General features: G+C 46.2%; 406 protein-coding genes, 3 tRNA genes, 1 other RNA gene, 3 pseudogenes and 1 riboswitch (1 of these 414 cut by a window edge). Of the genes and pseudogenes, 79 read left to right on the forward strand and 334 right to left on the reverse strand.

The window, feature by feature from the left end:
* Positions 1-140: 140 nt before the first annotated feature.
* Both AB4111_RS04865 and AB4111_RS04870 read right to left on the reverse strand, forming a co-directional pair.
* On the reverse strand, positions 141-476 hold the full coding sequence (locus tag AB4111_RS04865) for a four-helix bundle copper-binding protein (protein ID WP_253433942.1): 336 nt from the start codon (positions 474-476) through the stop codon (positions 141-143).
* Positions 477-549: 73 nt separating this feature from the next.
* Complete coding sequence (locus AB4111_RS04870; RefSeq protein ID WP_442030696.1) at positions 550-1668, reverse strand: CobW family GTP-binding protein; 1119 nt, start codon at positions 1666-1668, stop codon at positions 550-552.
* Between the two features lie 171 nt (positions 1669-1839).
* Between AB4111_RS04870 and AB4111_RS04875 the strand changes: the two genes are divergently transcribed.
* Positions 1840-2358 carry a MogA/MoaB family molybdenum cofactor biosynthesis protein gene (locus AB4111_RS04875; RefSeq protein ID WP_047842524.1) on the forward strand — a complete coding sequence of 173 codons (519 nt, stop codon included), beginning with the start codon at positions 1840-1842 and terminating at the stop codon, positions 2356-2358.
* Positions 2359-2426: 68 nt separating this feature from the next.
* On the opposite strand, the gene AB4111_RS04880 is transcribed toward AB4111_RS04875, so the two are convergent.
* The 104 genes from AB4111_RS04880 to AB4111_RS05395 all read right to left on the reverse strand — a co-directional run bounded on the left by AB4111_RS04880 (position 2427) and on the right by AB4111_RS05395 (position 109991).
* Complete coding sequence (locus AB4111_RS04880; protein ID WP_442030697.1) at positions 2427-2981, reverse strand: hypothetical protein; 555 nt, start codon at positions 2979-2981, stop codon at positions 2427-2429.
* Between the two features lie 74 nt (positions 2982-3055).
* Positions 3056-4075 (reverse strand): oxidoreductase, encoded by a 1020-nt coding sequence (locus AB4111_RS04885; protein ID WP_442030698.1) that lies wholly within the window; start codon positions 4073-4075, stop codon positions 3056-3058.
* Positions 4076-4187: 112 nt separating this feature from the next.
* The gene (locus AB4111_RS04890; protein ID WP_442030699.1) at positions 4188-4835 is read right to left on the reverse strand and encodes a hypothetical protein; all 648 of its coding nucleotides are present in this window, start codon (positions 4833-4835) and stop codon (positions 4188-4190) included.
* Between the two features lie 397 nt (positions 4836-5232).
* Positions 5233-6687: a nicotinate phosphoribosyltransferase gene (locus AB4111_RS04895; RefSeq protein ID WP_442030700.1), complete on the reverse strand. Its 1455-nt coding sequence runs from the start codon at positions 6685-6687 to the stop codon at positions 5233-5235.
* A gap of 195 nt (positions 6688-6882) precedes the next feature.
* Positions 6883-7440: a cysteine hydrolase family protein gene (locus AB4111_RS04900; protein WP_253433920.1), complete on the reverse strand. Its 558-nt coding sequence runs from the start codon at positions 7438-7440 to the stop codon at positions 6883-6885.
* 66 nt (positions 7441-7506) lie between these two features.
* A complete protein-coding gene (locus tag AB4111_RS04905) occupies positions 7507-8310 on the reverse strand; it encodes an NUDIX hydrolase (RefSeq protein ID WP_145318769.1) in 804 nt (267 codons plus the stop codon).
* An 80-nt stretch (positions 8311-8390) separates the two neighbouring features.
* Entirely contained in the window at positions 8391-8795 is a 405-nt protein-coding gene (locus tag AB4111_RS04910) for a PaaI family thioesterase (protein WP_442030701.1), read from the reverse strand.
* A gap of 327 nt (positions 8796-9122) precedes the next feature.
* Positions 9123-9536 carry a RicAFT regulatory complex protein RicA family protein gene (locus AB4111_RS04915; protein WP_197997748.1) on the reverse strand — a complete coding sequence of 138 codons (414 nt, stop codon included), beginning with the start codon at positions 9534-9536 and terminating at the stop codon, positions 9123-9125.
* A gap of 304 nt (positions 9537-9840) precedes the next feature.
* Positions 9841-11397, reverse strand: coding sequence for a tRNA (N6-isopentenyl adenosine(37)-C2)-methylthiotransferase MiaB (gene miaB, locus AB4111_RS04920; protein WP_442030702.1), 1557 nt, complete (start codon positions 11395-11397; stop codon positions 9841-9843).
* 312 nt (positions 11398-11709) lie between these two features.
* Entirely contained in the window at positions 11710-12282 is a 573-nt protein-coding gene (pduL, locus tag AB4111_RS04925; protein ID WP_017689107.1) for a phosphate propanoyltransferase, read from the reverse strand.
* 204 nt (positions 12283-12486) lie between these two features.
* Complete coding sequence (locus AB4111_RS04930) at positions 12487-13470, reverse strand: dipeptidase (RefSeq protein ID WP_442030703.1); 984 nt, start codon at positions 13468-13470, stop codon at positions 12487-12489.
* A gap of 90 nt (positions 13471-13560) precedes the next feature.
* Positions 13561-13821, reverse strand: coding sequence for a stage V sporulation protein S (locus AB4111_RS04935; RefSeq protein WP_007430104.1), 261 nt, complete (start codon positions 13819-13821; stop codon positions 13561-13563).
* Positions 13822-13938: 117 nt separating this feature from the next.
* Entirely contained in the window at positions 13939-14733 is a 795-nt protein-coding gene (locus AB4111_RS04940) for a TIGR00282 family metallophosphoesterase (RefSeq protein WP_145146946.1), read from the reverse strand.
* A gap of 265 nt (positions 14734-14998) precedes the next feature.
* Complete coding sequence (gene rny, locus AB4111_RS04945; protein ID WP_036670418.1) at positions 14999-16540, reverse strand: ribonuclease Y; 1542 nt, start codon at positions 16538-16540, stop codon at positions 14999-15001.
* Positions 16541-16850: 310 nt separating this feature from the next.
* Complete coding sequence (locus AB4111_RS04950) at positions 16851-17588, reverse strand: regulatory protein RecX (protein ID WP_442030704.1); 738 nt, start codon at positions 17586-17588, stop codon at positions 16851-16853.
* A 280-nt stretch (positions 17589-17868) separates the two neighbouring features.
* Positions 17869-18933, reverse strand: coding sequence for a recombinase RecA (gene recA, locus AB4111_RS04955; protein ID WP_062833851.1), 1065 nt, complete (start codon positions 18931-18933; stop codon positions 17869-17871).
* 244 nt (positions 18934-19177) lie between these two features.
* Entirely contained in the window at positions 19178-20434 is a 1257-nt protein-coding gene (locus AB4111_RS04960) for a competence/damage-inducible protein A (protein WP_253433907.1), read from the reverse strand.
* 107 nt (positions 20435-20541) lie between these two features.
* Positions 20542-21129: a CDP-diacylglycerol--glycerol-3-phosphate 3-phosphatidyltransferase gene (pgsA, locus tag AB4111_RS04965; RefSeq protein ID WP_442030705.1), complete on the reverse strand. Its 588-nt coding sequence runs from the start codon at positions 21127-21129 to the stop codon at positions 20542-20544.
* 321 nt (positions 21130-21450) lie between these two features.
* Positions 21451-21942, reverse strand: a complete 492-nt coding sequence (locus tag AB4111_RS04970) for a YajQ family cyclic di-GMP-binding protein (protein ID WP_017689115.1) — start codon at positions 21940-21942, stop codon at positions 21451-21453.
* Positions 21943-22096: 154 nt separating this feature from the next.
* Entirely contained in the window at positions 22097-22261 is a 165-nt protein-coding gene (locus AB4111_RS04975) for a hypothetical protein (protein ID WP_167350848.1), read from the reverse strand.
* A 73-nt stretch (positions 22262-22334) separates the two neighbouring features.
* On the reverse strand, positions 22335-23393 hold the full coding sequence (locus AB4111_RS04980) for a helix-turn-helix domain-containing protein (protein ID WP_253433901.1): 1059 nt from the start codon (positions 23391-23393) through the stop codon (positions 22335-22337).
* A gap of 66 nt (positions 23394-23459) precedes the next feature.
* Positions 23460-24227, reverse strand: a complete 768-nt coding sequence (locus AB4111_RS04985) for a DUF3388 domain-containing protein (protein WP_024630282.1) — start codon at positions 24225-24227, stop codon at positions 23460-23462.
* Positions 24228-24424: 197 nt separating this feature from the next.
* Positions 24425-24688, reverse strand: a complete 264-nt coding sequence (locus AB4111_RS04990) for a DUF3243 domain-containing protein (RefSeq protein ID WP_017689119.1) — start codon at positions 24686-24688, stop codon at positions 24425-24427.
* Between the two features lie 163 nt (positions 24689-24851).
* Positions 24852-25622, reverse strand: a complete 771-nt coding sequence (gene ymfI / locus AB4111_RS04995) for an elongation factor P 5-aminopentanone reductase (RefSeq protein WP_442030706.1) — start codon at positions 25620-25622, stop codon at positions 24852-24854.
* A 1-nt stretch (position 25623) separates the two neighbouring features.
* Positions 25624-26904, reverse strand: coding sequence for an EF-P 5-aminopentanol modification-associated protein YfmH (yfmH, locus tag AB4111_RS05000; RefSeq protein WP_442030707.1), 1281 nt, complete (start codon positions 26902-26904; stop codon positions 25624-25626).
* 3 nt (positions 26905-26907) lie between these two features.
* Positions 26908-28188: an EF-P 5-aminopentanol modification-associated protein YfmF gene (yfmF, locus tag AB4111_RS05005; RefSeq protein WP_442030708.1), complete on the reverse strand. Its 1281-nt coding sequence runs from the start codon at positions 28186-28188 to the stop codon at positions 26908-26910.
* A gap of 126 nt (positions 28189-28314) precedes the next feature.
* Complete coding sequence (gene sleB, locus AB4111_RS05010; protein WP_442030709.1) at positions 28315-29145, reverse strand: spore cortex-lytic enzyme; 831 nt, start codon at positions 29143-29145, stop codon at positions 28315-28317.
* Positions 29146-29331: 186 nt separating this feature from the next.
* Complete coding sequence (locus AB4111_RS05015) at positions 29332-32070, reverse strand: DNA translocase FtsK (RefSeq protein WP_442030710.1); 2739 nt, start codon at positions 32068-32070, stop codon at positions 29332-29334.
* Positions 32071-32166: 96 nt separating this feature from the next.
* Positions 32167-32391, reverse strand: a complete 225-nt coding sequence (locus AB4111_RS05020) for a YlzJ-like family protein (RefSeq protein WP_442030711.1) — start codon at positions 32389-32391, stop codon at positions 32167-32169.
* Complete coding sequence (locus tag AB4111_RS05025; RefSeq protein ID WP_339241658.1) at positions 32388-33161, reverse strand: ClpP family protease; 774 nt, start codon at positions 33159-33161, stop codon at positions 32388-32390. Before AB4111_RS05025 ends, AB4111_RS05020 begins: the two co-directional genes overlap by 4 nt.
* A 222-nt stretch (positions 33162-33383) precedes the next feature.
* Entirely contained in the window at positions 33384-35063 is a 1680-nt protein-coding gene (locus tag AB4111_RS05030) for a ribonuclease J (RefSeq protein ID WP_062833839.1), read from the reverse strand.
* A 476-nt stretch (positions 35064-35539) separates the two neighbouring features.
* Entirely contained in the window at positions 35540-36418 is an 879-nt protein-coding gene (dapA, locus tag AB4111_RS05035; RefSeq protein WP_442030712.1) for a 4-hydroxy-tetrahydrodipicolinate synthase, read from the reverse strand.
* A 47-nt stretch (positions 36419-36465) separates the two neighbouring features.
* On the reverse strand, positions 36466-37683 hold the full coding sequence (dapG, locus tag AB4111_RS05040; protein ID WP_442030713.1) for an aspartate kinase: 1218 nt from the start codon (positions 37681-37683) through the stop codon (positions 36466-36468).
* A gap of 292 nt (positions 37684-37975) precedes the next feature.
* Positions 37976-38572, reverse strand: coding sequence for a dipicolinate synthase subunit B (locus AB4111_RS05045; protein ID WP_062833836.1), 597 nt, complete (start codon positions 38570-38572; stop codon positions 37976-37978).
* Positions 38569-39468, reverse strand: coding sequence for a dipicolinate synthase subunit DpsA (dpsA, locus tag AB4111_RS05050; RefSeq protein ID WP_442030714.1), 900 nt, complete (start codon positions 39466-39468; stop codon positions 38569-38571). Before dpsA ends, AB4111_RS05045 begins: the two co-directional genes overlap by 4 nt.
* Positions 39469-39626: 158 nt before the next feature.
* Positions 39627-40073 carry a dUTP diphosphatase gene (dut, locus tag AB4111_RS05055; protein WP_017689132.1) on the reverse strand — a complete coding sequence of 149 codons (447 nt, stop codon included), beginning with the start codon at positions 40071-40073 and terminating at the stop codon, positions 39627-39629.
* The gene (locus AB4111_RS05060) at positions 40033-41316 is read right to left on the reverse strand and encodes a M16 family metallopeptidase (RefSeq protein WP_076326816.1); all 1284 of its coding nucleotides are present in this window, start codon (positions 41314-41316) and stop codon (positions 40033-40035) included. The genes dut and AB4111_RS05060 overlap by 41 nt, the downstream gene beginning before the upstream one ends.
* 99 nt (positions 41317-41415) lie before the next feature.
* Positions 41416-42411: a polysaccharide deacetylase family protein gene (locus tag AB4111_RS05065; RefSeq protein WP_253433872.1), complete on the reverse strand. Its 996-nt coding sequence runs from the start codon at positions 42409-42411 to the stop codon at positions 41416-41418.
* Between the two features lie 175 nt (positions 42412-42586).
* The gene (pnp, locus tag AB4111_RS05070; RefSeq protein WP_442030715.1) at positions 42587-44689 is read right to left on the reverse strand and encodes a polyribonucleotide nucleotidyltransferase; all 2103 of its coding nucleotides are present in this window, start codon (positions 44687-44689) and stop codon (positions 42587-42589) included.
* A gap of 259 nt (positions 44690-44948) precedes the next feature.
* Positions 44949-45218: a 30S ribosomal protein S15 gene (gene rpsO / locus AB4111_RS05075; RefSeq protein ID WP_056700672.1), complete on the reverse strand. Its 270-nt coding sequence runs from the start codon at positions 45216-45218 to the stop codon at positions 44949-44951.
* A 159-nt stretch (positions 45219-45377) separates the two neighbouring features.
* A complete protein-coding gene (locus tag AB4111_RS05080) occupies positions 45378-46316 on the reverse strand; it encodes a bifunctional riboflavin kinase/FAD synthetase (protein ID WP_442030716.1) in 939 nt (312 codons plus the stop codon).
* 73 nt (positions 46317-46389) lie between these two features.
* On the reverse strand, positions 46390-47313 hold the full coding sequence (gene truB / locus AB4111_RS05085; RefSeq protein WP_442030717.1) for a tRNA pseudouridine(55) synthase TruB: 924 nt from the start codon (positions 47311-47313) through the stop codon (positions 46390-46392).
* Positions 47307-48284, reverse strand: coding sequence for a DHH family phosphoesterase (locus AB4111_RS05090; RefSeq protein ID WP_442030718.1), 978 nt, complete (start codon positions 48282-48284; stop codon positions 47307-47309). Before AB4111_RS05090 ends, truB begins: the two co-directional genes overlap by 7 nt.
* A gap of 19 nt (positions 48285-48303) precedes the next feature.
* Complete coding sequence (rbfA, locus tag AB4111_RS05095; protein WP_062833829.1) at positions 48304-48663, reverse strand: 30S ribosome-binding factor RbfA; 360 nt, start codon at positions 48661-48663, stop codon at positions 48304-48306.
* Positions 48664-48688: 25 nt separating this feature from the next.
* Positions 48689-51274, reverse strand: a complete 2586-nt coding sequence (gene infB, locus AB4111_RS05100) for a translation initiation factor IF-2 (protein ID WP_253433858.1) — start codon at positions 51272-51274, stop codon at positions 48689-48691.
* Entirely contained in the window at positions 51267-51596 is a 330-nt protein-coding gene (locus AB4111_RS05105) for a L7Ae/L30e/S12e/Gadd45 family ribosomal protein (RefSeq protein WP_017689142.1), read from the reverse strand. The genes infB and AB4111_RS05105 overlap by 8 nt, the downstream gene beginning before the upstream one ends.
* Positions 51589-51894, reverse strand: a complete 306-nt coding sequence (gene rnpM / locus AB4111_RS05110) for an RNase P modulator RnpM (protein ID WP_017689143.1) — start codon at positions 51892-51894, stop codon at positions 51589-51591. The genes AB4111_RS05105 and rnpM overlap by 8 nt, the downstream gene beginning before the upstream one ends.
* 25 nt (positions 51895-51919) lie before the next feature.
* Positions 51920-53017, reverse strand: coding sequence for a transcription termination factor NusA (nusA, locus tag AB4111_RS05115; RefSeq protein WP_062833827.1), 1098 nt, complete (start codon positions 53015-53017; stop codon positions 51920-51922).
* A 123-nt stretch (positions 53018-53140) separates the two neighbouring features.
* Positions 53141-53602 (reverse strand): ribosome maturation factor RimP, encoded by a 462-nt coding sequence (rimP, locus tag AB4111_RS05120; RefSeq protein WP_062833826.1) that lies wholly within the window; start codon positions 53600-53602, stop codon positions 53141-53143.
* Between the two features lie 258 nt (positions 53603-53860).
* Positions 53861-58180, reverse strand: a complete 4320-nt coding sequence (locus AB4111_RS05125; RefSeq protein WP_442030719.1) for a PolC-type DNA polymerase III — start codon at positions 58178-58180, stop codon at positions 53861-53863.
* A 152-nt stretch (positions 58181-58332) separates the two neighbouring features.
* Complete coding sequence (gene proS / locus AB4111_RS05130; protein WP_253433852.1) at positions 58333-59787, reverse strand: proline--tRNA ligase; 1455 nt, start codon at positions 59785-59787, stop codon at positions 58333-58335.
* A 68-nt stretch (positions 59788-59855) separates the two neighbouring features.
* Positions 59856-61127 carry an RIP metalloprotease RseP gene (rseP, locus tag AB4111_RS05135; RefSeq protein ID WP_442030720.1) on the reverse strand — a complete coding sequence of 424 codons (1272 nt, stop codon included), beginning with the start codon at positions 61125-61127 and terminating at the stop codon, positions 59856-59858.
* 114 nt (positions 61128-61241) lie between these two features.
* Complete coding sequence (locus tag AB4111_RS05140) at positions 61242-62381, reverse strand: 1-deoxy-D-xylulose-5-phosphate reductoisomerase (protein WP_442030721.1); 1140 nt, start codon at positions 62379-62381, stop codon at positions 61242-61244.
* Positions 62382-62456: 75 nt separating this feature from the next.
* Positions 62457-63251: a phosphatidate cytidylyltransferase gene (locus tag AB4111_RS05145; protein WP_442030722.1), complete on the reverse strand. Its 795-nt coding sequence runs from the start codon at positions 63249-63251 to the stop codon at positions 62457-62459.
* Between the two features lie 16 nt (positions 63252-63267).
* The gene (locus AB4111_RS05150) at positions 63268-64035 is read right to left on the reverse strand and encodes an isoprenyl transferase (RefSeq protein ID WP_442030723.1); all 768 of its coding nucleotides are present in this window, start codon (positions 64033-64035) and stop codon (positions 63268-63270) included.
* A gap of 89 nt (positions 64036-64124) precedes the next feature.
* A complete protein-coding gene (gene frr, locus AB4111_RS05155) occupies positions 64125-64679 on the reverse strand; it encodes a ribosome recycling factor (protein ID WP_253433837.1) in 555 nt (184 codons plus the stop codon).
* A complete protein-coding gene (pyrH, locus tag AB4111_RS05160) occupies positions 64679-65407 on the reverse strand; it encodes a UMP kinase (protein WP_017689153.1) in 729 nt (242 codons plus the stop codon). The genes frr and pyrH overlap by 1 nt, the downstream gene beginning before the upstream one ends.
* A gap of 232 nt (positions 65408-65639) precedes the next feature.
* The gene (gene tsf, locus AB4111_RS05165) at positions 65640-66290 is read right to left on the reverse strand and encodes a translation elongation factor Ts (protein WP_253433834.1); all 651 of its coding nucleotides are present in this window, start codon (positions 66288-66290) and stop codon (positions 65640-65642) included.
* Between the two features lie 115 nt (positions 66291-66405).
* Positions 66406-67104 carry a 30S ribosomal protein S2 gene (gene rpsB / locus AB4111_RS05170; protein WP_047842496.1) on the reverse strand — a complete coding sequence of 233 codons (699 nt, stop codon included), beginning with the start codon at positions 67102-67104 and terminating at the stop codon, positions 66406-66408.
* A 295-nt stretch (positions 67105-67399) separates the two neighbouring features.
* Entirely contained in the window at positions 67400-68026 is a 627-nt protein-coding gene (locus AB4111_RS05175) for a hypothetical protein (RefSeq protein ID WP_442030724.1), read from the reverse strand.
* Between the two features lie 3 nt (positions 68027-68029).
* A complete protein-coding gene (locus AB4111_RS05180) occupies positions 68030-68614 on the reverse strand; it encodes a hypothetical protein (RefSeq protein WP_442030725.1) in 585 nt (194 codons plus the stop codon).
* A gap of 65 nt (positions 68615-68679) precedes the next feature.
* The gene (locus AB4111_RS05185; RefSeq protein ID WP_442030726.1) at positions 68680-68994 is read right to left on the reverse strand and encodes a hypothetical protein; all 315 of its coding nucleotides are present in this window, start codon (positions 68992-68994) and stop codon (positions 68680-68682) included.
* A 52-nt stretch (positions 68995-69046) separates the two neighbouring features.
* Positions 69047-70456 (reverse strand): DUF342 domain-containing protein, encoded by a 1410-nt coding sequence (locus AB4111_RS05190; protein ID WP_253442496.1) that lies wholly within the window; start codon positions 70454-70456, stop codon positions 69047-69049.
* A 62-nt stretch (positions 70457-70518) separates the two neighbouring features.
* Complete coding sequence (locus AB4111_RS05195) at positions 70519-71307, reverse strand: FliA/WhiG family RNA polymerase sigma factor (protein WP_253433820.1); 789 nt, start codon at positions 71305-71307, stop codon at positions 70519-70521.
* Positions 71308-71322: 15 nt separating this feature from the next.
* A complete protein-coding gene (locus AB4111_RS05200) occupies positions 71323-71766 on the reverse strand; it encodes a hypothetical protein (RefSeq protein ID WP_442030727.1) in 444 nt (147 codons plus the stop codon).
* Positions 71767-71770: 4 nt separating this feature from the next.
* A complete protein-coding gene (locus AB4111_RS05205) occupies positions 71771-72268 on the reverse strand; it encodes a chemotaxis protein CheD (protein ID WP_442030728.1) in 498 nt (165 codons plus the stop codon).
* Positions 72261-72881 carry a chemotaxis protein CheC gene (locus AB4111_RS05210; RefSeq protein ID WP_253442494.1) on the reverse strand — a complete coding sequence of 207 codons (621 nt, stop codon included), beginning with the start codon at positions 72879-72881 and terminating at the stop codon, positions 72261-72263. The genes AB4111_RS05205 and AB4111_RS05210 overlap by 8 nt, the downstream gene beginning before the upstream one ends.
* 10 nt (positions 72882-72891) lie before the next feature.
* Entirely contained in the window at positions 72892-73353 is a 462-nt protein-coding gene (locus AB4111_RS05215; protein WP_145318865.1) for a chemotaxis protein CheW, read from the reverse strand.
* A 41-nt stretch (positions 73354-73394) separates the two neighbouring features.
* Positions 73395-75464, reverse strand: a complete 2070-nt coding sequence (locus AB4111_RS05220; RefSeq protein ID WP_442030729.1) for a chemotaxis protein CheW — start codon at positions 75462-75464, stop codon at positions 73395-73397.
* A 32-nt stretch (positions 75465-75496) separates the two neighbouring features.
* A complete protein-coding gene (locus tag AB4111_RS05225; RefSeq protein WP_442030730.1) occupies positions 75497-76933 on the reverse strand; it encodes a protein-glutamate methylesterase/protein-glutamine glutaminase in 1437 nt (478 codons plus the stop codon).
* 32 nt (positions 76934-76965) lie between these two features.
* The gene (locus tag AB4111_RS05230) at positions 76966-77853 is read right to left on the reverse strand and encodes a MinD/ParA family protein (RefSeq protein ID WP_442030731.1); all 888 of its coding nucleotides are present in this window, start codon (positions 77851-77853) and stop codon (positions 76966-76968) included.
* On the reverse strand, positions 77850-79202 hold the full coding sequence (gene flhF / locus AB4111_RS05235) for a flagellar biosynthesis protein FlhF (protein WP_442030732.1): 1353 nt from the start codon (positions 79200-79202) through the stop codon (positions 77850-77852). The genes AB4111_RS05230 and flhF overlap by 4 nt, the downstream gene beginning before the upstream one ends.
* The gene (gene flhA / locus AB4111_RS05240) at positions 79199-81232 is read right to left on the reverse strand and encodes a flagellar biosynthesis protein FlhA (protein WP_442030733.1); all 2034 of its coding nucleotides are present in this window, start codon (positions 81230-81232) and stop codon (positions 79199-79201) included. Before flhA ends, flhF begins: the two co-directional genes overlap by 4 nt.
* A gap of 25 nt (positions 81233-81257) precedes the next feature.
* Positions 81258-82340: a flagellar biosynthesis protein FlhB gene (gene flhB, locus AB4111_RS05245; RefSeq protein ID WP_442030734.1), complete on the reverse strand. Its 1083-nt coding sequence runs from the start codon at positions 82338-82340 to the stop codon at positions 81258-81260.
* Between the two features lie 23 nt (positions 82341-82363).
* The gene (gene fliR, locus AB4111_RS05250) at positions 82364-83152 is read right to left on the reverse strand and encodes a flagellar biosynthetic protein FliR (RefSeq protein WP_442030735.1); all 789 of its coding nucleotides are present in this window, start codon (positions 83150-83152) and stop codon (positions 82364-82366) included.
* 10 nt (positions 83153-83162) lie between these two features.
* Entirely contained in the window at positions 83163-83432 is a 270-nt protein-coding gene (fliQ, locus tag AB4111_RS05255) for a flagellar biosynthesis protein FliQ (protein ID WP_047842485.1), read from the reverse strand.
* Positions 83433-83457: 25 nt separating this feature from the next.
* Positions 83458-84213: a flagellar type III secretion system pore protein FliP gene (gene fliP, locus AB4111_RS05260; protein WP_315936325.1), complete on the reverse strand. Its 756-nt coding sequence runs from the start codon at positions 84211-84213 to the stop codon at positions 83458-83460.
* The gene (locus AB4111_RS05265) at positions 84210-84746 is read right to left on the reverse strand and encodes a flagellar biosynthetic protein FliO (RefSeq protein ID WP_442031581.1); all 537 of its coding nucleotides are present in this window, start codon (positions 84744-84746) and stop codon (positions 84210-84212) included. Before AB4111_RS05265 ends, fliP begins: the two co-directional genes overlap by 4 nt.
* An 11-nt stretch (positions 84747-84757) precedes the next feature.
* Positions 84758-85123, reverse strand: coding sequence for a response regulator (locus tag AB4111_RS05270; RefSeq protein ID WP_017689175.1), 366 nt, complete (start codon positions 85121-85123; stop codon positions 84758-84760).
* Between the two features lie 28 nt (positions 85124-85151).
* Entirely contained in the window at positions 85152-86426 is a 1275-nt protein-coding gene (gene fliY / locus AB4111_RS05275) for a flagellar motor switch phosphatase FliY (protein WP_442030736.1), read from the reverse strand.
* Positions 86416-87414, reverse strand: coding sequence for a flagellar motor switch protein FliM (gene fliM / locus AB4111_RS05280; protein WP_442030737.1), 999 nt, complete (start codon positions 87412-87414; stop codon positions 86416-86418). Before fliM ends, fliY begins: the two co-directional genes overlap by 11 nt.
* Positions 87415-87454: 40 nt before the next feature.
* Entirely contained in the window at positions 87455-87916 is a 462-nt protein-coding gene (locus tag AB4111_RS05285) for a flagellar basal body-associated FliL family protein (protein ID WP_442030738.1), read from the reverse strand.
* Positions 87916-88137 carry a flagellar FlbD family protein gene (locus AB4111_RS05290; protein WP_076208897.1) on the reverse strand — a complete coding sequence of 74 codons (222 nt, stop codon included), beginning with the start codon at positions 88135-88137 and terminating at the stop codon, positions 87916-87918. Before AB4111_RS05290 ends, AB4111_RS05285 begins: the two co-directional genes overlap by 1 nt.
* 68 nt (positions 88138-88205) lie before the next feature.
* Positions 88206-89021, reverse strand: a complete 816-nt coding sequence (gene flgG / locus AB4111_RS05295; RefSeq protein WP_442030739.1) for a flagellar basal body rod protein FlgG — start codon at positions 89019-89021, stop codon at positions 88206-88208.
* 81 nt (positions 89022-89102) lie between these two features.
* Positions 89103-89432 (reverse strand): TIGR02530 family flagellar biosynthesis protein, encoded by a 330-nt coding sequence (locus AB4111_RS05300; RefSeq protein ID WP_442031582.1) that lies wholly within the window; start codon positions 89430-89432, stop codon positions 89103-89105.
* Positions 89433-89482: 50 nt separating this feature from the next.
* Entirely contained in the window at positions 89483-90040 is a 558-nt protein-coding gene (locus AB4111_RS05305; RefSeq protein ID WP_442030740.1) for a flagellar hook capping FlgD N-terminal domain-containing protein, read from the reverse strand.
* A 19-nt stretch (positions 90041-90059) separates the two neighbouring features.
* The gene (locus tag AB4111_RS05310; protein WP_442030741.1) at positions 90060-91448 is read right to left on the reverse strand and encodes a flagellar hook-length control protein FliK; all 1389 of its coding nucleotides are present in this window, start codon (positions 91446-91448) and stop codon (positions 90060-90062) included.
* Between the two features lie 40 nt (positions 91449-91488).
* Positions 91489-92430 carry a MotE family protein gene (locus AB4111_RS05315; protein WP_442030742.1) on the reverse strand — a complete coding sequence of 314 codons (942 nt, stop codon included), beginning with the start codon at positions 92428-92430 and terminating at the stop codon, positions 91489-91491.
* Positions 92431-92473: 43 nt separating this feature from the next.
* On the reverse strand, positions 92474-92926 hold the full coding sequence (gene fliJ, locus AB4111_RS05320; RefSeq protein ID WP_442030743.1) for a flagellar export protein FliJ: 453 nt from the start codon (positions 92924-92926) through the stop codon (positions 92474-92476).
* An 11-nt stretch (positions 92927-92937) separates the two neighbouring features.
* Positions 92938-94257 carry a flagellar protein export ATPase FliI gene (gene fliI / locus AB4111_RS05325; protein WP_339241579.1) on the reverse strand — a complete coding sequence of 440 codons (1320 nt, stop codon included), beginning with the start codon at positions 94255-94257 and terminating at the stop codon, positions 92938-92940.
* The gene (locus AB4111_RS05330; protein WP_442030744.1) at positions 94244-95107 is read right to left on the reverse strand and encodes a FliH/SctL family protein; all 864 of its coding nucleotides are present in this window, start codon (positions 95105-95107) and stop codon (positions 94244-94246) included. Before AB4111_RS05330 ends, fliI begins: the two co-directional genes overlap by 14 nt.
* The gene (gene fliG, locus AB4111_RS05335; protein WP_047842476.1) at positions 95100-96116 is read right to left on the reverse strand and encodes a flagellar motor switch protein FliG; all 1017 of its coding nucleotides are present in this window, start codon (positions 96114-96116) and stop codon (positions 95100-95102) included. The genes AB4111_RS05330 and fliG overlap by 8 nt, the downstream gene beginning before the upstream one ends.
* 11 nt (positions 96117-96127) lie before the next feature.
* Positions 96128-97711 (reverse strand): flagellar basal-body MS-ring/collar protein FliF, encoded by a 1584-nt coding sequence (fliF, locus tag AB4111_RS05340; RefSeq protein ID WP_442030745.1) that lies wholly within the window; start codon positions 97709-97711, stop codon positions 96128-96130.
* A gap of 137 nt (positions 97712-97848) precedes the next feature.
* Positions 97849-98160: a flagellar hook-basal body complex protein FliE gene (gene fliE, locus AB4111_RS05345; protein WP_442030746.1), complete on the reverse strand. Its 312-nt coding sequence runs from the start codon at positions 98158-98160 to the stop codon at positions 97849-97851.
* A 58-nt stretch (positions 98161-98218) separates the two neighbouring features.
* On the reverse strand, positions 98219-98668 hold the full coding sequence (gene flgC, locus AB4111_RS05350; RefSeq protein WP_253433759.1) for a flagellar basal body rod protein FlgC: 450 nt from the start codon (positions 98666-98668) through the stop codon (positions 98219-98221).
* Positions 98669-98674: 6 nt separating this feature from the next.
* On the reverse strand, positions 98675-99082 hold the full coding sequence (gene flgB / locus AB4111_RS05355; protein ID WP_339302988.1) for a flagellar basal body rod protein FlgB: 408 nt from the start codon (positions 99080-99082) through the stop codon (positions 98675-98677).
* Between the two features lie 979 nt (positions 99083-100061).
* A complete protein-coding gene (hslU, locus tag AB4111_RS05360; protein WP_076208906.1) occupies positions 100062-101462 on the reverse strand; it encodes an ATP-dependent protease ATPase subunit HslU in 1401 nt (466 codons plus the stop codon).
* A 116-nt stretch (positions 101463-101578) separates the two neighbouring features.
* A complete protein-coding gene (gene hslV / locus AB4111_RS05365) occupies positions 101579-102121 on the reverse strand; it encodes an ATP-dependent protease subunit HslV (RefSeq protein WP_017689194.1) in 543 nt (180 codons plus the stop codon).
* Between the two features lie 26 nt (positions 102122-102147).
* The gene (trmFO, locus tag AB4111_RS05370; protein ID WP_442030747.1) at positions 102148-103491 is read right to left on the reverse strand and encodes an FADH(2)-oxidizing methylenetetrahydrofolate--tRNA-(uracil(54)-C(5))-methyltransferase TrmFO; all 1344 of its coding nucleotides are present in this window, start codon (positions 103489-103491) and stop codon (positions 102148-102150) included.
* 56 nt (positions 103492-103547) lie between these two features.
* Positions 103548-105647, reverse strand: a complete 2100-nt coding sequence (topA, locus tag AB4111_RS05375; RefSeq protein ID WP_442030748.1) for a type I DNA topoisomerase — start codon at positions 105645-105647, stop codon at positions 103548-103550.
* Positions 105648-105762: 115 nt separating this feature from the next.
* Entirely contained in the window at positions 105763-106893 is a 1131-nt protein-coding gene (dprA, locus tag AB4111_RS05380; protein WP_442030749.1) for a DNA-processing protein DprA, read from the reverse strand.
* A gap of 245 nt (positions 106894-107138) precedes the next feature.
* Entirely contained in the window at positions 107139-108068 is a 930-nt protein-coding gene (sucD, locus tag AB4111_RS05385; protein ID WP_036609382.1) for a succinate--CoA ligase subunit alpha, read from the reverse strand.
* 63 nt (positions 108069-108131) lie between these two features.
* Positions 108132-109292 (reverse strand): ADP-forming succinate--CoA ligase subunit beta, encoded by a 1161-nt coding sequence (gene sucC / locus AB4111_RS05390; RefSeq protein ID WP_036609384.1) that lies wholly within the window; start codon positions 109290-109292, stop codon positions 108132-108134.
* Between the two features lie 243 nt (positions 109293-109535).
* Positions 109536-109991, reverse strand: coding sequence for a MarR family winged helix-turn-helix transcriptional regulator (locus AB4111_RS05395; RefSeq protein WP_253433742.1), 456 nt, complete (start codon positions 109989-109991; stop codon positions 109536-109538).
* 480 nt (positions 109992-110471) lie between these two features.
* Between AB4111_RS05395 and AB4111_RS05400 the strand changes: the two genes are divergently transcribed.
* Positions 110472-112082, forward strand: coding sequence for a YifB family Mg chelatase-like AAA ATPase (locus AB4111_RS05400; protein ID WP_442030750.1), 1611 nt, complete (start codon positions 110472-110474; stop codon positions 112080-112082).
* A 226-nt stretch (positions 112083-112308) separates the two neighbouring features.
* Here AB4111_RS05400 and AB4111_RS05405 read toward each other — a convergent pair whose 3' ends face one another.
* The 10 genes from AB4111_RS05405 to rplS all read right to left on the reverse strand — a co-directional run bounded on the left by AB4111_RS05405 (position 112309) and on the right by rplS (position 121038).
* The gene (locus tag AB4111_RS05405) at positions 112309-112860 is read right to left on the reverse strand and encodes a nitroreductase family protein (protein ID WP_442030751.1); all 552 of its coding nucleotides are present in this window, start codon (positions 112858-112860) and stop codon (positions 112309-112311) included.
* Between the two features lie 294 nt (positions 112861-113154).
* On the reverse strand, positions 113155-114330 hold the full coding sequence (locus AB4111_RS05410) for a carboxypeptidase-like regulatory domain-containing protein (RefSeq protein WP_442030752.1): 1176 nt from the start codon (positions 114328-114330) through the stop codon (positions 113155-113157).
* A gap of 56 nt (positions 114331-114386) precedes the next feature.
* Positions 114387-114674, reverse strand: coding sequence for a paeninodin family lasso peptide (locus tag AB4111_RS05415; RefSeq protein ID WP_442030753.1), 288 nt, complete (start codon positions 114672-114674; stop codon positions 114387-114389).
* Positions 114675-114869: 195 nt separating this feature from the next.
* A complete protein-coding gene (locus AB4111_RS05420; RefSeq protein WP_442030754.1) occupies positions 114870-115268 on the reverse strand; it encodes a YraN family protein in 399 nt (132 codons plus the stop codon).
* Positions 115262-115573: an EscU/YscU/HrcU family type III secretion system export apparatus switch protein gene (locus tag AB4111_RS05425; RefSeq protein WP_124114058.1), complete on the reverse strand. Its 312-nt coding sequence runs from the start codon at positions 115571-115573 to the stop codon at positions 115262-115264. The genes AB4111_RS05420 and AB4111_RS05425 overlap by 7 nt, the downstream gene beginning before the upstream one ends.
* Complete coding sequence (locus AB4111_RS05430; protein WP_442030755.1) at positions 115570-117627, reverse strand: DNA ligase; 2058 nt, start codon at positions 117625-117627, stop codon at positions 115570-115572. Before AB4111_RS05430 ends, AB4111_RS05425 begins: the two co-directional genes overlap by 4 nt.
* Positions 117628-117657: 30 nt before the next feature.
* Entirely contained in the window at positions 117658-118359 is a 702-nt protein-coding gene (locus AB4111_RS05435) for a ribonuclease HII (RefSeq protein ID WP_442030756.1), read from the reverse strand.
* 465 nt (positions 118360-118824) lie between these two features.
* Positions 118825-119688 carry a ribosome biogenesis GTPase YlqF gene (ylqF, locus tag AB4111_RS05440; protein WP_440388247.1) on the reverse strand — a complete coding sequence of 288 codons (864 nt, stop codon included), beginning with the start codon at positions 119686-119688 and terminating at the stop codon, positions 118825-118827.
* Between the two features lie 30 nt (positions 119689-119718).
* The gene (gene lepB, locus AB4111_RS05445; protein WP_253433720.1) at positions 119719-120339 is read right to left on the reverse strand and encodes a signal peptidase I; all 621 of its coding nucleotides are present in this window, start codon (positions 120337-120339) and stop codon (positions 119719-119721) included.
* 357 nt (positions 120340-120696) lie between these two features.
* Positions 120697-121038 (reverse strand): 50S ribosomal protein L19, encoded by a 342-nt coding sequence (gene rplS / locus AB4111_RS05450; RefSeq protein ID WP_024630190.1) that lies wholly within the window; start codon positions 121036-121038, stop codon positions 120697-120699.
* 497 nt (positions 121039-121535) lie between these two features.
* Here rplS and AB4111_RS05455 point away from each other — a divergent pair, with 497 nt between their 5' ends.
* Positions 121536-122501 (forward strand): polysaccharide deacetylase family protein, encoded by a 966-nt coding sequence (locus AB4111_RS05455; RefSeq protein WP_442030757.1) that lies wholly within the window; start codon positions 121536-121538, stop codon positions 122499-122501.
* A 3-nt stretch (positions 122502-122504) separates the two neighbouring features.
* On the opposite strand, the gene AB4111_RS05460 is transcribed toward AB4111_RS05455, so the two are convergent.
* The 21 genes from AB4111_RS05460 to AB4111_RS05560 form a co-directional block, all read right to left on the reverse strand.
* Positions 122505-123752, reverse strand: a complete 1248-nt coding sequence (locus AB4111_RS05460; protein ID WP_442030758.1) for a hypothetical protein — start codon at positions 123750-123752, stop codon at positions 122505-122507.
* A gap of 149 nt (positions 123753-123901) precedes the next feature.
* Positions 123902-124276, reverse strand: a complete 375-nt coding sequence (locus AB4111_RS05465; RefSeq protein ID WP_442030759.1) for a VOC family protein — start codon at positions 124274-124276, stop codon at positions 123902-123904.
* Positions 124277-124461: 185 nt separating this feature from the next.
* Positions 124462-125229, reverse strand: a complete 768-nt coding sequence (trmD, locus tag AB4111_RS05470) for a tRNA (guanosine(37)-N1)-methyltransferase TrmD (RefSeq protein ID WP_253433707.1) — start codon at positions 125227-125229, stop codon at positions 124462-124464.
* Between the two features lies 1 nt (position 125230).
* Positions 125231-125743 carry a ribosome maturation factor RimM gene (rimM, locus tag AB4111_RS05475; protein ID WP_442030760.1) on the reverse strand — a complete coding sequence of 171 codons (513 nt, stop codon included), beginning with the start codon at positions 125741-125743 and terminating at the stop codon, positions 125231-125233.
* A 341-nt stretch (positions 125744-126084) separates the two neighbouring features.
* Positions 126085-126315, reverse strand: a complete 231-nt coding sequence (locus tag AB4111_RS05480; RefSeq protein WP_017689218.1) for a KH domain-containing protein — start codon at positions 126313-126315, stop codon at positions 126085-126087.
* Positions 126316-126338: 23 nt separating this feature from the next.
* Positions 126339-126611, reverse strand: coding sequence for a 30S ribosomal protein S16 (rpsP, locus tag AB4111_RS05485; RefSeq protein WP_017689219.1), 273 nt, complete (start codon positions 126609-126611; stop codon positions 126339-126341).
* 53 nt (positions 126612-126664) lie between these two features.
* Positions 126665-128041, reverse strand: coding sequence for a signal recognition particle protein (gene ffh / locus AB4111_RS05490; RefSeq protein WP_062833767.1), 1377 nt, complete (start codon positions 128039-128041; stop codon positions 126665-126667).
* 69 nt (positions 128042-128110) lie between these two features.
* Positions 128111-128461 (reverse strand): YlxM family DNA-binding protein, encoded by a 351-nt coding sequence (gene ylxM, locus AB4111_RS05495; protein ID WP_017689221.1) that lies wholly within the window; start codon positions 128459-128461, stop codon positions 128111-128113.
* Positions 128462-128723: 262 nt separating this feature from the next.
* Positions 128724-129371 (reverse strand): PAQR family membrane homeostasis protein TrhA, encoded by a 648-nt coding sequence (trhA, locus tag AB4111_RS05500; protein WP_253433701.1) that lies wholly within the window; start codon positions 129369-129371, stop codon positions 128724-128726.
* 145 nt (positions 129372-129516) lie between these two features.
* Positions 129517-130530, reverse strand: coding sequence for a signal recognition particle-docking protein FtsY (ftsY, locus tag AB4111_RS05505; RefSeq protein WP_442030761.1), 1014 nt, complete (start codon positions 130528-130530; stop codon positions 129517-129519).
* 105 nt (positions 130531-130635) lie between these two features.
* Positions 130636-134205, reverse strand: coding sequence for a chromosome segregation protein SMC (gene smc, locus AB4111_RS05510; protein ID WP_442030762.1), 3570 nt, complete (start codon positions 134203-134205; stop codon positions 130636-130638).
* 371 nt (positions 134206-134576) lie between these two features.
* On the reverse strand, positions 134577-135281 hold the full coding sequence (gene rnc / locus AB4111_RS05515) for a ribonuclease III (protein ID WP_091031948.1): 705 nt from the start codon (positions 135279-135281) through the stop codon (positions 134577-134579).
* A gap of 13 nt (positions 135282-135294) precedes the next feature.
* A complete protein-coding gene (gene fabF / locus AB4111_RS05520; protein WP_062833763.1) occupies positions 135295-136533 on the reverse strand; it encodes a beta-ketoacyl-ACP synthase II in 1239 nt (412 codons plus the stop codon).
* A gap of 176 nt (positions 136534-136709) precedes the next feature.
* Positions 136710-136943, reverse strand: a complete 234-nt coding sequence (gene acpP / locus AB4111_RS05525) for an acyl carrier protein (protein ID WP_024630176.1) — start codon at positions 136941-136943, stop codon at positions 136710-136712.
* Positions 136944-137095: 152 nt separating this feature from the next.
* The gene (gene fabG, locus AB4111_RS05530) at positions 137096-137845 is read right to left on the reverse strand and encodes a 3-oxoacyl-[acyl-carrier-protein] reductase (protein WP_017689228.1); all 750 of its coding nucleotides are present in this window, start codon (positions 137843-137845) and stop codon (positions 137096-137098) included.
* Between the two features lie 210 nt (positions 137846-138055).
* The gene (gene fabD, locus AB4111_RS05535; protein ID WP_442030763.1) at positions 138056-138997 is read right to left on the reverse strand and encodes an ACP S-malonyltransferase; all 942 of its coding nucleotides are present in this window, start codon (positions 138995-138997) and stop codon (positions 138056-138058) included.
* Between the two features lie 25 nt (positions 138998-139022).
* Entirely contained in the window at positions 139023-140012 is a 990-nt protein-coding gene (locus AB4111_RS05540) for a beta-ketoacyl-ACP synthase III (protein ID WP_339241519.1), read from the reverse strand.
* Positions 140013-140020: 8 nt separating this feature from the next.
* Positions 140021-141016 carry a phosphate acyltransferase PlsX gene (gene plsX, locus AB4111_RS05545; protein WP_017689231.1) on the reverse strand — a complete coding sequence of 332 codons (996 nt, stop codon included), beginning with the start codon at positions 141014-141016 and terminating at the stop codon, positions 140021-140023.
* Positions 141013-141561 (reverse strand): transcription factor FapR, encoded by a 549-nt coding sequence (fapR, locus tag AB4111_RS05550; protein ID WP_253442489.1) that lies wholly within the window; start codon positions 141559-141561, stop codon positions 141013-141015. Before fapR ends, plsX begins: the two co-directional genes overlap by 4 nt.
* A 373-nt stretch (positions 141562-141934) precedes the next feature.
* The gene (rpmF, locus tag AB4111_RS05555; RefSeq protein WP_017689233.1) at positions 141935-142108 is read right to left on the reverse strand and encodes a 50S ribosomal protein L32; all 174 of its coding nucleotides are present in this window, start codon (positions 142106-142108) and stop codon (positions 141935-141937) included.
* Positions 142109-142173: 65 nt separating this feature from the next.
* The gene (locus AB4111_RS05560; protein WP_253433686.1) at positions 142174-142680 is read right to left on the reverse strand and encodes a YceD family protein; all 507 of its coding nucleotides are present in this window, start codon (positions 142678-142680) and stop codon (positions 142174-142176) included.
* 463 nt (positions 142681-143143) lie between these two features.
* Here AB4111_RS05560 and hmpA point away from each other — a divergent pair, with 463 nt between their 5' ends.
* Both hmpA and AB4111_RS05570 read left to right on the forward strand, forming a co-directional pair.
* Complete coding sequence (gene hmpA, locus AB4111_RS05565) at positions 143144-144379, forward strand: NO-inducible flavohemoprotein (RefSeq protein WP_442030764.1); 1236 nt, start codon at positions 143144-143146, stop codon at positions 144377-144379.
* Positions 144380-144676: 297 nt separating this feature from the next.
* Entirely contained in the window at positions 144677-145909 is a 1233-nt protein-coding gene (locus AB4111_RS05570; RefSeq protein WP_442030765.1) for a nucleotidyltransferase, read from the forward strand.
* A 229-nt stretch (positions 145910-146138) separates the two neighbouring features.
* Here AB4111_RS05570 and AB4111_RS05575 read toward each other — a convergent pair whose 3' ends face one another.
* Entirely contained in the window at positions 146139-147179 is a 1041-nt protein-coding gene (locus AB4111_RS05575; RefSeq protein ID WP_442030766.1) for a SepM family pheromone-processing serine protease, read from the reverse strand.
* A gap of 314 nt (positions 147180-147493) precedes the next feature.
* Between AB4111_RS05575 and AB4111_RS05580 the strand changes: the two genes are divergently transcribed.
* On the forward strand, positions 147494-148831 hold the full coding sequence (locus AB4111_RS05580) for a nucleoside recognition domain-containing protein (protein WP_442030767.1): 1338 nt from the start codon (positions 147494-147496) through the stop codon (positions 148829-148831).
* Here AB4111_RS05580 and coaD read toward each other — a convergent pair.
* From coaD to AB4111_RS05665, 17 genes are all read right to left on the reverse strand, one after another.
* The gene (gene coaD / locus AB4111_RS05585) at positions 148809-149315 is read right to left on the reverse strand and encodes a pantetheine-phosphate adenylyltransferase (protein ID WP_442031583.1); all 507 of its coding nucleotides are present in this window, start codon (positions 149313-149315) and stop codon (positions 148809-148811) included. The genes AB4111_RS05580 and coaD overlap by 23 nt on opposite strands.
* A gap of 1 nt (position 149316) precedes the next feature.
* Positions 149317-149925, reverse strand: a complete 609-nt coding sequence (gene rsmD / locus AB4111_RS05590) for a 16S rRNA (guanine(966)-N(2))-methyltransferase RsmD (RefSeq protein WP_253433670.1) — start codon at positions 149923-149925, stop codon at positions 149317-149319.
* Between the two features lie 301 nt (positions 149926-150226).
* Positions 150227-150661 carry a hypothetical protein gene (locus AB4111_RS05595; protein WP_442030768.1) on the reverse strand — a complete coding sequence of 145 codons (435 nt, stop codon included), beginning with the start codon at positions 150659-150661 and terminating at the stop codon, positions 150227-150229.
* 141 nt (positions 150662-150802) lie between these two features.
* On the reverse strand, positions 150803-151084 hold the full coding sequence (locus AB4111_RS05600) for a hypothetical protein (protein WP_442030769.1): 282 nt from the start codon (positions 151082-151084) through the stop codon (positions 150803-150805).
* Positions 151085-151190: 106 nt separating this feature from the next.
* On the reverse strand, positions 151191-151496 hold the full coding sequence (locus AB4111_RS05605) for a hypothetical protein (protein ID WP_062833752.1): 306 nt from the start codon (positions 151494-151496) through the stop codon (positions 151191-151193).
* Between the two features lie 169 nt (positions 151497-151665).
* Entirely contained in the window at positions 151666-154713 is a 3048-nt protein-coding gene (locus AB4111_RS05610; RefSeq protein ID WP_442030770.1) for a glycoside hydrolase family 2 TIM barrel-domain containing protein, read from the reverse strand.
* Positions 154714-154876: 163 nt separating this feature from the next.
* Positions 154877-155707, reverse strand: a complete 831-nt coding sequence (locus AB4111_RS05615; protein ID WP_442030771.1) for a carbohydrate ABC transporter permease — start codon at positions 155705-155707, stop codon at positions 154877-154879.
* Entirely contained in the window at positions 155700-156599 is a 900-nt protein-coding gene (locus tag AB4111_RS05620) for a carbohydrate ABC transporter permease (RefSeq protein WP_253433650.1), read from the reverse strand. The genes AB4111_RS05615 and AB4111_RS05620 overlap by 8 nt, the downstream gene beginning before the upstream one ends.
* A 131-nt stretch (positions 156600-156730) precedes the next feature.
* The gene (locus tag AB4111_RS05625) at positions 156731-158014 is read right to left on the reverse strand and encodes an extracellular solute-binding protein (protein ID WP_442031584.1); all 1284 of its coding nucleotides are present in this window, start codon (positions 158012-158014) and stop codon (positions 156731-156733) included.
* Between the two features lie 351 nt (positions 158015-158365).
* Positions 158366-160135 carry a sensor histidine kinase gene (locus AB4111_RS05630; RefSeq protein ID WP_442030772.1) on the reverse strand — a complete coding sequence of 590 codons (1770 nt, stop codon included), beginning with the start codon at positions 160133-160135 and terminating at the stop codon, positions 158366-158368.
* Positions 160136-160153: 18 nt separating this feature from the next.
* Positions 160154-161701 carry a response regulator transcription factor gene (locus AB4111_RS05635; protein WP_442030773.1) on the reverse strand — a complete coding sequence of 516 codons (1548 nt, stop codon included), beginning with the start codon at positions 161699-161701 and terminating at the stop codon, positions 160154-160156.
* A gap of 270 nt (positions 161702-161971) precedes the next feature.
* The gene (locus tag AB4111_RS05640; protein ID WP_442030774.1) at positions 161972-165043 is read right to left on the reverse strand and encodes a X2-like carbohydrate binding domain-containing protein; all 3072 of its coding nucleotides are present in this window, start codon (positions 165041-165043) and stop codon (positions 161972-161974) included.
* A gap of 318 nt (positions 165044-165361) precedes the next feature.
* Positions 165362-165700 (reverse strand): VOC family protein, encoded by a 339-nt coding sequence (locus AB4111_RS05645; RefSeq protein ID WP_442030775.1) that lies wholly within the window; start codon positions 165698-165700, stop codon positions 165362-165364.
* A 257-nt stretch (positions 165701-165957) separates the two neighbouring features.
* Positions 165958-166839 (reverse strand): SMP-30/gluconolactonase/LRE family protein, encoded by an 882-nt coding sequence (locus AB4111_RS05650; RefSeq protein ID WP_442030776.1) that lies wholly within the window; start codon positions 166837-166839, stop codon positions 165958-165960.
* A gap of 15 nt (positions 166840-166854) precedes the next feature.
* Entirely contained in the window at positions 166855-167517 is a 663-nt protein-coding gene (locus AB4111_RS05655; protein ID WP_442030777.1) for an SGNH/GDSL hydrolase family protein, read from the reverse strand.
* Between the two features lie 36 nt (positions 167518-167553).
* Positions 167554-168342: an alpha/beta hydrolase gene (locus tag AB4111_RS05660; RefSeq protein WP_442030778.1), complete on the reverse strand. Its 789-nt coding sequence runs from the start codon at positions 168340-168342 to the stop codon at positions 167554-167556.
* Between the two features lie 143 nt (positions 168343-168485).
* The gene (locus tag AB4111_RS05665) at positions 168486-169319 is read right to left on the reverse strand and encodes a helix-turn-helix domain-containing protein (RefSeq protein ID WP_442030779.1); all 834 of its coding nucleotides are present in this window, start codon (positions 169317-169319) and stop codon (positions 168486-168488) included.
* 128 nt (positions 169320-169447) lie between these two features.
* On the opposite strand from AB4111_RS05665, the gene AB4111_RS05670 reads away from it, so the two are divergent.
* From AB4111_RS05670 to AB4111_RS05680, 3 genes are all read left to right on the forward strand, one after another.
* On the forward strand, positions 169448-171475 hold the full coding sequence (locus AB4111_RS05670) for a beta-galactosidase (protein WP_442030780.1): 2028 nt from the start codon (positions 169448-169450) through the stop codon (positions 171473-171475).
* A 442-nt stretch (positions 171476-171917) separates the two neighbouring features.
* Positions 171918-172871 (forward strand): helix-turn-helix transcriptional regulator, encoded by a 954-nt coding sequence (locus tag AB4111_RS05675; RefSeq protein ID WP_442030781.1) that lies wholly within the window; start codon positions 171918-171920, stop codon positions 172869-172871.
* 39 nt (positions 172872-172910) lie between these two features.
* Positions 172911-173597, forward strand: a complete 687-nt coding sequence (locus AB4111_RS05680; protein ID WP_442030782.1) for an AlkZ-related protein — start codon at positions 172911-172913, stop codon at positions 173595-173597.
* 100 nt (positions 173598-173697) lie between these two features.
* Here AB4111_RS05680 and AB4111_RS05685 read toward each other — a convergent pair whose 3' ends face one another.
* Positions 173698-175212 (reverse strand): UxaA family hydrolase, encoded by a 1515-nt coding sequence (locus AB4111_RS05685; RefSeq protein ID WP_442030783.1) that lies wholly within the window; start codon positions 175210-175212, stop codon positions 173698-173700.
* Positions 175209-176726 carry a tagaturonate reductase gene (locus AB4111_RS05690; RefSeq protein WP_442030784.1) on the reverse strand — a complete coding sequence of 506 codons (1518 nt, stop codon included), beginning with the start codon at positions 176724-176726 and terminating at the stop codon, positions 175209-175211. Before AB4111_RS05690 ends, AB4111_RS05685 begins: the two co-directional genes overlap by 4 nt.
* Positions 176727-176918: 192 nt before the next feature.
* On the opposite strand from AB4111_RS05690, the gene AB4111_RS05695 reads away from it, so the two are divergent.
* The 3 genes from AB4111_RS05695 to AB4111_RS05705 all read left to right on the forward strand — a co-directional run bounded on the left by AB4111_RS05695 (position 176919) and on the right by AB4111_RS05705 (position 180615).
* Entirely contained in the window at positions 176919-177788 is an 870-nt protein-coding gene (locus tag AB4111_RS05695) for an AraC family transcriptional regulator (protein WP_442030785.1), read from the forward strand.
* 146 nt (positions 177789-177934) lie between these two features.
* Positions 177935-179923, forward strand: a complete 1989-nt coding sequence (locus tag AB4111_RS05700; protein ID WP_442030786.1) for a GTP-binding protein — start codon at positions 177935-177937, stop codon at positions 179921-179923.
* Between the two features lie 14 nt (positions 179924-179937).
* On the forward strand, positions 179938-180615 hold the full coding sequence (locus AB4111_RS05705; RefSeq protein WP_442030787.1) for a tetratricopeptide repeat protein: 678 nt from the start codon (positions 179938-179940) through the stop codon (positions 180613-180615).
* 113 nt (positions 180616-180728) lie between these two features.
* Here the strand turns inward: AB4111_RS05705 and AB4111_RS05710 are convergent, their stop codons facing one another.
* The 14 genes from AB4111_RS05710 to rpiA form a co-directional block, all read right to left on the reverse strand.
* The gene (locus AB4111_RS05710; RefSeq protein ID WP_442030788.1) at positions 180729-181790 is read right to left on the reverse strand and encodes a phosphotransferase; all 1062 of its coding nucleotides are present in this window, start codon (positions 181788-181790) and stop codon (positions 180729-180731) included.
* Positions 181791-181882: 92 nt separating this feature from the next.
* On the reverse strand, positions 181883-182509 hold the full coding sequence (locus AB4111_RS05715; protein WP_442030789.1) for a GDSL-type esterase/lipase family protein: 627 nt from the start codon (positions 182507-182509) through the stop codon (positions 181883-181885).
* A 202-nt stretch (positions 182510-182711) separates the two neighbouring features.
* Complete coding sequence (locus AB4111_RS05720) at positions 182712-185879, reverse strand: MMPL family transporter (RefSeq protein ID WP_442030790.1); 3168 nt, start codon at positions 185877-185879, stop codon at positions 182712-182714.
* Positions 185876-186334, reverse strand: a complete 459-nt coding sequence (locus tag AB4111_RS05725; RefSeq protein ID WP_253433592.1) for a MarR family winged helix-turn-helix transcriptional regulator — start codon at positions 186332-186334, stop codon at positions 185876-185878. The genes AB4111_RS05720 and AB4111_RS05725 overlap by 4 nt, the downstream gene beginning before the upstream one ends.
* A gap of 218 nt (positions 186335-186552) precedes the next feature.
* A complete protein-coding gene (locus tag AB4111_RS05730; RefSeq protein ID WP_253433589.1) occupies positions 186553-186990 on the reverse strand; it encodes a GNAT family N-acetyltransferase in 438 nt (145 codons plus the stop codon).
* 63 nt (positions 186991-187053) lie between these two features.
* Positions 187054-188040: a BadF/BadG/BcrA/BcrD ATPase family protein gene (locus tag AB4111_RS05735; protein WP_442030791.1), complete on the reverse strand. Its 987-nt coding sequence runs from the start codon at positions 188038-188040 to the stop codon at positions 187054-187056.
* Between the two features lie 61 nt (positions 188041-188101).
* Positions 188102-188815: a class I SAM-dependent methyltransferase gene (locus tag AB4111_RS05740; RefSeq protein ID WP_442030792.1), complete on the reverse strand. Its 714-nt coding sequence runs from the start codon at positions 188813-188815 to the stop codon at positions 188102-188104.
* Positions 188816-188833: 18 nt separating this feature from the next.
* Positions 188834-189187, reverse strand: coding sequence for a hypothetical protein (locus AB4111_RS05745; RefSeq protein WP_442030793.1), 354 nt, complete (start codon positions 189185-189187; stop codon positions 188834-188836).
* Positions 189188-189240: 53 nt separating this feature from the next.
* Entirely contained in the window at positions 189241-190203 is a 963-nt protein-coding gene (locus AB4111_RS05750; RefSeq protein WP_442030794.1) for an alpha/beta hydrolase, read from the reverse strand.
* A 36-nt stretch (positions 190204-190239) separates the two neighbouring features.
* A complete protein-coding gene (locus tag AB4111_RS05755; RefSeq protein ID WP_442030795.1) occupies positions 190240-191937 on the reverse strand; it encodes an ATP-binding protein in 1698 nt (565 codons plus the stop codon).
* A 15-nt stretch (positions 191938-191952) separates the two neighbouring features.
* Entirely contained in the window at positions 191953-193041 is a 1089-nt protein-coding gene (locus tag AB4111_RS05760; protein WP_442030796.1) for a cobalamin B12-binding domain-containing protein, read from the reverse strand.
* A gap of 282 nt (positions 193042-193323) precedes the next feature.
* Positions 193324-193785 (reverse strand): MarR family winged helix-turn-helix transcriptional regulator, encoded by a 462-nt coding sequence (locus AB4111_RS05765; RefSeq protein ID WP_253433574.1) that lies wholly within the window; start codon positions 193783-193785, stop codon positions 193324-193326.
* Positions 193786-193800: 15 nt separating this feature from the next.
* On the reverse strand, positions 193801-194400 hold the full coding sequence (locus tag AB4111_RS05770; protein ID WP_442030797.1) for a GNAT family N-acetyltransferase: 600 nt from the start codon (positions 194398-194400) through the stop codon (positions 193801-193803).
* Positions 194401-194425: 25 nt separating this feature from the next.
* Positions 194426-195097 (reverse strand): ribose-5-phosphate isomerase RpiA, encoded by a 672-nt coding sequence (gene rpiA / locus AB4111_RS05775; RefSeq protein WP_442030798.1) that lies wholly within the window; start codon positions 195095-195097, stop codon positions 194426-194428.
* Positions 195098-195608: 511 nt separating this feature from the next.
* Here rpiA and AB4111_RS05780 point away from each other — a divergent pair.
* Both AB4111_RS05780 and AB4111_RS05785 read left to right on the forward strand, forming a co-directional pair.
* The gene (locus AB4111_RS05780) at positions 195609-197351 is read left to right on the forward strand and encodes a methyl-accepting chemotaxis protein (protein WP_442031585.1); all 1743 of its coding nucleotides are present in this window, start codon (positions 195609-195611) and stop codon (positions 197349-197351) included.
* A gap of 46 nt (positions 197352-197397) precedes the next feature.
* Positions 197398-201105, forward strand: coding sequence for an amino acid adenylation domain-containing protein (locus AB4111_RS05785; protein ID WP_442030799.1), 3708 nt, complete (start codon positions 197398-197400; stop codon positions 201103-201105).
* A gap of 131 nt (positions 201106-201236) precedes the next feature.
* Here AB4111_RS05785 and AB4111_RS05790 read toward each other — a convergent pair whose 3' ends face one another.
* Positions 201237-201857: a TraX family protein gene (locus AB4111_RS05790; protein WP_253433560.1), complete on the reverse strand. Its 621-nt coding sequence runs from the start codon at positions 201855-201857 to the stop codon at positions 201237-201239.
* Positions 201858-201933: 76 nt separating this feature from the next.
* Entirely contained in the window at positions 201934-202422 is a 489-nt protein-coding gene (locus AB4111_RS05795) for a GNAT family N-acetyltransferase (protein WP_442030800.1), read from the reverse strand.
* Between the two features lie 241 nt (positions 202423-202663).
* Between AB4111_RS05795 and AB4111_RS05800 the strand changes: the two genes are divergently transcribed.
* From AB4111_RS05800 to AB4111_RS05815, 4 genes are read left to right on the forward strand one after another with little or no spacing between them, the layout of a single operon-like run.
* Entirely contained in the window at positions 202664-204109 is a 1446-nt protein-coding gene (locus AB4111_RS05800; RefSeq protein WP_442030801.1) for a spore germination protein, read from the forward strand.
* Positions 204106-205254, forward strand: a complete 1149-nt coding sequence (locus tag AB4111_RS05805; protein ID WP_442030802.1) for a Ger(x)C family spore germination protein — start codon at positions 204106-204108, stop codon at positions 205252-205254. Before AB4111_RS05800 ends, AB4111_RS05805 begins: the two co-directional genes overlap by 4 nt.
* Positions 205255-205297: 43 nt before the next feature.
* Complete coding sequence (locus AB4111_RS05810) at positions 205298-205504, forward strand: hypothetical protein (protein ID WP_442030803.1); 207 nt, start codon at positions 205298-205300, stop codon at positions 205502-205504.
* A gap of 15 nt (positions 205505-205519) precedes the next feature.
* A complete protein-coding gene (locus AB4111_RS05815; RefSeq protein WP_442030804.1) occupies positions 205520-206641 on the forward strand; it encodes a GerAB/ArcD/ProY family transporter in 1122 nt (373 codons plus the stop codon).
* Positions 206642-206645: 4 nt separating this feature from the next.
* Here the strand turns inward: AB4111_RS05815 and AB4111_RS05820 are convergent, their stop codons facing one another.
* Positions 206646-207119, reverse strand: a complete 474-nt coding sequence (locus AB4111_RS05820; RefSeq protein ID WP_442030805.1) for an RbsD/FucU family protein — start codon at positions 207117-207119, stop codon at positions 206646-206648.
* Between the two features lie 257 nt (positions 207120-207376).
* Between AB4111_RS05820 and AB4111_RS05825 the strand changes: the two genes are divergently transcribed.
* Together AB4111_RS05825 and AB4111_RS05830 are read left to right on the forward strand one after the other, a co-directional pair.
* Positions 207377-207799, forward strand: coding sequence for a MarR family winged helix-turn-helix transcriptional regulator (locus tag AB4111_RS05825; protein ID WP_062833722.1), 423 nt, complete (start codon positions 207377-207379; stop codon positions 207797-207799).
* Between the two features lie 30 nt (positions 207800-207829).
* Positions 207830-209170 carry an MFS transporter gene (locus AB4111_RS05830; RefSeq protein WP_442030806.1) on the forward strand — a complete coding sequence of 447 codons (1341 nt, stop codon included), beginning with the start codon at positions 207830-207832 and terminating at the stop codon, positions 209168-209170.
* A gap of 163 nt (positions 209171-209333) precedes the next feature.
* Here AB4111_RS05830 and AB4111_RS05835 read toward each other — a convergent pair whose 3' ends face one another.
* The 4 genes from AB4111_RS05835 to yicI form a co-directional block, all read right to left on the reverse strand.
* Positions 209334-210635, reverse strand: coding sequence for an MFS transporter (locus AB4111_RS05835; RefSeq protein WP_442030807.1), 1302 nt, complete (start codon positions 210633-210635; stop codon positions 209334-209336).
* A gap of 157 nt (positions 210636-210792) precedes the next feature.
* Complete coding sequence (locus AB4111_RS05840) at positions 210793-213738, reverse strand: glycoside hydrolase family 3 C-terminal domain-containing protein (RefSeq protein WP_442030808.1); 2946 nt, start codon at positions 213736-213738, stop codon at positions 210793-210795.
* A gap of 19 nt (positions 213739-213757) precedes the next feature.
* Complete coding sequence (locus tag AB4111_RS05845) at positions 213758-214768, reverse strand: phosphotransferase family protein (RefSeq protein WP_442030809.1); 1011 nt, start codon at positions 214766-214768, stop codon at positions 213758-213760.
* A 75-nt stretch (positions 214769-214843) separates the two neighbouring features.
* Positions 214844-217162, reverse strand: coding sequence for an alpha-xylosidase (yicI, locus tag AB4111_RS05850; protein ID WP_442030810.1), 2319 nt, complete (start codon positions 217160-217162; stop codon positions 214844-214846).
* A 173-nt stretch (positions 217163-217335) separates the two neighbouring features.
* Here yicI and AB4111_RS05855 point away from each other — a divergent pair, with 173 nt between their 5' ends.
* Positions 217336-218256, forward strand: a complete 921-nt coding sequence (locus AB4111_RS05855; protein WP_442030811.1) for an AraC family transcriptional regulator — start codon at positions 217336-217338, stop codon at positions 218254-218256.
* Between the two features lie 57 nt (positions 218257-218313).
* Here the strand turns inward: AB4111_RS05855 and AB4111_RS05860 are convergent, their stop codons facing one another.
* The 20 genes from AB4111_RS05860 to AB4111_RS05955 form a co-directional block, all read right to left on the reverse strand.
* Complete coding sequence (locus AB4111_RS05860; RefSeq protein ID WP_442030812.1) at positions 218314-219234, reverse strand: hypothetical protein; 921 nt, start codon at positions 219232-219234, stop codon at positions 218314-218316.
* 382 nt (positions 219235-219616) lie between these two features.
* Positions 219617-221479, reverse strand: a complete 1863-nt coding sequence (locus AB4111_RS05865) for an adenine deaminase (protein ID WP_442030813.1) — start codon at positions 221477-221479, stop codon at positions 219617-219619.
* Positions 221480-221791: 312 nt separating this feature from the next.
* Positions 221792-224167: an RNA polymerase recycling motor HelD gene (gene helD, locus AB4111_RS05870; RefSeq protein WP_442030814.1), complete on the reverse strand. Its 2376-nt coding sequence runs from the start codon at positions 224165-224167 to the stop codon at positions 221792-221794.
* A gap of 244 nt (positions 224168-224411) precedes the next feature.
* On the reverse strand, positions 224412-224873 hold the full coding sequence (locus AB4111_RS05875) for a pyridoxamine 5'-phosphate oxidase family protein (protein ID WP_442030815.1): 462 nt from the start codon (positions 224871-224873) through the stop codon (positions 224412-224414).
* Positions 224874-225007: 134 nt separating this feature from the next.
* The gene (locus AB4111_RS05880; protein WP_253433510.1) at positions 225008-226075 is read right to left on the reverse strand and encodes an FUSC family protein; all 1068 of its coding nucleotides are present in this window, start codon (positions 226073-226075) and stop codon (positions 225008-225010) included.
* A gap of 297 nt (positions 226076-226372) precedes the next feature.
* On the reverse strand, positions 226373-227044 hold the full coding sequence (locus AB4111_RS05885) for an HD domain-containing protein (protein WP_442031586.1): 672 nt from the start codon (positions 227042-227044) through the stop codon (positions 226373-226375).
* A 55-nt stretch (positions 227045-227099) separates the two neighbouring features.
* Positions 227100-228539, reverse strand: a complete 1440-nt coding sequence (locus AB4111_RS05890) for an NAD-dependent malic enzyme (protein WP_442030816.1) — start codon at positions 228537-228539, stop codon at positions 227100-227102.
* A 206-nt stretch (positions 228540-228745) separates the two neighbouring features.
* Entirely contained in the window at positions 228746-230818 is a 2073-nt protein-coding gene (locus tag AB4111_RS05895) for a beta-galactosidase (RefSeq protein ID WP_442030817.1), read from the reverse strand.
* Positions 230819-230905: 87 nt separating this feature from the next.
* On the reverse strand, positions 230906-231991 hold the full coding sequence (locus AB4111_RS05900) for a glycoside hydrolase family 53 protein (RefSeq protein ID WP_442030818.1): 1086 nt from the start codon (positions 231989-231991) through the stop codon (positions 230906-230908).
* Positions 231992-232023: 32 nt separating this feature from the next.
* Positions 232024-232902, reverse strand: coding sequence for a carbohydrate ABC transporter permease (locus AB4111_RS05905; protein ID WP_076326910.1), 879 nt, complete (start codon positions 232900-232902; stop codon positions 232024-232026).
* A gap of 29 nt (positions 232903-232931) precedes the next feature.
* Positions 232932-233822 carry an ABC transporter permease gene (locus AB4111_RS05910; RefSeq protein ID WP_442030819.1) on the reverse strand — a complete coding sequence of 297 codons (891 nt, stop codon included), beginning with the start codon at positions 233820-233822 and terminating at the stop codon, positions 232932-232934.
* 190 nt (positions 233823-234012) lie between these two features.
* Entirely contained in the window at positions 234013-235704 is a 1692-nt protein-coding gene (locus AB4111_RS05915) for a sugar ABC transporter (RefSeq protein WP_442030820.1), read from the reverse strand.
* A gap of 123 nt (positions 235705-235827) precedes the next feature.
* Positions 235828-237456, reverse strand: coding sequence for a response regulator transcription factor (locus AB4111_RS05920; RefSeq protein ID WP_442030821.1), 1629 nt, complete (start codon positions 237454-237456; stop codon positions 235828-235830).
* 56 nt (positions 237457-237512) lie between these two features.
* Positions 237513-239282, reverse strand: coding sequence for a sensor histidine kinase (locus AB4111_RS05925; protein ID WP_442030822.1), 1770 nt, complete (start codon positions 239280-239282; stop codon positions 237513-237515).
* 297 nt (positions 239283-239579) lie between these two features.
* Positions 239580-240278, reverse strand: coding sequence for a hypothetical protein (locus AB4111_RS05930; RefSeq protein ID WP_442030823.1), 699 nt, complete (start codon positions 240276-240278; stop codon positions 239580-239582).
* Between the two features lie 177 nt (positions 240279-240455).
* On the reverse strand, positions 240456-241988 hold the full coding sequence (locus AB4111_RS05935) for an ABC transporter substrate-binding protein (RefSeq protein WP_442030824.1): 1533 nt from the start codon (positions 241986-241988) through the stop codon (positions 240456-240458).
* Positions 241989-242121: 133 nt separating this feature from the next.
* Complete coding sequence (locus AB4111_RS05940) at positions 242122-243030, reverse strand: carbohydrate ABC transporter permease (RefSeq protein WP_017689303.1); 909 nt, start codon at positions 243028-243030, stop codon at positions 242122-242124.
* A 17-nt stretch (positions 243031-243047) separates the two neighbouring features.
* Positions 243048-244034 (reverse strand): ABC transporter permease, encoded by a 987-nt coding sequence (locus tag AB4111_RS05945; RefSeq protein ID WP_076208980.1) that lies wholly within the window; start codon positions 244032-244034, stop codon positions 243048-243050.
* Positions 244035-244375: 341 nt separating this feature from the next.
* Complete coding sequence (locus tag AB4111_RS05950; protein ID WP_442030825.1) at positions 244376-245989, reverse strand: response regulator transcription factor; 1614 nt, start codon at positions 245987-245989, stop codon at positions 244376-244378.
* On the reverse strand, positions 245964-247763 hold the full coding sequence (locus AB4111_RS05955) for a sensor histidine kinase (RefSeq protein ID WP_442030826.1): 1800 nt from the start codon (positions 247761-247763) through the stop codon (positions 245964-245966). Before AB4111_RS05955 ends, AB4111_RS05950 begins: the two co-directional genes overlap by 26 nt.
* A 378-nt stretch (positions 247764-248141) precedes the next feature.
* On the opposite strand from AB4111_RS05955, the gene AB4111_RS05960 reads away from it, so the two are divergent.
* Positions 248142-249584: a hypothetical protein gene (locus tag AB4111_RS05960; RefSeq protein WP_442030827.1), complete on the forward strand. Its 1443-nt coding sequence runs from the start codon at positions 248142-248144 to the stop codon at positions 249582-249584.
* A 222-nt stretch (positions 249585-249806) separates the two neighbouring features.
* On the opposite strand, the gene AB4111_RS05965 is transcribed toward AB4111_RS05960, so the two are convergent.
* The 5 genes from AB4111_RS05965 to AB4111_RS05985 all read right to left on the reverse strand — a co-directional run bounded on the left by AB4111_RS05965 (position 249807) and on the right by AB4111_RS05985 (position 254757).
* Positions 249807-250406 carry a DUF4269 domain-containing protein gene (locus tag AB4111_RS05965; RefSeq protein WP_442030828.1) on the reverse strand — a complete coding sequence of 200 codons (600 nt, stop codon included), beginning with the start codon at positions 250404-250406 and terminating at the stop codon, positions 249807-249809.
* Positions 250407-250408: 2 nt separating this feature from the next.
* Positions 250409-250615: a YwbE family protein gene (locus tag AB4111_RS05970; RefSeq protein WP_026081155.1), complete on the reverse strand. Its 207-nt coding sequence runs from the start codon at positions 250613-250615 to the stop codon at positions 250409-250411.
* Positions 250616-250829: 214 nt separating this feature from the next.
* The gene (locus tag AB4111_RS05975) at positions 250830-251618 is read right to left on the reverse strand and encodes a polysaccharide deacetylase family protein (RefSeq protein ID WP_253433462.1); all 789 of its coding nucleotides are present in this window, start codon (positions 251616-251618) and stop codon (positions 250830-250832) included.
* 63 nt (positions 251619-251681) lie between these two features.
* On the reverse strand, positions 251682-252623 hold the full coding sequence (locus tag AB4111_RS05980; RefSeq protein ID WP_442030829.1) for an aldo/keto reductase: 942 nt from the start codon (positions 252621-252623) through the stop codon (positions 251682-251684).
* Positions 252624-252732: 109 nt separating this feature from the next.
* On the reverse strand, positions 252733-254757 hold the full coding sequence (locus AB4111_RS05985) for a Na+/H+ antiporter (protein ID WP_442030830.1): 2025 nt from the start codon (positions 254755-254757) through the stop codon (positions 252733-252735).
* A gap of 404 nt (positions 254758-255161) precedes the next feature.
* Here AB4111_RS05985 and AB4111_RS05990 point away from each other — a divergent pair, with 404 nt between their 5' ends.
* Positions 255162-255461, forward strand: a complete 300-nt coding sequence (locus AB4111_RS05990) for a hypothetical protein (protein WP_442030831.1) — start codon at positions 255162-255164, stop codon at positions 255459-255461.
* A gap of 97 nt (positions 255462-255558) precedes the next feature.
* Here the strand turns inward: AB4111_RS05990 and AB4111_RS05995 are convergent, their stop codons facing one another.
* Positions 255559-256041, reverse strand: a complete 483-nt coding sequence (locus AB4111_RS05995) for a MarR family winged helix-turn-helix transcriptional regulator (protein ID WP_442030832.1) — start codon at positions 256039-256041, stop codon at positions 255559-255561.
* Positions 256042-256311: 270 nt separating this feature from the next.
* Between AB4111_RS05995 and AB4111_RS06000 the strand changes: the two genes are divergently transcribed.
* Positions 256312-257427: an FAD-dependent monooxygenase gene (locus AB4111_RS06000; RefSeq protein ID WP_442030833.1), complete on the forward strand. Its 1116-nt coding sequence runs from the start codon at positions 256312-256314 to the stop codon at positions 257425-257427.
* Between the two features lie 117 nt (positions 257428-257544).
* Here AB4111_RS06000 and AB4111_RS06005 read toward each other — a convergent pair whose 3' ends face one another.
* From AB4111_RS06005 to AB4111_RS06045, 9 genes are all read right to left on the reverse strand, one after another.
* Positions 257545-257772 carry a hypothetical protein gene (locus AB4111_RS06005; protein WP_442030834.1) on the reverse strand — a complete coding sequence of 76 codons (228 nt, stop codon included), beginning with the start codon at positions 257770-257772 and terminating at the stop codon, positions 257545-257547.
* A gap of 229 nt (positions 257773-258001) precedes the next feature.
* Complete coding sequence (locus tag AB4111_RS06010) at positions 258002-260578, reverse strand: beta-mannosidase (protein ID WP_442030835.1); 2577 nt, start codon at positions 260576-260578, stop codon at positions 258002-258004.
* An 89-nt stretch (positions 260579-260667) separates the two neighbouring features.
* Positions 260668-262254 (reverse strand): helix-turn-helix domain-containing protein, encoded by a 1587-nt coding sequence (locus AB4111_RS06015; protein ID WP_442030836.1) that lies wholly within the window; start codon positions 262252-262254, stop codon positions 260668-260670.
* Positions 262251-264032 carry a cache domain-containing sensor histidine kinase gene (locus AB4111_RS06020; protein ID WP_442030837.1) on the reverse strand — a complete coding sequence of 594 codons (1782 nt, stop codon included), beginning with the start codon at positions 264030-264032 and terminating at the stop codon, positions 262251-262253. Before AB4111_RS06020 ends, AB4111_RS06015 begins: the two co-directional genes overlap by 4 nt.
* Before the next feature lie 30 nt (positions 264033-264062).
* The gene (locus AB4111_RS06025) at positions 264063-264917 is read right to left on the reverse strand and encodes a carbohydrate ABC transporter permease (protein ID WP_442031587.1); all 855 of its coding nucleotides are present in this window, start codon (positions 264915-264917) and stop codon (positions 264063-264065) included.
* A gap of 36 nt (positions 264918-264953) precedes the next feature.
* Positions 264954-265835: a carbohydrate ABC transporter permease gene (locus tag AB4111_RS06030; protein WP_442030838.1), complete on the reverse strand. Its 882-nt coding sequence runs from the start codon at positions 265833-265835 to the stop codon at positions 264954-264956.
* Between the two features lie 180 nt (positions 265836-266015).
* On the reverse strand, positions 266016-267329 hold the full coding sequence (locus tag AB4111_RS06035; protein WP_442030839.1) for an extracellular solute-binding protein: 1314 nt from the start codon (positions 267327-267329) through the stop codon (positions 266016-266018).
* 255 nt (positions 267330-267584) lie between these two features.
* Complete coding sequence (locus tag AB4111_RS06040; RefSeq protein ID WP_442030840.1) at positions 267585-269672, reverse strand: acyltransferase family protein; 2088 nt, start codon at positions 269670-269672, stop codon at positions 267585-267587.
* Between the two features lie 575 nt (positions 269673-270247).
* Positions 270248-270808 carry a flavin reductase family protein gene (locus tag AB4111_RS06045; protein WP_442030841.1) on the reverse strand — a complete coding sequence of 187 codons (561 nt, stop codon included), beginning with the start codon at positions 270806-270808 and terminating at the stop codon, positions 270248-270250.
* Between the two features lie 232 nt (positions 270809-271040).
* Here AB4111_RS06045 and catA point away from each other — a divergent pair, with 232 nt between their 5' ends.
* The gene (gene catA / locus AB4111_RS06050) at positions 271041-271688 is read left to right on the forward strand and encodes a type A chloramphenicol O-acetyltransferase (RefSeq protein ID WP_442030842.1); all 648 of its coding nucleotides are present in this window, start codon (positions 271041-271043) and stop codon (positions 271686-271688) included.
* Positions 271689-271771: 83 nt separating this feature from the next.
* On the opposite strand, the gene AB4111_RS06055 is transcribed toward catA, so the two are convergent.
* Positions 271772-274411, reverse strand: a complete 2640-nt coding sequence (locus tag AB4111_RS06055; RefSeq protein WP_442030843.1) for an adenosylcobalamin-dependent ribonucleoside-diphosphate reductase — start codon at positions 274409-274411, stop codon at positions 271772-271774.
* 322 nt (positions 274412-274733) lie between these two features.
* On the opposite strand from AB4111_RS06055, the gene AB4111_RS06060 reads away from it, so the two are divergent.
* The 3 genes from AB4111_RS06060 (at position 274734) to AB4111_RS06070 (ending at position 278854) form a co-directional block, all read left to right on the forward strand.
* The gene (locus tag AB4111_RS06060) at positions 274734-276497 is read left to right on the forward strand and encodes a DEAD/DEAH box helicase (protein ID WP_253433417.1); all 1764 of its coding nucleotides are present in this window, start codon (positions 274734-274736) and stop codon (positions 276495-276497) included.
* A 3-nt stretch (positions 276498-276500) separates the two neighbouring features.
* Positions 276501-277694, forward strand: coding sequence for a YqhG family protein (locus AB4111_RS06065; protein WP_442030844.1), 1194 nt, complete (start codon positions 276501-276503; stop codon positions 277692-277694).
* Between the two features lie 203 nt (positions 277695-277897).
* Complete coding sequence (locus AB4111_RS06070) at positions 277898-278854, forward strand: hypothetical protein (protein WP_442030845.1); 957 nt, start codon at positions 277898-277900, stop codon at positions 278852-278854.
* A gap of 155 nt (positions 278855-279009) precedes the next feature.
* Here AB4111_RS06070 and AB4111_RS06075 read toward each other — a convergent pair whose 3' ends face one another.
* Positions 279010-279228, reverse strand: a complete 219-nt coding sequence (locus AB4111_RS06075; protein ID WP_253433408.1) for a YqzE family protein — start codon at positions 279226-279228, stop codon at positions 279010-279012.
* A 194-nt stretch (positions 279229-279422) separates the two neighbouring features.
* On the opposite strand from AB4111_RS06075, the gene AB4111_RS06080 reads away from it, so the two are divergent.
* Positions 279423-280208 carry an N-acetylmuramoyl-L-alanine amidase family protein gene (locus tag AB4111_RS06080; RefSeq protein ID WP_442030846.1) on the forward strand — a complete coding sequence of 262 codons (786 nt, stop codon included), beginning with the start codon at positions 279423-279425 and terminating at the stop codon, positions 280206-280208.
* Here AB4111_RS06080 and AB4111_RS06085 read toward each other — a convergent pair.
* Positions 280183-281022: a divergent polysaccharide deacetylase family protein gene (locus AB4111_RS06085; protein ID WP_442030847.1), complete on the reverse strand. Its 840-nt coding sequence runs from the start codon at positions 281020-281022 to the stop codon at positions 280183-280185. The two genes, AB4111_RS06080 and AB4111_RS06085, sit on opposite strands and share 26 nt — an antisense overlap.
* A gap of 408 nt (positions 281023-281430) precedes the next feature.
* Between AB4111_RS06085 and AB4111_RS06090 the strand changes: the two genes are divergently transcribed.
* Positions 281431-283125: a carbohydrate-binding protein gene (locus AB4111_RS06090; RefSeq protein ID WP_442030848.1), complete on the forward strand. Its 1695-nt coding sequence runs from the start codon at positions 281431-281433 to the stop codon at positions 283123-283125.
* A gap of 151 nt (positions 283126-283276) precedes the next feature.
* Here AB4111_RS06090 and AB4111_RS06095 read toward each other — a convergent pair.
* Positions 283277-283361, reverse strand: a tRNA-Leu gene (locus AB4111_RS06095).
* Between the two features lie 172 nt (positions 283362-283533).
* A complete protein-coding gene (gene pelA, locus AB4111_RS06100) occupies positions 283534-284487 on the reverse strand; it encodes a pectate lyase (protein WP_442030849.1) in 954 nt (317 codons plus the stop codon).
* A gap of 428 nt (positions 284488-284915) precedes the next feature.
* Positions 284916-285047: riboswitch (cyclic di-AMP (ydaO/yuaA leader) on the forward strand.
* 5 nt (positions 285048-285052) lie between these two features.
* Between pelA and AB4111_RS06105 the strand changes: the two genes are divergently transcribed.
* A complete protein-coding gene (locus AB4111_RS06105) occupies positions 285053-285517 on the forward strand; it encodes a C40 family peptidase (protein ID WP_253433393.1) in 465 nt (154 codons plus the stop codon).
* A 100-nt stretch (positions 285518-285617) separates the two neighbouring features.
* On the opposite strand, the gene AB4111_RS06110 is transcribed toward AB4111_RS06105, so the two are convergent.
* The 4 genes from AB4111_RS06110 to AB4111_RS06125 all read right to left on the reverse strand — a co-directional run bounded on the left by AB4111_RS06110 (position 285618) and on the right by AB4111_RS06125 (position 287439).
* A complete protein-coding gene (locus AB4111_RS06110; protein ID WP_017689352.1) occupies positions 285618-285947 on the reverse strand; it encodes a carboxymuconolactone decarboxylase family protein in 330 nt (109 codons plus the stop codon).
* Between the two features lie 141 nt (positions 285948-286088).
* Complete coding sequence (locus AB4111_RS06115; protein WP_278295843.1) at positions 286089-286307, reverse strand: hypothetical protein; 219 nt, start codon at positions 286305-286307, stop codon at positions 286089-286091.
* Positions 286308-286430: 123 nt separating this feature from the next.
* Positions 286431-286760, reverse strand: a complete 330-nt coding sequence (locus tag AB4111_RS06120) for a hypothetical protein (protein WP_036609615.1) — start codon at positions 286758-286760, stop codon at positions 286431-286433.
* Positions 286761-286857: 97 nt separating this feature from the next.
* Complete coding sequence (locus tag AB4111_RS06125) at positions 286858-287439, reverse strand: xanthine phosphoribosyltransferase (RefSeq protein WP_036609617.1); 582 nt, start codon at positions 287437-287439, stop codon at positions 286858-286860.
* Between the two features lie 204 nt (positions 287440-287643).
* Here AB4111_RS06125 and AB4111_RS06130 point away from each other — a divergent pair, with 204 nt between their 5' ends.
* Positions 287644-288699, forward strand: a complete 1056-nt coding sequence (locus tag AB4111_RS06130) for a YkvI family membrane protein (RefSeq protein ID WP_442030850.1) — start codon at positions 287644-287646, stop codon at positions 288697-288699.
* Between the two features lie 129 nt (positions 288700-288828).
* On the opposite strand, the gene AB4111_RS06135 is transcribed toward AB4111_RS06130, so the two are convergent.
* The 6 genes from AB4111_RS06135 to AB4111_RS06160 form a co-directional block, all read right to left on the reverse strand.
* Positions 288829-289959, reverse strand: coding sequence for a glycosyltransferase family 4 protein (locus tag AB4111_RS06135; protein ID WP_442030851.1), 1131 nt, complete (start codon positions 289957-289959; stop codon positions 288829-288831).
* Between the two features lie 377 nt (positions 289960-290336).
* Entirely contained in the window at positions 290337-290885 is a 549-nt protein-coding gene (locus AB4111_RS06140) for a GNAT family N-acetyltransferase (RefSeq protein ID WP_442030852.1), read from the reverse strand.
* A 106-nt stretch (positions 290886-290991) separates the two neighbouring features.
* Entirely contained in the window at positions 290992-292032 is a 1041-nt protein-coding gene (locus AB4111_RS06145; protein WP_442030853.1) for a hypothetical protein, read from the reverse strand.
* 97 nt (positions 292033-292129) lie between these two features.
* Positions 292130-292933 carry a Cof-type HAD-IIB family hydrolase gene (locus tag AB4111_RS06150; protein WP_442030854.1) on the reverse strand — a complete coding sequence of 268 codons (804 nt, stop codon included), beginning with the start codon at positions 292931-292933 and terminating at the stop codon, positions 292130-292132.
* A 344-nt stretch (positions 292934-293277) separates the two neighbouring features.
* Positions 293278-294024 (reverse strand): pseudouridine synthase, encoded by a 747-nt coding sequence (locus AB4111_RS06155; RefSeq protein ID WP_442030855.1) that lies wholly within the window; start codon positions 294022-294024, stop codon positions 293278-293280.
* Positions 294021-295718, reverse strand: a complete 1698-nt coding sequence (locus AB4111_RS06160; RefSeq protein ID WP_442030856.1) for an RsmB/NOP family class I SAM-dependent RNA methyltransferase — start codon at positions 295716-295718, stop codon at positions 294021-294023. The genes AB4111_RS06155 and AB4111_RS06160 overlap by 4 nt, the downstream gene beginning before the upstream one ends.
* A 221-nt stretch (positions 295719-295939) precedes the next feature.
* Between AB4111_RS06160 and AB4111_RS06165 the strand changes: the two genes are divergently transcribed.
* On the forward strand, positions 295940-296488 hold the full coding sequence (locus tag AB4111_RS06165; RefSeq protein WP_253433370.1) for a thioredoxin family protein: 549 nt from the start codon (positions 295940-295942) through the stop codon (positions 296486-296488).
* Between the two features lie 218 nt (positions 296489-296706).
* Here AB4111_RS06165 and AB4111_RS06170 read toward each other — a convergent pair whose 3' ends face one another.
* The 3 genes from AB4111_RS06170 to AB4111_RS06180 all read right to left on the reverse strand — a co-directional run bounded on the left by AB4111_RS06170 (position 296707) and on the right by AB4111_RS06180 (position 299223).
* Entirely contained in the window at positions 296707-297189 is a 483-nt protein-coding gene (locus AB4111_RS06170; RefSeq protein WP_442030857.1) for a DUF309 domain-containing protein, read from the reverse strand.
* Entirely contained in the window at positions 297176-297991 is an 816-nt protein-coding gene (locus tag AB4111_RS06175; protein ID WP_124113953.1) for a GTP pyrophosphokinase, read from the reverse strand. Before AB4111_RS06175 ends, AB4111_RS06170 begins: the two co-directional genes overlap by 14 nt.
* Positions 297992-298125: 134 nt before the next feature.
* Complete coding sequence (locus AB4111_RS06180) at positions 298126-299223, reverse strand: quinone-dependent dihydroorotate dehydrogenase (protein ID WP_442030858.1); 1098 nt, start codon at positions 299221-299223, stop codon at positions 298126-298128.
* Between the two features lie 254 nt (positions 299224-299477).
* Between AB4111_RS06180 and AB4111_RS06185 the strand changes: the two genes are divergently transcribed.
* Positions 299478-299615 carry a hypothetical protein gene (locus AB4111_RS06185; RefSeq protein WP_339241200.1) on the forward strand — a complete coding sequence of 46 codons (138 nt, stop codon included), beginning with the start codon at positions 299478-299480 and terminating at the stop codon, positions 299613-299615.
* 42 nt (positions 299616-299657) lie between these two features.
* On the opposite strand, the gene AB4111_RS06190 is transcribed toward AB4111_RS06185, so the two are convergent.
* The 3 genes from AB4111_RS06190 to AB4111_RS06200 form a co-directional block, all read right to left on the reverse strand.
* Positions 299658-301100, reverse strand: coding sequence for a L,D-transpeptidase family protein (locus AB4111_RS06190; RefSeq protein WP_442030859.1), 1443 nt, complete (start codon positions 301098-301100; stop codon positions 299658-299660).
* A 216-nt stretch (positions 301101-301316) separates the two neighbouring features.
* The gene (locus tag AB4111_RS06195) at positions 301317-301559 is read right to left on the reverse strand and encodes a ferredoxin (protein ID WP_090924741.1); all 243 of its coding nucleotides are present in this window, start codon (positions 301557-301559) and stop codon (positions 301317-301319) included.
* A 117-nt stretch (positions 301560-301676) separates the two neighbouring features.
* A complete protein-coding gene (locus tag AB4111_RS06200) occupies positions 301677-302978 on the reverse strand; it encodes a DNA polymerase IV (protein ID WP_442031588.1) in 1302 nt (433 codons plus the stop codon).
* Between the two features lie 531 nt (positions 302979-303509).
* Here AB4111_RS06200 and cimA point away from each other — a divergent pair.
* On the forward strand, positions 303510-305129 hold the full coding sequence (gene cimA, locus AB4111_RS06205) for a citramalate synthase (protein ID WP_253433357.1): 1620 nt from the start codon (positions 303510-303512) through the stop codon (positions 305127-305129).
* Positions 305130-305207: 78 nt separating this feature from the next.
* Here the strand turns inward: cimA and AB4111_RS06210 are convergent, their stop codons facing one another.
* Complete coding sequence (locus tag AB4111_RS06210; RefSeq protein WP_442030860.1) at positions 305208-305759, reverse strand: TlpA family protein disulfide reductase; 552 nt, start codon at positions 305757-305759, stop codon at positions 305208-305210.
* 224 nt (positions 305760-305983) lie between these two features.
* Here AB4111_RS06210 and AB4111_RS06215 point away from each other — a divergent pair, with 224 nt between their 5' ends.
* Positions 305984-306475, forward strand: a complete 492-nt coding sequence (locus AB4111_RS06215) for a Mov34/MPN/PAD-1 family protein (RefSeq protein ID WP_442030861.1) — start codon at positions 305984-305986, stop codon at positions 306473-306475.
* Here the strand turns inward: AB4111_RS06215 and AB4111_RS06220 are convergent.
* From AB4111_RS06220 to AB4111_RS06230, 3 genes are read right to left on the reverse strand one after another with little or no spacing between them, the layout of a single operon-like run.
* Entirely contained in the window at positions 306461-307198 is a 738-nt protein-coding gene (locus tag AB4111_RS06220) for an exonuclease domain-containing protein (protein WP_442030862.1), read from the reverse strand. The genes AB4111_RS06215 and AB4111_RS06220 overlap by 15 nt on opposite strands.
* Complete coding sequence (locus AB4111_RS06225) at positions 307195-308280, reverse strand: DUF294 nucleotidyltransferase-like domain-containing protein (protein WP_442031589.1); 1086 nt, start codon at positions 308278-308280, stop codon at positions 307195-307197. Before AB4111_RS06225 ends, AB4111_RS06220 begins: the two co-directional genes overlap by 4 nt.
* 41 nt (positions 308281-308321) lie before the next feature.
* Entirely contained in the window at positions 308322-309722 is a 1401-nt protein-coding gene (locus AB4111_RS06230) for an ammonium transporter (RefSeq protein WP_253433342.1), read from the reverse strand.
* 352 nt (positions 309723-310074) lie between these two features.
* Here AB4111_RS06230 and AB4111_RS06235 point away from each other — a divergent pair, with 352 nt between their 5' ends.
* Entirely contained in the window at positions 310075-310503 is a 429-nt protein-coding gene (locus AB4111_RS06235; RefSeq protein ID WP_017689377.1) for a MerR family transcriptional regulator, read from the forward strand.
* A 28-nt stretch (positions 310504-310531) separates the two neighbouring features.
* Positions 310532-311212, forward strand: a complete 681-nt coding sequence (locus tag AB4111_RS06240; protein WP_036609646.1) for a zinc metallopeptidase — start codon at positions 310532-310534, stop codon at positions 311210-311212.
* Between the two features lie 36 nt (positions 311213-311248).
* On the opposite strand, the gene AB4111_RS06245 is transcribed toward AB4111_RS06240, so the two are convergent.
* Together AB4111_RS06245 and AB4111_RS06250 are read right to left on the reverse strand one after the other, a co-directional pair.
* Positions 311249-312160, reverse strand: a complete 912-nt coding sequence (locus AB4111_RS06245) for a LysR family transcriptional regulator (RefSeq protein ID WP_062833647.1) — start codon at positions 312158-312160, stop codon at positions 311249-311251.
* 69 nt (positions 312161-312229) lie between these two features.
* Complete coding sequence (locus AB4111_RS06250) at positions 312230-312856, reverse strand: rhomboid family intramembrane serine protease (RefSeq protein WP_253433339.1); 627 nt, start codon at positions 312854-312856, stop codon at positions 312230-312232.
* Positions 312857-313004: 148 nt separating this feature from the next.
* Between AB4111_RS06250 and tpx the strand changes: the two genes are divergently transcribed.
* Positions 313005-313523 carry a thiol peroxidase gene (gene tpx / locus AB4111_RS06255; protein WP_253433335.1) on the forward strand — a complete coding sequence of 173 codons (519 nt, stop codon included), beginning with the start codon at positions 313005-313007 and terminating at the stop codon, positions 313521-313523.
* 72 nt (positions 313524-313595) lie between these two features.
* Here the strand turns inward: tpx and AB4111_RS06260 are convergent, their stop codons facing one another.
* The 4 genes from AB4111_RS06260 to AB4111_RS06275 all read right to left on the reverse strand — a co-directional run bounded on the left by AB4111_RS06260 (position 313596) and on the right by AB4111_RS06275 (position 317029).
* Positions 313596-313988, reverse strand: coding sequence for a DUF1499 domain-containing protein (locus tag AB4111_RS06260; RefSeq protein WP_017689382.1), 393 nt, complete (start codon positions 313986-313988; stop codon positions 313596-313598).
* Between the two features lie 182 nt (positions 313989-314170).
* Positions 314171-314362, reverse strand: a non-coding RNA gene (gene ssrS, locus AB4111_RS06265) — 6S RNA.
* Between the two features lie 51 nt (positions 314363-314413).
* Positions 314414-315226 carry a YesL family protein gene (locus AB4111_RS06270; RefSeq protein WP_017689383.1) on the reverse strand — a complete coding sequence of 271 codons (813 nt, stop codon included), beginning with the start codon at positions 315224-315226 and terminating at the stop codon, positions 314414-314416.
* Positions 315227-315433: 207 nt separating this feature from the next.
* Positions 315434-317029, reverse strand: a complete 1596-nt coding sequence (locus AB4111_RS06275) for a DEAD/DEAH box helicase (protein ID WP_253433332.1) — start codon at positions 317027-317029, stop codon at positions 315434-315436.
* 304 nt (positions 317030-317333) lie between these two features.
* On the opposite strand from AB4111_RS06275, the gene AB4111_RS06280 reads away from it, so the two are divergent.
* The 4 genes from AB4111_RS06280 to AB4111_RS06295 all read left to right on the forward strand — a co-directional run bounded on the left by AB4111_RS06280 (position 317334) and on the right by AB4111_RS06295 (position 321418).
* The gene (locus AB4111_RS06280) at positions 317334-318155 is read left to right on the forward strand and encodes a YitT family protein (RefSeq protein ID WP_091017520.1); all 822 of its coding nucleotides are present in this window, start codon (positions 317334-317336) and stop codon (positions 318153-318155) included.
* 173 nt (positions 318156-318328) lie between these two features.
* Positions 318329-318517 carry a hypothetical protein gene (locus tag AB4111_RS06285; RefSeq protein ID WP_029880762.1) on the forward strand — a complete coding sequence of 63 codons (189 nt, stop codon included), beginning with the start codon at positions 318329-318331 and terminating at the stop codon, positions 318515-318517.
* A gap of 161 nt (positions 318518-318678) precedes the next feature.
* Complete coding sequence (locus AB4111_RS06290) at positions 318679-319860, forward strand: putative glycoside hydrolase (RefSeq protein ID WP_442030863.1); 1182 nt, start codon at positions 318679-318681, stop codon at positions 319858-319860.
* Between the two features lie 205 nt (positions 319861-320065).
* Positions 320066-321418 carry an MATE family efflux transporter gene (locus tag AB4111_RS06295; RefSeq protein ID WP_442031590.1) on the forward strand — a complete coding sequence of 451 codons (1353 nt, stop codon included), beginning with the start codon at positions 320066-320068 and terminating at the stop codon, positions 321416-321418.
* Between the two features lie 83 nt (positions 321419-321501).
* Here the strand turns inward: AB4111_RS06295 and pfkA are convergent, their stop codons facing one another.
* Both pfkA and AB4111_RS06305 read right to left on the reverse strand, forming a co-directional pair.
* Positions 321502-322473 (reverse strand): 6-phosphofructokinase, encoded by a 972-nt coding sequence (pfkA, locus tag AB4111_RS06300; protein ID WP_253433325.1) that lies wholly within the window; start codon positions 322471-322473, stop codon positions 321502-321504.
* A 53-nt stretch (positions 322474-322526) separates the two neighbouring features.
* Positions 322527-323606, reverse strand: a complete 1080-nt coding sequence (locus tag AB4111_RS06305; protein WP_175623655.1) for a tetraprenyl-beta-curcumene synthase family protein — start codon at positions 323604-323606, stop codon at positions 322527-322529.
* 179 nt (positions 323607-323785) lie between these two features.
* Here AB4111_RS06305 and AB4111_RS06310 point away from each other — a divergent pair, with 179 nt between their 5' ends.
* Both AB4111_RS06310 and AB4111_RS06315 read left to right on the forward strand, forming a co-directional pair.
* A complete protein-coding gene (locus tag AB4111_RS06310) occupies positions 323786-325126 on the forward strand; it encodes a multi antimicrobial extrusion protein MatE (protein ID WP_442030864.1) in 1341 nt (446 codons plus the stop codon).
* 40 nt (positions 325127-325166) lie between these two features.
* Entirely contained in the window at positions 325167-326339 is a 1173-nt protein-coding gene (locus AB4111_RS06315) for an MFS transporter (RefSeq protein WP_253433319.1), read from the forward strand.
* Positions 326340-326492: 153 nt separating this feature from the next.
* On the opposite strand, the gene AB4111_RS06320 is transcribed toward AB4111_RS06315, so the two are convergent.
* Complete coding sequence (locus AB4111_RS06320; RefSeq protein WP_017689394.1) at positions 326493-326690, reverse strand: cold shock domain-containing protein; 198 nt, start codon at positions 326688-326690, stop codon at positions 326493-326495.
* A 162-nt stretch (positions 326691-326852) separates the two neighbouring features.
* Between AB4111_RS06320 and AB4111_RS06325 the strand changes: the two genes are divergently transcribed.
* The 5 genes from AB4111_RS06325 (at position 326853) to AB4111_RS06345 (ending at position 330944) form a co-directional block, all read left to right on the forward strand.
* Entirely contained in the window at positions 326853-327086 is a 234-nt protein-coding gene (locus tag AB4111_RS06325; RefSeq protein ID WP_017689395.1) for a hypothetical protein, read from the forward strand.
* A gap of 3 nt (positions 327087-327089) precedes the next feature.
* The gene (locus tag AB4111_RS06330) at positions 327090-327275 is read left to right on the forward strand and encodes a hypothetical protein (RefSeq protein ID WP_047842378.1); all 186 of its coding nucleotides are present in this window, start codon (positions 327090-327092) and stop codon (positions 327273-327275) included.
* Positions 327276-327489: 214 nt separating this feature from the next.
* Positions 327490-329280 (forward strand): oligoendopeptidase F, encoded by a 1791-nt coding sequence (gene pepF / locus AB4111_RS06335; protein ID WP_442030865.1) that lies wholly within the window; start codon positions 327490-327492, stop codon positions 329278-329280.
* Between the two features lie 130 nt (positions 329281-329410).
* The gene (locus tag AB4111_RS06340; protein ID WP_442030866.1) at positions 329411-329791 is read left to right on the forward strand and encodes a LapA family protein; all 381 of its coding nucleotides are present in this window, start codon (positions 329411-329413) and stop codon (positions 329789-329791) included.
* A gap of 112 nt (positions 329792-329903) precedes the next feature.
* Positions 329904-330944 (forward strand): M42 family metallopeptidase, encoded by a 1041-nt coding sequence (locus tag AB4111_RS06345; RefSeq protein WP_442030867.1) that lies wholly within the window; start codon positions 329904-329906, stop codon positions 330942-330944.
* A 120-nt stretch (positions 330945-331064) separates the two neighbouring features.
* On the opposite strand, the gene AB4111_RS06350 is transcribed toward AB4111_RS06345, so the two are convergent.
* The 9 genes from AB4111_RS06350 to AB4111_RS06390 all read right to left on the reverse strand — a co-directional run bounded on the left by AB4111_RS06350 (position 331065) and on the right by AB4111_RS06390 (position 340514).
* On the reverse strand, positions 331065-332003 hold the full coding sequence (locus tag AB4111_RS06350; RefSeq protein WP_442030868.1) for a hypothetical protein: 939 nt from the start codon (positions 332001-332003) through the stop codon (positions 331065-331067).
* 162 nt (positions 332004-332165) lie between these two features.
* Positions 332166-334097, reverse strand: a complete 1932-nt coding sequence (locus tag AB4111_RS06355) for an ABC-F family ATP-binding cassette domain-containing protein (protein ID WP_442030869.1) — start codon at positions 334095-334097, stop codon at positions 332166-332168.
* A 59-nt stretch (positions 334098-334156) separates the two neighbouring features.
* Positions 334157-334735, reverse strand: coding sequence for a TetR/AcrR family transcriptional regulator (locus AB4111_RS06360; protein WP_442030870.1), 579 nt, complete (start codon positions 334733-334735; stop codon positions 334157-334159).
* A gap of 12 nt (positions 334736-334747) precedes the next feature.
* On the reverse strand, positions 334748-335557 hold the full coding sequence (locus tag AB4111_RS06365; protein ID WP_442030871.1) for a DUF92 domain-containing protein: 810 nt from the start codon (positions 335555-335557) through the stop codon (positions 334748-334750).
* 228 nt (positions 335558-335785) lie between these two features.
* Complete coding sequence (locus AB4111_RS06370) at positions 335786-336559, reverse strand: ABC transporter permease (protein WP_253433294.1); 774 nt, start codon at positions 336557-336559, stop codon at positions 335786-335788.
* Positions 336560-336576: 17 nt separating this feature from the next.
* A complete protein-coding gene (locus tag AB4111_RS06375; RefSeq protein WP_442030872.1) occupies positions 336577-337353 on the reverse strand; it encodes an ABC transporter ATP-binding protein in 777 nt (258 codons plus the stop codon).
* Between the two features lie 27 nt (positions 337354-337380).
* Positions 337381-338409: an ABC transporter substrate-binding protein gene (locus AB4111_RS06380; protein ID WP_442030873.1), complete on the reverse strand. Its 1029-nt coding sequence runs from the start codon at positions 338407-338409 to the stop codon at positions 337381-337383.
* Positions 338410-338448: 39 nt separating this feature from the next.
* The gene (locus AB4111_RS06385) at positions 338449-339897 is read right to left on the reverse strand and encodes an aryl-sulfate sulfotransferase (protein ID WP_442030874.1); all 1449 of its coding nucleotides are present in this window, start codon (positions 339895-339897) and stop codon (positions 338449-338451) included.
* Positions 339898-339956: 59 nt separating this feature from the next.
* Entirely contained in the window at positions 339957-340514 is a 558-nt protein-coding gene (locus AB4111_RS06390) for a MarR family winged helix-turn-helix transcriptional regulator (protein WP_442030875.1), read from the reverse strand.
* Between the two features lie 381 nt (positions 340515-340895).
* Between AB4111_RS06390 and AB4111_RS06395 the strand changes: the two genes are divergently transcribed.
* Entirely contained in the window at positions 340896-341303 is a 408-nt protein-coding gene (locus AB4111_RS06395; RefSeq protein ID WP_442030876.1) for a hypothetical protein, read from the forward strand.
* A gap of 120 nt (positions 341304-341423) precedes the next feature.
* On the opposite strand, the gene AB4111_RS06400 is transcribed toward AB4111_RS06395, so the two are convergent.
* From AB4111_RS06400 to hemE, 6 genes are all read right to left on the reverse strand, one after another.
* Positions 341424-342056, reverse strand: coding sequence for a fumarylacetoacetate hydrolase family protein (locus tag AB4111_RS06400; RefSeq protein WP_442030877.1), 633 nt, complete (start codon positions 342054-342056; stop codon positions 341424-341426).
* A gap of 47 nt (positions 342057-342103) precedes the next feature.
* Positions 342104-342856, reverse strand: coding sequence for a glycerophosphodiester phosphodiesterase (locus tag AB4111_RS06405; RefSeq protein ID WP_442030878.1), 753 nt, complete (start codon positions 342854-342856; stop codon positions 342104-342106).
* Positions 342857-342880: 24 nt separating this feature from the next.
* Positions 342881-344296, reverse strand: coding sequence for a CapA family protein (locus AB4111_RS06410; RefSeq protein WP_442030879.1), 1416 nt, complete (start codon positions 344294-344296; stop codon positions 342881-342883).
* A 184-nt stretch (positions 344297-344480) separates the two neighbouring features.
* Complete coding sequence (hemY, locus tag AB4111_RS06415) at positions 344481-345905, reverse strand: protoporphyrinogen oxidase (protein ID WP_442030880.1); 1425 nt, start codon at positions 345903-345905, stop codon at positions 344481-344483.
* Positions 345905-346855 (reverse strand): ferrochelatase, encoded by a 951-nt coding sequence (gene hemH, locus AB4111_RS06420; protein ID WP_253433266.1) that lies wholly within the window; start codon positions 346853-346855, stop codon positions 345905-345907. Before hemH ends, hemY begins: the two co-directional genes overlap by 1 nt.
* The gene (gene hemE, locus AB4111_RS06425) at positions 346848-347912 is read right to left on the reverse strand and encodes a uroporphyrinogen decarboxylase (protein ID WP_253433263.1); all 1065 of its coding nucleotides are present in this window, start codon (positions 347910-347912) and stop codon (positions 346848-346850) included. Before hemE ends, hemH begins: the two co-directional genes overlap by 8 nt.
* A gap of 204 nt (positions 347913-348116) precedes the next feature.
* Here hemE and AB4111_RS06430 point away from each other — a divergent pair, with 204 nt between their 5' ends.
* On the forward strand, positions 348117-349328 hold the full coding sequence (locus AB4111_RS06430) for an MFS transporter (protein WP_442030881.1): 1212 nt from the start codon (positions 348117-348119) through the stop codon (positions 349326-349328).
* Between the two features lie 110 nt (positions 349329-349438).
* Here the strand turns inward: AB4111_RS06430 and AB4111_RS06435 are convergent, their stop codons facing one another.
* Positions 349439-350641 carry a cytochrome P450 gene (locus tag AB4111_RS06435; protein ID WP_442030882.1) on the reverse strand — a complete coding sequence of 401 codons (1203 nt, stop codon included), beginning with the start codon at positions 350639-350641 and terminating at the stop codon, positions 349439-349441.
* 486 nt (positions 350642-351127) lie between these two features.
* Between AB4111_RS06435 and AB4111_RS06440 the strand changes: the two genes are divergently transcribed.
* Entirely contained in the window at positions 351128-352339 is a 1212-nt protein-coding gene (locus tag AB4111_RS06440) for an asparaginase (protein ID WP_421897233.1), read from the forward strand.
* A 236-nt stretch (positions 352340-352575) separates the two neighbouring features.
* On the opposite strand, the gene AB4111_RS06445 is transcribed toward AB4111_RS06440, so the two are convergent.
* Positions 352576-353208, reverse strand: coding sequence for an O-methyltransferase (locus AB4111_RS06445; RefSeq protein WP_442030883.1), 633 nt, complete (start codon positions 353206-353208; stop codon positions 352576-352578).
* Positions 353209-353446: 238 nt separating this feature from the next.
* Here AB4111_RS06445 and AB4111_RS06450 point away from each other — a divergent pair, with 238 nt between their 5' ends.
* From AB4111_RS06450 to AB4111_RS06465, 4 genes are all read left to right on the forward strand, one after another.
* On the forward strand, positions 353447-354601 hold the full coding sequence (locus tag AB4111_RS06450; protein WP_442030884.1) for a THUMP domain-containing class I SAM-dependent RNA methyltransferase: 1155 nt from the start codon (positions 353447-353449) through the stop codon (positions 354599-354601).
* Between the two features lie 215 nt (positions 354602-354816).
* Entirely contained in the window at positions 354817-356817 is a 2001-nt protein-coding gene (locus tag AB4111_RS06455) for an LTA synthase family protein (RefSeq protein WP_442030885.1), read from the forward strand.
* Positions 356818-356896: 79 nt separating this feature from the next.
* Complete coding sequence (locus tag AB4111_RS06460) at positions 356897-357325, forward strand: cytidine deaminase (protein WP_253433243.1); 429 nt, start codon at positions 356897-356899, stop codon at positions 357323-357325.
* 81 nt (positions 357326-357406) lie between these two features.
* A complete protein-coding gene (locus tag AB4111_RS06465) occupies positions 357407-358132 on the forward strand; it encodes a DsbA family oxidoreductase (protein WP_442030886.1) in 726 nt (241 codons plus the stop codon).
* Positions 358133-358428: 296 nt separating this feature from the next.
* Here AB4111_RS06465 and AB4111_RS06470 read toward each other — a convergent pair whose 3' ends face one another.
* Entirely contained in the window at positions 358429-359259 is an 831-nt protein-coding gene (locus AB4111_RS06470; protein WP_442030887.1) for an aldo/keto reductase, read from the reverse strand.
* A gap of 174 nt (positions 359260-359433) precedes the next feature.
* Positions 359434-359715, reverse strand: a complete 282-nt coding sequence (locus tag AB4111_RS06475; protein ID WP_442030888.1) for a hypothetical protein — start codon at positions 359713-359715, stop codon at positions 359434-359436.
* Between the two features lie 150 nt (positions 359716-359865).
* On the opposite strand from AB4111_RS06475, the gene AB4111_RS06480 reads away from it, so the two are divergent.
* On the forward strand, positions 359866-360264 hold the full coding sequence (locus AB4111_RS06480; RefSeq protein ID WP_442030889.1) for a hypothetical protein: 399 nt from the start codon (positions 359866-359868) through the stop codon (positions 360262-360264).
* A 112-nt stretch (positions 360265-360376) separates the two neighbouring features.
* On the opposite strand, the gene AB4111_RS06485 is transcribed toward AB4111_RS06480, so the two are convergent.
* The 10 genes and pseudogenes from AB4111_RS06485 to AB4111_RS06530 all read right to left on the reverse strand — a co-directional run.
* Positions 360377-360598: a DUF1450 domain-containing protein gene (locus tag AB4111_RS06485; protein ID WP_017689421.1), complete on the reverse strand. Its 222-nt coding sequence runs from the start codon at positions 360596-360598 to the stop codon at positions 360377-360379.
* Between the two features lie 21 nt (positions 360599-360619).
* Positions 360620-360922: a heme biosynthesis protein HemY gene (locus tag AB4111_RS06490; RefSeq protein WP_036670085.1), complete on the reverse strand. Its 303-nt coding sequence runs from the start codon at positions 360920-360922 to the stop codon at positions 360620-360622.
* A 141-nt stretch (positions 360923-361063) separates the two neighbouring features.
* Positions 361064-361321: a hypothetical protein gene (locus AB4111_RS06495; RefSeq protein WP_442030890.1), complete on the reverse strand. Its 258-nt coding sequence runs from the start codon at positions 361319-361321 to the stop codon at positions 361064-361066.
* A gap of 195 nt (positions 361322-361516) precedes the next feature.
* The gene (locus AB4111_RS06500) at positions 361517-362728 is read right to left on the reverse strand and encodes a M14 family zinc carboxypeptidase (protein WP_442030891.1); all 1212 of its coding nucleotides are present in this window, start codon (positions 362726-362728) and stop codon (positions 361517-361519) included.
* A gap of 228 nt (positions 362729-362956) precedes the next feature.
* Complete coding sequence (gene racE / locus AB4111_RS06505; RefSeq protein ID WP_442030892.1) at positions 362957-363766, reverse strand: glutamate racemase; 810 nt, start codon at positions 363764-363766, stop codon at positions 362957-362959.
* A gap of 219 nt (positions 363767-363985) precedes the next feature.
* Positions 363986-364363, reverse strand: coding sequence for a YtxH domain-containing protein (locus AB4111_RS06510; protein WP_442030893.1), 378 nt, complete (start codon positions 364361-364363; stop codon positions 363986-363988).
* A gap of 186 nt (positions 364364-364549) precedes the next feature.
* Positions 364550-365464 (reverse strand): DUF4261 domain-containing protein, encoded by a 915-nt coding sequence (locus AB4111_RS06515; protein ID WP_442030894.1) that lies wholly within the window; start codon positions 365462-365464, stop codon positions 364550-364552.
* A gap of 10 nt (positions 365465-365474) precedes the next feature.
* The gene (locus AB4111_RS06520) at positions 365475-365936 is read right to left on the reverse strand and encodes a DUF86 domain-containing protein (RefSeq protein ID WP_442030895.1); all 462 of its coding nucleotides are present in this window, start codon (positions 365934-365936) and stop codon (positions 365475-365477) included.
* 173 nt (positions 365937-366109) lie between these two features.
* Positions 366110-366397: a Dabb family protein gene (locus AB4111_RS06525; protein ID WP_264929710.1), complete on the reverse strand. Its 288-nt coding sequence runs from the start codon at positions 366395-366397 to the stop codon at positions 366110-366112.
* 285 nt (positions 366398-366682) lie between these two features.
* A pseudogene (locus AB4111_RS06530) lies at positions 366683-367066 on the reverse strand (phage holin family protein); the annotation flags it as partial.
* A gap of 447 nt (positions 367067-367513) precedes the next feature.
* Here AB4111_RS06530 and AB4111_RS06535 point away from each other — a divergent pair.
* Positions 367514-368110, forward strand: a complete 597-nt coding sequence (locus AB4111_RS06535; protein ID WP_017689431.1) for a helix-turn-helix domain-containing protein — start codon at positions 367514-367516, stop codon at positions 368108-368110.
* Positions 368111-368338: 228 nt separating this feature from the next.
* Here the strand turns inward: AB4111_RS06535 and AB4111_RS06540 are convergent, their stop codons facing one another.
* A complete protein-coding gene (locus AB4111_RS06540) occupies positions 368339-369487 on the reverse strand; it encodes a sn-glycerol-1-phosphate dehydrogenase (RefSeq protein ID WP_442030896.1) in 1149 nt (382 codons plus the stop codon).
* Positions 369488-369645: 158 nt separating this feature from the next.
* On the opposite strand from AB4111_RS06540, the gene AB4111_RS06545 reads away from it, so the two are divergent.
* Complete coding sequence (locus AB4111_RS06545) at positions 369646-369831, forward strand: hypothetical protein (protein WP_442030897.1); 186 nt, start codon at positions 369646-369648, stop codon at positions 369829-369831.
* A 102-nt stretch (positions 369832-369933) separates the two neighbouring features.
* Here the strand turns inward: AB4111_RS06545 and AB4111_RS06550 are convergent.
* A tRNA-Leu gene (locus AB4111_RS06550) sits at positions 369934-370018 on the reverse strand.
* Positions 370019-370240: 222 nt separating this feature from the next.
* Between AB4111_RS06550 and AB4111_RS06555 the strand changes: the two genes are divergently transcribed.
* From AB4111_RS06555 to AB4111_RS06565, 3 genes are all read left to right on the forward strand, one after another.
* On the forward strand, positions 370241-371233 hold the full coding sequence (locus AB4111_RS06555; protein WP_442030898.1) for a Gfo/Idh/MocA family protein: 993 nt from the start codon (positions 370241-370243) through the stop codon (positions 371231-371233).
* Positions 371234-371287: 54 nt separating this feature from the next.
* Positions 371288-371683: a DoxX family protein gene (locus tag AB4111_RS06560; protein ID WP_442030899.1), complete on the forward strand. Its 396-nt coding sequence runs from the start codon at positions 371288-371290 to the stop codon at positions 371681-371683.
* A gap of 221 nt (positions 371684-371904) precedes the next feature.
* Positions 371905-372267: a winged helix-turn-helix transcriptional regulator gene (locus AB4111_RS06565; protein WP_442030900.1), complete on the forward strand. Its 363-nt coding sequence runs from the start codon at positions 371905-371907 to the stop codon at positions 372265-372267.
* Positions 372268-372318: 51 nt separating this feature from the next.
* On the opposite strand, the gene AB4111_RS06570 is transcribed toward AB4111_RS06565, so the two are convergent.
* From AB4111_RS06570 to AB4111_RS06595, 6 genes are all read right to left on the reverse strand, one after another.
* Entirely contained in the window at positions 372319-373935 is a 1617-nt protein-coding gene (locus tag AB4111_RS06570) for a sensor domain-containing diguanylate cyclase (RefSeq protein WP_442030901.1), read from the reverse strand.
* A 158-nt stretch (positions 373936-374093) separates the two neighbouring features.
* Complete coding sequence (locus AB4111_RS06575) at positions 374094-374837, reverse strand: spermidine synthase (protein ID WP_442030902.1); 744 nt, start codon at positions 374835-374837, stop codon at positions 374094-374096.
* A gap of 161 nt (positions 374838-374998) precedes the next feature.
* Entirely contained in the window at positions 374999-375901 is a 903-nt protein-coding gene (locus AB4111_RS06580) for a LysR family transcriptional regulator (protein ID WP_091017588.1), read from the reverse strand.
* A gap of 4 nt (positions 375902-375905) precedes the next feature.
* Positions 375906-376589: a DUF1266 domain-containing protein gene (locus AB4111_RS06585; RefSeq protein ID WP_179198561.1), complete on the reverse strand. Its 684-nt coding sequence runs from the start codon at positions 376587-376589 to the stop codon at positions 375906-375908.
* The gene (locus AB4111_RS06590; RefSeq protein WP_442030903.1) at positions 376573-379176 is read right to left on the reverse strand and encodes a tetratricopeptide repeat protein; all 2604 of its coding nucleotides are present in this window, start codon (positions 379174-379176) and stop codon (positions 376573-376575) included. The genes AB4111_RS06585 and AB4111_RS06590 overlap by 17 nt, the downstream gene beginning before the upstream one ends.
* A gap of 244 nt (positions 379177-379420) precedes the next feature.
* Complete coding sequence (locus tag AB4111_RS06595) at positions 379421-379858, reverse strand: MerR family transcriptional regulator (RefSeq protein ID WP_442030904.1); 438 nt, start codon at positions 379856-379858, stop codon at positions 379421-379423.
* A gap of 165 nt (positions 379859-380023) precedes the next feature.
* Between AB4111_RS06595 and AB4111_RS06600 the strand changes: the two genes are divergently transcribed.
* The 3 genes from AB4111_RS06600 to AB4111_RS06610 all read left to right on the forward strand — a co-directional run bounded on the left by AB4111_RS06600 (position 380024) and on the right by AB4111_RS06610 (position 383538).
* Positions 380024-380902: an SDR family NAD(P)-dependent oxidoreductase gene (locus AB4111_RS06600; protein ID WP_442030905.1), complete on the forward strand. Its 879-nt coding sequence runs from the start codon at positions 380024-380026 to the stop codon at positions 380900-380902.
* Positions 380903-381156: 254 nt separating this feature from the next.
* Positions 381157-382320: an oxalate decarboxylase family bicupin gene (locus AB4111_RS06605; RefSeq protein WP_442030906.1), complete on the forward strand. Its 1164-nt coding sequence runs from the start codon at positions 381157-381159 to the stop codon at positions 382318-382320.
* 78 nt (positions 382321-382398) lie between these two features.
* Positions 382399-383538 carry a zinc-dependent alcohol dehydrogenase gene (locus AB4111_RS06610; RefSeq protein WP_253433169.1) on the forward strand — a complete coding sequence of 380 codons (1140 nt, stop codon included), beginning with the start codon at positions 382399-382401 and terminating at the stop codon, positions 383536-383538.
* Positions 383539-383681: 143 nt separating this feature from the next.
* Here the strand turns inward: AB4111_RS06610 and AB4111_RS06615 are convergent, their stop codons facing one another.
* The 4 genes from AB4111_RS06615 to AB4111_RS06630 form a co-directional block, all read right to left on the reverse strand.
* Complete coding sequence (locus tag AB4111_RS06615; RefSeq protein WP_442030907.1) at positions 383682-384470, reverse strand: class I SAM-dependent methyltransferase; 789 nt, start codon at positions 384468-384470, stop codon at positions 383682-383684.
* A gap of 203 nt (positions 384471-384673) precedes the next feature.
* Positions 384674-386641 carry a PTS fructose transporter subunit IIABC gene (locus tag AB4111_RS06620; protein WP_442030908.1) on the reverse strand — a complete coding sequence of 656 codons (1968 nt, stop codon included), beginning with the start codon at positions 386639-386641 and terminating at the stop codon, positions 384674-384676.
* Positions 386642-386737: 96 nt separating this feature from the next.
* Positions 386738-387649 carry a 1-phosphofructokinase gene (gene pfkB / locus AB4111_RS06625; RefSeq protein WP_442030909.1) on the reverse strand — a complete coding sequence of 304 codons (912 nt, stop codon included), beginning with the start codon at positions 387647-387649 and terminating at the stop codon, positions 386738-386740.
* Between the two features lie 2 nt (positions 387650-387651).
* On the reverse strand, positions 387652-388398 hold the full coding sequence (locus tag AB4111_RS06630; RefSeq protein ID WP_342572478.1) for a DeoR/GlpR family DNA-binding transcription regulator: 747 nt from the start codon (positions 388396-388398) through the stop codon (positions 387652-387654).
* A gap of 189 nt (positions 388399-388587) precedes the next feature.
* On the opposite strand from AB4111_RS06630, the pseudogene AB4111_RS06635 reads away from it, so the two are divergent.
* Positions 388588-389270: pseudogene (locus tag AB4111_RS06635) on the forward strand (G1 family glutamic endopeptidase).
* Between the two features lie 145 nt (positions 389271-389415).
* On the opposite strand, the gene AB4111_RS06640 reads toward AB4111_RS06635, so the two are convergent.
* The 11 genes and pseudogenes from AB4111_RS06640 to AB4111_RS06690 all read right to left on the reverse strand — a co-directional run bounded on the left by AB4111_RS06640 (position 389416) and on the right by AB4111_RS06690 (position 400741).
* The gene (locus AB4111_RS06640; protein WP_442030910.1) at positions 389416-389901 is read right to left on the reverse strand and encodes a hypothetical protein; all 486 of its coding nucleotides are present in this window, start codon (positions 389899-389901) and stop codon (positions 389416-389418) included.
* A 146-nt stretch (positions 389902-390047) separates the two neighbouring features.
* Positions 390048-391478, reverse strand: a complete 1431-nt coding sequence (locus tag AB4111_RS06645) for an NAD(P)-binding domain-containing protein (RefSeq protein WP_442030911.1) — start codon at positions 391476-391478, stop codon at positions 390048-390050.
* 339 nt (positions 391479-391817) lie between these two features.
* Positions 391818-392057, reverse strand: a complete 240-nt coding sequence (locus tag AB4111_RS06650; protein WP_036670038.1) for a DUF896 domain-containing protein — start codon at positions 392055-392057, stop codon at positions 391818-391820.
* 111 nt (positions 392058-392168) lie between these two features.
* On the reverse strand, positions 392169-392303 hold the full coding sequence (locus tag AB4111_RS06655; protein ID WP_442031625.1) for a hypothetical protein: 135 nt from the start codon (positions 392301-392303) through the stop codon (positions 392169-392171).
* Between the two features lie 3 nt (positions 392304-392306).
* A pseudogene (locus tag AB4111_RS06660) lies at positions 392307-392899 on the reverse strand (hypothetical protein); the annotation flags it as partial.
* 314 nt (positions 392900-393213) lie between these two features.
* Positions 393214-394167 carry an SDR family NAD(P)-dependent oxidoreductase gene (locus tag AB4111_RS06665; RefSeq protein ID WP_442031591.1) on the reverse strand — a complete coding sequence of 318 codons (954 nt, stop codon included), beginning with the start codon at positions 394165-394167 and terminating at the stop codon, positions 393214-393216.
* A gap of 117 nt (positions 394168-394284) precedes the next feature.
* Entirely contained in the window at positions 394285-394806 is a 522-nt protein-coding gene (locus AB4111_RS06670) for a TetR/AcrR family transcriptional regulator (RefSeq protein WP_442031592.1), read from the reverse strand.
* Positions 394807-395141: 335 nt separating this feature from the next.
* Positions 395142-395954, reverse strand: a complete 813-nt coding sequence (locus tag AB4111_RS06675) for a hypothetical protein (protein ID WP_442030912.1) — start codon at positions 395952-395954, stop codon at positions 395142-395144.
* Positions 395955-396935: an ABC transporter substrate-binding protein gene (locus AB4111_RS06680; protein ID WP_442030913.1), complete on the reverse strand. Its 981-nt coding sequence runs from the start codon at positions 396933-396935 to the stop codon at positions 395955-395957.
* 108 nt (positions 396936-397043) lie between these two features.
* Positions 397044-398645, reverse strand: a complete 1602-nt coding sequence (locus AB4111_RS06685; RefSeq protein ID WP_442030914.1) for an AraC family transcriptional regulator — start codon at positions 398643-398645, stop codon at positions 397044-397046.
* Between the two features lie 80 nt (positions 398646-398725).
* The gene (locus AB4111_RS06690; RefSeq protein WP_442030915.1) at positions 398726-400741 is read right to left on the reverse strand and encodes a helix-turn-helix domain-containing protein; all 2016 of its coding nucleotides are present in this window, start codon (positions 400739-400741) and stop codon (positions 398726-398728) included.
* Positions 400742-401134: 393 nt separating this feature from the next.
* On the opposite strand from AB4111_RS06690, the gene AB4111_RS06695 reads away from it, so the two are divergent.
* The 3 genes from AB4111_RS06695 (at position 401135) to AB4111_RS06705 (ending at position 402636) form a co-directional block, all read left to right on the forward strand.
* Positions 401135-401554 (forward strand): MarR family winged helix-turn-helix transcriptional regulator, encoded by a 420-nt coding sequence (locus tag AB4111_RS06695; protein ID WP_406880738.1) that lies wholly within the window; start codon positions 401135-401137, stop codon positions 401552-401554.
* A gap of 26 nt (positions 401555-401580) precedes the next feature.
* Positions 401581-402231: a nitroreductase family protein gene (locus AB4111_RS06700; RefSeq protein WP_076209073.1), complete on the forward strand. Its 651-nt coding sequence runs from the start codon at positions 401581-401583 to the stop codon at positions 402229-402231.
* Between the two features lie 108 nt (positions 402232-402339).
* Positions 402340-402636 carry a putative quinol monooxygenase gene (locus AB4111_RS06705; RefSeq protein ID WP_442030916.1) on the forward strand — a complete coding sequence of 99 codons (297 nt, stop codon included), beginning with the start codon at positions 402340-402342 and terminating at the stop codon, positions 402634-402636.
* A gap of 265 nt (positions 402637-402901) precedes the next feature.
* Here the strand turns inward: AB4111_RS06705 and AB4111_RS06710 are convergent, their stop codons facing one another.
* From AB4111_RS06710 to AB4111_RS06740, 7 genes are all read right to left on the reverse strand, one after another.
* Positions 402902-403822, reverse strand: coding sequence for an NAD(P)-dependent alcohol dehydrogenase (locus tag AB4111_RS06710; RefSeq protein WP_442030917.1), 921 nt, complete (start codon positions 403820-403822; stop codon positions 402902-402904).
* 91 nt (positions 403823-403913) lie between these two features.
* Complete coding sequence (locus tag AB4111_RS06715; RefSeq protein ID WP_442030918.1) at positions 403914-406601, reverse strand: LuxR C-terminal-related transcriptional regulator; 2688 nt, start codon at positions 406599-406601, stop codon at positions 403914-403916.
* Between the two features lie 192 nt (positions 406602-406793).
* Complete coding sequence (locus tag AB4111_RS06720) at positions 406794-408143, reverse strand: FAD-binding oxidoreductase (RefSeq protein WP_442030919.1); 1350 nt, start codon at positions 408141-408143, stop codon at positions 406794-406796.
* A 193-nt stretch (positions 408144-408336) separates the two neighbouring features.
* The gene (locus tag AB4111_RS06725) at positions 408337-408864 is read right to left on the reverse strand and encodes a MarR family winged helix-turn-helix transcriptional regulator (RefSeq protein ID WP_442030920.1); all 528 of its coding nucleotides are present in this window, start codon (positions 408862-408864) and stop codon (positions 408337-408339) included.
* 47 nt (positions 408865-408911) lie between these two features.
* Positions 408912-409724, reverse strand: coding sequence for an alpha/beta hydrolase (locus AB4111_RS06730; RefSeq protein WP_442030921.1), 813 nt, complete (start codon positions 409722-409724; stop codon positions 408912-408914).
* Between the two features lie 281 nt (positions 409725-410005).
* The gene (locus AB4111_RS06735; protein WP_442030922.1) at positions 410006-412456 is read right to left on the reverse strand and encodes a flavocytochrome c; all 2451 of its coding nucleotides are present in this window, start codon (positions 412454-412456) and stop codon (positions 410006-410008) included.
* Positions 412457-412470: 14 nt separating this feature from the next.
* Complete coding sequence (locus AB4111_RS06740; RefSeq protein ID WP_442030923.1) at positions 412471-413019, reverse strand: NADPH-dependent FMN reductase; 549 nt, start codon at positions 413017-413019, stop codon at positions 412471-412473.
* 37 nt (positions 413020-413056) lie between these two features.
* On the opposite strand from AB4111_RS06740, the gene AB4111_RS06745 reads away from it, so the two are divergent.
* Positions 413057-413359: a hypothetical protein gene (locus tag AB4111_RS06745; RefSeq protein ID WP_442030924.1), complete on the forward strand. Its 303-nt coding sequence runs from the start codon at positions 413057-413059 to the stop codon at positions 413357-413359.
* A 9-nt stretch (positions 413360-413368) separates the two neighbouring features.
* Positions 413369-414307, forward strand: coding sequence for an FAD:protein FMN transferase (locus AB4111_RS06750; protein WP_442030925.1), 939 nt, complete (start codon positions 413369-413371; stop codon positions 414305-414307).
* A 104-nt stretch (positions 414308-414411) separates the two neighbouring features.
* On the opposite strand, the gene AB4111_RS06755 is transcribed toward AB4111_RS06750, so the two are convergent.
* Positions 414412-422715 (reverse strand): immunoglobulin-like domain-containing protein, encoded by an 8304-nt coding sequence (locus tag AB4111_RS06755; RefSeq protein ID WP_442030926.1) that lies wholly within the window; start codon positions 422713-422715, stop codon positions 414412-414414.
* A gap of 451 nt (positions 422716-423166) precedes the next feature.
* Here AB4111_RS06755 and AB4111_RS06760 point away from each other — a divergent pair, with 451 nt between their 5' ends.
* A complete protein-coding gene (locus tag AB4111_RS06760; protein ID WP_442030927.1) occupies positions 423167-426796 on the forward strand; it encodes an S-layer homology domain-containing protein in 3630 nt (1209 codons plus the stop codon).
* A 324-nt stretch (positions 426797-427120) separates the two neighbouring features.
* On the opposite strand, the gene AB4111_RS06765 is transcribed toward AB4111_RS06760, so the two are convergent.
* Both AB4111_RS06765 and nrdR read right to left on the reverse strand, forming a co-directional pair.
* A tRNA-Ala gene (locus tag AB4111_RS06765) sits at positions 427121-427193 on the reverse strand.
* A gap of 184 nt (positions 427194-427377) precedes the next feature.
* Positions 427378-427845, reverse strand: a complete 468-nt coding sequence (nrdR, locus tag AB4111_RS06770; RefSeq protein WP_036609807.1) for a transcriptional regulator NrdR — start codon at positions 427843-427845, stop codon at positions 427378-427380.
* Positions 427846-427960: 115 nt separating this feature from the next.
* On the opposite strand from nrdR, the gene AB4111_RS06775 reads away from it, so the two are divergent.
* Positions 427961-428182 carry an alpha/beta-type small acid-soluble spore protein gene (locus AB4111_RS06775; RefSeq protein ID WP_017689472.1) on the forward strand — a complete coding sequence of 74 codons (222 nt, stop codon included), beginning with the start codon at positions 427961-427963 and terminating at the stop codon, positions 428180-428182.
* 82 nt (positions 428183-428264) lie between these two features.
* Here the strand turns inward: AB4111_RS06775 and AB4111_RS06780 are convergent, their stop codons facing one another.
* The 12 genes from AB4111_RS06780 to AB4111_RS06835 form a co-directional block, all read right to left on the reverse strand.
* Positions 428265-428828: a lytic transglycosylase domain-containing protein gene (locus AB4111_RS06780; protein WP_442030928.1), complete on the reverse strand. Its 564-nt coding sequence runs from the start codon at positions 428826-428828 to the stop codon at positions 428265-428267.
* Entirely contained in the window at positions 428825-429421 is a 597-nt protein-coding gene (gene coaE / locus AB4111_RS06785; protein WP_442030929.1) for a dephospho-CoA kinase, read from the reverse strand. Before coaE ends, AB4111_RS06780 begins: the two co-directional genes overlap by 4 nt.
* A gap of 9 nt (positions 429422-429430) precedes the next feature.
* On the reverse strand, positions 429431-430210 hold the full coding sequence (locus AB4111_RS06790; protein WP_253433094.1) for a manganese efflux pump: 780 nt from the start codon (positions 430208-430210) through the stop codon (positions 429431-429433).
* A 132-nt stretch (positions 430211-430342) separates the two neighbouring features.
* Positions 430343-431179 (reverse strand): DNA-formamidopyrimidine glycosylase, encoded by an 837-nt coding sequence (gene mutM, locus AB4111_RS06795; protein WP_442030930.1) that lies wholly within the window; start codon positions 431177-431179, stop codon positions 430343-430345.
* Between the two features lie 117 nt (positions 431180-431296).
* Entirely contained in the window at positions 431297-433951 is a 2655-nt protein-coding gene (gene polA / locus AB4111_RS06800) for a DNA polymerase I (RefSeq protein ID WP_442030931.1), read from the reverse strand.
* Between the two features lie 233 nt (positions 433952-434184).
* On the reverse strand, positions 434185-434844 hold the full coding sequence (phoU, locus tag AB4111_RS06805; RefSeq protein ID WP_017689478.1) for a phosphate signaling complex protein PhoU: 660 nt from the start codon (positions 434842-434844) through the stop codon (positions 434185-434187).
* Between the two features lie 63 nt (positions 434845-434907).
* Positions 434908-435663, reverse strand: coding sequence for a phosphate ABC transporter ATP-binding protein PstB (pstB, locus tag AB4111_RS06810; protein WP_253433084.1), 756 nt, complete (start codon positions 435661-435663; stop codon positions 434908-434910).
* A gap of 227 nt (positions 435664-435890) precedes the next feature.
* Positions 435891-437072 (reverse strand): methyl-accepting chemotaxis protein, encoded by a 1182-nt coding sequence (locus tag AB4111_RS06815; RefSeq protein ID WP_442030932.1) that lies wholly within the window; start codon positions 437070-437072, stop codon positions 435891-435893.
* 152 nt (positions 437073-437224) lie between these two features.
* Entirely contained in the window at positions 437225-437953 is a 729-nt protein-coding gene (locus AB4111_RS06820; RefSeq protein WP_253433078.1) for a response regulator transcription factor, read from the reverse strand.
* A gap of 116 nt (positions 437954-438069) precedes the next feature.
* A complete protein-coding gene (gene pnpS, locus AB4111_RS06825) occupies positions 438070-439890 on the reverse strand; it encodes a two-component system histidine kinase PnpS (RefSeq protein WP_253433075.1) in 1821 nt (606 codons plus the stop codon).
* A gap of 43 nt (positions 439891-439933) precedes the next feature.
* Complete coding sequence (locus tag AB4111_RS06830) at positions 439934-440281, reverse strand: cupin domain-containing protein (protein ID WP_442030933.1); 348 nt, start codon at positions 440279-440281, stop codon at positions 439934-439936.
* A gap of 247 nt (positions 440282-440528) precedes the next feature.
* Positions 440529-441398 (reverse strand): SDR family oxidoreductase, encoded by an 870-nt coding sequence (locus tag AB4111_RS06835; RefSeq protein WP_442030934.1) that lies wholly within the window; start codon positions 441396-441398, stop codon positions 440529-440531.
* A gap of 408 nt (positions 441399-441806) precedes the next feature.
* Between AB4111_RS06835 and AB4111_RS06840 the strand changes: the two genes are divergently transcribed.
* Positions 441807-443366: a histidine kinase N-terminal 7TM domain-containing protein gene (locus AB4111_RS06840; RefSeq protein WP_442030935.1), complete on the forward strand. Its 1560-nt coding sequence runs from the start codon at positions 441807-441809 to the stop codon at positions 443364-443366.
* Between the two features lie 258 nt (positions 443367-443624).
* Here the strand turns inward: AB4111_RS06840 and AB4111_RS06845 are convergent, their stop codons facing one another.
* From AB4111_RS06845 to citZ, 4 genes are all read right to left on the reverse strand, one after another.
* Positions 443625-444050 carry a hypothetical protein gene (locus AB4111_RS06845; protein ID WP_017689485.1) on the reverse strand — a complete coding sequence of 142 codons (426 nt, stop codon included), beginning with the start codon at positions 444048-444050 and terminating at the stop codon, positions 443625-443627.
* 134 nt (positions 444051-444184) lie between these two features.
* The gene (mdh, locus tag AB4111_RS06850) at positions 444185-445126 is read right to left on the reverse strand and encodes a malate dehydrogenase (protein ID WP_211081069.1); all 942 of its coding nucleotides are present in this window, start codon (positions 445124-445126) and stop codon (positions 444185-444187) included.
* 15 nt (positions 445127-445141) lie between these two features.
* The gene (gene icd, locus AB4111_RS06855; RefSeq protein WP_076330335.1) at positions 445142-446434 is read right to left on the reverse strand and encodes an NADP-dependent isocitrate dehydrogenase; all 1293 of its coding nucleotides are present in this window, start codon (positions 446432-446434) and stop codon (positions 445142-445144) included.
* Between the two features lie 147 nt (positions 446435-446581).
* A complete protein-coding gene (citZ, locus tag AB4111_RS06860; RefSeq protein WP_017689488.1) occupies positions 446582-447694 on the reverse strand; it encodes a citrate synthase in 1113 nt (370 codons plus the stop codon).
* Positions 447695-448225: 531 nt separating this feature from the next.
* Here citZ and ytvI point away from each other — a divergent pair.
* Positions 448226-449344, forward strand: a complete 1119-nt coding sequence (gene ytvI, locus AB4111_RS06865; RefSeq protein ID WP_442030936.1) for a sporulation integral membrane protein YtvI — start codon at positions 448226-448228, stop codon at positions 449342-449344.
* A 101-nt stretch (positions 449345-449445) separates the two neighbouring features.
* On the opposite strand, the gene AB4111_RS06870 is transcribed toward ytvI, so the two are convergent.
* The 8 genes from AB4111_RS06870 to AB4111_RS06905 all read right to left on the reverse strand — a co-directional run bounded on the left by AB4111_RS06870 (position 449446) and on the right by AB4111_RS06905 (position 459544).
* On the reverse strand, positions 449446-449844 hold the full coding sequence (locus AB4111_RS06870; RefSeq protein WP_036609835.1) for an FxsA family protein: 399 nt from the start codon (positions 449842-449844) through the stop codon (positions 449446-449448).
* 7 nt (positions 449845-449851) lie between these two features.
* The gene (locus tag AB4111_RS06875) at positions 449852-450388 is read right to left on the reverse strand and encodes an acyl-CoA thioesterase (RefSeq protein ID WP_442030937.1); all 537 of its coding nucleotides are present in this window, start codon (positions 450386-450388) and stop codon (positions 449852-449854) included.
* A gap of 101 nt (positions 450389-450489) precedes the next feature.
* A complete protein-coding gene (gene pyk / locus AB4111_RS06880; protein WP_062833547.1) occupies positions 450490-451917 on the reverse strand; it encodes a pyruvate kinase in 1428 nt (475 codons plus the stop codon).
* Between the two features lie 105 nt (positions 451918-452022).
* On the reverse strand, positions 452023-453054 hold the full coding sequence (locus tag AB4111_RS06885; RefSeq protein ID WP_315936561.1) for an acetyl-CoA carboxylase carboxyltransferase subunit alpha: 1032 nt from the start codon (positions 453052-453054) through the stop codon (positions 452023-452025).
* Complete coding sequence (gene accD / locus AB4111_RS06890; RefSeq protein WP_036609844.1) at positions 453055-453948, reverse strand: acetyl-CoA carboxylase, carboxyltransferase subunit beta; 894 nt, start codon at positions 453946-453948, stop codon at positions 453055-453057.
* A gap of 406 nt (positions 453949-454354) precedes the next feature.
* Positions 454355-454543, reverse strand: coding sequence for a glutamate decarboxylase (locus tag AB4111_RS06895; RefSeq protein ID WP_442030938.1), 189 nt, complete (start codon positions 454541-454543; stop codon positions 454355-454357).
* Positions 454544-454827: 284 nt separating this feature from the next.
* Entirely contained in the window at positions 454828-455319 is a 492-nt protein-coding gene (locus tag AB4111_RS06900; protein ID WP_253433050.1) for a phosphatidylglycerophosphatase A family protein, read from the reverse strand.
* 208 nt (positions 455320-455527) lie between these two features.
* On the reverse strand, positions 455528-459544 hold the full coding sequence (locus tag AB4111_RS06905) for a DNA polymerase III subunit alpha (RefSeq protein ID WP_442030939.1): 4017 nt from the start codon (positions 459542-459544) through the stop codon (positions 455528-455530).
* A gap of 267 nt (positions 459545-459811) precedes the next feature.
* On the opposite strand from AB4111_RS06905, the gene AB4111_RS06910 reads away from it, so the two are divergent.
* From AB4111_RS06910 to AB4111_RS06920, 3 genes are all read left to right on the forward strand, one after another.
* Positions 459812-460141, forward strand: a complete 330-nt coding sequence (locus AB4111_RS06910; RefSeq protein WP_026081169.1) for a YtrH family sporulation protein — start codon at positions 459812-459814, stop codon at positions 460139-460141.
* A gap of 21 nt (positions 460142-460162) precedes the next feature.
* The gene (locus AB4111_RS06915) at positions 460163-460651 is read left to right on the forward strand and encodes a hypothetical protein (RefSeq protein ID WP_442030940.1); all 489 of its coding nucleotides are present in this window, start codon (positions 460163-460165) and stop codon (positions 460649-460651) included.
* Between the two features lie 82 nt (positions 460652-460733).
* Positions 460734-461075: a YtpI family protein gene (locus AB4111_RS06920; protein WP_442030941.1), complete on the forward strand. Its 342-nt coding sequence runs from the start codon at positions 460734-460736 to the stop codon at positions 461073-461075.
* Positions 461076-461220: 145 nt separating this feature from the next.
* Here the strand turns inward: AB4111_RS06920 and AB4111_RS06925 are convergent, their stop codons facing one another.
* A protein-coding gene (locus AB4111_RS06925) for a DRTGG domain-containing protein (protein ID WP_253433039.1) crosses the window boundary here: on the reverse strand, positions 461221-461373 show its final stretch. 1182 nt of this gene lie beyond the right edge of the window; the window shows 153 of its 1335 coding nt (coding positions 1183-1335); its start codon lies beyond the right edge, outside the window; it ends in the stop codon at positions 461221-461223.

Raw genomic sequence — 461373 nt, forward strand, 5'->3', positions numbered from 1 at the left:
GACTTGGCAACCTGCATTAAAAATCCCCTACAGAAAGGCAACACATAGGCACATCGTCTCAGATGCCTGTGTTTCACTACCTTCCCTTAGGGGACCAAGGTCATTATCGGTTTTAATTATATGTTCCAGTGAAATAGTAATTATGCTACTGCTGCCATCAACCGGCAAGCTTCTGCACATCTGCGGCAAGCCTCTGCACATGCTTGGCAGTGATCGTGGTTGTGTTTGCCACACTCTGCGGCGCAAGCTTCACAAGCTTTCACACACAATTCGCATATTTCAGCAATGAAATCACTTCCACGTGTCATCGCTTGTGCAGCAAAACTGCAGATCTCCGCACATTCCCGATTCAAACGTATACAATCACGCAGCATCGCCAGATCATATTCTTTCAGACTCGATATGTAACATACGTTGCAAGCATTCATGCACTCCAGGCAAGCATCGATACATTGTTGATATTGTTGTTGTGTCATTTAAAGTTACCTCCCAGGCAAAGTTTGCTATGCTTCTTAATACCCAGTTGGGAGGAATATTGAATCATTTAACTTACTTTATCGCTTCCAATTCCAGTAATTGGTCACGAATGACAGTCTGGTCAAAATGTTCACCTATAAACACAGCAACATTAGGGACATCTCCCTGAGGTGTGATCTTCATGTAGTCCGATTCACGGTAGGCATACTGGAACCAGAAGCGGCTCGCCGTGTCACTAAATGATAAAATGCCTTTTGCTCGATACACATCACGTGGCAATGCGGATACAAATTGTTCAAACGCCTCGCTGTTCACCGGTTGACTGAAATAATGCGTATAGACCATGACATGTTCGTGTGAGGCATGAGGAGTTGCATTCTCGTGACTGTGGTCATGAACATGGCTATGGGATGCGTCAGTATTCGTATCATCGCCTTGGACTGTATGATCTGTATGTTCATGACCATGACTGCATCCATGTGCGCCACAGGCTTCTGTATGCACATGATGATCTTCGTGAGCCGGCTTATCTGCTTCAGAAGCTGAATCACGTACATGCACGTCTGCCCCACTGCGAAGCAACAGATCCATCTCCACCTCACATTTAACTGTAGGGATTACAGGTGCGAAGCCATTCCATTTTGCCAAAAGCTGTTCCAGATCCTTCAGTTCCTGTACACTCACCCGATCCGTTTTGTTCAAGAGAAGCACAAACGCACAGCGAATCTGCTCCTGCATCAGTTTAAAGGTCTGCCCCTTCTGCTCCTGATACAAACCAGATAGATGTGCTGCATCCACAACGGTAATGAGACTTTTCAGTTCCAGTCGCATGTAGAGTGAGGTCTCCGTTACCGCATCCAGAATCTCCATTGGATTCGCCGCACCGGTTGCTTCAATAACGATCACATCGGGTGATTCCTCCTGAACGAGATCAGCAAGTTGCAATCCCAAGTCACCACGTACGGTACAACAGATGCATCCACCTAACATCTCTGTCATGGGAACGGTGGAATCCACAATCTGACCATCCAGATTGACTTCACCTAACTCATTCATGACCACTGCGGGACGCAAACCCTGCTGTTGCCAATGTTCGATCAACTGAACCAGCAGTGTTGTTTTGCCACTTCCCAAAAAACCTGACAGTATATATACAGGTATGGATTGTTCTTTTAAAAACGTTTCATTCATGCGTATACACCTCTCTGATTGTCCTTCTTGTAACCTAGTCTATCTATATCTAGCGAGTGTACACCATCCCGCATTCGTTATGCAATCATGTTCAATTCTTCCCCAGTACATTGCCTGATGCTAACGGATGGTCTATGCTATGAGGACATGTTGATTGAAGGAGGAAGTTTCATGACTAATTCAGTGGAACAACATCGCCAGGAAGCTCCGACCACGGTATCGTGCATGATTGTTACAGTGTCAGACACGCGTACCAAAGACACGGACACCAGTGGTCAGCTCATGCATCAGCTTCTGAATGAAGCAGGGTATCAGATTGTTGAATACATCATTACACCAGACGAAACGGAGAACATTCGAAGCATTCTGCAGGATGCAGCTGTTCGTGATGATATCGAAGCCGTGCTGCTCAGCGGCGGAACAGGGATTGCCCCCCGAGATACGACCTACGAAGCGGTATCCTCACTACTCGACAAGGAACTCCCGGGTTTCGGTGAGATCTTCCGTTTTCTCAGTTACACCGAGGATATCGGTTCCGCTGCCATCCTGAGCAGAGCCGTCGCTGGAACAATTGGACGCACAGCGGTATTCTCCATGCCGGGTTCCAAAGGTGCCGTCAAATTGGCCATGGAAAAACTCATTTTGCCTGAACTGCGGCATGTCATGCGTGAAATATATAAACCCGTCTGAAAGATCAGACGGGTTTTTCGGGTTAATTTTCAGCTGTACGGTAAAGTACGAAGGGTATCTCGCTCTACTTACCTTAGTTGCCCCAGCACATGTTGGAACACCTGCATGACATCCTGCTCATACTTGTCCTTTTCCCCACCCGAAGCTGTATACACGAGTGAGACGTATCCTTTGCTGCGAATCGTTGTCCGGCCAAGCGCATTCTCCAAGACAGCCTCATCACGATTCTCACTATACATTTGTTTCATGCTGGCAGCCCGGGTAGCTGCATCACTGAAAATATGGACTTTCACGATGTGTCTGCCACTTCCATTCAACAAATACATATAAGAAATCCCACCATGCCCGTCATCGGCAGACATATTATTCATCAGCTGAATGCCTTTTGCTTCAAAACTCTTACTGATCTCACTTACCAATTCACCGTTTAATCCGTGTCCTTGACTCTGTGCCCGTACATTTCCTTCATCTGTCGCTTCGCGGGTGTAGACCTTCCGCTCCTGTTCAATAGATGATACCGAACAAGCCACCAGGGACCAGACACTCGTGATCAACATTCCACTTACAAGTACCGACTTCATTGTTCTTCGAACCAGACTTCTTCCTTTTCTATCAAAACACATGCCAATCCTTCCTTTCCAGCCACATGTACTGTGACCCAATCAGGTAGAATTAGCATGTCTTAGGACTTAGAATCTTATGCGGATGGCAGATCTGATATTGTATTGACCACAGTCCGACCTACTGCACCACCTTGGAGTATCGTCTCAAGCGTATGTGGCAACTGCTCTAGAGAAACTTCTCGGATTCCCAGTTCAAGCGCACGCTCCGGTTTCCATTCCCCGCCGAGCAGTTCCCACAATCGTTCCCGACGTTCCATCGGACAATATACAGAGTCTATACCAATAAGCTGGATGCCACGCAGAATAAACGGAAGTACCGTAGATTCAAAAGCTGTGCCTCCGGTTAACCCGGATACCGCTACTGCACCTCCGTATTGAATCTGTTTCAATCGCTCCGCGAGAGCAGGTCCTCCTGTTGGATCAACAACACCCGCCCATAGCTGTTTCCCCATGGCTCCTTTAGCTGGAGCATCAGCTTCTTCACGAGTAATAACCTCTGAGGCTCCCAAGTTTCGGAGCAATGACTCCTCCTGATCCTTCTTGCCTGTGCTGGCTGTTACTTCGAAGCCAAGTTTCGCCAGAACTGCCACTGCCATACTTCCAACGCCGCCCGTTGCACCCGTAACCAGAATCTTGCCCATCGCCGGTGTTACTCCAGCCTGCAACAGCGCATCTACCGAAAGTGCAGCCGTAAATCCTGCGGTTCCAATCGCCATGGCTTCTTTCTCACTGAGACCCGGTGGAAGAGGCACCAGCCATTCACTGCGCAGACGAGCATACTCGCTGTACCCTCCGTAATGGGATACGCCAGGTTCGAACCCTGTACTGATCACCCGATCTCCTGGTGCAAAACGTCCATTGACCGACTCCTCTACCGTTCCGGCCAGATCGATTCCCGGTATCATCGGGTATTCACGAACGACACCACCCTTCTCAAGAGTCGCGAGTCCGTCTTTATAATTGACACTGGAATATTGCACCTGTACCGTTACATCTCCATTCGGAAGATCTTCCTTCTTCAGTTGCTCTATTTCCGCTTTCACTCCGCCCTGTTCTTCTTTACGGACAACATATGCGTTAAAATGGTTTTTCATCGATAGCCACTCCTTCTTCGAATTTTATATATTTTTCCATTAAGCACATGAATTGTTCCTATTCAGGCTTAACGGCTACCTATTGATTTTATCTTAAGATTCCTGCTCAAGGTCAGTATCTCCTAAGCGTCAACAGATAGATTAGCGGGCCCACGATGGGGATGATCCCTGCCGCAACCCAAGCAGATGAACGTCGACTGCCTTTGGCATCCCTGTATATCGCAATCACGGAAAGCAAGGTCAACAGCACAAAATCAATCGTCATAATATGTACAAAGGAAGATTGCTTGAACGCGTCCACATATACATCCGGATGACCTTGCGTCACGGCATAGAATGCGGTCCCCAGCGTCAACAACAGAAGGACTACATGTGTCAACTTGTGGGCTGCTACTCTTCCAATTCCCGACTCCCGCTGACGACCAAAATGCAAGCTTGCGTAACCCGATGCTCTATTTGCGGATGATGACCACACATAGTAGGGAAGCAGGGCAAAAGCGCCTAGTCCAAAAGAAAGCAAGACAAAAGGCCAAGCCGGTACACGGCCACTTCGTTCTTTCACAGATGTTCTTAACAGCATACAGGCATAAACTGCCGGGAAAATACCTAACCACGAAAACACAGTAAGCAACCAAGGCTCTTTGCTTTGCACTGTAATCAGTTCTTTGAATATTGGATCACTTCCAAGTGACTGCCCCGGTGCCAACATCAATGCATAGGCAATAAAAGCGATCCAGACCAGTCCTAATATCCATCTCATGTCTGCACCTCCTCTTACTTTCATCCCCTACAGCTGTGGGATTGAAACAATGCTTGAATACTTAATCGGCATGAAGGAATTGCCCCAAAGCGTTGAAGCAAATTTAAATTTGCAAAAATGCAGAATTTGGCGTCTCCTGCGCTTTCCCGAGAAATAATTACTGAGTCGCCCCTTTAAACACGTGTTCTAAAAGTATGCTTTCCAGTATAACTTATTGAATTGCGCATGACCATTTCCAGTATAGCCTGCTACCTTGGCAGTCTGTCCATGAGATTTCTTACATATTGGTCCATCTCATCGAGTCGTTTAAGAAGAACGTATACACTTTATGAGCATCAAAAAGGCATAAGCCAGTATTCTTACCTGGTTATGCCTCATTGTCATTCTTGAGTTTAGATCATTCCTCTGTGGATTTCACATGTTCCGCAATGAGCTTCTGCTTCATATTCCATGCCGCAGGGCTGATGTTCACACGGTAGATCTCCGGGTTGAGCTTCCGTTGGTATTCAGGCCAGAACAGGTTCATCTGTTCCCGATGATACGCCCGAATCTCATCCAGATTAGGCAGCTCATATACTTTGCGTCCGTTCACAAAGATCGGCTCCAGCATATTGACCGCTTCGTAGCGGGTAACAGTTTTCTTCAGGTAAGGATGTAGCGGGTTGAACAGCTTGAGCGGTCCGCCCTGTAGCGGCTGCTCTTCATCTGGATAGCAGATATAATCCGCAATCGCTTTACCATGTTTCGGATCAATGATCCGGAACACTTCCTTTTTACCTGGAGTGGACACCTTTTCAGGATTGGCAGAGATTTTGATCGTAGGCAGCATGACACCGTCCACTTCACGCTCCACCAATTTGTACACTCCACCCAAAGATGGCTGGTCAGAAGCGGTAATCAGCTGTGTGCCAACACCCCATGTATCAATCCGTGCTCCTTGAGCCTTCAGGTTGAAAATCGTATTCTCATCCAAATCATTGGATGCTACAATTTTCACATAATCCAGGCCTGCCTCATCCAGCATCTGACGCGCCTGAATGGACAAGTACGCAAGGTCACCACTGTCCAGACGAATCGCATTCATCTTTTTGCCTTGGCTCTCCAACTTCTTGGCTGTCTTGATGGCGTGAGGTACTCCACTGTTTAACGTATCAAAGGTATCAACCAACAGCGTAACCTGATCAGGCAACACTTTGGCATACACGTCAAACGCCTCCTGTTCGCTCATAAAGCTCTGTACCCACGAATGGGCATGTGTACCTGCTGTTGGGATTCCGAAGCGCTCTCCGGCCAGCATGTTGGACGTTGCATGGAAGCCTGCTACATAAGAAGCACGTGCGCCCCAAATGGCAGCATCCGCTTCCTGTGCACGCCGTGTACCGAATTCGAGCAACGTATCCTGTTGTGCTACCTGTTTGATCCGCGAAGCCTTGGTTGCAATCAACGTCTGATAATTCATGAAGTTAAGTATCGCCGTCTCCACCAATTGTGTCTCCATAATGGAGCCTTCTACCCGAATGAGCGGTTCGTCAGGGAAAACAATTGCGCCCTCCTTCATGGAATGAATCGTCCCCTGAAATGAAAACTGGAGCAACTCTTCCAGAAAGACCGGATCGTAATTTTCCTCTTGTTTGGATAAAAACTTGATGTCGTCCATCGTAAACCGAAGCTGGCTGATATAGTTCACAATCCGCTCCAATCCGGCAAATACCGCATATCCGTTGCCAAAAGGAAGCTTACGGAAATAGGCTTCAAATACCGCCTTCCGCTTGTGAGTACCATTCACCCAATGGGCGTACATCATATTGATCTGATATTTATCCGTATGTAAAGCCAGGCTAGTTGTCTGCATTTGTCTCATCCTCTCTGACTTCCGCTCGTGCCCCCAGATCTCATCTGAGGACACGGGTTAACATATGGAGACTTATTCTTCATGATTCTGTTCATCCGTATTAAACAAACAAGTCTCCCGTAAAACTCTATACACCATTCACCACATTCATCTGGTTCCTAACAAGAGTTCAACCAAACAGGATTATCGATTAAATTACGCAAGGACTGTCTCACTCGCCTTAACCACCGAAGCACCCAGGCTGGAACGAAAATGTCCAAGCGCCCACTCATGACCTGCCGGATTAAAGCTGGCAACAGCATCTTCATATACCGTAATATGAAAACCTTTGTTGTAAGCGTCCACTGCGGTATGCAATATGCAAATATCCGTGCATACCCCTATGAGTGCAATATCCGTAATGCCACGTGCACGCAGTCTGAGTTCCAGATCGGTCCCACAGAATGCACTATATCTCGTCTTATCCATCCAACGAATATCGTTTTTCCGTTCTTCCATCACTTGGGCAAGACGTCCATATAACTGTCTTCCCTCCGTATTTCTGATGTTATGAGGTGGGAAAAGTACTGTCTCCGGGTGGTACGGATCATTTTCTTCGTGTAGATCCACGGCCATGATTACCTCATGCTTGTTCTTACAATAGGCCTCGGTTACAGCTGCAATCGTCTCTTCGATCTCTACTGCCGGCTGACCTACAGGCAAAGAACCTGTCACAAAATCCTTCGTAAAATCAATCACAATCAGTGCTTTCATCGTCAACACTCCCTTAGCCAGAAATGGTTGATCCTGATTCAATCCCATTGACACATCTTCACTTTGTTACGTATAGATGGAAAGGCGTGGTACGAGTTCTGTAAAACGATATAGCTGCGCCGGACGCTGCGAGTACTGGTTAGAACTCACCAAGTTCCCCTCTTCATCCCGTACCTCTTCCACAATGCCTTTGCGACTGCGGGTAGACGTAATCTTGCGAATGAAGTTTGGTTCTTCAAAATCCGGTACAACACTTTGAATAACCTGGTATAATTCACTTAATGTAAAATCACGTGGCAAGAACTGACGAGCAATCGTCGTTTCCAGCATCTGCTGTTGAATGCGTCGATAAGCATCTTCGATGATTGTTCTGTGATCAAAGGCAAGTTCCAATTCTTGCAGCGCCTCCTGAATGGTGAACAATCCAACATCTTCAGCATCATCTGCTGCTTGGCGTTGATCCAGCATCCATTCTTCCACAAGCGCGAAAAATGCGTGAGAGATAATCCAGCCCCTCGGGTCACGACCCGGCTGACTGTATACATTCAAGTACTCCAGATGTCCACCGTCTACACCTGTCTCTTCCATCAGCTCACGCTTTGCTGCTCCGTAGATGGATTCATTCTCCTGACAAAAACCACCGGGTAAGGCCCATCTACCTGCAAAAGGCCAGCCTTTGCGCTTGATCAGCATCACTTTCAGTTCCCGAATGGGAAGTGTCTTGGTCACCGTCTTGCGCTCCCGCTTGGTCAAGGTGAACATAACGATATCCGCAGGAACACCATCGGGGGTACGATATTTCTTGGAACTATAGGCACGTGCTGCTTGTTCGTCGCTCTCTGCATTGAAGTGTTCATAGTTTTCGTTCATGGGTGCACCACCGACTATTTTCATTTTGATAATTTCATTATGACATAATAATATTTTTTGTCAACTGCGGGATTCGTGCGTTATTTTCTCGGACGTGCTATACGGAATGTAGCCGTAGCCATGCACCCCAACGTGCCCGATGCATCACGAACCTCCGATTGAGTCGTAACACTGCGTCCAGCCTGATGTAGTACCGTAGCCGTCACCGTTAATTCTCCTTGTTTCATCGGTGCGAGAAAATGTACGTTCAGATTCGTTGTCACACAGCCATCTACTTCCATTGCTGCTGTTGCAACCATCCCCATAGCTTGGTCCATCAGTGAAGTCAGTACACCCCCATGTATAATCCCCATGGAGTTGGTATGATGTTCGCCTGCTGTCAACGCGATCTGTACTTCTTTGCCATCTCCTTTAATATATCGACATCCGAGAAATCCCCAGAATCGTCCGGCTCCGTCTTCTACCATTTTGTCCAAAATGCTCATTATTCATTTCTCCTTTATTCACTATACGTATCAAGCTCTCTTGATGTCATGTGTCGTTAACATTAGAAAAATCAGCGTGCCACACAAAATAACCCCACAGCGTGGAGCTTTGCTTGGAATTATATTCCGAGTACCTGGCGATAGCCACTCCACGTTAACAGTTATGCAATGTAAGAAAAGCTTCTGATCGAAGCCTTATCGATGATGCCACATTCGTGGTTTAGCAGTTGCTTTTCTTGCGATTATCGAATCCTTCAGCTCCGCTGAAAACTTATAATTTTATAATCATCAAAAAAGGCGCGGACAGCGTCCGCACCCTTCCGTCATTTAACCGCAACTGGTCGGAGGTGAATCCGTTCCAGCCTCCACGTTTACTTTTTCGGAAACCGTATCCCGGATTACCGAGATCACGAGTTGAAGCAAGTAGTTGATGTCGCTCTGGCTCTGCTGGAATTCCGTAACCAATGGAATACTGTCCAGTTCGCTTTGCAGATCTTCAATTTCCTGTTCAATTTTGCTGACCATCTCCACATTTTTGAAGCTCTCAAAAGCAACGATTTCTTTTTGCTTCTTCTTGATCGTTGCAATCAACTGCTGGATGCGCTCATGATCACGAATTTTGGTTTCAGCCTGTTGAAACTGTCTAACTTCCTCACTCGTTCCGAGCATATCAGCCAACTCTTTGGCTTTTCCCATAATGTCGTCGCGTATGACCAGATTGCGCGTATCGTAGGTAGGCATTCCGTAATGGTTGTACTGCACTTCTTCCTGCGCCACTGAAATCGCTCCATTCTATGAGATGATATAAGATGAGAACCTGGGCTCAAATGAGTTCAAACGTCTGCTCCATGACCGCTGCGGGTACGGATCGTTCTTTTGATCGCTGTTGTCTCCGGATTTTTCTGATTCCAATTGTTTAAGGTTAAAATCCGGAGACAAAGGCGAACGCTTCGCTTCTACAGACCGATTCCGTCCCCTCCGCTACTTGCGCGAATGTCCGAACCTGATATTGAACCCCAAAATTCTCATCTTATTGGTGTGTGTATTACTGATTGGCAGCTACCGGCTCAGAGAGCAGGTTGCCCCGAATATAAAAAGTCATCGGATCGGTGATTTCCACTTGTACGAAAGTACCGATCAACTCTTTGGGTCCTTCAAAATGCACCAGCTTGTTGCTGCGCGTACGTCCTGCCAGAACTTCGGAATTCCGCTTGCTCTCACCTTCAACGAGCACTTCAACGACTTTACCACGTTGTTCTTCATTGCTTCGATGGCTATATACGTTGATCGTTTCGTTCAAGCGCTTCAAACGTTCCTTCTTCACTTCCATCGGTACGTTGTCTTCCATCACCGCAGCCGGTGTACCTTCCCGTGGGGAATAAATAAAGGTATAGGCAAAATCATACCCTACTTCACGGACAAGGGAAAGTGTATCTTCAAACTGTTCTTCCGTTTCCCCCGGAAAACCAACAATAATATCCGTTGTCAACACAACATTCGGGATGGCCTTTTTAATTTTGTCAGCCAGTTTCAGATAGTGTTCCCGGCTATACTTGCGGCTCATACGTTTGAGTACTTCCGAACTGCCAGATTGCACCGGTAGATGAATGTGCTCTACCAGATTTCCGCCCTTGGCCAGCACTTCAATCAAGTGGTCATCGAAGTCACGTGGATGACTGGTTGTAAACCGTACTCGCGGAATATCAATTTGGCGAATGGCATCCATCAAGTCACCAAAGCTGTAGTTCAGATCGGTGAAGTCCTTGCCGTACGCATTCACATTTTGACCAAGCAGAGTGATCTCCTTAAAGCCTTGTCGTGCCAAATCCCTAACTTCGGCAATGACATCTTCAGGACGACGGCTGCGTTCTTTGCCCCGCGTAAACGGAACGATGCAATATGTACAGAACTTGTCGCAGCCATACATAATGTTCACCCAGCCGCGCATACCCTCACGTTTCTTAGGCAGGTTCTCAATAATGTCGCCTTCCTTGGACCACACCTCAACAACCATTTCTTTGCTGAACAGTGCTTCCTGGATTAGATGTGGCAGTCGATGCACATTATGTGTACCAAAGATCATATCCACAAAGCCATGCTTCTGCATAATTCGGTTGACGACGCCTTCTTCTTGGGACATACACCCGCATACACCAAGTAATAATCCCGGACGTTCGAGTTTTAACGTTTTCATGTGACCAAGCTCACCAAATACTTTATCTTCCGCATTTTCTCGTATGGCACATGTGTTGAGCAGAATAATATCAGCTTCTTTGCGATCCTCTGTAGCCTGATATCCCATAGACTCTAGGAGTCCTTTGATAGTCTCCGAGTCATGCTCGTTCATCTGACATCCATACGTATATACAATATAGTGTTTGCCTTGCCCTATGTTTTTTAGTTCATCGGGAACGGCATTTTCGTATAACACCTGAACGTCTTCCTTGCCCCGCTGTTTCTCCTGACGATGATTGGGTTCCGACTTGATGTTAATCTCACGGCCCCGGATTCTTATCTTTTTGCTGAATTCATCTTGCGAAATTACTTTGGCATCGGAGAAATCAAAATATTGGGAGTAATCCTTTTTTGAGTCTTTAGCCATTTCCTTCGGTCACTCCTTACAGCCTCTAGTAATAAAAAATCGTTCATTCATCCCTGTTCCACGTGAATTACTTGCTTGGAACATTAAAAGAGCATTACAGCAAATTATAGCATGAATTGGGCTGTAGTTCCACATCCAAACCGCATGTCCCTTCGTCTAATCCGAAACATGCAATGCTCAGAAAAACACTCAGAAAATACAAAAACCTGAGCCTTGCCATCAGGGCTGGAATTAACCGACCCTTAATGGCTGTGCTCAGGTTTATACGTTATTCAGACCGCCCTAATTGGCTTCTGAAGCTATTCCATGTAATTAATCGATGATTTCAGCTGTGTCGCCATTACGAGCGCCAGCAGCGTTAGCTTCATCTGTATCAATATGCATGTCCAGTGCGAAAGAATCGGATACACGAGCCAGTACATTTTCCAGTACAAGACCGCGATCTCCGCCGAGGCGAACTTTCAGCATTTGTTTGTCCTCGATACCCCATTTAGCAGCATCAGAAGTATGGAAGTGAATATGACGAGCAGCAACGATAACACCTTTATCGATCGTTACTTCGCCAGCAGGACCTTTAATCGTGATTCCTGGTGTACCTTCAATGCTTCCAGATTCACGTACAGGTGCTTTAACACCAATCGCAAATGAATCTGTCATGGAGATCTCCAGTTGCGTTTCAGGGCGAACAGGTCCAAGAATACGCACTTTATCAAACTGTCCTTTCGAACCAATTACCGCTACTGTTTCGTTAGCAGCGTATTGGCCAGGCTGGGACAGAGGTTTAAATTCAGTCAGTTCATAACCTTTGCCAAACAAAATTTCAACGTGCTCTTGGGATACATGAATGTGACGGGCAGATACGCCCACAGGTACTGTTTTGCTCATTGTAAATTTCACTCCTTGTTTATCTATGGCCTGTACTCAGGCTCTTAACAATCCAATGGTATTATACCCCTTTTTGGAGTGAAATGAAAACGAACTGGTGAAAATTCATGAAATACACTTATTTCACCATCATTCCCCTCCTTTATTTGGAAAACAAGCTTTATTCAGCCCATTCTGTCCCACAGACCACTTCACGATTTTAAGTTAGGCCTTTAACTTTGGATTGCTCTCTGGCAAGTGTTCCCCCAGATAACTCATTGCATTCCCCCACAACCAGCCCCGTACTAATTGTTCATCATAATGCTTGAGGAGGATTTCCGTCAGTCTTGGATAATGCCCCGAGTGTTCAAGTCTCTGAATATACGTTGAGATTCCATCAAAATCAGACCCCATCATCAGATGGTTCTGTCCGCCCTGAGAACAGATCTGCTCGATATGAGGAAGCAGGTCTTCGATAAGCACTTCCCCCTCCTGTTTAACAAACCAGGGTACAAACGTCAGTCCGATCCGCCCTTCCCGGGCAATGATGGCCTGGATCTGATCGTCTTTCAGATTACGCACATGGGGACATACGCTATAGCTGTTGGAGTGGGAGGCGATAAAAGGACGCTTACTCAAGTCAGCCAGTTCCCAGAACCCTTTCTCCGTCAGATGCGACACATCCAGCAGCATTCCGATTTCATTACACTGGTGTACCAGTTCTTTCCCTTTCTCGGTCAGACCTGCCCCACGCTTCTCCATGACTCCGTCAGCCGCCCAATTGGCATAATTCCACGTTAGTCCAATGATTCGAACGCCCATCTGATAACATAACTCCAGATAGAACAGGTTGCCCTCCAAACCATCTACACCCTCCAGTGTGATTAATCCCCACGGACCCTCTGTTTGCCCCACCTGAGCCACCTGCTCACGCCATAACAACGTCTGTGTGCCGCCAGGCCGCTCTTGATTTCTCTCTACACGTCTACGATAAATCTCCAACTGCCCCATCACATGTTCAAACTTGCCTCTGCCAAGTACTTCGGGTAAATAGATGGCGAACGCCTGCAACCCTACTTTCCCCTCTTTCAAGCGTTGCAAATTCACATCCAGTTCTGGAGCATCTTCAAAAGAAAGAGCAGGCTGCATCAAAATTTTGCTCAGTGCATCACAGTGAAAATCAGCTACACGCCAATCAGACATGGACATCTTATACCCTCCTCAATATTTTATTGCAAAGAAAACGCAAAAAAACCTGTCTACATCCATCGTAAACAGGTTCAATGCATACTGCATGTATTATCTGGGCTCCACAATCAGCTTAATGGCCGTTCGGTCCTCGCCGTCGATCACAATGTCTGTAAAAGCTGGAATACAAATCAGGTCAACTCCGCTTGGTGCTACAAATCCCCGGGCTATCGCTACCGCTTTAATGGCTTGGTTCAGTGCTCCCGCTCCAATTGCCTGCAGTTCAGCATTTCCACGTTCACGAAGAACCCCTGCAAGAGCGCCGGCTACAGAATTAGGATTGGACTTTGCTGAAACTTTTAATACATCCATGGTAAGTACCTCCCTGGGAATGTTGAAAGTTTGTTTCCACTTACTAGATGTTATTCGCGGGAGGCAAAAAAATTCCTTCTTTTTAGACGGGTTTCCCTGCAAAATGGGACAATACCCCTATTCCATGCGCCACTCGTCCTCCATCAGACGAATTTTTTCGATGCGTGTTGCCGCACCTGTAGCTTCATCAATTTCAACAAACACACCATGGAAATGCCATTTGCCATCATCCACAACGAAACGTACCGGGAGCTGGGTGTAGAACTTGCGCAGCACGGCCTCACGCTCCATACCCAATATGCCGTCACGCGGCCCTACCATGCCCGCATCCGTCAAGTATGCCGTTCCTCCAGGCAAAATCCGATCATCGTTACTCTGTACATGTGTATGTGTACCTACAACGAGAGACGCACGTCCATCCAGATGCCATCCCATGGCAATTTTCTCTGACGTCGCTTCAGCATGCATATCGACCAGAATACATTTATAGTCCTGACGCAGCTCATCAACAATCTCATCAGCTACACGGAAGGGGCAATCCAGAGCAGGAAGGAACGTTCTTCCTTGCAGATTGACAATGGCCAGCTCTTTCCCTTCGCCTTTGACAACCGTGTATCCTCGTCCTGGTGTACCTGGTGGAAAGTTTGCTGGACGAATCATGCGAGGCTCATCATCTATAAAATCAAAGATATCCTTATTGTCCCAGGTATGATTGCCAAGTGTAATACCATGTACACCCCAGTTGAAAAACTCATTTGCGATTGCACCGGTAATGCCACGACCTGCTGCCGCATTTTCACCATTCACAATCACCACATGTGGCTTATACTTCGATTTCAGGTACGGTAGATTTTCCTTTAATGCCTTACGTCCCACGTTGCCTACGATGTCACCTATAAACAAAACTTTCATTGATTACTGCCTCCTCAATTCCTGCAAAGTCCTTTTACTTCAAATGTTGAACCTTTGCAGGACTCTATCTCTTTTCCGTGATGTGTAGTTTGTACAAAAGCCTTTTAGAGGTTGTTCAAAAAGCCTGCTTTTGATTACAAAGGATGCCTATCAGCATCGAATATGGAATTCAGCCGAATAAGCATATGCTCTTTTTGAACACACACTTTAAGAGGCTATCAAAAGGAAAAGTGGCCCACTACTGCGGCCACTTTTCCGTATTGCTCTATTTTGCGTATTCAACCGCACGGGTTTCCCGGATGACGGTGACTTTGATGTGACCCGGATAGTCGAGTTCATTCTCAATCATCTTCGTGATGTCACGGGCGAGGCGGAAGGCTTCAGCATCATCGATCTTCTCAGGCTGTACCATAACACGAACTTCGCGTCCGGCCTGAATGGCATACGATTTCTCGACACCTTCGAAGGATTCTGAAATCTCTTCCAGCTTCTCCAGTCGTTTGATATACGTTTCCAGCGTTTCGCGGCGTGCGCCTGGTCTTGCTGCGGAGAGCGCATCTGCTGCACCAACCAACATGGCAATGACCGAAGTCGCTTCGCAATCTCCGTGATGGGACGCGATACTGTTGATTACAACCGGATGTTCTTTGTACTTCTTCGCCAGCTCCACGCCAATTTCGACGTGTGATCCTTCCACTTCGTGATCCAGCGCTTTACCGATGTCATGCAATAGACCTGCACGTCTTGCCAGAGTTACGTCTTCTCCGAGTTCGCCAGCCATCAATCCAGCCAGATAAGCGACTTCCATCGAATGTTTCAAGACGTTCTGACCGTAACTTGTACGGAACTTCAACCGGCCCAAAATTTTGATCAGATCCGGATGCAGACCATGCACGCCCACTTCAAAGGTAGCTTGCTCACCGTATTCACGGATACGCTCATCCACTTCTTTGCGGGATTTCTCAACCATCTCTTCAATCCGTGCCGGGTGAATACGTCCGTCAGCCACCAGTTTCTCTAGGGCAGTACGGGCAATCTCACGGCGAATCGGGTCAAAGCCCGACAGAATAACAGCTTCTGGCGTATCATCGATAATGAGGTCAATCCCTGTAAGGGTTTCAAGCGCACGGATGTTACGTCCTTCACGACCGATAATCCGGCCTTTCATTTCTTCATTTGGCAGGGTAACAACAGATACCGTTGTTTCCGCTACGTGGTCAGCCGCACAGCGTTGGATGGCGAGTGTAATAATCTCGCGGGACTTTTTGTCCGCTTCTTCCTTCGCTTGTTGTTCAATGTCCTTGATCATTTGAGCCGTCTCATGACGAACTTCCTGTTCTACGTTGGACAGTATGATACTGCGTGCGTCTTCCATGGTGAGGTTGGATATACGTTCCAACTCTGTCACCTGGTTTTTGTAGATCATTTCGATCTGCTGCTGAGTCTCATCAATTCGTTTCTCTTTGTTAGCCACTTGCTCTTCTTTACGTTCGAGTGATTCCAATTTTTTATCCAGCGACTCTTCTTTTTGCAACAATCGTCTTTCTTGTCGTTGAATTTCATTCCGACGTTCACGAGTGTCTTTTTCAGCTTCAGCGCGAATGCGATGGATTTCATCCTTCGCTTCCAGCACCGTTTCTTTCTTCAGTGCTTCTGCCTCTTTCTTCGCGTTCTCCACGATTTGTACGGCAGCTTGTTCCGCACTAGAGATTTTAGCCTCTGCAAGAGATTTGCGAATAAAATATCCTACTCCGAACCCAATGAATAGCGCGGCTGCAACGAGAGCGATCGTGATTGCAATTTCCATACTGTTCACCTCCTCGTTGGTTCCTCCAAGGCATTCCTTGGGTCAATTTGCAGTTTTCAAACCTTACATATTTTTGGGAATAACGAATACTCACGGCGATCCCCCGCCGATTTTCATTTCACATGTACATGTTTCCACGTACTCTTCACTGTTTCCAGTGAACCCATAATTAAGAATGGTATAAATCTTAAGAAACCGAAACCGCTTTTTTGGAAGGAAAAAGGGTTGTCCATTTCTTACAGACTCATGTCCATTTTAGTATTTGACGAAAGAAATTGTCAAGAGAATGCAGTATAGAGACTCTAGTCTGCTAATCCCATAACAACGCTTCGTCATCTTCAGGGTCCCCAGCCTCATCTTCTTCAATTAAACAATTCACGACCCGGCGTACCATATCCATTGAAAAACCACGTCTCATTAAGAAGGGAAGCGTTTTATTTTTCTTCTCTTTGACGTCCCCTTTGACCTGATTCCATTTTTTTCGTCCGGCACTCATAGCAGTCTCAAATTCCGCATCCGTACTGACACCTTCCAGTGCTTCAGCAATGAGATCATTGGCAATGCCCTTTTGACGAAGCTCTTGCCTTATCCACAGTTTTCCCTTCCGCTTGCCCTCCATACGCTGTCTTGTCCATTCCTTCGCAAATAGGTCATCATCCACCAGCTTCTCCCGCTCAAGTCGATCCAGCGTCTCTTCAATTAAAGGTGCAGCGAACTCTTTCTGACGAAGTTTCTGACTTAATTCATGACGTGTACGCGGCTTATGCTCCAAGAAACGCAGAGACTGTGCATACGTCCGTTGTCGCTCGTCAGCTACAATGATTTCTTCCAGATCCTTCTTCATAAACGTATTGCCTTGAGTCATCCTGTATTTAATCATTACATCTTCAAGAACCGTAAGGGAGTGGATGCCAAAAGTGATTCGATAACGAGCTTGCCTGTGCTTCGTTCGTTCTACACGTGTAATAACAAGTTCTTCGTTGTCCGGGAATTGGGATAGGCCGTCCTGTTCTGCTTCTTCATATAAATCCTCGTCCTCTTGATTCATTCAGGTCTCCCCTTTCACATCATTTTCAATCTGATTACACCAAGCACATGTTCACAAATGACAGGGAACGCTAATACAAAAGGCCGGGAACTCAGCCCGGCCTTTATCTCCACAGTTAGCGTGCCAACAGCCCCTGTCCATTGGGACAGGGGCTGTTGGACAGCAAGAGCAATCCCACTACAGTCCATTATCCAGATTGATCCAAGCTCAATCAGATAAGTTTACGGAGTCCAGTGGGAAACACCCTCAGGGCCCTCCCTACAAGGGAGGATGTGAGAGATTACTCGTTGATTTCAAACAATTCTTGTTCTTCTTCTGCTTCTTTTTGTTGCTCTTCACTAGTTGGCGCAGGAACTGCGGTAGTCAAGTTACTAGCTACCCGAATTTTTTGTTCAATGATTTCAGCAATGTCTTTATGCTCTTTCATGAACTGCTTCGCGTTCTCACGACCTTGTCCTAAACGCTCGCCTTCGTAGGAATACCAAGCACCACTTTTATTAACGATGTCCAGCTCTGTACCAATGTCAATGATACTGCCTTCTCTCGAGATACCCTCACCGTACATGATATCCACTTCCGCTTGTTTAAACGGAGGTGCCACTTTGTTTTTCACAACTTTAATACGAGTACGGTTACCAATCATGTCATTGCCTGATTTGATACTCTCAATACGACGTACATCCAGACGTACCGTAGAATAAAACTTCAGAGCACGACCACCAGGTGTTGTTTCCGGGTTACCAAACATAACGCCGACTTTCTCACGAAGCTGGTTGATGAAGATTGCGATTGTTTTGGATTTGCTGATTGCACCAGACAATTTACGCAACGCCTGAGACATCAAACGCGCTTGCAAACCAACGTGTGAATCACCCATTTCGCCTTCAATCTCTGCTTTTGGAACCAATGCAGCTACAGAGTCAATAACGACGATATCTACTGCACCACTGCGTACAAGAGCTTCTGCAATTTCCAGCCCTTGCTCACCCGTATCTGGCTGAGATAGAAGCAATTCGTCAATGTTAACGCCCAATTTGCTTGCATATTGAGGATCAAGAGCATGCTCGGCATCGATAAATGCTGCTTGTCCACCAACACGTTGTACTTCAGCAATCGCATGCAATGCGACAGTTGTTTTACCTGAAGATTCAGGTCCATATATTTCAACAATACGGCCTTTAGGCAAGCCGCCTGTTCCTAATGCAATATCCAAAGCCAAGGAACCGCTGGGAATAATTTCCACATTCATATGAGTGGACTCACCCAGTTTCATGATGGATCCTTTACCAAATTGCTTCTCTATTTGACGGAGCGCCATATCAAGCGCGGCACGACGGTCTGACAATAAGCTCACACCCTTTACTGTTTATAAGATAATGATACCTTGTTTTAACACGTTTGCCAAGCTTTTTTTCGAACATACATTCGTTTTTTTTTGTGAAGGCCGAGGCGCCTCTTCCTCAAAGAAACTTTCCATTAAACAGAAAAAAGAACCGTAAACAAGGCTGTAAAGCCTAATTCTACGGTTCTTCCGTCTTCCTTAATTATACTTCCTTAGAGCTTCAAATGCAATCGAAGCTATTAACTAATCAATCCATCGCCACAAGTTTTTGCCATAAGCGATAGAGAATCGCTTTGGCTGAACGAATGCGAACAGTCTCGCGATTGCCATTAATACGCAGCTCATGAATTTCCGTCTCTTTTCCACGTTCAGCAAGAGCGATGAAGACAAGTCCGGGTGGCTTGCGTTCCGAATATCCCGGTCCAGCTACACCAGTAACAGCCAAGCCAAAATCAGCATCGCCAATCATGCGGATCTGCTCAGCAAGCACTTTTGCAACCTCAGGACTTACCGCCCCAGGTGCATCTTCACCTTCCAGATAATCATGAGGCACATTCAGCAGCTTTTCCTTAATTTCATTGGAGTAACAAACAATTCCACCTTTGAGCATTGAGGCACTTCCCGGTACAGAGGTCAGACTTTGCATGACAAGCCCTCCTGTACAGCTCTCAGCAGCGCTAAGCGTCAGCCCCATGTCAGACATCATGGTTACTATCGTATACTCTATAGGCACATCCTCGTTCGCGTAGAGATGTTCTGTCAAACGCTCCCGAATCTGAACCTCCATCGCATCCAGCTTCAGCTTCGCCTCTCCCTCACTCGCAGCCTTAGTAGAGACACGTACCGTAACTTCCCCTTCGCTGGCGTAAGGAGCAATCGTAGGGTCTGTCTGCGCGTCAATCAGATCCAGCAGTCGATCTTCCAGAGCAGATTCACCAATACCAGCGAATTTGAGCATTCGGGAATAGATCGGCATTTCTTCTGTGAGCACATGCTGGAACAGCCAAGGCTTGACTTCCTGTTCAAACATTGGAATCAGCTCTTTAGGTGGTCCAGGCATCACAATATAATGTTTATCATTATCAGAAATCGCATTTCCTGCCGCAAGGCCCGTTTCATTGGCCAGAGGTGTACCACCATCAATAACGATCGCCTGACGTCGGTTATTCTCTGTCATGTCCACATTACGATCTCTGAAAAAGCTCTCGATTTTGTCCATCGCCATTCGATCTGTATGCAATTTTCGGTTAAGAACAGCTGCGAGCGCATCTTTGGTCAGATCATCTTGAGTAGGTCCGATGCCACCGGAAAATAAAATAACGTCTGCACGGCCCTGCGCAATGCGAATAGCTTCACTAAGTCGGTTCAGGTTATCCCCAACCACCGTTTGGAAATATACATCGATCCCCATCGCAGCCAATTCACGGGATAGGTATCTGGCATTGGTATTGACGATTTGTCCAAGCAGTAGCTCTGTGCCAACTGCAATGATTTCTGCCTTCATTGAGCATCCTCCTGTACATATGGTGAGTGATCAAAGGGCAATAGGATAATTTCCTATTGCCCCTGACCCAATGCTTCCTTCATGATTACCCATTTAAGAACAAACCATTATGCTTTTGTTAAATGAAGCAGGTTTTTGTTTTTGATAAAGTAATCGATACCCGACCAGATGGTAATAAGCGCTGCTGCCCATACCGCGATAATATCGGCGTGAATACCCGTGTATGAAAACGGGAAATTGTTTAGCAGCAACAGCACAATTGCCACAATCTGAACTACCGTCTTCAGCTTGCCCCAATTACTGGCAGCAACAACCGAACCATCCAGCAATGCGATTTGGCGCAAGCCGGTAACTGCAAATTCACGACTAATAATAACCACTGCAATCCAGGAATCCAGCTTACCCATCTCCACAAGCGAGATCAAAACTGCTGTAACCAACAGCTTGTCTGCGAGTGGATCGAGCAGTTTCCCCAGATTGGTAACCATGTTATTTTTTCGCGCAAGGTATCCATCAATTCCATCTGTGCTTGCGGCGATGATAAAAATAACAGCAGCAATCAATTGATTATATGGAAGCGAGAAGCTTCCAAGCTGCAACGGCTCTGGATAAAATGGAAAATCCACGAGCAGGAACACCATCAAAAAAGGGATTAAGCAAATTCGTGCAAGCGTAATCCGGTTGGGTAAATTCACAAGACGCCCTCCCTCATATCCTCCATTACTCCAAACAATCATCATAATCCCGTTATCATCATCCGGAACATGAAATGTACAGTTTCAATGTCAATCCATATTAACATGATCCCACTATGTAGAAACGCAAAAAATAAAGTCAACCGCTCAAAAGCAAAACCGCTTTAAACGTTCCGGCGACTTCCAGAAGATGTACTGCTTTTCACAAAGTCAGCAAACGATGAGGTCTGGACTTGATGTATGACTGCCAGCAATGCACACTTAGTATAATATACGCCTAATATCGTGTCAAAAAAACACTTCTGCTACAAAAAGGCCATATTATTTGAAATTTGTATATTGCAAATCCAGAGGCAGGTTAGCACCATTTAGCAGCTGCATGACTGCTTGCAGATCATTTTTACTCTTACCAGTTACCCGGAGCTGGTCCCCCTGAATCTGACTCTTCACCTTCATCTTGGAATCCCGAATCAGGATATTGATTTTCTTGGCGATGTCCTGATCAATCCCCTGTTTAAAATTCAAACGCTGACGGACTGTACCAGAAGACGCTGGCTCTACCTTAGCGTAATCAATGTTTTTCAATGGTAGACCACGCTTGGCCATTTTGGATTGCAGCACGTCAATGACAGCCTTAAGTTTGGTCTCATCATCAGATACGATCGTTAACGCATCCTTATCCAGTTTCAGGCTGCTCTTGCTGCCCTTGAAGTCATAACGAGTGCCAATTTCCTTCTCGGTTTGTGTAACGGCATTTGTCAGTTCTTGCAAGTCCATTTTGGACACGATATCAAATGAATTTTCTGAACTCAAACCAGTCACCCTTTCAGTTAATCGTATGTTCTGTAACATTATAGAGGATACCTTAAGCAAAAGTCTAATTTCAAGCTAGTTTATACAAAGAAAAAAGCATTTTTGGCTTCCACTTGAGGTGGCTGCCAAAAATGCTTGCTGGTCCAGCTTCCAACTAATAACGGCTGCGGTTGGGCTGTCTGAACATATCGAGCACACCCAGAAGCACATGTGCAAGTCCAAAACCCAATATTCCGTAACCCCAAGCACTTGGAGTCAGGTAATAACCCAGGAGGCTGACAATGATCCCTAAACCTGTTACGATCCAGCTGACTGTCACAGCCATCCACCTCACTTCACCAAAAGTTAACTGCAAGTTAAGACACGATTATTGTCTCCTGCAGTTGCCCCGGTTATTCGCTACCAGTGGTGCCTCCTGTAGTGTCCGTTGAACCATTTTCAACTCCTGTGGAAGAAGCAGTATTACCACTGTCTTCACCAAGCTTCAAACGGATCCGATTAGTCGCCTTGCCATCCGTTACAACTTGCCCACCAACCTCAATCGTGGTCGCTGCAGCGTAACCGGACTTAATATACATGCCTGCACTATCCAGCTCAAAGGTATAGCTGTCGCCTTCGGCCGTATTACCATACTCCAACTTCTCTCCACTGGAGTTCTCGCCCTTATACACTTCCAACCAGCTATGGCCTGAGGCTTTGATTGTAACCGTTACAGGTTTCCCTGCACTTCCGTTAACTTTGAAGTTCGTAATGTTGCCTGATTTCCCATCTTCTGCAACCGTTACAGCAGACGGTGAATTATCTGTCGGTTCCTGATTTTCTCCCGTCTGTCCGTCCGTTTGACCGTCCGTTTGGCCATCAGTTTGGCCATCCGTCTGTCCTTCTGTGTCTGTACCGCCACCGTTACCACCAGCGTCGCCTTCACCCGTACCCTCAGCGCCTGAGTCTGTTGCAGGCGGATTAGATGCCTGTCCGTTGTCGGCAGGTTGATCCGGTTTATCTTCAGGCTTTTGTTGACTGTCTGTAATTTTGACCGAATCAAGACCCGGATTATCTGTTTCATCACCATTGTTATACACCACGTATACATACAACAGAACTACGATCAAAACAGGGAATGTCCACATCAGCGCGACGGACATCCATCGATTACTACGCTCAACCGGACGGCTGGAACGCTTCTGTATAACCGGTTCCATCGTTGCTTCCGCCTCTTCTGCCGGTACGTCTTTTTTGTGTCCCTCCAGCAGCTCATCAGGGTTCAGTCCAACGGTCTCCGCATAGGTTTTAATGAAAGCACGCACATAGAAGCTACCCGGCAGCACTTTATAGTCTCCTGCTTCTATGGCCTCCAGATACCTCTTGCGAATTTTTGTCATTTCCTGTACATCGTCAAGACTCATCCCTTTTTGCAGCCGGGCCTCTCTTAACTGCTGACCCAGTTCAGACATGCCATCTCCTCCTTATGTTTATCTCATGAGTTGTTGCTAATCTATTCCATGATTCCGTACGGAGCCTTACAGTTCGTCGGTATAGCTAGCCGTAAACGTATCATAAATAATTTCTTCATTCGGATTGTTGCGAAGTTCAATAATAATATCAAAATCATTAAAATCATATTCGGATTCCTGAACAAAAATATCCGGATGTTCAATAACTTTGGTGCTAGGCATGGTCATAATATCCTGCAACAGGTTGTAATGCCGCTCGCTGGAACGAATCGTACTTACAATTCCGTCAATGATGAAGACATTGTTCGGGTTCAATTCGTCTTCGGACATTTGACTTCTTATCGTCTGACGAAGAAGTGTGGAGGAAACAAACGTCCATCGCTTCATTGCACATACGCTACCCGCAATAATGGACTCCGTTTTACCAACACGAGGCATTCCGCGCAAACCGATGACCTGATTGCCTTCCCTCTTAAATACTTCACCCAAAAAGTCCACAAGTAACCCAAGTTCATCTCGTGTGAAACGAAATGTCTTGCGATCATCCGAGTCACGGTCAATGTATCTGCCATGACGCACGGCCAAAATATCCACCAATTTAGGTTGACGCAAAGCCGATACGGTGATGCTGTTTACTTTGCCAAGCATTTCACCAAGCAAACGGATTTTCTCATCATCATCCGATTCAAGCAGCATACCTCGAGTTTTGCCTTCCACACCGTTAATGGTCAATATATTCACTTCAAGCATCCCCAGCATAGAGGCAATATCGCCTAACAAACCGGGTCTGTTCTTATGTATTTTATATTCCATGTACCATTGTTTAGATTCCATTTCAACACCCCGTAATGCATTATTCCACATTATTCGACAGCAACAGAACGTGTCCACTGGACAACAAACTGAGACATCTTCTAAAAATGGGTCACGTTAATGATATATAAAATGAAAATGAATTACAAGAACAGCTCTGTAATCCGTTTGTAATCATTAGAGAAAAGCCCCCTTGCGGGAGCTCTTCATCTGTAATCTTATGCGTTTTGTTTGGCCAATTTGACCATCAGGCACGCAATCGTACGACGCTCATCTGCATCGCCGACATCCCATAACTCTTTCAATGCCCGGTTGGAATGGTTCGCCGGATCGACTTTCTCATCAAGGAAGTCGCCGATTTCATACGCAAGTTTGTTGATGGTTTCTTCACTCATCCCCATCTTCTCTGCTTGCAGTACGCGGTCACCCAGGAACTTCTTCCACGTGTCAAAACTGGAGAGCACTGTTTTTTCTGTTGACATGATAAATCCTCCTTAGATGACGCATGAGATTTAAAATCAACAGTTGTAATATGTGCTTTCGTGGCATTTTATATACGAGCATCTTGAAAATAATCCGGAAGACGGCTGCTTCTCGGCAACCTTCACTTGTTTTGTTCATAGCCAGTCAAGTTTTCTTGCTGCTCTATGTTAACCAACCGCCATTTGGACTGATAATCTGCCCATTGATATACCCCGATTCAGGGAGGGCCAGAAAATAAACCAGTGATGAAATTTCATCAGGTTGAGCAAGTCTTCCTGCCGGAATTTCCTCTTCCAGCATCTTCAGTTCACTCTGGTCCAGATGATCCAGCATGGATGTCTGAACGGCGCCAGGAGCAACGGCATTTACGGTTACTCCGGAAGGCGCGAGTTCTTTCGCAAGCGCCTTGGTGAACGCATTTACCCCACCTTTGGTTGTAGAATACAACACTTCGCAAGAGGCACCAGACAGCCCCCAGATCGACGATACATTAATGATTCGGCCATACCTTTGGGAGATCATGTGAGGCATCATTTCCTGTGTACACATAAACGTACCTTTGAGGTTAATCGCCATCACTTCATCCCAGATCTCCTCTGTTACATCAGACAACATCCCATAGTGCGAGATTCCTGCATTGTTCACGAGGATATCTGGCATGAGATTGTGTGACTCCAGCTTCTCACGCATACGTTCAATCTGTTCCCGGCTACGAAGATCCGCAGACACGGTCATGATTTTCCCACTGCCCTGATCCATGCACCGTCTGGCGGCTTCATTCGCTGCTTCATGCGATTTCATATAGTGTATAACAACATTCATCCCCACTCTGGCGAAACGTTCTGCGATAGCCGCTCCGATTCCACCACTTGCTCCAGTTACCAGTACAGTCATTTCCCCAATTGCCTTCAATTGTCCTGTTCCCCTCTCCATATCAAGGACTCACGACTAGCGATACAGCCAGTTGATCCCAGCGAATATGCTCTCTCAGTCTGAGATTTACATCTTCCAGTGTAATCGATTCATAGAGCGGGAGCATATTGAAGAAATCACCGCCACGGAATTGCTGACGTGTAAATTCATGCGCAATGTTCTCCGGAGAGTTGAGCATACGCAAATATCCGCCTATTTTCTTTTTGCGTGCACGTTCAAAATCCGTGGATTCGAACCCCTTTTCTACAATGGCATCCACCTCTTCACGTATACGCGCCAGCAGTTGATCCGGGTCTTTCGTATCACCACCAATAGCTGAAAACGCGTATTGCGGCGAACTGTTATACTCATGTCCAAAGCTGTCCGAGATCAGATCTTCATCATAGAGCTTCTGAAATAATCGTGTGCTTGAACCAAACAAAAGATCCATCATCAGCTGCGTTGTCATATCCCTGCGTAACAATTTTTCTCCGGTAAGTCCAACGTCCGTCTCCTTGAATCCAAACAGACATTTGGGCAGTGAAACAGCCAGTTTGGCTTCCCGTCTGGCTTCTCCTACCTGCTCAGGCTCAGGCTCAAAGAAACGTTGAATACTCCCCTGTGGCTTATAATCTTTCTGTTCCTGGTTCGAACGAACCATATCAATGACTTCCTGCGGATCTACACCACCTACCACGAATAAGAGCATGTTACTCGGGTGATAGAAGGTGTTATAGCACTCATACAACATCTCTTTGGTAATCGTACGAATGGATTCCACCGTTCCTGCAATATCGATATGCACCGGATGTTTCTGATACATGGCTTCGATTAATCCAAAATAAACACGCCAATCCGGATTGTCAGCATACATGTCAATTTCCTGTCCGATAATGCCTTTTTCCTTTTCCACATTTTGATCCGTGAAGTAAGGATTTTGCACAAAGTCGACTAATGTTTGTATATTTTCATTCACATGTTCGGTCGCTGAAAACAAATAAACCGTCTGATCAAAGCTCGTAAACGCATTAGCTGAGGCACCGTAAGACGCAAATGTTGCAAAAATATCGCCTGTTGGTTCTTCAAACATTTTATGCTCCAGAAAATGGGCAATTCCATCCGGAACTTTCACTGCTTCCTGTCCTTCAACCTGAAAATGATTATCCACCGATCCATACTTGGTTGCAAACGTAGCATACGTTTTCTGGAATCCCGGTTTAGGCAAAATATAGACATGCAGTCCGTTATCCATTACTTCGTAATATAGTGTCTCCTGCAGATGCTCATACCGAATGCTCTCCACCGACTATTCCTCCTTCTCGTCCCGCAAGAAATAAATCGTATCCAGACGGAATTGTTCTGCCGCCTCACGAACATCTTCCTTGCTAATATGTTCTACCTGAGTCAGCAGTTCTTCAGCCGTTCTCTCTTTGCCAGACAACTGTCGATTGAAATCATAAGCGATCATCTCAAAAGCAGAATCCTGCATTTCCTTAAGCAGGTTACGGATCATTGCTTTGGTCTGGGACATTTCCAGATCACTGATTGTACCGCTTTTCATTTCTTCCAGCTGCTGCTTGATGATGGTGACAGCCTTCTCATAATTAGGGATTTCAATCCCGGATTGAATCGTGGCAATGCCCTTATGTCCGTCGTATCGCGAAGACGCGTAATACGCCAGGCTCTCTTTTTCACGAACATTTACAAACAGTTTGGAATGAGGATAACCACCGAGAATCCCGTTGTACATTAGTGCTGCTGCATACTGAGGATCTCCATACGTGATAGATGTACGGAGTCCCATATTGAGTTTTCCTTGACTCACATTCAGTCGCTCAACAACGGTCTCTACTTCCTTATCTCCTCGAACCGCGGCCTGTGTCTTGTAATCGGAGGAGGACGTTCGATCTACATTGAAATGACGCTGAACAAGGTTCTCCACCTCTTCCAGTGTCGTATCCCCTACCACGTACAGATCCATACTCGCCTGTTGTAGCCACTCCTGATAAGACGCAGTCAGTGTGTCAGGCTCTATCCCGGGCAGATCCTTTCGCTCACCCAGGGGATGAAGACGGTACGGCTCGTTCTTGCACATTTCCTCAATACTGCGTTCAGCGGCATAGCGCATTTTATCATTCACGATGGACTCCAGCTTTTTCCGCACCGTCTCTCGCTCTGCTTGTACATAAGACGTCTTGAAATGTCCATTCTCCTGTGCAGGTCGGGTAAGAACCTCTCCCAGGAAGGCAAATGAACGATCCAGCAGTTGCTCATCCCCTCCAACAAAGGAGTCATTAATGGTATCCATCCGAAACTGTACAATCTGATAATCCCCGCGTTTATAGACGTCAAAACCAAAACCGGCTCCATACAGATGCTCCAGTTGCTCACGAAATTGCGTTGTTTCCGGATAGGACTCCGTGCCGCGTCGCAGAACAAAAGGTGTCAGCGCTACTTTGGTTACTGTATCTTCTCGTAAGGGAACGCCTGCATATAGCGATATAGCAAACGTTTTAAAACGTTTAGTCGGAAGCACATGTATACGAAACTCTCTCTTGCTACCTCGTTCAAATCCTGATGTATTCAAATGTCAAAACCCCTTTACGGCGTCATTTGTCATGCAATCGTATTACGCTAAATGTAACAACCATTTTAACCCATTCAAAAGGCAAGAAGCAACCGAAGTCACGCCTTCTGGTTGCTTCCAACATCATCACATACAAAAAATATGTTGCCCGATTGTTTTCACCTGTGGACGGGTCCAGATCCATTTGGATGTTGCTGTCTTTGGATTAAAATAATAGAGACAACCACCGGACGGGTCCCAGCCATTCAGGGCCTGCTCAACTGCCTTTTTGGCTTGTGCGTTTGGTTCCAGATAGATCTGTCCGTCCGCTACAGCCGTAAATGCACCTGGTTGAAAAATTACGCCTGAGGGTGTACTTGGAAAGCTTGGGGATTTTACGCGATTCAGTATTACTGCCGCTACTGCGACTTGACCTTCAAACGGTTCACCTCGGGCTTCACCATATACGGCGTTAGCCATAATCTTGAGTTCATTCTCCGAGAGACCGAGTGCATTGGCGGACCCCATATTATCCTGCTCTTTGTCTGCTGTGTTGTTGCTGCTTCCCCCACCCCCACCTGAGGATTCCTTGTGAAGCGGCGGTTCTGTTGGCGACCATTTGGTTGATGCATTGTACAGCTTGAGCTTGGTTTCAGCTCCAACCACACCATCTGCCTTCATGCCAAACTCGGATTGAAACCATTTGACGGATTTCAGTGTGCTGCTGCCAAAATTACTGTCGATTTTACCATTGTAAAATCCCAGGTACTTCAGACGTCCCTGAAGCTCATATACATCCTGACCATAACTTCCATATTTCACTGTATTGCTGCTAAACGTAGGCAAGGCCTGTTCTTCTACCTGCGGTGTACGCTCGGCTGAACTTTCAGTTGCTGTATTCCCAGGAAGCAAATAACGGATTCCCAATGCGGATATCAGCAAAATAGCAGTGAAAAGCCATAGGTTCATTTTTCGCATCGACTGTGCTCTACCTTTCTCTTGTGGGATTAACAGAATCGCTAAGGTTATTATGACAAGCCTGCTTGTTTCCTATGCACCAAATCATCCGATCTTTGGAGTAGATGGCAAAACTCAGTCTGCTGAGCAAGCAAAAAGCCCTCAACCAATACGGTTGAGGGCTTAAACGACCCGTGCTCCAAGTCACTACGAGCTTATTTTATTCTGTTGATACTGTTCAAGCGAAACCAGCACTTCCCTTGGTTTGCTACCCTCGTAAGGACCGATTACACCCCGGGCTTCCATGGAGTCAATTAAACGCGCTGCACGTGTGTAACCAACCCGCATACGACGTTGCAACAGAGAGACAGAAGCTTGTTTTGCCTCAAGAATAATCTGTACAGCTTGCTCATATAGCTCATCCTGTACTTCATCTGCTGCCTGAATGGAATCATCCACTTCAGGTACAATGGACTCATCATACTGTGCTTCACCTTGACCACGTACGTAGTTTACAATATTCTCGACTTCTTCATCGCTCATAAATGCACCTTGTACACGAACCGGTTTTGATGCACCCATAGGCATGAACAACATGTCTCCACGACCCAACAGCTTCTCTGCTCCACCCATATCCAGAATCGTTCGGGAATCCACTTGTGAGGATACGCCGAAGGCAATTCGCGATGGAATGTTAGCCTTGATTACCCCGGTAATAACGTCAACAGAAGGACGTTGTGTGGCAATAATCAGATGGATTCCGGCTGCACGAGCCATCTGAGCGAGGCGCGCAATGGCATCCTCGACATCTCCGGCTGCAACCATCATAAGATCTGCAAGCTCATCCACAATGACAACGATATAAGGCAGAACAGCCGCAGGATTATCTTTCATCAGATTATTGTAGCCCTCGACGTTACGCGTGCCTGATTTGGAGAACAGTTCATATCGTTTCTCCATCTCGACCACAATCTTTTTGAGAGCAAGTGACGCTCGTTTAGGATCAGTTACTACTGGCGCCATGAGATGTGGAATTCCGTTATATACGTTCAACTCAACCATTTTGGGATCGACCATCAGGAACTTCACTTCATCCGGCTTTGCTTTGTACAATATGCTGGTAATAATCCCGTTAATACACACCGACTTACCGGAACCTGTAGCACCTGCGACCAGCAAATGGGGCATACGAGCCAAGTTACCAATGATTGTCTGTCCGGAGATATCTCGGCCAAATGCAATGGTCACTTTGGATTCTGCATCCTGGAATGTTGCTGTCTCCATTACTTCACGCATCGTTACAACCGACACCTCGCCATTAGGTACCTCGATACCTATAGCGGACTTCCCGGGAATCGGCGCTTCCATCCGAATGTCTTTTGCAGCCAGAGCCAACGCGATGTCATCAGTTAGGCTGACAATCCTGCTGACCTTAACTCCAATATCAGGCTGAATTTCATACCTTGTAACAGCAGGACCCCGAACCACTTCAAGTACTTTGGCACGAACACCGAAGCTTTCCAGTGTAGCTTCCAGCTTGCGCGCTGTCTGCATATAATCCTTCTGATCACCCGCCTTGCCCGCATTGTTAGGCTTGGCAAGAAGACGGAAGGATGGCAGCTTGTACGGCTTAGGAGGAGGCGGTGGTGGTTTCACTGGTTGTGTGTCCAACCCTTCAGGAGTCGGAGTATCTGTTCCCAACATTGCATCATTAGGCATTTCTTCTCCACTCTGAATCCCATCCACTGCATTCAGCTCATCCATACCCGCACCGGATGCTGACCACTCTGTCTCTACCAGTTCATCCGTTATTTTAATGGCATGTTCGCCCTGTTGAACTACGTTTGGATCAGCGAGATCATCAGGGAATGGATAAGCATCGTCCAAATCATCTTCAATGCTTGCATCTTCGGCTCTGACATGCTCGAAAAAGTCACGAATGATTGGTGCTGAGTTAGGTTTAGCCTGAACAGGAACATGTGATGCAGCTGATTTGTTCGCTACGTCTTCATTTGCATCCTGCCACGACTCTACATTGTGATCTTGTTCGGCGCGGTATACAATCTGTTCTGTTTCAACCGAATCGGCCTCATCCATTTCACGTCCTGATGTCGCCTGTTCTCGATTAGCTCCCCATTTTCCGAAAAGTTGGAAGAATATTGGTGCTTTTCGTTTTGGCAGATGCTGTTCCTCTAATTCATCCTCATACTCGTCTTCATCATCGTCAACAGGAACAGGTACCACTTTACGAGCGTTACCTTTCTTCCTTCCATCAGTCGCAGAAGCAGAACGTGCAGAGGGCCTTGACTCCAGCTTTTTGTACATCGAACTCCCGGCATCCCAGACCTTGGTTCGGAATATTCGAATCAGATCCACATAAGATAGACTCGTAATCAACATAAAACTGATGACAAACATGACAATCATGATGAGTCTCGCACCCAGGCTGCCGAACAGCCAAAGGAAAAGAGCAAATTGTCCAGCCCCGAGATAACCACCGCTGATATCCTTGTTAAGCATGGAGTCTCTCTCCCCTGGCGCAGCAGGGGTTAACAACTCGGTTTGCATATCATTATGTACCTGTGAAATCACAGCACCAGGCTCAAGCGCACCAACCGGAATGAGCTTCTGGTGCATTGCCGAGACGGTACTCATCAGGGTTAAGGCAAAGACCAGCAATACCAGTCCTGTTTTGCGTGTGGTCCAGCCACTCGGCCATTTCCGGTGAATCATCACCATGAGACCATAATAAATACCAACAAGTGGAATCGCAAAATAAAACTTACCAAGCATCAGTCCGAACATCTTGGAAAGCGAACGTCCAACGGTGGCTTCACCCGATAATGCAATGACAGCAAGGGTAATAAGCACAATTCCGTAAATTTCATATTTTAAAACGCCACTAAAACCAGCGCCCTTTTTTTTCCTCTTTTTTCTTCTGGCCAAAATCAGGTCACCCCCAGAAGAATATTATACCATACAAATATAATCCGTACATATGTTCTTTTTCTGCTCAATTTGTCTGAATTCGTCGCGTTATGCTTATCCCAAGTTACCTGAAAGCGGAATGGTCGAACCGGGCATATTAGCAGGATTGAGATAGGCTTCGAGTGGACAATCCAGCAAACGTACGATAACGGCTTCATTGTCATTTACAGGCCTCACCTGCATTAATAAACCATTCATCTTAATTTCTCTTGTATCTTCGCCCTCTTTCCACATTCCTGACCAGAGTTGTTCAGGCGGCATCACTGTATATAACGTCATTGGGTATAACCTCCCGCTTGCAGCGTCTGTCTCTTGTCTCCTATGAGCTGATTTAACTGAGCAATGGCTTGCCCAATTCCGCCTACCGCATCCATCAATCCATATTTCACTGCATCCGCGCTTCCTACAGCTGTGCCGATGTCCCGATTCAACTCACCGGTCTTAAACATCAGTTCTTTGAACATCTCTTCAGAGATATTCGAATGAGAAGTCACGAACCGTACAACCCTCTCTTGCATTTTCTCCATATACTCAAACGTCTGCGGTACACCGATGACAAGGCCGTTCATCCGAATGGGATGGATCGTCATCGTTGCACTTCCTGCAATCAGGGAATACGTTGAAGCTACAGCAATCGGCACTCCAATGCTATGTCCGCCTCCGATGACCACAGTAACCGTAGGTTTGCTTAGAGAAGCGATCATCTCTGCAATGGCCAGACCGGCCTCTACATCTCCACCTACCGTGTTCAAAATGATCAGTATACCTTCAATACGTTGATTCTGCTCGGCAGCCACCAGCTGTGGGATAATATGCTCATACTTTGTAGTTTTATTTTGTGGTGGCAAAATCAAATGCCCTTCGACCTGTCCAATAATGGTCATACAGAAAATATTCGATTCACCTGCCGGCGACTGTGTCTGCCCAAATTGCTGAATAGTCTCTGTCACGGGAGAGATGTTCTTGTCCTCCTGAATCGGAATCTCCGGCGCTTCAACCTCCGGTTGATTGGATTTTGACGCCTGCTTGCCATTCATACGTTCATTCATTTCATTAATCCCCTTCTCCAGAAACATTTAATGTATTCCTTAGTATGGGGATTTTTCCAGCCGCCTTATACCCACTACATCTAAATTGCTTCACATATTGACCATATTGCGGATCTCCCCGAAAAACGCAAAAAAAGCCCCTTCTCTACGAGGAACCGTCCAATATTACTCGTAGAGAAGGGGCGACTGTGTGCCTGAATATATGTTTTTGTTTAGCCTATTTTAAACTTCCATAATGATTGGCAAAATCATCGGTCTACGACGAGTTTGCTCATACAAGAAGCGTCCCAGTGCATCTTTAACATTCGTTTTGAGTGAAGCCCACTCGTTAACGTTCTCACTCATCAACTTCTGCAATGTGCTGCTAACGATCCGGTTGGCCTCATCAAGAAGTCCTTCCGATTCACGTACATACACAAATCCGCGAGAGATGATGTCAGGACCGGAAACAATTTTTCCATCCTGTTTGCTCAGTGTTACAACAACAACAAGGATACCATCTTGTGACAACAATTTGCGGTCACGCAATACAATGTTACCCACATCGCCTACACCCAAGCCATCGATCAATACGTTACCTGCAGTGACTTTACCTGCTCTACGTGCTGCTCCACCTTGGATTTCAATCACTTCACCGATATCCGTGATGAAAATGTTTTCCGGTTCTACTCCTACAGATTCAGCAAGAACCGCGTGGCGACGCTGCATACGGAATTCACCGTGAATTGGCAAGAAGAATTTCGGTTTCATCAGGTTGAGCATCAGTTTCAACTCTTCCTGGCTACCGTGACCAGATACGTGAACACCACTGTTAGCACCGCTGTAATGCACGTTAGCGCCCAGACGGAACAGTTCATCAATCGTACGGCCTACATATTTTTCATTACCTGGAACCGGTGTTGCTGCGATAATGACGGTGTCGCCTGGCAGGATGTCCACTTTACGGTGCGTGGAACGAGCCATACGTGTCAGTGCTGACATTGGCTCTCCTTGACTTCCTGTGCAGAGAATCACGACACGATCAGCAGCCATCTTGCCTACTTCTTCAGGTTCAATGATCATGCCATCCGGAATCTCAAGGTAACCCAGTTCTGAAGCGATACCCACCACATTCACCATGCTGCGTCCGATAACTGCAACTTTACGTCCAGTCACTTCTGCTGCGTTGATCACCTGTTGGATACGGTGTACGTTCGATGCAAAAGTCGCTACAACAACACGTTGACTTGCTTTACGGAAGATATCTTCGAGAACGATACCCACATTTTTCTCCGATGGTGTGAATCCAGGTTTCTCAGCGTTCGTACTGTCAGACAACAGCGCTAGCACGCCATTTGTTCCGATCTGTGCCATACGCTGAAGATCTGCATATTGACCATTGACTGGAGTGTGGTCGAATTTGAAGTCACCCGTGTGAACAACTGCACCTTCCGGTGTTTCGACACATACACCAACAGAATCCGGAATACTATGGTTAGTAGCGAAGAACGATGCTTTCAATGCAGTTCCAAGTTGAATCTCGGAATCCGCATCAATCAGAATACGTTTTGTTTCACCCAGCAAGTTCGCTTCTTTCAACTTGTTTTCTACAAGTCCAAGCGTCAGTCTTGTTCCGTATACAGGAACATTCAGATGTTTGAGAACATATGGCAGACCACCAATGTGATCCTCATGTCCGTGAGTAAGGATAATTCCTCTTACTTTGTCACGGTTCTCAGTCAGGTAAGAAATGTCAGGGATGACAATATCAATACCAAGCATATCTTCTTCAGGGAATTTAAGACCAGCATCTACGACTACAATGTCGTTGGCGTATTGGATGACGTACATATTTTTACCAATCTCGCCTACGCCGCCCAAAGCAAAAATCATCAGTTTATCGTTATTATTTTTCTTAGACAAATGAATCTAAACCTCCTATGGTAGTTGGACGTCGTACCTTATTATTTATTGTAAGTTAAGAAAAGTAGTCCATACATCACATACCCATCTATCGGGATGAATGCAAAAGAACACCTTTATTCACGATATTTGGAAGAAGTTCTTCGAAGTTATTCCCTTTTACCAACAAGTTGGAGTTGAAATTTCCTCTTAGCCGTTCCTTCCTTTTTCACCGCAAAGCTACACCACGAAACGATGTCGCTTTCAATTTCAAAAAAATACCGCACCCAGTCACTTGACATCATTATACATGATTAAAAACAAAAAAAACAAGTCACTCTCTCGTTAACCTGTAGGTTTCCCTTTAGCAATGGAAAAGAAACCTCACATTACTCATTAAAAAAAGAACCGCATCCTCTACGAAGAGGAGCGGTTCTTTTGCTGATCTGAAGGAAATTCCATGATTAATAAAATAGTGCCATATACAACCAAAATGATTACAAATTAAGCAGACCTTTGATATAAACCTGCTCCTCTTCCGTTGGCGGAATAAGAGGCAATCGTACAGAGCCAACGTTCAAACCACGCAAAGTCAGGGCATATTTCACTGCTACCGGGTTCGGTAGCGGCTGTGGACACTCAAACAGGCCTTTAAACACAGGGAACAGCTGCTGATGAATCTGAGCAGCCTGAAGAGGTTCTCCGCCATAGAAGGCGTCAATCATTTTCTTCATTTCTGCCCCTACGACATGACTCGCCACGCTGACAATTCCATGTGCTCCAACCGCAATCGCAGGCAAGCCTGAAGCATCATCACCGGAATAGACTCTGAAATGTTCTGGAGCACTCGCTGCAATCAGCGTAACCTGCTCCGTAGACGCACATTCCTTCGTAGCGACGATATTAGGGATCTCTGCAAGACGAAGCGTTGTTGCTGCGGACAGGCTAGTTACTGTACGCCCAGGCACGTTGTACAGCATAATTGGCAGCTTGGTAGAGCCTGCAATCGCTTCAAAATGTCTGAACAAACCTTCTTGGCTTGGTTTGTTGTAATACGGAACAACCAACAATATGCCATCCACTCCGGCACGTTCAGCTTCCTGTGTCAAATGGATGGAATGTGCCGTGTTATTGCTTCCCGTTCCGGCTATAATTTTGCACCGACCGGCCGCATGTTTCACTGCAAATTCGAATAATTGAACTTTCTCAGTATCACTAAGTGTTGGAGACTCCCCTGTTGTTCCGGAAACCACGAGCGTCTCCGACTTTTGATCTACAATCAGATAGTCGATTAGACGTGCCGTTTCCTCCCAATGAATCTCTCCTTGTTCATTGAACGGAGTGACCATTGCTGTAATCAATCTTCCAAAGTCCAATTCGATTCCTCCTTCAAAACAGGTTTGGCTCCTCTAACTTCAGATCCTTACAAATGAAGTTCGAATGAGGCGTGAAGTGCCCTCAGGGCCTGAACCATATCTTCTTTTTTTACGAGTACCCAGATCGTTGTATTCGAATCTGCCGATTGCAGGATCTGAATGTCAGCCAGTGTCAAGGACTCGACGATTCGAGCCATAATTCCAGGTACACCATTAATGCCTCCGCCAATAACGGACACTTTTGCGCAACCGGACAGGCTTTGTGGCTTGAGACCTATCTCCTGCAATACTTGTATGGCTTTCTCGGAATCACTGTCAAAAACCGTATAGACAACTCCCGAGGGGGTAACATTAATAAAATCAACGCTGATCGAATTCTCGGCCATGGTTTTGAACACTTTTAGTTGCAATCGATCTGCACCACCAGGCACATCCACCGTAATTTGCGTTACATTGCTCACGTAGGCGATACCTGTTACATAACGGTCAACAATGCCTGTCTGCACATCCCGAAATCCTTCCGGATGCGTAACCAGCGTTCCTTCCGTGTCTGCAAAAGTAGATCTTACCCGCACTGGAATTTGGGATTGCATGGCAATCTCGACCGCACGTGGATGGATGACCTTGGCCCCGTGGTGGGCCATGTTACAGATCTCAGCATAACTCACAACAGTCAGCGGACGCGCATCCTCAACAATTCGCGGATCGGCAGTGAGTATCCCGTTCACATCGGTGTAGATATCCACCATTTCAGCACGTAATGCTGCACCAAGTGCTGTTGCAGACGTATCACTTCCCCCACGACCCAGTGTCGTGAAGTCTCCGTTCTCTGTCTGCCCCTGGAATCCGGTTACAACAACGACACGGCCGAGCTGAAGCTGCTCCAACACACGAACAGGACGGACATCCAATATCCGGGCATTCCCGAAATTGTCGTCCGTCACAAAACCTGCTTGTGCACCGGTCAGCACTGTAGTTGGAATGCCTTCATGTTCGAGTAAACTGCTCAAAGTCGTCGCTGATATGATTTCACCACAGCACAGCAGTAAATCCTTTTCGCGTGCGGATAGTGCGTTTCCGTTCTGTGCAGCCCAGTCCAGCAACGTATCGGTCGCATATGGCTCGCCGCGGCGCCCCATCGCAGACACAACAATGACTAGACTCAATCCTGCCTCAAGTTCACGTTTAACGTGACGGAGCACATGCTCTCTCGCCTGAACAGTGGAGAGAGACGTGCCTCCGAATTTCTGTACCATGATACGCATCTTTATTCCTCCATTTGTGTACGCAAGAAGACTGGACACGGGTAAAATCAACAAATGGATCACTCTAGGGAGCGTTCTGATGCGATTGTTATCGAGATCATGACGCAAACATTCACAATAGACTTCTCCCGCTTGCTTAACCTTTACTGCCCGCAAGCAGGAATGCCTTATAGACAGGAACGTGGACACAAGTAGCTGTTCAATCCAGCATATCGTCCCCCATGATTTTCTTTGTCTCTCAAACCCTTCATTTCTCCAAGCGCATAAACGTTGTCACCCAATCAATGATCCTTTAAGCTTGTGAAGAGCGCTCCACAATCATCGGCTGCAACTGTTTGCCCTCAAGGGCACTCCAGCAAGCCTCTGGAATCAATTCCATTTTGGCGACTAACGAGTTTGGTTTCTTCACTGGATCGTCCTGCCCAAATGGCACAAAATACAAGTATTTGGCCACGAGCAATTTGGCGATATTCGCAGCATTCAAGCCCAGACCGTCATTCGTGGAAATCGCGAGCACAAGCGGACGCTGATTGCGCATCTGCGCTTTGGCTGCCATTAGCACTGGACTGTCGGTCATCGCATTAGCCAGCTTGCTTGTTGTATTTCCTGTGCATGGAGCAATCACCAGCACATCAAGCAGCTTGGAAGGCCCTAATGGCTCCGCTTCAACAATTGTAGAAATGATATCATTACCTGTTATATCTTTCAACTGTTTTTGCCAATTTTGCGCCGTACCGAAGCGTGTATCGGTCGTCAAAACCGAATTCGAAATAATCGGAATGACGTTGGCACCTTCAGCCACGAAGCGGCTAATAACCGGCATAACCTCTTCAAACGTACAATGAGAACCTGTAATTGCATAACCTACCGTTTTTCCCTGCCAGTTCATGATTTAACCTCCCGTGCGTTCTGTTCTTCCAAAAGCAAACGGATCAACGCGTCGGCAATAATGCCGCCAGCCGTTTTGGGAGCAACAATGCCGGGGAGGCCAGGCGCAAGTAGCGCTTTGATACCACGTTTGTCTGCATACCTGAAATCACAGCCGCCAGGAGCGGATGCGAGGTCGATAATGACAGCCTTTTGCGGCATTCTGGACAGGATTTGTGCTGTGATTATCATAGTCGGTATCGTATTAAAAAGCAAGTCAACTTCCCCGGTTTGAGCGGCCAAATCCGTTGTCATAAAAGGCTTCCAGCCCATTATTGTAGCGCGGGCAGCATCCTCTTCCCGCCTGATTCCCACCCGTACATTTGCTCCAAGTCCTTGCAGTGTTTTGGCCATTGTGTATCCTGTTCGACCTATGCCGAGCACAATGCATTCCGAACCATGGATTGTGAAGTCCGTCTCCCGAATAGCTATGGCGATGGCTCCCTCAGCTGTTGGAATAGAGTTGTAAAGTGCAATATCATCACGATCAAGTACTTCAACAAGTCGCAGCCCATTTTCAAGACAAAGTTCGCGCAAGAACGGCTTAGCCATACCTGTGAACACAATACAATGCTCCGGTAATGCTGCAATATGTTCCTTTTTCAAATAGATCGGCGTGTCACTGAATGAAGTACTTACTTTTCCCTGATCATCGCAACCGACAACAGGCAGTACCAGTACATCTGCGGAAGCAAATACTTCGTCCTCCAGTTCCTGATGCTCGATCCCTGGAATGGAACGCTCTATTTTATCGAAACCCACCACACTTACCGTTGCATCCAGCTCAGCGCATTTTTGAATGACTTCAAGCTGCCGCGCATCTCCGCCCAGGACTACAATCCGGACTCCGGTCAGCATCGGGACGTCACTCCTTTCACCACATGTATGCCTTATCGTATGCAGGGGCCCACAGGGGGGTGAAAACAATAATTGTAATCCATCGTCCGTTTCTCGAATGTAAAAAAAGAGCCGCCCCTGTCAGGGACGACTCTAAAGAATGCATATATTTACGCTGATTATTTCCCGGTATGACCGAATCCGCCTTCGCCGCGTACTGTTTCCGAAAGTTCATTCACTTCCGTCAATTCAACCGCAGGCACGGTCTGGAAGACGATCTGTGCGATGCGCTCTCCCCGTACAATCGTGAACGGTTCCTGACCCAGATTGATCAACAGCACTTTAACTTCTCCGCGATAGTCCGCATCAATGGTACCCGGTGTGTTGAGGCAGGTAATTCCATGTTTGAAAGCCAGTCCGCTCCGAGGACGGATCTGTGCTTCCAATCCAGCTGGCATTGCCATCGCAAGTCCGGTTGGAATCAGCGTACGCTGACCCGGCTGCAACACAACATCTTCCTGAAGTGCAGCTACTACATCAAAGCCGGATGCCAGCTCCGACATTTTTTGAGGCAGTTTAATATCTTCATTGCCCGGCAGTTTCTGTATTTGAACGTAGTGCAACAAAATCATCCCTTCTCAATCCAGCGATCGTCTTATCTGAAGCGCCAACCATCGCAAGTGCAAAAGGCTCTGCAAACATCAGATCAAGTACCGCGTTAATATCGTCCATGGTCACTTGCTCAATTTTGGTGATCATCTCATCCAACGTATGGTGTCTGCCCAGCATCAGCTCGTTTTTACCCAGACGATTCATGCGACTACCTGTGCTTTCCAAGCTAAGAATCAGGCTTCCCTTCAGCTGTTCTTTTCCTTTACGAAGTTCATCTTCGGACAAGCCGTTTACAGCCAGGTCGCCCAGAACCTCTTTGGTGAGGTCGAGCACTTCTTTTGTCTGTTTGGGTGCTGTACCCGCGTATATCGTGAACAATCCGCTGTCCGCATGAGAACTATGATAGGAATACACAGAATATGCAAGCCCACGTTTCTCACGAATTTCTTGGAACAGTCTGGAGCTCATGCCTCCACCAATGGCGTTATTCAGAACAACCATAGCGAATTGAAGCGGATCTCCGATTTTACAGCCCGGGAACGAGATACAGATATGATTCTGTTCCGTTTTCTTTTTGTGGAAGAGCTGTCCGCTTTGGAACGCTGGCATCGTAACTGCTTCCGTTACACCATTTACATCAAAAGCACCAAAATGCTTCTCCATCAGATCGATTACACTGTCGTCAATATTACCCGCAATACTAATGACCGTGTTCTCAATCGTGTAGTGCTCCTTCATATATGCACGCAGATGGCTGGAATCCATCGCTTTGAGACGTTCTTCCGTACCCAGAATAGGATATGCGAGCGGATGCTCACCATAGGCGGCCAAGGCCATCAGATCATGCACCATATCGTCAGGCGTATCCTCATACATCGAGATTTCTTCCAGAATGACGTTTTTCTCCTTGATCAGTTCACCATCATCCATTTTCGAACGGAAAAACATATCAGATAACACATCAACGGCAATCGGTAAATGTTCATCCAACACTTTTGCATAATAACATGTGTATTCTTTGGAAGTGAACGCATTCACGTTACCACCAATCGCATCGAACTGCTCCGCAATCGCCTTGGCATCATAACGATCTGTTCCCTTGAATAACATGTGTTCAATAAAATGTGATACTCCGTTACTTGCAGGTTGCTCATTACGCGAACCTGTCTTGACCCATATTCCGAAAGACACAGAACGGCAGGTCGGTATCTGTTCCATGACAACTCTGAGGCCATTGCCCAGCTGAATTTTTTTCATGGTTGGCCCTCCTACATCTCTATAATTGCCTTGATCTCAACCTTGAAATTGAAATCGACATTTGGTTCCAACTTTTTGATATTAACAAAAAAACAACGTTCACTCAACCGCAGAGGTATTTACACGTTCCGAAGACAACGTCTCACTTACCGTTCCGAGCACGAGACCTTTGGCCCGAATGGATTGAATCATACCTTTTAAAGCTCCCGAAGAGGCAGCTGTAGGGTGCATTAGAATTAACGTGCCTGCCTCGGTATTTTTCGCAATTTTGGCAACAACGGCATCCGAGCTTGGTTTACGCCAGTCCACGGTATCTACAGTCCATAATACGGTTTGCAAGCCCATGGAAGAAGCAATGTCAACGGTCTTCTGATTAAAGTCACCCGAAGGCGGAGCAAACCAGCGATTCTCTACCCCCAGTGTTTTATGGAGCAGATCCTGCGTTTTACTAATTTCCAGCTTGGCCCGTTCTGCGCTCAATCGACTCATATTAGGGTGAGAATATGCATGATTGGACATCTCATGCCCTCGTTTCTGAATTTCCTTGGCCAATTCAACGTTTTTGCTTAACCAACTTCCATCCAGAAAAAAAGTGGCCTTCACTTTCTCTGCATCGAGCGTATCCAGCATCGGTATGATATATTCGTTCCCCCAGGCCACATTAATCATAAAAGAGACCATCGGTTTGTTTGCATTCCCCCGATAGATTGGATGTGCACCCAAATCTTTAAGCTGAATCGCCGGCTCGATCTGACGGTAGACATAAGCAATTTTGGTATTCAACGTTCCACTAAGCGCCTTACGGTATGTCGCTTCCACATCAATCTCCATGCCATTATAGCCAGGAATCGCTTTCCATACCCGATCCACTCTGGCATTCACCGGAGCAATTTTCGTTTCAGCCGCTTTATCCCGAATCGCCGACAACAGCGCATCTTCTCCCGTTGCTTCCTTGAACATGTCAAAAGCATTTTGCGTACCTGGCCCATCACGGATCTCCGTAATGTATGTACGTACACTGCCAACTTGTCCGATCAATATGACCGCAGTCACACCTGCCAGAACAGCCGCCAGCTTTTTGGATTGGTTTCCCACAGCTCCATCCTCCCGCCGTCTTTGTCCCCATCATATGAGGACAAGGGCAAGAATATGAATACTAAGCCATGGTTTCATCCTTGTTTTTCGTATTTAAACGTTAAAAAAAGAGCCAGAAATTCACATTCTGTCTCTTCATTCAATATATCCATTTATAACCTGTCGCTTCGGTATCCTAGGATTGAGCCGGAGCTTCAGCAGTCAAAACCGCTTTACGGGACAAGTTGATTCGACCTTGTGGGTCAATTTCCGTTACTTTTACCGTAATGGAATCACCGATGGCTACCACATCTTCGACCTTGGCAACACGTTCTGTTGACAGTTGTGAGATGTGTACCAGACCTTCTTTGTTCGGAAGTACTTCAACGAAAGCACCGAATTTCTCTACGCGTTTTACTTTACCGACATAAATCTCACCGACCAATACTTCGCGCACAATACCTTCGATAATCGCTTTGGCCTTATCATTCATCTCCTGGTTGGAAGAAGCGATAAAGACACGTCCATCCTGTTCAATATCAATTTTAACACCGGTTTCTTCGATGATTTTATTGATAATTTTACCACCTGCACCGATAACATCACGGATTTTGTCCGGATTGATATGCATCGTTGTAATTTTAGGCGCATATTGTGATAACTGCTCACGTGGCGTATTCATCACTTCAGTCATTTTGCTCAAGATGTGCAAACGACCTTCTTTGGCTTGAGCCAATGCTTCAGACAAAATTTGACGATCAATACCATCAATTTTGATGTCCATTTGAATCGCGGTTACACCTTCAGGTGTTCCGGCTACTTTGAAGTCCATGTCACCGAGGTGATCTTCCATACCTTGGATATCACTCAGAATGGATACATGATCTCCGTCTTTGATCAGACCCATAGCTACACCCGCAACTGGAGCTTTAATTGGTACTCCTGCATCCATCATAGCTAGTGTGCTGGCACAGATACTTGCCTGGGAAGTTGAACCGTTAGATTCCAGAACTTCTGATACCAGACGAATCGTGTATGGGAAGTCTGTTTCGGAAGGGATTACTTTGGAAAGCGCACGCTCACCCAGAGCACCATGTCCGATTTCGCGACGGCCTGGAGCACGTAATGGACGAGCTTCACCTACGCTGAATGGTGGGAAGTTATAGTGATGCATGAAACGTTTCGTTTCTACAAGGCTAATTCCGTCCAAAATCTGAACATCGCCAAGTGCACCAAGTGTACAGATGCTAAGTGCTTGCGTTTGACCACGTGTGAACAAACCTGAACCGTGCGTACGTGGCAGCAGGGAAGTATCACATTCGATTGGACGAATCTCAGCAAGTCCACGTCCATCTGGACGAACTTTATCATGCGTAATCAGACGGCGCACTTCTTCTTTAACGATATCGTGCAGAACTTCCTTCACGTCTTTAAGCAATTCAGGACTTTCAATATATTTCTCTTCAAAGTGAGCAACAGTTTCGTCATTCACTACATCGATTGCATCTTGACGAGCATGCTTCTCGGCAATTTTAACGGCTTCAACCAGACGAGCACTTGCGAAATCACGCACACTGCTGTTGACTTCAGCATTAACGGCATGTAACTTAACAGCCATTTTTTCCTTACCAGCGACTTGCACGAGTTGTTCGATTACCGCAACAATGTTTTTGATCTCGTCATGTCCGAACATGATTGCTTCGAGCATCACTTCTTCCGGTAATTCGTTTGCTTCAGCCTCAACCATCATAATGGCATCCTTGGTTCCTGCAACCACCAGTTCAAGTTCACTGATTTCAAGCTGTGCAATCGTTGGGTTAATGATGAACTGGCCATCAATACGTCCAACTTTTACGCCACCAATTGGTCCGCTGAATGGAACATCCGAAATGCTCAATGCTGCTGATGTACCAATCATTGCAGCGATTTGCGGTTCGCAATCCTGGTCCACACTCATAACGATATTCAGAACTTGTACATCATTCCGGAAGCCTTCCGGGAACAAAGGACGAATTGGACGGTCTGTCAGACGGCTTGAAAGAATTGCTTTCTCACTCGGTCTGCCCTCACGTTTAATAAATCCACCCGGGATTTTACCTACGGCGTACAATCTTTCTTCATAGTTCACCGTTAATGGGAAAAAGTCCAGATCTTTCGGCTCACTTGATGCTGTCACGGTACACAATACAACGGTATCCCCGTATGTTACCTTAACGGCAGCATTAGCCTGCTTGGCCAAACGCCCAGTCTCAAGCGTAAGCTTTCTTCCACCAAGCTGCATTTCAACACGCTGTTCCATGAAACCCCTCCTTTTATTCGTTCCTAATTCAATGGATTCTGCATATTCACAGTATTTCCTGCTTGTCCTGCATTCATTAGCTATGTATGGATCTTTCAACATGCTAACCTGCACAACAAAAGCTCCTCACGGAGCCCCATCTACAAATATATGGCAACATGTTCGTCTACAAAACAACCCGGCTGTAGGTTCCGCTTGTCCTTTTAGACAAAAGAATGACGGATAACAGCCAGGTTGGTTTTGAAAACATGTACGATAATTAACGACGCAATCCGAGTTTTTCGATCAGTGCGCTGTAACGTTTAACATCTTTGTTTTTCACGTAAGCCAAAAGCTTACGACGTTGACCTACCATTTTCAAAAGTCCACGACGTGAGTGGTGGTCTTTCTTATGCGTACGCAAGTGGTCTGTCAAACTTCTGATGTTTTCCGTAAGGATAGCAACTTGCACCTCTGGAGATCCTGTATCGGACTCGTGAGTTTTGTGCTCGTCGATCAGTTGTTGTTTACGTTCTTGAGTCAATGCCATCCTGTTCACCTCCTTCAATATAATCGCCATTAGCCTCGTCACCGCCGGTGAGAGCAAGCAACCAAGCCAAGGTTAATGTTGTCTCATTCGACAACGTAGTACAGTATATCATAATTGCCTAGTTAAAGTAAATGTAAACATGCATTTAATCGAGAACCTTTAAGATAACAGGCGACCGGCGGTTAATGCATCTTCACGAATCTGGCTAATCAATGCATCAATGGAGTCAAACTTTCGTTCTGCACGAATATAGTGAACGAGCTCAACCTTTAGTTCCTGATCATACAAGTGTCCATCAAAATCAAGCAGGTGCACCTCAAACGTAGGTTTCATCCCGCTTTCGTGAAACGTAGGTTTCACACCGAGATTCATTACGCCATGCAGTTCCTGTTCGCCATACTGCACACGAACAGCGTAAACACCCTTCGACGGGGTAACGTAATGATCCGTGAGTTCAAGGTTGGCTGTAGGAAATCCAATCGTTCGTCCACGCTTCTCCCCGTGAATGACGGTTCCTCTGATGCTGTAAGGTCGGCCAAGCCACTGACTGGCCTCATCCATCTCCCCACGCTTCAACAGGCCACGAATGAGAGAACTGCTCACTTTTTCACCGTTTAACAAGAAAGGAGGAACGGTTTCCACCGTCATCTCTCCTTCTCCCAAAGTACGAAGAAGCTGTTCATCCCCTGCACCCTTATGACCGAAACGGAAGTCAAAACCCACCACTGCTGTTCGTGTCTGAAGAGGAATCAACAGGTCCTGTACGAATTGTTGTGGCGTCAACCGTGAGAAATCTGCATTGAACTCCACCACATAAAGTACATCAACGCCCATTCCTGCCAAGATGTCTTCTTTATCTCTCAAGGGAGTTAAATAACCCTCGTAATCCCCTTTGCGCATAACTTCCTTCGGATGTGGATGAAAGGTCATGACCGCTGCCTGCATGCCCGTTTCCCGCGCAATGCGGACAGCTGATAAAATGACACTTGCATGTCCGAGATGCAGTCCGTCGAATTGACCAATCGCAAGCACTTGCGGAAGTGTGCTCAGCTCAGTCGAATGTAACGTCTGCGGATAGGTTAGCATTACGGTTTTCACAATCATTCACCTGCATTTCACTAGATAGGCCAAGCTTGAGCATCACCACAACAGCTTCAAGCCCGAGACCTCTTTATTCCGGCAAAAAGACTTTTACTGCCCTCACCGTTGGTTTTAGTTCATCCCGTTCAAATATCCCCAGAAACGTATCATCCTGAGCATACAACCGTAACAAACCAGGTTGCTCTACAGGGGGTTCCAGAAGACGTGCAGACAGTTTCTGACCTTGAAGTGCTCCTTTGGCCTGTTCTTCTCCAACCTTGTGGGCCGGAATCGAAGCAATAGCCTCGTCAACAGGAATCAGCGCCTCCGCTAAAGTCCCATCAGCCATAAGTTGTTCCACCTCTTCAATACGAAGACAACGATCTGCAGAGATACCTGCCGATATCGTACGCTCCAGTCGAACCATGGTCGATGGATATCCGAGTTGTCGGCCGATATCTACACACAATGTCCGAATATAGGTACCTTTTGAACACAAGGCCCGGAAAGAAATATCGGTCGTCTCGCCCTGAGACTCAATCCCTGTAAGCTCAAGCTCATAGATTGTGACCTCACGGCTCTTGCGCTCTACCGTTTTCCCTTCACGAGCAAGCTCATAAAGCCGTTTACCATCTACCTTAACCGCAGAATACATGGGTGGCACCTGAGAGATCGTGCCCAGAAACTGCTCAAGCACCTGTTGAACCTGATCCTGTGTGACTTCCACCGGTGTTTCAGCACGCTCAATGACTTCCCCTGTCATGTCCTCTGTGTCAGTAGCAAGTCCCAATCTAAGCGTAGCCAGATATTCCTTCGGAAGCTCCTGCATGTACTCCACCACGCGTGTAGCCCGTCCAAGACAGAGCGGCAGAACGCCTGTAACTTGTGGGTCCAGTGTGCCCGTATGCCCAATGCGCTTCATCTTGAGAATGCGACGCATCTTGGCTACAACATCATGAGAAGTAAATCCCGCCGGTTTATATACCGGAAGTACACCTTCAAATGGTTTTACCATTGTGAGTTCACCTGCTTTAGTACTTTTGCAACAATATCATCAAGACTGCCTTCCAGACGACAACCGGCTGCGAGCACATGCCCGCCTCCCCCAAAGGTCTGTGCTAATGCAGCAACATCAATCTTGCCAGCCGAACGCAGAGAAACCTTGACGGCGTTCTCATTGATGACTTTGAAAAAGATACCAACCTCCACACCTTGAATGTTGCGCGGATAGTTCACTACCCCTTCAAGATCTTCGTTAGCTGCTCCGCAAGCTACCATATCATCTGGTGTAATAACAACCCAGGCTATCTTGCCATCATCTGTCATCTGCAGGCTTGATAGTGCCTGATTCAAAATCCGAACTTGCGGAAGAGTCACCTGCTCCAACAAGGTCTGAGCAAGATAGGGTCCATCCACGCCATGTTCAAGCAGTCTGGAGGCCGTTGTCATTACATTGGGACTGGTGTTGGCATAGCGGAAACCACCTGTATCCGTAAGCAATCCTGTATAAACTGCCGTCGCAACATCTTTATCCCATGTTACTTGGAACAGATTAAGAAAATCGAATAAAATTTCAGCCGTTGCAGCAGCATCTGACTTAATGATGTTGACTGTACCATAACCGTCATTCGTAGGGTGATGATCGATATTCAAAATAACAGCATCTTCTTCAAAATAATGACGCGTCAAACCTACTCTGGCAAAGTCAGCACAATCCACACAAATAACAGCTTTATATTTTCGCTGCGGTGGTTGTTCGGTCATGTTCACAATGTTGCCTGCTTCCCACAGAAATTGCATGCGCCCGGGGATTTCGCCTTCATTAATCATCGTGAATGTCTTACCCAGACATGACAGCAGCCAGCCCACCGTTACCGTCGAGCTGACTGCGTCACCGTCCGGCTGTACATGCGACACGACCAGGTAATCATCATGCTCCAGCAGAAATTGCTTTCCGGCCTGGAGCGCCTGTTCATAAGTGTGCATTGCCGTCTCCTCTATTCTGTTACTGGGATTCGTTCTTGTCGGAACCAATATCGCCAAGCAGCTTCTCAATTCGGCTACCATAAGCGATAGATTCGTCAATCTTGAATATCAACTCGGGAACATGACGAAACCGGATACGTTTGCCCAGCTCGGAACGCAAAAATCCATTTGCTTTTGCCAATGCTTTGAGCGAGTTATCTTTTTGTTCCTGTTCACCGAAGACACTCAGATAAACTTTGGCTTGCGACAAGTCTCCTGTCACTTCGACTCCCGTTACCGTAATAAAACCGATACGTGGGTCCTTCAGTTCAGACTGGATGAGCAAACTCAATTCTTTCTTGATCTGCTCGCCCACTCTACCTGTACGAATCTTAGCCATTGTTGTTCACCTCATGCTTCCTTGCTTATCGTTGTACTGTCTCCATAATGAAGGCTTCGATAACGTCGCCCTCTTTGAGATCATTGTATTTATCCAGTGTGATACCGCACTCGTAGCCTTGGGCTACTTCTTTGGCATCATCTTTATAACGTTTCAGGGAATCCAGCTTACCTTCGTAAAGGACGATGCCATCACGAATCAGGCGTGCTTCCGCAGAACGCGTGATTTTACCCGAGGTAACCATACAACCAGCGATGGTACCCACTTTACTGATGGAGAACGTGCTACGAACTTCAGCATGACCGATAACTTTTTCTTTGTAGATCGGATCAAGCATTCCTTTCATCGCTTGTTCAATTTCTTCGATAACACTGTAGATTACGCGATGCAGACGAACGTCTACTTGCTCTTGATCTGCAGTTGTTTTCGCCTGGTTATCAGGGCGAACGTTGAAACCAATCACGATGGCATTGGATGCTGCAGCCAAAATGATGTCGGACTCAGTAATTGCACCAGCGCCGCTATGAATGATTTTCACGCGTACACCTTCAACTTCGATCTTCGCAAGGGAACCTTTCAATGCTTCAACCGAACCTTGTACGTCACCTTTGATGATAACGTTCAAATCTTTGATCTCGCCATCTTTGATGTGTTGGAACAGATCATCCAACGTTACGCGAGTATGTGTTCCCAGATCGGATTCACGTTGCGTAATCGCACGTTTGTCAGCGATGGAACGCGCTTTGCGCTCATCTTCAAACACCATGAATGGATCTCCAGCACCTGGAACTTCAGTCAGACCTGTGATTTCTACAGGTGTTGAAGGTCCAGCCTCTTTCAGACGACGACCTTTATCATTGACCATCGCACGGACACGACCGAAGCAGTTACCTGCTACGAAAGCATCTCCGACTTTCAATGTACCGTGCTGTACGAGGATACGGGCAACTGGGCCACGTCCTTTATCCAGCTCGGCTTCGATCACTGTACCACGGGCACGTTTGTCCGGGTTCGCTTTGTATTCGTTCACTTCTGCAACGAGCAGAATCATTTCAAGCAGACCTTCCAGACCCATTCTTTGTTTCGCAGACACGTTAACAAAGATGGTATCTCCGCCCCACTCTTCCGGAACGAGTTCATAGTTAGTCAATTCTTGTTTTACTTTATCCGGATCAGCACCCGGTTTATCGATTTTATTGACAGCTACGATAATTGGAAGCCCAGCAGCTTTAGCATGGTTAATGGCCTCAACCGTTTGTGGCATAACACCGTCATCCGCAGCTACGACAATAATTGTAATATCCGTAACCTGTGCTCCACGCGCACGCATCGCTGTAAACGCTTCGTGACCCGGAGTATCCAGGAACGTAATTTTCTTGTTGTTGATTTCAACTTGATATGCACCGATGTGTTGCGTGATTCCGCCTGCTTCGCCGCCTGTTACATTCGTAGAACGAATGGCATCAAGCAATGTAGTTTTACCATGGTCAACGTGTCCCATGATGGTTACTACTGGAGGACGAGACTGCAAATCTGCAGGATCATCATTCTCTTCCAGTGTTTCGAAACGGTCATCTTCGAGCACAATCTTCACTTCAACTTCAACACCGAACTCTCCAGCAAGCAGCAGAATTGTTTCGATATCAAGTTCTTGGTTGATTGTTGCCATAACGCCCATCGCGATGAGTTTTTTGATAACTTCGGAAGCATCCTTATGGAGCAACTTCGCTGTTTCACCTACGGTCATATCACCACGAACGATGATTTTCTTAGGTGTGTTATCAATTTTCTCACGTTGCTGGTACTGTTGTTGATTTCTGTTGCGGTTGTTCTTACCACCACGGTTACCACGGAAGTTGCCACCACGATTGTCATCATAACGACGTCCACCGCCACCGCTGTTTGAACGGTTGCCACTATTGTTGTTGTTGCCAGTAGTACCACCTGGGCCGCTTCTGCGTTGGCCTTGTCCTTGGCTCTGACCTTGACCACCGCTACGGTTGCCGCCAGTACCTGTATTACCACCGCTGTTAGGTCCTGAAGTTCTTACTTGACCGCCACCGCTGTTATTCGGACGTTGACCCGTTCCTTGCGGACGGGATGCAGTACTGCTTTGTCCGCCTTGAGCTGGTCTTGGACGGTTAGTTGATTGTCCTCCTTGGCTTGAGCCTTGGGAAGAGTTCGTTCTATTGCGGCTGTCTTGGCCGCTGGGTCTTTGGGTGCCATTGTTATTGTTGGAATTTGGTCTATTGTTCATACCTACCTGCTTTTCCTGTTGTATTTTTGTTTGTACGGGACTACCGGATGGGTTACTGCTATTCGGCGTGTTCACTCCGCCGGCCGGCTTATTGCTGTCCACTGTTTTGTCACTGCGTACTGCCGAAGTAGCAACTGGTTTTGCTTCGTTGCCTTGTTTGGAAGCAGCAGTGGATTTTATATCTTTAAAAAATTGTTCCACCTTACCCACTGAACCATTCTCCATGACACTCATATGATTGTTTACGGGAATTTCCAGCTTTTTAAGAATGGTTATAATTTCTTTACTACTCATATTAAGGGACTTCGCATATTCATAAACTCGCAATTTATCCTTGTTTTCCTGTTTACTCAATATACTCCACCTCCGACATTATACCGACTTGCTTGGAGATCATTTTTGCAAACCCTCGATCCGTTACTGCAAGAACAACACGCGTGTCTTTACCGATACTTGAACCCAGACTATCCCGGTCAAATCCGATCAACAGAGGAACCTTATAAGTTCCGCATTTATCGCGAAATTTCTTTTGTGTATTGGCTGAGGCGTCACCCGCAACAATAACCATTTTAGCTTCGGAAGAACGGATCGCTTTAAGTACAATTTCTTCACCTGTTACAAGTTTACCTGCACGCATAGAGAGTCCCAGATAAGACAGCGTTTTAATATTAGTCATGTTCACGCTCCTGTGCTGCTTTGAATTCATCCTCAACCGCGATGAAGTCAGCTGCTAGTTGCTCGTAAATTTCAGGTGAGACTTTGCCTTTTAACGCCCGATCCAAAGCCCGGTTTTTGAGTGCGAGCTTAAAACAGGACTCTTTGCCGCATAAATAGGCACCACGTCCGGATTTTTTGCCAGTCAAATCGATCAGCACTTCATCCTCTGGCGTTTTAACGATGCGAATCAGCTGCTTTTTAGGCATCATTTCCTGGCATGCCACACATTTGCGCAGCGGCACTTTTTTTGGTTTCATACGTCAGCGCCCCCCGTACTTTACTTTAGTCGACGGAGACGGAATCCTGATGCATTTCAGAAGAAGAATCTTTTTCTCTGCCGAATTCCTGTTCCGCCTGGCTCTCGCTCTTAATGTCGATTTTCCAGCCGGTTAATTTGGCTGCCAATCTGGCATTTTGGCCTTTGATACCAATTGCGAGCGACAGTTGATAGTCCGGAACGATAACCCGAGCCATCTTTTCTTCCTCAAATACATGAACTTCCAATACTTTGGAAGGGCTCAGTGCATTAGCAACATATTCGTCTACCTGATCGGAGAAACGAACGATGTCGATTTTTTCACCGCGCAGCTCACCCACAATGGTCTGCACGCGCATTCCCTTAGGACCTACACAAGATCCAACTGGATCAACTTCCTCGTTGCGGGAATGTACGGCAATCTTGGAGCGGAACCCTGCTTCGCGAGCGACGGAGCGAATTTCAACTACACCGTCAAAGATCTCAGGCACTTCCAGTTCAAAGAGACGTTTCAAGAGGCCCGGATGGGTACGGGACAAAATGATTTGCGGCCCTTTAGTCGTATTCTCGACCTTGGTGATATACGCCTTAATACGGTCACCATGAACAAACTTCTCGTTCGGCATCAATTCGGTCAGCGGTAAAGCCGCTTCGATTTTGCCCAGATCGATGTAGATATTGCGCAAATCCTGACGTTGCACCACTCCCGTAACGATATCTTCTTCCTTATCTACGAAAGCGTTGTAGATCAGGCCGCGTTCGGCTTCACGAATCCGCTGGGTCACTACCTGTTTGGCAGTCTGTGCGGCGATACGTCCGAAATCACGCGGCGTAACTTCAATCTCCGCAATATCTTCCAGCTGGAAGTGTGGGTTGATTTCTCGTGCAGCAGGCAATGAAATTTCGGTACGTGAATCCAGGACTTCTTCCACGATCAATTTGCGGGCATACACCCGAATAACTCCCGTATTACGGTTCATGTCAACACGCACATTCTGGGCCGTGTTGAAATTCCGCTTGTAGCTGGAAATTAGTGCAGCCTCGATCGCTTCAAACAGCACATCCTTGCTGATCCCTTTTTCCCGTTCCAATTCATTCATTGCTTCAATAAAATCCATACTCATGAATGTTGATCCCCCTTTCAAACATGGCATCTCATACGTAAAACGGCGAAAGGCTCTGAACTCATGAGCACCTTGCCGTTATCGTGAGATGTGTCTTTTTCATTAATAAAGTGAACAAGGCACTTAAAACAAAATAGCTAGGCGCGCACTGGCAACCTTATCATAAGAAATGGCATGCTGTTTTTTGCCTGCTTCGATCACGAGTTCCCCGTCATCAAAGGAAAGCAGCTTGCCTTCAAATTCCTTCAATCCGTTCACCGGCTCGTAGGTTGTAACAAAAACATTTTTACCTACAGCTTTGGTAACGTCCTCAGGTTTTTTCAGTGGACGCTCCGCACCGGGAGAAGACACTTCAAGGAAATAGATGGTTGGAATCGGATCGTTCTCATCCAGCTTGGCGCTCAGCTTTTCGCTGATCAAGACGCAATCGTCGATGTCGATGCCACCCTCTTTGTCGACATACACCCGTAAAAACCAGTTGCTGCCTTCTTTGACGTATTCGATGTCAACCAGCTCGAAGCCTTGTTCGTTCAAGTAGGGTTGGATCATTTCTTCCACGGTAGATTTAATGTTCGTTGTGCTCAAAACCAATAACCTCCAACTTAGGTTACACCAGCAAAAAAGCACTGGCAGATTATTAAATACCCAAGATTCTTGTATACCAAAGACTAAAGAGTGGGTTTCCCCACTCTTTAGAAATTCGTACTATCTCGTTCACTTCAAAAATTATAACATAGTCTGGTAATAGTGACAAGTAAGCGATGATTCAGTCGGTTTACTTACTAATGAAGGAAAAATTATGTTCCCTCCATCAATCACCATTTTTAAGATCCAAATCCAATCCTAGAAAAGGGAAAGCTGGTTGCTTTCTGGCAAGCCACGGAAACATCCCATATTCGACAGCAGTTCAACAATGGTCTTACTTGCTTTCGACTTCTGCTGGAAGTCCTCAACCGACAGAAACTCACCATGATCTCTTGCTGCAGCAATGTTGCGAGCAGCATTATCCCCGATTCCTGCCAACGCCGAAAATGGAGGGATTAGTGATTTTCCGTCAACGATGAACTTCGTCGCTTCCGAGCGGTATAAGTCAATGGATTTCAGCGAGAATCCGCGTGCTGCCATTTCCAGACCCATTTCCAGGACAGGTAACATGTTTTTCTCTTTCGGAGGTGCCTGGAAGCCTAATTGCTCAATCTCCGTAATTTTGCGATAGATCGCGTCATATCCCTGACACATCAGTTCGATATCAATCTCATCCGCCCGAACGGTAAAGTAGGTTGCGTAATATTCAATCGGATGATATAGCTTGAAGAACGCCGTACGAACTGCTGAAATAACATAAGCGGCCGCGTGAGCCTTCGGAAACATGTACTGGATTTTGAGACACGAATCAATGTACCATTGAGGCACTTTGCAATTCTTCATCTCGTCAATCCATTCCTGTGGCAGACCCCGACCCTTACGAACGCTCTCAGTAATTTTAAATGCCAGACTTGCGTCCATTCCCGTTTTATAGATCAGGAATAACATGATGTCATCCCGACAACCGATTACCGTCTTAATGTTACACGTTCCGTTCTTAATCAGATCCTGAGCGTTTCCAAGCCATACTCCTGTACCATGGGACAATCCGGAAATCTGCAGTAAATCGGCAAAAGACGTCGGCTGGGATTCAACAAGCATCTGACGTACAAACTTCGTTCCCATCTCCGGCACGCCAAACGTCGCGACTGGCGACCTAATCTGTTCCGGTGTAACACCCAAAGCTTCGGTTGAGTTAAACATGCTCATGACTTTGGGATCATTCATTGGAATAGTCGTTGGGTCGACCCCTGTCAAATCCTGCAACATCCGCATCATAGTCGGATCATCGTGCCCCAGAATATCAAGTTTCAGCAAGTTTTCTTCAAAAGCATGATAATCAAAGTGTGTTGTTTTCCACTCCGCATTAACATCATCAGCCGGGAACTGAACGGGTGTAACATCTTCGACCTCGATATAATCAGGTACTACGACAATACCGCCGGGATGCTGTCCAGTGCTCCGTTTTACGCCTGTACAACCCGAAGCTAATCGATTCAATTCAGCTCCGCGCCATTTCTTGTGATGTTCTTCCTCATATTTCTTGGCAAAACCAAATGCCGTCTTCTCAGCGACCGTACCAATGGTCCCCGCACGGAAAACACTCTTCTCACTAAATAGTACTTTCGTATAGTTATGAGCATGAGGTTGATAATCACCAGAGAAGTTCAAGTCAATATCGGGAACTTTATCTCCTTTAAATCCAAGGAAGGTCTCAAACGGAATATCCTGGCCTTCTCCTTTAAGCGTGCCACCACAATTCGGACATTCTTTCTCAGGAAGGTCAAATCCACTCCGAACACTACCATCCAGGAACCACTCGCTGTGTTTGCATTCCGAATTCACACAAATATAATGAGCAGGTAGTGGATTAACCTCGGATATACCCAGGAATGTAGCAACAACAGAGGAACCTACCGATCCCCTCGAACCTACGAGATAACCATCCTGATTCGATTTTTTAACCAAACGTTCCGAGATCAGATAGTTGGCAGAAAAACCATATTTAATAATTGGAATGAGTTCTTTCTCTAGTCGTGCCACGATTACTTCTGGTAATTCCTCGCCATAAATGGACTTGGCAGTGTTATAGCAGGTATTACGGATTTCTTCGTCCGCACCCTCCAGAATCGGAGTAAACAGTTTGTCCGGGAATAATTTAATTTCCTCGAATCGGTCAGACAACTCCACCGTATTTGTAACAACGACTTCGTATGCTTTTTCTTGGCCCAGGAACTGGAACTCTTCCAGCATTTCCTCTGTCGTTCTAAAATGAGCATCCGGTTTACGTTGATCTTTCAATGGACTAAACCCTGTAATTCCGTGAATCGTGATATCCCGATATAACTTGTCACGCGGCTCCAGATAGTGCACGTTACCTGTGGCTATGACCGGTTTGTTAAGCTTCGCACCTATATCAATGACTTTACGGATCGCTGTTTTGATCTCTTCGGGTGTAGCCACCAGACCTTTATCCACCAAATGCATATACATTGTAAGTGGTTGGATCTCCAGTATGTCATAGAACTCGGCGATCTCTTCCGCTTCTTCAAGTGATTTGTTAAGTACCGCTTCGAAAAACTCACCTTTTTCACAGCCCGATATAACAACAAGGCCTTCACGCAAATTAATCAGTTTTGATTTGGGAATGCACGGTACACGCTTGAAATGTTCCGTATGAGAGAGAGATACCAGCTTATATAGATTTTTCTTACCGATATCATTCAGTGCATAGATTCCACAATGGAAAGGTCTTGTATTCGACAAGTCGACACCCACATAATCATTCAAACGATCGAGCCTCGTCAAACCTTTCATCTGTGCAGCATCATTTAGCAGTCCAATCAGGATACCCGCGAGTGCAACAGTATCATCAATGGCACGGTGATGACTTTCGAGTCCAACCTTATATTTATCCGCCATCGTATTCAGACGGTGGTTTTTATTTTTCGGAAATAACAATCGCGCCAGTTCCAACGTATCAAGGACCGGGTTAGGAAGCTCCGGCATTCCAATTTGCTTCAATGATGCCTGAATGAAGCCCATATCAAAACGTGCATTATGGGCAACAAGTACACCATCTCCCGCAAACTGCACAAAATCACGAATAACAGGCTCAATTTCAGGTGCGTCTTTTACCATGTCATCATTAATATTCGTCAATTGCTGAATGTTGTAGGGAATGCGTTCATGCGGATTGACAAACGTCGCAAACCGGTCGATTTCTTTGCCATCTTGCATCTTCACGGCAGCAATCTCAATAATTTTGTTCTGCGTTACCGAAAGACCTGTGGTCTCGATATCAAATACGATGTATGTCGCGGTTTGCAGATCCAAAGGCTGCGGAGCCATTACAACTGCGACAGAGTCATTCACGACATTAGCCTCAAGGCCGTAGATCATTTTAATTCCATTTTTTTTAGCAGCCTTGGAAGCCTCGGGATATACCTGCACTCCACCATGGTCAGTGACAGCAATTGCCTTATGTCCCCACTCCGCTGCCATTTTTACGTATTTGTCAATTGAAGTTACAGCATCCATGGTACTCATTGTAGAGTGCAGATGGAACTCCACCCGTTTCTCTGGTGCATTATCTTTGCGAGACGGCGGTGCTTTGACTTCAATCAGATCGGATGGAATCATCGCGAGTTCAGGAATTTGCATAAACCGGTCATACTCTACACGACCACGCACTTTGACCCATTTACCGTTTGCCAGCAAACTGAGAATTTTAACATCCTCTTTTGTTTTGGCAAACATCTTCATTTGCATGGAGTCCGTGAAGTCGGTCAGATAGAAGGTAAACAACGTATTGCCGTTTCGCAGTTCTTTGCGATCCAGACCAAACACCGTACCTTGAAGCGTAACCTTTTTCTCTTCATCCTGGATTTCCTGCATAGGCACAGCTGGCTCCTTGATATCGTAACCCATCTGCAAACGCAGATCCCCCTGCTCCTCATCCACCGGGATTTCTGTATCCACTTCACTCATCATCTTTTCGATGACCTCAAGTTCTTCAACACGTTTTTGGGCCTGGAACTGTTCCATGGCCTCTTTATTGCTTCCCACTTCGCCTACTTGCATCTTGATGCGGAGCGGCAGATGAAAGTATTTTTCATAAAACGTCTTAATGGCCTGATCAATCTGTTTCTTACGAGCCAATTCCATTGACGTTGCATCACTCATCGTCAGTTGCAGGAGATCCGCTTCACATTCAAACGTAGTCCGGTTCATCCAACCATTCACGGATGGAATCTCACGTGTAACCCACTCCCGAAACAAATTCCAATATTCACTAACGATATCGCCATTCTGTACCTTGTCCGTATATTTAAAGCCAAATGAAATTTTGGCGATATGATTCATCTTCTCTTGAATATGCAAACAAAATGTGCGATAGATTGGAGCAGGTACCAACGTGTCCTTTGCAATCAGAATATTCCATTCCCGATTACTTCGATTGGTCTCTACTTGTTCAATCCATCCATCCAAAAAATAGGGCTCTAACAGACCAGCTGGAAGCTCTGCCTGTTTCATCAACAACTCAAACCGTTTTCTCTTCTCCTCGAATCCGCTCATCGTGTTCCTCCTTGTACCCCCTTAAAGCATGAAAAGCCCCTGCATTCAAAAATGTCACCGATCCGAACTCGCACCGACTCATTTTATCCGACAGAAGCTCCCCACTCATTACTCAACTGGTGAAAAAGTGCTCTTCGTCAGGTTATCCTGACTTAATACGCTCTTGCAAACACAACCGTGTGTTCAGCCTTTTCACCACAAGCCAGGCACGTATGCTTTTCTTCCGCAGGCTGGAACGGAATGTTCCGGCTTGTTGCACCAGTGACTTCTCTTACTTTATCTTCGCAAGCTTCTGAACCGCACCATCCAGCCAGAGTAAACCCGCGTTTATTTTCCATCAGTTCTTTCATCTCATCGAGTGTATCCACAGAGTAGAAGTTATCCGACATAAATGTGCGAGCACGCTCTAACATATCTACCTGAATCTGTGCCAGCATAGACTGGATTTCTTCTACCAAGTTCGCTTGTTCTACAACTTTTTTCTCACCTGTGATCCGTGATACAAGTACACAAACACCATTTTCCATATCACGTGGACCAATCTCCAGACGAATCGGAACACCGCGCATCTCATATTCATTGAATTTCCAACCTGGGCGAACATCGCTGCGATCATCCATTTTTACACGGACTCCAGCTTTTTTCAACTCAGTGAACAACTCATCTGCACGCCCAACCACAGCATCACGCGTTTTCGGAGGTCCAATTGGGATCATGACCACTTGTGTCGGTGCAACTTTAGGAGGAAGTACGAGACCACGGTCATCACCGTGAACCATAATTAACGCACCGATCAAACGTGTGCTTACTCCCCAGGAAGTAGTGTAAGCCAGCTCCAGCACATTGTTCCGGCTAAGATACTGAATTTCAAATGCTTTTGCAAAGTTCGTACCCATGTAGTGAGATGTACCTGCTTGTACAGCGCGTCCATCCTTCATCATGGCTTCGATTGAGTACGTATCCACCGCACCCGCAAATTTCTCGGATTTGGTTTTCTGACCCACAATTACAGGAATAGCCAAGTACTCTTCAACTACTTCACGATAAATCTCAAGCATTTTCATCGTTTCTTCACGTGCTTCTTCTTCGGTCTCATGCGCAGTATGACCTTCCTGCCACAGGAACTCACTTGTGCGAAGGAAAGGCAACGTTCTTTTTTCCCAACGAACTACGTTAGCCCATTGGTTGATCAGTACCGGAAGATCCCGATACGACTGAATCCACTTGGAATACATGTGACCAATAATCGTTTCGGATGTAGGCCGGATTGCCAGACGTTCTTCCAGCTTCTCTCCCCCAGCTTCCGTAACCCATGGTAATTCAGGGTTAAAACCTTCCACGTGCTCTTTTTCCTTTTGAAAGAAGCTCTCAGGAATGAACATCGGGAAATACGCATTGCGATGACCCGTTTCCCGGAAACGACGATCCAACTCATCCTTAATATGTTCCCAGATTTCAAATCCGTCTGGTTTGAACACAATACAACCGCGTACGGGTGCATAGTCCATGAGATCAGCTTTTTTGATAACATCAATATACCAGCGTGAGAAATCCTCACCCTGTGGTGTGATTTCGGTCACGAACTGTTTATCATTTTCCTTTGACATAAGACTCCAGCGTCCTCCCATAACGACTACACTCTGAGAGAAAAGTTCAGAGCGTAGTCCAACCGTAATTATCCGTTAATTAAACGTAATATATCATTATACGTTACTGCCAGCATCAAGACGAACAACATCGCAAATCCGATGAAATGAACCATACCTTCGCGATTGGGATCAACTGGTCTGCCGCGCAGCGCTTCAATTCCCAAAAATACCAGGCGGCTGCCGTCCAGTGCAGGTATTGGTAGCAGGTTGAATATCCCAAGATACAGACTCAAAATCGCTGCCCATCTCGTTAACTGTTCAATCCCTTGCTTAGCAATTTGCCCTGTTACTTCAAATGTACGAACCGGACCACCAATATCATCCATGTTGAATTGATTGATCAGATGTTTAAAACCTTCAAATATCACTTTGGTTGTATCAACCATGGCCACGCCTGAGACTTTGAATGTCTCTACAAATCCAACAGATCGGGTTGGTAGCGTAGGTACGATCCCCACTTTACCGCCTTCTTGTCCTTCTACAGCACGTGGAGTAATCGTTATATTAAATGTATCCGAACCCCGGCGCAGCGTCCATTCCATCGGCTTGTCTTTGGAATCGGCAATCATCGACACCATTTTTTGTGAATCTGTACCAATAGGAGTGCCATTGATCGTCTCGATAATATCGCCCTTTTGCAGGTTCGCCTGATCGGCTGCCCCGCCTTCAAGCACTTCACCAATTTCAAGATTTTTAGGATTCTCTACTGGAACTCCTGCCATCTGCGCATATACAGCAAACAGCACAAAGGCCAAAATAAAGTTCATCAGGGGGCCCGCAAAAATAGCCAATGCACGCTGTCCAACCGTTTTGCTGCCGAATTGACGATCTTTCGGTGCAATCTGCGTTTGTTTACCCCGACTTACCAACATCGCTTGGGGATGTATTCGGTACTCCTGAATTTCACCATCTACATCAAGTTGAAGCTTCAGGGCACTCTCCATGTCAATGGAGATGACTTCACCACGTATTACATTTTTACGGTTATCCAGCTGGTCCAGATAGATCATCTTCACCTGGTCATCCGCTGATCTTACCGCAATGGTCTGTCCTTCCTGGATCTCTACCAGTTCCGGATCTTCCCCTGCCATCCGTGCATATCCACCAAAAGGCAACAAACGCAATGTAAACTGGGTCTCGTTTCTTTTATATGAGAACAATTTGGGACCAAAACCGATCGCAAATTCCCGTACAAGAATACCGGCGCGTTTGGCAAAATAATAATGCCCCCATTCATGAACCGTCACGATGACAAAGAACATGAGCACCGTTAGAAATACCACTTGTATGGTTTCCAATCCCTATCCATCCTCCTTCACGGCACATACCGCAGTCTGTCCCTCTAGATTATCATTATTCTCTGATGCCGCACAAGAGAATCACATCTTCCAATTTGTTATGAAAAAAAGAGATTACAGACTGGATGCAAGCTTACGGCTCTCCTGATCACAACGGGCGATCTCCTGCAGATCAGGCTCGTCCACATTATGGTGTGCTTCCAGCACAGAAGCAATAATATCTTCTATTTTAAGGAATGAAATCTCTTTACGCAAGAAACGGGCTACAGCAACCTCGTTGGCAGCATTAAACGCCGTTGTTGCGGTTCCTCCCATTTTACCACACTCATACGCCATTCTTAAACATGGGAACCGTTCCATATCCATCTCACGGAAATGTAATTTCCCAGCTTGAGCAAGAGATAGACGTTGTGCTGGTGATGGCAGGCGGTCAGGGTAAGTCAATGCATATTGAATTGGAACTCGCATATCCGGATTCCCCAGTTGAGCGATGATGCTGGTGTCATCAAATTCCACATAAGAATGAATAACACTCTCTGGATGAAGCAATACATTAATCTGATCATATCGAAGACCAAATAACCAATGAGCTTCAATGACCTCAAGTCCCTTGTTTACCATTGTTGCCGAGTCTATCGTAATTTTGGAACCCATTGACCAATTCGGATGTTTCAGTGCATCCTCTATAGTCACGCTCTTCAACTGTTCACGGGTAAGATCACGGAATGATCCGCCTGAAGCAGTAAGCGTGATACCTGTCAGGCGTTCTTTGTTTTCACCATTCAAGCATTGGAATATCGCAGAGTGCTCGCTATCGATGGGTAGTAAAGAAACTCCTTTGGCAGCCGCTCTTGTAGTAACAATGTGCCCTGCCGTAACCAATGTCTCCTTGTTGGCCAGTCCAATCTGTTTACCTGCGTCTATGGCTGCAAGCGTCGACTCCAAGCCAACACTTCCCACCACTGCTGTAACAACCGTATGCGCATCAGTTCCTGCCGCAACTTCTACGAGTCCTTCTGTGCCATAAAACAGTTGCGTTCCTGCGGGCAAATGTGGAGCAACCTTATCCGCCAATTCCTTGGAACCCACGGATAACTTCTTCGGTCGGTAACGTTTGGTTTGTTCGATCAGCAGGTCTGTATTGCCTCCGGCAGCCAGTCCCTCCACTTGAAAGAGTTCAGGATGCATGTCAACTACATCCAGTGTCTGGGTTCCAATGGAACCGGTCGAGCCGAGAATCGCAATTTTTTTCATGCTGCACCTCATCTTTAATTATCCAATGCCTACAGCGAACAATGCTGTTATCTTATCTCAGACTCATGTTCTTCTTCAGTAGGGCAGTAGCATTAGTATATGTACGAATGGAAAAACAACAAGCCAGCTGTCGCACCGATCAAGAATGCCTCCATGCCCTGGGAGAAGACTGCCTGAATCCTTGATATTATATACACGTTTGTATGCAGACTGGATTAAGTCGCCCATCTGACCTACGACTGCACAGGCAATTCCGATCACAATAGCTCTCTGCCAGGAAAGCAAACCATCTGATACTAATGCAAAAATAACAGACGTAACAATTGCAATCACGATGCCACCCAGTGCACCCTCCACGGTTTTGTTTGGACTGATGGAAGGCCACAGTTTGTTTCTACCAATTAGTTTCCCTACAAAATAAGCTCCTGCATCACTGGCCCATATGGAGCCCAGCAACAAGAACGTCCAGAACAACCCATGATGCAGATGTCTGGATTCTGCAATGTAATAGAAACCGATCCCAATATACAACACGCCAAGGAAAAGCATGGCCACTGTATTCACGGGGATCTTATTTTTGGTGACAACCGAAGCGGTCATCAGTACAAGCATTACAATCCAGATGACCTGAAATAAGGATAGCGGTCTTGCCTCCCAAAGCATTTCCCAAGGAAACACAATGGCAAAAACACCAGCATATCCAATCAGGGCCACACCTGAAAAAGGCATCACCCCGGTCATTTTAACAAATTCATAATAACCGATGAGAGCCATAAGCAATACCAAACCATGGTACCAGGGTCCGCCCAGCATGCAAAAACCTAAAAACAACACACCTGCTATGATTCCTGTCGTTAATCGCTGTTTCAACGGCTTCATCCTCCATCTATTTCAAACCGCCGTAACGCCTTGTTCTGCGCTGATATTCGGCTACTGCTTCAAGCAAATGCTTTTTGCCAAATTCGGGCCAGTATATATCCGTAAACCATAATTCACTATATGCAAGCTGCCAAAGCATAAAGTTGCTTAATCTCAGCTCTCCGCTCGTCCGGATCAACAGATCCGGATCGGGCATGTCAACCGTCAGCATATGTCTATCAATGAGTTCAGGTGTTATGTCGTCTTCAGATAGTTCCCCCGACTTCACCTGCAGAGCGATCTGTTTAACACAGTCCGTCATTTCACGACGACTTCCATAGTTCATTGCAAAGTTCAAAACGAGACCTGTATTATGTTCCGTAAGACGAATGGCTTCCCGCAAGGCATTGATGGTATGAGAAGGTAAATGTTCCTCTTGGCCCATCATGCGAATGCGCACATTTTTTTCTATAAGTTCATCCAGCTCTATAGCCAGAAATTCTTGCGGAAGTCGCATCAGAAAATCCACTTCTTCTTTTGGACGCGTCCAGTTTTCTGTCGAAAAAGCGTACATCGTCAGATATTTGATGCCCAGTTCATCCGCCGCGATGGTCGCACGTTTGACCGCCTTCATGCCATTTTGGTGCCCGGCTATACGCGGGAGTCCCAGACGTTTGGCCCATCGTCCATTGCCGTCCATGATGATGGCGACGTGCTGCGGGATATTGTCCTCGGATATAGTCAGCGTTTCCTGCTTGTCAGCCCCATTCCACCACGACCGAACCCGTTTGATCATTCCTGTTCCTCCAAAATCCCTGAAGTTTCTTCATCTGAAGCTTGGAAAAAGAGACAAAACCCCACCGTATTGGAGGGGCTGCGCTTGTCTTACACTTCCATGATTTCTTTTTCTTTGGCAGCGAGTACCTTATCGACTTCAGCAATAAACTTGTCGGTCGATTTTTGGATATCTTCCTGATGTCTCCGTGATTCATCCTCGGAAATATCTGACTTCTCCATTTTCTTGATATCATCATTCGCATCACGGCGAATGTTACGAATCGCTACTTTACCTTCTTCACCGAACTTCTTCGTCAGCTTTACAAGTTCCGCTCTACGTTCTTCCGTCAATGCCGGAATAGACAAACGGATCATGTTACCATCGTTGGCTGGAGTAAGACCCAGATCAGATTTCATGATGGCACGCTCGATTTCGCCCATGGAAGATTTGTCCCAAGGCTGAATCATCAGTGTACGGGAATCCGGAGTACTGATATTAGCGAGTTGATTCAATGGCGTCATTGCTCCATAATACTCTACCTGAATTCGGTCCAAAAGAGCTGGAGTTGCGCGGCCTGCGCGCAAAGTAGCCAGGTCACGACGCAATGCTTGAATTGCTTTTTCCATACGCTCTTCGGCATGTTGTTTAACCGCTTGTGGCATTAATCTACACTCCCTTTAACGATTGTTCCGATACGTTCACCCAGAACAACACGTTTGATGTTACCTTGTTCCGTAATGGCAAATACGATCAACGGGATGTTGTTGTCCTTACAAAGCGAGGATGCCGTTGAATCCATTACACCAAGGTCTTTGTTAAGAATATCCATGTAAGTCAACTGATCAAATTTCACAGCTGTACTGTCCTTAAACGGATCTGCTGAGTATACACCATCAACTTTATTTTTGGCCATCAAGATAACTTCTGCTTCAATCTCCGCTGCGCGCAGTGCTGCTGTTGTATCCGTGGAAAAGAACGGGTTACCTGTACCTGCTGCAAAAATAACGACCCGGCCTTTCTCCAGATGGCGAATAGCTCTACGACGAATATAAGGCTCTGCAATTTGTTGCATTGCAATAGATGTTTGTACACGCGTAGGTACTTCAATCTGTTCCAAAGCATCCTGCAGTGCCAGCGAGTTCATTACTGTCGCCAGCATACCCATATAATCGGCAGTTGCACGATCGATGCCATTTTCGCTACCGGCAATTCCACGCCAGATGTTTCCGCCGCCACATACAATAGCAACCTGTACACCAAGTGCAACAACCTCTTTTACCTGTTGGGCAATCGACGAGATCGTATCTGCATCAATACCGTAGCCGTTTTGACCGGAAAGAGACTCTCCGCTGACCTTTAAGACAACACGTTTAAATACTGGCTGTTCCAATTATTCACCCTCCACTTTGAATTGAACACGCTTGGTGTTCAACCAACAAAACTTCTCGCGCATGGCCTCCTGCTTAAAAAGAAAGGAACACAGTTGTGTTCCGCTCTTTTAGGAAAAACGTTTAACCGGTAAGGCACTGTTTTCCTGAGATATAAGGGAGTTTACGCTTCGAAGTTTGTTCATTCTTATATCTTCGAAAATCAATCCTGTTCGCCGGTTTAAAGAAACCGTCTTATTTGTTTACTTGGGACATTACTTCTTCTACGAAGTTGTCTACTTTTTTCTCAAGACCTTCACCCAGTTCGTAACGAACGAAACGACGGATGGAGATGTTTTCACCAATTTGGCTGATTTTTTCGTTCAGCAATTGGGAGATAGTTTTGTCTGGATCTTTAACGAAAGTTTGTTCCATCAGGCAATACTCTTCGTAGTATTTACCAATACGGCCTTCAACCATTTTTTCAATGATTTTCTCTGGTTTGCCTTCGTTAAGAGCTTGAGCTTTCAGGATTTCTTTTTCTTTTTCCAGCTCATCTGTAGGAACTTCTTCACGTGTAACGAATTTAGGATTAGCTGCAGCGATTTGCATAGCTACATCTTTAACGAAATCCTTAAATTGATCCGTTTTACCAACGAAGTCTGTTTCACAGTTAACTTCAACCAAGACACCAATACGTCCACCAGCGTGGATGTAAGATTCAACAACACCTTCAGTTGCTGCACGGCCTGCTTTGCTTGCTGCTGCGGAAAGACCTTTCTCACGCAACAATTCAGCTGCTTTCGTTACATCACCGTTTGCTTCTTCCAGTGCTTTTTTGCAATCGAGCATACCAGCGCCCGTTCTTTCGCGAAGTTCTTTTACTGCACTCGCATTAACTGCCATTATAAATTCCCTCCAAAATTAAGTATTGTACGTACACTCTAAAAAAAGGGCAGTGAGAGGTTATCCACCTGCCAACCACCCTTTTCATTTAGTTTATAACATATGTTCGAATCTATTAAGCGGAAGTTTCTTCGCCTTGGTTAGCTTCGATTACAGCATCAGCCATTTTACCTGTCAGCAATTTAACAGCGCGGATCGCGTCGTCATTACCTGGGATAACATAATCGATCTCATCCGGATCGCAGTTAGTATCAACGATACCTACAATTGGGATACCCAATTTGCGAGCTTCCGCAACAGCAATACGCTCTTTGCGTGGATCGATGATGAACAGGGCGCTTGGCAGGCCTTTCATATTTTTAATACCGCCCAAGAATTTCTCCAGACGATCTTTTTCTTTGCGAAGCAAGATAACTTCTTTTTTAGGCAATACAGCGAATGTACCGTCTTCTTCCCAAGCTTCCAACTGTTTCAAACGATCAATACGTTTTTGAATAGTTTGGAAGTTAGTCAGGGTACCGCCAAGCCAGCGTTGGTTAATGTAGAATTGACCAGCACGTTCAGCTTCTTCTTTAACGGAATCTTGAGCTTGTTTCTTAGTACCCACGAAAAGAATTGTACCATTCTCTCCTGCGATTCCTTTAACGAAGTTGTAAGCCTCTTCGACTTTTTTCACCGTCTTTTGCAAGTCGATGATATAAATTCCGTTTCTTTCAGTGAAGATATAACGATCCATTTTTGGGTTCCAACGACGAGTTTGGTGACCGAAGTGTACCCCAGCTTCGAGAAGCTGCTTCATGGAGATTACTGCCATCTTCACACACCTCCTAATATGGTTTTTATTGTGTCCTCCGCCGGCATCATTTTTCGCCAAGACTCTCCATAAGGAAAGCACCCTCAACAAAATTAGCACATGCGTGTGTTTTAACACCGTTATCTAATATAGCACAACTGGATGTCTGATGCAACAGTCTTTGAAGCTAAAATCTACTTTATACTTTTTGCTAGTATCGAATCATTTTAAACCTGATATGTAACTCAACACTAATTATTATCAAGATTTCAAAATGCACCGTTTAATACGCAAAAACCGTCCTGTCCGAGCATGCTCAGTTTGACGGTTCTTTCGTAATTTTTGCGATAATGGATTTGAAACTTTCGCCTTTTTCAAGCGCATAAGTACCCACTTGGATTTTGGTATTGATTCGCTCAGCTTTGCCAGCCTTTATGAATGCTTGGGCATCGTCTACGATTCCCGCGGTTTTCAGGTTTGCTGCAACGATCGCAAGGCTATTGCCTGAACGTACTTTGAATGATACTGTTGCGCCTTTCGGATTGCTCGGCGTTACAGGTTCTGTTGTCTTCGGCTCAGTTATCTCTTTCTGCCCTTTAACTTCATTTGTAGCAGGCTCTTCTGGCTTCTCAGGCTCAGCAGGTGTCTCCGTAGAGGTTACTGTCTCAGGTGATGTTGCTGTATTCCCCTGCAACTCACTGCTCTCCTGCTTTTTCTTCGCCACCCACTCTGCTTCTGTGTATAGTTCCTCTTCAGAACCAACCAACTTCATATCCAGGCTTTTCGCCGCTGTTTCAAGCTGTTCTTTGGTCATATTGGCAGTCTGCTCAGGGGCCAGATTACTATCCGATAATGCATTTTGTCCGACTGTGGCCAGTTGAAGCAAAACTGCACCAATAATCATGCCGCTCCCCAGACCAATCCATAAGGATCGCTTGTCCATGACTTAGCTTTCCTCCCGTTCTGCCAATTGAAGTATTAACTGTACCTCACCACGCTGAATGCCTGTTTGCTTGGATATGGCATCCATCGACTTACCCTCAGCATGTAAATTAAAGAGTTCTGGGTATCGATCTTTAATCGATTCACGCTCAGGCAAAGTTTCGACCTTGCTGGTCTGTAGATCTGCTTCTAACGCCTGCTGGGCCGCCTCTGCTTGTACGCTTTTCACGAGCGCTTGAGCTTGCAAACCTTCGGAAGCTTGCACAGGTACATTACCTGAGTGTGGCACAGTTGATGCGACAGGTTCGTTCTTTTTACTCTGTTCCAGCTGATCCAACCGCTGCTGTAATTCCTGAAGTTGCAATTGCATACGTTGATCTGCTGCTGTCGCTTCTCCCTTCATTTCAGCCACGCGTTGAATAAGAGCATCATTATCATTTTCGATCTCGGTCATGTAGTGTTCAAGCGTAGATTCCATCTCCTGCACCAGTTGATGCCCGGGCTCTTGCGCCTTGTTTTTCCGAGGCATAATATAAGCGTAGGCGATGGCGCAGGCCCCTAATATGACAATAATGATCCATGGTGACAAATTGGGTTCTCTCCTTCTGATTCAACCATCGGTGCGCAAGGCTTCATGTCTATAACAACCATCTATTATAATGAGAAATCTATGTGTTTACCTTTGTACGGGTGTTCTGCAGGTTTGACCGTTTCTTGAGCCTGAGCAGTCTCCTGTCCATCGGAACCACTCTGCTGATTCCCATCATTGGTATGACCATCACGCACCGAAGTCTGTGAAGTTTCGTCCATTGCTTCACTTCGTTGCCTTGCTTCATTTGCTTCTTTTGACGTTTGCTCTGCCAAAAGATTCTGATCCGTAATCGGTCGCTGCTGGGCTTCACTTTGATAACGTCCCGCTTCACTTGTTCGTGGTACCGCAATCTGCAACTCCACTGCTTTGAAACTCATACGCTCACCTCACGGTTTCGAATGGATTTCTTCCTGTGCCTGAATGCTGTACTTAAACGTATGGAACCATCGTAATATCGCCATCATGATAATAAAATGAAATTCGACTTACTGGATCTTTAATAAATTTCGTGTATCTGCCGATAACTATTTTAGAGCCTCCATAAATCATCTTCAAAATATCAACACGAGCCTTACTTGTATCTTCAAGCGCCTTTTCAATTTCAAAGATACGCATTTTCGTTTCTTCACTTATACGAAGAGCAGATTTCTGCGTAGCATTCAGTTTGATCCGCATCGACATTTTATCCGGACTTAATTGTCCAGCGGCAGCTAACTGGTCTAACAATGTCAAAGCCTTCTTTGTTTTGTCCAAGGAGTCCATCTGTTCTCTGGCTTCCTTACGCAAATCATTCAGTTCGTTACGCAGCTTCGGCAGTACACCAACTTCAATGGAAGTGACTGTGGACATGCTGTTGCCCACAACACGCGCTGAGACGTTCTGACCGGCCTGGATCGAGCCACCAACAATAAGACCCTTGGTTCCCGCACAGATGACACCATGCCCAGCCCGAATATTGGAATGCATAATGCTCTGGGAGACCAGAACATCTTCACCAGCATCCACGTTGCCCTCTTGAATAAACGTACATTTAACATTGTGGCCTGCTTGTACCAGTCCTTTGTTATAACCAATAATACCACCGGTAATTTCGATTGAGCCGCCTGCTTCCAGTTCCGCTCCTTCGACACCTCCGACGACACGAATGTCACCTGCTGCTTTCACTTTAAATCCGGTAAGTACATTGCCTCGTATGACAACTGTGCCTACAAAGTCGATATTACCGTTATTGTAATCAACATCACCATTGACTTCATATACCGGAAACACATTCAGTTTGTTACCGTCCGTTTTGGTAACCAGCCCATCCAGTGCAGCATACATCGCAGAACCATCCGGGTTAATCACAACGTTTTTCCCAACTTTAAACCGAGCTTCTTTTCCCGGACGGTAAGGAATTTCCTCACCTGTTACTGCCCTGCCTGGTATGCCATCACAAGGAGCGATTCGCTCTGCAATGATCTGACCACTACGGACATTGTTTAACCGGGTCACTTCTTTGTAATCGACGGTTCCATCTTCCGATTCGAGCGGTCGTCGTTCGTTCGTATCGTCCATTCCAACCAGAATCTTGATGAATCCATCTGTTCCCTGAATAGGAGCGATACCTTCCGCAATCTTGTATTTATCTTTTAAATAGGTTTCAGGGTTACTCACAAAAAGTAGTAATGCCTCTCGCATTACACCCTGTTTGATGCCCTTGTTCGCCACAAATTGTTCAAGTTCATCGATCGTGCAGGCAAAGCCTTCTTCCTCTTTGGAAAATTCAAGGTAGGCTATGCATTTGTCGTCCGATAAAACAATGTTTAAACACTGTTCCAAAGCAGTCCGCTGTGTCACTGCAATTCTTCCCCCTTTTAGACTTTCCACTCCCCAAACTCCAATTATATTACTTTTCTCTATTAATCTTTACGCATCAACAAATCTTTCTGTTTGTCCAACGTGCCGCGTAGTCGTAATATTGCCTTGGAATGTAACTGGGATATACGAGACGGAGAAAGAGACATGACCTCCGCAATTTCACTAAGAGAAAGATCTTCGTAATACAAGAGTGAAACAACCGTTCTCTCTTTTACCGTCAACTTGTCAAGTCCTTGCACCAAAGCTTCCTTTAAATAAAATTCATTCACTTTATAATCCGGATTTTTGGCTTTCTCATCCACCATCAAAGATAGACGAGTCTCAGACTCTTCTTCACGAATGGGGTCTTCTAGCGAGCAAAGTGACATAACTGCCACTTCCTGAAGCATATGTTGAAAATCTTTGGTAGACACGTCCAGATACTGACTCATTTCCTCATCACTGACGGACCTAAGATAGCTTTGTTCCAGCTGTTGGTAGGCGTCTTCAATGCGCTTGGCCTTCTCTCGAACAGAACGCGGAACCCAATCACCTTGGCGCAGACCGTCAAGAATGGCTCCGCGGACCCTCCATGATGCATAAGTTTCGAATTGCAGACCACGTTCATAGTCGAATTTCTCCAATGCATCAATTAACCCCATAACTCCATTGCTCTCCAAGTCATCCTTGGGAACATTTTTGGGTAAACCAACAGCCAGTCGACCAGATACATAGTTTACAATATGAAGATACTTTTCAATCAACGTTTTCTTGGCTTCAAGATCTCCATGTTCTTTCCACTTTTCCCACAGATCAGAATGGTTCAAATGTGAAGCTTTACGCTCGTTCAATTGCTTTCACCCTCCTTATTTGTCTGTCAGGTGACGAACGGCCTGCGCCAATTCCTCCGGATCCTTGGTCCGGACAAGTTTAGGCGGATCCAAAGGGGCGAATCCCGTTGGAGCTTTCGTCTCAGATGGCGGAAGATCATCCCCAGATGAAGCGTTCTGTCCACTTTTGAGCAAATCATTCAGCTCTTGTCCATCGTCTTCGATTTTAATGTCCACCTGTGAACCTCTTTGATCTTGAGCACTTGGTGAATCATAACCATATCCATTTCCCTCAGTCTGAGGGTTCAGCAGCAATCCCATTCCCCAGCGTAAACCGTATGCAAGGACAAACCAGGCTACGAATCCAATCAATCCGCGAATTAAACTGGTCATCAACACATTGCTGCTGTATGCTACAAAAAAAGTAAGAATAAACCCAACGATGCCTGCTCCAAGATTAATGCGGTAGTTTCCTATCATAGTCTTATAGTTCCTTTACACCCATTTGTACACTTCGAATAGTCAAAAGTCCAGTTTCACAGTCCATCTCAATCGTTCGTCCATAATTCCCACCCGTATCTTCTGCAAGAAGAGGGATATTGAGTTTTTGAAGCCACTCTCGACAAGAATCTGCATTCCGTGGTCCAATGCGCATTGTATCTCCAGCGCCAGCAAAGGCAAACATCTGAGAGCCTCCCGCCATTTTAGACACAATACGTGAGTGAGAAGCGCCTAGTTTTATCATTTTTTCCAAAAGCTCAGGCAACGCCGTATCCGCATATTTCGCCGTGTTCAGTTTCCCTTCGCGGGCGATCTCTGAACTAGGAAGCATGACATGCGCCATTCCAGCCAGCTTCAAATGTGGGTCATACATTGTTAATCCCACACACGAACCCAAACCAGTCGTACGGATTACACCAGGAAGATGAGCGATGTTTAAATCCGCCATACCGACTTTAACGACGCTTTTGTCCTCAATCATGGCTCAGTGGCACCCCTAGCGATTCAAATATCTTTGCAAAGGATGGTGGATCCGGAATAAGGAAAAACTGACCCTCAACTTGATCTTCACCTTCAAAGAAAGATGTGTCAATCAACAATGCAGCGTCACCCATCTCGCCAAACTGCAACAAACCATAGCTTAGAATGGCACCCGCCATGTCGATGGCAAGTCCAGGAACAGTTGGGTACATGGACAATTTCGTGAAATCTGCCAAAGAAGAAAGATAGGATCCAGCTAAAATATTTCCAATCTCGGAAAGCGCTGATTGCTCCATATCTGTAAACGCGAGTCCTTCTCTCAGATCAAACCCAGCAAGTCTATTCAACAACATTTTAGCAGCCTCTGGTGTCATCATAAAGAAAAGATTTCCCGGTGCTTCACCTTCTACACGAAGAAATACGGTAACAACGATGCGTTCATCTCCGCCCACTTTTTCGGCAACTTCTTCAAAAGGCAGCATTTGTACTTTAGGTACACCCATGTCAATCGGTCTGTTGAGGAGCTGAGACAACGCCGTTGCGGCGTTGCCTGCTCCAATGTTACCGACCTCTTTGAGCACATCCATCTGGAATACCTCAAATCGGTTGAACATCTCCACGGTACTAGCCCTCAACACTTTCCAGCTGTACAATCTCGCTTTTATTTAATACTTCGTTCAAGTTAAGCATAATCAGCAAGCGTGAATCCTCCAATTTAGCAACACCTCGCAGGTATCTCGCTTTGACGCCACCAACCACTTCTGGTGGGCTATCGATCGCACTGCTCTTGATATCAATAACATCATTAGCAGAATCAACGATAAAGCCAACTTGCATGTCATCTACACCTACGATAACAATACGAGTCTGATCTGTGTACTCCGATTCCGGAAGGGAGAAACGACCGCGTAGGTCGATGACCGGAATAACAACACCGCGTAGATTGATAACTCCTTTTACAAAGGAAAGTGTCTTGGGAACACGGGTAATTGGCATCATGCGCTCAATCGTCTGAACCTTGTCTACCTCAATACCATACTCTTCCGAACCCAATTTAAAGACGATGACTTTCAACTCTTCTTCCATGTAAAAAACCTCCCTATTAAATGTAAGACTTAGCTCTATGCTTATTTAATAAATGCATTAGGATCAAGAATCAGGGCTACTTGTCCATCTCCAAGAATGGTTGCTCCAGAGATTCCTTCAATAGCAGGAAGATAGGTTCCCATTGATTTGAGAACAATCTCACTTTGTCCAATAAATTCTTCAACAGCTACGGCTGCAAGACGGTCGCCTTTACGAATCACGACAATTTCTGTTTCCTGCTCATCAGCGTCATTGAAATCCGGTACGGAGAACACTTCGCTCAAGGACAAGTACGGAATCAGTGACTCACGGAACGTAATCATTTTATTGCCGTGAATATTACGAACTTGCTCACGTTGTACAATGGCCGTCTCTACAATGGAGGACAACGGAACTGCGTATTTCTCTGAACCAAGTCGTACAAGCATTGCAGCGATAATGGATAGAGTCAACGGAAGCTGAACAGAGAAGTTTGTACCTTTGCCTGGAGTTGAATGAATCGTTACATTACCACCAAGCGAAGTGATCTTCGATTTTACTACATCCAAGCCAACGCCCCGGCCAGAGATATCCGAGATAATATCAGCAGTACTAAAACCAGGTGCGAACAACAGTTGATTCACTTCATCGTCACTCATCTTGGCGCCTTGTTCTTCGGTTACAACACCACGTTTGATCGCGGTTTTCAATAGCTTGTCGCGATAGATACCTTTACCATCATCTTCAATTTCAATAAACACGTGATTTCCACTGTGGAAGGCGCGCAGGTTCACTGTGCCCATCTCTGGTTTACCAGCAGCTACACGCTCTGCAATGGATTCCACACCATGGTCAACCGCGTTACGCAGTAGATGCACAAGCGGATCACCAATCTCATCAATTACCGTACGATCCAATTCTGTCTCAGCACCTGTAATGACCAAATCGATTTTCTTATCAAGCGTCTTAGCCAGATCACGGATCATGCGCGGGAATCGATTAAATACGGTATCTACCGGAACCATCCGTAATTTCAGTACAATATTTTGCAAATCTGTGCTAACTCGACTTAAATGGGCTACTGTATCGGATAAATCATTGTTGCCTGTCTCACTGGCCAGTTGCTCCAGACGTGAACGGTCAATCAACAGTTCACTGAACAGGTTCATCAATACATCGAGACGTTCAATATCCACACGAATGGTACGTGAAGGTGCAGCAGCTTGCTTCGGCGCAGCTGTTTTAGCTGGTGCCGCCTTGGCTTCTTCTTTAGGTGCAGAATTATTATCTGACGAAGCAACCTCAGCTACAGCTGTTGGTGCAGGTGGCGCTTCAACTGTAGCTGCTACCTGATTGGCCATCTGTTGAAGAGTCTCTTGATCCAGTTGAATGAGCTTCGCACTTTCAATTTCAGAGATACTCATGATGCCTTCTTCCAGTTCGTGCGCCTCTTTAGTTGTTATGTAATACAACGAGAAACTGCGCTCAAACTTCTCCTGCTCAATATCCTGAACGGACGGGTAAGCTTTAACAACTTCACCTGAACGTTCCAGCATATCAAAGACCATATAAGCCCGTACACCTTTTAACTGGCTATGTTCGCTAACAAGCACATCCACATAAAACACACGGTGGCCTTCAGCAATGGACTGATCCAGCACCGAATACTGGAATTCATCCAGCTCCACAGCCGAAGCAATTGAGGCGTTAGCCGGTTTGTTTTCAGTTGCAGGAGCAGCTCCGCTTGTCATCTCACCATTTTCAATTGCCTGAAGTGAAGCAACGATGGATGACACATCCGCTTTACCTTGTCCACCTTCAGTAATATCCTGAACCATGGTTTCTAAAGCGTCCAGACTCTTAAACATGGTGTCAAAAATGTAATCCTGCATTTTTAACTTCTCATTACGAACCAGATCCAGCACATTTTCCATTTTATGTGTCAATGATGCCAAATCTTCAAAGCCCATGGTTGCTGCCATACCTTTTAAGGTATGAGCAGAGCGGAATATAACCTGAACTATGCCCAGATCTTCCGGATTGCCTTCAAGTTGAAGCATGTTTTCGTTAAGCGATTGCAGATGATCATTAGACTCATCAATAAACATGGATAAATATTGGTTCATGTCCATTGTGAGGCACCTCCTCCGTGAGTTACACTCCGTTATTTCACTGCTTGAACAAGTTTAGACGCAATCTCCTGCAGTGGCAGAAGATGACGAACGCATTGCAGCTCTACAGCAGAACGCGGCATACCATATACAACACATGTTTCTTCATTCTCGGCAAAGGTTGATGTAACTCCAGCTTCGTATAATTTCTTCATCATACGTGCTCCGTCACTTCCCATACCTGTCAGCAAAACAAGATGCCTTTGTAAAGATGTAAACGGCAGAAGCGACTCAAACATCGTATCCACTGAAGGTCTATGCCCATTCACTGGTTGATCTTCAGTCAACTTCACAACAAACTTCCCGTCTGCTGTTTTGTTAACTTTCACATGGTATCCGCCGGGTGCTATATAGGCGGTCCCTTTTTTCAGGACCATGCCTTCTTCGGCTTCAACCACATGCAGTGGACTGAACGTATTCAGTCGTTGAGCCAGAGAACGTGTGAAATTGGGCGGCATATGCTGCACAATAATGACCGGTGCAGGCAAGTCAGCAGGCAACTGCTCGAGCAATGTCTTGAGAGCCCTCGGTCCACCCGTAGAACAACCTATTGCCACTAGCTTGTTGAATGTGCCTTCCGGCCCCGCTGCACCTTTGGGGACAGGATTAGGCTTGATTAAATCCTTGGCTTTTGCAGAGGCTGCTGCTACTTGATCAGCTGCCTGTCTAGCTGCATTAGGTAGCCGAACTTCCTTCGGAGTCTGCACTGGATTAGCGGATCTCACTACTCTCTCTGCATTCGTCCCCGACTTCCGCTCTGCCTTCGGCAAAGGCTCAGGTTTATTCTCTACCCGGCCTGGTTTCGAAGGTGATAATGGCTCAATTGGTTTCTTTGATTTGGCCTGAAAGACTTCAGTCCGCTCTTGAAGAGAGCGTTGACTCGTCTGGGCAGGTTCAATCATTTTTTTCACAGGCTCTGCTCGATCCCTGCCTGGCATTTCTTTCTGTACCTGCTGAGCTGAAGGGACAACTGTTCCGCGCGGAATCTCTCTATTTTTCAAGGATAAATTACGATCAGCTTTTCGCTTGATCTCATTCATCGCAGCACGCATGCGCTCAACCAAGGCTTTACCAACTTGAGCAATATCCTGGTCATGTGAAATAGATGGTTTGCGAATGAAGTCAAATGCCCCGGCTTCAAGCGCCATAATGGTTTCTTTCATGCCTTGTTCATTGATACCAGAGAGCATAATCACAGGAACGAAGGATTCCTTCATAATTGATTTTAATGCGTCCAGCCCATTCATTTCGGGCATCTCAACGTCCATTGTAATAATATCGGGTTTCAATTCTAGTGTTTTTTGAATCGCTTCTCTACCGTTTGATGCCGTTGCCGTGACCTTGAATTCCGGATCCGCTTGGATCAAATCCGTAACAATCTTACGCATAAAAGCGGAATCATCGACAACCAATACTTGATACACCGCCATGTTGTGTCACCCCTGTTTCCTTTATTCAGAAATCATGTTGTCCGTTTAAGCCACTTATTCATAAATCCCCTGATTCCTGTCAAGGTTCCGGATCCCGGAGTTGCAGGTACAGCCAGATAACGAAGAGCAAGTTTCTCTATATCTTTGGAGGCTTTGGCATTGGGATAAGCCAGACTATAGGGCATTTGCCTTTTAACCGCCTTGACTACCTGAGCGTCTTCTGAAATATACCCAAGCAGCGGAATATCCGTCTGCAAAAACCGCCTTGCCACTCCAGCTATTTTATCTGCCACCCGTTCCGCTTCTCGTTCGTCCTCCACCCGGTTAACGATCATCCGAAAGGGCGTAGCATTTTCCTGGCCGTGCATAACTTTGACTAAAGCATAAGCATCGGTTATTGAAGTCGGTTCAGGTGTGGTTATAATCAGGCATTCATCGGCAGCACCGATGAACTTCATATTCTCCCTGGAGAGTCCTGCCCCAGTGTCAAAGATGACATAATCCATTTCCTGGGCAATATCCTCCACTTGACTGGCGAAGAACTCCAGATCACGATCAGACAATGAGAATAACTCTTTCATGCCTGATCCACCAGCAATGTAAGGCAAGCCGCTGGCACCCAGTTGTATGATCTCCCTTATAGATTTTTGTCGGTACAACAGGTGGTAAAGATTATAGGAAGAAGAAGTACCCATAAGAACATCAATATTCGCCATTCCAATATCGGCATCAAACACAAGTACCTTTTTCCCCAAAGCCTGCAATGCCAAGGCAAAGTTCAGTGTAAAATTGGATTTCCCAACACCGCCCTTACCACTGGCCACAGTAATGATTTTTGAGGATCGAATATCTCGTTCAATGCCTTCCAATTCCAATGGCGTGGAGACCATACTCCGAAGTGCAGCTGCCTGATCCTTCATTGTGACCCTTCTCCCAGCAACTGTTTAGACAACGAATCTGCGTCCGGCTTCAACAAATCGTCCGGAACATTTTGTCCATTTGCCACATATGCGAGCTTGAGTGGAAAACGGTGTAATAAGTTAAATAGCGGACCGCAGCTCCCAGTCTCATCCATTTTGGTGAAAATCACCTTATCCAGACCATATTTACTGAAATGTTCCGTGATCTGAACCATATCAGCACTTTTGGAAGTCATACTCATCACCAGAAAGGTTTCGCTATTCTCTACAGGAGCAAGTAAACTTTGCAGTTCCGAAACAAGTAATTCATTTCTGTAGTTTCTGCCCGCTGTATCCATAAAGATTAAGTCACAATTCTCTAATCTAGAAATGGCACGTTGTGTATCACCGGGTGATTGCACCACCTCAAGTGGAACATTCAGTATAGATGCATATGTTCTAAGCTGTTCTACCGCCGAGATCCGATACGTATCTGATGTAATGAATCCAACTTTACGCTGTTTTTTGAACATTTGTTCAGCAGCCAATTTTGCAATTGTCGTCGTTTTTCCTACACCTGTTGGTCCAGCTACATAGACGATTCGAGTAGTAGGAAGGATCCCTTCTTCAATACGTTGCTCCAAAAAGTGAATGACCTCAAGCTTCACCATTTGTTCTACATCCTGTTCTTTCAATCCATCCACAGACAATCTTGCTTGAATTGAATCGAACCAGGATTCCCATACTTCAGGCCAAACATCTTGTTCTGTCAAACGTTCTCGGATCGGTTGCAGTTCCTCTGGTACAGGGTCCGCAGAAGTACCTTGCTTTGAAAGCCTGGTCACCATTTGTTTAAGATCCTGCAATTCAGTCATCAACTTATCCTGCTGCAGGTCTGAACCTGTTAGCTTCGTGCCAGTTGTTGAACCCGAAAAATCCGCCCCTTGCGGTCGCGGTTTATGATCCGTGCTCGAAGAACCTGGGCCGCTGTCTATGTCTGAACTGATATTACGCGATTCAAACACAGACGGCGCGGCCGCAGACTTTTCCTGTACACTTTGATCAGCTGTATTCGTTGTCGTCGACTCATCAGAAGCCGCAACAAACGAACGAGCAGTTTGCCGATAAGCCTCAGGTACAAATGCACGAGGTACAGGTGTGAATTGATTTTGTACTGGCTTTGTCGTTTGCTTGTTTTCTTCCTTATCCACTGCAGCTACAACTTCGATCCGTTTTTTGCGAAACATTCCCATCACACCGCCCACCTTGATCTCTTTGGTGGACAGAATGACGGCATCACTTCCCAGGTCTTTGCGAATTTGAAGCATAGCTTCGGGCATGGTCTCAACAACGTATTGTTTTACTCTCATAAGTTCACCACCCCGATACTTTGAATTTCAACATTCGGCTCCAACTCGCTGTAGGAAAGCACTGGAATGTCCTGCATAGTACGTTCAATAACCTGACGCAGATACATCCGAATGGTTGGAGAAGTTAACACAACAGGTTGTTGACCTGATTGAATCAAACGGTTCACTTGTTCACTCAGCTTCTGATACACACTTTGTGTAGAAACAGGGTCTAGCGCAAGATAGCTGCCTTGATCCGATTGTTGCACACTTTCAGCAATTTTCTTCTCAAGACCAGGTCCAACGGTGATCACCCGAAGTGTCTCACCTTTCTGTGAGAACTGCTGAGTAATCTGACGTGAGAGGGATTGTCTGACGTACTCAGTTAGCACATCAGGATCCTTCGTATACGTACCATAGTCAGCTAGTGTCTCGAAGATGGTAACCATATCACGAATAGATATTTTCTCACGCAATAACTTGGCAAGTACTTTCTGCACATCACCAATGGAAAGTAGAGAAGGAATCAGTTCATCCACCAGGGCAGAATAGTTCTCTCTGAGATTATCCACAAGTGCTTTCGTTTCTTGTCTTCCAAGTAACTCATGCGCATGCTTTTTAATCAATTCCGTCAGATGTGTAGCCACAACGGAAGGAGGGTCTACGACCGTGTATCCTGCAAGTTCCGCTCTGTCTTTGGTTACTTCATCAATCCATAGTGCCGGAAGTCCAAAAGCAGGCTCTGTCGTTTCAATACCTGTCACGGACTCCTCATCATAACCAGGACTCATGGCAAGGTAGTGATTCAACAACAGTTCTCCGCCGCCTACCACGTTACCTTTGATTTTGATAACATACTCATTGGGTCGGAGCTGGATATTATCTCGAATCCGTATGACCGGAACGACCAACCCCAGTTCAAGAGCACACTGTCTCCGAATCATAATGATCCGATCCAACAAGTCCCCACCCTGCTGATTATCAGCAAGCGGGATTAAACCATAACCAAATTCAAACTCAATAGGATCCACCTGAAGCAGGTTAATTACACTTTCAGGACTTCTGACCTCTTCAATCTGCTGTTCTTCTTCCAACTGTTCTTCCGCTTCCTGTTTCAAGTTCAAATTATTCTGCATACGCCACGCGGCATATGCCAACACACCTGCCAACGGAAGTGTAGTCATAACATGAATTGGCGTAAAGAAACCGAGCATGGCAATAACGAAAGCTACGATATAAATAAGTATTGGATATGTAAACAGTTGCCCCGTAATATCATCTGCCAAGTTTCCTTCTGATGACGCTCTGGTGACGATAAGTCCCGCTGCTGTGGAAATAAGCAGGGCAGGGATTTGGCTTACCAATCCATCTCCAATAGTCAAGACAGAGTACGTTGACATTGCATCTGCGAAAGCCATCCCATGAACAGTCATACCGATAATAAATCCACCGATAAGATTGATCAGGAGGATGATAATACTTGCAATTGCGTCACCTTTTACGAATTTACTTGCTCCATCCATCGCTCCATAGAAATCGGCTTCACGTTCAATTTTGGAACGACGCTCACGAGCTTGTTGCTCGTTGATCAGACCCGCATTCAAATCCGCATCAATACTCATTTGTTTACCAGGCATCGCATCGAGGGTGAATCGGGCAGCAACTTCAGCTACGCGCTCAGACCCCTTGGTAATAACGATAAACTGAACGACAACGAGGATTAAAAACACGATAAATCCTATTGCAATTTGACCTCCAGCAATCCAGCTACCGAAGGTAGCAACAACGGCGCCAGCATCCCCATCACCAAGGATTAGCTTGGTTGTGGAAATGTTCAGTGCCAGTCGGAATAGTGTAGTGATCAACAGCAAAGCTGGGAAAATAGAAAACTGCAATGCTTCTTTGCTGTTCATTGCAACAAGGAGTATCATCAGCGCAATTGAAATATTGACGACCAGTAACAAGTCCAACAGCCAGGTCGGGATCGGGAGAATCATCATCAACACAATGCCAATGATACCCGCAAGGACAGCTATATCTTTAATCTTCAATGAATGTACGGCCTCCGATCCCCTTTTATTTCGTCCTGCCCTTTAATTTATATACATAAGCCAGCACTTCAGCTACCGCTTGAAACAAATCGGCCGGTATGGCGTCACCAATCTCGGCTCTCTGGAACAACGCCCGTGCTAACGGCTTGTTTTCCATCGTGATAACACCGTTTTCTTTGGCAATTTCCTTAATACGCAAGGCGACATAATCCTGACCTTTGGCAATAATCTGCGGTGCCTCCATCTCGGAACCTTCATACTTTAACGCAACCGCAAAGTGAGTCGGGTTTGTGATGATTACATCCGCATTCGGCACTTCCTGCATCATACGCTGCATAGCCATTCGACGCTGGCGTTCCCGGATTTTACCTTTGATCAGCGGATCACCTTCCATTTTCTTGTACTCGTCCTTAATGTCTTGCTTGGACATACGGATCTTCTTTTCATGATCATACTTCTGATACATGTAATCAAAGATCGCAAGTATCATCAATGCCACTGCAATCTTGATACCAAGACTTAAAGTGATCGACGCAGCGAAATGTAAAATGGCATCCAATGAAAAATGAGAAAGTGAAGCAATATCTGACTGGTAGCCCTTAATTGTACTGTAAACGAGATAACCGATAATCGACATTTTTAAAATGGATTTAGCAAATTCCACTAATGAGCGAAGAGAGAAAATATTTTTGAACCCTTTAATCGGGTCCAGTTTCTCAAGTTTTGGCTTCAAACCTTCCCCTACAAGAAGAAAACCAACTTGCATGTAGTTAACGATCAAAGCAACCAGTACCGCACCCAGCAAAACGGGAGCGATCAATAACAAAACTTCAATGCCATAGCGCATCATAAGCGCCATCACATTCTCTCCGGTGATATCCATACTCAATCGATTAATGAAGATATCTGTGAACAGACGAACTATACGTTCTTTATAGAAATTGCTGAATATCATCATGATCAAAAACGCAAATAGGAGAATGGATGCGCCAGATAGTTCAGCGCTTTTGACAACCTGTCCTTTTTTTCGTGTATCCTGTCTCTTTTTCGGGGTAGCTTTCTCCGTCTTCTCCCCTGAAAACAACTGGAGGTCGAGTTGAAGTTTCATCTGCGTCTTTTCCTCCGTTTCACTCAGCTGGGCCTTTGTCCAATGGTTCCAAGCAATTTTTCCATCGATCTGAATATCGCTTCGAACAATTGACTAAATACAAAGGAGAAACTGGGAACCAGCAAAAGCAAAATAGCAAGACCAACGAGTAACTTAAGCGGCAACCCGACTGCAAATACATTAAATTGAGGAGCCGTTTTGGCCAAAAAACCCAATCCAACATCCGTCAAAAACAACGCAACTACAATGGGAGCAGACATCTGAAAAGCCAGCATAAATGATTGACCTAAAGTCTGAATCAAAAATTCTGCAATACTTCCATCTGCCAACCGCAAGAAAAATAAATTTGATAATGGTATCCACCGGTAACTATAAACTATCGCATCCAGCAAATAATGGTGTCCATTCATCGTCAGAAACAGAAGCATAGCAAATGCATACTTCAAATTTCCCGTAAGTGGTGCTGAAGCACCTGTCATTGGATCGTATACATTGGCCATACCAAAACCGATCTGTAGATCGATAAAGGTCCCTGCAGTCTGAACAGCCGTCATCAACAGATAAGCCACAAAACCTAAAAGCAGGCCTATTAGAATCTCTCTGATGATGAGCAAAATATAACTCAGGTCTGTGGGTACCGTCTGGTCTATTCCGTAAATCAGATAGACAGACAATGTGACAAATGCAGAGATACCAACTTTAACTGAGGCCGGCACATTTCGAGCCGAAAAAACCGGCGCAGTTACAAAAAATGATGCAATTCGACAAAACATAAGCAGAGCGACAGGGAAACTTTGCAATAATGTCTCCATCTGCTAAAGCCTACCCTATGTATCTGTATAGATTATCGAGAATGTTGAACGTAAAATCGACCAAGATATTTAAGATCCAAGGCCCAAACAAAAGTACCGCCAGAAGTACGGCAACAATCTTTGGCACAAAAGCTAATGTTTGTTCCTGAATTTGAGTTGTCGCTTGGAAAATACTGATTGCAAGTCCTACAACCAGAGCTAGTATAAGCATGGGTGCACTGGCCAGCAATGACGTGTATACCGCTTTCCCGGCCAGACCGATAATAAATTCCGAAGTCATGACCGTCCTCCTTTAACTTTCCGGATCAAGTATTAAAACTCAGTAACAGTGACTTGACAACCAGATACCACCCATCCACAAGGACAAAGAGCAGTATTTTGAAAGGTAATGAGATCATGACCGGCGGAAGCATCATCATGCCCATTGCCATGAGTGTACTCGCGACAACAATGTCTATCACCAGAAACGGAATAAAAATCATAAACCCCATCTGGAATGCTGTCTTCAACTCACTGATTACATATGCCGGCACCATTACAGTAATTGGGATATCCTGGTAGGTCTTTGGTTGTTCAGTCTGATTGTACTTCATAAACAGCAACAGATCTTTTTCTCTGGTGTGACTAAACATAAATTTCTTTATGGGATCCGCTGCTTTTTCCAGCGCCTCGGTTTGTGTAAGGTCTCCCTGGAGATAGGGCTGAAGCGCTACCTGATTTATGGAAGACAACGTCGGCGACATAATGAAAAGTGTCAGAAATAGCGCCAAACCGACCAGCACCTGATTCGGTGGCATTTGTTGTGTACCCAAAGATGTACGTACAAAACCCAGCACAATCACAATCCGAGTAAAACTGGTCATCAGTACAAGCATTGCTGGAGCAATACTAAGCACCGTAATTAACAGAATAATGGACAGTGAACTCGTGCTTGGTGTCCCTCCATCACCGTTTCCAATCTGAATATCAATATTCGGAATGGGCTCGGCAAAGGCAACCGTTACAGATGCCAGACTGATAAGTCCTAATAAACAACACGCTAACCAAATCTTTTTCTTCATGAATCCCTCGACCGATCTGTAGTATTGTCTTTATCCAGGAGCTTTTCCATCTTCTCTTTACGGTTAGGCATCTGCCGAAGTTTGGATTCAAACATTTCGTGAAAAGAAGTTGTGTCCTCTAGTTCCATTTCTCGCGGCGGTTCTTCTCTACGGAAACGTTTTGTGAGCTTGGCAATGAGAGGTGAGAGATTCCCTTGTTGTGCAGCAGCATCTCGTTCGAAGGAATCAATGATTCTTTGTGCCTCTTCCAGGTCCGAAACCTTATCTATCAACTGGATATCTTCACCTACACCAAGCAGATAGACAACTCCACCAATTTCCATAATTTGCAGCGACTTGTTTTGCCCCAGTCCAACCCCGCCCAGGGTACGAATCGTGCCATGACGTAACCACTGCTGATTCCGTTTGTTTAAGAACCGGATCAGATAGACAATAAGGGCCAGGATGACGGCCAGGACAACAATCACCCATACAAGCTGTAAATAATAATTGGTTCCCGCGCCAGCTCCTCCTGGTATATCACCCTGAGCCATCATCATGTCTCTTAAACGCCCAGTGTCTTGCTAATCGCTTCGATAACCCGGTCAGATTGGAACGGTTTAACGATAAAGTCTTTTGCACCTGCTTGAATGGCGTCGATTACCATCGCTTGTTGACCCATCGCAGAGCACATAATCACTTTAGCGTTAGCATCAATCTTCTTGATTTCTTTCAAAGCTGCAATGCCATCCATCTCAGGCATCGTAATATCCATTGTGATCAGATCCGGACGAAGCTCTTTAAATTTCTCAATTGCTTGTGAACCATCCTGTGCCTCACCAACAACCTCATATCCATTTTTGGACAAAATGTCCCGGATCATCATTCTCATAAATGCAGCATCGTCTACGACTAAAATTCGGTTTGCCATCTTGATTCAAGTCCTCCCTAAATTGTGCTTATTGTAATTTCTGAATTCGGTCCCATTGGCTAACGATATCTATAACACGAACACCAAAGTTTTCGTCAATAACGACAACTTCTCCCTTGGCGATCAGTTTGTTATTCACCAAAATATCGACAGGTTCCCCGGCTAACTTATCCAGTTCGACAATCGAACCCTGTGACAGTTCCAAAATATCTTTAATTTGCTTCTGGGTCCTTCCTAATTCTACGGTGACTTTAAGGGGAATGTCCATCAATAAATTCAAATTGTTTTCGTCAACCTGGCCATACGCCCCATTTTGCAAATTGGCGAATTGAACTGGTTGTACGTTAACATTCCTATTTGGCATTCCACCGTAATGTTGAGGTGCACCATAAGGTTGCTGTGGCGGCATACCATACGGCTGCTGCGGCGGCATTCCTTGCGGCATTCCCATTGGGGTCTGTCCATATCCGTTATAGTCCTGAACAGGCTGTTGAGGAGCCTGCGGGGGCTGCTGATGCTGAACAGGCGGCTGCTCCGCAACCGGTGGTGGCGTTGCCGGTACTGCTACTGGTGCAGGTTCAGGTGTTGTTGCCACCGGTGCGCTGGCAGTTGACTCCTGAGCGCCTCCAATCAGCATGTCTACCATGTTTTTGGCAAAATGAACTGGAAGCAACTGCATCAGATTGGAATCGATCAGATCCCCGATTAACAAACGAAATGAAACTTGGATAAGAGTCTCATCTGCTGGAAGATTACTTACACCCTCTCCACTCTCCAGATTGAGAATATCGATTCCCGGAGGAGAAATATTCACAAAACGATTAAAAATCGTGGACATTGAGGTTGCAGAGGAACCCATCATCTGGTTCATTGCTTCCTGTACCGCACTAATATGGATTTCATTCAGTTCTTCATCGACCGGATTACCTTCGCCACCCAGCATCAAATCAGCGATAACTTGAGCATCTCTCTTCTTGATAACAAGCGAGTTAATGCCTTCAAATCCATCCACGTAATTTACATGAACGGCAACATGCGGCTTAGGAAAAGCTTCTTCAAACTGCGTTCGACTAATAATAGAAACTTTAGGTGTTGTAATATCTACTTTGAGGCCCAATAGCGTGGATAAGGCTGTTGCCGCGCTACCAAATGTAATGTTACCAATCTCCCCCAAGGCATCCTGCTCCAGCTCGGTCAAAAAATCATCAACCGTCTTTTCAGCGGGTTCCGAGCTGTTTATCGATTCCGATTGCCTAAGCAAAGCATCGATTTCTTCTTGGGATAAATAATCCTTACTCGTCAAATTCTTCAACTCCTTCGGTGACAATCTTGTCTATTTGCACAGCCACACGGTCCTTGATTGTCCCCGGACTGCCCATGTATTTCAGTTTGTCACCCACTTTAATGGAAAGTCCCTCATCCACTGGTTTGTTCAACGTAATGACATCACCAACAGACAGACCCAGAAATTCTGCAATTGAAATTCTGGATTCTCCCAATTCCGCAACGATGGGTAACTTGGCTTTATTCACACGCTCTTTTAGAGCATCATACTCTTCCGGAGCTCTGGTTTTCTTCTCCGAAACAAACCACTGATGAGTTGACAACCGTGACATAATAGGTTCAAGAACGACATGCGGTATACATAGATTGATCATGCCTGTCGTGTCACCAATTTTGGTACTGAGCGAGATCAGAGCAATCGTTTCATTGGGAGATACAATCTGCATAAATTGCGGATTGGTCTCGAGCGCTTCCATCCTTGGGGAAATATCCAACACGGTCTTCCATGCTTCCTGCAAACTTTCAAATGCACGGCTGAATATTCGCTCCATGATGGTCGTTTCAATCTCCGTCATCGATGCAATCTTTGTCGGAGCACTCCCGGTTCCACCAAGCAGGCGATCCAACATCGCATATCCCACGTTCGGATGGACTTCCATCACCATTCGTCCCTGTAGTGGCTCCGCTTCAAAAATGTTCAATATCGTCATCTTAGGAATAGAGCGGATAAACTCATCATAAGGCAACTGTTCGACCTGAACGACATTGATTTGAACGAACGTCCGCAGTTGGGCTGAAAAATAAGTGGTGAGAAAGCGTGCAAAGTTTTCGTGAATACGAGTCAAGCTTCTGATATGGTCTTTGGAAAAACGCACCGCCCGCTTAAAATCGTACGATCTGATTTTCTTCTGAGTTTCTTCCTTCTTCAATTCTTCTGCGTCCATTTCACCAGAAGAAAGGGCTGCTAATAGGGCGTCAATCTCATTTTGTGATAATACATCCACCATGTTCTCACCCCCTTACAGGTCTACAGCATGTTCTGTTCATTTACATCGTTGCTATCACAATGGATGAAAAGCTCGTACTACTTAAATTACCTTCTGGTAAAGCTTCATTAATAAGACCGGTCAATTTCTCGTTAAATAATATCCGGCCCTTCGCTGTAGCCAGCTCCTCAGACTTCGTATCTGCAAGCGTCTGAATGATGATTGGTTTTACCACAATTTCTTTGATTTTCTCAAAATCTTCCTTCGCTTTTACGTCAGCCAACTTGAATGAGAAGCTAACGACAATAACATGATCCGTATCAGCCAAATTGGTTTTAATTTCTCCAAGTTCAGAGGAAACCTCTACAATCTCATCCGCAGTCATCTTCTTGGCTTCTGAAGCTGAAGCAGTATGTGTGTCGTCCTTAGTCCCGTTCTGTCCTTGCATAAATACAAACACAACCACCACAATGAGTGTTATTGCCAGCAACATGGTTGCAAGCCAGGGCATCATTTTTTTCATCAGGATTCCTCCGTTTGCTGCACTTTAATAGTGGCTGCCTGAACCCCGATTTCACGGTTGTAATCTTTAATCTTGGAAATAACGTCATCGGCTTTTTCAAGCACAATCAGTCTCTTTCCAGTTACCAGAGTAATATACGTATCCGGCGTCTCTTCCACAATTTCAACCATCAGCGCATTTAACCACATGGGAGAACCATTTAACCGCGTAACCGAAATCATGCTAAGCCCCCTTGATCAGAGTGGGAGGAGCAAGCTCCTCCACGTTTTACAAATTCATTAATCAGCTATTAACGTTTCAGGTTAACAACTTCCTGAAGTATTTCATCCGACGTTGTAATGATCCGGGAGTTTGCCTGGAATCCACGTTGAGCTACGATCATCTCAGTAAACTCTCCAGTCAGATCCACGTTAGACATCTCGAGCTGTCCAGCAATGATTGCTCCTGTTCCGTCCTCAGCACTGTTCGCTGTCAATGGTTCCAGCACCCCATCCGGATTCGCGTTTGCTGTCATACGGTACAAGTTGCCTCCAATTTTCTCAAGACCTTCCGGATTGACAACTTTACCAATTCCAATCTGTGGACCCGCTTCGATGGTTCCGTCTGCCATGGTCTGGTTAATTGTTCCATCCTGACCAATCGTGAAGGAAACAACATCATCTGGTATCGTAATATTTCCACCACCGCTATCCAGAACAAACAACCCATCCGATGTCAAAAGGTTACGTGCAGCATCCACATGGAAGTCCCCCGCACGAGTCAGATAAGGTACTTCCTGATCTTCACTCAAACGTACCAAGAAGAATCCATCTCCATTAATCCGAAGATCTGTTGGATTGTTCGTTGTCATTGGGCTACCTGCCAGATGCAGCGTATCAATTGAACCTACGGACACACCAAGGCCGATTTGTTTCGCATTGACACCACCAGTTGCATCGCCAGGGGCAGTTACCCCTGCCGTAGTTTGGCTCATAATATCTTTGAACATAACCCGACTGCCTTTGAAGCCAACCGTGTTTACGTTCGCGATATTGTTACCAATTACGTCGAGTTTTGTTTGAAAACCCCGCATCCCGGAAACGCCTGAGTACATTGATTTCAACATTTTTAAAAATCCTCCCAGTCTTCATTTGGTTACCGCATCAGTCGGTCAGCGGCATTCCGGCTCCCGAGAAGGGCCAGCCGGTCAAGAAATGATTACGGCACTATCAATCTGAGTGAACACATTATCCTTCATGCTTTCACTATCCATAGCTGTAACCACAGTACGATTTTTGACATTGACGATAAAAGCCATATCCTGCATTAAAATCAATGACTCTTTGGCTCCTTTGGCAGCAGCTTTGTCCAAAGCAGAACCAATCTGTTCCATTTGCTCGGTCTTGAGTTCAATACCTCGCTGTTCCAATCGTTTGGCAGCATGATTGCTCAATTTCAGAAGATTATCTTCCAGCACCTTTGCAAAAGGTTTTTCGGGTATAGCTGTGGCTTCTCCCGTTTTGGGTCTTTGAAGCATATTCGGTGTAATCGGGCCTGCATATAATTGTCCAACCGTTATGCGATCACTCATATCGTTTTCCCGCTGTCTTCCGTATCACCCGGTTCAGCGGATGATTCAACTTCCTGGCTCTCGTTCGTTTCAGGGGCTACACCTTGAACGTTCTGAACCGGAGTTTGACTCTCTTCTGCCTGTTTGGGATAGTTCACTTGAATGATCTCATCCAGTTTAATTTCGTCTTTGCCCACTTTTGCGTATTGAACGCTATCTCGTACAATGATGGAATCTACAATACCCTGACGAAGAGTTCCGTTATCCTCTTTATTAGAAGAAAGCCAACTTACCTCCATGCCAATCATGCCGGATACAGCACCAAGTGACTGGTTCAATGTTTTGAGCTGTGTAGAAATGTTGACCAGTTGTTCCACTGAGCTGAACTGTGCCATTTGAGCGATAAATTCCTTATCCTCCATCGGCTGCATAGGGTCTTGGTTTTGCAGCTGGGTAATCAGGATTTTTAGAAACTGATCTTTACCTAATTCTTTTGTTGCAGCACTTGTGGTTGCTTTATTAGCTGCCGAATAGTTCGGCCAGGTATTATTCGTTGAGACAATTTCGTTAGCCATTTGTTCACCTCATTTCTGTTTAAGCCTTCGCACTAAAAGTATCTCTCTGTAATTCATTTCCTTCGACTTGCTCGCTACGCCAGTTACGCAATTCTTCCTGGATTCCTGCTGTAGCTATAGCATCATCCGATTGTTCCTCACGCTCCCGCGAACGGCGTTGTTGTTGAGAGTTACTTCCCGGCTGACGGCCTCCGTCCTGATACATCTGTGATCCGATTGAACTGTTCTGGGTAACCTCAAGTCGTTCCACTTGAATTCCCTGGGCTTGAAGTGAAGAACGCAGTTGTGTCATTTGTTGTTCAAGCATGTCTTTGGCCATCGTATGCTCAGTCATAAACCTTGCAACCAATTGCCCGTTCTGAAGGGTAATTTGAACATCCAACTTTCCTAGATGCTCAGGCCGAAGTGAGATGGTCGCCTCGGAAAATCCTTTTTGCTGCACAATATCCAGCTTGTTGACTACAAACTGTGTCATTTCTTTGGCAAACTGTGATGTTTGCATTACAGGTTCAGCCGGTTTTCCTGCTGTTGTACCTGATGAACGCAAGGACAGCTCTCCCGCAGTAATGATGGTTGAGTGTTCCACTTCTCCACCTGCATTCGAAACAGATGTCGTCTCCGTCTCATCTTTCACCTGGGTTCCAGAATTCGCCACTGCAGCAACAAGAACTTGTGGTACGACAGAATCCTGTTTGGGTGCTTGAAGCGAAGTACTTGGAGCGACTTGCACAGTCTGATCCTTAACTGCAGTCAACGTATCCAGTATGGATTTCAGTTGAGTCCATCCTTTGTTATTGCTAGTATCCAATCCAGCCTCTTGAAGCTGACCCTGCAGAGATTGTAGTAGTTGCTTGAATTCCGGAGCGTTCTTCGCAACGTTACTCTCTGGATCATTCATTCCGGCTACTAATTGTGTAAGCATATCTTGCAGAACAAAACGTACTGCTGCCGGATGCTGTGACAGTTCAATTGCAGGTACTGTATTTACGCTTTCCGCTCCGTTCGAAGACTCGTCGGAACCTTCTGCGTTCGTACCAGAAGCATCATTTAGTTGTGCATACATCTGTTGAATCAGAGTTTGCAAACCTGCAAGTAGAGCTGGATCATTTTCCAAAGCTTCGTCAAGTGAATCCAAGTCCGTGAACAACGAATTCAGTATATCCGTGATTGATGTCGCTTCCCCTTCTTCACTTGCAGCAAAGGAAAACACCAGCGGATTAGCAGTTAAACTTCCAGTAGCGCTTGAACTATCACCTTCTGTGTTTCCTCCAGATAACGATTGTGCAAGAGTTTGGAGAAATTCACCGCTAACACCTGCAGTTGAACCTTTCGATTGTGCTCCAGTCGTCTGAGTTGTTCCCGTTGCTTTTGCAGATGCTGTGGATGCCATTTGATATACTATCGACATTTATTTTCACCTCCTCTCGGTTAGTTCAGTGTAATGAGATCTACTTGTTGCCCATTAATCTGTTCAAAATTTTTGCAGTTTCAACCGAGTCCTCTGAAGACATGTTCTCAAGCAATTGAGAGCGTGTTGCATCATCTACCGAATTCAGGATGGTCAATGTTTTGTCAGGACTTAACTTGTATGTTTCCAATAATAACTTGGCCCCACTTGAAGCAGACATTGAAGCAAATGTTTGACTAAGCTGGTTTTTATCCAGGTTTTTGCTTGTCGTTGTGGATGCAGTTGAAGTTGCTGCGGTTTCTTTCTTCAATCTGGATTGCAGTGCATCCAGTGCCAGATCCCCGGACGGTTTGGCATCCTTCATCATCATGGTCACATCGGCTGCTGTTTTCGGGTCCATCTTTTCAAGCACCTTGGTCCGAGCGGATGATTGCATGGCATTCAATAACAATACCATTTCCTCATTGGTCATATTTTGCAAGATCGGTGCAGCTTTGCTTGGACTCATATCAGCATACATCTTAGCCAAATCTTTGATTTGCTTTTGATAATCGGATTCCGTTTCAGGCGTTGCCGCTGTAGCCGTTTCAGCTGCTTTTTCCGCATCATCCAACTTCTTCTGAAGGTCCGTTGCCTTCTTCGCTTCGGTTGTTGTCGCTGCCTGTGCTGCCTTGAGCTCTGTTTCTTTGGCAGTTACCTGGGACTTCAGCTTTTCGATTGTGGCTTCAGCACTTTCAACCTGCTGCTCACTCTTCTCCAGCTTCTCTTTCTCTGGATCCAGTACAGGATCAGGTACCCATTCCTTGACTACCGGTATTTTGTTGGCAAATTCAAACAAATTATTACGAATATCTACATTAAATAGTGTAAGTAATACACCTAGCAATACTACGGTGAATACAATCGGGATTGAAATCATGAGAAATTTTTCCCAACCGCCTCCCGATTCTTTTTCCATGTCGCTATCATCTTTAACAGCCATCGTTCATTCCTCCTTCACGAGACAACTCCGCTTCCGGCTCACATCAATTCGCGCGTCCGGCTTTGGCAGCGAAGCGTACAGTAGCCATCTCGTCCAGATCGTTCTGTTCCCGGAGGAGCATCTCCTGCTGAAATTTGATTTTGGCCTTGTCTCTCGCTCCAAGCCATACTTTTTCGTCAATCATCTTACCGTTAAGAAATGTCTGATTCCGCTGCACATTGACCTGAGCATGTTTAACATCACTGTTTTTGCGTGAAATGCACTCGTCAAGGTGATGTACATAACGCTGCATCTCCTGCAGACTGTTTACAGACGCTTTATTTTCCGTAGCAGATTGGATAATGCCGACCAGGTTACTTCTGTCATTAAGAAGTTGTATCAGATGTTCTTCCTCCGTCTGAAGTTTACCGATCGCTGTGGATAACATCCATTCTGCCTGTGTTTTTTCATTACTCTTCAGGTCAACAACTTTCTGGAAATGATATCGAAATTTCATCGTTTACCCATTCATCTCCTTGCAAATTCAAGAATCAAACGTTCCTGTACTTCACTTAAGGTGACTTTCTCGTCGACTTTCTGCTTGGTAAAGTTCCATATACTATCAATCTGGTCTATCGATTCATCTATGGCTGCATTTGATCCCCGCTGGTAAGCCCCAATATTGATCAAATCTTCCGATTCTTTGTACACAGCCATCAAACGTTTCATATTATTAACGGCTTCCAACTGCTCTTCCGGAGCAATATCCTTCATAACACGACTTATGCTGGCTAGCACATCAATCGCTGGAAAATGTCCTTTATTCGCAATGGATCGATTTAACACAATGTGTCCATCCAGAATACCCCTTACCGCATCCGCGATCGGTTCATTCATGTCATCCCCATCGACCAGAACGGTGTAAAAGGCTGTAATCGAGCCCGTAGGTCCTGTACCCGCCCGTTCAAGCAGTTTGGGCAAACTTGCAAAAACCGATGGAGTATATCCTCTCATTGCCGGAGGTTCACCTACGGCCAGACCAACTTCCCTTTGTGCCATCGCATATCGAGTTACCGAATCCATCATGAGCATCACGTTCATTCCACGATCCCGGAAATACTCTGCAATCGTAGTCGCAATAACTGCTCCCTTGATCCGTATCAGAGCAGGCTGATCTGAAGTTGCAACAATGACTACGGAGCGTTCCAGTCCTTCCGGACCCAGATCCCGTTCAATAAAGTCGCGCACCTCACGTCCACGCTCGCCCACAAGCGCGATGACGTTAACATCTGCTGCTGTATTACGAGCAATCATGCCCATCAATGTACTCTTACCAACACCGGAACCGGCAAAAATACCCACACGTTGTCCCTTACCTACGGTCAGCAATCCATCGATAGCCCTTACACCTACACCCATAGTTTCAAGTACACGTGGACGATCCATTGGATTGACCGGAGTATTGGAGGTAGAGTACATCGGCATTCTTGATGGAAGGAGTGAGCCGTCCAGCGGTTGTCCAAGTCCGTCCAATACTTTACCGAGCAATTCGGAGCCTACCTGAACACCCAGTGGCTTGCCCGTACCTACTACATCGCAACCAGGACCAATGGATTGAAGTTCACCCAGCGGCATAAGCAACACTTTGTTATCTCGAAACCCAACGACTTCGGCTTGAAGAGGCTTGGCCGATTTACCAGGATAGATATAACATACGTCACCGATACTTGCATCTGGCCCTTCTGACTCCACCATAAGACCAATGACCTGAGTAACTTTGCCGTTAATACGAACAGGATCGAATTGCTTCAAATGTTCCATATATCGCTGTGAACTAAGAACCTTCATGTTGATTTCTTCGCTCCTCATCCTCAAGTGCTATGCGGACCAGTTCTTTTTTAATCTCAGCAAGCTGTGTATCAATTCTCGCATCTACACTTCCGAACGAAGAACGAATGACACATCCCTTATCTTTGACTGTTGAATCAGGCAAAATCTGCAGTTCTGCCTGAGAGTCAATAGACAGAGACAATTCTTCACGAGCTGCCTGTACAAATGTAAACTGATCGGGTGCCACACAAAGTGTGATTAACCCCTGCTCCCGTTTACGTGACAAACTCTGACGAATCAATTCCAATGTATGATCGGGTTCAATGGTAAGTTGCTTATCAATGACTTTCTCAGCGATCCCGCAAGCGAGATCCACAAGGAACGGCTCGGCTTCCTGAATGATCTGATCTTTAGCTACATAAGCTTCCTTGAGTACTTCCTGAGCTTCAATCATCATCTTATCGATCTGCACCTGGAGATCTACTTCTGCTTGTACTTTGCCTTCTTCAAAACCCTGTTGGAAACCTTGTGAACGAAGCGCTTCGGTCAGATGTTCATCCTGTTGTCGTTGTTCCTGCCACCAGCTGTCGATCTGTTCACGGGCCTCTTGAAGCATGCGCTCTGCCTCTTCTGAAGCTTCACGTACTTGCTTTTCTGCAAACTCCTTGGCATCTTCCAGCATCTCTGCGGTAAGACGTTGTGTTTCTTCGTCCACGCGTGCTTGAAGCGTCTCTGCTTCAGAACCTTCAGCACGATCACCGGATAGTTCCGTCTCAGACTCCTCAGCACCACCATAATGATGATGATTTTCAAGCTTTTTGTGGTCATCAACGGGTACATACTGGAAAGATTTAATCAAATTAGACAATGATATCATCTCCTCCACCGCGTGCGATAATGATCTCACCGGCTTCTTCCAATCTGCGTATCGTGCCTACAATGCGTGTCTGAGCTTCCTCAACATCACGCAATCGCACAGGACCCATGAACTCCATTTCTTCTTTGAATGTTTCGGACATCCGCTTCGACATGTTCCGGAACACCGCATCCCGAACTTCTTCGCTTGCCACCTTGAGTGCGAGTTGCAGATCTGCATTGTCGATATCCCGAATAATACGCTGGATTGAACGATCATCCACATTGACGATATCTTCGAATACAAACATGCGTTTTTTGATTTCCTCTGCAAGCTCCGGATCCTGAATTTCAAGCGAGTCCAAAATGGTACGCTCTGTACCTCGATCGACTCCGTTCAGAATCTGTACAATCGATTCAATACCACCCGCATTAGTGTAATCCTGCGTTACGGTAGAAGATAACTTCTGTTCCAGGACCCGCTCCACTTGAGAGATGACTTCTGGCGAAGTACTATCCATAACCGCCACCCGGCGAGCAACATCTGCCTGCTTCTCTTGTGGCAAGGATGATAGAATCGCTGCAGCCTGTTCGAACTGAAGATAAGAGAGAACCAGCGCGATCGTTTGCGGACTTTCATTCTGAATAAAGTTCAAGATTTGATTTGGATCCGCTTTGCGTGCAAAGTCAAACGGTCTGACTTGCAGCGTAGCTGTCAAACGGTTAATGACTTCAAGTGCTTTTGAAGAACCCAGAGCTTTCTCCAGGATTTCTCTCGCATAATTGATACCGCCCTGAGAGATATATTCCTGCGCCAGACAGATCTGGTGAAACTCGGCCATGATCATGTCCTTTTCGGAAGAATCAACTTTGCGAACGTTGGCAATCTCCAACGTCAGTTGCTCAATCTCCTCGTCACGCAGATGTTTGAAGATCTGAGCCGATACTTCCGGACCTAATGTAATCAACAAAATTGCTGCTTTTTGTCTTCCAGTCAAACCTTGACTGCTTGCCTTCGCCAATGCGTTCACCTCTATTCGTCAGCCAGCCATGTACGCAGCAGATTGACGAATTCGTCTGGCTTTTTCTTGGCCAAACTCTCCAATTGTTTGCGCACCTGACTTTCGTTCGTTACACTGTCCAGCGTAATGGACGGGAACTCTGTTGCTATTGGAAGAGGAATCTCTTCTTCTTCGACTTCGTTTTGTTTGCGGCGACGGCGTACTACCAAAATAACAACCGCTGCGATCAATGCCGCTATGAGTGCTCCTCCGCCCCACATCATGGCTGGGGACAACTGGAAGCCTGTATTTGCTGTTGATGCAGCCTGGAACCCTTGTGACATGACTGAAACTTTCTTTGTCAGATCAGCGTCACTTATTACAGTGCCTGAGTCTGCCAATGAAGCGCGCACAATGTTAACCAGAATGTTCTCAATCGCATCCTGAACCGGTCCCTGTAATTCTGTTTCTCCATCCGGTGGTTCAACTGCAACGTTAATGGTTAAATCTTTTACAGTATACGGACTGGAAATAATATCCTTGGCGATTCGATTAACATCGTAGTTTATAGTGCTTGATGATTCTTCTGAGGTGGAGTTACCTGTTGCATCAGATGATGGATAACCGGGAACTTCCTCTTGTCCTGTGCCAGCAACACCACCAGTTGGGTTGCTTGCGCCAGTGTAGCTCTTTTGAATCTCCTGCACACTGATCTCGATGCCTTTCATATTCTCTACATCAACAGGTGTGACCAGATTTTCCTTACGTGTTTCTTTGTCAAAATTAAGCTTGGAGGCTACCAACACATTAACTTTGTCTTCGCCTACAATCTGGGAAAGAAATTGCTTTACGTTATTGCGGACATCGTTTTCAAACTTTTTCTGTAATGCCATGTTTTCTTGAACTTCGGAAGACAATCCGCCACTGCCACCTCGGGCAGTTGGAATCAATTCTGCTTCATCTGTGTTTGTAATGGTGATGTTCTCAACAGGCAGATTAGGAATTGCAGTCTTAACCAAGTTAAAGTAACCATCTACCGCTGCCTGATTTGGGTGGTAACCCGGTTTAAATTGGAGAGCTACCGATGCTGATGCTTTGTCTTGTTCTTCTAAACCAGCAAAAATGTTATCTTTCGGCATATTAACCAGTACTTTAGCATCCTGTATGCCTTGCATCCGCTGAAGTAACTGTTCAACTTCTCCGTTTATAGCGTTGTTGTACTTTACATCAAACTCTTTATCCGTCATCCCGATAGGGGATGATGACTCCTCGAATGACTTATACCCTAACGAACCATTCTGAATGATCCCTTGAGATCCGACATTCACTTTTGCAATTGCAACACTTGTACTTGGTACGGATATGGTCTTGCCATCTGAACTTAATTTGTATGGAATACTAGATGAATCGAGATAACTGATAACGCCCGCTGAATCACTTGCATTCAGGTCTGTAAAAGCAACTTCATATTCGGTCTTGGACAATTGCATCGTTAGTACAACTGCAGCCAAAATCAGAAACAGGAAGGTGGATATAAATAATACTTTTTGCTTTTTGCTAAAACTATTCCAATACTGGGATGCCTTATCCCTGTACTGGGCAATTCTCTCATTCACTCTGTCACCCCATCCGAAACTTTGCTTAGTCTGTCCTTACTCAACCTTATCCGTTCCATAGGTTGACGATCAGGAGCAGCATCGCAGCTGCTTTGTTGTAATGATCAGCGCTATTATCGAAGCGCAAGTAGGTTATTTTATATTTGCGTTCTCATAACTTCCTGATATGCTTCGACCACTTTGTTTCGGACTTGAGTTGTGAGCTGTAGGCTTAACAAGGCCTGTTCTGAAGCAATCATTACCTGATCCACATTCGCTTTGCCGACCAAAAATTGATTCGACATTTCATGCGATTGAGTCTCTTGTGCTGCGACGGACCCTAATGCATTCTGTAAGTATGTACCGAAGCTCTGAATGGTTTCGGCTGGTGTAGAAGGCTTACTTTCGGTTGCATTCTTCATCTGTAGCGGTTGTATACCCTGTGTGCTAAACATGTTGTTCTGAATCATTAATGTCCCTCCCCTTCATCCCTGGTTTGTATATTTCTTATTTTTATTTCGAAGCAGATTATCTTCCAATCTCCAAAGCTTTGGAGATCATCGCTTTGGTTGAATTCAGTGCTGTTACGTTTGCTTCATAGGACCGCGAAGCAGAGATCATGTCTACCATTTCTTTCGCAATATCCACATTAGGCATAAATACATATCCTTCTGCGTTGGCATCTGGATGAGTAGGGTCATACACTGGCTTCAATGGTGACTGATCCTCGCGAATCTCAGTTACTCTGACACCATCTCCTGAACCGCTACCTCTCATCTGATTTTGCAGCATCGTACCGAATGACGTTTTATTTGGCTCAAGTACGACCATTTTACGTTTGTAAGGAACCGCTTCACCATTGGATACGCTCGCGCGCGTCGTCTCTGCGTTGGCAATGTTGGAAGATATAACATCCATTCGCAACCTTTGGGCTGTAAGTGCTGAGCTACTAATACTAAAGCTATTACTAATGTTCAATTTAGGTTATCTCCCTTCCACGCCAACACGCATGATTTTAATTTGTTCGCTCACTTGTTGAATATAAGCGTTATAACGCAACTGATTCTCCGCCAGAAGACTCATTTCTCTGTCGATATCGACATTATTCTGGTTGTTATTCATGGACGTTGACTGGTCCATATTAACTACTGGCGTTGGTACGGAAGAGGAAGGACCTATGACAAAATGCCTTGCATCAGTTACTTTACCTTTAAGAACAGGCATATCTCCATTCATTTGCCCTTGCAACATTTCTTCAAAAGAAACGTCCGAGCGCTTGAAATACGGGGTATCGGCATTCGCGATGTTGTCAGCAATCGTTCGTTGTCTGATATTGGACGCATCGAGTGCACCTTGCAATCTTTTAAAGCTGATATCGTTTAAAAGATTCACAATCCCCCTCCTCTCTTTAGAAGTTATGGAAAAAGATTCAATCTTTTTCCTTGAAAATTCTTATGTTTTTTCGACAAAAACATTCGTCTTTACACGGTTTTCTAGGACTTAAGTAGAATTAACTCTGATGTTGTCGTATAACATAAGTTTCTTCGAGTTTGGGATTTATTACAATAAGAAAAAAGCCCTATCTTTTCTGAAAGACAGGGCTTTTTGTGTATTTTCTGCAAATTATGAATTTTTTCGTAAATGTTCAGGCCCAAAACAAAAGTCTGTTAATACTCTTCCTTATTGTTCTTAAACATTCTTAAAATAAAAAAAAACTTTCGACTCTCTACATGAGCGTATAACGCTCGTAATTATATGTATTTCCGAATATTTCATAAATGTTAATGTTAGAATTTTTTGCCGTTATACTAAGGGTTTACGTGCAATATGATAGGTATACGTATAAAGCTGTATCTTAATCAATTGACAAATTATGTTTCAATAATTAAGAAAACTCGCCTTCCCCACACAACACTTTCTTAACAATTAAGTAGGCTCTATATATTTTAATCTCAAGAAAACAAATCGTAGCTTCACACTTTTCTATAATTCATCATTTTGCGCATTTACGCAACATTTACCAATCTATCGACTAAACCGATGACCAGACTTGGAATAAGTAAAATTCTTTTAATGGGAATCATTGGATATGAAAACGAGGAATAACTACAACTCCGATAGGTTTTAACGCCGGATACATGCGGCACAAGTCCTAGGTTTTGTCGATCCCGTACAACAACCCCACATCTTTTATCGGTTGTAACATCGAAATCCTTTAGATAGAAACAAAAATAAACGATATGCGTCAAGTAAGAGCCTTTGTGATTCACTAAAGGATTGCTGCCCTTTGTCGATCACACAAATGTTCTCTACTCTTTTGCATACCGTTCATTTATAACATCATTTTAACAACTACATTGCTAGCCTCATGTTACAGGATATACTGGCTCAAATCACGATCAAGCGCAATATCATTCAATTTCTCACGGACATACTCCGGAGTAATCACCATACGTTCCAGTGTAAGCTCGGGTGCCTCAAAGGATAAATCCTCCAATAGCTTTTCAAGAATCGTATGCAATCGACGAGCACCTATATTTTCTGTATTTTGATTGACGGATTCAGCCAATTTGGCAATCTCACGAATCGCCTCATCCGAGAACTCAATCTCAATATTCTCTGTCCGCAACAGATCAACATACTGCTTGGTCAGCGCATTTTGAGGTTCAGTCAGAATGGATACAAACTCCTCCAGTGTTAAACTGCTTAGTTCCACACGAATTGGGAAGCGTCCCTGAAGCTCGGGAATCAGATCAGAAGGTTTGGCGACATGGAATGCACCAGCTGCCATAAACAGAATATAGTCCGTTTTAACAGGGCCATATTTCGTCATCACCGTAGAACCTTCCACAATAGGCAGTATGTCCCGTTGAACCCCCTCCCGGGATACATCCGGTCCGCTACCGCGTCCTTGACTGGCAACCTTATCGATTTCATCAATGAATATGATACCTGTCTGCTCCGCCCGGCGAATGGATTCCTGGGTAACATCATCCATGTCAATCAATTTCCCTGCTTCTTCCTGGATCAACACTTTGCGTGCTTCTTTAATAGCGAGCTTACGTTTTTTCGTACGGCGAGGCAACAAGCTACCAAACATTTCCTGCATGTTCATGCCCATCTGATCATTACCTTGACCAGCAAACATGTCCATCATGTTAGGCGCAGTGTCTTCGACATCAATCTCAATGATGTCATCCTCCAACTTGCCAGATAACAGATCAAACTTGATCTTACGGCGGCGTTCGGCAACCCCAGTATCCGGTTCTGGCTCATCCTGTTCCTGAACGTTGTTGCCATTATTCCCAAAGATCATCTCAAAGGGATTACGCTGATTCTTGGACTTGGACTGTGAAGGAGCCAGAATATGTACAATTCGCTCATTGGCAGCTTCTTCAGCTTTGTCCTTCACTTTTTCAGTCCGCTCCAGCTTCACCATCCGCAGTGATGTCTCAATCAGATCACGCACCATCGATTCAACGTCACGGCCAACGTAACCTACTTCGGTGAACTTGGTAGCTTCCACTTTCACAAATGGCGCACCTACCAATTTAGCGAGACGACGGGCGATCTCCGTTTTACCCACACCGGTAGGCCCAATCATCAAGATATTTTTAGGCACAATGTCGTCCTGAGTATGCTCAGGCAAAAGGCTGCGCCGATATCGATTACGAAGGGCTACGGCTACCGATTTTTTAGCTTTCTTCTGACCTACAATATACTTGTCAAGCTCTGCAACAATCTGTCTCGGTGTTAACGCTTGAGTATTCATATTGCTTCCCTCCTACCAGTATGTTGAATTTATTTTTCCTAACAAGGACAAAGAATCCCCTAGACGTCCTGGAGCAGATTACAGAATCATGCTCCACTACGGGAGATTTCTTTGGCTTATAACTCTTCTACAATAATATTATTATTGGTATATACACATAGCTCCGAGGCAATCTGAAGTGATTCACGCGCTATATCTTTCGCTTCCAGGTTTACTGCATGACGTTTCAACGCACGCGCAGCAGATAGGGCAAAGTTCCCACCTGATCCGATAGCAATAACGTCATCATCCGGTTCAATAATCTCTCCGCCGCCTGAAATGAGCAGCATACCTGATTTGTCCATTACAATCAACAATGCCTCAAGCTTACGCAAGATCCGATCCTGACGCCAATCCTTGGCAAGCTCCACAGCAGCACGCTGCAAGTTACCATGGTGCTCCTCCAGCTTACCTTCGAATTTCTCAAACAGGGTGATCGCATCCGCCACAGAACCAGCAAAGCCAGCAACAACCTGTCCGCGGTATAAACGTCTTACCTTCTTGGCTGTATTTTTCATCACAACACTTTGGCCCATGGTCACCTGACCATCTCCCGCGATTGCTGCTTTACCATTATGACGAACAGCACAGATCGTTGTAGCATGAAATGACATATCCATGATATCAGCCTCCTCCCACGAATAATTTATACGCGTTCCGGAACAGTTAGACCTTCTGCCGCAGCAAAACTAGTGATGCCATCCAGTGCGCGCTGTGCAAGAGCTTCATTTTTTTCCTTTTTGTTACGAATTTTCGTTTCAAGCTTCGGCAACAAACCAAAGTTTGCGTTCATTGGTTGGAAGTGCTTGAAGTCAGCCGTTGTAATATATTGAGCCATACTGCCAAGTGTTGTTTCTACCGGCAATACCACCAGTTCCTGCCCAAGTGCTGCTTTGGCTGCGTTCATGCCAGCAATAAGCCCTGATGCAGCAGATTCCACATATCCTTCTACACCCGTCATCTGACCTGCAAAGAACAGGTTTGGACGCTCTTTAAACTGATATGTCGGAAGAAGAAGTTTAGGAGAATTAATAAATGTATTACGGTGCATTACACCATAACGGACAAACTCTGCATTTTCAAGTCCAGGAATAAGCGAGAAGACACGTTTTTGTTCTCCCCACTTCAGATGCGTCTGGAAGCCCACCAAGTTATACAGGGTTCCAGCTGCATTGTCCTGTCTAAGCTGAACAACCGCATGTGGCAACTCTCCTGTATGAGGATTAACCAGACCTACCGGTTTCATTGGACCAAACAGAGCCGTCTGTTTTCCGCGTTTCATCATCACTTCGATTGGCATACAGCCTTCAAAGTAGATTTCTTTCTCAAACTCTTTTAATTGAGCGACTTCAGCATTAACGAGAGCTTCATAGAAAACATCAAACTCTTCTTCTGTCATCGGACAGTTCAGATATGCCGCTTCACCCTTATCATAACGGGAAGCCAGATACACTTTATTCATATCAATTGAATCTTTTTCGATGATCGGTGCAGCTGCGTCATAGAAGTAGAAATACTCTTCCCCCATTAGTGCCTTAATTTGCTCAGACAATGCAGGTGAAGTTAGCGGCCCCGTTGCAACAACAACGATGCCATCTTCCGGCAGAGAAGTTAGTTCCTCATTCACCACTTCGATGAGCGGATGCTGGTGCAACGTGGATGTAATCTCACCTGAAAATCCATCCCGGTCCACAGCAAGTGCTCCACCTGCGGGAACGGCATGTTTGTCTGCTGCTGACAATACAAGAGAATTGAGCATTCTCATTTCTTCTTTTAACACACCCACTGCATTGGTCAATCCATTCGCACGCAGTGAATTGCTACATACCAGTTCTGCAAATTTATCCGTATGATGAGCCGGCGTTTTCACAACAGGTCTCATCTCGTATAATTTTACGCGTACGCCGCGACTTGCAATCTGCCAGGCCGCTTCTGTTCCTGCCAGCCCGGCACCAATAACGGTTACTTGTTGTTCATTCGTCAAAATCATTTACCCCCATAAAGCAATTTCATATTTCACTATAATTGATTTGATTCACATATATACTAATCTGCTGATTCGTCATCCGGTTCATCCACCGGCTCCTGATGATCACATGAAGTGCACTGCAATCGTGCTCCCTTTTTGTTCCGCTTTTCAATCATTAGCGATCCGCAACTTGGACATGGTTTGGCTGAAGGTCTGTCCCATGAGACAAAATCACATTCAGGATACTTGTCACAACCGTAGAAAATACGTCCCTTTTTGCTACGACGCTCAACAACATGACCTTCCTTACACTTCGGACAAGTCACGCCGATATCCTTGATAATCGGTTTGGTATTCCGGCAATCAGGGAAGCCAGAGCACGCGAGAAACTTGCCAAAACGTCCGAGCTTGTAAACGAGCGGTTTGCCGCACTTCTCACAGATCTCATCCGATACTTCGTCTTCAATCTCGATTTCTTTCATTTCTTCTTCCGCAAACTCAAGGCGTTTCTCAAAAGATTCATAGAATTCTGCGAGTACTTTGACCCAATCCTCGGAACCTTCCTCCACATGGTCAAGATCACCTTCCATGTTTGCGGTGAACTCTACATTCAGGATTTCCRGGAAAAACTCTTCCATCTGTTCGATGACCAGTTCGCCAAGTTCCGTTGGCATGAATTTCTTTTCCTCTATCGCAACATATCCGCGCTTCTGAATGGTCTCCAGTGTTGGCGCATATGTACTCGGACGCCCTATACCCAGTTCCTCAAGCGTCTTAACCAACCTTGCCTCCGTATATCGGGGTGGCGGTTGTGTAAAATGCTGTTTTGGCTCAATCTCCTGCTTCTCAAGCACATCTCCACTTTTCAACGGAGGCAGCAGACGATCTTCATCGGTTGTACCATCGTCGTTTCCTTCAACATATACCTTCATGAAACCTTGGAACCGTACCTTCGAACCTGCTGCACGGAAAATGGTGTCACCCGCAGCAATATCTACAGAGAGTGTATCCAGGATAGCCGAAGACATCTGGCTCGCTACAAAACGTTCCCAAACCAGTTTATACAACCGGAACTGATCGCGACTCATGAATGACTTGATTGAGTCAGGATCACGCAGAATTGAAGTTGGACGAATCGCTTCATGCGCATCCTGAGCATTAGCTGCTTTTTTGGAATAGTTTCGTGGAGTCTCAGGTGCAAATGGCTCCCCATACTTACCAACGATATATTCTTTGGCTTCTTCTTGTGCAGATGCCGCAATTCGTGTGGAGTCCGTACGCATATACGTGATGAGACCTACTGTGCCTTCTTTTCCAAGGTCTACACCTTCATATAGTTGTTGGGCGACCGACATCGTCTTGGAAGCTCTGAAATTCAATTTACGCGCCGCTTCCTGTTGCAGAGAACTCGTCGTAAACGGGGCGGAAGGGTTACGGCTCCGTTCTTTCTCTTTAACTTCCTTGATCGTAAAGTCTGCACCTTCGATCTGTTTTAGGATCGCTTGCACTTCCGCTTCACTGCCCAGCTCTGTTTTGGCCCCGTTCAGTTTATGAAACTTGGCTTCAAACGGATTGCCGTCTGCTGTAAGTTTGGCGGTAATGCTCCAGTATTCTTCTGGCTCAAAATCATCAATTTCATTTTCACGATCTAAAATGATTTTAACAGCCACGGACTGAACCCGGCCTGCAGACAAACCTTTTTTCACTTTCTTCCATAATAACGGACTAATTTTATATCCAACAAGCCGATCCAAAATACGTCTTGCCTGCTGCGCGTTAACCAGATCCATATTGATTTTCCGCGGCGTTTTGAACGCATCTTTGACGGCCTGTTTTGTAATTTCATTAAATACAACCCGGCAATCTGCCGTATCGTCTAGTTCAAGGGCATGGGCCAAATGCCATGCGATAGCCTCACCTTCGCGATCCGGGTCAGCTGCGAGATACACTTTTTTCACTTTCTTCCGTGCATCCTTCAGTTCTTTCAAGATTGAACCTTTGCCGCGGATCGTAATATATTTCGGATTAAAATCATTCTCTACCTCAACGCCGATCTGACTCTTTGGCAAATCGCGAACATGCCCCATCGAAGCTTTTACGATGAACTTGCTGCCTAAATATTTGCCTATCGTCTTCGCCTTTGAGGGCGACTCCACGATTACGAGTGCATCCGCCATAGGTTCATCCTCCTCTCAGTCATGAAACTGTCATGAAACTGTTTCTGTAAGCTTATGCATAGTTAATAACTTCTGCTAATTATATATTTCCACGCACTACGTAGGTTGTAGCTTGTCATACCCTCGCGTATTTAGTGCCTGGTAATTGGCTAATCTGCTTTTTTATGATTAAAGATAACAGAACTGAATGCAAATGTCCAAAATCCCAACCAAGCAGCTCAACCAGTTGATCTAATGATTGTTCTCCCTCTTCCAACAGATAAATCACACGTTGTTCATCTGGAGAGAGCTTTACCTCAGCGAATATCCCTCGCCCGGAAGGCTCGGTTGTTTCGGTCGAACGTCCTCTATTGTAAGGAAGTTGTTCTGCATTTGGCAAGCCCAATCGATACTCTTCCAATACATCTGCTGCACAAGTGACCAATTTGGCCCCTTGACGGATAAGGTTGTGTGCTCCCCGACTTTTCGGTGATGTGATAGGTCCAGGGACTGCAAATACATCCCTGCCTGCTTCAAGTGCAGCATCTGCTGTAATGAGTGAACCACTGCGAATGTCAGCCTCAACAACCAATGTTCCCAGTGTCAGACCAGCAATGATTCGATTCCGTTCCGGAAATAATCCCTGGCGCGCTCTCGTACCTGGTGGATATTCCGACAAAAGCAGACCCGTCTCCGCGATTCGTTCAGCGAGGCTTGTATTTTCGGGTGGGTATATATTATCAATCCCTGTTCCGAATACTGCAATCGTTTTTCCTTTAGCACGTAGTACTGCCTCATGACATACGCTATCAATACCGCGGGCAAGCCCGCTTACAATCGTCAGTCCTGCATTGCATAATTGCTCTGCCAGCTTCTCTCCAACTTTGCGCCCATACACGGTCGGCATACGAGTTCCCACCATGGCAATAGATGAATTGTGTAGCAAACTAACATCCCCTCGAGCATACATTACCCAGGGAGGCTGAACGGTTTCCTTCATTAATATGGGATAATTCTGATCCAGATAAGTAATAACCCCTATCCCCTGATTGTAAACGTGTTCTCTTCTACTCTCAATCCAGTTATGGTTAAATTGACTAGCCAAACGGGCAGCCTGATCTTTGCGCAAGCCTGCCGCAGTCCAATCACCTTCCTCATAATTCAAGAGATCGGACAATTGATGTTGTCCCTGAACTAGTTTCGAGATTGTTTTCTTGCCGATACCTTCCATCTCATGCAAACCAAACAAGACCCATCTTTCTTCCATACCATAAACCTCCCAGAGCGGGAAGAGAATCTTCCCTCATATTGTGTGTTAAGTGGTCACGGAATGCAAGCGTTTACGTTGATAAGAAGTAACTTCTCCCCCTTTTTCCCGTAAAAAAACGCAAAAAAGCAACCCTTCGCCCTGTTCAAGGACAAAAGGTTGCTTACCTTTTCCGTATCCATAATAGTCGGCCTACCAGAAACACATCATTTCTGAGCCGTTTCTTCTATTATAACGAAAAAGAATTAATGTGTCGTGCACAAATTCAAAATACCACGCTCTTCAAGTACACTCACCAAAGTCGAGCCCATCTCAGCAGGCGTTGGCGCTACTTTGATACCGCAAGACTCCAGCTTCGCAATCTTCTCTTTGGCTGTACCTTTACCACCAGAGATAATAGCGCCAGCATGGCCCATCCGTTTGCCTGGAGGCGCTGTTACGCCACCGATAAAGCCAACAACCGGTTTGGTCATGTTTTCACGTACCCAATCTGCAGCATCTTCTTCAGCTGTACCACCAATCTCACCAATCATGATGACCGCATGAGTCTGTGGATCTTCATTGAACCGTTTGAGGATATCAATGAACTCGGAGCCTTTTACAGGGTCTCCCCCGATTCCTACAGCAGAAGATTGTCCAATGCCACGTGTCGTCAGTTGATGAACGGCTTCATAGGTAAGTGTTCCACTACGGGAAACAACGCCAACGTGTCCTGCCATGTGGATATAACCAGGCATAATACCGATTTTACATTCGCCCGGTGTAATGACACCTGGACAGTTCGGTCCGATCAGGACAGTGTTCTTACCTTCCATGAAGCGGTCAACCTTGATCATGTCAAGAACCGGAATACCTTCTGTAATACAGATTACGAGGTCCAGCTCTGCGTCAACAGCTTCCATAATGGAATCTGCTGCAAATGCAGGAGGAACGTAAATGACGCTCGCTGTTGCGCCTGTAGCTTCCTTCGCTTCCTGCACAGTGTTGAAGACCGGCAGACTAGCTACTGTACCGTCTTCCAACGTGATATCCACATTAGTTCCGCCTTTACCCGGTGTAACTCCGCCTACCATCTGGGTTCCGTAGTCCAATGCGCCCTTCGTGTGGAACATTCCCGTTGAACCCGTAATGCCTTGCGTAATGACTTTTGTATTTTTATCGATCAAAATACTCACGTTGCTTCACATCCTTACGGTTATTTTTCAATTCCCGGACAGCTCCGGTACTAAGGAATGAACTTATTTTACGAGGGCAACAATTTTCTGTGCACCATCGGCCATGGAATCAGCAGGAACGATATTCAGGCCAGATTCACCCAGAATACGTTTGCCAAGCTCCACGTTAGTTCCTTCAAGACGAACAACCAGCGGTTTGGTCAGGCCAAGCTGCTTCGCGGCTTCAACAACACCATTGGCGATAACATCACAGCGCATGATACCACCGAAAATGTTAACAAAGATCCCAGCTACTTTGGCATCGGACAAGATGATCTTAAATGCTTCAGTCACCTTCTCCGTTGTAGCACCGCCCCCAACGTCAAGGAAGTTGGCGGGGTCTCCACCGTAGTATTTGATAATGTCCATCGTTGCCATCGCAAGTCCCGCACCATTGACCATACAGCCGATGTTGCCATCAAGTGCTATGTAGCTGAGGTCGTATTTGGAAGCTTCGATTTCTTTTTCATCCTCTTCATCCAGGTCACGCAGTTCCAAAATGTCTTTGTGACGGAACAGAGCGTTGGAGTCAAAGTTCAATTTCGCATCTAGAGCGATAACGTTTCCATCTCCGGTAACAACGAGAGGATTGATCTCGGCAATAGAGCAATCTTTTTCGACAAATGCAGTGTACAACGCGAGCATGAACTTAACAGCTTTGTTCACCAATTCATTCGGAATCTTAATGCTGTAAGCCAGTTTACGCGCCTGGAACACTTGCAATCCAATAGCAGGGTCAATAATTTCTTTGAAAATTTTCTCAGGTGTAGCTTCAGCTACTTCTTCAATCTCAGTACCGCCTTCTTCGGAAGCCATCATAACTACACGGCCTGTGGCACGGTCCACAACAACACCCACATAATACTCTTTGCGGATATCGCATCCTTCTTCAATCAGAAGACGTTTCACTTCTTTGCCTTCTGGTCCAGTCTGGTGTGTTACCAATACTTTACCCAGAATTTCGGAAGCATAGGCACGAACTTCATCCGTACTCTTCGCCACTTTTACGCCGCCGGCTTTACCCCGGCCACCTGCGTGAATTTGCGCTTTAACAACAGTCACCGGACTGCCCAGTGCCTCTGCGGCCGCAACCGCTTCATCGACTGTATAAGCAACCTTTCCGTTTGGAACGGTAACTCCATACTGTTTCAGTACTTCTTTTCCTTGATATTCATGGATATTCATTCTCGAATCCTCCTATCAACATGACTGCAACAAGGCGGGTTGGTAGACTAACAAAAGACAAATGTTGACTATTTTCACTTAAACCCAATTCATTGTAACACGTTTTTAAAACGCTTTCCTTAAAAAATTAATGGTTAATAGACAGTATTTTGATATGAGTATGATCCCATATTGTGAATGCTTGGGTATATATGGAAAAAACCTCAGCTAAAAGCTAAGGTTTCTTTGGTGTAAAACTATATTTTATTTTTTGGCTGCGTTAATGTTGGTTTCGTGAACTTTTTCCAGCAACCCTTTGAACTGACCCAGCAAAGCTTCAAACTCTGTACTGTTCAAACACGCGTCTCCCTGAATGGATGCAGGTATGGACAATGCCTTGTTCCGCAACTCACGGCCGGAGTCGGTTAGTGTAATTAATACTTTTCGTTCATCCTGAGCCGAGCGTTCACGATTAATAAGTCCTGCTGACTGCAAACGTTTGAGAAGTGGTGTTAATGTTCCCGAATCGAGATAAAGTGCCTCCCCGATCTCTTTAACCGTACATTCTTCACGTTCCCACAACACCATCAAAACTAAATACTGGGAATACGTTACGCCAAGTACCTCCAGATAAGGCTGGTACATCTTCGTAATTTCACGTGAACAAGCATATATGGCAAAGCATAATTGGTTATCCAGCTTCAAACTGTCAGTCTGCATATGTCTTTCTCACCTGCCTATTGTGCATTCTATTCCTCTTAAAAAGGAATTATAAATCTATCTTATCACAAATTAGAAAAAAAACAGAATAATTGAGCACAAATGATTTTACTATTCAATTTAATTATGTTAAATTAGATTGTGTAAAATGTAAATAGGAATAAATGACCCGCGATACATCATCATAATTTAATAAAAATAAAAGATAAGATTTATGGAATAAATTCACGTTTTCTCCGGCTCAATTTGATAACCATAATGAAAGTTTATCCATAGACCATTTTCGCCAAAGCTATTTAATAATTTCCTTCCAGAAATAAAATTCAGGGATCAGGAATGATGACTACAGCTATGATAATGACAGGTTGACTCCACGATTCCTTTTATATAAAATGCTTAGTAGAAGCTGAGGAAGCACCTTAATTCGTAGACTGGCCCGTGTTATGCGGAGCCAAGAATCGAGTGAGGTGTTTCTTTGTTATGTACGGGAAATTACACAGTGCGTGTTTGTACGGAATCGACGGCGTTCTGATTGAGGTGGAAACCGATTTATCCAATGGTCTGCCACAGACATCCATCATCGGCTTACCGGATTCAGCCATTCGTGAGGCCGTTGAACGTGTTCGTGCAGCGATCAAAAACTGCGGATATCAGTATCCTTTACAGCGGATCACAATCAATCTGGCTCCTGCTGATCTGCGCAAGGAAGGATCTTCCTTTGATCTAGCCATTGCTATTGGTTTACTTATGACAAGCGGCCAGCTTGTACTCCCTCCCAAGGAACGGACACTAGTGGTTGGTGAACTGGCATTGGACGGTTCGATCAGATCAGTGCCCGGCATTTTATCCATGGTGGATCTGGCCAAACGGCAAGGCTTTACGTCCGTGCTCCTTCCTTATGATAACGTGGAGGAAGCGTCACTGATTCGAGGTATCCAGGTGTATGGCATTCGGCATTTGCAGGATATAGCTCCGGAAAACCCAGACCAACCCGCTAGTTCAGTGGGAATACCACATCATTCGAATGCAGGACCAGTCGTATTGAAAAATTATGCACACCTCGCTGCTCCTATAACAGATAAAACTCACAAGATGGCGGATAGAAAGCCGAGTCAAACACCATTAATTGAAGATGACTATAGTGATGTTCTGGGGCAGCATCATGTAAAACGCGCGCTTATGATTGCTGCAGCCGGCATGCATAATATACTGCTCGTTGGACCGCCAGGCACGGGCAAAACGATGTTAATCAAACGTTTGCCTACCATCCTTCCGCCTTTGTCAGAAGATGAAGCGTTAGAAGTAACCAAAGTATTAAGTGCCGCAGGCAAGTTAAAAGAAGCGCCACAAGGCCTGATTGCAGACAGACCTTTTCGCTCCCCTCACCACACGATATCCACCTCCGGTCTGATTGGAGGCGGTGGTATCCCGAAACCGGGTGAAGTTAGCCTTGCCCACCGGGGCATACTCTTTCTGGATGAATTACCTGAGTTCCAGCGTCAAGTGCTGGAGGTGTTAAGGCAACCGTTAGAGGATCGCACAGTGACAATTAGCCGGGCGCGGGCAGCATTCACCTTCCCAGCCCAGTTCATGCTCGCATGTTCCATGAATCCCTGCCCCTGTGGATATTTGTCCGCTCATTCGGAGGAGCAACGCTGTATATGCAGCCCCGCTCGTGTTGCGGCGTATCGAGCCAAAATTTCTGGACCATTGCTGGACCGTATTGATCTTCAGGTTGAGGTTCCTCCACCAGGCGAGTGGCGCAAGTCTGCTGCTTCCCCTTCCTCTGAAGAAATGCAGGCAAAAGTTATCCATGCTCATCAAATTCAGGCCACCCGTTATGCCCAAAGTTCGGTTCGCTGGAATAGCCAGCTTTCGGGCACACTTTTGCGACGAACGATCCATCTTCCCCAAGAGGCAGAGCAACTGTTAGAGCAAACGCTGCAAACCTTGAATCTGAGCATGCGTGCACATGATCGGATTATCAAGATGGCACAAACTATTGCTGATCTGGACCACGAGGGTGAAATTGTGACAGCTCATGTGGCTGAAGCCATACAATATCGTCAATTGGATCTTAATTTATTTTGAAAGCATATGGAGGAGTAACAGGTTCACCAAGAACAACAACGCGACCATCAACCTGTAGACTAAATAGCATGGTCAAGACGGATGTTTCATGCAGGTTTTAATACACGGATATGTGAACATGACAAAAAAACGTACAAGTGTCTCTCTTTTGAGGAGAAAGGTACTTGTACGTCAATTTTTCTGAAACTGATAGGGCTAGTGTTTATCTCAGGATTACTATAATTCATTATTCAAAAAGAGTCAGTTTGTCCTTCGCAGGTGTACGTTCTTTGGCAGAAGGAATAACATCGGGGTATCCCATATAAACCATACCTACAATCTTCTCTCCCGCCTCTATTCCAAGCGGTTTACGGAATTTGGGAGCGTACAAGAATGGCTTGGTCACCCAGAACGTTCCAATGTCTTCACTCCAGGCTGCAAGCATAAAGTTCTGAACCAATGCACTGACCGCAGCGAAGTCTTCGTCCCAGATATTCTGTCTTGGATCTTCTTCCAGCACGACAAGCATAACGGATGGAACTTGCATAATATTAGCTGAAAATTTATTGTCTTCTCCCATTTCTGCGTCAATGGCCTCAGCCAGTTTCTTCCGCCCATTCCCGGTAAACAACAAAAATCTCCATGGTTCGCGCAATTTATGGTTAGGAGCCCAGACTGCCGTATCCAGCAAATCTATAATCTGCTGTGTAGGAACAGCTTCTTTTTTGAATTTTTTCACCGTGCGACGATTTTGAATCGCATTTCTGACTTCATTCGTTGTTTTCGTAACTTTACTCATCGGCCGTACCTCCTGTTTATAATTTGATTTGTAACCGTAACGAAGGCTTACGGTCTTGAATAACTCGTTTATGACAAATCAAAAGATTAAAACTCCAGATTACATCCTTGATTATACACCCTTCTGTTCAGGAGATTCAAAGGGATACCTCTGACGACTAAGGTTACATGCGCTAAGAAAGAGAAAAGACGACTCCGAATCCTGATCCACTAATGGCGATCATCAAGTCAGAGCCGTCTATTTGAACCAGAAATCTTGCATCATTAGGATATTAGGATCACATCAACGATCGAATCAGTATGGACCTGCTCCTTCAAATGTACCTTTAACAAAATCCATTTTGTTGTACTTCTCCTGGTTACCAGCAACATCTGTACTGTAGTACTCTACCACCTTGACCTCGGGAGCATAAAATTTGACAGGCCCTTCATAGTTCTTCCATGCTCCTCCATTGATTCGATATTGCGTTGTTTTTACGCCCGATCCTTTGACTTCGTCCGTTGCCTGGAGTCTAAACGTAAATCCTTTAATGTATGTCTTCCCATTTACGGTGTCTGTGATCGGAACTAATCTGTACTTGGTTACTGGGGGTGTAACATCTGCATCTTTCTTAAGTACGATATTAAACGTATTATGATCTCCTTGTACGAAGGTAACATTCAGGGTAGATTTTAAGTATCCTGGTGCTTCCCCCGTTATTGTTCTGGCGCCTGTTGGCACGCGCTTTATAAAATAGTTGCCTTGAGCATCCGTTGTTGCCGAGACTCCGGCATTCACTTTAGCTCCACTGACTGGATTGCCCGCCTCATCTACAACTTTTCCCCGGACGTGGGCTGCTTCTGTCAAAACAACATCTACGATTAAGGTTTTTCCAGCCTGAATATTCAAACGATCCTGCTCATAAAGCATATAATCGGCGGAATCTACCCAGATTGCAATGTTTGGATTATAGTCGAAATCAAGCCCAGTAACGGCATACCGACCTTGCTGATCTGTTTTAACCGGGCGATCCGACGCCCCTGTTACTTTGACCTGGGCATCTGGAATCGGTTTGCCTGTTTGATCGGTTACAGTTCCTACAATTGTAGAAGGTTCGTATAGCTCAAAATTAACCAAAATCTGTTCCCCTTCTGACAAATAGTAGGTATTACGATGCCTGTCTGTCACATATCCTTCTGCTTCAATTATAAAACTAATTTCCGTATAATCCTGAACAGACTCAAGAATTGAATAACTTCCAGTACCATCTGTCTTCACGCTTTTTTCAGTATTTTCCCCTTGATATCTAAGGGAATACTTGATTGTTGCATCCTGGATAGGAAATCCTTCAGGATCCGTAACTTTACCTGATACCTTTGCCTGTGTAGACGGATCTGCTGCATAAGAAACGCCAGAGTACATGATTCCGAACAAAATGAAACATAAGGATAGTGTACTTAGTCGAAATATCCATTTGAACCTTGTATGCATCTTCTCACTACACCTCACTATATATTTATGGATCTAACGTTCTTATCTAACCTCTTTTAACTGACTAAAAGCTCAAGCTTCCAGAATTCTCCGTCCCAAACATATTGCCAAATGCCTTGCCCACCGTTCATGGTTTCGCTGATATCCAGCACTTCCATCCGAGGACACTCCCATACTCGCTTCACTGTGTTGTTCGAAGTATTCTGAAGCTCTTTCATGCATCCCACCAACCTCTCTATAAATTTCAACTTTTTTAGTTTATAACAAATGATACATTTTGTATCTATATTTTTTCTGAAATACAATGATTTTATTAATGATGCTTGTCTCCTCTGTTTTATCATTTCATAGTAAAATAAAAAAAGCCGCAGTTCCTGTATGATGAGGAACTACGGCTTTAGCATAGTAATGAATTTCAAAACTAAAACGAATGCAAAGATAAGACATAATTAAACTTGTACTTTGAAATTGTCTATGCATTTACATCAGCATGATACAATTCGTATCTTCAAATATAGCAGTGGCTTTGAGTGTAATTCTTAAAAAGCATTAACAATATGATTCACAGAGACAGTCTCCCCTGCTTGATCAAGCATTATAGCGATTACATCAAAACGGATCTGATGTTCCGTCTCTCCCGTCATCTGCAAATAAACGGATGCAGTTGAGCGCACCTGCTGCATTTTACGCATATCAACCGATTCCTGAGGTGTACCGTACTGAGCGGCTCCACTTCTGCTCCTTACTTCTACGAAGACGATCAGCCCCTCGCAAGAAGCAATGATATCAATTTCACCGCTACGGCAACGCCAGTTCTGTCTAATGATCCGATAATCATTCTCTCGTAACCATTGACAGGCAGCTTCTTCACCTAATCGGCCCTTCTGTTGTCGCGTAAGCTTCAGACCCGGTTCCTGGCGCAATCTACGTTCTACCATGACTCATTTTCCTCACGTCCTGAGGCGAGTCGATCTGCACGGTAGACATACGTTAGCACCTCGGCGACCAGTTGATACAGTTCCGCTGGAATCTGTTCATCCAGATCCAACTTGGAGAGCACCTCCACAAGTGCTGCATCCTCCTGAACAGCTACGCCGTTTTCTCTCGCTTTATCCAGAATGGCTTCTGCGACTTTGCCGCGCCCCTTGGCTACAACAACTGGCGCTTCGCTCTCTCCAGGAACATATTTAAGGGCAACTGCCTTTTTGGAGAGCAGGTCTGGTTGTGACGACTCGTCTTTCATACCTTCAAGTCCACCCCTTTGTATCGTTCGGGACTATAGTCTGAGGCCCTCATTTTTCGTTCCGCTCCCGGTTCCTGGCCCACAGGCCACGGTTCCGCCTTGAAGGTCAGCAGCTGATAACCTAGCTTGTCCAATGCCTGATGGATTATCTCTCGTCCACTCTCCAGGAGAGGTCCCATTCCTTCGCGGTCATTCAATACACGCAGACTGACAATGTTATTAACCACATGTACATCTACCAGAGTAGGTCCAAGACTTTTCATATCCAGATCGAACCATAGACGGCAGTTGGACGCGTCCAACTCTCCACGTGCTCCACGACGTGACTGAATCTGAACAGACGCCGTTTCTTCCCCGTCCGGTCCAGTGATCGGAATAAACCAGTGCATCTGTGCAAAAGTAGCACTGCGATCTGTCGTCAGCAATAACTGCTGACCTGTCAGATATTGCACAGCCTGTCCGGCGGCATCCTTAAGCGCCGCCGGAGCACCTTCGCTGCTGGCAAGCTGCAGCAGCAAACCCTTCAGCGTGTCCGCATTCGCCGGACTCGCCGCATCCCCCACGCGCGGCTGCGCCGCCGCGCCGTGAACGGCCTGCTGCTCGTGCTCCGCACCGAGCAGTTTCAGCACGCGCCCCACCCACGGGTCCCCCTCGTGGGTGACAGGCGCGTGCACTGCCGCAGCTCCCGCAGGTGCTGCGGCACTACCGCCAGCCGGCGGCGCATCAGCGCCGGCTGGCATTGGCTGCGGCACGCCTCCGGCAGCCGCAGCCGCCTGGCCGCCCTGCGATGCAGGGGCGGCCTGTGCTGCCGCACCAGGCTGTGCCGGTGCGGCAGTGGACGCGCTGCGCAGTGCGTCCAGCAGCGCCAGCAGCTTGGGCGCCAGCTGCGCTGCCGTAGGCGCTGCTGGCGCCGCCTGGCCTGCTGCGGACGGCGTCCCCGCAGCAGCAGGCGTTTCAGCGCGGCCGTCAGTCCGGCCGGCCGCGCTTGCTTCAGGCTGGCCTGCACTTGCACGGCCAGCTACAGATTCAGCTGCCGCCCCTGGTGTGCCCGGGCGGCTACCAACGTGGCCCGCGTCAGCCCCGCGCGGGCTCTCTCCAGGTATTCCGGTTCCAGACGGAATACCCGTGCCCCCTTTGCCAGCCGTTTCAACGTTGCTGGCAACTGCCTTCGTCACAGCTTCAGCATTCGCTGTCCCTCCACCAGTCTGCAGGTTTCCTTTCACCGCAGTACCTGTATCCTCCGCCCCAACATCCGTCATGGATGTTGCTCCTGCTAACGCTGCTTGGCCTTGTTGCGTCGACAAAGCAGGTGCTCCAGTTCCAGCTACCTGACGACCATTGCCTGATGAAGCCATTCCTTCTTCCATCTGCGCTGTATTCGGTAATACGGGTACACCAGTCATGACTGCTGGTTTCAACGTAGCAGATTGTTCTCCAGTCAGTACCGGTTTACCTGTTGTTTGAGTCAGCATCGTTTCCAACTGATCAGCCAACCCACTTAACAACTGGTGCAGAGGGGGGCCAAACACCGTCTGGTGTAATCCTTTTACCGTTTCCGCCGTAACCGGAAGACCACGCTGAAAAGCAATCCCCGTCGCCTGCACCCATTCTTCCACAGGGACCTGTGCAGGTTTGGCAGTCATCATATTCTGGACCATAGCCACATTATCCTTCGTGAGCGGAAAACCGCTCCGCTGCATGGCAAGCAGCAGTTCCCGGTTCCCTTTTGTATCCGGCAGTCCTACATCCTGAAGCAGGTTATTCAACGAAGCTTGTGGCAGATCAGCAAGTGTACCCGCCATAGGCTTCATGACCGTTATGCCATTTTCACCTGGAGGCTGTACTTGAAGCAATGTGGTTTCACCCGGACGGAGTGGAGTCTCCAATTTGGCGCGCACCTGCACACCTTGAATCTGCAGAACCGCATCCCCTCCATCATCGGATACACTTATCACGGATCCACGAACCACCTGACCTTCCTTTAATTCAAGCGGCTTGGCATTCCCGGGCTTGCTGTCTCCCAATAAGCCCTTAATTACGGAACCGATATTCAAATTTCTCCCCCTCCTTCCTTCAAGCCTGTATTAAAACAACGATTGCTGCTCACCAAGCAGATTGCCCAGAAAACTGCGTCGATGCATTGGGGTTGCCCCCAAAGCCATAATCTGCTCCCGATGAACTTTTGTTGCGTATCCTTTATGTATCGACAGACCATATTCAGGATATAACGTATCCCATTCTTCCTTACAGAGTCGATCTCGCGTTACCTTGGCAATAATAGAAGCCGCTGCGATCGATTGACTATTGGCATCCCCTTTAATAATGGACAGTTGAGGTACATTCACATCCACCTTCTCGGCATCCACCAGCATATAATCAGGAGTTTCTCCCAATGCTTCAACAGCCCGTTTCATCGCGAGTCTCGCAGCCTGCTTGATGTTAAGCCGATCAATCGTCTCTGCATCCGCGTAACCGATACCTACCGCCAGTGCCTTTTCCATAATGACGTCATATAGTGCATCACGTTTTTTCTCCGTCAATTTCTTGGAGTCATTCACGCCTTCCAGAATGAGGTCCTTGGGTAAAATAACGGCCGCTGCGACAACATCCCCAAACAAGCATCCCCGTCCTACCTCATCAATACCAGCAATACGTTCAAATCCACTGTCCCAATACTCTCGCTCGTAGAGCAACAGGTCCCGCGGTTCACTGCCTTCTTTTTTCTTCTTTGGTTCAATCGGGGTATCCAGTAGATTCAACCCGATCTCTTCATTAATTCCAACCATAACACTCATCTCCTCTACCCATGCTTTTTCAGCATGCGTATCACTTACAACTTTTTTTTATAATATAGACGTAGATCCTCTGTCTTTGTTCTGTACAACCTGTCACTGTCAGCAAATCTTTTCCTTGAGGTTTACAATAATAAAGATAGTGATGTCTTCATTTATCGGTATTTGATGGTTTAAATTGAATATATCAGACCTCGTTTTAATCTAGATTGCACCACCATTTATCATAGCACGATTTAGATGCACCTGATATATGGATCAGCCAATTCCATAAAGCGTAATATTCTTCAATCCTCTTCCATTTTTATCGTTTTGGTCGTAAGTCCAGCTCCAATTCCGCGTTTTTATACACAAAAAAAGACCGTTCCCGGTAATCCGGTAACGGCCGCTTCTTTCGGCACTTGGATATATGAAATGAACAGATAAAGATAATGATCTTCATCGTGTAGAGTCCATTTTTTAGTAGGGGGCTTCCATAGAGAAACGTCCCATTTTACCCGCTCGCAATTCACGTAGAAATGCTCGCGATGCCTTCTCCAGATCAATACGTCCACCGCTTACAACACAACCACGTATACGGCCGACTTGTTCCATAATTGCAATAACACTGTCTGAATCATCTGCATCCTTGGAGAACTCCTGAAGTCCGTATCTCTCTTCCAGAGCGTCCCAGTAATAACGCATCAGGTAACTGATTCCAAAAAAGGCGATATCCTCTGCATTCAGAATTTCCTCTTTGATTGCACCTGTTACGGCAAGACGATAACCTACATTCTGATCTTCAAACTTGGGCCAAAGAATACCCGGAGTATCCAATAGCTCCATTTCTTTGCCTACCTTAATCCATTGTTGCCCCTTCGTCACACCAGGACGATCTCCTGTTAACGCAATACTCCGTCCAGCCAGTCGGTTAATCAATGTTGATTTACCCACATTTGGAATACCCACAATCAATCCGCGAACCGCACGAGGGTTAATTCCTTTGGCCAGTTGACGATCAATTTTTTCTTTCAGAAGAAGCTTCGCCTGTACCGGAATGTCTTTCACATTAGTGCCTGTCGAGGCATCCACAGGAAAGGCGGTAATTCCCTCTTTTTTGAAATATTCAATCCACTCTTGCGTCACTTTCGCATCTGCCAAATCCGATTTGTTCAACAAAATCATCCGGGGTTTATCCAGCAATATTTCGTCAATCATCGGATTACGGCTGGAGACAGGCAGACGGGCATCCAACAGTTCGATGACCACGTCGATGAGCTTTAACTTATCCTGAATCTGGCGTCTGGCTCGAGTCATATGACCTGGAAACCATTGTATCGTCAACTTGTCTTCACCTCATTATTTACTTCAATCTCAGTGGTTAATCCACTTAATCTCACCAATTGGCCAGAAAATAACATCTGCACGACCAATAATATCTTCTAACGAAACATAACCGATCATACGGCTGTCTGTACTATTTGGACGGTTGTCTCCCATGACAAACACATGACCTGCAGGCACTTTGCCATCAGGGAACTGCTCATTAGGGAAATCCTTCACGTTATATGTTCCACCATTGGCTTCAGCTGCATCAATGGCTCCTTGAATATACGTTTCATCAACCTTTTTGCCGTTAACCATCACCGTATCGTCTTGAACCTCAACCGTATCACCTTCTACAGCAATAACACGTTTAATGAAATCTCGGCCCTCGGATGGTACGTGGAAGACGATAACTTCACCGCGCTTCGGTTCTCTGATATCATATAAGATTTCGTTGACGATCACACGTTCACCCGTTTCAAAGTTCGGCTGCATGGACGGTCCGTCCACAACAAACGGTTTGAAGAGCAACCACCGAATCAGAATGACGAGAACTAATGCAATAACAATGGCTTTGAGCCATTCAACAATTTCATTTTTGGCTTTTTTGGATCGACTGTTTTTCTCTTCGGCAGGATTGCCCTGGTCCTGTTGAACTTCTTGTTCCATTCAAGATCTTCCTCTCTTCACAGTACATGTTTATAGCAGTACACACATCCAGCATTCTGTATCGTTCCAATAACTCAAAGGATGGATACAAAACATTCACATCAGTTATGTAATCTTACACCAAGCATTACAATACATTTAATCCACAATTCAAATGTTTTCAAGAGATTGTTCAAAAAGTCGGTACTGAAACCGGTCTTTTGAACACGCACTTCAATAACTGATTTTACAAGCCTCCCGGACTATTCCCCGCATGTGTTGCCATACCATTTTACTCGGAAGTGTACCTCCGGTTCAACTTTTCCCGGACAAAAACGAAAAGGGCTTGTCTCCAAGCCCTTCCCGGTATCCGTTATATTAACGAATTTCTTTAATTCTCGCTGCTTTACCGCGTAGTTCACGAAGATAATAAAGCTTCGCACGACGCACTTTACCACGGCGAGCCACTTCGATTCTATCGATTTTTGGGGAATGAAGCGGGAAAGCTCTTTCCACACCTACACCGTAAGAAATTTTACGAACTGTAAAAGTCTCACTGATTCCACCACCACGGCGTTTAATCACAACACCTTCGAACAATTGGATACGCTCACGAGTTCCCTCGATTACCTTAACGTGCACTTTCAAAGTGTCACCAGGACGAAAACTCGGAATATCCTTACGAAGTTGTTCTTGTGTAATCGCTTGAACGATATTCATCTATGACTCCCTCCTTCCGTACAGGCGTTCATACTTCTTCCAGAGATCACCTTGTCTCCTTCATTATCCATAGAGGACCGCCGTATTCCACATAACAGACTTATTGTATCACGCAGCATATCAAAACACAAGAGAAATTAAACAAAATGCCTATTGATCAATTAGCAATGCTGAAACTCACTATCATCTCACTAAAGTATAGTAATGGCCAGCAGAACGTTGAACCATTTTAATTTTAACAACTAGCTAGTGGTTAAGATATGCCGTCCCCTCTTTCTTCACAGTCGCAGGCCTCGAACCATTCATGTCACAGGTGGCCGCCTATACTTCTCACATGTTAATTTCATTCTAAGATATATACTCCCCTTATGGACCGTTAATCCACGCTCTCATCTGCAAGTCAACCTGATACAGGAAAAAATACTGTAACTTCCCGTGTAGAAATATCGTCTATGATATAACTTATTGACCACTTTAAAAGGAGAACCTTAAGACTCATGAAATATTGGAAAAAGATCACACTTGCCCTACTCGCCATGCTCACATGCTCCATTACACTGTATGCATATGCCGTAACTCATCCAACGAATGCACTGTCACACAAAGCCTGCACATCCTGGGACATTGTCAAACGCAAAGCATTCCAGCTGTCACACACTGACTTCTCCAGCCCATCTGTGCTGGATCGTTCTACCTTCAAGATTGAACAAGGTACTGCTACAGAAGTTCCTGTACTGATGTATCATTACATAGAACCCAAACTGAACAATCGTGAGACAGGTAATAAATCAATCATTAATCTGGAGGATTTCGAGCAAAACATGAAATACCTGCACGATGAAGGCTACCGTACGATTACACTGGATCAACTTGAGCAATATGTTAGCGGGAAGATTTCCTTGCCACAAAAATCTATTGTGATTACCTTTGATGACGGGTATCAGAACAATTATACGTTAGCTTACCCCGTGCTTCAAAAATATAATTTCCATGCCTCATTGTTTGTCATTGGCAGCAAGATTCAGGATCAGCCTACGGTGTTTGACCCCGCCAAAAAAAGTTTCATCTCCAAGTCAGAGATGCAGGCAGCAACTGATGTATTTGAATTTAACAGTCATACCTATAACTTGCATCACAAAGGATTTATACGCTGTGGCAACATCGTACCTGTCGGTCTGGACACCAGCCTTCTGGATGATGATATCCAGCAAATGAAGCAAACCGGAATAGACACGCCTTATCTGGCTTACCCTTTTGGTTATACCAGTACACAGATGATTTATAAGTTACAGCAACACGGATATCGTATGGCCTTTACCGTACGCTCCGGATTTGTTCATCCAGGAGACCCTCCCATGAAGCTGCCTCGTTTGACGGTCACGACAGGTACTGATTTGGCGTCCTTGCTTCAACCCAACTCCAGTCCGCAGAACGAATTACCCACATCGGAGAGTGATCAGTAAAACCTAGAGTTTAACGTCACCGCCCGGGTACAGAGTCGAGTTATACAGCCTTTTAAGCTGTGGCTTGGCTCTTTTTGCATCCACCCATGATAATGTCATTGGAGAATTGGCGTAAATCACCGCTTCCTGAGCGTCATAGATGATGATCTGTTCCTGTCCGGTCTGAACCAGATCTGCATGTACCGCATATCCCTCTTTTGGGAACTCGGTAATCGTTTTCATGTTTCCATCTACCAAAGAAGGCAACACTCCCCCACCTCGGCGATACGCCAAAATATAATCGAGTCCACCCTCATCCCAGTTACATACAGGCTCTATAATAGTTAACCAGCCACGAGTCGTGCGATTTTCTTTCCATATTTCTTGCCCAGCGTTATTCAGCATGAACATCCCATCCTTACCATGCTCATCGCCCCGGACAATCCGGTCCAGACCTGCAACTTGTAAACCTTCCATTTCAGCAATAAAATGGCCCAACGCAATATGCTGTGATTCAATCGAATCTTCATAACGCCACTTCTCATTACCATAGCGGTCCATCATGACCGTGACACTACCACCGATAACAACCTCAACTTCCCCATCACCGTCAACGTCTCCAAACCATATACAGTCGGCATGATCATCCAAGTTCTGACAAGACCATAATATCGTCCCATCATGGTCCAGCATGTCATATCCGGCCATCACTTCATCCTTGCCGTCGCCATCAATATCAAACACCCACGGAAAATGTCCCGGATTCCCCTCATGCTTCCATAACAAATTAAAATCATGGTCGAGTGCCCATAACGTCTTATAGCGGTCTTTCAGTATGATGTCCATTTTTTGTTGGTTACCAGTCAGATTGGCAAGAATAATGCAGTCATGCGCTTCATCGCTTGGCAGATTACGTGTTTCTTTGATCTCTCCGGTCCGGCCATCCAACACGAGGAATTGTTTGTTCATAACACATAGTACTTCATTATGCCCATCACTATCCCAATCTGCGATCTGAGCAGGGTAGTCTGAGCCCGGCCCACCTGCATTGGGATCAGCAGTTCCTGCTTGCCACATTAAAGTTCCTTCCAGATCAAATGCAGTCAAACAGCATACCTGATGTGGAACATACCGATCATCTATGCCCCCATCTGCCTGTACCAGCAACATCTCAAGTCTGCCATCTCCATTCAGATCTCCCAAGAGCATTTTGCAGCGTTCTCCGGCTTGGCTAATATCTATTCTGGCGATTTCATAAGGTTGATGATTCATAACCTTCCTCCTCAGTTGTTATTCTGCTCCAGCTGAGTTCACCATAAAGAAAATTCCTTTCTTTTACAACCCTGTTTAGTACTTATGCAAAAAAGTTCAAAGCTGCAAAACTGTCCATGTCAACATAAACGATTTTGCAAACGAATGATTTAAACCCATTCCAAGAACTCAAGACGATTGCCAAAAGGGTCATTTATATAGAAACGACTTACACCCTCCTCTACCCTTGCTCCGTCATCGACAATATGAATATGATTATGAATCAGATGATCACGCAGCTGATCCAAATGCTGTACATGAAATGCCGGATGAGCTTTTGTAGCTGGAACGAAATCTTTTTGTATTCCAATATGCACTTGATGCCTGCCACACTCGAACCATACACCACCCCGTTTTCTTAGAATTTCAGGTTTAGGAATCTCCGTCCAGCCCAACACGTTATCATAAAAATGACGTGCTTCCGCTTCACAACCTTCCGGTGCTACGAGCTGAATATGATCAAGACCAATAATACTATACGTCATTCATACACCACCTTTAGTTTCGCTTAATGAAACTCAGTTTCAATATATACTTCCATTTTATAGAATATACCAATAAAAATCCAGCTTCTTTTCAATACACAAAAAAGCCAACCTTTGGGATCAAGGTCGGCTTTTATGAAATCCAAAAAATAATATTAACGTGTTTATAGATACGAAACGTATATTTACTCTGTGCTATGTTTACGGTCTAAGCGTATCTTTTTTAGCCAAATTCGTTCTTTCTCCGTCAAGTCTGCCGTTTCCAACATCTCCGGTCTGCGCTCCAGCGTACGAAGCAACGACTGTTCCCTGCGCCACGCCTCAATGTTCAGATGATGTCCCGACAACAGCATATCCGGTACTTTCATGCCCCTAAACTCGGGTGGACGTGTGTAGTGTGGATATTCGAGAAGTCCAGTACTGAATGAATCCGTTACGGCACTTGTCTCATTGCCAAGCACACCGGGAATTAGGCGTACGATGCTGTCAATCGCAACCATAGCAGGTAGCTCCCCACCCGTGAGTACGTAATCACCAATGGATAGTTCATCCGTTACGAGAAATTCGCGGATTCGTTCATCGTAACCTTCATAATGTCCACATATAAAAATCAGATGATCTTCCTGCACAAGTTCTTCTGCTTTTTTCTGTGTAAACGTCTCACCTTGCGGACACATTAGAATGATACGTGGAGGTTTCATCGTTGCCGCAGCTTCTCCGCGTTGCTCCAGAACATCTTCTACAGCAGCAAAGATCGGATCTGGTTTCAGCACCATGCCTCCACCCCCACCGTAAGGAGCATCATCTACTGTATTATGTTTATTGGTCGCATAATTACGGAAGTTGGTTGCACCGAGGGATACCAGTCCCTTCGTTTGAGCTTTGCCCAGAATGCTTGCCCCGAACACACCGTCAAACATCTCCGGGAATAGCGTTAATACATCCACTTTCATGTTACAGCAGCCCTTCCATCAGGTGAATCTTCACTTGCTTCTGTTCGATGTCCACATCAAGCACGACATCATCAATAACGGGAATCAGTACTTCTTTGCCTGCTGACGTTTTGACAACCCATACATCATTGGCACCAGGAGTCAAGATTTCAGAGATTGTTCCGAGCGTTTCACCCTCTTCGGTGATGACAGAACACCCAACGATTTGATGGAAGTAATATTCGCCCTCCTCCAACTCAGCCAGGTTCTCTTTTAACACCTTGGCCATGCCGCCTTTAAACTTCTCTACTTCATTAATATTGCCGTACTCTTTCAGACGAAGAATATACATATTTTTATGCAAACGTGCAGATTCCACGTTAACCATGACTGGATGATTATCTGGTGTAAAGAAAAACAACTCTGCATTTTTCGCGAAACGCACTTCCGGGAAATCGGTTAAAGGCATGATTCTCACCTCACCGCGAATTCCATGTGTATTAACGATTTTACCTACATTCATAAACTCTGCCATAATTCCTCCTATAAAATTAAATCAAATTAAACAGGTACGCCGACTCTGGTACGGCCGTTCCGGCGACGGTTCGTTCTTCCGATCGCTGTTACCCCCTCATTTTTGAAAATTGCTTTAAAAGGTGAAAATGAGGTGATAACATATGCTTCCGATGTAGCTTTCTTTCAGAAAGCTTTAAGGCGAACGCTAACGCTTCTCCAGAATCGATTCCGTCCCCTGCACTGCTCCGAAGTCACTCATACCCAAAATTTTAATGCATTATAATATCTAGTCTAACATATTAGTTTCAGCATGCACGAAAAGGGGCTAGGACATGCATCCTAACCCCCTTTCGTATATCTTTAAGATATGATATCAACGGTAACCCGTTTATCCATCTTAACTGCTGCTGATGTGACGACCGTACGAAGTGATTTCGCGATTCGTCCCTGTTTACCAATTACCTTCCCGACATCGTCAGGATGAACGGTTAACTCATAAACGACAAGCCGGTCTTTCTCAACCGTCCGAACCGTCACATCTTCCGGATGATCGACTAAAGCCTTAGCAATTATGCTTACTAATTCTTCCATAGATGACCCTCCGAATCAGCACTTTATTTAGATAATTTAGACTCGTGGAACTTCTTCATCACGCCCGCTTTGCTAAGCAAGTTGCGGACAGTGTCAGATGCTTGTGCACCGTTTTGAAGCCATGCCAATGCTTTATCTTCATCGATCTTAACAACAGCCGGTTGTTCAACCGGGTTGTAGTAACCGATCTCCTCGATAAAACGACCGTCACGTGGGGAACGGGAATCCGATACCACTACGCGGTAGAAAGGAGCTTTGTGAGCACCCATACGTTTCAGACGAATACGAACTGCCATTTGAAAATTCACCTCCTTCAATGAAATCTGTATATGATCCAGCTTCGCTTAAATCAACGGAAAGGAAACTTCATTCCTTTACCCATACCTTTAAGCTGCTTCATCGCTTTATTTTTGCCGCCTTTAGGTCCCATCATATCCGAGAACTGTTTCATCATGCGGCGCATCTCATCAAATTGCTTGATCAGACGATTTACTTCAGCCAGAGATGTTCCGCTTCCGGTAGCAATACGCTTCCGGCGGCTATGGTTGATCATGTCCGGGTTGCGTTTCTCCTCGGTCGTCATTGAGTAAACGATCGCTTCGATCCGGCCCATCTGTTTATCATCAACCTTCAGGTCCTTGGCTTGTTTCATCTTGCCCATGCCGGGGATCATATCCATGATCTGATCGATTGGTCCCAGCTTTTTCACTTGATCCATCTGCTCCAGGAAATCTTCAAACGTGAATTCTGCATTACGCATCTTCCGTTCCATTTCCTTGGCTTTATCGGTATCAATGTTTAATTGTGCTTTCTCAATCAGAGATAACATATCACCCATACCGAGGATCCGTGAAGCCATACGTTCCGGGTGGAACGGCTCCAAAGCGTCAAGTTTCTCTCCAAGGGAAGCAAACTTGATTGGACAACCCGTAACTGCTTTGACAGAAAGTGCAGCACCACCACGAGTATCGCCATCCAGCTTAGTCAGGACAACCCCGGTCAGATTAAGCTGCTGGTTAAAGTGTTCTGCTACGTTAACCGCATCCTGACCTGTCATACTGTCCACCACGAGCAGTACTTCATCCGGATTCACTACGCTGTGAATCTGGCGAAGTTCTTCCATCAGTTCTTCATCAACATGCAGACGTCCAGCTGTATCGATAATAACATAGTCATTACCGTTATCTTTGGCATGTTGAAGACCTTGACGTGCGATCTCAACAGGGCTTGTCTGATCTCCGAGTGTGAATACCGGCGCTTTGATCTGCTCGCCAAGTACTTGCAACTGTTTGATCGCTGCCGGACGATAAATATCTCCTGCAACAAGCAATGGTCTGCTGTTTTGCTTTTGCAGCATTTTAGCCAGTTTACCCGATGTGGTTGTTTTACCAGCACCCTGCAAACCAACCATCATCAGCACCGTAGGCGGTTTGTTCGCTTTAGCCAGTTTGGCCTGACTTCCACCCATCAAATCCGTTAGTTCCTTGTTAACGATGTCGATGATGACCATTCCTGGCGTGAAGCTCTCCATCACTTCTTTGCCAACAGCCTTCTCTTTCACCTTGGCGATGAATTCCTTGACCACTTTGAAGTTTACATCCGCTTCGAGCAATGCCAGACGTACCTCGCGCATAGCCTCGGCTACATCTTCATCAGACACCTTGCCTTTGCCGCGCAGCTTGCTGAACACATTCTGTAATCGGGTCGTTAATCCTTCAAATGCCATGATCCCACCTCCTTAAGCTTTATTACTGTTTTTAAGACCGATACGTTCCACTGAGCCGTTATAATCTTCTCATTCGCTGAGCTGAGCAACGATATCGTGTATTTGTTTGTTGTTATCAATGGAGACGCCTGCGCGTTCCAATGCATTTTGCAAATCTTCAAGATTGCGATTCCGCCGTTCATGCTTTTCCAGCAAGCCCAGCTTGCTTTCGTAATTTTCCAGCACTTGTTCGGCACGCTTGATATGCTCGTATACCGCCTGGCGGCTGATCTCAAACTCGGCTGCAATTTCACCAAGTGAAAAATCGTCATGAAAGTAATACTTTAGAAAAGTCTGCTGTTTCTCGGTAAGTAACAATTCATAAAAGGCAAACAGCAAGTTAATCCGGTTTGTCTTCTCAAGCCGGTTTTCTTGACTCACATCGGGGCACTCCCTTCGTCAAGGAAAAACACTTTACACTCTTGCAACGTTCCTAATAATACCTAAAACAAATCAGGTTGTCAAGCAAAAATACTTGTCACAATAAAAACAGCTTTGATGATATGTTATTTCGATGTTTAACGGGTGATATATACCTTATTTCACAACAAGCAAATCCTATCTTTACCTGTACGAGATCACCTCTATGTAAAAGAAAAACGAATGCGTCTCAGTCCGTGGAGATGCATCCGTTTATGGCGTTCTAGCGAAGTGGTGTCAGGTACAACAGTACCATAAAGAAATGAAGAATACTGCCTGCCAACACAAAGAGATGCCATATCGCATGGTGGTAAGGAAATCCACGCCACACATAAAATAGTGTACCCAGTGTATACATCAGGCCTCCAGCAACCAGCAGCACAATTCCGCCAGTAGGTATGGCAGCCATAAGCGGTTGCCAGGCAATTACGATGAGCCAGCCCATCGCAACATAGAAAATCGTGGACATGAATAGAAATCTTTTCGTAAAAAACGCCTTAAAGATCACGCCGAATAATGCGATTCCCCAGATTATACCGAACAGGGTCCATCCAAGTGTACCGCGAACAGCAATAAACAAAAGCGGAGTGTACGACCCCGCAATAAACAAATAAATGGAAGAATGGTCGAAAATCTCAAATAAATCTTTCACTTTGCCATCTTTCCATGCATGCACGAGCGTAGAACTCGTATAGAGCAGCAGCATGGTGATCCCGTAGATCGTGAAACTGACCACATGCCAAGCCGTGCCTTTTATACTTGAAAATACAATCAATATCACCAGTGCAGCCACACTGAGTGCAGCGCCGATTCCATGTGTCACCGCATTGGCGACTTCTTCACGGCGAGAATAGGTATGAGTATTGGCCATTTCAACCGTCCTTTCTAGCCCTCTAGCATTGCCTGCTTTATTCCCATTATACACGTATTGCCAGTGACATTACACGTGACACTTATCACGTCTATCACTGGCAATTACGCTTAACGCTATTCATTTATCCTAATTAACAATGGTTCTAGGAGTTCGTTTCCTCTTCTTCAGCACTTTCAGTTGGCTGCTCCTGGATCAATCCGGCGAACAAGGCATGCACGAACTGCTCTGAATCAAATTGTTGCAGATCATCGATCTTCTCACCCAGACCCACAAGCTTCACTGGTAAGTCCAGCTCCTGACGAATCGCAACAACGATCCCACCCTTGGCCGTTCCATCCAGCTTCGTCAGTACGAGGCCGGTTACGCCGCTTTTCTCACCGAAAAGTTTAGCCTGATTTAAGGCATTCTGACCTGTGGTTGCATCCAGTACCATCAGCACTTCATGCGGAGCATCCGGGATTTCACGTTGGATGACACGATAGATCTTGTTAAGCTCGTCCATCAGGTTAGATTTGTTTTGCAGACGACCTGCTGTATCACAGAGGAGAACATCGGCGCCCCGTTGTTTCGCTGCCTGCACCGCATCATACATAACCGCTGCCGGATCAGAACCGGATTGCTGTTTGATAACATCGACACCGGCACGTTGTCCCCATACTTCCAGCTGTTCGATGGCTCCGGCACGGAACGTATCTCCAGCGGCCATGATGACTTTCTTACCTTGCTGTTTAAATCGATGCGCCAGCTTGCCAATTGTCGTTGTTTTACCAACACCGTTAACACCAACAAACAAAATGACGGTAATGCCATCTGGATTCATTTTCAGCTCGTTATTCTGTTCACCACGAAGAAGATCCGTCAGTTTCTCGGACAGTACAGGCTGCAGCTCCGCCGCGTCCTCAATTTTGCGTTTTTTCACCTCAACGCGCAGATCTTCGATCAGATTCATGACCGTATTTACGCCAACGTCTGCTCCGATCAAAATCTCTTCCAGTTCTTCATAGAACTCTTCATCGATTTTTTTGCGGCGGATCACGAGATCCGACACTTTCTCCACTAGCCCTTTACGTGTCTTTTCCAATCCATCCTTGAACTGTTTGGTAACCGACTCCGTTTTGTTGGCAATGCTGTCTCTCAGCTTTTTAAAAAAACTCATAAAGCCCCTCCATCGTGTACATAATCTAGCGCTATGCAATAATGCTCAATCTAAATGAATTTTAATAATGATAATGAGTTCATAGGTCCCACAGCCTTGGATCGATCAGGCAATGACCGCTTCCTCATCTTCCAGTTTAACCGAAACGAGCTTGGATACTCCGCCCTCTTCCATCGTAACTCCATACAGCACATCAGCCTCTTCCATCGTACCCTTACGATGGGTAACAACGATGAACTGTGTCTGTTCGGAGAATTCACGCAGGTACTGGGCAAAACGTACCACGTTAGCTTCGTCCAGCGCTGCCTCTACTTCATCCAGCACGCAGAATGGTACAGGTTTGACATGCAGAATGGCAAATAACAAAGCCATCGCCGTCAAAGCCCGCTCCCCACCGGATAACAGTTGCAGGTTTTGCAGTTTCTTGCCTGGTGGCTGAGCCACAATATCTATTCCCGTTTCAAGCAAACGCTCCGGGTCCATCAGAACAAGATCAGCACGTCCCCCACCAAACAGTTTGGTAAACACGGTACCGAACTCACGGCGGATTGCATCAAATGTGATCTTGAATCGCTTCGCCATCTCGTCTTCCATTTCCCGAATAACCTGATACAACGTTGTTTTGGCTTCCACCAGGTCATTCTTCTGTTCACTCAGGAACTCGTATCGCTCATTGACCCGCTGGAACTCTTCAATCGCTCCCAGGTTAACATCACCCAGTGCGGATATACTGCGCTTCAGCTTCTGTACCTCTGCCTGTGTATGCTCTACATCTTCCGGCACCGGATAACGTTCTTTGGCCAGTTCATAGCCCAGTTCGTATTCGTCCGTCAGCTTTCGCAGTATATTTTCCAGCTCAACATCCAACCGGTTCACGGAAATTTCGGTCTGTCGCATCTGCTCTTCCACAGCTTTCAACTGCGTGCGCTGTTCCTTCGTTTCATTCTCGGCAAGTTCAAGCTTTTTCGACAACTCACTTCGGGCAGCACGTTTGAAGTCCAGTTCTTGGGAAGCTTCCGCTTTTTTCAGCTTGTACTGGTTCAGATCTTCAATCTGCTTAACACTCTCGGTCTGTGTTTTCTTGAGATCTGCTTCCATCGAAGCTAGTAAAGTGCGATTCTGACGAAGATCTTTGACTAGCGACTCCACTTCCCGCTCCAGACGTCGCAATTGTTCCCCATTGGAGAATCGCTCCTGATCGAGCTTTCCTTCGCGTACTTTCAATTCGGTGAGTTGGCTCTGCAATTCTTCCTTCGCGGATTCATTGGCTTTCCGAGCAAACTCAGCTGCATGAATGGCACGATGAGTCGCTTTTTCTTCCTCTTCAAGCTGTTCCAGCTTCTTCACAGCGACGATGCGAGCCGTATCCAGCTCTTTGATCTCTTCGGTGAACCCGCTCTTCTCCTGCCCGGCAACGGCAACCTGTTCAAGCACGTGACGAAGCTCATGCTCTACCTGCTTCATTTCCATCGAAGCTTGCTGTTCTGCATTTCGGGTATCGTCACCGGACTGACGAAGTTCATCCAGTTTGTCCTGACACTGCTCTAGTTGAACTTTTACATCATCCACACTGCGATGCAGTTTCACGATCTGATTTTCGGTATCCAAAATATCCTGATCAAGCTGGTCCAGCTGCCGTTTCCGGCTGAGCAGACTCACATTTTTCTTGTGCTGGCTACCACCTGTCATGGAACCACCCGCATTGACCACATCACCTTCGAGTGTCACAACCCGGAAACGATACTGACAGCGAGCCGCAATTTTATTGGCGACCTCCAGCGTTTCGGCAATAATAACATTACCCAACAGACTGCCAATGATCGAAGCGTACTTGGATTCAAATTGTACAAGATCAGCACCGATCCCCACAAAACCTTCCATACCTTCGATCATGGAACGTTCAGCCGCTCCAATGGCGCGAGGACGAATGACATCCAGAGGCAGGAATGTTGCACGCCCCAACTGGCGCTGCTTCAGGAAAGCAATCGCCTGTCTGGAAACCGATTCATTTTCCATGACCACATGCTGCAAGGATGCTCCCATTGCTGTCTCTACCGCAAGTTCGATCTTCTCGGGAACTTTAACGAGTTCAGCCACAGCTCCATGAACACCACTCAGCGTACCTTTACGTGAAGCCTTGAGGACCTCCTTGACACCCAGCATGAATCCGTCGAAATCATCCTGCATCTCTTTCATCGTATCGCGGCGGGAGACTTGAGCTTCACGCTTCTGTTCCCATTTACGGACCGTGCCCCGACTTTCTTCGAGCAGCTTCTGCAGCGACTGGAGTCGTTCACTTTCCGTAATATAGCCACCACGTAGATCACTGATTTCTTTGCCCAAACGAACAACTTTTTTCTCAATATCCGCTTTGCGACTTTCCAGTGTCTCTTTCTGATCTTCCCATTTGCCTGATTCCTCAGCCGCGCGATTCATTCTGCGCTCCAGCGTTTCTTTCTGCTGATCCACATAACGAATTTCATTTCGTGTCTGAGCCATCTGATTCATCAGTTCCAGCAAGTTGCCTTTGAGGCTTTCCTCTTGCTGCTGGCTAATGCCGCCTGTTACACCGATGAGTTTGGCCTCTTCCTGCGACAACTGATTTCTCACATCGTTCAGTTCATGCTCAAGTTTGCCAAACTTTTCTCGCAGTGCAATCAGCTCGGTTTCCCTTTCGCGATGTCTCTCTTCACTGGCGGCAAGCGTTACTTTGAGCTGCTCTTGGTTCGTTTGCAGATGGTGCGAGCGCTCCTTGAGCAGTTCTCCAAGACCTTCACTTTTCTCCGTCGCTTCACTGAATTGCAATAAGGCGGATTGCAGTTGCTCTGTCTCTGTTTCCAGGATACGCAGCGCATTCCGATCATTTTCCAGCTTGGCATCATGCGTAGAGACAATCGCCGCCAGTCCAACCTCTTCCTGTTTTAGCGATTGCAACCTTTCGTTGGCCTTACTCCAGGATGCATGAATCTGTTCGATCTGGTACACATACATGGAAATTTCCTGTGATTTAAGCTGAGAACGAAGTTCTTTATAATGGATCGCTTTCTCCGATTGTTCCTTTAAGGGACCAATCTGATCTTCCAGTTCAGTCACGAGATCATGAATACGCAGTAAATTCTGCTCTGTCTCATCCAGTTTGCGCGTAGCATCGCGCTTGCGGGATTTATATTTAACGATACCTGAAGCCTCTTCAAAGATGCCCCTGCGATCCTCTGAACGGGTACTCAGAATCTCTTCAATTCGTCCCTGTCCAATAATCGAGTAGGCCTCCTTACCAATGCCAGTATCCATAAACAACTCCGTAATATCCTTCAAGCGACAAGATTGCTTATTAATAAAATATTCACTATCTCCGCTTCGATGTACACGACGAGTCACCGTCACTTCACCAAAATCCAATGCAAGTGCGTGATCCTCGTTATCGAGCGTTAGCGACACTTCGCCGAAATTAACGGCCTTCCGTGCGTCACTACCTGCAAAGATGATATCTTCCATCTTGCCACCACGCAGCGACTTGGCACTTTGTTCCCCCAGAACCCAACGGATTCCGTCCGATATATTACTCTTGCCACTTCCGTTCGGACCTACAACAGCCGTAATGCCACGAACGAATTCCATCTCCGTTTTGTCGGCGAATGACTTGAATCCACCCAATTCAATCCGTTTTAAAAACATAGGGTTTCTCGTCACCTCCTCTTGCAAATTTCAAGTATTGCACTCCAGCGCCTAAATAAAATGAACCATTGCTATTACACATGACTACTTCGATTGCAGTACCATCCTCCGATCGCCCTTATCCCCAGATTTTCTTCATCCCTTACCCAAGGGAGAAATCCGTTGATAAATGCGCACGCGTTGCTTCTTCGGATTGGTTCTGCACTCTTCGTTTTGTGTAAAATAAAGTTCAACTTATTGGGTTAACGATCAGGCAAACTCCCCCTGAACCTCTTTACAAAAAAAAGAGCAAAAAGCAGTCCGGCCGATTACTTCCGCCGGGGCGGACCCGCGGGCTGCTCTTTGCTCTTCGTTTGTCTATGCGCTATCGGTTAAGCTCCGGCTTCCGGAAGCTTCAGTCGATCAAGTGCTGCAGATGCAGCCTGTTGTTCCGCTTCCTTTTTGGAACGCCCTGTACCTCTGCCAAGCCGTTCCTGACCCATATGGACCTCCGAGACAAACTCACGTTCATGGGCAGGTCCCCGTTCCTCAACGATACGGTATTCCAAAGCTCCCATATTGTGATGCTGAGTAAGTTCCTGCAGTTCCGTTTTGTAATCACTCATTTGCAGCTTGCTGCCCAACACGATTAATGGAAAGACATGCTGGTCGAGAAATGCCCGGACAGGCGCAAGCCCCTGATCCAGATACAATGCACCAATGAAAGATTCAAACACATCCGCCAGCAGAGCCGGCCGTGTCCGTCCTCCCGTTAGTTCCTCACCTTTACCAAGAAGTACATACTGCCCAAAACCCAACGCTTCAGCAAATTTGACGAGGGAAGGCTCACAGACAATGGATGCCCGCAGCTTAGTTAATTCGCCTTCCGGACGGTTAGGATACAAATGATACAAGTATTCCGATACAGTCAGTTCCAGCACGGCATCGCCCAGAAACTCCAGACGCTCGTTGTCCTGATGCTGACTGAACCGGTGTTCGTTTACATAAGAAGCATGGGTAAACGCTTGTTTTAAAAGCTGCCTGTTGTCAAATTTGATTTGAAGTTTATGTTGTAACTGCTTCAGATCTTCACTCAAACGAACTAGCCCCTTATGCTTCAAATTTTTTGAGAATAATGGTGGCATTGTGACCGCCGAATCCAAATGAATTAGACATGGCAATATTAACTTTGGTTTGACGTGGAACATTTGGAACATAATCCAGATCACATTCCGGGTCCTGATTTTCCAGGTTGATCGTTGGTGCCAGTGTCTGATGTGTCAGTGACAATCCGCAGATGACCGCTTCTACACCACCAGCAGCGCCAAGCATGTGGCCCGTCATGGATTTAGTGGAACTCACTGCGAGCTTGTACGCATGATCACCAAACGCCTTTTTGATCGCAAGCGTTTCGGATCTGTCGCCTACAGGAGTCGAAGTTCCGTGTGCATTAATGTAGTCCACTTCTTCAGGCTCAATACCCGCATTACGAAGTGCCATCTTCATGCAACGTGCTGCTCCGTCCGGATCTGGTTCTGTCATGTGATGTGCATCGCCTGTCAGACCGTAACCGATCACTTCACCATAAATGCGTGCACCACGTTTTTGAGCATGCTCCAGGGATTCCAGAATCAGAACACCAGCGCCTTCGCCCATAACAAAACCATCACGTTCTGTATCAAAAGGACGGCTTGACTTCGCAGGATCATCATTACGTGTAGACATTGCGCGCATAGCACAGAACCCTGCAAGACCCGTTGGTCTGATTGTTGCTTCCGCACCACCACAGATCATGGCATCTGCATCACCATTGGCAATCAGCTTGAAGGAATCTCCGATAGAGTGTGTACCTGTTGCACAAGCGGTAACCACGTTAATGTTAGGACCTTTGGCACCAAGAGAGATGGACATTTGGCCTGAAGCCATGTTGGAGATCATCATGGGAATGAAGAATGGGCTTACCCGTTTTGGACCTTTTTGCAACAATGCATTATGTTGGTCCTCCCACGTACCCAATCCACCAATACCTGATCCGATGGATACACCGAAACGCTCTGCATCAATATTCTCGTTAATTTTCAGACCACTGTCTTCAACGGCTTTGAAGCCGGCTGCTACAGCGAACTGTACAAAACGGTCCATTTTGCGAGCATCCTTGCGATCCATATATTCTTCCGGGTTGAAATCCTTGATCTCAGCTGCAATCTGTGTCGTGTATTCACTAACATCAAACGCCTCAATCTGAGAGATTCCGGACTTTCCTGCCATTAAACTGCCCCAGAACGTTTCCAAATCTTTTCCGAGCGATGTCATTACGCCCATTCCGGTAATTACTACTCTTTGTTTCAAACCGAGTCACCTCTATATCGACTGCATTACGCAAGTATTTTGTGGGAATATCCGCAAACAGACATCTATTCAACCAAGATAGGCCTGCTTGAGTAGAGTTGCTTGCGGAATGAGAAAAACCAATGAATGATGAGAAGTCCCGCCTGTTCGAAAACATGTGCGGGACTAAAATGACTTTAGGTATGAGATTGTATGTAGTTTACAACTTCACCTACGGTCGTGATTTTTTCTGCATCTTCATCAGAGATTTCCAAATCAAATTCATCTTCCAATTCCATGACCAATTCCACTACATCCAAAGAATCAGCACCCAAATCTTCTTTGAAAGATGCTTCAAGTGTAACTTCAGCTTCGTCTGCGCCCAAGCGGTCGACGACGATGCGTTTTACACGCTCCAATACATCGGACATCCGGTTCACCTCCTTCTTTGGTATTATACGAGAATCGCAGGCAAAATGCCATAGAAGACATATGCGGCTCCCGGCCGGGGAACCCGGCCTTTTTCCGGCATTTCGGATCGTCCAGCGCCTGTTCCCCGACTATTGTTCAAGTCCGGGAAGAATTACATGTACATGCCACCATCGACATGCAGCGTCTGCCCTGTCATATAAGATGAAGCCTGTGAAGCCAGGAAAGTGACTACACCGGCAATTTCATCCGGCTGACCCAAACGGGACAACGGAATACCACTTAGCATACCGTCCACCAGCTCTTGGGACAACTCTTTTGTCATATCCGTCTCAATGAAACCTGGTGCAACACAGTTGACTGTGATTCCACGAGAAGCCAGTTCACGAGCAGATGCCTTCGTCAGGCCAATAACTCCTGCTTTGGCAGCAACATAGTTCGCTTGTCCAGCATTACCGAGCACACCTACAACCGAGGAGATATTGATAATTCTTCCCGACCGTTGTTTCATCATTGGACGTGTAACCGCCTTAAGGCAGTTAAACACTCCTTTGAGATTGGTTTCAATAACCTGATCGAATTCTTCCTCTTTCATACGCATGATCAGATTATCACGGGTAATACCAGCATTGTTCACCAGAATATCAACGTTGCCCCAAGCTTCGAGTGTAGCTTTGACCATTTGTTCAGCTTCATCCATCAGGCCCACATTGGCTTGAAGTGTAATCGCCTTGACTCCTTTGGCACGAATCGCTTCCGCCACTTCCTCAGCTGCCGCTTGGCTACCCGCATAATTCACGGCTACGTTCGCTCCAGCTTCTGCAAGTGCCAGTGCAATACTGCGCCCAATGCCCCGGGATGCCCCGGTAACGAGTGCATTTTTACCTTCTAATGGTTTAGACATAATCATTCCTCCTTTCCCCAAATCTATATCAGTTCAACCAAAGAATGTTTACACTTGCCACTCCGATGACAGAATAAACTTCCGATCGCTGTTATCCCCAGATTTTTTGATTCCCTTTTCTAAAGGGAAAATCCGGTGATAAAGGCGAACGCTCCGCTTCTTCAGTTTTTTTCTGTCCTCTCCGTTCTCGTGTAAAAAGTTTAGTTTAACTCATATAACTCCTTCTAATTCACTTGCCGTTGCTTCGAGCGTTTCAAGACTGTTCACATTGTACAGTTTAACGGTTTTATCTGTTTTTTTAATCAAACCGGTCAATACACTGCCAGATCCAATCTCGATGAACGTATCCACGCCTTGCTCAATAAGCCATGTCACACTGTCTTCCCATAATACAGGAGAATAGACCTGAGCCGTTAACAAATCCTGAAACTGTCCATCCTCTGCAGGTCTTGCAGTCACATTAGCGACTACAGGGACCGCTGCCGGTGAGAACGTAACGGTTTTCAGTTTCTCTTCCAGCTTTTCAGCTGCACCCTTCATCAATGAAGAGTGGAACGGACCACTTACTTCTAGTAGAATGGCGCGTTTGCCGCCCGCTTCTTTCACTCGTTCCGCGACAGCAGCTACGCCTTCCTTTACACCAGAAATGACGATTTGTCCCGGACAATTGATGTTGGCAAGTTCAACCGCATGACCACTTTCAGATACGTCACGGCAAAGCACCCCCAGCGCTTCCCGATCCGCACCAAGCACAGCAGCCATCGCTCCTTGTCCACCCGGTACTGCCTGTTCCATATACTGACCACGTGCCCGTACAGTGCTCACTGCGTCAGCAAACGAAAGAACGCCCGCTGCCACCAGTGCACTGTATTCTCCCAGGCTGTGTCCAGCCGTATAGTCAGGCTGAATTCCTTTTTCTTTGAAAGCTTCAAGCAAGGCAATACTTGCTGTCAACAGAGCCGGTTGTGTATTTGATGTCTGTTTCAACTCGGTCTCCGGTCCTTCAAATACAAGGTTGCTCAGCGAGAAACCCAATGTTTCATCTGCTGTGCGAAAAATTTCGGTTGCCGCAGGCACAGACTCATACGCGTCCTTGGCCATGCCTACAGCCTGTGATCCCTGTCCGGGAAATACAAATGCTATTTTACCCATCTCATTCATCTCCCAGATGTTTATTTTACCAAACGAGTACCGATGCTCCCCATGTCAAACCGCCGCCGAATCCGACCATCAGAACGGTATCTCCGGCTTTCATGCGACCTTCCTCTGCTGCTTCTACCAAAGCAAGCGGAATGGAAGCAGCCGATGTGTTTGCATACTTATCCACGTTGACTACAACCTTTTCTTCAGGAAGTTCAAGTCGTTGCATCGCAGATTGGATAATCCGGATATTCGCTTGGTGAGGAACAAACAGATCCACATCCGTACGCTCCATACCAGCCTTGCGTAATACCTCAATGGTAGCCGTACCCATGACACGTACTGCAAACTTGAACACTTCGCGACCGTTCATGTAGATGTAATGCTTTTTATTTTCAACGGTCTCTGCGGAAGCAGGCAGACGGGAACCGCCGCCTTCCATCTGAAGAAGACTACCGCCAGCACCTTCGGCGCCGAGATCGAATGCTTTGAATCCGCGACCTTCCGGAACTTCACCAACGACTACCGCGCCTGCTCCATCACCAAAGAGGACACATGTGTTACGGTCTGTATAATCCGTAATACGAGACAAGCAGTCCGCACCAATAACAAGTGCGTTGTTGTACATGCCGCTTTGGATGAAGCTCGTAGCACTTGCCAACCCGTATACAAATCCGGAGCAAGCTGCCGACAGATCAAATGCCGCCGCACCTTTTGCACCCAATTTGTCCTGCAAGATGCAGGCTGTTGATGGGAACGAAGAATCCGGGGTAATGGTTGCAACAATAATCAGATCCAGATCACTGCCTGTCATGCCAGCAGATTCAAGTGCTTTAAGAGCTGCTTCATATGCCAGATCAGAAGTTGCCTGCTCGGGTGCAGCAATGTGACGCTCTTTGATTCCTGTACGACTGACGATCCACTCGTCATTGGTATCGACCATTTTCTCCAGATCGCTATTCGTCAAAATTTTCTCAGGCACGTATTTCCCTGTACCAATAACCCCTACTGGGCGCAAATTATTCATGTCGTCACTCACTTCCCGCTAATTTCCTTAGATATGCTCTCTACCAGCTGATTCTGCACTGCAATCCGCGCTTGGCGCACAGCATTTTTGATGGCATTGCCATCAGCAGATCCATGACTTTTCACAACCAGTCTGCTCAAACCGAGGAGCGGCGCTCCGCCATGCTCCGTATAATCCAGCTTCCGTTTAAGCCCACGCAACTCAGGCATCAATACAGCTGCAGCCAGTTTACTTTTAAGAGAAGATGAGAATTGTTCCTTAAGCAAGGCGAAAATGGCACCTGCTGTGCCCTCCAGCGACTTCAGCAGTATATTTCCTGCAAAACCGTCACATACAAGCACATCACAAGCACCAGTCAGCACATCACGTGCCTCCACATTACCAACAAAACGAATGGGGAGTTGTTCCAGTAAAGGGTATGCATGTTTGGTTAACTCATTTCCCTTGCCTGGCTCTGTTCCTACATTGAGCAAACCCACTCGCGGGGATTCTATGCCCTGTACTTTTTGCCGATACAAACTGCCCATCAGGCCATATTGCGCAAGATGCTCCGGTTTGGCATCCATATTCGCTCCGAGATCCAGTGCAAGCACACCTACATCATCAATCGTCGGAATCATGGGCGCAAGCGCCGGACGTTCAATCCCTTCCATCCGACCTACAACAAGCAAACCCGCTGTCATCAGCGCTCCGGTATTGCCTGCCGAGATCATCGCGTCCGCTTCGCCCTCTTTCAGCATGCGGCCTGCAACCACCATGGAAGCATCCTTCTTGCGACGTACTGCTTTTACGGGTTCATCATCCGAACCAATAACTTCGGAAGCATGCCGGACCGTAAGATTGGCAGGTCTCACACCTGACTGACTCAAAAGAGGCTCCAGCTTGGCTTCATCGCCGATCAGGACGATCTGTGTATCCGCCCATTCCGTGGCTGCGGCGATCGCACCTTCTACCGTTGATGCAGGTGCATTGTCGCCTCCCATGGCATCAATGACGATTTTCATTCCAAATGACCTCCTTCTCCGCTGTCTTCTCCACCTGAATGGTAGATAACAAAGTTGCCTTGAAACACCATTTCTTCACCTACATAAGTGAATACTTCCACTTTGGCTTTGCCCGTTTGACCTGGAATCGATCTCACATAAGCCTTCGCAATACATTTCTCTCCCAAATGAACCGAACGGACAAAGCGAATGTCTGCAGATGCAGTCAACGCGATCTCGTCGTTAATAATGGCTACAGCCAAGGAGTTGGCCTGTGCAAAGACATAGTGCCCACGTGCAATCCCCGTTCTTGAAAACACGTGTTCTTCCTTAATCTCAAACAGGGAAATCCCGCTCTTGTCCAGCTGTAAATCCACAATATCACCGATAATCTCATGCAGGGGCAACGAGCGTACCTGATCATACGAGCGCTCTGCCATCAGTTTCATCCGTTCCCGAAGTTCGGGTATTCCAAGTTCCAGTCTGTCAAGACGAATCGTCTGAATACTCACCTTCAATTGGCGCGTAAGTTCCTGATCCGTCACAAACGGGTTCTCTTCTATCATTTTGGTTAACTGCTGTTGCCTCTGTCTCTTCGGTACACGTTCGATGCCTGACACCCCCCGCTGTATCGTTTACGGAACCGTCCCATCCGGCCAGTTCAACCATTCTTTCGTGTTGCTTCTATAGTTGCATCCCTGGTCACCAGGGTCGTTCTCAAACGGATTATGGTTCATCTATATGTAACGTCAAATCTTAGAACCTGGTACTAAACTATAGTATATCTCATCCCGTGTCAAAAAGAAAGGCTGGCCTAACAAAAACAATTCACCCTTATGGAGCAGGGATTTCATGCTTGTTAACTCACTCTACCTACACTCTCTAATCCAAAAAAAAGTAGCACCTCATCGAAATGAAGTGCTACTTAATGTCCAACTATTATTGAGAGATGATCTCTCTTGCTTTGTACGTTCCGCACACTTTGCACACGTGGTGACTAAGTTTAAGTTCGCCACATTGTTCACATTTCACCATGCCCGGTACAGCCAATTTAAAGTGAGTGCGACGTTTGTCGCGACGCGTCTTGGACGTTCTCCGTTGAGGTACTGCCATTATTCCCACCTCCTTATCAAAATCAACCTTTGCAGGTAGTTGTTACGTTCGATTTTCAATCATGCTCATTTAAAAAAATCCTTGAGCCCTGCAAGCCGCGGATCGATAACCTGGTTATCACAACCGCAGTCACCTTCGTTCAGCTCATGGCCACACTTGGGGCATAGCCCTTTGCATGTATCGCTACATAGCGGTATAAACGGAAGATCCAGCAGAAAAGCTTCCTCGGCATAACCTTTCAGATCAACGCTATCCCCATCCACATAGAGCGTATCGTCGTCTTCATGTAATTCCTCTGGCTGTTTTCCCTGCTTGAATTGCTCATGAAAATCAATATGAAAATGTTCATTGATCGGCTTAAGACAACGGGAGCACAACATGTCCACTCCTACGGTCAGCTTGCCATGAACATCCACAACGTCACCTTCTCTGAATTCTGCAGATAAATCCGCAGTCAGGGGGGTAACGGCTGTGATATCTTGTCGGTTAGAAACCAGTTCCTTGATATCCCACTGTTCGTTAAACTTCAGGGGGCCATCACTGGTAGCCACTTTGCGAAATGGCATTAACATTTCCATCACTCCAAACGAAACCAATTTCATAATTCATGTCAAACGTATCACGACAGTTATACAGGTCAAGCCTGCTTTTGTAAAGCAATAAATCCTGACTGTATGTATTCTGACGTTTCATCGTTAAAAGTATTATGAAATTGACTTAACAAACAAAAATCATTATACCGATTTTTCAAGACGTTTGTCAACACTTTTAACTTTACACCCTTTTTAAAAACATGGACCACACAGCCGTTTACTCCATCTGGTCTATTATAGACTCACTTCAAGATAAACTACAAGTCGTCATTTTAGTTGTAGTTCCTTGCAAACACGGGTCACATTTCGTTAACGTTTAGTGTGATCTATATCACACGGACCTTCTTGCCCCCTACCTATACTTGCTATAAACCGAAGCACAATCAGCTTCATAACCGATTTATTATCCAACTATCTCATATCATATCGGGAGGGAAAATGTATGTTAAGTGAACACACTATTAGAGTCATTAAATCTACAGTCCCCGTTCTTGAAGTCCACGGCGAAGCGATCACACGTCATTTCTATGAAACGATGTTCACCACTCATCCGGAACTGCTGAATATTTTTAATCATGCAAATCAGAAACAGGGACGACAGCAAGCCGCACTTGCCAATATGGTATACAGCGCTGCCCTGCATATCGATAATCTGCCTTCCATCCTGCCTGCCGTTCGACAAGTTGCACATAAGCATCGCAGCCTGGGCGTCGTTCCGGAGCAATATGCGATTGTCGGCACCTATCTGCTGCAAGCCATCCAAGATGTCCTTGGAGACGCGGCAACGGATGAAATTATCACAGCATGGGGTGAAGCCTACAATGTCATTGCAGATGCCTTTATCGGGATCGAACAGGACATGTATGCGGACGCAGAAAACCAGACGGGTGGCTGGGAAGGATTTCGTACCTTCAAGGTTGCCCAGAAAGTGCAGGAAAGTGAAGTCATCACATCCTTTTACCTCGTCCCAGATGATGGTCAGCCTATCGCCAGCTATGAACCGGGACAATACATCAGTATCAAAATCAAACCAGAGGCACAGTCATTTACCCAGATTCGTCAGTATAGCCTTTCAGATATACCAGGTAAACCCTACTATCGTATTTCCGTTAAACGCGAGCTGGGTGGATTAGAACGTCCTGATGGAGTCATATCCACGTATCTTCACGATCACATTGAAGAAGGTAGTCAAGTGGAACTATCCGCTCCTGCTGGCGACTTCACGCTGGATAGCGACGATAAACGTCCTGTTGTTCTCTTGAGTGGTGGTGTCGGTCTAACGCCCATGATCAGCATGTTAAATACACTGGTTAACTTGAACGAAGATCGCCAAATTACATTTTTGCATGCAAGTCCGAATGGTCAATCTCACGCGTTCCGTGATCATGTGAACAATCTGGCCGAACGTAATCAGAGCGTTAACGCTTATTATTGTTATACTCAACCCGCTGCTTCTGATCGTGAAAATGAGTTTTTCCATAAGGAAGGTTATATGGATGCGGTCTGGCTTCGCCAAGTGATTGATGAACTGGACGCCACCTATTATCTGTGCGGACCCGTTTCGTTCATGCTTTCAGTGTATACGGAGCTGCAGGCGCTTGGTGTTCCAGCGGACAACATTCATTATGAATTTTTTGGGCCGAAAGCAAGTCTATCTCCCGCGCCGGAAAGTGTCTAAGCGTTCTGAGATTGTGGAGATGAGATGTGATTGGTCTAACTTCCTAATGTATAAGTGTACAGTTAAGTATAAGTGTCCTATCACGCTAATTTATTCAGATGGAGAGGTTGTTCTCCGATTATCGAAAATGTGTAATATACAATAAATTTGCAGGCACAGTCTGACATCCCTTGTTGTCGGATTTGTGCTTTTTCTTGTCTGAGTGGGTGCATGATTTGATCTAATACATGACATCCCCTATGATGGAATGGATGTTATACATACTCGGTTATCCAATTGAAAGGAGTACGTCTAATCATGAGAGCCGTAGGCGTCATTGTTGAATATAACCCCTTGCACAATGGGCATGTCTATCATTTGCAGGAAGCTCGGCGGCTAAGCGGCGCAGACGCCGTTGTTGCAGTCATGAGCGGCCCTTTTCTCCAGCGTGGCGAACCCGCCATCGTGGGTAAAAGGGCGCGCACCGAGATGGCGCTGCACGCAGGCGCGGATCTCGTGCTTGAACTGCCAGTGGCTTATGCTGTGCAACCGGCGGAGTGGTTTGCCTTCGGTGCGGTGTCCTTGCTGGACCGCACCGGCGTTGTGGACTCGCTCTGCTTCGGCAGCGAGTCCGGCGACCTGGACAGCCTGCAGCGCATTGCGCGCGTGCTGGCTGTGGAGCCCGCAGGGATGCGCGAGGACATCGCGCGCCGCCTGCGGGAAGGCGCCAGCTACCCCGCCGCATACGCAGGAGCGGCGGCAGCGCTGGCGCCCGGCGGCGTCGATGCTCACGACGCCGCTGCACTGCTGGAGCAGCCCAACAATTCGCTTGGGCTGCACTACCTGATCGCGCTGCAACGACTCGGCAGCGCGATCCAGCCCTTTACGGCGGCGCGTACCGGTGCCGCGTATCATGAGGCGACGCCCGGGCCGGGGGCGATCGCCAGTGCCACAGCCGTCCGCCGCCTGCTGATGGCGGACGGGCCTGACGCCGCCGCGCCATACGTGCCGGCGGCCACTCTTGCCATTCTGCATCGCGAATGGCAGGAAGGCCGCGCCCCCATGCACTGGGAGCGCTTTGCACAGCCGCTGTTTCACCTCGCGGCCACACGCCGTGCCTCCGAGCTGGAACGCATCGCCGAAGTCACGGAAGGCTTGGAGCACCGGCTGAGCCGTACACTTGCTCAGCTCCCCGAGCCTTCAGTCGAAGTACTCCTGAATGCACTGAAGACCAAACGATACACACGGACCAAACTCCAGCGTATGCTCGCCCACCTGCTCCTGAATCACACCAAAGCCGAGTGTTCACCAGAGCAATTGGCTGCCGGACCCGGATATCTCCGAGCCCTCGGATTCAATACTCAAGGGCAGAGCCTGCTTAAACAAATGAAGAAGACCGCTTCGTTGCCTGTTGTGCTGAAACCTTCAACGTTCACGCACAATCAACTGGAACTGGATATCCAAGCCCAGGTTGCGTATGGGATCGCTTGCGAGCATAGGGACACACGCAGGATGTTCAGTGACTACTATGAGTCACCTGTGAGAGTGTAATCCGCTTTTGACCATAAGTTTTCAGTTTTGACAAACAAAAAATCCCCTTGCTGCGCGCCGCTCAGGCACATCGCAACAAGGGGATTCTCTCATTTAACCCTTTGAATCTGCTGAAACTCTCATTTCTCATGATCACACTTCATTCGCTGCAATCCATTCTTTCCGATTTCATCCGTACATTATCTATCCATTTCAACTCGACTCTATCTCTTCACGCCCGATCATAATCCTATGATTTCACGGATAAGGTTTTCAGATACGCCAGCGCATCATCCACTGTGCTCACAGGCACAAGTTTCATTTTGGTGCCGATCTGTTCAGCCTTGGCTGCTGCTTCCTTATAGTTATCCTTCGGCACAAAGAAGATCTCCGCTTCTTTCCGGTCAGCGGCTACAATCTTGTGCACTACGCCACCAATGGCACCCACCACACCGTCCTTGGTAATGGTACCTGTACCCGCAATTCGATGCCCCTTGGTCAGATCTCCAGGTGTTAACTGGTTATAGATCTCCAACGTAAACATCAAGCCGGCAGACGGACCACCAACCTGAGTATCTGTGAAGGAAATCTGTTTGTCCGGATCTTCAGCTTTCACCTTCTGAACTGCACCAATCATCACGCCGAGTCCCGGGCGGGTTTCTCCCGTTTTATTGTCTTTTACCTGAATCAGTTTCACGTCCCGGCTAATGGTCTCTCCGCCACGTTCCAGTTGCATTTCGACGGTATCCCCAACCTTTTTATTTTTTAACTGGGCAGAAAGCACCGTATTATCCGGCGTAGCTGTTCCGTTCACTCCCAGAATAATATCGCCCGGAGCAATGTCTCCATCGGGTTTTGGATCTTCGGACAGTCCAAATACAAAGATATGTTCAGGCACAATAGAGTAAGCCACACCAGCCTGCTCATATGCAGCCTCCATTGCAGAGGATTGTGAGTCACTCATGAACCACACCTGTTCGGCAGAGTATTCCGCTTCGCTTTTACCGCGCAGTCGGTCCTCCTTTTTATCCACTTGAGCATTTTGATTGAACAGAGAGGTTCCTAGCAAAAACACATTGGCATATGTTGCCGACACGGTCGTCATCATGAACACACCGCGTTCTTCCTGGTCCCCACCTTTAACCGTTACCATTGGTTTTACTTCATCTGCACTGCCAGGCATATATATGATATACGGCGTTGGCATGTACACGGCAACATAGACGACCAGAGCCACCACGATCACAAAGATCGAAGCTCTGAATCCGCCAGATTTCCGAATCCGATTCATCGCATGAGCCTCCGTTCTTTGTATCTCTATACAAGCTAAACTCTACACTAATCAGCGATCGTAATTCCACCTTGTGAATACTGCCATTCTCCGGTTAGATACTCGCTCTGTGTAATGCAGATATTCAGCTCATCTTGTTTCATCATTTTTTTCAAGTCTAACACTCTGGTCCCTGTGCATACAATGGTACAGGCCGGATAGGCCGCTGTATACAATAGCTTGTCCGGTCAAGGCCGAACCGCCCTTTGGGCGTCATTCGGCCGTCCATAACGATTCAGATGCCGAAGCGGCGTTATCTGATATGAGGTGAAACGATGACATTACAGAGCGAGGTTAGAGATTCTGGCCCATTACGAACGATAATCCTAAGTACCGGCGCTTTAATGTTGGTCATTGCGGTAGTTGCCTCCCCCAAAGAAGCGTTTGATGCCTCTATTCAAGGTCTGGATATATGGTGGAAAATCATTTTCCCTGCCATGCTCCCGTTCCTCATGTTATCCCAAATGCTCACTGCGTTTGGCTTCACCCATGCGATCGGCGCCTTGCTCGGACCGTTAATGCAACGATGGTTCAGACTTCCAGGCAACGCAGGTTTGGCGATTGCCGTTGGCATGTGCGGCGGATTCCCCGCAGGAGCAGATGCGGTGTCCCGTTTATTTCAGGATAGACAAATTACCGCCAAGCAGGCGGTTGTACTTGCGGCGGCGTCTCATTTTGCGAATCCAATGATGATCATACTGGTCGTTGGTGCTGCTTTTCTTCACCAGCCAGCGGCCGGATATTTTCTACTCGCGGTCCACTGGATCAGCGGCTGGATCGCTGCCATTCTTGCCACGCGTCTCCTGCCTGCACCGGGTAACCAGAAAAACCGGGTTGGCTTGACAGCTGTGCAAGCAGATAACAGCTCTCTTGATTCTCAGCCTGCAAGTCCTGCAAGTTCCATAAGTCGCTCATCTGCACCCCACCACTCTACATACAAACGACGCAGTATATGGTCTGATATGATGATTGCAGCGAGGGAAGCCCATAGTCGTGATGGAAGAGGGTTTGGCAAACTGCTCGGTGACACCGTATCCCAAGCTGTGCAGACCTTGATGATGACTGGAGGATACATGATCGGTTTTGCCGTGTTTATCCGGTTGGTCTCCCTGTATCTGACTCCCGGGTCCTCTGCTGCGCTGTGGCCAGCCTTCTTTGAGCTTCACCTGGGTACCTACCATTTGAGTCAGACTTCACTTACACCCGCGCTGCTCATATCTCTACTTGCAGCCATTCTGGGATGGGGTGGTTTATGCTCCCATCTGCAAGTCTCTGCTGTCCTAAAAACCACTGGTCCAAGCAGCAAATCGATGCTGTACTTTGCTGGAGTTCGTCTGACTCATGGATTAATCGCCTTTTTCATCAGTATGTTCCTGTGGATGCCATTCAGCCGTTACAGCACAGAGGTCTGGACTACATTACAGACGAATGCAGAGCAGGACCTCTCGACACCATTCGGTTGGCTATTCATACATAGTCCAGGTAACACATATACGATCAACACCATTTGGAGCGTCTTCCCTGCTGCATGCATGGGTCTTGCGTTACTTCTTGCAGTCATGATTAGTCTATCAGGTCTTACCTTCTGGTTTAACCGCCGGTTTTCTCGCTGATTTTCTGACGGAGCGCTGCTTCCACCTCAGGTGATACAAGATCTGTAACATCTCCATGATAATGAGCGATTTCTTTGACGATGCTGGAACTTAAATAGGAATATTTCGGATTGGTCATCATAAATATCGTTTCCGCATCCGGATTCAACTTGCTGTTGGTCGATGCCAACTGCAACTCGTATTCAAAATCAGTTACCGAGCGTATACCACGAACGATGACCTGCGCTTCCTTTTGCCGGACATAATTGGCTGTCAGATCGAGGAAACTGTCCACCTCCACATTGGATAGATGGCGGGTTACTTCCGTGATTAGTTCTTTGCGTTCCTCCACCGTAAACAGCGGATTTTTGCTCATATTGTTCAACACAGCCACAATGACGCGATCAAATTGCTTCGACGCTCTGGCGATAATATCCAGATGCCCCATCGTTACGGGATCAAAACTTCCAGGATATACGGCGATCCGTTCCTGTCGATGTATCATTTCAGTCATGAGGAGCCTCCTCTTTCGGTGTAATGGATTCTCCATCTTCCAATGCTTCAGGCGCATAATAATAGATGGATACTGCCGTCTCCCCATACAAAGCCTTGCGCGTTTGTTCAAACGGGCCGAATTGCTCAGGGTAATCATGTTTGGATTCATATTCAAGCACAATGGTTGCTTCGGGTTCCAGAAGTTCCAGTTCGTGCATGGTCAGCATCAACTCGTGCCCGTTCTTCATGCGATATGGCGGGTCGAGAAATACCAGATCGAACGTTGTGCCTCGCTTGGCGAGTGCCTTCAGTGCACGACCTGCATCATTACGGTATACAGCCGCCTGGTCTTCCAGCTTGGTCGCCTTCAGATTCATGCGGATGACTTCAATACTTTTCGATTCCAAATCAACAAAAACAGCCTTGTCCATGCCGCGGCTCAGCGCCTCAATACCGAGACCCCCACTGCCTGCAAACAGATCCAATGCTGTGCCGCCCTCAAAATAAGGACCAACCATGCTAAATAACGCTTCCTTCACCTTGTCGGTGGTCGGTCGCGTACCCGTGCCAGGAACAGCCTTCAGCGGCCTGCCTTTCGCACTCCCAGATACCACTCTCACTGACGAGTCACCTTTTCTCTATGTAAGTTTATTGATAAGGCTATCGTACCACATTCGGGTTCGGTTTGAAAAATGCGCGGTCTTCATTCCCCTTGGAAAATTGTTGCCGAATTGTTGACGCATATGTATAAAAAGGAAACAATCGGGCGATTCTATAATTATCGACATCACAAGTGTCGTAGACAACCGCGGAGAAGACTTACGTTTCCCCATAAGCTCTTCGTCCGGTTTCTCCTCTCCCATGAAAAAGAAGCTCTCGAAAGAGGGCTTCTTTTTGTTGTTTTTATTTTAACTTATTATGTTAGTTATACTTTTCTTCAAATTCACTTATTTCTGCTTCCTCTTCGGTCTGCAGCCATCCAATCTCCCTTAGCCACATGCCCATATCTGCTATAAATTGCTTGGCGTTTAGATGTTCAATCTTGTATTTTTGGATCTTTTCACTCCAAAAAGCATAAAACTCATGGCTTAACACATACCGTTGCTTGCTCTTACTTAATGTCTTATAACGATCCTCGCTGACCACCAGATCAAAATAGATGACATTCTCCTTCTTCACATGCCTAACCGTTGATCTTCTGTCGTATTCTGCAGGAAGGCACCTGAAAACAAAGAAGAGTTCTATATCAACGACTTGATATTTGGTTGCTGCTTTATCAAAAACAGGCTGCAGCTCATCCGAGAGATTGGCAACTTGCGTTAACCCTGACGTGTCTGTTGATTTGCCCAAGATCATGATTAAGCTCCCCTTCGCTCATTTCACATTTTTAATCCTCATGCCTATTCCAACTAAAAAAAGGTTGACCTGTGATGTAATCTCCGGCAACCTTCCCTATAATTCATTCTTCTTGTGGATTAGCCAACTTAGCAAGCTATACTAATTCAGCTCTCTTTGTTTCCGATTGGACCGCCGCAAATTGATCAATGGAATGATAAGTACTACAACCGGCAAGAGAAGATTCATTGAATGTGCCTTAATCATCATGAAGGTAATGAACAGCACCGCAAGCCAGGTCATGATCTCCATCATTTCATATTTCGTTAACGTAAGCTTGAATGCTTTTTTTGAAATAAAGCGAACCAAGAAATAAGCAATTGAACCATAGAACAAGATCATGCCCAAGATAGCAGCAAGAATTATCAGGTACATATCCATCATAAAAATCACCACACCTCTAAGTCATTACCTTAATTTTACCATATAAGAGAGATGGAGTCATTTCAGGTTTCGAATCCGTGCTCCTTTGAGATTGGCCAATGCAGGTTTACTTCTCTTCTACTACAATCGTTGCATTGTAGATCACAACCCGTTTCCCATTAAGATCGAATAATACTTTATTGCCGTATTCCGTATCTTCCACATCGATTTTGCCATCATAGGTCTGAATCAATTCACCATTATTGCTGTACACCTTAACGACCCTCTCCAGACCGCCCGAGTTATTGGACCTCATCGTTTTGAGTGCACGTTCACCCGAAGCCGTATTGAAATACCATATGAAACATCCAACAATGATGCCCAGAAAGACCAACACCGTCACCCATATACCTGTCTTTGCTTTTCTACTCATCTTAAACCCCCTCTTATGTTTCCTGTCTCGTACATTACGAGATCGGAACGAGAACGGTTTCATACAACACCTCTCAAGCTGTTCGTTGACATAACAGAACAGAGGCCTCCGACGAGCGAAGACCTCTGTTCTTTATTTAGTACATTATTTTTCTGTACAATTCTTGTGCTTACAGTGCACGAATGACGAATTCAAATGTCAGTTCGCCGTCCGAAGGGATCAGGTATTCCGGATGAACCGGAGCACCCCAGCTGTCATCACCGCCGACACCCATTTGTTTACCCGCTACAGTCACGACCGTATAGTGCACCGGTGGCAATTCGTACGCATGTTGTGCGTTCTCCAGCTCAAATGCCGTATACGGTGAAACATTCAGTTCAACCGGAGTTCCGGATGCCTCAATTTTGAAGCCACGTCCCGCGTTGTCTGTCAATTTGGCCCAACGAACGCCAGTACGGTTGCCCGACTCCTGTGGTACCAGATATGGAGCTACAGTATCAGCTACCTTGCTGCCATGGATGCCTAGACGTGCGCCAAATGCGCGGTCTGCATAGTTTTCTTCGGGTCCCATCGCGAGCCATTCCACGTTTTCGAAGTCAGGTGATGTTCTGAAGGACAATGCATGAATTGGCAGGTTCGGCAATCCGGCTGTACCTTTGTACGTATTATGCACACGTACACTTCCATCTGCATGAACGGTATACACCACTTTCACTTGTACATCCTCCGAAATGTTAAGCTTGTACGTGAACTCGATCCGGTATTGATCCGGTTTCTGTTCCGCTTTCCACTCTACAGATCGTGGCATCAGGCTTGCAGCATACCAGGCACCCAGTTCGAAGCCCATCGCCATTCCTTTGTCATTATCCGTCATTGCACGCCAGAAGAGCGGTGCAGGTGGTACAGCAATGGTCTCACGACCGGACAATTTCAGGGAAACCAGTGTCCCGAACTGTTTGGAGAACAGCGCATGAGTTTTGCCAGCACGAACACCGATGTTAACGTCACCTTCAACCACTTTTACATCACTTACAAGGTTCAGGTCCGTCTGTGCTGCATCATTTACCTGATCCTGTGTGAAAATAAACTGTCCAAATGCCACTTCTTCACCTTTGTCAGCCCACAGTGTAGCTTCTTTTAACACAAATGCAGTGTTCACAGCGTACTCTCCGCCCACCAGGGATTCTGCACCCAGCGGAAGTTTCGCTACCGTCTCACTTTGCGCATCCACGTTTACTTCCAATGTTCCACGCAGCACTTCATGTCCCTCACGCTCTAGGCTGTATACCAGTTCCAATGCAGATGTATCTGCGAACAGGTTACCGTTCACGATCTTAACGCCTTCACGATCCGGGAACAGCTTGATGTTCTGATACAGGAATTTGACCTCCTGCATTTTAGCAGTTACTTTACGATCGGCATGAACGATACCGTTGCCACAGAACGAATAGTCTGATGGACGATCACCGAAATCTCCACCATAGGCGAGGAACTCTTTGCCATAACGATCTTTTTTATAAATGGATTGGTCGATATAATCCCAGATGAATCCACCTTGATACATCGGGTATTTGTCTTCCAACTCCGTATATTTGTGCATACCACCAATAGAGTTACCCATGGCGTGCATGTACTCACAGCTAATATAAGGTTTAGTCGGGTTGGCATTCAGGAATTCTTCAATGTCCGCCGGTTTGGCATACATGCGGGTCTCCATATCACTTGTCTCATCGAAACGGCGATCATGGAATACACCTTCGTAATGTACCAGACGGGTTGGATCAGCTGATTTGAAGTATTGGGATACTTTGTAGATGACTTCACCGCCATGGGATTCATTACCACAAGACCAGATCAGAATAGACGGATGGTTTTTGTCACGCTCGACCATGGATACAGCGCGATCCATAACGATATCATGCCATTCCGGTTTGTCCCCTGGAATAACCCAAGAAGGCTCAACGGCGCCAAGCTTCTGCCAAGATCCGTGTGTCTCCAGATTCATCTCGTCAATAACATAGAGTCCATATTCATCGCACAGCTCATACCACAGACTTTGGTTTGGATAGTGTGACGTACGTACGGCATTCATATTATTTTGTTTGATGGTACGAACATCCCACAACATGTCTTCCTTCGTAACCGCACGTCCACGACGCGGGTTGAACTCATGACGATTCACACCTTTGAATACGATACGTTTACCATTAATGTGCATGACTTTGTCAATCATTTCGAATGTACGGAAACCAACGGCTTGAGGAACAACCTCAACCAGTGTACCCGCAGCATCATATACACGAATATAGAGGCGGTACAAGTATGGGATCTCTGCGCTCCACAGGTTCACTGTACCAATGTCTTCACGAAGACTTACTTGTCCATCGTTAACCTTGGATTCAAACGTTTTCACTGTATTACCTTCCCGATCACGAAGTTCAGCCTCTACACGTGCTCCAGCAACCGCTTTTCCTTCCAGTTTCAAATCTAGTTGTAAGGTACCGTTGGTATAGGACTTGTCCAGATCTGTGCGGACATGAACATCACGTACGTGTGCAGCAGGGACCGTATACAGATACACATCTCTGAAAATACCGGAGAAACGCCAGAAATCCTGATCTTCCAGCCAGCTGCCTGTGCTGCGTTGATACACCTCAACTGCGAGTTTATTCTCTCCATCCTGAAGGAATGGTGTCAGGTCAAAGTCAGATGGCGTAAAGCTATCTTCCCCGTATCCTACGAATTGTCCATTAAGCCATACATAGAATGCAGATTCTACACCTTGGAAAGAAATATATACCGGATTCGACTCCCAACCTGTCGGCAGGTGGAAGGTGCGAATGTAACTTCCAACGGGGTTTTTATCCTGTGGCAATGCCGGCGGACGAATTTCGTTCAGACCATCCCAAGGGTATTGTGTATTTACATATTGAATCTGTCCGTATCCTTGAAGTTGGATATGCCCCGGAACTTCAATATCATCCCAGCCTTCACTGGAAAAATCGGATGTATAGAAAAATTCAGGACGGCTGTCTGGACGAATGGCATAGTTGAATTTCCACGTACCATTCAGATCATAACGCATGGACATCGCGCCTGAACCTACTGCCTCGTCCATCGTTTGGTAATAACGGTGATCGGAATAGGCATGAAGACGGTTCACCTCAAATACACTTACGTCTCCCAACCAGTTGATATCTGCCTTTGTTGCTTTCATCGGCTCTCTCTCCCTTTAAAACGGTATAGTTTGACTTATTCAAGGTTTCATGTGAATTTCCTTTTGCATTCATACAAAATACAAAAAAGACAGAGGTACGCCTGACAGGCGTCCTCTTCTCTTTCCTGCACTCGTCCGATACGGACGCATTATGCGGTTATGCTTATTTCACGGAACCTACCATACCTGCAACAAAATGTTTCTGCATGATGAAGAATACGATTGCTGTAGGTAGTGTTGCAATAACGATCGCTGTCATGATTACTCCGTAATCCGGAGCATAACCAGCACCAAGATTTGAGATCAATAGCGGAATCGTTTGTTGGTCAGGCGTTTGCAATACAATGAGTGGCCACAGATAGTTGTTCCAGCTACTCATGAATGTAATAATTGCTGCCGCTGCATAGGTTGTTTTCATTGTTGGCATGTAGATCTTCAGGAAGATCCCGAGTTCGCTCAAACCATCAATACGTCCAGCTTCCAGCAAATCTTTCGGGAACATTTTGGTGTTCTGACGGAAGAAGAAGATCAGGAATGCTGTTGCGATGGTCGGCAGGATAACTGCTGCCATGGTGTTGATTCCAATTACTGGTGCAACGCCCGAGATTGTTGCGAACATGCGATACAGGGGTACCATGATGGCTGCAAACGGGATCATCATGGATAACAACAGGATGTTAAACACAATATCACGGGACTTCGTGCGAAATACTTCGAATCCATAACCTGCCATGGAACCAATCAACAGCGCCAGAAGGGTGGAAACAACAGAGATAATAGCCGAGTTTCCGAGAGCCTGTACCAGATTCGTCGAATCAAGAAGTTTGTTGAAGTTATCAATGAAAGCCGAACCTGGTAACAATCTGCCTTTGGTTACATCGACAGATGCATTCGTTGAACTGACCAACATCCAGAAGAATGGAAAAATGGATACAAAAGCGACGATGGACAGGAACACATAAGTAAAAATTCGTTTTGCTTTAAATTTAGCCATTTTTATTATCACCTGCCACTTTAAACTGGATGATGGACAATACAATAATCAAGATTACGATGGAATACGAAACGGTTGCTGCATAACCAAAGTCCGGTGAATATTTAAACGAAAGGTTGTAGATGTATTGTGAAATCGACATGGTCGCATTACCTGGACCACCTTTGGTAATATTCATGATCTCATCGAAGATTTGCAATGTACCAATCGTTGATGTGATCGACGTGAAGAGGATAATGGGTTTGAGCAAAGGAACTGTAATTTTGAAAAATTGGGTGAATGCATTGGCTCCGTCTATTTTGGCTGCTTCATAGATCGATTGATCGATGTTCTGCAGAGATGACAGATAGAAAATCATGTTATATCCGGTCCAACGCCAAGTAACGGCGATTATGATCGTAATTTTAGCCCAGAACGGGTCTGTGATCCATTGAATTGGATCACCAATAATGTGCAAGCCCATCAAGAATTGATTGACCATTCCATCCGGTGCGAACAAATATTTGAATACAACAGAATATGCTACCAATGAAGTTACACAAGGCAAGAAAATGGCTGTGCGGAAGAAACTCCGGAAGCGCAGTGTGCTGTCATTCAGCAATACGGAAATAAACAAACCGAGAATAATCATTACTGGCACTTGAATGATCAAGTAAATGAATGTGTTCGATAATGCTGTGCGGAACGTTGTATCAACTAACAATCTTTTGTAGTTCGCAAGGCCCGAAAATTCAAGATTGGCCCCTTTGCCAGACTTGAATGATAAGAGCAGCGCTTGAATCATCGGGTAGAAGTAAAATGCTACAATCCCGATAACAGCCAGCAAAACAAAAGCCCATCCAGTCAAATTACTTTTCTTTTGGAGACTGTCTCCTGTATTTATGGCTTTCACAGTATGGCTCCTCTCTCTCCACGGAACATGGATAGAACCCACAGAGCCTCTCGCCTTATCCGGTTCGACTTGCGCCAGACAAGGGAGACGGCTCCGAGTTACCTTGGGTTCTATAAGTTACCTGGGGTGTCCTAGTTTAATTGTGCTTCAGCTTGTTTTTGTGCTTCAGCCAAAACTTCATCAATTGATTTACCATTCAGGTACGCTTGCATTTCAACAACCAGAATGTCTTCAATTGCATATGTGTTGCTACCATAGTTTACATTTGGAATTTCTTTGGTCCAATTTGCGAAATCACTGAAGATTTTTTGACCGCTGAAGAACTCATCTGGCTTGTTGTACGCTTCACCATCAGTAGCCGGTTTGTACGTACCGATAGCACCAATATTTGTCAACAAGTCTTGGTACAATTGTTTGTCAGAACCAAATGTTTTGGCCATGAAGTCAGCTGCTTGATCTGCACCAGGAACATTGTTCATAACATACCAGGAGCTACCGCCCAAGTTGGATGCATGTACAGAGTTAGATTGACCAGCCATTTTCGGCATTGGAGCTACAGCCCATTTACCGGATTGGGATGCTTCTTGACGAACAGATGGTGAGAACCAGTTACCTGTAGGAATTGTTGCTACGCTACCGTTATTGGCGTTGGCAACGAATTGACTCCAGTCAGAGTGCAATTTAACAATGTTGGCATCCATCATTTTTTTGTACGTTTCGAAAGCTTCTTTCAAAGCAGGGTTACTGCTAATGTCAGGTGTCTTGCCATCTTCTGCTGTGTACCATTTGCCTGCTGTTTGGATCATCATGCGAATGATTCCAAGATCATTCGGGTCAAGAGACAGCAGCTCTTTACCTGTTTTTGCTTTTACATCTTTACCGATTTGGATGTAATCATCCCAAGTGATGTCTTGCAAGTCAGCAGACTTGTAGCCCGCTTGTTCCAGCAAATCCGTTCTGTAGTACAAACCTGCTACGCCGGAGTCAAATGGAACTCCATATTGTTTGCCCTCATAGGATGTTGGTCCAATTTTGTAATCTGCAAAATCGGAAGCTTTAATTGTAGAAGACAAATCTTTAAACGCATCCGGATACGCACTCAGGAAGCTTTGTGCACGATAGTCTTCAATCAAAACAATGTTTGGAAGACCGCTGCTTGTTCCAGAGTTCAATCCTGTGTTCAGCTTCTGGATAATCGCATCTTGAGCATTCTCAATGATGTTGATCTTCAAATCAGGATTTTCTTTTTGATAAATTTCTTTTGCTTGTTCAAGAGCAGCGACGTTAAATGCTTTGTCCCAAGCCCAGATCGTAATTTCGTTTGTTTTTTCATCTCCACCGCTGGCAGAATTACCTCCACCGCCGGATGAACATGCGGACAACAGCAGTACTGTAACGAGCATCAATACCCACATTTTTTTCAAAACATTCAACTCCCCTTTAACCTCTTTGTGTGTAATTTGTTTGCGTTTTCTGAAAGCGGTTGCTTTCGATGTATTCATCTTATCATTCCCATATCTCCATTCGTTAGTAATAATTTTGTGCGGATTTGTCATCTTATTGCCACAATGAAAACCTTTACAGAAACCGCTTGCATTAAATTTAGTTTTTTGTAATTTCTTTTGATTTTGTATTATCTTGATCTTGAAATCGTACAAATATGTGTTTTCACTTCACCACTGACACGCGAAAATCCCCCGTTTCTGTAGAGATACAGAAGCGAGGGATCTCGATTTTAATTGTATTCAATTGAAATTGGCTACGAATCAACTCGTGATTAAAGGCAGTGTAACGGTGACTCTCGTTCCTTCCCTGACAGTACTCATAATCGTGACACCATACGGTGAACCATATAATAACTCAATACGGTCATGTACGTTGCGAATACCGATCCCGCTGAATAGCTGACGATTGTTTTTCGGATTGGGCAACGTTTCTCCCATGACAAGCCCTTCAATACCATCACCATTATCCATAATCTCACAGATAAGTGATTCTCCCGCTCTGGACACCATGACATGAATCGTACCCGTCTCTTTCTTGATAAATCCATGGAAAAATGCGTTCTCGATAAACGGCTGGATCACCAGTTTGGGTACATGATAGTGTGTACAATCCGGAGCAACGTAGAAAGCAGCTTTAATCCGGCCACCATATCTGACGTGATTAATGAAGACATAATTTTTCAAATTCTCGACTTCTTGCTCCACTGTAACCGTCTGACTCACATCACTGATCGTATTTTGCAGCAATCCAATCAGCGCATTAATGGTCTCCGCAGCCCTGTCTTTGTTGCCTTGTTGCACCAGAACTTTGACAGATGCAAGTGTATTGTACAAGAAATGAGGATTAATCTGACTCTGTAATGCCGCAAGCTCTGCATTTCGTTGTTCATGCTGTGTCTGTACTAATTGATCCACATAATCATGTAATTCATCAAGCATGTAGTTGTACGCATGGCCCAGTTGGCGACTCTCGTAACTGCCACTAACCGGTATATAGTTATCCAGATCACTTTTCGTGATATTAGACATCTGCTTCACCAGTCTGCGCAGTGATTTGGTGATTTGGCTGGTGATGAGGAACACGAGGATGAGTGCGCCCACAACGATCGCTGCACAGATCAGCGCAACTGTCTTCATGTCTATGAGCTGTCCCATCGCCATTTCTTTATCCACTACATTAATCAGATAAAACCGATAAAAGGGCAAATACTCGGATAGAACAATGCTCTCCTGCCCCATAACACGGGCATTAACACTTTTCGAAACGTCCACACTTAAATCCTTAGCATATGTGAGCAGCTCCGGCTGAACTGTACCGATCCAGTCCATACGGTTTGATGATATGATTTCGCCCTTTTCGTTCATAATGACCACATCATTACCCCGACTCGTGAAACTGGAATAGAACTGCTGGAACTCCACTTCTCTCATGGTGACATAGAGTGTCCCGTATATGTGATTTCTTGTTCGATCCGTCAATGCCTTTGTTGCAGAAATCATCTGCAGTTCGCCTTCACTGGTATCACTGCGGTAATAGTCAAAGATTAGCCGACTCGGCGATTGAAGCGCTGCTTTAGTAATAGGCTCTTGCTTCAATTCATCCCCTGTCTTCTTAATGTAAGCCGGATTGGTGGAAAAACTTCGTCCGTTCACACCCACAATGGTAATACCTACTTCATATGACTCAATAATGGTTTGAACCCGATTCATGGTTTCACGCATATTATAGAAAGATTTGGCCGTTGAGACTGAGTCTGCATCCCCCTCAGACAGAAATCCCCGAATGGCACCACTTTGAGTTACATTATTGGTAACCGCAGCAATCGATTCATTAAAGGATTCAAAATTGGTCTTGATCTGATTAAGCACTTTGGAGTTTGTGATGCTGAACGTCTCGGTAAAGAGATTGGTTGACATATGAATGGTCGTCCACAAGATAAGTACTGACACGAGAACTATACTGACCACCATAACCAGAAACAACTTGGGAAATAATCCGAGACGAGATAATCTGTTCATCCATTTCTTCATGATCTTATCCTTCTGACTTTATGCCCAGAATTTGCGCCGGTATCGGCTTGGTGATAGTCCGGTGAATTTTTTGAACACTTTGCAAAAATAACTATGATCGGAATAGCCTACCATACTGCTTATTTCAGAGATCGTTACATCATCGGATCGCAGCAGTTCCTCGGCTTTTTCAATCCGAATTTTATTCAGATATTCATTAAATCCTTCTTTTTTGTGAGATGAGAAATAACTGGATAAATACGATGGATTGAAATGAAAGTGCTTGGCTACTTCAGCAAGTCCGAGCGGCTGGTCAAAGTGCTCATGCATGTAATCCAGCAGCATCTTCATGTTGGGATCACTACGTTTTCCACCTGCACCGGCGGTGCATTCCTGAACTTCGGTCATAAACTGATCAAGTACAGTCATAACTTCGTCCAGACTCGAAGCACCGTCCACATTTTTAAAATACGTATATTTGCTCTCTTCCAGCCCGGAAGACTGAACATCCATATCCGCGAGGGTAATGGTTACGTTGAAGATCAAGTTACCGAGAAATGATTTGATCTCAAACACATCGGCAATATAATCCCGTCCAAGTGTTGTCACATGATCCTGTAAATATTCTCTTGCCGCTTCGACCCGGTTACGCTTCACATGCTGTAAGAACATATTCACATTAAACTGGTAACCAGCGGGATGCAATGGAGGCAGTTCACCATACACCAGGATAGGTCGATCCTTATAATAGAAGCGATATTCCATCAGCTTAATCAGGCGTTCCCGGTAGACAACACCCATCTGTTCAAATAAAGTAAAGCTTTCACTAAGCACCCAACCAGGACTGCCTTCTCCTGTTGCATTTTCACTGGCCAACTGTCTAATCCGTTCAAGCATCCAACCATCTCTCGCAGGATCGACATTAAGAAGCATGACAGGTAATGAACCCTCTGCGGGAACCATTGCACATTCCACTTCAGGCAGATCACCGCGGAGCTTGGATTCAATATGTTCCTGATCCAACTTCAGCGGATTCCCTCCAGCATCCACGGGTTTATACACAAGCAATCGAAAGGATTTGTACGGAAAGGTATCTCGTATCATCGGCATTTCGCTATCTTCATCCAATGTAAATCCCGATAACATCTTCTCCATCAGTTGTCCAAGTCTCCAGCCATCGTGTGACGGCTCAAACTGTAGCTCCGGAATTTTACCCGCTGTGCGTTGAAGGACCTGCAATAATTCATTCGTATCCAGCTTCGGTTTCAGTATATAATCTGCTGCCCCGTGCTGAAGCGTAGAACGTACATACTCGAACTCACTGAAGCTGCTAAGTACAATAACTTCAATCTGCGGATTACTGGCTTTTAGTGTACGGACAAACGTTTCGCCATCCATGACAGGCATGACAATGTCGGTAATCACAATATCCGGTTTTAACAGGCTCACCTGCTGCAATCCTTCTTCACCGTTGGAAGCTTCACCCACAATGATAAATCCTTCTGCTTCCCAGTTCATATGGTGCTTTATGCCCTGTCTTACCAGAAACTCATCGTCAACAATCAGCACCTTGCACAACCGGTTCATGATCGCGACCCCCTTGTCTAATCTTTCCTCTATATCTGTATAGGCTATACCTACTATTATATATCGGTTATAAACACTTTCCAGTGTTAGCGGTTACATTAAATTTAAATTGATTGTACATCTTTTTATATCCTAAAACGATCGTATATTCAATGGTAACTATCTATAGTTTACACTATATTTCGACAAAATAAGAAGTCCTGAATCGCCTTTCGATCATTTGGCGAATCAGGACCCCTATTTTCAATCCTATTTTGTTAAATTACTCCCTTATGGTTCAATTCCCCACTGGAGACTTCCTGCAACATAACCGGTGACTTTGGACCAATCCGTATAGGATGACTGACTACCTGCAAAAGAATAATCATCCGTTTGCGTATAGTTGGTCCAATTGCTCTTGGAGAAGCGAGTATGAATTTCCGTGCTTTGTCCCGCATTCAAAGTTCCAGCCGAAGCTGTAAAGCCGAGCTCAAGTACGTGATCAGCACCTGTCCGTACTGGATTGAGTGCACTGAACGTGCCTGTTACATTCGAACTGCCAGCAGTCGCCCAGTCAGCGAAGAAGTTCTGAGGCTGTTCACCGTTTATCGTGTAATAGTATCTGATTTTTACATCAGACAGATTCAATGCTGTAGTACCCGTATTCGTCAGTTTGAATTTGGGGCTAATCGAGCTGCCCGTCGCTGAAGTGTTGCTATTAAACATCTCAATGCGTATGGTTCCAACAGGGGCAGGTGTCGTGTCTTTAATGAGCAGATTCAAGGTCGCATGAGCGCCTGCGCTGAATTGAAAGGTTAGTGCCGCTGCGCCATTTGGCAGGGATGCCAGGTAGTTTTTACTCAATACGACCTCATTGCCTGTTAACGTGTAATCTGTACCTGAAACCAGCGCTGCATTCCCGTTACGAATGGATACAAGTGTATTGCCGTTCAGCGTCAACGTGACTGGAATATCAACCTGATTACCGACTTTGCGATCAAATTCCGCTGTAACCGGTGTAATGGCAGAGTTGGTCACTGGTGTTGTACCTCCGCCATTGTTACCTCCAACACGGTCGGCATACAAAATTCCGCGGCCATTCGTTCCGAGGTATACTCTTCCATATAAACGCGGATCACCCGTAATTGTGGTTACACGAGCATACTGATGCTGATCATCGTTGATACGAACCCAATTGGCTCCACCGTCATCGGAGCGGAAGAATCCACGTGTTCCATCAATCTGTGCAACCGTATATAACGCAACAACGTTCTGTCCAGGGGCCGCTTTACCAAATCCGATACTGTCTGCTTCCTCTACATTGGCAAGCTTCGTGAATGTCGCTCCTGAATCCGTGGAATGCCATAATCCGTAAGGACCTGCTTCCTCACTACCACCTGCAAACCAGAGTTCACCTTCAACACCTGGAACGGCATCCAGATCGGCATTTCCTTCCATTGGAAGTCCCGTCGCAGGCGATGCCGTGAAGGCAGCACCACCATTCACACTCACATAGATTTTACCCGCTGCAAATCCATAGAATTTGTTTGGGTTTACACGATCAGATATCACTTTTGCCTGTGCAGGTATCCCTGTACTTGCCGTCCAGGAATTGCCGCCAGTCGAGTAATACACACCTTTGTCTGACGTGCTCCATACCAGTCGGTTACCATCCGCAGAGATGGCTACAGTTCCCCCTCCCGTTGTGCCGGCAGGTTCTGAATTGGCTTTATACCACGTAGTCCCTCCATCACTGGACAAACCAATGGATTTTGCATTTGGATCAGCAGCATAATCTGCTTTCCCTACGCGAACCATCGTATTCGGACTTAACTCTGCAAAATCCAGACTTTCTGTGGAAGAATAGTTCGGGCTCGTAAATATGGTCGCTGGAGCCTGATCCAGATTATTATGACGGAATCCCGAGACATCTCCCACTCCGCTTATCAAATGTGCACCGCTTGGCGGGCTGATCAGATCCAGTACGGCAATCTCCTCAACACCCTTCGCCATCACTGAAATATTGATTTTCTTATCATCATCCCAGTCTGTCAGGTTCTTCGTTCCATAGATCGTAGCCCCCGTTCCATACATCATGCGATCCGAATCAAACGGATCAATTTCCAGATCACCGATCATCCAGCCCAGTTTTGGAGTTGTTTCGGGTGGGGCAGGATTGGTACCAAATGTGAGCCATGGCGCTGCCGAAATATCCTGTGTATACCGTAACTTCCGGTTCGGATATCCATCAAATTCCCATATGCGTGTCCACGTCGCTCCGCCATCTGTACTGCGGAACAACGTGGCATCAGGCCACCAGGAGTTCAATGTCGCGACCATCAATGTACCAGGATTCTGAGCATCGACAGCCAATCCGCCATATCCAAAATAATTATCCGTGCTGCTGCTTGGAACAGGGCTGATGTTGGTCCAGACACCTGTGGACGTGTTCAGTTTCCAAACGTCACCTTTTGCCCCATCATAGGGTCCAACACCATCGCTGTACGTAATATAGAGGCTTCCGTCTGAATCAAGTACACCATGATGCGGGATGTAACCTGTAGGTTGACCCGAAACAGCTGACCAGGTCAGGCCGCCATTCGTGCTGCGATATACACTTTGATCTTTATCCGCAACACCCACATAGATGGTCTGGGTTGCCTGCCCCGCCGAACCTGTTGTTTTGTCAAACGTAATCCATGCCAGACCTACGATGTCGCTGGTATACTCATTCGAAGGGTCTTGCACATAATTTCCCGGATTCGGGAAGCTTGTGACTTCGTTCCAGGTCACACCGTAATCCGTACTTTTCCATAACCCATGACCACTCCGTGCACCGAAATACAGGATACGGTTATCATTCGGGTCCACAGTCAGGCGTTCTCCCATGGAACGTCCCGGCATGTTGCCTCCCACTTTGAACGGAAGAGTTGTGGTCTGCCATGTATCCCCCCGGTCCGTAGAGCGCAAGATGGAACCATTATTTTGGTCCCACGAATTCGTATACGTCCCAACTGCCATATACACGCGTTCAGGATCAACCGGGTCCGTAGCCAGTGCGTCCACACCATTCTTGTTCCAGTCATCCCAGCCAACAAAATCCGTTAAGGGTATCCAGCTCTCGTCAGCCGCATTCCAGCGATAGGCTCCCCCTATATCGGTACGGGCATAGATCAGATCCTTTTCCGACTCGTTGAAAATAATGCCCGGTACAAATCCGCCTCCTGCACCAGTCACCACATTTTTCCACTCATAGGCTTCACTCGGTGCCGCCGATGTAGTTCCAGCAAGTCCTGCCAGTGAAGCGGTTACTACGGCAACCGTCAAGCTCATCATTCGTAATTTCCCCATAAACGTTCTCATATCAACTTATCCTCCTCTTCAACTTTGTTACTGCATTTCGGTCTATCCCCGCTGTCTCATCGTGCTGATGATGGCGTGCCAGACGAATCAATGCATCCCTTGATACAAGAAGCCTCACCTCCCTCCAGCCTTATTGTTAAGCGCTTACATAATTATTCTTAATTCATGGTTATATGGATAATACTTTCAATAAATAACATTCGATGGAAAATTCCAAACCCCTCTGTCGAAATCGTTTTTTGTAAAATATTTTCAGTGTTTAAACTTGTTTATACAATAAAAAAAGCCGCTAAAATAGCGACTTTCATGGGATATAGATTAACACAAGATTTCAACAGTAAATCCACCAGGAGCTTCAACATAAAAAGTATAACCGTGTGCATGCTTAGGTGCGTCTACTTCAAAGCCATTGTCTTTCAAAAGACTATATATCCTGTCAACCTCTTGTTCGGTCGGTTGGGGAAATCCGATATGAAAAGTCATTGGATAGATTACGTTTTTACCCTTCATTAAAGTGAGAATAAAGCCTTCATCATCAAACATAACTGCAAATGCGTTTCCTCTCGTACCTTCACATGTCATACCAAAATAAGTCTCTAAAAACTCGCGAGCAGCTGGAACATCAGTAACTGTTAGGTTCAGATGATTTAATTTCATAATTACACCCTTTCCTACATATTTAATACGTCCTCCGTAGAGCTTTATCTCCAATCCAAATAATACCACATAATGGAACTATTTGGTCTGTCACTTTAATGAAAAGTCGTTTTATTTTTGTTCTATACAGACGAAAATCTAAATCAAAAAAAGATGCTGTTAGAACAGCACCTTTCCACATTTTATATAAGAGTACAAAATGAATCGTTTCTTACCTGGCCGACCAGTCAGAGGTTCACTACATGATTGGCACCTGTTTATTTCGAGCTACCATAGGCGTGAGTCTCCTGGCCTTTAACTCCCGGTCTGATGACAAAAAGTGAGCCCGCATCCGGTGTCTCTTTCAGACGTTCTTCCTTAATCCCTATACGTGCTGTTGTGATGTATAGCTCTTCAAGGTCCGGTCCACCAAAACAGCAGGATGTGACCTGATCCGCCGGCACCTCGATCTGTTGCAACAGTTGGGATGTATGCGGATTCCAGCGAGTGACTCTTCCTCCGCCCCAGTGTGCAACCCACAGCATGCCCTCACCATCAACCGTCATTCCATCTGGAAATCCGAATTCCTCCGGTATATGAATGACGCTTGTCCGATTCTGTATCGTACCTGCTGTCAGATCAAAATCAAACCGGTCAATTGAACGTGTCGGAGTATCAATGTAATACATGGTCTTCCGATCCGGACTCCAACCCAGGCCGTTGGATGTTGACACGCCTTGTACCATCGTGCGTACAGGTTGTTCTTGTTCCAGACAATACAGCGATCCGGCTTTGCTTTCATTATTCATACTCATCGTGCCTGCCCAGAAACGGCCCTTCGCATCACATTTTCCATCATTAAACCGATTGGTATCCTTATCTTGTTCGGGGTCCTCAATGGCATGCAGCTCACCCGTAATCAGGTGAAACGTATGAAACCCACTGCGTAAAGCAACCACAACTTCGTCACCCCGATACGGAACAACCGCGCCTACATGTTCACCGACATCATAAGCTTGATCCTGACCTGTAGCCGGGTCATACACATGCACCTTGAAACCTTCAATATCAACCCACAATAATCGATTGTTCTCCGCATCCCAGCTTGGACCTTCCCCCAGTAATGCTGGGGTTTGTACTGCAATAGTTACATTGCTCATGCCATCACGTCCTTATTAAGATTTGACGCCACCTGACCATTCGAATCCGATGGCATCCAAGAATGCTTTGGACAGTACCATATGGCCCGTTGCATCCGGATGTACCCGGTCATAAGTCAGCACAGACGTATAGAAATGATCCCAAAATGGAGCAAATGCAGCCTGTGTATCCACATACACCGCATCATACTCACTGGCTACCCTGCGTACCGCTTCTCCGTAGATATCCATCGTTGCCCGCATCGGATCTTCCGGATTGGCCTCAAGATAATAAGGTGTCATCAGTACCAGACCTTTTAGGTTGGGACGAACCGAAGCCACCAGTTCACGCAATGTGGATTCGTATTCTTCAAGAAACACATGTGACTCTGTTGACAATGGGTTGTCGAACTGACGCCATACATCGTTAATGCCGATCATGATCGTGAGCCAGTCCGGTTTAAGGTCCAACACATCACGATCCCAGCGCTGTTTCATATCACGAATCGTATTCCCACCATTACCCACATTCTGGACACGCAACATCAATTCCGGATAGATGGACCGCAACAGGGCATAGACTTGCGCTACATAACCATGGCCCAGACCTGAGCTGCCTTCGCCTACAGGATGTTCCCGACCACAGTCCGTAATCGAATCTCCGATGAACAGAAGCTTATCATTTTTCTGCAATTTCATTGTCATTTACTCCTTCGCTCTAAAGCACTAATATAATTACCAGCCTTGATTCTTAAGCCACGTCAAGCATAGATCCGACCATACCCGAACCGCGTGGTTATACTCAGCCAATCCAAGTCCATGTGAGCCTTTCTCAAAAACATGCAAGTCATAAGGAATGCCATGCGCACCCAATGCAAGTGCATAACGCAAGCTATTCTCTACAGGCACTGCCTGGTCATCGCTGGTGTGCCAGATGAACGCTTCAGGAGCATCCGCTCTCACCTGCTGTTCCGCGCTAAAAGCTCTAATCTGCTCGGCAGACGCGTCAGACCCAAGCAAATTTTCACGGGAACCGGCATGTCCATAGGACTCCATCGTAATGACCGGATAACAGAGAATAACGCGGTCCGGACGTGAACTTTGGCGTTCAATCCGATCCTCATGATCTGGTTGCCCCTCGTCATACAGCGTTCCCAGTGTTGCTGCAAGATGTCCACCTGCAGAGAATCCAAGTACTGCAATCTTGGCAGGATTGATCCCGTACTGTTCGGTATGCGCACGAACATAACGTATGGCACGCTGACCATCTGTTATCGGTGCAGGATGCTGATGAGGCGCCACCCGGTATTTCAGGACAAATGCACTGATGCCTGCGCGGTTCAACAATTCGGCTATTGGAGCACCTTCATGGTCAGCCAAATATCCATAGCCACCACCAGGACATACAATGACAGCGCTCTCGGAACCAGCCTGAATAAATGGAATCAAATGCGGCATCTCGCCTTCATGGCCCTGCGCTGCATAAGGTGCAGCATGATCCCATAAGGGTATCGTGGTTGTCATCTTCAATCATCCTCTCCAAGTAGAACGGAACCATGGGTCCGTTTAAACGTTTTCGAATCTCAGGAATCGATACCATCATAACGGCAATGACCCTCATGCATCAATACCTTCCTGGCATCACTTTTTAATCATTTGAGTACAAGTTAATACAAGTTACGGAACTGTTCGGGAGTCACTCCCTCAATTCTGCGAAATGTAGCGACAAAATGGCTTGAATCCCGAAAGCCCACCCGAACTGCGGTTTCCCTAATCGTCAGGGCGGTATTGCCGGTCATGACTTCCTTAGCCTTGCGAATGCGCAGCAAAATGAAATAACTATAGGCTGTCATGCCAAAGGACTGTTTGAACAAAGTGTTCAGATGTCTGGATGAGATCCCCGTTACAGCAGCCATATGTTCGAGTCCAATCTCGGGATTCGCATAGTGTTGTTCCATAAATGCAATGAGCGGAGCAAGTCTCTCCACGGCATGTGAGATGGAATAACGATTACCCGTCATGCCATGTTTTTTGAGCAAAATCAGAAATCGGTATATATCCGCCGACGCCTCGAGTCCCGACAAATCCTGATCACTTCTGATTGAATTCAGCACCTCCTGGCCGTAGTCGTTAAACGGGCTACTCTGCTCCCACTGATGGAATGCCGCTTCACCCAGACCAAGTGACTCCATGATTGCCGGACACTGCGAACCGCCAAATGTAATGTAAAGAGTCTCCCACTCCCCCTGAGCACGCACATATTCATGCGGTTCATTCGGAGGCAGCAAAATACCGGATGATTCCCCCAGTATGACCGTGGACCCGGCAAACTTAAATTCTCCGGCCCCCTTCACGGTCTGAAGCCAGTGGTAACAAGGATACCCCGCAGATCTGGACACCTTCTCCTGATTGCCGTTATAACCCAGGCTCTCAATATAAAGGGGCAGCGGCTGATCACGTGATGTCATGAAATATCGTTGATGTCGGGGTGAGATAAACATGGGATGCCTCCTTGGTTATAAGCTGAGTTAGACTTCCATATTCTTATATCAGTCATTACTTTTATTATATTTTAAAAGTCATATGTATCATATAGTATAGGATTATTCTTATACAAGAGGTGAACACATTGATTAGCAGCAAACTACCCAAAATGTTCTACGGCGGCGATTATAACCCGGAACAGTGGGACCACGAAACCCACCTTGAAGACCTGCGCATGTTCCAATTGGCAGGCATTGATATTGCCACGATCAACGTATTTTCATGGGCATTGATTCAGCCTGATGAAGTTACTTACCGTTTTGAAGAACTCGACCAACTGATTAATCGTCTATATGAGAATGGTGTCTATATATGCCTTGCAACGAGTACGGCTGCCCATCCGGCCTGGATGGCGAAGAAATATCCAGACGTGCTTCGTGTAGATGCCGATGGACGCAAACGCAAATTCGGTGGGCGACATAATTCCTGTCCCAACAGCCCGACCTATCGCAAATACGCTGAGAAGATTGCGGATAAACTGGCCGAACGATACAAGGATCACCCCGCAGTTCTCGTATGGCACATCTCCAATGAATATGGCGGTGAGTGTTACTGTGATAACTGTGAGAAAGCATTCCGCGTGTATCTGAAAGAACGTTATCAGACTCTGGAACAGGTCAACAAAGCGTGGAACACGAATTTCTGGGGGCATACCTTCTACGATTGGGACGAGATTGTACTACCGAGCAACCTGAGCGAACATTGGGGTAACAACAATTCAACATTCCAGGGAATCTCGCTGGACTACTCTCGCTTCAACTCCGACAGCATGCTGGATTGTTATCTGTTGGAATACGATACGATCAAAAAACACATTCCGGACTCCGTTGTTACGACCAATCTGATGGGATTCTTCAAGCAATTGGACTATTTTAAATGGGCAAAACATATGGATATCGTCTCCTGGGACAGCTATCCCGGTCTCGCAACACCTGTAAGCTTCACAGCCATGGCTCATGACCTTATGCGCGGATTGAAGGATGGTCAACCGTTCATGCTTATGGAACAAACACCAAGTCAGCAGAACTGGCAGCCGTATAACTCACTGAAGCGTCCAGGTGTCATGCGTCTGTGGAGTTATCAATCTGTTGCGCACGGGGCCGATACCATCATGTTCTTCCAGCTTCGCCGATCCATCGGTGCCTGTGAGAAGTATCATGGTGCAGTTATTGAGCATGCTGGACACGAGAATACACGTGTATTCCGCGAAGTCGCTGAGCTCGGCAAGGAATTGCAGATCCTTGGCGACACCACGCTGGATGCATCTGTTGAATCCAAAGTTGCGATTGTGTTCGACTGGGATAACTGGTGGGCCATCGAAAAATCAAGCGGACCTACAGTTGCCCTGAACTATGTGGATCAGATCCATAAATATTACGCAGCCTTCTTCCGCCGCAACATTCAAGTAGATATCATCAGTGTGGATACAGATATGAGCACATACGACATTGTCCTTGCCCCTGTCCTTTACATGGTTAAACCAGGGTTTGCCACCAAACTGGAGAAGTATGTTGAAGCAGGTGGCACATTCCTGACGACCTTCTTCAGTGGCATTGTGAACGAGAACGATCTCGTGACCACTGGTGGATACCCGGGGGAACTCCGTAAACTTCTCGGAATCTGGGTGGAGGAGATTGATGCGCTGCTGCCTGAGCAAAAGAACCGCATTGTCCTCAAAGAAGCATACGGCGATCTTGAAGGAGAATATGACTGTGGCATGCTCTGTGACCTGCTACACAGTGAAGGAGCCGAAGTCATCGCGGAGTATGGAGACGACTTTTATAAAGGCATGCCTGTTGTGACACGTAATACCTTTGGTCAAGGTGAAGCCTGGTACGTTGCATCCGACCCGGATGAGCGCTTCCTGGATGGTTTGCTGGGACAGCTTGCAGCAGCCAAGAACGTAGAGTCCTTGCTTGAGACACCGGAGGGTGTTGAAGTAAGCGCACGTACCAAAGACGGTAAACCTTACCTGTTTGTCATGAACCATAACGCAACCACGCAATCCTATGATCTCGGTACAGCCAAGGCACATGACCTGCTCACCCATCGCGAGCTTTCGGGAAATGTTGAGATTGAAGCCCGCGGGGTGCAATTGCTCGAAATGAAATAAGCAATTTCGCTTCATTGGAATCATTGGTAAGAACACAATGTGATAAAGAAATACCCCTGATACAAAGTGTCACATATTCATTCTTTTTGTGCTTGTTATTGTCTTCAGCGAGGATATTGGTATAGATTTCATACCTTTATCGTCTTCTGCAAGCTAAAAGCTGCTACTTCCCGTATCCGTTTACACCGGATGCGGGTTTTTGGCATTATCTGTGGTCTTTTTGATAGAAGGAAATATCACTATGAAAAGCGAATTGGACGAGACACACATTTTAACAATGCCTGCCGGAACATGCTGGTGAACCCTGTTGCTGAGCTAATATAAAATGATGAACATCTGAAATATTGGTGACACACATGATGTCACTTATTAGTTGTTAGAATAGAATTATAACTACGGCATCACTTTCCGGCGGCGCAAAGATCGAAACGGAGTGGCTGACATGAACAGAACAAATCGGCTTGCTGCCATCGTAATGGCATTACAGCATGGTCACGAAACGGCACACTCATTAGGCGAGAAATTCGAAGTTTCCCGTCGCACAATCCTCCGGGATATTCAGTCCCTCTCCGAGATGAATGTGCCCATTATTGCCATTTCCGGTCCGGGAGGTGGGTTCAGTCTAATGGAAGGTTACGTATTGCCCCCATTACAGCTGGACCCGGTAGAGGCAGCAACGCTCATATTCGCTCTTGAGGGTCTGAGTCGTTACGCCGACACGCCCTTTCATGAGAAACGCTGGACCCTGATGAACAAAGTTAAAGCCATCATTCCGGATGATATCATGGCCCGAATTGATCCCATGCTCAAACAGCTGCACCATCATATTCCAGATCGCAATTACATTCTTCATCACCTCGACCCATTGCTGGCCTGCATACCTGAACAAGGGTGGTTGTGTGTACTGTACCGCTCCGTATCGCGTCACCGATGGCTGCATATCTGTCCCACTCGGGTATATGCATCCTCCGGCTTCTGGTACTGTGAAGCATATTCCATCGAACATGGTGAACAGCGCCTGTTCCGGGTCGACCGAATTATGGATGTCAAGGCGATCGAGCCACAGGATGCACAGGTACTAAGCGAACAGGCGGAGCAACAGCGCAACAAGCCGATCCTTCCAGAACAACCACCAACCCTGGTTAGGGTGCAACTGAGTTATCGGGGAATGGTTGAAGCCGAACAGGACGAGCATATCGGTGAAAAGATGACCGAAATTGCCCCGGATCTCTGGGAATTGTCATTTCTCTGTCCACCAGGAGAATGGGACTGGGCCGTACGATTCTTTTACCGATTGGGACGTGAGGCCGAAGTGATCGAACCTCTCCAACTTCGCAACGAGATTCGTCAGCATGCCGAGGAAGTGAGCCGAAGATATCTTGCTTCAACCCAATAATCGCTTTATCATACTTCTTAAAAGGAGCCTGCTGATATCATGACATATGAACCCGTTATAACATACGAAGAAGCAGTACAGCGTATCCAGTCTATAGGGCTGCTGCCTCTGGCACCACTTTTTGCCGAATATCCTTCTCTGTCATCGCTAACCCCCAAAGAACATTGGCACAAGGATGATGAACTCGATCCCTGGTTATGGCGTTCACGCCTGGCTGAAGAAGGCATTGCTGCATATGGAAAATTCGTCAAAAAGAAAGCGCTTCTTGTCTCTTTTGAATACTTCCCTTGGGTACACCGACTGCTTTCCGACTCCAGAACCATTGAAGAGCAGTATGAAGCGGGAGTGCTCTCCCGTGAAGCGTTTAAACTCCATGCGTTAGTTGCTGATCAGGAAGGTATCGATGGACGTGCCTTGCGATCACAAGCCGGTTTCGGGGCAAAAGAGGATAAAAAAGCATTTGACCGCGGGCTACTGGACCTTCAGGGCTGTGCAGCCATTGTGATCAGTGGAACCAAAGAAAAAGAGGGGCTTGCAGAAGGCAAAGTCGCATGGAATAGCTCCGCATATGAGACCGCAGGTCACTGGATGCAACGTCATGGCATTAAACCATTTGAAGGCAGCGTAGAAGAAGCACGTGAACTGCTGGTTACGCAACTGCAGCAACACGCATCTTCCGCCGCATTATCAAGTATTACCAAAGCACTTGGCATCCGTGGAATCTAAATAAAGCCAATTCCGGTTGTCGTGCAAATTTCAACCGGAATTGGCTGTGGTTCACCTTATAATGCATCTCAGACGATAACGCTCTCCATCCAGCATGGATTTAGAGAATCACGCCATCCTTGAATATGGCAATCTCCCGGAATCCATGCTGCTCACTGAGTGTATGTGATCGTCCAGAAGCAATGTCAATCAGCTGGCTGAACAGCTGCACTTTGACCTCATCCATCGTCTGCCCCTCCAACAGCTGGCCTGCATTAAAGTCAATCCAGTGTTTTTTGCGATTCGCAAGATCGGATTGAGTCGCAATCTTGACGGTAGGTACCGGACCTCCGAAAGGAGTGCCGCGCCCTGTTGTGAAGAGCACGATATGTGCACCTGCTGCAGACAGCGCCGTAACAGACACCAGATCATTACCCGGTGCTTCTACAATGTTCAGACCGGTTTGAGTTACACGTTTGCCATAGCGCAGAACGTCAACAACTGAAGAACGTCCTCCCTTTTGCGTACATCCAAGTGACTTTTCCTCCAGCGTTGTGATGCCACCAGCCTTATTACCAGGTGAAGGATTCTCATAGATGTTCTGCCCATGGTTCACAAAATATTGCTTGAAGCCATTCACGAGATCCACCAAATCGTGAAATACCTTCTCATTGGCAGCACGATTCATTAAGATCGTCTCCGCACCAAACATCTCCGGAACTTCCGTCAGAATAGCCGTCCCCCCGGCAGCAACCAACATATCAGCAACCGCTCCGACCAGCGGATTGGCTGTAATGCCAGATAAACCATCCGAACCACCACACTTCAAACCAATTTTGAGTTTACTGAGCGGAAGCGGCTGCCGTTGTTCATGTTCGGCGATCTCCACAAGTTCTTCCATCAGGCGAAGTCCTTCCTCAAGCTCGTCATCCGTTTCCTGTGCTTTAAGAAACCGTACTTTGCCTCGGTATTCCGGAGCAATACACTCACGGAATTCATCGACCTGATTGTTCTCACAGCCCAGACCGATGACAAGCACACCTCCTGCATTCGGATGCTCCACCAAAGAGGCCAGCAACTGTTGTGTATACTTCAGATCATCACCAAGCTGTGAGCACCCGAATGGATGTGGAAAGTGAAATACACCATCTACCCGGCTTCCAAACTGGGACTGACCCATACGTGCCAAAGCTTCACACACTTTATTGATACACCCGACCGTATTGACAATCCAGATCTCATTACGGATACCTGCTTCACCATTGGGACGCAAATATCCATCGAATGAACGCAGATGTTCCGGAGGCATGTCCGTCTGAATCTGGACTCCCGGTTGGTACTCATATTCAAGCAATCCGTGCAGACCCGTCTTCAGATTGTGACTATGAATCCAGCTTCCCTGCTCAATCTTCTCTTTGGCAATCCCGATGGAGAAACCATACTTCATCACATCATCGCCCGGTGCCAGCGTATGCACAGCAATCTTATGCCCTTTGGGCACGTCATCCACCAAATTAAAAGAAACACCATCTGGCAGTGTAATTTGTTCTCCTTTGGCATAGTCACGAAGCGCTATAATGACGTCATCCTGTGGTTGAATGGCAATCCAGTCATTGATTGTACTTGTAGTGTTCATTTCCCTTCACCTTCCAACAAACCGATTTCATTAACAAGTGCTGCTCGCAGTCCTTCTCTTGCATCCAGATTTTCGCCCCAGATCAGGGAATCCGACAACACAGCCGCTAGCCGGTTATCCAGTTGCTTCTGATCCCTATTGAGCGTATCATAACCGTCCCAGTATGCAGCCAAAGCACCAAGAACATCGGGGTCATCCCGCAGCAGAATATCTTCCCCATTCAGTCGTTGTGCCTTGTAACCTTCTGGCGTATTTACCGGACGATAGAGACACAATAATCCAGCAAATCCATGAATTAAACGGTCTGGCCAACTTCCCTGATTTTGCTCGTAAGACAAAAGTGTAGGCAGCACACGAACCTTGAATTTTCCGATCGTATTCAAAGCAATATCTTGCAATTTGTGATCAATGTACGGGTTAAGGAAGCGTTCGAAGACTTCTTCCGCATATTGGTCCAACTGATGATCGGGCATATCCAGGGCAGGCACGATCTCCTGATGCACAGCTTCCCTGATCCATGAGCCAAAATGTGGATCTTCCATCGTTTCTCTCACATGTTGCTTGCCTTGCAGAATGCCAAGGGAGGACATTAAGGTATGTGCCCCATTCAATATACGAACCTTGCGTATCTGGAAAGGCTTCAGATCTTTCACCCAATGTACATTGAGACCTGCCTGTTTGAGAGGAAGTTTTTTGTCCAATGATTCATCGCCCTGAATGGCCCAAAAATGATATGGCTCTGCCGTATTAATCAGCTGGTCCTCATACCCCCAGCGATTCGTTAGGGAATCAGCTTCTTCTTGGGTCGGCGCACCTGTGACAATTCGATCTACCAGATTGTTCAGGAAGTGATTATGGTTCTCGATCCATGAGCGGAAACCATCAGAATACCCATAATCCTCACTATGCCGAAGAACACAACTGCGCAGCACATCACCATTGCCTTCAAGCAACTCACATGGCAGATGAATCAAACCTCTGGATGGATCACCATCAAATTTCAAATATCGCTGATGCAGGAAAACGGTTAATTTCCCCGGAAATGATTGAACGGGTTCACCCTCGATATAGTCCGCATACGTATATTTCAATCCTGATTCGGTTGTATTAGAAATAACGAACTCAAGTGAAGGCAGTTCCGCCAAGTTCAGAAAGGCATCCCATTCCTCATACGGATTAATACACTGTGAGAAAATGGAGATCAACTCTGTCCGCTCAACCGGCTTCCCTTGAGACAGACCTCGCGTAATCATCGTATATAATCCATCCTGATCGCGGATCTGTTCCAGCTTGGCCTTGCCTCCCGGTCGTGGTTGGGTAACAGCTACACTTCCATGGAATTTGCCTTGTCTGGCACTCTCATGAAGCATCCAGTCTGCAAATCCCCGCAAAAAATTACCTTCTCCGATCTGCAAAACCTTCACGGGACGCTCCATAATCTCCTTGCACTTGCGCTGACCATCGCTCCCCAGTAAATTCAGCTTCAACCTTGGCCGTTTCGTGCTTGCCGACATGGACACTCACCTCATCGATTATTTGTACTGTCGGAATGCAGTTCAGAGGATCTGCACCCTTTTATTGTAAACGCTTTAAATTCATTGTATCATCAATAAAAGGAAATTAAATTGCTTATATTGCGGTAAATATACTCTCTAATGACCAGGTAAGACATCTCATTGAAGACCATCGTCTGGAAAGGAGTCTTTATGGAACGTTCACCTGTTCGTACAACTATTCAGGCAGAATCCGGTATTCCGTTCCGCCTGGTGTACAGTGACACCAAATCCCCTCAGAACGAATTACCAGATCACCTTCACGACTGGCATGAAATTATCTATGTATATCGGGGTCAGGGAAGTATCTTTATTGATACAGGACTTGAAAATATGCAGGAAGGCGATCTGTTCATTATACCGGGTAGCACGGTTCATCGAGCCTTGCCGGATGCAGGGAATCCTGTTACATCTTCCGCATTGTTCTTCAGCCCGGGATTGCTGGCATCGACTGCTGGAGGCGCTGCTTCTTCCTTGTTAAGCCTGTTTGAACGTTGTCGCAGACAACGAGTGTATAAGAGACATCTCAATACAGAGGAGCAATCACAGGTGGCAGCCCTTATTGATGATATTCAGACCGAATTCCAGCTCGGACATCATCTAAGCGCACATGCGGCCCTGTTACGGCTACAACTGTTGCTCATTTTTCTGGAACGTCTGGAAGCTACGGGACCTGCAAACCCGGGTAAATCTGCTCCAGGTCCCTCATGGCTCTCTTCTACGATCTCTCATATTGACGATAACCTTCGGAATGGCCTTTCCCTGCATGAACTGGCTCAGTATGCTGCAGTATCACCAGCCCACTTCAGTCGTGCCTTCAAACGATACACGGGCATGACTCTAACAGATTACGCATTAGCGCGAAGGGTCATTATGGCGAAAGAGCATCTGGTGCAAGGCGATGAGACGATGGCAGCCGTTGCCGATGCTTGCGGGTTCGACAGTCTGCCCCACTTTTACCGTCAATTCAAAAAACTAACCGGTACTACTCCCGCAGCTTACCGCAGAGCCATGAACAGTTGATGTTAAAACAGAACCAGCCTGGGCGTAGCTCCCCGCTTTAATCATATATATCCACATATTCTTCCATATGGTAGATGTGGTATGATAATCTGGATTATTACTTGTCGGAAACATTGCATTCCGTTGTCAGAGGAGCTTAGCATTCCATGTTAAATGAACTGAATCGCAGGAATATCGGCATATTCGCCCATGTGGATGCGGGGAAAACAACAACCACTGAGCATATGTTATTTGAAAGTGGTGTCGTCCGCAGTCCGGGACGTGTAGATGACGGAACAACAGCCACAGACTCACTGGACATTGAAAAGGAACGTGGCATATCCGTTCAGGCTGCCATGACCTCTCTGATCTGGAAGAACACCATCATTGACCTCATTGATACGCCTGGACATATTGATTTCAGCTCTGAAGTAGAGCGAACACTTCGGGTGATGGACGGTGCTATTCTCATTCTGTCGGCAGTAGAGGGAATTCAATTCCAGAGTGAAGCCATCTGGCGTGCCCTTCGTACACTTCGTATCCCAACCATCATTTATATTAATAAAATGGATCGGATTGGCGCATCTGCCCCAGCAGTCATGGAGCAGATTCGTTCTAACCTGTCCCCCTTCGCATGCGAAATCCAATCGTATCAACTCCGTGAAGATACATTTCATGGCATCGACTCCCTATGGAATGATAATCAAGAGACGCTGTCAGATCACACACCATCCATTCCAGGTCTGGTCGAGATACTTGCTGAACTGGACCCTGAGGTCATGGAAGCCTACATTCATGAGACTCCATTATCCCAAAGGGATCTGAATAAAGCGTTCCTGCGGTATGTGCATCAGGGTGAGCTTTTCCCCGTGTGTTATGGTGCTTCCGGCAAAGGAATTGGCGTCACGGCATTACTGGACGCGGTCCTTGCATTTCTGCCGCCACCTGCCCAACCTGTGGATTCTCCCGTATCGGGTGTTGTGTTCAAGATTGAACGTGACCGCACAATGGGACGCACGGCTTACGTTCGCATGTATGGTGGTAGTCTCCACAACCGTGACACCATCCATAATTCGACGCGGGAACTTGAAGAGAAAGTGACGCAGATTCGCCGTATGGATGGACGGAAATGGGCCGATACCGGTGCCGTTCACGCAGGGCAGATTGCTGCTCTGTACGGACTGAGCGACACACATGTGGGGGACATTATTGGCAGTCCCGAGGGTGTACCTCCTCTGCCACAGATGGCTGTGCCTTTGTTGACCGTACAAGTACATGGCAAGAATCCGGCGCTGTACCCCGATCTTGTCGCAGCATTACAAGAGTTGACCGACGAAGACCCCTTGCTCGACCTGCAATGGTTGCCAGAAGAACGAGAGCTGCATCTCAAGGTCATGGGAACCATTCAGCTTGAGATTTTATCCAGTCTGTTACGGAGTCGTTTCGGATTGGATGTCGTGTTCGATCCACCATCCGTTATCTATAAAGAAACGCCTCGTAAAGCTGGAGAAGGTTACATCGCTTATACGATGCCCAAGCCTTGCTGGGCCATCCTCCGCTTCAAGATTGAACCTTTGCCTCGCGGAAGCGGTCTGATCTATTCCTCAACCGTAAGGACCGATGATCTGCTGTTACGTTATCAGAATGAAGTCGAACGGCGGATTCCGGAAGCCTTGTCTCAAGGTATGCTTGGTTGGGAAGTAACCGATCTGCGCATCACACTGGTGGAAGGGGAATATCATGTCTGGCATACGCATCCGCTGGATTTTGTCGTAGCCACGCCTATGGGAATCATGGATGGATTAGCGAGAACAGGTACCACGTTACTGGAACCCCTTCTTCAGTTCCGACTAACGGTCCCGGAGGAATATGGCGGTAAGGCCCTCAGTGATCTGGTACATATGCGCGCAACCTTCGAAGCCCCCACCATTGGTAGCGGACGTTGTATCATTGAAGGAGTTATGCCTCTTGCAACGTCAATGGATTATCCGGTGAAGCTGCGTTCCGAGACTAGCGGCCGCGGAGTGCTTACCACTTCATTTGCCGGATACCAGGATTGTCCTGCGGATGTGAACCCTGCTCGCAAACGTAGAGGAGTTAACCCGCTGGACCAATCGAAATATATTTTAAGTGTACGAAATGCGATTACATCATAAATGGAGTTGAACCTGTGCTTATTAAATTTCTTATCTTTGGCCTTCTATGGCGGATTGTAGGTAATCCGTTCATTGCCATCCTCATTTTACTCGTTATCCTGTATTTCCTGGATCGTCGTTACGTTGGGGTGTTCCCGAGCTTCACCAAACCTCTCAAGCGTATGCGTAACATCTCCCGGCTTCGCCAACAGCTTGCCATGAGTCCCAATGAAGTTTCTTCCAAGCTGGAACTGGCTCGCCTGTTAATTGAGCGTAAACGTTACACTGAGGCACATGCCTTATTGCTTGAACTGGAGCACCCATACGAACAATCAGCTGAGTACTGGGAGGCACTGGGGACGACTGAGCTTCATCTGGGTAACATCGAACAGGGAGAACGTCATATTTTAAAAGCCCTCGAGATCAACCCCAGAGTCAAGTACGGACGCCCGTACCTAACCCTTGCTGGAGCCTTCAAAGATACGCATGAAGATAAGGCGTTGGATTATGTGCATCAGTTTCAGGAGATTCATTCCTCTTCCAGTGAAGCGTATTATCTGCTCGGCTCGGTTCATCGTTCCCTCGGACGTAATGCAGATGCGAAGCAGGCCTACGAGCAATCGTTGAACGTTTATCGTTCGTTGCCCAAATACAAGAAACGTCAGGAACGCCGCTGGGCTGTCCGCAGTTGGTTCCGCAAACGTGGATTGTAATGTCATCCGCTATGCGCTGTAATTTGCATATATCACTCTGCTGATCAATAAAAGTGCACTGATCTCTGCCCTCGTATGAGCAGAAACAGTGCACTTTATTCATAATAACGATATTAATATACCAATATCTCACGCAGTCGAGCTTCATGAAGCGACATCCAGTCCATCCTCTGTTTGAGCTTTACAATCTGACCCACAGCCACTTCCGGCTCATCAGTACCCTCGAACATGCGACTGATGAAATGCATAACCACATCCAGACTGCGCAGCAGAATTAATCGAGGAATGGCTAACAACTCTTCCCGTTCAAGGCTAACCTTTTCCCGAAATCCCCTGATCAGTCCCTCTTGTGCCTGCCACATCCAATCTTCACTCTTGTCCATGGTCAGAAGGTCAGACATCGGAACAGCTAACTCCATGACCCGCAAATCCCATGTCGCAAATTCAAAATCCAAAATGGCACAGATTTCACCATCCTCCTGATCTGCCAATACATTCGAAGCATTCACGTCTCCATGGACCAATTGATGCGGCAGCTGTTCCATTCCCCGCAGGGCTTCAAACAGATCTGGCAGAGCATCCCTCAGTTGTTTCAGCTCATGCGCACATGCGACCAATGGCTCCGGCGGCGATGCACATAGCTGTAATAATCGTTCTGGTGAACAGAGCGGATACGCATCCTGAATTCGATAGTACGGTGGATACACAGGATCAAGGGATATATCCAGCGTTGCCATAACAGAAGACAGGGCCCCCGCCGCTTTACCGAGGCCAAATAATTGGTCTGGCTTATGCCAGATGGGATTGACACCTTCCCGATAATGAAACAGCGTTGCAATTTTGGTATGACCTGTGAGGGGATCTTTTACAGAAAGGAATGTATCTCCCTCGCCAGATAACCGTCTTACAGGTGAAGGCGTAGCAAGCTTAAAGTTCGAATGTTGGAGTGCTTCCAGCACCTCGTGTTCAAAGGTGATTTTCATCGGATCATTATGTGTTTCATATTGTCTCATTACGTAACTCGTCCCGTCTATATGGAGCATGTAGGTAGAATTATTCATCCCACCCTTTCCACGCTCACCATACCAGTCCGATGTGAAACCATATGAGGCCAATACTTCGGATATACGTTGCTGCTCTGAATGATGGAGGGAACCGGAATCGATATTTTGCACCAAAAATTAACCCCTTTATCTCACAAAATGAAACGGTCTTCTATTTATCTTAAAGGAAGTCTATCGCTCGGTCTAGTTCTGTTCCAAAGTGATCAAGAGAACGGATAATATCCGGTTCGATTAAGCTGCTCTGCAATGACACGATATCCTCTCGCATTGGGATGCACTCTGTCCCAGAACAACAATTCACGCTCACGACCTTCAAACTTGTCATAAACCTGAGCACACGCATAGTTGCCCGATCCCGCTCCATTCAAAAACGAATTATATTGGCGCACCCAGTAGGCAGCTTCCGTCGCTTGTGGATACGGGTTGTACAATCCGATGGATCGGACCATATACTCACTATTGCCCTTTAACTGCCGAATGTGCCTCATGATCTGGGATACATTGCTGCGGGTTTCTCCAAGCACCTGTGTCATTTTACTGGCATTGGGTATGCCGCCACTTGATTTAAACGTACGAATCAGATCATTCCCGCCAATGGATAATGTGATGATATCGGCTTCACGCAGCGATTGCCGCACTCGGGGATGCGAAGAGATCATCTGCAACATGCCCCCCGATGTCAATCCATTTACGCCCATATTTTCCATAGATACAAATGTACGAACATTCATTTCCGCCATTCGCCGATATAAAGGAACAAAGCCGGTGCCCAGCAATGCTCCTGTACCTACCGTTAATGAATCTCCTATAGCCACATATCGATATACCATCCCGTCGCCCCTCTCTGCTGTGATTTCCTGAACAATAATGAACTGCTCTATATCTTATGATGAGCGGCAAGACAAGGCGCGGGATGGTGTCCTTAGGCATGCACCTTTCTTTTGCATAAGACCGTTCTTCTCTGTGGAGGTAAAAAAAGAAAAAGCCCTGCCGCATAACGCGGCAGAGCCTAATCCATTGCAATGCATTACATTACATGCCGATGGTCCGATCCGACTCAGCGGAATCCGCCTGTTCCTTGTTAGGGAACGGCCACCAGTTCGCCCGGCCAAACATCTTCACCATCACTGGGACGAAGAATGGCAAGAATAACAGAGAGTACAAGATCAGCCCGCTAAGAACTACTGTAGCAATCTGCATCATCGAGAGAACACCGGATGGATACATGGCAGCAAATGTTCCGCTGAGAATGACCGCTGCAGACAGAATAACGGTTCCCATGTTCTTCATCGCGTACAACATGGCATCCTGTACTTTCAAGCCTTTATTCTCATTGAAACGGTCCATCAGGAAGATGCTATAATCCACACCGAGTGCAATCAGCATGACAAATCCGAAGAACGGAGTAACCCAGCTAATGCCTGCGAACCCGAGGATATTAACAAAGACCACTTCGGTTAACGCCATCGATGTGAAATAAGCCAGTAATAAGGAAACGATTAGATACAATGGCATAATGACTGAGCGAAGCAGCACAACCAGAATAATGAATGTACCCGCCAACATCAGCATTACAGTACGTGTATAGTCGTTATTCGAGATCTCCTGCAAATCTGCAAACGTACTTGTAACGCCACCTATGGCTATGTCTGCTTTTTCAAGCGTACTGCCTTGTACCGCACGATGTACTGCCGCCTCAATATCAGGAACACGATCAATGGCTTCTGTTCCGTATGGATTTTCGGCGAAAATAACATCAATCGTCATCGTCTTTCGATCTTCGGAAAGGTACGTATCAAATACCTGTTTGAAGTCTTTGCTGTTCAGTGCTTCTTCAGGAACGTACCAGCCTGCCAGATCCGAATCAGGTGAATTCTGCAGTTGGGTCAGATAATCCTGTGCCGAATCCAATCCTCCTGAAACCTGTTTGATGCCATCGACACTTTGGTTCAGTCCATCTGTCAGTTGTGTCAGCTGACCACTCAGATCGGAGAAGCCTTGCTGAATTTTCTCCTGACCACCCTGAAGCTGGCCAAGTCCATCCTGGATGGAAGGAATTTCGCTAATCACTTTACCCTGACCATCAGCAGCCTGTTTGAGACCGGATTGCAACTGACCGATTCCCGTTACAATTTGGCCCAGACCATCGGCAAGAGCCTTCTGTCCGGCTGCTGCGGAGGCAAAGCCTTCATTGGCCTGATTAATTCCAGCAGCGGCTTCTCCCAGCTTGGTCTGAATCTGACCCAAACCTTGCGCAAGCTGCGCTGTGCCAGAACCTGTTTCACCAATCGTACCTTTGATACGCTGGTAATCAGCATCTTGCTGCAATTCAGGATACCGCTCTTCAAGTGCTGTGAAGGATTCGGACAGACTGGTTAGAGCTGTTGAAACCCCGTTCAACTGTTGTTCCAGTTCGCGGGTTCCATCCCCCAGTGCAGCGACACCAGCTCCCGCCTGACGATAGGCTTCAAGCAACTGATTATTCGCCTGCGCAAGTTGATCTGCACTCGTTTTGGCTTGCTGAAGTCCCGCTTTCAATTCACCCGCACCTGCGGAACCATCTCGAATCCCTTTTTCAATCTGCCCAAGTCCCTCACTGAGTTGCGTGATACCCGATTGCAACTGGGAGGTCCCTTTGGTAAGTTCTCCTGCTCCATCGGCAGCTTCTTTTAATTGTGGTTCATTTTTACTTAGCTGACTGCTGGCTTCACTCAGACCATCACGGATTTTGTCCAGACCCGTCTTGCCTTCACCCAGTCCATCCGATAATGTTCCCACTTGCTGTGTAACTTCAAAATCTTTGATCTCATCACCCGTAGGTCGTGTCATACTGCGGACACCAGAGACTCCGGCTACTTTCTCTACTTCCCGGCTAATTTTCTCGGCAACGGCCATATACTTCGCATTATCCATCGCTTCATCATTCTGGATGACGATCTGACCCGGCAGCGATTCACCCGGACCGAAGCTGTCAGAGATAATGTTGAATGCTTTTACTGAATCATATTTCTCGCCAATCTCATCGAGACTGTTGAACGACAGTTTACCATCGTAGGTTGCCAAAAGAGGCACACAAACAGCTGCAACGATGAGCAGCGCAGCCCATGGACGTTTCAGTGAAAAGCGACCAGCGGCACCATAGATCTTGCTCTCCGCATGTTCAAGCGAACCCTTCGACGGCCAGAATAGCTTCTTGCCCAACACCGCCATGAAAAATGGTACGATAGTCACCAAGGCGAGCATCATTACGGCAATACCCACAGCTACGGCAACCGCAGAGCGGTACAACATAAACTGGGCAAAGCCGATCGCAATGAATCCAACCAGCACGGCTAGTGCTGAGAAGAGTACCGTTTTACCAGCAGTACGATAGGTAGCAATGATGGCGTCCCACGTATTCTCATGATGAGCCAGTTCTTCCTTGAACCGACTGATTAACAGGATGCAGTAATCCGTACCAATCCCGAACATAACGGCGACCATAAAGATCTGTGTAAACGTTGATATCGGGAAGTCGACTCCATCCACGAGAAATGCAACGATCTGTTGCGATACAATGTAACTGATCCCCACCGTCAGCAGCGGTACAAACGGAGCTACAAACGAACGGAAAACCAGGAACAGAATGAGTAAAATAAAGACAACGGTAATATATTCTGATTTCTTGAGCCCCTCTTGGGAACTTTCAATGGTATCCTCGTCAATCAGACCTTTACCGGTTATGTAGTGCTCCACATTGACGGATTTCAATGCTTCATTCAGGTCTTCCCGCATTTCTTTGACTGTACGATCTCCCTGATCAACAGATAGCGACGTTAATATCGTTTTGCCATCAGCTGAGATCATCTTCTCGGACAATTCAGGCTGAGAGAAAGGTTCCAGAATGGACAGAATGCCCAACTTCTCTTTGTCGGCCTCCAATTGCTTAACAGCCTTCTCTGCCTCTTGTTTTCCCGTGGTACCCAGACCATCGGGATTATAGAATACAAGAGCAATCTGGCTGCCCTGCTGTTCTCCTTTTTGTGCTGCAGCTTCATTCAGAATCTTTGCAGCCTGGGTGGAAGAATACCCTTCAGGAACCGAAAACTGTCCCTTCTCCCGGATTAATTCACTCATGTTAGGGGCGGTAAACATCAATACGGCAGCTACAACAACCCATAGCCCCATTAACCACCATCTTGCTTTCAGTATCGCTCTCATTCGTTCTCCTGTCCTCCTTCATGCGTTAGCAAAGCTGCCAGCTTCTCAAAAGATTCAATGAAAATCCGAACCTCTTCCGGTGTAAAATGAACCAAATACGGCTCCAGAATCTGCTGTATTTCCTGTTCTGTCTCCCTGTATACCTGTCGCCCGTTATCCGTCAGAGTTAAATATACGACCCTGCGGTCACGTTCATCCCCTGCACGATCGACCAGATCGCGATCCACCAGCTTGTTGACCAAAGCAGTAATGCTGCTCTTGCCTATGCATAATAGTTCTGCCAGATCGGAAGGTGTACAGTAAGGTTTCTCCTCAATCAGACGAAGCGCGCAGAATTGATCAGTTGTTATGGTCTGCCCCACTTGTTCGCGTATCCGCGTATCAAACCGCTTGTTTACCAGAAAAGAAGCATCCAAATAACGGTTGACCAAACTTTTAGCATCGGGTGTATTCATTCTGCAATCTCCTTTTTGGATATATAGTTCACTTAACGAACTATTCTTCTGTGAAACTATTCTATAATGAAACAATCTGTCAAAGCAATACTTTTTTCCTGGTATCATGTTAAACATGACAAAAAAAGCAGGACGTCCGACTCAGCTGATTGCTAAATCCAACATCCTGCTTTATTTAAGTTCTGTTTCCTAGCCAGACAGTAGAGAACACCTGCGCGTTACTCTTCGTCTGTATCTTCCTCTTTTTCAAGTACACAACGGAACCGCTCCACTCCTGGATACAGCTCGCCCAGACTATATACGACGAATCCCGTATTCCGGTAAAACTCCAGGGCCTCCAGATCCGTCTCTGCAATCAAAGTGTCAGGATTGTATTTCTCCAGCAGTTGTGAAATCATTCCCCGACCATAATTTTTGAAGCGGTTCTCCGGTAGAACGGCAATATGGTGGATGGTAATCTCGCTGGAGCCTGTATGCTCATAACCGATCAGACCGATCAATTGCTCCTCTGCTTCGTATCCGGCCAGATACAGTTCGTCATTCTCTACATATTGTTTCAACGCACGTTTCAGATGATCCGGATCAGGAAAGACCGAGTAAGATAACAGCTCCTGTACTACCGGCTCTTCTATGCGTGATTTCAAATTAATTAACACCCTTATTCCTCCTATACCTTGCTTGTTTCCGTTATCGTATTGTAGTCGTTAGCCTCTCAAAGTTCAAGTCGTAAAACGATTCAGTTCCGATTGAAGCACAGTCGAGATGTTATCCGATACGTTGATCTGCGCCAAATGATACGCATCCAACAGTGCGCCCCCAACTGCCAATAAGTCACTGGTTATGTACTGAATTCTTTTCCCATCGGGCCTGTAAGCAGCATCCAGCCCTTTCTGAACGGCCCTCACCATATATGGTGAACTCAGACAGCTTCCAGTCATCGCCATGGACACTGTTGGCTGATCGAAACAGGATGCCAGCATGAGGATACCGACAACAGCCGTATCGGCAGCAGAGTCACATACTCTAACCGCGAGGGGAATATTCCGGACAGCTGCTTCGGTCACCAGAGGTGCCATTTGGCCAAATCTCCGATTAGTAGCCTGCTGATTATAAGCAAAACCAGACACTCCCAGTGCTGCAAGCTCTCGAACAGAGCTTACCTGCCAATACGTTAAAACCTGCTCAATCCATTCTTCATCCTGCAACTCATAACGTCCCGCGAGGATGGAATGCACTGTATCGTAAGCCAAAAACCGTGCTGCTGTCGGCGCATAATGACCGAACTGATCGTTGCGTAGCCAAGCGCCCTGTTCGGTTCTGCCAAGAATCAGAGAGCCTGTACCTCCAATGGCCACAATGCCTGGCTCACCATCGAAGGCCGCTGTATGCGCGATATGTGTGTCGTTTACTGCACTGATTTTGCCTATAATCCCGGTTCGAGCAATTAGTGCTTCGGCCCAAAGCGTATCTTCAGGCCGATTCAGACCCGCCATTCCTGCCTGAATGGCAGCGATCTGATCTGATTTGAGTCCAGCCTGTGTTATGGCCTCAGCGATACCTTCCAACACATTTTGCTCGGCATGGATATCGTGATAACGACTGCAACCTCCCTTTTGCACATAGGATAACAGTCTTCCGTTCTGATCGGCGACAGCCACACGGGTGTGGCTCCCTCCTCCATCCATCCCAATCACGTATGTATTCATCCTTGACTATCTCCTCCCCTTTAAACAATAAAGTGCCGGGGCTTTATCAGGTCCCGGCACTTTATTGCTTTTGCACAGCGAAACGTAGCAGTTCACAACGAAATTGTGTCGGTTCATCATACTTTTCCTCTTCAATCGTCTGTGTGACATGTTCCTGAAGCAGAATATTCCAGCCTTTGTAAGCCTTCTCCAGTATAGCAATCGCTTCGGCTGTTGGCAGGTTCAACTCAATTAACGGCTCAATTTCACGGCCTGAGTTCAATTCTTTCTCCTCCACATTGGTACTCATCGTAATACAATGAATGCCACCTGTTCGAGTTCCTGCTTGTAACCGCTCTAGCGCTTCCTTGAAAGCTTGTTTATTCGATACATGTTCCAGACAAGAACAAGCAGCTATAAAGTCAAAATGATCCTTCTCAATGACATAATGTTCAACGTCTGCTTTTACAGCTTGCACGAGATGGTCCACCTGATATTCTTTCGCATACTTGCGAAGTCCATCTATAGCCTCGTCCAGCAAATCCACACCGATGACTTCACTGTTCGTTTGTGCAAGACGCTGTGCAATCGGTATCGTATGCCTTCCTACTCCGCATCCCAGATCGAGGACACGCAGTTCCTCCTTGTGAGCAAGGATTCGTTCCAGCATATCCATAACCATAGGCATTGGCCTGGACATCCAAGTACCAGAGGCGAATAATTCATTATTCTCATAGAAGTTGGAATGATAATCTGCCTCTGCTTTTCGTGCAGACTCAAATTTTTCATTTCCCATCAAGACACCCCCATAGGTTTAGAAGTTAAACGTCAAAGTCCCTGTACCGGCGAATAGTATGATTGAAAAAATGACCATGATGACAAATCCAGCCGTTACCAGTAATTTACCCGTATCTCTCTTGGATGAACTGTCGTTAAATAACATGACTCCACCAATGGAAATAGCCACCGGAGCGAGAAAAAGTGTAATCAATACAAGCAACGCGATGGAATAACGATCCAATACCGATTCTTCATATTCGGTCATATAAGGTTGTTCAGGCAATGCCGTTTTGGTGGCAACCAGATTACCACACGATTTGCACTTAAACTCATCTTCTGCCATTCCTTCATGGCAGTAAGAGCACTTCCTTTGCGTGCGCGCCATCATCCGCCTCCTTCCACATCTTTCTAATAATCAATACCCATAATTCAATGTGGAAATCAATGGACAACAGATTCTGGACGATGCAGATTCTTCTTCATAAAGGATTCAAGTGCCGCCTCATATCCGGTGCGATCCACTTGAAACGCTGTGCCATGACCCGCACGGGGAACAGTCAGCAATTCCTTTTCGGTTGGACAAGCTTCATACAACCTGTACACCATTTCGGTCGGTACAAACGTATCCGCCTCACCGTGGATGAACAGCACGGGAACGTTAACTTTGGCAAGTTGCTTGAGAGCCGAAGCCTCTCTGAAGGAATACCCTGCTTTCCACCGGGAGATCAGACTTGTGACAGGTATAAACGGAAATGCAGGAAGCTTGTATAATTGCTTTAACTGGAACGTCAGTTCTTCTTCCACGGATGTATATGCACAATCAGACACAATCGCTTTAACCTGAGTCGGCAGGGCTTCACCACCTGTCATCAGTACGGTTGCTCCTCCCATGGATATGCCGTGCAATAAGATTTCCCCTTGTGTACCCACTTTTTCAAGCACCCAGTTGCTCCACTGGACATAATCCTTACGATCTAACCAGCCAAAACCGATGATGTTACCTTCGCTGCGGCCGTGACCCCGATCATCCGGCATTAACACGTTATACCCATGTTTTTCAGCATAAAATCGGGCAAAACCAGCCATTTCTCTACCTTTCCCCGAATAACCATGTGCCAGAATCACTGTCTGATCTGACCCCTTATTGGAACTAAGCCATGTACCGTGCAGTTTTAATCCATCATGCGATTGAAGAGATATCTCTTCTGTAGGCTGAACATCCAGCCACTTCAGGTCAGAAGCACTGCTGATGATTTCATTGTCCGGTTCAGGCATCAGATTCGGATTATCCACCAAAAACGTTTTTGGCGTACGGCGGATGGCGGTTTTGAAAAAATAAAGTCCACCTGTCCACAGAAGAGCAAGAAGGATCAGTACCAGTGCTACAAGTACGTAGAATAACATGAAGGGGTCCTACCCTCTTTCCTTATTAAGATATCTTCAATCTTTACTTACTCGTTGCAGTGATGCACATGCTGCTTGATAGGCGGGTAACAAAGCATCCAGCAAAGGTTCCGCTTTCCGTGATTGACCTTCCTTTGCGAATTGCTCTATCTGGGCAAACAAAGTTGATAAATAACGAATTCCCAGACTCAGACTCCCTGATTTCAGGTCATGAGCTACTTCAGTTGCAGCAATATGGTCACCGGACACAATATTTCTGCGCAGCACCTCAATTTTGCCAGGTGTTTCGGTACGATACATGTCCAACAGCATACCGAGGAGTGTACGATCGCCATCGGTGTTTAATTCCGCAATCTCATGCACGATGCTCATATTCAGTACCTCTGTCGCATCGGAGGATTGCTGCCACTTCTGTATCATCTTACTCAGAATTTCCAGCGTGAAGGGTTTGCCAATAAAGTCGTTCATCCCCGCTTCCATACACTTGTCTTTCTCTCCCTGCATGACATTACCTGTCATTGCAATGATTGGTGTGCTATGGCGCATTTCATCCATTTCTATCGAGCGGATTTTGCGTGTTGCTTCCAAACCGTCCATCAATGGCATCATATAGTCCATGAGAATCAAACTGTATTTCTTACTGTGAAAAGCAGCAACTGCCTCTTCCCCATTCACTACAGCATCCACTTGGGTTATTCCCAGTTTTTTGAGTTGCAGCATGACAAGCTGCCGGTTGATGACATTATCATCCGCCAGCAATACAGATACAGAAGTAGCTTCATCACGCATATCCTCTACCTGATACTCTGGAGTGGAAGCAGCAGACTGGTTAACGTGTTTCTTGCCAAGTGTAAGTTCGAACCAAAAGGTTGATCCTTCACCCTCCTGACTGTCTACACCAATCTTACCTTCCATTAGTGTAACGAGTGACCTGCAGATGGATAATCCAAGCCCTGTCCCCTCATACTCTCTCGAGCGTCCTCGTTCTGTCTGCATATAGGGTTGAAATAATTGGGTCTGATCTTCCTCAGAGATACCAATCCCTGTATCTTCAACTTCAAACCGAATGATTTGTTTGTTCTCATCATCCTTAATGAGGATGACTCTTATCCGTACAGAGCCTTCTGTTGTGAATTTGTTCGCATTCTGAATTAGATTGATCAGTATCTGTGTAATCCTCGTTGAATCCCCTTCAAGAAGAGTAGAGATGCTAGGGTCATAGTTTATCGATAACAGATTTCCGTTCTTTCTGACTTGGGGCTCGAGCAAACGAACAATAGAGTTTATCGTCTCTTGCAGATCCACTTCTCCCAGTTCAAGTCGCATCTGACCTGCCTCAAGTTTGGACAGATCCAGAAGATCCTGAATCAGCTTAAGCAGCAGTTTGGCAGCATCCTGTATAACAGAAACGGAATTCTCCTGTTCTTCAGACAAGGGCGACAGCTTAAGCATCTCTGCCATCCCCAATATGCCATTTAATGGCGTACGAAAATCATGACTGATGCCTGCAATAAATGCGCTTTTGGATTCCCCTGCATCTACTGCTTGCTGACGTGCAGTTTCAAGACTGTTATTGTTCTTCGCAAGCAGACGCTGGAGTGTCACCAGTTCATTATTCATATCCGAGAACTCCGCAAGTGTCCGTTCTTCCTGCTCTTTGCTCCGGATCATCTGATCCGATAGCTGCTCAATCGTTCTGCGTAGCCTCTGTATCTCTCCGTTCTCATTAGACATCACATCATCCCTCTCCTAATCCCTAACCATATCAAGATGATTCCATGTAGCTGGCTGAGCCAATAATTGTTCTGCAACCGCAACTGCCTCATCCGCTCCCGGAGCATAACCGTCGGCTCCTATCGTTTTCCATAACTCTTGATCAATATTAAAGGGATATCCCCCAACCATAATCTTCACATGTGCCGTTGCCGGATGATGACGAATCAGATGAATCAATTCTTTGGCCAGATGAAGGTGATAGGTCATTGTAACTGAAATCGCAACAACATCCCCCTGATGCCGCTCTATAGCCTCTACTACACTTCCATTAGGAACATTGGCTCCCAGATAGTGCGTATCCCAGCCTTCCATCTCGAACACATCTGTGAGCATACGCAGTCCGATCTCATGTTGTTCACTGCCCACGCAGGTGGCAACTAGCCTTTTATTCTGACCCGTATGAATCATCCAGCGAGAATAGAGACGTGAAATGAATGACTGGGTCGCTGCCGTACAAAAATGTTCTTGCCCCACACTGATACGATGGCATTGCCACAATCGCCCAACTTCATATTGGGTAGGCTGAAAGATATAACGATAAATATCACGAATCGTCACCCCAGCTTCTAACTGAGCTTCAATGATTTCGAATGCTTCTTTCCGTTTATTCTCAAGCAAACACTGCAAGTACGATTGCGCGGCCTCTCCATATGGCATGGATTCGTTGATGTAACCCGCCTGTGACTCCAATTGTGTTGTTCTATATATTCCCATATCGAGATAATCGAGCAGAAGAGTCTTTGACGGATGGTCAAATTCTTCTTCCAATGTCTCTCTGATCAGATTGAGATTAATCGCCAGGTCTTCTTGCGATACTTTATACCCTTCAAGTAGAACTTTCAGCCAGGCTATATAATGAGTAAACAGGCCTGGACTCTGTACGAGCGCACTTTCTGCCAAATAGTTCAAGCTATACTGAGAATCCTGTTTGGTTCGCATTTTTCCGTTCTCACCAAATCGCTCAAGTAAATCGGGCTGTCTGAGATACTGTTTCTCCGTTATTTTGTCAGCTAAGTTCCCCGATTCCTGGAGTAAACGTTCTCCTGCTTCTTGATGACTCATAGATGCACCCCTCCTCTACCCGCATCACATCTCCATCATCATTCGTGAATAATCCAGAATGAGATCGATGTTAGCTAACTTGCAATCGGGATAGGTTCTTCTACTTGATTCAATCCATCCATTCCGCTCTTAAAAGTCCTGTTCCATTATACATGAATTCCTGAGGATCATGTGTTTAACGCCATGCATGTATAGAACAATCTTCCTATATTATGGGGGGCCTTGCAAGTAAGTCAGCCAGTATACCTGTACTTTTGGGTCCCACAAAAAAACTGACCTGCGTTATGAACGCAAGTCAGTTTTCCCTTCTGCCGCCAGTCCCAGCTTCTTCAACATCCGAATCGCATCCACTTTCTCGGCAGGATCAAGTCCTTCCAAAGCATCAATGATGACCTGATGGTGTTGAGGAAATATCTGTGTGAACAATTCTCTTCCTTCATCGGTTAATTCAGCGTAAATGACACGCCGATCTTCCTTGGATGGTCGACGAAACAGCAGATTTTTATTTTGCAACTTATCTACAACATACGTAATATTACCACTGGACATTAGCACCTTTTCACCAATCTTTTGCAATGCCTGTGGTCCTTTATGATATAACAAATCAAGCACACCAAATTCTGTCGTATTCAGTCCGTGACTCTGGATGTCCCGATTGGAACGTGAGGTCACAGAATTGTAGGCTCGAACAAGAACCACGAATAATTGTAAAGACAGTTCCCGGTTGTCCTCCGTGTTCAGCATTTCAATAATCCTCCATCAGTTGTTTACATTTCGGCTCGTATGAGGGGCCAGCTTCTGCTTCCACTCCTCACGGAGCATCCCCATACGAATTGAATCATAGTACTCCCCACGAACGATACGACACTTCCGCATTCGCCCTTCCACTTGTAATCCGGCTTTTACAGCCGCACGTATCATTCGTTCATTACCGGACCAAGTAGTCAGTCCAACCCGAACCAAAGGAAGATGTTCGAACAAATGACTTGACCACATGACAAGTGAACGTGTGCCAACCCCGCGTCCCCACTGGGCAGATCTGTATATTACAATCCCCATTTCCAGCCACATGGATAACTCATCTTCTATATAATAGCTGATCGTGCCCACAATTTGTCTGTCGGATTCAATGATACGGATCGATACCGGTTTGGAATCATCTGGATCAACGTCCAACCGTTTGAGCATACCTTGTTCGAAACTTTCATAACTTTCGTGTTTAAGTGGGTAATAGGGTGCATCCCATTGCTTCCATTCAGGTACATCATCACTGTAGATCAATTCATAGAGTTCTTTCAGATCCTTTTTCTCCACACATCGGAGAATAAGTTCACCATCCACGATTGGTAGTTCTCTCATGAAATGTAACGCACCCTCTTCCATATTAAGAACGATGAAGCTCTTCGATACTACCGTCCGCGTTGGCAAGAATGACTGTGCTAGCCATATCAACAAATAGTCCGTTATCCACAACACCTGGTAACATGTTCAATTGAACATTAAGGTTCGCAGCGTGATCAATCGCTTCCATATGACAATCTGCTATCAGGTTTCCGTTGTCTGTCAGATAACGTTGCTGTCCATCCATCCGCCACTGTGGTTGACACCCCAATTTTTCGAGCGCCTGGAAGGTCCACTCCGAAGCAAATGGAACAACCTCAACTGGAAGCGGGAATTTACCCAACTTTTGCACGGCTTTGCTGCCATCCGCAACAATAATCAATTTGTCACTATTGGCCGCCACGATTTTCTCACGCAAAAGAGCCCCGCCCCCCCCTTTAATCAGGTTAAATTCGGGATCTACTTCATCAGCGCCATCAATGGTCAGATCCAGACGTCCAATCTGGTCAAATGGGATGATGGGAATCCCCCATTCACGGGCAAGCTTGTCCGAAGCCTCTGAAGTGGCAACCGCTTGAATGTTCAATCCATCACGTACCCGCTCACCGATTCGACAGATGGCATAATAAGCTGTTGAACCTGTACCCAATCCTACCTTCATTCCATCTTCAACATATTCTGCCGCCCGCTCTGCTGCTATCTGTTTAAGATTCATCTATAAACCCCCGCTGCTCATAATTTGAGAAATGCATATGTAGTTATTATAGATAAAACCGCTTCCGATGTATATCCGTGCCTTCTGTTGCATCTTTGCCATCCTATTTTTGTGTTGTTGAAGGATGTTTTTTTTACCCACCATGTTATAGAATACAGAATGAAGCTAAAAAATGGGAAATTTTAAAATAAACAGTTCTAAATACCTATAAACCATCTGATATGTCCATAAATACGTAAAATATTAAAAAAAATTTAACAATACTATTCAATTTAACGACATTTTATACGACATATTAATTATAGATGTGTTTTAATAATTAGACACCTATGGTTCATACGGTACATAAGTCTCTACGAAAGCGACTGATAAACCAAGACCATGGTCGCATAAATTTCCTTTGGAGGGGATCACGGAATGATCTAGTTCACTGTACGAAAGCAACCCTAAAGTTTCTTAATTTAAAGAAGATCAGGAGTGGAATTTAGTGAAATCATTAAATTGGAAAAGCATGTCGTTTTTCTCCAAAAATTTGTTACTCTCATTTACCAATATCATTATCATCGGGGTAGCACTTATCGCAAGCAGTTACTATTTTCAAAAAACAGTTCTTGTTGATCAGCTGCATGGACAGGTGGAACAAATCACCAAAAAATGGGCTGAAGATATCAATCCTGCCGAGGTACAAGCTGCTATTACCGAAGGTAGCTATGATGGAGCAACACAAACGAAATTACGAGCGTATTTCGATGAAATGCAAGAATATTACCCTAACATTGCACAAGCCTACATCTTCGGTGTTGAGCTCGGTGGCGATAACAAGCGATTAACTTCCCTTGTAGCGATGCCGACCAACCTAAGAGAGGCTTTTCAAAGTGAGAACGTAAATATCGGTGACATGTATGAGCAGCCGGTCGTTGTAGCCAACGCCCTGAAAGAAATGCTTAATACGGATCGCCCAACATTCACCACATTTTATTCCGATGATTTCGGAACATGGACAACCATTGCATATCCAATCAAAGACAGCAACGGTAAGATTTTCTCATATTTTGCCATTGATGCAGATGCATCAGCCGTACCCGCAGGACTTAACTCCTTGCTAAAAAATGGAATTATCATCCTTGTAGCCTTCTTGCTATTATTCCTGATTATCCAATACCTTGTCGTTAAAAACACACTTTCCCCTATCCGTCATTTGATCAAAGGAATTGATGACGTCAGTCGGGGTAATTTGAATGTCAACATTCCGACAGGCAAAGACGATCTGGGACTCGTTAACGAGAAGTTCAACACCATGGTTCGCAAAATCAACGATACTATCGTTAAAGTGCAAATCACATCACAAGAAGTTAATCAATCTGCCAAAGAGCTATATGAAGTTTCCGAACGCAACAGTGAGAATGCAGATTCTATCAATAACAACGTGACTCAAATCACTTCTAACATTCGTTCACAGGAACAGGCAACCCGCGATAGTGCACGTGCCATGTCCGAGATGGCTACCGTAATCCAGACGATTGCCAGCAGCTCCGCAAGTGTAGCGGATGAAGCCTATGAAATGGAACGTCGTTCACAACAAGGTAACAGCGTCGTCCGTCAGGTATCCGAACAGATGAATCTGATTACCGAATCGGTTAAGAATACCGCTTCTGCCATTGAGGTTCTGGAAAGTCGTTCACAGGAAATCGGCGATATTCTCAATATCATCTCTGGAATCTCCAGCCAAACAAACTTGCTTGCCCTGAATGCCTCCATTGAAGCAGCACGTGTTGGTGAAGAAGGAAGAGGATTTGCAGTTGTTGCAGGTGAAGTACGCAAACTTGCCGAGCAGTCTGAACAAGCGACCAGCCAGGTTGGCGTATTGATCCAGGAGATTCAAGCTGGAATCAAACAAGCAGTACGTGCTATGGAACAAGGTACGTCAGAAGTAGATACAGGGCTCAGCGTAGCCGATCAAACAGGGCAACTGTTCGAAGATATTTTAGAAGCAGCGAAAAAAGTATCTAATCAGATTCAGGAAGTATCAAGCGCGACGGAAGAAATCTCTGCGGGTACGGAGGAAATGACTGCTACTGCAGAGGACTTGTCATCCAGCGTAAGTAAGACAGCAAACAGCAGTGAACAAATTTCCTCATCTGTTGATGAGCAAAAAGCATCCTTGATTACACTGGTAGACTCCTCCACACGCCTTAACAGCATGTCTGAGGAACTTCAAGAACTGATCTCTCATTTCAATGTAAGCAAACAATAATTCAAATCCACAAACATTCGGTTTGAACCAAGGAGGAATAACTGAAGTGATTGAAAACCAACCATCTTCTACCCATTCCATGGAATCTAGCTTGCCCGTTCTGCAGATTCCACTGGATTTTGGGCGACGTCAACAATCATTCTCTTATCAGTCTGCTCAAATCACATTACATGCTTCTCTGAGTCGTGATCTTAAACAGAAGTTTGGAGAACAGATGGTGTACCCGGTACTCCTCTCAGCTTATGCAGCCTTGTTATTCCGATTGTCAGCTGAACAGGAACTTGCCGTAGGTATACTTGCCCCCGATCAGGCAGCTTCCTATCTTTCTTTACAGATTCAGGGCAAATTGACCTTCAACCAACTATGTCATCAGGTTTCAGAACAGCTCAAGATTGAATACACGTTGCAAAACGGTGGATACCCTGAAACGTTTTTTATGCTGAATAGCGTACAGTTGCCCCAAGCTCCTCAAATATTAAATTGGAACGTTCGAGATGATCGGAACATGCTCATCCTCGATCTGTTCTATGATAGTTCACTGTTAAAAGAGTCTACCGTGCTGAGATATGCAGAATATTATCAGACTCTTCTACTTGCCCTCGTGCGTGACGGTGAGAAAGCAATCGGTACGGTAGATATTCTTTCCGCCTCAGATCGATTACTTTACCGTGAAATGAATGATACTTCCGTTCTCGAACCAGAGAATCAGACGGTTCATGGCTGGTTCGAAGCAACAGCAGCAGCATATCCGGATTCACCGGCGATAACATCTCCATCCAAAAGTTATACGTACAGAGAATTGAATGAACGAGCTAATCAGGTTGCACGAGTTCTGTTATCCAATGGATTGCAGAAAGGTGAATTCGTCAGTATCTTTATGGATCGAAGTCTGGAGACCATCATCTCCCTGCTTGGTATTCTGAAGGCAGGGGGCGCATATGTTCCGATCGACCCTGAGCATCCACAAGAACGTAACAGTTATATTGTGGAAGATACGGCGTCCTCATTCGTGCTGACAACGGAAGCTTCTTTTGCACAAGCTTCCAGCTTGTTCTCCAGTATAGCTACTGTCCGTCAGATTCTCGCTGTGGATGGTCGTCTAGCCGGATTTGCAGCAAGCAACCCCAATCTGGATATTCAGCCAGATGATCTTGCGTATATTATCTACACTTCAGGGTCGACCGGTAAGCCCAAAGGTGCACTGATTGCCCACCGGGGCGTAACCAATCTTGGCAGTGTGGTTCAGCGTGATTGTGACATTCAACCAGGTGATGTATTAACCCAGTTTGCTACATACAGCTTCGATGCATCCGTGTGGGATACCATTGGCGCCTTGTTCTATGGAGCAGAATTATATCTGCTGTCTGCGGAAGAACGTGTATCTGTTGAAGAATTCGCAAGTGCAATTGAACGGACAGGGACAACGATCATTACGATACTGCCTACGATTTTCTTCAATCAGCTTGCTTCTTATTTATCCGATGAAGGCTTCCACAAGCTGGCCAAAGTCAGAATCATTACTGTAGCCGGAGAAGCGCTCTATGGTGAGCAGGTTCGTGCCTTCCAGCGCAAATTTGGAAACCAGATTGATATTGTTAATGTGTACGGACCTACCGAATGTACAGTAGCCACAGCCACTCACCGCATCAGTGAACAGGTTCCAGAACATGTGGTGAACATCCCCATTGGTAAACCGATTCATAACTACAAAGTCTACATTGTGAATGAAGAACAACAGCTCTGTCCTGTAGGTGTACCTGGTGAAGTATATATCGCTACCCCTGCACTGGCCAAAGGTTATCTGAATCAGCCAGAACGTACAGAGCAAGCATTCATTGAGAACCCGTTTGCGATAGGTGAGAAAATCTACAAGTCTGGCGATATTGCCAAATTGCTGGATAACGGGTTACTGGAATATGTTGGTCGCAGTGACTCACAGCTAAAAATTCGTGGTCACCGCATTGAGATCGGAGAGATTGAAGATCACTTTGCACGGCTTGATCAGATCCAGAACGTTGCAGTCATTCCAAAGAAAGAATCGGATGGACAGAATATGCTGGTTGGGTATTTTACATCGAAAGATGGTAGTACCCTTTCTGTTTCGGACATCAAGGCAGCACTGACTGCGAAACTTCCTTCTTATTTTGTTCCGAAGTGGATCTGTCAGCTGGATGAAATGCCAATTGCACCGACTGGAAAAATCAATCGCAAAGCGATGGTATCCCTGCCGCATGTGGAACGACATGAAGATCGCCCTGACCGGGTCATGCCTGAGACAGAGACGGAATCTATTATCCTTGACGCATGGAAAGAAATCCTTCAACACGATGACTTCGGTGTCGAAGACAGCTTCTTCAATATCGGTGGTGATTCACTCCGGGTCATTCATGTACTGGTTATTCTGAAACCACATTACCCGCAACTGAAAATTGCCGACTTCTTTGCTGAAAAAACAGTCCGCGCTCTCGCTCGTTGCGTGGAAGTACTGTCTCAAAGTGCAACCGAAGTTACCCAATCGGCGGTGACGGAAGGCATGATCACACAATTATCCGAACACCCTGTGGAACTGGCATCCCAGTTGGGGTATCCACTCATTCGTGAACCTGAGCATGTGTTACTGACCGGAGCGACCGGTTATCTGGGTTCTCATGTGCTGCAACAGTTAATTCTGAATTCCAGTACACGAATCTATACACTGGTTCGTCGGCCATCCAATGGAATAACTGCAATGGAACGTTTGACTAAAGTGCTGGAAGGATATTTCGGCAAACAACTGACTGATCAACTGTCTTCTCGCGTGGAGATTATTGAAGGGGATCTCGAACAACCTAATCTCGGTCTTTCAGCAGAACAAACAGCTTATGTCCAGGACCGAATTGACCGTGTCATCCACTGCGCTGCAGACGTACGTCATTTTGGCGATGCCGATCAGTTCGCCAAAACTAACGTGGAGGGAACGGTCGCCTTGCTGGATCTGATTCGCAGCAAACCTGGGGCCTCGTTCCACCATGTATCCACGATGGGTATTCCGGAAGATCTCGCACTCAGCGGACAATGGGAATCCTCCCTGCAATATGATCGGTTCCCGGCTGACTTGCATGTGGACAACCTGTATTCGGACAGCAAGCTTGAAGCCGAGAAAGTGCTTATGATTGCGGCAGAGGAAGGTGTACCTGTCAGCATCTATCGTGCGGGTAATCTTACTTGCCACTCCGAAACTGGACGCTTCCAGTCCAATATTGATAGCAATGCCTTCTATCGCATGATCAAAGCGATGTTATTGCTTGGCAAGGCTCCTGCGGCTGACTGGATGGTTGATTTTACACCGATCAACTATGCAAGTGAAGCCATTGTTCATCTGGCCTTGCGTCAGGATACAGCCGGTCGTGTATTCCACATCTGTAATCCGGAGCCAATCCGCTATGATGAGCTGATCCGTTCTGTGAATCGGGCTGGTTACAATGTCGAGACACTTCCATTCGCGGATTACACCCGTTGGTTGTTCGATGCCAGCATCAGCAAGGAGCCGGAAGCTCTTCAGTTGGCTATTGCACAGCTTGAAGGCGACGGAGCCAAGGATTCAGCTTATGTCTATGCTTGCCCTGTCACAACGGCTTATGTGGAACCTGCCGGAATCTCATGTGCGAAAACAGATGATCGATTCATCTCCGCCATGTTAGACTACGCTGTTCAGATTGGATATTTCCCTGCCGCAATTCGGCGCCATAATGGCACTTCTACAGCAATGGAGTAAGTTCAATCTATCATCAGTAAATCAGTATTGATTAATAAATAAGGTCACACAGAGAGAAGCCATCTTATCGTCATGCACTGACGATAAGATGGCTCCTTCAATTGGCATTTTTGGATCATTTGATCATTCTTTTATATCCAGCGAATTATTGCAATGATGGCGAGATGAGCTGGATAGAAATAGCGCCAGACCCAGCGCGGCCCCTTCATGCGGAATCCTGCTTGGTAATACTGAGCAATAGCAATGCCGACGGTTGCGAGCACACTATACATTTGCACAGAGCTATGATGCAGCAGAAGATATAGTGCATTTAACAAGACATGTGCCACTACAAGTACAGGACCCTGGAAATAACGGAATAACAGAACCAATAACAACCCGTACATCCCGTAATCCATTTGACTAATTTCCATGAACCAACCTGCTCCAATGACAATTGGAATACTCAGTAGACGGGATGGCAGTTTATCGATAACGAATAGTACCAACAGGGCTGACCACAACGTCCATACCACGTTCAGAGAATAATGATTAAACGCAGCCATGAACGGCACCTGTGATATCATCGCAATCCAGAACAGACGCCATATGTATTTTTGTACATCTCGTGTATGTTTATAACCGATATACACTGCAAAAGCATAGATTGGAAAAGCGATACGACCTATAATCCTGAGTTCTATAATATGTGGAAAAAAGACAGCCCCTATATGATCAATTAACATCGTGATCATGGCAATCCACTGCATCATGTTGCGACTCCCCTCCCTCGTTCCCTATTACGGGTCTGCCATTCATTTATATATTGCGTCTTTTTTGAGCAACCTCTTATACATTAAGTTCATAATACATGAACTTGGTATCCCGTGCATATCCTTCGGATTCATATAAAGCTTGCGCTTGCGTGTTATTTAACTCAGTGGAGAGTGATATACGAAGAACTCCACGCTCAGATGCCAATCGCTTGGCTGCTTGCAGCAGCTTCCTTGCAATGCCTTTCTGACGATAATCAGGATGCACAAATAGATCATTAAGCACCCAGATTGGCCCCATCGATACCGAACTAAAACTGGGATACAACTGAACGAACCCGGTACAATTCAGGCCCTTCGAGATTGGCTTACCGTTACTTTCATCTGTCCCTTGATCGGTTTCTGCTACCAAAATCACCGAGTCATGGCGTTCCATTCGTTCTTTAATATACTGACGTGCTGCCTCAATGTCAGCATTTTGGTTGTAGAATATCCTGTACTCATTGAACAATCGACCCACTTCATTGCAATCAGGAAGACCCGCTTGTCTGATTCGCTGCTGCACTTCATTCAACTCCTCTGGGATGGAGACCATCGTCTCATCATTTGTGATCTTTTATATTTTAAAATAATCCCTTCCCTTTCCCCATTCATCATCTGTATCAAAGTTTGTAGTATCTATGGATTTCTATAGTGTGACTGCACATTCATCAACTGAAGTATATTTCAGTCAAAGCTATGCAAACTATAGTCACGCTATTATCCGACCGTGTCCGAACCATGAATGAGTCAGGAGGAAGGAAGTTATGAAAGAAAGCATTCTTCTACAAGTGCAATCACGCCTGATCGGCGTGGCAGACATGATCTATCAGCCGCTTCAGATTGGGCCACTTCATTGTACCCTGCTCTATATCCAATCCATTGTTGATACACAGATCATGCGTGAAACTATTGTAAAGCCTTTGCTAGAGGAGGCTGCACGCAATGATGTGGGTCCCGAATTCATTACGCAAGTCGTAAATGGAACTTTTTTTTCTCTTGAAAACCAGCACAGAGATGCAGCTGAAACATTGGTAGATGATATTGTATGCGGTAATGCAGCACTATACGTCGAAGGCATGTCCGGCATGATCATTTTTTCAATCCAGAATTATCAAAAACGCTCCGTACCGGAATCATCCAATGAAGTGGTCGTTGTTGGACCTCAGGAAGCGTTTATTGAAGACATTAATGTGAATATGTCATTGCTAAGACACAAAATTAAACATCCTGACTTTAAAATCATTAAATTCACCATCGGCAGATATACTAAAACCGAAGTTTTTGTGATTTATATCCAAGGACTATGTAAACCGGACATTCTTGAAAATGTATTAACCAGCCTGGGTGAGATTGATATGGATAGCAGTCTTGGTGTCAGTTATCTGTCCGAGTTCCTGGAGGATCATCCACTCTCTCCTTTTCCACAATATCAATATACCGAAAGACCGGATACTGTTGCCGCGGCACTGGTAGAAGGACGTATTGGAATCATGCAGGACGGGACCCCCTTTTCCCTGCTCATTCCCGTCACATTCTTCTCATTAATGCAATCTTCCGAAGACTATTACCAGCGGTTCCATTCCGCTACATTCATCCGGCTCATCCGCTTGCTGTTTGCAGTTGTCGCTTTCCTGCTGCCTTCCTTATATGTCGCCGTTACCACATTTCATCCCGAGATCATTCCAACCAATCTGCTTATCACCATTGCATCTGCAAGAGAGAACATTCCTTTTCCGGCATTAATTGAAGCGCTCATTATGGAAATTACCTTTGAAGGATTACGTGAAGCAGGAATCCGTATTCCGAAACCGCTCGGCCAGACAGTATCCATTATTGGCGGGATTGTAGTGGGACAAGCAGCTGTACAGGCGGGTATCGTCTCAGCTCCATTAGTTATTGTGGTTTCCATTACTGGCATTGCAGCGTTCATTATTCCGCATTTCGAGCTGGGACTGGCATTCCGGCTACTACGCTTCCCTGTCCTATTTATGGGGGGAACATTGGGTCTGTTCGGTGTCGTCATCTCTATCTATTTAATTTATTGGTACATGGTCAGCATGCGCTCCTTTGGCGTGCCCTACATGCAGCCTTTTGCGCCCCTTGTACTGCGTGATTTCAAAGATACCTTTATCCGTGTACCTTGGTTCCTCATGAAAAAGCGAACCAAAGCCTACACGACGGATAATGAAACGAGGCAGGATACACCATGAACTTTCGCAGAACCTTCCTGAAACTTGGAATGATTCTTACATGCTGTCTGGTCTGTAGCGGATGCTGGTCCAAAGTCGAAATTAACGAGCGCACCTTTATTACAGCGATGTACGTGGATAAAGCGGATACCCCCGGAGAGATTGAAGTCACACTTAACATGCCACTCCCCAATCGTCTTTCTCCCGAAGGTGCAGGTACAGGCAAGAATCCTTATGCAGCTGTTTCGGCAACTGCACCAACGATTGCCGATGCCATAGAGCGAATCCAGACGGACCTTACACGTAAAATCTCCTGGGGGCATACGCGAGTCATTGTCTTTGGCCAGGCCTACGCACGAGAGGGCATTGAAGATACCATGGAATGGATTGCACGCCAGCCCCTGTTCCACCTGAGCAGCTATGTGATGGTCGCTAATGGCAGAGCCAAGGACGTTTCTGATCTGACACCGGTATTTGAAGAAATCCCAAGTGACGTGCTGCGGGAATTCTCCACCGAAGAGAATCTGTTAAAGACCCAGATGCTGAGTATTTTTACATCCAATAAAATGAATCAGGGTTTTGCTTGCTCAATGTTAGATGCCAAAAAAACGAAAATGCTCAGCGAAGAGGGAGAACCCAAAAAATGGGTGAGTCAAGTCGGCGGATCCATTTTCCGACAGATGCGAATGGTTGGCACGCTCTCGACTAATGAAGCACGGGCTGTTGCTTGGGCAGGACAAAATCTGGATTCGTTAACCATCTCCGTACAAACCAAAAAACAAAAGGCAAGTATGAAACTCTATAATATGCGCTCTGACATTCACGTAAAGCTCCAAAATGGAGAACCACATTTCGTAATCAACCTCGCAGGCAAAGCCGAATTGAATTCCGTAATCCCTGTCTTGAAGGCTGAAGACATAGTTGGTGTTACGGATATAGAACAGGCAGCCAATGAAAAAATGAATGCTCACCTTACTCAAGCCGTGCGAACAGCGAAAAAAGAAGGAGCTGATATTCTTATGCTCGGATACCGACTCGAATGGAGATACCCCCAAATCTGGAAGAAGCTGCGTCCGGCATGGATCGACTACGTAAAGAATGATCTTCAGTTTACCGTCAACACCAAAATCAACATCCAATTTGTCGGTTCGGAGTCAAGTTTCTAATGTACCAATGAGTGGAGTTTCTTTGGCGAAGGAGGTTACATAGTTGTTAGCCGTTTTGGTATTTGCCGGGTTGTTCTTGCTGGATTGGCCGTCCGTAAAAGCAAGCAAAAAAACGATCAGAAGAGCCTATTTCCTACTGCTCGGTCTTTTTCTCGTATGGAATACACTTGCAGTATGCTGGTCTGAGTGGCCCAATCCGAATGATGTGATCCAAGGGCTCTTCGGCTGGGCTAATCATATGATTAAATAAGAGAGGAGATTGACCATGAACCATCTGACTGCCGGACAGGCTTACCGCTTCATGTTTGTTTACCTGTACTCCGAACCGGTTGCCTTTCTATTGCAGCGCTTATTCAAAATGAGTGGCTATCAGGGATGGTTGTCCATCATTGGCGGTTTTCTGATCAGTCTGATCTTCCTCTTCTTTACATACCGTTTGGGTTCCCTTTACCCCGAAAAACCCTGGATTTCCTACGGGGAGGAAATCGTGGGCAAAATGGTACACCGTTTTTATATCGGCTTGATTGTCCTGTTATGTCTGTACTTGTTATCGATTGACGTGGAAAACTTCATTATCTTTCTGCAATCAATGTACTTACCACAGACTCCGATTTGGCTTACATCTACCCTTACTTTACTATGTATCTGTCTAACTGCGCGCTCAGGGCTCGTTACCATTGTATTTATGTCCGAAGGTATTTTTCTGGTGCAGCTCTTCACGTCTACCTTGCTCATGCCAGCTGTAGGGGGTGGTGGTAATCCGGGGATATTGATTGCGATGACAACGCATCACGATTGGGGTGAAATGGTGATCGGATCTCTGTCCACGATGCCCTGGTTCTCCGAATGGATGATGTTCCTCTTCCTTGCACCCATGGTTGCTTTCAAGCGCCCTATGTTAAAAAGCATGTTATTAGCCGGGACCACTGTTGTTATATTTATTGTCGTGTTCTGGATGTTCACTCTGATGAATTTTGGCCCTTATGTTGCCGCTGGGCTTCGCTATCCTTTACTAGAGATGGTGCGCTTTGCCCGTTACGGCGATTTCCTGGATAATCTGGACCCTGTGCTGATCGCGATCTGGTCAACCACCATGTTTACTCGCAGTTCTTTTCTGTTATATGTCGCATCTGTCTGTCTTTCCAAACTGAGTGGCGTCAAACAGCAAAAATCTGTGGTGTATCTGATTGGGGGAACTGCCACTGCCATTGTGCTTCAATACGCCAGAGATCCTGCATCTTATGAACTGGCTATTCGTTCCTTCGCTGTTCCAGTGTACACCGTGCTCATTGAATCCATGCCGATTCTGTACGTTCTGGTATACTGGCTGCGCAGCGGCAAGAATAAAAAGGCGACCAAAGCATCAAGTGCTCCGTCGCCCTCCTAAAGATTCACTTTAATTCAGCATTCTGTTGTTGCTGGAGAGGATCAGCATCAGGGAAAATGACACCCTTTTTCAGAATCAGGTTAGCATACTGTGCGCGCTCTCCGGTTGCAACAATTGCATAAGCACGCGAAGCACGTTCATAAAAATCAAAACGCTCTTCTTGATCGAAAGCATCCGTAATGCCTTCGTGTTCTTCTATTAAACGGCGATAGTCTTCCCATATGATGGGGATCACCTGATCCCCCTTTACAACTTGCATGACAGCGGCGGGACGCTCGGCATAGGTATCCAGGGGATACAATTGCAAGATAGCGTCCAACAACTCAACGACGCCCAGTGCATCACAGCGAACAAGACGTTTGGCATGACTCGCTGCCGGGAAATTGCCATCAGCCAGAACCAACTCGTCCCCATGCCCCATTTCAGACATGATTTTAAGCAACTCTGGAGGAATTATTGCGGGAATATTCTTCAGCATACACAGCTCTCCTTGGTCTTCTCCAACATCGGTTAGAGCGAATTGGTTTTCTCCATACTTCAAAAGTACTCTGAACTTTCATCCATAGAAGCGGTTTCATTTCCATTCTACCAGTATTTTTGGATCATTGCATAGTGAACACCTATGTCCGATATTTGCTTTTTTCATTTTGACAAAATTACTTGTCTAACATATACTTGTTATAACAAGTAATTGATTGGATCAATTTATGATGGAAAGCGAGGTCTCGCAATCACATGGACTACACACTGGAGCAATCTGTCGGATTCATGTTGGGTTTCACGCATCGTAAAGCCGTCGCTTTACTTGCTACGCGATTCAAACCTTATGATATTACGACAGAACAATTTTCTGTCCTTTTTAATGTTGACCGAGGTGAAGGTGTGAATCAGAAGGAATTGGCTGCACGTGTATTTAAAGACCAGCCCACCACAGCCCGGATCATTGATCTGCTTGAGAAAAAAGGCTGGGTAGAACGCCGGACCAGCGAACAGGATCGCAGAGCCTATCTGTTATATCTCACCAAGGAAGGCAAAGCGTTAATCGATATCCTCGTTCCGATCGAAAGAGAAATGAATAAAGAACTTGCTGAAGGTATATCCGAAGACCAGATGGAAGCATTTAAACATACTCTTTCCCTCATTAATCGCAACTTGTAATGAATCACAACTCAGGGGGAATACGTCATCATGAAAGATCAATCTACACAAGTTAGACTATGGACCACCGATTTCATTCTGCTAATGCTGTGCAACTTTTTGTTGTTCTTGCAACTGCACATGATCGTCTCTCCACTTCCGTCCTACGTTCAGGAGCGATTTCATGCTAATGCATTTGAGGTCAGCCTCTTCACCTGTCTGTTTGCACTAAGTGCCATTGCAGCACGACTCTATTCCGCGAAAGCACTGGAAAAGGGTCTTCGTAACGCCATGATCTATATCGGTCTGTCCGTAGCCCTGCTGGCAACGCTCGGCTATTATTTTGCTGCGGGCATAGCCGTGCTTTTATTGCTAAGAATGTTGTTTGGTATCGGGTTTGGTATGAGCAGCACCGCTTTTCCAACGATGGCCTCGGACATTGTGCCCGTCAAACGAATGGGTGAAGGCATGGGTTACTTCGGGCTATCGACTAGCCTGGCTATGTCTATGGGTCCAATCATAGGTGTGACCCTGCTCCAGGGTGCTGGATTTGTAACCCTGATGTTATGTACTGCGGGTGTTCTCGCTGTAATCTATCCACTTAGTTACACGCTGACCCGCAAAAAAGCCGCCAGAACCAATAACAGTGAACATTTCATTCCACAAGCTACAACAAGTGCTTCAGGGTCAAACCCGAAACAGAAGACCCCTTTCAACCGCAAGCTGATTCTGCCCAGTGTGCTGAATTGCCTATTATCCATCACCTATGGTGGGCTTGTCGGATTCATCGTTTTGTATGGTAAGGAAGCCAATCTGGCCAATCCTGCGCTGTTCTTTTTGTTCAATGCACTCGCCGTGTTATTGGTTAGACCATTTGCAGGGCGGATCTATGACAATAAAGGTCCAAAGGCACTGCTCATTCCAGGGGCAATATTCGTTGCTGTCGGCCTCATTCTGCTCTCGTATGCAACCTCCATGTCTGTCCTGTTCATCGCTGCCTTTATCTATGGAATCGGTTATGGTTCCATGCAGTCATCTCTGCAGACCTGGATGATTCAAGTTGTATCTCCTACTCAACGGGGTATGGCTAACGGTATGTTTTTGAACTCGCTGGATCTGGGGATTGCGACTGGTGCCCTTCTTCTCGGCGCCATTGCGGCCATGACCAGTTATACCGATATGTATCGTTATTCCGTGATGTTTATGATTCTGTTCTTGCTTATATATCTGATTCAGGGAAAACGAAGCGGCAGCTTCTCCATTGAACCTCATGCTCTGCTCGCTCATACTCATATCACTGCAACGGAACCACCTCAAGATCAATCCAAGAATTCAGAATCTGGAACCGGCAACACCGAAACTAGCCAGTCTAATATAAGCAAACACGAATGATTGGTTAAAATCATTCTGCTCATAGAAACCAGAAACGCGTTTACACCGAGAAAGCAAATTCATCCGCTTTCTTAGACGTAAACGCGTTTTTATTGGAACAGATCTGAATGTTAAATAAGCTTAAGACAGCTTGGAAATGAACGTATCATACAACGCCTTCTATCTAAAATGGACTTTTCTTGCGACCTATGGGAGCATAACCCCTACTTGTCTCAATTCGATCGATTTGCCGTTCGTCCTGTTTCTGTCCGCTTCCTGAAGTAGGTTGGTCTCCCTTATCCGGTTTAACTGCGAACAATGTAAGTAGTCCTCCTACAGCTGCAGAAGCGGCAAGCACACCAAAAAGCAAAAAATGTTGTTTGCCAATGAGCAAAGAAACAACAGGTGGGCCGAGTGATACACCGATGAATCGCATGCTACTGAACAAAGCCGTAATCGTGCCTCGCTGCTTTTTGTCCACACCCTCAGTAATTAGAGCATCCAGACATGGTAAGGTTGCCCCTATTCCCGCGCTTCCCAATGTGAATAGACCTACGACAACGTAAATATTATCGAAAACTCCAATAACACCCAGCGAAACGGTTACAAGAATAAGTCCTGTGAATCCGATCCACTTCATGCGAGGCTTACTCTTTCCGATCCACTTTCCTGCGAAAAAGGAAAAAAGACACAGTGCCGCTAACGGGATGGCAAGCACGAGACCTTTTACAATGCCTTTCATGGCGAACTCGCTCTCCAATGTCTCGGATAGATAATACAGCACACCAAAAAGAATAAACATACATATTCCACCGATCGCAAACAAGGCGTACAACCATCGTCCTTTTTCTTTTAATACGTCCTTAATGGAAGCCACAAATTCTGTAAAGGTGGGCGGTTTTTCTTTTTTCTTGGGTGTTCTCACCAAGAAAATAACCAGGATCAGCGAAAGAACACATAGAACGGGAATAGCCATAAAGGGTAGATACCATAACCACACTGCCAGTGCTGCCCCCAGAATCGGACTTAACACTTTGCCAAATGTATTCGAAGTTTCAATGATTCCCAGGCTTTTAGATACCTGATCTTCATCATTGAACATGTCCCCAACCAAAGGAATCACAATCGGGAATGCCCCCGCTGCTCCAACCCCCTGCAATAACCTGCCACCTAATATGGTCCAGTAGGCTATATTTCCGTTCAGTATCCATGCAGCCACACCAGCTACAGCACCCCCGACGGCTGCAATGATGAGACTGGGAATAATGATTGCTTTTCTGCCAAAACGATCAGACAAATACCCTGCAAGAGGAATAAGCAGGATGGCAACTACAGCGTAGACTGTAATGAGCATACTGACCTTAAATGCAGATACCTTCAACTCACGTTCAATCTGTGGCAGGATCGGTATAAGCATGGAGTTACCCAAGGTCATAATTAAAGGGATGGAAGCAAGTGCGACGAGGTCCCACTTTTTATCGTTCATACCACAACCACCTTTACAGATTCTACACACAACAGCATTATTGTGCTTGTTTCGGAGGTTGATTATTCAGGACATGCTGGTTGTTACCGCTTGTTCACACAAATAAGCTGTCTGCACGTATTTGTGCTAGACAGCTCCTTGGGTTCATGTTCTACAACTACACCAATCTAAAGTGACGTAAAGCTGCTCCACCTTTGAAAATAATATACAGCTCATTCACCTTATGTGGCGCCTCAAGCGAACACTGGACCGTTGTCCACTTGATATCTTTCCCATTCACACTGCCTCCAGGTCCAGAAACTTCACACACACCGAGCAATTCGCCCTCCAGTCCCCCAGAACGAATCTCCAGTCTGCCCTCTTCCCTATAAGCTGCCACTCTGGCTTCAAATCCTTGCACTTCCTGAACAGCATTATGGTTGAAAGCGATCCAGGATGACTGACCATCTCGATATAAGGGTTCTTTCCGAGTGATTGCCCGAACTGCCGAACGTCCTTCCAGACATTCATCCAGTAGAACACCTGCACAAGCATCGTAATTCTCGGCAAAGGTAAACAAATACAAAGGACGATCAGGAATCGTCTCACCTTCAATCTCAATATCAGCCGACTGGCGTATGTCTGCGGAAGAACGCCCTGCCAGGATGGCCCAGGTCGCTGTCTCCAGGCAGTATCGATCTCGGGTAACATCCCATAGCGCCAGCTTCTGAACAGGAACCTCGAAATGAATCGTAACACACGTCCCTGCTTTCACATGGATACGACGGAAAGCAAGCAGTTGCTTCTGAGCACGTTTCACTCGCGAGGTATATGAAGATCCATAGATTTGAACGACTTCATCACTATCACGTTCACCTGTATTGTGTATCTCCACTTCAATCTTCAAATGATCTGTGTCGGTGCATTCCACCGGAGCACTACGACTTACACGAATCGCCTCGTATTCGAATTCCGAATAGGTCAGGCCATGACCAAATGCATATTGGACCGGTCCTTGGTGATACATATAGGTCATGTCATTCTGAATAATGTCATAATCCATGATGTCAGGAAGCTGGGATTCATCTTCATACCATGTCATGTTCAATCTGCCTGCCGGGGCATAATGGCCTAACAGCACATCCGCAAGCGCATTACCCAATTCCTGACCTGCATGTGTCATATATACGATTGCCCGGGCAATCCCTTTCAACTCCTGTAAGGCAAATGGATAACTTCCCATAATGACAACCACCGTATTGGGATTAGCTTCACACACGGCTTTGACAAGCTCGACCTGATTTGGCGGAAGTAGCAGACTTGGGCGGTCAACTTCTTCTTTGCCGTTGATGTACGGGCTATTGCCAACAACAACGACCGAAGCCTGACTGCTACGTGCAGCTTCTTCGGCTTGTTCTATTCCGCGTGTCACGATGTCGATCTCGAAAGCAGTAGCCTTCTGTATGTTGCTTGGTGATTGATTCGGGCGTCCAGAATCACCAATATCATCCGGAGTTGTACTGGTCGCTGGTTCTGCCTGTGGCGGCACTGGCGATAAAACAGACCGTCCCTGATGTTCGCTCATTCCAACGGGAATACCGTTCCACGTCCACAAGATGTTGCTCCCGTCCGACTGGGGTTCGAATTGGACAACTTCCTTCACAAACCAGCCACCAATCTCTGGTGCATTTGCCTGATAGATGCCTTGCTCGGTTAAACTAACGTATCGATGATTGTTCACACTTCTCAGCGTATGACTTCCCGAGCCCCAATCCTGATGTACAAACTCGGCGGCTGCAGGTGTACTGTCCTCCGGTACAGCGACGAGCGTACCTTCCGCTCCCAAGGAAATAACCTGTCCGTCTGCTGTCTTCAACTGAATACGGTCATTCCCGTCTGTATACGTTACGTCTGTTTGGGGTAATCGATTACGCAGTCCATCGAGAATGGATACACGATAAGGCAGTGTGCCACTGTACCAATCGGTATAGACCACATCGGCAAGTGGTCCAATGACACTAACCTTCTGTAATGCTTCTGGTTTTAAGGGAAGCAATCCATCATTTTGCAGTAAAACAATGGCTTCGGCAGCGGCACGATAACTAAGTTTGGCATGTTCTGGTGCACATAGTACAGACTCGGGTATGGAGGCATACGGGTTACGTCCGGACTGATCCAGTTGTCCAAGTCGCATCCGCACACCGAAGATGTTACGAATTGCTCGGTCCAAATCAGCTATCTCCAACAGCTCCTGATCAAGCGCATCTTCCAGAGCAGATACGACAAGATCAACTTCATCCGTAAGACAATCCACTCCTGCCTTCAACGCACCTGCTGCTGATTCGGCATGGCTGGTATGATAACCGTGATAGTCTACCGTCTGAGACAGATCCCCCCCATCACATACAATAAAACCTGGCATCGCCCACTCGCCCTTAACCACATCATTCACATATGGACTTTCAATGGCAGGTGTACCGTTAATGGAGTTGTAAGCTGTCATCATGGACAAAGCTCCGCCCTCCACAAATGGCGTCTCAAATGCTTTTAAATAATATTCCCGAAGATTGCGCGGATCGATGCTGGATGAACAATTCAGCCGATCTTTCTCGTTATTATTGGCAAAAAAGTGTTTCAATGTAGCGACCATTTTCAGATAAAAAGGATCATTTCCCTGCATACCTTTGACGAGAGCTGCCGACATTTCACCCGTGAGGACCGGGTCCTCGCCATATCCCTCTTCCGTTCTGCCCCAGCGTGGGTCACGTTCCAGGTCAACCGTGGGTGCCCACAAGGTTAACCCATGAACTTCAGGATTACGGTGATGGTATGCCCTCGCCTCATCGCCAATGACTGAACCGATCTCTCGCATAAGTCTCGTATTCCAGGTACTGGATAGACCGAGAGGTTGCGGAAATACCGTTGCCTCCCCTTTCCATGCAACCCCGTGTGCAGCTTCGCCCCCAACGTTGTAGGCTGGGATGCCCAATCTTGGCACAGCTGCTTCGCGTGTAGGAATTAGTCTGATCTTCTCTTCCGTTGTTAATCGTGCAATCAGGTCATCCAACCGTTCCTCAAGTGAACGTGATGCATCCCACATCGGGTATTGATGATACTCCTTCATCCTTCATTCCCCCTACGAATTAGTGATGTCCAAGTTGCTTCCATTGCTCCAGTAAATCCAGCGTACGCTGGCGATACTTCTGACCATCTTCAGGTTGATTGACCTGATGTTCATGAACGTAGGCATTAAAATACGAAGACAGTATTCGGTACGCAAGCCTGCGTGCCTGTCCTTCAGCGGACGGGTCTAGTGGACGATCATATCCTTCATGAAAGGCCACCGATTCTGTCGACAATATGGCTTCATACTCCCTGTCGGCAAACATGGAACGATCCCCGTCAATGATGGCCGCAATGTTTAGCTCGCCCTTTTTCTGATGAACAAGTACATTTGCTTCCCACAGGTCATTATGAACCAGCACCGGATGGGTCACTTGATCGAATAAGTCTTTATTTTTCATGAATATAGCAGCGATTTCTTCGCCCACACCTGACATATAATCGGCTTGTGCCGCTTTAATTGCCGTTTCTTCTGCAAAAGAGTGCAGCACCTCGGACCATTGATCCGAGCCTTTAATCGTCCCATCTCCTTGCGGCCAGCCAAACGATGCACCCTCGATCTGATGCATAATAGCGGTATACACGCCAAGCTGATGATACAATCGCTCTTTGTCCATGCCTGAAATCGATGCGTGATCTAATTGCTTACTGGGAATAAACGCCATAAACATGTACGTTCTTGGAATGATTGATCCGCTGTCATCACAAGCGATAATGTTTGGAGCAGGAATGCCTGCCTTACGGTAATATTCATACACAATCGGTTCAGCCGCCATCATCGTGCGTTCGAACGAAAAAAGGGGATCACTACCCGAACCAGCTGCCATCTCTCCCCGCTCTGGAGCCAAACGTAAAATCACATCCGTATGGGATGCATGATCAAGTTGAATCCGATAGGTTGTATTGAAAAGCCCTCCTTGCAGGAGTCCAAACTCCTTCACTTTGGTATCGCTTCCAAAATTAATCTCTACCAATTGATGCAGCATCTCAGCTGATATCGAACAGTGCAAACCCGAATTCATCGTACTCATTTCATTCAATCTCCTATCCTTGTAGACAAACAGACGGCACCTTGCGGCACCGTCCTTTTCCTTTACTATATCATTTTACAGTTGGATTGTAAGTGAGGTTGCGCCTGTTGCTGCCGTAATAACAACACCAGTTGCACCAGATACTTGGGAACCACCATCAACGTTAGATACACTCTCAATGCCTCGAAGCACCAAGTTCCATGGTTTGCCCGCGCCTTCAGCACGAACTTCCAGCACTGATCCATTACGTGTAACGTTAACTGTTAGCTCCTGTTCAGCAGCTTGGTTCACAACGACAGCTTGAGTCGTTTGGCCATCAGCCAGCTCGAACAAGTGCAGGGATACATCATTTGCAAAGTCGTAATCCGGTTTGCTGTCCACAGCACCCACTGCAATCAAGCTGTTTGGTTTGACCATCATTGGCAGCGTTTTGAAGTCATGGTTTTCACTGATCCAGCGTCCACCTTGTACCTTCGCTCCTGTCAGATAGTTCGTCCAAGTTCCTTCAGGCAGGTAGTAACGCACATCGCCTTCCTTGTTAAAGATCGGTGCCACAAGAATCGAATCGCCAAACATGTATTGGGTATCCAGGCTATATGTTGTTGGGTCCTCTGGGAAATCCAGCAGCATAGCACGCATCATCGGAATACCTTTTACCGTAGACTCCACCGCAGAATTGTAAAGGTACGGCATCAGGCTGATTTTGAGTTTGGTAAAGTCACGAACAACGTCCACGGATTCCTCGTCAAACAACCAAGGCACACGATACGAAGTGCTACCATGCAGGCGGCTGTGTGAAGATAAAAGTCCGAATTGTACCCAACGTTTGTATACGTCAGGGCTCGCTGTGCTTTCAAAGCCGCTGATATCATGGCTCCAGAATCCGAAACCGGAAAGCCCAAGTGAGAGGCCACCGCGAAGCGATTCAGCCATGGATTCATACGTGGAAGAGCAGTCACCGCCCCAGTGAACCGGGAACTGTTGACCACCGGCTGTTGCAGAACGTGCAAACAGGGCAGCTTCGTTTTTGCCAATCTTCTCTTCGAGCAATTCAAATACAGCTTTGTTATAGAGCTGTGTATAATAGTTGTGCATTTTAACCGGATCAGAACCATCAAAGTACACGACATCTGTTGGAATTCTTTCACCGAAGTCTGTTTTGAAGGAATCTACACCTTGATCCAGCAGGACTTCCAGCTTGCTCTTATACCAATTCACAGCATCCGGATTCGTGAAATCAACCAGAGCCATACCTGCTTGCCACATATCCCATTGCCATACGCTGCCATCGGCTGTTTTGACCAGATAACCGTTCTCCATACCTTCATCGAACAAGTATGATTTTTCTGCAATATACGGATTGATCCAAGCACAGATTTTGAGACCCTTTTCTTTCAGACGTGCAAGCATGCCTTCCGGATCCGGGAACATCGCTTCATCCCATACGAAATCAGACCATTGGTATTCCTTCATCCAGAAGCAGTCAAAGTGGAATACAGACAGCGGAAGATCACGTTCAGCCATGCCATCTACGAAATGGTTAACCGTTGCTTCATCATAATCCGTTGTGAATGATGTTGTCAGCCACAGACCAAATGTCCATGCTGGTGGAAGTGCTGGTTTACCTGTCAATTTCGTATAATTATCAAGTACATCCTTTGGATTGTCACCGCCGATAATGAAGTACTCCAGAGTCTCTCCTTCTACGCTGAATTGAACTTTGGATACATTTTCAGATGCAATCTCATAGGATACGCGTTCCGGATGGTTTACAAATACGCCATATCCTTTATTGGACAGATAGAACGGAATGTTCTTATAGGACTGCTCACTGCTTGTACCGCCATCCTCATTCCAGGTATCTACGATTTGACCATTTTTAACAAACGGTGTGAAGCGCTCACCAAGTCCGTAAACGTATTCACCAATGCCAAGATCAAGCTGCTCGCGGAAGTACGCTTCCTTGCTCGGACCTGTAATATAACCAGCCGCTCGTTGACCACTACCAGTAATGCGTTTTCCTCCATACAGGAAGCTGACGTCCCAACCGTTTGTTTTATCGATTTGAACTTCCAGATTGCCGCTTTTCAGAACAGCCCCTTGTTCATTTTTGGAGATCTCAACGTTCGCATCTTGCGTATTTAGCTCAAATACAGGGCCTTTTTTCACTCCGCCCTTATGGTGATTCAACGTTACACGAATAACGTTAGGCATAGGTGAGCTGTACGTTGCTTTCAGCAATGTACCGTTCAACGTGTCGCCTTTGGTACGAATATATTTAGTTGCCGCATATACGGTCAAGGAATTCTCTTTTTGTACAATATCACGAATGTCAGTCGGGTTTTGAATCTGATACCCTTCACGAGTCATCCAGAATCCATCAGTAAATTTCATGTTTTCTTTCCCCCTTTGGTTATATTATAATAATATTGATATTAATAACGAATTTCTTCTCTTATTTTGACTAAATATATCACGATTTTGATAATAATCATCCGATTCTTGAACATCAACACCAATCTATGGAAACGATTACATTAATAATGATACTAAAAGGAGCATCTGATATGGAACGTGAACGATTACGGGAAGACCGGATTCACGGCAATGCCATGTATCCCGTCAGTGTGTACCCAGATATACAACAGCTGAACGGCGATAGCATTCTGGATTGCCACTGGCATGATGAAATGGAGTTCACCATGGTTACTCAGGGCTGCGCGGTCTTTCAGATTGATATGAACACCGTAGAGGTTCAAGCTGGAGAAGCCATTTTTATCAATCGAGGCGAGATTCATGCGGGTTATCTCAAGGGTGATGTTCCCTGTGTATTCTCTTCCATTGTATTTAATCCGGAGCTGCTTGGCAGCCGCACCTTCGATACGGTGCAAGAGAAATTCATCGGTCCACTGGTGCGCAAAACGGTGATTCCCCCCAGTCATATCAAGGCAGATGAGGATTGGGGACACGAAATTCTGGATCTCCTGAAACGTATATTTGCAGACCATGCTACCCGGACCGAAACGTGTGAAATGTCAACGAAAGCGTACCTGTATCTCATATTTGCCCGTATGTTCGAACATATGAGACCTGCTCCGCTCAAAGGCACCATCGCTACAGGCAGTCATGACAAGGTAGAGCGCCTGAAATCCGTGCTCGGGTATATCCACAAGCGTTATCCTGAACCATTGAAGCTGAAAGAACTGGCCGATGAAGCCAATATGAGCGAAGGACACTTCTGCCGTTTCTTCAAACAGATGGTGCAGAAAACCCCGGTTGATTACATTAACTATTACCGCGTTCAACAGGCCTGCGTTCAGCTTGAGAATACCGATCACAAAATTGTTGATATCGCCATGGATGTGGGTTTTGAGCATCTAAGCTACTTCATCACTACATTTAAAAAGCATAAAGCCACCACACCATCACAATATCGCAAAATGTTCTATGAGAACGTGGCCATGGAATCTGCCTTGGTTCAGGTATAATAGAAGAAGGTGCTCACAGCTCTCTAGCTGCAAGCACCTTCTTTATTCATTGGTGTCTCACTTTTTCAGCGTCTTCCATGAAGTGTACTCATGTACGGAGAACCCGTTAAAGGACGCATGTACTGAAGCCATTTTTTCGACCAACTTCAATTGTGCTTCCATGTAAGCAGATCCTTCCTCATAAAAAGTAATGAAGTCGCCTTCCTTACTTTGCTTTGTTTCCACGGCTATAGAGATGGTCTTGCCAAGCAGAGCCGCTTCTGCAAGTTCATCCTTCGCTACACTATAGATTGCAGCAGCTGTATCGCGGTAAGCCATAATGGTGATGGAATCAAACTTGCGAATCATCCAGCTGCTTACAGCCATCGTTGAACCCGGAATTTTGTAGTTATCGAGCCAGAAAGGCAAGTCAGCCGCTACCGGCATCTTCATCCGTGATGCTCGCTCAACAATGTACTCCACATTTCCTTGCCACTGGGTAATCACACTGGCCTGATTGATTTTCCATTGTGGGTGCACATGTGGCTCAATATCCAGATGAATACCAGCAAATTTCTCATTGGACAACGCCTGCGCCTGATATGCCTCGATCCAGTCCAGGAAAGATGCAATCTGCTCCCGACTTTCCGTCAATCCCCAGGCTGATCTTCCATCCATGACGTCCACCGCGATGTTCTTGGCTCTCGCCTGGCGGATAAAACTTTTATACTCAGGAATTTTGATATCCCGATTCAACTGCAGATAGATCGTATTGATCTTGTTGGCTGTAGCGTAATTTAACACCTCTTGAGGATTACTTCGGATCTGGGTGGTATCCCATACCCAAGTCGCTCTCACTGGCACATCAAGTTCTCCATGAATCGTTGCATAACTGTCGACTGACCCATCCGCAATGGCTTTGGAAGAACAGGCTGTACTCGCACACAGGATCAAACAACTCAGTAATACGATAAAACGGTAACCCCTTTTGCTTTTCATATTTGTACACTCCCTCTGAAGTTATCAGCTCTGACGTGCAAATCTGGATGAAATTGTGTCGTTTCATATTCATTTAATGGAACCTTATTAGGTACGACGAATTTGGATTGCTTCTATATGCAATATCATCTTTAAGACTTACGACGAAAGAATCATATAACTATATTTCGGGAATTCGTAGTTCTGTATGTATAGTTCAAAAGTCACAATTATTCACTATTTTCTAAATTGACCCTTATTTCAGCGCGACTTCAGTCATTATTGCCATATGCACACAAAGATCCAGAAGACCTAGAAAGCGTTTTCTCCCAAAACGTACTAAAAAACCGCCCTAAGGCGGCTTTGCATGTATATCCATTTAATTGAGCTCTAGTCGATAAATCTATCCTTCATTACCCGATGAAACTACTGGTGTACTGTCAACCACTTCATCGAAAAGGGAAACCAGTTCAATACCTTCTGCCGAGATCCGCACAAGCCCCTTGTCGGACAACCGTAATTCTGGAATCACTACCAGCGCGAGTAAGGAAAGGGTCATGAACGCATTATTCAACGTACATCCTGCGGACTGTAAAGCTTCACTGATTGCTGCCGATTGGGCTGCAACGACTTCGAAGGACTCAGTTGACATCAATCCTGCAATCCGCAGAGGGAATTCGGTTACACCTGCTACCGTTACCACGGCTACCCCACCTTGCATGTTAATGACACGGTTACCGGCTTCGGCCATCAGGGCATCATCATTACCTATAATTAACAGATTGTGACTATCATGAGCAACCGTCATCGCAATCGCTGCAGGTGAAGTGAAGCCGATGCCTCCAACAAGCGCAACCGCCCGATTCCCGGTTTGTTTGTGACGCTCCAAGACCGCAATTTTGCACACTTCCCCTGAAGTTGAAACCACAACCTTGCCGTTCTCTACGGTGACAGGCAGGTGTTTCTCCTTCGTATCCACATGGTTCTCTGTCACATGAATGATTTTGGCACCAATCGTACCCTCTGGAATCGGTGCAGCAAGTTCCAGATCTTCTGGCTGAATATTAGCTTCCAACTTCACCGTGTTCAGCGCTTCCTCCGGATACGTGAAGCTGTCCCAGACCGCCGTCATTTTCCCGTTCTCGGCCACGACTTGCCCGGCTGCAATCGTCATGCCCACACGTACATCCGCCAGCCGGCCGTCCAGCAGAATAATATCGGCTATATTGCCCGGAATAACCGCACCAATGTCGCGCGCAACACCGAAGCGCTCAGCTGTGTTAATGGTTGCCATCTGGAAAGCCGTGACCGGCTTCACACCTTGGGAGATGGCGAGACGAACCACAAAGTCCATATGTCCTTCTTTGAGCAGGGATTCAGAGCTTCGGTCATCGGTTACCAGCATCATCCGGCGTGTATCCAGTCCAAGCTCCGTACAGGCTTTGATTGTCTCAGCCACATCATGCCACGCTGAACCTTGGCGCATCTTCGCGTACATCCCGAGTCGCAGACGTTCGACCACATCTTCCTTGGTCACACATTCATGATCCCCCGTAACTCCACTCGCTGCGTACGCCGGCAAACGCCAGTCATCTGCTGCCCAGGTGAAGTGACCATCTGCCACCTTGCCAGCCCGGAGGGTCGCCTGAATCTCACCAATCATCGTCTCGTCCCCGTAAACGACACCAGGGAAGTTCATCACTTCCCCAAGGCCAATCATGTCCGGACCCCAGGAAAGAGCCTCAGCCACCTCTTCAGGCCCGATATAAGCACCTGTTGTCTCCAGTCCTGGATGGGTGGAAGGCACACAGGAAGCCACCTGCATATAAGCAGCCATCGGTGTGGTCCGCGCTTCATCCAGCATCAGACTCAGACCTTTGAGACCAAGCACGTTGGAGATCTCATGCGGGTCAAAGAAACCTCCCGTCGTGCCTGAAGGCAATACCGCTCTCGCAAACTCGGTTACTTTCATCTGTGTACTTTCAATATGGCAGTGTCCATCCAGCAAACCAGGAGCGATATACTTGCCGTTCGCTTCAATAATCCGGGTATGTTCTCCGATCGTGTGGCTTACATCTTTACCAACATAAGCGATTCGAGCTCCTTGTACAGCTATGGACATCTCAGGCAAAATCTCACCCGATATCACGTTTACGAGCGTGCCTCCCCGAATGACCAAAGTCGCTGGCATATCTCCCCGGGCTGTAGCGACCAGATCCGGTACACAATCGGCCATAAGCGGCCGTTCAAAAGATGATTTGTTCATATTGTTGCCTCCTTTAATAAACGATCCAAAAAAAATATATTGTTACGATTATATGAGTCCAGACCTCATGTGTAAAGAAAAATAACATCCATTGTGCTTGAATACAAATTATGGAGTCACATTTATCCACAGAACCCAATCCTTACGAATTCACGTTAGGTATTTTCATTGAATACGATCACCTATATGGCTGGAACCTCATCATGTATTCTTCCCTCGCGAAGTTAGCTTCTTCCCGATATATGTATCATATACAGAAAGGCTTCCGTTCCACTGAACGGAAGCCTTCTTCATGCACATGAACGTGATATGTCAGTCCACTTGCGCAGCAGACACCTTGCCAAGATCATACCATTCTTCCGACTGCGAGGTAATGAACGGACTCGGGGTGCCGACGCAGTAAACGTGCAGCAGATGCATCGCTCGCGTACAAGCCGTGTAGAACAATTTGCGTTCATGCTCATGGGCGTACTGCTCCGCAGAGCCGTCATAGATCAGGACAGCATCGAATTCCACACCTTTGGCCAGATACGCCGGAATGACATGAACACCCTGTTCAAAAGCCAGCGTCGTTTTCTTGATTAACTTCGGTGCTGTGGGCAGTATCTTGCTCAATGCAGCATGCACCTCTCTGCTCTCTTCGGCGGTCTTACAGATCACTGCAACTGATTCATACCCTTCCTCAATCAAGTGCTTGAGATCTGTCGTGATGACGTTCATATGACGCTCGGAATCAGAAGAAACGATAACTTTGGGCTTCTCGCCGCTACGGTTAAATGGAATAATCTCTTCCCCACCAGGCACCATGCCACGGGTAAACTCCACGATCTCCCGGGTAGAACGATAGCTCCTGGTCAGCTCAATTACCTCTGTATTGTCTGGACCGTACAGGTTAGTCAATGGTCCTGTTCCACTAAGGACTGAAGAGTGGGCATAGATAGCCTGATTGAAGTCACCGAGTGCTGTTATTTTCGCCCGAGGGAACAATCTCTTCATAAATGCCAACTGAAACGCAGAATAATCCTGAGCTTCATCAATAATGACATGACGAATATTGGAGTTAATATGGAATCCAAGCATGAGCTCACGCAGGTACAAATATGGCGTAATATCTTCGTATGCCAACTCCTGGAGCTTCAATCTGCGTAAAGTCATCCTACAGATTTCATCCCATTGGGCAGGCAACGCTTCGTCACCCAGTAGTCGCACCATCTGACCCTCATCGTTGAACAGATGTGCATATAATTGTCTTATATCAACGAATCGCAATGACTTGATCCATTTCCGTAACGGTTTGAGTCGGTCACTGACCACCATACGTGCCAGAATTTCTCTTTCTTGCTCAAAGTCATTAAACGTATGGGTCTTTCCTTTCTGCTTGCGCTTTAACCGTTGGTATGCACGTTGCAGATCCTCCGGCTCCATCAGATCAAGCTGCTGATCGACCCAAGGCGCATCCAGTTCACCTTTACCAAAGGCAGACAGTTCTTTCAGCATCCAGTCTCGCAACATCTCCAGTCGGCTCACCAGCTTAACGGATGACTCAAAACTGTAGAATTTCTCAGCCATAGCCTCTGACGTGACAATTGCTCGGCCCTGGAAGCGAACCGGCTTAAATTTCATGCCACCTGACAGCATGCTTTCTTTATAACGCGTAATGACTTTCAGGAAAGATTCCGATGACTTGAACCGAATGCTGGACATGCGAACATCATAATCGGGATCTTCCGTTCCCGTAAGTACATATTCGAGCTGAATAAACGGATCTTCCAGTTGATATTCACGACCCAAACGACGCTCCAGATACTCCTGGAAGGTCGTTTGCAACATGTTTTCCTCCCCAAGCTCAGGCAGTACCGTGGAGACATAACTGTTGAACATCGGGTTTGGTGAAAAAAGAACCATCTGATCCGCTTGCAGATGCTCGCGATATTTATAGAGAAGATAGGCCACACGCTGGAGCGCCGCGGATGTTTTGCCACTGCCGGCTGCGCCTTGCACAATGAGCATACGTGTCCGGTCATTGCGAATAATCCGGTTCTGCTCCTTCTGAATGGTCGCTACAATACTCTTCATCTGTGCATCCGAAGTTCGACTAAGCACAGCCTGCAACAACTCATCACCAATCGTAACTCCCGTGTCAAACATGAAGCGAATACGTCCGTCCCGAATGACAAACTGCCGCTTCATTTCTATATCACCGCTGATCTCCCCGCTTGGTGTATGATATGTGATCGGACCCGGTGCTCCGTCATAATACAGGTTCGAGATTGGCGCACGCCAGTCGTACACCAGAAAGGATTCTTCCTTCTCGTCCAGCAATGAGGCAATACCCAGATAAATGCGTTCTGCATTCGGATACCCGTCTTCCTTGAAATCAATACGGCCAAAATACGGCGAATGATGCAATCGTTTCATTTTGTCCAAGGCAGCCGCTGTATTCAGATGGCTGCGCTCCCGATCGGACAGGACCTGTGACTGCTGCCGCATGCTGGTTGAAGTTTCCCCCACATCGTCCGCTTCGCTAAAGTTCATTGTGACTTCGTCCCAGAAGTCTTTTCTCATTCCAACCACTTCGTCCCGGAAGGAACCGACTTCAGCTTCTAACGTGGTGATCTTGCGCTCAATCTGGTTGGTCACAGTATTGACCCGTTGTTGTTCCTCATTCCACTGCTGCTCTGTACTCATATATTAATAGCCCCTCTTTCCCCGGATTGTGTCCTCAAAATCCCATTTGACAAGCCCGAAAAGGCAATGGTATAATTATTAGAAAGTAAACATTTTAATTATATGTTAATTAGTTCTAATTTTCTGAAAACCATTTTTTATTGTACCAGTGACAACGTCCCGATGCAAGCGGAGGCGTTTTTTGTTGTTTTCTTCTTCATTATTACCCAATCACTGGGTCCTCAACTGATAAAACTGCTTATGCCTACTTTCGTAATTCTTCAATCGTCTCTTGCCAACGTGTAATCGCTCCAAGTTCATCTTTTAATTGAAAGGTTATTCCTGAAGTGATCTCCGCATATGGCGCGTGATCCACACGTACTTGGAGCACCTGCGCTTCAAAACGATCTCTCGGATGAACAGCCCCCTTCATCTTAGGCAGCAATTCTACTTCTATACGGATATGCAGCAATCGATTTCCTTGAACCGCAATCAAGGTAGCCTTGCCTGTTTTGCTCATGTTCATACTGGTCTGTGTACCCTGCCATAGAGCCAGTCTGAGCTGATGCGGATTTAGCGCAATCACTTCCCCCATACTAATCATCGCCTGATGCGGCCACTGATCCTCAGATACGGTCAGCAGCTGCATGGCTTCGTGTTGTTTATGCTCCAGATTTGTCCCACTCAACCACTCCATTAGTTCAGCGTCCAATTCCTCTATAATCATGTCTATCCCTCAGTTCGTTAAAATTCATTCATGGCCGTTCAGCTGTATGTATGACAAAACAACCCGGACACGATTGTCCGGGCAATGTTGTAGTTCCATTGTATATGATCGTGAAGCGAGTATGCAATTCGCATCTAAGGCCACTTAAGCCAATTCAAAATCTTGTCCTGTGATTCTTTGTCTTCACTGGAGCTATGCACATGCTCGGCAAGTCGATTCAGACGTTCCAACTGATATCCGTAATCATAGATTGCAGCAGCCACGATCGACAATCGTAACATCCCTTCCTTGTCGATATCAAACTGGGTGATCGCCTGCTCCATGAAACGGTCATTATCCAGTACAAACTGTGCGGCCTCTTCCCCGTTCGGTTTCAGCTTATCCTCGAACTTAAGCAATGCATGCTCATGGAATTTGATAACCAGTTCCAGATGAGAATCAAAAAACTGATCCATTGCTGTTGTCCGTGGTGCCTGGAAATAGTGGCGTTCCACCGAATCCAGCACTTCGTAGCCTTTTTGCAGACTCAGCAGCATCTGTTTATAGACTACCATCTGCCGGGTCTCGCTGAATTTCGAACGTTTCATTTTCTTTTGTTCCTCTTCGAACAAGTTATACTTGTCGGATAGCGACTTGATGGAGCCACCCAGATTGTTCTTCTCTTCCCGAAACACAACCTCCTTGATCTCATCCGAGATTGATGTTCGCAGAAGTAACGACATGCCGCTGAATACACTCTGGATTTGCCTCACGAATTGTATCTTCGGTTTCGGTGGAAATACCGTAATGTTAATAAGAAACGCGGATACAATACCTACAAGTGTCAGCAGAAAACGATTGAGTGCAAAGTGCCAGTCACCCGAAGCCTCCATAATGGATACAACCGTGACCAGTGTCAGCCCAACCGTCTCACCCATATTCAATTTAAGACAAATCATAATGACAAGTACAATAATTAATCCAACAGCGATTGGCTCATTGGACAATACCATGCCGCCTACCAGGGCTACAATCGCTCCGAGTGTGGTCGTTTGCAGCTGATCCAGGAAGTATTTCCAAGAACGATAGATGGAAGGCTGCATCGCGAATATAGCCGCGATTGCGGCAGGCACAGGAGATTGCGGGTTCAAAAACAGGCTGCTAAGGTACAAGGCAAGCGTGACCGCAATTCCCGTCTTAAGTACACGAGCACCAAATGACATGGCGGTGACCCCTCCTCTTTACCGAACCTGAAATTTTACGTTTGATAATCATGTTCATTATTACCCCATATTTCTTTTTTTGCCTGAATACATTCAGGAGAACGATTTATTGTACCATGGAAGACCTTCCGTTGCCATGTCATAAGTCAGAGGTATTACGAATTGGATTCATTTATGTATGTTAATACACATTATTAACCTAAAAAGAAGCAAATCTTCAAAATGGATTTTCACCACTTCGAAGATTCGCCTATGTTTATTTTACCTCTAAGGAATACTCATACGTATTATGCCTGCCTAACGGTCTGTGCCCGCCCACTCCCTTTTGAACTGATCCACGAACTGCACCATATAATCATGACGCTGCTCGGCCATCTCCTTGCCATAAGAGGTATTCATCAGATCCTTGAGCTTGAACAACTTTTCGTAAAAATGATTAATCGTTGTGCTGCGCCCATTCCGATATTCCTCACGGGTCATCTGCTCCCGCGGTGGAAGGGACGGATCGTACATCTCGCGTCCTCTCGCTCCCGAAAAGGCAAAGGTGCGTGCGATGCCAATCGCACCCAGCGCATCCAGACGATCTGCATCCTGTACAACCTGTGCTTCAAGCGAATTGACCGCAGTACGCTGGCCTCCCGCATATGAGATGGTGCTAATAATACCCACGACCTTATTACGTATATCCGGGTCAAGAGGCTGGGTATCCAGCCAGTCATTCAGTTTCGCCATTCCAGCTTCCAAGCTCTCATTCAGCTTCTCATCCGGTACATCATGTAATAATGCAGCCAGTTCGCAGACATATGGATCTGCACCCATGCGGTGAGCGAGTTCGACCGCAAGTGCAGTTACCCGTTCGATGTGCGGCCAGTCATGACCATCACTATGCTTGGATGAGTCACCTTGAACAAAAGAACGGGCGGCTCGCAGAACAGCCTCTCCTGCCGTTATTTCATCTAAATTATGCATATGCCCTAATTCTTCCAGATTCAAACTGGGAGGTTGAAGGGGGTTATCTGACATCTTACGATTCCCCGCCTTCACGGGACTGTTCACGAGGAATACGTCGCGCCACACCCGTTTTAACAGCCGCTTCAATCACGCGACTGCGCATCGATTTGACCACTTTATCATTGAACACACTCGGAATAATGTAATAACGTGTACGCTCTTCGTCCGTAATGGCTGAAGCAATCGCTTGAGCGGCTGCCAGCTTCATTTCTTCATTAATTTCGGTGGCTCGGCAATCCAGAACTGCCCTGAAGATGCCCGGGAAACATAACACGTTGTTGATCTGATTCGGATAATCGGATCGTCCTGTTGCCATTACCGCTACAATCTCTTCCACCAAGGCAGGCATAATCTCAGGCACCGGGTTCGCCATCGCAAACACGATTGGATCTTCTGCCATGGTCTGCACATCTTCACGAGTTAACAGATTCCCGCGGGACAGGCCAATGAACACATCGGCTCCGCGAATGACATCACGCAACGAGCCAGTCTCCAGTTCGGGGTTAGTACGAGCTGCATAATCAGTCCAGACTTCATTCTCATAGGTTTGTGTCTTTACAATCGCACCCTCACGATCGACACCTATAAGCCGGCTGGCTCCCGCAGACAATAATATGTTACTGCATGCTACACCTGCTGCACCGATACCACAGACCACGATCTTCACCTCATCAATGGACTTGCCAACCAGTTTGAGCGCATTGATCAGACCGGCATATAGGACAACCGCTGTGCCATGCTGATCATCATGAAATACCGGAATATCCAATTCCTCATTCAAACGACGTTCAATCTCGAAACAGCGTGGTGATGAAATATCCTCCAGATTAATGCCGCCAAAACCAGGTGATATCGCTTTCACAGTACGTATGATTTCCTCGGTATCCTGTGTGTCCAGGCAGATTGGGAAGGCATCCACACCTGCAAACTGTTTGAATAACATCGCTTTACCTTCCATGACGGGCATCGCTGCACGAGGACCAATATTACCAAGTCCAAGCACGGCACTGCCATCCGATATGACGGCCACTGTATTCCGTTTAATTGTCAATGAGAAGGCTTTGCCAGGCTCTTCTGAAATGGCTGAACATACACGAGCCACATCCGGAGTGTACACACGTGACAGATCTTCCCGGTTGTGAATCGGGGTCTTTGGTGTTACTTCGATCTTACCGCCCAGATGAAGCAGGAACGTCCGATCCGATACGTTAATAATGGACACACCTTTAAGCTGGCGCACCCCTTCTATAATTTTACTGTTATCTTGCGCATCTGTAACGGCGACAGTCAAGTCGCGCACGCTTACATCCTGATTGGTGGAAATCACGTCGATGGCAATGATGTCTCCCCCAGCTTCCGAGATGGCCGAAGCCACTTCGCCAAACTTGATATCCTTAGTTGTCATTTCCAGTCGAATAATAATGCTGTTACCATCCAAATTTCTTTGATTCATTTCCATTCCTCCCAGACTGAAAGTCTTGAGTTACATGTTACGTGTTTGTCTTCGCTGCGCGGACACGTTTATCCTTTATCTTGTCCAGAAAAAGTGGTTCAACAGCCAAATACATAAAATAAAAAAGATGCCCTAAACACCAATGTCAGGCGTTCAGGGCACTTTTTTAGTATTTTAACTCCGTTTATAACGTAAGGATGAACCTATTATTTCCGGGCAGCCGGTCTGCGCAGAACACAAATGTCATATGGCTTCAAGCTGAGACTTGTTTCCACGGCATCACCACTGAGCAGATCGGTATAGGACTGTCCATCTAGTTCAACCAGCTTCTCATCTGGTGTGTAGTTCTGTACAAACACATAATCAGCTGTACCATCTGTACGCGTATGTGCCGTTGTTCCGGCAGGCAGCTCGGTTTCAAGTCCACGCTCAATGTTCAGGTCAGCGATTAGTTTTGCATAGAAATCATCATAGAATGGTGCTTTCAGACGTGTCGCTACATAATATGCTTTTCCTGTACCCAACTGGTTAACCGTCAATGCCGGACGTCCGGCATAGAAGTCAGAACGGTACGTAGCCAGGGACTTCGCGCCTTCCAGATGAATCAGATCACACAGTTCAATTGCATCATACGCTGTATTGAGCTGAAGCTCATTGCCCTTTTCCGGGATGATTCCGTTCAGATCACGATCATGCAGTCCGTCAATTTCCTCGGACCAGATGCCAAGTGTCTTACGCAGTGGGCCCGGGAATCCACCCAGGAAACACAGATCGTTTTCGTTAACAATACCAGACCAGTAAGTTGCTACAAACGTACCGCCTTGTTCTACAAACTTCTCAATGCGTTCCCCGACACCTTCACGTACCAGATAGAGCATTGGAGCAATCAGCAACTTATACTTGGACAGATCTGCATCCATATCAATAACGTCTACAGCGACTCCCTTTTTCCAGAACGCTTCATAATGCTCTTCCACGGTCTGCTCATACTTCACACCGATATTACGCGGACCCTGGGAATCATTAACGGCCCAGCGGTTTTCCCAATCAAATATGATTGCAACTTCTGCCGGAACCGCTGTTCCTACAATAGCTTCCATACCTTCAAGAGCCGTTCCTACGTCGGTGACATCTTGGAACACTCGAGTGTGTTCCGTTCCTACGTGGTCTACCACCGCACCATGCAGTTTCTCACTGGACCCCCGGCTTTTTCTCCACTGGAAGTACTGAACACTATCGGAGCCGTGTGCCACAGCCTGGAGAGAAGAGAGCAGATGCATGCCCGGTTTTTTCAGCTTGCTGACATCTTGCCAATTCGTCGAACTTGGAGTACTCTCCATCAGCAAGAACGGCTGACCGCCTTTGATGGAACGAACGATATCATGCATCATTGCGATACGGGATGCCTGTTTCGCGTCGTCATCTGCATCATGCCAAGTCGGATAACTGTCCCAAGAGAGGAAATCCAGAATATCAGCGAACTTCCAATAGTTCAGACCGCCATAGAATTCCATCAGGTTTGTTGTGACTGGCAGATCAGGATTCTGAGCTTTTAACGGTTTTGTTTCATGCACGATAAAATCAGCTGTCTGATCCGTAACGAAACGGCGCCAGTCCAGATTCATTGCGTGTACCTGTGTCTCACCGTGTGGAGCAGGAGATTCCACTTGACTCCAGTCTGTAACCGTATGGCTCCAGAATGTGGTCCACCACGAATGATTCAGTTCATCGAGTGTTTTATACTTATTCTGAACCCAACCACGGAACGCTTCCTGACAATAATCACAATGACAGTCTCCGCCGAATTCGTTTGAGATATGCCAGCCGATTACAGCCGGATGATCCGAATAACGCTCTGCCAGTTTTGTGTTGATTGCAGTAACCTTCTCACGGTATACCGGGGAAGTATAACAATGGTTGTGACGGAAACCATGCAGATTGCGGACACGATTCTCGGATACGCGGAGCACTTCCGGGTACTTCGCGGACATCCAGGCAGGTCTAGCACCACTTGGTGTAGCCAGGAAGGCATAGATGCCATTTGCTGCAAAACGATCCAACACCTGATCCAGCCATTCAAACGTGTACACGCCCTCTTCCGGCTCAAGGGATACCCATGAGAAGATACCAATGGACATTACGTTACATTTGGCAAGCTTCATCAAGCGAATATCTTCTTCCAGAACTTCAGGATAGCGGAGCCATTGCTCCGGGTTATAGTCTGCGCCATGCAACATGTGCGGGGCTTTGGAACTTACAGGTGGAAATTTGTATGTCATAAGGACAACTCCCTTGCTTTATTAATTACATTTTTTTAGTTTATAAACGATAACAACTAATTCATAGACGATATGTTTTACGCTAGATTACACGTATGTCACGGTAGCTGATTCTTCTACAGTAGCTAGCGCTGTAAACGATTCCAACTTACGACCTTTAAAATCAAACATGGTGAGGTTACCCCAGTTATTCGGATGACCGACGGACCATTCTTCTTTACTTGGTATCCAGGCAGGTTCCCAATAATAGAATCCGTGCCCCAAACCACCAGGAACTTCGCGGATAATCTGCAATAGATCCTTCAGATATTTGGTCTGTCCCTCTACACTTGCAGGGTATCCTGGCAACAACAATTCTTCCTGATTCAAAATCCATTCGATACCTTCCGGCTGCTCCAGCGTCCATGGATAAGCAGTTTCAACCACATTGACAGGTTTGCCATAACGTTCAGCCAGATCATGAAGATTGTCGCGTAATGCATCAAGTGTACCGTGCCACCAAGGATAATACGATAGTCCAATGATATCGAACTCCACACCCAGTGCTTCAAAGCGATCGTAAAACTTGCGGCTCTCGGCGTTATCTCCACCACGATCAATGTGTATCATAATCTGAATATCCGGGTCAACCGATTTGACCGCAGCAATTCCGTACTTCACAAGGCCTGCAAAACGCTCCCACTGTTCATCCGTATCATGCTCTTCTCCACCAACACGTCCCTCATTCCATAACATGCCTGGCGTAATCTCGTTGCCGACCTGCACCATGTCTGGAAGGGCATCGTGTTCCTTCAACGTTCTCAGAACATCAGCCGTATACATGCAAACCGCACGTTGAAGCTCTTCATAGGACAGATTCTCCCAGGCTTTCGGCTTCCATTGATTGGCTGGGTCAGCCCAGCGATCAGAGTAATGGAAATCGAGTAAAAACTTCAAGCCCTGTTCCTTGATCCGTTTGGCTATCTCCACCGTACGCTCCAGATTGCAGAATCCACCAACAGGATCATTCCAGATTCGAAGTCGAATCGCGTTAGTGTCATTGAACTTCAGGATGGACAGCAAGTCTTGTTCCTTGCCATCCACATCACTGTAGCTCCCGCCATGCTGTTCGATTTCATCCATAAAAGACACATCCATTCCCAGAACGAATGTCTTTTCCGTCAAGTTGCTCACTGTATCAACCTCCATTAATTTGGGGTACAGGCTCAGCCTTTAACTGAGCCCAACGTCATACCTTTGACAAAGAAACGTTGCAGGAAAGGATACACAATCAAGATCGGTGCACTTCCGATGAAGATCTGAGCTGCCCTTACCGTAGTTTGAGAGAGAGCTTCCATTTCTTTTGGATTCATGCTCATGCTACTCATATCACGTCCAATAATGACCGTTTGCATAAATGTAGCAAGTGGGTAATCCTTGGCGTTATTCATATAGAGCAATCCATCAAACCAGGAATTCCAGTGGAACACCATACTGAACAATGCAATGGTTGCAATGGACGGCATCGAAATGGGAAGGAAGATACTGAACAATGTTCTGAAATGGTTAGCTCCATCCATCAGCGCTGCTTCCTCCAGCTCTTTTGGAATACCACGGAAGAAGTTCAGCATCAGAATGACAAGGAATGTGTTTACTGCCCCTGGGAGTACCAGTACCCAGAAGGAATCCATCAACCCGATCTTCTGGATAACCATATAGAATGGCACCAGTCCCCCGTTGAAAATCATGCTGAATACAAAAATCCAGGAGTAGATCGTTCTGCCTTTGAACTCACTATTTTCTTTGGACAATGGATAAGCCGCCAGGAACGTAATCAGCAACGTAATGGCTGTACCGATCACTGTACGCAGAAGTGAGATCCAGAGCGAGTTCAAGAAAATTGGATTGTTCATCGTTTTTTTGTATGCCTCAAGTGAGAAACCTACGGGCCAGAGATTGACCAGATTGGCATCGGCAGCAGCCTTTGTACTAAAGGATACTGCCAGTACATGAATCATCGGTACGATACACATGATGGCGACCAAAATCAGAAAGCAGGTATTGACTATATTAAACACGCGATAAGGCAATGATTTATGATACATCGTGGTCCCTTCTTTCTCTGTTCATTCGTTTAGAATATGCGGTATCCAGCGTATTTTTTGGCTAGGCTGTAAGATACAAGAATCAAGATCATGCTAATAACTGATTTGAATAATCCGATCGCTGTTGCGAAGCCCATCTCACCGTTTTGCATCGCAGAACGATATACGAAGGTATCTATAATGTCGCCCGTTTGATATACGAGCGGGTTGTACAGGTTGAAAATCTGGTCAAATCCGGCATTCAGTACGTTACCAAGTGCCAGTGTTCCCACAACCATCAGCATCGGCACAAGCGAAGGAATTGTAATGTGCAGTGTCTGTTTCCAGCGTCCTGCTCCGTCAATTTCCGCTGCTTCGTACAATGCTGGATTAATTCCTGCAAGGGCAGCCAGAAAGACAATCATGTTATAGCCAAATTCTTTCCACACATCTGTCAGAATGACCGTAGATCGGAACCAACTGTTGTCTCCAAGGAAGAAATATGGCCCGAGTCCAAAGGTTCCCAGAACCCGGTTAACCAAGCCGCCTGTTGACAACAGATCTATCAAAATCCCGCCCAGGATGACCCAGGACAAGAAGTGAGGTAAATAGACAAGTGTTTGAATCGTTCGCTGTATAGCCATCTTGCGAACCTCATTCAAAAGAATGGCAAAAATAAATGGAACAAATAAATTAAAAATCAGTTTAAGTACAGCAATAATCAAAGTGTTCCAGATGACTTGTAAGCTGTCTTCACGTTCAAACAAATATCTAAAGTTGTCCAGCCCGACCCATTCAGAACCACTAATTCCAAGCCATGGCTTGAAGTTCTGGAATGCCATAATGATCCCGCCCATAGGCACATAACTGAAGATAATCAGAAAGATAATGGCTGGCAACAGCATAACGTGGAATGGCCAAGTGCGTTTCAAAGTTCTCATGATTGCTCCCCCTGTATTTCTTCCTACTCAAGTACTCCCTGAGTGGCTTATAATGCGATTATATCAACCTTTTACGGGGTCCAAACAGCACATAAAAGCAATATAAATGGCACAAATTCAACCACTTTGCCTCAGCTTGAATAAACAAAAAAAAGCGCCCAGACGTTAGTCGTCTGAGCGCTGCTTGTAACTATTTTTTCACACTGTCATACCATTCGTTAACCTCTTGCGTGATTTGGTCACCGCCACCCGATTTCCACGTTTGTACAAATGTATCAAACGCATCAGCCGGATTTTTGCCATAGATAATTTCATTAAATGCTTGATTCTCGATTTTGTTCAGATAGTCCAGCTTGGATTTCATCGTCTGTGTTGTTGGACCTGTGAACATGTTTTTGAAGGAAATTTCTTCTTGGCTCAGTAACACTTTTGCTGCAGCAGGAGTTTCTTTACCGTAATTGACAGCAACGTCTTTCTCAAGCTTCGTTTCAGGCTCTTTGCCATTAGCCAAATTCATCAGAGCTTTCATCTGGGCATCTGGAATACGAGCACCGTCACGAACAAGTAAATAACGTACTACGTTCACGTATCCGCCTTCGATCTGGTCAATCGGCATCTGTTTTCCATTTGCATCCAATTGGTAGTCATAACCTGCAAACAGACCGTTATCATAAGGGCTGCCCGGTGCTGGATCTGCATAATTGTCGAAGAGGTAATTCTGATACGTAAAGAATGCTTCTGGGTGTGCCATATCTTTTTTGATCAACGTAACACCATTCACGAACTGTGTTCCGTGACGCATCGCTTTGCCTTTAGGACCGGTAGGAATTTCAATCGGTTTCCATACCGCACTCGGTACATTTTTCACTGTATCGAGAAGTGGCCACCCACTCATCCAGTAAGGTCCTGGAATAATGCCGGCAGTTCCTGCAACTGCTGGCTCTGCTGTTTTGTTCTCATCCCATAATGCTGCTTCTTGTGGGATATATCCTTTTTTGAGCCATTCGCTCAATTTGGTCAGACCTTGCTTCATACCCGGATTGATGGAGCCATACTCCAACTTGCCATCCGCAGCAAGATTCCATTGTTGAGGTAAGGTGCCATATGCACCAAATATCCAAGATACATCTCCCATCCAAGTGTTCATGGATGTTTTGAAACCAACGCTGAGCGGAGTGACTTTTTCAGGAGCCAAGCCGTCCGGGTTATTATTTTTGAATGCTTCCATAACGGTTTCCAGCTCATCGATTGTTTTTGGTGCTTTCAGATTCAACTTGTCCAGCCAATCCTGGCGAATCCAGAGCAAGTAATCATTGTTGTATGCGTAGTCCAGAACAGGAATACCCATTCTTTTGCCATCACGACTATATTGGTTCCAGACGTTAGGATCTTGCTCCATCGCTTTTTTCCATGTGTCTGAAGCATATTTGTCGAACAGTGGACCGACCTCTTCGTACATGCCAGAGTCGATCAAGTCTTGAGCAACGAGATTGTCCGCACTACCAATCGTCACGATATCTGGCATTTCCTGTCCAGAGGACATAGCCAGACGAAGTTTAGTTGCAAACGCACTGTTTGTGTCTGTTACTGACCAGAGCGCGCTGACATTAATCCCGAATTTTTCCTTGGCCCACTTGGTTGCCACGTTATTTTCCATGGATTCGCCATTTTTAAACTTCAACTCAGGATCGATTCCCCATGCTGTTGTAATGGTTACTTCCGGATCATACTTTTCTTTGTATTCGTTTTGGGTTCCAGATGTACTTGGTGTTGCACTATCTCCGCCCCCACTGCCTCCTGAACATCCTGCAAGAACGACAGTTAGACACAGCGTTGTAGCGAGAAGCGTCAAGAATCTCTTTTTCGTTGATTGCGCTCTCATGTTGTTCCCCCTTAAATCGTTTTGGTTACCCTTTCATTATAGGCTGACCAGGCCTTTGAGCCTATGATACGAAATCAAGATTTCTGCACCTTTGCCAACCTATATTCTGGAATGTTGTTGTAATTATGACTGATCCCGAAATTCATTGGGTGTCATACCATAATGCTTTTTGAACATTTTGCTGAAATATTGCGGATTTTGATAGCCAAGTTCACTCGTAATCTCGTATATTTTTTTGTTGCTATTCTTAAGCAGATACAGCGCACGCTCCATGCGCATACGAATCATGTAATCCCCGAGACCTTCCCCTGTCTCTGCCTTGTAAATTTTCGATAGATATACGGGGTGTAAATATACCTTGTCCGCAATCATCTTCACTGACAGATCCTGTCCTGTATCTCTTGTAACCAACTCCTGAACCTGCTTGATCACATGTCTGCGGCTCTGCACACCCTCCTGATCGGACAACTCTTCCTGAAGCTTCGCCAGCATCTCGGTGGCCCAGCGCCGCAGCTTCTCGGGGGATTGAATCAACTGATGGGCAAGGAGCAGATCGAATCCCGCATGATCAATCTCATGCACCAGATGTCCCTGTTTATGGGCGATATACATGAATGCATTGGTTACCGACAGATACATCTCATACACATGTTCTCTGGACAATCGTACTTGTTCTGCCGCGTCAAAGACCGTGTTCAGCTTACGCGCCGCCGCTTCCCATTGCTTGGTCTCAAGCAATTGCGGAAGTACAGGCGGTTTGTACAGCTCTTCGAGGGCCTGCGCCGCATCATTCTCCGATCTTTTGCCGAGTGCCTGATCCATGTCCATATATATAATCTTGTGTTCTTCCGGTCCTGAAAGGACAAGGGAACCCAGACTTTTTCGATAAGCTGCTGTCAATTCATTAAAGGGAAATGACGGTGTAACGACCATGGACAGATCTCCCTGTAAATATCGAATGACATGCTCACGGAAAGTTTCAGCTGAGGTTCTCAGCGTCTCCAAGTCCATCTGCGGAGCTTCGATCTGTCCCTGATTCTGTAAAAACATCACCAGACACTCATGAGGTCCGCGACCAAACCACACGTTAAATTGCTCTCCGAGCACTTCCTCTGCAATATTACCTACCGCAAAATCCATCAGATCCAGAGACTGCTGGTCCATTGATGAGAAGCGTCCTGTGAGACGAATCAGCATCATCACAGCCGATTGTTCCGGGTCAATATGAATCTCATATTGTTGCAGTTGTTCCCGAAGTGCCCGCGCCGTGATCTCACGCCCCAGCAGCAGATCATGCATCAGATTTTCCCGCAAAATTTTATAGTCAGACTTCCGACTGTATAAAAGCCGGTGGTATTTATCGAATTCATCCCACTCATCGCGAAGAGATGTGATGGCTGCCGACACGGAACTCATAAATTCATCATCATTTACAGGTTTCAGGATATAATCCGCTGCCTGTAATTGAATCGCTTTCTTCGCATAAGTAAAATCACTATGACCGGTCAGCAAGATACAGCGAATATGGGACCAACGCTTGCTTACCTCTGCAATCAGATCCAGTCCGGACATGCCAGGCATGCGAATATCGGTTACCACGATATCTACTGCATTTTCCTCCATAATCTCCAGCGCTTTTTTACCGGAAGCGGCACGAAGCACAGTCGTTACTCCAAGCTCTCCCCAGGGGATTGTAAGTTCCAGACTTTCTGTTACATACGTTTCGTCATCTACTAGCAGTATATCTATCAAGCAAGTCACTCCCTATCTCGTTCGTTATGCACTAAGTTCAATTTCCCACCATGCTCTCACATGTTCTCGATGCTATCTTGGCTATCTGGGAGAAACTCCTTCTCGGCAGGCCACGACAGTGTAACCCGTAATCCACCAAGTTCCGATTCCGTTATATCAAGCCCTGCCTGCTCCCCATACCGAAGCTGGAGTCTCTGATTCACATTCCACAGGCCACAGCCCATCTCCTGATCCATCGTTCCCCTGAGCTTAGTCAGAAGCGCCTCACGTGCCTCCTGTGTCATGCCTTGCCCATCATCTTCAACCACAAGAACCATGACACTGCCCTGTTTTTCTCCAGAAACCCTTATTTCTCCGGCTTCCGCATCTGCTTCGATACCGTGTATCACCGCATTCTCCACTAGCGGTTGCACAATCAGGGGCGGTACCTCCTGTCTCAACATCTCTTCAGACAGATCAAGCTTGTAATGAATTCGGTCCATACGCATCCGTTGGATCTCCAGATAACAGCTGACAAATTCAATCTCCTCTGTCAACGGTACTACATCCCGCTCCTGCCTTGTCGTATACCGATAATATCGCGAGAGGTTATGCGACATCGCTACAACCGCGTCCATACGCTTCAGCTTCGCCATACTCGTAATGAAGGAGAAACAATTATAGAAGAAGTGCGGGTTAATCTGCGATTGCAGCTGCTTCAACCGGGCTTCACGCACATGAATCTGTTCCAGGTAAACGTGTTCAAATAACTGCTGGATCTGCTCCACCATCAAGTTGAACCGTTCAGACAGAAAACTGAATTCATTGCGGCCCTTCGGCTTAATCCTCACTGAATAATCTTCCTGCTTCAACCGCTGGAACCCGCGAATGAGTTGTTTCACTGGTACCTGCACCTGTACATATAACAAGTACGCCACACCAAAACTCATCAACAACAAACAAATCATGGAAGAATAGAACAGCATATTTGATTGATGAATGGGCTTCAGAATATCTGATAGCGGCATATAGTCCACCAAATACCAGCCTGTTGTACTGGATTTCACCGTGTTGACCATGTAAGGCTCGTTCCCGATCACCACTGTACGATTATCAACGTCCTGAAGTTTATGGATGGACAGTTCTTCCATCAACTGATTCGTTAATGAACGATCTGACGTCCGGTTATAGATAACACCCGATTCTTCACGGAAATAGAAGGGATCATGCCTGCCATCGTCCTTGAATTTATCCAGCATATCCCGAATGTTATCACTGTCAAACTCCAGTTTAATAATCGTTTCCGCATTATTAGCCGGGTCTTTAATACCGTATGGAGATACCGTAATCCAGCTAAACATGAACCGATCATCTTCCCCATCCTGAATTTTGCGTACATCCCAGCCGGAACTGATATTTTCCCTTAGCGCTTCTTTATCGTAAGAACGTGCGTCCCTTTCAGAAACCACCCTGCCAAGCGAAGGAGAATACAGATATAATTTCGTGGCCCAATTGGATGAGCTTTCCTGAATACTCAGCTTATTCTGAATACGTTTGACCAGGTTGATCGCATCCAGATCAAAGTAGTTACTGTCCGCATAGATTCGCTTGAAGCTGGCAATATCAGGATCATGTATGAGCAGATTCGGCCATGAGGATAACAGTTCGATGTGTGTGTTCACTTGATTTTGGAAAAATTCAAGCTGGTTACTATTCGATCGATTCAACTCATCTCTGAGAACAGCTGTTGTTTTGTGATTGGAGTACCAGTACAAAAGCACTACAGGAATCAGCATAATCAGAATAAGAATGACCATTTTGGAAAACAGGTTTGTCCGATATGACATCTTTTCATCTCACCTTGCCTTAATTTGTCGTGACATTAATTGTAATGATGTAAGCGCTAAAGACAAACTATTTTTTGAGACAAACTGATTCATTATCTAGCGTAAGCGTTACCAATTCAAGGGGGAAGGCGATAAAACCAATATATCTGCACTAAATGCAACTTCCACGCACAAAAAGAGCCAGCGATTAGCCAGCTCTCTATCTAATTTCAGTATATATCTTTAATTTTTCTATTCGACTCAAATCTTATCCACTTCTGTTTATGTAATTATTCTTTTTTTCTATGAAAATATCAACTATGGAATATCGTAATCAAATACCGTATTCGCTCCATCCACGCCTACATCCAGCACAATATCCATAAGTTTCCCATTGACGAACAGAGGGGATTCCGCTTTCCCGTAAAACTCCAATTTACCTTTAAACGTTCCATGGGGTTCAATCTCAACATGTACTGGTCCTAATTGGACAGACCGCAAGGCTTCCAATAACGGATCGTCCTTGAACTTATAACTGCGTGCGAGATCAGGCAATAACACAGCGGATACGGGATCTCTGCCGTAATTTTTGAGTGTCAGGTCACAGGTTGCTCGGGTCTCCCCCGTCTTCAACACGTTAAAGGTACAAGAGCTTGCGTTCTGTACATAGGATACTGCATCTATGCCTTTAGCTCCCCAATTGGCTATATACATGAATTTATCCGTCATGTACGAGTAGCTGAGAACAAGAGCGAGAACGACAATCCATAACCCTTTTGCAAGACCGGGGAATGATTTCCCGATTTCTTTGCGTGTAAGGTAGAAGCCGCAAGCAAAGATTCCCATCCCCAGGAAAAGTGTGATATGTACACCACTTAAATAAGACGTAGTATACGGTGATATACCTATTGCTGACAGCATGGTATCCCCAACAGAAAAACCAAGATGATGGTTAAATGTAAAGATAATAGCAAATAGCAATAAAGCCCCTGAGAACACAAGTCTGGTTCTCGACACACGAACACCCCCTAATCAACCACCTTATTATATCATATTTTTCCTATTTATGATTAACAATCCAAATCAAAAAAACAACAATAAAAAGAACGTCTTCGGTTGTTCACCGAAAACGTCCTCCATATTTGCCATCGACAAGAGCTTGTAGATCACAAGTCCCTCGATCATAGCTAATGATTATTTACTTTTGGCAAGGAATGCATCAAGTTGTTCCTGTTTGGCTGCAATAATTTTATCAATTCCCGCTGCTTTCAATTTCTCCAGATATTTCGGAATCATCTCATTTGGATCAACGGCGCCCGATGTCATACCCGGCTTGAACTGTTTGTTCACGTTGTTGACCGCCGCAATTTCATTTTTGACAGATTGGCTGTTGAATGTAAAGCCCAGTGCTGGCGACTTCACACCTTTGGCGTTAAACTCTTTGAACTTCTCCCATTTCTGTGGATCTTCATTATCCCAGAGGAAGTTCAGGAACTGGTTACCAAGCTGCCATTGGGCACCAGGGTTATAGGTACGACTGTTGGCATCTACGCCATCAGGGAGAGCAATGATATTATCCTGTCCGTCTTTTTTCACATAATGAGTACCTTCAATTCCGAAGTTCAGCAAGTTGTTAATTTCCTTGTCGGAATGCAGCAGGTTAATGACCTGCATCGCTTTCTCCGGTTGCTCGGAAGAACGGGAGATTGCAAGCATCGCTCCAGACGCATCACCCGTCGTGATTGTCGGCTGTGTCATCTCAATCTGAGTCAGTGGGAAACCCACATACCCTTCTTCTTCTTTATCCTTGCCTGGCTTCATGCCATCGGTCCAGAGAAACGCTTTTCCAGCCTTCGCCTGGTCTTTCGGGAACACATTGGACGTAGCAGCATCACTATTGATATATCCTGCTTGATACCACTTGCGGGCGAGTTCGGCCGCTTCTTTGAATTCAGGGGTCTCCACTTCATTCAGCACCGTTGTTCCGCCTGCTGTTTTGGAGATGACTCCAGGTACGGAAGCATCACCGAGATAATCCCAATCCAGATTCTCCAACAGCCCGTTACCATTGGTGTTGGACATATAGAATGGTGTGATAGCTGGCTCGTTTTCCTTGATTGTTTTGAGAAGTGGTTCCAGATCAGCCCATGTCTTTACAGCTGTCAGGTCCAGCTTATACTTGTCAGCCAGATCTTTACGTACCAACACACCACGTGTGGCAGCAAGTTCCTTATTCGTAGGAACGCCGTAATTCACGCCGTCTACCTGGGAACCTTCCAGAAAGGCAGGGTCCAGGTTTTTCTTAATATCCTGACCATGTGCATCAAGCAGTTCATTCAAGGGTAAGAATGCGCCTTTAGCTACATTCACCGTGTAGTTCTGCCAAGCTGCTGTGAAAATAATGTCTGATTTTTCACCTGAAGAAATCATGAGATTCAGCTTGTTATCCCATTGCCCCCAGTCAATCGCATTGATCTTAAGGGTGGCTCCAATCTTCGGCTCCATCTTTTTGTTAATCTCGGCTTCCACCAGAGCGACATCCTTCTGTGGTGTTCCTGGGTAGAACAGTGTCACTTCATAGGGTTTGCCCCCACCTTCACTTGCTCCTCCGCCCTCTGCGTTAGGTGTTGTTGTTCCACCCTTGTCTGATGAGCAAGCTGCCAGCACCAGGCTCAGCGCCATAACCGTTGCCATCATGCGTGACCATACCTTTAATGATCTAACCAATTGAACCCCTCCTGTCATGTGTTGAACCATACATCCGATTTCCCCAATTCACAATTAAACCTGTTGCTACTTCTGTATATGCCCTTTCAGTCCATCTTCATTTACCTTGCCCTCTCCGCTAACCGGTTCAGAGTTATCCCTTCACAGCGCCAACCGTAAGACCTTTGATGAAATAACGCTGGAAGAACGGATATGCCAGTACAATTGGACCAATACCGACTACAGCCATCGCCATTTGCAGAGTTTTGTTAGGCAGATTCAGCAATCCACCCTGCGACGAAATCTGTGAAGAGACGTTGGAATTGGTTGTTAAATATTGAATATCGAGCAGCGTCCGGTACATAAGGTACTGAAGGCTGATCGTCCGGTTATCTGATATAAAAATCATGCTAAGGTACCAGTCATTCCAGTAATTCAATGTACTGAACAACGCGACGGTTGCCATTACGGGAAGAGAGAGCGGAAGTACGATACGTGCAAACGTTCTCAATTCTCCCGCACCATCAATCCGAGCCGATTCCAGAATAGACACCGGAATGGAGTTCGCGAAGAATGTACGCATGACCAGTACAAAGAATGGGGATAGCAGTAGCGGCATAATGAGTGCCAGTAGGGAGTTCTTCAGATCCAATACGTTGACATAGACCAGGTACCAAGGTACCAGACCCCCATTGAACAGCATCGTGAAGAAGATGAAAAAGGCGAACCAGCCCCGGTAAGGCAGATCTCTCCGTGAGAGCGGATACGCATACAATGCGGTCAGCGCAACACTTGTAATGGTACCTACAACGGTAACGATAAAGGATATACCATACGAGTGAATGATCTGATCCATATCTCTGAACAGAAACTCATAAGCCGTCAAGCTGAATTTCTCTGGAATAAGCTTATATCCATTGGCAATTACGGTTGTCTCGTCCGAAAATGAGATGGCGAAGACAAGCAGGATCGGCACGATACAGGCAATGGCATAGAATAGAAACATCGCATGAATAACGGATGCGGAACGCTTCGATACGGCTAGTGGATCACGTGATTTCACAGCTGACTTGCCTCCTCTCAAAATAATGCATTATCTTTATCTATTCGCCTTACGATGGTATTGGATACAAGAACCAGCACAAATCCAACGATTGCTTGGTATAGACCAGCTGCTGATGACATCCCGATATCTCCACCGATAAGGAACGTACGATATACGTAGGTATCCAGTACATTCGTTACAGGGAACAGCGCCCCTGATTCCAATGGAACCTGGTAGAACAGACTGAAGTCAGCATAGAATATACGGCCAATCTGCAATAACGTCATAATGACGATTAATGGGACGAGAAACGGAATGGTAATGAAGCGTATCTGATGCCATTTGGTTGCGCCATCGAGCACAGCTGCTTCATAATATTCTTCATCGATGCCCACGACAGCTGCCAGATAAATGACGGCATAATATCCAATATTTTTCCATGTGTTCACCAGTGGCAAAATATACGGCCAATACTTCGGCTCTGAATACCAGTCGATCGGCTGACCGCCGAACATCTGCAGAATCGTTGAGTTCATGAAGCCTGAATCCTTGCCCAGGAAAGCCAGTACCAGATAACTGACTACAATCATGGACAGGAAATACGGTAATAGCATAAGTGATTGATATAACTTGGACATTGCCTTGTTCTTCACTTCATTGAGCAGAATAGCAAGCCCGACACCTACAAAGAGATTCAGTGCAATGAACACCGTGTTATACGCGAGTGTATTTCGGGTAATTTCCCATGCATCACTGGTTGAGAACAAATATTTAAAATTGTCCCATCCACTCCATGGGCTACCCCAAATACCATCAGCATAGTTTACATTTTTGAATGCGATCAGAACGCCGAACATCGGCATATAGTTGTTCACCAGCAGAAACAGGACACCTGGCAAGAACATGAGATACAGCACCTTGAATTTGCCAAGATTGTGCCACACAGACTTGCGCTTTCGGACTGTTTCTCCCGGTATTTCCGATATCCGTACTCCCTTACCCGCCTGGGGTTGTGTCTTCATAACTTGTTCTCCCTCACTCCTCTTGAATTCTTCCTCAGGATGAAGCTCCGTTGCGGCTCCTGTGGTTCAAGTATACGGCGGGGCGAGTAAGACCTCTATCTGCTGTGGTGACCTGTTGACTTATCAAATTATGACTTTAGGACGTGTCTGAAAACTCCGAAGGAAGCAGATTTTGCCGAGTTTTCGTTCCAAGCAAGGAAGTTTTCCGCAGGCGTGCCGGGGCACGTCAAGGGAAAGTGACGCAGGAGGGGGCGAAAAGGCGGTAAAAGATGCACTTCAGCGAGTTTTATGACACGTCCTAGTACCAAAAAAACAAAAGACGCAGCATGCTGCGCCCTGAACTATACCGTACGTGACTGTTTACGAAACTCCTGTGGCGTTATACCCGTACACTTTTTGAACATTTTGGTGAAATGCGAGTAATTATAGTACCCCACCTTGCCAGCGATATCCGTCACTTTGACGGTGGACTGGGACAACAACGTTTTCGCTTTAGCTACTCTGCCCTGCAGGATAAACTCAGATAGGGACATGCCCTTCTCTTTTCGAAACAGACGGGATAGATAAGCGGGATTGAATCCGGCAAAAGCAGCAAGCTCCTCTCGCATGAGTTCTTCACCAATATGAGTTTCAATATAAACGCACAACTGATCCACAATGGTCATGGGACTATGATCGTCCGGGTACAACACCGGGATAACACGATCAATCAGATCCGACGTCCACTGCTTCAACTGCGGCAACGACCTTGTCACCACACTCTCTTCCGGCTCCCTTTCACCCGGATAAAGACTGCGTATGGACACGTTTTTCTGATGAAGCAGCGGATAGACCACATGCAGCATGGCATGATAGTAAAGATGCAGCATTTCAGGAGACAATCCCTCCTGGGCAGCAAGCAACTCAAAAATCTCATCCACACGTTCTCGCAAGTCCCCTACTTTCCCCGTCTCAAAAAGAATGGATAATTCCGAAAACCATGGAATAGGCAAAAAGCGATCTTCCTGATCTCTTCCCCGCTCATCATAGACAAAAACTTCTTCAAGCTCCTTAATATTGCGCCGTTCCATATCCATCAGTTCATTTAACATGCCTTGCAATTCAGTTACAGCAACCGGGACACCAACATAACAGGACAAACGGCAGTAGAAATACGTTCCACAATCCTGGATATACCCCTGACAACGTTGTGCCACTTCGCTCGCACTTGGGATGATGCCGTCTTGCTCATAAGCAAGCACAATATTCAATCCACTTTGATCCTGAAACACCTCACCCGGCTTGTTGCCAAGCAGGATCTCCCTGGCTGCATTACGGAGCGCATATTCCAGCACCTCTTCGTCGCGCAGGTCAAACTCACGCACCCACTCCTCCACCGAGATCACTATAGGTAACACACGAGCCTGCGGATCAATCTCAGCACCATACAATTCTGCGAGCTCTTGCAACCGTTGTTTGGTTAACGTGATGCGTTGAGAGATGGCATCTTTCCAGAAGCGTTCTGTCAGTAGCGGTTTATGGGTTTTCCAGCGTTTGTATACGGTCTCATAAACTTCGTTGGTACGGGTACGCTGCTCTCCATCCTTGATCTTCTCCACCGCCTGGGTTACTACCTTAATCAATTGATCTGCTGGAGCCGGCTTCAACACATAATCAAAGCTATTTAGCTTGATGGCTGTCTGAGCATAATCGAATAAAGCATGCCCTGTCAGGAAAATGGTAAGTATGCCTGGATCATGTTTCAACACCCAGCTTTGCAGGTCAAGCCCCGTTTCACCAGGCATCTCGATATCACAGATCATAATATCAATAGCATGTGCCCTTAAAATCTCTCTTGCCTCTTCGGCATCACAAGCACTGAATACCTGGTCGACGCCTGCTGCTTGCCAGTTAACGCCTTCCACCATCGCTTGTAATGCATACACTTCATCATCCACGATCAACAGGTTCCGCATGGGCTCCCCCTTCTTCCTCTTCGGTCTGAGCGGGTAAATCAATGATGACTTTGGCCCCATGATCCGCCTCATTTCCAAACTGCAAACTGGCTTGATCACCATACTTCACTAAAAGCCGATGAGCCACGTTCCATATACCGATATGCTGTCCACTCGGGTCTTCAGCGTACTGTCCATGTTGCAGACGCTCCAATAATTCCTCATCAAATCCGACACCATTATCCACAATCATCAGTTGAAGCACCGTCCCATCGACCTGACCAGATGACTTCGCACCGAGGCGTGCCACGATCCGAATAACAAAGGCTTGCGTCCGGCGCTGAAATCCATGAATAATGGCATTCTCCACAAACGGCTGAATGGTTAATGGAGGAATCACATAATGTTCCAGATTCGGTTCGATATCCAGTTCAAAATCGAATCTGTTTGGAAACCTCAGCTTTTGAATTTCTAAGTAATGACGAATGTGCTCCAGCTCTTCATCCAGACGAATAACACGTTTGCCTGCGCGCAGACTGAATCGAAAATAATCGGCCAGATGACCAGCCATCTGCTGCACCAACTCATGCTTTTGCAAGGAAGCCAGGCTATGAATAATATTGAGTGAATTCAGGTAAAAGTGCGGATTGATTTGCATCTGTAATTGTTTGAACTCTGCCTCCCGCGTTCGCAGTTGTTCCTCATACACATCAATCTTCAGATGTCTGATCTCACTGGTCATTTGATTGAAACTTCGGGTCATAAATTCAAGTTCCGAAGAAGATGGCGGGTCCAGCTTCACATCGAGATCTCCCCGGCTCACCCTTCTCATGCCTCGAATCAACGCATTCATCGGGCGGAATAACAGATGCCGCAAAAAGATCAGTGCAGTAACCAGAATTACTGCCGCACCAATGGGAAGCAGACGAATGATCTGCTGGAAAAACGGGAGGTTACGCATCATGTCTTCCTCAGGCAGCAGCACGATATAATTCATCTCGGACATGGCCGAGGCAATTCCCAACATCAAATATTGACGTGCCTCTCCCTTGTTCACAACTTCAGAGATCACCTGATACGGATCCTTCAGGCCAGGAAGATGCGCTGCAGCCAGCTGAATCTGTGCAGTAGTCAATGTGGAATCGGATAATGCCCCACCGTCTGTTCCAACAATGACTGCGCCTCCCCTATCCCCGGATTCAGTGAATTGTTGTGTATGATTCAGTGCATTCATATCGACAAGTGCACCTGCATAGAACTGCTGGTTGATTCGCACCGTTTTCACCAGTGCATTCCATGTTCCGCCACGCACGATGCTCCATTCCGGCTTCTGGATATCCCCTTCCAATTGCTGCATCTGGACAGGCATACTCTCCTGCACAACCGACTTTTTGACATCATAATTGCCTGAAGTGGCGAGCAGCAGATCATCATTCACGGCATCATATAGGAAAAAAGAATCGATTAGATTATAAAAACCGATATCTGTCATGAATTTGTTCATAATCCGTTGCTTTGCAATGATATAATCACCGCTGCCGTATTTTAGAAAAAACAGAGAGATAATATCCGGGTCCCTCTCGCCCAGACTATATAAATACCGATTCGTCTCCTGTAATACACGTTCATTCTGCTCCACACTCTTGGCGAGATGATTCATATTGGTGAGGGATACTTTGTCACGTACGACTTTCATGGCGTAGACGTTGTTGTAATAAAGCAGCATGAATAGTGGCAGCATGATCAAAGTTAAACCCACAATAAATTTAAAACGAAGTGAACGGATCAAGTTCATGGATTCCCGCCCTTTGAGAGGTAGTTCAAGAAGTCTGCTTTTGAACACACACTTTTTTTGATTCAACACCATTTTTCTATTTTCTTCCTTATGATGGCATGTTTATTGTAATCACCCCTGCTTGCCATTGTCTATGGGTTCCCGTGACCTTCATATGTCAATTCTGGTGACTTTCATCCGCTCGAATTGCAATAGTAACAAGCTTCATGTTGTAATAAATTCTCCAGTTGTAAAAAAAATCCTTCATTATAAATCGGAAGCTTCTCCCTAAAAATAAATGCTGCGGCAAGCCCTGAACTCCACGAACGCCCGATCTTGACATGCATACGATATATCACTCCTAGGGATTTGTCACCAGGATGTAGGGAGGCCTGTTCGATGAATATTCAACTCACTGCGTTGCACTATGTCTATCTGGCATATATCGTCTTGATCATCGCCGTAATGATTCGGCGCAGGGACACCACGATCATCTGTGTCGCGGGTATTATGACCATTGGACTTCTGGCAACCGAAACCTTAAGCGGGTCAGTTGCAGGGATCTTCAGCAGTTTTATCTATGCAACAAAAGAATTGCTAAGTACGATCTTCATCATCTCGATTATTGTGGCAATGAGCCGCGTTCTGATCAGAACAGGCATTAATGAGGTCATGGTGACACCCGTCACCCGGTTTATCCGTTCTCCTCAGGTCGCATATTGGGGTATCGGATTAATCATGATGGTCGTATCGCTATTTTTTTGGCCATCTCCGGCCGTAGCACTCGTCGGTGCAGTTCTTCTTCCTGTAGCCGTGCGTGTAGGTCTTCCTCCCATTGGAGCTGCCATTGCCATGAACCTGTTCGGACATGGGATTGCACTGTCAGGAGATTACATTATTCAAGGGGCTCCCAAACTTACAGCCGATGCAGCCGGTCTACCCGTTACTTCCGTCATGACGGCCAGCATTCCTTTGGTCATTGTCATGGGAACCGTATCTACACTAACAGCCTTCTGGATGCTGCGCAAAGAGATGAAATCAGGCTCCCCTGTTCACTCCCTAGACTCTATATCAGGAACACGGAGCATGGAACCTTCCTCCTCATCAGAGGCTGTGCCCACCACCCTGCCCGCTAATCAGCCTGTTCAACGTCAAGTTATGTCCCCCCGTCTGCAAAAAGCGTTCGCTCTACTTATCCCTCTGTTATTCGCAGTTGATGTGATTCTGATGTTTGTATTGAAGTTGCAAGGCGGCGATGCAACAGCTCTGATTGGTGGAACCGCTGTGGTCATACTGATCGCTGTCACACTTGCCGGACATCGTAATGAGGGACCAGAGGAAACGACCAATTATTTAATAGAAGGATTTCAGTTTGGTTTCAAGGTGTTTGGACCGGTTATTCCCATAGCTGCGTTTTTTTATCTGGGAGATGCTGCAATTACGGAGTTGTTCAACAACCCTCTTCCTGAAGGTTCTCACGGGATCGTGAATGATCTTGGGGTCGCACTTGCTGGACTGGTGCCACTGAATGATACGGTAGGCGCAATTACAATGACGGTGACGGGAGCAGTTACGGGAATGGATGGTTCGGGGTTCTCGGGTATTTCCCTGGTTGGCTCGATTGCGTCCATGTTCGCAGGTTCGGCAGATTCTGCACCTGTGCTGACCGCGCTGGGTCAGGTTGCAGCCATATGGGTAGGTGGTGGAACCTTGATTCCATGGGCATTAATTCCTGCTGCTGCAATCTGCGGAGTCAGTCCTTTTGAACTTGCCAGACGCAACCTGAAGCCTGTATTGCTGGGACTTATGGTAACGACGATTGTAGCTATCTTTCTGATCTGAGCAAAGGTTATTTACACTGACACTTCGATGACAGAAGCACCTTCCAATCGCTGTTATTTCCAGATTTTTTGATTCCCTTGATAAAGGGAAAATCCGGTAATAAGCATATGCTTCCGATGCAGCTTTCTTTCAGAAAGCTTTTAGGCGAACGCTTCGCTTTTTCAGGTTTTTTCTGTCCTCTCCGTTATCGTGTAAATGATTAGTTCATCTCAAATAGACATTTTAAAAAGACGTGCGTGAACGCGCCAAGTTCCAGAGATCTTCACGTTTCATCTCGGCCAGATGCAGCATGTCCACATATGGATCTCCCTGTAATCCAAGTACAGAAGCAAATGCAGGCTCCGTCTTCCACCCTGCCTGTTTCAGTCTGCGGATCTCACGATGTCCTGGTTCTCCCCACAGTTGTAACAATCTCCACTCCACAATCATATGTAGGTATGCATTCTGCCTGTTAACCGGAACGGTTTGGGCAAAAATCTCCACAGGCCAATGTCCCACTTGCAAATTACAAGTCACATAAGGACGTTGGCCGGGAAGATGCCCACCACGAACACATTGAAACTCACCAACAGCTCCGATCTGATCATACATCTCAGCTTCAAAGGCATCCAGATCCTCTGCATAACACAGCAGATCCAGATCACTGCCCGGAACATCAATATCAATCGGTACTGTCCCCGCCGGATAGGGGTGGTAGCCAGCTAATAGTTCGAGCAAGCCACTGCTTTGTATTACGCGATATGCGTCCTGCTGACGTGCATTACCCGAAGCCAAATGTGCCATTACTTCTGCGGTCGTGCTCATTTCACCGCCTTGAGCCACAGTTAGTTCGATCCTCCTGTAATGACCTGTTTCACACGTCCCACTTGGCCACTCGTCAGTCGTACTTTGATTCCGTGTGGATGTGTAGGGGACTTGGTTAATAGATCCTTTACAATGCCACGTGTCAGCTTACCTGTAGCTTGGTCCTGCTTCAATACAATGTCCACTTCAAGACCCGGTTTAATATTTACTCGTTGTTGTCCGTTCATCATATTCACTCTCCTCTATGTCATCATTCATATCATGGTTCAAGTAACTCTTCAGCACAAAGCTCCATCTATTGTAGACGTTTTGGTTTCAAAACAAAAGGGAGACAGACAACAACCTCCACTCCTGGCTTCATGTTTCATATGGAGATCAAATATAAAGAAACCGCAGGTCTCTATATCCCGAGGCCTGCGGTTTCTAATTGAATTGCAATATCTAGGGCTTCACATGCTTCAACGAAGAAGAAGGTGCAGCCCCATCCTTCGCAGCTTCACGTGCCTTCACAGCAAGCAGCTCAGACACCGTCACGAATCGATATCCCTGCTGCTGTAACTTCGGCAGAATCGTTTTGAGTGCAGCTACCGTATGGGACTTGCCTTCCACCTTATCGTGGAAGAGTACAATATCCCCATTACGTGCGTTATTCAGTACTTTCTTAACGATAGCCGATACACCTGGGGAAGCCCAGTCCCGTGTATCCTGATGCCAGGACCAGAGTACGATGGTATACCCTTTTTGTTTGGCAGCCTGAATGACCATATCATTGTAATAGCCGCCAGGTGGCCTGAACAACAAGGGCCGCTCCGCACCCGCTTCAATGATGGAACTTTCCGCTGCGTTCATATCCTTCATGTACTTGTCCGCACGTGTTGAGCGGACTGCATACGTGTGCGCATACGTATGATTGGCGATTTCATGCCCTTCGAGCTGTTCCTGCTTAATCAGTTCAGGAAATTTTTCTGCCCATTTGCCCAGTACAAAAAAGGTTCCTTTGGCTTGATATTGCTGAAGCAGTGCCAGAATCTGCGGAGTCTGAACCGGATCTGGTCCATCATCAAAGGTCAGGGCGATGAGTTTATCCTGTGTGGGAACTTCCCACACGATCTCTCCTCGTTCCTCATAATACTGACGGTTCTTCTGTACAGGCTTCGCATAAGCAGAACTGCTACCCAGCAAAATAATTAGCGTGAACATTCCGATGACTCGGGCTGCCTTCAGGTTCATGTTGTGTCCTCACTTTGTATTCAAACGTAAACTCCCTGTTAGCATTTCCCGATTCACCCGAACTCATGAACGAAAGATCTGATCCACGACAGCAATTTCTTCAGCAGTTAATTCCACATTTAATGTTTGCAGATTGTTAATGACCTGCTCTGGTCTCTTGGCACCTGGAATCAGTGCATCAATCGAAGGCTGAGTCAGGTACCAGGCCAGAACCAGATGAGCAACCTCAACATCCTTGGATTGTGCTATGCTGCGCAGTTGCTCAACTTTATCCAAATTTTCAATGAAAGCTTCACCTGTAAACAGCGGATTCTTCGCCCGTCCATCCTGAAAGGTTGTATTGCGATTATATTTACCACCGAGCAGTCCCGCTGCCAGTGGGAAGTAAGGCACAAAAGAAATATTATGCTCAGCCGTATACGGCAACAGCTCTTTCTCCGCTTCTCTTTTGAACAAATTATATTCAGATTGTAATACGTCTACATGCCCGTCTTTGTTCGCTTCACGTAACTGATTAATCGAGAAATTAGATACGCCAATCGCACGAATTTTACCAGCTTCTTTTAACTGTTTTAACGTATCTACCGCTTCATCCTTAGGCGTATGTTCATCCGGAAAGTGAATGTAGAACAGATCAATGTAATCGGTTTGCAGACGTTTCAACGCCTCATCCACGGATGTCTTCAGAAAAGCAGGTGAGTTATCCATGACAATCTTGCCATCCACAAATTTATGAGCTGCCTTGGTCGCAATGATGGTATTCTGCCGCTGACCGGTTTCCTTCAATACTTCGCCGATCAGTCGTTCGGAATGCTCAGGTCCATAGATGTATGCCGTGTCAACAAAGTTAATCCCTTGTTTCAAAGCTGTACGAACCACTTCCTTACCCGTCTCATCATTCAGCATGTCTGGATAGATATTATGCCCTCCTACAGCATTTGCACCCAGTCCAATGGGATTTACGACCAGATCGGTTTTGCCCAACCGTATTTGCTGTTTTGCCATGTCTCATCTCTCCCTCACTGATCGATATAAGTATATTTGGTAGTGATTTCTTTCTCGTCCCATAGTATATCAAACCGTTTAGCAAATTTAAAATATCGGATTTATCGGATTAAGTGTTTTTCAACGCAGTCGCTTCCACGTCATTGATAAACCGGCGCAGCTTGGCAGCCACATCACGATTAATTTCACCGTTTTCATACAATTGTTGCACAGTATTGCGCTGTTCCTGAATCGCCACCATCTGCAACTCAAGCTTCTCCTGATTAAACGGATCTTCTGTTTTCCCCTGGTTCCAGGTTCGCAATTTGGCAATTACACGCTCATACTTGGCGATAACCGACAAAGCAACGACTCGATTCCCATCATTCATATGGGCACGAATAGCCTTAATTGCGGCTTCAGAGGTACGTAACTTCACCTGACGGAAAAGTTCTGCATTTTCAAGCATGAAGGGTTGACTCGGCTTCTGGGATCGATTGGTGAACAGATGACCCAGCACACGCCCGATCTCGTTGATTGAGGTCATCATCTGAGTGTTTGCGCGATTAGCCAACATCATTTCTTTGCGATCCAGCCAACTGTCACATTTGAAGGCGGCATCGGAAGCAATAGCATTTTCATCCAGCATCGCTTCGATTTCTTTCCGCTCCGCACGGGTCCCAATCAGGTTAATAGCCGTTTCTTGTTTCTGGATATTTTTGCGTTTATCGGCGGTAAGCTGACCTGCGGCCTGTCTGATATATTTGGACAGATCGGAGACGACCGCGAGTGCTGCAGCTTTGTTCTCATCATTCATTTCGGATTTGACAGCCCGTATTGCGGCATTCAGCATAATGTCATGTGCTTTTCGTTCGGACTTCTGAGGTGTTTCTTCGGTGGATTTCCCATCGTCCTTGGCCAGAACGGGAAGAAACACACTCGCCGCAATTAGGGAGAAGAGGATCACCCCTGCTGCCAGGAAGATAATCAAATCCCGTTCAGGGAAGGGTGAACCATCCTGAAGCACATAAGGAATGGAGAAGGCACCCGCCAATGTCACAGCCCCTCGTACCCCAGATAGGGAAATAATCGTGATATCCTTGAATCTGGGACTGCCAATAGAGGATTTGGTAGGCAGCCATTCATTCCCTTGCCAGAACAGATAGATCCAGAGAAAGCGCAGAACTAGCAGTAGCACCGAGATCAAGCCCACGTAGCCCAGCACCTGCAGATTATTAAACGAAACATTTTCGAAAATGGTACTCAAAACATCCGGGACCTGTACACCCAGAATTACAAACACCAGACCATTTAGTATAAATAAAATGACTGACCATGTACTCGCAGATACCACCTGCATTTTCAACTGAACCGATTCAGCGCGGTCACGCTCAATGGCGTGGATAATACCGCCTGCCACTACCGCAAGAATACCTGATACCCCAATTTCTTCACTCACCAGATAGATGATAAATGGCGTCAGTATCTGCAGCAGCATGTGAATTGTTACATCTTCCATGCCCAGCCTGCGAATCCACATCCCGAGCCTAATTAACAGAAAAGATAACAATGCACCGACGAGAAGTCCGCCAATGGCAATCAGAATAAAACTGAAGGTTGCCTGCGCCAGGGAAAACACACCTGTAACCGTGGCTGCAATGGCGAATTTGAAGGCGACCAAGCCGGATGCATCATTCATTAATGCTTCACCTTCAAGGAGCCTATGTATACCTTTGGGCAAATGTACCCGCCCTGCCATGGCACCAACGGCCACAGCATCTGTCGGGGACAATATGGCTGCAAGAGCAAAAGCCGCGGGTAACGGAATCGTAGGAATCAGCCAATGAATAGCATATCCCGCCACGACCACCGTCACGAATACAAGTCCCAGCGCAAGTAAAAGTATAGGTGCACGCAGATTCCATAATTCATTCCTTGGTGTTCGCTTCCCATCGTTGTATAACAAAGGTGCGATGAAAAGTACAAAGAACAATTCCGGATTCAACTGCAAATGTACCCCGGCAGGAAGCAGAGCTATGGTTACACCAAGCACGATTTGAATGAGCGGAATAGGTATAAAAGGTACAAACCGGTTCAGGATGTTCGATAAACCGATCAGTACCAGTAAGACAAGTACGGCTATAAATATTTCCATGATGACAATCCCTTTCCGCTATAGAAGTGGTGAAACCTTTGTTGCATAGGTTTATTTTAACATAATCCAAACTTTGTTATAAAAATGTTGTCATATTCATATACCCATTTAACTGCTCTCAGACTAGTCTATATAAGTTGAACTATTCATTTACACGATAACGGAGAGGACAGAAAAAACCTGAAAAAGCGAAGCGTTCGCCTTTATCCCCGGATTTTCCCCTTTAGAAAAGGGAATCAAAAAAATCTGGGGATAACAGCGATTGGAAGGTTATTCTGTCATCGTAGTGTCAGTGTAAATAATCTTTAGTTAACTTATATAGATTGAAGAATTCTGATGGATTCTGTATATAAGATGTTACAATATGCTCAGGACAATACCCGTTTGGAAAGGAACTTGCATCTATGGCATTTGGAATTAAACGACAAGAGCTGGCTGCGTGGAAGGAACAAGTGGCTCGTGGTGAGATTGCTTACCTCACTCATTTCTGGATTGACAACCGATTCCCCGGCATCACCAGTGTCACCAAAGTTGGCTGTGCAGATCTGGAACGTCTCGAGCGTTGGTGTAACGATCATGGGCTGGACCCGCGATATATTCATCAGCGGCAGCCATTTCCCCATTTTGACCTAATGGGTTGCAAACAAAAAGAAGTGTTGATCCAGGAAGGCTTGACGGATCATGTGGTTCGCTTTCATTTGTAAACAAACTCAAAAACGCCAGTCTTCAAGGCTCATCCCCCCGCAATTAGGGACGAACTCATGAGGACTGACGTCTTCAAGGACTCAAGTCATATATGCATTATCGGTGGATCTGCTCAAACGACTTCATGTTCTCCAGCAGTTTCAGTTCAATTTTCTTCAACATGCCGAACATCTGCTGTTGCTCCTCTTCGGAAAGTGCTTGCAACAATTCCCACGTCATTCGGCCACGATTCGCATTAAGCGTCTTGGCAAGCTGCGCTCCTTCATCCGTTAAGGACAGCCACACAATTCTCCGATCTTCTTCACTGCGCACACGCTGGATCAACCCTTCTGTCTCCAGTTGATTCAGTACAATGGTGGTTGCGCCAGAAGACAAGCTGAGTTGTCTGGCCACATCAACCGCCATACAGCGGTTTTCACGTAAAATCATGCCCAATATATGACTTTTTGTCGGATTCAGTTTACAGTTGGTTTCGGTCTTCTGCTGCTGATCCAATACTTTATTTTTATATCTGAAGAAGGCCTCCAACAATTGATCTACATTTGCCAATTGAGAGTTTCGCTCCGTATCCGGGCTCATAAACGTTCCTCCTGCCTTTCATCATAACCTACCTTATATTGTAACATATTTACACTATGATGTTTGTGAAAAATACGCTTGCATTGGACACCCTTTACTCGACCGGAAGACTTGTGTTTTATTTTGGGTTTCACCTATTGCATTATGGCAACGGGTTTGTTTATAATAACCTATATCTTTAAAGTTACTTTTAGTTACTTAATGATTTTAATAAATCTGTTGTTATAAAGTAAACAAGAGTCACCATTATATTGCAAGGGACTTATGCACATGAATCAGAATTCACAATCACAATTAAAAACGGATGTTTGTATCGTCGGCGCTGGGCCAGGTGGTGCCTTACTTTCGTATTTACTGAATCAAAAAGGGATATCCACGATGCTTATAGAGCGGCAACCTCACCTGCACAAGTCGTTTCGCGGGGAGTTGCTCAATGTGGACGGCGAAGCAATTTTAAATAAACACGGCCTCTATTCCCTCATCAAGGAACGTGGAGCGCTGCTCTTGGAGCAGATTCAATATTGGGAAAATGGTCAGATTATTCATACGGTATCCCCGGGCAATGGGGAATCTCATGTGGGTATTCATGTACCGCAAGATCATCTCCTGGAAGCCATCGTGTCGCATGCTGAGCAGCACAGTTCAAACGAACAAGTACGATTCAATACAATTATGACGGGTATGCTACGAGACAAGAACGGTCATATCGTTGGTATTAACATTCGGCAGAACGGCGTGCCTGCCTCCATCGAAGCATCCGTTATTGTCGGTGCTGATGGCAGATACTCTGCTGTACGCAAACATTCCGGTTTGACCCCCGAAATTCGCAAGCATGGGTATGATCTGCTGTGGGCGCGCATTCCGGCACCTATGGGTTGGGAACCTGCTGTTCGAATGGCCAGCATGGATGGTCAACAGCTTGCCCTGTTCTCACAATTCGGCGGTTATGTTCAGATTGGATGGAACATCCCCGAAGGAGCATACTCCAAGCTGCGAGAGCAGCCGATTGCTCCTTTTGTAGACAAACTTGTCTCCGCATTCCCCTGTCTGTCTGATTCTGTAGCTGCCAACATTCAGAGCTGGAGTGATTTTGTTCTGTTATCTGTCGAAAGCAGCTATTGCCAGTCGTGGGCACAAGACAATGTTATACTCATCGGTGATGCCGCTCATACCATGACCCCAACGGGTGCGTTCGGACTTAATGCCGCGCTCGAAGATGCGGATGTGCTCTCGGAATTACTTGTTCAGATGGCTACAGATCGATTCAGTTCCACTGCACAACTTCAGGAACTTCAGAAGATTCGCGGTGCAAAGGTACAGCAGCAACTTGCACGACAAGTGGAGATGGAATCCTCTTTCCAACAGCGTTATGAATCCTTTCTCTAAACCCAGTTAATACGGATAAAATGCCTATATGCCCAAACAGCCGATCACTTCCTCATTAGAGAAGAATCGGCTGTTGGTTTGTTGGTTTATCTTTTTTATGTAATTCCGTGTCCTTCTTCATTTTCGTTTGCGTGGAGCAAACGTGTCTTCTCTGGGTGCTTCTTGTACAGTATCAACGTCCTTCGGATAGGATGAGATGTTATCTTTTTCATATATCGCTTTCTCCAGATTGCTTATACGACGCAGTACTTGTTTGCTTTTACGAATAATATATACGATACCAATAATCAGCAGAATCAACATCAAAATGAAGATAATCATCTCGGGATAAAAGACAAACGACATGAATTCACCTCCTTTTGAGAACGATTTCTTTCTATCATACTAACCTTAATGATCCAAGATGTGAACCCGATTGGAATTTTCGCTTGTGGAATAAGCACAAGATCACCTGACACAGCGACATGAACTCACCTGCTGCAAAAGCAAAAAAGGTGGCATCCCTGATCAGGATTACCACCTTGAATTTTGAACCTCGAACCTCGGATAAGTATCGAAGTCTATTATTATTATTTTACCCTTCTCTGCCGTTCATGGCACTGACCCGAAGTTCTGTCAGAGGCAAAGACGATTGCTCTGGATGACGAAGTCTTACCGTCCGGCTCTCGCCGGGGAGCAGATCAAAATAATTGTCACTGAATCGGACACGCCCAAGAGGGAGCTCCAGCTTCACCAAGCGTGCAATTGCACCACTGGCCGTAACCGTCACAGACTGTTCCTCTTCATTCACATGTACACTCAATTGAGATTTCGGCAAGGTCACATCCTTAGGATCACGCAAGAAATATCGATTCATCGGCGCCGCAAACCCTTCGGATACCAACTCAACCATTACTTCCTCCGCACGTCTGCCCCGTAACACCTCTACTTCAGTGAATTCGGCAATACATAATGCGGATTGAGATGTTACTTCAACAGCATGTACGCTGGAATAGATCTTCTCTCCATGTAATTCATAGACATTGAACCGAAGCTCGCCTTTCAGTACGTCCCGTGTATCGTTTACGACCCACAACGCAAGCGGCTCCCCCGGCTCATGCTCGAGTGACAACAGGACAGGATGAAAGAATATTTTCCCGTAATAAAAAGATGCCTTCGGCAGCAGTTCATAATCAATCATGGACCAGCTTGTTCCTGGCCAACTATCATTTAATTGCCACACGAGTGCACCGCTGTTACGGTGATTAATACGTCGGAAATGTTCTATTCCATAGCGCAATCCTTCTGCTTGAGTCAACATGGAATAGTTCATGTACTCCTCTATATTTTGCGGAATGCCTGTGTAACCTTCCATCAGCAGAATGCCTTTTTGGTGGTTGGTATCCTTGTTACGGTAGGCCATCTCCGGACTGCCCCAGTAAAACTGCCCTGCGGGCATATTTTTCTCCAGCGTGTAACGATTAGCCGAGGCATGCATACCAAATTCACTGCTGAAAAGCGCATGATCCTTTTTGTAATTTTTGAACGTTACACCTTCAATACTATAGTCCAGCAACGGCGGCTCTCCATGCTTCCTTGGATAGACCGAGCCATGCCATACCTGCCAGTTGTGACGATCCCCGACATCGGGATCATTCGCGTCCTGACCATTACTACTCCCGAACGGCGAAGAAGGCCAATACGGACGGGACAGATCCAAGCGATCCAGCACTTCAGGGATCAGTTCATGATAGATAAGTTGGCCGTAGAACGGACTGGTAATATCCCCACTTGCAGACTTCATGTCATAAAGCCAGTCAATCTCGTTATTGCCACACCAGATGGCAAGCGAGGCACGGTTACGCAGGCGAATGACATTGTTTTCTACCTCTTGCCGTACATTATCCATGAAATCACGATTGAAATCCGGGAACAACGCGTTCGCAAATGCAAAATCCTGCCACACCAACACCCCTTGCCGATCACACTCATCGTAGAAGACATCCTTCTCATAGATACCACCGGCCCACACGCGCAGCATGTTCATATGTCCTTCTACCGACAGCTCGACAAGCTCACGATACCGGGAGTTTGGGATCGCACCAATCAGATGATCAGCAGGAATCCAGTTGGCACCCTTGGCATATACTTTGACTCCGTTCAGAATAAAAGTAAATGCATCTTCACCCCGTTCATTATGAAGAGCCAGCTCAATCGTTCGTAACCCATAAGGCTCGCTGTAACGATCCACCTCAATGCCATCTGCGTATAAAGTAACCTCTAGCGTATACAGATACGGCTCACCCAGATCATGAGTCCACCATAACTGAGGTGACGTGACGTTCAACGTGGTATCTGCCTTACCACCTTCTACAGGCAGTTCAGTGGCTCCTGCCACCTCGTGTCCGTTGCGATCCAGCAGACGAACATTACAGGACGTAACCACAGCCTGCTCACGTTTCTGTCTGCTGCTGAAAGACAAGACGGACTTCACATCTGCCGTGACGCGTAATACAGCAAGCTCTGGACTGACTGATTCCGTTCGAGCATACACACTTTCCAGCTTGGCTATTGTTCGTTTTTCCAGCCGTACTGCCCCCCAGATTCCCACCGTCACCATGCGTGGCCCCCAGTCCCAGCCAAAGTTCATCGCTGCTTTGCGCAACCATGGCCGTTCCTTCGTATACGAGGACCAGTCAAAGGTTTCTTTGTCCCGGTGATGCAGGTGAAGCGGATCAAACTTGACAGCAATCGCATTCCAGCCGCTGCGAACCAGAGATGTTACATTAAATGTATGTGACATAAGCATATTTGCCGTTTTTCCAACTTCATGGCCATTCACATACACCGTTGCAAACGTGTCCAATCCTTCAAACACCAATTCAAAGTTCTCTTCCGTCTCCGCATCTCTCACCAGATTGAAGGTAGTACGGTACCACCATTCCTTTTGCTCAATCCAGCGACTTTTGGCATCATTATGTCCGTAATAGGGCGGATCAATGATACTGCGCTCAATCAGTGCAGCATGTACATCCCCAGGCACTTCAGCCCCGATCCAAAAACGGTCATCTAGCGCAGCAGCTGCCACATCCATTGCCCGCTTCTCTCCAACTTCATAATGTTGTATCTTCCATTGTCCCGATAAATCCTGACTTGAACTATGGGTCTTCATCAATACACCCTCACTCTCCAATAACCCTGAGTAATACCCTATCGAAAACGTTTGCAAAAAGGCAATGCATGCTTCCTAATCTGCTATTTCTAACTTCCCGAAGACTTGAACGACAACGCCTCTTCGCGATATTCACTCGGGGTCTTACCGGTATGTTTTTTGAACAGCCTGCTAAAATATTTCACGTCTTCGTAGCCGCTGATGGCAGCAACTTCACTGACCTTCGCTGGAGACACCGCGAGCATATCCATCGCTCTTCGTATACGCATATCGGTGACAAAATCTCCAAAGGTCACACCCATTTCTTTTTTAAACAGTTCACTGAGGTGACCCGGATGCAAATGAACATGTCCAGCTACCTGCTGTAGATTAATATCTTGTGCCAGTGATGATTCAATATAACCAATAGCCTTTTGCACATGGGCAGCCTGTCCCTGACCCATTCGGCTATGATAGACATGCATCAGACCATACAGATGATGGAACAGCATATCCCCGAGCTCCGCAGCTTCGGCATCCGGTTCCGGCAACCATGGCTCGAGCCTTGCGGGTTCTTCACGCCCTGTGGCTCGCATTGTGCGAGTCAGCCAGCGATGACCTGCAATAACGGCTGAGTGCAGACAAGCACTGAACGATTCTGGCGTGACCTCCGGTTCTGTAATAAGACTAGCCACCAGTTCTCGCGTCCATGTCGTTAACCTCACTGAATCATTATCCAGCAATATTGAACCAAGTGTGGTCTCCTCTTCGTGCGTAAGTACAGTTTTACCACCTTGGCGATCCTGAACGTGCTCATAGTGCCATACTTTATCATCCATCAACCCCCGATATCGGAAAGCAGCTGAAGCAGTTCGGTAGCTTTCGTGCAGATCTGCATATCCACGCACAGGCAGACCTACTGCTGCACGCAGAGTGCACTTCAGTAATTGCTCCACCCGACGTAATGCACCCTCCAGCCTGAACGGATATTCCAGATCTACAGGCGGCCATGAAACTACACATATAATTTGCTGTTTCTCTACATGTGCAATGGCACCCGGTAGCATATCCTCGAGGGTATTCTGCACCGCAAATCGTAATAGCGCATCCGAGGATCGATCCCAACCCTCTGCTCGAAGAACAATGACTTGTCTGCGAATCTGTTCATCATCAAGGCCATCATCCGCTGCCTCTATTCCAGCATCAGATCGCAGAAATGAAGGAAATTGGCCCGAAGCGGTGTCACCGTCAATGATCCAACCGGCAAATAACCGCTCCCGATTCTCCCGCATAAGCTGTCCCTCTCTGGACTTCTCTGCCCAACGTTCCGTGATCCGTTGTTTGGCCTGTAATACGGTCTTGATAATCTCTTCCGGCTTGCTTGTTTTGAGCAGATAATCTGTAACACCTTGGCGTATCGCCTGCTGCGCATAAGAAAAGTCATCGTATCCGGACAAAATAATGACTTCCAGCTCAGGTAACAATCGCAGACCCTCTTCTGCCAGTTCCAACCCTGATCTGCCTGTCATCCGAATATCCGTCATCAGGATATGCGGACGTTCCTCTGCCATGCGTGTTAACGCCTCCTCTGCCGAGGCAGCAGGTTGAAGAAGTTCAATTCCGAGTTCATGCCAAGCGATAACGCTAGCAAGCCCTGTACGGATAATCACTTCATCATCCACAATTAATAGTCTCATGGCGAACCCTCCAAGATTGGAATGGAAAACGAAATCCGGGTACCTCCCCCAACCCTGCTGTCCACTTCAAGCTGTGCATCCGCTCCATAATGGAGCAGCAGCCTCTCATTCACATTGCAGAGTCCATAACCGCCTTGGTTTAACTGTTTTTCCGGCTGTTTTCCCTTCCATTCCCTAATGCTTATCCTTAATTGCTCCAATCTGTCTGGCTCCATGCCGACACCATCATCCAGTACCAGCACATTCATCTGTTCATTATCCGGGTCCTTGCGAATCATTATGGTGATGGTGCCCACGCCTGCTTTGGGCTGAATGCCATGAATCATGGCATTCTCAACGAGCGGTTGCAGCAACAGCTTCAGCATCATTCGCTTCTCAAGCGCTGGATCAACGATATAATGCAAGACGAATTGATCAGGGAAACGAATGGACTGCACACGCACATAATGGCGGATATGAGCAATCTCCTGTTCCACAGGATAATAATCCTGACCATTGTTTAAGCTGATGCGCAGAAAATCACTCAAGCCCTCAACCATGTCCGCGATCCGCTTCTCTTCAGACATCAAGGCAATCCAGTGAATTGAAGAAAGCGTGTTATACAGGAAGTGCGGATTAATCTGCGCCTGAAGCACCCGAAGATCCGCTTCTTTTTTGCGAGCCTCACCGCGAATAACCTCTTCCTTCAATAACTGAATATGTGAACCGAGCAGATTGTAACTCTCCCCAAGCCTGCCAATCTCGTCATCACTCTCAGATCGAAACAGCGGAAGAGGACGTTCCGGATCAATTCGGGACAGATGTCTGGTAAGCACGCGAAGCGGCCGCGTCACACGCCGCACCGTAAACCAGACCAAGCCTGCACTGATCGCAGCAGACATGGCAACGGCGCACCCGGTCAGAATAAGAATATACCGATTCTCGGACTTGTACTGGTCATATGGGACCGTTCCGACCAACGTCCAACCTGTCAATTCTTCCGGATAATAGAGCACCGTCCGTTTATCCTCACCACTGCCATGCGTGGTCGTTCCGCTACCACCAGCCTGAATTAACGTTGTGACCCCTGGCTCGACATCTTCCAGCTTAAGTCCAAGACGGGATTTGTCCATCGAAGAGAGAATCTCTCCAGAACTGCCGATGAGTTCCAATCTGCCTTGCCCTCTGCCTAATCCCAGAGCGGCCCATCCCTTGGATATGGCCTTCTCATCCAGACTAATGGCTAACCAGCCGATAGGCCGATAATCATGGATACTGCGAATCGGTCGAACCAATGTGATCACATTTTGTATACCGGCATAATTCTGGACCGGGTATACCCCCGTCCATTGTTTAACTGCTTCACCACTAGGAACAGAAGGATAGGACAGGTTGAATTCACTGGATTCATACCAGGTAGCAGTCGACAATGTGGCATCAAAACGTCCTGGATATATGGCGATGTTGGCGATATATTTCTTGGAAGCAGCCAGATTGGTCATCCTGCCCAAGATATCCACTCTGTCCATCTCGTGATCTTCATTTTGGCTAAGATAGTGCTGAATATCCCGTTCTCCAATCAGGAAAATGGACAGGTTCTCGGCATCCTGCAGCATATAACGAAGATTGGCTTCCACCTGCTTCAGCGTATCCATGCCGGACAGTTTTGTTTTTTGCTCCGTGATGCGGGAAGAGATTAGAAAGGCGAACAGACCCAAAGCCAGCAATGGCACAATCATTGAAGCCGTCACAACGACGGATAGCTTCCTTTGTAACGAAGATGTGAGCCAGCGTGCCAAACGTTTCTCCTCCTCTGGATGCGCTTTCGCTTATCCTTTAACAGCTCCGGCTGTCATGCCTTTCATAACCTGTTCCTGGAATACGAGATACAAGATAATGGTTGGAATGACCGACAGGGTCATGGCAGCAAGTGTTAACCCGTAATCGGTTTGATACCCGTCCGCAAAGTTCGCAATGGCCAGCGGTAACGTTTTCAATCCGGTCTTGTTGATGAATACAAGCGCAAATGAAAAGTCATTCCACGCATGCAGGAAACTCAGAATCGTAACCGTAGATAACGCAGGTACGGACATGGGCAGCATGATTCGGGTAAACAGCCCCCAAAGTCCTGTTCCATCAATGAATGCTGCCTCTTCAATATCACGTGGAACACTTGTCAGATAGGCAGTAAGCACGAAAATAGCTGTAGGCAATGCAAAAGCCGTATAAGGTAATATTAATGCCCAATACGTATTTAGCAGGGACATCTGTTTCATCAAAATGAATAAAGGGACAAGTGTACTATGGATCGGAATGAGCATACCTACAACAAAGAAGGTCATGATTAACCCTTTCCAGCGAAACTGGAAACGAGCCAGAATGAATGAAGACAGCGCTGCAATAAACAGCGTCAGAATAAGTGATCCAATCGATACAATGAGTGAATTGCCAAAAGCAGTCCCCAGCCTGGAGCTTTCCCATGCATTGCTGAAATTGGCTACATTCCAGTTTTCCGGCAGACCAAAGGGCCTGCTATAGAAATCTTCATTCGTTTTGAACGCACTAATCACGAGCCAGTAGAACGGATACAATGTTAAAATACCATAGACCGTTAGCAGCGTCCAAACAATTCCGCTGCGGAGGCGGCGAATCGGATGGCCCGAGCCGCTTCGTGGTGATGGCATGGATATAGGTGTCGCACGCATGATAGCTCCTCCTCTCTATTGATTCTCTTTTCGTTTGCGACTGGTCACCCACTGGCTTGTTCCGATCAGCAGCAGGGAGATCAGTACGATGGTTGTTGAGATCGCACTACCGAAACCATAACGGTATGTTGTAAAGGTCGAATTGTACATATACGTTGCGAGCAGTTCTGTTGCATGTGCCGGACCACCCTTGGTCATGATGTAGACCAGATCGAAGGATTTCAGACTACCCGAGATACATAGAATGATCGCAACCTGAACCGTCCCCCAGATCATGGGCAAAGAGACGGATACCAGCTTTCGGATGCCTGAAGCACCGTCTATTTTGGCGGCATCATGAATCTCGGCTGGAATATTCTGCAGTGCGGAGATGAAGATAATCAGATACAACCCCACAAAGCTCCAGAGTAGCGGCGGTACCAATGAGAAAATGGCAATCTTGTCATCGGAAAGCCATTGCAGCTTCCAACTCTCCAACCCCAGTGCATCCAGCAGAAAGTTCAATATCCCGATCTGCGGATGATAGATATACTGCCAGATCATACCGATCACTACAGTGGATAGTACCATCGGCAGAAATACGGCTGAGCGTAGAAATCGCTGTAGTGGATTACTTTTGTGTAATATGACCGCGAGCATCAGTGCTAACGGAATTTGTCCAAATACGGATGCCAACACAAAAATAACGTTATTTTTCAGTGCCCGCCAAAATACAGGATCGTGCCAGATCTCTACGTAATTATCCATACCAATATATTTGGATGCGCCGATGCCGGACCAGTTGAAGAAACCATAGTACGCCGACCATACGACCGGTACAAATACAAACAATGCATAAATGATAACTGCCGGGGCCAGACCCAGCATAATAAAACGCCGACTGCGCAGTGCGTTCATCTGTTCACTTCCCTTCCATAAATGTCTGTACTGAACTGCAACTGACTATGTTATCCATACTTAAAGACCCCTCCCCTGCCGGGAAGGGGTTTTAACGAATAACCAGCTAATATGCGATGCGATGTGATGAGTTCATTGAATCTTCATCGCATCGCAATCGCTATCTAGTTTGACGCATGATTACTGACTAACTGCATTGGCTTGAGCCGCCTGAATTTTGGCCGCAATATCTTCGGCTTTACCTCCCATGAGCAACTCTTGCAAAGCATTGTTAATAACCTCAACCGTTGCCGATCCCAGCTTGGAATCGTATACTGGCGTAATATTTACTTCCTGCATCAGATCATATAATTCAACGAACAATGGATGCGCCTTGGTTTTGTCCAGATCGATCTTGTAACTCACCAATGTGCTGCTATCCAATGTGGCCTTCTGACCATCTGGTCCTGCCAGTGCGTAGAACAGCTCCATCGCCGCCTCTTTTTGTGCACCGCTCAGCTTTTTACTTACACCCAACCCGGTTCCCACAACACCGGATGTTGTTCTTGGTTCTCCCTTACCTCCGTCCACTGGAGGAAGGATTGTAATATGTGTGTTGTTCAGCACCTCTTCAGGTGCATTGTTCACCAGATTAGCCAAGGCCCATCCGCCGTTCATGACCATCGCTGCCTTACCTTGAAAATAAAGCTGCATCATCTGTGTCTCATCGATACTGTTGAATCCATCCTGGAACGCCTTGCTGTTGCCAAGCTCCTGCATTTTGTTCAGGGCTTCAATAAATGGTGGATCGGTAAAACTTGCACCATCCTGTGCCGTCGCTTTGAGGAACCAGTCTGTGCCGGTGATCCGGTCGGCCAGGGTACTGAATATGGTCGATTGTGCTACCCAGTTGGCCTTGTTGCCAAGCGCCATGGGAATGACTTTATTTTGATTAAACGTAGCAATCGTTTGTTCCAGTTCCGCCCAAGTCTCAGGCACTTTCACGTTGTACTGCTTGAAAAGAGCTTCATTGTAATAGATGAAGGAACTCGGCGCCAGATTCATGGGCACAGAATAGATATTTCCGTCCACTGTGTATCCATCTAATGCATTCGGAATAAAGTTGTCTTTCCACTCCGGCTTCGCGTCCAGCTCTGCATTAATAGGCTGTAACAGGTCCCCTTTTACAAATTCCTTAGTCATGGCATCCGGCCACATCACGAACAGGTCTGGCATCTCGTTGGCAGCTGCCACCGTGCGAAGCCGGGTTTTGAGACCATCTGTAGGCAGTCCTTCATCCACGACTTCAATATCTGGATGTGCGGCGCGAAAATCTTCAATAATTTGGCGCATGGCAACCGCCTTTGCATCCTGTCCAGTCCAGTTGTGCCAGAGTGTGACGGTTACTTTGTCATTGCCGCTGCCTCCTTCTGAAGTGTCTCCGCCAGCACAGCCAGCAAGAATAATGGAGAACAACGTTATTGCTAGAAAACCCGAAAGCCATTTTTTCAACATCTCTATATTCCCCCTCGGCGATTTGATTACACTTATTGTAAATGGTAACGTTATCATACCGTAAGGTGACGATCCACGGATGCAGGGGTGAAAAATATCGGTTCCCCTGTTTGGAACTTACATTGCTGACTTATTGTTCATAACAACTAAAAAGAGCCCTCACAATGAGAGCTCTTTCTTGTTGCAGCCATCGGCTGCTTGAACCTGGTCTATATAATGAATAAGTGCTAAATCCTATTGAATATGGACTACGTATTATTGGATACTGTTCTTCACTAATTCTGCAAAAGCTTCCGACCCTTGCGTAGTGAGATGTACACCGTCTTTTTCAAAGTATTCGTCATGTCCTTCACTTGCACTGTTCCAGTCGATCAGCGAGACATTGCTGTAGTTGGATGCTGCCTCATTCAATGCCCTGTTCACCGTTCGTTCCCACGGACGAGGTACGCGCACAGTCACCAGATATACCTGATCCTCATCCTTCAGATAATCAAGCACCGTATTCAAGTTTTTGGAGTTAAAGGAACCATTCGTGCCGAGCTCCAGCACCACCTTGCCGCCCATTTGGTTGTTTCGCTTCAGCCCTTCCAATACATCGCCAGCCTGCCACATCTGTCGGCCAACATGTCCGTCCACGTACACTCCCGATATACTTTGCTCCAGATAAGGTTTTGCATCCAAAATCACGGAATCTCCAATGACGGTATAATGAATCTTGCCATCCTGGGCAGGAGGAGCCGTTTCTTCATTGTCCTGAGATGAATCAGGTGCATCATCCGTTCCATCGGATGGGTTCGCTCCAGCGTTGTCCGGAGTATCATTCTCGTTAGTCACGGACTCATCAGCCGGCATATCTTCAGACTGACCGTCCTTACCAACATTCGTTGAATTGTCCTGGTCCCCAGGTTTGGAGTCTGTAGCCGACTCTTCTGTAGGCTTCTCATTTTCCCCCGGATCATCTTTCGTTCCTGCTTCCGGTTTATCACTATGAGTAGTATCATTCTTTTGACCTGAGCCCGGTGTCGCTGTAATCGCTGGCAAAACATCCTGTCCCTGTTCCTCTGCTACGGAATTCTCTCCATTCAATGTGGTGGACATCGATACCGAATGGGAGTCGGAATTCGCTGCATGCGAGACCATCATCTGAGATACCGTATAGGACAACAGCATAATCGTCATCAACAGACCTGCCCGCTTCCACCAAACATTACGTATACCAATCGATGACCGACCTCTTCCCCATAATCGGGACCAAGAATCACGGAATCCGTTGTACCGAATCGGATTTTCAATATATTTAAGGGACAATGAGGCCAGTACAACTGTTGCAGCGACCTGTAAAATGATTCGTACAGGATGTGCTCCTCCCGTATCCACCGCGGGATTAGTTAAAATAATAACAGGATAATGCCACAGATATAATCCGTAGGATCGCTCTCCAATCCAGCGTAGTGGCTTCGCTCCAATGATACGTGCCAGGAATGACGATGGGTGAGCCAATACGGCTACCAGCAACGTTGTTGCTATAGCCTGAAGTACCATGCCCCCTTGATACAGAAACGGGTCATATTCACTGCTATTCAGCATCATGTAGATTAACAAAGCAAGTGCAGCAAGTCCCGACACATCGAGCACAAGCCGGCTCATGCCAGGCAGAGAGGTCGAGAGCTTGCGACTAGGCCACACCACGGCAAGAGCAGCACCAGCAAGCAGTGCGAATGCCCGCGTGTCTGTTCCATAATATACACGGCTTGGGTCCAGATCCGGATTATACATGATGGCCATTGCGCCAGCAGACAACTCAGCTGCGACGACAATGAAAACGACCAGCCATCCCTTTCTTTTGAACACGACGATTGCTGCGATCAGTAGAAGAGGCCATATGAGATAAAATTGCTCTTCCACAGCCAGTGACCAGAAATGTCCAAACGGTGATGGAGGGCCAAAACTTTCGAAATAGGAAACGTTGTGAAAGATATACCACCAATTGCTTATGTATAATACACCCGAAACGATATCACCACGAAGCGCAGCGAGCCGGGATGGGTCTGTACAGGCCAACCAGATCATCACCACAGCTGTCATGGTCAGCATGCCTGGAAGCAAGCGCCTTGCCCGTCTTACCCAAAAATCACCGAGTGAAATGCGTCCATGTTCCTGCCACTGTGACACGAGAATATCTGTAATTAAATATCCAGAAAGAACAAAAAATATACCTACACCGAGCAGTCCGCCCGGAATAAAATCCAAATTGAGATGATACGCGATTACCGCAAGTACAGCGATGGCTCGCAAGCCATCCAGTCCGTTCATATGTCGCTTATTGTTAGGCGATTGTGACATGCATGCCCCTCCTTGTTACTGTGAGTCAACAACATCGGTGTTGGGGGCATAAAGGAACTCCTGATCGTTCTGGTTGTCATTAACATACGTATTGCACCTTCCATCTTTCATTTACAACATAAGAAAAGCCTCTGTTCGAAGCACGATCCGATGATGCTACATTCTTGGTGAATTCTATAGTCTTAAGGAAGACGTGTTGCCAGTCCATTAAGTTTTAATCATTACGATATTCTTTATATTGATTCGTGAGTTCACGTTTAGCATTATACGCCCGAAATAAGACTCATACTTTACAGGAATAGTTACAAACGATTAAACCGATGTAACCTTTCCTGCCAGCTCATATAGCTGTAAAATCATACTCTAATTTTGTCGTTAAATATAGTACTTTTCATCGAGTGGCTAAAATTACCTGTCCCGCTTGCGCAAACCAGCATACCCACGTAACCGTTCATTGAAACAATTGAATTCATAACAAAAGGCTGCCGACTTGCTCAGCAGCCACTATCCATTATAAACCTATGTCAGACCGGATTGAAAGTTTTGCTCATAATTGCTTCTTCTTGCCTAGGACCCTAGAGGTGGAACGGGTGATTCTTTTCTTCTGTCCTTGCATCCAAGATCCGATATGTTGAGCGCCCAGTGTACATTGGGATTTGCAACTTCTCCAGATCAACCATTCCATTCTCCAGAAAGTAGTTCTGATCCTGATATCGCTGCAACACTTCGCCTGCAATCCATTCATGGTCACCATATGTTGTAATATCCATAACTTTGCATTCATAGGCAAAATAAGCGTCTGTCAAAATAGGTACACTTACCTTGATTCCTTCCTCATATGGAATGCCGAATCTTGTGAATTTATCCGTATCTCTTCCACTGAACGTTCCTGCAGCTTGAATCCACTCTGATCGATGACCTGGTAGGAAATGAACACCGAATACACCACTCTTCTCGATGAGTTCATAGGAGTATGTTTCCTTACGAAGGGAGATGCCATATACGCCTGGAGATGATCCGATGTATGTATGCCATCCGGACGCCATCACATTCTGGACTCCCTCATGACGTGAAGTCACCACCGCTACCATTCCAGGATAAGAATAAAATTTGGGTTCTTCTATCGGCTGACGCATCTAATCCCCTCTCTTCTTCGTTATAAATACAACTTTCATTATAAAGTAAAGCAGCAGGTTGAAAAAGCGCTTTGCGGAGCATTACGCTATAAGCGACACATTCATTATCATGTTATACTAAGAGGGATCAATTTCTAAAAATACGATACTGGGAATGTGATAGGATATGGTCAAATCAGTCAAATATACCTCCTAAATGAAGGCATTATTCAAATTTAGGAGGTTATAACTTATGTTTAATCCAATCGTGTTAGATCAGTGGGATCGAAAGCCTTACTTTGACCACTACTTGAATCAGGTCAGATGTACCTACAGCATAACTGCTAATCTGGATATCACTCTATTGATTGCTCAAATAAAACTTAAAGGCATGAAGTTCTATCCAGCTCTTATTCATATGATCTCTACGGTCATCAATGTACACAGGGAATTTCGAACCTGTTTTGATGCTAAGGGGAGATTGGGCTACTGGGACGAGATGTCTCCGAGCTATACGATTTTTCATGAGGACGACAAACGTTTCTCAACGATCTGGACGGCATTCCATAAAGATTTCGAGACGTTCCACAATCGTTATCTGGACGATATGAACAATTACAAAGATCACAAATCATTAGTTGCCAAACCCAATGAACCACCGAATACATTTCCCGTTTCCAGTATTCCCTGGGTGAACTTTACGGGATTTAATCTGAATATTTACAATGAGGGAACCTACATGTTACCTATTTTCACGATGGGAAAATATGTTCAACAAAACGATAAAGTCTATCTGCCCTTATCTATTCAGTTACACCACGCCGTGTGCGACGGCTATCACGCGGGGGTACTATTCAACGAATTGCAAACATTGGCAGATCGTAGTCATGAATGGTGTTAGTTAGCTAAATGAACGAAGAGGCATTCCTGACTCTTGATGGAGTCATGGAACGCCTTTTCTTTTTCTCTTTTTTCAAATCCAATTTAATTGCACTTGCTATACCCACATTGGCTGCATGTTTTGCATCCTTCGACATTCATCAGGGATGCTGAGCCACATGAAGGGCACAAATCTCTCGATTCGATAAAGTTTTTTTGCTTCTCCACTTGTGGATATGCGCTCTCCACTTGGTTCTGTTCTTTCAATGCATCAGTTTCGTTTTCCTGCACATTGCTCTGTACATGACTTTCCAATGCTTTGGCGACGGCATCAGCAATTGATTCCACCCGGTTGGCCCCGAAGCCAATCGCGCCCGAACCGCCGATTCCCTTGAGATGTTTGATCAACAGTTCAACCTTATGCCCATGATCACCGTATCGAAGGAACAGAGAGCATACTCGACCGAGTGCCTCAGCCATGGCGAACACGTCCGATCCCGCTTTGCCCACGTTCAGGAAGATTTCACCCGGTGTTCCCTCCAGATCATTGATCGTAATGTAAGCCATCCCGAATGGCGTATTAATTTTGTATGTGGCACCGCGAAGTACCTGAGGGCGGCTTCTGTATTGTTTATCCAGTACTGTAGCAGATGAAGAGGCTTGATCAGAAGAAGGAGTCTCAACATCAACCTCGCTACTGAAAGATCCAACACCTACATGCCCTCCGATATTATTCGGGTTATCTATTGCAGATACGTCCGTCTTCTCTTTTGCTTCCGCCGTGTTCTGATCTTCGGAATGGGTCTCTTCCTTCTTCGACGTGGACAACACCTGCACATCCCTGCTGCCGTCACGATATATCGTTACTCCCTTACAGCCAAGGTCGAAGGCCAGTTCGTACAGCTCAGCCGTATCCTCCACCGTAAAATCAGCCGGACAGTTGGCTGTCTTCGAGATAGAGCTATCCACCCATTGCTGAATCGCAGCCTGCACACGGATATGATTCTCAGCTGACAGATCCATCGCCGTCACATAATAGTCTGGTAAAGCTTCACCCGGATGTTCATCCAGCCAATCTTGCGCAATCGGTACGAACTGTTCATCATAACCTAGACGGCTCTGACGGAAATACTTGAAGGCGAAATACGGCTCAATCCCTGTTGATGTGCCCACCATCGTACCTGTACTTCCCGTTGGCGCCTGTGTGATCAGTGTGACATTTCGAATGCCCTGTTTGCGAATGGCCTCTCCTACTTCAGGGTACGTTGCAACCATGTTTTTCATGAATCCACTCTGTAAGTACGGTTCAGCTTCGAAAGCAGGGAAAGCTCCCTTCTCTGCTGCAATCTCTGCCGATGCCAGATAAGCCTCCTTCGCCATGAATCCATACAATTTATCCAGAAATTCAAGGGATTCAGAACTGCCGTACCTTATACGCAGCTTAATCATCAGCTCTGCCAGTCCCATCGTGCCAAGCCCAACCCGGCGTTCACGCTGCTGATTCAATCTGTTTTCCTCAAAATGATATGGTGTTGCATCGATGACATTATCCAAAAATCTAGCCGAGATGCGAGTGGTTTCAGCCAGTTCATCCCATGCCACATCATCATTCGTTTCATCGTAGAATTTGGACAGATTAATTGCTGACAGATTACATACACCCCAACCAGGCAGGCCTTGTTCCCCGCAAGGATTAGTACAGATGATCGGATTAAAGTACCAGCTGTTGGACATCTGGTTATAGTACTCCATGAAAACAACACCAGGTTCTGCCGATTTCCAGGCTGATTCAATAATGGTATGCCAGATTTCGCGCGCCTTCAGCGTACGATAGTGCACCACCGAATGACCTGCGGCTTTCCATTGCTGCATATCCCCGTTCCACTCGGTGTCGTAGTCTGGATCGTTCGTATCGGGGAAAACCAAATCCCAATCTCCGTCCTGCTTGACAGCCTCCATAAAGGCATTGCTCACACATACAGACAGATTGGCATTGGTCACCTGACCCATCGTCTGTTTCACGGTAATAAAATCAAGCACATCTGGATGCCAGTCATTCATCATCAGCATGAGCGCACCCCGGCGGCTTCCGCCCTGTTCAATCAGTCCTGTCGTATAACTGAACAATCCACCCCACGATACCGAACCGCTTGATGATCCGTTGACACCTTTCACCACAGCTCGGCGAGGACGCAAAGAGGACAAATTAATGCCCACACCTCCCCCACGCGCCATAATCTCCGTCATCTCGGTCAAGGTCTTCATGATGCCACCCCGACTGTCCTGCGGAGACGGAATGACATAACAATTGAAGAGTGTCAGTTCATCGCTTGCCCCCGCTCCTGCAGCAATGCGCCCTCCGGGTACTAACTTCCAATCTTCCAACACGGAGCGGAACTTGGACTCCCACTTTGCCCGCTGATCCGCTGTGGATTCGACTGCAGCCATCGCTTTGGCAAGACGGTCCCACATCTCTTCCGGTGTTTTTTCGATGTTGAGTGTCAGTTTCTCCACGCTGGTCTCGATGATCTCTCCGCTTCGAGTCCTTACTTGTACGAGCTGACCCTGACGTTCAATGATTTCGCCCACTTCCTTGGTCGGAAACTTGGGATCATCCTTTGTTAATACCAGTACCACATCTCCGACCTTGGCATGATTCGAGTCAGCATCCTTCCAGGCGTATCGGTCCAGAAATATTTTTTCGCTGAGTCCTTCTAATTGGTACGATCGTTGGTTTGATTTCATCGCTACGTTCAACCTCCCCGAATAACGCTGCATTTTCACTATAAGAGTAAATTACGACTGAATACCACATATAGTGATTAAAAACCAGTATAATACACCATATATTGATTTTCCATGCGACTTTTATCATAGTCCTTCTTCATAGACTCCCCATACTCGAACAAGCTTCTTCACACACCCTCAGACTTACGCATACAAAACCTGTGAATTTTTTGGGACAAAAAACTGTGATATAACTTACATAGTTATGAACTGACTCTCATTCGTCCATACTATTACCTACGAATAAAACGTCATCACGTATGGCAGGGGAGGAAGCACCATGAACCGGAAAAATCCGCACCACATGAATCAAACCGTAGCCGAACTGCCCGTTCCGTTGGAATTTGATCGAAGCTGGATCAATCAGTTGGAATCGCGACTGGATAAAGGAGGCCCTTGGGGGGATTATCGACTCTTCCAACTGGGCATTCAAGCCGAAGAAACCAATCTGATTCCAAATTTTGACGAGATCCAGTGTTTGAAGCATCTACAAGGCCTTACTCCACTCCCTCACCAGATGGACACTGCACGCAGAGTATTATTTGAAATGTCAGGCCGGGCCATTCTCGCCGATGAGGTGGGTCTTGGCAAAACCATTGAAGCCGGTCTCATTCTGAAAGAATATATGGTGCGGGGTCTCGTATCCAAGGTACTTATTCTCGTGCCTGCCTCTCTTGTGCTGCAATGGGTGCGGGAGCTGAATTCGAAATTTGGCATTCCTGCCATTGCCCAGAAAAAGGCCTATTCCTGGCAGAATGAAGTGGTTGTAGCTTCCATGGATACCGCCAAACGTGACCCCCATAAAGATATGCTGCTGAATACGGATTACGACATGATCATTATTGATGAGGCCCATAAGCTCAAAAACAAGAAAACAACCAACTATCAATTCATGTTGAAATTGCGCAAAAAGTATTGTTTGTTGCTCACAGCTACACCTGTGCAGAACGATATGAGTGAGTTGTTCAATCTGATCAACCTGCTGAAGCCCGGTCAGTTGGGTCGTCAGGGTGACTTTGCGGCCAACTTTGTCGTAGACAAACGAGTTCCGAAAAATCAGGAACAGCTCAAGAACGAGTTATCCAAAGTCATGATTCGGAACCGCCGCGGAGAAGGCCCCGTTCAATTTACCAAACGGAACGTCTCCAACGTGAATCTGCAACTATCTCCCGAAGAACAAGCGCTTTATGATGGCGTGACTTCCTTTGTTAAAGATCAGTACCAGGAAGCTGGCGGCAACCTGAGCAGCATGCTCTCCCTTGTTACTTTGCAGCGTGAAGTGTGTAGCAGTCGGGATGCGGTATTCGTGACACTGGTTAATCTGTCGAAGAAACTTCCGCTGGACTCTCCCCTTCGGGACAAGATTTGGGAACTCGTTGCCCATATTAAAGCGATCAAGGAAAATACCAAAGCCGAGAAAACGATGGAACTGATTCGGAACATGAATGAAAAAGTAATTATCTTCACCGAATACCGGGCCACGCAGGAGTATCTGCTGAACTATTTCCGCAACAACGGGCTTACGGCTGTACCCTATCGGGGTGGTATGAATCGAGGCAAAAAAGACTGGATGATGGATCTCTTCCGTGGGCGTGTGCAGGCCATGATTGCAACCGAAGCGGGTGGCGAGGGCATTAATCTGCAATTTTGCCATCATATGATCAACTTCGATCTGCCTTGGAATCCTATGCGGGTAGAGCAGCGAATCGGACGGGTACACCGGCTGGGACAGCAAAATGATGTGAACATTTTCAACCTATCCACGACCGGAACCATTGAGGAACATATTCTGAATCTGCTGCATGAGAAGATCAATATGTTTGAGATGGTGATCGGCGGGCTGGATGTCATTCTGGAACGACTGGAGAAAAAGGAGTCCATTGAGAAAAGTTTGTACAAAATCATGTTGGAATCACAAAATGATGAAGATATTCGCCGTAAAATGGATTCACTTGGACAATCGCTGAACTCCATTCAACGGGAGGTTGCCGATGAAGGCCCTGCCGTATCCGGGTTGTTAGATCTCCGCAAAGGAGGTAGCTGACCCATGACCATGTCTCCCCATGAAGTGCAGGCTTATGTCCTCACCTATCTGGAAGCACTCGATTGTCAGATTATGGAGCGTTCCCCTGCCCATGTTACAGTCAAACTTTCGCCTGAGGCGGACAAAGCATTGACCAATCGCCCCTATTATTGGGGGTTCGTGGAGCGAACCGGAGCACCCGCTGAGACGATGTCCTTTACATTTATATTCGATCCTGACAGTTATCAGCAGGCTATTGAAGCAGCAGAAGCCAAAGCTGCGCAAGCATTACCTTCAATTGTACCTGACCCTGCTGAAAAGAATGGCGTAACCAACGGCAGTCCTCAAGGCGAGCCACCAAAAGAAACCATCCTGGGCCGTTATTTCGGCATTACTCCATCCATGCCACTACTGGGACCAGGACGAATATTGCGTGAAGAAGTGGTGTATGGCAGTCGCAGGCTCCAACAGATTTTCGGCGCAGCCCGTGAAGGCGGTGCCTTCGTGAATCTGTTCGAACAGGCTGCCAAACGGCAATTGCGTGCTACAGCGCCAGCCGTATATGAGCCTTGGCTCGGTGTCTGTTTCAAGGTAGAATTCGCCTGTGATTTGAAACGGGAAGAATTGCATTTTCTCGGCATCTCCCTTCGCTCGGGTGAAATTATAGAAAAATTCGGCACCAAGCTGAACCGACGTGATCTCAGTCCAAGGCTCGCGGAGAACATGCATGTGCAGACAGCTAAAGTTTCGTTATCCGATGCCGGAGCAGCTCTCGAATCTCATTTGACGAACCGCTTGTTGGAACTCGATTATAGCTGGGCCGAGAAAGCCCAAGAGCGACTTGATCTGGAACTGGACGTGTTGGACACCTATTATGAAGCAGTACTCCGAGAAGATACCCCTGAGGTAGAATTAACAGGTAACACAGCCTCAGGCATGGAAAGTGTCCATTCTAACCGCACACCACCTGTACCACTAAAAAAAGTTCTGGATATACCTAACGCTAAACCCAATGGAGCAGATGTAGAACTGGCCGCAGAGGCCGTTGTGCCGATCGATACCGAGACAGATGCCGAAGAAGAGAAAGCCAAACAGGCGGTAATCGATCGTGAAGCCATGAAATTGCAATACGAGACACGCCGGACCGAGATGATCTGGCAATATGAACCCAAAGTGAAAGTGACTGCGATTAGCAGCGGCATGTTTCACTTAAGATAGACGAAGACACTACTTTTCCTGCAAATGCTGGCAAAAGTAGTGTTTATTCATGATCAGCTACCCGACAGGTTGCGGCAACCTTTGCAGAGCCTGTCCCCTAGAATGAAACTAGGACCCTTCAGGTAACGGATAAATGAAAAGTAGGTGTGAATTTGAAACGGCTCTTCCATACGTGTTGGAACAACGCTCGGAAAACAACCTGTATGATCTTGGGTTTGCTCAGTTGTCTTGTCCTATTCTCCTTTTGGTCGATAGCCAATGCTGAAGAACAAAAAACGTCTTCACGATCTTTCGCATCATCCACAGAATATAGTCCCGAACATCATGCATTCCAGAATGACAAGCTAGTTCCCGCTGCGGTACAACGATTTGCAGAGCAACAAGCTGTTACACTTGGTACGGCAAACGCCGAAGCAAATTGGAAGAACGCCGACCTGGACTTCTACCCTCTGGGGCCGGGTACACATAGCTGGCTGGTGCAAGCTGCATTGGATGGGAAACCAATTGGATATATGATTATTACCGCCACAGAACAGGGACATCTGATACTTAGTGAATATGGTCAAGGAGAGCAGTCACCATACAACAATGAACTTCTTGGACAAGCCTTGGATCGACAACATGTGAACCTTGAGGCGTTGCTTGCTGGTGGAGGAGAGCTTCATCTTGGTTACGCTCTTCCCCTGCTGGCTTATTGGAAAGTGGAACAACCCAACCAGCCTGCACTTTATATTGATGCTACGAACGGTGATGTACTACCCTCCGAGTTACTGAAGCTTTTGGAGGCTGATTCCAGACAGGGCTCTGCGAGCATAACTAATTTATCCACTGCTCCTTCTGGTTCAGTCGGTCCACTTCATCTGCGACCCGCCTTCAATCCGGCTGACAATCTGTTGTGGATGACATCCAAACCTATTGTTGCCAATCGGGTACAAGATGTGATACAACACGAGGAGAATCAAGAGATTGTTTTCTCAGCAGATGATCGTAACGTCGTATACGGCGGTCCTCTACCCGTTAGCGGTTATCAGCTATGGCATACAGATCAGAAAGCAGAGTCCATTCTATATGTAGCGCTAGGTGGAAAAACATCCATTCAACGCTTTGTGCCTTTGAGCACTTTACAACTAGACGGTCAGTTTTACATCTTGAAGCCTTGATTCTTAGGCCCGCTAAGTAGCTCGTACTAAAAAATAAAAGTCCATTCAGATCAAGTTATAATACCTTACAACATTCACAACAAATAAGACGCCGTCCCATGTATTATAGGGATGGCGTCTTTTGAATTTACATTAGTGAAACAGGTAAGCGTTAGTCATCCTTTGCCTGAAGAACTTCGTTTATGAGAAGGTGTATCCAAATCTTTTTCCTTTTTTCCCACCCACAGGGATACAGCGAACGGAATCATACCGAACCACTTCATTGTCCAAGGCTCTTTCCTTTTGGCGCGACCTTTCCGCTCATCCTTCGGCGTATCGATATAATGAACAACCCGCTGTGTAATGTATTTTACCAATTCATCACTTTTGGCCATAACATCTGCCTCCTTCGCTCCTGCTCATTCGCGGAGCTTACGATAGTTCTATTGTGTGCAAGATACGTAATGATTAAACATTTTTTATTGAAAAGGGTATGAAAAACCTCAAAATGCACAGTCTAATGCCAAAGGTATCCAAACAGTCATTAATCTGCATCCGATACCTATTTCATGAAGGAGTGTGTATTGCCATGTATAAGCTGCTGACCGCTTCGGTAGCCTTGCTAATCAGCTTCCATTGCCTTCCCATGCTGCCCCATGTCGCTTATGGAAAAGCAGCCTATCCTGATTTTGCCGTATCCCAAAGTTCAGATCATTCCATCCCGTCACAGAACAGTCCATCCATGCTGCCGGTGACCGATGGGGATGCTTATCGTTCAAGTCATCATGCCTTTGCAGCACCGGTTATCCTGCTCGATGTAGGCCATGGCGGTATTGACGGTGGTACGTCAGCCCAAGGTGTGCTGGAAAAAGATATCAACCTCGCCATTAGCCAAAAGGTCTATCTCCTGCTTCGCAGCAAAGGTTATGCCGTTATCATCAATCGACTTGGTGATTATGCACTTAGTGATGACAATCGCTGGCTGAACAGCCGTTCGCGTCATACCAGAGATCTTGCCCAGCGTAAGAGCCTTAGCGAAGAAGTAAGTACAGATATCGTGGTCAGCATCCATGCGAACTGGAGTCCCCGATCGGCTGCACACGGCCCGGTGGTACTGCACCAGAAGGAAGGCAGAAGCTATCTGCTGGCCCAATCCATTCAGGACGCTATGAACCAATTGTTCGGAACGAAGCACGGGGTCGTGTGGGGCAAGCCCTTTTATTTATTGAATTACGTGAAGCAACCCGCCGTCATCGTCGAAACCGGATTTTTGAGCAATGCCGAAGACCGGGCCAGAATGAGTGATCCCGCTGAGCAAAAACGAATCGCCCAATCTATTGCGAACGGCATTATTTATTATCTGTCGGTAGTGTAGGAGCTGCACGCCAGTTCCACACTTCGCGCACAAGATCGCCAATACCTACAAACTCAACCTGACCCTGCAGACGGGAAATGGATTCACGAACTACAGCAGATGTGTTCATCCCGCTATGTCCGACATGACCAATGACAACACAGATATCCTTGTCGATTGCACGCTGAACTGCCAGATCCATTTGCTTGCGAATGTGTTGCTTGGTGTTTTGATCATCCAGGAAAATGTCATTACCTACAGGTGGCATATTCTTGGATATGGCCAGTTCCCCCACCACGGAGCGAAAGTTCGTACGGCTGTCTACAAAGAAAAGACCCCGCTCCTTGCATACATCGAGCACAATGGACATGATGCGTTTGTCCGAAGTAATTTTGGAACCCATATGATTGTTCATGCCAATCGCGTGGGGCACATCATCAATCGCTTTCTCCACGCGTGAGCGGACTTCTTCATCTGTTAGATTGGATGTGATTGCACCCGGGCCCAGCCATTCAGGTCTTCCTTTCTTGGGTTCCATGGGCATGTGCACAATCACATCCATCCCCTTTTCATGTGCAGCTATCGCATCTTTCTTCGTCGTTGGCAAAAAAGGCATTACCGCTACCGTTAGTTTAACTGGCATTGCCAGAATCTCTGCCGTTCCCTTCATGTTATTACCGACGTCATCGATGATAATCGCTAACCGTTTGTGATTCGATGGGGACTCTGAAGCTGCCGCTATAGGGCCTCCTGCCATAACACCAACGTAAATCATAATCAACAATGCCATGCAACCTGCAATGAATCGATAATGCTTTCTCTTTTCCTTCATCATGATTCCCTCCCCGTAAGTTTCTGTGATCTCATTGTTTGATAATGAAGGGAGTAATATGTAAGCCAAAGCCTTCCTTAAAACAACATCCCACCATTGGAGACCTCTATCTTAGCCGAGCATCTACAGCATCCCACTCTTCACCTTTGTATTCAGACAAGAATTGTCATTGAACCGTAGAAAAAAGAGATTAATTAGAATAAATACTGTAATTTGTCAGGTTTTCAGTATAGGAATTATTTAGTAGAATCAACAAATGAAAGAAGTTAGTGTGTTTCATTTCTTTCCTATGATTTGTGGAAGGGGGTTTTGAAAGGGTTTACATAAAATAAATGCCAGACTATCAATTCTTCTTAATTGTTATCCCTGGTCGCGGTTTCTCTATGTAACCATTTACCATTATCGAGGAGGATGAAAGTAGTGAAATTCAAATTCAAAAAAACGATCAATGTTTTATTGGCCTGCTTAACAGCTCTACCCCTCATGTTAAGTCCTACACAAGTTTCGGCGGCAAGTGATGCCAACATTAATTTGTCCTCGGAAAAACAACTGATCAAGGGCTTTGGGGGCATTAACCTCCCTGCCTGGATTGGTGATCTGACTCCCGCTCAACGTGAAACGGCTTTCGGTAATGACCAGAATCAGTTAGGCTTTTCAATTCTCAGAATCTACGTCGATCCAGATTCTAATAACTGGTATCGTGAAGTTGCCACAGCCAAACGGGCTATTGAAAAGGGAGCTATCGTATTTGCATCCCCATGGAATCCGCCGAGCAGCATGGTTGAAACATTCAACCGCAATGGGGACACAAATGCCAAACGTCTGAAATACGACAAATATGCCGCATATGCGCAACATCTGAATGACTTTGTAACCTATATGAAAAATAACGGCGTAGATCTGTATGCCATTTCTGTACAAAATGAACCGGATTACGCTCATGACTGGACCTGGTGGACTCCACAAGAGATTCTTCGTTTCATGAAAGAAAATGCCGGGTCCATTCAAGGTACCAAAGTCATGGCGCCTGAATCCTTCCAGTACTTAAAGAACATATCCGACCCAATCCTGAATGATCCGCAGGCACTTGCCAACATGGACATTCTGGGAGCACATACGTATGGAACCCAGATTTCGAATTTTGCCTACCCTCTCTTTAAGCAAAAAGGAGCCGGTAAAGAACTGTGGATGACTGAGGTGTATGTTCCGAACAGTGACAACAACTCAGCAGACCGCTGGCCTGAAGCACTAGACGTTTCCTATCACATGCACAATGCCATGGTAGAAGGTGATTTCCAGGCCTATGTGTGGTGGTACATCCGCAGACAGTATGGTCCGATGAAAGAAGACGGTACCATAAGCAAACGCGGATATAATATGGCCCATTTCTCCAAATTTGTACGTCCTGGCTATCTCAGAGTGGATGCAACTAAGAACCCGGATACGAATACATTCGTCTCTGCATACAAAGGTGATAACAAGGTTGTTGTCGTGGCAATTAACCGTGGAACTTCGGCCACAAGCCAAAAATTCGTTCTGCAGAATGGTAATGCCTCCACTGTATCCTCATGGGTTACGGACAGCAGCCGCAACCTGGCAAGCGGGGCTTCGCTTACCGTATCCAATGGAGCCTTCACGGCACAGCTCCCGGCTCAGAGCGTAACAACGTTTGTTGCCAACATTACTGGCGGGAATAACGGCGGAAATACAGGCAGCGGTACTACTTATGAAGCAGAGACCGGAACGACACTTACGGAAGCTGCCATTGAAACGATCTATCCTGGTTACACTGGCTCCGGGTATGTCAACTTTAATGCAATGACTGGTTCAGCCATTCAATGGAACGCTATTAACAACACGATTACAGGCACCAAAAATGTAAAGTTTCGTTATGCGCTGGAAAGCGGAACCCGTAACCTCGACATTTTTGTTAACGGAACCAAAGTCATCAGCAATGAGCCCTTTCCAGCAACGGGAAGCTGGTCCACTTGGGTTGAAAAAACAATACAGGTCCCCATGAACACGGGGACCAATACATTAAAAGTTGTGACCACCGGAACGGAAGGACCCAATATTGACAGCATTAATATTACCGCAGCGCAATAAACGTTCCGTTTGGCTGATGGAAGACCATTTGTTGTTCATGCAGCCAAGCCCTAACCTCTTGGACTCTCAAGTTCTAACGTTAGTATTTCAATCAAAAAATGCAAACAAAAAAGACTCCATAAGCATTAGCTCAAGGAGTCTTTTGATTAGATGCGGTCGAGAGGACTCGAACCTCCACGGGGGGTTAGCCCACACGGACCTGAACCGTGCGCGTCTGCCAATTCCGCCACGACCGCATATTGTATCTCCGTAATTAATCTCGGCGACAAGAAATAATATATCATGCGGCACCTATCATGTCAACACTGAAAATAATAACATTAAAGCCCGAACCAGACTTCCATGTCGATTCGGGCTTTACCTTTAACTACTGAACGTTTGGTTCATTAAAACGAAGGTATACTCAAATTACAGCTTGGAAGGCCAGTTGCCATACCATGCATAACCGCCTCTTCTTTCTTTATCAATATCACTTAATTTGTATTTAACTACCCCGTCACGACCAATAAAGATGGGTCTATCCGTTCCTATTTCATAGAAGCGTGCCCAAATCGGTGCCGCTTTTGAGTCAGCAATAATCTTGCTATCTCCATTTGCTCTTTCATACTTGTAACCCGTAATTTTCACCTTGTTAAACCAATCCTCCGCTCCTTTAATGGATGCGGTAATTCTAGCGTTAGCAGGTCTCGTTTTCAGGAATTTAACAATCGTTACACTCTCTCCAGCTGTCAGTGATGGTACTTCGTAGATTCTTGCGCTCGCTGGTTTAAGAGAACCAGAATCATGTTGTTGTCCCCATGCTGTCAGCTTGCCGCCCGAAACGACTTGTGTATTTAGAATCGCCTCTACACCTTTGGCAACTGAATTTTTACTGCGATTAGCAAGTGTACTGTCGATAAACGAGAAATCACCTTTGCGTGTTGCTACTTCATCGAGCATGATCATTACATTAATCATTGCATCGTCATTGTAGGTAATATGCTTGTGATATCCGGAGCTTTGGTAGACTTGTGGCCACCCTCCGTTTGAATACTGCATATTGATCAAAAAGTTGATTCCTTTGATTGCAGCTGTGGAGTAGCGTGGATCATTCGTCTTTTTAAATTCCTTCGCCAATCTTCTAATTTCTGAGTATGTAGCCTTGTTGTCAATCGTGGACTTCGCCCACTCTCCACTTGTTTGTTTATAATCTTTTCTCCAACCTCCATCCGACAGTTGGTTCTTCAAAATATCTGAAATACTCGCTGTAGTACCCGATGCATCAGCAGCAGATACCGTCCCTACAGGGAGAACTGCAATTCCAACTGTTGAGAACACCATGGCGCATGCCAGGACAAAAGTAACTATTTTCTTTGCTTTCAAATGTAACACTCTCCCATGTTCATTGTAATAACATCCACAATTCTACCTTACCTATAAGACCAGTCCTCAACCTCCTTAATTTGAATATATAACACAATAAAATCAATTTTCATCCAATATGTGGATTGGATAATCAGATAATATGCAAAAAATCGATTATTGTCAATATATGCAACTTAATGAATATAATCTCTTAAATACTACATAACGGAATAGTTCTTTTAACTCATGACAAACCTATTTATTTATCCAAATTCGTCTCAAACGAATCAATAATGACGTTTTTGTCATGAATGATACCCAAACTTGATCCCTTCTTTCATGGAAAAACGTTAATTCCGCTAACATTGAGGTATTACGAAGGGGTTTAAAAGGGTTTGACAATTACGCATTTATGCAATATAGTTTCAAATAGTTACAAAAACTTAATTATTCATTTGCCGAGTTTCAGATTTGAAAACGGGGGAACCATTTTGGGTGAATTATTCTTATACATAGGAAATATAGGGAACCTTCTACCGAACCCTTAGCTAACTCCGTAGGCATCGAAGGGAGAACATTGATTTTGAAAAAACTGATTATCTCCATTTTTGGAGCGGCTGTACTATTTACATCCGGGGCAACAAGCACAGAGGCAAGCAGTATTAACTCCGTAGTGAACAACATGACAGGTATACCTTACAAGTGGGGTGGCACGACTCTGGCCGGCTTCGACTGTTCCGGGTTTATGAGATATATTTTCAACAAATACAGCATTGAATTGCCACGTACTTCGCAACAGCAAGCCAAAGCAGGTACTCCGGTAGCCAAGAGCAATGTTCGGACAGGTGATCTGGTGTTCTTTAATACAACAGGCAAAGGCATTTCACATACAGGTGTGTATATTGGCGGTGGACAATTCGCTCACGCTTCGAGCAGTAAAGGTGTAAGCATCACTAAGTTATCGAATCCATACTTCAATGACCGCTACGTGACAGCACGTCGGGTAACTGGACAGTTTATGTATGATAAAATGTTGGGTAAAATGTAGGTATGATATAGAAAGAGGAGGCTCCGGATTAACCCGGAACCTCCTCTTTTGTTTGGCTTGCTCTTTATGAGAACAGTCCTTGGACTACCTCCATCTACAATTAATGCAGCGCCTTCTGCACTCGCATCGCGCCCTGAGACAGGGCATGTCCGCCTCCTACAGCTCCGGCCACGGCTACGGTCTCCATGATCTCCTGATCTGTAGCGCCCTTGGCACGGGCTTCTTCTACATGGTAGAAGGTACATACCTCATTATTGGCAAACAATCCAATGCCGAGCGCAATTAGCTGTTTTGTCTTGGCATCAATCACGCCAGGTTGGAAACATTCTCCTGTAAACTCATGATACGACTTCACCACACCTGGCAGCACATCGCTTAATGCTCCAATCTGATCCTTATAGGCATGAACTTTATCATTCATCAATGTCATGGCTTGTAGCACACCCTCTCGGCTATAGTTACAGAACTTTCTCACTGTACCTATCTTCTCTCCCGAGTGAGTCAATTATGCCAAGAAATCATGGTAATTCCAAACATTTATACGCCCATACTTCTGACATAATGATCGTTGTTACTCACCAAGTGGACTCTGGCGCGGTTCGCTGAACAACTGATATCGGTATCCGCGATCCAACTTGACGACACGTCGATTCTGACGACGGATAAGTACCTGCTCGCCATCCCAGGCAACTACAATCCCGGTTACATCGTTAGATTCCAGTTCGTCCCGTACTACTCTGACTTTCTCACCTGACAGACGCAGGGCGTCCAATTCTGTATCACTAATCATGTTCATGGCTCCTATATTCCAAATTTATTTATTTACAAAAAGAGACCTAAATGAAAAGTCATTTAGGTCTCACGTGACTGTATTGGACTGTCATGTCATTCGAAATTATGTCCCGACTGAAAGTTACCGCTGCGCGTGCTCTTTGCTGTCGTTCTTCTCGAACCAAAAATCAAGCACTTTGGCGGACATCACACGTTCTTCAAGGTACTCCACTTGATGCGGTGTAAATTGTTCTTTCCAAGAGAAGGACAACTCTTCGCACAAGCCTACAATCGTCAGTAATTCTGACCAGGCAACATAGCGTTTGTACCAGAAAAATTGAGGATGTTCAATCATATAGGGATAAAGGTCATCGAATTCCGTATGTTTACAATCCAGGGCACGTTCAAAATGAACTTTCGATTCCGCCAGCTTATCATTAAAGAATTGTTCTGTTGCCGGTTGGTTCCCCATGGTGTTGCCTCCTCTCCCTAACATAACCCCATTATAAATGAAATTCGCGGTCATGCAAAGGCATAGTTCAAAAAATAGGCCCTATTCCTTTAAAATGTCACATTTCGTTATCGTCAAATTGTACCGTTCCATCGTTCAGGGAACGAATACGTACCAAGGCTTCCACCGGAATACCCTGTTCACGAATCGTTCGTGCCCCTGCCTGAAAACTTTTCTCGACCACAACGCCGAATCCAACGAGTTCCGCACCGGAACGCTCGATAATTTTGATGACGCCACGAGCGGCATCTCCATTGGCAATAATATCATCAATGAACAAAATACGGTCATTCTCATGAATGAACTCGCGAGATACCATAATGTCAGTTACAATTCCTTTGGTAAAGGACGGTACGCGCTCACAGTAAGCATCAGGATCAGCTAGAAGTGTTTTTTTGCGACGGGCGAATACAAGTGGCACCCCGAGTTCATAGGCTGCGGCAAACGCAACCGGAATCCCTGAGGATTCTACCGTGATTACCCGAGTCACTCCACTTTCACGAAAACGGGCTGCAAACTCACGTCCCATCTCCATCGTTAATGCAGGATCAATCTGGTGGTTCAACAAACCATCCAGTTTCAATACTTGATCCGAGATAACAACACCCTCTTGTAAAATTCGTTGTTTCAATAATTCCATAAATTGACCTCCCAAGCCTATCCTATGAGGTAAAAGTATCATATATCTATCTATAAGTTCAAGCGAAATTGCCTGGGCGCTGTCCTTGAGACACAATTCAAGCCAAAGCACATTATCGATTGTCATGTCTTTCGTGGGTCAAGCATACCTTGTACCATGGTACCCGCATGTCCAAACTATACAGGGGCCTGAGAGGGGAAACACATGAAACAGGCATTTCGGGTGCTGCAGATCGCATTTACATACATCGGAACGGTTGTCGGAGCCGGCTTCGCTACAGGGCAGGAAATTTTGCAGTTTTTTACCCAGTATGGCAAATGGGCCACCGTCACCATAGGCTTATCCACCATACTCTTTGTCTGGTTAGGTACCAAAATGATGCTGATCGCTCACGATACCGGGTCCCGCTCTTATGAGGACCTGAACAAACATTTATTCGGCCCCAAGGCGGGAAAATGGATCACCTGGGTGACCCTTCTCATTCTCATTGGCGTGAACAGCGTCATGCTTGCCGGAGCAGGTTCCGTCTTTGTCGAACATCTGGGTTTGCATTATCAGACCGGTCTAATCGTCACACTTGTAGGGACATATCTGCTTCTCGGTCGGGGAATCCAGGCTATTCTTCAAATGAATAGCATCGTCGTGCCCATGATGCTGCTGTTATCTCTGCTCATGATCACCAGTACCATCCATCATCCAGGAGCTTCCCGATTCATCACATTGACGACAGACTCAAACCCTATTCAAGTATGGCTGTCTCCACTGTTGTATAGTTCGTTCAATCTGGCGTTAGCTCAAGCTGTTCTTGTGCCCGTTGGCAACCAGATTCGCAGTCGGAATGTACTGAAGTGGGGCGGAGTATTGGGTGGAATTGGCGTAGGTTTCATGCTGATGGCAGCTCATTTTGCCATGTCAGCACAGATGCCCGGCATCATCCAATTCGAAATTCCGATGGGCAGCATTGCCTTTCAACTTGGATGGGCAGTACAATCTGTATATGTATCCCTTATTTTCATGGAAATATTCAGTACATTTGTTGCCGATATCTACGGCATGACCTTGCAACTCAGACAACATATACGCGTTCATCCCCGTTTCATTACATTAACCATTATGCTGCTGTGTTACTCACTCAGTCAGTTTGGATTCAGTTCTCTACTATCCATCCTTTATCCTATCTTCGGAAGTTTGGCACTGTTCTGGGCAGCCAAATTGGTATTAAGCCGCTGGGGTGCCTTCCGTGGACGCAAAAATATATAAACGGTGATGTACTTCATGAATATGAGCATCCGTTTGCTTCATACCATAATTCATCACTCATGCGCCTTCCTTTTGCATGAAAAAAAAGCCGCTGTTTAGCACAGCGGCTCGCACTTTTTGCTCTCTCTTTTAGGCCTTGCTGGGAAACTGTAAATACATCTTCTTCAACTCATTGACCGATCTGCCGAGCGAGTAATGTGTTTTGGCTTTTTCACACGCTGAACGAGCAAGTTCATAACGATAAGCCGGATCGAGCATCACCTTTTCAAGCGCTTCAGCCAGTGCAGAAGGATCTTCTGCCGGTACAAGCAACCCATTGCTACCATTCTCGATCTGTTCCGGTATACCACCTACATCCGTACCCACAAGAGCAAGACAACTCAGCGCCGCTTCAGCGAAGACGGAACCAAATGCCTCTGCCCGTGAAGGAAGTACAAAAATATCAAAGAATGGCATGAATTCCTCAGGGTGCAGTGTGTAACCATAGAAAATGGTCTCATTATAGATTCCCAATCGCTGCGCCAACTCTTCCAGATCAGGACGAATCGGTCCGTCTCCAATAATATGTAACACATAATCATGACCTCGGCCCTTCAGCTCCGCACAGGCTTTGAAAAGAATATCCAACCCTTTTGCCGGAACAAGCCGACATACCGTGACCAGCTGTGGTATCGCATTATCATGAGGAATCGGCTTAAAGCGCTTCTCATCAAATCCATTGGGAATCACACCGATGACATCAGGTTCCTTCACATAGGGAGCCAGATAACGACGGAACGAATCCGACACCGTCAAGAGGCGCTCTGCCTGGTGTTCAAGCTCACCGTATATCGCAAGCAGGAAGCGATGCTCCGGTCCATCCGTTTCAATGCGTCCATTAAGAATTAATTCTCTTTCATAACTGGAGTGAATCGTCTGAATAAGGGGTGTATCCGGGAAGACCGTTTTCATCGCAAGTCCAGCAATGGGGTGGTGAGCATGGATCAGATCATAGGGCTTCTGAATACGCAGTTTGGTCCACCATAGATAATCACGATAGGTTTGAATATATTTTTGGACAACAGGACTATCCTGATATTCAGTCCAGTCAAACGTTTCGAAATGAACTTCCTCTCTGCCCTTGTTGCGAATTCGCTTCGGTAACGAGAACAGATCCATTTCCCACCTCGGGGTTGTAAATCTCTCTTGCATATACGGAATCATAGAGGATACACCTCCGGGCTGCTCCGGAGGAAAGAAAAGCGCCTGCAGCAATTTCACTGTTAGTTTCCCCCTTTCTACTTACGTTCTTTCAATGCATCTTCATTCATGATATATCAGAACATATGTTCAGTAAAGATACAAAATGAGAATCCCTCTCAACTGCCCATCCTATGATGGATGCACATCCGTTTATTTTCTCTGAATACGGCTCTACTATCCATTATGACATAGGGAAGCCGGAACATCTATATTACGATAAACACAGCAAACTTTTGCTATTTAAACTGCTCAATCAAGGCAAACTGATCAAGCTTTTGTTCATCAACTCGTATATACAACATATTCATGAAACGTGCCCCTCAGAAGCAAAAGCTTTAAATCAGCAGTCAACCGCTTGCAGTTGTCGTCACATCTTCATTGGACAGTCAGAATGCTCAGCTCAGTATCTCCACGGGCTTCTCATATGTACTGTAACCATCTGTCTCTCCCAAAAAAGTATACCCGTTCCGCGCGTAAAAGGCATTTAACGTTGCGTTGCTGGCTCCGCAGTCCAAACGAACCGTATGTTTGCCTTCAAAGTGTATGCCGCTACTGGACCATTCCAATATTGATCGTCCCAGACCGCTCTGGGCATATTGTCTTCGGATCGCCAGCCGATGCAGATAGATTGCGCCATCCTCGGCGTAAGCTTTTGATCCCCAGAGATGAATATCCCACGGGCTTGGCTGAACCATAAGGATCACCATCCCCGCTACGTCCGCTCCTTTTTTAAATACAAACACATCCCCGCGCCGAATTGCCCCTGCCGTATCATGTGAATCTTCACCTTTAAGCAAAGCGTTCCATTGGGAAGAACCTTGGCTCTGTAACCATTCGGCTGTCTCCACCAACAGCGACATCACATCCTCCGTATCTTTGGGCTTCGCCTGAACCGCTTGAAATCCATCGTTGATATATTCGCTACTGATCCTGAATGAGTGCATGATTGTTCTCCTCCACTTCCTGAGCTCTATTAAACTAATGGTACTATACCGGGAAATGGATTTTTCGTCAAAATGAGAACAAAAAAAGGTAAAAGGCAGCTGCCTTTTACCCATCTATTCTGGCTTCATCAATAATCTGATTTCGATACAACATCGTAAGGTGCAGCGTATCAAACTCCATTTCCTTGTCCAACTCCTGCATCAACACTTCGACCAGGCTCTTTCGCTGCACGCTGGTTCCAGGAACCTCGTAATCAATGTATCCCGTCAGATCGGATTGAGAGGTGTCTATTGTTGCTGTTCCCACAGGCAACCCACCCCGTTCTTGAAGAAACAGCTCATATACCCGGAACTCCCGATCCTTACGCTTCAGCATAACATAACATGCTTCTTCAGCAGCTTCCAACTCATTTAGATCCGATTCATCGGTATCCTCAAATTCCTCGGAGAAATCGCGATGTATCCACTCTAGCGTCTCAAGTTCGTTTCCCTGATGCCACATGCGGATCGTAATCGTATCGATGATGTCCTCATCCAGCTCTCTGACCAGCAACTCTGCCGCGGCTTCCAATTGATTCTCTTCCGGCTCGTCATACCAGTGTATTTCACCTTGTACATCAGCACCATATTGTTTTAAGGAAGCTTCTGCAAGTTCCTGTCCTTCGACATCATTGAATATATACGTGGATATGCTGCGCCCTGCGCTTACCATTTCCATCTCCAGAACCTGATCCCGATCTTCATATGTAAACGACTCGGCTTGTGATACGGGAATTACCTTACTTTCACTGCTGTCTATATCGTCATGACCGCCTTCGTCATGATTCATATCTTCAGACGTCCACATTGTCTCTGACTCAGGCTTATGCAGAACCGAATGTAGTGAGCCACAACTAACCAGCACTTCGTAATATGCAGCTTCCAATGCATCTGCAAGAGATCGGACATAGGCATGCACTTTTTCCACAATAAGTTGCTCTGTACCATCTGGCAGAGACTCCTGCTCGATCTGAAGACTACCTGATAAACGATCTCCTTCTCTGTACACAAGAAAAAGTGACCCTGCATATTGACCATTAACCATCACGTCCTGCACTTCTCCACCTGATGTCCGCAGGTCTGCAACCAATTCCACATCATATTTCATCACGTGTCCTCCTCCATTCCTAACGTTATTCTCTTAGGATGCCCCTAAGGACGGTAGATTATGAGGGAAACGTGCATTTCAAATATAAGATGTAGGGTTAGACGGATAACACATATTTTTGGATTGCGTGTGCAACACCTTGGTCGTTATTGGAGAGTGTAACCTCGTCCGCAGCAGCTTTCACCTCGTCCGGTGAGTTATCCATAGCAATGCCTTTGCCCGCAAAGGTCAGCATCGTAATATCATTGAAGTAGTTGCCAATCGCCATGATCTCCGAAGGCATGATTCCTTTGGATTCGGCAAGTCTTTTAAGTGCAGTGCCTTTGGAAGCTTCGGGATGCATCAAGTCAATAAAAAAATCACCACTCCGTGTCATATAATAAGGCAGATTCCAGGTGGACCACTCCTGGAGCACGGCATCCATCTGTTCAATCGGTCCAAATGCAGTGAACTTGGCCAGCGGTTCTGTCATGTCAACCCACTTAGGTAATTTCAGTGGCTCTGCCATAAAGTTGTAATACATCTCACGCACCTGCAACCCCAGACCTTCTGGCTGATCCACATACAGACCAAATGCCGTATTGATGTCAAAATGTACTCCGTTGGTTCGACAGTAGGATATGATCGGCTCAAGTCCTTGTCCATCTAATGCAAAATGATGAACCACCTCACGGGTATCCACTTGCGCCGTTACGGCACCATTATGTGTAATCACATATCCATCGAGTCCCATCTGCTCCATAAAAGGAATCGTGTTGGCAGGACCTCTACCTGAACACAGAACGATCTCCGCTCCCTGACGGGAAGCTTGGATCAAGGTCTCCTGAGTCCATTCGGTTAGTTCATGATGATCATTCAGCAGTGTTCCATCTACATCAAGTGCAATTAATTTATAAGTCATTCTGGCTTCATTCCTCATCTATTAGTAGTCGCACCCACCCAAACCCTCCCTTCCGAGGGAGGGCCCCAGAGAGCTCTGCCCTCTGGACTCCCGTCTTGCTCATCGGTGGTAGGTCGGGTCTTGCTATGTAACGGTTGGCGTAGGAACGCTTGTTGCCGGGAACACCGCTTTTCAGCGGCGATACCGCCCAAGCTTAACCGGGACCATTTCGGGCAGGGCTTCGCTTTCTGCCCGGCTCCCTGCTTCGCTTCGCGCAGGACGGGAGCTTTCTCGCCTTCGGCGTTCGTAAAGGGGCTTCGCTTTCCTCCTCGACTCCCTGCTTCACTTCGTGAAGAACGGGAGCTTTACTTCCGCAGAAGGTTTAACTCTTCTGCTGTTAGTTCACGATAACTTCCGATGGCTAGATCGGAAGCCAATTCAAGCTCACCCATGGCTACGCGTTTCAGATAGATCACTCGCTTGCCTACCGCCTGAAACATACGTTTCACCTGGTGAAATTTCCCTTCGTGAATAATAAGCGAGATCGACGAGATCGTGCCTTCTTCGGTCTCTTCCCGGCCAAGTATAGTCAGCTCAGCAGGCAATGTCTCGTATCCGTCATCCAATTGAATGCCCGCTTTGAAACGTTGCACATCCGCATCATCCACGTTTCCCAGTACACGGGCTTCGTAGGTTTTGGGCACATGCTTGCGTGGAGATAACAGATCATGGGCAAGCGGACCATCATTCGTGAGAATGAGCAGTCCCTCTGTATCCTTATCCAGTCGTCCCACAGGAAACGGGTTGAAGACCCGCTCCTCTTTCCGCAGCAGATCCAGCACCGTCTTATCTCTGTTGTCCTCCGTAGCAGACACAACACCCGGAGGTTTATGCAGCATCAGATAGATCATCTCCCGATACATAATCCGCTCGCCATCGGCTTCAATGACGTTGACCTCGGGATTCACCTGTACACCGCTGTCTTTCACCGCTTTGCCGTCCACATGGATTCTGCCTTGTTTCACCATCCTTTTGAGTTCACTTCGTGTTCCCACACCCATATGGCTTAATATTTTGTCCAGACGCAGCGTTTGTTTCCCTTTTCCACTCATACCGATGTCCACCTCCACCCTGCCGGATATTCATTCTTCAGTACACCATCCAGCCATTTTCCCCAGCCAGCGGCATAACCATCTACACATACAAGAACGTACCCTTTGGCAACCGTATCCGCCTTGAGCACCACTCGTTCTTCTTCAATATTTAACGTTTCACCCTTGAGGTATCTCACGGCTTCGCCATCAGCGGATGACAGATTTACGCTTCGCCGTGCTTCAAATGCATTCAGAGCACAGGCAAGCGGATGGGACGGAACAAATCGTCCATTCTTGATCGTTCCCATAAACCAGCCTGGACGAATGACTTTCAGTCCCTCCAACCGAGCTGCACCAACCGATGATTGATACACCCGATCTCCATAACATACCGTCTCTCCAGTTAACTCAATCTCCAATTGTTCTTTCATAAACTGACTGTAGATCGCAACCGGATCAATACTTGCAGGATCAGCTCCGCGTCCCTGACCCCGTTCCGATTTACGTCCACCGTGATCTTTACCTTTTTTGCCCTGTTTACCCGAATTCTTGCCGCCACCAGCTTGTCTGTCATGGGACTCTCGGGATTCGAGTCGCAATAAACGTTCCTTTTTACGATCAGCCTTGGTCATAGCAATTGAAGAAGCAGCAATAGAGTGATCCTTGTTCCCCTCTACTTCAATCCTGGACACATCCTCGACCTGTCCATACTCCATTGCTCCTTCTTTAACTACTCCTGGTTGATCTGTTTCGAGTCCTTGCTCTGCACGATGCTGTAATACAGCTACATAATGTCCTTCCCCTTCCAAAAGGTGAGGCCACAATCTTGCGGTACCACGCGTTTGATCCAGCACTTCTTTTGTATCATCAGCCTTCTCAGGCATCATCTGACGCACCCATTCCGGACGCCCTGGAGCGAATCCTGTCTCTTCAGGAATGTCCTTTACAACGAAATCACGGTTTTTATTCAGAAACTCCGCAATCATTGCTTCATTTTCCTCCGGCGCAAAGGTACATGTCGAATACACAATCGTACCTCCCGGAGCCAGCAATCGTGCCGCAGTCTCAAGAATATCGCGCTGCATGAGTACACATTTTTCCACCGAATGATGCTCCCACGATTTCACCATGTCTTCATCCTTGCGGAACATACCTTCACCTGAACAAGGCGCATCGATTAATACCTTGTCAAAATAATGAGGAAATGCATGCGCAATCCGCTCGGGCGACTCATTCAAAACAACGGCGTTCCGCACCCCGTACAATTCCACGTTCTTGGCCAGCGCTTTTGTGCGTTCAGCATGGATATCGTTCGTGACAAGCACACCCTTGCCTTGCAGCTTTGCAGCAATCTGTGTCGTTTTCCCTCCCGGAGCAGCGCACAGATCAAGCACACGATCGCCAGGTTTCACCTGCAATAATTCAACTGGAGCCATTGCACTTGGTTCCTGTATATAATACAGGCCTGCATGATAATAAGGGTGCAGCCCCGGTTTAACACCATGAGGTACATAGAACCCTGTCTCACACCAAGGAATAGGTCTTAGATCAAACGGAGCAATCTCATCGAACTGTTCCATCGATATTTTCAGTGTATTCACTCTCAGTCCCGCATGGGGAGACTGTTCATAAGATTTCATAAATTGTTCAAACTCATCACCAAGCAAACGTTCCATTCGCTCAGCAAATATCAAAGGTAACTTTACACCCATATTCCCACTCATCCTGTCTTGGTAAGATTGCAATATCGTTTTATTTTATCATATCCAAGCTTTGCTTTCCTATCATATCGTATCTATTCCACTACAGCGTGTAATGTAGTATAATGGCAAGTAGATTGATTCCTGAGCAAAAATCCGGGTGTTTATGCATATTATCCCAACCTTTATTTTTGCCCAAACTATATTTCGATATGATCGATGGGGGATGTCCAATGAAATCCAAGAAGAAAAAGAAAAGTGCTGCGATCCTTATATTCCTGGGTATTTTAATCATTATGATTGCAGCATTGGTTGTCGTAGACCAGCAATCCAAAAAACAGATGGATTCAGTGGAAAATGCTTATGGCATCGCTGCTTCCAAGCTTAATCCAGCTACACGTGAGCTGCTTAGTGATCCCAACTATCAACAAATTATTGTGCCCGCTGATCTCAAAGCCAAAATCGATAACAAAGACAGCTTTTTTGTTTATTTCTTCGCTTCCGACTGCTCGCACTGCCGTGCCACAACACCTCAGTTGATGCCACTGGTTGACAGTGAAGGTATTGAGCTTCCGCAGTTCAATCTGCGCGAATTCGAAGCAGGATGGACCGATTACAACATCGAGTTCACGCCTACACTCGTCTATTATGAGGCTGGTGTCGAGAAAGACCGTATGGTTGGCGGACTTCAAGAGAATGGTAGTGACCAAGGCTACACACTGGATGATTACAAACAATTCTTCCAAAAATATAAAGGCAGTGCCACTCCTTCGGCAAGCTAACTAATAGATCATTTTCATAATTAAGCACAATAAAGGTACTTATGTCACCAGACACTGTTCTGTTTAAGGACAGGCTGTGCCACCTGCAATTATCTGAATATGACGCAACATTCAAAAACACCCCGATCTTTCCCTTTACAGGAATCGTCGGGGTGTTTCATAATCATGGAACTTCATATCCATGGGATGCTCATTTGAATGCTAACGCTGATTACGGCTTAACTTTTACCCTGATCCATCGCCTTCATCTTCTCTTCGTATATTCGCCCTCTGGTAGGACTCCGGCGTTGCGGAATATTAGGTTTAAGCTCAAGTGATCTTCTAGATATCTCCTGTTCTAAGACCTCATCAACAATTCGTATGGACAAATCCCTGTAAGACACTGACTGAGCATCTGATTGGGACAGTTCCTTCACGATTTCCTGTACATCCCGTACCAAAGTCCCAAGGTCAATGCCCAGAATCGTATCAGGATAAGGTTCCAGAAGGTCAAGTGAGCTCTGTAACATCATCGTTCCTCCGCGGAGATTGCCATTCCTGAAGTGGTATAAACCAACTGCAATCTGCAACAATCCTTTATAGAGAGAATCCCGGTTCCGTTCAAGCCACAATTCTTCCAGCACCTCATGGCACTCGAAATAATCCTGATCCCGATTGAAGTAGATTAAGTAGTCAATGTACAGTGGCTCATAGATGCTCATCCGGGTTTTCGCCCTTTCTGGCGTTGTTCAGAAGTGTTTTCACATCATCCAGCAAGTCTTTGAGCCCTTCCATATCATGTCGTTCCCAGTAATCGTTAAAACGCTTCTGTGCTTCAATCGCTTCACTGACAAGGTGGTAGAAGTATAATTGATGAATGATATTCAATGTTCTTGACACAATATTGGAATCATCCTCAAATGCCTTCTGCGCCTCCAAAATCTGTAGACGAATGGCAGACATCTCATTATCCAGTACAAAAGCAGCCTCAGCTGTTTTTTTCAACCTGGCTCGCATGTCATCCGGTAAGCTCTCCCGAAATTTGTAACTCAGAGAATGTTCAATGGTAGCCCAGAAATTCATGGCAAGTGTCCGGATCTGAATCTCTGCCAATACGATCTTTTGTCCCAGAGCCGTCTGAACGGGATACTCAATAATCATATGGAAGCTGCGATAGCCGCTCTCTTTGAAATTCGTAATATAATCTTTCTCAATGAGTACCGTGAGATCCTTGCGGCCTCGAATGTATTCGGCAACCCGACGGATATCATCTACAAATTGGCACATGATACGGATACCTGCAATATCCTCAATGCCTGTCTCCACGTCATCAAGCGACACATTCAGTCGTCTGGATTTCTCCAGAATACTGGATATTTTTTTGACACGACCGGTAACGAATTCAATCGGGGCATACTCTTCCCGTTTTTTCAGCTCCGCCCGCATTGTCTTAAACTTGACTTTTAATTCCTCTACCGCTTGTTCATAAGGAAGTAAAAATGTACCCCAGTCTCTACCGTCCATGCTTATGCCTCCTGTCTCTATAGCGTCCCCTGTTCTATTCCATTATACATGATGTTTGGTGGGGGGAAGAGTCCCGAACCATTTTACGCTCTTCCATGCTTCTATAATTTCATTCCGGGGATTCACAATCCTTCTTAACGATGCTCCGCACCAACCGCTTCAGAGATATGACGATAACCGTCCTTGCGCAGTAACTCACGCAGTCCGGCATGAATACGCCGATTCACCTCAGGGCCTTCGTAGATCAATGCTGTATATATTTCGACCAGGCTTGCTCCGGCTTTAATCTTCTCGTATGCATCCTCACTTGTGAAAATGCCACCTGAACCGATGATCGGAAGTTTGCCTTCCGTCTGACGATAGATCTGACGAATAATCTCCGTCGAACGCTCACGCAGAGGTTTACCACTCAGACCGCCAGTCTCTTTCGCATGTTGGTGGGAAAGTCCTGTACGACTGATGGTTGTGTTCGTAGCAATAATGCCAGCAACACCGCTGTCTGCAATGGTGCGAACCATATATTCAAGTTCCTGATCATTCACATCCGGTGCGATCTTCACCAGAACGGATTTGGTCGCTCCGCCCGCTCGCGCGTGCTGCACGTTCATCTCATTCATAACCGCAGCGAGCAATTCCTTCAATTCATTCCCATGTTGCAGATTACGCAAATCCGGTGTATTTGGTGAACTGATATTGACCACGAACAGATCAGCATAATCGTATAGTGCCTGAATGCACTTGGAATAGTCCAGGTGAGCTTCCTTATTAGACGTTGCTTTATTCTTGCCGATGTTAACAGCTACCGGAATACGCCGATCCTGTAGACGTGCCAATTCACCTGCCATGGCTTCCGCACCAAGATTGTTGAAGCCCATCCGGTTCACCAAAGCCTCATCTGGAGGCAAACGGAACAGCCGTGGTTGATCGTTACCTGGTTGTGCAAGTGGTGTCACGGTTCCCACTTCCATGAATCCAAATCCGATGGAAGAAAATCCCGTTACGGCCTGTCCGTTTTTGTCCAGACCCGCAGCCAGACCAACAGGTGTAGGGAAATGACACCCAAACATGTCAACAGCCAGATCAGACGTTTCACGAACGCCGTACATCACTCGCAGTCCGGAAGGAACCGGACGGATGCTACCCACGCCACTAAGGCCGCCAATAATCAGATGATGGGCCTGTTCAGGGTCCATTTTGAACAACAAAGGTTTAGCAAGACTTCTGTATAACAAATCACTCACTCCGTTCTGGTCCGGTACGCCAATAAGCCGTTGTCCGTCTTTTCATATGTAAAAAAACACTCTACACACAAGTCTATCTGTTTCTTATTAAAAAGGAAAGTAGTTTGCGCATAGACACCACAAATCGAATGATGCAAAATGCTCACAAGAAATCCACCCGTCCACTGGTAATGACGAGTTGAATTCTTTACAATGAGAGCATGGTTACTCTACACCAGTTCTATTCCAATAAGGAGGAATAACTCATGGCTCCCAAACGTAAACCACCTGCATTACAGCAAAAGAAAGAAGAAGTGAACCGCAAAGCCATTGCATGGACTGCAGCATGTGTAGGCGGCTTGATCATCATTATTGGTGCTCTTATCATTATTGCCAACATGTAGATGATTCAGGCTGAATCCATCTGATTCTACATAACCAACAGATCAATTCAGCCAGTGATACGTTTTGTTCGAGTTATCTTGCTTTGGAACAAGCGTATGCTGATAACGCTGCTTTGCTTCTGGAACAAGCGTCAGATCTGGCAGTACATCTTCTCCAATGCGTACCGGAGTACCTTGCGGAGCAAGAGCGAACAACTCTTCTACATCTCCTGTACGCATTCTCACACATCCAAGGGACTCATCCAGTCCGATACTGTCTGGCTCGTTGGTCCCATGGATGGCATAATTCGTGTTGGAGAGCTGCATCCCCCTGCTTCCAAACTCACCATTCGAACGTCCATTCGGATTCACCACTTTATCTGTAATGACAAATGAACCTTCCGGTGTTCGGTCACCGCCAAGTCCCACATCATACATACGAACAATGGTATCCCCACTGATTAATGCAAGTTTATGTATATCCTTATCAATGACAATCTCAAACGGTTCCTGCAAAAAAGGCTGACCTCCCAACGTATCCGCAAAAGCAGCATTTTTGCCTTGAGACGAATTCGAAGTCGTCGAACTTTCCTCTGTTCCACTCGCTTCGCCCTTTCCTTGCTGTGCCTTTCCTTGATGCAAGGCTAGCAGCTTCGGAAACATCTCGGTCATCCCTGGCGCCGTCTCTCCGAGAATATTATTCGGAAATGGCTGAGCCATTTGCGTTACACTCTTGGGCCAAGCGTCATTTTTTTTACGATAGGCAACGATTGCACTTGATAAGGATGCAGCGGCTTCCTGCTTCGCGGTCCACGCCATAGCCATCTTTTTGATTTTCGGCGTGACTTCAGGAGGTTCACAGTTACACTGCTTGGCATCATAACTCTGTGCAGTTAGTTTCCCGCTCGTATTCGTCTGCACGATGTATTTCACAGGCATATTTCGCCTCCATAAAGACCAATTCTCCGAGGTTTGCATTCCCAATACAGCCGAAGTCTCTACTTTCGGTCCAGAACCGGACCATGCAGCTGCGAGCGCAGCCTCGCCATGACTGCCTCCGCCAAACGCCGCAGCGGTGAACACATTACTTGGTGGCGTGGACGCAGTCACAGCCTGTTTATCCGCCTCTACAGGCTCTGCGATGTCATCTGTAGATTCCAGTGCCGCCGATAGTGCGTCTGCCGCTTCACGACTGAAACCTGGAGCGTCCGCAGGTGGCAGACCTGCCAGTACAAGCAGCATGAATAACGTAAGCCACATTTTGCGTCTACGTTGTTTCTTCTCCTTTTGCTCAGACATCTCCACCAGTTTCTCCTGATAGTCCACCCAGATGTCAGCAGGAGCTTTACTGCGTTCAAATGCCTCGTAAACCTCGCCCGCTTGCTGAAAGCAATAGTTGGCTTTGGCCTCCTGTCCTTCGCCCAAGTACTCCTTTCCAAGCAAATACCAGGCCATTTTATTGTCTGGATGTTTCTTGACATATGTTCTTAGATGAGTATTTTGCATCCGATCCTCCACTATTTCGCCTTTTTCCGTATATCCATATATATCGGCATAACCAGGCGCTGAATCCATAGGACTTGAGTACCCGGTGGGAAAAGGGTATTTCGACAATTCTCGTCCTTGATCCACAGATCAGATAATCACAGTTAAAAGAAAACAAAAAAAGCACCTTCCCTCGTCGTAAAGACAACAGAAAGTGCTCTGTGTTCATGTAAGAAATTAGCCCTCTTTATTGAAAGGCTCGTCCGCTACTTTGATTGAATCTGTAGGGCAGCCGTCGCATGCATCCTGCATATCGTCAAACAAGTCGTCTGGAATAGCTTTGATCCCTTTGTTAGCGTCGCCGTCAAAGATAACTTCTGCCAAACCTTCATCATCGTAATCGTAGATGTCTGGAGCCGTTGCTCCACAAGCGCCACATGCGATGCAAGTATCTTTTTCAACCCAAGTATATTTACTCATTTACATTCTCTCCTCCTAAAATTCGAAACGTACAGTGTTTTTATCTAGAAACATATTAAACCAAAGTAAGAATAATTACAAATCATTTTGCAACCACAAGTCTCTATTATCCCCTATTTAATCAAGACTTTGCAAGTTATCTTTTTGCAGGGAAGTCCCCCGCACTTTATGATTACGAAGCAATACGGAAGGATCGTCCCCAAGCATGCCTGCAGTCACAACAGCATTCTCACCAAATTTATCTCGTAACTGATCCATTATCCGAATCAGATTGTCCTTTTTGGGCTTCTGCTCATATTCGAACAAGTCCATCTGCACAGCGGATTCTTCTCTTGGAATCAGGTTTTGAAGTGTCACACCCAGCATACGTACAGGCTTGCCACTTCCCCAATGCTTCTCAAATAATTTACATGCCTCACGGTAAATGACCGCTGCATCCTCCGTAGGAACTTCCATTAGACGTGATCGGGTGATCGTCTTCATATCCGGGGTCCGAATCGTAATCTGAATACCCTGACTGAACATTTCGTGCTTGCGCAACCTCCTGGCCACCTGGTCACTTATATTGAGGAATACCCGATGAATCTCATTCATATCCGATACATCCGCCGGTAGAGTGGTTGTATGCCCAATGGACTTATTGGCTTCCCGTTCCGCGTGAACCGCGGAATGGTTAATGCCATTCGCAGAGTTTTTGAGCCAGGCTCCATTGACTCCAAATAGTTCAGTCAACATGTTCTCATCCGACTTGGCCAATTGACCAATCGTTTCAATGCCTATTTTCTTCAGCTTCTCAGCCGTTTTTTTGCCAATGCCAAACATTTCGTTACATGGCCTGTGCCAAAGAATCCGGGGTACGTCCCTCATACGTAAAATGGAGATACCGTTCGGTTTTTTCAGATCCGAAGCCATTTTAGCCAATAATTTGTTGGGTGCAATGCCAATAGAACAAGGCAGTCCCAATTCATCCTTGATTCTACGCTGAATGCTCTCCGCAATCTCCATTGGATTCCCAAATTGCCTTGAGCCTGTAATATCAAGATAACACTCATCAATGGATGTTGCCTCAAGTTGAGGGGTATAACTATACGCAATCTGCATGAACGCTCTTGAATATTGACGATATAAATGAAAATCGGGACGAATCACAATGAGGTCAGGGCACTTTTTCATGGCTTGGTGCACAACCATACCTGTTGAGATCCCTCGGTTACGAGCGGTATATGAGCAGGTTACAATTACACCCTTGCGCAGTTCACTACTGCCCGCTACGGCCGTTGCTTTTCCTCTATATAGATCCGGTTCCTCCGCTTCATGTACAGAGCAGTAGAAAGCATTCATATCCACATGCAGAATCACCCGTCCGGCTGTAGGGTAATATTGATCCACATTCGCTGGAGGATTGCCGTCTGAAGACATCATAACCCCCGCCCTTTCATGTACACTAATTAATGAAACTAAATTACTTTCTTCTATAGTATATCAAACCCGTTATGTAAATTCAGTCGCGGGCTTTTATTTTCTCCGAGATCTGATCAGAGATCGAATAATCAACCAGCCTACACTCACAAAAAGTATCAAAGTGATCAGGGCAATAATCGTATTTCCCCATAAAAAAGTCAAAATTCTCCCTCCTTTTCTTCCATATATTCCAATTAAAACTCAATAATAAATTATAACATACATCCGGATTATGAATAACATCCTTCTTTTTGCTCTAAAATCCGTTAATTGTTACACGAAACTGCGATTTCTATGTAGCATTTGGCTATAATGGTGCTATAATAATTAATTATACAAATTGACGACTTTAGGACAAATCAGCGCACCCAGTTTAACACAGTGTAGCGTTGCCGAATCGAAGGATTCGTCCACTAACGTTCTTAACAGATTTTCCCAACTTATAATCCAAACTTTTAAAAGAGCGCTTTATCTCAAAGGAGGATCTTTATGTCAAAGGCCATTTCCATCTTCGATACGACTTTACGTGACGGCACACAAGGGGAGGGTGTCAGCTTATCGGCAGACGACAAACTCAAAATTGCCAAGAAGCTTGATGACCTGGGTGTCCATTATATTGAAGGCGGAATTCCCGGCAGCAATACCAAGGACATTGAGTTTTTCAAAAGAGTCAAGGAATTAAACCTGAACGCAAAGGTCGTTGCTTTTGGCAGTACACGCCGTAAAGGCAGCGTTGCTAGTGAAGACGCCAACCTGAAACGCATGATCGAATCTGGCGCCCAAGCTGCAACCTTAGTCGGTAAATCATGGGATTTCCACGTGCATACCGCTTTGCAAACCACCCTGGAAGAGAACTTGTCCATGATCTATGATTCCATCGCCTATCTGAAACAGAATGGTATGGAAGTCATCTTTGATGCAGAACACTTCTTTGACGGATTCAAACATAACCCAGAGTATGCTCAAGCTGTCTTGACCAAGGCTCACGAGGCTGGAGCGGACTGGCTCGTCATGTGTGATACCAACGGCGGGACGATGCCTAACGAGGTGCACGAGATCGTATCCACACTGCATAGAAGCCTGCCTCATGCACATCTCGGCATCCACACACATAACGACTGTGAACTGGCTGTGGCCAACACACTAAGCGCTGTACAAGCCGGAGCCCGTCAGGTTCAAGGAACGATGAACGGTTATGGAGAGCGTTGCGGTAACGCTAATCTCGCATCCATTATCCCGAACCTGCAATTGAAACTTGGCTATGAATGTGTGACTGAGGATTCAATGAGACAACTTACCAACGTGGCTCGTTATGTTAGCGAGATTGCGAATGTGAATATGCCGATTAATCAGCCTTATGTCGGCAATGCTGCTTTTGCTCACAAAGGCGGAATTCACGTCTCTGCCATCCTGCGGGATTCGCGTACTTATGAACACATCGTGCCTGAACTTGTTGGCAATAAGCAACGTGTGCTGGTATCGGAACTTGCCGGACAGAGTAATATTGTATCCAAAGCGCAGGAACTGGGGCTTGAATTCGATCCAAGCAGTGCCAATTCACGTCAGATTATTGAAAAAATTAAAGATTTGGAGCATCAGGGTTATCAGTTCGAAGGCGCAGACGCCTCGCTCGAATTGTTAATTCGTGAAGCGAACGGTGACATGAAAGAATTGTTCACTTTCGAATCATTCAAAATGCTTGTGGAGAAAACAGCGGGCAAATCCGTTGTCTCTGAAGCTTTTGTCAAACTTAATGTAGCTGGAACAAGTGTCTATACCGCTGCTGAAGGGAACGGTCCGGTTAACGCACTCGATAACGCGCTTCGGAAAGCACTGGTACAATACTTCCCGTCACTTGCCAATATGCACCTCTCGGACTACAAAGTACGTGTACTGGATGAGAAGGATGCCACTGCTGCCAAAGTTCGTGTTTTGATCGAATCCAAAAATACGGAAAACACATGGAACACGGTCGGTGTATCCGAGAACGTAATTGAAGCAAGTTGGGAAGCTCTTGTGCATAGTTTCCGCTATGCGCTGCTTCAAGAAAAATTGCAGGATGAGCCAGGTACACTCCCTATTCCTGCTCACGGACTAAGTAATCATTAAAGTGTATTTCCCGGAAAATAAAAAGAAGCCTCTGTACCCATAATTCATGGATGCAAAGGCTTCTTTCTTTGCAGAAAATTAATTTGCAATTAACGCTTTAATCTTACGTTCCAACTCTTTCTCAGGCAATATGCCCAGAACAATCTCCTGTATAACGCCTCTGGAGTCTATCAGAACATTGGTTGGAAAAGCGACCCCATTGTATTGAGCATACACGGTCCCCTTCTCGTCCAAGGGAATAGGGAACTTCAGTTGGTATTCATCCACAAAAGCTTTGGCATCTTTCAGTTTATCGTAGGATGTTACATTAACGCCATAGAGATCAAGCTTATCCTTATATTTCTCACCCATTTTGTTCAGCTCGGGAGCTTCCTGTTTACACGGCTCACACCACGATGCCCAGAAACTGACGAAAGTCGCCTTGTCTTTGGCGCCGCCCACACTGTACGTTTTCCCATCCATTGCTGTCAGAGAAAAAGCAGGTGCCAGAAGACCCGCACGTGGTCCCGTCTCAGTAGGCATGGGTTCATCCTGCTTAAATACAGCGGCAATCCCGTCTCCCGTATTCCGGGCCATTGTAATACTAACAAGCAATATAACACCAAGGAGTATGTATTTGTTTCGTTTCATAACCCGCCACCCTTTTATATAATTAGCCTATTAAAACATAAACCGTAATTCATGCATGCTAGATGTTTATGACGCTCTATTACAGATCACCAGAACATGATTCACCAATGTTCTCTTTAATATTGTACCCTTTTCCTTTAAAATTTTACAATCCGCATCACAGAAAATAAAATGAAAAAGGACTCCTGCCAAAGCAGGAGCCAAAGAGAGAGGGGTGAATACAAATGGCAGCACTTCACGGACAGCAGAACACCTTCTACATCCCTTCTTACGTAGAACAAGAGATGTCAAAGCACATGTTCCTTTCGCTGCCGCAAGAAGCCTGCGGGGTTATGCTGGGTGAAACCGCAGCGGGCGGTATACGAATCAGTCGGTTTCAGCCCATTCGTAACGTAGCACCTGACCCGCTGCACCATTTTGCTCTGGACGATGCCGAATGGATTCGGTGCGTATTCTCCGAACCTAAGCTCATTGGCATCTTCCATTCTCATCCGCAGACCAGGCCTGTTCCTTCCTTAGAGGACATGCAAGCTCTTCCCGCCTTCGCCGGTATGCTTCAGATGTACCTCATCGGCTCACCTGACCTAACAAGCGGGTTGCGATCTCATATGCATCTGAACGGTTATCAGATTGTATCCTCGAAGGAATCGCAGGATCAGGCACACCGCGTTGCGCCTTCATACCATCTGCTTCACGTTCCGTTATGCGTGACTTAGCTGAGTATACAAATCACCCAGGGTCTCCACATTTTTACGCATCATGTCCTCCAGATAACAGGACCATAACTGTGCTGTCATTTTCGAATCTTCCAGTGCATGGTGACGCCCATAGATCGGAATGCCTCTGGATTCCAGTAATTCATCCAGACCATACCCCGGCCTGCTTGGTTCAAGCCAGCGGGCCAACATCATCGTATCAATTAAACGATGCGTCAGTCTTACTTTTGAAGTCCGCCACAGAGCAGCATTCAGAAAGGCTCGATCATGCGCACTTGCGTGTGCAATCAGAACACTTCCTCCTACAAAAGACATGAAATCATGTAATCCCTCCAGCAAAGTTGGCGCGTCCATCGTCATCTCCTGTGTAATACCTGTAAGTTCAGTAATATGTTCCGGAACCTCAGTCTTGGACTGTACAACCGTATAGAACTGTTCTCCTTCCAGCACCACACCACCATGTATACGGACCGCACCAAATGAGATAATCTCATCCCCATGCTGGGGTGAAAAACCCGTCGTTTCCAGATCAAATACAACTGCGTCCAGCTCATTAAGAGGCGTATGCAGAACCTCAGGTCTGCGCTGTTCTCTCATCATAGAGCGGATAAACGCCATGTGTTGCGCCGTAGGGGCTCCCATAATGGAAGCGATGGCGGAAGGAACCCCTCCCTGACGCAGCGAATTCCAGAATCCTGTATTGCCCCTTGCCGGCTCTCTCATGGACGTCTCCTTTCTGCAAAACGCAACTGTCTTTGCAAAGCACGATGCACTCGTCGTACCAACCCGAGCGTATCCCTGAGCTCATAATGAATCTGTTTTTGCTTCATCTGCTTCTCATCCAGGAACCCACTGCTATTTTGCAAATTCCCTTGGATGACAACCGGTGTACTTCTACGAAACTTCAAAGCGGTGATGAAGGCCCGCTGACATGCATCCAGTAATGTAAACGGAACAGCCTCAAGTGAAGTCAGTCTCTCCATTCTTTTTAACGTAGATGACTCCTTGATCCCATGGTGCAAAGCCAAATAACGGGCACTGTTCACAAGCGGAATGTACAAACCATACTTGACATCAAATCCGCCTGCATGTTCACCAAATCGTTCTGTGACCACACGTCCAAGTACATTTAATGTAGCTTTGTGTTTAACCGTATTACGAAGAACTGCATCCGAAAGTTCAGGAACGAGTCTGAACTGTTCATAAAAACTCGTGATCCATTCCTCTGCCAGACTTTGCTCCCCCGCAACAAAACGCATGTCTGAAGCGATAATCAGATTACGAACTGGCTCCCAATTCAGATCCGCACTCCACTCTGCTAATTGTTGCTTCCATGACGCCAGCGTTTTTCTCCACAGTGGCTCTGAACACATGACTTTTCCTTCGCACTTGGCGTAGCCAAGCCCTTCCAAGATATCCGTCATTCGCTGTCCAAGCTCGGCAAAGTATTCCCCTTTACCCTCATGCGGGATATCGCTAATGATCATGCCATTGTCCTGATCACTCCATAACGTTGCTTCTTCCCTGCCAGAACTGCCAAATACGATAAAGGCATAGGGGACGGGAGGTTGGCCGAAGCCTTCCTCAACCATCCCCTGAATGCATAACTCTACTGCTTTCCGTGCAATCCGGTCATGCAGTTCATTTACCGTCTGGTACCACTCGATTGGCGACAAGGAAGCGGACAACAATTCCTGGAGCTCATTCTGTAATATCACACGTGCCTGGCGCAGTTCTGGAACAGACACCGCACCATCGATTCCCTGATAAGACCAGGAATAGTTTGTAAACGAGATGGGTTCCATCATGTCCAGCCTCCTTGAAGCATGTTTCAGCATGATTCACCTCAGGAGCTGAACGTACCGCCACCCGATTTAGAATCTACATTTTTCATTTGTTCAGGGTATCCGTAAGTACCGTGCTCACTGATATCCAGACCCATTGTTTCTTCTTCTTCAGTAACACGGATGCCCATGATCGCTTTCATTCCGCCCAGAATAATGAAGGACATCACCAGTACGAAGGCAAAAGCACCTGCCAGACCTAGAAGTTGTACGCCCAATTGGTGGAAGCCTCCGCCATAGAACAGACCCGCTTGACCTACACCAGCATTCTCGGCAAGTTCAGGAGTAGCGAACAAACCTGTGGAGATCGCACCCCACATACCAGCAATACCATGCACGGAGAAAGCGTAGATTGGATCGTCAATTCCTTTACGATCGAAGTACTGTGCTGTGAAGAATGTGATGATACCCGCCAAAGCACCGATAACTAGAGCCGCCCAAGGTTCAACGAATGCACATGCTCCTGTAATCGCAACGAGTGCCGCAAGCACACCGTTTAACATGCTAGGAATATCAGACTTACCAAGTACTGCCCATGAGATCAACAGCGCAGCAACACCACCGGCTGCAGCAGCTACGTTAGTAGTCAATGCAACATAACCGAAGAACCCATCCCCCATGGCAGATAATGTACTACCTGGGTTGAATCCGAACCAACCGATCCAGAGGATAATAACCCCGAGTACGGAATACACTTGGTTGTGACCTGGAATGATGTTAGGTTTACCGTCTTTGTTATATTTACCAATACGTGGTTTCAACAAGATCGTAGCTACCAATGCTGCAGTCGCACCAGTCAAGTGAACAACTGTCGATCCCGCAAAGTCTTGCATACCCAGCTCAGCCAACCAGCCGCCGCCCCATACCCAGTGAGCAACAACCGGATACATGATAATGGTATACAGTGTACCGAAAACAATATATACGCTCATCTTTGCACGTTCAGCCATACCACCGCAGGCAATGGCCAGAGATACCGCCGCAAAGGCGAGGTGGAATACAAATTTAATAGTCAGTGGAACATCGGAGAAAGCCAGTGATTCGAAGGAAGCAGCCATCTTGTCACCACTCAGGAAGAATCCTGTTGTTCCAAAGAAGCTGTTACCATTACCGAAACCAAGACCGAAGCCCAAAGCCCAGAAGGCAATTACTGAAATTCCCAATGTCAGGATGGTCTTACCCGCAATGTGTCCTGCATTCTTCATCCGTGTTGAACCCGCTTCGAGTAAAGCAAATCCCCCTTGCATCAAGAACACGAGCACCACAGCCAGAAACGTAAAGGCTGAGTTCAAACCACTTTGAAGTTCAATGTTAGTCGGACCCTCCGCAGCCGCAAATGCGCTGACCGGAAAAGCGAACAAAGTAAGCATTACTAACATGGAAACCAACCATTTCTTTCTCATATACCCCACTCCCTCTTATGTTAAGTTTCTTCACATAACGTGAAACTCTTAATGTCATTATAAGCAGAAGAGAGGAAAGTTGACAAGAGTATTTTCATCAAATCTGAAAATTATTTCTGGGAATAAAGTCATACGTCTTTTTCTTGCACTTAAGTACATAATCACATTCTATGAGTACATAGATATAGAAATGCAGTATGCTGATTGCCAAAGCATAACGTTTGACTGTACGGTTAAAGATCATGTATCATACTTATTAGTAAGAAAAATTGGGCGTAGTATAGAAATTCGCAAGTGGAAACTACAATTCCCTACATTTGAACTTGCAAGCGAGGTGAATATCATTGGGGATATGAAACTTTTTCGGATTGGCGAACTCGCCAAGACCGCTGGTGTTAGTGAACGGACGATTGATTATTACACAAAGCTTGGACTGATCGCTCCCGAAGAACGTACACAAAAAAATTATCGTCTCTATAGTAATGAAACTTTAACGAGGCTTGAACGTATTGTACAGATGAAACAAGAGAAGTATAGTCTCGACGAGATTAAGCAATCTCTTGAGAAGTGGCGTCTGGTTAGTACAGAAGAACAAGTTGCCAGCAAATTGACAACATTGGAGCTTCATGTACAACAACTTGAGCGAGAGGTTAACGAACTCAAACCGCTACTTGGAGAGATGAAACCTGTACAAGCACGTAAAATGATGGCAGGACTTCTCACCAAAAGTGCCGGTACAATGGAGGCACTTAAAATCTTGCTTGAGAACACCATGATGTAGCTTATTTTTAGAAAGCGGAGGAATGAATATGAGTTTTAATAACGGTATGTTCGTATTGATCATTATCGCCTTTTTGCTCTCTTTATGGGCGCAATTTCGCGTTAAAGGTACATTTAGACGTTGGTCGGAGGTACCGAATCAGAACGGAATGACTGGTTACGATGCCGCTCGCCAGATGCTTGATGCTAACGGCCTGCATGATGTTCCAATTGAACCTGTACGTGGTACACTCTCTGATCACTATGATCCGATCAATCGGGTTGTACGTTTATCAGAACCAGTATATTATGAAAACTCAATCTCAGCTGTTTCGGTAGCGTGTCACGAAGTTGGCCACGCCATTCAGCATAAAGAAAGTTATCCAATGCTGGCACTGCGTCACCGGATCTTCCCAATTGTGAACTTTGCATCTGGATTAGCTCCATTCCTGTTGATTGCAGGATTCATCTTCAATGCCATGAACCTTGTAGGGATCGGTATCATCTTCTTCTCTGTAACTGTAGCATTCCAACTCATCACGTTACCGGTTGAGTTCAATGCAAGTAATCGCGCTAGAGAGATTATGGTATCCGAAGGGTACATCCGTAATGAAGAAGAAAAAGGTGTTGCAAAAGTCCTGAATGCCGCAGCCTTGACTTACGTTGCTGCAGCGCTGATCTCACTGCTTGAATTGATCCGTTACATCGGAATCTTCAACAGCCGCGATTAATTAAAAACTCAATAACACAAAAACAATACCCCACCGTTAATCGGATGGGGTATTGTTCTGTTGTAAACCAAAATAATGAAGCAAAAACGAACGAAAGGACTGGGCAACCAGCGGCAATTTGTCATCCGCACGGTGAATTAACCCAATGGTCCGTGTTACTTTGGGATGGGAGATGGCGACATGTGCCGGTTGCAACGGGTTCGTCTGGAATAGTGCCATCTCAGGCAGGAGACTGACCCCCATGCCCGCAGCTACCAACCCGCGGATGGTGTCGGTCTCTTCGCCTTCAAAAGCGATCTTGGGTGTAAACCCAGCTTCCAGACAGGCATGCCACACAATAGGACGAAGAGAATAACCTTTGCTAAACAATACAAATTTATCATCCTTGAGTTGTTCAAGCGCAATAGTCTCTTCACCAGCTAACGGGTGATTCGGAGGAAGGATGGCATGTAATTCTTCCGTGAGTACAATATCACCATCTACTTGATCATGCTTCTCTGGAAAAGGAGAAATGAATGCCAAGTCTACCTCTCCTGATAACACATCACGAATTAGTGTAGGGAACATTCCCTGCTTGAATCTGAATTTCACGTTAGGGTAGCGCTGACGGAAAGCAGCCACAACGGAAGGAATGAGATGAATCCCCAGGCTATGCGGGAATCCAATTCGAATCTCCCCATGCTCCGGGTCAAGAAACTCATGAACTTCCCCGACTGCTTTGTCCAAATCTTTTAATATGCCTTCAATTCGTTTGCAAAAAAGCTGTCCCACTGCAGTCAACTGCAGGTTTCGTCCCTTTTGCATAAAAAGGTCCACGCCCAGTTCTTCTTCCAGCTGATGAATCTGACGACTCACCGCCGACTGTGCCACATGCAACTCTTCAGCAGCCTGTGTTACATGTTCCTTCTGTGCCACTTTCAAAAAGTAATGCAACTGTCTTAATTCCACTCGCCTGATCGCTCCAATCTGTTATACCCTACTTATCCTTGATTGCATTCCATCTTGAGAACGTTCTGACTACCGCTTTAAGCTGCGGGGTTTCCACAGCCTGATCAACAGTCCGTAAATAAAGAATCCGCCCAACAACCCTCCGAGATGTGCCATCCAATTGATGCCCGACATGGCGAAGGAGAATATGATCCCGAACAAAAGCAAAGTGTACATCGTTTTGCGCGAAGCCTCGTCCATCATCGTTCGCTGGAACAGCGCTACATACAGGAATGCACCATAGACGGCATAGATCGCTCCTGAAGCACCTACGGAGATGGTAATACTCCCAATCGAGTTGTACCATGCAACAGCAAGGATATTACCCAACACACCGCCACCCAGGTACAATACACCATACCTTACCGACCCGAGCAACCGTTCCATTGGTGGTGCAAATACAATTAACGCAAAGCTGTTAAACAATAAATGACTGAAGCCCGCATGCAGGAAAATGGATGTGATGTAACGCCACCACTCCTGTGCGAACAGTTCATGATTCGTAAGTGCCCCGAATTTCAGCAGCACCATATTGTTCGTTGAGCCACCGTTCACCGTTAACACAATAAACATCACAACATTGGCAATTAAAAAAATCGACGTCAAAGGGAAATACTTCAAATAACCTTTCCAATTCTCATAGCGAATAAATATCATAAATTTCTTCTTTCACTCCACCCTGTTCAGATCGGACTTACATCTCTGATCCATCGTAATGGTACATGTCCGAATTGGACAATGCCTTTCATAAAAGATTATAATGGATTTTGGCACGGATCACCAATTTATAAGGAGGAACATTATTATGACACAAGAACGTACAGGCGCAGCCACATTCAAAGGCAACCCTATTACATTGATCGGACCCGAACTGAAAGTGGGCGATCAAGCACCTGATTTTACTCTGAGCAAAAACCTGGTTGAAGATGCTTCCCTGAAAGACTTCGCAGGCAAAATCAAATTAATCAGCGTTGTTCCTTCCCTGGATACTGGCGTATGCGATGCGCAAACTCGTCGTTTCAACGTTGAAGCTGGAGATCTCGGAGACAATGTTGTTGTCTTGACAGTAAGCGTTGACCTTCCGTTCGCTCAAGCCCGTTGGTGTGGAGCAGCTGGTGTTGACCGCGTAGTTACATTGTCAGACTACAAAACACGTTCTTTCGGTGAAGACTACGGCGTTCTGATCAAAGAATTCCAACTCGACATGCGCTCCATTTTTGTTTTGGATGCCGAAGACCGGATTACATATGTGGAGTATTTGCCTGAAATGACAGACTCCCCTAACTTCGAACAAGCCATCGCTGCTGTAAAAGCTTTGCTGTAGAAGTTACCACACGTTCAGAACAAAAGCGAGGAAGGTTAGCCTTCACTCGCTTTTTGTTATTTATCATCTATTTCAATCATTCGCTTTATACTTGCTTAGCTTCTTATCCAGTACAGAGAATAAGTTCATAATTGTGCGATAATTCGAACCCAAGTCTCCAAGTGAACCACGTGAAGCTGAATACATATCCACCGCACTACGAACAGGACTTACCGAAATAATGGAAACTGTAATATCCATCGTCCGTCCAAAGGTAGTCCGCTTCTCCAGTATAACTTCTCCAACAGAAGGCACTTCGTGCAGCACTTTATAACCCGGAATTTTTTTGAGTGTTGAAGAAACCTCTTCCCAAGCTCTGTCTTTAGATAAGTTATAATACCGTGTTTTTAATTTGGGATCCTTGGCTCGATCGCTGGTCCCCTCCATGCTGCGGATGATACCGACGAGCGTTCTCTTTAAGGTCAAGACCCTTCCTCCTTTGAATGTAACCGTTCCATTTATGTATCTTAGTGTAACATTGTTCAAGTAGTAACAAAAGGGCAAGCATCATATTTATCACAAAACCAATCAAAACCATTCATCACAACTTAAAAACACCCTGAAATTCCTTCAGAAGAGGAAAAGTCAGGGTGTTGTACATGAAAATTTAGGAACCCGCCTATGCCGTCCGGCTACATTGTCTTATGAACCTGCTTGGCAGGTGGGTGACCGCAAAAATGCTTTTTGAAGTCCCCATGTCGTATAGACAGGGCTTTTCAGCAACATTCTGTGTTGATCTCCCGAAGACATCATCATTGGTTCAAAACAACGAATAACCGAAACGTACATCGCAGGATGTACAATTATTATATCCCTAACTGTGTAAAAAGTAAATGGCGATTCATCATGTTTTATTTTTGCAATGTAATGTTTTTGTCGTCTGATGGCTCAGATGTTTCACCATTCTCTGCTGATTGTTCAGCCAGCGCAGCAGCTTCCTCTTCTTCCTTCTTCAGCTGCATCTTCTCCATCTGCTCCTGCATCTTGTTGAAGGTAGCGTAGAAGTTAAAGAATGCGAACCAAGCAATGATGCTGATAATGAAGAAGACGAACAAGACCGGATAACGGAAACCAATGTAGAACAGCAGACCGCTTCCAAGCAATGTGGAAAATACACGGAATGGTCTGATCAGCGTTAACAGTACTGCATTTTTGATAATGAGTCCAATGGACATGTGATAATGTACAACCATCGAGAAAAAGTTAAAGAGTGATACAAATAACAAGAGAAGCAGCACAAGCATAATGATTCCCACGAGCTGCATGTTGCGGAACTGCGTCATGTACACGGTGTAATCCAGATACATTATCGCAAACAACAATGTGTAGAAAATGCCCCCGATTAAACTTTGCTTGTAGTTTTCCTTGTAACCTACAAAGAACGTACGGAAGATCGGCACATCCGTATCCCCCATATTCCATTTACGAACAACCGTAAACAGCGCCGACGTCGCCGGGAACAGTGTAAGCGGTGCCACAATGGCTATAGCCCAGTTCATTTGCAATGATTCGTTGGCGAGGTTCTGCTGCATAACGAGCAGTTTCATAATCAAGAAAAACAAGAACGGAGACGAACAAATAGCCCACAACAGATTGGTTGCGGCCAGTCTCGTAATCCACTCTGTAAGCCGGTAGATCCCACCCATAGCTCCTTTAAATTCCAAACATTTCTCCTCCTCCGCAGCCTTGCGTATTACCTGAAGTCTAATATTAATATACCTTATTATAGATAGGAAAAGCCAGTACTTCCCGAAAAGAGATCCGCTCCGCCTTTGACCATTGCTTTTGATAATGAGCAAAAGAGAAATTAGCCAATTGAAAATAAAAAAATGGAGCAGTTGCCTGCTCCATTTCCTGTTCACACATTTATATTACTCGAAAGAGGAATCTTTCGCTGGACGACGTCCTTCGTTGGAGCTTGGACGAGGTTTGCGGTCACGGTTGTAACCACCTTCTCTGCTTCCGCCACCAGTGCTGCTGCCGCTGTTACGATCACGGTTGTAGCCACCACGTCCGCCGCCACTGCTGTTGCGATCACGGTTGTAGCCACCACCACTGCCGCCGCTACCACTGCTGCGGTTACCGCTATAGCCAGATGGTTTACGTCCGCCAGAGCGAACATCCGGTTTGCGACGCTTCGCACGGATTGGATCTTCAGGAGTCAGGTCAACTTGAGCATCTTTTTTGTCACCTGTCAGGAGCTTCAGAGCAGCCGACAACAGTTGAACAGAATCATATTGCTCAAGCATTTGAATCGCGATACCTTTGTATTCGTTCAATTCGCCCGATTGTACGATTTCCAGCAAACGCTCTGCTGTCAAACGTTGTTTGCCTTCAACCGCTTCTGCCATTGTTGGCAGTGGTTTACGTGGAATACGGTGACGTGTTACACGCTCAATGAAGTGCAAGTGATCAATCTCACGCGGTGTAACGAAGGACCAAGCAGCACCCTCTTTACCCGCACGACCTGTACGACCGATACGGTGAACATAGCTCTCCGGATCTTGCGGAAGGTCAAAGTTCACAACGTGAGTTACGCCGGATACATCGAGACCACGTGCAGCTACGTCTGTTGCAACGAGTACATCAATGCTGCCGTCACGGAACTTACGCATTACTGTATCACGTTGATTCTGGGAAAGGTCACCATGGAGACCATCAGCAGAATATCCACGTTTTTGCAGAGCTTCAGCCAATTCATCAACACGACGTTTAGTACGTCCGAATACGATCGCCAGTTCAGGAGATTCCATATCCAGCAAACGGCTAAGTGCTTCGAATTTTTGACGCTCAGGAACTTCAATGTAAGCTTGGTCGATCAATGGTGCACTTACTTGTTTAGGAATTACAGATACGTGTTCAGGGTTGTTCAAGAATTGTTGAGCCAATTTTTGAATGTTAGGAGGCATTGTTGCTGAGAACAGCATCGTTTGACGCTCGTCTGGTACTTGTTTCAGGATAGATTGAATATCCTCCATGAAACCCATGTCGAGCATTTCATCTGCTTCATCCAATACAACAGTTTGTACATCATCAAGTTTGATTGTTTTGCGGTTGATGTGGTCAAGGAGACGTCCAGGTGTACCAATGATAATTTGTGGTTTTCTTTTCAGTGCACGAATCTGACGAACGATATCTTGTCCGCCATAGATTGGCAGGGAGCGCAGACCTTTGAAGCGAGTGAGTTTTTCGATCTCTTCTGCAACTTGGATTGCAAGTTCACGTGTAGGTGCCATAATGAGGGCGCGGATTTTTTCGTCACTTTTGGTGATTTTGCTGATCAACGGAATACCGAATGCAGCAGTTTTACCTGTACCTGTTTGTGCTTGACCAATCAAATCTCTTCCTTCGAGTGCCAAAGGAATTGCTTTGGATTGAATCGGTGTTGCTTCTTCAAACCCGAGCTCAGTGATGGCTTGCAGCACCAGCGGTTCAAGATTGAAATCTGAGAAATTTAAATTTGTCAAAATTATTCATACTCCTTTTATATGGTGGACATGGTGGACAATCCACTTTGTTGTCTGTATTCTTAAGTAGCGTTAATATTTATAGGGTATCCCAACTGGGCAAATTATTTTCACGAACGATTATAATTCCATGAATGGGTCCCCAACATAAGACTAAAACTACATACATGTGTTTGAAACATTTCAAATTTTATCGTTCCATTTGGGAAAAGTTTCCTACTCAAGAATATCCACAAATCATTATATCACAAAACAATTCAAGATTACCAGCAATCTGGTTTTAAATATAAATGAGGTGATTAAATTGCCCAAAATAATTTGGCACTCTTTAGTGATCATTTTGGGTGCTGCAGCGATTGCTTGCGGCTTTAACTGGTTCTTGGTCCCCCATCAGCTTTTAAGCGGCGGGGTGTCCGGTATTTCAATGCTTCTGGGTTATTTTACAACGTTGAATCTTAGTATAATGTATTTTGTTCTTAACATTCCCTTGCTCATTGCAGGTTGGTTTATTCTTGGACGACGCTTCATTACATTAAGTATTCTTTCGGTAGCAGCCACTTCTTGGTTCATTGCGCTCCTGCCTGTTTTTGCTGTGGCTACAGATCCTTTACTTAGTTCTGTATTTGGTGGTGTGCTTATTGGAATGGGTACTGGTGTTTCCTTTCGAGTCGGCGGCTCCACAGGAGGACTCGACATTGTTGGGTCCATTTTCACGCGTAAACGAGATTTTCCGATTGGTACAGTGATGGCCGGCATGAACGGTTCGATTATTATGCTTGCAGGATACCTGAGTGACAATTGGAATACAGCCTTGGCCTCCATGGTATCCATTTACATTACAGGCAAAGTGCTTGATCTGATCCATATCAGTCACGTCAAAGTAACCCTGTATATTATCACCAACGAAACCGAAGCTATGTTAAAAAAATTACTTGTTCGGCCTCGTGGAGTTACCAAAATTAAGACTCAGGGAGCATACACGGATATTGAAAAGGACATGCTCATGACCGTTACCACCCGCTACGAGTTGGTTGAAATTAAACGTATTATCAAGGATACAGATCCAAATGCTTTTGTTAACATAGTGGAAACGGTTGGTGTTATGGGCTCATTTCGCAGAAGTTAAGACACCTGTACGGTTAACAATTCACAACATTGTGGTATAATAACGGTGTACGGCTCCTAAATATGTTGTATAGCAGGTTCAACCCTTCAATTTCACAGGCCATATGCTTTCCCGAATGCACCGAATGACTTACCATTTTGGAATTCGAGTAGGAAAGGGTGATTAATGTGGATATGGAAACGGTAAAACTGTTTGAAATTGTCAACAGATGGTGCCCGGAAATGCTCCCTTTCTTGAAACCGAATGAACTCGACTCACTGATTGTCCTCCGGGATGGGCTGGGCATCCTGGAACAGGGAGACGCAATGGAAATCATTCAGTACAGTATTTGTGAGCATCAAAATGAGATTTACATTCAATAATTTTTTTCAGATTGATCACGCCGCTTTTTGCAGGGGATTTCCTCAGCAGGAAGCGGTTTTCATTTTTTCCATGTGTTTCATTACTTGCTTAATATGGTTAAAAGCCCGGAGGCTTTAATGTATAATTCATACATGGAATGCACATAAGGGAGTGGAAATGAATGAACATGTTTTGGGCTTTATTGGCTATGGCCTTTGGAAGCTTTGGTGGTGCCCCCGCAGTAGCAGATCAGGGAAATCCCCAGTTCCAATCGTTAACCAACAGTTTTAACACCGCAATTATCCAATCTCAAAAAGATCAGGTCGTTATTGATGCCGATAACCCACCTGCCAAAATTGATCCTCAACCTGACGCACCTGTGGTCAAAGGTATTTATGTAACGGCCTACAGCGCTGGCGGCGCACGTATGAAAGAATTGCTGGAACTGACAGACAGTACCGAACTGAATGCCATGGTCATTGATATCAAAGACGATCTTGGATACATAACTTATCCCACAGAAAACAAAGCGCTACAGAAAATGGGCAAATCCCAACCCTTTATTCGGGATATCGATGCCTTGATGAAACGGTTGCAAAAACATGACGTCTACCCGATTGCACGTGTCGTTGTATTCAAAGATACGATTCTTGCCAAGCAAAATCCAGAGCTTTCCTTCCGAAATAAGGATGGATCTGTATGGGCGAATGGCAAAGGCGACAGCTTCGTGAATCCGTACAGCAAGGAAGTATGGGACTATAATATCGAGATTGCGAAGGAAGCAGCCAAACTTGGATTCAAAGAGATTCAATTTGACTACGTTCGTTTCCCGGAAGGTTTCGAAACTCGAGCCGATGTACTGAAATATACCAAGTCCGACAAGTCACGGGTCGATGTTGTAGCTGAATTCGTGCAATATGCACGCAAGGAGTTAGCCCCGCTAGGTGTTCGTGTTTCAGTGGACATTTTCGGTTATGCCGCTTCTGTACCTGCAGCTGAAGGCATTGGACAGGATTTTGTTAAAATATCCGAAAATGTGGACGTGATCTCACCGATGGTATACCCTAGTCACTATTCAACGGGATGGTATGGGGTGAAGGACCCTGACAAAGATCCTTACACCACGATCAAGGGCTCGATGGAAGACACACACAAGAAACTGGACCCTACCAAAGAGCTCAAACCCGTCATTCGTCCGTGGATTCAGGACTTCACAGCAAGCTGGCTGGGAAGTGGGCATTATATCAAGTATGGCAAGAAACAAGTGGAAGACCAGATTAGAGCAATGAAAGACATGGATGTGCATGAATATCTGCTCTGGAATGCGTCCAATCGTTATACATCCGGTGTACAATATAAGTAATCGGCACTTTTGCATATTTTTGTATTCATCCAACCTCGCTCCGCTTCTGGCGGAACGAGGTTTTTTCATGTTCATCTTTCTCGATTGTGCCTCTCCTTTGCTTCTGTCCCTATTCAAAACGGACAAAATCCACTACAATGAATAGCTGTCCAGATATGACACCCCGATGACATCATTTTAGAATAGCGAGGCACTGCCAGTGAACATGAACACAACAAGTTTTTCACAAAAAGTGAAGCAATTCCTGATTATATTTTTGCCCATCTTCACCACTCAAATCGCCCTCTCTGCCATGTCGTTCTTCGATACGAATATGTCAGGCAAGTTTTCCCCGGCCGACCTTGCAGGTGTTGCGATCGGCACAAGTCTGTGGATGCCAGTTCAAACTGGACTAAGCGGGATTCTAATTGGCATTACACCCATCGTATCCCATCTGTTAGGTTCCAAACGTAATGATCAGATCGGGTATAACGTCATACAAGCGTTGTATCTTGGAATTGCTGTCAGTCTCGTCGTTATCGGAGCCGGGTCCTTGATACTTGGCCCTGTACTGAACGGGATGCCTTTGGAGCCAAGGGTTGCTCAAGTCGCCTTCTATTTTTTGTGCGCACTCGCTTTTGGCATCATCCCGCTCTTCGGATATACCGTGCTGCGCAGCTTCATGGATGCACTAGGTCAGACGCGAACTACAATGTTCATTACGCTGGTCTCCCTGCCTGTTAATATCTTGCTAAATTATCTGCTGATATTCGGCCGCTGGGGCTTCCCACAATTGGGCGGCGTTGGTGCTGGAGTCGCTACAGCTTGTACGTACTGGCTCATCTTTCTCATTAGTCTCTTTTTTGTCCACCGGATGGAACCTTTCGCCCAATACGGCATTTTCCGTCAGTGGACCCGCGTATCCTTGGCCAAGTGGAAAGAGTTACTCAAGATCGGGATTCCGATTGGATTCGCAACTTTTTTTGAAACGTCCATCTTTGCTGCTGTGACTTTAATGATGAGCCGTTTTGACACCACAACAATCGCTGCCCATCAGGCGGCTCTGAACTTCGCTTCTACGCTCTACATGCTGCCTGTGAGCATATGTATGGCTCTTACGATACTTGTAGGCTTTGAGGCAGGTGCAGGGCGTTTGAAAGATGCCAAACAATACAGTCTGCTCGGCATTGGTGGAGCCATCATACTCTCACTGCTGACAGCCATCGTGTTGATTGTGTTCGGCGAACAGATTGCAGGCGTGTATTCGAACGATCGAGAGGTTATTGCACTTACGCAGCATTTCCTCATTTACGCCATTTTCTTTCAGATCTCGGATGCCATTGCTACACCGACCCAGGGAGCATTGCGTGGTTACAAAGATGTTAATCCGGCACTAATCATTACGTTCGTAGCTTATTGGATTATTGGCTTGCCTGTTGGTTATCTAACTGCTACATATACTTCTCTCGGTGCCTTCGGATACTGGATCGGACTCATTGCCGGCCTTGCTGTAGGAGCAACAGCACTTCTCTGGAGACTCTTTCGGGTACAAAAACAAGCCGCACTGCGCACGGCGTAACATCGATTTTCGCACGCCGTGAAACAATAAAAAGAGCACAATCCTCGTTCATGCGGGATTGTGCTCTTTGCTTATGAATCGAATTATTGGGACAAACGTTGTGCAAGCTCGTAAGTCTCCATATCGAAGTCTTTTTTCGTATTAACTACTTTATCAATATCCGTCAGGGTAAGTTCACCCTTGATAATGCCACAACCTTTGTCTGTCTCGCCTGCGATCAGACTACGAACAGCGAAGTCGCCCAGACGGCTCGCCAGGTTACGGTCGAAAGGTGTTGGCGTACCCCCACGCTGAATGTGACCCAGAACGGTTACACGTGGCTCATACGTCGGGCAACGTTCCATCAGTTCTTTCGCTACATCCTCACCCTTGCCCACGCCTTCTGCAACGATGATAATACTGTGACGTTTACCATGTGCAAAGTTAGCTTTCATCCGATCTGCCACTTCGTCCATGTCAAACGGAACTTCCGGCACAAGAATGGTTTCAGCACCCGAAGCAAGTCCGGCATGCAGCGCGATATCCCCACAGTGACGACCCATAACTTCAACGATAGAAGAACGTTCGTGTGAAGACATCGTATCACGCAATTTGTTTACTGCGTCAACCACTATGCTTACAGCTGTATCAAATCCGATCGTATAGTCGGTGAATGAAATATCGTTATCAATTGTTCCTGGCAACCCCATTGTGTTAATGCCCAGTTTGCTCAGTTTGTTTGCTCCGTTGTAGGAACCATCCCCACCGATAACAACCAGACCGTCAATGCCGCGCGCACGCAGAATGTCCGCACCTTTTTGCTGACCTTCAGCGGTATAGAACTCCTTGCAACGTGCCGATTGAAGAACCGTTCCCCCACGTTGGATGATATCCCCTACACTCCGCAAATCCATTGGGAAGATGTCATTATTCAAAAGACCCTGGTATCCACGTTGAACTCCATATACTTCGAGACCGTGAAACAGTCCGCTGCGAACAACCGCACGAACGGCCGCGTTCATCCCCTGCGAATCACCACCGCTCGTTAAAACTGCGATTTTCTTTACTGCTGTCATGATGTTTCTTCCTCCTCTAGTTTCACTTCAGGCTCCGCAATATTACACCTGACTTACATATTTTTCCGTATCCAGCGACTGAAAATGAAGAAAAATATTCTCGTCATCGGACTATTCTTCATTAGACGTTTGGATACGACGCGAACTTCCTGCTGTTCGCTGACTTTGGGATCAGACAGGTAAATGGCAATCAGTCCTTCGATGATCATCCGGTGAAAGGAACTTCCCGGGATCTTCTGCACATCGCTGCGTGCCATCTCCACAATAAAAGCAATTCTGTCCAGCATGGTCTCTACATTCTCATAATAGTTGCAGAAGTTGAGATCTCCCCCGATGCGGTCCTCATCCTGATCAATTAAATAATCGAGCATAATGTGCAATGCGCATACATGTGGGAAATAGGCCGTGTGGATCGAGGCCGCTTGCTCTTCAGTCAACTGATCGTCACTCGCAGCCAAAAACAGCATGAAAACGCCCAGTGTAGAGCCAGTCGCAGCAGCAAATTCGTTCCAACGAAACTGAGGTGTGCGATGACGATGCTCCGACCACCATTCGAGCAGTGCCGTTTCTCTCAGTTCCGGCTTGATATGCTTATATACCTGCAGGTCCGTGTATAGGCCTGCCAGATCCTGAATTTGGGGCTTGGCGGACGCATAGCCTGGTAACTGACGGGTCAGTTCCTGACATGTGGTCACCAGATTCCGCAGATATCCACCGTCATCCTGCTCCTCACGGAGGGCATAATAATTGACGGGAATTGCTTCGGGATCTACCGCATCAAGCATAGATTGATGGAGAAGACGAAAGTCATCCGGGTCCATCGATGTGCTGCGGTCGCACAGATTGTCCAAATAATCACTAATAGTTTGATATGAAACGATCAGCGGAATCAGAATGTGTCTGTTTGGCAAATCAGCTAACGCGTAGACGGTTCCGCCTTCACAGTGAAACTGCTTATCCTTTAGACTGGCAAGTGCCTGCGTACGTAATTCCTCATTCGGAATCGCCTCAGCCTGAGCACGCCATCCATTCAGTGCCTTCCGTGTTTCCGGAATGGTGTATTTGTACACCCCTCTCATCAATGCCAGCGGTCCACGCGGATATTGATGACGTTTTCGATTTGATTGGCTCAAAATAAATGTGCCTCCACTTGGTTGAATACGTATTAGAGCGATTTTTAACCATTCCTATTATAATATGATCCCCTTAATTGTACAAATGATCTGCCGCATATTCCGCACAAAAAATCGCATCCGCGCTCAAAGCTTTGTGATATACTAGGCATATTTCATCCATCAAAGGAGTCGTTGACATGTCGTCAAGTGAATCACTTTCGTGGAGACGGTTATTTTCTTTTTTTGTGCCACTTGGCATTTCCGCCTCTCTCGTCACCATTTCTCACGTTATTATAAACAGCACATTAGCACGTTCCGCTCATCCCGAGACGGTGATTGCCAGCTATGCCATCGCCGGTAGCTTGTTAACCCTCACGGAACGCCCCTCCACCCTGCTGCGGCAAACCTGTTCCGCGCTGGTTCGCGATCGCCTATCTTTTCAGGCCCTCACGTTTGTGACCAAAATATTTCTTGCCTGTGTACTTCTCATTGGTTTTCTCATCGTATATTCTCCTGTTGGTACCGGGGTGTTCAAATATCTGTTTGGTGTAAGTCCGGATCTGCTGAACAAAGTCATCGACGTATATGAAATTCTCATGTATGTGAGTATCTTCTCAGTAATCCGCAACATCTATCAGGGAATCATCATTACGAATAACCGAACCAAGTGGTTAACCATCGGCATGATATTCCGTTTAGCCGGCATGTACGGCCTATCCCTGTATTTCATCTACACAGACAGCATTGACAGTGGACGTGTAGGCGCTATCATTTTTGCTGCGGGCATGATGATTGAAGCGCTCGTCAGCTTTCTGGAGGGAAACAGCATCAAGCGCAAGATGCCAGCCAAGCTTGAGGATCATCCCGTCGAGAGCAGGGGAGACGTATTTCGCTTTTATAAGCCGCTGCTGTTATCCAGCTTTGTAGCCCTGTTTATAGGACCCGTCATTAACATCGTACTTGGCAAAACGACCGGGATCGCACTGGCCATTTCATCCTTTGCCATAGCAAGCAGTCTGATGCAGTTGATGCTAAGCTTCTTTACATACATTCATCAGATCGTGCTGAATTTCTACCTTGTGGACGCCAAACTGGTACGAAAATTTGCACTTGTCACCGGATTTATTCCGTTTGCGATGATGGTGTCGATTGCCTATACCCCCTTGGGACCCTGGGTACTCGAAAATGTCATGAGCGTTCAGGGCGAACTGTTGAAACAAAGTCTGTGGACACTGCGTGCGTTCGTCTTATTTCCGCTGATCTTCCCTTTTCTGGATTTCAGCAACGGCCTCATTCTGCTTCGCGGTCAGACAAAAACGATGTTTCGTTCGCAAACCGCGAATGCAATCTGCACGGTAATCGTGCTGCTTATACTTGTTAGTATTTTCCCTGCGTGGAACGGCATGATTGGCGCTGTAGCCCAATCCCTTGGCCTGCTCGCTGAACTTATCATTGTCTGGCTTGTCATCCGGCGCACGCAGCAGGAACCTACAATGTCAACACCACCTACCGGTAAATCATCAACCCTGAAAGGGTAATAAAATCATTGAACTGTGATCAGGATTGGAGTCTCTCATCATGAAATTAAGTCACAACGCCCGCCCGGATCAGAACTGGCTGCGGGCTCTCATGTTCACCATCTTCGGTTCCACCGTTCTGGTGGTTTCTTACTTCCAGCTGTACTTCAGTCATCTGGGCTTCAGTCGGGCTGAGATTGGTTATCTCTACGGGATTGGCCCCCTCATCTCTGTATTCTCCAATATGTTCTGGAGCATGGCCAGCGACCGCTACCAAACAGTACGCAAAGTGATGATTATTCTACTTGGTGGTCAATTGATCACAGGCATCATGCTTGCCAATGCAACAACGTTCGGGCAGGTATTTGTACTAGTCACCCTGTTTTACTTTTTCTATTATCCGGTCTATCCACTCTCGGATACGATGGCGATTACTACAGCCAGCAAGTACGGTCGTAATTTCACTTCCATTCGAGTCTTCGGATCGATCGGTTATGCCTTCTTCGCATTAAGTATCGGGTATTTCCTTGGATCTTTTGGGCCAGCCTGGACGATCTGGGTTTGCGTTGGTCTTGCTGCCACTACACTATTGATCAGTTTTCAATTGAAGGATCAACCTTCGGGAAGTAGTAGCAAAATGGATCTATCGGGGCTATGGGCTATTTTGAAACGCAGAGAGGTGCTCACCTTTTTTGGCTGTGTATTTTTGCTTGCCATGGGGCATCGGATGAACGAAGCTTTTCTAACCATCACGCTGAAAGAGCTGGGTGCGAGTGAGGGGCTGATCGGTTGGTCTTTGCTGATCTCTTCTGTAAGTGAAATCCCCATATTTCTGCTGCTGAGCAAGTATGGAAACCGTTATAAGGAACTGCCGCTCATTGCTTTTGCTGCACTGATGTATACAGTTCGTTTGCTTCTCATGTCCATATCCGATACACCTGCAGCTGTCGTTGCGATACAGACGATGCACAGTGTGACCTTCGGTATTTTCTACGTTACGGCAGTCCGTTATATCATTCGCCTGGTTCCGGATGGCTACAGGGCTACAGGTATGGCTTTGTTCACCATTGTCTGGTCCAGTGCTTCGGGACTGCTTAGTGGAACGTTGGGCGGACTGCTGCTGGAACATGCGGGCAGACAGACCTTCTATCTCACCGCTATGGCTTTCTCCCTGGCTGCACTGATCGGTTTCGGATTGAAGTTATGGTCCAGCATGACCAATCGTGTGTCTTGAACACCCAGGAAACCTGAACCGTATTCATCCGTTACTTACACCGGAAATTTAGAATCAAAAAAAGCACAGTCTCCCTTGGGGGACTGTGCTTGGGTTCATAATTTTCAGCTACAAATTTATCATGTATAAGAAGTCCGTTGACCGGAAAAATTCTTACAGTTTGTTTACGTTAGCTGCTTGAGGACCACGGTTTCCATCAGTGATTTCGAATTCTACCGCTTGACCTTCTTCCAATGTTTTGAAGCCGTCTCCTTGGATTGCGGAGAAATGTACGAATACGTCCTCGCCGCCTTCAACTGAAATAAAGCCATAGCCTTTTTCTGCGTTAAACCATTTAACTGTACCTTTCAAATGAAAAACCTCCTAAAAATATCGCCATCTATGGCGAATACCCATATTATACTGTATGGGCTTCCATTTTGCAATTTATCTTTCCATAAATGTCGAAAAAATTTGCTTTGAATCGTAGGGTACGGTATCATTTTACCAAAACCGTTAGTTTGGAGACTACCTATGATAAAAAAACATGAAATATACAAAACAGACAAGTGGAATATGATGACCGTAGAAGTTCAAGGCAAATATCTCGTACTGCGAGAAATTTCGGAAGAGTGGGGCGAAGAATGCCATACTTTCCTTAGCCGTCCTGCTTTAATGCACTGGGCTGAACGCCGTTTCCCAAAAGCAGATTTTGAGAACCGCGAGGATGAATGGCGTCAATTGATGGCTGCCTTCAAAGGGGTCTAACCCATGCAGCTTGACTCAAGCAATGTCGTCATTTTTATCATCCTTGCCTTCTCCCTTGGTATTGTGCTTATTCTGGGACGCAATTCTATCCCGGATCGACTGAGACGTGGAATGGCGCTTATTGCTACCCTGCTCATTTGTTTCGCCTTTTTCCTGATCGTTTATTTCTTGTATAACATGGGAACCTAATCACAAGGAACCCTGATACTCAAATATTTCAACGTACCTCAGGTCATACTATACGAGATTATTCGTATCGTAAGGAGGAAGGCCGTTGAAATACCAGAAATCTCTATCTGTTATACTGGTACTTAGTCTGATTCCTTCGTCTCTCTCCGCACAGGCAAGCGAGACGAAGGCAGCTTCGTCCATACATTCATCAGATCATCAAAGGAGGATTTCCATGAGTCAATTATTGAAACGTTCCGAGGTGCCGGCTGAGCATAGCTGGAAACTGGAAGATTTATTTGCCGATCAGAAAGCCTGGGATCAGGAATATGAAGAAGTATCGACTTTGACCAAGAAGGCCTCCGAATTTCAAGGTAAACTAGGTCAACCTGATGTACTCAAGTCTTGCTTCGAATTCGAAGATGAGATCAGCCTAAAAATAGAACGCCTCTTTGTATATGCACGTATGCATCAAGATGAAGACACAGCTAATCCTACATATCAAAACCTGTCCCAAAAAGCCCAGAAATTAGGCGTACGGGTTGGTGAAGCACTTTCTTTTGTAACACCGGAGATTCTTTCCCTTCCGGATGATCAGTTGGACGCATTTATTGCTAACGAAAAACTCTCTGCTTACACGTTTACTCTGGAAGAGATGAAACGGGAAAAAGCTCACGTTCTTAGCCAAGCAGAAGAAGCTTTGCTTGCACAGGTAGGCAACCTTTCACAAGCACCACAGACCATCTTCAGCATGCTGAATAACGCCGATCTCAAGTTTCCAAGAATCAAAGATGAACATGGTAACGAAGTCGAGCTGACACACGGCAGCTACATTCAGTTCCTTGAGAATCCTAATCGTGAAGTTCGCGAACGTGCTTTCAAAGCGGTATACGAAACCTATGCCAAACAGAAGAACACGATTGCGGCTGCCTTGAATGCAAATGTAACCAAAAATATGTTCTATGCTAATGTTCGGAAGTACCCTTCCGTAATGGAAATGTCCTTATATGGAGATAACATCCCAACGGATGTGTATACGAATCTGGTAGACACGATTCACGAGAGCCTTCCGTTATTGCATCGTTATATGAACCTGCGCAAAAAGTTGCTGGGTGTGGATCAATTGCACATGTACGACCTGTTCGCTCCACTCGTAGACGAGTACAAAATGGATATTACCTATGAGGAAGCGAAACAAACCGTCAAAGACGGTCTGAAACCACTCGGCAAGGACTATGCAGATGCATTGCAGACTGGATATGATAACCGCTGGATCGATATATATGAGAATGAAAATAAACGTTCAGGCGCATATGCCTGGGGCGCTTACGGCACTCACCCGTATGTCTTGTTGAATCACAAAGATAACCTGAACAGCATGTTCACACTTGCACATGAAATGGGTCACGCTCTGCATTCACATTACTCGGATACAACACTTCCGTATCGTGATGCCCAGTACACCATCTTCCTGGCTGAGGTTGCATCCACAACCAACGAAGCGTTACTGATGGATTATCTGCTTAACAAATCAACAGATCCAAAGGAAAAATTGTATCTGCTGACCTATTACGCCGACCAATTCCGTACAACGGTATTCCGTCAGACTATGTTTGCTGAATTTGAGAAAATCATTCACGAACGTGCGGAACAAGGTGACGCCTTAACACCACAATTGTTGTCCGAGATCTACTATGATCTGAACGTTAAATATCACGGTAAAGACATGGTTGTTGACAAAGATATCGAGATGGAATGGGCTCGTATTCCCCACTTCTATAACAGTTTCTACGTATACAAATATGCTACAGGCTTCTCCGCAGCGACCAGCTTCTCCAAGCAAATCCTGGAAGAGGGCCAACCAGCTGTTGACCGTTATCTCGGTTTCCTGAAGAGCGGTGGCAGTGACTACTCCATTAACATTCTGAAAAAAGCAGGTGTGGATATGTCTACACCACAGCCAATTCGTGAAGCCATGAGTGTGTTCAAGGAATTGATTGAACAAATGGAGGAACTAACCAAGTAAGGTTGACATTCAATGTGACCTGCATCCCTTGCCCGTTGGGCAAGGGATTTTACAATCATTGAAAGATGCAATATACCCTAATATGGGTAATGCATACTAGTTCTCAATTGTTCAACAAGGAGGCAACACCATGAAAATGCAATGGGCACTCATAGCAGGTCTTGTTTTTGCACTGCTCACAGGAATCTTTGCGGTTATTAATGTTGATTCCGTTCAAGTTAACCTGCTATTTAACACCGTTCAAATCCCGCTGATTTTGCTGATCCTCGGTTGCACCCTGATCGGTGGAATTATTGTAGGTTCATATGGCATCTATCGCCAATACCGACTGCAACGCGAGAATAAGCAATTGAAATTGCGTGTATCTGAATTGGAAAGTTCGGCAACAAGCAACGCTTCGCTCGATTCTTTCAAATCGATGGATTCGCTTAACTCAACTGAACCGGACAGCCTATTGGAGAATGATTCGATCCAGAGTCAGCGCAAAGGAAACCCTACGGGGACATTGTAACCAACAGAATCAGCCTGCTGGCGAGTCAGGAATGGTAGTATCACATTCACTCCCCCAGACAGGCTGTATTTTGTTTCACACCATACCCACGTTCCAAGGAGGAAATTAGACAATGAATTTTACAATTGATGAATCTTACGTTCTGTCTTTTCTGAAAAAATTGTTGGACACACCAAGTCCAAGTGGTTACACCCATCATATTATCGAGATGATTCGCAAGGAAGCAGAATCACTTGGCATCGCTTGTGAGCTGAATAACAAGGGTGGTGCGGTGCTTACATTGCCAGGGCAGGATTCGTCCAAGACGATTGCTCTGAGTGCCCATGTGGATACACTAGGGGCCATGGTACGCTCGATTACATCCTACGGCACCTTGAAACTGACCTCTGTCGGTGGATTTTCCATGCAAAGTATTGAGAATGAGTACTGCAGCATCCATACTCGGGACGGAAAGACATACACAGGCACCATTCTCTCCCTTCACCCGTCTGTACACGTTTATCCAGATGCACGTACATTTGAACGGACCGAGAGCCATATGGAAGTTCGAATCGATGAAGTTGTCTCCTCCAAGGAAGACGTCTTGAAACTCGGAATTGCTGTCGGTGACTTTATCTCCTTCGATGCTCGTGCCATCATTACCCCAAGCGGTTATATTAAATCACGTCATCTGGACGACAAAGCCAGCGTAGCTGCCTTGTTCGGCATCCTTGAGTCTGCACATCGCGAAAGCTGGAAACCATTACATAATGTCTCTCTGCTCATCTCTAACTACGAAGAAGTCGGACATGGCGCATCGTATATCCCTGCGGAAATCAGTGAAATGATCGCTGTAGACATGGGAGCCATGGGCGATGACCTGAGCTGTAAAGAAACCGATGTATCCATATGTGCCAAAGATTCTTCCGGCCCGTATGACTACGATATGACCAGTCGTCTCATTGAACTGGCCAAACAAGATGGGTTGGATTACGTCGTAGACATCTATCCCCACTACGGCTCAGATGGCAGTGCAGCACTACGCGGAGGAAACAATATCCGAGCAGCACTGATCGGTCCGGGGGTTCACGCATCTCATTCCATGGAGCGTACACATAAGGATGCTGTCCTGAATACGGCACGATTGCTCGCTGCCTACATTACAACGAAGTAAAATAGAATCATCCATCTACGAAAAAATCGTGGATAACATCCATATGTTCGTCTAAGCAGAAGGACACTTCCAAGCACAGTAATTCGGTGCTCTCGGAAGTGTCCTTTGCTGTCCTATCTCTTAATCTGCCTGTTCCACATAGGCATGATATTTATTCTCCAAAATCTCTAACTCTGCCTTATGGTCACGCATTTCATTACTTAACACATGCATGGTCTGTCGAACCGCAATCAGTCCATCTTTCACCTGGCGTTCGGCTTTACGAATTTTGTCCTGAACCATCCAGTCCACAAAGAGATTATCGAAGAAATAGTCTGCGAATGAAAGCAGACCTCCCAGATGCAGATCCGCGTGTACCGCCATCTCTACATCCTCCAATTCCTTTTGAAAACGTCGTAGACGCTTTCCTGCATCCATAATGGCCACCTGAGCGTCATCCATACGTCCCCGCTTGATATGGGTGGAAATTACCCCACCACCCATCATGTCATATATGCCCCAATTACCTGCCGAAGCCAAAGCCTTCTCGGCACGTTCAAGGGCATAGACCAGGTATTCCCCTTCCCGGAAAGCTTCATCCAGTTCCTGAAGTTCACTCGCCAGATGTTCCCGATTTTCAGCCATGTGTTGCAATTCAGCATCCTGGTCCAGCAGACGACCTTCCTTCTTCCCCCACAGAGCGTTGTAATCACTTTGCCAGTATTGATACTGCCGCCCGCCCTCCAACTCCTGTTCCACATGAATTCGTTGCTCTTGCACGTCTTGTAACATGCGACAAGCGGTATCGTACGCAGCCTTGCTTTCCATCAGTTCGAGTTCTTCCTTCTCCAGCTGCTCTGTCTTCTTGCCAATCAGTTGATAGAAAAATGCTGACAATGTCATACTGTTCAGTCGATCAACATTTTTCTGCTCCTTCTGGAGATGCTCCTGACGACGTTTTACCTTTGCTTCCCATTCGGTTTCTTCCGTTTGAAGCTTCTCCAAACGCTTGGTCCATTTCTCGTAAATTCTCCCCTTTTCCTTGAGTACTGCCAACTGTTCATTGATTTCTTTATACATAAGTATGGTGTTCTCTCCCTTCTATGGAATTCTTTACTTATACAACGTAATGAATATACTGAACGTTTCACTTTCATGCGAAATTCACAGACAAAAAAATCGCCCTCTCCTCCAAAGCGACATCAAGTCACTCTAGAAGAAAGGGCGATGTTTAACTATAAATCAAGACTTGCTCTGTTCAATCTGCTCTGCAAGTTCATTCAGAATGGTCCAGCGTTCCATCAATTCGTCCAGATGACGCTCAGCCTCAACCTGCTCTGCCATCAACTCCTGCAGACGGGCAGAATCACTAAATGACTCTTCCATCTCTTTGTTAATCCGGACAAGATTGGCTTCAGCCTTCTCAATATTTTCATCAATCTGATCGTATTCACGTTGCTCCTTGAAGCTGAACTTCAACTTCGGTTTAGCCGCTGACACAGCGGGAGTTGTTTTCTCCGATGACTGCTTCACCTTCGCTGCTCCTGTGTCACTCTCTTGCGTAGCTCCAGGGGCATTTTTCAGCATCCATTCCGCATACTCACTGTAGTCGCCGACGTGTACACGTACAGCACCGTTGCCCTCAAAAGACAGCACTTTATCCACAGTACGATCAAGGAAATAGCGATCATGGGATACCACAAAGACAACACCCGGAAAATCGTCCAGATAGTCTTCCAGTACAGCGAGTGTCTGGATGTCCAGGTCATTCGTCGGCTCATCCAGCAGTAGTACATTCGGCGCAGCCATCAGAACACGCAGCAGATACAGTCGACGTTTCTCTCCACCAGACAGGCGGGAGATTGGCGTCCACTGGGATGCCGGGGTAAACAGGAACCGCTCCAGCATCTGGGATGCCGTAATTAGAGAGCCATCGGCTGTCTTCACATTCTCAGCCACTTCCTTGATGTACTCAATGACACGAAGAGATTCATCCATCTCCTGATGCTCCTGTGTGAAATAGCCCAGATTGACCGTAGGACCGACGTCAACCACGCCTGCATCGGGTTCCAATTTGCCAGATATCATCTGTAACAGCGTGGACTTACCACTACCATTCGGTCCGACAATCCCTACCCGATCTCCAGGTACGGCAATATAACTCAGATCTTCAATCAGTTTGCGACCACCGACGGATTTGGAAAGATGCTCGATCTCCAGAATCTTTTTACCCAGACGAGTGGAGCCAACCGATACTTCCAATGAACCGGAGCGCTGGACTCCTTGTTGGTCTTTGAGTTGTTCAAAACGATCAATTCTCGCTTTTTGTTTCGTCGTCCGTGCCTTGGCACCACGACGAATCCATGCGAGCTCCGTCCGAAGCAAGTTCTTACGCTTCTGTTCGGAAGAAGCTTCCCGTTCTTCACGCTCTGCCTTCAGTTCCAGAAAGCGTGTATAGTTGGCTTCATACCGGAACAAACGGCCATGATCCAATTCCAGCATGACATTGGCCACACGATCCAGGAAATACCGATCATGCGTAATCATAAGCAGTGCGCCGCGACGCTTCTGCAAGTACTGCTCGAGCCATACTACCGAATCATTATCAATATGGTTCGTCGGCTCATCCAGAATGAGCAGTTCGCAAGGATGGATCAGCGCAGCAGCGAGTGCTACCCTTTTGCGTTGTCCACCAGACAACGTGCCCATCAGTGCATCGAATTGACGAATACCCAGTTTGGACAAGATACTCTTCGCTTCACTCTCCATCTGCCAGAGCTGAAGCTGCTCCATTTGCTGATTCAAACGTAGTAATCGCTCTTGCAACGCTGGATCGGAGGAATTCAGCTCCAATAATTCCATCGTTTCCGTATATTCACGCACGGTTTTCATTTCCATGCTGTCACCTTCGAATACTTGTTGCAGTACCGTATTGTCTGGATTGAAGTCCGGATTTTGTGCAAGGAACTGAATACGTACGTCATTACCGATGGAGATCTGTCCCGCGTCTGCAGGTTCCATACCAGATATTACACGCAAAAACGTGGATTTCCCGGTACCATTTACCCCAACGACACCAATCTTGTCCTGATCAGCCATGCCAAATGAAGCATCCTTGAACAATATTTTTTCGCCATAACTTTTTGCAATCTGCTCTACCGTCATTATGTTCATTGCTCGTACCCACTTCTCTGTAAAATAAAATTCATATTACGTGCATTCACGCACTCACTTTAAACTTGTAAAAAAGAACGGCATCCGTCCAGAAACAATGCTGCTGCAAAGGCAATTCGTTTGTTCAGATGTTCCTCATTGAACTCTGGATTCAACATGATATCCATCTTCAGCCGGTCCAGAATTCCAATATAAGCTTCAGCAAGTAATGCAGGCTCAGGTACACTTGCACTCTCCAGTACTTCACATACCATGCTCATGTATTGATTCATGAATGCCTTCATGAATTTCATCAGGTCCGGATCATTATTGGGTGCCATAAAAAAGAGCTTGGTATGATTGCGGCGCTCATAATAATACGTAAGGTGGGTCTTGGCTATTGCTCCAAGTTTATCACCTGTGTTGTCATGCGAGTTCAATGCATATTCAAGACGACTGATAAAACTGTTACAGTCCCGCTTGGATACTGCGATAAATAATTGTTCCTTGCTTTTGAAATATAAATAAATGGTGCCTTTTGCAATGCCGGCTTCGTCTGCAATATCAGACATTTTCGTCTCATAAAAACCTTTCGAGCCAAAAATACCATAGGCCGCATCCAAAATAGCCTCCGATTTGTCTCCCTGTACCGTGCTCAAATGTACTCCTCCTTACAACGCCAAAATGTTACCTAAACCTATCGCCACGCATCCTCCGATAACCGAACTAAGCACGTTCACCAGGTCGTTACTCATCCATGCCCAGCCACGAGCCCGAACCGTTGGATGCCCGCAATGTTCATGTACCTCAACTTCACGGCCACACACAGTGCAACGATACATCTTCTGCACCGTTGCGCCCAGATAGGAATCGGCAAAAGCACCTGCCAACCCGCCTACAAGACCGACAAAAGTCCAACTAAACAGACCAAGCCCTTCGATCCCGGCGATCCATGAAAACAAGAAGGCTCCCGCACCAATCAGAGCCCCGCCTACGGCTGCGGCCACGGTGCCGAGAAATGAGACACCTCCTGAAGCACCTGGAGTAAGTACCTTCCATGTGAGAACAGAGCGCGGCGGCTTGCGACTGAGACTCCCGAGTTCAGTTGCCCATGTGTCCGATGTCACGGTAGCCATTACACCAATGAAAGCATATATCCATGCCGGATGTGGAAATATCCAGTATCCCAGACATAGGAACATGCCCATTCCACCATTAGCCATTACTTGCCCTGCGTCCCGATTTCCTGACTTGGCATAGGATTTCTCCAGCTCCTGCTTCCGATCTTTACGAAACCTGGAGAGCAACGTTGAAGTAATGAAGAACAACAATAACGTGCCAAACCAGAACAGGTTACCCGCTCCGTAATATATCGTTCCCATCACTATTGCTGCCAAGCAGCCAGACAGGGTTAGCGACTTTTTCGCATAGGCAGCACCTGCCACCATAGAAGCGCATACGGCGCCAATAATCCAATCCATAATGTCTCCTGCATGCAGCATAAGTACAGCCCACATGACGTTAATTGTATTTTTGAAATTCAATTATACCACGGTTTGATGCCAATGCCGAAACTCCTGAGGCCAGCACACAAAAAACCTGTTTCGGCCTCGTGTAGAAGTGCCAAAACAGGTTATTGACCAAACGTTACAACAAGATAAATCCCCTTCTCAAGTAACGTCTGGAATTGAGTGTTTCTGTGTTCTCGTTCAGACCCGCTTCGCTCCGCCAATGACCCCATATCGGTAAAGTACTCTGCGACCAAACCAGTTGAACAATCGATCCGTCAGGAATCCCATAAAACCCAGGGAAATCAGTCCGACAAAGATCCAATCCGTCCGGAAAAAGAGTCTGGAATTCCAGATCAAGTACCCCACTCCCTCATTTGCGGCAATCATCTCCGCACCGATGATGGCCATATACGAAGTTCCCATTGCCAGACGAACACCTGTGAAAATAAACGGGGTTGTCGCAGGAACAATCACATGCAGCAAAATCTGCCGTTCATTGGCTCCCATACTGCGGGCCGACCGGATTTTGTCTTCTTCAACGGAGAGTACACCTGTTAGGGTATTGAGCACAACAATGAAGAAAGTTGCGTACATGATGAGCGCAATCTTGGATTGCTCTCCAATACCGAACCACACCAAGAATAAAGTAATAAACGCGATCGGCGGGATAAAACGTATAAAGTTAAGGAATGGCTCGGCGAACAGCCGGATGATATGCACCTTGCCAATAATCAGCCCTACCGGAATAGCAATGATGCTTCCGAGTACCCAGCCCGCCAGTACACGAGTGAAGCTGATTCCGATATACTGCATCAGGGTACCGTCAGCAATCAGTTCACGCGCTCCTAGGATCGTATCCCAGGGACCAGGGATTACGTCAGGCCCATAGATGAGGGCACCAAGCTGCCAGATCAGGATGACCGTTACCCATAGGAGAGGGATGGACACCGATTTTTTTTCCAACCATTTCATCTTACATATCACCTCAGTTATTCTTCAAAGTGGCCTTGAATCCGGTCATACAGGGTGTTGAACTCAGACGAGGCGATGTTCCTCGGGTAAGGTAACGTATTGTGATAAATATCCGTTATATTCGAAGACGGACCTACAGACATAATGCCTATGCGCTCACCAAGCAATAACGCCTCCTGAATATCGTGTGTGACAAAGATAACGGTTTTATGTGTTTCTTTCCAAATATTCACCAGTTCCTTCTGCATGGTCCGCCGCGTCATTGCGTCCAGGGCACCGAATGGCTCATCCATCAGCAAGATCGCCGAGTCATTCGCAAGTACCCGAGCCAATTGAACCCGCTGCTTCATGCCACCCGAGAGCTCTTTCGGAAATTTCCCCTCATGAGCACTCAGTCCCACAAGCTGGATGTATCGATCAGAGATCTCACGTCGTTGTGTCTTAGGCACCTTGGACATTCGAAGTCCGAATTCAACATTTTCCCTCACAGTTAACCATGGAAAGAGAGAAGAATCCGCCTGCTGGAATACCACTGCCCGATCCCTGCCTGGTCTGTCGATCTCCTTGTTGTCTACCTTGAGCTGTCCACCCGACTTGGAGATGAAACCCGCGATCATGTTCAGCAGCGTTGACTTCCCGCACCCGCTGGGACCAAGCAGGACAAAGAACTCCCCTCCCTTGATAACCAGATCGACATCCTTAATGATATAATGTACATCCCCATTGGTCGGGGCATGATACGTTTTCCGAAGCTGTTCAATATGAATGGTATGCTGAGTTGCAGGTAAGGACATAACGGACACCTCCCATTGGTATAAGAATTATTTACTGTATGTCACTTTTTTCGGCAACGCCTGCTGGAGAGAAGTCAGATTGAGTTTGGTGTCAAGCTCAAAATCCTGTTTGATGATTCCGGTGTCCACCATGTATTGCTTCTGACCCGCCAAACTATCATAAGCAGCCTGCGTAAATCCAACTTCCCATGGATTGATCGGAAGATCTTTCAACGTGGCATCTTTAGGCTGTTTGGTCTCTTGATACATCAGATCGGCAACCTCTTCAGGATGCGCTTGGGCATACGTGGATGCTTCATCCAGCGCCGCAAGGAAGTCACTTATCTTTTCAGGGTTTGCCTGGATGAATTCATTACTTGATACCAGTCCCATCCCAAGGCGTATAGGCGTCTGAGACATATCCGTCAGCTGATGTACTCCTTCGAGTGCATCGAATTTATCGGTTAACGCGGAACCTATGACCCAAGCGGCATCAAGGTCTCCCTGTTTCAGTGCGATGTAGGCTTCATCAAAAGCCCCCTGACCAATTTGCGTCACATCACTCAGCGCCACCCCCTGATCTTTCAAATATTCATCCCATAGATATGGAATAAATGTGCCTCGAATGAAACTCACTTTCTTGCCTTTCAAATCTGCTCCACTCTGAATATCATCCCTTGCATACAGCCTCCAGGCGGCTGCCGCTTCATCCGTAGTCTGGCCTGCAGAAGCGATGACTGAATATTCCCCTTTAGCCAGTGCATTCAATACAGGGAAGTCCGCCCCGTACGCAATATCAACCTGTTTGATAAATAGTGCATTTACACCTTCAGCCGGTGAGCCAAACGTAATACTCTCTGCATCTATGCCCCGGTTTTCAAAAAAACCTTTGGCAATGGCTACCCTGAACGTTGGGTTCGTACTTGTATCTGCAATTCGAATTTTTACATTATCGGTATTCTTGCCGGTAGCGTCTTTTGCTCCAGATCCTGCTGCGTTTGAACTGCATCCGGATAATATGAGTGCCGTAGCCAGGAATAATATCAATACGCCGGTAATTATGGATGGTTTTCTCACAATATACACCCCATTCGATCTAGTCATGATTCTTGACGCTTAACCGCCCGACTTGCCTTCATCCGACGTTGCCACACAGGCTGCTCCCTCCACAAATGGAAGAGTTGTCTCTACGCTCACGATGGATGCAGAACCTTTGGGTGCTGCTCCCGGCACCCTGTAGGTGGAGACATCAATGGCTTCGATGGCAACTTCCTGCGGCTTCTCCAACTGTGGAACCCACTGATAAGGGACTCGATATGAGCGATAGACCATATTGGTATTCCGCCCATCCATGTACGGGGAGACATACTCCCAGACCAGCTCATGCTCCGCTGTCACTTCGAACAATCTGCCATTGGAACCTTCGGTTATTAGGGTGTTGCCGTTAGGTAAACGCTGGGCGGAACTGATGTATGGGCTATAAAATTTATAAGAATCCGTCGGAACCGAGAAACCTGCTTCTGCCGAGGTATACTGCCAGACAATCTCCAGGGTGACCGGGTTAATCTCCAGCACACGCGAGTGATCCCGAATCGCATGTTTTAATCCAAATGGGGAAGCCGGATTCGGAAGGCCGTAACCTGCCCAGCCGCCATTGTCGAATACAAGCAAGTTCCCTTCTCCAGGAAGGCCCTGAGGAATGATATGTGCATGATGCTGCCCGATAATTGTGCCAATGTGCTTCGCTTCAGTTGAAGTATAGTCGGGGCCCAGTCTCCATACAATTTTTCCGCTCTGCCTGTCTGTAATTGCGATTATATTGGCCTCTCTTGCATCCCAGATAATATTGTCGGGGTGGAACCGTTCGTCTCCGTCTTCATAGAAGCGGTTGGGTCCAACATAAGAAGCAGAATTAATATGTAACCAGTCACCGACACCACCACCCAAATGACCGAAAGAACGTGTATTCGGATCACGGAACAGAACATTTCGAGCAGCTTCATCAAAACCTAATTCTTCAAAGTGCTCGTTAGGCAGCCATTCCCAAAGTACCTTCCCCTCCCAATCCACTTCAATAATGGCGTCATCAAGCAATGGCTTATCTGAAATTTGCGGGTTACTCACATTTTTGTGAGCCAGGATAAGTGTTTTGCCACTCTTCGTCTTCGGTGCAAGCCCAGGTGCATAGTACCCTACCGGATTACCCTCACGCTGATAATCATGATGCTGGCGGGCATACCATAGTGGCTCATACCCCGGATCTTCGATGTGTTCGTAGTTATTGTATTTCCATACTATGTTGCCGTCCCAATCCACCTGAACCAGATCGACATTATCCTGAATACCGAACTTCGGATCTCTCCGACCCGTGCTGCCCAGCACGTAGCCACCAGGTAATATTTTGGCCGGAAAACCTAATAATCCTTTCCACAGGTGAACCTCCTTGCCATTCATATCGATCAATACTACGCCTTCCTCACCTGCCTGATAGACGGTATAACCGCCCCAAGCTTTATCCGGATTGTATAGCGTCGCTCCAGTTGGATATATTGTTGAGTGTCCCATTGATCATCTCTCCCCTAGAATGTTAGTGGTATATCAAATGCCGTTGCCTTGACTCAATCTCAATAACTGAGATAGTTACTCTTTCCGGTATTGTCCCGCTGCTTCTGCTCAAGGTTACTTGTGGAGGACCGATCATGTTCTTGTATCCCGTTGTTCTCCGCCAACTCCAGCACCGTGTCCGAGAACCCCTCCAGATTCGCTACTACCCGCTCGTAGAATTGACTTTGCTGTTCCAGTTCCTCCATCGTAAAACCCTCAAACAGAAGCGTGATACATCGGGCACCGATGTTGCTGTTTCTCGCATACATTTCCCGCCCACTGGAAGTGATATCCAGTAAAACCGTCCGGCGGTCGTCTTCCTTTCGTCTGCGGATGGTGAGTCCCTTTTTCTCCAACTTATCGGTCAGAGCTGTAATGGCACCTGATGTAAAGTCCAATTGTTCCGCCAAATCGCCAAGCCGCTGTTCTCCCTCACGTATGATCTTGTGCAGGATAAGCATGCCTGGCAGGCTGATGCCTTCTACAGAGATACGATCCCGCTCTTTGACGAATCGTCTGACCATTTTGCGGAATAACCAGTCCGTCCGCTCCAACGCTTCCCAGTCTCTATCACTCAATTCATAACCTCCTTGATCGTCTGAAACCTCAACAGCATACGAAAAAAGGCCCCCGTGGACATTCCATAGTGGAGTAGTCCCGGGAGCCTTTGGTGGTCCAATCAGCTCGATATATTTTCAATTCAAATTATTTCACTGTTCATTTAATGAGTATTAAAATAATTGAGATCATCATATAACCAACTAACCCAACCTGTCAAGTGTGAATTATAAGTTATCTTTTTTAAGGTCATTCTCCGTCGGATTAAAATTACTTATCCTGTTTTAAGTTTCACTTCAGGTTTCCCGTTTACACTATTCTCAGATCGATATATCAACCAATACATCTATGACAAGTTACGATTCAGTTCGTACTCAACTACAGAAATGAGGATTATGCATATGAACATGAAAAGAGTCATTATTATAGGCACCATGATTGTCACCATGTCCTTTGCGGGAACCGCATGGGGCCAATCCGCCATCTCCCCCATACCTACTGCTAAATGGTTCATCGTTGACCTGGATACTCGTGAGGGAAGCAGTGACGAACTGCTCAACGCTCTGAATCAGCCTTCAAAAGAGCATCTGTATCAGGAATTGTACAACGGCAAATCGCTGAGAACGATTACGGAGGAAAACAAGGGGAATTTGGATGAGGTGATTGCTATACAAGTAAGACAGCTCAGAGAGCAGTTGGATGAACGACTCGCAAGTGGAAGTATCAGCTCGCAACAACACGCTGCACAACAAGCTGAACTGCAAGAGTTGGTCACGCAGAGCGCAAATACAGCTTACAGCCTGACGTAATCAGCGACCGATCCTTACGTTAAATATACAAGTTGCCATGAATAACATGGCAAAAAGGAGCGTGTGCACGCCCCTTTCTTGTACCCTATTCTCTTATCAAGCAGGTATGATGTGTAATCCTTATTGCGCTGCCCCAATCCTGCATACACCCAAGGATTTGCCGTCCCATGCCAGTTCGAGCACATCTCCTGCTTGTGTTGGTCCAACACCTTCGGGTGTTCCTGTAAAAATGACATCTCCCGGCCCCAAGCCGTAATGGTGACCTACATAATTCACAATATCCTGTAGACTGAAAATCATGTTACGAATGTTACCACGCTGGACTTCCTCACCGTTTTTAGTCAACGTAAAGTCTTTCTCCAGCAGTGCTGCCGCCCCCGGGAACGCCTGAAATGCAGTAACCGGAGCCGAATTTTTGAATCCTTTGGCCGCTGTCCAGGGATGCCCCTTTTTCTTAATTACGGACTGTACGTCACGTAACGTAAAATCAATACCAAACGCATACGCAACCACCAGCTCATCTACCGCCATACCCGGCTCATAACTCCGGCCGATCTGAACGACCAATTCAGCTTCATAGTGAACTTCACCCTTGGTAGCAGGCAATTCAAGCGTTTCACCATTCAGGGGCACGACTGCGTGAGAAGGTTTCATAAAGATCATTGGCTCATCCGGAACCGCGTTGCCCAATTCTTCCGCGTGAAGTTTATAATTGCGTCCTACACAGTATACATTGCGAATGTTAGTCAACATGGGTAAATTACCACCTTTATTGGATTCAATAGTGCATTTTAGGGCCTTTACGGTCTGAAGAATCGGCTGCTCGTCTCCTGAAATGCCAGTTCCCATACGTCAGGACGGTTCGTACATAACATGAGTTCTGGATCAACTGCGGCCAGTTTCTTCATAATGGTCTTGTCATCTACTGTCCAAGCCATCACCCGAATACCTGCACTCCGCATCTCGCTCATTAAGGATTTGTCTACATTGGTGTATCCAATCGAGAGGAATGTACATTTCATCTGCTGGAGGGCGGTTAACAGATCACCTGGCCGTGCATCGATAATCAGCCCCGTCTGGATCTCCGGTGCAAGTTTCTTCACTTCGATCAGAGCGGCTGGTTCAAATGAGGTGATTACAACATCATTTTGCATATGTCTTTTTCTCACTTCATGTATAACAGCCGCAGGCAGACCCGGGTACATGTCTCCCTGCGTTTTCAGTTCAATGTTCAGACGTACTCTGCCGCACGAGCGATCTAACAATTCACTTAGCGCCGGAATACGTTCGCCTTTGTAAGACTTGTTTTTCCATGCTCCCGCATCCAGACGTTGCAGATCAGCCCAATCGGTTTCCCGAACCAGACCCTTGCCATTCGTCGTACGATCCACTGTAAAATCATGAATGATCACTGGCACACCATCACGCGACAACTGCACATCCAGCTCCATCCACTGAACTTCAGGCCGTTCCATGGCCATTAGAAACGCAGCCATCGTATTCTCTGGTGCAATAGAAGAAAATCCACGGTGCGCTACACATAGGTTGTTCATTCGATTCCCTCCTCAAAAAGGTTATTAATTAGGCGAAGCGACTCCATTTCCATCATATCGAATGCCTGGGGAGAGCTTTGCCATCTGTTGTAACAGCATTTTGTTTGCCTCATCGATCATCGGAATGGCCTGACCGAGCCCGGCCTCATAAGGGATGACTTTCATGCTGCAAGCTGCATCAGGACTACAGCGTGCCTGAAATACCGCCGTTTTCCATGTCTCTTCGGTTGTTGATCTGGAGAAAATGAAATTTCCCGTACTGTATGCAATCCATTTCCCCTTATAGTACTCCAACCCTTGCAACACATGAGGATGACCACCTATGACCAGATCCGCGCCGGCATCTACAAATTCATGAGCCAATCGGGTCTGATCACTGTTCGGAGTACTTACACGTTCCTCTCCCCAGTGTGCAACCACGATCACCAGATCAGCCTTCTTACGAGCCTCCTGGATCGCTTTGACCGCTCCTGTGGAATCATAGGCTTCAGCAACGCCAGCCCGATTGCCCTCAGCCTTCCAACTCGTTTCCGGTACAACGCGGGAGAACCCAAGCAATGCAATCTTCATGCCTTTGCGTTCCAGATACGCTGGTGCATAGGCTTCATCCCGGTTCATACCGGCCCCAGTGTGAGCTATACCATATTCCTTGAGATAGGTTAACGTATCTACCAAACCCTCTACACCCTGATCCAGAATATGATTGTTAGCCAAATTGACAGCATCAAAACCCGCAGAGGCCATTGCCGCCAATGCTTTGGGCGAAGATTTGTATACATATGTTTTGTCAGCTGCACCAGTACCGCCTTGGGTTATCGGAGTCTCCAAGTTGCCGATGGTAAGATCATCATCCTTGAACAATCTGCCGAGCTTGGCAAAGGGATAATCATAACCGTTCTTATCCAGCAGTTCAGCAACTTTGCCCGAAAATTGAATATCGCCGACAAAATTAATGGTGACATCCTTCGCTGAATTGGAAGGTTTCGACGTCCCTGATTCGGTATCCACACCTGCATTTCCCTTGGTGCCTGACGGTGTCGAATCTGTAGCAGGTTTTTTCGTTCCGGATTCGGCTTTCCCATTATTGGTATTGCCTGAAGTATCAGGTTTCGCTAAGCCAGATGACTTATCTGCATCTGCTGTTGTTTCTTCATTCGTTGCTTCGGGTTCTTCTTCCGGAGTCTTATCAGACTCCTCTGAGTCTGGAGAACTTACTTGATCCCCGCCTTTGGAATCGTCTCCAATGGAAGGCTGATCCTGATCAACCATTTCTTGCTTCACCGGCTGGTCCGCCTGTTGCTGACGTGTGTTAATGACATAAAAAATGCCCACCAGACCGATTGTCATGATCAATACAAAATTAATTGTCCAGATGATTCTATCGCGGGTGCGCTTTCTTTTTTTCCTCTCTACACTTCGATCTGATCTTGGGGGATACATAAGCAACTCCTCTTCTTCTTCACAGCCATACATACCATTATATCAGGCATATTCTGGATTTCCATCATTCCTTGGAACTGTATCGATTGAAAGGGTATTAACTCGGTTAGCTTCTAGATTTTCACATAAAAAAAGCCATCTCTCCAGTAGATAATTCTACGGTGAGACAGCTCTCTTGCTGTACTTAATCTGCTGCAAGCTCTTGTGTTGCCAGGATAGACATTTCCTTTGCTTGTCTGATGCAATCAGGCAAGCCTACGCCCTCATAACCTGCACCTGCAATGTACACACCAGGTAACTTGCTGCCAAGCTCCTCACGAAGGGCGGCAATATGTTGGAGGTGTCCCACTGGATACTGAGGCATGGATTTACGAAGCCTTGTAATCTCGGAGAAGATCGGCACTGCTTCGATACCCATCGTCTCTCTCAGATCTTTGAGAACCAGATCCGTGAGCGCTTCGTCTGGAAGCTCTACGTTCTGTTCGTCACCCGAGCGACCGACATAACAGCGAAGCAGTACTTTATCGTCCGGGCTGGTATGCAGCCATTTCGTCGATGTCCACGTGCAAGCCGTAATATTCCGACCCTCTTTCCGCGGAACAAGAAAACCCGATCCGTCGAATACATGCTCCACCTCTTTTTTCTCAAAAGCGAGCACTACATTGGCCACAGATACATAATTAATCGCATCCAGTGCCGCTGTGTCCACGTGTGGCTTCAACAGATCTGACGCGACATATGTCGGCACAGTAACCACTACATCATCAGCTTCAAGCATTTCACCATTCTCCAGCTCAACATGATATCTGGTCTGCGTTCCATCAAGACGTTGCAGTGACTTCACCGCGGTGTTCAGACGTTGATCCACATCCTGCAACTCATGGACGAGTGCATGAACAAGGCTCTGCAGTCCCTGACGAAAGTTCAGAAAAGCGCTCCGTTTGGTTCCGGTATGCGTCTCAGCCGGTTTGCGACCTGTCATCATGCCCCGGATTAAGCTACCGTAATCGCGCTCTACTTCTCCGAACTGCGGAAAGGTAGCCTGGAGGCTTAATCTCCGCATATCACCTGCATAGATTCCCGCGAGCAGTGGTTCCGTCAAGTTCTCCAGCACTTCCGCTCCAAGACGGCGTTCAATCATATAACCAAGCGATTCATCTTCTGTTGTACGACGAGGCGGGATGACAAAATCCATCAACGCCCGCAGTTTGCCTGCCGGAGAGACCAGACCACTTCTCAGGAAAGGTCTTAATTCTGTAGGAATACCGAGAACGAGTCCTGCTGGCATAGGATGAAGCTTGCCACGCTGCATGATATACGTTTTCTTCGACTCCGGATTCTGACTGACCAGCTCATGATCAATCTCCAATTCTTTAGCCAGGTCAATCATGGCAGTTTTGCGAGCCAGGAAGGAATCGGGCCCTTTTTCAATCACAAATCCATCCCGGTGCAGTGTTTCAATCATGCCTCCCATGGACGAGCTTTTCTCGACCAAAGTAATCACGGGTTCAACTCCCGCTTCCCGGTAATGCTTGCGGATATAAAATGCCGCGCTGAGGCCGGTGAGGCCACCGCCGACGACAACAACACGGCGTTTCTTATCACCCATTACTCATCCGACCCTTGCTGCCATTGGCTTATAATAACGTCGCTTAACGTCTCCATGTATAGAGGATCGCTATTGAGAGAATCAATACGCATCAGGCGCATATCAATTTCTTTGGCAATCGATTTGGCCTCAATATCGAGATCATAGAGTACTTCGAGATGATCCGAGACAAACCCGATTGGTGCAACAAGTACATCCTCTACCTGTTCACGCGAAAGTTCCTGTAACGTATCCAGAATATCCGGTCCGAGCCAAGGCTCAGCTGTTCGTCCGGCACTTTGCCACGTAAATTGCCAATTGGTTATTCCTACACGTGAGGCAATCACTTCCGAAGTCTCCAGCAGTTGTTGTGGGTATGGATCACCCATCTCCACAATACGTGCCGGCAGGCTGTGAGCACTGAACAGCACCTTCACATCTCCGCGTTTTGCTCCAGCTTCCTCAAATGCATCCAACTTGGCACTGACACGCGTGGACAACGCCTGAATTAATTTCGGATGCAGATGATAACTCTCAATAAAGGACATATGAATGCCCAGTTCTTCTGCTTTTTCACGCGCACGTTTGATATAACTGCCTACACTCATTGTGGAGAAATGAGGAGCCAGTACAATACCAATTGCTGTCTGAATTCCATCCTTCGCCATCTGTTCCACGCCGTCCTCAATAAACGGATAGGCATGCTTCAGTCCTTGATAACAACGGAATTCCACATCAACGCCACGCTCATCGCGGTTTAAAGTCTCCTGAAGAGCCTTGACCTGATTGTCCGTGTTCTCCCGAAGCGGGAATACACCGCCAACAATGGCTTCATATCGATCCGTCAGTTCCTTCAATTGCTCCGGTTCAGGCGGACGTCCTCTGCGGATATGTGTGTAATATGCTTCAACACTTTCCATATTTTCTGGTGTACCATATGACATCACCAGTACACCTACAGTATTAGTCATTAGTTATCGTCACCCCTGTCTTTAATGCTTCAGCAGAATACTCATGAATATAAGCCGTTAATTCTCTGAGCTTCTCAAGGGAAGCTTCGGGGAATAGTCCGTGCCCCAAGTTGAAAATATACCCCGGCTCCTTGATTCCTTCGTCAATAATCAATTTGGCTTGTTCCTTGATTAGTTCCATCGGTGCAGTCAGCAAATAAGGGTCCAGATTTCCTTGTACGGCAAATTTGCCGCCAAGACGTTGACGCCCTTCCGAAATCGATACTCTCCAGTCCAATCCAATCACATTGGCTTGCAGATTATGCAGCGCTGGCAACAACTCGCCCGAGGCGACACCAGGGAAATAAATCTTCGGTACATTCAAATCCGATAATTCGGTAAAGATACGGGTAATCGTAGGCAACACATATGTTCTGAAGTCTTTGGGAGAAAGTGCTCCAACCCAGCTGTCAAACAACTGGAATGCCTTACCGCCATTCGCAATATGCGCACGGACATATGTAATAACCATATCACCAAGCTTCTGCATCAGCTTATGCCACACCTCAGGCTCGCTGTACATCATCGTTTTGGTGCGGATATAACCTTTCGAAGGTCGGCCTTCGATCAGATAGCTCGCAATCGTGAAAGGCGCGCCTGCAAACGTAATCAAAGGCACGTCAAGCTCTTTATCCAGAATTCGAATGGTCTCCAGAATATGTGACAGATCTCCTTCTACGTCGATGGGGCGCAGCCGATCCACATCTGCAGCTGAACGAATCGGATTATCAATGACCGGTCCAATATTTTTTACAATGTCAAAATCAATGCCCAATGAGGCAACCGGATTCATAATATCGGAATACAAAATAGCCGCATCTACACCAAGTTTGCGTACCGGCATGAGTGTAACTTCAGCCGCCAGCTCGGGTTGTTTGCAGATTTCTAGTAAGGAGTACTTTTCTTTAATTTTGCGATATTCAGGATCGTAACGTCCAGCTTGACGCATGTACCATACCGGGACACGGTCTACCTGTTGTTTGAAACTCGCCCGAATCAGTCGATCATTATAGCTCATGTAAGAAGCCTCCAATAGTTTTTGGACTCATAATTACCATTATGCCCTTTTTAAACAGCTGTAACAACCACATGCGGATGCGTTCTACGTGACAATACTATGACATTCCTTACCCCCATCCCCCATATGCCAATTATGTTATAATGAAAGAATGGTGTTTTTTAGAGAATTACAGAAATATCTTTGAAAGGAAGTGAAAGCACTTTGAAAACGTGGAAAGTAAACCTCATTGTGCTTTGGTTCGGACAATTTTTGGTCAATTCGGGCATGACCATGATTACCCCATTTTTGTCTCTTTATCTCGCAAGAGATCTTGGCGTTGTTGGCGAACATGAAATTGGCATTTGGGCGGGATTTATTTTTGCAGCCAATTTCCTCACCTCATTTTTGTTTCAACCGCTGTGGGGCAAGTTATCGGACAAGTATGGTCGTAAAGTTATGCTGCTTCGTTCGGGATTCGGGATGGCCATCGTAATTGCCCTTATGGGTCTGGCACAGAATCCCTGGCAGCTTCTCTTATTGCGTTTGCTTAACGGTACAATCTCCGGTTTCAATCCTGCGGCTGTTGCGCTGATATCGGGTACCACTCCAAAAGACCGCATGGGTTTCGCTATGGGAATCAGTCAGTCCGGGCAAGTTGCCGGTACAATCCTGGGTCCGCTTATTGGCGGCTTGCTAGCTGATGCAGTAGGCTTCCGCCCCATTTTCTACATTACAGGCGGACTGATCTTTGTTGCTTCCATGCTCGCCATGTTCCTGGTGAGAGAGAAATTCGACCGGCAAGAAGCAGCCAAACTGCCGGCACAATCCGTATTGTCCGGTCTGAAGGAATTAAACAAGTCACCTCAACTTCCCGCACTGTTTGCTGTGACGTTCCTGTTGCAGTTTGCGATGATTAGCCCCATGTCACTCTTGCCGCTGTATGTGCAAAAATTGCATGCTTCGGATGTAAATGTGGCCTTCTGGGCGGGTCTTGTCGGTGCAGTTACGGGACTATCCAATATGGCCATGTCTCCTGTTCTCGGGAAGCTGAGTGATCGGATTGGTCCTCACAAGGTGCTAACGTTCTCCCTCATAGGAACAGGACTCATGCTTATTCCGCAGGCATTTGTTCAGACCGTGTGGCAGCTCATTCTTGTTCGATTCATGATGGGTGTGTTCATGGGTGGCCTGCTTCCGAGCGTTAATGCCTTGATCCGTTCCTATACATCCGATAGCATGATCAGCCGTGCATTCAGTTTTAATACGAGCACTCTGGCGCTGGGTAACATGCTTGGAGCCATCATTGGTGGTTTTATGGCAGGATTCATCGGAATCGAAGGTCTGTTTATCGTCTCTGGCGGACTGCTGCTGCTTAATATGGTTTGGGTCAGATTCAAATTGTATAACAAACCTGCTTCTACTCGGGAATCCTGATTCCCTATCCATTTCTTAACTAGTCCATCTTACTGTTCTATTAGAAAAAGCCGCTTCCAGCGCCTAATTGGCCTGAGAGCGGCTTTTGTCATTCATGTGCCATTCATTATTTATTTATTTATTAGACTGAAGTGTATCGGATAATGCTTCACACCAAACACAAAGGCACTTTGTATCGGTTCCAGGACTGTTCCCGGCACAAGCTGAATACGTTCCATGTGCTGAAGCAATGTATGAAGAACTACCCTTGCCTCCAAACGAGCGAGTGGTGCACCCAGACAAAAATGAATGCCAAAACCAAATCCCATATGTCTGTTCGGCTTGCGATCAGAGATGAAATCTTCCGGGTTTTCGAACTGGGCACTGTCCCGATTGGCTGCTCCAACCCAGGAAATCACCTGCTCTCCAGCTTGAATCGTCTGACCATTCAACTCTACAGTTTCCTTGGCAACCCGCCCAATCGCGACAATCGGCGGATAATATCGCAGCGTCTCTTCAATCGCAGAAGTAATCCGTTCAGGATGTTCGCGCAACTCCTGCTGTAGCTCGGGTTGTTCAGACAATATGCGAACCGCATTGGTAATCAGGTTGGTTGTTGTTTCATTACCAGCAGCAAGCAAGAGAATACAGAAGCCTACCACTTCATCTGCAGTCAATTTCTGACCATCAATCTCTGCAGCAAGCAGTAACGAGATCAGATCATCCTCTGGCTGCAACCGACGTTCTTCCATAATGCCAGTGAAATAGATATGCAGCTCCTGCATATTTCTTTTCTTCTCTTCCAGTAACTCCTGAAAGGCCTGCTCACTATCGTCACGAGCGCCTTTTACCAATACATCAGACCAGTCTTTGAATTTTTGACGATCCGCCGCAGGGACTCCGATTAATTCTGCAATCACAATGACGGGCAATGGCGTTGCAAGGTCATCAATAAGTTCCATATGTCCTTCAGACAGGTGTGGAGCAATTAACTCATCTGTGATCTCCTGAATACGCGGAGCCAACGCTTCAATTGCCTTGGGTGTAAACGCCTGATTCACCAGATCACGCAGCTGTTTGTGTTTGGGAGGGTCTGTCGTCAACATGCTCGTATTGGCACGATCACGTGCAGAAGAGAACAGTTTCGGGTTTTTCAATACGTACTTCACATCTTCATAACCGAAAACATCCCAACATTCTCGATGCTCATCATATCGGACTGGAGTGTTATCACGAAGTTCTGCATACACCTTGAAGGGAGATAACCTCTCTTCCAAAGTCTCCAGTTCCCGAATCGGAATGTAATTCGCATACTTTCTCGGTGCCTGTTTCATCGTTTTTCCTCCAATCAATATTATATATTTATTTACATATGTTGATCATCCCTATTATAAACATAACTCTATAACGAAACCAATCTTTAGACCGTAATTGAGCCCCATTACCTAATATGTTGCTACTACTATCCTCTCATTCTGTTACCCACTTCTGATATGCGTCCCAATTCGACATTCTTTTAATGACATACTTCGTTTTATCAGTACAAAAGACTTATTATGTAATATTAACTAACATAAAAAAGAGTCATTTTCATTAAAACTACTAAAACCACCTATTTTCTATCTCTATTAAAGTGAATAATCTTTCATAATTCCTTATAAACAATCATTTTTCTCTGATTATCTATGAATGTAACCGATTACTCTACCTTTATCTAGGTTTGTCATATTACTTAACATGAAATACAATCAATTTGAAATGGTATACATATTCTTCTTAACAAACTTAACATCACACTTACTTGAAGGAGAGTGCTATTCATGAGTAAAACATCCAATCTTCGTCCCTGGGCCGTATGGAGTACCGCAGCTTTAACAGCATTGACCATCTCGTTGTCCCCCATCGGAACCTACGCTGCGCACGCAGCTACGGTAGAGGTGAAAGGCACAACAGGTGCTGTTCAGACAGCAACCACTACGCCGGCTCGCAATACATCCATTCCTGCAATACCCGACTCTTCCAAACAATCTGCACTTCCTAATGTATTGGTAATCGGAACTGGCGGAACGATTGCCGGACAATCCGAGGACGCCACCAGCTTCCAGAATTATAAGGCAGGTACACTTCCCATTGGAGAGATGGTAGACGCCTTACCGGATAAACAGAAGATTGCTGATGTTAGCACACTCCAATTCGGAAACTCAGGTTCAGGTTCCTATAGCATGGCCGACCTCTATGACTTGTCGCAGACGGTAGATAAAGCTCTTGCAATGTATGACAGTGTTGTCGTTACCACAGGTACAGACACAATGGAGGAAATCGCTTATTTCCTCGATATGACGGTTCAGAGCGACAAACCGGTCGTGATCACAGGTTCCATGCGTCCATGGACTGTCATCGGTTCTGACGCTCAAGCCAATCTGTACAACGCAATCAAGCTTGCAGGCAGTGGTCGTACCACTTCATTCGGCACTGTACTCATGTTGAATGACACGATCCAGCTTGCTCGTGGTGTAACCAAGACGAATGATTATCGGACAGATACGTTTGAAACCCCAATGCTCGGCGCTGTAGGATATATTGATGAAGAAAACATTCGAATCTACCGCGCTCCTGCACGTGCGTTGAAACCTGAAGGCACAGCGAAGCCCGTATTTGATCTAAGTAAAATCACAAAGGCAGATCTGGCCAAAGTAGAAATCGCGATCTCTTATCAAGAAGCTGGAGGCGGAGCGATCGAAGGATTCGTGAGTAGCGGCGCCAAAGGAATTGTGACTTCCGGTACCGGAGCCGGGGGCATCTCCAGAGCTATGGGACAAGCTCGTACCAAAGCCATTGAAGAAGGTGTCATCTTTGTGACCACCACTCGGACGGGTTCGGGAAGTGTATACGGCGGCGGCAAAGGCATTATTGCAGGCGACAACCTGAGTCCACAACAAGCTCGTGTATTATTGATGCTGGGTTTGTCCTTCAGTGATGATTTTGACACCATCAAAAAATGGTTCGAAACGTACGGAACACCTGAAGTATAAATCGAACTACTACATCGATATCTGTAAATACAAAGAAAGAGACGATACTCCCTGTGATTCAAGGTGTGTCGTCTCTTCTTTGTATGGTCAAAAAAATCAAGAAAACCAGGATTGCAATGAGCAGAATATACACGGGCAATATTAAAAACGGCTAAAAAACTCCGATCACGATCCCTCACAAACATAAGAGCATGAGACGTGTTTCATCGGAGTTTTTATTCAGGAATTTTTGACTTTTACTTCACCCAGGCAAGTACGAGCCCATCGTAGTCCGGCAACATGGTCGTCACCAGGCGCGGGTCACTCGCCATCTGTTCATTGAAGCGACGAACAGCGAGCACGGCCGGTCCCTGCTTGTCCGGATTCAGCGTACGACCACGCAGGAAACAATTATCGCCTACAATAACAGCACCTGGACGGGCCAGCTTAATAGCATAGTCAAGATATACCGGATAATTCTCCTTATCTGCGTCAATAAAGAAGAAATCGAATGTACGTCCTTCCTTTTCCAATTGCTCCAGACTGTCTGCCGCCGGGCCAATCCGGTACTCCACCTTTTCGCCAAAGCCGCCTTCTTCCAGATGTCCACGCGCCATTGCCGCATATTCCTCTTTCAGTTCCAGCGAAGTCAGGGTTCCATTCTCACGCAATCCGCGTGCAATGCAGATCCCACTGTAACCGCCCAGCACGCCGATTTCGAGCGCAGCTTCTGCTTTGGATGTCTTGGCTAGAAACGTGAGCAATCGTCCATACGCAGCAGCCACCGAAACTTCCGGCATACCGTTCGAACGGATAGCCTCTTTCACTTTCAGCAAAAGGTCATCCTCTTGAAATAATTGATTTACATATTCATCAGGGGTCAGATTCACCACTAAAATCCTCCTTGGACACTTGGACTGCTTTCCATATGGATGCCAATGTTCTATAATAAATGTTTGTTATCAACACAGGCGGTTGACTGGTGCATCACTTCGAAAGAGGAATGCATACGTTCACCGCATTTCTCATTGTAAGTTTTTTCACGGAAAGCGGCAAGGCCGCACCGTTACTATACAGCAGAGAGAAGGATATCCTTCTCCAGCTTGAAATGGAGTTGAAATGAATCACATGGCTCAATTGCAATTGATTGCAACCTCGGCGATGGGACTCGAGGCTGTTGTCGCCCGGGAACTGAAGCAACTGGGGTATGAAGATGTTACGATCGACAATGGACGGGTTTTCTTCACAGGAGATTATATTGATATTTGTCGTTGTAATCTGTGGCTGAGAAGTTCGGACCGCGTATTGGTTAAAATGGGTGAATTCCCTGCCACGACATTTGATGAATTGTTTGAAGGCACCAAAGCACTGCCTTGGGAAGAGTGGATTCCAGCCGACGGCGAATTCCCTGTAGAAGGTCGCTCTCAAAAATCTCAGTTAAGCAGTGTGCCTGCATCACAAGGGATCGTGAAGAAAGCAATCGTAGAGAAACTGAAGTTGACCTATGACACAGAGTGGTTCCCCGAAGATGGGTCTCGTTATGTGATTGAAGTTATTTTGCTGAATGATCGCGCCCTGCTTACGTTGGATACGACCGGACCAGGCTTGCACAAACGGGGTTATCGTAAACTCGTCACCGAAGCGCCACTCAAAGAAACACTTGCAGCAGCTCTGATTCAGCTCAGTCGCTGGAATGTATCCCGTCCCTTCTATGATCCATGCTGCGGATCAGGCACAATGCTGATCGAAGCCGCCATGATCGGCTGGAACATCGCACCAGGACTTCGCCGGACCTTCAACTCAGAGGACTGGGCTGTCATTCCAGAAGAATTATGGGAACAAGCGCGTGAAGAAGCATTTGATGCTGTGCGTGATGATATCCCGTTACAGATTTCAGGTAGCGACATTGATCCGGAAGCGATTGAAGTAGCTCAGGCTGCAATCAAGAGCGCAGGCTTCGCCAAAGACATTGAAGTCAGCGTTCTGCCCGCTCATCGCGCAAGACCACAAGGAGAATATGGTGTTATCATCACCAACCCTCCATATGGTGAACGTTTGAGTGAAGAAAAAGAAGTTCAGAAGTTGCTCCGCTCACTGGGGCGCAGTTACCTCGACATGCCGACATGGTCCTTTTTTGCAATTACGTCAACCAAAGCCTTTGAAGAATATTTCGGTCATAAGGCAGACAAGCGTCGCAAATTGTTCAATGGACGCATTGAAACCCAGTACTATCAGTATTTGGGTCCACTGCCTCCAAGAAATAAAACACCACAATCTTTATAATTGTTCCAAATATAAAGTGCTTCTGCCATCCATGGCCGGGGCGCTTTTTTTGTGCGCTTTTCTGGTCATATGAATTCTCCTTCATCCACCTTTAATTGACCAGGAATAGATTCTACCAGAGGCATAGTTGAAAACCCATGAGGCCACGCTATAATGGATGGAGCTCTATTTTACATTCCGATTACAAAACAACAAAAACAAAGGGGACATAGATTATGGTTGTCACTCGGCCTACGCGCAGCTCCATGCCACGCGGGCTTCTGAATCATCCACTAACGTTATATCTTATTTTTCTTGTGTTCATGCTGCTCAAACTCATGTGGCTTCATCACAATCTGCACGCCTATAACATTACGATGGGACTTCTGGATAAGGTTATTGCCATTGGATCATTGCTCCTCCTGTCCTTCTGGACCTGGTGGCTGCCTCGCAGAGGCATGATCGTATCTCTGGTCGTGCTTAACCTGCTGCTTACCGCACTAATCTACGCCGATATGGTGTATTATCGCTATTTCCAGGATTTCTTGACCATCCCGGTATTGTTGCAAGCCAGACAAGTTGACGCATTGGGGGACAGCATCGCTACATTGATCTTCCCAAGCGATTTCTGGTTTTTTGCCGATTGGCTTGTCGTCATACCTTTCGCAGCGATTGTATTGTTCAGCAGACGTTACCGTTCAAAGCACTCCAGTGCATCGGTTCAAGGTTATGGAAGTTATTCGTTCAACGATCGCAAGGGGCAGATGCGCCGCCGACTTACTGCTGGCAGCATTGCCCTTGTGCTAGGGCTGGGACTCGCTGTTGGCCCGATTTATTTTTACAGCAAAACATGGGCCAAGGGCTTGTTCGATAACAACTGGTGGAATGTATCCATGTACAATGTGACCGGACTTCTCGCTTTTCACGGTTATGATCTGTACAACTATGCCAAAGACCACATCGGTTCCGGGCCAGAGGCTGAACCTGCTGATGTTGAGCAGGCAAAGACCTTCTTTGCTGAAAGGCAGCAAAATACCCCGCAGAATGATGCATTGTTCGGCAAATATAAAGACAGTAATGTCATCATTGTCCAGGGTGAGGCTTTTATGAACTTCATGATCGGCCAGAGTATCGGCGGTCAGGAGATCACACCCCATTTTAATGAACTAATGAAAGACAGTCAGTATTACAGTCACTTTTACCACCAGACCGGTCAGGGCAGAACATCAGATGCCGATTTTGGAGCAAATATTTCCCTACATCCACTTCCGGTCGGTTCAGCCTTTGTACGGTATGCAGACCATACGTATGATTCCCTCCCTTCTATTCTGAAGGATAACGGGTATAGCACCAACGTATTTCATGCTTATGAGAGCGGCTTCTGGAATCGGTATACGATGTATCAGAACATGAAGTATGACAAGTTTTATAGTAAGAATGATTTTGCACAGGATGACCCGCTTGGCTGGTCCCTGTCTGATGAATCCTTTTTCCGGCAATCCGTTGAGAAAATGAGCAGTGAGGTTACCGAACCGTTCTATTCGTTCCTCATTACACTCAGCAGTCACCATCCGTATGCATTGCCGAAAGAGAAACAGCAACTGGATGTAGGCGAGTTTCAGGGAACCATGTTTGGTAACTATCTGCAATCCGTACATTACGTGGATTCTGCACTGGGCAAGATGGTGGAGGATTTGAAAAGTCGGGGACTATGGGAAAATACCATTTTTATATTTTACGGGGACCATGACAACTCAATCAAAGAACAATCGCAATACGAGCAGTTCCTGGGACGCTCGCTGAACGATCTGGATATGGCACAGATCATGAACGAGGTTCCCCTGCTGGTGCATTTACCGGATGGAGCAGCGGCTGGAACCATCGACGAACCTTCGGGACAGCTGGACATCACGCCATCCGTGTTGCATCTGCTCGGGGTGTCCGACCAGTCCTATTATCATATGGGTAACGACGTATATGACGGGTCTGCACGTACGGTTGTACTGCGTAATGGCGCATTCTCGGATGGTTCTGTATTCTATATTCCATCGGATGATTATATCTACGAGAGCGGCGCTTGTTATGACCTGTCCACACGTGACAAAACAGATATCAACGCTTGCCGTCCCGCTCATGATGAAGCAACCAAGCGCTTACACGTCTCGGACACGGTGATTACCTATGATTTGATTCAGCGCTTTCGAGAGGAAGACAGTTCAACAGCAGCATTGCAATGAGCAAAATCATAATGACAGGCACAACAAAACAAATACACGAAATGAATTAAATTGGATTTAAAAGGGGAACTCTCATTATATGACAACACACACTGAACCACTCAATATAGAACAGAAATTGTTCGATGCAGCCGCAAAATTTGTGAAGCAACGTTATCCTCAGGGATGGGGCGGTGCGGGTGCCGTCTATACCGAAGCTGGCTCCCTGCTGATTAGTGTAGCTCCAGAGGTCATCAACGATGCCACGCATCTGTGTATGGAAACAGGAGCTTATCTGGAAGCCCACAAATTGAACGAGCGCGTCACCCACTCCCTCTGTATCGCTCGTGATGATGAGCATTCAGAATTCAAGGTCCTTACACCTTGCGGCGTATGTCAGGAACGATTGTTTTACTGGGGCGAAGAAGTCAAAGCTGCCGTATACGACCCTGAAGGTCAGCTGGTCTTCAAGAGACTGGATGAGCTCCAACCTTATCATTGGTCCAAAGCATATCGGGATAAATCGTAATCTTCTTGCGAATTATAGAAAGCGGCTTTATAATTGTAACTATAATAGTTTCAACTAAAGAATAATGGAGGTTTTAACATCATGAATATTGAGATATGGTCAGATTTTCTGTGCCCATTCTGTTATATCGGCAAACGCCGCCTGGAGAATGTATTGCAACAGTTTCCACACCGTGATGAAGTAAAGCTGCAATTCAAAAGCTTCGAGCTTGATTCTAACGCTGAATTGAACCCAGGCAAAACCAATACGGAATACCTTGCTTCCAAATATAATATTAGCGTGGAGCAGGCCCAAGGCATGAATGCTCAGATGAATGCCAATGCTCGCACGGCAGGACTGGAATACAATATTGATGCCATGATCCCTACGAACTCCTTCTCCGCACACCGATTGACACACTGGGCGGATACACAAGGCAAAGCGCTTGAATTGAGTGAGCGCATATTCCAAGCTGTGTTCATTGAAGGTAAACACTCCGGTGATCCTGAAGTGCTGGCTCAGTTGGCAGAGGAAGTCGGCTTGGATCGTGTTGCAGCTACGGAAGTGCTGTCGAGCGATCAATTTACTGACAATGTGCGTGCTGACCAAGCGGAAGGCGAGCAACTGGGCATCCGCGGTGTACCGTTCTTCGTCTTCGACCGCAAATTCGCCGTGTCGGGCGCTCAGCCGGACGAGGTATTCCTGGACGCTATTCAGAAAGCTTGGGACGAGCGTTCCCCATTCACAATGGTTGAGTCCAATACAACAGATGCTGACGGCAGCGGTGTTTGCACAGATGACGGCTGCGCAGTCCCGAAAAAAAATTAAGCCAATTCACACCAAAAAAGCAGCAGGATCAAGGGATACTCCTCGATCCTGCTGTTTTTTTATATATTACAAACCACTTTAGCTCATTGTAAATTTTTGTGTTTGATGAACAGTTACTGTGGAGGGGACGGAATCGATTCTGAAGAAGCGAAGCGTGCGCCTTTGTCTCCAAATTTTATCCTCTGAAAAGAGGAATCAAAAAAATTTGGAGACAACAGCGATAGGAAGATCGATCCGTAACCGGAACCTCCACTAACAGATCATCAAACACTTATATTCAATTAGCGCCTACCCACTCAATCCCAGAACAGTTGATCCGGATGTGGACCCGTCCGCTTATTCGAATCCAGCGCATCAATCTGTTTCAACTCGTCCGGTGTCAATTCAAAGTCAAAGATGTCCGCATTCTCACGAATACGCTCCGGGGTAACGGACTTCGGAATCGTCACAATCTGATTCTGAATGTCCCAGCGCAGAATGATCTGTGCTGGCGTTTTCCCATATTTCTGGGCCAGCGCTTTGAGGGTGGACTCTTGGTTCAGCTTGCCTTTCATGATCGGGCTCCAAGCCTCCAGTTGAATCCCCTGCGCCCCACAGAAATCCTGCAATTCCTGTTGAATCAGACCCGGATGCAATTCCACCTGATTCACTGCTGGCACTGTGCCGCCTTCATCTATGATATCTTGCAGATGATGTACTTGGAAATTACTCACACCAATCGCACGGATGCTTCCTTCGCTATATAGACGTTCGAATGCTCTCCACGTCTCCTTATACTGGTCTCTGCCAGGCCAGTGAATTAAGTATAGATCAATCACATTCAGTCCAAGTGCCTTCTGACTGGCTTCAAATGCTCTCAGCGTTGAATCAAATCCCTGATCCTCGTTCCAGAGCTTGGTCGTCACAAACAGTTCGTTACGGACAACACCACTGCTTGCAATAGCTTGTCCCACTTCTTCTTCATTGCCATAGATGGACGCGGTATCAATACTCCGATATCCAACCTCCAAAGCGGTCTCAACCGCCTGTTGTACTTCCTTACCTTTTGCTTTATATGTTCCAAATCCTAGCCATGGCATCGTTACTCCGTTGTTCAGAATCGTACAATCTGTAATATGTTTTGTCATTCTGTACCTCCCGCATGGAATTTTGCCTGCTCTCATTCTATTAACCTTCTCACAGAATTTTAAGCGACCATTCGACATACTGTCGGAGTAAACCCATAGATCGAGAGTCGTTGCAAAAGATATAAAAAACCCGCAAAGCATTGCTGCCCTGCGGGTTCTGATGTGACAGGAACGTTATAAATTCCCTTGACCGTTCTGACTCTGGATTGAATTCAATCTTCTCTTCTCCTCGATGAACATCTCTTCTGCCAACTCAACGCCTTGTCCTCCGAGCGAAAGCTCTGCTTGACGCATTGCCTGCTCCGTATGTGCCAGACAACGTTCCGCCTGTACTATGGTTTGTGCTGTCGGGTGTGACAGGGCCTGAGATACAGCATAATGAAGCTTGTTCACCGCATTTTGCGCCTGAGATACGGTGGTATCGGCTTGCAAACTGGAATCATAACGCTTCGGCATGAGTATTCCTCCTTGGGATTATCATGTTCCTGTTACCCCTTTAGGATGGATAGCACAAGCCTTCCTTATTCTTCTTTTGCGATTTTATCGTAACTTTAATTGATTTCGCTACGTTTATTAGGTAAACATGCTGAGTCGGGAGGAATTCATTTGAAGAAAATATTACTGACACTCTGTATGTTGCCCTTGCTCATTTGGGTACAAGGCTGTACTCCTGCAACATACGAGATAGAAGGATATACAGAATCATCCATTAACCCCGATATCCCGGTTCCAAGCAATGCGAAGCTCATTAGAATCATAACTGATTCAGGCAATCGAAACATTAAAGAAGGCCTGATGTATGAATTGAAACATATTGGAGGAGAGCAAGGACTATACCCGCCAATGGATTATTTTCAGAAGTTAGCGGATACAGGCTGGGACGAATTGGAGGAAGAACGAATGGGGCATGTACATTTTCTGAAAAAGAATAATACGGTCATTGCTATTGAAATTAGAGAAGATACCTTCAAAATTTATGAAATGATTAAGGGCACTGTATTCTAACACAACTTTTGTTCACTACTACCCAAACGCAAAAAAAAGAGAGGCTCGTAGCCCCTCCTTTCCGGTGTGTAGACAGTTTTTCCCCATTCACCTTGTTATAACCTTATATCCTTTACTTAACGAACTTCGCGACTTTGGCGAGCACTTCTTCTTCAGTCGGCGCACTGATATACCGACCATTAATAAAGACAAATGCACGTTTGGCGCAAGGACCGCAATAAGATTTGCACCCAATCTTGATCTCCGTGTCTGGAGCCATTTTTTGCAGCTTGGGCACAATCGATTTCAGTCGAACATGATTACACTTTTCGCATACGCGGATATCGTTAGCCATGAGTTCCCCTTCTTCGCGCCCTTAGTGGTCGCCGTGATTGCCTTGGGACGGATTCGTAATAACGAATCCCTCTTCTGGGAAGTAGAGATAGTCAATTTTAACACCGTTCAACAGAGGCTGGTCATTCGCAAGAATGACATCAATCTCTTTATCGGTAGATACAACTGTATCATTTTCTTTGGGTGTGTCGAGATCAAGCCCGTAGTGAGCATGGTCACCATGTGCATGTGTGATGACAACGCGCAGTTTTTTTCCTTCGTTCTCCGGCTTGTCCAACTCAAGCTTCAATACTTTAGCAGCATTACGCGTAATTTTGCAGTTCATTCTCTTCATCTCCTATATTGTAATTGCAGGTTTCAACAATTTCAGCAGTCTTAAACTACAGCATCTATTGTAAAGAAAGTTACCGCTCTTCGCAATAACATTGATGCGAATTCAATGTTAAAATGATCCATGGGCTGCAAATTATGAAGGTGTACCCTCCTGAAGCACAGGATATTTACGTTCTGTCCGGCTCACAAACCAATTCATCAGAATTAAAGTAACCCCGATATCATCGATGGGCATAAACGGCATCACGTCAGGAAGCACCCAGTACAACAGCGCCGGAATAATAAATAACAGCTTTTCTCCCAAAGGAATCTGCGGAGCCCGGAGCAGCCGGGGGAGCCTTTTGAAAACTTGTGTCCATCGTTTGAACGACAGCAGTCTTCTCCACTTCATGCGAATCCCTCCGTATAATCATATATATCGCCGAACGGCACATCCATCATTACCCGTTTGAAAACCATCCAGAACGAATGACATATTAATCCACTATAAAAAATAATAAAAACGGAACGTCGCTCATAGCGTCCGTTCCTGTTATACGAATGATCTACTGTTAAGTTTCACACCTTCATCATTCGGGGTCTTGCCTCATTGTCCATTGGATAACAGTTCAGCCAGCAACATTCCCACTTCTATACAGATATCATCGAACTGTTCTACGGGAAGCGGATTAACACCCAATCCAACTTCCACCGTGAAGCCCGGCTTACCAAACGCTTGGATAAACCAGTCTTTGTATCCGGCATCACTGCCACCGAGCTTCACCGCTTTGTAACCCGAAGCTTTGGCGAGTCTACGCGACAGCGGTGCACTCTCTCTGGGTTCCAGATCACGGTAGTTCCAATAGATTTCCTGTCCCTGACTATGCAGGGATACAACCGCATCGAATGCGTGTTGCTTCGTCCACTGCGCAAGCCCCTGTGCCTCCGGTTCTGTCAATGGAGCTGTCCCTGCATAATCCCTGGGACCAGGTGAGATCACACCTCTTCTCGCTACCTCTTCATCCCAATGGGCGGGAAATTGATCATTCAGATCCACACCTCTGATGTTGGCCTTCCAATGGGTGAAATTTGATCTGCCGGCATTCCAGGCTAACAACTGCTGTGCATGTGGGTGGTGATTGACTACACCTTCCTGAACCAATTCGACCCCGTCCGGATTAACCATCGGCACTGCCCAGAGTGTCGTCTCTTGCATCCAGCGTTCCGTCTGGTATTGATGCCATGTCCCATGTGCACTATATGCCTCGGCATACTCTTCGATAAACTTCATCAGAACTGCTGATGTCAGCCACTCATTAGCATGAACAGAAGCGTTAACATGGATATGTCTCGGCCCTTGCCCAATTCGTAAATAAGGCAGCGACTTCCCCATGACACTTGTTCCAATTGACCCCGTCTCGATAAACGGGTATCGTTTCGCCAGCTTATCTATATCCTTGATTAATTCTCTATAACCATACTCTCCCTGAATCTTTACAATAGTTTTTCCATTCGAAGCCGGAATATGAATACAGCGACCAACCCAGTCGGTAATATTGGTGATTTCGGGATTGGCCTGGCGCAACACTTCTTCCTCCAGACCAAATCTCCCTGCAATCTCTCCTACACTTTCTCCAGGCGGTACAGCATATCTGCGACCTGTCCCGGGGACAATACGCAGCATCTGACCTGCCAGCAAGTAAGGCTGGGCGGCTGCTTCCGGGTTCAGTGCGGCAAGTAACTCCCTGGTCATATGGTGTGCTGACGCAATTCGCGGCAGTGTATCTCCCCGCTGAACGATAATCCATTGCAGTTCCATGTTGCTCTCCTTTCCACAGGAAAAGACAGGTCTCCTGTCCGGTTCTCACCAACTTCGTCTATGTAACATATGTATGCAGGTCGGGTTGTCCGTCATGTGACATGAATCATGTTCATCACCTGTTGATGCATAATCATGACAAAAAATCCCGAAACTTCACAGTTCCGGGATCGTTCACAGCCTAAATACATTAATTAAAAGTCTTATTCATGCATATTTTGAGTATAACTATGATAATTGCGTAACCTGCCAGACAACAGGAGTCTTGGAGATCTGCTCTCCCAACCATCGACGGGTGATATTCTGGAACATGCGTGGGTCGCCAGTGCAGAAAAATTGATGCACCGGTGTCTCATCCCCACTGGCCAGCTTTCGTTTATCATATAAAATCGTACTAATTTCACGTGCCGTTTCATCTGCCGAACTGATTAACTTCACTTCCTGTCCCATAACTTCCTGAATGGTGTCCATGAGAAAGGGATAATGCGTACAACCCAGAATAAGACAATCTATTGGCTGCTGTTTGATCTCGCCCAATGATTGCTCCACCGTATGTGTCGTGTGCTCGGAACGAAATTCACCTTGTTCCACCAACGGCACCAGCGCCGGACAAGCCTGACTGACCACATCAATATAGGGGGACAACTGCTTAAGTGCCGATGTATAAGCCCCACTACCTATAGTACCCATGGTACCAATCACACCAATACGCCCTGTACGTGTCGCTGTGATTGCTGCCCGCGCACCCGGATGTATAACACCAATGACAGGCATACTCACCTTGGAACGGATATACTCCAACGCTGCTGCTGTTGCTGTGTTACAGGCGATAACGATAACCTTCGGATCGAATTGGATCAAGAAATCAACGATTTGTTCCGTAAATTGTTTTACTTGTTCGGACGAACGGGGTCCGTACGGTGTCCGGGCAGTATCCCCAAAATAAATGATCTTTTCCCGCGGGAGCTGACGCATCACTTCCTTGGCGACGGTCAATCCCCCCACACCGGAGTCTAATATAGCGATTGCTTGCTGCACGAACACACCGCTTCCTTCTTCATTGAATTGGTTCTCAAAACGTTTGTTTCCCAGAGCTTTCTTCCTACCGTATGAACATTCCGGCAAAAAGGTACCTACATCTTACCCGATTTCATGGCAGGGTTCAAATTAAATCCGCGCCACGTCATCTATGTGTGGACACGCAACAAAGCAGGCTCTCCTCTAAATAGAGGAAAGCCTGCTGATCTCAAGCTTTGCTTAGTTGTCGTCCTTGGACTCATCCGCAGGAAACTTCGCTACGATGTCATTGCCGGATTCATCAACTGCTTTATCGATATCGGTATCTACAATGGCTGCCGATATACGAATTTCTTTCCCTTCACCGCAATTGCGCCAGGATTGAATATCCTGAATCACGACATCTGCGGTCTCTTTAACTTTGGATACGATCTGTGAACTTTGTTCTCCCACGATACCAGCCAGTTCCTGACCTTTCTCCGATACCTGACGAGCACCTTCTGTAATATCCTGACGAAGTTCACGTCCCGATTTCGGTGCCAGCAATAATGCTGTTACAGAACCTACCACGGAGCCAATAAGAGCTCCCCACAACAAACTTTTGTTAGAATCCTTCACGTCACATCTCTCCCTTTACTATGGTTTAAGTACCGGATCAGAAGCAACGGTCTGCTGCTCAGCCATCCGGGCGAATGCCTACTCTGTTGATGCATTATAAGCAGCACAGGCTTGGCTTGACACTCCAGATGTTAAAAATAATCTGAACGCACTTTTTGAATGGCTGCAGAATGTCTTGGCTTAAACTCAATTCTGACGAGCCGGCTCGAGATCAGCCGCCGCATGCTCATCCCCCGGGTCCAAATCAATGACATATCGTCCTGGTGCAATTAATGCCGCCTGATGTTCACAACGCCAGCGACGTCCACCTGAAGAACCCAGCGTCTGTCCATCTTGCAGGACATCTCCCTGATCAAATATGTAATACGCTGCACCCAGTAAGGTCTGAGCCACCGTATCTGGATCAAGACCAACGAAGTGACACTGTACATCGGGAACACCCAGCGCAGATAATCCTACCGTATCCATGACCAACCCGCGCTGTTCCTCCGTACCTCCGGCCTGATACATTCGAACATTCATAGCTGCATACAGATGTTCCTCACGTTCCTGGGCTTGCGTATATGCTTCCGGTTCAACCAGCTTATCACTGCCATACCAATACAGCGCATCACAGGTCAAACTCTCCATGATTGCCAGTACAGTCTTCTGAAACAGCTCCAAACGCTGTTTACGAGGCATGGCAGCCGTGAACATATCATGTATCCGGATGGAGTAACGCGATGCTTCTATAACTTGTCCCACTTCGGGCCAATGCCATGCTTGTTGCACAGCCCCGCCAAAGCGTGCACGATCTGCGATTTCATTCACAGGGAGCATGCAGGTCTGAGCAGGGATATCCCCTTCATGAAAGGATACCTTATGGTCCAGATGATAGAAGACTAACATCTCATGCTCTTGCTCTCCACTTCCTTGTTTCACATCCAGTCGGACTTGTCCTGTATGACGAATCATCGCTTCCTGCAAACGCAGGCGATCCACTTCCGGACGTTCCCCGAATAAGAGTTCAACCATATACACCGGATGGAATCCGGAAGGTGTTTCATTCGGTTCATTACTTTCAGTATTTACTTCATTGAAATCTTTTGATTCATTTGTCATGCGATTTCCCTCATTCCTTACGTTGTCCCTCGGCTTGTGCCGCATTGAAAGGACCAAGTTCTGTTTCCACGTATGCGCTAACCTGTGTCGTAAATTGTTCAAGTATGCTCGGCAACTCTACGCTAAGCGGATGGAGCTCAGAACGCTCCCAACTGTAATAATCCTGCACCAGTGGTTTGCGTAACGTGACAAGCTGACGCAAGATCTCATAGGTCGAATGGTCAAAAACCTTTTCTTCATAATTAATCTGAATAATATCATCATAGCTGCTCGCATCTCTCATGATGAAGCCGTCAATCAGATAACTTCCCACATCGGTAACAATCTCGATCGCCAGGTGAAGACACCGCTCCTGAACCATCCCCAGCATGAGACTGCCATCCCAAGTCTGTGCTGCCCGGCGAAGTCCTTCAGCTACTTCCGGTACAGCAGCAAGCCGGCGGGCAATCTGTTCTCTGTTCACATAATACATTCGTTCACTTCCCGTTCAGTGAGTTATCGGTTCCGTTTCCCTCTTCGCTTAAGCCAGAATATCATCACAGGACAAGCGATTAGAAACACAACAAAAATATATAGAAATTCCATAACGTCTCTTAAATCGCTCATGCAGAGTCCCCTTTATCTCAACGTAGTTTGAATAATAGATCAGATCTCGTAGTCCACTGCAATCGACTGTTCTCTGACTTCATTCATGTACTTGATAACTTCCTGATGAAGCGGGTGTACCTGATACGCCTGAAGATCCTCCAGTGACGCAAACTCCGCCGTGAGTGAAATGTCGAACGATCTCTCCGAGCGAAGCACATCAATCCCGATTTCAAGTGAAACCAGAACATCAATTTTACCGTCCAGGTTACGAAGCACCTGGGCAGCAGCTTCAATACTTTCTGCTGAGCGATCTTTCATTTTGAACAGGACAATATGTTTTATCATCTGAGCAAGCACCTCGTTTAATATAATAGTAGTAGAAATGAATGAATTTTCGTGTATCCAAAATATATCATAACGTTCTCTATTACGAAAGGATACTTGGAAACGTTCTCTTGAAAAGAAAAACTAACCCGAACCATCTCTTTTCGGTTCGGATTTTTCTTGGGAACCATCTTCCACCTTTTTCGCGGATTCATCCTGCGAAGTTTGTCCTGTTTCAGCCTGCTGTTGGAGGCTATCCTCACTTTGCGGAATTGACCATTCCCGATCTGGCAAATACTCCTGATCGTCCTGTTTCTTCAACACTGCTATAGCCTGTCTGAGCTTTCCGGGCAATGGAAGGCCGATTCTCGCATAGTTTTCAGTTATCGAGATCAGTTCATTGACGAGGTAGAAATAAATAGCCCCTCCCTTGATAATATCGGTTCCCATGATCAGGTCAATTCGGTGAGCAAGCAGAACAACGGTCAGCATGAGCCCTTTGCGAGCAAGCCCCCAGAAGCCAATGTTGCTATTCAACCCGGTACCCGTTCTTACCGCCGCTGCCAAACCTGTTATATAATCCACAGCCATCGCGACCGCGAGCAGGCTCAGCAATTGATCCCATCCACCAAAAGCAAACGTAACAATTGCTCCCGAGATGGCAGCAAAGGTATTCACAGACAGATTCACGTTCCTCACCTCTCCCTTCACTTGAGTACCCTACAATATATGTAAAAGTAAGAGATTTGACAGGTCACATGTCATGCTGAACTTGCGGATTTATCTTTCAGATTTGTGCACACCTTCTACCGGACATAGTGAAGCACATTCAATATTTTTTGGGGAATTCAGGGAAATAAACCGCATCATATCAACAAAAAATAGATAAAAGTTCTTTAGACCTAATAATAAGTAATTAGAACTATATTATCTTTAATCCTGCTCATTTTGCCCCCTCATTTTTAGTGAAACATTGTAATCTAGGAATATACTAGGATGTGAATTGCGTATGGTCTAGTTCGTAGTTCCCTCTTTATCAGGAATTGACGCATTGACGCATTTGAAACAGGTAAACCCGGCACTTGAAAGTACCCCGTTGTTTATTGTAGTATTTGGTTAAAAAAAATCGGAGGAAATATGCCTAATCAACCAGAACAACATTCCATCCAGGCGTGGTCTCTGATCAACCGTAAATACTTGGGAAAAGGCGTCCGTGTTAAACGATTCCGAAAACCGACACGCTGTCAAATCCGTAATCGTGTTCTTCTTGCCGTGCTGATGGCCAATGATATCAAATTGTCCCAGCTCGCAGAAGACCTCTCCATCTCTTCACGCAGTGTCAGTGCGTGGGTATATGAAGGACGGATACCCGGCAGTACCAATTTGGACAAGACATGCCAATTACTCGGCTATCCCCGCCACATTCTCTTTAATGAGGAAGTTGTGCGTAATAGCCCTGTCATATGTCAACCCGAGTCATCTCGCTTCATGAAGCGTACGGTGACACGTTCTCCGGTTAGTAACCGTATTTTGACAGGCTTGTGTATGGTCCATGATTTGTCGGTGACAGATGTCAGCCACTGGATCGGGGTTCATCCCGGCACTTTCCGCAAATGGCTGCATCAGGGAACACTGCCTTCCGCTGCGTTTCAGGAACAAGCGGAGCAATTTTTCCGCATCCCAAAAACTATTTTGTTCGCAGATGTCATCTTGAAAGATCGTCGCAACAACTAAATAAGCGAACAGCCAAAAGGCTCTGATCTCCTTCCAGGAGGCCAGAGCCTTTTTAAAATGAAACATATCCCTCTTCTCTCCCGACCTTGAAACAGCCTCCTGGCTCTTCCGTCAACAACGTCAGGTAAATCCCCCTTCTCTGCTTTCTAATCCCAATCAAGGCCATTTTAGCGCTCTAGAAGCTAAGTTTACACAATCTTGGAGACCGAACCTCCTTAAAAGTCACCTTTACCTCGTGTTTAACACTTCATTGATGTACTTCAATCCGGTATATCGAGGACGAAGTGTATGCGCGGTGGTAAACGCATGTTCCACCATCTCCGGGGTTACACCAAGCTGTTCAGTAGTCACAGGTCCACCTACTTGCTCCAACCATGCGATGAGCTGAGCAGCCTCCGGCAATTGGTTATATATTCTAAACACTGGTTCATCTGATGTCTGTGCAAGTTCTTTATATTTCACCGTAAGCAATGCACAGGCTACGCCAACTTTGGCACCATGCAGCACCGGTCTTTCTCCCGCTTGCATGAGATCCATCTCCAAGATGTGGGACAGGTGATGCTCACCTCCGGATGCCGGACGGGAATGGTCAATGATCAGCATGGAGATGCCAGAAACAATTAATGCGTCCATTAATACAGCTACTCCCTCTGCTCGCCCCTCCGCAATAGCTTGTATATAATCAATGCAGGAATTCAGCGCTTCCTCTGTCATTCGATAAGCGACCGGACAGAACGGTTCTCCTCCCAGCTCACGAGAAACAATCCAGTCTGCAAGGGAAGTATATTTGCCAAGCATATCTCCGAATCCAGCAGCCGTCATCTCTTGGGGGGCTTGCTCCAGGATATTCATATCCGCAAAGATGGCCTCAGGCGGAACAGCCTGAAATGTCTGTTTGACGCCGCTTACAATTAAGGGTGCACCTGCAGAGGTAAATCCGTCCACTGAAGCCGCTGTCGGTATCGACAGAAAGGGCTTGTTCATTTTGGAACATACAAATCGCACCAGATCATGAATGGTGCCTGAGCCCACCGCAATGACAGCCTGACTTTCCAATTTCACACCCAACATGACCTGCACGATAGCTGCTTCATCCGCAATAATATCACCCGTACGATTCTCCGGCAGAGCGATCTCATCCACATGCATTCCCGCTTCTCGAATACTGTTCAGCACATCAGATCCAGCAGCCCGAAACGTATGTCGATCATAAACAACCGTAACATGATGGTACCCTTGTTCAGACAAATAACCCGGTAACCTCTGAATGGCCCCAGCTTCCAGATAAATGAGCATATCTACCATTCGGTGTTGATGACCGCAAGCGCACTGCTGTGCTTCCTCATTCCATGCTGCAATTCGTTCGTTCATATTCATTCGCTCTTACCCTCCCATATGAGATATCATGCATAATTAATGGGTTAAAACCACAAGATAAAAAAGGAAATAAAATGTGATGATTTTCCTGATCACACTTTACTTCCTGTACCCAATATTTGCAAATCCATATCTCACATTTCCAAGTAGGTGACACAATGAAATTAACCAAAGAATTAGGAATTTCGCTCGGATTTCTCGCCGGAACCACCTTTGGCAGTGGTATCGCTTTTTTGTTTCGTCTCCAGTCGGTTGAAGTTATTGCCAGTGTTACACTGTTCGGAATAGCAGGAGCTATCACCGGACTCATCATGGCAGTCATTTTGCGGCAGCGGCAGCACTAGAATGCCAGCAGCAAAATACTTGATTCACAATAATATAGTAAAAATAAAGAAAGGTTCGTGAATTGCATTAGAGCAACTCACGAACCTTTCTTTTTGATTTGATGCGGTCGAGAGGACTCGAACCTCCACGGGGGGTTAGCCCACACGGACCTGAACCGTGCGCGTCTGCCAATTCCGCCACGACCGCATAATATGTATCTCCTCATCCATCGATGAAAAGTGTTCCGGTGAAGCAATTCCTTGTTTTACCGTAATTCAGAGTATACATGCTGCAAAATAAAAATGCAACTTCTTTTTATCCATTCAGAAAAAGGACATATGTCCTTTTTTATCAACGTCAAACACCCTATCGTATTATTAAGCAAACAAACCACCAATACGAATGATACATTGAAGGAGAGATCTCATTTTGAAAACAACCCATCTGTGCTTTATCGGTGCCGGGTTTCATGCATCCACGAATATATATCCTTCTGTTGTTGAAGTCGGAGCGCAGATCCAGGCCATTGCCACTCGCAGTATGGAACGCTCCGAAGCAGCTCTGAAGCGATTTGGCAGCAATGGCAAAGCGTATGATAACGCTCAGCTCATGCTAGCGCAAGAAACCTGTGACGGAATCGTTGTCGTCGCCCAACCCATAGATCAGACTGCTCTTGTCCTTGAATGCATTCGGGCTGGCAAGAATGTATACGTGGACAAGCCACTTGGATGGAATGCTGCGGAAGCCTCCACTGTAGCAGAAGCTGCCGAGCAGGCTGGCGTCGTTGTCATGGTCGGTTTTATGAAACGTTATGCTCCGGTATACATGAAGCTTAAGGAGCTCATTGATGGGGGTTCGCTAGGTAAGGTGCGTTCATTCCAGATGAAATTCGCTGTAGACAGTACCCCATTTTGCAAGGATGAGGAACAGTTCATGAAGCTCGCTGCCATTCATATGGTCGATCTGATGCGCTACTTATTCGGAGAAGCTATACGAGTTACAGGCACAACCGTGAAGGATGGGGAACATATTAATCAGAGCATTTCCTTTGTATTTGAGAATAACGTGGTAGGCAGTGCTTATTTTACCGGCATGAGTGCCTGGTCACGTGAGAGTGAAAGTGTGCTCATCACCTTCGACAATGGATTTGCGTCAGCTGAAGAGATCAACACACTTACTGTTCATCAATCCCGAAGCTCCACCAGCGTTGCCTGGAAATCTCTCGAGGAGCAAGATACTGTATATACACCTTCCGGATCTCCCATGTCAGGAGCTTATCGCGACCTTTATCTACGCGGTTTCGTTGGTGAAATGGCGCACTTCATCGCCTGTTGCCAGAACCAGACAGCCCCACATTCCAGCGCCAAGGATAATATTGCAACGATGGCTCTATGTGACTCCATTCTATCGTCACTGAAGTAGCGTATATACGCTCATCATTATACTTTATACATCCAGAGAAGAGGAAATCATCTCATGTTGGACACGGGTTTACTTATCATTCGTCTCGTTATCGGTTTTATTATGATCGGACATGCATGCAAGAAACTGTTTGGCTGGTTTGGTGGTGAGGGTGTATCAGGGACAGCTGAATTTTTCGGAGCAATTGGCCTGAAACCCGCTAGAGCCTTGGCCGTGTGCGCCGGACTTGCTGAATTGATTGGTGGATTCCTGTTTGGAGTCGGTCTATGGATTATCGTTGGAGCCATTCTGCTCATGCTTCCGATGGTTGTAGCCGTAGCCAAGGTTCACGCAGATAAAGGTCTATGGAATCTGAACGGAGGATTCGAATATAACCTTGTGATGATCGGATCATTACTTGGTGTTGCTCTCGCTGGAGCCGGTGCATATTCCCTCGACGCCCTGATATAGTGTACAAAATTCATCCCATTTATTGAGCCTCCATGTTTCGCAAGACGAAACTGGGGCTCTTTTTTCTTATAAACATCTTCACATCTGCCTGCGCCTAGGATTAGGGTTTATAATATGCATCATAAGTGATATGCTCTTTCATGAACTATACGTACGTTATGTAATGTAACCATCCAAATAGATACTATAGAAAATCACCGTAAAGTGGAGGTGCACTTATAATGAAAAAAGATGCAATCAAGCCATGTCCAACGCCATACGGCTGTTCCGTGGAAGTTACTCTTAGTGTGATCGGAGGCAAATGGAAAGGCGCCATTCTGTATCATTTATTCTCCGGTCCGTTGAGATTTAATGAACTCCGCAAATTGTTTCCTGAAATCACCCAGCGTATGCTCACCCTGCAACTTCGAGAGTTGGAAAGTAGTGGAATTGTTCATCGTGAAATATACCCCCAGATCCCACCTAAAGTGGAGTATTCCCTCACGCCGTTTGGAGAAACGCTAAGGCCAATCATTTTCAGCATGAGAGATTGGGGAGAAACGTATACCAATGAGGTTCTGGCCAGATCCTCACAAGAGGTATAGAAGACAAGACAAAAGAAGCTGATCCCTTGTTCCCAGGGATCAGCTTCTTGCTTATTTGATAACCGTCTGGATCGTAACCGTACGATTACGCCCCTCTTCCTTCGCTTGATACAATGCATTATCCGCCAAGTGAAACAGTTCTGTGGATGTTGTGGAGTGCTTCGGATATTCAGCAATTCCCGCTGAGATGGTAATGGAACGATCTATAGGCAATCTGCTTTCTTCGACCGTTATTCGGATACGTTCAGCAGTCTCAAAAGCCACGTTAGACTCGGAATGCCTTAACAAGACTACGAATTCCTCTCCACCAAATCGGGCGCAGACATCTTCTGGTCGAACAGACAATTGAATGATATTCGCAATGTGTTTTAGCACTTCATCCCCTGCATGATGACCGAATGTATCATTAATGGATTTGAAGCGGTCAATATCCAGAACAATAATGGAGAATGGCTCCTCATCCTGAATCCATTGCTGAATGACTTCTTCGAAGGTTCTGCGATTGTTCATACCTGTTAAAACATCTGTTCTGGCATCATAGACAAGCTGGTTCGTCTGTTTCCTAAAGTTTGCCAGTGCGCCAACAACGGCCCTTGTGAGAAGGTCTGCCTCTCTATTCCAGTGAGGCTTCATCACCGGCAGATCCACTTGTCCCTTATCGACCTGATTCACTAAATCAGCCAACATAGCAAAAGGACTGGCCAGCTTGCGCGCCACCCGAAGTACAATAAGAGTCAGAATCAGGAAAGGCACTGAAGTGTACAGCAACAACATGCGGATATGATGATTCAGCTGATCGTACACCGTCTTTGTTGGAGACACGACTACAACGCCCCAGCCTGTTGATGGAACTTTGTAATAACCCGCAAGAGAATCCACACCTGCCAGGTTTTTGTATTGTTCTTTACCATTCTCGTTTACGAGCAGCTTCTGCACCACTTCATTATTACTGATATTTTCACCAATTCGGTTGGTGTTTGGGTGAAATAACAAAGTGCCCTTTTTATCCACAATAAAAAAGTAGGAACCATTGCTTGTTTTGAGCTGACTGCCAAAAGACAAACTTAATATATTATCTTCCTGCAAAAAGATATTTCCACCAAGCGTTCCTTGGTACATCCCTGCTGAATCAAAGATCGGTTCACTGACAAATACAATTCTGCGTTTGGTTCTGGGTGTCTTGTACGCTTCGGAGATATATGAAGCCCTCAGTTTAACCGCTTCCTTTGCCGCATTGGAACTAACATGGTGACCTACGCTAGCCTGTGAATAAGGTGAGGTAGACCGAACTACTCCTGCTTTATTTACCAAAGAAACGGAATTAAAAAAATTGCTGCTATTGCGAACCAAATCCAATGTGGAATTTAATTCTTTGGTATTGGAGTGATCCATATCGGAAAAATATTGGGCTGCATATTTCAAGCTCCCTTGCATGGAATTAAAAAGCGAATCCATGGTTTGGCTCATTTGCACAGCGCTTGCATAATTTAGCGATAGGGTGTTATCAATGAGTGACTGTTTCTGAGATGTATAAGATGAGATAACCATGATGGTCAATGTCATTAAGACTGAAATGGTGACCAACCCACCGAGTAAAGCCGTAAGGCTAATCTTCTTGATGTTTTTTATATTTCTTCGTAATTTGGATCTCTTGAACTGTGCAATCATTATTTACTTCCCCCGGATTTTCATGAAAAGCATATTCCCTCTATCTTATATGAAAGTTATTAAGATCAAATAAAGAGTTTGTGAAATCTTAACAATTACATCGTAAGATTGACAATTTAATGACATTTTACTCTCCTTGGAAGAATCACTGTTCAGGTTTAACCTGGATCAACGATGACATATCCTTCTTCTGGCTCCTGCTCAACAAACCCCGCCATATGGCGAATCTGAAATTCGATCGGATGATGACTGCCCATTAAAATACGATTTTGAATTTCATCCGCTGTATCTGTTGGCAATGCGAATGCACGTGTATAAGCAAACTGCGACTGAAGTGTTGTATAGATGGCACTTACAAGTCGGTCGTTTCCAGCACGCCCAAACACATTCAGAAGTACTGCTCCACCCGAGTTCAGCTTGTCCCTGACCAGGGCAAAAAAATCACTGGATATAAATTGTTCAGGTGTCCCCGTTGCGGTAAACGCATCAACAATAATATAATCATATGTCCCTGCAGGTTCCTGCCCTAGTAATTCACGCCCATCCCCAATGAGTACAGGACTTCCCTCATATCCAAAAAAGGTTTGGCTCAACTCCGCGACCTCTGCGTCCAGCTCAGCCACTTTTACCTGACGATCAGACAAGTAGGTTGGCAATGTGCCAATACCATGTCCTACCACAAATACCTTCTCAAATTCAGGATGATTCTGTTCCATTAGATGTACCATCGCTCTTGGATACTCCAACACCATTCGGGCAGGCTCATCCAGATCCATTGCGCCCTGCACAGCTGCGTTGGAGAACTCCAATACCCTAAATCGCCCCTTCTCTCCATAGAGCTTTTTTGTATCATATACCGTCAGCTCATGCTGTTCGCTTTTATTTCGATACAGAACTCTCACTAACCGTTCTCCCTTCGTGCTTTTCACACCTATTCGACATATACCTTCATTCTATTACACGGGATGACAACATACCACCCTATACTTGAGTGATCGTAGCAGAACAAAAAAAACCGTTTCCGATTATACGGAAACGACTTTTGACGAACCTTTTAACATAATTAAGACCCTATGGCCTCATGCAGAGCCTGGACATATTCTACGCCCAGATTGGAGAGAGAAGTGCTCTTATGGCTTATCCAGCCCACATTAATGGTCTCCTCGCATTCCAACGGTACAGGAATAATCTCGTTTCCGTTCAGATCAGCGCTAAGTACGCCCGTAGAGATCGTATAACCATTCAGACCAATCAACAGGTTAAACAATGTTGCGCGGTCATTGACCTGTATGCTTTTGGGGTGAGATAACGTACTCAGGATCTCTTCGGAAAAATGAAAGGAATTGTACTCTCCCTGGTCAAATGACAGGTACGGATAATCTTGCAATTGCTCAATCGCGACCGACTCCTGCTTCGCCAGCGGGTTCTTCACACTGATAAAGATATGGGGCTTCGCTGTGAACAAGCTTGTGAAGACCAGACCTGCATCTTTTAACAATTTGTTAATCACCTTGGCATTGAATTCATTCAAATACAGGATGCCAATTTCACTACGCAGGCTTTTCACATCCTGAATAATTTCGTAGGTCTTTGTCTCCCGAAGTGCCAACTCATATTCATCCTGACCATACTGCTGGACCAGACGAACAAAGGCATTCACCGCAAACGCATAATGCTGTGTCGATACAGAGAAATGCTGCGGAGATGGCTTGGCGTTCAGATAACGATTTTCCAGCAACTCAGCTTGTTCTACCACCTGACGTGCGTAGCTTAGAAACTCAACGCCTTCTTTAGACAGAGATATTCCCTTATTGGTACGTTCAAAAATGGTGATTCGCAACTCCTGCTCCAGATCCCGGATGGCATTGGACAGGCTGGGTTGCGAGATAAACAGGCGTTTGGCCGCTTCATTCATAGAGCCGCGTGTGGCAACTTCAATTACATATTTTAATTGTTGTAGGGTCAAGGTCTTATCCCTCTCTTTCTGGTTCAACAGGCAGACCAACAGTTGCTTCTTCCCACGGAAGTACATTCCATGGACTGTCTGCCCGTTCGAACAAATGCTCTACAAGCGAAAAGTGCTCCAGGGCTGACTCCGTCTCCAATTCTTCATACCCATACTGACGTCCTATGAGGTAGGCAAGTCCGAATTCCGTCCAACTTGAATACGCTTTTTGAATTCGCTGCGCCATTTCATACATAAAAGTCCATGCTGTCTTCTCATCTACATAACCGACCTGCATCGCCATCCGTGTAATTGATATGGCTCTTCCCCAGTCCCAGGCGCTGATGCTTGCCGCATTCAGGCGACTGTCATAGAGTTGGATGGCCCTCAATTGGGTTCTGATCGTCTCATCCTCCAAACCAAGGATGTAGTTTTCCTGCTCCTGATGAGTCATTACAGACAATAACGCCCTACGTTGATCAAATTTATCATGGTGCCCGCTTCCTTCTCGAAAACTTTCCATTTGCTGATGAAATGACTGCTCGTCCCGAATACTCCATGCTCGACCAAACATTTCAATGATGCCTTCCCTTTTCCCATCCAATCGTTCAATATCATACCCTGTGGCGAATTCCAAAGCATTCGCCTCAAGTAAAATAGCTCCCGCTGCCAATGTCCACTGTTGTCTTGCATCAAGCAAAGAATACATCGTTGAATACCTCCACGTTATAATACGGTCTGAGCTCTTCATCATTCAAAAGATCAGGGAATTGAAGTGGTACCGTTTGTTTCAATCCCATCTGGAATATATTGAACTTCAGCTTATTAAACCAGGCTCCCCGTTGACTCAGACGCTCTTCCATATCCTGCAGACGTGCAAGGTAATCCGGATGATCAGGCCGGTCTGCCACAGCCTCTCTGGCATACACAAGTGCCAACTCTCCTTGACCAAGATGCATATAGGATAAACTCAGTAAACTGCATGTATCCCCCCGCAAACCAAACTCGTAAGCTCGGGTCAACATTTTGCGAGCGACATCGTATTTACGTGCCTGATATAGATGTAAGCCCCCATAATAATAGCTGTAACCATCAATCTTGGCAGGTTCTACTGTTTTATAATAATGCACCATAGCGCTGTCCAACGCATCCCACTGCTTGAGTTCGGCAAAGATGCGAATCATCTGTAAAAGCGCCCACGGATTATTAGGCTCGTGATCCTGAATCTTCAGAATCCATTTTGCTGCCTCCTCAAACTTACGATCCGCAAGGAGGCAAACAGCAATCATTTTTGTTAATAAAGAAACCTCCGGTATCTTTTTGTGAAGCGCTAAGAAGAAATCATGAGCAGTGGTCCAGTTCTTTCTATCAAAATGGAGATCCGCTGCTGCACCAAGAGCTTCATTTTGATACGCAGTGTCCCCAGTCTCCAAATATTGTTCAATGGTAGACAATGCAAGATCAATCTTGGCTTGTCCTCTGTAGGCTGTAAATAGATGATAAAGTGTGCTCGGATAACTCTCGATACGTAAACAAGCTTGGAAACACTGAACAGCATCCTCGAATCGCTCTACATTCATATACGAGATGCCAAGGTAGTGATAGAGATCAGCACTTTCATTACCTTCATTCATATAAGTCTCAAAGCACGTTATAGCCTTATCATACTTTTCTAAATTATAGTAACTGAAAGCTAATCCAAATTCGTAGCCTGCGCCCCCATTTAATGTTTTTGCCTGCAAATAGTTCAAGATCGCCTGTTCATATTCTTCAAACATACGATAGGATTCCCCGAGATAAAAATAAACTCCCGGCTCTTCTGCCATGTGTTCTTTCAGAATAAGACCGTCTGAGATTACTGCCTCATAATGATCTAGATTATAATTGACCTTTATGCGTAAGTACAAAGCCTCTTGGTGAACAAAGACCTCTTCTTTAGCCCTTGTGACAGACTGATTAAGGTAGTGTAAAGCAAGTTTTAGATCAACATCGTATGCCATTTGAGCAGCCAAAAACCAAGCATTACTGCTTAACAGTACTTCTGATCCAAATCCTTCAACCATGGATATTACCTTGTCTGATTGTTTCCTTATACGGTAAAGCCCAATCAGTTCCTCGATCTGTTCCGTTCCAGGAGGGTTGTCATTTTGAAGCTCCTCTTCCAAAATCGTCATGCGTTCTTGCTCATATTCATGCCGTACATGCCATAGACGAGTTCGTAGTTCCAAGTCCGCTGGGAATCGTTCTAACGCTGCCTCATATACGGCTATGGCTTCATTATTTCTACCCAACTGGATTAGACACTGCGCTGCAGATGATAAAGCAGGACTATAGATCATCGCTTCAGTTGCCTCCGACAACTGCATGTTGATGGATAACGCTTCTTCCACATGTCCACACTTCAGTAACATGTCTGCCAAGTGACGGAGAATTTGAGGCTCATTCGATAGTATAACTGCAAGCCTGGAGTACATGTGGAGCGCAGTCTCCCAATCCTCAACGTTCATCGAATATAACGCAATCAAGCGCAGTAACACAGGGTCTTGTTCATACATGGCGTAAGCTTTGCCCAACATCTCGTGCGCTGTGTCCAAGTCTTGATGAATGAGTGCACGTCTTGCGAATTCACGAAAATATAAATAATCGTCGATCTCCAAACCAGCTGCTGCCGCTTGGTGTAAATATTCAAGCTGCAAATCATATAAACTTTGACTTTGGTAACGAATGTGATTTAGAAACGAGGAAGAAAATCGCTCGCTTAACTCCAGTTCATTGTCCATCCAGCCAAACGTATCATCTAATAATTTCCAAACCATACCAGGCAGCCAGCTTCGTTCTTCCAAAACATCTAACAATTCGCTGTGTAGTCTTTCCCGAACCTGAATGCTCCAGAATTGCTCATCCTCTACAAGGTTCACCCATAGATCGTAACGAATGCGTGAGTCAAAATCTTCATACAGTCTAATCGTTCTCTCCAGAAAATGATTTACAGCTTCACGCAGCGGGTCTTCCCACTGTGGAGGAGTTATATGTAAGTCTTCGATATGTATACCTTGAGCTAAATCCTGCGTATCTTCCGTGAAGTGGTGAGTAGGATCATCATCAGACTCAACATGTATCGGTTGAATTGAACCTGTTGACGCAATCTCTCTAGCTTGCTCGTAAGCTGCTCTAAGTTCCTTGAAACCTTCAGGATTCTCTTCTGGATGATTTTGTTTTAACCGTAATGAATAAGCCCGTCTAATCGCATTTAAATCTTCAGTAGGCTCTATACCAAGTATTCCCCAGTAATCCATGCTGTCGTTCCTCTCTTATCTGGAATTCTTCTCAATCTGCAGATGTGGTTGCTATCAAAAAAATGTAACATTGCTCTTTAATATATCATATCCCTGCTTCATTAAGCTTCTTTTCAAACAACCCTCTCCGTAAAAAGTGATATCTAATAACCCGGCCATACACTCGATAATAAATGCTAGAAACAGCAAAAAGACCCGCGTCATCATGACGTGGGTTTTCGGATTCAAACAGGTAACAGCGCCATCAAGAGAATATGTTCTGTTTTTCAAAAACAGACATCTGGTTCTCCCCGGTAATGGGACATTCATCAGGGTACATACTTCGTTTATCCAACTTCTCATCGATAAAATCAACGACCTGCTGTAGCGAAGCAATCTGTGCTTCAACTTTCTTCCGGTGATTCACCAGCATCTCCCGTTCATCCGGGAAATCTGCGAGATCCGAATCCATGGACATTTGGAGATAGGGCTTCATTTCTTCCAAAGACATGCCTGTTTTTTTCAGACAAGTGATCAACTTCATCGTATGGATGTCCTCCGAGCGGTATACCCGATGGCGATTGGCCTTGCGTTCAGCTCGGGGAAGCAGCCCAATCTTCTCATAATAACGAATTGTATCTTCTGATAATCCGGCCTGTTCTGACGTTTCTTTGATGGAGAACAATACATTGTCGCTCATCATATGGGCCTCCTCCACATTCATTTCTCTCCATATTACAACTTGGAGTTGACTCCAAGTCAAGCATGATCCGTTGCAGCCCCCCTCTTGACTTGGAGTCGGCTCCAAGTTATAGAATGAGCGCATCATACAGATTCGTTCTGTAATCCCATTCTTCTGGAGGTATATATGAATAACCAAAATCAGCTTCGCACTGCTCTCATCACAGGCTCAACGTCAGGAATTGGTCTTGAACTGACACGCAAGTTGCTGGATGAAGGATGGCAGGTAATCGGTCTTAACCGGTCGGCTTTCCCATCCGAGGATACCGATATTCAGAACGCCGTACGTTCAGGCAAGCTTCGTTGGGTTCAGGCTAATCTGACCAACTACGATAGCCTGAGAACTGCACTGGATCAGATCAAATCCGATACCGATTCAATTGATATCTTGTTTAACAATGCCGGGGGTAGCGCTTCCGAGCTTCGTTTCTCTGATCAGGGGCATGAACTACACTTCGAACTTCAGACGGTAATCCCTTACATCATTTACATGGAATTAGTTGAACTATTGCTCAAAGGACAGATGAAAACAGTCGTCAATACTTCCACCACCGCGTTCAAAATGGTCAAACAATTTGATCTGAACATCTTGGAACGTCCAGCTGAATTCAAAAAGCTGTTTGGTCCCTATGCCATTTCAAAGCTCGGCTTATCTCTGTGGACACGCGAGGTTGCCAAATCTGCCAAGGCAGATGGTATACAACTGCTAAGCGTGGATCCCGGTGGAAATAATACGCTACGGGGCAACAAAACATCCGGTCTGCCCTTCTATATCAAACCCATTATGAAATGGTTCTTTCCCCATCCAAGTCATGGCGCTTCATTGCTTTACAGTGCGGCCCTATCACCCACCAGACATGAACCCGGTACATTTCTGGTGAAAAATAGAGCGGCAGCGCTTCGTTTTACAGAGCAAGGTCCTGCTGTTCTCCAGCGTGTAAACGAGATCTACGAGCAGCGTTTTCGTACAACGCAGTCTGGAAAGACCGCCTCTACCCCATCCTAATCGTGATGGACAGACCGCCGAACGGCTGATGAAAGAGCACCTGCAATCCGATCTGGAATTCTGCCTTCATTTGATTCGATAATCGGATTCATGGATTGTTCAACTTTCTCACATACGTATAAAGACGTGACCGCATGCGGTCACGTCTTTTTTTGTCGTTTGTCCCTCATATTATCCAGGCCCTGATTCATAGGTGTAAACATAACGATGCAATGTCGCGTGTGACATGTTATTGAATCTGGAGGGATCACTCAATGACCAAAGGACAGCAACCAAACGAAAAGCCGTTTATCATCCCGCAACCCATTCGCAGTGATGGCGCTGGTGGACCTGATCTGGGACCCAGAGACGTCATGAGAGATATACAAAACCCCGATATGCTGGTACCTCCGGCAACCGATAACGGGTTATTGCCCAATCTGAGAATGTCTTTTTCCGATACCCATATGCAATTGAACCATGGGGGTTGGTCCCGTGAAATCACCGTACGGGATCTCCCTATTGCCACTACACTGGCTGGTGTGAACATGAGCCTGACACCGGGAGGTGTACGGGAATTACACTGGCATCAACAATCCGAGTGGGCCTATATGATCTGGGGAACGGCAAGAATCACTTCTGTAGATCAGAACGGACGTAATTTTATTGCGGATGTCGGGCCCGGCGATCTTTGGTTTTTCCCCAAAGGTCTACCCCATTCCATTCAGGGACTGGAGGATGGTTGTGAATTTCTACTCGTGTTTGATGATGGGTCCTTCTCCGATCTAAATACGTTATCCATATCGGATTGGTTTGCCCATACACCACCAGAGGTATTGTCTGTCAATTTCGGCGTGCCCGAATCTGCTTTTCAGTCGATGCCGAAGGAACAGGTGTACATTTTCCAAGATACCGTCCCGGGTTCCATCGAGAGCCAGGAAGTTCAGTCGCCATATGGTACCGTTCCTCTCACATTCAAACACCGATTGCTGGCCCAGGAACCACTCATTACCCCCGGCGGAAGTGTCCGGATTGTCGACTCCACCAACTTCCCCATCTCAACTACCGTTGCAGCCGCACTTGTTGAGATCCGGCCTGGCGCCATGCGTGAACTGCACTGGCACCCTAATGCAGATGAATGGCAATATTATCTGACAGGACAAGGAAGAATGACCGTCTTTGGAGGTAACGGCATTGCACGCACCTTTGATTATCGCGCCGGTGATGTGGGATATGTTCCCGTCGCATTGGGACATTACATACAGAATACCGGTACCGACACCTTATGGTTTTTGGAGATATTTCGGAGTGATCGATTCGAGGATGTGTCACTGAATCAATGGATGGCGTTAACCCCTCGGGATCTGGTCCGTGACAACCTGAATGCACCGCCTGAGTTACTCGATGCCTTGCGTAAAGTGAAATGGCCTGTGGTTTAATTTAGTATGTTCCTCTATCATTTGTGCTGAAAAGGGGTAATTGTCAGAGAATCCCACTATACAAGGAGGAATATGAAGATGAGAGCCGTTACGTTTCAGGGAATGAAGGACATTCAAGTCAAAGAGGTTGAAGATCCCACACTGCAACAGAAGGATGATATTATCGTTCGTATTACTTCCACCGCCATATGTGGTTCCGATTTGCATATTTATCAGGGAGCTCTGCCTGCTGCCAAAGATTACGTTATCGGTCATGAACCGATGGGAATTGTAGAAGAAGTCGGTCCGGAAGTGACACGTGTGAAGAAGGGGGACCGGGTGGTCCTGCCTTTTAACATCGCTTGTGGTGAATGCTTCTATTGTAATCATGACATGGAGAGCCAGTGTGATAATTCCAATGGCAATCCGGATATTCATACAGGTGGTTATTTTGGATTCACCGAACGCTACGGCAACCACCCGGGAGGTCAGGCAGAATTATTGCGTGTCCCCTACGGGAACTTCACACCGTTTGTGATTCCGGAATCCTGTGAACTGGAAGATGAAGCTTTATTGTTTTTGTCGGATGTTCTTCCAACCGCTTACTGGAGTGTCGAGAATGCCGGAGTTAAACCGGGAGATACAGTCACTGTACTCGGTAGTGGCCCCATTGGGCTGATGACGCAAAAGTTCGCCTGGATGAAAGGTGCCAAACGCGTTATTGCTGTGGATCGGCTGCCCTATCGACTGGAGAAGGCCAAACGTTTGAACGATGCAGAAATTTTTAATTTTGAAGATTACGATGATATGGGTGAGCACATTCGTGAGATTACACAAGGCGGAACCGACGTTGTGATCGACTGTGTAGGTATGGATGGCAAAAAAACCACGCTGGAGGAAATTGGACAGAAGCTAAAACTTCATGGCGGTTCACTGAGTGCGATTGAAATCGGCATGAAAGCGATCCGCAAATTTGGTACACTCCAACTTACGGGTGTATATGGCTCTTCCTACAACATGTTTCCATTAGGCAATCTGTTTGAACGCAATATCAATCTCAAAATGGGACAAGCTCCTGTTATACATTATATGCCTGAGTTATTCCGTAAAATCACTGCTGGTGAGTTTGATCCGACCGAGATCATCTCGCATCGGATTCCACTGGAGAATGCAAGCGAAGCGTATCGCATTTTCAACGATCATGAAGACGAATGTACCAAGGTTATACTAAAACCCTGAACCTTCGCTTTGAGTATTATATGTGCCAAATAAAACAAGCAGATCTACCTGTTCAAGGTACTCTGCTTGTTTTATTTATTTTATTGTCATTCATCCTTGTACTCGTTCATAACCTGCTAACCTTAATGGTTTGCTCTATCGAATCAGACATGAGTCGGCTTAATCGCTTGGATGTATACACTTTCTCCTTGGAAGCTGTCGATCTTTCCGTTCTTTGTCACTTCAAAATCAAAAAATTTTCTGATGATGGACGGCGCGCTCAACATGCTTGCTTCAAGTTCATTTCTCTCCCGTTCCGGCAGTGCTGCACGGTTGCACCACTCTTCAAACTTAAAGCGCTTCTGGAAGGAAACCATCGTTTCCATTCGGAAGCCCGCATACTCCAGCATATGAATCCATTCCGTCTTGCGCCATGCTCGAACATGGCTTGCATCTCGGCACTTCTCCACTTCATTGTAAAACTGGTCATTCTCATCACGTTCAGGTGCCACGTTGTCAATCAATAACAACCTTCCACCGGGCTTCATGACTCGTAACGCCTCATGAACAAATGAAGAAACGTCCGGAAAATGGTGAGCAGCGATTCGACAGGTCACAAGGTCAAAGACATCATCATCGAATGGTAACTTCTCTGCATCCCCGGCTACAAAATCTACATTATCGTGTCCATTCCCCAGGATAAATTGTTCAGCGGCCTGCAGCATCTCCTTCGTTAAATCCAGAGCTGTCACCCGCTGAACAAGCGGAGCCAAAGCGTTGGCGACATGTCCTCCTCCAGTGGCGATATCCAGCACGTTCATATCTGGAGTCGTTTGAGATGAAGACACGAGCAACTCGAGATCCTCACCTTTAGCATGTCCGGTACTCGTCACATATTTTCCTGCGTTTTTCGCAAACTGCTTCTGCACCTGACTCTTGATTATATCAGACATTCGAATTCCTCCTGCACAAGTTTCATTAGATGAAACCATGTTTCATAATATAACTTCATTTTACCACATATTCGTAGGAATGCTAAATAAGCATTTTACACAAACGCAAATTCAGAGGCAACTTTCCATTGCCTGATGAAAAAGTTGAAACAAAAAAAACATCCCCCAGGTGAAGTCCACCCAGGAGATGTTTCTAATATTCCTTACTTCACAAGCGTTGGTGATTTCTTCCACAAGCCCAGAATCAGACCGGAGATCACCGCACCAATGGCAACGGCAAGCAGGAACAATATTGCGTGGTTCGCCAGTGCAGCAACAAAGATGCCGCCGTGCGGAGCTGGTACATTAATACTCCACAATTGTGTCAGTCCGCCCGCAACAGCAGAACCAATGATGCACGATGTCAATACACGAAGTGGATCAGCTGCTGCAAATGGAATTGCACCTTCCGTAATGAAAGACAATCCAAGCACATAGTTGGTCAAACCCGATTTGCGTTCTTGCTCCGTAAATTTGGATTTGAAGAACGTCGTTGCCAGGGCAATTGCCAGAGGAGGCGCCATACCACCTGCCATAACTGCTGCCATCCATGCACCGTCTGTGTTACCACTGGATGTGAATACCCCAATCGCGAACGTATATGCCGCTTTGTTGAACGGTCCGCCCATATCGATGGCCATCATGCCACCAAGTAACAAACCAAGCAATACTTTATTTCCTGTTCCCAGATTACCAAGTGCATCTACAAGCCATGTGTTCAGGGAACCAAAGATTGGATCGAAGACGTAGAAGCTGATTGCACCTACGATCAGCAAACCGAATACCGGATACAGCAAGATTGGTTTCAAGCCATCAATTGCTTTTGGCAGACCTTTCAATGCCTTACGAAGACCAATGACTACATAACCCGCCAAGAAACCGGCAGCCAGACCACCAAGGAAACCGGCGTTCGAGTTAACCGCCATCAATCCACCGACCATACCAGGCATCAGGGCTGGGCGATCACCAATACTCATCGCGATAAATCCGGCAAGGACCGGAATCAGGAAGTGGAATGCACCTGTTCCGCCACCGATCGTTTGAAGCAGTTGCACAATCGGATTATCAGGACTAGCAATCTGCTCGAACAAGAAGGAGATTGCGAGAAGGATACCGCCACCAACAACAAATGGCAGCATATGAGAGATACCATTCATCAGATCTTTATAGATTTTGCTACCTACGCTGATCTTGCCAGTGCTTGCTCCCTCTTCCTTGGTACCTCCGCCTTGACTGTGATAGATCGGTGCATCACCGTTAACAGCCTTGCGAATCAACTCTTCGGATTTGCGAATTCCATCGCTCACCGGTCTTTGTAGTACCGGTTTGCCATCGAAACGTGCCATCTCCACATTTTTGTCTGCGGCAACGATAACCCCTTTGGCGCGGGCAATCTCATCAGCCGTCAACACATTCTGTGCTCCTTCGGAACCGTTTGTCTCAACGCGAATGTTAATGCCCATTTCCTGAGCTTTCTTTTTAAGTGCATCTTCAGCCATGTAGGTATGCGCTATACCTGTCGGACAAGCTGTAACCGCAACAACAAAATCTTCCGAATTTTCATTACCTACAATGACACCAGAGGTATTCTGTTGCTGACCACTCGCAGAGCCGGATGTGGCATTTGCTGCTTTTTCCGCTTTTGCTTTCTCTTTGGCTGCTTCTTTTTCTGCTGCTTCCGCCTGTTTGGCATCAAACAATGCACTGACTTCGGCGGGTGTATCTGTACTCATCAACTGTGAGATGAAATCGCTATCAATCAACAACCTGGAAAGAGCTGCAAGCGTACGCAGATGGGTATTACCTGCGCCTTCTGGAGCGGCAATCATGAAGAACACATGAGCTGGTTGGTCATCCAACGCTTCAAAATCAAGTCCATTCTTGCTCTTGGCGAATACAACCGTTGGTTCATTCACTGCTGTTGTTTTGGCATGCGGCATCGCAATTCCGCCACCGATACCCGTGCTGGATTCAGCTTCTCTTTTATAGATCATTTCCTTGAACAGGACCGGATCATTAATACGTCCGCTTCGGTTCAGGCTTGCAATTAGTTCATCAATAGCCTCATCTTTGGTTGTGGCTTGCAGGTCCATGATCATCGTTTCCTGGATCATTAAGTCTGTTATTCTCATCTTGGTACACTCCCTTAAGTTCAGTCGGCCTGCATAGGCAGGCCTCACTACATTACAATTACATTTACAATGAAAACCTTTTATATGACCGTTAGACTAGATCGTCGTAATGGTTACTTGATTGCGTAATTCATCAATCAATTCACGTGTTGCCAGATCATCCGAGAAAGCCGTCGCGCTTCCAGATGCAACCCCTGTACGGAAAGCTTCCAGCAGATCGCCGCTCTGTACATAGGTACCTACGAATCCGCCAATCATGGAGTCACCGGCACCAACGGAGTTTTTCACAGTACCTTTTGGCACACTCGCATGATGAACTTCCGCTTGAGTAATGAACAGTGCACCCTCGCCTGCCATGGAGATCAATACATGTTTGGCTCCAGCTTCAAGCAACTTACGCCCGTATAAAATCAGTTCCTCGCGAGTCTCAATGGTTACACCGAACAGTTCGGCCAGTTCATGATGATTCGGCTTCACCAGCAATGGTGCATGTTCAAGAGCTTCCATTAACGCAGGGCCAGTTGTATCAATCACGAATTCAGCACCCGTTTGCTTGCAGACTTTAATGAGACGATCATAGAAATCTGTTCCAAGAGAAGGTGGTACGCTTCCGGAGAGAATGACGATATCTCCTTTTTCCAATGAAGACAATTTGTGAAGCAACTGCTCTGCCTCTTCTGCGCTTATCGCAGGTCCAAGACCATTAATCTCTGTCTCTTCTCCATGCTTCAGCTTGATGTTAATACGAGTATCGTCTGCAATTGTGACAAAGTCTGTCCGGATGTTATCTTCTTGCAGCTTGTCATTAATGAAACGTCCTGTGAATCCACCAAGGAAACCAATGGCCGTGTTATCTGCTCCAAGTTGATTCAGTATACGAGAGACATTAATACCTTTGCCTCCAGGGAGCTTCAAATCCCGATTCATTCGATTCAATCCACCAAGCTTCAGCTCATCAACTTCCACGATGTAATCAATGGACGGGTTAAGCGTTATTGTATATATCATCGTTATCCCTCAATTATTTTAGTTTTCTGGGCGATTCCAGGCCGCCAGTGTTCTGGCATCTGCTCGGTAATCAAATCAGCCTCCTCCAAATCAAACAATTTGGCAAAAGTAATTTCCCCTATTTTGCTGGAATCAGCCAGCACATAAGATTTTCCCGACAATTGATGTGCACGCCTTTTAATCAAGGCTTCCTCCGGATCCGGTGTTGTATACCCCATTTCGGGGTCTACGCCGTTGCTTCCAAGAAAACATTTATCAAAACGGAAGTTATCCATGTTCTGTAATGCGATACTGCCAATGACTGCTTTTGTATGAATTTTCATCATACCTCCAAGCAAATAACTACGAATACGCTTGCTTACCAAAGCTTCAACATGTGATAGTCCGTTGGTAACAACCGTTACGTCCTTCGCTTCAATAAAGGGAATCATGGCTAACGTTGTCGTTCCTGCATCCAGATAAATGCATTCGCCATTTTCGATCTCTTGTGCAGCCAAACGGGCAATCGTTGTTTTTTGTTGAATGTTTTTGAACGTTTTTTCTTCCATGCCCGGTTCCAGCGTTTTTTCGTTCACCAGTGCGGCACCGCCGTGGATGCGTTTGAGCATCTGACGACTCTCCAGATCGATCAAGTCACGCCTAATCGTTGATTCAGAAGCACCTAACACATCAACAAGCTCTTGCAATTTCACAATCCCCTGCACATGTAAGCGCTCTATAATTGCAGCATATCGTTCTTCAGTCAGCATCTTCATTCCTCCAACTGCTTCTATAGTATCATAATCTCCTCAAAAAACAACCATTTTCATTCAAAATAATTTAAAAACCTTCAAAAAGTTGCATCTTTCGACTTATTTTCTTGTCCAATTGTCCCTTTCCCCAGCTCCTGAACACGCATCTGATAATCTAGACCCTATGTTACCAAAGGTGGTGACCTGATGACAGACCGTCCACACAAACGGCGAAAACCCTGTGCCCTGCAAAAGAAAAAGAAAGATTCCCCTTCTCACTTTGGGTGGATCTCCTCCAACTGGAGCGGCTATGCTCGTTCAGGAACACGGAACCAATACCGTCGCATCTCAGCGGAATGGACTGTCCCTTATGTTCTACCTAGCACACGTTCCTCATATTCATCCGCTTGGATTGGGATAGATGGCTTCAAGAACAGCAGTCTGATTCAGACCGGAACAGGTCACGACTGGATTCAAGGCAAGCCCAGCTATTAGCCTGGTGGGAGATCCTGCCTGACGCGGAGACCATTATTCCACAGCCCGTTTCCCCTGGTCATCGTATTCGAGCAGTCATCGCCAAATTAACGCGTAAAACCTGGTGCATTACACTCTCTAATCTAACGTTAGGCTGGACCTTCCGCACCATTCAGTGTTATTCGGGTCCGCAATCCTCAGCGGAATGGATTGTTGAAGCACCCACTGTTGGAAGCTCTATCGCCTCCATGGCGCGGCTTACCCCTGTAACCTTTAACAAGTGTCGCCTGAACGGACAATCTCCTGCTTTTCGTGCCTGCCAAAAGGGAATTATGATCCAAGGGCGGAGGATTGTCTCCATCCCTGGCAATCCTAATCGTTGCAAAGACGGATTCACGGTACGTCGCGACACTTAAGTATTTAATGATAAAACGATGTTTATTACTTCATGTTTTTAAAGTTGGGGTTTCTACCTGTCGTATCTCCATTAAAAATCCTGCAGCTCCAGCGCTTTATGCGCGGCGTTGCAGGATTTTGCTTTTCATGGGAATCTCATGACGTTTATGACTCTACAAGCCTTGCATCCGGTTTGGGTTTAAGCCATTTGCCATCCTCATTAATAAACGCCCCCTTGAAGCGGCCCATCTCCAATTGTTCAATCAGCCTCTCCTCGTCCATGACCAAAATCTCAGCGAGCTGCCCCGAGGTGTAATAATGAGCGGGATTGTAATCGAGCAGCACAGGAACAGACGTATCATATAGTTCTTTGATCAGATTCTCAAAGGAATGCCGACCCAGGTTCTTCATATCTCTATAGAACTGCAAATGTTGGGACACCATATTACGGAAAGATTTATTCTCCAGATGCATCCACAACGTATTGCAGGCCTGAACACTCATATGATTTTGTTCCACATCAAAATATTGAACTTCTTCGATCTTCATGTATTTCTCTTGAAATGCAACGATCTTAATCAGAGGTACATTTCGTTTACGTGACGCTTTCTTCACATGGGCCCTAAATTGTTCATAGTTCATTTCCTTCATCTATTATCCCTGCCTTTAACATGTTCCAACCGACATTTTACAACAAATCGAAGGCAAGTGTAACCTTCATTATGTGAAAAACAAAAAAACGTGCAGCATCAGATGCCACACGTTCATGATCTTTTCGCTATCTTATGGAGGTACACTTACTCAGCAAGGGCACCCGTTTTCACCCATGTAGCGGTAAATTCCTGTTCTTCATACGCATAGAATTGTTGCAAAATAACCTCCCGATCATCGAGGAACAATTGATCCGCGATGGCAGTGACCAGTTTGGGCACCGCACTCTTGGTCCCAGATATGGCTGATGCCGACAGACCACAGCTGGCGAGTGCAGAGTAATTGAATACAAACAGTCCGTGCAACTGCTTCTCACCTTGTTCACTCCTGCTAGTCATGGCAAACCCGGAACTCAGGTATGGATGTGCATCCAGCAATACATTACGATGCTCTGACGGAGCCTGATAACGGTCTTTCCAGCGCGCAATGTATGGCTCCACGAGCCTCAGCTCAGGACGAAGTGCCGGATCACTTAGCAGACCTGTGCTAATAATTAGAAAATCAAACCTATATGCTCCTTGTGCCGTATGCACAACCGCACCCTGCTCCGTCGCTTCTACATTCAACCAAGGCGAGTTCAAATGCAGTTCGAATCCAGGCCAGGCTGCCGCGCGATTAAACGTATCGTTGGTGGGTGGTTGATTGAATTTGAAGAAATGAGAGATCACTTCATATTTATCGGCAACCGGAAGAGCGTGGTATCGCTCAATCATACCGGATTGCTCCATCTGGCGAATAGGATTAACACTAGGCAGTTGTTCCCGCCGTACAAATACATGAGCTTCCGCCACACCCGTGGCAAGAGCATAGCTCGCATTATCAAAAGCAGAAGCGCCGCCGCCAAGCACAGCAACCCTTTTACCTTTTAACCGATCAAAATTAATCGCTTCAGACGTATGGGCATACAGCTCCCGAGGTAATCTATCCGCAATCATGGATGGCACATGCCACTCTCCGCCACCCTGTATTCCAGTAGCAAACACGACTTTGCGAGCAAGTATGACATCCATCTGAGTTCCTGCCTTTTTCACATGAAGTCGATGTATTCCGTTCTCTATGGGCTCAACCAGTGTCAATTTCACCTCATTAAGCACAGGCAGATTCAGCACTTCCCGATACCAGCGCAAATAATTCATCCATTCTCCACGTGGGATCTTGTCTACCTCTTCCCAACCTTCCCGTCCGACCTGTGCTTCCCACCATGAACGAAAGGTTAACGAGGGGATACCCAGATCGATGGAAGTCAGATGCTTGGGAGTACGCAAAGTTACCATACGCGCATAAGTTTCCCAAGGCCCTTCAAGCCCTGATGGATTCTCGTCAATGACGACAATATTGGAGATCCGTTCCCGAAGAAGTCCAAAGGCCGCCCCTAATCCACTCTGACCTCCGCCCACAATGACAACATCATAGACATGACCCTCTGCATGTTCTCTTGGACGTACCCAGTTCGCGCCACCAAATGACAAATAATCCAGATCATTCTTCACACGTTCATTCAAAGCTTCCAGGCTCATGATTCATCAACCCTTTCGAGATACATATATGATCTAGTCTTTTTTTAATTATTTTTGATGTAAGTTTGTTGTTAGTTAATATAAGAATAATTGTGCTATTACCTTGTGTTGTTGAAATATATTAGCGTTATTATATGGGTTATCGGAGATGAATTGAAGTTGGTGGTAGCTTTATTGTCACCGAAACTAAAAATAACTGACATGCTTGTTAATCTGCACGAAATTCTTAATGGATGGTACCTTCCTCTTTTGATGGGCTTGCTTTTAGACGGAAAATTTGCAGAATATAAAAAAAAGACAGACCAAGATGTAATCTTGGTCTGTCTTATTAAGGGAATGCTATTGGCCGGCCTGTTCACGGCGCTGCAATTTCTCATTGGTTAATTTCTCGGGGGTCACATCATGACCAAGTGGGTCTACAACGGATACTGCCAGCATGGTTGTCAGTACCTGACCTCGAATAGCCTGCAAATATTGTTTTCTTAGCTCGTGCTGCTCGCTTTGTTCTGCTTTTGTCAAACCAACGCTACTGCGTTGTTTTCGACTTAATTCGTTAATGCGTCCCAAAATAGGAATCATGAAATCCACCTCACTTGTTAGTCCACTTTCCAAAAGATATTTCGAATATCTTCAAACTAACTTATTACAATTTTACGAATTTGTCCATAGGCTCCACCCGTTGAGAATTTTTTAGGTGATCTCATGTACAGACCAATAAATACCATTTGTTGCGTCGCTGCCCAGGTTCAACGTAATCGTTAGCCCGTTTGCGGCATAGAACAATCCAATTACATCTCCAGCATTCAATGCCACTTCTACCGCCAACGCCCCGGTGAGTCCTGTCGTGCCAGTTACACCAGCAATTCCTGTTATGCCACTAACTCCGGTTGCACCTGTAACACCAGTTATTCCCGTCGTACCCGTACTTCCAATAGCTCCAGTTATACCTGTTAGCCTGTCTCTCCTGTTGGACCAGTCAAACCGATAGATCCCGTTACACCTGTGTTCCCTGTTAGACCGGTCTCCCCAGCAACACCAGTGGCCCCGGTCACTCCCGTCAGTCCTGTGAACCCTGTTTCTCCAGTAACATCTGTCGTTCCGGTTACGCCAGTCACTCCCGAGATACCTGTAATTCCGGTTGCTCCTGTCGCCCCAGTCGATCCAGTCGGTCCCATCGCGCCTGTGAATCCTGTTAGACCCGTTTCCCCAGTGACACCAGTCAGTCCGGTAGCTCCTTTTGCACCTGTGACTCCAGTTATTCCGGTACTTCCCGTGGTTCCAGTTACTCCAGTCCGTCCTATTAAACTGGTTGCTCCCCATATGCCGGGATACCCAGGGTCTCCGGTTAACCCAGTAGCGCCTGTTGCTCCAGTGAATCCTCTCATTCCCCGATAACCCCGTGGGCCGCGAAGGAAAGGAATCCTGTGGCTTTTCTTTTTTTTGCATTTACGTCTGCTTTTCTTACAAGACTTACTCTTCTTCTTTGGGATAGAGTGCTTTTTTGATTTTTTTGCTTTCCGTTTACCTGTACTGATTGAGGAAATTTTGCGTTTCCTTTTGGATATACCGCTCACAAGAGAATCCCCCCTCCTTGTACACCACGTCAAATCCCCGCATTTTACAATAGTACACTCTATGCCCTGGACTAGCTTTGTGCGCCCCTATTCAATATACCTATAAAACCTTCACGGTTAGTGATCAATCAATTACTTTTCTCTAAAAAATATATTCCCCTCTACTTCCCCTGCAACTCCTTAATCGTCAACGCAATTCCTTCTTCATAAGATGTTGCCACAACCGGGCCAATCCGTTCCTCATATTTCTGTCTACTCAAGATCAGGGGTTCCTCGGTCAGATATAACATTTCTACAATTTCTTTCATAACGGGTACACCTAGTCCAATCAACGACAATCCTATTTTTCCTAACGCGATCACAGGCTTTCTTCTCCTCGCAGCCTTCTGTGCCATATGCACAATCTCATGACCCGAGATGATCCCCGATCCAGGAATGTTCCAGTTCTGCCCATATGTCGTCTCCCTGCTTGCCAACTCCACCACCATGACCGCAGCATCCGGTAAATAGATGTACTCTCTGGGTACATTCATATTTCCGATAAAAAAAGCCATCTTGCCTTTCGCTATTGCTTCAAGCGTCGAACCCAGATAGGAAGCCTGATTGGCCGTTGGGCCATAATAGTCTGGCAAGCGAACAATCATCACCTGAGCTCTGCTCCATCTTCTGCTGAATAACATTTGTTCATAGGCAAGTCGTGTCTTGCCTTTGCGGGTATGTGGCTGCTTCGGATGTTCTTCCGTTACCTCTTTCATTTGTCTTTTGCCATAAGGGTAGATTCCGTCTATTACAACCACGTTCAGACCCAAGTGTTCTGCCGCCGCCATTACGGATTCACCCAGCGGAATCAGTCTGCTCTCCATCTCGTTATACGGAACGTTCGCACAATGGAACATGACATCAATTTCCTGGGAAGCAGCAATAATATCATCCGACCGAAATGCATCTCCCACTGCGATGTGCAAGTGATCCGGAGATCCCAACTTTACCGCAAGTTGCTCCAGTTTTTGACGGGAGCGCCCAAATGCAATCGTAGAAATTCCCCGTCTAATCAATTCCTCCGTAATCGCTGCACCTGTTCCACCAGTAGCTCCAATAACAATAGCTTTTTTCATCATATACCGACCTCTTTCATTAGTTTAGTGATTGATCAATTACTTCCTGAGAACAATATATACTATATTTAGTGATTGATCAATAACTAAATATAAAAAAGGGACTTTACTCCCTCTCTATCTCTCCTTCAGCTCCGGCATATCCAATGCTGTAGATACATTACACAACATCCCGATCGCTAGGAAAATCATGGTCCTTTTGAGTGGTTCCGCAATTCCTGCAACTGTGAAAGCTTCCAGTACCATGCTTCGTACATCACCAATGCCTTTTTGCATGGCCTGACGAATGACTTCTTCCCGGATGGTTTGCGCCTGCATTTGAAGCAAGATCTCGCTCTTGTGAGATTCCAGAATCTTATCGTAGGCTTCAATTAAGTCATTTTCCAACTGATCTGGCGTCGCCGTCTCCACAACGATTCGGAACGATTCAATCACTCGTGTCCATGAGACTTCAATTGCAGTTAATAATAAAGCCTCTTTTGTTTTAAAAAAACGAAAGATATAGGGCTGTGAAATCTCTGCCCGTTCAGCCACTTGAGCTGTAGTCGCACGATAATAACCAATTTCCGCGAAGACGTCAATCGCTGCTGAGATAATATCATTTCGCCGATTAACCGATGCTGCTGTATCTTTAGCCATCATTTTTCCCCTTCCAACCCACAGTTATGAATTGATCAATAACTTGAAGTATATCCGATTCATGTAATCAACGCAAAATCCAAAAACGTGAAAAGTCATTCATTTTTGAGCTTACTCGGATTTTATCCATACGTTTGCCTGAACCTTCCCGTCCAAAACCAACAAACCCGCAGACGTTGGCTTAAACCGCTGCAGGTTATGGAACATGTCGATGTCCAGACCGATTCCTTATAAAGAGGATTTGGGACATGGTCTCCCCCAAGCCTCTGGCGTCAGTTTCTAAGAGAACAAGGATCGTCGAAACAGATACGACGATGCGGTACAAAAATGTCAGTTCACTCCTGTAGAAGGTTGTGCAATCGGGATTCCGAATCCAGCTTCGGACAACTGTTGCAATAACCGTGTGTATGGCTTCCGTTCCCAACCTGATAAGCCAGACAACAATATCGGCGTATTAAGAACGGCGGTCCCTGCCACATGGGATGTTCGTATTGTTGTAGCTCAATGGCAAACGTATATCCATTATCGTTATGCCGATCCAGCCATATGCTTTGATCTTCCTTAATCTGTGCAAGCCGTTGATCCGTCTTCCATATTCTTTGATCATTAATCATGCGTGCATACAATTGTTGCACATTATGCGCAACCAGAGACCACATGACCTTCTCACTCGCCCCTGTACTAATGGCTACCGCTCGCAGGACAGGCTCTAGATGTAACAGCAATCTCTTCTTGAGCAAGCCACTCTCTGACCTGCGCTGAACAGGATTTTTACCCTCCAGAGAGGTTCTCTCCAGCAGAGTCTCATATCGCATGCCGCCTGCTCCATTCAATTCAAACCACACATCATCGTCCGCAATGCGAAGTGTGGTGTCGTATAGACTGAATGCGGAGATTACAGCCATTACTAAGACCGAATAACGCTTGGCAAAGAGTGTACCGACAGCTACACTCCCTTTTCCATCCAATTGAAGCCCTTGTTGCATAGCCTGTTCACGCAATATTAAGTCTCGTTTCTCTTCATCCAGCAGATCCTTCACCCGGAAAGGATACTTGGAATCATCGCAGTCCGCTCGAATCGTCGTCACAAAAAATTGCTGTAACGCTTCCGACATCTCTAAATAGTCATGTCTTGGATAACATCTCATCTATTGAATCATCTCTTCAACTTCGTTGATAATCTCGCTTCGCCCAATCGCTCCCCAGCCCTTAAACAACCAGAACGAGTCTGTCGTATAGACCTGATCTTCATCAACAGCTGGCACTCTCTTCCAGAGTGAGCTTGCATTGATGTTGTTTAAATACTCATCGGCATTCGGGTCAATCTCCAGAATTACAAAATCAGCATCCACATCTGCTATTTTCTCCATGGATAAGTCCTCACGCTGTTCAACAGGCGTCACAGCAGTGGGCACAAATCCAAGATCATGATACAACAGGGTGTTGGTTGGATGACCTTTTTCCGCATAAATTTGCAAAGTCTTCTCTCTGACACGTAAGTAAGCCAGCTTTTTCTGATCCAATTGTTCGATCTTCGCTTTGAGTTGTTCCGCCTGTTGTTCCACCTCTGCGATTTTCCCCTTGGCCAGATCTACCTTGTTGAACAACCCGGCTATCGTCAACAGATCCTGTGTCCAATACGTTGTGTCCTCTTCATAATCCAGCCATTCGTTACCAAGTACAATCGTCGGAGCGATTTTCTCCAACTGCTCATATGTACTCTCAGCAGTCCGACTCTCAACAACGATGACATCGGGATTGATCTGAAGAATAGCCTCCAGATTAGGACTATCTGCCGACCCTACCGTTGGCACATCAACAAGCTGATCTGCAAGATAAGGCAGATAATCTCCACCGTAACGAACTTCTACATTAACGCCTGCTGGTTTCTCACCAATCGTTAACATGTGATCGATGTAAGCGGCGGACAACACAACCATACGCTCTATCTTTTGCGGTACAACCGCTGTTCCTTTAAGATGCTCGATCGTTTGTGTACCACTCTCTTCTACAGGGGTATCCTGCTGCTCAGACGTTGCTTCATTTTCTTCCGATGTCTTGCCACATGCCGCCAGTACGAACACAAGCAAGGCCAACAGTATCATCGTTGCTGCTCTCTGTCTTACCATTTGTAGTAAATCCCCTCTACTATTTAATAATAATAATCATTATCATTATAGTAGGGAAAAGCAAACAAGCTTGCCATGGATTATTACACGCTCTTCACTTGCACAATATCACCGTACAGTAACACCAAGCTGCTCTGCTACATATCGCATAGCCCACATGCGTCCGGTTGGACCCAGCGTCTTGAAGAAAATGTCTCCTGCATTATAGACATGGCCTTCTTGAACAGCCTTTAATGCCACCCATTCACTAGACTGCTGCAATTGCCGTAGTTGAGCGCGCGCCTCTTCTGTAGGATCGACCATTACAAACACATGATCCGCGTCATATAACTGCAAATCGCTAACTTGCGTCTCCACAGCCCACTGATTTTCCGGGAAATGGCTAGGCAAATGGAAACCTAAGTCATCATACAACAGAGCTCCTGTCTGGTTATTCAATCCATACATTCGGTAGAAATGAGAAGTCACCCGGATGAACATGGCACTCTGTTTCCCCCATCTCGATTGAATTCGTCTTCGAAGCACCTGACTCAGGTTCGCATGCTGTTCAATCCACTGTACAGCCTGTTCGGTACGTCCCATAATGTCCGCCATATACAGAAGTCTTTCGCCAAAATGGTTGGTATGTTCCAGCATAGCGGTGGGTGCGATAAGATGGAGGGATTCATTCGGCTTCAAACGATCACTTGTGATGATCAGATCCGGTTGGACTCGTCTCAACTCGTCATAGTTCTGATTGAAGCTGTCCAGGATAAGTCCCTGATGACTGTGTGCTTGAAGCGCAGGAACAGCAACATGGCAAGCCACTCTCTGACCATAAGATAGTGCGGACACTGGTGTCATACCAAGCGTTATCACGTAGTCATCCAACCCGTAATACAAAGTGGCAATGCGACTTACTTTATTTTTCATATATAACGTCGGGGCGACACCTTCGTTTTTCTTGAAGACTCTGCTGAAATAGTGCTCATCCCTATAGCCCACCTGCTCCGCAATTTCCTTGATTTTATCTGAAGAAAACAACAGCTGCTTGGCCTTCGCCATACGTTGTTTCAGGATGTATTCAATCGGAGTCATATTTAATTGTCGTTTGAATGTTCTTATAAAATGATTCACACTAAGCCCTGCCATGCGGGCCATCTGATCGACTCGAATGTCTTTCATATACTGATGCGTCATGTATTCAAGTGCCCGATCCATCCCCGCTAAAGGGGGAGCTGCTTCATTCACGTGCATCATTAGCTGGATCAACAACTGATGCAAGAGATGTTTCCTGCGCGTCTTTTCCAGACTCGAGAAAGAGTCTTTTCCATGTACCAGGGTATCCATGCTCTCCCGAATATCAGACGCGTTGGAAGAAATGTTGAGTTTTCCAGTAACAGGAAAATCAACCGCACCGCTATGCCAAGCATTCCGGCTCCGGGTAAGTGTCACACAGGAAAATAAAATGATCTGATATCGGACGGGGGCTTCCATATCTGTCTGAAACTCCACATGCATTCCTGGCTTCAACAAAAACCACTCGTCTTGAGAAACCGTATGTACAATGTTATCGATAGACAAAGATCCCTTGCCAACGATGACCCTGCAAATGGCGAACCTTTTCCAGATCCGACGCTGTACAGCCCCCGGATTGCTAGAGTAATGGCAGACGTGGACAGCAGAGAAATGTAGTTGCTCCAGTTGTTGCACCCAATCATTTCCTTTCATGCTGACGTCTCCTCCCTGTTCTGATCCAATTCTATGTGAACTGATTACACTCTATTTTTCAGCTCCCAATAGTAAATTCTTTATACTATCCAACTGCAACTCCAGTGAATAGGGATCTTCCATGACAAACTCATCCTCTGTACCAAGGAACCATAGACGTAGACTTGTCCTTTCTGCACAGCAGGCAAACGTTTCCAAACCTCACTGTTCAAGATCTCTTTGGCGTCCTCACTACCCGAACCATATAAGAAGATATGATCTCCCATATACTCGGGCAGTACTTCAAGGGAGATCGTCTCGAATCCATCCTTCATTTCGAGTGCTTGCTGAGTTGGAGGCAATTTCAGCATCTCATAGATCGTGGAACTACCATAGTTCCCGCCTTCTGCACCAAGTACATACAACGCTTTGTATCCTATTTGTATGATGGATACGGTGTCGCCTTCTTTAATCACACCACCAATCTGCTTCTTAGTCTCTTCGATATTCTCTTCATATGTCGTGATCCATTGCTCTGCTTCCTTCTCTTTACCAAAAACACCAGCAATCCGGCGCAGCTTTTCCAGTGGGCCAGACGTTTTATCTCCTTCCCAATAAGGTAAAAAGACAGTCGTTGCAATTTTTTCGTAATCCTCAATATTTTTATCAATGGAACCGATGATGAGATCCGGCTCAAGTGACACTAACTTCTCCAGATTCATTGGGAACTCTCCTCCCAAATCCTCAATACCCGCTATAACATCAGCAGCAATGCCAGACTTTTCAATCCATCCTTCGTTCAGCATAAATGTTCTTACACCAACCGGTACAATGCCCAGTTTCAGCAGGTACCCCATGTATTGATCCGAAGCAACACGCTGCGGGTTGGCCGGGATTACCACATCTCCTCTCAATGTAGAAACCGTTCGCGTCTCTGGCTGTGCAGTCGATTTCCCTGCCTCCGTTGTCTGGTTTCCCGATTGTGAAGTACTCGCATTGGTCTCTGTTTGCGAACCACTTGCAGACGGTGCCGGAATGGCACAGGCCGCGAGTAGTAATGTGAGACACAGCATCATGCTTACTGCTGTCATTTTGAATTTTCCTTGCATCAGTAATTCCCCTCCAACATTCTTTTGATATTGATAATCAATATCATTATATAGAGAGGTATGTAGCGGATGAAGGGCATTTTCTTGCATCACACTGGGCAAATCTTGCTTTTGGTTCATTGCGAATGCCTTTTTCGAGTTATTTAACCGTTGGCTTAGACCTTTTTTGTAGCGAATTGGAGATAGTCCTTTGATTTTTTTGAAACTGCGACTCAGTGAGTGTGCATCCGGATAACCGACTTGTTCTGCAATCTGTTGCAATGTAGCACCCGTGTGTACCAGAAGATGTGCAGCCCTCTCCATTCGGATCTGTCCGAGATATTGAATGGGACTGATGTTCAACTTTTGTTTGAACAATCTGGACAAGTGCCCCACGCTGCATTCCAATGCTTCTGCCATTACATCAAGAGCTATGGGTTCGTGCAGATGAGCATTCATATAATCAATAGCTTGTGTGACCGTGTCCGGTTTCCATGGTTGAATGGATTGTCTATGTAAGTCTTCCAACAAAGAATATACCCATTGATGAAATAGAGTTTTGGCATGCAGCTTCGCGAGTTTGTTGGACTGTTCCCACTCCCGTTTCAATTTCTCCATACATTGATACATGTCCAGCGGATGGGTGGGCACAAGTGCGTATTGGTCATGGAACGGACGTTCATGATCCATTAGATGATGAATTTCCATACCACAGGGCAATGCAAGAATGGCTTTGTACAAAATCACATAATACGCCACACCCGAATCCGTCTCCATGTTTAAGTATGCTTGCTTTCCGCCATGAATAACGTGGAATCCATCTACGATATAACTGTGTTGATCCATACCTATCCGTGCACTTCCGTCGATGATGTATAGATAGGCACTCGCTGGCAGTTGATAAGTCTTCAGCTTCTCGCCGGGATGCAAAGCATTTTGGCGTACATCCAGTATTTTGACAAAAACATGATTCCACAGCTTGATGTGATCATTCAAATTCATATCTTCTGTACTTACCCTCCGATCCATATGCACCTTCATGCCTGCTCAGCTGTTGTATGAACTGCTGCCTGTTGCGTTCGCTCGATATGCCATTTCCTCTTCATTATAGATCAATTGATAATAATTCTCAATAACTCAACCCATCGATAGAAACTCATGCAGATGGACATCCTATACAGACGACATGCTTATGCACCGGGATAAAATGGTACACTCATCTTTTCTTCAGAACCTGTTGCAAAATCATAAAAGCCATGATATATTAATTGAGCCATCAATGATTGAGGCATCAAATATTGATACATCAATGATCGAGAGCATCCAAATAATCATTAGGCAATGGCATTGTATACTGCAACTTTAATTATTGGTTAACATACGCCGTTGTTCATGATTCAGATTCACCCGGGAGGTCTAGTCATGACACGTATTGTTTCCAAAGAAGAACAGATCATCAACCTGCTGAACGTGCTGGGCAACAAAATCAGTCCCAAGTTCGAACGCTGTACTGGCATCAGTTCTTCACGGTTTGAGATTCTGCATGAGCTCGATCAGGTTGATGAGATTAACCAGTCTATGCTTCAGAAAATGATCAACATAGATAGTGCTGCCATTACACGTCACCTGAAGCAACTTGAGGCAGATCTAATGGTTACAAGACGTAAGAACCCCGAAGATAATCGGGTAACTTTTGTTCGTCTTACGGACCACGGTCGGAAGCAGATTGAAGGCTACAAAGTTGAGAAGACCAATTTTATCAATCAGATTTTGCAGGATTTCAGTGAAGACGAGGTTCAAGCGCTCGCTGATTTCCTCGAACGTATGCAGAACAATTTTTAACCCATATATAGAGGAGAGATCCATTCATGAGTACAATTCAAAGCAAATTCCAAAAAACAAATGATTTTAACGAAATTACCTACGGTCGTCGTTCTGTTAAACTATACGATCCTGAAGTAAAAATCAGCCGTGAAGAAATGACTGAAATTCTGTCTGAAGCTTCCCGTGCACCATCTTCGATCAATTTGCAGCCTTGGCGTTTTCTAGTTGTAGATACAGCTGAAGGTAAAGAAAAGCTTGCGCCTCTTGCAAGATTCAATCAAAATCAGGTTTTGACTTCTGCCGCTGTTATTGGCGTATTCATTGACATGAACAACGTTGAATATATGGATGAGATTTTTGGTAAAGCTGTAGAACTTGGTTACATGCCACAAGACATTAAGGATATGCAGCTCAAAACTGTAATGCCTTATTACGAAAAGATGGCTGCTTCCGATCTTCGTGACGTTAACCTAATCGATGCTGGCCTTGCTTCCATGCAATTGATGCTTGCTGCACGTGCTCATGGTTATGACACCAACCCCATCGGTGGTTATGAGAAAGATCAAATTGCAGAAGCATTCGGCATGGACAAAGAGCGTTACCAACCCGTGATGCTGATCTCTATTGGTAAATCAGCGAAAGAGGGTCACCCTTCTTATCGTCTGCCAGTAGAAACCATCACAACTTGGGCATAATAACAGGGAGTGTATCCCTGTAAGTCATGATTATATTTTTCCAATAGGTTTATATTACTAACAAATCTCAAACACACACCATCAAACACACTATGGAGGTTAACTATTATGATTATCATTCACGCACATCTGCAAATTCAAGCGGCTCAAGAACAAGCTTTTCTGGCTGCAGCTAAAGAACTGATCACGGCTACACGTCAAGAAGAAGGTAACATCAGCTACGATCTGGCAAAAAGCACAGAACACGAACAACAATACACGATGATCGAACTGTGGAAAGACGAAGCTACTACAGCTGCCCACAACACAAGCTCACATTTCCAGGCTTTTGTTCAACAAGCAGCAGCTTTTATGGCCGCTCCAATGAACGTGGAAGTATTTGCAGGAGAAAAAGTTAACGTTTAATTGCTCTATAACTGACATGCGTAGTGGCATGAGAAAAAGCCGCTTTTGGTCATATGACCAAAAGCGGCTTTTTAGTTCCCTTTCACCAATCGGGGTCGGTTGACCTCATGTACGTCTAAATAACTGCTGTGCAAATGTGTTGGCTAATTGTTCTAGTTCATTCATGGGGTGTACTTGTTTTCTTCTTAATACGATCTTCTCATGCTCCATTCATCCTATTAGATTCGTTAGGTTCCGTTCCAACTCAAAGAGGCCGCATTGCCAATTAGTTCTCATGTTTGACCGTAATCACGACATTTCCCCTCTTACGCCCTGTTTCCACATAACGATAAGCTTCCTGAATTTGCTCCAACGGATAACGTCTGTCTATCACTGCTTGGATCTCACCAGCTTCCATTAACTCTTTAAGAAGTATGATATCCTTTGCAGTGACCCGTGCGATCCCTTGCCCCTCAACAGTGACATATATACCATTAGGGGCCAAGATGTGCTGACACTTGGCTTTGGAGACTTTGCCGACAGCATCCATGATCAGATCATACCGCTGGCTTGTTTCGGTGAAATCGTCCTTCATATAATCTATAACATGCTTTGCACCAAGTGATCTCACAAGATCTACATTCGTTGTACTGCATACCCCCGTTACTTCTGCTCCAAAATATTTGGCGAGCTGCACCGCAGCAGTCCCTACTGCTCCCGAAGCTCCATAGATGAGCGCTTTAGATCCACTTTTAATTTTTCCTTTGCGCAGGAAATGTAAGGCCGTGGTTCCACCAAAGGGAATCGCTGCTGCTTCCTCATACGTTGCGTTGACTGGTTTCAGAGCAACTGGATCCTCTTCGGACAGACATATATACTGAGCATGGGCACCGAAAGACAATCCATTCATCGCAACCACCTGATCACCTAATTTAAATTGCGTTACTTTCTTGCCGATCGCCGTAACTTCTCCTGCCAGCTCTACGCCCAGAACCGAATTTCGAGGTTTTCGGAATCCAAAATATAGACGCATCGGCACCCAGTACAGGAACGGGACATTGGAACCCCGAACTCTACAGTCCCCCGATGTTACGGTTGTTGCATGTATTTTAATCTGAATCTCATGATCCTTGGGTGATGGCTTCGCTATGTCTTTAAGCCGCAACACATCGGGTGATCCATACTTTGTACATATGATAGCTCTCATATCTTCCCTCCACATATTCCTGTTTGCCAACAGTATATCGAGAAAGTGGGTTCGTTCCCTAGATACTAAAGTATCGTTCGTGAATAACAAGTTACAGGAGCTTCCATTCACGCGCTTTTGCCACTGCTTCGGTTCTCCGCTTCACCTGCAATTTGTCAAAAATAATACGGTTATGTCCTTTCACTGTCGGAAGTGCAATATGCAGAATCTCACTTATCTCCCGATTGGACCTCCCTTGTGCAATGAGATGTAATACCTCCAGCTCGCGCGCACTTAACGGGTCAATCGGTAATTTGGAAACGCAAGGATGTATGTCGGACTCTTCCCCAACAATTTCCCTTCTAATATTCTCAGCTTCAAATGCAGCCAATAATTGAAGCAGATATAAACGTGAGTCAGCGCGTGCTGTCATCCTCCTCAAAAGACTGTGCACGACAATACCTTCGTCTACAAATACACGAATAAAGCCTGCTGGCTCAGCCATCGTCATTGCCTCAATCAGGAGCTCGATAGCTTTTGTTTTATTTCCATGTTCCTCATGGATAACCGCCAGAAGGATTGTTGCCTTGAGTTGCTCATCCTGGAAGCCTTTGGTTATGGCCAAACGAAGACAGGATTCCATAATTCGAAGTGCCTGCAACGTATTTCCCTGCTTCAACAATACTCTGGCCTGACTGAAAGTATGATTTCTGTCCCATGATAATCGGACTGCTTCTTCGAGATCACCCTGACGAAGGAGTACAAGTATGTATGTGGCCGTAATATCAGGGAGTTCCTTCACAAAATTTTGCCGTTGTGCCGTATTGTTGATTCTGCTTATCATCGCAGCCGCATTATGAAGATCCCCTTGAGCCAGCTTCACTCGGGCAAGCCATAACTCACTTGCAACAACTCTGTCCGTTTGTACAAATTGCCTTGCCAACTGTAAGCTCTGTTGACCCTGCAGCAGTGCCGTGTCAAGATTATTCCGTGCATAATGAACCCTGGCCAGACCCAAATGCGCTTCACATGCAAAGGGTAGTGGCGGCTTACCTGCCATATTCAGCACCTGCTGATAAGATTCAGCCGCCAAGTGTAGCTGGTTGTTGGATTCCTGTATATTCCCCAAGCCCAGTGTCGCCATCATCGTGATGATATGATGGCCGATCTGGGTACTGTTCGCTAATGATTCCAGGTAGGACAGTTCAGCTTCTTCACGTTTCCCCTGGAGCTGGTATGCATATCCTAATGTCCAAGCTGTTGCTGCACGAATAGGAAGATTATGGGGATGCAAATATTGCAGTGCGTGAAGCGACTCCGCAATAATCGTATCCGCATCATGCCGGCTGACAGCCAGCGTGGCTCGGATGGAAGCGATATGTCCGATCAGATCAGAATCGATCTGCTCGGGGCCCATATCTTGTAGCGCTTGTTCAGCAGATTGCAACTTGGGTTCCACATCTACCACATGGCCTGACACCAGTAACGCAGCGGCATACATCACCCATAATGATGGGATTGAATCCAATTCCGCTGACGATAGAGAACCCAACCATTGAAGAGCAGGAACAACACCCCCGCGAAAAAGAAGTGGCATCCCCTTTCCTTCCAACAGATTCGATGCCCGATAAGTATCTGCCGCAGCTACAGCATGATTGAAAGCCTCCAGTTCCATTTGATGCTTCTCAAACCAGATACTCGCTCGCTTATGTATTTCAGTAACAGACAGAACAGTCTCAGCTTTGCCAGCGTAACTCGAAGTCTGGTGTACTCTTTTACGTAATAAATCTGCAAAAAGATGATGGTAACGATACCATCGCCTCTCATTGTCTAGCGGAACGATGAAAAGATTGGCTTGCTCCAGCCACTCCAACATCTCCTGTCCGGTAAATTCAACGGATTGATGTTCCTTTGGTTCACCTACATCAAAGAGCGCATCACACAATGAACCGCATAATCGATCCAACATGCACGTTTTCAACAGAAAGTTCTGTACCTGTTCGGTTTGCCCTTGTAATATTTCTTCCATGAGATAGTCGAGTACAAATGGGGCTCTGCCACTGAACGTTTCCATAGAGTGATTCGGATCTGAAGAACCCTGTATGGATAAGGCAGCTAACTGCAACCCCGCAACCCAGCCTTCTGTTCGTTCTTCAAGGAGAGCAATGTTTTCTTTTGAAAGTTTCAATCTCATGACCCGATCCAAAAACTCACTGATTTCGGGAGAATTAAAACGCAAATCACTGCCGCGTAATTCAACCAATTCTCCCTTTGCCCGCAGTCGAGCCAAAGGTAACTTGGGTTGCTGACGCGTAATCATGACGAGATGCATATGCGGGGGTATGTGCCTCAGTAAGTAGACAAGTGCTTGATTGATAACTTCTGAAGTCATGAGATGATAATCATCCAGAACAAGCACAAAATGATCGGATACATCAGAAATTTCATTCAGGAGATATGTAATTACAGTCTCAACGGGTGACGGCTCCGAAGATTGAACAAATCCTACGATGCCTTCTGCAAGTTTGGGGAAAATCGTCTGTAACGAAGCACATAGATATGTCAAAAAACGCGAAAGATCGTTATCCGCTTCTTCCAGCGAGAGCCAAGCCGTAGGTATTGAAGAAGACTTAACCCATTGATTGACTAGTAGGGTTTTGCCTGATCCTGCAGGAGCAGAGACCAGTATGAGTTTGGCGTACATTCCCTCGTCCAAACGGACAATCAGGCGTGGACGATCGACTACATGAGAGCGCTGAACTGGAATGGATAATTTCGTGGATAAGATCGGTGCATACATGAGCCATACCTCCATTCAAGGGTCACCAACAGCAACTGTATTGTTTCAAATATCGTTTTGGCATCTATACTACCATAAAAATCAAAAAGACACGCCATAAAAGACGTGTCTTTACTGTTATTAGTATGAGTACTTAGATGAATTCAACTTCTGATTAACACAAGCTGCTGATAAAAATAAATGGCTCTACCTTTACGCTCTACGAGCCGGCGTGATGCTTTGAGGATTGTTAAACACATTTTTCGGATCATACTTGGCTTTGACTCTCCGCAGTCTCGCATAGTTGGCTCCATAGTACACTGGACCGGAATTTTTGATTCCTTGGTCTGGAACGTTGATATAGGAACCGACGATGTATGGTTGCAATTTCTTGCGAGTATTACGAGCGAGTGCAATATTTTTAGCGGCATGGGATGGTTTGATCCACGTACTGGTCCATTCCACATAGAACTTCTCTTTCCGCCAGAAAAACGCGGTTGATCGAGGTGATTTGCGACTTACCGCTCCGCCCCAGTTGAGGAAATAGAACCCGCCTGGTCCCTCTTCCAAGTTCTCCAAAAATGCGCGCATCGTTTTGATGGCTTTATCGGGAAACGGTTTTCTTCCGAAACCGGAGGAGAACTGGTTACTGAACCTTTGCGTTTGAATCGGGTCAGGCTGCAATAAGAACTTTACAACCTCCGTGTAAGGCAACAAACGAACCGTGGAGCTCGTCGGCGTACCGACACTAGTCATTGGCTGCAATAATCGGAGGGCCTCTGTTTTAGAGCCTAGGAACAGTCCCTCCATCATAACATTGCCACCCTTTTTCGGTCCGATGGACAATTCACTGCCCAGTCTCGTATCAACAGACGGAGCCCACTTCTGCCATACTTTGAGCACCTTCTCGAATTGAGCCCATGGCCAGGTAATTTTAAATACAGTAGCCTTCGCTGGTGCCCGGCGCACTTTGAATTTGTAACGGGTATATACTCCGAAGTTACCACCACCCCCACCACGTGAGGCCCAAAAGAGATCTGCATTATGATTTTTATTGGCCCGAATCACCTTTCCTTTGGCGTCCACCATCTCTACCTCAAGCAGGTTATCACTGATGAGACCGATGGTACGCTGGAGAGGCCCAATTCCCCCACCTAATGTAATTCCACCGATCCCTACAGTAGGGCTGTCACCAAAAGGCGCTATGAAACCTTGCTTGGCAAGGGTATTCGCAATTCTTCCCACGCGGTTTCCTGTTCCAACAACAACCGTTCCATTTTTTTTATCAAGTTTAATGGAATTCAGATCGCTCACATCAATCACAATTCCTCCGTTAACCTGTGAAAGATTCACTTCAAGCGCATGTCTGCCGCTCCGCGGCCGGATCGGAACATTGTTTTCACGAGCCCAACGGATAGCGTTGGAGACATCTTTCGTCTTTTGAGCAAAAACAAAAACTTTGGGATATCTGTCGGTATGCGGGTCCCAGTTCTTGCGTGCCGCTTCATATCCTGGATCACCTTTGTAAATAACCCGTCCGGTAAGCTTTGTTGATAATTTCACACATCTCACTCCCTGCTGAATAATTGTCCTACAGCCTCTGGTGCATCAAGCACTTTATACTGTATGAAGGGCATTCGCGGAGGGAATGGGCTGACGCCTTAATTTCAAAATTCGTGTTTCAGAGGAATCAAAAAGGAATTTCCCTTTCAGGCCACAGAACAGCCTTGAGGAAAATCCCTTTAATGTTGTTGAACTAGTCTCTGCCCACATCGGAATCAATTCTGATTAACTTGCGCGCTTCCTGTCCCTTTTCACCATACCAGACGAGTACATCGGCAAACAAATCCATGATGCGAATAAAGTTCTGTTTGTCCGCATCTGAAATCTGATCTGCATACTTGAAAATTTCATCAAAACAAAGCTCCCGCACAAATTCGGTGTATTTGGCATATACCTCGCGCCCTTTTGCCGAAGGTTTGACGTAAATATCTTTGCGGTTCCCGCTTAGATGGAATTTTTCGAGCAGTCCTTTTTCGGTCAGATTCTTCACGTTCTTGGAGAATGTACTGCGGCTTACGCCCAGGCGTGCGGCCATTTCCGTCATCTTCTCTTCCTTGTCCTCGGCTTCCAGAATGTATTCCAACGTCTGAATCTGTGAAGCCGAGAACATCATGTCTGTACCATAACTTCGCTGTAACTTATAGGTGTTCGAGTACGCGTTGCCGTATTTGATAATTTTCTCAATCAGTTCCCGATGGTCGCCCATCCAATCTAATTTCATGGGTAATCCCTTTCATCATTCAGATTCTCTCTCTTACTCTACTGAAATCAGATTCGTTTTTCAATCCATGCAATCGCTTCTTCAATAACGTCATCACGGGTTGGTTCATTAAATATCTCATGCATCAGATGAGCATAAATTTTGAGTGTTTTATCGGTTGAAGCGATATCTCCGTAAAAATCACGAGAATCCTTTTCGCTGACCAGCCCGTCATTAGCCCCATGCAGAACAAGTACAGGATCTATAAACTGCTCAGCGTTCTCCTTCAGCCATGTTATGCCATTTCCCAGACTGTTAAACAAATCTACAGAGATTTGCTTTTCAACTAGTGGGTCATTCGCGTAAGCGGATACAACTGCGGGATCACTACATACGCCGCTGCCCAGCTCATTCGGGAAATACGTGCCTGTAGGCAGATCCATAGGCAATTCTCCGGCAACTTTTGTATTGTAACGAGTGAGCGCTCCCGATAACACGATACCTCTGACCTTACCTGGATATTTCGTTCCAAAAGACGAGGTTGCGAAGCCTCCCATACTATGTCCGATAACAAACAGCGGAAGATTGCCGCTTTCTTGCAAAGCAGTCTCCACCACAACGTTGACATCCTCTATGATCTGGTGAAAATCACTGTAGAACGTACGCTGTCCTTCCGATCTAGCATGACCGCGATGATCGAATCGATATACGTTAAACCCGCGCTGGCTCAGCTTCTCTGTCACATAATCATATCGACCGGTATGTTCCGCTAATCCGTGTACAATAACGACAGCGGCTTTGGCATTTTCCACTGTATCCTTGCTGAAATAAAGCTGTGTGCCGTCAAAGGATTGAATTGTTGTCTCGATTTTAGTCATCATTTCCCCGTCCTTTTTGTAGTGTCCAAGCTTAAGCTCCGAGAGATCATTTCCTTCCGTCCTTAACTAGGACACGTATAATATAGTTCTCAATAAAAATAATATTGTTTCTTACAGAAACAATATATCATCTGGTATGTTCTCTTGTCTACAAAAAAAATAAAGCGCTTTCAGATTAGTTTCCAAGAACACATCTATGAATTGGAAATAACCCGACAAACACTAGGATATCCTTGTGTTTACCGGGTTGTTTAGATTTACAGCTTTAAATGGTCATGAATGATCTATATTTCTTTGTTTATATTCTCCACATCATTCATCTCATCCACAGCAGTCTTACCAGCAATTCGTCCAAAAGTAAAGATATCCGTCAAAGCATTACCGCCTAAACGTTTGCCTGCATGTATACCTCCGGCCACTTCTCCAGCGGCATACAGATGCGCTATGGGTTGACCGTTTTCATCCAATACACGGGTTTTCGTATCGATCTTAATACCGCCCATCGTATGGTGAACAGCAGGTTTTCTTGGTGTAGCGTAGAATGGAGCCTTCTCGACTTTTAAGCTAAACGTATCCTTATGGAACTCTGGATCAAAACCCGCATCCACATAGGAGTTGTACTTATCCATCGTCGCTCTGAGAACCTGAGGGTCCATATTGATTTGCACTGCCAGCTCCTCAATCGTCTCCGCTCTGAACAGAGTCCCTGCCTCAACTTGCCGATTGATCTTTTCCTCGCTTGTATTCGCTGCGGTTTTCTTGATCTCATCATCAGCGATCAGATAAAATAAGCTTCCTTGCTCAATAGCTGCTTTGGTTAAGACATCCCGTCCGGAAAATTCATTTACAAATCGTTCTCCCTTTTTGTTAACCATAACAAAGTTTTCAGGCGGTACTTGCAGCCCGCTGAAGAGCTCGCCAGTGTCCGGATCGGCAACAGGCATCATCTGAGTGAAGCCCATGCCTGTCAGTGCCGCACCTGCGCTCTTACCAAGCGATATTCCATCACCAGTCATCGCGTAGGAATTCGTCGTTTTAATATCATCATCAATATGGCTCCAGTACGTGTTATATTCCTTCAGCATCTGTGTATTTGCGCCAAAACCACCACTAGCAAGCACAACAGCTTTGGCATGAATGGTAATTTTCTGACCATTAACACCCGTTGCGATAACACCTGCTATTTTTCCATCTTCGATGATCAGTTGTTGGACCGGGCTATCAGTAATAATTTTCCCTGCATTCTCTTCTACATATTTACTAAGTGCAATGATAAAGGCTGAGCCATAACTTTTGACAGGTTTATGACCACGACGCCAAAGGGCACCTACTGGAGCAAACACGATGCTTTTATCGTATTCAACCCCGATATCCTCAAGCCATTGCACACTTTCCAAGGCATGCTCTGTGAGTACTTTAACCAGATCGTACTGTCCATAGATCATGTTTCCATTCAGGTCCGTTCGTTTGCCACCGAAATACGTTTGCATTCTGTGAAGCAGCGGGGAATCAAATAAATAAGCTTTCTGTGTGCCGAACTGTTCCTGATACGCTGCAAATTCTTCTTGAAGTGCATGAAAATCGTCTATATATTCCGGATGGATCAGGCTCTCATCGGTACTTAACAAATTCTCAATGGTCTGTCTTTCTCCTGGATTCTCGCTAAACTGTTGTTGCCATGCAGGATCTGCAGCATTGACAGGACCACCTGAACGGATGGTATTCCCTCCTACGGCAGGGTATTTCTCAAGAACGATAGCACTTGCTCCATGTTGTAAAGCTGTGGCAGCAGCACTTAGTCCAGCACCGCCTCCTCCTACAACGACCACATCACAAGTGTATTCTTCATCATCCCTCATCTGGCTGCTGGCAGGTTTTGCACGTCTTTTCAGAATATCCGGGTTAACTCCGGCAAGCTTAACCGCTTTGGATACACCGTTAATCACAGCGTTACTCGTTTCAGAAGCACCGGAGAGAGCATCCACATTCAGCGTCTGTCCCTCGATAATTTTATTCGGGATTCTTACAAAAACGACATCGGCGATACCTTCGGTTTCTCCCGTGGAATCAATATCGATACTTTCGATCCGATTTTCACTAAAGGATACCTTCATCGGCAGATTGCCACTATGACCTATGGCATTGACCTCATACACACCGGGATTATAAGTGAATTCTTCTTCTTCGTTCAACTGATTTGAAATTTTGGCAAAACGAAGGAATCGCAGGAAACAAGTTTCCAGGAAATCAACTGTTCCTTCATTGTTCAAGTCGCCTGATTCGTCAAATGCTTGATGTGCGCTGCCAAGCAAAAATTCATACCCTGGCATCACATTAGCTTCGACACCTGGTGCATCCAGAATTTGACGAAGATGCAGCTGTGCACGCGAGGAGCCTTGTGTTCCCTGTGACGCACCTATGATCATCACGGGTTTGCCAGCCAGCGGATGGATTTCAAAGCTCAACCATTCCAGCAGGCTTTTAAGGGATGAAGGGATGGAATGGTTATACTCGGGAGTCGCAATAATGACACCATCGCTTGCGCTAATTTTTTCATTAAACGATTGTATCATTGCACTGTTTGTTTGGTTATCGGACCGATTAAACATCGGAACATCTGCAATCTCTAGGATTTCAATGGCTGCTCTAGACTCAAAATGCTTTTGTATGAATTGAAGCAGCTTGCGATTATACGATTTCTTTGCATTTGTGCCCACGATCGCTATGATTTTCATTGTGATTAGCCCCCCTACTCTTGCCAGGAAAATTTTTTCGTTTTTTTCTTCAACGTCCTTTTTGATAGCAATTCTGTGGTGATCTCAGTAAACAAAACAAACTCCCTGAAAATTTCGTCAAGCTCCGCTACTTTTTCAGCATCAATAAGATTGCCGCTAGTATCAAATGCACGCTGTGATTTTCCCAAAAGAAACTCGCTGCTAGGCATCATTCTCGCACCAAGTTCAGGCGAATCCAGAATTTGTTTCAGATGTGCTTGTGCTCTGGAAGAACCGAGTGAGCCGTGTGAAGCACCTACGATAAGAACAGGCTTGTCTATCAAGGATTGAGTCGTATAACTGATCCATTCGAGCGCACTTTTTAAAACGGCAGGTATGGCGTGATCATACTCCGGGGTGGCGATAATGATACCTTGCGCTTTAGATATTTGATCCGATAACTCTTGTACCTTCACAGGAATATCAACTTCAGCATCCTCTAGTTCATCTTTTTCAATAAAAGCAGGCATATCCTTAATTTCAAACAAGTCAATCTGGGCTTCACTAGCAAAATGCTTTTGCATAAATTGAAGTAGCATCCGGTTCGTTGATACATCTGAATTGGTGCCCACGATAGCTAATGATCAATTGCTCAGTGTCTACAAGGTACAGCCTAATATCGTTATGGAGAGCAAAGAAATTTACACGGTACTGAAGCTGGCAAAGCATAATTTAGGTCTGACCTTTGTGCCTGAAAGTATCCATATCAAGGAGTGCCCTTCGGAATACAACATCTATCCAATCTCTGTAGAGAAGATGAGTCTCGATTATTTTATAGCCCATCATGGAGAAAAAAAGCTGAATAGCGTGGATCATGACCTCATCCATACGTTTCTCAATCACGGACAACAATGTGCGATATAGGAGGCTATCATGAAATCTTTTACGAGAACGATACCGCTCATGGGAACGAACATATCCCTCTATATCGAGGGGACAGATGCTGAAGAGCTTGCCGAGGAAGCAGTGGATATACTCATCCGTTATGAACAAGTGTTTAGTGCCAACAGTGAGCACTCGCAGCTTGCCATACTAAAAAGAGAAGCCGCATCACATCCGCTTAGAGTAGACAAAGAACTGTATGATCTTATAAAGATAGGCAAAGAACACAGCCTGAATGAAGATTCATTTTTAAATATTGCGATAGGTCCTTTAATCAAATTGTGGAGAATTGGTTTCCGTGAGGCACATGTGCCGAAGGATACCGATATCAAGGAAGTTTTGGAGCTCTTGAATCCTGAACATATACAGCTCGATGATGAGCAGCAAACCGTACATTTATTAAGAAAAGGCATGGAGATCGACCTTGGAGCGATCGCTAAAGGTTATTTTGCCGATCAAGTTATGGCATTTTTCAAGAAAAATGGAGCTACCTCCGCTATGGTTGATATGGGCGGAAATGTGCTTGTTCATGGCGATTCCCCCTCCGGTTCTAGTCACTGGAACGTGGGAATACAGAACCCCTTTTTACCCAGAGGCAATGCAGCCGCACTCGTTAGCGTCAAGGAGCAATCCGTCGTTACCTCTGGCATATACGAGCGCGTTTTAGAAAAGCAAGGCCAGCAGTACCATCATATATTCAGCAGTAAAACAGGATATCCGATCGAAAGTAATATTGCTTCTTTAACGATTATTGCGGATAGATCGCTGGACTGCGACATCTATACAACAGAATTGTTTGGGTTAGATGCGGTCTCCATTATTCATAAAGTAAATCAAATGACACCTATCGAGGCTGCCGTCATCACTACAGATGGTGAACTGGCATACACCGACAATCTTAGGGGAAGAATCCATCCGATATCAAGCTAAAGTAATAAGATCGTTGATGCTAGGTAAAGGTATGCAAAAAAACGCTACCACTAGAAGTGGTAACGTTTTTGGCTTTGTTATTCCTTGAAGCAAGAAGCACGTGCCTACATCAAACCCAACACATTATAGATCATCACTGCTGCTTCTGCACGGCTCGCATTTTTCTTCGGTGCAAACTGATCGTTACCTACACCGTTGATTATACCTGCTCCCTGTATTGCCTCTACCGCTTGCTTCGCGTAGTTTGCGATGTTTGCTTCATCCTTGAAAGCAGTAGCTTCACCACCTGCTAACGCTAGTTGCTTCATTTGGATCGCCTTGTATGCCATAACCGCCATATCTTCTCGTGTAATGTTCTCATGAACTCCGAATCTTCCATCTGGCTTTCCGTTCACAATCCCCAGCTTCTGTGCAGTTGCGATGTTTCCATGGTACCATTCTCCTTGCTTCACATCACTAAAACTTGTCATTGCGCTCTCATCCGATAACTCCAACATATTCATCAGCATGGTGATGAATTCTGCTCTGGTCACTTGACCCTTCGGATTAAACTCGCCGTCGCCTACACCCTTCACAATGCCTCTTGCTCCCAATCCCGAGATCGCATCCTTCGCCCAGTCTTGGGTCACATCCTTAAAGCTCGTTGCAACATACGCTACCGCATACTTGCTTGCATACGTTGGCTTGAACTCTACTTTTCCTGTCACTGCATTGTATTTACCATTCGTCACCACGCGTAGCTCTCCGTTGTCCTTCACATCGTATACGATGACGTTGTTTGGATTTTCGGCAGCTTTTAGGGTGTATGGCAATGCAATCACGAGATCATCTCTGCCATCAAACGCTGTAAGCTTCTTACCATCAATCGTTAACTCGATATCGTATACGACCTCACCATTCAGCTGAGCTTGTGCACTAGCTGACAATTGATTAGCTGTTAATTTCTTAATCGACAATCCTAACGTTTTCCCCGCACTTGTTCCTGTTCCGAGCAGTTCGGTTGCCACGGTTACGACTGCAGAGCCTGTGTTGATCTCGATGCGATCTACTGTAGAAGATCCACTTGTTAAGCGCGCATCTACTGCTAACTCAATCGTTAGCCCGTTCAAGCTTTGATCACCTTCAACTCGCACCTGCAGCTTACCGCCTGTCGTTTGATCAAGCGCACGCTTCACCGTATCCGCACTTAACTTCACGTTAGAAGCACCTTTCTCACTTGCGACTGGCTTAATTTTTATTTGACCGTTGTCCATGACCACTGGCTCACTTCCACCTGTAGCTTGTGGTGCAGTAGGTGCAGGGATATTACCGCCACCACTTCCATCACCGCTGCTTGGTGCTTGTGGTGTTCCTGACACCACAACCCCTGCGGATTCATTCCCTGCTGCGTTTACCGTAGTAATACGGAATTCATAACGAGTACCATTCGCAAGTCCTGTGACTTCATAACTGCTAGCGGCATGATTCAGCGTTACCGTCTTAAACTCTGTATTTCCAAGACCTGTAATCTTAATGGCAACCAGATCGCTGTCATCAGGATTACTCCATTTCAAAGTCAGCTTCTGATTACCTGCTGTTACACTTGGTCTTGTCACTTCTCCTGGTGCAGTCGGTTCTACCAATGGTGTTACTGTTACTGTAGCGCTGGATGAAAACCCACCATCTACTGTAGTTACTGTAATGCCTGCTGTTCCTGCTGCCACAGCTGTTACTTGACCTGTCGCACTTACAGTGGCTACAGCTGGATTGCTAGAGCTCCATGTTACTGCTTTTTTCGTTGCATTAGCTGGTAATACGGTAGCTGTCAATTGCCCTGATTGACCTTCTACGATGGACAACGTCGTTTTGTCCAAGCTAATTCCACTAACGGGTACGTTCTTCCCACTGAGTACATCATACTCACGTTGTGTAATGGGAATTACCGTTCCGTGACGCGGACTCGCAGGTAAATTGTAGTTGGAAGATAATGTCCAGACTCCTGATGCAAGATTGGTGGTCTCGAATGGAATATAACCTCTTCCACCAAACTCATCTACGAATAAATACCATTTTTCATCTGTATTTGATTTGAAGATCGTTGGACCCTCAACCCATTTCATGTTACCCACACCTTGATTAATCATCTTGAAGGCCGGATCCAAGATCGAGTTACCAACCTCTTGGAAGACCATCTTGCCAAATGGAGCAGAAGCTCCGTTGTCTTGCTCATCCTTCGTAAAACGATACACTTTTCCATCGTGCTCAATCATCGTTGTGTCAATGATGGAAAATCCATAATCCAAGTATACTTTCGGTTCAGTAAACGTATAGAAATCTCTTGTCTTGCTATACATCATTTTTTGATATGCACTGCCTGTATGGGATGCATCGTCAAACATTCTTGATGCCCAGAATACGATATATTCACCAGTTGTGTTGTCGTACATAATTTCTGGTGCCCATGTATTACCCGCTTCTTCCGGTGCAACCTCTACCATGCGTTGATCTGTCCAGTTGACCAGGTCATTTGATTCCCACACCATAATGGAACGACTGCCCCATGTCTGTGCTCTGCCCCAGTTACCATTACCGTTAATTTTCAGATCGGTAGCGATCATGTAGAACTTGTCACCTTCAGGCGAACGAATAATGAATGGATCACGTACCCCCTTCTCCCCTAAGGTAGAGGTCAATACAGGTTTACCATTATTCAATTCTCGCCAGTTCAATGGATCATTACCGTTACTTAGTGCAAAGTGAACTTGCTCGCCTGTTGAGCTACCTTCTCCAGTAAAATATGTGAAGAAGTATCCTGCATAATTTTCTTCAGCAGGCATTTCTTTCACCTTCGCCATAAATTCCTTTGTAGCGGATGCTGAATTTAATGTAATCGTAGCTGTAAGCTTCACGTCTACATCTCCACTACCGTACGCCGGACGTTGTACTTCACCCGTCACTGAAACGACGTTTGGTTGAGCAGAAGCCCAAGTAATGGTTGTTCCATATAGTCCAGATTTCGGTAATGAGAGATGACCTCTAACATCACTAATGTTATGAACGACTAGCGCTGCTTTTGCTTCATCTACAGAAGCGGCATCGCTTGGCAATGCCTTAACCATCAACGTAAAGGTTTTGCGAGCTGTCTCTGTACCATCTTTAAATACTGCTATTAACGTTACAACTTGATCACCCGTTGCGTTAGCTGGTCTGGTTACGGCACCTGTAGTTGAGATGATATTCCCCTTATCCGAAGTCCAGCTTATTGTTGTGCCATAAGCACCTGATGTTGGCAAAGTTACATTGCTTATAATCTCATCTTTTGATGTATTCGAGGCAAGAAGATCATGAATCGTTAATTTCTCTTTCGCAGCCGATACAAACATGCCCTTCATCGAAGCAATCTTCTGATCTGCACGAGCCTTCAGTGATGCAATATCTGCTGCTGTCATCGCACCATCATAAATTTGGAAGTCTGCAATCAACCCGCCGAAGTATGGATCAGCCGGATAAAATGACTTCCCAATGGTTCCACTACTGCCTGAGATATTTTTTATTTGTTCTAACGTCATACCATTCGTTGATCCTGATGCAACAGCAACACCATCAATATAAAGCGTTAGTGTACCATCTGTACCTGAAACAACAGTTGTAACGACTTTCCATTCATTATTCTTTAAGCCCGTGGTCGAAGTTGAAGACTCATTATTCCAGGCATTCGTCGCGATACCTAAGCGAGCCAGACCGTTAGCGTTATAACGTGGTGTGAAATACGTATAGTGCGTATTACTGTTTGGTCTTCCTAATGCATATAACCACTCCGCAGCATTTTTACCGCTCCAGTTCACAATGGATGAAACGGTGATATCCGTTAATCCATCGAGAACTCCTTGTGGCAGCTCTACATAAGAGTTAGTTGTGCCACCAGTAAAGCTTAGTACACCCGCATCTTGTGTACTAATCCATTCTGCTTTAGACGGATTCATCCATTTTCCGTTAAAGTTTCCTGTTTGGTCAACAACCGTCGCACCATCGATATCATTCATATCGTAGTGGAGAATGAGTTCTGCCCCAGATGGCTGCTCTACTGGAGGAGTAACGTCTTCATTAGCTAAAGTTGCAATCTCTTCAACGGATAATGCACGATTATAGATACGGAAATCATCCAGTTTACCATCAAATAGATTATGAGAGCTGTTTCTCGATTTACCAATATAATTCATCGTTGTTTCCAGTAACATTCTCGGCTCCACGTTAAATGTCGAGCTGCGTTTAACCTCTTGACCGTTCACGTACAATACGGCATCAAATTCATCCATTGTAATGGCAACATGCTGCCAAGTCTTCGTTGGTAAAAGTCCAGCATTTCTCACTGCATATTTATAATCTGATCCTAGTTTCGTGCTGTCATTGCTAAATTTCTCTGTAAAAGGGGTTACGACAGCGAACTCCAGACTACCTGTATCCCCTTGTGTACTCAAGTACATAGTGTTGCGGTTAACCTGTCTGCCTGTTTCGGAAGCAAAATCAAATATTCTTTGATTGGCTTGATTTTTATCCATTTGAACCCATGTAGAGAACGTAGCCTTCTCCAGATTCAAGGATTGAATCAAGTGATCTGGCAGCTTCACATATCCTGTTGATCCATTAAGCTCTAATGCACCACCCGTTTTACCGATGCGATCCTCTTCATTAATCGTTGCTCCACCTACGAGTGTTGCGTGATGACCATTACCAGAAATGTCATTCAACGTTGTACCATTCACTGTATTTGCATCAAATGAGTAATGTACAACCGGGTCTGTTGATGGTGCTGGACCTTTCCATGCATACTTCTCTTGCAAAGCATTATACTCTGCACGTGAGATTGGAATCACCGTTCCGTGTCGCGGTCCTGGCGGAAGTGCATATTGATCACTACTTAACACATTGTTTATATATTGCGTGCTACTGTCCAGATCTGTTGTATAACGTACATGATATGGCCATGAATCAAGGAACAGATACCATTTGTCTTCATGAATATCCTTAAATATCGTTTGTCCTTCGTTGTTTCCACTTTTCCCGATCAAGCCGAGTTTGTTATCCCGTGTACCAGGAACAGCGTTGTATTGAAGGCCATTTGCTGCAATACCGTCCTTGTCATAGTAGAACGTTGGCGCCTTCTCCACATACACTTTCGTATTCACTTCTGATTTGGTGAATCGGTACAACATATTATTGTGCTCAATAAATGTCGTATCAATGGTCGGAAGTGACTCATCAATCATGACCTTGGGCTCAGAAAAGGTGTAGAAATCTCGTGTTGTCGCGTAGTACATCACATTGTACTGACCTTCCGGTCTTCCGTTATAGTCTCCATATGTCTCTGTGTTTTTCATCGATGATGCCCAAAACACGAAATACTCTCCAGTTACCGGATCATAGATCGCTTCTGGCGCCCACGTATTTCCTCCAGTTTTAGGAGCCACCTTGATCATTCGCTGCTCGCTCCAGTTCACGAGATCCTCTGACTCCCAAACCATCATGTAATGACTGCCTGTCATTTGAGCTTGATCGAAATTTGTACTTTCACCCATTTTCAAATCGGTTGCCAGCATATAGAATTTATCACCTTCTGCTGACCGAATAACGAATGGATCACGAAGTCCTTTTTCCCCCATATTCGATTGCAGGATCGACTTTCCATTATTCAGCGCTTTCCAGAACAATGGATCTTTCGCTGTAGCGAAGGAGATCTCTTCACCGCCCTCATATTCACCTGTAAAGTACGCAAAGAAGTAAGCATCAGGCTTTACTGGCGCAGCTGCTTTTTTAATTGTAACGTTAAACGTAAGCTCTTTAGAAGCTGTACCATTCGTAATAGTAGCGATTAGCGTAACGGGTATATCCGTAGCTTGACGGCTCACCCAACCTAACTGTGGAGCGTTACCAGCCGCTTCAGCCGTTCCTTTAACAACAGCCGGCCTGCTGGATGTCCATGTAATGGTGGAGCCTTGTTCACCTGCAGTGACAAGACGTAAGTTGCCTTTAACATTGTTCGCGTTGTATATCTCTAATTGTTCAGCATCCAGATCAACCTTCTGCTGATCATCGAATTGCTTCAAGATCGTAACCGGGAATACAGCCGCTCTAGATACGCCTTGATACGTTAAAGTAGCCGTAAGCTCTGCTTGAACATTACCTGCTTCTACAGCTGGACGTTGTACAGTACCACTGTTAGAAATGACCGTAGGATTACTGGAACTCCACGTAATATTCACGCCATTTTTACCGCTTTTCGGTAAATTTACGTTTCTCGTTATCTTGTCAGCACTCTGATCTGCCTCGTCTAAGTAATGACCGATGTTAAGTTGATTCGCTGCATCATCAACAGTGAGCTGACGTATTTTGGAGATGTGAGGTGCTGCTTCTTGTTGATATAACTCGCCCATTTCTTGCTCCGTCAACGCACGATCATATACTTGGAAATCAGCCACGCTACCTTGAAGGTATGGATCGTTCGAGAAGATGGACTTACCGATAAAGCCAGAGAACGTAGCATCCGGATTAATAATGTCTGACAGCTTTAGTCCCTTCGTATTACCTGAAGCAACCTTAACTCCATCAACGAATAATGTGATCCTGTTGCTAGCTTCAGAGAAGGACACCGTTACATGCTTCCACTGTCCACCGATCAGGTTTGAGTTTGCGCCACCTGTAACTAATGCTTCGTTCGGCCAGCCATTTTTGGAGATACCTGTAGCAATCATACTGCCTGATCCACTACCGTGACGTGGGGTTACAAAAAAATATTTGTTCGTTTCCGGCGTTAACACCGTACCCAAACCGAAAATCCAGCGATTCGTACCATCATTCGTCCAGTTCACGATGGAAGATACGGTAACCTCATTCAGACCTTGTAATAGATCCAGTCCATTAGAGCCCTTAGGGATCTCAACATAACCACTATTCGATGTAGAGCTTCCACCATTAAAGGAAATAAAGCCAACTTCACTATTTGAAATGAATTGTCCATTGTTTGGATTTTTAAATATCCCATCAAAGGTAACTTCCTTGTTGGCAACATCCTTTAGTACGAGTTGACCGTCTACTTCTGTAGTCGTTTTCATGTCGTAATGAAGAATAAGATCATCTTTGAGTGATTTTCCCTTAACGGTAACGGCTGATGTAGCTGTAAACTCTCCATCCTCAGTTTGTACCGTAATGGTGGCAGTACCACTACTAACAGCTGTAACTTTACCCGTTGAATTGACAACCACTACACCCGAGTCACTAGATGTCCAGACGACTCTATTATTGGTTGCATTTGAAGGTGAAATTGTAGCCACTAATGTCTCGCTGTCCCCCATGGATAAACGAAGTGCAGCTTCATTAAGCGAAACCTCCTTAACGGCAATCTGCTCCACAGTAGCACCTTTAGGTAGTAAGGTAACCACGAACTCCTTCGTTGTCTGGCTTCCACCTAAAGAAATGGTTGCAGTTAACGTCACTTGTTGCTCCATTTCTCTTAAGGTCACTTCCCCAGTTGCACTAACCGCACTCTCATCACTGGAAGTCCACGATATCAATGCGCCATACTTATTGGTAGAAGGAAGTTCAAGAGATTCTGTCACGGCAGATATATCACCTAACGATAGCTCTAATTTGCCTTGTTGTACTTGCTTTTCATTAAATGATTGTTCATATACTGCCGTGATATCTTCATTATTTAGTGCCTCTCCGTAAATTCTTAAATCTTGAAAGCTGCCCGCAAAAGTAGCATCCCCTGAATAATTAGAGCGACCGATGTAAGCTTGCAAATCCGTACCAAAGCTTGCTGTTGTTTTCTCTTTGGCGGCCGTGCCTATGCTTACACCGTTAATGTAACCTGTAATAGAGCGTTCTGTGATGACCGTTGTATAGTGAACCCATTGACCTTGATACTGTGAGGTAGAAGCGCCTGATACTCCTATCTCAGTTGTCCAAGGCTGGTCCACATTATTGCTATCCGTAAATACGGACTTGAAATCACCACTTGGGTTCGATGGATTAAACAGCCAATAGTTCGTTGGTAATTTATTTTCAGCTGCTGGCGTACCGTAGAATAATGCTGCGTAGTTCCCGCTTCCCGTGTTGCTCTTGATCCATACAGAAATGGTTGTATTTTCTTGATGATCAAACAAGCCAGTAGGAAGCTGCACGTAGTTCGTGTTACGATCTGTTCCTCCAGGTAGAGTAAGACCATCGGCATACGTAATGTTGCCTACAGCCGTTCCATGTTTGCCATTACCGGATGCATCCTGTACATCCTCAAGCAGTGGATAATGTGCCAACATCGTTGGTGTTATGGGGTCTGCTGAAGCTTGATTGTTAAATGGCAGAACAAGACTCAAACAGTTACTGAAGGTCAAAAGTAAAGCTAACGTTATGATTGAAATCCGCTTTCGCATAGCATTCTTCCCCTCGTTTAATTTTCAAAAGCACGTAATCCTTATTTCACCTTTAAAACAAGACCACCTCGCTCAAGGAGCTAAAGAAACACCTTGAAATGAATGCGCTTACATTTCTTCTCATATTACGTCTTCTACCGTTCCAATTCAATGTAGTTTCTTGTTCATAAGGTGGATTTTTTTATTGCAATTTGAAATGAATGCAGACTGCAACACTATTGATATGAAGCAATCTACATGCACAGATGCGTACAAGATTATCAAAACAATAAAACGGCATCTCTGCCGTTCTAGATGTTTACGTATGGTTTATGTGTAAATTAAAGGATTGAACCCCTGATAAACTTAATATATATAGTTGGGCGCTTGTCAAATGGACAATGTGTCCGAATACGATGCGGGTAAGCCGCCGTGGGCGAACCAGATCGAAAAATAAGGAGGATTTTCATTTATGCCAAAACGATTTAGCAGAATGCTCGCGTTCCTGTGTTGCTTGGTCATGGTGGCGTCGCTAATGCCTACCAGCTATGCTGCCGCCACTGACAACATTGAGAACGCAGAAGCGAATGAAACACCCACCGCCATTTTTGGAACTCCCGAACTCGGGTCAAACGATCCCCTCTGGGACCAAACCATGGAGCATCACATCAACAAAAGCACGGTACCCACCGACCCCAGACCCCATGCCACGGGCACAGCAAGAATCCTTTGGGATCATGACTACCTGTATGCCCGCGTAGTTGTGAATGACAGTAATGTATATCAGGGAGCTGGCGCAGATCATCGGTATGACAGCCTGGAGTTTTATGTTGGTACCGGAACCGGCGGCTCAAACCAATGGCGGGTCAGCTCGACGGGTGTGTTTTCAGGGCAGGCCGCTCCAGGCAGGGCTGCATGGAGCCAGATCACCGAAACCGGATATATTGTGGAAATGAGAATACCAAAAAGAAATTTGACCTTTGAGGAGGGAAAGCTTACCTTTGAGGTCTATATCAATAACTCGACAGAAAACGGCGCTGACCGCTATGAAGTCGTTTCCTCTTTTGGAGTTCCGGACGCGGCTTATCCCAGCTCTGATTCATTTACAGACAGCCTGCAGCTCATTTCAGCCAATGAAGTGGACAACAGATTTTCAATCACCGTAACGGCGGGACAGGGCGGCTCAATCATGTCGAACCCACCCGGGGATGTTCTGAGAGTAGATCGGGGCTCTAACAAAGAAATTACGTTTACCCCCGATTACGGCAAAATTGTGGATACCGTAACGGTAGACGGCGAGACCGTGACTCTATCTGCTAGCACTTATACCTTTACGAATATTGAGGCTGATCATACCATTCATGTGACTTTCAAAAACGATCCAGACGCAGGAATACTCCCCTTTATTGTATGGAATGACAACTTTGCCAGTGGCGAGTACACAACGGCTGTTATCATTGATTTAGGCGAGGGGAAGGCGGCGTTAGGCTCCGAGCTTAGTCCAGACTTGTTTGCCTTATCGGCTAGGAACACGACCCTGAACGGCGAAGCGGTGACTTTTGAAGGACCACGCAAGATCACAAGGGTGTATGCTAATGATGAACCGAAGGTACGCGGCTATGTGGGGCCGATTAGCAATTCACCAGATTATCAGGACGGACTGGCGAGCGGTCGTTACATCGTTGTTGAGTCTGAGTTTTATTCAGAGAGCGGCGGCAGTACAACGCTAGATGGCAGCAGTAACTCGACAAAGCAGGTCTACACCATTATCCAAAAGGGTGAGATTGTACTGACAGAAGGGAATCCGCTTCACAATGTGGTTTTTGAACAGGAAAAAGTTGTGAATCCAATCCTTGATAAATTTACAACATTCACGGACAATTCTGTCAATCGTTCGCTCTACCTTCACAAGGATGAAAACGGTAACGTGATGAACGGATTGCCGCTTTATGTCTATACCCACGGCATGTCACGCGGCGGTACAAGCGCTGCGACAGACCAAAAAGCGGCCATGAAATCAGCCAACGGCTCAGTCGCTCTAATGAAAAAGATGGAGCAAAATCCCGATAAGTACGCCAGCCATGTTCTGAATATTTCCTATAATGGCGTATCTGTTCCTTCCACAGAGAATGTTAAGAAGGTCATAGACGCCCTGATTGCCAGCGGCGAAGTAGACCCTAACCGTGTTTACGCAGCAGGCTTCTCATGGGGCGGCCAGTATACGAATAACTTAGTTAATAGCTATCCCGGTTTCTTCGCTGCCGCAGCCCCTATGGCCCCGGTAAGCGGTTCACCGAACGCTAAGGACAATGACGCTCACAACAACCTGGCCTATTGGATGTTTTTAAATGCTCATAATGTTGGTGGCTACCAGACGAACCTCAATAACTTCATCAATAACAATATGCCAAAAATGATCAACGCGAGGGCTTCGCGCTTTGAGAGTAATGAGGCTCTTACGTGGCCTTACAATCAATTTGATCAGCCGAATCTGAGGCCGAATCCGTCCAATACACCTGTTCTGGCTGATTATATAGCGCATGAAGTTGAAGCAGCGGTGCTTTATAATCAGATCACTATGGGAACTTGGACAATAGCTCCCACAGCGCAGTCCTCTAACTTGCCGGCTTGGAACAACGATTACACAGATGTCTTTGATTGGATGTTCGCGCAGAGAAAACCGGCCGTGCCTGGTACGCCGACCAGCTTCAAGGCGACAGCGGGTGACGGACAGGTCACATTGAGCTGGACTGCTCCAGCTGACGACGGTGGCAGCGTGATATTGGGCTATAAGGTATGGTATGGCAATGTAACACCGGTTGCATTGGATGCGGCGGAGACCAAGTATACCTTCAACAACCTGACAAACGGCCAAGGCTACAGCTTCAAGATCGTTGCGGTGAACGCGAAGGGCGACGGCGAGGAAATCAGCTTAACGGCGATGCCGACGGCTCAAAAAACTCCTACCGTGCCTGGTTCTGGTGGCACTACAGGCAATACGGGCAACTCCGGTAATACAAGCAACAGTGGTAATACACACAACACCAACAATACGGGCATCGGGACAGACACTGGAACGTCGAAATCGACCTACGCAGTAAATACACCGAAGGATAAGCCCGCGATAACAGACAAAAACGGCAACACCACCCTGCCCGGCGGCGGCGAGATTGCGACCAAAGGCGGGACGAAGATTAAGGTGCCCGAAGGCACAACGATAGACTCAAACGGTAAGGTAACTATTCCGGCAGACAAGAGCGCCGAAGTGAAACTACCCGGCGGCAACAGCACAGTGACCATTTTGGGTGGCTCGACGATCGCGAGCGACGGTACGGTCACAGTAGGCAGCAAAGACGCGCATGTGAACCTGTCAAACGGTAATAAAGTGCATATCCACGGGGGATCGAAGATACAGAGCGGCGGAGCGGTTGTGATAGGACCGAGCGGCGCAAGAGTCGTCTTAGACAACGGCATGTCGCTGAACATCCGTGAGGGTACGGAGCTGGCGTTCGATGACACCACCCCACTGGGCTTCCTCGTGATATCAGGCAATCCTTTCAGGGATGCCAACATGGACGACTGGTTCTACAACGATATAAATTTCGCCTACACATACGATCTTTTCAACGGTACGACGTCCACGACGTTCGCACCGGGCACCGCAATGACGCGTGCCATGTTCGTGCAGGTACTGGCCAATCTTGAGAACGTAAACCTCTCCAGCTACACGAGTTCCCGCTTTAGCGACGTGACGGACGGACAGTGGTACATGGCGGCAACCGAGTGGGCGGCCGAAAAAGGCATAGTCAACGGTACTAACGCAGACCTGTTTGACCCCAATTCGCCGTTAACGCGCGAGCAGATGCTGGTGATACTTTACAATTACATGAAGTACAAGGGCTATGAGATACCTGAAAGCAACTCTATGTCCTTCACGGATCAGAGTGAGATCAGCTCCTGGGCGTTGGAGGCCGTTCAGGCGCTACAAGGCAACGGCATTGTATTAGGCAAACCGGGCAACTTTTTTGCTCCCAAAGCTACCGCCACCCGCGCCGAAGTAGCCACGATCTTTGTAAGGTTCGTTGACTATCTGGCTGAGTGAAAGCGTATACAGAAAAAATGAAGACCCTCCCGGCTGGACAATATCCAGCCAGAAGGGTCTCCTGTTTCCAAACTGCACTTTTTTTGACAACTCCACAGTCAGGACTTTAAACCCTCGATTTTTGACATCTAGAATATTCGTCCCCAAGCTCGTCCCCAAGTCCAAAATTCTACTTCATTAATGCAGTCAATGAATCAAAAAACACTAAAGAAACCTTCCTTGTGACCGTTCGTGTGACCTCAGGCATAAAAGCAAATCATTTTCACATAGCAAAAAACCCGCCAAACACTCGGAAATCCTTGTGTTTAGTGGGTTCTTTAGTTATGGAGCCTAGGGGGATCGAACCCCTGACCTCATCGCTGCCAGCGATGCGCTCTCCCAGCTGAGCTAAGGCCCCAGGATATGAAATAGATAACTTGTCCAGCCCTGCTACGTTCCACAGGCGACTCCTATATCATATAAAATCCAGCTTTCGCTGTCAATCAATTTTTCAAGATCCAAAGTGATTGGAGAAGAACAACCGATTTCACTGGCACACAAGGACTGGAACTCCAGACTGCTCTTCTCCCTTTCCCACTTCACTAATCCTCCAGATCGTCTTTGGACAACAGGGATTTCAGTTCTTTCATGAACATATTGATATCTTTGAACTGGCGATATACCGACGCGAAACGGACATATGCCACTTCATCGACTGGAAACAACTGTTCCATCAATAGCTCACCAATCTGGCGACTCTCCACTTCAGCATCAGCTGTATTACGCAGCGATTTCTCCACTTCAGATACCATCATCTCCAAGGTTTCTACGGAGACTGGACGTTTCTCACAGGCACGAATAAGCCCACGGAGAATTTTATCCCGGCTGAACTCTTCACGACTGCCATCTTTCTTAATGACAATCAGTGGAGTCTCCTCAATCATCTCAAACGTTGTAAATCTTCGGGCACACTGCTCACACTCACGGCGACGACGAATGGATTTTGCTTCGTTGGCCGGACGCGAATCAAGCACTTTGGTACCCATATAACCGCAATAAGGACACTTCAAATCAGATCACTTCCCACGTTTTACTTTTACCACATATTCCCTGTCTTGATTTTGTAATGAAAAATGCATTGCCGAGACATAATACTTTTACCAACTCACGAGGAGGTGAACAGCAATGGCACAAAGCAACGGTAACTCCAACAACCTGGTGGTAACTAAAGCTTCCGCAGCACTCGAGCAAATGAAATATGAAGTTGCTCAAGAACTCGGAATCAGCATCCCACAAGACGGATACCAAGGTAACATGACTTCTTACGAGAACGGTTCGATCGGTGGATACATCACGAAGCGTCTGGTAACAATTGCAGAACAGCAATTGGCAGGTCAATACCAATAATATCTGCATCGTAATACGCTACACAGAGGAGCATGGAGCGGCCGGTGAACAACCGGCCTGCTCTGTGCTTCTACTTATATACTCAGAACGTATTATAGATCTTTACATACTGATTATAATAGTAAATGACCCTTTGTACATAGTGACGCGTCTCACCAAACGGAATATCTTTCACCGTCTCGAATGAACCATCCCACACACCATCTCTTAGCCAACTGTTCACTTTGCCTGGACCCGCATTATAAGCAGCGATCATGACCGCTTCATTGCCACCGAATTGATCGGACAGATTACGCAGATACCATGTGCCTAACTGAATATTTCGTTCAGGCTCGTGCTTCAATTCCTCCAGCGAAGTGTCGGGAATTTTGGCTTGTTCCAGTATCCAGTTTGCCGTGTCTGGCATCAGTTGCATGAGACCAATGGCACCACGTTTGGATTCCTTGCTTGTCTTGAAATTGGTCTCGACTTTGATAATGGAAGCAATCAGAAACGGATCAACCTCATAGCTCTGAGACTGGGCACGAATCTCTTCCTTATAATGAATCGGATAGAACCATGCCATCCAGTTTGTATTCAGAAATAACACCAGTACAAAGGACACAAACATCAACAGCAGGACACGTTTCTTACGCAATATTTTCATAACAAACCCTTACGCTGTAGATATGAGTCAATTTGCTGCTCCGTCTCAGTCCATAAACCGCTGTTATCGATGACAATGTCTGCCAGCTGCTTTTTGCGCTCAATATCCATCTGTACATCCATCCGGGCCTCAGCCTGTGCTGCAGTCATTCCATCCCGACTCATCAATCGATCTCGTTGCACTAATCTTGGAACATATACAACCATGACTTCCTCGAAACCATCCTCCAGACCCGATTCGTACAGCAAAGGGATATCAGATACCACAAGTTTATCCGGATGTTGCAACGCGTATGCAGCAGCCCGTTCACGCATCTCTTTACGGATTGCCGGATGTGTGATAGCCTCCAATGCCTTTCGTTCTTCTGGTTGTTCAAAAACAATACTTCCAAGCTTTTTCCGATCCAGTGTTCCATCTGCGTTCAGTATGGCTTGTCCAAACCGCTTAACAGCGGCGGCCAACACGGGATGCCCGGGCATCATAACTTCCCGGGCAATAACGTCTGCATCGATGAGCAACGCTCCCTTACTGGCAAGATAGGCGGAAACACTACTTTTGCCTGTCGCGATCCCGCCGGTTAAGCCTATATTCATCGTTTCACCTCATAACAGCTTCATTATCCCCATAATCATTAACAATAGTGCTGGCAATACAGATAGTCTTCGCATCCAGCGCAGAGCTGAGAATCGTAGTCCAACCTTCATGCCGAGTGACAGAAACGCCCCACTAAACAGGGCAATAATGAGTGCCGTCCATAGCGTGGGGAATCCCAAAAGAGCCGCTCCCAGGCCCGCTCCAAACGCATCCAGAGACAGGGCAATCCCCAGCCACATCGCTTCCTGAGCAGATATACTTCCCGAGTTATCCATATCCGCCTTGGAAGGGCTGCGAAGGATCTGAATGACGACCCCCAGCTTACGCAGCTCCAGTGTAAATACCATTCGTTCGAGAGAATCACCCGAAGCCGATTGCTCCAGATCCAGTGCAAGCACCTGATTCCTGCCCTTGGAATCCGGCTGCGTCCCTTGTACGTTTTTCCCCAGCGCATTAACCGTTGTTTCTCCTGCTCCCTCAACCGTTACGATGCCTGTTTCCAGCTGTTCTTTTCCTTGCTTTCGAATAAGTTGCAACAGTGACCATGCACCAATGCCTATTAATATAACGGCGCCCACAATGGAAGCGATATCCGGTGACACGACATGGGACAACAGCACACCAACTTGCATCGACAAGGCAATAACCAATCCCGAACAGATCGAAATAACAGCGATAGATAACAGGGGAATCTTGGTCCTCCGTAACCCATATGTAATCCCGACTCCAAAACCATCTAAACTAAGCGCCAAAGCAAGCGCCAGCAATGAAATAAAATGATGCAGCACCCCGGACTCCTCCTCTGTGCGGTACTCGTGCCAACTGAAGATGCCAGTATGGGTATACGCCCGCTTATTTCTGCCATATCAGTATATGGAGGGAGGAATCCAAGGGTGCTATGATTTCATCATTTCGTTCATTCAGTTCAAGTTCAGCGGCTGACAGTTCGGACAAAAATGCGTACCACGGCCACCAACCACCGTTTTTTCGATTAACGTACCACATGTTGCACAAGGCTCCGATTTGCGTCCATAGATTTTCAGTTGATGCTGGAACATGCCCATCTCACCCTGTCCATTCACATAGGATTTAATGGAAGATCCTCCTGCATTCACTGCATCTTGTAACGTAGCCACAATTGCTTCATGAAGCACCGTTAACTGCGCTTCGGTCAGAGTTTTGGCGATGGTCTCAGGATGGATGCCGGCGCGAAATAGAGCCTCGTCCACATAAATATTCCCGATACCCACCACATATGCCTGATTTAACAACACAGCTTTAATTTTGGTTGTTCGCTTGCCCACTGCCTCACGGAATGCTGCTACCGTAAAGGCAGGATCAAGCGGCTCCAATCCCAGCTTCAGCAAAGGTTTCGATATCAGTTCCTCACCTGCATTGAACAGATGCATCGTACCGAACTGGCGCACATCCTTATAACGCAATTCCGTACCATCATTAAAATGGAAGATCACATGTGTGTGCTTCTCCACATCTTCATGCTGCTCGTACACACCGTACCTTCCTTCCATCCGCAGATGGGAGACAAGTACCAGGCCGTCCAGCAAAATACGTAAAAACTTGCCTCGTCGCTCCACGCCAATTACGGTATGTCCCGCGAGTTCCATTGCAAATGCATCTATGTCGTCCGGCCGCTGAATAATCCGCGGCAAGCTAACGGTCACATGATCAATCGTTTTACCCACAATAAGTTGATTCAATGTTCTTCTGACTGTTTCGACTTCCGGCAATTCCGGCATGATGTTCTCACCTCCCCTATATTATAACGGAAGATGGCGCTCAGCGGGACCCTTTTCTTATATCTCTAACATGGAAGGTCCTATTGTAAAATACCGGAAAAACCGCGCGGTGCTTGATTATTTCGCTTCGTACCAGTTATCCCCAAAGCTGACTTCAGCTTTCAGCGGAACTGACAGTTCCAATGCTTTTTCCATAACCGAAGGCACTAATTCTTTCATCAGTTCTAATTCATCGGCAGGCACTTCGAACACAAGTTCATCGTGCACCTGAAGCAACATACGACTCTTCAACTTGCGTTCCCGCAGCGCTTCATCCATCTGTACCATGGCCAGCTTGATGATATCTGCCGCAGTTCCCTGTATAGGTGTATTCATCGCCGTACGCTCTGCGAAGGAGCGCAGATTGAAATTACTGGCATTAATCTCTGGCAAGTAACGACGTCGCTCAAGCAACGTTTTGACGTATCCATCCTGACGAGCTTCTTTCACAATGTCATCCATATATCGGCGTACACCCTGGAATACTTCAAAATACTGATCAATGAACTGCGCAGCCTCTTTACGTGTAATGTGCAGGTTCTGTGATAAGCCATAATCACTTATTCCATATACGATACCAAAGTTAACTGCCTTGGCGGAACGACGCATATCCCCATCCACATCCTCAGGTTTCACGCCAAATACATCCGAAGCGGTCTTTGTATGAATATCCATATCATTGACAAATGCTTCCTTCAAGCGCTCATCGTCCGAAATATGTGCCAGTACACGCAGTTCAATCTGGGAATAGTCTGCTGCCAAAATGGACCATCCGGGTTCAGATGGAACAAATACCTTCCGGATTTTGCGACCTTCCTCCATCCGAATCGGAATGTTCTGCAAGTTCGGGAATTGACTGCTAAGTCGTCCCGTTGCAGCAATGGTCTGACGATAATACGTATGCACTTTGCCATCTCGATCAGAAATTTCTTTGAGCAGTCCTTCTACATAAGTAGATTGCAGCTTGGCAAGCTGACGATATTGCAGAATATGCTTAACTACATCATTGTAAGGCGCTAATTTCTCTAATACTTCAGCATCTGTGGAGTAGCCTGTTTTTGTTTTCTTCACGACCGGCAAGCCCAGTCTGTCGAACAAAATCTCACCCAGTTGCTTCGGCGAATTCAGATTGAATTCTGTCCCTGACAACTTGTAGATTTCAGCCATGAGTCTGCTGATATGCTCTTCGAATTCACTTCCCAGCGCCTGCAGATCAGCTGTGTTAGCCTTAATCCCCTGCTTCTCCATATCTGCCAGAATACGTGACAACGGCATCTCCAGCTCGTGGAAAAGTGAGTTCATCTCATCGCCCTCCAGCGCCTGTTCCTGAAGAGGAATAATCGCTGCCACGGCAGCAGCTTTCCGGCAGAGGAAATCGCCCAGCACAGCTGCTTCCGGTACCTTGTACTTGGCTCCTTTACCCATCACTGTGTCATCCTCCACGAGAGAAGGCAGACCATATTTGGTCGTAAGCCCACTAATCGTCTGGTTGGATTCAGTGGGATCAAGCAAATACGCAGCCAGCTGCACATCGAATGCCGCGCCAGCAAATTCAATGCCATGCGCATGAAGGGCCAGGTCAACTCGATGAAGATCATAACCACGCTTCGGCTGGTCTGAATTACCAAGCCATGCCCGCACTGGAGCTGCTGCCTCAGACTTCAGCAATTCAGGAGATATGAATGTATAGGTTCCGGCGGAACCTACAGCTAGTCCAATCAGTTTCGCCTGATGCGGGTTATCACCGTGTGTCTCCACATGGAGGACATCAATGGAATCGAGGGAACTGAACAGCTCGCCTATGTTGTCCTCTGTTGCAATGGAGGACTCCACCTCGGCAGCAGGAACCGCTTCCTGCTCAGAACCAATGCTGCCACTGAACGACAAGCGTTCGAGCAAGGATTTGAATTCCAGCTTGGCTAATGCAGGACCAGCATGTTCTTCTTTTAAACCGCCGAATTGCATATCCTCCCATGTCTGCTCCAGCGGAACTTCCCGGTGAATCGTCGCGAGTTGCTTGCTCATTCGGGCATCTTCGGCATGAGCCTCGATCTTTTCTTTCATCTTGCCCTTCAGCTCACTTGTACCATTCAGCACATCTTCCACCGATCCGAACTGGTGCAAGAGCTTCAACGCTGTTTTCTCTCCGACCCCGGGAATACCCGGAATATTATCAGACGCATCGCCCATCAGACCTTTGAGATCAATGATTTGCATCGGCGTCAGACCGTAACGTTCCTTAATCTGAGCAGGATCATACAGTTCAATATCGGTTACCCCTTTACGCGTCAGTCCGATATGTACATGTTCGGAGGCGAGCTGCAGCATATCTTTGTCACCTGATACCACAAGCACCTGTCTGCCCGCTTCATCTGCGCGTTTGGTTAGTGTTCCGATAATGTCATCCGCTTCGAATCCAGCAAGCTCAAACTGAGCGATGCCAAGTCCTTTCAGCAGTTCTTTGAGCAACGGGAATTGCTCTGACAACTCTGGTGGTGTCTTCTCCCGACCACCCTTGTATTCCTGATACCCTTCGTGGCGGAACGTGATTTTGCCTGCATCAAATGCAACCATAACATGTGTAGGCTTATGCTCTTCAAGCAATCTCAGCAGCATCGTGGTGAAGCCATATACCGCATTGGTATGCAGACCTTTCGAGTTGGTCAGAGGCGGCATTGCAAAAAACGCCCTGTAAATAATGCTATTTCCATCTATGAGAATAAACTTGTCCATTCCAGCACCTCGCGTATTATATGGTCAACCTCTTCAATTTACATCTACTCTCATGATACCATACCCACCTGTCACATCAAAAAGAATAGCCTCTTTCACTTCACATTTAATCGCAAAAAAGAACCTTCTCCACAGACAGCTGTACACAGTCTACCTGAGAGAAAGTCCTTTTCCATTCATATGATTGCATTACTTAATCAGCACTGATTCCCCAATTCCAAAGTCATGCTCTTCTATTGATTCAGATCCGGGCGTTTACCTGTCACCAGGTATACCGTGCTCTCACCAATGTTGGTCGCATGATCACCAATACGTTCAATGTAACGTCCGACCATCATCAGCAGCATAGCCTGAGAAGCCTGATTAGGATGCTCTGTCATTAGCGTGTAGAGATCACTGATCATGTGGCTGTACAGTTGATCGACCTGATCGTCCGTCTGAGCCATTTTGTAGGCCAGATCTGTGTTTTCTTTCAGGAAAGATTCGATGGATTCATCAATCATGGATTTCACGATCTCTGCCATTTGCGGGATATCCACCAGAGGTTTAATCAGCTTCTGTCCATCCATCCGGAGTGTCACCTTCGCCACGTCGAGAGCAAGATCTCCCATACGCTCCAGATCACTGGAAATTTTGAATGCCACGATAATACGTCTGAGGTCCTTCGCCACCGGCTGTTGTGTGATGATCAGTTTGGAGCCAAGTTCCATAATTTTGTCTTCAAGGGCATTCAGATTCGCATCATTCTTGATGATGACCTGAGCTTTCTCCGCGTTCATCGTTTGTAAACTCTCAATAGCACCATCCAGTGCTGCTCCTACATGTTCACCCATTTGCTTGAGCAAGGTACGCAACTCTTCAAGCTCCTGATCAAATTCTTTTCTGCGAATCATAGATTTCATGTCCTCCTTATCCATCGTCTCCGGTTATGCCGGGATCATTCCAACTCAGCTCGCTTAACCGAACCTTCCAGAGATATAATCCTCGGTTCGGGAATCTTGCGGTGTGGAGAATAACGTCTCCGTATCAGCTGCCTCCACCACTTCACCATTCAGGAAAAATACCGTACGTCCAGATACCCGTGCCGCCTGGTGCATATTGTGGGTAACCATAACGATGGTGTACTTGTGATGCAATTCCTTCACCAGTTCCTCAATCTTCAATGTGGAGATCGGGTCGAGTGCCGATGTTGCTTCATCCATTAGCAGAACGTCAGGCTGTACAGCCAGTGCCCGTGCAATACAGAGACGCTGCTGTTGTCCGCCGGACAGACTAAGTGCCGACTTTTTCAATACATCCTTCACTTCATCCCACAGTGCAGCATGGACAAGACTTTGTTCCACCAACTGATCCAGTTCAGCCTTTTGTGTTACTCCATGCAAGCGTGGTCCATAAGCGACGTTATCATAGATGGATTTCGGGAACGGATTCGGTTGTTGAAATACCATGCCAACTCGTTTGCGCAGTGTCTCCACTTCAATCTCATTACTGTAGATATCGGAGCCATCCAGCATAACCTGTCCTTCCACACGAACACCCGGAATCATGTCATTCATCCGGTTCAATGTGCGAAGCAATGTCGACTTACCACAACCTGACGGCCCGATGAACGCAGTAACGGTTTTTTCCGGCAGATCCATCGATATATTTTTAAGCGCGTGATGCGTATCATAGTATAAATTAAGTTTATCAATGTGAATGAGGTCCTTCATGGATGTTCACTTCTCCTTCGCTGCAGGGACGCGGAAACTCCCTTTACGTTGAGACCGATGCTGATAATTGCTCATCGCTGCTCGGCCATCTTTAATATCCTACCCTTTCATTGTAAAAACAGTATCACTTTCATGTTAACGGAATGTAAAAAGACATCCTAAACCTTCATGATCTGCTTGATGATCAATCTGATTCCTGATGCCTGCATGTTGGATTGCCTTATATTTTACTCGCTATTCAGAACCATCTCATCCAGTTTCGTACGAATGTGCTCTGCGACTTCTCCAGCTTTCCCGCCTTCCATGGCGATCTCCTCTGCTATACGGGACAGATCTCTCACCGCGCTGTTCAGTTGTCGGAACGTTGCTCCCCCTGCGGTGACATGCACCGAACTGTCGTCAATCTCCGCTCCGCTTGCCTTAACCAGTTCTACAGTCTGAAGGGTCAATCCACCAATATTCTCTAGCAATGAAGACATGTTGCCTGCAACCTCACGGGTCTGTTTCGCGAGCGCTCGAATCTCCCCTGCAACAATCTGAAAACCTCGTCCATATTCACCGGCATGTGCTGCTTCGATGGAAGCATTCAGCGCAAGGAGTCCACTCTGATCTGCCAAGGATCGAATGGAATGTGCCATGCCTGAGCCTGTTTTGATCGAATTCAGCATGTGATCCGCATGTTGTCCTTGACTCTCCATATGCTGATGTACCCGGTTATAGGAAGCATCGACGTGTTTCAAACTCTCTTCGCCCTGCTTGGACAATGCCATGATCTCACGGGCCTCATGTACGGTCTGATTCGCTGCATGCACTAGCTTAGTGACTGCATCATTGATTCTAGATATCTCCTGCCTGCTCTCGGATACCGTACGAACCCGTTCTGCCGAAGAAGCTTGTTGCAATCTGCGGGAGAGGGACATCACATCACGTATCGTCAGCACACCGAGCAGTCGATCTTGTTCCGTAACGAGTAGACAATCGTAGAAATGTTGTTCATTCCTTCCAAGTGCGATATCAATAATCGTTGTGGCTTCCATATGAATATCTGCAATAACCGGAGATGTATTCACAACTTGTATGACCGGCTTACGATAGAATAGATCTGCGGCAAAACGACCGTTTAACATCCGATATAACGTCTCTCGCATTAACAATCCAGTAGGTTTCATCTGCTCATCACATAATACAATGCAAGGGTGCTCCTGGCCCTGATTCATCATCGTCGCTGCTTCTCCACAGGTCGTGTGGACTCCGGCGACAGGAACCTGGCGATAATAGTCTTGCAGATGGATTACAGGTTCTTCAGCAACCACCGTTACTTCATGATGCTGTTGTTCGGGTGTCGCTAATTCTTCATTATGTAAAACAACATGAGGCTGGTCGGGTTTCACTTCGAGCAACATGGGCATAAATGCGCAATCTCCTTTACGTATTAGCTCCGTCTTAAGATAGATTATGTAGGTATAAAGTATCACCCAGATAAGTCCATGCTACTCCCTCTAAGTAAAGGAAAATCCTCCTTTATGTTAAACGAACGTAAAATAAAACTCCCCGATCATTGCTAACTTGAATGATGGGGAGTTTTTCTTTTGACAACCAATTTATAACCTACACCACGAATGGAATCAATGTGAACCGATTCCGGGTCAAGCTCCAGCTTTTTACGTAATGAGCTGACGTGTACATCCACCGTTCGTTGACCTCCGATATAATCGAAACCCCACACAGCGTTCATCAGATCATCCCTTGTCAGCACCACACCCGGCTTTTTGGCCAAGTATAAAAGAACTTCGAACTCTTTCGGACGCAGACTGATGGATTGTCCACCCAGTGTCACTTCATATTTCAGAGGATAAATCTCCAGCTCCCCCAGAATAATTCGTGAACCATCCTTGTCCTCAGGCTGTGGTAAGTCTTCACCATTGGAATAACGTCTTAATACTGCATCCACTCGGGCTAATAACTCAGATACACCAAAGGGTTTGGTAATATAATCATCGGCACCCGATTTCAGTCCCTGTACAACCTCGGCTTCACCGTTCTTGGCCGTCAGAATGATAACGGGTGTACTGACACCCTGTATTCTTAACTTGTTCAGAATGTCCAGACCATTCATGCCCGGAAGCATCAGATCAAGCAAAATGAGATCAAATTCCTGGGACAAGGCCCGATCATATCCTGCAGATCCGTGATCCTCTGCCGTAACGTCGTAACCTTCCTGTGTCAGGTTATACGTGAGTAATCTCGATAATGTAGGTTCATCTTCAATAACTAGCAAACGCTGTGCCATGATACCCCTTCTCTCTTCATAGGTTGTCTGTTGCCACAACACTTTTTCTATCATAGCACTAATTTGTTAACGGGGTGTAAAACAATACAACCTTTTTACATTTTGCTACTTAGTGTCTAGATCTCTTCATCCTGAATGAATGGAAGGATAACACGGAACGTTGTCCCCATGCCCAGCTCACTCTCTACAGACAATTTGCCATGATGCAATTCCACCAGATGTTTCACGATGGAAAGTCCAAGGCCTGTGCCCCCTGAATTACGGGATCTGCCTTTATCAACGCGATAGAACCGTTCGAAGATTCGCGGCAAATCTTTTTTCGGTATGCCAATTCCTGTATCCGACACCGCAAAGACCACTTCATCGTCGTTATCCATCGTCACCTGTAACTTCACTCGTCCGCCATCCGGGGTATAGTTGATTCCGTTGGATAACAGATTGATGAATATCTGCTTCATCTTGTCCTCATCTGCTTCAATGTACAGTTCCTCCGGAACATGCATTTCCAGACGAATCTGCTTTTTCTCCGCCACCTTGGACAAGGTGCCCAGCACCATTTCGAAGAAAGAATGTACATGAACAGGTGAGCATTGCAGCGGCGCGCGTTTGGATTCAATTTTGGATAACTCCAGAATATCCCCAATCAATCGGTTAAGTCGATCTCCTTCATCATAGATGATTTTCAGGAATGAACGCTCCGTTTCCTTATCCTGTACCCCGCCACTGAGCAGCGTTTCGGCAAAGCCTTTGACCGCAGCAACAGGTGTCTTGAGCTCATGTGAGACATTCGCGACAAATTCACTGCGCATCGACTCCAAACGGCGAATCGCCGTCACGTCCTGCAACAGGAACAACATGCCTCGATACCCGCCATCATCTTCGGACATCGGTACTCCATCAATACGGATCAGTTTTTCCTCCGGGTTGAACACACTCACTTCTTCATGCATCCGTTCTTTCAGTGCAACACTCTCTTCAATGGTACGTGTTAATTCGTAGTGTCTTTTCAATTCAGTATAAGGCTTACCCGTAACCTTTCCTGCCTGAATACTAAGCATACGCTCCGCTTCCCGATTAACCAATGCAATGGATTGCCCTGCATCGATCATAACAATACCTCCGGTCATGTTCGCGAGGACACTCTGCAGTAACGCTTCATTGTCACGAATCGTCTTCAGCTGGGACTGCAAGCTGTCTGCCATTCCGTTTATCGCAAGTCCTAGCTGTCCGATCTCATCTCTACGCGTTACATCAACTCTCGCATCGTATTCCAGTTTGGTGATTCGATGAGCTACTTTTGTAATATGCTCAATCGGGGAGGTTAATCCGCGTGCAACCCGATAACTGACAAACGCGACAATTAAGAACAGTAGCCCAAGTGCAGCAAACATAATCATCCAACCACGCTGAAGACCCTGATCAACCGCATGTAGACTCATCGAAAGGCGGATGTAACCATCAAATTTGCCGCTAGGCATTTCAATCATATCACTTTGATCCGAATTAACAGGTAGCGCTACATACAGCATGTCCTGTCCCAATGTTTCACTGTAACGTATGGACTGCCCGTATCCATCCCCAACCGCATCCTTGATTTCTTCCCGGTTCAAGTGATTATCCATCGCTGCCGGACTACTCTCGGAATCTCCAATGACCGTGCCGTCCTTATTAATGAAGGTCACCCGGGAATCCGTGAGGCGATCCAGTTCCAGCGCCCGATCTGAATAATACTTTCGTGTAGCTTCCGAGGTTGGATCACTTGCATCATGGAATGGAAAAGTAGCTTTGAGCAAATTAATCTCGCGCACCATAGTTTGCTCCAATGCGGTTATATGCGTAGTCTTAAACACTCTGCCCATCGTATATCCAGCTACAATGACGGATATACCGATCAGCACCATCATAATGATGGCAAGGCGAATTCGAAACGGTCTCATCTATCTCTTCCTTTATGATCAGATTAATATCTAATGACTTGTTCTACATTGAATCCAGTTCAATTCGATCCCCACGGGTACCAGGATTGGAAATAACGAGAAACTCCACTTCTTCGTTGCTCCGATTCATCATCTGATGCGGCCTTCCAGGTGCAATCTCTATTCCTTCATGGGTTTCCAGCATAAACATTTCACCATTAAGTTCCATACATGCTTCACCGCTGAGGATGAAAAAAAACTGACGGCTTACCGAATGGTAATGTCGTGTTTCAGCCGTTCCTGCAGGCATTCGCTCATGAATGATGCTCAATTTATCGTTTTGAACAAGGTGCCAGCCATCGCACTGTCCACCCCATATATAATGCGCTGCATTCTGTTTGCTAATTTTCATATGACTTATCCCTCCGAGTATAATTGCTCGATCTATCATATCACAGATTAGGGAGATTCCAGTCAGGCAAGGCTATTCGTACAATATCATATATGTATCAACGCAGATGCAGACTTTTGTAAACAGGTGCTAAACCCGCATCTTTGACTTACACATTCCCCTGATATAAAAAAGACGTACCGCTCAGCCATGCTGAAAGCGATACGCCTCTCTATAATAACCCAAACCTGGGTTGAGCTTTTACGAATTACCCGTTCACCACTTCGCCGCCGTTCACATGCATTACCTGTCCACTCACATATGATGAGTCATCCGAAGCCAGATACACATACGCGGGAGCCAGTTCATCCGGTTGTCCCGGCCGCTTCATTGGCTGCGTTGCGCCAAACTCGCTAACCTTTTTCTCATCAAATGTGGATGGAATGAGTGGTGTCCAGATTGGTCCTGGTGCAACAGCATTCACACGAATTCCCTTCTCAATCACATTCATCGATAAAGAACGAGTGAACGAAGTGATTGCTCCTTTGGTAGATGAATAGTCAAGCAGTGTTGGGCTGCCGCGGTAAGCTGTGATGGATGTCGTGTTAATAATCGTACTGCCTTTCTTCAGATGTGGCAGGGCCGCCTGCGTCACATAGAACATACCGAAGATATTGGTACGGAATGTTCGCTCCAGTTGTTCTGGTGTAATATCCTCCAGATTCTGTTGTGGGTGCTGTTCTGCAGCGTTATTCACGACAATGTCCAGTTTGCCCAGTTCATCCACTGTCTGCTGAACCGTCTTCTTCGCAAAGGCATCATCACCAATATCTCCGGCTATCAAGATGCACTTGCGTCCTTCTTGTTCGACCTGTCGCTTCGTTTCCTTGGCATCTTCGTGCTCGCTCAAGTATACAATCGCGACATCCGCGCCTTCCTTGGCGTATGTAACGGCTACAGCACGACCAATTCCACTGTCACCCCCAGTAATGAGCGCCACCTTTCCCGTCAGTTTACCTGCTGCCTTGTATTCAGGCTTCTCAAATTCGGGTCTGGGATGCATCTCCGATTCGATTCCGGGTCGTTGATCCTGATGCTGCGCTGGCATTGTTTTTTGGTTTTGTGGTGTGGTTGACATCTAACATTCTCCTCTCAAAATGTGAACATATTTGGATTACAGAAGACATGGACCTTAGCTATAACCTTCCTTGTCTTTCGTTCTCTGAAAAAGGTCTCATTCTGTAGGATGGCATGAACAGTCCAGATTATTCTCCTGTGATGAACAGCAACTCAAGTCTCAGCGTACTGTCTCTATCAGCGTCCTACCTTCTATTCGTTATTTACCACGCTCTTTGGATATCAAACAACCGATTTGCTTCAATGCCTGTTTTGCCAGAATTCGAAATTTATTCGAAATTAGACTGTTTCATGATACAAAGTGTATTCCTATGCTGCTTAGGCTGATGTACAATGTACAGTATACAGATGTGCTTTAACTATCATTTTTACTGGTTTAACCATCCTAACCTAACATGGAGACCTGACAATGGAATCGCATATTAATTCATATATAACACTCGTAGCCACTTCAGCCGTGCTGAATGTCTTTTTGTGTTTATATACCTATTTCAGAAGATCCGAGATCCCCAGTTCCAAAATATTCATCCTCTACACAGCAGCACTCTCCATATATACTTTTGGATATGCAATTGAGCTGGCCAGCAACACGCTGGAGCAGATGAAGTTTTGGACCACCGTGGAGTATATAGGCATGCCCTTCTCCGCATCTCTTGGCCTCATGTTGATGATAAAGTACACAGGTAAAACGTTATCCAAAAAGGTAACTTCCGCATTGTTTGTAATGCCTTCCATTACACTATGTATGGTAGCAACCAATGATTTTCATCATCTCTTTTATAAGAAAGTATGGCTGAGAGAAAATAGTCCCGTACCTCTGATGGATGTCGCAGTGGGTCAATGGTATGTTGTTCACGGCGCATTCACGTTCTCTTGTCTGTTATGTGCCTGCCTCATTCTAATCGGACAATGGAAACACACCAAGAAGATGTACCGTCGTCAATTACTTACACTGATTACTTCACAGATTATTCCTATGGTCGCAGCTTTTCTGTATTTGCTTGGCTTGACACCTGGCGGGATGGACCCCGTGCCGGTTCTCATGTGTATTACATCTGCCATGTATATCTGGGCCATTCTATCCTCTCGTCTCCTGACCATCGTGCCGATTGCAAAAGACAGTATTTTCGAGAGCATGCGCGAAGGCGTTATTGTACTGGATAGTTCCAATCGCCTGGTGGATTACAATCGATCACTTCGTGACATGTTGCCAGAGCTTAATCTGACCATGATTGGACAACCCTTGGATGAGATATGGCTTAATCTTGCCGGAGAGACTTTTCCCGTTCAATACGAGAGGGAAGGATTGCAAACGGATCTGTACTGGCAGTTAGCAGGTGAAACCGTCTGTTATCAGGTCAGAACGTCCTATGTTTATAACAAAGATGCGCAGATCGTGGGTAGTCTCATTATGCTCATTGATATAACAGAACAACGTTTCTTGCAAGAACAGCTAAAACAGCTGGCTTATTTCGATGGTCTGACCAAAATCTATAATCGCACTCATTTTTTGCATAAAGGACGGGAGATGTTGAGCGAAGCTCATCTTAATCTGCAGCCTGTCTCCTTTATTTTATTTGATATCGATTATTTTAAACGCATCAATGATACCTATGGACATGATGTGGGCGATCAGGCCATTATTCATGTGGTCTCTATATGTAATCGATATTTGAGCCCTGAGATGTTGTTCGCCCGTTATGGAGGAGAAGAATTCGTCATCGCTCTTCCTAGTACCTCGCTTCAAGAAGCCGAAGAACTCGCAGAGCAACTGAGAGCTGCCTTGTTGAATCAACCTTTAGATGTTCAAGGATTACCTATAACACTGACCTCAAGCTTTGGAATCTCCCAGTACAATGGAGGGATTGATTCGCTGGAGTCCTTGTTGCGCGACGCTGACACTGCTCTGTATGAGTCCAAGCGGAATGGTCGAAATACAGTGCATGTTCATGCTGTGAGTACAACCTAGTCAATGCAGCCCCAATTTAATGAGATATGTACGGTGACATGTAAGTAATTATTCATAGTTCCAATTCGAATAAGCTGAGGACACTCCGATCTCAGCTTAGCAACAACAAAAACAGACAGCCAATGAGGCTGTCTGTTTTTATAACGCAATACCATTATACATGTTCACACAGGTCATCCAGCTTGTCCTAATTACGTGTGCAAACGCTTAAACGATGACTATTAATACATCCTCATAGGGATGAATCAACCGGCACAACTAGATAACCTGATTATTCACCATCAGATACACCATAATCAGCAAGAATACAGCGAGCAGTGTGCTAAACATACGGATCTTGCTTTGTTCGGGTCCTACATCACGCTTGTTTTTCACACCTTCTGCAGCGAGTCGCAGCGGTTTGCCCATAATTCCTCCAATAGCGGCAATAGCCAAGAGAAGAACAACAACGACAGCCATCCAAACATGAGAATACTCACCTTTAGTCATCAGGTAACCACCCGTTAGAAGTTGGATTACAAGTCCATACTGCGCGACTTTGTTCAAAGAACGAAGCGACGCAAACGCTCCCTCTTGTGCTGCAGCATTCAAGGTACGGATTTTACCGACCACGAATGGCAGAATCAAATAGAATCCCATCGCCAGTGCTCCAACAATATGGAGCAGATACATAATCATTGTCAAAATTTTCATCCTCCTCAACATTTTCGGTGTGCTATACATCACATCCCATTATACTGGGGATCTTATCCAAAGAAAAGAAAACCTCCGGGTTACCGGAGGTTTTCTTTTAGCTTCTGTTCAAAAAGTTCTCAAACTTACAGGTTTACTACCGAAATAACGTTACGTACCGAATCAGCAGATTTATCCAATCCTGCTTTTTCTTCCGTTGTCAGTTCAAGTTCGAATATTTTCTCAATGCCGTTACCACCCAGAATGGTTGGTACACCGAGGAACAGATCATTATAGCCATATTCACCTTCAAGATAAGCGATCACTGGAATGATACGTTTCTTGTCCTTCAAAATCGCTTCGGTCATCTGAACAAGTGAAGCCGCCGGTGCATAATATGCACTGCCATTACCAAGCAGATTCACAATCTCACCACCGCCAACACGGGTGCGCTGAACGATGGATTCGATCCGGTCAGCCGGAATCAGTGTATCGATTGGAATGCCCCCCACGCTCGAATAACGAACGAGAGGAACCATATCGTCTCCGTGACCACCAAGAACGAATCCACGAACATCTTCAACAGATACGTTCAACTCTTGCGCAATGAAGGTACAATAACGTGCAGTATCCAGAACACCTGACTGACCAATAACACGGTTTTTAGGAAAACCAAGGGTCTGATAAGCTGCATAAGTCATCGCATCCACCGGGTTGCTTAGAATAATGACGATGGAATCAGGGCAATATTTTTTCACATTTTCACAAACGGACTTCACGATACCCGCATTCGTATTGACCAGATCGTCGCGGCTCATACCCGGTTTACGGGCGATACCAGCGGTGATGATTACAATCTCAGAACCTGCAGTATCTTCGTAGTTGGAAGTACCGACGATATGACTGTCAAACCCTTGAACTGGACTTGCTTCCATCATATCGAGTGCTTTCCCCTTCGTCGGGTTCTCCAGCTGAGGAATATCAACCAGCACAACATCCCCGAGTTCTTTTTGGGCAAGCATTAATGCGGTCGTAGCACCGGTAAAACCGGCGCCGACTACTGTGATTTTTTTGCGCTGAATAGTCAAGATTCACATCTCCCCTTACAGGTTTTTAATGATTTGATCCGCGAATTCAGAACATTTCACTTCAGTAGCGCCATCCATCAGACGTGCAAAGTCATACGTTACTGTTTTATTGTTAATGGATGTTTCCATACCTTTGTAGATCAGGTTAGCTGCTTCTTGCCATCCCAAGTGCTCAAGCAACATTACTCCGGACAGAATAACGGAACCAGGGTTCACGACATCTTTGTCCGCATATTTAGGTGCAGTACCGTGAGTTGCTTCGAAGATGGCATGTCCTGTTACGTAGTTGATGTTCGCTCCAGGAGCGATACCAATTCCGCCAACTTGCGCTGCAAGTGCATCGGACAGATAGTCACCGTTCAGGTTCAATGTTGCGATAACATCGAATTCGCCTGGACGAGTCAGTACTTGTTGCAGAGCGATATCGGCAATCGCATCTTTTACGATGATTTTACCAGCATCTTCAGCGGCTTTTTGTGCTGCATTCGCTGCATCTGTACCTTCGTTATCTTTGATGATGTCATATTGTGCCCAAGTGAATACTTTGTCAGCGAACTCTTCTTCAGCCACTTCGTATCCCCAGTTTTTGAAGGCACCTTCGGTAAATTTCATGATATTACCTTTGTGTACCAAGGTAACACTCTTACGGTTATGATCAATTGCGTATTGAATTGCTGCACGTACCAAACGTTTCGAACCTTCGGAAGAAACTGGTTTGATACCAATACCGGAAGTTTCAGGGAAACGGATTTTGTTAGCACCCATCTCCTGTTGCAGGAATTGGATCACTTTTTTCACTTCTTCAGAACCTTCAGCATACTCGATTCCTGCATAGATATCTTCCGTATTCTCACGGAAAATGACCATGTCTACCAGCTCAGGACGTTTAACCGGAGAAGGTACGCCGTCGAAATAACGAACAGGACGCAAGCAAGTGTACAGGTCAAGCTCTTGGCGCAGAGCTACGTTCAGGGAACGGATACCGCCACCGATTGGCGTAGTCAAAGGTCCTTTGATCGCTACGATATACTCACGAATGGCTTCCAGTGTATCATTCGGCAACCACTCACCGTATGTATCGAATGCTTTTTGTCCAGCAAACACTTCATACCATGCGATTTTTTTGTTGCCATCATAGGCTTTTTCAACAGCTGCATCCAATACACGTTTGGAAGCTTTCCAGATATCACGGCCTGTACCGTCACCTTCGATAAATGGAATGATCGGATTACTAGGTACTTGAAGTGTACCGTTATCAATTTGAATTTTTTCGCCTTCAGTTGGGTGAGCAAATTTTTCTAATTTCATAGTTAAAATTCCTCCTAGGTTTCGTATATGCAGTATTCATCATACCACTAGTCTTGTTGAGAGAAGGGTCCTGAGAGCTTAAGCTAGTAACGCCTCTGCTTTCCAACCCTTCACCTCGTCCATATTATTATACTGTTTTTGCGGCTATTAGCGAAGTTCAATAGAAACGTATTTCTGTTCTGTAGGACCAGTGTACTCCGCACGTGGACGAATGATGCGATTGTCCGCAAGCTGTTCCAAAATATGCGCAGTCCATCCAGATACCCGGCTGATGGCAAAGATCGGAGTGAACAATTCCTGTTCGATCTCCAGTTGGGTATATACAGAAGCAGAATAGAAGTCTACGTTAGGCTTCAGTCCTTTTTGTCCTGTTACCAGTTCCTCGATCTTCACAGACATATCATACAAGCGCGTATCATTGTTCATCTCGCCAAGTTCCTTGGACATCTTCTGTAAATGTTTGGCGCGTGGATCACCGTTTTTGTACACCCGATGTCCAAAGCCCATGATCTTTTCACGATTATTCAGTTTTTCCTGAATTGCCGCTTCAAGACGATCAGGCGTGCCGATCTCATTCAACATTTTCATAACGGCTTCGTTAGCACCGCCATGCAGTGGTCCCTTCAGTGCGCCAATGGCGGAAGTTACACCGGAATAGATATCCGACAGCGTAGCAACCGTTACACGTGCTGCAAATGTCGAAGCGTTCAACTCGTGATCTGCATGCAGGACAAGGGCTTGATCCAATGCTTTCACTGCAGTCTCGGATGGTTCTTCACCAGTCATCATATATAAAAAGTTCTCTGCGATGGAAGCGCCTTCTTTTGGAGCCACAGGTTCTTTGCCCTGACGGATACGGGCGATGGCTGCCACAATCGTTGGCAACTGTGCTTGCAACTTAACCGCTTTGTTCTCATTCGCTTCCGTTGTCATCTCATCAGCTTGCTCGTCGTACAGTGCAAGTGCAGAGACAGCGGAACGAAGTGCTGCCATGGTACTGACGTTTTTCGGATACAATTGGATTTGTGCAATCAACTCGCTCGGAATCGGCGCGTAATCGCTCAGGCTTTTACGAAGGGATTTCAGTTCATCCGTTGTTGGCAATTTACCAAACCACAACAAATAGGCAACTTCTTCAAAGCTAGCATGTTCAGCCAAATCGTCGATATCGTAACCACGGTATGTGAGCACACCGTCTACAATAGAACTGATCGAAGAGGTTGTTGCAACGATGCCTTCCAGACCTTTGGTAGCTGTCATATTACATCTCTCCTTTAATAAGCGAAATCAGGACCCATTCCAGAGTGCCATATAAGTGCCAAAGTGCACCTATCCTCTTTTTGTAAACATTTTCATTTTAAAATTAACAAATATTTCAAAATACTGTTTTCCTACCTGTCAATCGCTATTTACTTATAACATCATACTGGATTTTGTCGTTTATGTGAACATGATGAGAGTTCATTCGCACATCAAACTTCTTTATCGGACCGATAAAGCATTTTTGAAAGCCTTTACAAAAACAAGGTTGACATTTAATGTTTTTTAAACAATCCTGTCGTATGAAGAACTTTCTATTGCTATATTCTGTAAGACTAAGGCATACTCTAGGCAAAAGAAAGAATCCCGGCAGAGCATGCTCAAAAGTCAGCTTTTGAACATGCTCTGGTAACATCCCGGCGTTTCAAAACATGGTAAATGCTCTATATTAATTAAGATAGCCATCTATTTTTAATACTTTTTTATAGATCATACATAGGTCGGCTTAATTGAAATTAGGAGAGTTGATGCTTGGATAAAATTATACTGAAACGTCTGCTCCGCGGCTTATGGGTTATCATTGCAACCATTCTGATCGCTGTTGCCATATACTTGTTGTTCCCGCTGCTGTATCCTTTTGCGATTGCCTGGATCATCGCTTATGCCATGAATCCATTAGTGAAACTGCTTCAGCTTCGAGCACGATTCCCCCGCTGGCTGGCTGTGACTCTTTCCTTAATCCTTTATTTTGGAGCCATCGCGGTGGTGCTGTCAGCGGCGATTACCCGCATGGTAAAAGAAGTCATTTCACTTACGACAAGCTTTGATCTTCATGTCGATGAGATCAAGGACACGTTTGTGCGCTGGACACAGAATGACACCATTCAGAGTTTGATTGGGCAGATCAATGAATTTTACAAGGAGAACCCCAACTACCAGGAAACCATCAACAGCAATATTAGTAAAACGACCGAAACGGTAGGTACAGCCGTGACCGATCTGGTCACCGGATTTTTCAATATGGTTCTGAGTCTTCTGACTTCCCTGCCTAACATGGGCGCGGTATTAATTGTTGTTCTGCTGTCTACATTCTTCATTAGCAAAAGTTGGACCCGGCATAGCATCACCGTATCGGGCTGGGTGCCCTCTTCCATTCGCAAGCCAATATCAGACATATGGACTGATTTGAAAAAGGCCTTGTTTGGGTATGTAAGAGCACAATTGATCATGATCTCGATTACAGCACTATTCGTCATGATTGGACTGCTTATATTGCAAGTGAAGTCAGCCTTTACCATCGCTCTCTTTATTGGTCTGGTCGATCTGCTTCCTTACCTGGGTGTGGGTCTGGTCATGGTCCCTTGGGCTGCATACCTGTTTATGAACGGGGATCTGTATCTGGGCATTGGTATTAGTATTATCTATCTGATCTTACTGATCGCCCGTCAGATTATTGAACCGAAGGTACTTGCAAGTAGTGTAGGGCTCGACCCACTCGCCACGCTGGTTGGCATGTTCGTGGGCTTGAAGTTGTTCGGTGTTCTGGGCTTAATTATTGGCCCTGTCAGTCTCGTGATTCTCGATGCGTTCAATCGGGCTAACGTATTACGCGACCTCAGAACGTATATCATCAACGGACGTGTCCGATGAGGCAGCATCTTATGAGCACACAGGAAATATAGAAAAGGCTCCGTTCAACAGAAATCATCTGCTGAGCGGAGCCTCTTCCATTTTGCATAACAACTGGTTTTTCATTTCGGACGGCGATAAAACGTAATTTTTCCACTTTTCATTTTTTTCTCCAGCCATCCCAGGAAGAACAGACGATAAACCGGACGTGTTAATGGAAATACCAATGTAAACCCGATCAGATCCGTTACAAAGCCTGGAATCAAAAGCAAGAAACCACCGACAAAAATAAAAAGACCATCGACCATTTTTCTGCCAGGTACCTTGCCACGCTCCATCTCGGATTTGGCGTCCACAAGTACTTTTCGTCCTTCAAACTGCAACATTGCTATACCAATCAAGGACGTGAGAATCATGAGAAGCAATGTCTTTCCGGCTCCGATCCAGTCACTCATCAGAATAAAACCAAATAATTCAATCACCGGAATGATTAAGAGTAAAGCCCACATCCATTTTCGCATTGACGTATTACCCCTTTCCCGAAAGCCACACCTTTTCAAGCGCGCTGTATAGCTCAGAGGCTGCCTTATCCAGCCGAACTGGCTTCCAGTCTCCATTTACCCACACATGCTGGGTAGAACCTGTAACTAGCCGTTCTCCGGGGAGCGATTCATCAGCTGACCATACCCGTTCTCCAATCGCCATATGCTCATCAGGTTCTTCAGACATGCGTCTTATGTCGTACTCATAGTTCAGTCGCAGACCACTAAATGCAGCAATACGGGTGAAAATGATAATCTCATCATCATATCGGGCAGGCTTGTGATACTTCACATCCAGTCCGGTTACGGGAAGCAGTAACCCCTGTTCCTCCATTTTACGATATGTATACCCCATTTGGCGAATCATCTCAGTTCGACCGATTTCAAACCAATTCAAATAGTTCGCGTGGTAGACCACGCCCATCTGGTCACTTTCTTGATAGCGTACACGAAGACTTGCCGCATACCAGCTACCGTTGATCTGTTCTCGCACGTTATCGGCCTCCTTCGCTCTAACAATCATACGTGTAACATCGCTGCAAAGTGTCAATAAGATGGAAAAAAAGCAACGGGACAATAACGCCCCATTGCTTCTTTCCTGTTGCTTCTCCATCCAAGACGCTATTAAGCGTTGTTTGGAATTTGGCTTACTTTAATCAGGTTGGTAGAACCGGAACGACCCAAAGGTACACCTGCTGTGATCACAACCAGGTCTCCTTCTTTAACCAGTCCGGATTTTACGCCGCCTTCAATTGCGTTTTCGAACAAAGCATCCGTGGAATCAACCAGTCTTCCTTTGACAGGAGTTACACCCCAAGCCAGAGCCAAACGACGGGAAGTTCTGTCTTCCGTAGTCACAGCGATGATTGGAGATTCTGGACGATACTTGGAAATCATGCGTGCAGTGTGTCCTGATTCAGTTGAAGTGATGATCGCTTTTGCGTTCAAATCTTGAGCTGAAAGGGCAACCGATTGGCTGATTGCTTCTGTAACTGTTGTTTGTTGAGCAACACGTTGTTTCAGATACAGCTCTTGGTAAGGCAGAGCAGATTCTGCTTTTTCAGCAATACGGGACATGGTCAGAACGGATTCAACCGGGTATTTACCCGCAGCTGTCTCACCCGACAACATGATTGCGTCCGTACCATCGAAGATCGCATTCGCCACGTCACTTGCTTCCGCACGTGTTGGACGCGGGTTACGTTGCATGGAATCCAACATTTGTGTAGCTGTGATAACCGGTTTACCAGCAACGTTACATTTTTCGATCATGCGTTTTTGTACCAATGGTACTTCTTCCGCAGGAATTTCAACACCCAGGTCTCCACGAGCAACCATCAGGCCGTCAGACACTTCAAGGATCTCGTCGAGGTTATCGACACCTTGTTGGTTTTCGATTTTGGAGATGATTTGGATATGTCCAGCATTGTGTTTTTCAAGCAATTCACGAATCTCAAGTACGTCACTCGCTTTACGTACAAAAGAAGCCGCGATGAAATCGACACCTTGCTCAATACCAAATACGATATCGTTAGCGTCTTTTTCGGTGATACCCGGCAGAGAAATGGCAACGCCCGGAACGTTAACACCTTTTTTGCTTTTGATCGATCCGCCGTTAACGATACGGCATTTGATCTCGGTGCCTTGCACTTCCACCACAGTCAGTCCGATCAGACCGTCGTCGATCAGAATTGTAGATCCCGGTTCAACATCATTCGGAAGATCTGTATACGTAATGGAAAGACGTTCTTTGGTGCCCAGAATTTCTTCTGTTGTCAAAGTGATGTACTCGTCTTGAACCAATTCGATCGGTTCAACTTCGAGTTTACCTGTCCGAATTTCCGGTCCTTTGGTGTCCAGCAAGATCGCTACTGTTTTGTTCAACTCTTCGCATGCTTGGCGAATCGCAATGATCCGTCCGCCGTGCTCATCGAAATCACCGTGGGAGAAGTTCAGACGGGCCACATTCATACCGGCCATAATCAATTTTTTGGTGTTCTCCAGAGATTCACTGGATGGACCAATGGTACATACAATTTTCGTTTTACGCATTTTGGGTTTCCTCCGATTTTAAAGGTATTACTCTTTATCTATTTTTCTTTTTCCAACTATTAAATTTACTATACTTTTGATCATTTGTATAGGAAATTCGTCACATTATTCAGCATTTCCCGACAAATTACTCGCAACATCGACTTCTACAAGCTCTTGAGGAGCTTCAATGGATGCTTGAGGTTCAAACGTGACCGATCCGATTTTACGGAATTTCTCATAACGATCCTGTTTCAACTGATCCCCGCTCCAGCCCTTCATCTCGTCGAGATGACGGACCAACGCTTCACTGATGAAAGCAGCAGACGCTTCATAATCCCGATGTGCACCGCCGCGTGGCTCAGGCACGATCTCTTCAATGACCTCCATCTCCAAAAGGTCCTTGGCTGTTATTTTCATCGCTTCAGCCGCCTGATCTGCCTTGGATGCATCCTTCCAGAGAATCGAAGCAGCCCCGTTCGGAGAGATCGCAGAATAGATCGCATGTTCCAGCATCAACACACGATTACCCACAGCCATAGCGAGGGCACCGCCGCTTCCACCTTCGCCGATGACCACAACAATAACAGGAACCGAAAGCTTCGCCATTTCCATCAGGTTGCGAGCGATAGCTTCCGATTGACCTCTCTCTTCTGCAGTATTACCCGGATACGCCCCTTTAGTATCAATAAACGTAATAATAGGGCGGCCAAATTTGTTCGCTTGTTTCATCAGACGAAGTCCTTTTCGGAAACCTTCCGGATGTGCGCTGCCGAAAAAGCGGGCGATGTTATCCTTCGTATCTTTCCCCCGCTGTTGTCCGATTACCGTTACTGTCTTTCCATTCAACTTGGCAAGCCCACCAACAACCGCAAGATCGTCTCCGAACATGCGATCACCATGCAGCTCAATGAAGTCTGTAAATATCAACTGAATCAGATCTAGCGCCGTTGGGCGTTGCTGGTGCCGGGCCAGATGCATTTTCTGAGCTGCCGTTATGCCAGTGTAAATCTCTTCTTCAAGTCTATGGTAACGTTCTTCCAGGCGGGCAATCTCGTCCGTAAAGTCGATCCCTTTTTCCTGTCCAAACTGTACGAGTTCATCAATCTTTTTGCGCATCTCAACCAGAGGCGCTTCATATGGCAACTCACCCGCCATTTAGACCCCTCCTTTTTCACTATGCATATCCAGAAGCTTGCCAAGAGTGGCCCGAAGTTCTTTCCGGTGCACAACCATGTCCAACTGACCGTGTTGCATATTAAATTCAGCCGTCTGGAAATCATCAGGTAACTTCTGACGGATGGTCTGTTCAATAACGATTCTGCCGGCAAAACCAAATACAGCGCCAGGTTCGGCAATATTAATATCGCCCAGACTCGCAAAACTTGCCGAGACTCCACCTGTCGTTGGGTCCGTAATGACCGAAATGTACAGCCCGCCCTGTTCATCCAAACGGGATAAAGCTGCGCTTGTTTTGGCCATTTGCATAAGGCTGAGAATACTCTCCTGCATCCGGGCACCACCTGATGTGGAGAAAATAATCAATGGCAAGCGCTTCTCTGTTGCATGCTCAATGGCACGGGTAATTTTCTCCCCTACAACAGAACCCATGCTGCCTGTGAAGAAATCAAAACTCATGACAGCCACAACTACAGGCAGGCCGTCAATGGTTCCTTCCCCTGTAATGACAGCTTCCTTCAGGCCCGATTTCAGACGTTGTTGTTCCAATTTGTTGCTATATCCAGGAAAGCCAAGCGGATCAACTGATATCATATCAGCGTCAAACTCAACAAACCCTTGATCATCAAGTACCATAGCAATGCGCTCCATAGCATTAAGACGCATATGGTAACCACAAGCAGGACATACTTTCAGATTTTTCTCCAATTCCTTGCTATATTGAATGGTGCCGCATTTGCTGCACTTGTTCATAAGCCCTTCAGGTATTTCACGTTTTGGGCGCTCTAGGACTTCCTGGCCTTCACCGGGAAGTGCACGCTCGGAAGGTATGGTAGCGTACTTCCGTTTCTTCTGGAATATATCTTTGAACACAACTACACCTCTCCAGCCGTTGATTTGATGGCCGCAACCTGCAGTGCGCTGCTTGTGACAGCTTCATCCGCGTGCTACGGTAAACCGCTTACGACCCACACGCTGCCATGGGCCTTGTCCAGCATTCACAACAAAAAAATCCGCCGGTACAGGGCAAGGATCAGCGGCTTCTGTCAGCACGATTGATGTTACCTGCAATAACCGAAAGATTGTTGCGCCGATGTTTTGAATCTATCTAGGTAGGGTCTCCGGGAGCAACCAGGTCGGTCCTAGTCCTAACAAAAAAAGAAGGAAGGACAGCAGCATACAATACATGCAAGTCGATTCCTCTCTCCGCTTACGCGATTAGTCCTTTATGTACCGATGGTACTTCTTCCTCTGCCAAGGCACGTCAATGTCGAACGAATCAGGAATGCAGAATGGAATTCAACACTTCCTGGACCTCTTCCAATTCCCCAGAAGGGACGCGAATCTCAAATTGCTGCTTGGATAAACTGATGGGACGGGCCTGTACCAGAAAACCTTCTTCCGAAAGCTTGGTCTTAATCTTGTCCGCAACCTTTGCTGTCGGCGCAATGTAAATCACCGTCCACATGCCTTGTCCGCCCCCTAAGCTAATGTTCAGAGCCCGTATATTGGACTAATGATAACATACCTCACTTTTTTTCTGCAAGAAAGGGTTCGGGACCTTTGGGGAGAATTTGGGATCATGAGGGACATTAGTCCCCCACAAATAACTCATATGGTTGACGAAATCTTCTTATTGATACCTCTTCCATAAGCAGCCCTAAGCTTATCAGGGCAGCGTCAGCCGCCCTTGAAGACCTTCATATGAATCATTAGATTGACCACGGCATACAAGCATGGAAATACAGGGGGTTAAAGGTCTGAGGGGTATTTTTTGGCTTTAATATTTTTGTGTGCAATCCGGGCAGAAGCTGCAGCGGCCACCCCTGCAACCAGATCATCCAAAAAGACATGAATGGCTGTTGCGTGTTCGTTCAAATCATGAATGACACCTATTTTTTCTTTATCCAGATAACCAAAGCTGGTTAAACCGATCATACCATACACATGAGTAATGCCGAGGGCCAGAGTCTCGTCCACTCCATACAGGGATTCATCCGCTTCCATAATAGCTTGTAAGGGTTGGGGCAAGAGTCGCTTCTCCGCAAGTTCGTCGAGGGCAATACCCGTATAGAGCGTATATTGTACCTCTCGTTTCTGCAGAACGGATTTCACGCTGGTTACACAGTCGTCCAAGGTCAGTTCGGGGTGGTACCCTTTTTGCAGACGGTATACAATTGCGGCGATTGCATCAATCCGTACCCCCCGCCGGGCCAGCATGGCTTCTACGATTTCATATGACATATCTCGACCTCCCGCATCAATCCCCCGAGGACCACTCGGTCCTTCGGTGTTCTCAAGTGTATGCAGCAACCTGTTAAAATGTTCATAAAATGTGCGGATGGTTGAAATCAGCCCCCCTGCTATAACAAACACCAAAAAAACCTGTTCAGCATTTAGCCAAACAGGTTTCATATTGTGGAATAAGAACGATCACTTACGAGATAACCTCTTATTTAATTTTGACCGTACCTTCACCCAGCATCTTCTCCATATCGGAGAACAAGGTTGGTGATGGCTTAATTCGGTAGGCATCACTCAGCGCAAGCAGCTTCTGTTGCTGCTCATAGAAGAGCACCGTAGCCACAGGTCCGGGGTGCTCCTGAAGCAGCTGCTTCAGACGTGCCAGAAGCTCAGGCTTCTCCGCATGCGGGGCAATCTTCACGAACACCCGCTGCTCCACCGCCCGCGGTTCGCGGCTCTTCGCCGGGCTGCCAGCCGTTTCGGCGGCCCCGCCAGGCCGGGAAACCGCGGCCGTGGCTGCGCCCATCCCCGCCGCATCGCTGCGCGTCGCTGCCGAGCCTTGGCTCCCGCTGCTACGCGCAGCGGAAACATCCCCGCCTGCGCTGCTGCGCTGCACTTCGGCTCCTGCGCCCGCTGGTCGCCGCGGCGAAGCCGACTGCGCCGGGCGCGAAGAGCTGCCGCTGCCGGGCTTACCGCGCCGTTCACGGCTGCGCAGCTGCTGTTCCAGTGCTGCCGGTGACAACGGCACCACTTCCTCAGCCAGCAGCTTGAACCCTTCGTCCTGCTGCTGCACTTTGGCACGCACGATGAGCAGTTCACCTTTCCCGACATGTTGCTGGCTACGCCGCCATACCTCGGGAAAGAGAACCACTTCACAGCGTTCGATCTGGTCTTCCAGCTCCATGAACGCCATAGCCTTGCCCTGTTTCGTCGTAATTGACTTCACAGACACAACCATACCCGCGGCAACGGTCATCGTGTCGTCTGCCGCCTCGGTCAGCTCCATGATCCGGTCAGCCCCACTCGATTCAAGCACATCTTCATAGTCATCCAGCGGATGCCCGGAAAGATACAAGCCTAACAACTCACGCTCCAGCTCCAATTGCTGCCCAGAGGAATAAGGAGGAATTTCCGGGTATTCGATCTCCCAGTTTGGCGTCTCCACAAAGTCAAACAATTGAATCTGCAGATCCTCCCGTTCCTTGCGCCATTTCAGGGCTGCCTCAACAGTCTCATCCAGCATCGCCAGCAATTGGGCCCGGTGTCCAGGTAAGGTGTCAAAAGCTCCGGCCTGGATCAGCGATTCAATCACACGTTTGTTGCATACACGCAGATCCACACGACGACAAAAATCGAGCAGACTGTCGAACGGTCTCTCCTGCCTTACGATCATAATGCTTTCCATTGCCTGGGTACCGACATTTTTCACAGCAGCCAGACCGAATCGTATTGCACCCGTCGAAGTAGCATTCACCAATTCCGGTTCCTTCCGTTTGTCGGATGCTTCAGGCATGGATGTCGATGACTGCCACTCATATACGCCACTGTCCTCTTCCGGTCCAGGACCGGGATCATCCGGCAAAGGGGCTTCACCATATTCAGCTTGTCCCGAATGCCCATCATGCTCATGAACCTGATCTTCCTTGAAGGAAATTTCGTTACTGTTCGTGGCATGTTCTTCGGCGGGTCTTACGTCATTCTCTGTATCTGCTCCCGCAGTCTGCTGCGATACATTGCTCTGATCCCCGGTTCCTGCGCTGCCGGACGGTACAAATACAGGCGTAAACAGAATACCGCTCTCATTCACATCCGGCGGAAGCACCTCCATATCCATACGCCGACATTCCACCACGTACTCTGCCACTTTCCGATGACTGCCCATCACGGCTGTCAGCATGGACGCCATGAAATGAACCGGATAATGTGCCTTCAAATAAGCAGTCTGGAACGCAAGCACACCATATGCCGCGGCATGAGCACGCGGGAAGCCATAGTTGGCAAACTTGACGATCATATCATAGACCAGGTCTGCCTCTTCCTCGCTATACCCTTGTTTCAGACTGCCTTGTACAAAGTGTCCACGCTCCAGATCCAGCACTTCCCGTTTCTTCTTGGAGACCGCTCTGCGAAGCAAATCTGCCTCACCCAGCGAGAAACCCGCCATCCGGGAGGCAATCTGCATGATCTGTTCCTGGTACACGATGATGCCGTACGTATCTTTCAGGATAGGCTCCAGATCCACGTGCGGGTAATCCACTTCGATCTGTCCATGCTTACCCTGAATGTATTTGGATATGAACTCCATCGGACCCGGACGGTACAAGGCAAGTACAGAGATCACATCTTCAAATACGCTGGGCTTCATCTCTTTCAGCACTCGGCGTACACCGGCAGATTCCAGTTGGAATATGCCCATCGTGTCCCCTCGCCCAAGCATCTCGTAGGTTAAAGCATCATCGTCAGGAATAACACGGAAGTCCGGAACTTCTCCATGTTCCCCAATCCAGCGTACACACCGCTCAATGATCGAGAGGGTACGCAGACCAAGAAAGTCCATCTTAAGCAACCCTATCGACTCCAGGTTTTCCATGGAATACTGGGTTAACGCTGTCCCTTCACTGCCCTCCTGAAGCGGCACCACATCGGTCAGCGGGTCACGGGAGATGACCACTCCCGCTGCATGTGTCGAAGCATGACGTGGCATACCTTCGACCTTCATGGCCATATCCAACAGCTCACGAGTCTTGGGCTTGGTTTCATACAGCGCCTTCAGCTCAGGCGTAGCTTCCATGGCTCGCTCGATGTTAATGCCGAGCTGTGCTGGAATCAGCTTCGCAGCCTTGTCCACTTCACCATAAGGCACATTCAGTGCCCGTCCGACATCACGTACGGCTGCACGGGCAGCCATCGTTCCAAACGTAATAATCTGGGCGACATGGGCCTTGCCATATTTATGCGCCACATAATCAATGACCTCATCCCGCCGTTCATCGCTGAAGTCAATATCAATATCCGGCATGGAGATCCGCTCGGGATTCAGGAACCGTTCGAAGAGCAGGTTGTATTTCATCGGATCAACATCCGTGATGTGCAACGTGTACGCTACCAGACTTCCTGCCGAGGAGCCCCGGCCTGGTCCAGTAACAATGCCTTGCTTATGCGCATAGGCGATAAAATCCCAGACAATCAAAAAATAATCCGAGAACCCCATACTGTCGATCACACCAAGTTCATACGCCAGTCGTTGTTCAAGTTCGGATCGAAGCTCCGCATCAGCCCAACGTGTGGACTGCGCGTAACGTTCCTCCATGCCTTCTTCACACAGTTGACGCAGATACGCCGAAGGGCTGAGTCCATCGGGAAGTGGTCTGTATTCCGGCAAAATCGATTTGCCAAACTCAAGCTTCAACTCACAGGATTCCGCAATGCGGACGGTATTTGCCAGAGCTTCCGGTAAATGAGGAAACAATCGAGCCATCTCTTCTTCACTTTTCAGATAGAGCTGATTCGTTCCAATTCGGAGCCGATTCTCATCATCCACGGTCTTGCCCGTTCCGATACAGATCAGTACATCCTGAAGCTCCGCATCCTCTTCCGACAGATAATGCGCATCATTCGTCGCTACAAGCGGAATCTCCAGCTCGGCCGCCAGTTTGATCAACTGCGGATTCACCCTTTTTTGCTCGGAAAGCCCATGATCCTGAAGTTCCAGATAGAAGTCTTCACCAAAGATATTTTTATAACGCAACGCCGCACGCCGCGCTTCTTCCTCTCGTCCATGCAATAAGTGCTGAGGAACCTCGCCCCCCAGACACGCACTGAGGCAGATAATGCCCTCATGATGGGCAGCCAGACTTTCCATATCGACACGTGGTTTGTAATGAAAACCCTCGAGATGTCCAATCGAGCACAATTTCATCAGATTACGGTATCCGGTCATGTTTTTGGCCAGCAAAATCAAATGATGAATCGGCTGATCCTTGCGGCTGCCCCGCTCTTTGCGGGACCCTGCTGTCATGTATGCCTCGCAACCGATAATCGGCTTGATACCGCGTTCAATACATGCTTTATAAAAAGGAATTGCACCATACATTACGCCATGGTCGGTTAGCGCCAGTGTTGTCATTCCAAGATCTGCAGCCTTATTCACGAGATCCGGAATACGCGCAGCGCCGTCCAGCAAACTGTATTCGCTGTGAACGTGCAAATGCACAAAAGAACTCATGTTTTTTTCTTCCTTTCGCCGCAGATAGTCGCAGCATCGATCTTCTGATCCGTTTGCCGCTCTATCTCTCTCATATATATGAATTAAATAAATAAAAAATGGAATCACCTTTAAAAAAATTCGTAACAACCTCTGAAAAGGAGACTTTATTATTCTATTTTATCATAACGTTCGGGGGCACGCCCATACAATAGAAGTACAAGCCGCTCCCCCTGTGACAGACCGAAGACAGGAGGTGTGCTGCTAGGTCTGAAAGGGGTGTTGCCAGTGAGCACATTTTTGTCCAAAGCCATTCTTGATTTCTTTATTGCGTTTGGAATCGTGCTGGGCGGCGCGATGATCGGAGGTATTGGAGCCGTGATTTCACTTCAGCCTCCAACACAGACGATGCTCGATATTTCCGGGAAAATAAAGATATGGGCACTCGCAGCCGCTGTGGGCGGCACCATCGATCCCATGCGTGTCATCGAGAGCAATTTTCTGGATGGTAACCTGTCTCCGGCGGTCAAACAAATCCTCTATTTGATCTCTGCTTTTATGGGCGCGCATATGGGAACCGAATTAGTGAAATGGGTGTGCGGCGGAGGCCGAAGCTAATATGAGACAGGAACAGCGTTCATGAGAATTCCGCCATTCTCCCGTTACCGCCCGCTGATGCGAATGACCGCTGTATTTGTTCTGGGAATGATCGCTGGATGTGTCGTCTACAATGGTGTATTTCACCTGAGTTACAATGCGTTGTGGCTGAATAATCAGGAGCTGCAGCTTCAGCTGCATCAGAATGAGGAGGATATCAAAACGCTGAAAAAATACAGTAAACGCCAAACCGTAATCAAGGAAATCAAAGTCCGTGCAGAAGAATCGGATAAGGGACCCGATGAGGCTTCTCTGAAAGTGATGTTACAGAAGCTCGGAGACGAACTTGAAGTCCTTCGGGGCAGAGATGTATTCAACATCGACGAGTATAGCAAAATGACGCGAATCATGCTGAATCAGAAAGTGTACTCGGTCAGGGAAAAGGAATACACCGTTCAGGTCAAAACGATGCTGGTTATGGAAGGCGTACTGCAAGTTTGGGTACAGATTCGCATGCATGTTCCTACGTAACAGCAAAAAACTGCCCTTGTCTGCATCTCTGCATGGTACAATAAGGGCAGTAAATGCTTTCCAGAAAAGGAGCTGCGTCTTTGTGTTCATTGATGTACTCAAATATGTTCTAATCGCTATCTTTGCTGTTGCCATGGTTTTGGCAGCGTTGAACAGCATTCGTTCACACAGAAGCTCGGATGCTACCAGCGCCGGTCTGCACCGTTCGTGGACGAATATCTGGATGGGTGGCATGCTTGTTGTTCTTGCGCTGATCCTGATGTTTGTCTTCACGGGGTCCACCTTATCTGTGGTTGTGGAAGCGCTATTTTTGATTATGGGTGCGTACAATGTATTTGCCGGAATACGTAACCGCAGTTATTATGCGCGGCTTCAACAACGATCCAGTAATGGATCAGGTAAAACTTCCGGAAAATCTGCATGATTTATTGAAGCGCTATGGTTGTGTTTGCAAAAAAGAGAGTACTTCCCTTCATTAAGCGAAGCCAGAACCGCGCTACAGCGCAACCCGGCAAAGCTTCTCCATGAGGGAGTACTCTCTTTGTCTATGCCTGAGGCAACACAACCTGCTAGGCATGGTCAATGGACTGCAATGTCATTACTGCTTTGCATACCACACTGCCTTCACGTGTAACCACAATGTCCATTTTGCATGTTCGACGACTGGTTTCCAGAATTACAGGCCGAACCAGAATCTGATCCTCAATCTGTACCGGTCGAAC

Origin of the sequence: Paenibacillus sp. 2KB_22 (assembly GCF_052115745.1) — a bacterium.
GTDB lineage: Bacteria > Bacillota > Bacilli > Paenibacillales > Paenibacillaceae > Paenibacillus.

Bases quoted from the DNA above. Each gene is read 5' to 3' on its own strand.
- AB4111_RS06830 (WP_442030933.1), bottom strand. From the start codon at position 440,281: ATGAAAATTAGCAAACAGAATGCAGCGCATTATATATGGGGTGGACAG.
- AB4111_RS05950 (WP_442030825.1), bottom strand. From the start codon at position 245,989: ATGCGGAACCTGTTGATCGTGGATGATGAAGTGTATGCATTACAAGCG.
- smc (WP_442030762.1), bottom strand. From the start codon at position 134,205: ATGTTTTTAAAACGGATTGAATTGGGTGGATTCAAGTCATTCGCCGAC.
- AB4111_RS06160 (WP_442030856.1), bottom strand. From the start codon at position 295,718: ATGGGTGTAAAGTTACCTTTGATATTTGCTGAGCGAATGGAACGTTTG.
- AB4111_RS06185 (WP_339241200.1), top strand. From the start codon at position 299,478: ATGGCTCCCAAACGTAAACCACCTGCATTACAGCAAAAGAAAGAAGAA.
- AB4111_RS04980 (WP_253433901.1), bottom strand. From the start codon at position 23,393: ATGTCTGAACTGGGTCAGCAGTTAAGAGAGGCCCGGCTGCAAAAAGGG.
- AB4111_RS06570 (WP_442030901.1), bottom strand. From the start codon at position 373,935: ATGATTGCACAGTTCAAGAGATCCAAATTACGAAGAAATATAAAAAAC.
- AB4111_RS06005 (WP_442030834.1), bottom strand. From the start codon at position 257,772: ATGTCGTTTGTCTTTTATCCCGAGATGATTATCTTCATTTTGATGTTG.
- AB4111_RS05575 (WP_442030766.1), bottom strand. From the start codon at position 147,179: ATGAATCGGATTCGGAAATCTGGCGGATTCAGAGCTTCGATCTTTGTG.
- fliE (WP_442030746.1), bottom strand. From the start codon at position 98,160: ATGATTCAGAACAACATGTTTAGCACACAGGGTATACAACCGCTACAG.
- AB4111_RS05045 (WP_062833836.1), bottom strand. From the start codon at position 38,572: ATGAACTGGCAGGGAAAAACGGTAGGTTATGCAATTACAGGTTCTCAT.
- AB4111_RS06365 (WP_442030871.1), bottom strand. From the start codon at position 335,557: ATGGATTGGATTATTGGCGCCGTATGCGCTTCTATGGTGGCAGGTGCT.
- helD (WP_442030814.1), bottom strand. From the start codon at position 224,167: ATGAGTACAGAGCAGCAGTGGAATGAGGAACAACAACGGGTCAATACT.
- AB4111_RS05830 (WP_442030806.1), top strand. From the start codon at position 207,830: ATGAAAGATCAATCTACACAAGTTAGACTATGGACCACCGATTTCATT.
- AB4111_RS06385 (WP_442030874.1), bottom strand. From the start codon at position 339,897: ATGGGACACTCAACAATATATCCAACTGGAGCGACGCTATACAATCCG.
- AB4111_RS06475 (WP_442030888.1), bottom strand. From the start codon at position 359,715: ATGCCGAAGCGTTATGATTCCAGTTTGCAAGCCGATACCACCGTATCT.
- AB4111_RS06905 (WP_442030939.1), bottom strand. From the start codon at position 459,544: ATGAGTTCTTTTGTGCATTTGCACGTTCACAGCGAATACAGTTTGCTG.
- AB4111_RS04870 (WP_442030696.1), bottom strand. From the start codon at position 1,668: ATGAATGAAACGTTTTTAAAAGAACAATCCATACCTGTATATATACTG.
- ftsY (WP_442030761.1), bottom strand. From the start codon at position 130,530: ATGAGTTTTTTTAAAAAGCTGAGAGACAGCATTGCCAACAAAACGGAG.
- AB4111_RS06250 (WP_253433339.1), bottom strand. From the start codon at position 312,856: ATGATATTTATTCGCTATGAGAATTGGAAAGGTTATTTGAAGTATTTC.
- AB4111_RS06595 (WP_442030904.1), bottom strand. From the start codon at position 379,858: ATGATGAGCGACAATGTATTGTTCTCCATCAAAGAAACGTCAGAACAG.
- rimM (WP_442030760.1), bottom strand. From the start codon at position 125,743: ATGGCAGAGTTTATGAATGTAGGTAAAATCGTTAATACACATGGAATT.
- fliQ (WP_047842485.1), bottom strand. From the start codon at position 83,432: ATGACTTCGGAATTTATTATCGGTCTGGCCGGGAAAGCGGTATACACG.
- AB4111_RS05685 (WP_442030783.1), bottom strand. From the start codon at position 175,212: ATGAACACTACAAGTACAATCAATGACTGGATTGCCATTCAACCACAG.
- phoU (WP_017689478.1), bottom strand. From the start codon at position 434,844: ATGATTCGCAGAAAAGAATTTGATCAGGAGCTTGAAGAGTTGCGTACC.
- AB4111_RS06290 (WP_442030863.1), top strand. From the start codon at position 318,679: ATGAACATGTTTTGGGCTTTATTGGCTATGGCCTTTGGAAGCTTTGGT.
- AB4111_RS06340 (WP_442030866.1), top strand. From the start codon at position 329,411: ATGAAAATGCAATGGGCACTCATAGCAGGTCTTGTTTTTGCACTGCTC.
- AB4111_RS06410 (WP_442030879.1), bottom strand. From the start codon at position 344,296: ATGTATCCCCCAAGATCAGATCGAAGTGTAGAGAGGAAAAAAAGAAAG.
- AB4111_RS04900 (WP_253433920.1), bottom strand. From the start codon at position 7,440: ATGAAAGCACTGATTGTGATTGATTTTACGAAGGATTTTGTGACAGGT.
- AB4111_RS05855 (WP_442030811.1), top strand. From the start codon at position 217,336: ATGGAACGTGAACGATTACGGGAAGACCGGATTCACGGCAATGCCATG.
- AB4111_RS06835 (WP_442030934.1), bottom strand. From the start codon at position 441,398: ATGTCAACCACACCACAAAACCAAAAAACAATGCCAGCGCAGCATCAG.
- AB4111_RS06175 (WP_124113953.1), bottom strand. From the start codon at position 297,991: ATGGACGGTAGAGACTGGGGTACATTTTTACTTCCTTATGAACAAGCG.
- AB4111_RS06035 (WP_442030839.1), bottom strand. From the start codon at position 267,329: ATGTTGAAAAAATGGCTTTCGGGTTTTCTAGCAATAACGTTGTTCTCC.
- AB4111_RS05905 (WP_076326910.1), bottom strand. From the start codon at position 232,902: ATGTATCATAAATCATTGCCTTATCGCGTGTTTAATATAGTCAATACC.
- hemE (WP_253433263.1), bottom strand. From the start codon at position 347,912: ATGAGCTATAATGATCGACTGATTCGGGCGAGTTTCAAACAACAGGTA.
- AB4111_RS06885 (WP_315936561.1), bottom strand. From the start codon at position 453,054: ATGGCGGGTGAGTTGCCATATGAAGCGCCTCTGGTTGAGATGCGCAAA.
- nusA (WP_062833827.1), bottom strand. From the start codon at position 53,017: ATGAGTATGGATTTTATTGAAGCAATGAATGAATTGGAACGGGAAAAA.
- AB4111_RS05425 (WP_124114058.1), bottom strand. From the start codon at position 115,573: ATGAAAGACGAGTCGTCACAACCAGACCTGCTCTCCAAAAAGGCAGTT.
- AB4111_RS04910 (WP_442030701.1), bottom strand. From the start codon at position 8,795: ATGAGCATTTTGGACAAAATGGTAGAAGACGGAGCCGGACGATTCTGG.
- AB4111_RS05615 (WP_442030771.1), bottom strand. From the start codon at position 155,707: ATGGCTAAATTTAAAGCAAAACGAATTTTTACTTATGTGTTCCTGTCC.
- AB4111_RS06500 (WP_442030891.1), bottom strand. From the start codon at position 362,728: ATGGAACTGCAATGGATTATCGTTCAGCGGGGAGATACACTGCCGCGA.
- truB (WP_442030717.1), bottom strand. From the start codon at position 47,313: ATGGTAAAACCATTTGAAGGTGTACTTCCGGTATATAAACCGGCGGGA.
- AB4111_RS05740 (WP_442030792.1), bottom strand. From the start codon at position 188,815: ATGGGAAATGAAAAATTTGAGTCTGCACGAAAAGCAGAGGCAGATTAT.
- AB4111_RS05735 (WP_442030791.1), bottom strand. From the start codon at position 188,040: ATGAATACATACGTGATTGGGATGGATGGAGGAGGGAGCCACACCCGT.
- AB4111_RS05880 (WP_253433510.1), bottom strand. From the start codon at position 226,075: ATGTCATTTGGTGCTCGTGTACTTAAGACGGGAATTGCGGTCACGCTT.
- AB4111_RS05745 (WP_442030793.1), bottom strand. From the start codon at position 189,187: ATGATGGCGCGCACGCAAAGGAAGTGCTCTTACTGCCATGAAGGAATG.
- AB4111_RS05770 (WP_442030797.1), bottom strand. From the start codon at position 194,400: ATGAGAGAACTACCAATCGTGGATGGTGAACTTATTCTCCGATGTGTG.
- AB4111_RS05460 (WP_442030758.1), bottom strand. From the start codon at position 123,752: ATGAATCATCAACCTTATGAAATCGCCAGAATAGATATTAGCCAAGCC.
- AB4111_RS04880 (WP_442030697.1), bottom strand. From the start codon at position 2,981: ATGTGTTTTGATAGAAAAGGAAGAAGTCTGGTTCGAAGAACAATGAAG.
- AB4111_RS06620 (WP_442030908.1), bottom strand. From the start codon at position 386,641: ATGAGAATAACAGACTTAATGATCCAGGAAACGATGATCATGGACCTG.
- AB4111_RS06730 (WP_442030921.1), bottom strand. From the start codon at position 409,724: ATGATGACTAAAATCGAGACAACAATTCAATCCTTTGACGGCACACAG.
- AB4111_RS06015 (WP_442030836.1), bottom strand. From the start codon at position 262,254: ATGAGACTATTAATTGTGGATGATGAAGTGATTATCCGTACAGGGCTT.
- AB4111_RS05270 (WP_017689175.1), bottom strand. From the start codon at position 85,123: ATGGCAAACCGAATTTTAGTCGTAGACGATGCTGCATTTATGAGAATG.
- AB4111_RS05975 (WP_253433462.1), bottom strand. From the start codon at position 251,618: ATGAACCTGAAGGCAGCCCGAGTCATCGGAATGTTCACGCTAATTATT.
- AB4111_RS06465 (WP_442030886.1), top strand. From the start codon at position 357,407: ATGAATATTGAGATATGGTCAGATTTTCTGTGCCCATTCTGTTATATC.
- AB4111_RS05220 (WP_442030729.1), bottom strand. From the start codon at position 75,464: ATGGACATGAACCAATATTTATCCATGTTTATTGATGAGTCTAATGAT.
- flhF (WP_442030732.1), bottom strand. From the start codon at position 79,202: ATGAGAGTAAAACAATACGTTGTTGAGACCATGCCCGAAGCTATGCTT.
- rplS (WP_024630190.1), bottom strand. From the start codon at position 121,038: ATGAATATCGTTCAAGCGATTACACAAGAACAACTTCGTAAGGATATT.
- AB4111_RS06490 (WP_036670085.1), bottom strand. From the start codon at position 360,922: ATGAACTGCAAAATTACGCGTAATGCTGCTAAAGTATTGAAGCTTGAG.
- proS (WP_253433852.1), bottom strand. From the start codon at position 59,787: ATGTCAAAGGAAAATGATAAACAGTTCGTGACCGAAATCACACCACAG.
- AB4111_RS05625 (WP_442031584.1), bottom strand. From the start codon at position 158,014: ATGTGGGTATTGATGCTCGTTACAGTACTGCTGTTGTCCGCATGTTCA.
- AB4111_RS05995 (WP_442030832.1), bottom strand. From the start codon at position 256,041: ATGAGCCCGGATACGGAGCGAAACTCTCAATTGGCAAATGTAGATCAA.
- AB4111_RS05660 (WP_442030778.1), bottom strand. From the start codon at position 168,342: ATGACAACCACGATACCCTTATGGGATCATGCTGCACCTTATGCAGCG.
- AB4111_RS06670 (WP_442031592.1), bottom strand. From the start codon at position 394,806: ATGGCTAAAGATACAGCAGCATCGGTTAATCGGCGAAATGATATTATC.
- AB4111_RS06675 (WP_442030912.1), bottom strand. From the start codon at position 395,954: ATGAGATGTTATCCAAGACATGACTATTTAGAGATGTCGGAAGCGTTA.
- AB4111_RS06330 (WP_047842378.1), top strand. From the start codon at position 327,090: ATGCAGCTTGACTCAAGCAATGTCGTCATTTTTATCATCCTTGCCTTC.
- cimA (WP_253433357.1), top strand. From the start codon at position 303,510: ATGTCAAAGGCCATTTCCATCTTCGATACGACTTTACGTGACGGCACA.
- AB4111_RS06645 (WP_442030911.1), bottom strand. From the start codon at position 391,478: ATGAGCCTGGAAGCTTTGAATGAACGTGTGAAGAATGATCTGGATTAT.
- AB4111_RS05885 (WP_442031586.1), bottom strand. From the start codon at position 227,044: ATGCATAATTTAGATGAAATAACGGCAGGAGAGGCTGTTCTGCGAGCC.
- AB4111_RS06220 (WP_442030862.1), bottom strand. From the start codon at position 307,198: ATGAGAGAGCCGGCAAGGGGCAATACAGGATTCTGGAATTCGCTGCGT.
- AB4111_RS05060 (WP_076326816.1), bottom strand. From the start codon at position 41,316: ATGAAAAAAATTCAGCTGGGCAATGGCCTCAGAGTTGTCATGGAACAG.
- flhB (WP_442030734.1), bottom strand. From the start codon at position 82,340: ATGAAACTTCAACTCGACCTCCAGTTGTTTTCAGGGGAGAAGACGGAG.
- AB4111_RS06540 (WP_442030896.1), bottom strand. From the start codon at position 369,487: ATGAATATGAACGAACGAATTGCAGCATGGAATGAGGAAGCACAGCAG.
- AB4111_RS06310 (WP_442030864.1), top strand. From the start codon at position 323,786: ATGTCGTCAAGTGAATCACTTTCGTGGAGACGGTTATTTTCTTTTTTT.
- AB4111_RS06200 (WP_442031588.1), bottom strand. From the start codon at position 302,978: ATGTCTTCAGACGGCAATCCTCCAGCGAATGTGGATCAATATTACCCT.
- AB4111_RS05305 (WP_442030740.1), bottom strand. From the start codon at position 90,040: ATGGCTAACGAAATTGTCTCAACGAATAATACCTGGCCGAACTATTCG.
- AB4111_RS06130 (WP_442030850.1), top strand. From the start codon at position 287,644: ATGAAACAGGCATTTCGGGTGCTGCAGATCGCATTTACATACATCGGA.
- AB4111_RS06140 (WP_442030852.1), bottom strand. From the start codon at position 290,885: ATGCACTCATTCAGGATCAGTAGCGAATATATCAACGATGGATTTCAA.
- AB4111_RS04950 (WP_442030704.1), bottom strand. From the start codon at position 17,588: ATGAATCAAGAGGACGAGGATTTATATGAAGAAGCAGAACAGGACGGC.
- icd (WP_076330335.1), bottom strand. From the start codon at position 446,434: ATGAAATTAGAAAAATTTGCTCACCCAACTGAAGGCGAAAAAATTCAA.
- pepF (WP_442030865.1), top strand. From the start codon at position 327,490: ATGAGTCAATTATTGAAACGTTCCGAGGTGCCGGCTGAGCATAGCTGG.
- AB4111_RS06895 (WP_442030938.1), bottom strand. From the start codon at position 454,543: ATGTGGACGGTGATTTACATTGCGCCGACAGCAAAGGTTGCGGACAAG.
- AB4111_RS04915 (WP_197997748.1), bottom strand. From the start codon at position 9,536: ATGCCTACCTACGATACGCGCAATCTGGTCATACGCGACGACATTATG.
- AB4111_RS06075 (WP_253433408.1), bottom strand. From the start codon at position 279,228: ATGGCCAAAAGTGATGAATTGGTAAAATACATTACACAGCGGGTTGTT.
- AB4111_RS06725 (WP_442030920.1), bottom strand. From the start codon at position 408,864: ATGAAATTAGATTGGATGGGCGACCATCGGGAACTGATTGAGAAAATT.
- AB4111_RS05290 (WP_076208897.1), bottom strand. From the start codon at position 88,137: ATGATTTCGGTTACGCGGTTAAATGGTTCTCCCATGTGGTTAAATGCG.
- AB4111_RS06780 (WP_442030928.1), bottom strand. From the start codon at position 428,828: ATGAAAATATTGCGTAAGAAACGTGTCCTGCTGTTGATGTTTGTGTCC.
- AB4111_RS06685 (WP_442030914.1), bottom strand. From the start codon at position 398,645: ATGAAAGGAAATGATTGGGTGCAACAACTGGAGCAACTACATTTCTCT.
- AB4111_RS06040 (WP_442030840.1), bottom strand. From the start codon at position 269,672: ATGTCACAATCGCCTAACAATAAGCGACATATGAACGGACTGGATGGC.
- AB4111_RS05825 (WP_062833722.1), top strand. From the start codon at position 207,377: ATGGACTACACACTGGAGCAATCTGTCGGATTCATGTTGGGTTTCACG.
- AB4111_RS06240 (WP_036609646.1), top strand. From the start codon at position 310,532: ATGAGTTTTAATAACGGTATGTTCGTATTGATCATTATCGCCTTTTTG.
- AB4111_RS06750 (WP_442030925.1), top strand. From the start codon at position 413,369: ATGAAATCTTTTACGAGAACGATACCGCTCATGGGAACGAACATATCC.
- AB4111_RS05435 (WP_442030756.1), bottom strand. From the start codon at position 118,359: ATGGTTGGAATTAATGAAGAGATCGGGTTGAATCTACTGGATACCCCG.
- ymfI (WP_442030706.1), bottom strand. From the start codon at position 25,622: ATGGAGAGGGGAACAGGACAATTGAAGGCAATTGGGGAAATGACTGTA.
- AB4111_RS05760 (WP_442030796.1), bottom strand. From the start codon at position 193,041: ATGAGTCATCAAGAAGCAGGAGAACGTTTACTCCAGGAATCGGGGAAC.
- AB4111_RS06000 (WP_442030833.1), top strand. From the start codon at position 256,312: ATGAATCAGAATTCACAATCACAATTAAAAACGGATGTTTGTATCGTC.
- AB4111_RS05300 (WP_442031582.1), bottom strand. From the start codon at position 89,432: ATGCTTCAAAGACCCAAAACGGGAGAAGCCACAGCTATACCCGAAAAA.
- AB4111_RS06535 (WP_017689431.1), top strand. From the start codon at position 367,514: ATGCCTAATCAACCAGAACAACATTCCATCCAGGCGTGGTCTCTGATC.
- rpsP (WP_017689219.1), bottom strand. From the start codon at position 126,611: ATGGCAGTTCGTATTCGTCTGAAACGTATGGGTGCTCACAAAGCTCCT.
- AB4111_RS05780 (WP_442031585.1), top strand. From the start codon at position 195,609: ATGTCGTTTTTCTCCAAAAATTTGTTACTCTCATTTACCAATATCATT.
- AB4111_RS06695 (WP_406880738.1), top strand. From the start codon at position 401,135: ATGACACGTATTGTTTCCAAAGAAGAACAGATCATCAACCTGCTGAAC.
- AB4111_RS06690 (WP_442030915.1), bottom strand. From the start codon at position 400,741: ATGGATCGGAGGGTAAGTACAGAAGATATGAATTTGAATGATCACATC.
- AB4111_RS05215 (WP_145318865.1), bottom strand. From the start codon at position 73,353: ATGGAAGAAGAGTTGAAAGTCATCGTCTTTAAATTGGGTTCGGAAGAG.
- AB4111_RS05875 (WP_442030815.1), bottom strand. From the start codon at position 224,873: ATGATTATAGAGGAATTGGACGCTGAACTAATGGAGTGGTTGAGTGGG.
- hslU (WP_076208906.1), bottom strand. From the start codon at position 101,462: ATGAATACTCAAGCGTTAACACCGAGACAGATTGTTGCAGAGCTTGAC.
- pduL (WP_017689107.1), bottom strand. From the start codon at position 12,282: ATGAGCAAAACAGTACCTGTGGGCGTATCTGCCCGTCACATTCATGTA.
- AB4111_RS06025 (WP_442031587.1), bottom strand. From the start codon at position 264,917: ATGCCATCACCACGAAGCGGCTCGGGCCATCCGATTCGCCGCCTCCGC.
- AB4111_RS06215 (WP_442030861.1), top strand. From the start codon at position 305,984: ATGGCAGCACTTCACGGACAGCAGAACACCTTCTACATCCCTTCTTAC.
- AB4111_RS05815 (WP_442030804.1), top strand. From the start codon at position 205,520: ATGAACCATCTGACTGCCGGACAGGCTTACCGCTTCATGTTTGTTTAC.
- AB4111_RS05985 (WP_442030830.1), bottom strand. From the start codon at position 254,757: ATGGAAATATTTATAGCCGTACTTGTCTTACTGGTACTGATCGGTTTA.
- AB4111_RS06195 (WP_090924741.1), bottom strand. From the start codon at position 301,559: ATGAGTAAATATACTTGGGTTGAAAAAGATACTTGCATCGCATGTGGC.
- AB4111_RS04990 (WP_017689119.1), bottom strand. From the start codon at position 24,688: ATGTCAACAGAAAAAACAGTGCTCTCCAGTTTTGACACGTGGAAGAAG.
- AB4111_RS06590 (WP_442030903.1), bottom strand. From the start codon at position 379,176: ATGGATTACTGGGGAATACTTGGTATAGAGCCTACTGAAGATTTAAAT.
- dpsA (WP_442030714.1), bottom strand. From the start codon at position 39,468: ATGCTGACCGGAGTCCGGATTGTAGTCCTGGGCGGAGATGCGCGGCAG.
- AB4111_RS05205 (WP_442030728.1), bottom strand. From the start codon at position 72,268: ATGATTGAGGACAAAAGCGTCGTTAAAGTCGGTATGGCGGATTTAAAC.
- fapR (WP_253442489.1), bottom strand. From the start codon at position 141,561: ATGATAGAAGAGAACCCGTTTGTGACGGATCAGGAACTTACGCGCCAA.
- AB4111_RS05925 (WP_442030822.1), bottom strand. From the start codon at position 239,282: ATGTCATATCGGACAAACCTGTTTTCCAAAATGGTCATTCTTATTCTG.
- AB4111_RS05970 (WP_026081155.1), bottom strand. From the start codon at position 250,615: ATGAACGGACAACAACGAGTAAATATTAAACCGGGTCTTGAAGTGGAC.
- AB4111_RS04865 (WP_253433942.1), bottom strand. From the start codon at position 476: ATGACACAACAACAATATCAACAATGTATCGATGCTTGCCTGGAGTGC.
- AB4111_RS06030 (WP_442030838.1), bottom strand. From the start codon at position 265,835: ATGAACGCACTGCGCAGTCGGCGTTTTATTATGCTGGGTCTGGCCCCG.
- AB4111_RS06080 (WP_442030846.1), top strand. From the start codon at position 279,423: ATGTATAAGCTGCTGACCGCTTCGGTAGCCTTGCTAATCAGCTTCCAT.
- rpmF (WP_017689233.1), bottom strand. From the start codon at position 142,108: ATGGCAGTACCTCAACGGAGAACGTCCAAGACGCGTCGCGACAAACGT.
- AB4111_RS06900 (WP_253433050.1), bottom strand. From the start codon at position 455,319: ATGTCATATGAAATCGTAGAAGCCATGCTGGCCCGGCGGGGGGTACGG.
- pnpS (WP_253433075.1), bottom strand. From the start codon at position 439,890: ATGAGACCGTTTCGAATTCGCCTTGCCATCATTATGATGGTGCTGATC.
- coaD (WP_442031583.1), bottom strand. From the start codon at position 149,315: ATGATACATCGACAGGAACGGATCGCCGTATATCCTGGAAGTTTTGAT.
- AB4111_RS05640 (WP_442030774.1), bottom strand. From the start codon at position 165,043: ATGAGAACGTTTATGGGGAAATTACGAATGATGAGCTTGACGGTTGCC.
- AB4111_RS05580 (WP_442030767.1), top strand. From the start codon at position 147,494: ATGACATTACAGAGCGAGGTTAGAGATTCTGGCCCATTACGAACGATA.
- AB4111_RS05200 (WP_442030727.1), bottom strand. From the start codon at position 71,766: ATGATAGGAAACTACCGCATTAATCTTGGAGCAGGCATCGTTGGGTTT.
- AB4111_RS05945 (WP_076208980.1), bottom strand. From the start codon at position 244,034: ATGAAGACACAACCCCAGGCGGGTAAGGGAGTACGGATATCGGAAATA.
- AB4111_RS05680 (WP_442030782.1), top strand. From the start codon at position 172,911: ATGACATATGAACCCGTTATAACATACGAAGAAGCAGTACAGCGTATC.
- AB4111_RS05915 (WP_442030820.1), bottom strand. From the start codon at position 235,704: ATGAGAGCGCAATCAACGAAAAAGAGATTCTTGACGCTTCTCGCTACA.
- AB4111_RS05600 (WP_442030769.1), bottom strand. From the start codon at position 151,084: ATGATGGATATGTACCTGATAATTCTTGCTGCTATCTTGGGCATGATC.
- AB4111_RS05210 (WP_253442494.1), bottom strand. From the start codon at position 72,881: ATGTTCAACCGATTTGAGGTATTCCAGATGGATGTGCTCAAAGAGGTC.
- AB4111_RS06010 (WP_442030835.1), bottom strand. From the start codon at position 260,578: ATGAAGACCCATAGTTCAAGTCAGGATTTATCGGGACAATGGAAGATA.
- rbfA (WP_062833829.1), bottom strand. From the start codon at position 48,663: ATGGCTAAGATTCGTACAGGTAGAGTGGGCGAGCAGATCAAGAAAGAA.
- AB4111_RS05465 (WP_442030759.1), bottom strand. From the start codon at position 124,276: ATGACGTATAGTATTATTGGTCTTGATCATATTCAGCTCGTAGCACCG.
- AB4111_RS06440 (WP_421897233.1), top strand. From the start codon at position 351,128: ATGAGTAAAACATCCAATCTTCGTCCCTGGGCCGTATGGAGTACCGCA.
- lepB (WP_253433720.1), bottom strand. From the start codon at position 120,339: ATGGAACAAGAAGTTCAACAGGACCAGGGCAATCCTGCCGAAGAGAAA.
- fabD (WP_442030763.1), bottom strand. From the start codon at position 138,997: ATGGGTAAAATAGCATTTGTATTTCCCGGACAGGGATCACAGGCTGTA.
- AB4111_RS06235 (WP_017689377.1), top strand. From the start codon at position 310,075: ATGAAACTTTTTCGGATTGGCGAACTCGCCAAGACCGCTGGTGTTAGT.
- AB4111_RS05405 (WP_442030751.1), bottom strand. From the start codon at position 112,860: ATGAGTAAAGTTACGAAAACAACGAATGAAGTCAGAAATGCGATTCAA.
- polA (WP_442030931.1), bottom strand. From the start codon at position 433,951: ATGGACAAGTTTATTCTCATAGATGGAAATAGCATTATTTACAGGGCG.
- hemH (WP_253433266.1), bottom strand. From the start codon at position 346,855: ATGACTAATACTGTAGGTGTACTGGTGATGTCATATGGTACACCAGAA.
- AB4111_RS05650 (WP_442030776.1), bottom strand. From the start codon at position 166,839: ATGAGCAATGTAACTATTGCAGTACAAACCCCAGCATTACTGGGGGAA.
- AB4111_RS06820 (WP_253433078.1), bottom strand. From the start codon at position 437,953: ATGGCACAGCGTTTGCTAGTTATTGAAGATGAACCTACATTATCGAGA.
- AB4111_RS06610 (WP_253433169.1), top strand. From the start codon at position 382,399: ATGAGAGCCGTTACGTTTCAGGGAATGAAGGACATTCAAGTCAAAGAG.
- AB4111_RS05800 (WP_442030801.1), top strand. From the start codon at position 202,664: ATGAAAGAAAGCATTCTTCTACAAGTGCAATCACGCCTGATCGGCGTG.
- AB4111_RS06225 (WP_442031589.1), bottom strand. From the start codon at position 308,280: ATGGAACCCATCTCGTTTACAAACTATTCCTGGTCTTATCAGGGAATC.
- dapG (WP_442030713.1), bottom strand. From the start codon at position 37,683: ATGCGTATCATGGTACAGAAATTCGGAGGCACGTCTCTCTCCACTGTT.
- AB4111_RS05105 (WP_017689142.1), bottom strand. From the start codon at position 51,596: ATGACTAATATTAAAACGCTGTCTTATCTGGGACTCTCTATGCGTGCA.
- AB4111_RS06545 (WP_442030897.1), top strand. From the start codon at position 369,646: ATGAAATTAACCAAAGAATTAGGAATTTCGCTCGGATTTCTCGCCGGA.
- AB4111_RS06775 (WP_017689472.1), top strand. From the start codon at position 427,961: ATGGCACAAAGCAACGGTAACTCCAACAACCTGGTGGTAACTAAAGCT.
- trmFO (WP_442030747.1), bottom strand. From the start codon at position 103,491: ATGATTTTGACGAATGAACAACAAGTAACCGTTATTGGTGCCGGGCTG.
- AB4111_RS05185 (WP_442030726.1), bottom strand. From the start codon at position 68,994: ATGAGTTTCAAAGCAGTGGAGTTGCAGATTGCGGTACCACGAACAAGT.
- AB4111_RS05790 (WP_253433560.1), bottom strand. From the start codon at position 201,857: ATGATGCAGTGGATTGCCATGATCACGATGTTAATTGATCATATAGGG.
- AB4111_RS04935 (WP_007430104.1), bottom strand. From the start codon at position 13,821: ATGGATGTATTAAAAGTTTCAGCAAAGTCCAATCCTAATTCTGTAGCC.
- AB4111_RS05635 (WP_442030773.1), bottom strand. From the start codon at position 161,701: ATGAACCGGTTGTGCAAGGTGCTGATTGTTGACGATGAGTTTCTGGTA.
- AB4111_RS05605 (WP_062833752.1), bottom strand. From the start codon at position 151,496: ATGAGTAGAAAAGCAAAGACAGGTATATGGGTGACGGTGTTGGTCTTT.
- AB4111_RS05860 (WP_442030812.1), bottom strand. From the start codon at position 219,234: ATGAAAAGCAAAAGGGGTTACCGTTTTATCGTATTACTGAGTTGTTTG.
- AB4111_RS06350 (WP_442030868.1), bottom strand. From the start codon at position 332,003: ATGTATAAAGAAATCAATGAACAGTTGGCAGTACTCAAGGAAAAGGGG.
- pnp (WP_442030715.1), bottom strand. From the start codon at position 44,689: ATGGAACAGCGTGTTGAAATGCAGCTTGGTGGAAGAAAGCTTACGCTT.
- AB4111_RS06165 (WP_253433370.1), top strand. From the start codon at position 295,940: ATGAAATCCAAGAAGAAAAAGAAAAGTGCTGCGATCCTTATATTCCTG.
- AB4111_RS06870 (WP_036609835.1), bottom strand. From the start codon at position 449,844: ATGCGAAAATGGATGTGGGCTTTACTCTTAATCATTCCGGTGATTGAA.
- AB4111_RS06395 (WP_442030876.1), top strand. From the start codon at position 340,896: ATGAACATGAAAAGAGTCATTATTATAGGCACCATGATTGTCACCATG.
- rpiA (WP_442030798.1), bottom strand. From the start codon at position 195,097: ATGAATCTTAAACAGATAGCAGCAGAGCGGGCGGCAGAATATGTTGAA.
- AB4111_RS06755 (WP_442030926.1), bottom strand. From the start codon at position 422,715: ATGCGAAAGCGGATTTCAATCATAACGTTAGCTTTACTTTTGACCTTC.
- AB4111_RS05805 (WP_442030802.1), top strand. From the start codon at position 204,106: ATGAACTTTCGCAGAACCTTCCTGAAACTTGGAATGATTCTTACATGC.
- AB4111_RS05675 (WP_442030781.1), top strand. From the start codon at position 171,918: ATGAACAGAACAAATCGGCTTGCTGCCATCGTAATGGCATTACAGCAT.
- AB4111_RS06525 (WP_264929710.1), bottom strand. From the start codon at position 366,397: ATGATAAAACATATTGTCCTGTTCAAAATGAAAGATCGCTCAGCAGAA.
- AB4111_RS05700 (WP_442030786.1), top strand. From the start codon at position 177,935: ATGTTAAATGAACTGAATCGCAGGAATATCGGCATATTCGCCCATGTG.
- AB4111_RS05560 (WP_253433686.1), bottom strand. From the start codon at position 142,680: ATGTTAATGCCATTTCGCAAAGTGGCTACCAGTGATGGCCCCCTGAAG.
- AB4111_RS06190 (WP_442030859.1), bottom strand. From the start codon at position 301,100: ATGCAAAATACTCATCTAAGAACATATGTCAAGAAACATCCAGACAAT.
- AB4111_RS05835 (WP_442030807.1), bottom strand. From the start codon at position 210,635: ATGAACGATAAAAAGTGGGACCTCGTCGCACTTGCTTCCATCCCTTTA.
- ffh (WP_062833767.1), bottom strand. From the start codon at position 128,041: ATGGCATTTGAAGGATTAACGACCCGATTACAGAATGTGTTCAGCAAG.
- AB4111_RS05025 (WP_339241658.1), bottom strand. From the start codon at position 33,161: ATGAATGAACGTATGAATGGCAAGCAGGCGTCAAAATCCAATCAACCG.
- AB4111_RS06295 (WP_442031590.1), top strand. From the start codon at position 320,066: ATGAACACAACAAGTTTTTCACAAAAAGTGAAGCAATTCCTGATTATA.
- AB4111_RS05840 (WP_442030808.1), bottom strand. From the start codon at position 213,738: ATGAAGGAGTATCATCAATACCCGATGTGGGATGCATCACGTTCACTT.
- pyk (WP_062833547.1), bottom strand. From the start codon at position 451,917: ATGCGTAAAACGAAAATTGTATGTACCATTGGTCCATCCAGTGAATCT.
- AB4111_RS05400 (WP_442030750.1), top strand. From the start codon at position 110,472: ATGTACGGGAAATTACACAGTGCGTGTTTGTACGGAATCGACGGCGTT.
- hslV (WP_017689194.1), bottom strand. From the start codon at position 102,121: ATGGATATGTCATTTCATGCTACAACGATCTGTGCTGTTCGTCATAAT.
- AB4111_RS06665 (WP_442031591.1), bottom strand. From the start codon at position 394,167: ATGAAAAAAGCTATTGTTATTGGAGCTACTGGTGGAACAGGTGCAGCG.
- AB4111_RS05410 (WP_442030752.1), bottom strand. From the start codon at position 114,330: ATGCATACAAGGTTCAAATGGATATTTCGACTAAGTACACTATCCTTA.
- rpsO (WP_056700672.1), bottom strand. From the start codon at position 45,218: ATGGCATTGACTCAAGAACGTAAACAACAACTGATCGACGAGCACAAA.
- AB4111_RS05610 (WP_442030770.1), bottom strand. From the start codon at position 154,713: ATGAAAGCAACAAAGGCAGATATCAACTGGTTGGGAGACGTAAGTGTA.
- rny (WP_036670418.1), bottom strand. From the start codon at position 16,540: ATGGAAATTGCAATCACGATCGCTCTCGTTGCAGCCGCGCTATTCATT.
- fliJ (WP_442030743.1), bottom strand. From the start codon at position 92,926: ATGAAATTTCGATATCATTTCCAGAAAGTTGTTGACCTGAAGAGTAAT.
- AB4111_RS06085 (WP_442030847.1), bottom strand. From the start codon at position 281,022: ATGATGAAGGAAAAGAGAAAGCATTATCGATTCATTGCAGGTTGCATG.
- AB4111_RS06115 (WP_278295843.1), bottom strand. From the start codon at position 286,307: ATGATTAGTGATACAGAATTGGACGCCCTGCGTCTGTCAGGTGAGAAA.
- coaE (WP_442030929.1), bottom strand. From the start codon at position 429,421: ATGAATATAGGCTTAACCGGCGGGATCGCGACAGGCAAAAGTAGTGTT.
- frr (WP_253433837.1), bottom strand. From the start codon at position 64,679: ATGCCACAAGCGGTTAAACAACATGCCGAAGAGCGTATGGAAAAAGCA.
- AB4111_RS05895 (WP_442030817.1), bottom strand. From the start codon at position 230,818: ATGACATACAAATTTCCACCTGTAAGTTCCAAAGCCCCGCACATGTTG.
- pfkB (WP_442030909.1), bottom strand. From the start codon at position 387,649: ATGATATATACAATAACGCTTAACCCGTCCATTGATTACATCGTGGAA.
- yicI (WP_442030810.1), bottom strand. From the start codon at position 217,162: ATGAAATTTACTGATGGATTCTGGATGACTCGTGAAGGGTATCAGATT.
- pstB (WP_253433084.1), bottom strand. From the start codon at position 435,663: ATGAAGGACCTCATTCACATTGATAAACTTAATTTATACTATGATACG.
- AB4111_RS06705 (WP_442030916.1), top strand. From the start codon at position 402,340: ATGATTATCATTCACGCACATCTGCAAATTCAAGCGGCTCAAGAACAA.
- AB4111_RS05570 (WP_442030765.1), top strand. From the start codon at position 144,677: ATGAGAGCCGTAGGCGTCATTGTTGAATATAACCCCTTGCACAATGGG.
- AB4111_RS04895 (WP_442030700.1), bottom strand. From the start codon at position 6,687: ATGCAGACAACTAGCCTGGCTTTACATACGGATAAATATCAGATCAAT.
- AB4111_RS05960 (WP_442030827.1), top strand. From the start codon at position 248,142: ATGAATATTCAACTCACTGCGTTGCACTATGTCTATCTGGCATATATC.
- AB4111_RS05980 (WP_442030829.1), bottom strand. From the start codon at position 252,623: ATGGCAAAACAGCAAATACGGTTGGGCAAAACCGATCTGGTCGTAAAT.
- AB4111_RS05415 (WP_442030753.1), bottom strand. From the start codon at position 114,674: ATGATAAAACAGAGGAGACAAGCATCATTAATAAAATCATTGTATTTC.
- AB4111_RS05140 (WP_442030721.1), bottom strand. From the start codon at position 62,381: ATGAAAAAAATTGCGATTCTCGGCTCGACCGGTTCCATTGGAACCCAG.
- AB4111_RS04940 (WP_145146946.1), bottom strand. From the start codon at position 14,733: ATGAAAGTTTTGTTTATAGGTGACATCGTAGGCAACGTGGGACGTAAG.
- fliI (WP_339241579.1), bottom strand. From the start codon at position 94,257: ATGAAGGTTCTTAGTTCACAGCGATATATGGAACATTTGAAGCAATTC.
- fliM (WP_442030737.1), bottom strand. From the start codon at position 87,414: ATGGTGGATGTATTATCACAAAATGAGATTGACGCCCTATTAGCAGCC.
- tsf (WP_253433834.1), bottom strand. From the start codon at position 66,290: ATGGCAGTTAATGCGAGTGCAGTAAAAGAACTTCGCGAAAGAACGGGC.
- AB4111_RS06065 (WP_442030844.1), top strand. From the start codon at position 276,501: ATGACCATGTCTCCCCATGAAGTGCAGGCTTATGTCCTCACCTATCTG.
- AB4111_RS06060 (WP_253433417.1), top strand. From the start codon at position 274,734: ATGAACCGGAAAAATCCGCACCACATGAATCAAACCGTAGCCGAACTG.
- tpx (WP_253433335.1), top strand. From the start codon at position 313,005: ATGACACAAGAACGTACAGGCGCAGCCACATTCAAAGGCAACCCTATT.
- AB4111_RS06150 (WP_442030854.1), bottom strand. From the start codon at position 292,933: ATGACTTATAAATTAATTGCACTTGATGTAGATGGAACACTGCTGAAT.
- hmpA (WP_442030764.1), top strand. From the start codon at position 143,144: ATGTTAAGTGAACACACTATTAGAGTCATTAAATCTACAGTCCCCGTT.
- AB4111_RS05285 (WP_442030738.1), bottom strand. From the start codon at position 87,916: ATGAAAAAAATGATGCCCTGGCTTGCAACCATGTTGCTGGCAATAACA.
- AB4111_RS05720 (WP_442030790.1), bottom strand. From the start codon at position 185,879: ATGAGAGCGATACTGAAAGCAAGATGGTGGTTAATGGGGCTATGGGTT.
- AB4111_RS05695 (WP_442030785.1), top strand. From the start codon at position 176,919: ATGGAACGTTCACCTGTTCGTACAACTATTCAGGCAGAATCCGGTATT.
- AB4111_RS06470 (WP_442030887.1), bottom strand. From the start codon at position 359,259: ATGACAAAACATATTACAGATTGTACGATTCTGAACAACGGAGTAACG.
- AB4111_RS04930 (WP_442030703.1), bottom strand. From the start codon at position 13,470: ATGTCCATGTCTGATTGGCGTGTAGCTGATTTTCACTGTGATGCACTG.
- rpsB (WP_047842496.1), bottom strand. From the start codon at position 67,104: ATGGCAGTAATCTCCATGAAGCAGCTTCTCGAAGCTGGGGTACACTTC.
- AB4111_RS06495 (WP_442030890.1), bottom strand. From the start codon at position 361,321: ATGAAGTGGAGAAGACTGCTGTCGTTCAAACGATGGACACAAGTTTTC.
- AB4111_RS06090 (WP_442030848.1), top strand. From the start codon at position 281,431: ATGAAAGTAGTGAAATTCAAATTCAAAAAAACGATCAATGTTTTATTG.
- AB4111_RS04985 (WP_024630282.1), bottom strand. From the start codon at position 24,227: ATGGAATCTAAACAATGGTACATGGAATATAAAATACATAAGAACAGA.
- AB4111_RS05480 (WP_017689218.1), bottom strand. From the start codon at position 126,315: ATGGAAGAATTAGTAAGCATAATTGCTAAGGCTTTAGTCGATCATCCG.
- AB4111_RS06405 (WP_442030878.1), bottom strand. From the start codon at position 342,856: ATGAACAACCTATGTGTAGCGCACCGTGGATTTTCTTCTATTGCACCA.
- AB4111_RS06710 (WP_442030917.1), bottom strand. From the start codon at position 403,822: ATGAGAGCTATCATATGTACAAAGTATGGATCACCCGATGTGTTGCGG.
- acpP (WP_024630176.1), bottom strand. From the start codon at position 136,943: ATGTCCGATGTATTGGAGCGTGTAAAACGCATCGTCGTCGACCGCTTG.
- AB4111_RS05865 (WP_442030813.1), bottom strand. From the start codon at position 221,479: ATGAACAAATCATCTTTTGAACGGCCGCTTATGGCCGATTGTGTACCG.
- AB4111_RS06735 (WP_442030922.1), bottom strand. From the start codon at position 412,456: ATGAAAATCATAGCGATCGTGGGCACAAATGCAAAGAAATCGTATAAT.
- AB4111_RS05310 (WP_442030741.1), bottom strand. From the start codon at position 91,448: ATGTCGATAGTATATCAAATGGCATCCACAGCATCTGCAAAAGCAACG.
- AB4111_RS06875 (WP_442030937.1), bottom strand. From the start codon at position 450,388: ATGATTGTTAGAGCGAAGGAGGCCGATAACGTGCGAGAACAGATCAAC.
- AB4111_RS05315 (WP_442030742.1), bottom strand. From the start codon at position 92,430: ATGGCTGTTAAAGATGATAGCGACATGGAAAAAGAATCGGGAGGCGGT.
- AB4111_RS06170 (WP_442030857.1), bottom strand. From the start codon at position 297,189: ATGAGCATCTATGAGCCACTGTACATTGACTACTTAATCTACTTCAAT.
- AB4111_RS05755 (WP_442030795.1), bottom strand. From the start codon at position 191,937: ATGTCTAATGAGAACGGAGAGATACAGAGGCTACGCAGAACGATTGAG.
- dprA (WP_442030749.1), bottom strand. From the start codon at position 106,893: ATGGAAGAAAGATGGGTCTTGTTTGGTTTGCATGAGATGGAAGGTATC.
- AB4111_RS05645 (WP_442030775.1), bottom strand. From the start codon at position 165,700: ATGAAATTAAATCATCTGAACCTAACAGTTACTGATGTTCCAGCTGCT.
- AB4111_RS05910 (WP_442030819.1), bottom strand. From the start codon at position 233,822: ATGAGAACTTTGAAACGCACTTGGCCATTCCACGTTATGCTGTTGCCA.
- AB4111_RS05655 (WP_442030777.1), bottom strand. From the start codon at position 167,517: ATGAAATTGCAGAAAAATGATAAGCTTCTGTTCATCGGAGATTCGATT.
- AB4111_RS05715 (WP_442030789.1), bottom strand. From the start codon at position 182,509: ATGGTATATCGATATGTGGCTATAGGAGATTCATTAACGGTAGGTACA.
- AB4111_RS06315 (WP_253433319.1), top strand. From the start codon at position 325,167: ATGAAATTAAGTCACAACGCCCGCCCGGATCAGAACTGGCTGCGGGCT.
- AB4111_RS06070 (WP_442030845.1), top strand. From the start codon at position 277,898: ATGATCTTGGGTTTGCTCAGTTGTCTTGTCCTATTCTCCTTTTGGTCG.
- AB4111_RS04875 (WP_047842524.1), top strand. From the start codon at position 1,840: ATGACTAATTCAGTGGAACAACATCGCCAGGAAGCTCCGACCACGGTA.
- mutM (WP_442030930.1), bottom strand. From the start codon at position 431,179: ATGCCGGAATTGCCGGAAGTCGAAACAGTCAGAAGAACATTGAATCAA.
- AB4111_RS05225 (WP_442030730.1), bottom strand. From the start codon at position 76,933: ATGGCGGTGTATCAAGTATTGGTTGTCGATGATTCCGCTTTTATGCGT.
- AB4111_RS06485 (WP_017689421.1), bottom strand. From the start codon at position 360,598: ATGGCTAACGATATCCGCGTATGCGAAAAGTGTAATCATGTTCGACTG.
- AB4111_RS06400 (WP_442030877.1), bottom strand. From the start codon at position 342,056: ATGTTGACTAACATTCGCAATGTATACTGTGTAGGACGCAATTATAAA.
- AB4111_RS04905 (WP_145318769.1), bottom strand. From the start codon at position 8,310: ATGAACGAAAACTATGAACACTTCAATGCAGAGAGCGACGAACAAGCA.
- AB4111_RS05395 (WP_253433742.1), bottom strand. From the start codon at position 109,991: ATGCAGACTGACAGTTTGAAGCTGGATAACCAATTATGCTTTGCCATA.
- AB4111_RS06840 (WP_442030935.1), top strand. From the start codon at position 441,807: ATGGAATCGCATATTAATTCATATATAACACTCGTAGCCACTTCAGCC.
- AB4111_RS05230 (WP_442030731.1), bottom strand. From the start codon at position 77,853: ATGAAGGATCAGGCAGCTGCACTTCGGAGTATGGTCTCCACGCCATTG.
- trhA (WP_253433701.1), bottom strand. From the start codon at position 129,371: ATGGCCAATACTCATACCTATTCTCGCCGTGAAGAAGTCGCCAATGCG.
- AB4111_RS05725 (WP_253433592.1), bottom strand. From the start codon at position 186,334: ATGAATACACCCGATGCTAAAAGTTTGGTCAACCGTTATTTGGATGCT.
- AB4111_RS06325 (WP_017689395.1), top strand. From the start codon at position 326,853: ATGATAAAAAAACATGAAATATACAAAACAGACAAGTGGAATATGATG.
- AB4111_RS06560 (WP_442030899.1), top strand. From the start codon at position 371,288: ATGTTGGACACGGGTTTACTTATCATTCGTCTCGTTATCGGTTTTATT.
- AB4111_RS05150 (WP_442030723.1), bottom strand. From the start codon at position 64,035: ATGATCAAACGGGTTCGGTCGTGGTGGAATGGGGCTGACAAGCAGGAA.
- AB4111_RS05750 (WP_442030794.1), bottom strand. From the start codon at position 190,203: ATGTTATTCTACGTACTTGTAGCACTGGTACTGATCCTTCTTGCTCTT.
- AB4111_RS06680 (WP_442030913.1), bottom strand. From the start codon at position 396,935: ATGGTAAGACAGAGAGCAGCAACGATGATACTGTTGGCCTTGCTTGTG.
- AB4111_RS06815 (WP_442030932.1), bottom strand. From the start codon at position 437,072: ATGCCCATGTTGCTCGAAGTGAAACCCGACCAGCCTCATGTTGTTTTA.
- AB4111_RS06055 (WP_442030843.1), bottom strand. From the start codon at position 274,411: ATGAAATCAAACCAACGATCGTACCAATTAGAAGGACTCAGCGAAAAA.
- AB4111_RS06045 (WP_442030841.1), bottom strand. From the start codon at position 270,808: ATGCGTCAGCCGATAGAAGAACCCAAATTTTATTCTTATCCTGGAATG.
- catA (WP_442030842.1), top strand. From the start codon at position 271,041: ATGTTTAATCCAATCGTGTTAGATCAGTGGGATCGAAAGCCTTACTTT.
- AB4111_RS06120 (WP_036609615.1), bottom strand. From the start codon at position 286,760: ATGGGGAACCAACCGGCAACAGAACAATTCTTTAATGATAAGCTGGCG.
- AB4111_RS06110 (WP_017689352.1), bottom strand. From the start codon at position 285,947: ATGACATTGATGAATGATAAAGTTCATGCCTATAAGGATCAGATTGGA.
- flgG (WP_442030739.1), bottom strand. From the start codon at position 89,021: ATGTTGAAATCAATGTACTCAGGCGTTTCCGGGATGCGGGGTTTTCAA.
- AB4111_RS06740 (WP_442030923.1), bottom strand. From the start codon at position 413,019: ATGCAAAAGCATTTTGCTAGTGAAGCCCAGATTGACTTGTTTGAAATT.
- AB4111_RS06460 (WP_253433243.1), top strand. From the start codon at position 356,897: ATGACAACACACACTGAACCACTCAATATAGAACAGAAATTGTTCGAT.
- AB4111_RS06370 (WP_253433294.1), bottom strand. From the start codon at position 336,559: ATGAAATGGTTGGAAAAAAAATCGGTGTCCATCCCTCTCCTATGGGTA.
- AB4111_RS06585 (WP_179198561.1), bottom strand. From the start codon at position 376,589: ATGTATTCTTTGCTTGATGCAAGACAACAGTGGACATTGGCAGCGGGA.
- AB4111_RS06605 (WP_442030906.1), top strand. From the start codon at position 381,157: ATGACCAAAGGACAGCAACCAAACGAAAAGCCGTTTATCATCCCGCAA.
- AB4111_RS06155 (WP_442030855.1), bottom strand. From the start codon at position 294,024: ATGAGTGGAAAAGGGAAACAAACGCTGCGTCTGGACAAAATATTAAGC.
- AB4111_RS05595 (WP_442030768.1), bottom strand. From the start codon at position 150,661: ATGATCTTGGGCAAATCAACAGACACGTCAGGGTTAACGCAAGTTGCC.
- AB4111_RS06210 (WP_442030860.1), bottom strand. From the start codon at position 305,759: ATGAAACGAAACAAATACATACTCCTTGGTGTTATATTGCTTGTTAGT.
- AB4111_RS06230 (WP_253433342.1), bottom strand. From the start codon at position 309,722: ATGAGAAAGAAATGGTTGGTTTCCATGTTAGTAATGCTTACTTTGTTC.
- AB4111_RS04885 (WP_442030698.1), bottom strand. From the start codon at position 4,075: ATGAAAAACCATTTTAACGCATATGTTGTCCGTAAAGAAGAACAGGGC.
- AB4111_RS06760 (WP_442030927.1), top strand. From the start codon at position 423,167: ATGCCAAAACGATTTAGCAGAATGCTCGCGTTCCTGTGTTGCTTGGTC.
- sleB (WP_442030709.1), bottom strand. From the start codon at position 29,145: ATGCGAAAAATGAACCTATGGCTTTTCACTGCTATTTTGCTGATATCC.
- AB4111_RS05125 (WP_442030719.1), bottom strand. From the start codon at position 58,180: ATGAGCGGATTCGAGGAGAAGAGAAAACGGTTTGAGTTGTTGATGAAA.
- AB4111_RS05420 (WP_442030754.1), bottom strand. From the start codon at position 115,268: ATGGTAGAACGTAGATTGCGCCAGGAACCGGGTCTGAAGCTTACGCGA.
- AB4111_RS05090 (WP_442030718.1), bottom strand. From the start codon at position 48,284: ATGCACACTTATGAACAGGCGCTCCAGGCCGGAAAGCAATTTCTGCTG.
- AB4111_RS05455 (WP_442030757.1), top strand. From the start codon at position 121,536: ATGAAATATTGGAAAAAGATCACACTTGCCCTACTCGCCATGCTCACA.
- AB4111_RS06650 (WP_036670038.1), bottom strand. From the start codon at position 392,057: ATGATTCCTATTTTGGGACGCATTAACGAATTAAGTCGAAAACAACGC.
- AB4111_RS06915 (WP_442030940.1), top strand. From the start codon at position 460,163: ATGAGAATTCCGCCATTCTCCCGTTACCGCCCGCTGATGCGAATGACC.
- AB4111_RS06515 (WP_442030894.1), bottom strand. From the start codon at position 365,464: ATGACAAATGAATCAAAAGATTTCAATGAAGTAAATACTGAAAGTAAT.
- AB4111_RS05540 (WP_339241519.1), bottom strand. From the start codon at position 140,012: ATGAATAATTTGCGCCCAGTAGGGGTTATTGGTACAGGGAAATACGTG.
- AB4111_RS06455 (WP_442030885.1), top strand. From the start codon at position 354,817: ATGGTTGTCACTCGGCCTACGCGCAGCTCCATGCCACGCGGGCTTCTG.
- AB4111_RS06640 (WP_442030910.1), bottom strand. From the start codon at position 389,901: ATGAAGGAAATGAACTATGAACAATTTAGGGCCCATGTGAAGAAAGCG.
- AB4111_RS06345 (WP_442030867.1), top strand. From the start codon at position 329,904: ATGAATTTTACAATTGATGAATCTTACGTTCTGTCTTTTCTGAAAAAA.
- fliR (WP_442030735.1), bottom strand. From the start codon at position 83,152: ATGGAGACATTATTGCAAAGTTTCCCTGTCGCTCTGCTTATGTTTTGT.
- AB4111_RS06600 (WP_442030905.1), top strand. From the start codon at position 380,024: ATGAATAACCAAAATCAGCTTCGCACTGCTCTCATCACAGGCTCAACG.
- AB4111_RS06450 (WP_442030884.1), top strand. From the start codon at position 353,447: ATGGCTCAATTGCAATTGATTGCAACCTCGGCGATGGGACTCGAGGCT.
- AB4111_RS05265 (WP_442031581.1), bottom strand. From the start codon at position 84,746: ATGGCTCAGGGTGATATACCAGGAGGAGCTGGCGCGGGAACCAATTAT.
- citZ (WP_017689488.1), bottom strand. From the start codon at position 447,694: ATGACAGCTACCAAAGGTCTGGAAGGCATCGTTGCAACAACCTCTTCG.
- AB4111_RS06520 (WP_442030895.1), bottom strand. From the start codon at position 365,936: ATGTATTATGTGAACAGAGAACAGATTGCCCGCCGGCTTGCTGCTGTA.
- AB4111_RS06355 (WP_442030869.1), bottom strand. From the start codon at position 334,097: ATGAACATAATGACGGTAGAGCAGATTGCAAAAAGTTATGGCGAAAAA.
- AB4111_RS05630 (WP_442030772.1), bottom strand. From the start codon at position 160,135: ATGAAGAAATGGATGAACAGATTATCTCGTCTCGGATTATTTCCCAAG.
- pfkA (WP_253433325.1), bottom strand. From the start codon at position 322,473: ATGACAGCAGTAAAGAAAATCGCAGTTTTAACGAGCGGTGGTGATTCG.
- trmD (WP_253433707.1), bottom strand. From the start codon at position 125,229: ATGAAAGTGGATGTATTAACGCTATTCCCGGAGATGTTTGACGGTGTG.
- plsX (WP_017689231.1), bottom strand. From the start codon at position 141,016: ATGAAAATCGTCATTGATGCCATGGGAGGCGACAATGCACCTGCATCA.
- AB4111_RS04890 (WP_442030699.1), bottom strand. From the start codon at position 4,835: ATGAGATGGATATTAGGACTGGTCTGGATCGCTTTTATTGCCTATGCA.
- AB4111_RS06615 (WP_442030907.1), bottom strand. From the start codon at position 384,470: ATGTCTGATATAATCAAGAGTCAGGTGCAGAAGCAGTTTGCGAAAAAC.
- fabG (WP_017689228.1), bottom strand. From the start codon at position 137,845: ATGTCTAAACCATTAGAAGGTAAAAATGCACTCGTTACCGGGGCATCC.
- AB4111_RS06435 (WP_442030882.1), bottom strand. From the start codon at position 350,641: ATGAAACAGGCACCGAGAAAGTATGCGAATTACATTCCGATTCGGGAA.
- AB4111_RS05990 (WP_442030831.1), top strand. From the start codon at position 255,162: ATGGCATTTGGAATTAAACGACAAGAGCTGGCTGCGTGGAAGGAACAA.
- AB4111_RS05665 (WP_442030779.1), bottom strand. From the start codon at position 169,319: ATGTTTATCTCACCCCGACATCAACGATATTTCATGACATCACGTGAT.
- hemY (WP_442030880.1), bottom strand. From the start codon at position 345,905: ATGGGTGATAAGAAACGCCGTGTTGTTGTCGTCGGCGGTGGCCTCACC.
- AB4111_RS05845 (WP_442030809.1), bottom strand. From the start codon at position 214,768: ATGAGTACGATGAATTCGGGTTTGCACTGTTCGATATCAGCTGAGATG.
- AB4111_RS05020 (WP_442030711.1), bottom strand. From the start codon at position 32,391: ATGACGTTATATACAGTGATGCCGCCTGAACAACTCTGGTCAGGAATG.
- sucC (WP_036609384.1), bottom strand. From the start codon at position 109,292: ATGAATATCCATGAATATCAAGGAAAAGAAGTACTGAAACAGTATGGA.
- AB4111_RS06375 (WP_442030872.1), bottom strand. From the start codon at position 337,353: ATGTCCTTACCTGCAACTCAGCATACCATTCATATTGAACAGCTTCGG.
- miaB (WP_442030702.1), bottom strand. From the start codon at position 11,397: ATGGCTAAAGACTCAAAAAAGGATTACTCCCAATATTTTGATTTCTCC.
- AB4111_RS06565 (WP_442030900.1), top strand. From the start codon at position 371,905: ATGAAAAAAGATGCAATCAAGCCATGTCCAACGCCATACGGCTGTTCC.
- fliP (WP_315936325.1), bottom strand. From the start codon at position 84,213: ATGAAGAAAAAGATTTGGTTAGCGTGTTGTTTATTAGGACTTATCAGT.
- AB4111_RS05690 (WP_442030784.1), bottom strand. From the start codon at position 176,726: ATGTCGGCAAGCACGAAACGGCCAAGGTTGAAGCTGAATTTACTGGGG.
- AB4111_RS06285 (WP_029880762.1), top strand. From the start codon at position 318,329: ATGGAAACGGTAAAACTGTTTGAAATTGTCAACAGATGGTGCCCGGAA.
- AB4111_RS06145 (WP_442030853.1), bottom strand. From the start codon at position 292,032: ATGAAATATGATGTGGAATTGGTTGCAGACCTGCGGACATCAGGTGGA.
- AB4111_RS06630 (WP_342572478.1), bottom strand. From the start codon at position 388,398: ATGCTGACTGAAGAACGATATGCTGCAATTATAGAGCGCTTACATGTG.
- AB4111_RS06125 (WP_036609617.1), bottom strand. From the start codon at position 287,439: ATGGAATTATTGAAACAACGAATTTTACAAGAGGGTGTTGTTATCTCG.
- AB4111_RS05765 (WP_253433574.1), bottom strand. From the start codon at position 193,785: ATGCTGAACACGGAGGACAACCGGGAACTGTCTTTACAATTATTCGTG.
- AB4111_RS05890 (WP_442030816.1), bottom strand. From the start codon at position 228,539: ATGAATCAAAGAAATTTGGATGGTAACAGCATTATTATTCGACTGGAA.
- AB4111_RS05820 (WP_442030805.1), bottom strand. From the start codon at position 207,119: ATGCTGAAGAATATTCCCGCAATAATTCCTCCAGAGTTGCTTAAAATC.
- AB4111_RS05175 (WP_442030724.1), bottom strand. From the start codon at position 68,026: ATGGACAAGCGATCCTTATGGATTGGTCTGGGGAGCGGCATGATTATT.
- AB4111_RS06700 (WP_076209073.1), top strand. From the start codon at position 401,581: ATGAGTACAATTCAAAGCAAATTCCAAAAAACAAATGATTTTAACGAA.
- AB4111_RS04960 (WP_253433907.1), bottom strand. From the start codon at position 20,434: ATGAAGGCAGAAATCATTGCAGTTGGCACAGAGCTACTGCTTGGACAA.
- AB4111_RS06715 (WP_442030918.1), bottom strand. From the start codon at position 406,601: ATGTATGCACCGATCTTATCCACGAAATTATCCATTCCAGTTCAGCGC.
- AB4111_RS05955 (WP_442030826.1), bottom strand. From the start codon at position 247,763: ATGAACTTGATCCGTTCACTTCGTTTTAAATTTATTGTGGGTTTAACT.
- rnpM (WP_017689143.1), bottom strand. From the start codon at position 51,894: ATGAAACCAAAAAAAGTGCCGCTGCGCAAATGTGTGGCATGCCAGGAA.